Raw genomic sequence first — 457100 nt, 5'->3', positions numbered from 1 at the left:
GCTACATGATCGCCTGAGCGCTATGGGCGCTGGTCTGATTTGCGAGGCGCTGGAGCGGCTGGATACGCTGGTGCCGCAGGCCCAGAGCACCGAGGGCGTGACGTATGCCGCCAAGATAGACAAAGCCGAAGCGCGCGTAGATTGGGGCCGTGACGCCGCCGAGGTGGATCGCTTGATTCGTGGCTTGTCGCCCTTTCCCGGTGCGTGGTGCGAGATCGACGGACAACGCGTCAAGTTGCTGGCCTCACGGCTGGCTGAGGGGCAGGGCGCTCCGGGTGAGGTTTTGGACAATCAACTGACCGTCGCCTGCGGCAAGGGCGCCGTGCAGCTTTTGCGCTTGCAGCGGGCGGGCCGTGCGGCGCAGGATGCGGGTGAATTCCTGCGCGGCATGACTGTGCCTGTAGGCACGCGGCTATAGGCGAGGCGTCATGTTTCCAACCATAATGGGTACGGTCGTGATCGCCGGGTTCGTCGGCTACATCTCGGAAAAATCTGGCTTTACGCGCAACGGTATCCTGCCGTCGATCATCATCTGCATCGGCGGCGCGTTCCTGTTTTACTTCGTGCGGCTGATGTTCGGCATCGGATTTGGCTCGTCCGGGCTGAACGCCATCGCGTCGTCTGTCGGAGCGTTGATCATCGTGCCGTTTCACTGGCGCGGGCGGCGCTGACGGCGCGGCGCTACTCGTGCGGCGGTCGTGCCTTGTAGATCGGCAAGGCCCAGCCGAAGGCGAGCGATCCCGCGCGCAGGGCCCATGTGACGACACCACAGGCACTAAGGACGATGATCGCCTCAAAGCCCAACCGGTCGAGGATGGTCGCGGTGAGCGATCCGGCAAATGCGGCGCTGACGTAAAGCGCGCCCTTGCGCAGGACCAGCGGCACCTCACCGATGACGACGTCGCGCATCAGTCCGCCCATGCAGCCCGTTGTCATGCCCATCAGCACCACGATCGGCATGGGCTGCGTCATCAGCAGCGCCGCCGACACGCCCGCCGGGACGGCGACCGCCAGCGCGAAGGCGTCGAGCCACAAGAGCCAGCGATAGCGGCTTTCAACGAGATGCGCCGTAAAGAAGATCAGCACGGCGGCGCAGACGGCGATCAGGATGTAGGTCGGATCGTTCATCCAAAAGACCGGATGACGGTCCAGCATCACATCGCGCAATGTGCCACCGCCGACCGCTGTCAGGCAGGCGATGAAGGCGAAACCAACGAGGTCAAGCTGCGCACGGCTGGCCACCAACGCGCCAGTCAGCGCAAAGATCAGCACCGAGGCATAGTCGAGTAGGACAGGCGCGGTCATTTGACTGGTTTGCCTTTGAAGGGTGCCATGCCTTCGCGGGCCAACTCGTCCGCGCGTTCGTTTTCGGGGTGGCCTGCATGGCCCTTGACCCATTCCCATGTCACGTCGTGGCGGGCCTGCGCCTCGTCCAGCCGCTGCCAAAGCTCGGCGTTTTTTACCGGCTTTCTGGCGGCGGTTTTCCAACCGTTCCGCTTCCAGCCGTGAATCCAGCCGGTGACCCCGTTTTTCACGTATTGGCTGTCGGTGATGATGGTCAGCTTGGATGGTTTCGCAAGCGTTTCCAGTGCGTTGATGGCGGCCAGCAGTTCCATCCGGTTGTTGGTGGTATTAGCCTCGCCGCCGCTAAGGCAGCGCTCTTTTACGATGCTATCGCCGTCCATTGCGCGCAATAGGGCACCCCAACCGCCGGGGCCGGGATTGCCCGAGCAGGCACCATCGGTATAGGCGAACAGCTTAGCCATGTGAGTGGATCACGATCCAGTCGGCAGGCTCGCCCGAGAGGCCGGTATCACGGCCCGTCCAACTACCCTGCGGGGTGAATTCTGCGGCGGTCAACAGGCCGCGCAATTCGGCCTCGGTGTAGTAGGTGTAGAGGCGGCCCAAGTTGTCGCGCGCCTCGCCCGTGCCGGTTTTTACGCCGATATGAAACAGACCTCCGGGCTTCAGCGCGTGACGCAGCGCTGCCAGATGGCGTGGCATGGCGGCTCGCGGGGCGTGCAGCAGGCTGAAATTGGCCCAGATTCCGTCGTAGATGGTGTCGCCTGTGATGTCGTCAAACGTACCTTGCCACGCAGTAACGCCCGGATGCGCAGCAGCCATGGTGACCATTTCCGGCACGGCATCCATCGCATCCACGTCTAGCCCTGCTGCGCCCATTTGGCCTGCTGCGCGGCCCGGGCCGCAGCCGAGGTCAAGCACGCGCGCGCCATCAGGCATAGCGGCGATGAACTTCACTAGGTGTTTGTCACCTTCCAGATCATCCGTCAGATCGGCATAAGCCTGCGCCTGCGCGCCGTAGATGGCGAGGGTCTTGTCATCGGCGCTCATGCGAAGACGCCTACGGCGAGGCAGGCCAGCGCGATGGCCGTCAGCGGGACGCGCAGATACATCCACCACCCGGGTGCGACGCCGTAGCGCCAGAACAGCCAGTCGAGTCCCAAGAGGCCGATGAAGCCCGCCATCAGCGAGATGCCCGCACTGGACGGTCCGCCCCCGGTCGTAAAGAACGCCCAGAGCGCCGGGATGACTGACAGCGCATAGCCCGCGCTGGCCTGTGTGCCCTCCAGTTTCGTGGCAAAGCCCCAGAGCACGCCGGACATGAACGCGAGGATGATCGCGCCGTAGAACAACATGACATATGGTCCGGAAAAGCGGGGGCCAATGCTGCGGATCGTCCAGTCGGCAAGGCTGGGTTGCAGCACGGTAATTGCACCCCACAGGAACGGGATTAGGCCGGCAAGGCCTAGGATCAGGGCAGAGCGGGGGATACTGCTCATGCGGGTGTCCTCAGCACGCGGGGCACCTTGAACTCGACGTTTTCGACGGCGGTTTCGACCTGCTTGATGGTCACGTCATAGCGCGCCTGAAGCGCCTCGATCACCTCGTTAACCAGTACTTCGGGGGCGGAGGCGCCTGCGGTCACACCGATGGTGCGGATACCTGCAAGGGCGCGCCAGTCGATGTCAGCGGCGCGCTGCACCAGTTGGGCATAGCCGCAGCCCGCGCGCGCGCCTACTTCGACCAGACGGCGCGAATTGGAGGAGTTGGGCGCCCCGACGACCAGCATCGCCTCGCATTCTGCGGCCATCGCCTTGACTGCCGCCTGACGGTTGGTGGTGGCGTAGCAGATGTCTTCTTTGTGCGGCCCCTGAATGGTGGGGAATCGCGCTAGAAGGGCGGCGACGATGCCCTTTGTGTCGTCGACGCTGAGGGTGGTTTGCGTGACATAGGCCAGCGCATCCGCGTCGCGCACGTTCAGGTTGGCTACATCCTCTTCGGCTTCGACCAAGAGGACCGCGCCGGGGGGCAGTTGGCCCATCGTGCCGATAGTTTCGGGGTGACCGTCATGGCCTATCATGATGATTTGCAGACCCGCGTCATGGTGGCGCTCGGCCTCGATGTGGACCTTGCTGACCAGTGGGCAGGTAGCGTCGACATAGATCATCTGGCGGCGATCCGCCTCTGCCGGGACTGATTTCGGCACGCCGTGGGCGGAAAAGATCACCGGGCGGTCGGTGGGGCATTCATCCAGCTCCTCGACGAAAACCGCGCCCTTGGCGCGCAGGTCGTCGACGACGTATTTATTATGCACGATTTCGTGACGCACATAGACCGGCGCGCCCCATTTGGTCAGCGCCATCTCGACGATCTTGATCGCGCGGTCGACGCCCGCGCAAAAGCCGCGCGGTGCCGCGAGATAGAGGGTAAGAGGGGGATTGGTCATATGCGCGCTCCTTGGCGGCAGAGGTAAGGGGTAGGGCGCGGCGCGTCCAGAGGGGACGGCGGAAATGACGCGCTTGACGGGGTGCGAACGGCGCGAAAGGGTTGCGGCGCAAGGAGGCGGGCAATGACATATGATTTGGCGGTGGTGGGCGGCGGTATTCTGGGTCTTGCCCATGCGTGGCATGCTGCTCGCGCAGGGATGCGCGTTGCGGTGTTCGAGCGTGGCGAGGTGGCCGATGGTGCATCGGTGCGCAACTTTGGGATGTTGGCGATTGTCGCTCAACGGCCCGGCCCCGAGCTGGACAGCGCCCGCGCGACGCTGGACTCTTGGCGCGAGGTGGCGGCGGGCGCAGGGCTTGCGCTGCGGCAGGCCGGGTGCCTTTTTGTCGCGAGACAGGATGAGGAGATGGCGGTTCTGTCAGAGTGTGCAGCAAATTCTGATGGTTACGGACAGAACTTCACGCTGTTGAACGGCGACAATGTCCATGATTTCGCGCCCGGTCTCAGCCGCACTGCGCTGGGCGGACTATACAGCCCCGATGCGTGGAAAGTCGATCAGTGCGGGGCTCTGGCGGCAATATCTGGCTGGCTTGCGCGCGAACATGGCGTCACGTTTCACTTTGGGGCCGAGGTCCTCGAGGCGGCGAATGGCCGTGTCACGACGGCAGCCAGTGAATGGCCCGCGCAGCATATCGTGATTTGTGGCGGCGACGATTTCGCCCGCCTTTATCCCGAGGCGTGGACGCAAAGCGGTGTGACCTCCTGCCGCCTTCAAATGCTGCGCACCGCACCGCAACCGGGGGGTTGGCAGCTGGATCCATTCGTTCTGGGCGGCCTCAGCGTGACGCGCTACAGCGCCTTTGCGGAATGCGCGAGCCTGCCCGCGCTCAGATCCCACCAACAAAGTCATCAGGCGGACGCGGTGGCGAACGGCGTGCATGTCATCGCAGCGCAAGAGGCAGATGGCAGCGTAACCTTGGGCGATTCGCACCATTATGGCGCGAACGCAGAGCCGGACGATCCCGGCGCGGTGGACGATTTGATCCTGGGCGAACTGGACGAAAGGATGACCCTGCCCGAGCGCAGCATTGCTGCGCGCTGGGTGGGACGCTATGCGCATTTGGCTGGGCAAAGCCTGCTGCGCCTGCATCCCGCGCCCGGCGTTACGGCGTTGACTGTGACGAACGGGCAGGGGATGACGCATGGCTTTAACGTCGCCGCGCAGACGATTGGTGAAATCACCGAAAAGTGAAATCACAGGCAAGTGGAATCACCGGTGAGAGACTGGGTCAGCCCTGCGCTTCGTAGTTGGCAGGGCGCTCGGCCTGAGGCTCACGCGCGGGCCGGCCGATGACGTCCTTTAGATCGCTCAGCTCGATGAAATTATCGGCTTGGCGGCGCAAATCATCCGAGATCATTGGCGGATTGCTGCGGATCGTCGACACGACCGAGACGCGCACGCCCTGACGTTGCAGCGATTCAATAAGAGGTCGGAAATCGCCATCGCCGGAAAAGATCACGATGTGATCGACGCGTGGCGCCAGTTCCATCGCATCTACGGCCAGTTCGACATCCATGTTGCCCTTGACCTTGCGGCGGCCTTGGCTGTCCGTATATTCCTTGGCCGGTTTGGTCACCATGGTGAAGCCGTTGTAGTTAAGCCAATCAACAAGGGGACGGATGGGTGAATATTCGTCGTTCTCGAGCAGCGCAGTATAATAGAAGGCGCGCAGCAGCTTGCCGCGCCGCATGAATTCTGCGCGCAGTAATTTATAGTCAATGTCGAAACCCAGCGCCTTGCCGGCGGCATAGAGGTTCGATCCATCGATAAAGAGCGCGAGGCGCTCGTCCTTATAAAACATGACGGTTTCCTTTCAGCGAGAGGCTGTCGCAAGCGCGCCGGTGCGGTCTATAAATTGTCGGCATAAAGGGGGGCGAACCGGATGCCCCGCTGCCGTAGAAATGACGATGGGCGTGAGTCTGACGCCTTGCGAATAGCGAGATAGTTGCGATAGGAACGCTCGACAAGTCCGGAAGGATCCATATTTTATGGGTGACGCGACGACATCTGCCGATATTCTCGTTGCTTTGGGCGGAAATTTGCCCTCCGAAGTAGGGTCGCCCGCCGATACGCTACGCGTCGCGCTAGGTGCACTGGCTGACGAGGGCGCACAGGTGCTAGCCGTCAGCGCATTTTACGCGACACCCTGTTTTCCGGCCGGAGCGGGCCCCGATTACGTCAATGCCGCCGCGCGTCTGGCCATGAACGCCAGCCCCGACGAGGTGCTGGCGATGCTGCACCGGATTGAGGCACGATTTGGCCGCGAAAGGGTGCAGCGCTGGGGGCGCCGCACGCTGGATCTGGACCTGATCGCGTATGGTGCGCAGGTGTTGCCCGACGTCCAGACATATGCAGAATGGCGCGCCCTGCCGCCCGCGACGCAGGAACAGCGCGCACCGGACCGTTTGATCCTGCCGCATCCGCGTATGCATGAGCGGGCCTTCGTGCTGATCCCGCTGGCGGATGTTGCGCCGGACTGGCGGCACCCGGTTCTGGGCGTGACCGTACGCGAGATGGTCGCGCGCCTGCCCGTCGATGCAGTGCGCGAGGTGGTGGCCCTGCCATAACACGCTTGCACCTTGCCGCAACGCCGCGTAAGGAGCACGTTTACACCCCGATCCTGGCAATGCCGTTATCAATTCCGGAGGTCTCATGGCCCGCGTAACCACCGAAGACTGCGTCGACAAGGTTTCCAACCGTTTCGAACTGGTGATGCTCGCCGCGCACCGCGCGCGCGAAATTTCGTCCGGGGCACCGCTGACGGTGGACCGCGACAATGACAAGAACCCCGTCGTCGCCCTGCGCGAGATCGCGGAAGAGACGCAAATTGCTGCCGATTTGCGCGAGCGCATGATCGAATCGAACCAGACCGAAATCGAGGTGGACGAGCCCGAAGAGGATTCGATGGCTCTGCTGATGGGGGGCGAGGCCGACAAACCCGCCGAGGACGATATGTCCGAGGAACGCCTTCTGCGCGAGCTAATGAGGGCACAAGGGCAGGGCTGACGCCCGCGCCCCTTCCCAGGGTGGCCGCGGCGCGCGGCGGATGCATTTCATGATTACCGCCGACGACCTGATCGCAATTGTCCGCACTTATAATCCTCGCTGCGACGAGGGATTGCTGCGCCGGGCCTATGATTACGGTCGCCGCATGCACGAAGGGCAGACGCGCCACTCGGGTGAGCCGTATTTTTCACATCCCATTGCCGTTGCCGCCATTCTGGCGCAGCAGCGGTTGGGCGATGCTGCCCTCGTCACCGCGCTCTTGCACGACACGATCGAGGACACGCGCGCCTCCTACGCCTCGGTCGCCGAGATGTTCGGGCCTGAAATCGCCGATCTGGTCGATGGCGTGACCAAGCTGACAAACCTGCAGCTAAGCAGCAGCGAGACGAAGCAGGCCGAGAATTTCCGCAAACTGCTGATCGCCATGTCCAAGGATCTGCGCGTCATCCTGGTGAAACTCGCCGACCGTCTGCACAACATGCGCACGATCAAGGCGATGCGCCCCGACAAGCAGGTGCAAAAGGCGCGCGAGACGATGGATATCTTTGCGCCACTTGCTGGACGCATGGGCATGCAGTGGATGCGCGAAGAGCTGGAGGATCTGGCATTTCGCGTCATCAACCCCGAGGCGCGCGCGTCGATCATGCGCCGCTTTATCACGCTGCAACGCGATTCCGGCGACGTGATCGCGCGGATTACCGGCGATATCCGCAAGGAACTGGAAAAGGTCGGGATCGAGAGCGAGGTCGTAGGGCGCGCGAAGAAACCCTATTCGATCTGGCGCAAGATGCAGGAAAAGGAGCTGGCCTTTTCGCGCCTCTCGGACATCTACGGCTTTCGTATCATCACTGGCACCGAGGCTGAGTGCTACGCGATTCTCGGCGCGATCCATCAGCGCTGGCGCGCCGTGCCGGGCCGGTTCAAGGACTACATCAGCCAACCCAAATCGAACGGCTATCGGTCGATCCATACGACGGTGTCGGGGCGCGACGGCAAACGGGTCGAGGTGCAGATTCGCACGCGCCAGATGCATGATGTGGCCGAAGCGGGTGTGGCTGCGCATTGGTCCTACCGCGATGGGGTGCGCAGCGAAAACCCCTTTGCCGTCGATCCCGCAAAGTGGATCAGCACCCTGACCGATCAGTTCGATGCCGATGAGGATGACGCCGAATTCCTCGAGGCGGTCAAGCTCGAGATGTATTCGGATCAGGTCTTTTGCTTTACGCCGAAGGGCGACGTCATCAAGCTGCCGCGCGGCGCGACGCCCATCGACTTTGCCTACGCGATCCACACCCGGATCGGCAATGCCGTGGTGGGTGCGCGGATCGACGGGATGCGCGTGCCGCTCTGGACGCGGATCAAGAACGGGCAATCAGTCGATGTGATCATCGCAGATGGCCAGACGCCGCAATCAGCTTGGCTGGACATCGCCACGACGGGCAAGGCCAAATCCGCCATTCGCCGCGCGCTGCGCGAGTTGGATCGCGGTCGCTACATCAAGCTGGGTCGCGAGTTGGCGCGCGCCGCGTTCGAACATGTGGGCAAGCGGGTGACCGACAAGGCGCTGACGACCGCCGCGCGCAATCTGCGCCTGCGCGATACCTCCACACTGCTGGCGCGGCTTGGCAGCTCCGAGTTGACCGCGCGCGACGTGGTTAGTGCCGTCTATCCGGATATTACGCCGCAGGGCGGTGAGGAGGTGGGGCGGGATCGTGCGGTGATCGGACTCGATCAGGGTCAGCGATTCGACCGCGCACGCTGCTGCGAACCGCTGCCGGGCGAGCGGATCGTCGGTATCACCTTTCGCGGGCGGGGCGTGACCGTCCACGCGATCGACTGCGACGCGCTTCAAACCTACGAGGACCAGCCCGAGCGCTGGATCGATCTGGCATGGCACTCGGGCACCCATGCGGCGGCCTATACCGTGTCGCTGAACATCACGTTAAGCAATGATGCCGGGGTGCTGGGCCGCATTTGCACCTTGATCGGCGAGAGCAAGGCCAATATCTCAAACCTGAAATTCTTGGACCGCAAGCCGGACTACTACCGAATTCTTGTAGAGGTTGAGTTGCGCGACGCTGAACAATTACACCGTGTTATCAGCGTGCTGGACGCGGATAGCGATGTGGCGCAGATAGAGCGTCATCGCGATATGGCCCTCGCCTCTGGCAAAGGCGCAACCTGAAACCGAAAGAGGGCTACAATTGGTCTTTAAGCGACGAGACAAAAGATCCGTCTGGAAGGCCACCGCAGGTTTCTTCTGGCCCAAGGGCGGATGGACGCGGGCGGCGCGATACGTGAAATTTCGCGTCACGCGCCTGCCAGATCCACCGCACCGGATCGCGCGCGGAATCTTTGCCGGTGTTTTCGTGACCTTCTCGCCGTTCTTCGGGATGCATTTCGTGCTGGCCGCGCTGCTGTCCAAGATTATTCGCGGCAATATCGTGGCCTCGCTGCTGGCGACGTTTGTGGGCAATCCGCTGACCTTTCTCGCCATCGCCGCCAGTTCGCTTCAGACCGGGCATTTCCTGCTGGGCACCGGCGGGCGGCGACCTGACGAGGCCAATCGCACCCTCGCCGAGAAATTCGCGGGCGCGGCCGCAGATCTCAAGCACAACTTCCTTGCCATGTTCACCCCCGAGCAGGCTAATTGGAGCAAGCTGGCGGTATTCTATCACGACGTCTTTCAGCCCTACATGATCGGCGGCATCGTCATGGGCCTCATTGGCGGGCTGGCGGCATATTATTTCTCACTACCGATCATCATGGTCTACCAAAAGCGCCGACAGGCGCGGCTCAAGGCCAAATGGATCGCGCTCAAGCAAAAGGCCGCGGTTGACGATGCCAAAGCGTCACACCCACAGGCCCCGACGCAATAGGCAGCTTGACGGCGCGGCGCGCGCGCCGTTCTGTAAAGTCAGTACAGGCCCCGGAGCTGCTGCCGGTTGAGGGGCCATATTTGGGGGATATACCGAAAATGTCCAAGCTACGCCTCGGTGTGAACATCGACCACGTTGCCACCATCCGCAACGCTCGTGGCGGCGATGATCCTGATCCAGTGCGCGCGGCACTTCTGGCAGAAAAGGCCGGCGCCGACGGCATTACCGCGCATCTGCGCGAGGATCGCCGCCATATTCTGGACCACGACATTGACGCGCTGATGGCCGCGCTGACGTTGCCGCTGAACTTTGAGATGGCCGCGACCGTCGAAATGCAGCAGATCGCGCTGCGTCATAAACCCCACGCCGTCTGTATTGTCCCCGAAAAGCGCGAAGAGCGCACGACCGAAGGCGGTCTGAATGTGGCGCAGGAGGAAAACCAACTGGCCCATTTCATCGCCCCGTTGCGCGATGCAGGCTGCCGCGTGTCGATCTTTATCGCCGCCGACACGGCCCAGATCGAGGCCGCCGCCCGCATCGGTGCCGACATAATCGAACTGCACGCAGGCCCCTATTGCGACGCCCACGCCGAAAAACGTTTCATGGCGCGCGACACGGAATTGAATTCGCTGCGCGAGATGGCCACCTACGCGCATTCTTTGGGCCTCGAAGTCCACGCAGGCCACGGCCTGACCTTTGACACCGTCGGGCCCGTCGCCGCGATGCCCGAGGTGGTCGAGTTGAATATTGGTCATTTCCTGATCGGTGAGGCTGTCTTTATGGGGCTTGAGGCCGCGATCGTCGAAATGCGCCGCCTCATGGACGAAGCGCGATGAACTATCTGCGCTATACCGGCATCTTTCTGAGCATTGCTGTGCTGTCCGCGTTGGTGGTGCTCGCGCTCAATACGTGGGCGGATGCCGGTTTGGGATCGTCTGGACAGCTTTTGGCGCCTGCAATGATCGCCGCGCTGCTCGAAGGGCGCGCCTTCGTGCGCGGTGAGGCGCGCGCGCCGAACCCGGCCGAGGCGTGGAACTTTGCCCTGCTGGCCACGGCGCTGGCCGTAGTGCTCAACGTCGCGCTCAGCTATGCGGGCGCGCACCTGATCCCGGCCAACTCAGCGCAGAGCATCGCGCCGGTCGGCACGCGCGCATTCTGGCTGATGCTGGGTGTGCATACGCTGGTCTATCTGCTGTCGAACCGTTTTTTCCTGGGACTGGGCGCGCGCAACGAAGAAGTGGTTCAGGCCCGCCGCAACGGGACTGGCAAACCGTGAGCATAGTCGTGGCTGCCGCGTTATGATCCTTGGGATCGGCACCGATCTGGCCAATATCGAGCGGATCGCGCGCACGCTCGACCGTTTTGGCGACCGCTTCCGCAATCGCGTTTTTACCGATGTCGAACAGCAAAAAGCCGAGGCACGCGCCGACACCCCCGGCACCTACGCCAAGCGCTGGGCCGCCAAGGAGGCATGTTCCAAGGCGCTTGGTACCGGCCTGCGCATGGGCATCGGATGGAAGGATATGGCCGTTAGTAACCTTGCGACGGGCCAGCCGGTGATGGAGGTGACCGGCTGGGCCGCCGAGCGGCTGGCCGAGATGACCCCGCCGGGCCATAGCGCGCTGATCCACGTCACCCTGACCGACGATCACCCATGGGCGCAGGCCTTTGTGGTGATCGAGGCGCGACCACTTGCGCAAGCGCACCCCATTGCCGACGGCGCGGGTTGACTTGGCAGCGCCCCACGCCCATGAAGCACCTGAATTCACAGCCCCAAAACACAGCTCCAAAACACAGGCGGAAACCGCGCATGGCATCCGAAGCCAAGACAGGCAATCCCATCATCGAAACGATCAAGACGGTGGTCTTTGCCCTGCTGATCGCGGGCGTATTCCGCACGCTGTTTTTCCAACCTTTCTGGATACCGTCCGGGTCGATGAAGGACACGCTGCTGATCGGCGATTTCCTGTTCGTGAACAAGATGGCGTATGGCTATTCCTACGCCTCATGCCCGTCGATCCGCATCGGCGGTCTGGATATCGACGCCGAGGATATCTGCGGCTTTCTGGATGGCGACAACACCCGCTTTCTGGGCCGTGAGCCCGAGCGCGGTGACATCATCGTTTTTCGCCACCCGGTCAACCACAAGGACTTTATCAAGCGCCTGATTGGTATGCCCGGCGACAAGGTCCAGATGAAGGACGGCGTGCTGTTTATCAACGGCGAGGCGGTCCAGCTGGAGGATGCAGGCAGCTTTGGCGAGGTTTACGAGCCGCAAGGATCAATGAAAAGCCGCCCTCGCTGCGAAAACGGTGTGGTGGGCGAGGGCGGTCTTTGCTCAAAATCGCGCCAGATGGAAACGCTGCCGGGCGGGCATTCTCACAGTATCCTCAATATTGCGGACCAGCGTTCGGACGATACGGGCGTGTTTTCGGTACCTGAGGGACATTACTTTTTTATGGGCGACAACCGCGACAATTCCACCGATAGCCGCTATCCGCAGACCGTGGGCGGCGTCGGATTCGTGCCTTACGAAAACCTCATCGGTCGGGCCGGGCGCGTCATGTTTTCGTCCGCCGGTAAATCCATGCTCTATTTCTGGACATGGCGGGGGGACCGCTTCTTCAAGAGGCTCGATTGAAGCTCTCGGGCGATCTTCAGGCGTTCACCGCGCTGCTTGGGCATGATTTTGCCAGCCCTGCGCTGCTGATCGAGGCAGTTACGCATCCCTCGATGTCGTCCCCCAGCCGATCCGACAATCAGCGGCTGGAATTTCTGGGCGACCGGGTGCTGGGCCTCGTCATGGCCGAGGCGTTGCTGGAACATGATCCCAACGCCGCCGAGGGGCTGCTGGCCCCGCGCTTTAACGCGCTGGTGCGCAAGGAGGCTTGCGCCGCTGTCGCGCGTGAGATCGACCTTGGCAAGGTGCTTAAACTGGGCCGTTCGGAAATGCTATCGGGCGGGCGCCGCAAGGAGGCACTGCTGGGCGACGCAATGGAAGCGGTGATTGCGGCGGTTTACCTCGACGCGGGATTTGACGCGGCGCGGGCCGTGATCGTGCGGCTCTGGGCAGATCGAATTGAGGCGGTGGAATCCGACGCGCGCGATGCTAAGACGGCACTTCAGGAATGGGCGCAGGCGCGCGGCATGGCCCCGCCAAGCTACATCCAGACCGCGCGCAGCGGCCCCGATCACGCGCCCATGTTCACCATCGCGGCCCGGCTTGAAAACGGCGTCGAAGAATCGGCATCCGCAGGGTCAAAACGTCACGCCGAGCAGGTGGCGGCCAAGGCGCTGCTGGCCCGGCTTCTTGCCGCGCCCGATACGTGACGCTCTGGGCAAGAGCGCGCCAATCGGGTAGGGCTGCGACTTGCAACCGATGGAACCCAAGCCAATGAGCACACGCGCCGGATTCGTAGCCCTGATCGGAGAGCCGAACGCAGGCAAGTCGACCCTGCTGAACCGCATGGTCGGCGCCAAGGTCAGCATCGTCACGCATAAGGTGCAGACGACGCGCGCCCGCATCCGTGGCATCGCCATGGAAGGGGAGGCGCAGCTGATCTTTGTCGACACGCCCGGCCTCTTCAAACCGCGCCGCCGGCTCGATAGGGCCATGGTGGCCGCCGCGTGGGGCGGCGCTGCCGATGCTGATGTTGTGATCCTGCTGATCGAGGCGCATCGCGGTATCACCGAAGGGGTCGAGCGTATTCTTGAGAACCTCGCTGACGTGACCAAGGGGCGTAAGGTCGCGCTGGCGATAAACAAGATCGACCGCGTGCAATCGCCCGCGCTGCTGGCGCTGACCAAGGGCATGAACGAACGCTTTGCCTTTTCCGAGACATTCATGATTTCTGCCGAAAAGGGTCACGGCGTCGATGCCCTGCGCCAGTGGTTGGCAGGCGAAATGCCCGAGGGCCCGTGGCTCTACCCCGAGGATCAGATCGCCGATCTACCCCTGCGCATGATAGCCGCCGAGATCACGCGCGAGAAACTGACCCTGCGCCTGCATCAGGAGTTGCCCTACCAGCTGACCGTCGAGACGGAAAACTGGGAAGAGCGCGAAGACGGATCTGCCCGCATTGACCAACTGGTCTATGTCATGCGCGACGGCCACAAGGGTATCGTCCTCGGCCACAAGGGTGAGACCATCAAGCAGGTTGGCGCCGCCTCGCGGGCCGAACTGGAGGAATTCCTCGGTCGCCGCGTCCACCTGTTCCTACAGATCAAGGTGCGTCCCAACTGGCTGGAAGAGGCCGAGCGCTATTCGGAAATGGGCCTTAACTTCAAGGATGGCAATTGATGCGCGCCCTCGTCTTTCATCGTTCTGAAAATACTCGAATCCACAGGCTTGCATGACCCGCCTCACGGCAGATTTCTGGGTGCACGCCTACATTGCGCGGCTGCGTGCATACGATATCCCCGTCTATGTCACCGCTCACGGTGATGACACCTCCGGCGCGGTGCTGGTGAAACTGAACACACTGGACGGGCAGGCGGCAGCTTATCAGCGCAGCTTTGATTTGATGAGCGGCGCGCGAAAATGGGACGAACTGGCGCGCGGTCCCGAGGCTGACATCGACGCGGCCATTGCCCGCCAGCGCAGTTTCGATCCCGATCTTTGGGTGATCGAGGTCGAGGACCGCGCAGGCCGTCACCTGCTGGACCAGCCCGGCCTTGCCGATTGAGCCGCTTGTCATAGCGTCACTGGCTGTGCCCAATGGGGCGCGAAAGGGGTAGGTCGGCATGGAATGGCGCGATCAGGGCATATTGCTGTCGGTGCGCAGGCACGGGGAAAGTGCTGCGATCATCGAGGTGTTGACGCCAGTGCATGGTCGCCATGCGGGCGTCGTGCGCGGCGGGGCATCGCGCAAGCTGGCGCCGATCCTGCAACCGGGCGCGCAGCTGGATTTGGCATGGCGCGCGCGACTGGAGGATCACATCGGCACCTTCACGGTCGAACCCATCCGCTCGCGCGCGATGCATGTCATGAGCGACCGTCTGGCGCTGGCGGGGCTGAACGCCGTGACGTCCCTGCTGCTATTCTCGCTGCCCGAACGCGAGGCGCACGCGCCGCTCTATGCCCGCACCGAAACACTGATGGACCTCATGGGCGAGCGCGACATCTGGCCACTGGCCTATCTGCGGTGGGAGCTGGCTCTGCTCGAAGAGATGGGCTTTGGCCTTGATCTGAGCACATGCGCGGTGCTGGGCCGCAGAGCCAACGATCTGAGTTACGTATCACCCCGCACCGGGCGCGCGGTGTCGCGCGCGGGCGCGGGCGAGTGGGCGGATCGGCTGTTGCCGCTGCCGCCTTGCCTTTTGGGGCACGGCACCGCGCCCGATTCTGAAATTGCCGAGGGCCTTGCTCTCACGGGACATTTCCTGCACGCACGCCTCGCGCCTGAATTGGGGCATAAACCCCTTCCGGAGGCACGTGCGCGGTTCGTCGAGCGGTTTGCAGCGCGCGCGAATAGCCGCGATTGATATCGCCTTTGAAGCGGGTGGGCTTGAGTATTTCCGGAACGGTGAAAGTCTGGCCCGAGCGTCAGCGTCCGAGCGGCGCACGATGTATGAGATGAAAAAAGCCGTCATTATCCTCGCCGACGAGGCTGAGCGCGTCGATGACAAGCGGGCGCGCCAATAGCGGCGCAAGGGCAGGGGTGAGGGCGGCCTGAACGCGCGCGGCCTCGGGGGCGGGACGTTTTCCTGTGAGGGTCATGTGCCAGCGAAACTGATCCATCACATGTGGATAGCCCCAGCGGTGCAGGTTTTCGCTTTGAGCGGCGCTCATCCGGGGGTGCGTGCGGCGCGCAATCTCAGCCGCGGTTAGGGCGGCGCGGAACGGGTCCAATTGGCGGACGGTATCGGCGGCGAGGCGGTCCAGCGCGCCCGTGTCCCCAGTTGGGACAATCGCGACAAAACGGCCAAGGCGCGCCAGCTTGGTCCCGTCCAGCGTGACGGGCGTGCGAGCGGCGCAGAAATTGGCGAGCGCGTCGTAAAGTGCCTCGGGCTGGGCGCCCTGCGCAAGGCGAAAGGGCGGCTTGATGGTGGCGTGAAACCCATAGCGGCGCGGCGTTTCGGTCAACTCGGCGATAGAAGTGGGCAGGCCGGTAATATCCTCGGGGTGTGGCGCGCTCTGACCTGATGCGATGTTCCAACCCAGCCACGCGGCACCGAAACAGGCCAGCGCGCCATCGGGGGGTGTGTAGTAGATGCCATATCTGTAAAGGGCGGGGTCGGGCATGGTCCGTGTCTCTCAATTCGGGCTTGGCTGGTGCGCGTTCATCGCATAACTCCGGCCTCGCTCCAACGATCAAGCGCCTTTGACAAGATGATGCGCACAGCTTCATACCGGAGCTGCACATAAAACAGCCCTTCCGTCGTAGAGGATAGTCCATGCCCATCACCCAGATTTTCGACATTCCGCCTGCGCCGTGTGTCGCGATCGCAGGCCAGGAGCACGTGTTTCCGGTGCGCAGGGTGTTCTGCGTGGGACGCAATTATGCTGCCCATGCGGCCGAGATGGGCAATGAGGTGGACCGGGATGCGCCGTTCTATTTCACCAAGTCGGCCCATTCCGTGATCCCTTCGGGGTCCGAAATCGCCTATCCGCCGGGCACGAGTGATTGCCACTATGAAATGGAGTTTGTCGTCGCCATTGGGGGCGAGGCCCATCAGGTGGAGCAGGGACGCGCGCTGGACGCTGTGTTCGGGTATGCCTGCGGGATCGACCTGACCCGGCGCGATTTGCAGGCGACGGCCAAGGCGACGCACAAGCCTTGGGATCTGGGCAAGGATTTTGAGAATTCCGCGCTGATGGGCGCGATCACGCCAGCAGAGGTATTCGGCGCGGTTGGAGAGCGCGCGATCACGCTGGATCTGGACGGGCGGCGTGTGCAGGAGGCGCGTCTGTCGGACATGATCTGGAGCGTGCCCGAAATTATCGCGCATCTGTCGCGTTACTACCACCTTGCGTCGGGCGATCTGATCTATACCGGCACGCCTGCGGGCGTCGGTCCAGTTGTCCCGGGGAGCTTGCTGAGCGGTGCAGTCGATGGACTGGAGCCGATCACGTTGACCATTGCGGGCTAGGCGCAACGTCGACCGCTGGATTTAGATGTTTTGGTCAAAAAAAACCGGCGCCACTCTGGACGCCGGTTAACGGGCTCTGGCAACGGGCCTAGTTGCTCTGGCTGAGCAACCGCCGCGCGATGACCTGAGCCTGAATTTCGGCGGCGCCCTCAAAAATGTTGAGGATGCGCGCGTCGCAAAGGATGCGACTGATCTTATACTCAAGCGCAAAACCGTTGCCGCCGTGGATTTGCAGGCCGTTGTCAGCTGCGGCCCAAGCGACGCGCGCGCCCAGCAGCTTGGCCATCCCGGCCTCGACGTCGCAGCGACGGCCCGCGTCCTTTTCCCATGCGCTGAAATAGGTCAGTTGGCGGGCGATCATGATCTCGACCGCCATCATCGCCAGCTTGCCCGACACGCGCGGGAAGTCGATTAGCGGGCCACCGAATTGCTTGCGGTCCTGCGCGTATTGCATTGCGACATCCAGCGCCGATTGCGCCACGCCCACGGCACGTGCGGCGGTCTGGATGCGGGCGCTCTCAAACGTCTCCATCAACTGTTTGAAGCCTTTGCCCTCGGCCCCGCCCAGTAGGTTTTCGCCCTTGATGTGAAAGCCATCAAAAGCCAGCTCGTATTCCTTCATGCCACGATAACCCAGCACCTCGATCTCGCCGCCGCTCATGCCCTCGGTGGGGAAGGGGACGTCGTCCGTGCCGGGGGTTTTCTCGGCCAGAAACATCGACAGGCCACGATGGTCGGTCGTGTCCGGATCGGTGCGTGCAAGCAGCGTCATGACATGAGTGCGCGCAGCGTGGGTAATCCACGTCTTGTTGCCGGTGACGCGGTAGTCGTCGCCATTTTTGACTGCGCGCGTGCGCAAGCTGCCAAGGTCCGAGCCGGTGTTCGGCTCGGTAAAGACGGCCGTGGGCAGAATTTCACCGCTGGCAAGTTTAGGCAGCCATTGCGCCTTTTGCGCGTCAGTGCCGCCGCAGATGATGAGTTCCGCGGCAATTTCGCTGCGCGTGCCAAGCGAGCCGACGCCGATATAGCCACGGCTGAGTTCCTCGGAAACGACGACCATCGACGCCTTGCTGAGGCCCAGACCGCCGAATTCCTCGGGGATGGTCAGGCCAAAGACGCCCATTTCGGCCAGTTCCTCGATGATTTCCATCGGGATCAACTCATCCTTGAGGTGCCAGTCATGCGCGTAGGGCTCGACCTTTTCCACCGCATAGCGGCGGAATTGTTCGCGGATCATTTCCAACTCGTCATCAAGGCCGGTGCGACCCACGGTGATCTCGGCTGAGCGTTCCTGCATCAGCGCGACCAGCCGCGTGCGGGCGGCTTGTGTGTTGCCGCCTTGGGTCAGGGTCATGATCTCGGGCGTCATCAGGGTGCGCATGTCGTCCTGCGATAGGCCGATGTCCTGTAGGCGCAGTATTTCGCCTTGGCTCATCGGGATGCCACCATAGATCTGCCACAAGTATTCGCCGAACGCGATCTGGTGGATCAGCGCCTCGACCTCACCGAAGGTGCCGGCCTCGGTCAGCCGGTCGGCCCATGCCTGCATCTGGCGCAACGCCTCGGCGTAGGTGGCCAGCCACGCGAGGCCATGCGCCGCTGTCTGATGCTGATCGACCAGTGCGCCCGACACGCGGCCATCCTCGGTGACCTCACCGCGTAGCGTGGTCTTGGCCGTGGCGACAATGCTGTCGACGGGCGCGATCGCTGCGCGCGTGAGGTCGGTGAGATTGTCCAGCAGGACGGCGTTTGCCGCCTTATCCAATTGTCCGTCATGAGCCATTTTGCGATCCTTTTCACACTTGCGGCTTGTCCTAGTCATTTTGCAGGTGCAGCGCAACTATAAGCCAAATGGGCGCGGCATTTTGATGCAATCTTGCGCGGCATTTTCGCGCATAGGTGCCGGCGCCCACTCCGCCACCGCCGCTTCCCGGCCGTGGCGTTCCAAGTTCAAATTTAGCCACGATTTGAATTCTAAACGCGCACAAACACTCGTTTGTTGTGGGCGCCTTGATATATTATTGTGATTCAACAACATGTCAAAACGCCTTAAGGACCAAAGCATGGAGATTTTCGCCCCCCTTGGTCCGCCTGAACTGTGGCTCTTTGCCTATGCAATCGCGTTGGGCGCGGGAGTGGTAAAGGGTGTCGTCGGTTTTGCCATGCCGCTGATTTTGCTGTCGGGGCTCAGTAGCTTTGTCGCTCCGGATTTGGCGCTGGCCTGCCTAATTGTGCCGACGCTGCTGACGAACGCGTGGCAGGCGCTGCGACAGGGGTCGCTCGCGGCGGCAGCATCGATCCGGCGGTTCCACGTCTATCTGCTAGCCGGGGGCGTGGCGCTGGTGCTGAGCGCGCAGCTGGTGCCGGTGCTGTCTGCCTCGACGCTGTTGTTGATCATTGCGGTGCCTCTGGTGATCTACGCTGCTGCGACGCTGGCGGGCCACCCACTGCGCCTGCCTTTGCGTCCGGGGCGACGGTTGGAGGCTGCCTTGGGGGGCGGGGCCGGGTTTATCGGTGGCCTTTCGGGCGTTTGGGGGCCGATTACCGTGGCGATGCTGACGGCGATGGAAACTGAAAAACGCGAACAGGTGCGCGTGCAGGGCGTAATCTATGGCCTTGGTGCCATTGCGCTGGCGGGCGCGCATGTCGCGTCGGGCGTGCTGAACGCCCAGACATTGCCGCTGTCGCTGGCGCTGGTGCCGCCCGCGCTACTGGGTATCTGGACGGGGTTCCAGATACAGGATCGAATCGACCAGACCCTATTCAAGCGTTTGACGCTGTGGATCCTGTTGATCGCGGGGCTGAACCTGCTCAGGCGGGGCCTGATAACGTTGTGATCTGTGCGAATCGGCCCGCGCGTCAGACCGCTATGGGCCATTCATCGGTCCCAAAGAGGGCGCGCAGCCTGCCCAATCGGCGGTCAAGGGCGCACGCATGAGATGAAACTGGCAGATTTCGGGTATCTTACGGCGCTTTCTGTTTTCGTTTCGCGTGTTTCAACCTATACTCCGGTTAAAGCCGCAAAGGCCTGAAACAAAACGACTCGGGGGGAAAACATATGATCCGATCGGAACTGATTCAAAAGATCGCCGATGAAAATCCACATCTTTACCAACGCGATGTGGAGCGGATCGTAAACACCGTCTTCAACGAGATCACCGATGCCATGGCGGCGGGCAACCGGGTAGAGCTACGTGGTTTTGGCGCGTTTTCGGTCAAAAAGCGCGATGCGCGGATCGGGCGGAACCCACGGACGGGCGAATCCGTTCCTGTTGAAGAGAAACATGTGCCCTTCTTCAAGACTGGCAAGCTCTTGCGGGACCGCCTGAACGGAAAGTAATACATGCGCTATATTCGCTACGTCTCGATCGCCATCTTCGCGCTGGCCCTTATCCTTATCGCCTTGGCTAATCGCGTTTGGGTGCCGATCCGTTTGGTGCCGCCGGAGCTGACCAGCTTCACCGCGCTCAGCCCTGCGCATGAGGTGCCGCTATTTGTGGTCATCTTTGGCGGGATTCTGGCCGGTTTGATCCTTGGTTTTATTTGGGAATGGATTCGTGAGGCGGGCGAACGCGCCGCTGCCGCCAAGCAGGCGCGCGAAATGACTCGTCTGCGCGCCGAGATCAAGCGCCTGAAGGCCCAAAAGCATGAGGGCAAAGACGACGTCCTCGCGCTGTTGGATGATGGCCGCTGATCCGACATGACCAAAGATATTCGTATCAAGATGTGCGGGCTGACCCAGCCCGAGGACGTAGTGGCCGCCGTTGATGCGGGCGCACATTATGTCGGGTTCGTTTTCTTTCGCCGCTCGCCGCGACATCTGGAAACGGACGCGGCCGCCGCACTGGCGCTGGCCACACCCAAAGGTATCCGCAAGGTCGCGCTGACTGTGGACGCAGGCGACGCGGAACTGGATGCGCTGACCTCTGCCGTGCCGCTCGACATGCTGCAACTGCACGGACAAGAAACCGCCGCGCGCGTCGCTGAAATCAAGGCGCGCTATGGTCTGCCAGTGATGAAGGCGATCGGTATCGGTGAAGCCTCGGACCTGTCGCTGATTGATGTATATGCGGGCGTTGCCGATCAGCTTTTGATCGATGCCAAGCCGCCAAAGGGCTCTGGCGTGCCGGGCGGCAATGCGCTGGCCTTTGATTGGTCGCTGATTGCCGGACGCCGCTGGCTGCTGCCATGGATGCTGGCGGGGGGCCTTACGCCCGAAAATGTCGCCGAAGCGGTGCAAGCCACGGGTGCGCGCCAGCTAGATGTGAGTTCCGGCATTGAAAGCGCGCCGGGTGTCAAGGACGCGGACCTGATGCGCGCCTTCGCCGACGCTGCGCGCGGATGATAGCGTTCCGCGACGCGACCCTGGCCGACGTGTCGGCTGTGGTCGCGCTGCTGGCAGACGATGTATTGGGCCGCACACGCGAAGCGCCGGATATTACCCCCTACCTCGCGGCATTTCAGCGGATTGGCGAGGAATGTGGCAATCACCTGATCGTCGGAGTCGAGCCGGAGGGTAAGGTCGTCGCCACCTATCAGATCACGTTCATCAGCGGGTTATCCCTGCATGCCGCGCGCCGTGCGCAAATCGAAAGCGTGCGCGTGGCCGGCGATCAACGCGGGCAGGGGATCGGTCGCGCGATGTTCGAGGATGCCTATGGTCGCGCCCGCGCCGCCGGATGCTCACTGGTTCAACTGACGATGAACGAGTCGCGCACAGACGCGCGGCGGTTCTACGAATCCCTAGGCTTTGCCGCGACACATACCGGGTTCAAGCGTACGCTGGACTGACCCGCAGGGCGCCTTTTCGCTGGAAAACCCTGCCCGCGTCCCATATTCATCGCGCTAAAGCGTTTCGCGAAAAACCTGAATCACAGATTTTCGGGAAACGCGCGCAACATATGAGCGTTGCGCGCGTTTCGCCTTTATCTGATGTCTCAGGGTAAAGGCGAAACGCCTTAGTGTGCATGACGGAGAGGCCAGCGATATGAACGATCTTTTCAACAGCTTCATGACCGGTCCCGATGAAAGGGGCCGCTTTGGCGAATTTGGCGGGCGCTTTGTCTCCGAGACGCTGATGCCGCTTATCCTTGAGTTGGAAGAGCAGTATGAGCACGCCAAGACTGACGACAGCTTCTGGGCTGAAATGCATGACCTCTGGACCCATTATGTAGGCCGCCCCAGCCCCCTTTATTACGCTGACCGGCTGACACAGCATCTGGGCGGGGCCAAGATTTATCTCAAGCGGGACGAGCTGAACCATACCGGCGCACACAAGATCAACAACGTGCTGGGCCAGATCATCCTCGCCCGCCGCATGGGCAAGACGCGCATCATCGCCGAGACGGGCGCAGGCCAGCATGGCGTTGCCACAGCAACGGTTTGCGCCAAGTTCGGCCTGAAATGCGTGGTCTATATGGGCGCGCATGACGTTGAGCGTCAGAAACCCAACGTGTTCCGCATGCGCCTGCTGGGTGCCGAGGTGATCCCCGTCACATCAGGGCGCGGCACGCTGAAGGACGCTATGAACGATGCGCTGCGCGACTGGGTGACCAACGTGCGCGACACGTTCTACTGCATTGGCACGGTGGCCGGGCCGCATCCCTATCCGGCCATGGTCCGTGATTTCCAGAGCATCATCGGCACAGAGGCCAAAGAGCAGATCCTGAAGGCCGAGGGCCGTCTACCGGACACGCTGATCGCTGCCATCGGCGGTGGATCGAACGCCATGGGCCTGTTCTATCCCTTTCTTGATGACAAGGACGTCGCGATTATCGGCGTCGAAGCGGGCGGCAAAGGCGTCACCGCCAAGATGGAGCATTGTGCCTCGCTAACTGGCGGGCGTCCCGGTGTGCTGCACGGTAATCGTACCTATCTGCTACAGGACGATGACGGTCAGATCCTCGAAGGCTATTCGATTTCAGCGGGCCTCGACTATCCGGGCATCGGCCCCGAGCATAGCTGGCTGCACGATATAGGGCGCGCGCAATATGTCGCCATCACCGACAAGGAGGCACTGGAAGCGTTCCAGTTGAGCTGTGCGCAAGAGGGCATCATCCCCGCTCTGGAGCCTAGCCATGCCTTGGCCCATGTCATGAAAATCGCGCCCGACCTGCCCAAGGATCATATCATCATCATGAATATGTGCGGACGCGGCGACAAAGATATTTTTACCGTGGCAAAGCATCTCGGCTTTGGCTTGGAAGAGGACGACTGAACCGCCAGCGCCGCTTGGGACAGCGGGAACTGGATGTTTGGACCATAGAAAAGCCGGGTGCATGGCCCAGCGCCTTACGGCAAATGTTGAAGCTCGCAGCCTTTACGCTGCGAGCTTTTCTTTTCGCTCTTCCATTTCCCTATCTGCCAAGCATCCCAGTCGATAGGAGAAGAAACGGATGGCAAAGCTCCTTGGCGCATCGGATGGCATCTCGCGAGTTCGCATCGACCCTTCGTGGAGAAAGGGCTTCGTCATCGTGTGTGGGAAAGGCTTCCGTTCCACCAAGTATTTCCCGGATGACATCGAGACGATGCGGCAGATGGATGAAGAAACCTATCGCTCTGCCGGCGGTGCGGCCGGCTGGGCGATTGCTGGCGGCGTCTTGACCGGTGGTCTTGGATTACTCGCCGGAGCAGCCATCGGGGGCGCAGGCGGCATCATGCGATCTACCTGATCCGGCTGCGCGACAGAAAGCATGTGGCATTCCACGAGACCGATAAATCGGCGCTGAAGGTTCTGCAAAAGCACTACATCAAGCTTTAGGCCCAAGTGCCCAAATCTACATGAAATCCCGCTCATAAACCCGCCCGCGTGCGAGCCCGATCCGCATCGCGGGCGTTTTCTTGTCATCGCCCGGATCGCACCAGTTGTGGTAGAATCGGTATATCTGCACCATCTTGGCCATCACCTCCGGCTTATAGAGATACTGCTTGTCCCAAGTGCGGCCGACATTCCCGCTGGAAATGGACGGTCGAGAGGCGAAGCGGACATTGGAACGGAACTTGTGGAAGTAGGAACCCACGCTCCGCAGGGTCGCGCGACGGATCAGGCGTGCTGCCGACATCGCATCGCGTCCAGGCCGCCAGGTCGGCACCTTCACCACCTTGTTCGGCTCGGATTTCCTCGAGAACGGAAAACGGGCGCCGAGATTCAGCGGCCATCCCATCACCTGGATTGACAGCGCGAAATCGACAGCCGGGCATAGTCTTTGTCGGATAGCTGCCGGATCTGGTTTATGAGCATCCCGGAGACCCCCGATAGCAGTGCCTGCCCTGCCGCGACGGTGTAGTTGCGCATATCGTTGGTCATCTCCTTATCGAAGCTGACAACCGCGATCTCGGCTTTGCGCTGACATATCTCTTCGACAAATGCCGCCTGAAACGCCTGCTGCAAGCCGCGGTCGTCATCCATCACCATCAGGAGCGGCACATCGGCCCCGGAAAGCATCTGCTGGACCCGAAGAGCGTGGGCATACTGGAGGATGTCATAGCGCACCAGGACGCCCTGGTGGGGCAGCTGGTAGAGTTCGATCTCCTGCACCTTCTGCCGTTTCTTGAGGCGCACGAGGTAGTCTTGGAACTCGGTCTTCGTCCAGATGCGCGCATGTTGGCGGAACGCGACCGAGAGGCTCTCCTCGTTGGCCGCGAGGGCCTGCTCCTCGGCTTGATCCATCGTCATCGTGGGGTCGAACTGGAACGCTGCCTCCATGATGAACCCGGAGCGGTGATGTGCCGTGCAGAGATGTTGGACCGCCACCGGTGTCCGCTTGCGCTTTGTCGGCCAGTTCAGCATCAGCGTCTGGCTGTCCGTGGCGAACCGTGAGCCGACCTCCCGGAAATCAACCCGAGAGAAATCCTCACGCTGGGCGATGAATCCCTGGATCTGGTCGTGGAAGAAGTCGATCTTGCCGTAGAGATCGCGGTAGGAGGTGTCGGTAATTTTGCAGATCTTCGACAACGACACCTCGTTGCACAGCATCTGGAAGATCACCCGGTTCTTGTCGCTTCGCAGATGCCGGCGCGCCGGCTGGCCGATCAAGAAGGTCTTCGAGCACAGACGGCACTGGAAGCGCGGATCGCCATTCGCCGTCTTGCTGAACCGCCGGTAGAACTCGGGATGCGCCTCGGGCGCCATCCCCTGCGCGAAGCATCCCGGCGTCTTGCAGGAAGGCACGGTTGGATCGTGCTCTTGCAAATGCTTGAGGCGTTGGTTTTCTTCGGTAATCGCGCAGTTATTCTTGATCCGCGAGGACTTGTTGCAGGTTGGGCATTGAAAGAACTCTTCGTGCTTCGTGCTTCGTGCTTCGTGCTTCCTGCTTCGTGCTTCGTGCTTCGTGCCTTTGACCTCGCCTCGCAGGACGTCCGGCGGTGCCGGTGGTTCTCCACCTGGCCTTTTGAACGGGTCCGGATGCACACCGAAGCTGCCGCACGCGGGGTTGCGGCAAAAGTTTAGGTCGAGCCCCCCGAAGGCTTCGGGACACCTCCGCTCCAGAGGCGGATTTTCTGTCGAAGATATTTTCGAGACAAAACTCACCTGATCTCTCCCTCTGAGAATGCGTCAAGTGTCTTGTCTGAAAAGGAATGTTGGCCACAGTGCGGCCAACAGAAGCACTTATTTCAACATTTGCCGTGAGGGGCTGGGGGGAGCATCCTGGCTTTTTTGGTCTCAAATATCCATGTCTGAATACTTTGGTCAGCGCGTCGGCACCGGTTCGTCGCCGCGATAATCATAAAAGCCGCGCCCGGTCTTGCGGCCCAGCCAACCGGCCTCGACATATTTTGTCAGCAGCGGACAGGGGCGGTATTTCGTATCGGCCAGCCCGTCATGCAGCACGTTCATAATGGCAAGGCAGGTGTCCAGCCCGATGAAATCGGCCAGCTCTAGCGGGCCCATCGGATGATTCGCGCCCAACTTCATCGACTGGTCGATTGAGCGCACGTTACCGACGCCCTCGTAGAGGGTATAGACCGCCTCGTTGATCATCGGCATCAGGATTCGGTTGACGATAAAGCCGGGAAAATCTTCAGCCGACGCGGCTGTTTTCCCAAGTTTTTCAACGACCTTTAGGCAAGATTCGTAGGTTTCCTTATCGGTGGCGATGCCGCGAATCAATTCGACCAGACTCATCACCGGGACCGGGTTCATGAAGTGAAAGCCCATGAATTTTTCAGGCCGGTCGGTGCGGCTGGCGAGGCGAGTAATCGAGATCGATGAGGTGTTCGACGTCAGGATCGTGTCTGGCTTGAGGTGCGGTAGCAGATCCTCAAAGATCGCCTGTTTCACAGTCTCACGCTCGGTAGCGGCCTCGATGATCAGATCGTTCTGGCCCAGATCGGTCAGCGTCAGGGTGGTATCGATTCGCTCCAGCGCGCCGTCCATGTCGCCCTGCGAGATTTTTTCGCGGCTGACCTGCCGTTCGAGATTGGTGCGCATCGTCTGCATTGCCGCGTCCAGCGCGTCTTGGCTCACGTCGGTCATCTGCACATGGTAGCCAGCCAGTGCCATGACATGCGCGATGCCGTTGCCCATCTGCCCTGCGCCGACGATGCCGATTGTCTGGATGTCCATGTCACTGTCCTGCTTGCCGTTTGGCGCACAATAGGCCCCCGGACCGGGGGCCTGCAAGGGGCGCGTTAGGAAGGGGCGGTGACGCTAAAGGTTTATTCGAAATCGCACTTTATCCATTTCTAAAGGGATTGCGCTGATTCTCGACCTTGGGTGAATATCATGGTGGGAAAAATGGCTTATGAAAAACTGGGGGCGACGCCCCTTGATTACGCGCCGTGCCGATATGGCGCGTCAAAACTTCTCTTTCGTGGACCGGAGCGTGCGCTGACAGGTCGCTACGCTGCATTCTTGGGCGGGACCGAGACGTATGGCAAATTTATCCGCCGACCGTTTCCGGCGCTGGTCGAGGATCGGCTGGGTGCGCCTTGTGTCAATCTGGGCTGGCCGAACGCAGGTGCCGATGTGTTTTTGCACGATCACGATGTTCTTGCGGCTGCGTCCATGGCACAGGTGACGGTGTTGCAGGTGGCAGGCGCGCAGAACATGTCGAATAGGTTTTACACGGTGCATCCACGACGCAATGACCGGTTCGTGCAGGCAACTTCCGTTCTACGTGCGATTTTCTCTGAGGTGGATTTTACCGAGTTTCACTTTACGCGGCACATGCTGGGATATCTGGCACATGTCGGGCCGGATCGGTTCGCATTGCTACGTCTTGAGCTTCAAGAAGCGTGGGTTGCGCGGATGAAGCTGCTGGTGGACCGCATCGACGCGCCAGTCGTGCTGTTGTGGATGTCGTCCCATCCGCCGCAGGATCGTGCGGACGTGCCGGGCATCGCCGAGGACCCGGCTTTTGTCACGTGCGCCATGTTGCGCGCGCTGGCCGGGTGTACTGCCGGTATCGTCGATGCCACGGCGAACAGCGCGGCACGTTTGAGCGGCACACAAGGTATGGTCCATTCCGAGTTCGAGGCGGTTGCCGCCGCCGAACTACTGGGACCCGCCGCGCATGACGCGGCTGCCGAAGCGCTCTTGCCGATCATGCGCAAGTATCTGGGAGATTGACAAAAAAGACCCGCCTGCGATTACGGGCGGGTCTTGTCATTGGGTCTTGACAGAGTCTCTCAGCCAAGTTTCTTGGTCAACTCCGGCACGGCCTCAAAGAGGTCGGCGACCAAACCGTAATCAGCGACCTGAAAGATTGGCGCCTCTTCATCCTTGTTGATCGCGACGATGATCTTGCTGTCTTTCATGCCCGCGAGGTGCTGGATCGCCCCCGAGATGCCGACGGCGACATAAAGATCGGGCGCGACCACCTTACCGGTTTGGCCGACCTGCCAGTCGTTCGGTGCATAGCCCGAATCGACCGCCGCGCGCGACGCGCCGACAGCTGCGCCGAGGGCATCGGCCAACTTTTCGATCATGGCAAAGTCCTCTTTGCTGCCGACACCGCGACCGCCCGAGACGACAACGCCTGCTGATGTCAGCTCGGGGCGGTCCGAGGCAGCAACCTTGTCCTCGACCCATTCGGAGAGGCCGGGATTTGCGACGGCAGAAATCGTCTCGACCGAGGCCGAGCCGCCCTCGCTGGCAGCATCAAAGGTAGACGTGCGGATGCTGACGACCTTCTTTGGGTCGATCGACTTGACCGTCTGGATTGCGTTGCCCGCGTAGATGGGGCGCTCGAACGTGTCAGAGGACACGATGCCAGAGACATCAGAGATGACCATGACGTCCAGCAAGGCCGCGACGCGCGGCAGCACGTTCTTGGCGTCGGTCGTGGCGGGGGCGACGATATGTTCGTAGTCGCCCGCGAGCGACACGATCAATGCGGCCGTCGGTTCCGCGAGGCGGTGCCCCAGCGAGGGATCCTCGGCGACCAGCACCTTGGAAATGCCCTTGATTTTCGCAGCCGCTTCGCCAGCGGCAGCGGCAGAGGCACCACAGCAGAGGGCGGTGACGTCGCCCAGCTTGATCGCGGCGGTTACGGCCTTGGCGGTGGCGTCAAACGCCAGTTCGCCATCGGTAACTTCGGCAAGGAGAAGAACAGCCATTACACAGCCCCCACTTCTTTGAGTTTCGCGACCAGCTCGTCTACCGAACCGACGATTTCGCCCGCTTTGCGCGCCTCAGGCTCGACCGTGCCGGTGACCTGCAAGCGCGGCGTGACATCGACGCCGTAATCGGCGGCGGATTTTTCATCCATCGGCTTTTTCTTGGCCTTCATGATATTGGGAAGCGACGCATACCGCGGTTCGTTCAGGCGCAGATCGACGGTGATGATGCTGGGCATCTTGACTTTGATCGTCTGGAGGCCGCCATCGACCTCGCGGGTGACCAGCGCATGATCGCCCTCGATATCCAGCGCGCTGGCAAACGTGCCCTGCGACCAGCCCATCAGCGCTGACAGCATCTGGCCCGTAGCGTTCATGTCATTGTCGATCGCCTGCTTGCCCGCAATAACGAGGCCGGGTTGCTCTTCGTCGATGATCGCCTTGAGGATCTTGGCGACGGCCAGCGGCTCGATATCGGTGTTCACGTCCTCGGAGGCGATGACCAGAATGGCACGGTCGGCGCCCATCGCCAATGCGGTGCGCAGAGTTTCCTGGCTTTGCTTGACCCCGATCGAGACGGCGATGACCTCTTCGGCCTTGCCGGCCTCCTTGAGGCGGATCGCCTCTTCGACGGCGATTTCGTCGAACGGGTTCATCGACATTTTGACGTTGGCAAGATCGACACCGCTTCCGTCCGCCTTGACGCGGACCTTCACGTTGTAGTCGATCACGCGTTTGACAGGCACGAGCACCTTCATTGGCATAATCTCCATCAGATTGACAAAGAGCCACAATGCGACTCTTCAAAAAGCTCTCATCGGCGTTGATACAGAATTGATGTTGCGGAAAACAGCGTAAAATCGTCACGTTTTGTCGCGGTCAGATTGCAACCATGTTCGGCTGCGCCTAGCGGTTCGCGCCCGGAACCCACAGCACGTCGTCTTTACCGCCGTTGTTGGCCATGCGGCCCGCGACGAAAAACCAGTCGCTGAGGCGATTGAGGTATTTGACAGCGGCCGGGTTCACGGTCTCGAGCTCAGCCAATTCGGTCGCCAAACGCTCGGCACGGCGCGAAACGGTGCGGCAGAGATGCAGATAGGCGGCCAAATCTGTACCGCCCGGGAGGATAAAGCTGCGCAGGGGGTCCAGCACCTTGGTCATGGCGTCGATTTCGGCCTCAAGGCGGTCGACCTGACTCTGCGCGACGCGCAAGGGTGGATATTCCGCCTCTCCGTCCTTTTCGATGTCCGGGTTGCAGAGGTCAGCGCCCAAATCGAACAGGTCGTTCTGGATCCGCGCCAGTGCCTCATCGGTTTCGCCCGTCGCATGCAGACGCGCCATGCCTAGGGTCGCGTTCACCTCGTCGACTGTGCCGTAGGCGGATACGCGGGCCGAATGTTTGGCGACGCGGCTGCCATTGCCGAGGGCGGTGTCGCCCTTGTCGCCGGTGCGGGTATAAATCTTGTTGAGAACGACCATGATCATTGGCCTCCGAATTGTTTGTGGATGGTGACAAAGGCCAGAATGACAATGACGGCGATAAACTGCGCAATGATGCGCCAGCGCATAAATTTGTTCGCGCGTTTGCCGTTTTCCACGCCTTCCTTGCCGAAGGTGCTGATGCCCATCGCGAGAATCGCCGCGACGACAAGGCACGCGGCGGCGACGAGCAGGAAAAGCGGGTCTTTGAGCATTGATGCCTCCGGGGTGTGGGTCTGCTGGGCGTCTGCCAAGCGTTTGGGCCGCATTTAGACCGGTTGTGGCGAAAGTCGAAAGGGAAAAACCAGCACGCCTCAGGCACATCTCAGGCGCGCGACAGCATCCAGTCCAATGCGCGGGTGGGCAGAATGCGCCGCGCAAAGCCCATCGCATGGGTCGGCAGCGTGACATAATAGCGCGCACGTGGACGGCGCGCCTCGACCGCATGGATCAGTTTTTTGGTGACGGCCGACGGAGGCAACTCGAACGTGTCAGGGCCGTTCGACGTATAAAGCCGCTTTTGCAGGCCCGCGCGGTAATCGGCCTCGCGGGGTGAGTTTTCCCAATCAATCCAGCGCTCGAAATGCGGGATGGAGTTCTGACGGATCAGGGACGTGACTGGCCCCGGCTCGATCAGGCTGACGTCTATGCCGGTGCCGCGCAGCTCGATTCGCATGGTGTCGCTCAGACCTTCGACAGCGAATTTCGTCGCATTATAGGCGCCACGCCATGGCAGCGTCACGAGGCCCAGCACCGACGAGCATTGCACGATACGCCCAGATCCTTGGGCGCGCATCACTGGGATCACGCGGCGCGTCAGGTCGTGCCAGCCAAAGAGGTTCGTCTCGAATATCTCGCGCAGCGCGCCTGTTGGCAGATCCTCTACCAGGCCGGGGCAGGCGAAAGCGCCGTTATTAAACAGCGCGTCCAGTCGGCCGCCAGTGATCTCCAGCACTTCGGCGAGGCCCGCTGCGATGGACTCTGTGTCGGCATAGTCGATCTGCGGGCTGTGCAGCCCTTCGCCTTGCAGCCGCGCGCAATCCTCGGGTTTGCGGCAGGCGGCAAACACGCGCCATCCACGCGCGGCCAGCCCGTGAGCGGCATCATAGCCGATGCCCGACGAGCAGCCGGTGATAAGGATCGAGCGCTGAGTGGCGCCATTTACTATGGTCAAATCAGTTGGCCGCCGTGACCAGCCAATCGGCCATCCAACCGGTCTGGCCGGTGTCCAAATCGCGCAACTCGACCCACGCACCACGCCGGTCCAGTATCTCGACGTTAGTGCCGCGCGTCAATTGGTCGACCTTGTCAAAATCGGTGCCGGGACCGCTGCGCATGTTGGCGACATCTCCCGCGACGCTACGAATGTCGGCAGGCCCTCGCGAAGAAATGACCGCCTCGGCAATCGGCGTACTTTGAACGTCGCTGACCAGCGTTTCGACGTCGAATGTGTCGGTGCGGGCGGGCGCGCGCTGATCCATGGCATCCCCACCACTTAGCGGGCGTGTCATCGAGGCCAGTGTGATGCCGAATCCGCCTGTCTCATCCTCGGACAGCCCGGACAGGCCGGCGAAGGTGGTGGCCTCGCGCAGCGCCGGCTTGCGCTTTGTATTTTTAGCGGTTGTTGCTTTGGTCCGAGAATTGGATGCCGCGACCTGAAGCGGCGGCATCTCGGCCTCGACGATCTGCGTGGGTGCAGGTACCGGGCGCGGCTCGGCGAACAGCGATTTTCCCTGCCATGCGACCTGAAGCGAATTTGGGGCAGGCGCGTAATCACTACCACCGCTGGTGTGGTAGAAAACGAGGCCCAGAAAGGCGAAGCTGATCAGGATGAAACGCCACATGGTTTGCAACCCCCATTGCTATCGATTTGCGAGCGTACAGTCGCCCAACATTTTATATGTCCGATCGTCAGCAGGCAGCAGCCGAACCCTCGCACACTCTAGTTTACACGATTCGCGCCCCTTCAGAACGGTAAAAGACGCGCTCATGCTCAGACAGGCGCTTTACGTGCTTTGGCGCCACAGCTATCACAGCCCGCATGAGCGATGATATCAAAGACCCTTCCGCGCCCTCCAGCGCCACACCAACCGAATTGTCCGAACCCCTGCGTCGGGCGATCGGTGACCGGTATCTGACCTATGCGCTCAGCACGATCATGCACCGTGCATTGCCCGACGCGCGCGACGGACTAAAGCCGGTGCACCGCCGTATCCTGTATGCAATGCGCGAACTGCGGCTAAGTTCCACAGGCGGCTTCAGAAAGTCGGCCAAGATCAGCGGCGACGTGATGGGCAACTATCACCCGCACGGCGATGCGGCGATCTATGACGCCATGGCGCGCCTCGCTCAGGATTTTGCAGTGCGCTATCCGCTGGTCGACGGGCAGGGCAATTTCGGCAATATCGACGGCGATAACCCCGCCGCTGCGCGCTATACCGAGGCGCGCATGACAGTAGCCGCCGAGGCGCTGTTGGACGGGCTGGCTGAGAACGCCGTTGATTTCAGGGACAATTACGACGGCACGCTGACCGAACCCGTCGTGCTGCCCGCGTCCTTTCCGAACCTGCTGGCCAACGGATCCAGCGGTATCGCGGTGGGCATGGCGACCAATATCCCGCCTCATAACATCGTCGAGCTGATCGACGCCTGCCTGCACTTGATCAAAGTGCCGGATGCGCGCGACGACACCTTGCTGAATTTCGTCCCCGGCCCCGATTTTCCGACTGGCGGCGTTATCGTCGAGCCGCCCGAAAACATCGCGCAGGCCTATCGCACCGGGCGCGGTGCGTTCCGCCTGCGCTGCAAGTGGGAGGTTGAGGATCTGGGCCGCGGTCAGTGGCAGATCGTCGTGACTGAGATCCCATATCAGGTCCAGAAATCGAGGCTGATCGAAAAGATCGCCGAGGTTATCCAACTCAAGAAAATTCCGATCCTCGCTGATGTGCGCGACGAAAGCGCCGAGGATATTCGCCTCATCCTTGAGCCGCGTAGCAAGAATGTCGCGCCCGAGGTGCTGATGGGCATGATGTATCGCAACTCGGATCTCGAAGTGCGATTTTCTTTGAATATGAACGTCTTGATTGACGGAGTTACACCAAAAGTCTGCTCGATGAAGGAGGTGCTGCGCGCCTTCCTCGATTTCCGCCGCGAAGTGCTTCAGCGCCGCTCGCTGCACCGGATGGAAAAGATCGACCACCGGCTGGAGGTGCTGGAAGGGCTGATCGTAGCCTTCCTGAACCTTGACCGCGTGATCGACATCATCCGCTATGACGATGCACCCAAACCCGCACTGATGCGTGAGGATTGGAGCCGTGATTTTGTGCGTGCGACGGACGAATCCGATTATGTCTCGCCCGCCGGGGGCGATGCGGATGGGCTAAGCGATGTGCAGGCCGAGTCGATCCTGAACATGCGCCTGCGCAGCCTGCGGCGGCTGGAGGAAATCGAGCTGCTGAAAGAGCAGAGCGCGCTGATGGAAGAGCGTGCCGGGCTGGAGGATCTGCTGGAGCGGCCCGAAGCCCAATGGGATACCATTGCGGACCAGTTGCGCGAGGTGAAGAAGGCGTTTGGCAAATCCTACGAGGGCGGCGCGCGTCGCACCCAGTTCGCCGTGGCGGGCGAGGTCGAGGACGTGCCGCTAGAGGCTATGATCGACCGCGAACCGATCACCGTGGTGTGCAGTCAAATGGGCTGGATTCGCGCGTTGACCGGCCATATCGACCTGACGCGTGAGCTGAAGTTCAAGGATGGTGATGGTCCGCGTTTCCTGTTCCATGCCGAGACGACCGACCGCCTGCTGGTCTTTGCTGGCAATGGCCGCTTTTACACGCTTCCTGCCTCCACCCTGCCCGGCGGGCGCGGCATGGGCGAACCGTTGCGCCTGATGGTCGATCTGCCCAACGAGGCCGAGATCATCGATATTCTAATCCACCAGACGGGCCGCAAGCTGCTGGTGGCGTCGTCTGCTGGCGACGGCTTTGTCGTGCCCGAGGATGAAGTCATGGCCCAGACACGCGGCGGCAAGCAGGTGCTAAATGTGCGCGCACCCGCCCGTGCACTAGTCTGCAAACCCGTCACCGGTGATCACGTCGCCGTGGTCGGTGAAAATCGTAAAGTGTTGATTTTTGCACTGTCCGAACTGCCGGAAATGGGCAGGGGCAAAGGCGTAAGGCTGCAGAAATACAAGGATGGCGGTCTGAGCGACGCGGCGACATTTAGCATCGAGGATGGTCTGAGCTGGTTGGACCCCGCCGGGCGCACCCGTACGGAAACGGCGCTGGACGAATGGATCGGCAAGCGCGCAGGCAGCGGACGTATGGCACCGCGCGGTTTTCCTCGCGACAACAAGTTCACTGGATGAGCTTCGCCGTCTAAGATCTAGTAGGCCGTGCAGAAAATCAACCTGTTGCCCGCCGGATCGTTGATCTTCATATCGTCGAAGCCCCAAGGCTGGCGCTGCACGCCGGGTCGGGCGTTTTTGTATTTGCGCGCGTTCAGATCGCGGCAATATCCATGGACATCCTCGACCTCAATGCGCAAGGCAGAGCCGGGCGTGGCATCGCCGTGGTGCTCGGACACATGCAGCGCGCATTCGCCGCACCTCAACGACAGGTAAAGAGGTGCATCCGGATCAAAGCGATGCTCAAACTCAACCTCAAAGCCCAGAAATTCAACATAAAAGGCGCGCGCCGCCGCCTCGTCAAAACTGCGCAGGATGGGGATCGGGGCCTGCATCTTCATTGCCTTGCTTCTCCTCGTGACAATAAGCCTCGCAGCGTGGCTGGCGATCTGTGATCGGTCAAGAGTTGCGCTGGACAGCGTCCGGGTCGGCGGGCTATTGCGGCGCTGAACCCACCTGATGTGCGGTCGTAGCAATGAGGCGGATCGATGACGGGTGAGCCCGGCAGCTTGAAGGGCGAATATCGCGGCACGGCGGGGCCATTGTTCTGGCTGGCCTTGCGTACATCGATGCTGACCGCGCTGACGCTTGGCGTCTATCGCTTTTGGGCCAAGACACGGATCCGCCGACATGTGTGGTCTTGCGTGGCCGCAGATGGCGATGCGTTTGAGTATACCGGCACGGGGCTGGAGAAGTTCTTGGGCTTTCTGGCCGCAATCGTGGTGCTGGCGATCTATCTGGGCGCGGTTCAGATGATCCTGTTCTACTTTGGCCTGACATTGTTTGGGTCGGCCGAGACGCAGGCGCAGGTGTTCTTGCAATTCGGCGCGCTTGCCATCACGTCGCTGGCGGTGTTGCCGCTGATCTTTTTCGCGCAGTATCGCGCGCGGCGCTACAAGCTGGCGCGTACGCGCTGGCGGGCGGTGCGGTTCGGCGCGCAGCCCGGCGCATGGGGCTATGTCTGGCGCGCGATGGCACATTGGACCGTGACGCTGGCGTCATTTGGATTACTGCTGCCGCGCATGACCTTTTACCTTGAGAAATACAAGGCCGACCGCAGTTGGTATGGCGATGCGCCGTTTCAGCAGGGCGGGCGCTGGCAGGGCCTTTATCCGGCGATGAAGCATCTCTTTATCGGCGCGGGGCTGATAGCGCTCGCGGTGGTGTTTGCCGTGTCTGAGGTGTGGGTGATGGCGGGCCTCTGGGGCACGCTGGGCGTCATCTGGGCGGCGGTCGGCGCGCTGTCCTACCGGGTGAACAGCTTTATTTATCTGACGCAGCACCTGACACTCGGCCGTAAATCTCAGATCGCCTTCGTCGCCGCGCCCGAGACGTGGTCGATCCTGTGGCAGATGGTCGGCGGCGGGTTTCTGGTATCGCTCGGGGCTGGCGGTGCCTTTGTCGTGCTGGGCATGGTGCCGATGCTGCTGATCGGGCTCGAGACGGTCCCGCTGCGCGCCATGATTGTGCCGTCGGTATTGCTGTACCTGCTGGCGCTGGCGATATCGTCGGCGCTGTCACTGATCTGCATTTCGCAGCCTATCCTGCGCCATGTGGCCACCCGCTGCGAACTGCGCGGCGCGGAGACGCTGGGCAACATCCGGCAGCGCAGCGCCGATACCGGCACCGACGCCGAAGGCTTTGCCGACGCGCTGGATATCGGAGGGGCATTCTGATGCTGCCAGTATCTGCGCGCTACTATGATGGCCTCAGTGCCACGCGGCAGAGCGTGCGGGTCATGCTGTCGGAGGACGGTCGCGCGTTAACCATACTGGGTGTGCCTGATGCGGGCGCCATTGATTGGCCGTTGGAGCATTTGCGCGCTCTGTGGGGGCAGGGACCGAAGCCCGGGCAGACCGGGCAGATGACGCTGACGTTGCACCAACCGGACAATCGCACGGACGCGATGCCGCTGGATCCCGCACGATTGGTGGTGCGCGACACAGCTCTGATCGCCACACTGCGGAACCGCTGCCCGCGCCTGATGCGCCGCGATCGGCGGCCCGGCATGTGGGGCCGCATGGTTCGGCGCGGCGTTGTGGCGGCGGCAGCGGTCATCGTCATGCTATTTTTTATTCTGCCGCGCATGGCTGACACGCTGGCCGGGTTCATCCCGGTTGAGCGTGAGGTTGCCTTTGGCCGCGCCGTGGTGGGTCAAATCGAGGCGGCGCTGGGGGCCGCCGATCTGGGCGCGCTGGATTGCAAGGCGCCGGCGGGCCGCGCTGCACTGGATGCGATGACGGGGCGGCTGTCGGACGGTGCGGGCCTGCAATACGAGCTAGAGATGAAGGTGCTGGATCACGGTATGGTCAACGCCTTTGCCGCGCCGGGCGGGCAGATCGTCATCATGCGCGGCCTGCTGGACGATGCTGTCAGTGCCGATGCCGCGGCCGCCGTGCTGGCCCATGAAATTGGACATGTGGAGGCGCGCGACGCCACCCGCCACGCCCTGCGCGCCGCCGGATCGGCAGGCCTTTTGTCGATGGTGATGGGCGACGTGACCGGCGGCGCCGCGGCCGCTTTTCTGGGCGAGCTGATATTGCAGGCCAGCTACACCCGCGAGGCGGAGGCGACTGCCGATCGCTTTGCCTTGGGCCTATTGAATGACGCGGGGGTTAGCAGCGCAGGCATGGCGAAATTTTTCGCCAGCTTGCCAGATGGCGAAGATAGTGATGCGCACGCACTGCCTAGCTACTTTTCCAGCCACCCGGCCAGCAAAGCCCGTGCCGAGCGCGCCGAGACTAACGCGGCGATCCAGACGAATACCCGCCCTGTGATCAGCGAGGCCGAATGGCAGGCGCTACAGGATATCTGCGACTGAAAACGGCCCGCCAGAGATATCCTGCGGGCCGCATAAATCGCTAATGCGATGCGCGCTTATTCCAGCGCGTTGCCTGGCTTGATCACGCCGGTGCCGGCGCTTTCGCCGTTCTGGAACCACTCCAGCTGGTCGCCATCGATCTCGGCCTCGTAGCAGCCAAAATCGGTTTCGGGATAGCAGACACCTTCTTCGGTGATCTCGTACGTGCCGCCTCCGGTGGCGTCCTCATAGCTGCCGTCCTCGGCGAAGTAGCTGGCGTATCCGCCGCCGCCCATGTCGCCGCTGAATGTATTGCCGACCAGCGCCGCGCGCAGCTCGTCCGGGCTTGAGGCGGCCAGCGCGCCTGATGTTGCAGCGCCCATTGCGAGGGCGGCAACGATGGCGGTGCGTGAGATGATTTGAAAGTACATTGCAGTCTCCTGTGATGTTGGATCTGCCTGACTAAATAGGTGCGCTCGCGTGATTACAATAACGCGCCGCCGCATCCCCTTCAGTCATGCGCGCCTTTCCGCTGCATTCTCAGACAGGTTGGGCTTGAAGCCACACGCCGCCCTCGGGGCGCAGGGTCAGGATCATCACCGGGTCCGGGTCGCGCCCTTTTACCGGCGTAAACCGAAAACTATTCAGCAGCGTGGCGAGGATGATGACCGCCTCCTGCACCGCAAAGCTGGCACCGATACAGATGCGCGGCCCGTCGCCGAACGGCAGATAGGCGTAACGCTCCATGTCCTTGCGGGTCTCGAACCGTTCGGGGTGGAAGGCGTCGGGGTTTTCCCAAAGTTGATGGTGCCGGTGCAGCGCATAGATCGGCACGATCACCGTATCGCCGCGCCGGATCTGTCGCCCGCAAAGCGTATCCTCGGCCACGGCGCTGCGTGACACCATTGCGGCTGGCGGATAAAGGCGCAGCGCCTCGTCCACGATCATGCGGATATAGGGCAGGTTGACGACGTCTTTGCCGGTTGCGGGGCCATCGCCACAGACGCGACGGATCTCGGCCCGCGCCTTGTCTTGCACCCGTTGATCAAAAGCGCACAGATAGAGCGACCATCCCAGCGTCAGCGCCGTCGTTTCGTGGCCTGCGACGATGAAGGTCAGCAGGTTGTCACGCAGCTCTGCGGTGTTCATGCGCCGCTTCGTCTCGGGATCTTCGCCGTCCAGCAGCAGGTCCAGCAGGTCCGGCACGCCTTGGGGTCCGCGCTTGCGGCGGGCCTCGACGGCCTCATCCGCGATGCGCTTCATCTGCTTCATCGCGGCGCCCGACATGATGCGACCGGGCCGTGGCACCCAATCTGGCAGCCCCAGAATGTCAAAGAGCGAGATTTTGCCCGCCTCGGCGATATAGGCGTCGATAGCGCCATGCACCGCGCCCGAATCAAAGCTGCCGTCGCCCGAAAAAGTCACGTCGGCGATCACGTCGAACGTGGTGCGCACCATATCCTCGGCCACATCGACAGCGCGCGGACCTGCGGCGGCGATGCGCGCGGCACTACGCTCGGCTGCGGCGGTCATGATGGGGGCCAGGTTCATCACGTTGCGATGCGAGAATACGGGCGCCGCCGCGCGCCGCTGCCAGCGCCACTCGGCGCCCTCGGCGATGAACATGCTGTTGCCGATGGCGGGCTTTAGCAGGTTCTTTGTCACCAGCGACTTGGGGTAATTATCGACATTCTCCAGCAGCACGCGGCGCAGCGCGCCGGGGTCCATGACCATGTGCCACCGCTTGCCGGTACGCCCGGACACCATCGGCTGGCGCGTGGCCAGCTCGGGGATGATGCTCAGCACGTTGCGCCGCGCGGCGCCGAGGCTGGCGAAAATCCCCATCGGCTGCGTGACCAGCGGGACGCGGACAGGCAGGGCGGCGGCGGGCGGGGCAGGGGCGGCGTCTGTCTTCATGACGTGTCATATAGGTGCGCGGCGCGCCCCGGCAAATACGCGTCCCTGCATTTCGTTGCGATCTGCGCTGGTCTGCGCTATCGCGTCAGGGCTATTCAACGCCCTGTTTTCCGAGGATCGCCGCCCATGCTTCGACTTATCGCCCTTTTAAGCCTGCTGGCCGCCGTCGCGGCCTGCACCAATCCCAACGATCTGGGCAAGGCCCCGGTGCCACTAGGTGACTTCAAGCTGGGCTATAACGTCGTCGTCGCGCCAAACATCGCCAAGGGCCCGCTCTCACGCGATGCCTCGAATGAAGAGTGGATAGCGTCGATGAAAAAGGCGGTGGATGAGCGTTTCCGCCGCTATGATGGTGACAAGCTCTATCATTTGGCGATTTCGATCGAGGGCTACGTGCTGGCCGTGCCGGGCGTGCCTATTGTCGCATCGCCGAAATCGGCGTTGATCCTGAACGTGACCGCATGGGACGACGCCGCCGGCAAGAAGCTGAACGAAAAGCCCGAGCAGGTGACGGTGATCGAATCCTTCTCCGGTGAAACCATCATCGGCTCTGGCCTGACCCAGTCCAAGGAACAGCAGATGACGAATCTAAGCCGCAACTCGGCCAAGCTGATCCAGAACTGGCTGGAGCGTCAGAAATATCAAGAGAACTGGTTTGGCGGCACCGCAGCCGACCGCAAACCTGCGGCCAAGCCCGTGCGCGCCACTCCTAAAACGCCCGCTGCGAAGCCTGCCGTCGCGGATAGCTAAGTGCAGCCATCTAAATGCTGCGGCGTTTTTTGCTGTCTGAGAAAGGACGGTGTTGGAAACCTCCGACGGCGTTGAGGTCTTCAGTCATAACCATAGTGCTCAATGGCAAAGCCTAGCCTGTCACGGGCAGCCACCTGCACCTCTTGCGGCAATTTCTCACGCCAAGTTCCAATCTTGTTGCCTTTGAAATGCACACTGCCATCAAAGCCAGACTGTGAGATCTGGCAGAAATCGGAAAGTTTCCTCTTCGTTTCTTCAAAACTATCGCACGCATCTTCGAGCCGAATAATGAGTAACTTATCAGCCCCGAGGTCCTTCTCGGTCTGTATCAACTCTGAATAGGTCTTTTCTAGACGCAAGAGTGTGCGTTGATAATCGGTCGGTGTCCAAGTCTGCTCCATGTAAGACGCAAAGACATCCATCGGATGCCTGACCATGTGGACTATCGCAGCGTTCGGAAAGAGTTCGAGTAGAAAACTCGAATGCAAAACATTCAGCGGAGTATCGTCGCACCAGATGGATGCTCCGGTTTTCTCCAGAGGCTTCGAATACAGGTTGTTCAGAAATTGACGGCTGAATTCGATCAATTCATCCCTATTTCGCGTGGTTGCGGTGTATAGGGGGCGGATCAATCCATCAATGTAGAGTATTCCCTCTGGATCAATATCGAGAATGATGTCGTTCAAGAATTGGTCGATGCAGCTGTCATAGTGTTTCAGTCCGATCGCGCGGCCGATCGCGTGCAAACTGAACTCGAATTTTGGATTGATTTCGAGAATTGGCCTCGGCCCAACTCTCTTGCCGCGGGTTGCCTGGGATACCCCGTCCAAGATGCGCTGCAGCGCCCTGAGCCCGCCATTGCGAAAGCCGGATTTTCTGAGCACCTTTGAGAAATAGACGAAGTTCGCAATCGTGAGGTGGTTGTCCATAAAATGGAATTCACCTGTCAAATCGTTTACGACCGACCGGAGGCCGCGTGACGCTACGATTAGTCTGTTCTCATGCGCGGGAAGTGTGCATGTCTCATGAGAGTCGAGGAAATCCGCCATGATTGACGTGCCGGACCGACCCGTGCCGCCGATAAAGATGGGTCTGAATGTTTCGTAATCTATCGGTTTCATCCATCCCTCAGCGCTGCGAATTCTGTTTAGCGAAATCTGTAGCAGTCGATCCGTTTGGTTGCGAGTCGCTGTAGCGGGAAAGCAGCTTTTCTACGAATTGTTCCATCAGCATCCCAAGAAATAAATTCCGATTGGGACGAAACAGATCAAAATGTACCAGTGAGCCAAATCATGTTGATGGCGTGGATGTGATCGGGTCCAACATCTCTATCTCGGCCCCCCCCCCGGCGTGGTGTCGTGATGCGCGAGTGGGTCATGATCTTGGCCGGAGCTTACGTTTTGGCATCTGTGCATCATGTGATGGGCGGATCGGCACCGCCGCCGCAGTTTCACAAGGGAAGCCGCCGTCTGGACGGCAATGAGCCACCTTTGGCCCGGGCGAGTCATTTGCGCAAAAGTGGCGAGTTGACCGATATCTGCTTGACGTTGCTCACAGCAAAAATTAAGCAAACCTCGGCCATAGGGGTATAGCTCAGCTGGTAGAGCGACGGTCTCCAAAACCGTAGGTCGCGGGTTCGACCCCTGCTGCCCCTGCCATTTCCACCGATACTGCCAATGGGGCATAAGCTTGCACGAAACGGCGTTTTCTTGCATACCCCCTGTCAAGACATTTCACGCACTATGGACGAAATAACGCGCTTCTAGCGTCCGTCTGAACGGCGGTATCGGAATGTAACTGGTTGTTTTCGCAACGTTATGTGGTGCAAATGTTCGCTGGATTGCAAGGTGGTTCTCAGGTGATGAGCCGATGACGGCGCAGAACTGGCTCTATGTCTGTACGCAGATAGAGGTGCCCGTAGTCTTCGCCGTCGGGCGCGAAGGGGGCCACGTCGGCGAATCGTAGGGTGGTCAGATAGGTGTGCCGGTGGCTGCCAAACTCATTCGCCATGGATGAGAGCGTCATGAATCGGTGATGGAATGCGGCGATGTCGGCCTCGGTCATGAAATATTGCCAGGCTCCGGTCGTCGGATGACGCATCCGCGTGGCTGGTGTGTGTCCCTTGCGTACGAGCGCAAGGAATCGGCCCTTGGTTCTGAGCCCTATGGACCGCTCGAAACTAGACGCCGGGAGGCAGTCCTCCGGCCTTGGCGTGCCCGTGGGCCTCGCCAGCCGATCGACCTCCTGCTTGAGGACGCAGATGCTCTGGTAGCCGGTCTGGCCGTCTCTCGCGCCGACCTGCAGATCTCCTGACCGGATGGCTCCGATGAGCGCGCCCACCGAGATCCCGGAACGGTTCTTGGCGTCCTGCAGCTTCTCCCAGTTGTCGTCCTCCTTGGTGATGGGTGACGCTGCTGCCTTAAGATTGGCAACAAGTTCCATGCCATCTGAAGGGCACCAGATTTTCTTCACGTTCGGGAGCCGAGTGCGGGGCGTCAGTACCTGGTCTTGCACGAGCGTATTAAACTCTCTGCGCGACGCCCCCATTGCCTGTCTGATCTCGAGGGACCCAAGCCAAGACGGGACTTCCGAGAGGAAGAGTGCATATTCCTTAACCGGGAAGGTCTTCCATGCTTCGGGTCGGTTGTCCTTCGGATCAACTGCGCCCACTTCGACTAGCAGTTGGCCTAACAAGTCCCGTCCTAAGCCTGTTTCCGTCGACGCCGTCCTGACTGAGTGCAGAATGCGCTCTGGGAACGGTTTCCCGTATACGAATCCCCCTGTTTCGATCGGCCAGTTTTCTACTGCGAACTGTCGCAGGATGCGATGAAATGGCGCAAAACAATCCAGATCAAAAGATACACTGGACTTCCTTCTGTAGAAAAGGTCGCCCAACGCCCCTGTGATCTCCAGGTTGCGACTGATCGCAAATTGCATGAGTTCTTTAAGCGCCGCGAGAATGCTCGCTTCGCCCTTGCTTGCTACTTCGAAGCCTCTTGCGCGGGACCGCATTTCCAGGCTGATTTCGCCCACGTCGGCGGGGGAATCGAGACGGAGCAGTTCCCGTCCAAGGATCCTGCAGAAACTAGCGGCTGAATAAAGATCATGCTGCGCGAGCCAAGTGGCATCGCGCCCGTTCTCGAGGCGACCGTCCAGCCAGAAATCATAGGGGGTCGGGGATTGTATTTGTTGATCAAGCTTACCCGCCATGAGGTCATGAGCAATCTCGTTGAGACGCGCGCCGATGTCGTGCCGATCGCTTGGATGCGCGGCAGTCCACAATGGCACCAGGGGATGATGATGGCGCAGGCACAGGACAACTTCGCGAAACTGCCAATCCCCGCGCATGACCATGGCCTCCAGCGGCGGGTCATCGTAGGCTTCGACATCCTCCCGCAAACACACTGGACACCCCCTCACGGTCGGGTTTCGGAGGCTGCGAGATACGAAAGCCTCGGCGCGAAACTCCATTCGCACATCTCCGATTGGGCGCCCGGTCCAAGAGACCAGTGTCTCCACAGCGTCTCCATCAAGACCGGCGCAACCGGCAAGCGCCTCCAAGGGCTCGTCTTCAAGGTTCAGAAGCCGTTTGAAGGATATCGCCATATCCCGCGCAAAATCCTTGGCGCCAAGACCGTTCACTTCCGCCAACCTTGAAAGGAAAGACGGAATGGTCTCGCGAGGGGCACGTGTAGGGCGGAGCGGCAGCGGCCTATACATAGGGATTTTCAGCACGGTTGATCAGCTGGATCATTATATGAACTCGCATATTATGGTACTCAAAGGCTTCTGACGTCCTGCACTTGATCACACTCGGCTCAGGATTCACGAAACCGATTCCTCAATCGAATCTCAGAGTTTTCGATCCGGTCTGCAAGGTGGTTTAGGACCGCGAAATTGCCAACCGGGCAGAGATGGAGCCAGATATCGATTTACTAAGCAGTGCGGACGGCTAGCGTGCTCGAAGAGGTCGACGTCAAGGAGCGACCTTTAGACCGTCGCTCCCTATGCGCTGGGCCTACCTCTTGACCTTAAAAGCTACCATGTCCAGCGTCACTAGCCGCCCAACACCAACAGTCAGGGCGAAAAGCGGAAATTCGCTGTAACATGAACGAATGGCCGGTTTGGGGGTTTTCAGCACGGACACAACTTGAGGGATTGGAGATCAATCCAGCGAAATTAGGCGCTACCGTGAGACCCAATTACTAGCTGAGCCTCACTCAACGGGGGATTGGCGTTTCAGAAATTCTTACTTAGGTTGGGCGGTGGCTGAAAATGCACAAAATGAAGGAGTTCGCGCCAAATGAAGTGGATCACGGCAGCGCATCTCGATGCTTGGGGGCGAACCAACTCTGCAGAGCCCGAACTTCCTGAACTTGTCGCGGACCTGATTAGCGCGACTGCGAGTGACATACGTTCCATCCGTTTTCCAAGTGGAGATAAAGGTAGAACGCGTGGGCTAGACGGAATTCTCGCGAGCGACGGCGACGCGCTCTTCATCCCAAAAGGTAAGTCGATTTGGGAAATTGGAACCGAGATTGACTACAAAGGGAAAGCTATCAAGGACTTCAATAAGCGTAGTGGCGAAATATCTCCCGCCGACCAGAAGGATGTCACGCTTGTCTTGGTCACACCATTCACTTGGGACTCAACGAAAAAGGACTGGAAGCTCGAGAATTGGGTGGAAATCCGAAAGAAAGAGCAGTCTTGGAAAGAGGTGATCGTGATAGATGGCGCCAGCTTAGAACGCTGGCTCGCTGAGGCACCAGCGGTTTCAGCTTGGCATGCCCGAAACACGCTCAAGCTAGCCCCGGTCGACGCTGTTCGAAGCACCGATGAATTCTGGAACGACTTCGCCAACAGATTTGCTCCACCTTTGATTGAGGAGGTCCTGACGACTGAGCGCGAAAGTTTGGTTGAACAAGTGCTCGGCATGCTTATGGGGCCGCCGGATCAGATGTCTCTGATAGGTGACGCCCCGGACGAAGTCATCGCCTTTGCAGTTGCGGCGATTCGAAGCTCTGATGAGAAGGTCCGTAAATTTCTCGAGGCTCGAACGCTTGTTATCGACACCGAGGCCGGCGGACGTGGCTTGGTCGCGAAGCAGAACCTTGCATTCCTACTACGCGGCGATGCGGCACGTTCGCCGGGAAAATTCTCTGCGTCAGGCCCAACCATCGTGCCGCTTGACGGTTTGCAGCGCGGTGGCAAAGGTCAGCTGCTTGGACGTCAAACCAGCTTCGCCCTCACGAAAGCGCTGGAGAAAATGAACCTGTCTGAACGAGAGGCACAAATCTATGCGCGAGGCTGCGGCGGAAGCTTGGCGGCGCTTGAACGTCAAATTCCTGGCGGCATGTCTGAACTGCCGGAATGGTATAACAACGCAGCTGTTCTGCTCCCGGCATTTCTTGCAGGCAGTTGGGATTCAAACAATGCTCACGATCAAGAAATTATGAGCGCCATCGCAGGAACGCCGAATTATGCTGCATTTGAGAGGGCTATCCGGCCGTTCACTGCCGGCCTCGGGTCACCCATCGCCTGTGAGCAGAGTATCTATAAGGTTCGCGCACCACTGGATGCATTCATCCATTCCGGGCATCTAATTGGACAAGACATACTGGACCAACTAAGGCCAATTCTAGGAAAGGTATTCGGGCATATTGACCCCGAACCTGACCCAGAAGAACCCGCCTACATGCGAAGGCCTCCGGACCGGCACAGTGAGTGGCTCCGAGAAGGCTTGGCGGCAACGCTTCTGCTGACTGCGGTTTGGGAGGAGCAGGCGGGGCTTGTAGTAGCAGCAGGCGCTGGACAAGTATTTGCCAACGAAGTGGTGAACGCTCTCCCTGGACTGAAGAGCAACCATAGACTGTTGACAAGTCTCGCAGGGAACCTCCCCATGCTGGCGGAGGCAGCACCTGAGCCTTTTCTCTCAGCCCTCGAGCACATGCTCGAGGGCGACGGGGAGGCGATCCGCCCAATCTTTAAGGAAGTACAGGGCTTCGCCTTTCCCAGCGCAGAACATACCAATGTGCTATGGGCACTCGAGCGCCTCGCTTGGGACCCGAAGCTGTTCAGACGCGCTTGTCTTATACTGGCCGGGCTCGATCAGATCGATCCAGGTGGTAATCTTGCGAACCGCCCAGCTGCGAGCCTAGCCGACATCTTCTTGCCATGGCTGCCGTCAACGTTTGCCCCCCTGTCGCTTCGTATCGCAGTAATGGAAGAAATTCTCAAAGAGTTTCCTGAAACAGGCTGGACGCTGTTGCTTCGTCTACTTCCTGACGAGCAGGCCTCAACAAGTGGCACTGATGAGCCGCGCTTGCGCGGCTTTGACGTCGAAAGCCCTCGTGGGGTCACTAATGCCGATTACTGGGAGGCGCAACAACATGTCAGTGGGCGCGCAATTGAATTGGCATCTGGAGATCCCTTAAGAATGCTGGAGCTGATCCGAATGATGTTCCGGTTTCCCGATGAGGCTTTGGGAGGGGCCATGGATGCCCTGGAGGAAACGCTGCGAGGTGCAGAAAACCCTGAGCGCGATCAACTTTGGGAACGCCTAAGCAAAGAGGTCAAGCATCATCAAAAATTCGGATATACCGAATGGGCCCTTAAAGGGGAAAATCTTGAAAGAATGGCAAAGATTTCTGCTGAGTTTACCCCTCAGGATCCAGTATTACAGATTATCGACCTGTTTGATGACTACTGGGATTTAGATGACGAGGATCAGCAAAAACTCCTCCGCAGCGAAGCAGTTTCCAAGTTGGCTTCTGAAGGTTCGCCAAAGGTAATTGAGCTTCTTTCAAGTGTTCGAAACACCTATCATGTTCTTGAGGCTCTTATTGACGCGGACCTTTCTTCGGCTTTCTTAGCTCAACTTGTTAAAGACAGTTTTGCAGACGACGCGGGCGATGGTCATTCACGGTCACTCTTGAGAGTTTTTCGCGAAATGGCAGGAGACGCGACTTCGATTTCTTTGATCGAGGAACTTTATCAGCCGGGTGTTAACGATGTAAGCATCTCTCGTTTACTGTGTGCGTTGCCTTCTGAACCTCAAATTTGGGACGCAGCATCAAAGTTTGGCGAAACAGTTGAAAATTCATATTGGCAGGAATTACAGCCTCTCTGGACTAAAGCGGAGCGGCCAATTCTGTTACGCCTGATGCTCCGATTGGCTCGACAGGGCCGACCGATAGCTGCTCTCGAGACCGGCCACAATCGCCTTAAGGAAGTCCCATCATGCTTGTTACTCGCTTTACTCAATCGAAGCGTCCATGAAATCAACAAGATGGATTCTGAACGAAGCTCTGCGAACCTTGATTACAAAATCAAGAAGGTTTTCGAGGAGCTTGACCGACGGGACCTAGCGGATTCCGATATAGCGACGCATGAATATGCACTTCTAGCTTTAATTGAGCACTCCAAGCGGCCGCTACGCCTCCACCGTTTGATGGCTTCCAACGCAGATTTCTACCACGAAATAGTTCGCAACGTGTACCGCGAGGAAACACCTTCAAAGGACGACGATGACGTAGAGGCATCTGACACGAAGCGTTCCGAGTGGCGGCAGTCGTATAAACTTCTTAAGGGCTTCTCGATTTTACCGGGTTTCGTCGATAGGGAGCCAGATTCATCCAAGTTGACAGATTGGATAGATCGCATGCAGCAGCTTGCTCTTGAGCATGATCGGCAAGTCAGTACCGACCTATCCTTAGGCAATGTCCTCGCACATTCTCCCAACGACGACTTGGATGGTGGCTGGCCGCACCGATTTGTACGTGACGAAATCGAGCGACTCTCGAGCTCTAATGTCGAGCGTGGCCTTCAGACAGAGCGCTTTAATATGCGCGGTGTAACGGTGCGGGGAATGCGGGATGGTGGTATGCTCGAGCGAGAACTCGCTGCCGATTACCGCCGGTGGGCGGAAATTGCTGAACTGTGGCCTAGGACCAATTCACTGCTGTCCCGGATCGCCGAGAGCTGGGAGCGAGACGCCGAACGTGAAGACAGCGAAGTGAGGCAGCGCGAGCTACGTGATACATTTTGAAGCGATTTTGGACGGCCTTATTGCTTTGTTTCCGTTGAAGCCGAAGCAACTATGGACCTGTCGCGGTTTGATGCCGCTCCTTTGATAGCATTTACTGCACCAAAGGAGACGAACTATGGGACTGAAACGGACGGACGAGTTCCGCCAAGATGCTGTGCGGATCGCGCTGACCAGCGGGCTGATACGCAAGCAGGTGGCTGATGATCTTGGGGTTGGTATGTCGACGCTGAACAAATGGATTACGGCCCATCGAGACACGGCTGTGGTGTCAAAAGACGATTTAAGCCTCGCTCGAGAGAATGACCGGTTTCGGCGCGAGGTCCGTATTCTCAAGGAGGAGCGGGACCATCGCGCGCGCGATGATCGGCAATCCACGTCTGATGCTGCTGGATGAGCCGTCAGAAGGTATCCAACCCTCGATCATCAAGGACATCGCGCGAAATATGCGCACGCTGAACCGGGAGACCGGCGTCGCCGTGTTGCTCGTCGAGCAAAATCTCGAGCTTATCGTTTCGTTGGCCGACCGGGGGCACGTCATGGAAAAGGGCCGCATTGTGGCCAACATGAACTCCGACGAAATCCGTTCGCCCAATGAAGTCCGCAGACATCTGACCATCTGAAAGCACGTTTGACGGGCAGATCGAATTATCGAAGACCACCAGAAAAGGAGCACGAAAATGACGTGGCTCAGCACTTCCATCATGGCCCGCAAGGGCGTCGCCAAAGGTATCGAAGGGGCACATCACAAGATCACCATCGAAGATCAGGGCACGTTCCACTATGTGTACGGCCCTTGGCGATCAATCCAAGCTTGCGCCTCAGCTTCTGTCTTGAACGCCCGATCATGGTTTCGGTGAACACGCTCTTCGCCTTCCACGTCGATAACGTCCCAAACTTCAAAGAAGACGGCTTCGGCCCCGTCAGGGGCCTTAATGTTTGCCATTCTTTTGATTTCAAACCTCTTAGTCATCTTCTTCGTCTTCGACGTATGTCAAAAGTTTCATTTTTTGAACCTCTGAGCGATAGTCTTGAATCAACTCCCGCACATCATTCACGGTCTGCGCAAGGTCTTCGTCATAATCGTCAGATTCTTGATCAAGTTCGGGCGGCAAAACAAAATCAACGTCACCACCGTCCTCTGAAAACTTGATGTGTCGATCTACCGCCTTTTCAAGTTTGGCGATATTCTCTGGCGTCGCATCGGGTACGATTTCCTTGATTGCATCCAATATGAGGGCTTTGCCTGTTGCACGGCGTTCGTCTTCTTGTCGCTTTAGGTCTTTCTCAATTGCCTCAGACATCATCCGGGAACGCCGAAGCTCTTCGCGCTTCAACTCAAAGTCTAAGTAGTCATTCGCAATGCTGGCGATATGCTTGGATACTGTCGCCAAGATTTTAGTGACGATAGGGGTCGCGCTTAGAGTGTAGATGATGGATCCATTTTGAGCTCCCACAACCGCAACATCTTCTGGCTTTTCGCCTGCGACAGCAGTAACTCCCCCGATGATCAGTTCCCAATCGTTAGCGGTCTTTTTCCAATCTCTTACATTCTTGATAGCAGCGTCTTCTTGGAAAATCACGTTGAACACATAAGGTGTTGGCGCATCCACTTCGTCCGCATCCTCAAAACCAACTTTACCTGCCGAGGACTTGAATTCTCTTAGCAGCCGTTGCGCTTCTTCGAGTTTTTGTTGGCCCTCTTGCACTGATTGGAAGGTTGTTGCTGGATCGTAGGTCGTGGCCCGGACACGATGATTAATCCAAGCCTTACCTTGCTTGCCAACTAACTTGGCCACATCCATTTCTTCCAATACACCTATCTGTAGCGCGGAAAGTTCAGATGTTTGCATACCTGCTAAAGCACGCGACAAATCTTTAAGAGGCTCCGTCACAGGTTGCTGGCTCGGTTGTTGAGAATTATTCTGCAAAACGTTTACCAAGGCCGACAATTTCGGAGTTACATCTTTTAGATTTTCGTCCAACCATTCGGACAACTGAACAACTTGGGATACTTCCATAAACGATGACTCCGTGCGTGATCCTGTGCCTCAAGAACAGATAAAGAACTTTTGCCGCAATTACCACACCTATGGATGTCGGCTTTGAATGGCGCGCCTTGATCGGTTTGCGACCGCGGCGAATGGCCGGAAACCGCCGATCATGCCCGCCACAGATCGCCACCCCGTAGCGCGTCACCCATCTCGTCCGGGTTCGTCTGGATTACTGAAGAACAGCGCGATCTTGTTGCCTTGTGGGTCGCGGAGATAGCCGACGTAGAAATGGGGCCCGTATCCGAGCAACAAAAATGCTGCACGATGCACGAACGGCCGCAATGCGAAAGCCGTAGTCCGGTGTCGGCGCGACCGGTGAAAGTCCGGTCTGGGCCTATTCTGTTGAAAAACTCACCTGCTCGCCCGAATTGACGGGATTGCCAGAATATCTTCCCGTTAAATCGACTTTCGGCAAGCAACGTTTGCCAATCGGCCCATCGCGAGAACGGTGTTCCAGATTTCTAAGGTGATTTTCGCATGGCGGAGTTTTTCAACAGAATAGGCCGAGATCGGTCCTTTGAATGTACGCTTGGCGTAGATCGCCGGGAATGCTCAGGTCATCAGTCTTCGGCGGAGCTTATCGTCTGGCGTAGCGCACATGTCGGACTTGCCGAAGCGATACCGATTGTGGGCTATACGGCGATATATCCATTCGCGGAGCCCTCGCGGGAGAACGCGTAACAGGCTGGCGAGCCTTGCTGCCCCGCCCAAGCGCTCGCCAATCCGGATGATCGCTTCCATCCCGGACCATGCTTGCCCGTCTTCGATAAAGAGCCAGGTCTCAGGGTCCACCGGGTCCAGTCCGTAATGACGCACGAGAGCATCGCCGGTTTTCGACTGGGCGGGGCAGAGGCGGAACGTCCCAGCTTTATCCAGTTTCGCGATTGTGCGCGCACCCCAGGAGCAAAGTGCGCAGTCGCCGTCCATGACCGCTATTTGACCACTATCGTCGAAGGCAGGAACGGCTGGATCCTCTCGATACGAATAGGCTGTTCTCTCTGCAAGTGCTGCCATTCTACTCTCCACAGTTTTTTGGACCCAGCATGCGTCGCTTCATAAGAAACGACAACAGTGGGCGAGCGTGATCCGCAAATGCCAGTTTGGCAATACAAACTATAATGGCAGCGTCGTCCGCGTTGCGTGAATTCATCTGTCTCCCAATTTTGGGGTTGCGACGAATGGCTCCTATGGCGGGCCGCACTGCGGCATCGCAATCCTATGCTGAAGGTCGGCAATGGGCCTATTTTGTTGAAAAACTCTTGTTGATTTGAGGGCCTTTCGCTGATTCAATTTCCGGCATGATGTGAGGGGAATTGCGATGCTGGGACCGAGACAAGAGGCGCAAGGCGCGTTTTTTTATGAGTTCTCAATCGAGGATCACGTTCCGCAAGATCACTTGTTGAGATCCATCGACCGCTTCGTCGACCTGTCCGGCATCCGTCAGCATCTGGCGCCGTTCTACAGCAGCACTGGCCGCCCCTCTATTGATCCCGAGCTGCTGATACGCATGCTGCTGGTCGGCTATTGCCTTGGCATTCGTTCTGAACGTCGGCTGTGTGAAGAAGTACATCTGAACCTCGCGTATCGGTGGTTTTGCCGCCTTGATTTGATGGACGGTGTTCCCGATCACTCCACCTTCTCCAAAAACCGGCACGGCCGTTTCCGCGACAGCGGCCTGCTGCGCCAGCTGTTCGAAACGACCGTGGCGCGGTGCATCGCCGAGGGTCTGGTCAGCGGCCAGCGCTTTGCCGCGGATGCCAGCCTGATCGAGGCTGACGCCAACAAGCAGAACTCGACGGCGAAGGAAGACTGGAACCCGGCTGCCCTTGACCCGGAGGACGCGCCACGCGCGGTTCGGGAATATCTGGAGGTTCTGGATGATGCGGCCTTTGGCGCTGCCTCAACAGTCGAGCCCAAGTTCACATCCCATTCCGACCCGTCCAGCCAGTGGACGGCGGCTCGCAAAGGCCCCGCATTCTTTGCGTATTCGACCAATTACTTGATCGATACCGATCATGCTGTGATCCTCGATGTGGAGGCGACCCGGTCGATCCGGCAGGCCGAGGTCGGGTCCGTGCGCACAATGCTGGACCGGGTCAAAGACACGTTCGATTTGCACCCCGAGCGCATCATAGCGGATACCGCTTACGGCTCCGGTCCGATGCTTGGCTGGCTTGTCGACCGCAAGATCGCGCCGCATATCCCGGTGATTGACAAGGCCGGGCGCACTGACGGCACCTGGAGCCGCGCCGACTTCGAATGGGACGCTGAAAACAACCAATATATCTGCCCGGAAGGCGAAGCCCTCAAACAGTTCCGCCGCAACTACTCGGACCCGAACCGTGGCCCGACCGGCAAGGGTGTCGCAAAATATCAGGCCCTGAAGTTGACCTGCCAAGCATGCCCGTCAAAGCCGAAATGTTGTCCGAATGCCGACGCGCGCAAGATCACCCGCGAAGAACATGAAGACGCCCGCCAGATCGCCAGGGAGATCGCAAAAACCAGGCAATATGCCGTGTCGATGCGACTAAGGAAGAAGGTCGAGATGCTCTTCGCCCACCTTAAGCGCATTCTGGGGCTGGGAAGACTCCGATTGCGCGGCCCAAGTGGAGCGAATGACGAATTTCTACTCGCTGCCACCGCCCAAAACCTCCGCAAGCTGGCCAAGACCTTTCCTGCACCGCAGCAAATCAAGAAAGCCTGATCAGAAAGGCACTTGAGCCGTATTCCAAGACCGAGTTTCTGCGGCTGCAGCGGGGCGTTTTTCAACAGAATCGGCCGTGTGTGACGCTCGGCACCAACGGCGGAAAGTGTGAATTCGCTGCAAGTGCTCGGGTCAGAACTCAGCATGGCAAAAGCAGCCATTCAAAGGCTGAAACACCCGGCTACCCCTGCTGCGGTCTCCACCGGCGGCAGCAATGCGCAGGAAATAGCCGTTGCAAAGTCCGGACTACGAGGCATGGTTTGCCAGTATAAGAACTAAATATTGAGGAGTTGTGAAAATTAAACTGATCGACTGCACTCCGGTTTGAAGTATTTGATGAAGGAAAATAAGATTGTGTCCGAGTATCTTGAAAAACGTGATGATCCAGCGCTGGACCTGCTTATCCACAGGCTTGAAGCCGCCGAAAAGCTAGGCTCCAGACTCATTGATTTATAACCAAAACAAGATGGTTGCTGCGAGGGCGATTGCAGACAGGAATACCTTTGGACATCGGTCGTATCGGGTGGCTATCCGTCGCCAGTCATTCAAGCGGCCGAACATGATCTCGATCCGGTTCCGTCGTTTGTAACGACGCTTGTCGTATTTGACGGTCTTGCCGCGCGACTTTCGTCCCGGGATGCAGGGCGTTATTCCCTTATCTACAAGGGCTTCACGGAACCAATCCGCGTCATAGCCCCGGTCTCCCAATAACCACCCGGCGGCTGGGAGACTATTCACGAGGGCTCTGGCCCCAGTATAATCGCTGACCTGGCCTGCAGTCATGAAGAACCGGATCGGCCGGCCAATCGTGTCGGTGACGGCATGTAACTTCGTGTTCATACCACCTTTCGTCCGACCGATCAGGCGTCCACGCCCCCCTTTTTTGCCCGCAGGCTGGAAGCCGTGCGATGCGCTTTCAGATAAGTTGCATCAATCGAGATCGTATTGTTGTCGGGCGCTTCGGCAGCCAGTCCTGTCATGATCCGCGCGAACACTCCCATGTCACTCCATCGTTTCCAGCGGTTATACAGGGTCTTGTGCGGGCCATACTCACGGGGTGCATCACGCCAACGCAACCCATTGCGGTTGATGAAGATAATACCACTCAGAACACGCCGGTCATCGACGCGTGGCACACCATGACTCTTCGGGAAATACGGCCGAAGCCGCGCCATCTGATCTTCGCTCAGCCAGTAAAGATTGCTCATGAAGCCCCCCTCGGTTCGGGAGCTTGAATCATGCAGTCCTGATTGCTTCAAGCAGATTAATGGGTCCAGAGCCTAGTCAACGCTGCGCGCACGGCTTCTGCGCTGAATTGCTCAGAGAGTCTTGGTGCTATCTGAGTCTAATTTATTAAACGATAAGTTGTCAAAAGAGACACCCTATCCGGCGAAAGGCCGGTTGGAGAGATCAAGTAATAGTTGAAATAGATATACTAATAAACTACCCTAGGTTAAATGTGGGAAATTAGTCAATGAAGATTCGTTTCGCAATCCAATTTTTTATTATTGCTTTGTTATGCGCCTGCAGCTTTGGGGCAGCTGAGTTTCAAATTTATCGCCAAGCCTTTGAGATTCAATATGTCGAAGGCGACAAAGTACTTGATGAAGTTGGGCGCGCCGAACGCAAACTGATGCAACAAAAATTCAACCGCTTGAGCGGAGTGCGTTCATTTGACCCTGACGAAGCCAAATATTACCTCAAGGTAGGTGATCCGCCGCTGGCGGGAGCCATTCGGGCTAGTCTGACCGCGTTAAAAGACTACAATGATGCGCTTTCAGGGTTCGCTACCGGAGAAGCTGCGGCAGCGGTGCGGTCGGAACTGAGTTCCGCCAGTTCTTCGCTTGAGGCGTCTCTCACCACACTGGGAGGGGCAACAGGCGTAGATGCGGCCTTTGTCAAAATCCTGTCGGAAGGAATTGGAAGAGTTCTTTTGGTTCTCGAAGTTTTGGAGCGGGCGCAGAATCGTGCGGTTTTCCGCGAACGGTTGGTTGCAGCGCATCCCGACATGAAAAACCTGATGCTGGAGTTGCGCCGTGGCACTGGTCCGATGTTCGATGTTGTGAAGCTTGGCTATACCACTAGAGGCTCACTTGGCGGCACAGACGGAATCAACACGGACAACCTCAAGAGATTGGAAGATTTCCGCGGACTTCTTGCTGGCTGGGTCATTTTGATCGACCAGTCTGTTCTGGCTATGGATCAGGCGGTGCTTGCCGTGGCAACTCAGGCCTATGCGCCCGATCTCACCTCGCTGATTAAGGCTTCGGTTGAAATCGAGGTTTTAGCGGAGGCGATAAAGACGGCACGAAACTAGGCTGATTATTCCAAAATTGGAGGTTTGCATGGGTTACGAGCAATATGAACAGGAGTTGTTGGTGCTGCGTCGCTCTCTAGAGGCTCCGTTTGCCAAAGCTCAGGCCGCAGGCGATTCAGCGGAGATGCAGCGACTGGAGGACATTGCTGGAGAAATCGACGATCTGCGTATCGACCTGGGGTTACATACTCTGGGAGAACTGGCCTTTAATTTGGCGCGCATCCGCGAGAAGATTGACGGGCACAAGGTGAACCTTGACAGTCTGGCCAACGGGCCGCTGTCGGCAATTAAAAAGGCCATAGAGGATATTTTCGCCCAGACCGCTGAAGAGAGTATCGCAACTCCACTGGTTGCAGATACAAACGTGGATTCTTCAGTGAAAGCGCAATCTCCTGTTCTGGAGCCTTCGGGCCAGCTAGTCCTGACCGAGGCCCACCTTATTGCTCTGTGGCGGCGTTCTCTGTTTCCCATCGACGTTGGCCGAATCACAATCTTTGGTCTACGCGGTTGCCGACCGGTGGAGTTTTCGGGCACAGGCATGGGGGCGCAACACGAGATCGTCATGACCCCAGTAGATTATCAAGTCATGAAGTGCTGCATTGGCCATTGGAAACCCGGCGATGGGCTCGCCCTCTTTCCCGGCTCCACGGTACCATATGGTCCGATCGTAATGTCTAAGATTTCCAACGATGGGCGAGGGGTGAACCAAATAGGGCGCGGTCGCTATAGCCGTTATACCGCCGGATGGCACAAGCGCAGCGAAGGTTCCAGCGGGCATTGGGCATTACAGCAGGCTTGCGCAATAACTATTCAGAGAACAGGCGATGACGACGATTATGATTTGACCGACCGCTGGCACGTGGGGAGCATTGCAGGCGACAATATTCACTGTGCCTTTCATATGGGCGTAGATGGCAACCCTGCGGATGCAAAATTTTCTTCGGCTGGTTGCCAAGTGATTGCAGGCACCGTGAAAAAGGGCAAACTAGGCTCGGAGGTCGGGCCGTATAAAACGTTTATCACGCCTTTCGCCGACAAGCTCGGCCGACAGAAAGAAGCGCAGTATGTGCTTTTTGATGCAGAAGAAGCGCAGATGATGATCCGAACGAAGTGTGTGGGCAAAACCGTTCTCCTAAGATTTGGCTCTTACGGTCCGATCGTGGAAGAGTTTCAAAAAGCACTCAACCGCAAAAATAACGCGCACCTGAAGGTAGATGGCGATTTCGGGCCGGGGACCTTCAACGCGGTGGTCGACTTCCAGACCCGTATTTTCGGACCGGAGGCCGATGATGGCATCGTCGGTGCAGATACAGCGGCGGAGCTGGGTATGGCGCTGCCTGCGTTTGACTTTGGCAACGCCGTCAGCGGCGGGTCTGGACACTCCGGGCCGTCCGGTGCGCTGACCGGAACTGGGCCAACACCTTCACCGATACCACCCGCTGCGGCGGCGGGAGAGTCACTAGCCTTTGGGAAGATCACCCGAAACAAGCATGGTCAGGCCTTTAACGATAAGGTGATTGGTATCGCCTCTAGAATAAAATGCGATCCCAATCACTTGATGGCGGTTATGGCTTTCGAAACCGGTGAGTCCTTCTCACCGAGCATAGAAAACGCGGCGGGCAGCGGGGCTATAGGGCTAATACAGTTCATGCCAGCAACCGCGACGCACCTAGGAACAACCTCTGCCAAACTGGCTGCTATGTCAGCTATCGATCAACTCGGCATAGTGGAAGCATATTTCAAGATGCAGGTGAACGGACGGCCAATGCCCGCCTTGAGCGATCTATACATGGCTGTTCTCTGGCCGGCGGCTGTTGGAAAACTGGACAGCCATGTTTTGTTTGCCAAAGGAACCAAGGCGTACGCGCAAAACGCTCGCCTTGACATCAACAAGAACGGCAAGATTACGAAAGCTGAGGCTGCGAGTAAGGTGCAGGATAAGTTGGTCTTGGGCATGAAGGAAAATCGGTTTGGTTGATTTTGAGGATCGATGAGGCCGAAAGAGTGTTTTACACCGGTCAAGATACATACGGTCTCATAAATTGGAGGCATTTCTAAACCTGAAAACTTCTCAGAAGACGCATTGCAGTTAAAAATAGATGGGAGATACTGATGAACATTTCACTTCTTGTTTTTATCGCCGCGCTTACTACTGCACCTTTGATTTCTTATGCGGAAGTAAAAACTCCTGGATACATAGGGGATCAACCAACCAACGAAACCCGAGGAGATCGGGTTTTTGTCTTCATCCATGGCCTAAGTTCTAACGGTGGTCAAAATGCAGTGACTACATGGACAAGTTCTGACGGTAAATTCTGGCCGCAGATGCTTCATGACGACCCAGACTTTCAGGGAGTAGACGTTTTTGTCGCCGATTATGAAACGAGTGCTTGGGCGCCAAATACATTTAGATCCGTATCTCAGGGGTTAGAAAGCCAACTTTTAGAAGCGGGTATCGAAAATTACAGTGAGATCTATTTTATAGCTCACAGTTTAGGAGGGGTTGCGCTTCGTCGGGCGATCCTGGATTCTGATATCCTTCGACACAAGACAAGTGCGCTCTTTATGTTTGCCGTTCCAAACGGGGGTGCCAGCCTAGCTGATCTCGTTTACTATGTACCGAGAGCCGGTCCATTGGTGGCGCTCCTCAAAACCACGGAAGGTGATAGTGATAGCCCCCTAGATCAGTTAAAAAGTGAATGGATCGATAGCGCCACAGAGATACCAAGTTTTTGTGGATTTGAAATTCTACCAAGAAGGCGGCAGCTCGTTCCACGCGAGAGCGTTGAGCCACTATGTACAGACGGTATTTCCTCTCTTAGCAGAAACCACTCGACGGTGGTAAAGCCTGACTGGGCGGACAACCGTCGGGAGCCCGCCGACCCGCATCGTCTAGTAAAAAAGTGGTATAATCAGGTGCTTCAAAATAATGGGTTTGTGCATGGGGTTGAGAAATTTGACAATAGAGAAATCGCAATTGCAAGTTGTCCCGGGGATCGTGAGTATAGCGCTGAAACTATTCGTAATATCCGAGGAATTGTAAGAGTGAACTCCGCCGGACTATCGGTTGGTGTCACCAGGCCGATGCCCACGCAATGGATACACAGTGACTACACCAGCCAAATTTGGGATATTAATCCGCCAAAGTGGGTCGTCGTTCACTATTCGTGCTTCGAACGATCCGACCCAAATTCAAATATTGGAAGAAATGAGAACTTTATACTATTTGCCAAAGACATGCTTCGCAATGGAGTAAGTATTTTATCCTATTCTCGGACATTCCGAATTTCCAAACAGCGAAGACTCAATATATGTGATAACTTTAGAACATCTTCACTGCTCGATAATCAAACCGAATCCGCAAAAATTTATATGTTTGAGGTCGAGGATGGGACTATTATTGGTGGTGGAAATGCAGCTGTAAATCGTGAATTTGGTAACGCGATCTATGACGTTGTTTCCAACAACGGTGAGAAGTTTTTTTCTAACCAAATGTGTCAAGAGGCGTTTAGCGACTGATTTGACACCGCGTTTACTGGCGCGTGCGATTGCAAGCGCTCATTGGAACGAGCGCAGCGAACGGCCGCTACGTCCCTCTCAGCATGCATCCGGTAGTGGGTAATGCTGCGTTCGTCATAAATGGCAGCAATTCGAAAGCTGCACGGCAGCACCAACGCAGCAGGTGAACGGCCGCTTCTTTATTGGGGCGTTTGGGTCAAGCTCGTTTACCTTCTTCGATCGGGTCTTTGTCTGTCATCCGGGTCACGCTTCTCTTCGCAGTCTGGTTGATGCCGTGATGGCATCGCTGCACGCATATGTCGGATCGGCACTGGGGAGCCTTGCTTTGGGACGCGCTTCAAATTGCGCAGCAGACATTTTCGGCTTCGTCCATGAACCTCGTCCGGTGAGCGACGACCCGTCAGGGTTGGGTGCTGGCTATTAGATCATGCCATGCCCTCCATGTTTTCCTGACGGAATTCTGTGCCATCCATCCACATGTGATGAAGCAAGACGGCAAGTTTGCGTGCAACGTCGACAACGGCGCGACGGCGACCCTTGGTCCGCATCAACCGCATGCCCCCTGACTTGATCTGTGAGCCAGCCATCGTTCGCATGAGAAGCGCATTCGCGGCGGCATACAGCGTCGCACGGACATCCCTGTCGCCCGTTTTGGATATGCGGCCGGGATTGTCGTGTTCGCCCGATTGGTAGCGTCTTAGCGTCAGCCCAAAATGTGCGACAACGGTGCGGGACCTCCGGAACCGGGACGGATCATCAACGGTTGATTTGAAGGTCAGCGAGGCAATGGGGCCGACGCCTGGAACCGTCATCATCCGCATGCAATCCTCATCTCGGTTGGCCGCGCGCTTGACGCGCCGATCGAGTTCCAAAAATGCTGATAGAGAACCACCCGGGCGTCCAAAAGCGAAACCAGGGCATGCGCCAGAACCTCGTCCATCTCGATTAGCGGTCGGACAATACCGTCGAAGCTGCCATGCTTCACGGTCATGGGCAGGCGGATGCCGAAGATCTTCAAAAGGCCGCGGACTTCGTTCGCGAGGTCTTCAGAAGCGCCTTGCGGGTGCTCAGCAGCGCACGGACGCCATGAGCCTCCCGGCTCTTCATATGAACCGGGCTGAAATAGCCGGTGCGCAAGACCTGGGCGAAGCCGCGCGCATCGTTCTTGTCGGTCTTGTTACGCATGGCCGACAGCGCCGCATTCACTTGACGTGTTGGCCACGTGGATGAACCGCAAGAATAAATGCGTTGTTGAAGTGCGCTGGCACCCTGGAAATATCGGTGCCGTTGAAGCGCGCCTTGGAGACGAATGGTTCGAAATCCCTGCCGTTCAGGACGGTCTTGAAGGTGTCTCGGCCCAAGCCTGGCTCGCCGCGAGCCGTGAGCTCCGTGCGTCTGATCCGGCGCGCAAGGCGCATGATCAAGAAGTCATCTTCAAAGCGATCGAAGCGATCACCTCACGTAACGCAGCGGCCATCGCGACGGCGGGACTGATCGTGACTGACTGGTCGCCCGAGCGAATTTTGCGCGAGGAAAATCGTAATTTAATCGGTTTCGCAGTCGGTAGTTCAAAAATGGATGCCAAGCGAGACGGCGCTGCTGGTCGCGTGATCCCGGATGCCGATGAATACGATCCTTCAGTTGAGGTTCCGAAGAAAAAGCCCGTGCCTAGGCTCCAGACTCATTGATTTACAGCCAGAACAAGACGGTTGCTGCGAGGGCGATCGCAGACAGGAATACCTTCGGGCAACGGTCGTATCGTGTGGCGATCCGGCGCCAGTCTTTCAGGCGACCGAACATGATCTCGATCTGGTTACGTCGTTTGTAGCGACGCTTGTCGTATTTGATGGGCTTGACGCGCGACTTCCGCCCGGGGATGCAGGGCCGTATTCCCTGACCTATAAGGGCTTCTCGGAACCAATCCGCATCATATCCCCTATCTCCTAATAGCCAGTCGGCCGCTGGCAGGCCATTCACCAGGGCTCTGGCTCCAGTGTAATCGCTGACCTGACCGGCGGTCATGAAGAACCGGATCGGCCGCCCGATTGCATCGGTAACGGCGTGCAACTTCGTATTCATGCCGCCTTTGGTCCGCCCAATCAGACGTCCACGCCCCCCTTTTTTAACCGCAGGCTTGACGCCGTACGGTGGGCTTTCAGGTAAGTCGCGTCGATTGAGATCGTCTTGTGGTCGGGGGCCTCGGCAGCCAGCCCCGTCATGATCCGCGCGAATACTCCCATGTCACTCCACCGTTTCCAGCGGTTGTAAAGCGTCTTGGGCGGGCCGTATTCCCTTGGAGCATCGCACCATCTCAACCCATTGCGGTTGATGAATATTATGCCGCTCAAGACACGCCTGTCATCGACGCGAGGGCGGCCATGGCTCTTAGGAAAGAAGGGACGAAGGCGCGCCATCTGCGCCTCGGTTAGCCAGAACAGGTTGCTCATGAATGTGGTCTCCTTGCCGAGCCTGAATCATGCCAACAGCCTGAAATCAATGGGTCTGGAGCCTAGCCCGCCGCCACGCAGGGCCATGGGAGCGAAAGATGTCAGCGATCTCCAGCTTGGGCCGGGGCAACGCCCGGACCGGTCACTCCAGGCTTCGCTTCACCGTCTGATCCTGCAATTTGGCCAACATCTCATAAGGGCTGACGGTATCGCGGATCGTCTTGGTCGCGACATGGGTGTACCGCGCGGTGGTCGTCAGCTTGGCATGCCCGAGAAGCACCTGGATCACCCGCACGTCCGTGTTGGCCTCCAGAAGGTGGGTGGCGAAGCTGTGTCGCAATGTGTGCAAGGTGGCGGGCTTCTTGACCCCGGCCATATGCTTGGCCGAGGTGAAAGCGCGGTTCAACTGCCGCGGTGAGATCGGGTTAATCTTGGGCTTCCCCGGAAACAGCCATCCCTCCGGCCGTGCCTCGCGCCACCAGGCACGCAAAAGCTCTAACAACCCGGGCGACAGCATCACCTTGCGGTCTTTCTGACCCTTGCCCAGCTCGACATGGATCAGCATGCGATCGCTGTCGATGTCGCCGATCTTGAGGTTGCAAACCTCGGCGGCACGCAGACCTGCGCCATAGGAAATGCTGAGCGCCGCGCGATACTTCAATCCAGGCCCGGGAGCAGCCATCAGGATGTCGGACACCTCCTCGACGCTGAAGACCACGGGCAGCTTGCGCGGTTCGGTGCGGAATTGCATGTAGCGCTTCATCTCTTCGCGCCCGCAGGTCATGCCGAAAAAGAACCGCAGTGCCACGATGCGGGTGTTAAAGGTCGATGGCGTGACCCCTGCGTCCGTCATATGCAGCTGATAGGTGCGCAGGTCCTCCGGCGTCGCGGTATCTGGTGATCGCCCAAGGAAAGCCGCAAAATCCTTGATTGCCCGAATATGGGACTTTTGATGTTTGTCGCCCATCCCACGGATGCGCATGTCTTCGATCATCCGCTGGCGAAGCGGGCTCATCTTCTCCTGTGTCATGGGAACCTCCTGATTGACGATTGAGAAACTCCAATCGTCAATCAGGTCAGCCAGATCACAAAATGCGCACAGCTAAGGGCTGTTCACCCCATCAGCCAAAAGCGCCAATGCCGCGGAGCGGCTTCGTCCCAGGGCCGGGTGCGAAGCCCCCCCATGCTCCAAAGGCGACCGCCACGCCGCGCGCGCCTCCGACGATGCCAAATTTTGGGCACATTTCTCCTGCAATAACCCTCTATATCTATGGATTGGAGATTTCGATGGCGCAGCCTGTGTCAGTGCTTGTCGATGGAGATAACATTAGCGGTAAGCACGCTGGACAAATTCTTTCCGTCGCCGCTCAGCACGGCGAACCAACTCTGGTTCGGGTCTATGCTGATGCGCAGCGTCCCTCTGACTGGCATGGTGCGATTGGCTACCGAATGCTGCATGCGGGAACGGGTAAGAACGCCGCAGACATTCTGCTGGCACTGGATGCGATGGAATTGGTGCTATCTAAGAATCTGCGCTGTTTTGTAATCGCGAGTTCTGACGGTGATTTTACCCATCTTGCCACCAGATTGCGCGAACACGGAGCAACGGTCATCGGGATTGGTGAAGCAAAGGCGCCGAGTGCCTTTCGAGCGTGTTGTAGCGATTTTGTAGAAATCGGCACGACGCGGCCCGTGCGCCTTGTGCCAAAACCGGCGGCGACTGCCGCGGCGCTTGACCAAAAGATCCGTGCCATGATTGGGGCGCACAGCAAGAAGGGCATGGGCATGTACATCGCTGAACTCGCCCCGAAAATGCACAATCAACATGGCGTTCGGATCAGCGCATACCCCGAGCGGAGTTGGCGCGCCTATCTGATCGCGCGACCATCGCTCTACGAACTGGACCCTCGCGGCCCCGAAGCCATGGTTCGTTTTCGTCCCGAGGGCTTTACTCAAGTGGCGTAAGCGCCCAATCGGCGTCCAGCGCGAGCCCGTCCTTGGTTACGTTACTGCAGCAAGCATGAATGGCCGGTTTTGGGGGGAGCTGCATCGCAGCGTTCGGTTGCCCGATGAATGGCAGCTCAGGGCCGGTCGTGCCCCTCCGCCATAGAAACAACGGCTTGCATAAATACTCTGCTCCGGTGCAAATTGATCTCATGCCGGTTAAAGAAATATTCGCCATCGCCGACGTCCGCATCCCGGTCAAACGCAAAAAGACCCTGGATCCCGGAAAAGTTGATGATATTGCCGAGGATATGCTGGAAAATGGCCAAACCACCCCCATACGCCTGCGCACCGGTAAAACCGGCGGCTATGTTCTTATCGAAGGCTATCACCGTTTAGAAGCCCTCCGCGCCCTCGGCGAAGACAAAGTCGAAGGGTATCTGGTCCACGCCCGGCTGCACTGAATGTATTGGTCGCCGTTTTAGAACGGCAGTTGTCGCCCCGCAGACCCTCGTTTGCAGCCCCAAGTGCTGCACTGTTCATGAATGGCAGGAATGCGGGAGCTGCACTGCAGCGTTGGCAGATGACGTGAAGGGCGCTCTGGGCCGACCTCGACTGAATTCCTTTCTGCGAGATGGCTTACTGCTTGGCCTCAAAGATGACGGACATCCGGCTGAGGATGTCTATCGGCTGTCCTTCGGAAAGCGCTCTGCATCGGTCAGCGAGCTCGTTCATCCTCTCATTGACGGCGGTGCGCACATCGTCGGGCTGCTCTTGGAATGCCCTATAGATAGCGTCGATCCCAAGATAGTCTGGAATTTCGCCGCCAGATGCGCTTCTCTGGCTCACGGTTTCTTTTGCTTCGATCCAGAAAACATCAAGCTCGTGAGCCCAAGACTCGGCCAACTTTTCCAAAGCTGGCAGGGTGAGCGTTCCGAAAAGCTCCTGGCCAGCATCGACAAGGGACTGCCCTGTCAGGAAGTTTGCGAGTGACGCAAGAAGGGATACTGTTCGTGCCGGACGGATATCCCAATGCGTCAGGTGCGCAAGCGTGCTGCCAAGTCGGCTCAACGTCGCAGACATCTCTGTCAGGTCCGGCCTGTGATCCTGCATGCCCCGACGCCGCGTTTCCGCATAGGCACCGCCAAGGAGGCGGGCTGCCTCGGTCTGATCGCCCACGATCTCTGCGCGCCCAGCGACGTCACGCACTGCGAGTAGGCGGGGCGGCAAGACGGTTGGATCTTGCGGGCTTCCTGTGCGGCCGCCCAGAAGCAGGATTGTGGCTGGTTCACGCGAAGAAAGCAGGCAAAGGTCGGCGCCCCAAAGGCCACGCGGCTTTGCAGACTCGACGCGCTCAAGGACCTCCGGAGGGACCGAGCGTCGAAGATCTTCCAGCAGGTCAAAATAATTTCCGGATCGAAGAATGCGAGGTTTCTTGATCTGGTCCAGCACCAGATCGGTCAAATCGCCGGCTGCGAACTCGACCAATTCCGAAGGCAGATCATCCGCGCCGACCCCCGACAATAATGCGATGCTCGCAACGCGTGCGCGTGCCTTATGATCGGACGACAGAACCAGACCGGGAAGATCGAAGGTGTAGTAGTGAATACGTGAGTTAGGGCTGTCGATGCGGTCGATCCGTCCCAGGCCTTGAATCAGGCTCTTCACATCGGAGGTGACGCCGATGATCCCAAGGGCGGACGCGATTTGGAGGTTAATCCCTTCGGCCATCTGAAATGTCAAAAACATCGTGCGCGACTTCAGCGGATCAACGTGCTTGCCGTCAATGCCAAAATATTCCTGTGCTTCCGCGCCGGATCGGACATGGTGTAGTTTTTTTCCGGACTTGATCCGGGCTCCGGGAGCGACAACAAAGACCTCGGGCCCCCGGCCGCGTTGCCCTGCGAGGAGTTTGGCGTAGATCTCAAGCACGCCGACTCGTTCGGCAAGAAAGATGGCGTGACCGTGTTTTTTAAGGATGCCACGCATGACATCAGCCCGAGCCTCATCAATGCTGTCGAGGCTGGGGTGGTTCAAAAGCCGAGTGATCCGATCACAGATCGGTGTTTGGCTGCTTTCAGTTTCAGTGCTCAGTTCTTCCGGCAGTGCGCCATCCGGAACCGGTATCTGACGAGTGTTCTGTTTCTCTGCCCGCCGCAAGTTCTCGCCGATTGAAGCGCGTCCCCTCTGATCGGCGTCGCTGTCGCGCTCCCGCGTCCATTCCTCGCGAGCAAAGGTCACTGACGCGCGCAATAGCGCGAGGAAGTTCCGTATGTGGATGCGCGACTTGTCATGGAACCTTACCTCGGTTTGTCCCGCACGCTGAGGATCGGCCGAAACGAGGGTGATCCCTGTGGTGATGCACTCGGCCAGCGTCTTGATCCGATCGATGAGCTGCCTTTGCTGCTCGTTCAGTTCCGTATCCTCTCGGTGGCTTCTGATTGCCGGATAGACGAAGGCGCCTGTCGTTCTATCAGGGCTTTCACCTATACAGGCGCGCTGGCGCCGGACCACATATGGCGCGAGTGCGTCTGCCAGGCCTGCCTGGAGTGCGCTGATTTGCAGACCTCGGGTTTCAATTGAGCTTTCGAGGTTTTCGACTTCGTTCTTGAGCGTGTCAGCGCTGTCAAACAAATCGTCCTGCACACTCTGCGCTTCGATCCGACGATTCACCTGATCGAGGTGGTGAATGAGCTCTCCGCGCTCTCGGACCTTCGCCATGTGTTGATTGATCTGGTCTGTTATGACCGGGGGAACATAAATTGAGGCGCGCTTTTCATGGAAGGCGAGCAGGCCGTCGAGGCCCTGATTTCCCATGAGAGTTGCGGACAAACAAGCAGTCCAAATCGCCGGGCTGCGCTCGAAGACGAGCGAACGCGCCGAAGGGGTGAGATACCGGGAGCTTAGTCGGTGACTTTCATCAACGATCATTGACGCCGATGAGCGGACGGCCCGGTTGATTTCCTCGAGTTCAGCAGCTTCTTCCTTTCCCCGGCGTGACAAATGACTGTGCTTGATAGGCTTGAAGTTCGCTGGCGCATTTGTTGTCCAGTTCTTCAAGACACTGGCCGGTATCAGGGCGAGCGAGCCAAGCCGCTGCTGATCGGCGCGCTCGCCCCAGGAAAAGACCGCCTGCCCATGACTGACGGGCAGCACTGTAGCGAGGTGTTTTCCGATGTCGGTCTTTCCGGCACCAGTGGGCGCTTCGACGAAGGCAAAGCCATGCTCATAGACAGTTCCAGCCGCTTCATAGACAAGATCGGCTTGGAAGGGTTGCGGCGGTCGACCGGCACTTGTTTTCCCGGCAACTCTCCAAGGCGTGAAGCTGGTCGCTTCATGAACCGCTCGCGCGACGCCTTCTTCAGGTGTGACGAGCCGGATGAGTGACCGCAGGATTTCCATCGCCGTTTCGTTCCAGTCGCGGCCCATGTCCCAGAATTGCTCTGCCGCCGTGCGCCGCGCCATAGCAAGGACGGGCCAGTCATTGGCATCGTCAGTGAATTCGAGATTGCGGCGCAGACCGTTGATCGAGAAGTTTGCGCTTCCCGAGAGCGCCGTTTGCTCGCCCACAAAGAGCTTGGCGTGAAGCGTCGTTGGCCTCCGCCCCAGTATGGTTTTGGCCAAAGCCGGATCATAGACGCGGAATTGGACAACGCCGCGCTCGATGGCATCCATCGCGAGAACCGCTCGAAGGTCGGCCAAATCGACAACAGAAAAGCCTCTCGCGCCAAGAAAATGCTGGCGTGCTTCTTCGGCGACCGAGCGGCCGCCGCCACCCAACACCTGCCGTGTTTCTGTGTTGGAGCCGAAGACGATACGAATGCTGCCCTGCGGGCGTTCGTTAAGGTCTTCCAATGTTTCGAGCAAAATCGTCAGGGAGGAGAGGAAATCCTGATAACCGGTAACGATTAGGCAATGTGGCTCCTTGAGAGCGTTTTTGGCTAAGCTATGGACCGAGCGGGTTGAGTTATCGGCCCATGCCTCATGTTGCGGCGATGTAGGCGCCTCGACCGCGCTCTCTTCCGGGTCGGTGTCGCCGGTTCGGGAAAAGAAACGCGAGATCAGTCCTTGCCTTGCAGTGGTCGTCATATGCTTTGTTTACCTACACCCTGTGAGAAACTTCCGACTTACGTCTCACAGAAACGCTGCCTCTTGCCTGCACGCTACCTTACGTCATCGTGAGCTTGTTTCATCATGGATATTGCTGTGTCGATTTCGCCGCAGCAAGATTGAATGGCCGCTCTGGCAAATATCGCACTACGGCTTATTCTGATCTTGAAAGGCAGTTCAGGGCTGTTTGAAGTGGTCCGGCAAATCTGTCCAGTTTTGCCGGACCACTTCACCTCGATTCCGGATCAACAGTAGACACCGTAATCTATCCGCGACAGGTAGGTTTCGACCACCTCTGCCTCGCCGGATGTACAGATCAGGTCTATGGGTCTGCGGCGATTTAAGCCAATCGCGGGGCGGTTCATCCACTCTTCCGCGGCGTCCCTGGAGCCAAAGACGGAAATGGCCTGCTCGAGAATGTCAGCGTAGCGATCCATGATGTCCTCCTGTGGCGATAGGGTGCAGCAGATGCCCGATCCCGTCAACATCACTCGCCGTGTCGTCGTGCAACATGCCCCCGGTGCTGGCGTGATTGCAGAGGCCGCCTCGTGGCGGGACAGGCCGTCGCGGCCTCGGATGAGCCGTCTCAGGATGCGTTGCGATTCGCGCCGCGCTGAGCTTCAAACCGGCCGCAGAAGCCCAAAAACAGCTTGCGAGAGAATCGGCTGTGGCAATGCCCCGAGTTGACGTCCGACGACGTGATGCCGGGTGTACCTGAACTGATCCCGATGATTCAGGTTGAATGCACTTTCCCCGACGGCACCAAACTGGTCACCGTACATGACCCTATCCGTCCCGGAAACGAGAAGGGCGAGCGCTTGTTTCCAGGCGAACTGGGCGTCGACGATGGCGAGATCGAGATCAATGCGGGCCGCCGTACAGCGATGCTGACCGTCACCAATACCGGCGACCGGCCTGTCCAGATCGGCAGTCACTATCATTTCTTCGAAACCAACAAGGCGCTCGATTTTGATCGGGCCGCCGCCTATGGCTTGAGGCTCGACATTCCTGCTGGCACCGCTGTCCGGTTCGAGCCCGGCGAGGCCAAGGAGGTCACGCTGACTGAATTTGGAGGCACGCAGGAACTGTATGGTCTGAACAATCTGACCAACGGTTCGGCACGGTGCGACGAAACGAAAACCCAAGCATTGCTTCGCGCCCGAGAGCGCGGATTCAAGGGAGCGTAAACAGATGGCCACGATGAATCGTAGGGATTATGCCAACATGTATGGCCCGACCAAGGGCGATCCCGTCCGGTTGGGTGATACAAACCTTTATGCCGAAGTCGAACACGACTTTGCCCTCCCGGGCGACGAGTGTCTGCACGGCGGCGGCAAGACATTGCGCGACGGGCTGGGCCTAACCCCTGGGTTTGACAGCGCAATGGGCGCATTGGACATGCTGCTCTGCAATGCAACGGTCATTGATCCCGTTCTGGGCATCATAAAAGGTGACGTCGGCATAAAGGACGGCAAGATCGTCGGTGTCGGCAAGGCGGGCAATCCCGGAACCATGGATGGGGTACACCCCAATCTGATCTGTGGCGCGGCAACCACCGTGCGCGACGCAGAAGGCCTCATTGCGACGCCGGGTGGAATCGACGTGCATGTTCACTTTGACAGTGCCCAACTCTGCGATCACGCGATTGCGTCTGGTCTTACCACAATGATGGGCGGTTCGTTGGGTCCGATTACCGTGGGTATCGATTGTGGCGGTGCGTTCAATGTCGGCAAGATGATTCAGGCATCCGAGGCCTTTCCGCTCAACTTTGGTTTCTTGGGCCGTGGCAACACATCCAAGCCACGCTCGATTTACGATCAGATCCTGGGCGGGGCAGTGGGACTCAAAATTCACGAGGACTGGGGGGCGATGGCAGGGGCGACACTCACCGCTGACAGGTCTGCTTTCCTTTGGGCTTCGGCAAATCTGATAGTACTAATTTGTTATGTCCTTTTCACCAAGCCGGTTTCGGAGTATTGTGACGCTGCTTGCCTGGCGCGCAGAACTGCGAGATCAGGTAACGTAAGGTTTAACCGGGTGTCGGATCCGCTCGAAACCAAGCGGCCTAATGGGGAGCTTTTTTGTGTCTTGTTTTTCGCTCATATCATGGTCGCGCGGCACCGAAAATTTAGGGCGCTTCAAAGACAATAGGGTTCAAACCCGAAGAACAAACGATCAACTCAAGAAAAAGGTATGATGAAGCTTCCATCTATGCGCGCATTGCAAGCGTTCGATGCTGTCGGGCGACTATTGAACATGACCAAAGCGGCTCATGAATTGAACGTTTCACCCAGTGCGATAAGCCAACAAATCAAAATTCTCGAAAATGCTATCGGCATGAGACTCCTAGTCCGCAAAAGTAGCGGTCTCGTGTTGACCGAGGTCGGTTCGGCCTACCATCAAGCGATCTCCACGATCTTCGCCGATTTGAACAAAACCAGTAGTGAAATTGTGGATCACTACCGCTCAAACGCACTTGTCGTCAGTTCCTTACCTTTGCTGGCCAGTCGTTGGCTTTCCACTAATATGTTCACTTGGCAAGAAGCGCATCCTGACATCAGTTTACACTTGGTAGGTGCGGTGACCGAACCCACTGCCGACAATCGCAAGAAATTCGACTTCCGGATTACGTATGGTGAGAAAGCGCATCTTTTCGACCATTCTGTGCCCTTATTCACCGATAGTCTTACGCCGGTTTACAGCCCCAAACTCGGTATATCGGGACCTGACCCACAGCCCGGTGATCTGTTGAAGCATCGCCTTCTCACAATCGACTGGCAGCGCTTTCTATCCCCGGCTCCGACTTGGCAAGACTGGTTCAGCCTTTTTGGCATAGATGGTAGAGAAATTGACGAATTCTTCACGTTCTCGCTATCCAGCCTAGCGATTGAAGCCGCGATGGAGGGGCGTGGCGTGGCGCTTATCCAGAAGGCGCTCGTGGTTGAGGAGATAAAGGCAGGATATTTGATCGCGCCCTTCGATCAAGCGCTAGCACTTCCATCGCCCTATATTCTCGCTTGGAATGATGCGGTGTTCGACAAGGATGGCGCAAGCGAGTTTCACCGATGGCTTGTGGGGTTGGCAAGGCAACAGCCCTCGGCGGCGTCTACAGACTGATGTTGCCCATATCGGGTTGTCGGATGAGGTGATTTCCGGCTGTCCGTGATCTTGGTGATCCCCAACTCCAACCTTCCAGAATGCATCTTCTCGACGTTAGATTCCCTTAATTCAGGTGAAGCAAACCTAACGTTCCTGAGCATTGACGGAATCACTTTGACCTATCTTACTTGTCTATACCTAACGGGCATCTGCGGGGGTGCGGTTTCAGAAGGTGACCTCGCGTTTATCATTTGAAGTATCGATTCAAGGGAGCGCCGTCGTGCCGACATTCCATATGCATCCTGCGGCACGTTCGCTGCTCCTGATTTGCTTTTGCACAGTCAAAGAACGGGAAAATCCGGCATGAAAGTCGAACAGACAACAGTCCAGCAGATACCGCTCGAAGATCGCAAGGGGCGGCCACGCCACCTGTTGTGGATCTGGTTCAGCATCAACGTCATGCCCTTGACGATCATCACCGGGGTCTTGGGGCCGAGTGTATATAGCCTGTCGTTCGGCTGGACTGTTGCCGCGATCATAATAGGCAACCTAATAGGGGCAATCTTTACGGCTCTTCACTCTGCCCAGGGACCTGGCCTCGGTATTCCGCAGATGATCCAGTCGCGGGCCCAATTTGGTAGCTATGGCGCGCTGGCAATCGTATTTGTGGCAATTTTCGCCGGCGTCGGCTTTGCCGCGTCAATTTTCGTGCTGGGCGGTCAGGCGCTGCATCAGCTGTCCAGCGCAATATCCGTCAATCTCGGCATCTTTTTGGTGGCATTGGCCGTCGGGGTCGTGCTGGTTTTTGGGTACGATCTGTTCCATAAGTTCAACCGGGTTATCGTGGGTATCCTGGGTTTGGGCGCGCTGCTGACCTATGTCTGGATACTAGGAGTGAACGGCCTGCCGGACACCGAAGTCGAGGGGCTTGGCGTCAGCTTTTCCAGCTTTTTGGGAATGACAAGCCTCGCAGTGGTGTGGCAGCTCGCTTATGCGCCCTACGTGTCTGACTATTCACGTTACATGGCCCCCGAACACGCAGCCTCCGCATCCTTCTGGACCACATATTGGGGTACCGCCACCGGAGCCGCGATATTCATGATTCTCGGTGCGCTGATCGGTTCTGTATCGGGCGACGTCGACACGATCGGTGCCATTGCTGGCCTGACGGCCGGTATCGCCGGCTTCATCATGCTGACCTTCGTGCTTGGCACCATAGACGCCGGAATGATCAACATCTACACGCCGATGCTGTCAGTCGTGACGATTGGGCAGACGTTCTGCTCGTCCTGGATGCCGCGCGCACCCACGCGTATCCTGATCAGTGCCATACTTCTGATCATATCGGTCTTCATCGCGATCTTCGGGCAGGAGCAGTTCCTTACAAACTTCACTTTCTTCATCTACGCGCTGCTATACCTCTACGCACCATGGACTGCGATCAATCTGGTCGATTACTACATGATCCGGGAAGGCGACTACGATGTGGCGTCGATCCTGCGCGCCGACGGCGGCATTTATGGCAAGTTCCAACCGATCGGCTTTACCTGCTACGTCATGGGCATTCTGATCCAGATACCCTTCATGGTAATCTTTCCAATTGCCGGTGTGACTGACGGCTACACCGGAGTGGTCGCAGCTGCCCTCGACGGTGCGGACATCGCATGGTTGGTTGGCATCGGAGTCACCGCGCCCATCTATTACTTTTGGTACAAGGCCGCCGGTCCGCGCGTCGTTACCCTGTCAAACTAATCTCTCGTTCAAAGGAGTTACCCCATGAAAATCCAAGCGGTAATTGCAGCTAATCCCAAGTCACCTTTCCTCGTAGAAGAGGTCGAGTTGGGCGAGCCTCGGGCGAACGAGGTGGTCGTCCGTGTTGTCGGTGCCGGTTTGTGCCACACCGATCTGGTCGCACGTGACAAGGAATATCCTGTGCCCCATCCGCTAGTAGTGGGGCATGAAGGATCAGGTATAATCCATGCGGTCGGCGACGCCGTCACGAAGGTCGCCGTTGGCGACGCGGTGGTGATGACCTTCGTCACTTGTGGGAATTGCGATCCCTGCCACGCCGGTAAACCCGCGTACTGCAAGAGCCTGTACGATCTGAACTTCTCGGGCGGGCGTCCTGACGGAAGCACCCCCCTCAGCAGGGACGGTAAGGATTTGTGCGGCTGTTTCTTTGGGCAATCGTCCATGGCGGACTATTGCATCGCGTCCGAGAACAACATCGTTAAGGTCACCAACTCATCGGTTCCGCTAGAATTGCTGGGCCCACTGGGCTGCGGAGTGCAGACGGGCGCAGGTGCCGTCATCAATAGTCTGCAACCACCCGCAGGCAGCAGTATCGCAATCTTTGGTATGGGCTCGGTCGGGCTGAGCGGCGTCATGGCCGCCAAACTGGTAGGATGCAGCAAGATCATTGCGGTCGACATTCTGGACAGCCGGCTGGAGAAGGCTGTGTCGCTGGGTGCGACGCATACGATAAATTCCTCCGATAAAGACCCTGTCGAGGCGATCCGCGAAATCACCGACGGCAAGGGCGCGGAATTCTCTCTCGACATGGTCGGACGCCCAGAGGTCCTTCGCGCGGCGATCACGTGCCTCGGCAGTCTGGGTACGTGCGGATTGGTGGGGGCTGCGCCCTTTGGTGTCGATGCCAGTTTCGAGATGGCCGACCTGTTGTTCCACGGTCGCCGCATTATGGGCATCTGCGAGGGTGATAGCGTCCCCGAGATTTTTATCCCGCGTCTGATCGAACTCTACGCAGCCGGGCTCTTTCCACTCGATAAACTCGTGACCAAATTCAAGCTCGAAGACATCAACGAGGCGGTCGAAGCGGTTGAGCGCGGCGACGTTGTCAAAGCCATTCTCATCCCATCCTAAGGAGGAAGTATCGTGAACAAGCATGTAACTGAAAATAAATACTCTCTGACGATCAATGGTGAAGGCGTCGAAGCGAAATCAAGCTTCGGAGTAATTAATCCAGCAACCGAAGAGGTGTTCGCGCAAGCGCCGGAGGCGTCCGACCAGCAGTTGAATGCGGCATTTGATGCCGCCGAAAACGCTTTCGACAGCTGGCGCAAGGACGAGAGTGCCCGCCGGGCCGCATTGGCCGCCGCATCCGAAGCAATCACTAACGCGTCCGAGCGGCTGGCGTCAGTACTGACTGCCGAAGGCGGTAAGCCGATCGCGAACGCGCGCACCGAAGTCATGGTCGCGTCTATCTGGCTGAAATACTACTCCGAATTGGATCTCCCGCGCGAGATCATTCAGGATGACGAGCGCGCCTTTTCCGAGATTTTGCGACGTCCTGTCGGACCGGTTGCAGCCATCACTCCCTGGAACTATCCGCTGACACTTGGCTCTTGGAAGATCGGGCCTGCGCTGCTTGCTGGCAACACCATGGTGCTGAAGCCGTCGCCATACACGCCGTTGTCGACGCTGGTTATGGGCGAAGTACTGCGGGGGATTTTTCCTCCCGGTGTGCTGAACATCCTGACCGGCGGCGACGACCTAGGCGCGAAGATGACGAGCCATCCCAAAACGCGAAAGATCAGTTTCACCGGCTCCGTCGCGACTGGCAAGCATGTCGCTGCATCGGCAGCGCGCGATCTGAAACTTGTGACGCTAGAACTGGGAGGCAACGATCCTGCGATCCTACTCGACGACGTGGATATAGACGCCATCGCGCAAAATATCTTCTGGGGGGCTTTTGCAAATAACGGGCAGGTCTGCTCGGCCATCAAGCGCGTGTATGCGCCCAAATCCATCTACAAGGATGTCGTCGAAGCGCTGACTGAGCTTGCCAAAAATGCCAAGGTTGGCAACGGTGCCGACGAGTCGACCGATCTGGGCCCGCTCAACAACGCGCAGCAATATGAGCGCGTCAAAGAGCTTTCAGCTGATGCGCTGCGCAATGGAGCAAAGGCCACCACCGGTGGCAATCCGATCGACGGCCCGGGATATTTCTTTGAACCGACAATCCTCACGGGTGCTCTGGACGGCAGCCGGATCGTTGATGAGGAACAGTTCGGGCCGGTCCTGCCTATCATTCCCTACGACGATATCGATGACGCGATCGCCAAAGCCAACAACTCAAAATACGGTCTCAGCGGATCTGTCTGGGCAAAAGACACTGAACGCGGCGACGCGGTCGCGGCGCAACTGGAGGCGGGAACGACCTGGGTCAACTGTCACATGGCATTCTCGCCCGAGATCCCTTTCGGTGGCAACAAGTGGAGCGGAACAGGTCTAGAAAACGGAGTTTGGGGCGTCCAGAGCTTTACCGAACCCCACGTTGTTTATCGCACCGTCCAAGAACCCGCAATTTATCGCTGAGGGCCCAAGAAGAACGCGAACCCTTTAGTTCCTATAAAACGGCTGGTTGGAATACACTCGTCAGAAGATTTCAACCAACGTCGCCATTCTCAAAGACGCCGTGGACCTGAAAGATATTCTTGGCCAGATCGAGGCCGACTGTTGTAACCTGCATTGGGTAGCTCCTCTCATAAGCAGTCGATAACAACTGCAGTATGGCGCATTGCGACGCCGGTTGGAGCAGGAGCTATCCACACCATCCGCTTCGGCAAGAAAACGATGGTGCTGGCAAGTGAGGGAGTGGACCGCTCATGGAAACTGCGGGCGGATCATAGAAGCCCGCGCTACACGACACGGCTTTCCGATCTTCCGGTGGTTCGGTAAATTGTAGATATCTCACATTTCGGGGGTATCCCCCTCTGCCGAGGGATTCTACATTAGACAGGGGAGGCAATTGCGATGCTTGAAGCTATAACTACAGAAATGCTGCTGACTGGTGGGATTGTCGCTGCCGGCGCGCTGTCGATTGCTGGCAGCGTATTCATGCTCCGCTCTCCGCGTAAAAGGGGCACGGAAGTCGATATTGATGCGTTGGTGCGTGATGCCCCATATTATCGTCTGCAAAAAATATCATTGCAGCGCAGCGAGCCCCTTGATGAGCCTGGCACGGCGGATCTTCCCTGAACCCGCGCGGGCCGGTAGCCGCCGCATTTGTCGATCATGACGAAGACTGGTCGTGAGGGAGACATGGGGGGGTCGCAAAAAGGTGCGTCCTCGGTATTGAAATCCTGACGACCCCATCCTGAGAAATGCAGAATGCCATGATGGTACCTGGAGCCGGGCGGACTTCGACTGGGACGCCGAGAACGACCAATACATCTGCCCCGAGGACCAGACACTGAAGCAGTTCCGCCGGAACTATTCGAATTCTTGCTCGCAGCCACCGCCCAGAACCTCCGGAAACTGGCCAAGATCTTTCCTGCACCGCAGCAAACGCGCAAAGCCTGATCAAAGAGGCGCTTGCGCGCTCTTCAGGTCGTCACTTTCTGCGTAAGCAAAACGTTGTTTTTCCACAGAATGGGCGGGAAGGAGGCTTTCGCTGCGACTGCGGCGCTTCGCATTTCGAGGAGTGGAAGCAGACATTTGCCAAGCCCGATAAGTTGGGTCTCTAATGTAACGTGTGGGCTATTTTCAAGCGCATAACCACCATGGTGTTGATGGTTCCTTGCCTTGGTTTTTGACTTGGATCCTTAAGACCAATCCGATGAACCTGCACCCTCAGGTCGTGCGCCGGAGCGAGGCCAGCAACAGGCAGACAGATGCCGCGAGAAGGACCAAATCCTTGAGAAGGAACTGCCCGATATCCGCAGTAATCGCCGGAAAGCCACCAGCATCCGCCGCCGCGACGCCGGGCGTGCTCAGGAAGAAGGTGAGAGTGATTATGTAGGTGGCGCAGGACATAGCCGCCCCGAGCGCAGAGGCAACGGGGATGAACGCGCCGGCAGCCAGTGCCGAGGCAATCGCAAGCTCGATGATGCCGATGACATAGCTTGCGCCCTGAACGCCGAACAGCGCTGGCAGCCAGCTCAATATCGGGCTGTTCGACATAAGCGGCGCGATACCCTGCGCCTCGTAGGCGGTGAACTTCATGCCAGCGAACCACAGGAAGATGATGACCAGCGCCCAGCGAAGCAATGCGAGTGATGCACGGGAGCCTTCAGTCTTTTCGGCGATGCGATATGTTTCGGTCATGGTGTCCTCGATTGTCGTTTCAGAATTGATTAGACTTGCGGCACCCACCGAACGACGCGGACGCGATATCGAGCCACGCTCGTCCTTGTTAATAGGTACCGTGGCGACTTATACATGCGGCACGCATATAATAATGGCGCCACTTTTTGAAAGGTCAAGTTCTCATGGGAAATCCGTCCGACACGCTCATCAACGTCTTCGGCGCACTCACGATAGGTGTCTCGGATCAGGTTCGGTCTGCGACCTCGGAGGGGATGGCGCTGGGTGGCGAAGCAACTGCGGCGCTTGTGATAATTGGCCATGCGCCGGGTCTGTCGATCGATCGGCTGGGCCGCGTGTTGCGGCTGTCGCATCCGGGCACCGTGCGGCTGGTCGACAGATTGACGGCCGGTGGACTCGCTGAACGGCGTAGTGCAAAACATGACAGGCGCGCCGTCGCCCTGCACCTTACCGAAACGGGCGAGAGGCAACGCGGCGCTCTTCTCGACCGCCGCCAACAGGTCCTGAGCACGATGCTGGTCAGGATCGCGCCGGAAGATCAGGCTGTGCTCGAACGTGTGTCCCGAACCATGCTGCAAGGGCTCGCTACTGATGCCACCTCGGCGCTGACAATCTGCCGCTTCTGCAACGATCAGGCTTGCGCCGATTGCCCTATGACCGTCTTCGACAGGATGCTCTGAGCCGAGATGAACCTGTGTGAGAAAATGAAAACCCGAAAAAGTGCCGGCAGCCCGATGGTGGCTGACTGTTTCGGATTTGCCGTGGCTCTTCGGCGCTGAGGCCTGTTTCGGGCACCGCAGACTGCAATATGGGCTGTTCAATCCTGTCCAGAATGGAATGTGCCCAGTAAAGTGCGAAGCACTCTATTCAATTTTTTGTGTGAACACAGGGCTGTGATGCATTGATGAGCACCACTTATGTTACTCACGCATACAATTGGGGCCACTATCCCAATCGTTGAAAATGAGGAGGAAATAATGAACAATTTACGTCACACCGCCGCCGTCGCCGCTCTCGCCGTTGGCTTTGCCCTGCCGTTCGCGGCGCAATCCCTTGCTACGGAAACCATGGATGTGTCGAGCACCACATGCGCCGACCTGATGGCAATGTCGCAAGAAGAGCAGTCCGCTACAATGGACGCGATGCATATGGCCCAGAGCGACATGGCTTCGGACGATATGGCCGCCGATGACATGGCCTCGGACGATATGGCCTCCGACGATATGGCCTCCGATGATATGGCATCCGACGACATGGCCGCCGACGACATGGCCGCCGACGACATGGCCTCGGACGATATGGCCTCGGACGATATGGCATCCGATGACAAGATGAGTGAGGAGACAAAGGCAATGATGTCGGCCTGTGAAGGCAATCCCGACATGATGGCGATGGATGCAATGAAGTCCTCGATGGATCAATAAGCCCGGATCGTTTGAATCTCATCTACTGATCCGGCATGGCCAGATTAGGCCATGCCGGGCAATATCACCGAAAGAGGTCCGGAATAGTGGCAGCCCCTCACGTCTCCGAAATAGCCGATCCGCAGGGCGGCGACGTCGTTCGACGGCACAAGCTGTCGACGCGGCTATGGCATTGGGTCAATTTTGCAGCGCTGATTATCCTGCTCATGAGCGGACTGATGATTTTTAATGCGCATCCGCGCCTCTACTGGGGGGAATACGGTGCAAATCCTGATCCCGCATGGCTCGAGATCGGCAGTCAGCAAGGCGAAGGCTACGCCCGGATCGCGGGCGCGCAGGTCACGACTACCGGCGTGCTTGGGTCGTGGACGGATGGAGATGGGAACACCCAGAGCCGCGCGTTTCCGTCTTGGGCGACGCTTCCATCCAACTACAATCTGGCGCTCGCCCGGCGGTGGCACCTGACCTTTGCATGGGTGTTTTCGCTTGGCCTGACCTTCTATCTGGTGTGGAGCCTTGTGAATGGCCATATCTGGCGCGATCTTTTGCCGGGACGCCATGAGATCAAGCCACGCCACATCTGGAATGACATCAAGAACCATGCCCGCCTGCGGTTTCCAAAGGGGGCCGCCGCGCTGCGTTACAATATCCTGCAAAAGACGAGCTATATCGGCGTCATTTTTGTTCTGATCCCGGCGATGATCCTGACCGGCCTGACCATGTCGCCTGCGATGGACGCAAGCTGGCCTTGGCTATTGGATATGTTCGGAGGGCGTCAAACTGCGCGCTCCATTCATTTCATCGCGGCGACGCTTCTGGTTCTGTTCATCATCGTGCATCTCGTCATGGTACTGCTTGCCGGCCCGTTCAATGAAATCCGCTCGATGATCACCGGCCGCTTTCGCCTGCCAAGGGAGAAACGCTGATGTCCCGCCTGTTCACGCGCCGCAAGTTGCTGACCGGAGTGGCCTTGGCGACGCCCGCCGTATTGGTCGGGTGCGATCGCCTCGGTGCCGCCCCCAGTTTTCGCGAGACGGTGCTGCGCTCGGGGGAATGGCTCTCTTACCGGGTGCATAGGCTGATCGGCTCCAATGCCTTGGCCAGGGAGTATACCAAGGCCGATCTCTCTCCCGATTTTCGCACCAACGGAAACACGGATCCCGGAACGCAAGAGTATCGGCGGCATGTTTCCGAGAACTTCGCGAATTGGCAGTTGCAGGTCTCGGGCCTCGTCGAGCAACCAAAGGGCTACACGCTCTCTGAACTAAAATCCCGCCCCGCGCGCACCCAGATAACGCGGCATGATTGCGTCGAGGGCTGGAGCGCGATTGGCGGCTGGACCGGGGTGCCACTTCGGACGATCCTCGAAGACGTGCAGTTGAAACCCGAGGCGCGCTACATTGTTTTCCAGTGCGCCGACAGCTTCGGTCGGATGTCACCCACCCCCTATTATGAGAGTATTGACCTCGTCGATGCGTTCCACCCGCAGACAATCCTGGCCTATGGGATGAATGGCAGCGACCTGCCGATCGGGCACGGCGCGCCGGTCCGCCTCAGGGTCGAGCGGCAGCTTGGCTATAAACACGCCAAGTTTATCATGCGCATCAAGGCGGTGGCCACCCTCGCCAAAATTGGCGGCGGAAAAGGCGGCTACTGGGAAGACGTCGGTTTCTATGATTGGTATGCGGGCATATGACGCGGCGCGGCTGAATTGAAGGCTTTCCAAGACCTTCAGCCAGAGTTGGAGACGCAGCCCGGCCTTTATAATCGGATCATTGGCGGAAAGGGGAACGAGGCAAATGTACCACTCCGGAAATCACCGCCCGGTGACGCCGCAGACCGTTCCGCCAATCTGCTTTGTGCCACTGCGCTGCCCGGTTGCGAGTTTGGCACGAGGTGTGGAGCGGTTCAGCCCGCCCGCCCCATCTCGAACCGTCCCGGTCCCTGGGCGGCGAGGATCAGCAAGCCGCCGGCAATGGACCAGTTCTTGACCATGATCGTGACCTGCCAAGGGTCAGCGCGCAGTTGCCAGTGGAAGTAACTGGTAAAGATGCAATAGGCGGCGAGGACCAGCGCCCAGATGCGCACGCGCGGGCCCAGAACAAGGCCCATGGCCCAGTGCTTGGGATTTCCCTTCGGCAGGCTTTGTGCGCCGTTGCCATGCCTTCGACCTCAAGATCTTGTTTCTTTCAGTTCATTTGAAAGTGTGGCTGGATGCGGGGGAGACGGTGGATCGTCAGGCATGCAGGCAGGATCGCGGATGAAACGGATACTTCTGGCTATTCCAATTGCAGCGCTTTTGGGCGCTGCGTACTGGACTACGCGCGCCCCCTTCTTTGACACAGGAAAACCGCTGCTTGCGTCCGGTCAGCCCATTGATCTCTTGGCCGATCTCGACACCAATCACCTTGGGGACGGTTGGCGCGAGCGAACCTTTTTTCGTGTCACCCCAACAGACTATCGGCTCGTGGAAAAAGACGGAATCCGCATTCTACGCTGCACAACGGACAACAGCGCCTCAATCCTTGCGCGCGATACAGAGATCCCCGTGGCCGAGCTTCCAATCCTGTCATGGCGTTGGCGGGTGGACCAACCGATCCAAAGCGATATCGATGAAGTCACCGAGGCCGGTGATGATCATCCCCTGCGGTTCTATCTGCAGTTTTCGAACGAGAGCGGCGAAACAAGCGGTGCGGAGATCATTTGGAGCAACAAGAAATATGCGCCGGGTGACTATAAGATCATTGGCACGTTCTATCACTATGTCGCCAACGGATTGAACGCGAGCATTGGGGAATGGCATGACCAATCGCTCGATCTGCGCCAACTCTATACCGACATAGGCGGTTCGGGAACGCCGACCCTACAGACGCTGGGTTTCTTTTGTGACAGTGACAACACGGGCAGTGGCAGTGATGGTGCGTTCAGCAATGTTGTTTTGTCGGCCGGTCCGCCATAACAAATTGTAAATCGGTCTTTCAGGAAAATGCAGTTTATCTGCGACTTGGGCTTGAAGCCGACAAGCGATCCAACAGCGACTACAGGGTACGAACGGTCAGCGTGATCGACGCTCCCGGCCCATGGACGAAGCCGCTCCGCGGCATTGGTGCCTTTGGCTGATGGGGTGAGCCGGCCATAGCTGTGCGCATTTTGTGATCTGGCTGACCTGATTGACGATTGGAGTTTCTCAATCGTCAATCAGGAGGTTCCCATGCCCCAAATGCCAAGGCCCGGCTGCACGCGACTGGATGGAGGCCCGCGCCGAAGACTTGTTGCCCGTAGAATACTTCCACGTCGTCTTCACGCTGCCCGCTGAGATTGCCCAGATCGCCTATTGGAACAAGAAGGCGGTCTACGGACTGCTGTTCAAGGCGTCGGCCGAGACGGTGAAGACCATCGCCACCGATCCCAAGCGCATGGGCGCGCGGGTGGGTATGACCAGCGTTCTGCATACCTGGGGGTCGGCGCTGACGCACCATCCCCACATCCACATGATCGTTCCGGGCGGTGGCCTGTCGCCTGAAGGCACAAGGTGGGTCGCCTGCCGCCCCGGCTTCTTCCTGCATGTGCGGGCGCTGTCGCGGCTGTTCCGACGCCTGTTTCTGCAAGGGCTGATGGATCTGCATCGCTCTGGGCAGTTGGACTTCTTCGGCGATCTCGCCGGATTGTTGGCGGCAAAGGCGTTTGCCACCTGGCTCGCCCCGTTCCGCAAAGCCGAATGGGTGGTCTATGCCAAACCGCCCTTTGGAGGGCCGGAAGCCGTTCTGGCCTACCTGAGCCGCTACACCCACCGGGTGGCGATCTCGAACGCCCGTCTGGTCAGCGCAGCCGCCGAGACCGTCGCCTTCCGCTGGAAGGATTACCGTATCAAGTCCGGTGACAGGCAAAAGGTCATGCGGCTGGCCACGCCCGAGTTCATTCGTCGGTTCCTAAGCCATGTCCTGCCCGACGGCTTCCATCGCATCCGACATTACGGCCTGCTGGCAAGTTCAACCCGCAAGGTGAACATCACAATGATCCGCGCCCTGCTTTGCGTCCAGCGCCCTGAACATGCCACCGCACCAGAAACCGAAGCCGAGGTGATACCACTCACCCTGCGCGAGCCATGTCCCTGTTGCGGCGGACCCATGCGCATCATCGAGATATTCCGACGCGGGCAAAAACCGATGTCGCGCGCGCCACCAAGGGAGCAGGCCGCATGACAAATCGCCTGTCATTCGTCACAGAGCACCTCCGGTCGCCCTCCGCAGCCCCGGCCAGAGCCGCACGCGCCTTCCCATCTCTGGCGCAGCACGAAACGGCAATCACGCCAAAACGCACAACAGTATCAGCATCATGGGCCATCCTTACGGCCGGCTCAGAGAACAGGCACAGCTTCAGCCGAAACCCTCATGCAACCGTCGCCTCAACCGTCAGCGCTCTTTCCCCATAGATTGATCCAAGACCCCCGCGGCTTCCACCTTGGGAGGATTTCCAACGCGGGCCACAGTCACTCCCTGTGGAAATCTTGCACAATGGCCCGCATCGGAATTCCTTCACCAAAGCTGCCGTCCACGCAAGTTCTCGACGCTGCAGCGCAGCTTCCCCAAAGCGGACATCGGAGCGAGTGCGCAGCATTGGACCGGTTTAAGGTCAGCTGTAAGCGGGACAAAGCGGTTGTTCGCTGCAAGTGCGTGATTTTTAGCTTCGCCCACGCAGCATCTGGTAAGGAGGGCGGAGAGCTGCCGTTCGCCGCGCGTGCGAGCCAGTCTTGCCGCGAAGTAGGGAGCCGACATTCAAGCGCTCTGGAAGTTGGGCCTTGTTCTGCACCGCCGCAAGTCGGCTCTGAGCCCTTTCCGGAAGTGCTTCCGCACTTGGGCACTTCTAGCTTCGGCTGACATGATCGATGTAGGCAGCAATCAACCGGCGGGTCGCATCGCGGCCTTTCCGCAAGGTATCTCGATCAGGCTTCTTATGGTTTGTGCCATTGCCGCGGTGTCTGCCCAGAGCATTATCGGGCCTATTGGATAGCTTGCCGATTGTTTTCCAGTCATCGTCCACATTGAGCGCCCTCTTCGCTTCCTCAGCTCTACCGAAAATGGTCTGAATGCAATCCCGAACTTCGTAGAGATGAACGAAGCAGTTCGCCTCGTCTTCGAAGGACTTGTTCCAGCTATCAGCCATCGCCCTGATCTCGGGGAAACCCGGTCGGGCGTCGACGAACTTAGCTCGAAACTCCGTCTGTTCTGCGATGCGCTCCGCTCGGGAGTTGGAAGTGACATTGCCGTCCTTGTCACGGATGATAAAGTCTACTTTTGCTTTGAAAGTTGACAGATTGAAGTGGGCAGTTCTGACGATGATGTTTCGGTCGGAACGCCCGTCGGGGTATTCACGGGTCAATTGTGCGGGGTTCAGAACTAACCTCTTACCTGTAATGATCGCTTGGCTTAAGAAGTGAGGCTCCAGTTCCCGATGAGCCTCATCACGAAACTCGGCGCCTCTTTCATACTCTGACGTCGGGAAATGCCCGCGAGCAACTCCTTGTTCGATACGCACACTACTGGACAGTATCTCGACGTCAATAATCTCTTCGAAGAGGTCCGTCGGTTCGAAGGTCCATTCGAGAACGGTTGTTGCGTCATCATTCATTAAGAGGCTCTCCAATACAGGGTATCAGACACCAGGGCACCGAAGCTATCAAGGCACTGCAGCAAACGGCGGGGTTGTCCCGCACTGCCGTCATCTCGCCATCTAAAATGCTGCACGATGAACGAATGGCCGGTTTGGTGACGCTGCGCCGCAGAAACAGACAAGCTGGCCAAGGTCCGGTAAGGGCCGGAACCGCCAAATCTCTTAGAGGCGGCCGTCATTCGATGGAGTAGTGCGGGCCTGGGATACAGCGTTTTATGCTCGCCTTTTTTGAACACTCGGCTGCAATGACGGGCAATGATCGAAAAACGCTGGCGCGTCCAGGGATGCGATGTGTGAACCAATCAGCTCGGGCACGCTTTACCCTTGAGCGCTTGCGTTCATCCGCAATGAGGCTTTTTTTTCGTGTAGCCCAACCGCTTGAGGGCTTGATCAATGCCGGAGACGGATGCGGTCACGTTATGCGCGTCGGACAAAGCGCCCTGCAATTCCTTGAGTGTAATGTCCGGGTCTTGATCGATCAACTCGATCAGGAAGTCATGGAAAGGTGCCAGCCTCCCATGCCCTGTATTGCGCGGGTTCTCGGCGGGCGTCAGGCGCAAGCCTTGCTTGAGTTTCTGGGACAGTCGCGACGCGGATGCCGCTGAAATCATCAAACGACGGCCAATTTCTCGACCCGAAAGGCCCTTGGAAAACAGCGCTTCAAAACGCGCTCGAATATCGGCGGAAAGCGGGTTGGGCATGAACTGATCCTCCTGGACAGGATGAATCAGAAAACAAGCCCGCTGTGAATCCCATTCGATTCAACAAAAGCTGAAAACGCTTTAGGTCATTGTTCATTCTCAATACCCCTTGGCGCGAAGTTAGGTGTGGCTGCTACAATGCGGTGCCGCAATGCCTCAATTTCAGGCAATGTCGCGGAGTGCTTTGCGTGCTTCGGCAATACCTCTCCATGCAACTGTGCGCGCAACTCCATCCAGCGTGCTTTTAGCACCTGCCAATTGTGGTCGTCATAGGTTCCGCTCACGACAACAGGATGAATACGGATGCGCGGTGGTTCACCCGTTGCATTCTCCTGCCATGATTTCAGATCATGCAGCCAACAGCTACCCTTACGGTCCACGCGGCCGATCTGTTGTTCAACGATGCCGGGGTTCCACTCTGCGTGCAGAATGACCACGGTGCGACAGGCTTCATGCAAATTCAGCCCCTCACGCCCGACGCGAGATTGTGCAAGCAGCACCATTGGCCAGCTGGAGGCGCGATTGAAGGCGGACTGCAACAAGCGGCGTGTTTGAGGTAGAGTTGCGCCAGACATCATGCGAGCAAAATTTCCCTCTCGCCCGGAATAATCCTGAAGATACACAACCAGTCTGGACCGCAGAGTGTTGTTGTCTTCTTGCTCGTCATCGGTCGAGAGCTCCGCCAGCAGCCTTCTGAACAGGTCCAGTATTTCGAAGCCGGTCCAAGGTGCATCCGCGCGCTCGCGCCTGTCTCCAAGCGCTTCCAGCAGGGGTCCGATATCGCCTTGCAACTCTTCGCCATCATCGTCCTGGCGCAAGAAGCCAACTAGCAGAGCGGGGACATCATCCTTTGGCGCAAGGGCGTCGATTTCACGATGAAGCCTTGCAAGCTCTGTACGGCGCGCAGTGGACCATTTTTTGTAACGCTCTGTCAGCATCTGATTGATCGCTGTGATTCCGCCCGCGGGCGCGTGGATTTTAGGGTCTTTCATCGCGGCAAGAACGGCGGGTTCGTTTTCGTCCCGCACTTTCGCGGCCGGCCAGTGCTGTCCATCTCTGAGCCGCCGCAGCATTTCGCGCGCATCCAAAATCCGGGTCAGCGCATTCATCGGAGCTATAAAGCGCCCGAAGACCAGAACCTTCTCGTTTCGTTCGGCATATGATTCGATCAGTTGCACGGCGGCCAGAATTGCCGGATGAGTGTAGATATCCGCAGGTTTGCCAAAGAGGGTATCCAACCAGAACGATTGTGGGCCTTCAAATTCTTCTTCCACCTGCAACTTTTCGGCAAGGTCAGCGTCAGGCGCGAACCCAAACCCGTAACCCTGAGCCACCGACAGCCTTGCACGTTTCACACGGGTATCCTCCTGAGGCAGGATGGACAGGGCCTCGGCTGCACAGAACCGACGCAGCCAGTCGCGTGTGAAGCCCTCGGTCCCGGGTGATACTGTAAGATCTTCCACGACACGATAATCGCCGTGCTGTTCCTGAAATCCGCTGATCTCGGGATCGTGGCGCTTGTCCCTTCGTAGGACATAGGGGCGCAATGCCTCTTGAAATTGAGTCGCAGCGCTCACGAAACCATCGGTCAATGGCGCATCAAGTTCTTCAATCTGAAGGCGTTTGACGATGTCGACATAGCCACAAATCCATTCCGTAAGATCACCCAGCGCAGTCATGTCCAGGCCGTCGTCCCGCCCGCTGATCCGGCCCAGTGTGTCAATCCATTGCCCTGAGTCCAGTTCAACAGGCGTTGCAGTCATCCCCAGACGGAATGGATCTGCCGCCTCCCAGCTGACCGGTCCGAGAATGCGCGAAAGGCTGGAATCGGCACCGCGGGCCTTGTGAGCCTCATCGACCACGATCAGGTCGAATTGACCTAGCCCATACCCTATCAGTCGTAGGATCTTTTTCTTGTATTCATCGGCCTCAAGCCACTTGTAGTCGCCGACCAGAGCACCTTTCAATTCCGATTTGTCCTGCAAATCGTGTTCAATAATTGTGTCGGCAATGGTGCGGGCCGCACGACGACTAGCATAAACATAGCCGATTTCACCGTCGTGAAAGCTGTCGCGCATGAAATTGCGCCGTTGTCGGGCCAGCCTTCGTACAACATTCGGAAGCAACTCACGCCGCCACCCCCCCGCCGGACCGTCGCCTGCTTTCGGGAAACGCATTGCTGCAAATGTGTGCGAGATCATCAGGACATCTTCGGCGGCCCACCCGGTTTTAGGCAATTCCCGCTGTTGTCTGCGATCCTTAAGCCATTCCGAGTGCTTGCTTTTGTGTTTTGCGCTGCCTTCGGCATCATCCTCGGTAAGGAATCCCGCGACAAATCCGTCATAACTGCGCAACGGCAACAGGGTCTGGTCATCAGGTTGAAAAAGCTTCAGTTCCTTCTGCCACTGCACTCCCAACCCAGCCGGGAGCACAATGGCAGTTCTGCCGCCCGCGTGGCGCACCGCCGAGATCAGCGCAACCGCAATGCGGGTTTTGCCCATACCGACCTCGTCCGCCAACAAGGCGGCACGCTGACCTGATCGGATCCGCCGGGCAATTTCTGCAACAGACGCGCGCTGGCCAGCATCGAGCAGATCGTCTTTTCGATTGGATGCAAGTTGGTCCAAAAAGTCGGCTGCTTTTTCCCAATCCATTTCAAATGTCCTCTTCGGCCCAAAGCGACGGAGTTTCATCCAGTTCCCATTCCTGCGCGACGGCCTTCAACGATTGCTCCAGCAGGTTCAGGTCAGCCCCGGCGGGGCACATGCGCGGGTCCACCAATACCGGCAAAGGATTTGCCAATGCATTTCGAAAAAATTCTATCATCGGCTGTTCTTGTGGGCAGATCGCGCAAAGGTTATTGCGCAGCTCGCGGCACCATCGCGGCCAGTCTCTGGATTGGATATTTGCTTGGGTTTCGCCAAGCCGGACCAGCAGGCCCATCATCCGGCGAATGGCGTATGTGGCGGGCGGGAGTTCCGTTGGGTCAGATGCCTCAACCAACGGCTCGCCGCCTTCGGGTCCGTCATCGGAATGATCCGCATCCATGGGTTCGGGGAACGACCCAAGCCCAGCCAGGACATCTTCCACGGTCATTTCGGTTGGCCGTGGCACGACGAGCACGCCCTCGGCGATGACCGGAAGGCGCCAGTCACCGTGTGATATGGTGACAATGGTGGGAGCAGGCGCAGGCCATGCGCAGGGGGTCGGGACAGATGTCCCATCCGGGCCTGCAACATCAAGAATAATCCCCCCGGGCGCAGAAAGCTCGCCGTCCTGCCAGATTAACCATGACACCGGCGGAAGCGATGCAGGCACTTCAGGGGGCACAAACCCACTGCCGGACTGTAGCGCCGATAGTGTCACGGTGTCGTTGAACTGGATTGGCAACAGGGCCGCAAGGCCACCCTTGCTGTTCTTTAGAATGCGCCATTTTAAGCCCTTGGGAAGATCGATGACAACACCCGCCTCAAGATTTCCGCCCGCGTTTGCGGCCGTTTCAAATCCATTGCGGCTAAGATTACCCGACCCTATGTAAACGCGCCCTACGGCCTCATCCTGACCCGAGGCCAGCAGAACAAACTTGGCATGGAGCCGCCCGTCTTCGCCGTGCAAAGCAGAGGTTGGGCGCCGCAGGTTCCACCCCGCGTCGGTCAGGGCGGGGGCCCGCACGGCCAGACCCTGACAGGACAGCGGATTGAGAAACAGATCCAGAGTCGCCGATTTTTTCAAGAGCTTTTCCGCCACCAGCGTCTCGCGGAGTCTTTCAGGCACTCCCGCGCTACCATCGCCTTCGGCTTCGAAATAGCCGGAGCCGAGGATGAGGCGATCTGCCCTTTTTCGCAATCCCAGCCGCTTGACAACCTGTGGGAGCAACGCCTGAGAGCGGCTGTCGATAAAGCGGGGTTGCAATGTGGAGGCCGGAAGGGTCCTGATCTCGGCCTCCAGCCGCGCATAGGGCAATGCGCCGTCATATTTGCGTTCAATCAGCGTGCAATCCCCACGATTGCGTAGCCAGTCGAACATATCCCACGCGGCCTGAATATCTGCGATGTCCTGATCGACGGGCGTGTCAGTATTGAGGTCAATGGACCAGAACAAGTCGATGCTGTCCGTCAGCGGGTCTTGCGTCCAGTTTCCGGTGCTGACCGCAAGCCGGATGACATATCCGTCCTCGTCGCGCTTGCGAAATCCCAGCAGGGCAACCTTGGCGTGAAGCAGGTTGTAGCCCCGATGCTGAAGCCGCATCCACATCCAGGCCAGGCCCGGTATATCGGAAATTGGATTGATTGTAGGGTGGATGAATGCGGCAAGTGCCGGGCGCGCCATTTCACCCGCAAAACTGCGCCGGATCTGCCCCATCACCTGAGGCGTTGCCGTAAATCCGCAGACGAAACCGAAATCTCCAAAACATTTCTCAGGCGGCATGAAGAGGGTGATAAGCGTCGTGTTCATTATGTCGGTTCTTTGTCTGCTGCATCCCGACATCCCGGGTTCATGCCGCCGTTAAGTTCGGTCGCAAGGCAATGAAGGTTGTAAAGCCGGAACAACTGCGGCGCGAATTTTTCATCTTGAAAGGATTCGCTTTCATCGCTGGGAGACACCTCACCGGCTGCTGGCCCCAGGCCGATACGACCGTTTCGCCAGCGGACCACCGTCCCCTCGCGCTCGGCCAGCCTCTGAAGAAGCTGCGGGACAGGCAAGTCCTTGACCTCCGATAGGAAATTCTGGCTAGTCTTCTCTCGTTTCTCCTCTGGTTGGGCGTCAATTCTGTCGCCCTGCTGGCGGCCGCATTGGCGAAGCGCCGCGAGGGTCTCGCCCACCACTTTACTGGCCTCGTCGACGGACAGAACAGCCGGTTTAGTGGCATCGCGAAGCTCAAGCAGACAGTGTTCCAACCGATACAACACCGCGAGCGCGGCATTGCGCAAATCCATGAAAGCTGCGCCCGCGCGCAGGTCCGTCCAGTGGTCAGGGGCTATCCCGCTGAGCGGTTCCGCAGCATCAAGCTGACTTGCACTGGGTCCGGTTCCAAGTTCGACCAGGGCCCGGCGACGCGACGCCGACTGGTCGTCACCTCCGATGAGGCGGGCCAAGATCAGCTTGCCCACGTCGTGCGGCACGGGAGCAGTGGGTGACAGTTCTTCAATAACCTTGCTTAAACCATGGGACGTTCTCTCATGCGCCCAGGCGCCCAGCACACGGCGGTAGTTTGCCATCACCGGTAGGTTCAGCATTTGCGCACCAGCGGTGTCGATGGTGAAGGAACCATAGCGGCTGCCCCGCACAAAACCAAGCGCGACAAGCGGTTGAACCATAGCCATGCGGATTGGTTGAACCACATAGGTGCCGCGTCGTTTCAGGTTCTTGAACTTCCAGTCTTCCAGACCTTGCATCTTGCGCGCACCGCGCACCCGACGGTCCGCCGGACCCTTCATTGCTTTGCGCATCATCAACGCTTCGATGGCGTTACCGACTGGCAAGGCCGGCACGCGCAACTCCTCGGCGATGGAGACCGCTAAAACGGACCAAAGGATCGGCATCGGAAACCACATCCCGCCCAAGCCCGGAACTGAACGGTCGTTGAAATGCCGTACGGCGCTGGCAAGGCCTAGGTTCTGTTGCCTGCGCTGCGAGATGATGGTGTCAGGTGCCAGTATTCCCAAAGACATCAAAGCGCATCGCCTTTAGGTGCGTGGGTTCGGGCAGAGGCCATGTCGACAACGTCAAGCCGCCCATGATCGACCCAAAGCACTCCCGTACCATTCAATTTATATGACGGGAATACGTCGCGGACCAATTCGGCATAGGCCGAAAGTTGTAGCCAATAGTGGCCAAGACCCGAACCCACGCCGCCAGATTTATGGTCGATCAACATGCATCCTTTCGGCCCGATTGCCAGCAGGTCGATCATGCCGGCGATCTCGGCCCCCTCTGAGGTGTGTCCCAGCATAGGGATCTCACATTGCAAATCAGTGTACCCGTCGGCTGACAGCCAGGTTTTCAGCGCCTTCGCCCGCTCGGCCACCAGCGCCAGGGTAGCCTCATCCAGTCCTGTGGCCGCAGGCAAGGCTGCGATCAGGTCGGATCGTGTTAGGTAAGTGCGTATGGCAAGATGCAGCGCGGTGCCGCGGGCAGCAGTGTTGATGGTGCTGGGCCAAGGTGCGCCGAGATTGATCCCGCGAGATCCTGGTATTGGCTCGGCGGTTGCGGCCTGTGAAGGCTGCAACCGCCACGGCGAAGTCGGCGTACTGGGCAAGGGCATGGCGCCGCCGAACCGAGGCGTCTCTCTCCCCACCTCCGTCTGAAACTCAGTGAAATTCGCCTGTTCCGACAGTTGTGTGATTACCGCTGGGCAATCCACTCCGCCAATCCGCAGCTTCCCGTCCCCAATCCGCGGCGCACAGGTATCGTCGAACACATGGAACAGACACGTCGCTTCCGGCGCGTCCTCCTCACGCTCCTTTAGAAATCCCGGCCATTCCAGCACCAGCCGATCGCGGGCGCGGGTCAAGGCCACATAGAGCAGGTTTTTCGCATTGGCCACGAAGGCCTCGCGGCGATCCTCGATAAAGCGCCGGCCAGACTCGGGTGCTGCAAAGCCGGGCGTATGGATGAGAGCGGCAGAGGCCAGCACCGCCGCCATGTCGTCAATCTTGTCCAGCGCATCGAACCTGGTCGCGGTGCTGCCGGGCCATTCCTCAATACCAAGATCAAATTCGGCGACCACGGTGATCAGCCACTCCCGACCCTTGGAGGCGTGCCAGGTAACGATCTCCACCGCTTCTGCGCTGTTGCCAGAGGGATCAGGACGGCGATCAAAATCGCGGTCAGCCGCACGCGCATCGAGCCAGCCGAGAAAGACTTTGGCTGTTTCACCGTGGAAACCGGAGGCGGCTTTGAGGTCGCGGTGCGCGGCTTCAAAGTCGCTTGCCTCGGCTTCAAGCCGCAGTAGGTCTGCGCGCGCCGCCGCCGCGTCGGGCAGGCGGGCGGCCCAAATGCGCAGACTGGCAGCGTCTAGGACCACGTCCAGCGCGGTCGAGACTGGCTGGCGAGCGAGCCTATCAGACAGGGCCGCCAAGCGCATGAGAACCGGATCATCTGCCAACTGCCCGTCGATCTGCGCTGCCATCGCAGCTTGAAGGCTCAGCGGATCCGGTCCGAGCGTACGCAGCAAAAGCCCAGAGTGAATATCGGAGGGATTCGCGGCATAGCTCAGCGCAGCGCGGGCCGCCTGCACAACAGGGCTTGCCGCCCAGCCATCTTCAGCGATGCGGACAGGCACACCGCGCGCACGCAACTCCTCCGCGTAGCGAGCGGCGGTGGCGTGGCGGCAGACCAAAAGCGCTACGTCCGAGGGACGCGCGCTCCTGGCGGCTTTCGTATGCCGATCAGTAATTAACTCGCCTGTCTTCAAGATGCTGGCGATGCGCTCGGCGATGTGCTCCTGGGGTTTCGAGAAGTTCCTGACCCCGCGACCCTTCGCGACATTCAGTACCTCCAGTGCTGGTCCGGCCACGGGGTCACGGGTCGGGGCCAGCGGGTTGTAGCCCACGCCGAACAGCCCCGCTCCCACGGCATTGATGAATTCCATGACTGCTGGCGTCGAGCGCCAATTGCGGTCAAGGGGCTGCGTCGCTTTTGGATTGGCCGCCGCAAGGGCCTGCGACAGACGCGCATCGGCGCCCTGAAAGCCCATGATCGACTGTTTCACATCACCCACAAGCAGGGTGCGCGGTGCCTTCGCGCCGAGTTGCCAGAGCAACGCGAACTGCACGGGGTTCGTATCCTGGAATTCGTCGATAATGACACAGTCGACTTCGTCGAGCACAGCTTGTCGCACCGCCGGATCTGTGCGCAACAGACGTTCAGCCCCTGCGATCATGTCGGCAAAATCGATCAAGCCAAGCGCCTTCTTGCGCGTCTCATAAGCCTCCATCACTTCCTGTGCGCAAGCAATCAGACAGCGAAGATGCAGCTTCGCATCGGCCAAAGGCCCGGGATGGGTGGGCAGCGCATCGGCGGCCTGCATGATTGCCTCGGCAAGCGCATCATAGCCATCCGGTGTCTTCGTGCGGCTGTTTGAGATGAAGAGGCTGCGCAGGGATTGCCAAACTCCCCAGTCCTGATCCAGCAGCGTGGGTTCCCGTTCAACGCGACGAAGGAGCGCGACGTTCTTTTCCAGTGTTTCGCGCGGACCTTTGGCCGTCACGGAGGCCATGCCGCCCTCGGGAAAACTCGCAAGCATGGCCCGAACCGCAAACACCAGCGCGTCACGGGCAGCGGCGGGATCTGTCAGCACCTCGCCATAGATCGTATCGAGGCGCGTCAACGCCGGTGCAATAAGGCCGGGATCGCGGCCCTTGTCACCCAACCCGCGCAAGAGGTCGATCATCGACAGCACCCGGCCGCGCAATGAGTCCTCGACCGTTTCGCCCTTTTGCCAGTTGGCCTGATAGCCGAAGCGCTCGGGCTCGGCCTTGATCGGGTCCAGCGATCTGGCATGTGCCAGTGCCTGTCGGATCAGCAGGTCGCGCTCGGCATCGCCAAGATGGCGCGGTTGCAAGGACGCGCCCGCCGCCAGCGCATGTTCCGTCAAAAGCCGCAGGCCCAGCCCATGGATGGTAGAGACATAGGCACGCTCGACCGCCATGGCCTCGGCCACCAGCCCGTCTGCCAGAAGTCCGGCCCGGATGCGTTCACGCAATTCGCCTGCGGCCGCTTCAGTAAAGGTCACGGCGAGGATGCGCTCGGAGCGCACGACCTTGCGTTTGACCCAGTCGGAAAGCTGCGTCTTGATACGATGGGTTTTTCCCGCGCCCGCGCCTGCCGGCACAATCACCAATCCCCAGTCTGAATCGAATTCGCCCATGATCATTCCTCCTCAATCTGGCGGATGAATGTGGTGACAAGCGCCGTGCCATCGGTCAGCGCATAGGGCGTGAACCCCGCCTCTTTCTTGAAGAAACCCTCATCGAGAGAGGTGTTGAGCACGACCCGCCCGGCACCAAGCTCGGCCAACCGCTCAGCCAGCTTGGCAACCGCAGCCACATTGATGGCACCACCCATATCGCGGGCGGGCGAACCCTCGGCTACGGGCAGACCTGAGGTCAGAAAACCACCGTCATTCATCAGGTGATAGGCGATCCCGACGTCACGGCCGATCAACGGATCCATCCCGTCCCCGTCGCGCCGTGCGGGACGCGCGATCATGTCGCGATAGAGCCCCGCTTGCAGATCCCAGCCCGCCTCCATCCGCTTGCGTCTGGCCGATGTGCCGCTCTTCTTGTGGTCAACGACCAACAGCGATCCGTCTGGCAATTCAAGGATCGCGTCCGCTTTACCGTGCAGGTTGATGCCATGCGCTTCGCCAGCCAGCCAGATTTCATTGCCAATGATTTTCGCGCCAAGCGCCAACAGATATTCGCGCCAGCGAAGGGCCGCCTGAAGAATCTCGCGTTCCAGCCCGCTGCGTTCCATTTCCCATGACGCGCTCCGCAGGAACCCGGCATGGCGGGTCAATGCGAGATCATAGGCGTCGGGTACTGCGGCGGTTAGGGCCGCGGCGTCAGGAATGGGCTGGTCCTTGAGGAATATGTGCTCGAACACATCATGGGCGATGTTTCCTTTGGCCATGACATCCAGCTCTTCTGCCGACCAAGTCATATCGCTGGCTGCGACTTCGCCCAGAAGCCAGGCGAGCGGGCTGACCAAAAGCGTCTCCAGTCGCGAGGGTGATTGAGGTTTCATCGTTCCGTCATCTTTTTGGCGCAGGGCCAACAAGTCGACCCCCGGGAAAGCCAGGGCATCTGGCAGATCGGGCGGTTCCGGCACCGGTGGCAGGTGATGGTGCGTGACGGGCCAATCTGCGGGTGGCAAGAGCGACAGGTCTAGGATCAAATCGGCAGCATCTTCGACACCCTCGATAGCGCGCGCAACCAGCGAAAGCCCTGCCGAGGGTTGCAGGCGCACACCGGACAAATCCCGCCAAGGGGTCAGGAATGTCACCGTCTCAGAGACCGCCTGAAGCTGTTGATCAAATAACGAGAGCCCATAAGCCAGCCCTTCGGCCCGGCCTCGCAGCTGCAATCCAACAGATCCGCGGATTGCGGCGATCTCGCTTTCGAGAAACATCGGATTGCCGCGCCCCCGCGTCGGGTAAAGGCCGTCGGTGAAATCCGTCACGATCAGATGTCGGCAGGGGCGCCACGGACTGTCCTGCGCGGACCACATGCTAGCGCCCTCCAGATTGCGATCTGGATCAGCACTGAGAGGCGGTGCAATCTGAATGCCCCGCAGGATTGCCTCCCAATCCGGGCTACCGTCACCGGGCGGAATGGGCAGGCGCGCGCGCACGTCCTGACCTTGTTTGATCCTTTCACAGATACGGTCGAGCAAGAAACGCAACTGCGCCAGGCTCCCCGCCGAAGACCGGATGTCTTTCCACAATTCCCTATGCGCAGGGGTCGATGACAGTATCTCGCCCCGGAAATCGCCGCCGATCAGGCTTTCGGCCAGATCACGTCCGGATTGCGAGGACCAAGGCATCAGAGGTGATAACGCAAGACTTGCAAGCACCATTGCCGGGGTCGGTTTGCGCTTGGCGAGTGCCAGATGAAGGGCTGTCTCGCCAATGATGTCACGCTCTGGCAGGCTGCCGGGAAGCCCGGACAGCGGCACGCCCTGCTCGGCAAAGGCACGGGCGATCTGGCTTGGATTATTGCCGGCCATGACCGCGATGTCGCGAGCGGGGACCCCGACCTCAATCAGTGCGCGGGCCCGCGCCGCCGCAAAATCCGCGCAGGCCGCCGGATCACGCAAGCCAAAGAAGGCAAGGCTATTGTCAGCTTTTCCGACTGTAATGTCTGGCGCAGCAATGCCGCTCTGTAGGGCGTGAACTCTGCTCCCAACCGGCGCGGCGAGACCTCTGGCGGGTGCAGGAACTGTGCCAAACTCTTGTTTCAGGCGCGTATACAGAGCATGCATCGCAGCAGGTGCAGCCAAGTCGAGCGATCCTTCGACCACCGGCAACGGATCAAGGAACTTACCATGCGGAAGCTCCAGGACATGTCGCACTGGGGCCAGCCCCTCGGGCAACGCATCGCCCAGCCTTTGCCACAGCCCGATCAGTGCATCCAGATGCCGCCGCGCGCGGCTGTCTTGCAAAGGATCTACCACGGGCACATGGAGATCGTTGGTGGCTAGCACCAGATCCTCCAACGCCATACTGACTGCCGAGATCGTCTCGACCGGTGCGTTCGCAACGCTGTCTTTCCAGACGGGATCCGGGTCGTCGATAATCGCCCGCCCCGGCAACCATTCCGGCGCTATGGGCGCAAGCGAAAGCTCTGCAAGGCCGGTATCAGTCAGACGATATTGCAGACCGGAACGAGGATCAGCAACGAGAAAAGGATAAAACATTGTTTGCCTGTAAATAACGCTAATAGCGCAGTGTATTGAGCAGCCAGTCTAAATCAATGATCTATATGGCTTTTGCGGTTTATAATTCAGCAATTGCAGCAATAGCTGTTTCTATCCGCCCGGGTAGTATTGGAAGAGTTCTTCTGCGGCATCGATGTCGGAAGAAAGGCGACGGAAATCACGAACCAGCCGAGTGACGAGATCCGAACCTTCAACGATCTCAGCCCATCTGTGTCGAAGCACGGCTGCGGGATCGAGCAAACCCAGCATGTTGCCGGCAATCGCACCCGTTGAATCACTATCCCCACCATGCGTGACCGCAATCGCAAGAGCCTCTTCAAAGAAATTACCAGTTAGGCAGGCATAGAGGGCTATCGACAGGGCCTCTTCTGCCGTCCAGCCACCACCAAGGGACTCGACAGTTTCACCTGCACCGTCACGCGGCGCGGCAAGTGCGGCATTAATTGCCCGCACAGTTTCCTCGCCCCCCTCCAGTTGCGCATAAATCTCCGCGGTGCGGGTTGCACTTTCCTCAAGACCTGCACCTGCGGCCACATCAGCAAGCATTTCTGCCCATGCAGCGGCCGCAAGCTGACCTGTCACGTGGCCATGCGTCAGTGCGGATGTCTCAATCGCCATCCTGCGCACCTGATCGCGTGGAAACATCAACGCGATCGGTGCGACGCGCATGATGGTGCCGCATCCCTTACTGTTGTTTCGCGCCAAGTCACCAAAATGCGCGCTCGCACCCAGCGAGGAAAGGCAGGTATTGCCCGGCGCGCGGCAAACCCGAAGTCGTGGATCTTCGATCAGGCCCACATCATCTGTTTGAACTTTCGGTTTGCCGCCTTGGGTTTTGTACCAGCGCAAAAGCGCATGATGAATCACAGATGGCGGGTGGCAGATGCCTTGCAACTCACTGCGAATGAGCGCGCGGATGATCCCCTCGGCCGTGAACAGCGTCATTTGAGTGTCGTCGGTAATGGCACCGCGCAGCCCCATATGTGGAGGCAGGTCCGTGATACCGCCGGGGTGGCGACGGCGGATTTCCGCGAGAGAGAGGAACTCGATCTCAGCACCGAGGCTGTCGCCAATGGCGCCACCGAGAAGACTGGCATGCAGCTGGATAGGCCGCAATCCGTCATGTCGGCCATGGGATGCTACCAAACGTTCCTGCACCGGGGTCTCTATCGCCCCCGGCCGCGCGGCGCGCACAATCTTCATAGCTTCGCTCGCTGAATGCCCCCGCTCGACGAGCAGAAGGGCCGCAACCGTGCCGGCGCGGCCAAGCCCGCCTCGGCAATGGACCAGCACACGGCCGCCGTTTTCCAAAGTTTGGTGAAGACGTGGCGACAAATGCCGCCACTTCTGCATGGCCTCGGGCGTCGGCACATCCACATCCCGAATCGGGAAGTGATACCAGTCCATGCCCCGCGACTTTGCGGAGTCGCCAAGCCCTGACACCGAAAGCAAGTCAAACTCATGATCTTCAATCAGGCTCAGAACGGCATGCGCACCCCAGGCCTTGATCACATCAAGATCGACTTCCAGATCTCTGTCCCAAGCCCCGCCAAAGACGCTGTCGCCCTTTTTGCCTGGGCAAAGCGTGAGTCCGAGCAAACCGTTGCTGATGGGCTGGCTATCGATGCGAAGTGGATGGGTTGTGCTGTTTCGAGGCAAGCGGTGTTCCTTTTCTGTCGATTCCACTTAACACTATTATCCGCTTACGTCATTTTCGGTCGTATCGGAGTCGAAGTTTAGCGAGGTAGTCAAGTAACGTGTCTGGACCATGTCCCCCCATCTCGCGAGATACCATTCCATTTCCTGCTTTCCTCCCGCACGGAAACGCACCATCAGCGAACCATCTTCCAGACGCTCCATCTGCTGTTTCGGATGAAACACATATCCCGCCGCTTCATCCGCCACTTCTGGCAGGAACCGCCATTCGACGTCCTGGGGTTGTTCGCGCCAGATGCCAAAGCTCTCTGACAGCCAACCCTGCAGATCGAACCCCTCGGGGCGAGGGTAAACATCGCCTTCCAACGAAACCCGCTCGAACCCAGCAAGAGCAAACAGACGCAGATCGTCCTGATACTCGCTCCAAGCCAGCAAATACTGGCGCCCTTGCCCAAACAGCATCGCGATCGGGCCCAGACGGGTATTACGCGAAAGTTTCGTGGTGCCGCGGGCACGATGGTCAGAGGAAATCATCACCCCTGCGAGGATCGCCTCGCGCAACGCGGAAAGGATGTCAGGAGCAATCTTCTCGCGCGGTCCGGGCCAAAGGCGACGCCGTCAGCCATCAATTGTGCCTCAAGGTCGGCGGCCATAATGCGGCGGCGGCCCTCACGGAACATGGCCTGCACCTTGGACAATAGGCGTTCGAGCACATCTGCGGTAACCTCATCCCCTTCGCGGCGGGCAATTGCAGCTGCACGATGCCCAGCGGTCAGCTCGTCGAGCGTCGGCTCAACCATACGACCCAATGAGCCCGGCGGAAAAGGCCAGTATTTCCGGCCACCTTCGGCGGAAAGCTCCTCGATCTGAGGGTATGCGTTGCGTACGGCATCGCGCATGCGTTCTGCTGTACGTCGGGATACGTCGAATTCTCGTTCGACATCGGCAAGGGATATTCCCTCGGCCGACCCCTGCATTAACAGCGCCAGTTTCTGCAGATCTTCTTGACGGGCGTAACGCATGAATCCTCCAGGAAATGCACCGCCACCTTTGCGACGACCCATCGAACCGTCAACGACCAAATCCGATCGGACGCGCCGCCCCCAGCCGTCCTTGCCAATCTCGCGCAGCGCCGCCAGCAACTGCGCCACTTCCTGTTCGGTATTGTAGTGACACAGTGAAATACGGATGCAGTCTGACAGGCCCAAGGGGACTAGCACGTTGCCGCTATAGTGGTCAGCCTTGCGCGTGTGAGTACGGATGCCCTGATTGTTCAAACGCGTCACCACCTCGGACGAAGGCTTGCCCTCGACCATGATCGAAACCAGCCCTTCGCGCGCCGGGTTGTCGGCCCCGGCCAAGATGGTCACATGCTCCATCTCGCGCAGTCCCGGTAGATTGCCAGTGCCGTTGATCATCGCATCGGTCAGATGGGTTTCATAGCTATTGATGGCGCGACCGGCGGCCTCGATCCGGGCGCGCGGATCGGTCTCGGTCGAGACCTCGCCGCCCAGCCAATCGAAATAATCGACGACATCCGAGAGCGTGGCATAGGCGCCGGTGTCACGGGTGCCCAGTTCCCATCCGGTGGCTGGCGCATTGATCAACATGTCATGCGGCAACGCGCTCAGCCGGTCTGAGATCCACGCGATGCCGAAGCCGTGGCGCGAGAACATCTTGTAGGGCGAAATCGCGTATCCATCCACGTCATAGGCGTCCAGATCCATCTGGCCATGGGCCGCGTGCTGGATCCCGTCGACGATGATAAGGCAATCCGGCGCCACCGCGCGGATCGCGGCCGAGATTGCCGCCACATCCATACCGATGCCAGTGACCGGCGAGGCGTGCAGGATCGTGGCCACTGCCACATCCGGTGTCATCCACCGGGTGTAATCCGCCGCCGTGACCCGCCCGGTCGCATCATCATGCGGCACGTTCACATAGGTGCGCCCGGCGATATCGGCCCAGCGGCGCGCTGCACTACGGCTGGCGGGATGCTCGATCGAACTACCCAGCACCTTGGCACTGTCAATCCCGGCGCAAAAAGGGTCAGTTTCCCGGTGTAAAATTGGACAGTTTGGTTGGGAGTTAGCCGCGCCTTGGCGCGCGTGCTTGTCATATAGCTGACGCGTGCCAAGGCGCGCTGGCCGTAGGCCAGCCCTTCTGATTCCGGGTTTATGGTCTTCAGGTTTTGGCTTTTCGGCTCTCGCGCAAACGGAAGCTCTCGCCGTTCATTTCGAGGATATGTACGTGATGGGTCAGGCGGTCCAGAATGGCGCCCGTGAGGCGCTCTGAGCCGAAAACGCGGAACCTTCAGCTTGAGGCCAAGGCGCATGTCGCCGTCCAGAAATGGATCGACGAAGACGGCATGGTGGAGGCGCCGTCCGCTCCGGCATCAATCATAGATCTGCATCGCCGTTTCTGTGATTTGCTTCCCCCCGGAGCTTCTGTTCGTCGAGAACCCGAAGACAGGCGAGCGGCTTCCGGTTGTGCCTGGTAAAATTCGCACGGGTTACGTCAAGGTCGGACATCACGAGGCCATCAGTCCCGGCGCAGTGCCGCGCTTTCTCGAACGGATACACAAGGCTTACAGCATGCCTGGCCGTATTGAGGCGATCCTTGCAGCGGCTTGCGCCCATCACCGGATTCTCTGGGTGCATCCGTTTCTCGACGGAAACGGTAGGGTCGTGCGGCTCGTGTCTTACGCCATGCTGCGCAGGGCGCTAGACACACGCGGCCTCTGGTCAGTCGCGCGTGGACTGGCACGGCAGGAGGCGGCTTACAAAGAACACCTTGCCGCCTGTGACGGCCCGCGCCGTGGGGATCGGGACGGACGCGGCACCCTCAGCGAAGCAGCGCTGACCTCCTTCACAGAGTTTTTCCTGCGAACCTGCATCGACCAGGTGGCGTTCATGGAAAGCCTTATGCGGCCAGATCGGCTGCGTGATCGCATCCTGATCTGGGCGGAAGAGGAAATCCGCGCGGGAGCCTTACCGCCCAGATCAGGCGTCGACCAGGTGGCGTTCATGGAAAGCCTTATGCGGCCAGATCGGCTGCGTGATCGCATCCTGATCTGGGCGGAAGAGGAAATCCGCGCGGGAGCCTTACCGCCCAGATCAGGCGTCGTGCTCAAAGCTGTTCTCTATCAAGGATATCTCGACCGCGGCGAGGTGGAGACCATTCTTGGCGCAAGCGACCGCACAGCACGGCGCATTACGTCTGCGCTCATCGGTGTGGGAGCCCTGTCCTCAGAGAGCACGCGCGCGCCGCTTCGCCTGGCGTTTGCAGCCAAGCATGCAGGGCGATGGATGCCGGGGCTGTTTCCAGATCAGAAGGAGTGAACACTATGCGGGGGGGCCAAAAAATGGTCATGTCTGCAAATCGCGTTGGTCATGCGACCTAAACGCCCGCCATCAGGACATCTACAGCCCGGGTGATCAGATCTCCCTGACCCGCAACACTCCCGGTGCGGTGCAAACTCGACCGCCGCACAGCCGTAATCAGTCGCGTCGCAAGGATCAGGCGCCTGCCGTCATGCTGAAGTTCGGGGTTCAGATGTTGCACCGCCGGGTAGTCGGATACAAGCGGGATGACGACTACCGAAGGATCGGGCGGCAGAAGGTTGCTTTCGACGACGACCATGGAAACGCCACTGTATTCCGCAACATCAAAGCGGGTCAATTGTTCCATGAAGACCCTCCGGGCGCGGTAATGATGTCGGCCAGCGGATGCCCATGGCGCTTATGCCAGTCCGATTGGGCTGCGAATGCATTTGCGTTTTCGGCGAGCCATTTCTTGCGACGAGATTCGGCAACGGCCTGAATGAGCGCTGCGTCGGCCACAGCGGAGACGTTGATCCCAAGGTCTCTTGCGCGGTCAAGCGCCTCGGCATCAAGCGACAGGGAGGTCTTGCGCTTGGTTGCGGCTGTCATACTAAGAATGCTCCATTATAATACCGTCAAAATATACCGCATTCAGACGGAACTCAAGCCCCATCGAACAGGTGTTTCGGATCGACCAACGTGATTTGCGGACACTGCCAAAAAAACTGGGCATTCAGTATAGACGCTGTGATGTCCCTATCCTTGAAATCTAGGTTGCCATGATCCCTGTTGTCATCCCCTACCGCACCGGCCGCATCGCGGTTCTCGCCGATCTGCACTGGGACAGCTACGCGCGGATCGGGACCACTCCGATCGATGCGCACGGCCTGGAGAATGAGCTCGCTTGCGGTCTGGACGCGCTGATCATCGCCGGCGATCTGGCGAATGGACCGCCGCATGCTTGGCAGGCGGCGGTGGCCGCGCTGAAGCGGCGCCTGACCATCGATAACGTGTATATCCTGCCCGGCAATCACGACTATTACATGCATGAGCTAAATGGCGATGACGCGCTTGAGCGCCACGCACGCGAGGCTGGGGCGACATTCATTCAGACGCGCGAGCTGCGGCATGGGAATACCCGGTTCCTTTGCTGCACCCTCTGGACGGATTTCGAACTGTCCGGCTATGCGGATCTGTCGAAGAGGGTCGCCCAGAGGGCAATGCAGGATTACCACCGTATCATGAAAGCGGACCCCGAGCAGGCGCCCTTGTCCGCCGAGGTCGTCGAGCCGCGACGCAGGGTGCCGATCACGCCCGATGATACGCTGGCCGTTCACCGCGATCACAGGTGCTGGCTCGAGTCTGCGCTCGGCGCGCCGCATTTCGCGGGGGAGGCGGGTCGGACCGTGGTCGTCACGCATCATGGCCCGCACCCTGCTGCGGCGGGTGAGATGGATGCGCTGACGGCGGCGTTTCATTCCGATCTGAGTGATGTGATCCAGTGCTTCCATCCCGAGGCATGGTTTTTTGGCCATTCCCATCGCCGCCTGCGCGCTCGGGTGGGGGCAACCGACATCCGCAACGTGTCGCTGGGTTACCCCGGAGAGACACAAGTGCCCGGCAGCAGCCGTCTGGCCGAAATATGCTTCTGGGAAGCATGACATGATCGCTGGTCTGGCTGTCAGTCATTTCTGAGCTTGTCCGAAATAGCGGATCGGATAACTCAAGGTTGCTTAGAGACGCTATTTTGTATATCCGTATGATAGCAATTAAAGGCGGACGAGATGGATAATGCGATATCTGATCCGGACCCCGAAGCCGACAATCCTCAGGCCGGTAGAAAAGTGCTGGCAGATCGCCTGAAGGCGATGATCGACCGCATCGTAGACGACGCCCCGGAGGAGCTGTTCGACGGCTCCTTCACGACTTCGTGGGATGGCGCCTTACCCGGACGGGACGGCAGCCCGAAATGGTCCTTTTTCGGAGAGAAGGATCTTGATGATCTGCGTCGCGCCGTTGCGCTGCGGATGTTCCGGGCGACGCAAGACGCGCTCCGTGACGCATCCACGGATGCCTTGATGTCCTCGCTAGTCTCCGCCACAGACCTTGGCGCTCTGGCCCGCTTTGTCAGCGGCGTGCAGTTCTCAGACGCGGTAACCGAGCTGGACCCGCTCGCCGCTCCCGTCGCCCGCGCCATTGCGCACCGCCGCGCCCTCAAGAGTGCCGCCGGCGAGATGCTTGCCAGCAGTCAGGTGGAGGAACTGCTTGGTGTGCGGCGCCAAGCCATCGACAAGCGCCGCAAGTCTGGCCGCTTGCTCGCCGTGATGATCGCCTCCGATTGGTTTTACCCCGCGCTTCAGTTCACAGACGGCGCTGTCGACCCGCTGATGGAGAGTGTGCTGGGCGCGCATAAGGATGACGACCCTTGGGCGATCCTCGATGCTCTGCTCGCGAAGGACGATGCGTTTGGCGGCAGGACCGTCTTGGATCTGGTTCGGGACAGGGATAGCGTGTCTCTTGATCGCTATCGGTCGCAGCTCGAAGGGGATGGCTTTGCGTGACCGAGTCCAGCGGGCCGCCAGAGTTTGTCCCGCACCTTTGCACGGCTCACCCTCAGAGCTTCGGACATGCCACATTTGGGTGCGTTGTGATTCGCGCTTTACCGACCATCCGCAGATCAGGACGGGGCCAAAAACAGCTTTTGAAAAGTCGCTTTGGTAGGTGTTGGCGACAATCTTCCTTGAAAAGAATCTGAACTTGTGGCGTGCGTGTGACATTTTTAATTTGCGAAAAAACCACTTTTTTAACTGATAATCGCACGAATCTCCTTTAATCTGTTCAGTCCTGCACTAAAACAGTCCCTTGCGAAAATCTCAGAAAAACCCACAAAATTTGACTTGCCTCATAATTCCTGAGCCGCCCGATCGCCGACAGTCTTGCCGAAGCCACATCGACCTCCGTACCCTTGAGGCACGCAAGCAAGGATCTCGGCAATGGCCCGCATCAGAATCAATATTTGGCGTCTCATACACGCCCACTGATTCAGGCACTGCCAGGCCGGCAGTTTCGGTCCATCCCTCCTGCGCAAACCCAAACCCATCCGTAATCGCGACGCCGGCGTTCTGCCGAGCGCACGCAGTCCAATAGGAGTCTGATCATGACCATCGCAAATCGCATGTCCCCCCGTAGCCGCATTTCTGTCTGGGGCAAGGTCCCGCCAGACGGGGAAGGATATGGCCATGGCTGACCCACAGCACGTCATGCCCGTTCTGCCGCCGCATCTGGTGGTCGACGACTTTGAGCAGATCCATAAGCGATTCCTCGACTTTACCTATCGTGTGAGGCGGCAATACCTGGCGCCCCATGAGGCAATGGCACTGGGCTATGACAAGAAACGCATCGTCGATCAGCTGGCCAAGACATGTCATGAACGGCGCCTGCGGCAGGCCGGGTTGAGCCGGGTTCCGGAAAAGGAGCGAAACGAACTCATCGCGCTTGTCCGCATTGGTGGCAGGCTGGTTGGCCCGACGACACTGCATGAGGAAAGATCGTGGATGTCGGAGGTCACGACCTTCCTGATGCATCACATGCGCAGCTATGTGCGGGCAGGTGGGGTCGGGCTGCATCTGCCGCCGATCATCCTTGCCGGGCCACCGGGGGTCGGCAAATCGTGGTTCGCGCGCAGTATCGCCACGGCGGTCTCCCTGCCAAACCGGGTGATCGATGTCGGGGCTGGAACTGCCGCGTTCAGAATTGCCGGGACGGAAAAGGGATGGAGTAGCGTGCAGTCAGGCCTGCCTGTCGAAACGATGCTGCAGACACATGTGGCCAACCCGTTGATGGTCGTAGATGAGATCGACAAGGCCGGAACAATCTACAGCAACAACGGCAACAGTAGCAGTCTGACGACGGCTCTTCTCGGCCTGCTCGATCCAGGTTCCGCGCCACGGTTTGAATGCCCCGGTTTGCGGGTCCAGTTCGACATGTCGCGCGTGATCTGGGTGCTGACGGCGAACGACGCGGACCGGATTCCAGCGCCGCTGCGCGATCGCTGCCGGGTCTTTCATATGCCCGAGCTTACCGCCGAAATGGCGCTGGCTTTCTTCGACCGGATTGCGCGCGATATCTGCGGCGCGGATGGGCTGAAGGCAACGGCGCGAACCTTCGTGGCTTATCGAGTGGCCTCAGGCAAGATCAGCCTGCGGCAGATCGCCCGCCTCATCGAGACGCTGCGCAGCAGCGATGACGGGGAGCCGCTCCATTGACCGGCGCCCTGCAAGCCGTGGCACCTGTCGCCCTGCGTCTGGCCGCCCATTTGGCCGGGGGCTGCGATCCATTCGCAGCCTCCGGTGCTGCGCCAAGGCGCCCGGCGCTTCATGGACGGCCCGCCGCCGGGCATCTCTTCACAAAGGAAAACAAGCATGGACGCGCATGACAAGGATCTGGCGTTGGTCGCAGAATTTAAACGCCTTGATGAGACGCAGCGTGGCGCCATCCCGATCGCTTCGCTGTCTCCAGTTTTGCAGATCGCCTTCGAACGGGCGCACCCGCTCGCGGCCTGTCCGGTGATCGACGGGCAGGTCTGTATCCAGCCCGCGGACTGGATCATGTTCAAGGCAAGACAGGCGCAGGAGCTGATGCACCGTATGCGCAAGCGGTCCCTGCGGCTGGCATGGGATGGACCTTCGGCGGGCGATCTGGATCGCGCCCCGGTTCTATCCCATTGGCTCGCCGCCATGGAGCCCAGAATGATAGGTCTTGCGCTCATGGGGAGCGCGTCAAATCACCCCAAATACGTGGGTGATCTGATCGTGACCTCCCGCCTCTGCGGCATTTGCAAGGATGGCACTTGGGCGCGAACGATCTCGCGTTGGTATCGGCTGGAGGATGCCGCGACACTTGACACGTTCATGGATGGTAATGCCGGCGGGGTGCGCAGGGAGGACATTCATCCTGTGCGCATGCGGGATGTCGTTTTAATGACCACGTTTGAGCAGGCAGAGGAAATGCAATGACAGACACTCCAAAAGTCATGGTTCTGGCTGATCTGCATCTGGATGAATGGCTGGCCGCGGGCCGCGATCCGCTTGCGGCCCTCGACGCGGGCATGCTGGCGGCGCTCGACGCGCTGATCGTGGCGGGCGACCTCGCAAACAAGCCCAAGGTGCGCTGGTCCAAGCTGCTGGCGCATCTGGGCCAGTATGTTCCGCTGTCCCGCATCCATGTGCTGCCCGGTAATCATGATTACTACGATCATGTGCTGGACGGGGACGAGCGGCTGGCGCGTATCTGCACTGAGGCAGGCGCTCACTTCGCGCAGAAGCGCGTGATCGCGTTCGGCGCAACCCGGTATCTCTGCTGCACGCTCTGGACCGACTTTGCCATCCGAGGATCGGTTGAGGGCGGCATGTATGAGGCTGGGAATTGGATGCACGATTACCAATACATTCGCATGGAGAACGAGCGCTATAGGCGCATCCATCCCATCGATGTCGCACGCGTGCATGCAGACCATCGCGCTTGGCTCGAAGCACGCCTGTCAGAGCCGTTCTCGGGGCGCACGATTGTCGTGACGCATCACGCCCCCCTCGGCGCCTGCCTGAAGGATGAGCATGGTATTTCCAGCGCCTATGCCTCTGATCTCTCGGGCCTGATCGATACCTATCAGCCCTACAGATGGCTCTATGGTCATACCCATCATCCTTGCGCGCTGCAGCGGGGCAGGACTGACCTGCGAAACGTGTCCATCGGCTATCCCCATGAAATGGGCACCATCGTCCTGCCCGCGCTCGCCAACTTCAGGAAGTAGCTCATGCAGTACAGCATAACATATGCTAAGAAACACCTTTCGGCGCTTATCGCGGCCGCTGAGCGCGGCGAGGATATCATTATCACGCGCCGCGGCCGCCCGGTCGCGCGACTGGTCGCGTTCAGGGCGAAGCTCCCTGAATTGAAGACAGGCTCGGCGGACGATGCGACCGGGGACCATACAGACATCACAGGCTCTCTTCAGGAGGGTGATGGGACGGGGGGCAGTAAGAGCCGTCAAGCTTGATCGTGAAGGCCCTACTGCCACCGATCCCTTCAGAGCTGGAACAGCCCCAGACCGTTCACGACGTCACGCTTAGTGGCCTCGGTCACCTCTCTGGCCCTCTGCGTCCCGGCACGGATCACATTCAGCACGTGGTCAGGGTGCTTGGCGAACTCTTCCCGGCGCTGCCGGATCGGCGCGATCAGAGCCTCCAGTACGCCGTTGAGGCGGCGTTTGATCACGGCGTCGCCAAGACCGCCGCGTCCATATTGCGCTTTCAGCTCCTGGACGGCAGCCTCGTCTTCGTCGAATGCATCGAGATAGGCGAAGACGACATTGCCTTCGACTTTCCCGGGATCGTCGATCCGCAGATGTCCCGGATCGGTATACATCGCGCGCACCGCCGTCGCGATTGCGTCCGGCGAAGCGGAGAGGGGTATGGCGTTGCCGCCTGATTTGGACATCTTCGCCTTGCCGTCGATGCCGGGCAGTCGGCCAGACCGGGGAATGACAGCCTCCGCCTCCGGCAGGATGTCCTTTTCGGCGGCCGCATTGATGCGGCGCACGATCTCGTTCGTCTGCTCGATCAAAGGCGCCTGGTCCGCGCCGACTGGCTCGCGCGTCGCTCTGAATGCCGTGATGTCCGCCGCCTGAGCGGCCGGATAGCACAGGAATCCCGCCGGGACATTGTGCCCGAAGCCGCGCACCCGGATCTCGTCCTTGATCGTAGGGTTTCGCTCCAGTCGGGCGACGGTGACGAAGTTCAGATAGAGCATCGAAAGCTCAGCAAGCGCGGGCAGATGCGACTGCAGGCAGATCGTGCTCTTCTCCGGATCGATGCCGACGGCGAGATAATCCAGCGCGACCTCCATTACGCTGCGCCGGATCTTGGCAGGATCATGCGCATTGTCGGTCAGTGCCTGCGTGTCCGCAAGCAGCAGATACTGGTCATGGCTGTCCTGAAAGCGCAGACGATTGCGCAACGAGCCGGCGAAATGGCCGATATGCAGTGGCCCCGTGGTACGGTCGCCTGTCAGGATGACGGGGTTGTTGGTCATGGTCGTGTCCTCTTGAGAAAGAGGGTCACCGCATGGGGGCATCAAATGCAAAGGCCGCCATAGCGGCGGCCCCGGGATGCAATGAAACGTCCGGCCGCTCTAAAAGCTGGCCGGCCACCAGATGGAGGCGATGATCGTGACGCGTTTCATGAAAGTGTTGCTAGACCGATGGCGAGGACAGGTCAATGGCGCGTGAGTAATACGCCCACGCCCACGCCCACGCGGCTGGGGCGACTTACATTCAGAAGCGCAAACTCCGGTATCGCCCCTCCACCAACTGCTTGTCTCTGACAGATGGGATTGTTCTGCAAGCGGTCGAAGCTGCCCGCGCTTGCTTCCTCAAAGGGCGTCGTGAAAAATGGATGACTAAATGACGCATGATGCATATGATCCGAATAGGGAAAACGCCCACTGGGATTGGCTTCGGCTGCAACTACCAAGCGAAGGGGTTACAAGACTGTTTCCCGATGACGCAGCCTGTCTGGCAAGAGTGAAGGCCGTGCGATGGCCAAACGGTGTTGCCTGTGGCCGTTGTGGTCAGGATGAACCTAGAACGTTGAAGACCAGAAGCGTTTTCGAGTGCCGGGCCTGCAAGCGCCAATTCTCATGCAAAGCCGGAACCGTTTTTCACAGGTCCCGGATCCCGCTGACTATCTGGTTTTGATCGGCAGAGCTTTTCATTCAAAGAAGCCCCCAGGGCTTCAATCGACTGCCTCTGGTCTCGTACTTCGAAAACCGCTTTTATCTACACCATCCTGCTGCGACGCGGCTGCGTCGCATACTCTCTGAAGACCTGAAGGTCGGTGGAGACCAGTTCATTGGCAGGCTGATTTTCGCACGACCTGCCATGCCCCCAAATGGTGTGGAATTGTATTCTCCGGAATTTGCTGACTGGCTTTGGCAACTGGCCGACGATCGCGGATTGAGAATACATATCTGAGTTAACAGTACACGCTATCCACAGGTATGTTCTGTGCAGGTCTATCCTTGCAGTAGGGCTCTCTGATATTGTGGTGGGAGTAAGAGACCATCATGGAAAGAGGAGGGCGGACGCCACATCTGATCGAGTTTGCGAAAAAGGGGGGTGACGCTTGCGTTTTCGCATAAGTATCTGAAAATGATTAAATATTTGACTCGAATTGTATGGTGTGCGATCTCGCATCGCTATGAGAAATGACGGCCTCGGCCTTGTTCATATGAGGACGTAGTTCGCTAGACGGACGGCCGACAAAAATGAAAAAGCGTGCGCCTAGAAATAGGTGCACGCAGAGTCGGGGCGAGATCCGCCCATTCGTATGTTGCCACCATAGAGGTCGAGACAGGCCCAGGCAACTCAGGATCTCCGCGCCATCGTATGACTTCAAGAAGCTGGATTCTTCGGATTCCGGCAGCGGAGACCCTATGCCCGAAGAGTACATCGACCATGACGCTTGGAACTATGGCCTTGCGAAGCTGCCTAAAGCCCCGAAAGTAAAATTGGGTGCGATTACTGGTGTTTTGCCTTTCGATGGCGCGCGCAACCCTGGTTTCAGGAGCGCCGTCGCTCACCGTGTATGGTTGACTTATAAGACATCGGCAAATGATTGGCGGCCGAAGGTTGGAATATGTGAGAGCGCGGCAGAGGCAGCGGTCGCCTATGAGGCCCTGATCGCGAAAGATACGTATGACGTTAAGTTCCAGCCCTTGACCATTCAGTTCGAATTCGATGGCAAGAAACCAGAATACACACATGATCTGCTGGTCACGCGTCTCAACACTCATCGTCGGTTAATCTTTGTGCGCAACGAAGCAAGTCTGAGCAAACCCAAGACTTGGCGGGAAATTGAGGCAATTGTCAGAGCGACACCACCTAGTGCAGCAGACGATATGATCGTGGTCAACGCGAATGACTATAGTCGCCAGCGCCGTGAAAACCTGTATCGGATGTATCAGATGATTCAGGAGCGCGACGAGGAGGCGGACGAGATCGTTCTCTATACAGCGCTGAACCTCAAAACCCTCTGGCTGATGAAGGATCTGTTCTCACATATAGATTTGCCGCAATGGCGAGTATTTCGATCCTGCTATCGTTTGATTGCACGGGAGAAGCTGATCGCCAACATGGATCATGTGATCAACGAATTCTCCCGCGTGAGCATTGCAGCATGAACATGGTTCCACGCTACAATTTGCCTTCGGGTACCGAAGTGACGTTGTTCACTCAAAAGATGGCGATGAATCGTCAGACTGAAGCCGGGTATGAATTTACAAATTTGGAAACAGGCAGCATTAGTGTTGTGCCCTTCTCCAAGTTTGCTGAGCTGTTGAAGTCGCCTGCAGTGCGTCTGACAAATGTCGATGGAATTGCAACTAGCATCGTTGAGTTGCGTCTTGGCGGGTTGAAAACGGCAGAGCAGCTTTCCGAATTCCAGCGAGAATATGGAAAATTTCATTTTGCGCTGTGCTGCGGAATGGTCGCACTCCGGCAGAAACGGCGGCGGGATATGGGTCCGCGGGGTGGGTACCTTTCTATTCGCGACATGGATAAAATCGAAAATCGCAAGTTCGTCCGGGCAGTTGCGGAGAAGTTTCTCGGTGGGAAAGTACTGCTGACGCAGTTGCGTGGCGGCAAGAGCTCTGATTGGTTCATGTATAAAGGTCGTACGTTGATCAAATACTTGACAATATACGACAGTCTTGGCCCTGACGACGATGCAATTGCGGGACTTGCAACACTTGATCATCTCAAAGGCAACGAGGTCCAAAGGCTCAACCCCCGTCTACGCATGCTGATGACGCAAGCGTGGGAAGAGGTCGGATTTGACTTGAAGGGCAGTTCGGTTGCCAACGTTCATGATCATCTTGAAGTGCTGGTCCATGAGGAAAACCGAAACCGGAGGCGAAATGAGCTGAGCCCATTGATCGTTCCGGCAGAGAAAACCCTAAAAGCGCACCGGGATGACCTGCTTTCCCCCACGGAGTATTTGCTCGCCACGAAAGGCGAACGCCATACACAAAATAAACGCGGCCGCGGAAGCAGCGACATTCGCGCACTCATCCCAGCAGAGATCGTTGAAATAGATGAATGTAGAGCATCCCTGATCACGTCCGCAAAGGAAAAGGGCTATTGGCACTCGCTTTCAGCTAAAGATCAGGATGCCCTTAAGCATATTGACAAGTACATCCAGAGCCGTCTTTCGATCCTAGTTATGATCGACATCGCGTCCCGCATGCCGCTGGCTTGGGTTATCAGTGACAATCCGAAGGCTGAAGCAACGCTAGCTCTCCTGCGCATGGCCACTCGTGACAAAACGAAAGAAAAAGTCACCTACGGCTGTGAAGGTGATCCAGCGCCGGCGATGGGCATTGGGATGATCAAGAATGACAATGGGGTCGGGCTACGGAATGCCGAAGTTAAACAGGCGATTTTGGGATGCGGCGCTGATAGCACGGACGTGAGGACTTATGCATCATCCGATAAGCCTTATGTGGAGCGCATATTTGGCACGACCGAGTCGGTGCTGTTGAAGATAATCCACGGCTATACCGGACGGAAGCCCGGCGAAAATCCAGGCTATGATGCGAAGAAAAACGGTGTTCTCGATATTGATGAACTCACCGGGATCCTTACGCGCTTCTTTATCGACGAGTACCCATCGATGCGCCATATGGGCGTTGGCATGGGCGGGCGGCGTCCGGCCGAAGTGTTCAGAGATCTTAATAATACCCGCGGGCTATTCCGGCCGATCGACGAAGATCAGCGCCGTATCCATCTAGGATGGAAAGAGGAAAGAAAGCCAAACGATGAAGGCGTTAAGGTGTTTTCCGGGATTTGGTATAATTCTGACGAGCTCCAGTTGCATGCGGATGAGATCGCTCCAAAGAAGGTTTCAGTTTTCGTCGATCCTGACAATGTAAATGAGGCGACGGTCCTGATTCCCGGGGTCAAGGATGTTCTTCGTGTCCCGCTGCAAACCACCGCTTTTGCTGATTTGACCTTGCCGCAAGTGCTAGAGCTTATGGCAGCTTACCGGAAGGAAAACCCTGACGTCACGGTAATTCATAATAATCGAATTATGAAAACGCGTCGTCAGCGATTTGATCAGTTGAAAGCTATCGGTGTCGAACGAAAGCTTGCGCGCAGCTATTCCACCGCCGAAGAATGCAAGGCCAAGGGAAGAGCCGTATTCGCCGGGGCCCGCATAGTGCGAGACCTGACGGTCACGGATACAGTGCGCCCAGGCCAGATCACATCCTGCACTGACGGTCCCGGTGTTTTTCAGATTGGTGGCGGAGGTGCGATTATTGAGCACCAAGCGCATCACGATGATCCCGAACCGATCAGCAGCGAGTCTCTCCAGCCCTTGGCCGATCAGCCCCACGATGAAGGGTATCTGGCCCCTAGGAGCAACCAGGCAAACGATCATTCTGATGAAAAGCAACTGCGGCCCCTCGGGCGCCCGAAAAAAGAAGGAACGCTCTTATGAGCTATGTAAACAGGGAAAAATTTGAGGTAGCCGAACCCTTGAAGGCCGCGCATTTTGACTTTCCGCGCGCCAGGGTCCTGCGTGACGCGTTCGAGGACTGTGTCACGGATTACTACACCAAGTCATCCATCGGTGGTCTCGAGGCGCGTGGGTTGATCATCACTGGCCTCTCACGTGTTGGCAAGTCACAGGAGACGAGGAAGCTGATCGATGACTTCAATGAGAGTGCCACGGAAATGCCGGACGGGCGTCCTGGACGGATTGTCAGCTGCGTGCTGTCTGGCCGTGTCTCATGGAAAGATCTTGGCATTCAGACCCTCAATGCACTTGGATATGAAATCAGGAGCAGTCGGACGCAGGCCTATATTTGGGAAAGGGTTGTCGACCAAGCGAGACGGCAGGGAGTAATTGGGGTTCATTACGATGAATGCCAGCACGTATTTGTCGAAGGCGCCAAGGCAAACCGATATTTTCTCGACAGCTTCAAGTCCATGATGAAGGAGCCTTCTTGGCCTCTGATGCTGTTTCTCTCTGGCGTGCCAACGCTGACGAAATTCGTGAAGCCCTATGAGCAGCTTTCAAACCTTCTGCAGCCCATTCATTTCGAAGAGATCAATTTCAAGCGCGACCTGCAGCTTCTGAATAGCCTTATGTTTGCCTTCGCGGACAAAGCCCATGTCGATATCGAGAAGCTTTCAACACCAGATTTTCTTGCGCGGCTTGATCATGCCTGTGGCCATAGATGGGGCCTTGTCATCGAAATCGTGATCGCCGCGCTGGTCAGGTGTCGAGTGCAGAAGAGGACACAGATTGACGTGAACGATTTCGTCGAAGAATTCGCTTTGAGAACGGGCATTCCGAAAAAGTTCTCACCGTTTACGGCGCCGGATTTCCGAGAGGTCTTCGATGCCTCTAAGCTCCCCGATCTCACAGAGTAGGCGTAAAGAGTAGATAGACCATTAGGTCGCATATTTGGGCCCGCCATTTGGCGGGCCTTTTCTTTTGCCGCGGGTGTGCATGCTTATGCTTTCAGTGTGCATGCTTATGCCAGAGCATGAAATAGGGGAGAAATTAAGTGTCTGATATTGTTGTGGTGTTATGGCAGATTCTCACCGAGAATCGGCAGGGTGTGCAAGCTTATGCCCCATTGGCAGATACGCTGCTGCCAATGGGGCATAAGCTTGCACGAAACGACGTTTTCTTGCACACCCCCTGTGGAGACATTTCATGCAGTACGGACGAAAAAACGTGTTTCCAGTCTCGTTGGGTGCGGCGGCTGCGGGTCGTAACTGGTTGTTTTCGCAACATTATGAGGTGCAGAAGTTTCCTGGATTGCTAGGTGCCTCTCAGGTGATGAGCCCACGACGGCGCAGAACCGACTCTATGTCATTACGCAGATAGAGGTGCCCGTAGTCTTCGCCGTCGGGCGCGAAGGGGGCCACTTCGGTGGATCGCAGGGCGGTCAGATAGGTACGCCGGTGGCCGCCGAACTCATCTGCCATGGATGAGAGCGTCATGAAACGGTGATGGAACGCGGCGATGTCGGCCTCGGTCATGAAGTATTGCCAGATTCCGGTCGTCGGATGGCGCATCCGTGTGGCCGGTGTGTGTCCCTTGCGCACGAGCGCGAGGAAGCGGCCCTTGGCTCTGAGCCCTGTGGCCCGCTCGAAACTAGACGCCGTGCGAAAATCCTCTGGCCTTGGCGCGCCCGTGAGCCTTGCCAGTCGATCGACCTCCTGCTTGAGGACGCAGATGCTCTGGTAGCCGGTCTGGCCGTCTGTCGCGCCGACCTGCAGATCTCCTGACCAGATGGCTGCAATAAGCGTGCCCACCGGGATCCCGGAACGGTTCTTGGCGTTCTGCAACTTTTCCCAGTTGTCGTCCTCCTTGGCGATAGGTGACGCCGCTGCCGTGAGATTGGCCACAAGTTCCATGCCATCTGAAAGGCACCAGATTTCCTTCACCGTCATGATTCGAGTGCGGGGTGTCAGGACCTAGTCTTGCGCGAGCGCATTAAACTCTCTGCGCGACGCCCCCATTGCCTGTCTGATCTCGAGGGACCCAAGCCAAGTCGGGATCTCCGAGAGGAAGAGCGCATATTTCTTTACGAGGAAGGTCTTCCATGCTTCGGGTCGGTCGTCCTTCGGATCAACTGCGCCCACTTCGACTAGCAGTTAGCCTAACAAGTCCCGTCCTATGCCTATTTCCGTCGACGCCGACCTGACTGAGTGCAGGATGCGCTCTGGGAACGGTTTCCCGTAGACGAATTCCCCTGTTTCGATTGGCCAGTTTTCTATTGCGAACTGTCGCAGGATGCGGTGAAAAGGCGCAAAACAATCCAGATCAAAAGATATACTGGACTTCCTTCTGTAGAACAGGTCGCCCAACGCCCCGGTGATCTTCAGCTTGCGACTGATCGCAAATTGCATGAGTTCTTTAAGCGCCGCGAGAATGCTCGCTTCGCCCTTGCTTGCAACTTCGAAGCCTCTTGCGCGGGACCGCATTTCCAGGCTGATTTCGTTTAATTCGGTGGGGGATTCGAGACTGAGCAGTTCCCGTCCAAGGATCCTGCAAAAACTAGCGGCTGAATAAAGACCATGCTGCGCGAGCCAAGTGGCATCGCGCCCGTTCTCGAGGCGACTGTCCAGCCAGAAATCATAGGCGGTCGGGGATTGTAGTTGTCGGTCAAGCTTACCCGCTATGAGGTCATGAGCAATCTCGTTGAGATGCGCGCCGATGTCGTGCCGATCGCTTGGACGTGCGGCAGTCCACAATGGCACCAGGGGATGATGATGGCGCAGGCACAGGACAACACCGCGAAACTGCCAATCCCCGCGCATGATCATGGCTTCCAGCGGCGGGCCATCGTAGGCTTCGACATCCTCCCGCAAACACACTGAACATCCCCTCATGGTCGGGTTTCGGAGGCTGCGAGATACGAAAACCTCGGCGCGAAACTCCATTCGCACATCTCCGATTGGGCGCCCGGTCCAAGAGACCAGTGTCTCCACAGCGTCTGCATCAAGACCGGCGCAACCGGCAAGCGCCTCCAAGGGCTCGTCTTCAAGGTTCAGAAGCCGTTTGAAGGATATCGCCATATCCCGCGCAAAATCCTTGGCGCCAAGACCGTTCACTTCCGCCAACCTGGAAAGGAAAGACGGAATGGTCTCGCGAGGGGCAAGTGTAGGGCGGAGCGGCAGCGGCCTATACATAGGGATTTACAGCACGGTTGATCAGCTGGATCATTATATGAACTCGCATATTATGGTATTCAAAGGCTTCTGACGTCCTGCACTTGATCACACTCGGCTCAGGATTCACGAAACCGATTCCTCAATCGAATCTCAGAGTTTTCGATCCGGTCTGCAAGGTGGTTTAGGACCGCGAAATTGCCAAAAACCGCCGGGCAGAGATGGAGGCGGATATCGATTTGCCAAGCCGGGCAGAAGGCTAGCGTGCTCGAAGAGGTCGATGTCAAAGAGCGACCTTTAGCCCGTCGCTCCCTGTGCGCTGGGTCTACCTCGTGACCTTAAAAGCTACCATGCCCGGCGTCACTAGCCGCCCAACACCGACAGTAAGGGCTTATTTTGTTGAAAAACTCTTGTTGATTTGAGGCCTGTTCGCTGATTCACTTTCGGTAGTAAAGCGGGGGGATCTGCGATGCTAGGACCGAAGCAAGAGGCGCAAGGGGCGCTGTTTTACGAGTTCTCAATAGAGAACCACGTCCCACAGGATCACCTGTTGCGCTCCATTGACCGCTTCGTAGACCTGTCCAGTATTCGGCAGCACTTGGCACAATTCTACAGCCATACCGGGCGCCCGTCTGTTGACCCCGAGTTGCTAATCCGGATGTTGCTGGTTGGCTATTGCTTTGGAATCCGCTCCGAGCGGCGGCTCTGCGAGGAGGTGCATCTGAACCTCGCATATCGCTGGTTTTGTCGGCTCGACCTGGCTGATCGGGTTCCGGATCACTCGACCTTCTCGAAGAACCGGCACGGTCGCTTCCGTGACAGCGAACTGCTGCGGCATCTTTTCGAAACGACCGTCGCGCGCTGCATCGAGGAAGGGCTCGTGAGCGGGCAGCGCATGGCTGTCGACGCAAGCTTGATCGAGACCGATGCAAACAAGCAGAACTCGACGCCGAAGGAGGATTGGGACGCCAGACTGATCGATCCCGCCGATGCGCCCCGCGCTGTCCGCGAGTATCTGGATACGCTTGATGAGGCCGCGTTCGGTGCCGCAAGCGAGGTTCAACCCAAGTTCACTTCCCATTCCGATCCGGCCAGCCAATGCCTCTCGGTGATTGCAGGCAATCACCTGCCGGTAATAGACAGCGGCCCGCAAAGGCCCGGCATTCTTCAGCTATTCCGACAACTATCTGATCGACACTGACCACGGCGTCATCGTGGATGTAGAAGCGACGCGTTCGATCCGGCAGGCCGAAGTCGGATCAACAAAGACCATGCTGGACCGTGTGAAGGCCAGGTTCGATCTCCATCCCGAACGGCTGATAGCAGACACCGCCTACGGCACAGGGCCGATGCTGGGCTGGCTGGTCGACCGCAAGATTGCGCCGCATATCCCGGTCTTCGATAAGTCTGGCCGCAACGACGGCACTTGGAGCCGGGCGGACTTCGAATGGGACGCCGAGAATAATCAATACATCTGCCCCGAGGGTCAGGCACTGAAGCAGTTCCGCCGGAATTATTCCGACCCGAACCGAGGACCAACCGGCAAGGGACGCGCCAAATATCGCGCCCTAAAACTGACCTGCCAGGCGTGCCCGTCGAAACAAAAATGTTGCCCGAACGCCGATGCCAGAACGATCACCCGCGAGGAACACGAAGATGCCCGCCAGGTTGCCCGTGATATAGCCAAGACCAGGCAATACGTGATCTCCATGAAGCTCCGGAAGAAGGTCGAGATGCTGTTTGCCCACCTCAAACGCATCCTGGGTCTTGGAAGGCTCCGATTGCGCGGCCCATGCGGTGCAAATGACGAATTCCTCCTCGCCGTCACCGCCCAGAACCTCCGGAAACTGGCCAAGATTTTCCCTGCACCGCAGCAATCGCGCAAAGCCTGAGAGAAAAGGCGCGCGCGCCCTGTCAATTCGCCAAAATTCTGCGCGTGCGAGCGGCTGTTTTTCCACAGAATCGGCGGATAGTCGACTTTCGCTGCGGTCGCATACACAGCATTCACAATCCTCGGAAGCTGACCTTTGGAGTACAACACAAAGCCTTACCGTAGAATAGTGAATTGAGCAGTTCTCAACGGTGAACGAGCATCCGTAACCAGATTTTCGTCTGGCAATGCACCGACTAATAACCTCCTTCGATGTTAAACTACGGCACCAGAGCGCAGTAGTGCGTCTTGACTTTTTTCTGTCCAAACCTGCCAAATACGGCACTTCTGAAGTATCAAAGGTATGGCAACTTTAAGAACTACATCTTCGGGAAAGGAGGGCATGCTCTGCCATCAGAGTCATGCTGCTGTTGAGCGGAAAATCCACTTATTCTGGCTGTTCAGATTTCCGGAGCCACGTCCTGCCGTGCTGGGCTTTCCGGTTCGGGAGGTTTCCCGGCGTTTGGCCGTCACTGAATTCAAGCTCGGGAACCTTCGACAGAACCGTCATTCTGCAATCCGAACCGTTGACTGAATGCGTCACGGATAGACCGCAATTGCCGGTTTCTGTCGCGTTTGCCCAAGCTATCCAGCTGCCTTCGAAACACGTTGGAGCGGTGGATTCCGCATTCCGTTTGCAAATGTGCCGTCGTCAGATAAGGAATATCAAGCCGCCTGAGGTGTCGTATCTCGTCGCCAACGGCCTCACCAAGTATCCCGTCACCTTGAGCGCTCCACGCCTGCTTCAGTCGCTCGAAAAACTCGTTTTGCAACTGATCGCCCATCAGGAAACTGGGGCTGAGCAAGTAACGTATGGCCGCCGCATAGGTATCGGTATCGCGCAACAGCGCACGTGGACACACACGATCCATCTTTGCCAGCAATTGCGGATCACTCGTCAGCGCCTGCCTCTCGTTCAGGATGAAATCATAGTAATCCTCGAACCCGCTGCAGACGGCATCCCGATCAGCTTCAAGCGCTGCCTTCGAACGAGATAACAATCGGGGTCCTTTGCCATGCTCCGCCTGTCCGATGGTCATCTGGTCGCAATTCAGCCGGTGCCAGATTTGCACTTGAGTCAACTGGCTCAAGTCCAACCCGAAAGTGCTGCCGTCATAGACCTCGCCGCTCGCGGTTGTCCGCCAACGCGGCAAGAAGCCGGTGTGCAGGACATCGCCGGTTTCCGAAGGCACCCTGCTCGCGGGCAGTCGCGCGTAGGTCGTGTGATTGAGGATCGTTTCCAGATCGATGGGAATGGCCTGTCCGTCAACGGTCACGACATTTTCGTGGTGAATATCCGTGGCACAGAGCACATGCAGCAGCGCCAACACACAGCCGTAGGCATAGGACCGCGCGGCACCCTCCGAGGCACGCATGTAATTCATCCAGCCGTATTCATCTCCCGGCACAACCCACGCCGATCTCAGCCGCGCAGGCGGGCTTTTCGTGTTCAGGCGGGCCACCAATTCATCAAAGACGGCTTCTCCGGCCACGGATCGCGGCTTGTAGATCACATGGCCACCGCCGCGAAACGACAAAAGAGCGACGGCGCGCCCATGGTTGTGGGGGTCCGAGAGGCCCGGCAGCAGCTTTTGCACCACCTGCTCGCAAGGTCCGACGATGCTGGTCTTTTGCGCCAATTTTTCGATGTCCCGGCGCAGTCGGGTTTCGATTTCACCGACTTCAGCAACCCATTGGCTAGCGCAGTCAGTCAAGTGCCGCCGGAGATGCGGGTATTTCGACAGCAAGTCGTCCAGATGCAGCGACGCCAGTTGGTCGACAAAAGATCGATATATGACAAACGACTCTGGTCGCGCGTCCTGAATGGCGTCGAAGGCCGTCGATATGTCGCTGCGAAACCGGAAGGCATAGAATTCCTGGCCAAGCACACGGGCGGCAATAAATGTCAGCCGGGAGACAAGGTATTCTTCCAATTGCCTGCGGGCCACAGGGCCAAACACGCTATCGCGTTTCGGCCAGTTCGCGCGCTTGCGCGCCTGTGCGAGGTATCCCGCAAAGGCATCCTGAAACGGAAACTTCCGACCGCCGGTGATCCAGTCGTCCTGGATATCCCTTTCGATCGACGCCACGTCCATCACAGCTTGAACACAAGCGGAAGGGCCATCATCGCAAGGTCAGGACGTCAAGTCATGACCGGGGTGATAGTTGTTGTAGGTCCAACTGATGCAGCCTTTCTGACAAGAGCTTTCGGGCGCGTTGGTCGCGGCATTCGGTCCGAAAAATACCTCGAAGCTTGTGTCGCCTGCCTCGAATTTCTTTCTATATTCCTTCAGAACCGCTTCCTGAAATTCCTCTCTTGAAAACGAATAGCCTTCGCGCTCGGCGATCTCCATGACAGCCTTGGCCGTCACCATTCCGCCGCGTTCGATGGCCTCGTGGACCTTTTCCGCCAAAGCCTTGTCCTCGAGTGTCGCCTTGATGAAAACCAGCGGGCCCTTTTCATATTTGTCTGCCATTGGAAATGCCTCCCTTTTAAGTTCAATGTTCAAGATCTGTGCTCAAGACCTTAGAGTATCGTGGCCGTATCGCCCTTCAGCCCAACGACGGGCGTTCCCCGCGCCGCTTATTTCGCATCCGTGGACTTGGGGTCGTAGGTGATTTCGACGCTGTTGTCGGAGGCGTCATAGTCAGTCAAACCTCCCCGTGCGGGGACCAATCTGACGGTGAGACGATCACCCGGTTCGATGTTCATCGGCTGCGAAAGCGCATGTAAAATAGTGTCACAAAGGCAGTATGTGCCGGAACAAATCAGCCCGATGGGGCAGCCAGAACAGATCCCTCCGGCACACACGCCGGAAAAACTTGCAGTCCCTGTGAAATGAATGGTCTGGGCCGGTTCATTGCCGCTGCGGATCTCAATATCGGTATTGCCGACAACATGAAGGCCGGGTCTTGTTGCACTTACGGCCCAGTCCACAACCAGCAGCGGCTGGCCTTGGGCGTCAAACAGAAACCGCGTAGACCGGATCGCACGCACGAGATCTCCTTCCAAGGCATTCGGATTAGATATCGTGGCAGCATCGCTGGCATTTTGTGCGAGAATAATTCCGGCGTCGGGAGCCGACTTGCCTTGGCTGCGTGTTGTCCCAAGCCGGTCCGACTCAACGGCGGAACTCACGCCCGCCAGCAGGCAGAACGCAGCTACCTTTGCGCCAACAATGGCTGTTCTCACAGGCACCATATGCTCCCTCACTCATCCTATAATAGCATATTTTGCCGCACAATTCACCTTTAATGCGTCATTCGATGTCATTGGGATCAAACAGGATCAACAACTGGCAACTCCCGTCGCCGACACATCCGACAAAGGCGCGATCCGTCGCCAGCACGCAAACCATGGACTTCTCCCACACCGCAGTCGTTTGGTTTAAGAGGATGCTGCGTAAGTCACAAACTGCAATTTCGGCGTGCCGCGCCGCGGTGGCGACCGACTCGATAAATGACTGGAGAGGGCCGTGTGTGACGCTAGGCACCAAGGGCGGTTTCCGGCCATTCGCTGCAATTGCGAGCCAGTCTTGCCGCGAAGTAGGGAGCCGACATTCAGGCGACCTTGAAGCCAGGCCTTGCTCTGCACCGCCGCAAGTCAGCTTAGAGCCCACAAGAGAAGCGTAAAATTCTCGCTGCGTGCGCTCGTAGAATGGAAAATGCCGCAGGAGCGAGATTTTCGATGTTACCGCACAGCGGGAAAAGGGTCTTTCATAGTGATTGCAGCGAGGGTGAGAACCTCAAGAACCGGGTCGAGGAACCGATCAGACTTCGGAGATGAATTGCCGGAGGTCAACTCATCGCGCTTGGCGACGGTCGCTACAGAACGGGCAAAGGGTATTTCCTCGTGCATCGATCCAGACGCGCTGTTGGGCGGCAGGTCGCGGAGTTTGCAGAGTTTTTGGCGAATGTCGCTTGATTGCGCCGTTTTCTCGACAGCGCTAGTTGGATCAAGGCATGAAACGGCAGCACTATCCCGCAGCGCGGGCACCTGACCGACCCGACTGCTGCCTCTTTCGTCAATGTCTTCTGTGGAGAATGCGCCATAATCCCTGTGCTCTATGCACGACCGCCTCCCTGAACTTCAGGATTGCGAACCTTCGCTGCATATTGAATTATGACGCCAGAAATCTAAAAAGCTGACATTCAAGCGGCGTCGTCTCAGGCTTGAGCATCCAGTTGCCCCGATAGCGCCGAAAAGAGTGCTATGCGCGACGGCACGGCTGTTTCGAGGTATTTGAGAGTGCCCGAGCGGGCTGCCTAAGTGCCGATATAAACAGTATAAAACAACGCAATCATCAACAAAAAAAGCGTTTCGACGATCAAGATGATGCTATAGCTCGCCTTTACTTTGATGATCCGGCCAAGGCTGGTTTTCACCCCAAGTGCTGAGATCGCGATGACCAGGCACCAGCGCGACACTTCGTTCAGTACTGCAATTGGTGCAGAAGGGACGAGTCCTAAATTCGCCACGACGGCACAGATGGCAAACATCACCAGAAACCATGGCACGCTCACGCGTTGCTGCTGCGCGCCACGAAAACTGAACATGACAACCAGCATTACGACCGGCAGCAGCGCAACGCGCAGTATTTTGACATAGGTAGCGATCACGCCGGCCTCGTCGCTGATCGAGTATCCCGCGCCGACGACCTGGGCGACATCGTGTATGGTTGCCCCTACGAGAAAACCGCTCTGAATATCGCTGAGGCCGAGCGATTGAAACAGGATCGGGTATGTGATCATCGCAATGGTCGACAGGGCTGTGACGCCGATCACGACAAAGAGGGTGTCTTGTTCCCGGTCCTTGTGTGGCGGCAGAACCGAGGCGATGGCTAATGCGGCCGACGCGCCGCAAATCGCCACAGAGCCGCCAGCGAGCATGCCAAAGGCCAGGCGCCGACCGAAAAGGTATGACATCAGCGCCCCGCAGGCGAGTGTTGCCAGGACGAATCCGATGATCGCAGCGACGGGGGCGAACCCGAGGCTGGTCACCTCGGCCAGTCCGAGGCGCAATCCCAAGAGCCCGACCCCGAAGCGCAGCAGCGTTTTCGCCGCAAAATCGATCCCCGCCGCGCAGCTTTCCTGTTCCGACAAGAAGTGAAATGCGATGCCGATCAGCAGGGCAAACAGCATGACGGGCGCGCCATAATGCTCGGACATGAAGGTGGCGGAGGCCGCGATGACTGTGGCCAGCAAAAGCCCCCCGAAAAAGGGCTCGATCCGGAATTTTATGAGGGTGATGATGGCGTGGCTCCCGGATTGGGGTGGAGATCGGCAAGTTTCAGCACCCTGTGCGAGGGGCCATGCGGTGGATCGGCAGAGGGACGTGGTGCCCGGTCAGGCGGGCTGGGGCCGCAGCCGCAGTTCGGCGGCCCGCGCATGCCCCTCCATCCCCTCGACCCGGCTGATCCGCGCTGTTCGCAAAGCCAACTCGTGCGAGGCGGCGGCGTCGCAACGTTGCCAGGTCACGGTCTTGGTGAATTTATGCACCGACAGCCCGCCGGTATAGCGCGCCGCGCCGCTGGTCGGCAGCACGTGGTTGGGGCCCGAGGTCTTGTCCCCGAAGGCGACGGTGGTTTCCTCGCCCAGAAAGAGCGAGCCATAGGCTGACAAACGGTTCAGCCACCAATCCAGATCCTCGGCCTGCACCTGCAGATGTTCGGGCGCGTAGCGGTCCGACACCTCGGCCGCCTCTTCGCGAGTGTCGCAGAGGATCACCTCGGCTCGTTCGGCCCAAGCGGTGCGGGCCGCCGCCCTGTTCGGCTCTGGCAGGCTGTCGATCACAGAAGGGACACGGGCAAGCACATCCGTCGCCAGTGCCCGGTTGGTGGTCACCAGCCAGACGGGGCTGTCCATGCCATGCTCGGCCTGGCTGATCAGATCCCAGACGACGGTTTCAGCTGAGGCGGTGTAATCCGCGATGACCAGCGAATCCGTCGGCCCGGCAAACATGTCGATGCCGACTTCGCCGAACAGCATCCGCTTGGCCTCGGCGACATAGCTGTTGCCGGGACCGACGAGAATATCGGCAGGCCTACCGCCAAAGAGCCCATTGGCCATGGCGGCGATTCCCTGAACACCGCCGAGGTTTAGGATCAGGTCCGCGCCGCACAGATCCATGGCGAAGACGATGGCATCGGGGATGCCGATATCGGGGCGCGTGGGTGAGACCGCGGTAATATGCGGCACGCCCGCGACCTTGGCCGTGGTGATCGTCATCAGCGTGCTGGCCACGTGGCTGTAGCGGCCGCCGGGCACGTAGCAGCCTGCGCTGGACACCGGGATCTGTTTCTGACCGGCGATCAGGCCGGGCATCACCTCGATCTCGCATTCGCCCATCGTCGCCTTCTGCGCCTCGGCAAAGCGTTGGATGTTGGTCTGCGCAAAGCGGATGTCGTTCTTGAGATCCTCGGGGACCCGGGCGCAGGCGGCACGGCGGGCCTTGTCCGAGAGCACGATGTCGCCCGACCAGCCGTCCAGCTTTTGCGCATAGTCGCGCACCGCCGTCTCGCCTTCGCGCTCGATATTGGCGAGCATGATGGCGACAATATCGCGGACATCATTATTTTCGCCCGTAGGGCGGGGTTCGGCTGCTTTCAGATAGGTGATGGCCATGGTGTCAACTCGATTTCATCTGGGTGTGGTCACGTATCGTGCGCGCCAGCACATCGACCGTGTCGATGACCGGAACGGCGGCGTGCAAATCGGGGGCCAGCAGCGAGAATTCGGAGCAGGCGACAAAAAGAAGCGCGGCGCCCTTTCCCGTCAGTTCATGCGCGGCATCCTGCACGATCTGGCGGGCCTCGGGGGTGGGGCCATGCGCCTTGATGCTACGGATCGCGTCCAGCATGCGGCCAGTGTCCTCGGGCCAAAGGGCCGTCATCCCCGCACGGCGGAGGGCCGGATCGAAGACCCCGGTCTGCTGCACGGCGGGCGAGGCGAGCATGCCGATACTGGCGCCCTCAGGCGCGAATTGCGCGGCGTGGGCGACCGACAGATCCACCATGTTCAGCAGCGGGATAGCAACCGCCGCCGCAATCTGCGGCGCATAATGATGGGCGGTGTTGCAGGGCATGGCCAGCGCCGTGGCCCCGGCATCCTCCAGCCGCAGCGCCATCTGCGCGAGGGTCGGGGCAGGGTCCGTGCCGGTGCCTTCGATCAGATGGGCGATGCGCGAGGGCACTTGCGGGTTCATGTCGATGAGCAGAGGAATGTGGTCCGCATCGTCGCGCGCTGTTACCGTGGCCAAAAGGCGCTGCTGCAGAAGGATGGTCGCCTCGGGGCCCATGCCCCCCAGTACTCCGACGAGATTGCGGCTCATGGCGCCACCTCACTTGCCGCGTCGCAGATCAGCTCGGCGATCAGGGCGCAGTCCGCCTCGGAAAAGCTGAGCGGCAGGCGCATGTCGAAAAGCGTGGCAAGGATGCGGTCGGTTTCGGGCAAATCTTGCGCCGTCACGTAGCGCCAGCTGGGATGCGCCGAGGTAAAGCCTACAGGCTCGGCCGCGCCGAACCACTTCAACTCGACCCCGCGCGCCTTGGCGGCGTCCGACATGGCGCGGCACTGGGCAGCGGTGAAATCCGGCATCCTGAACTGGATGGACGAGCCGACGTGAAGCTCTTCTGCGGGCAGGGAAATGGTGGTGATGCGCGGATGCCCCTTGAGGTCCGCCTCGACGGCGCGATATCGCGCGTTCCAGCGCTCCACGTTGCTATCCAGCTGCGCCAGTTGCGGTCGCAGGATCGCGGCGCGCAGCGCATCCATCCGGGCCGAACAATTCGGCATCTGGTAGCGCGCCTCGGCAAAGGCGTCGGGCGCCGGACCCGCGCCATGGCGCGCATACATCATGTAGCTGCCCGACAGGATCGTTGCCCGCGCGGCAAGCTCGACGTCATCGGTGGCCAGAAACCCGCCTTCGCCAGAATTCATGTGCTTGTAGGTCTGCGTCGAAAAGCAGGCCACCTTGCCGAAATTGCCCGAGCGCTTTCCATTCCAGCGCGCGCCCATCGTGTGGGCGCAATCCTCGATCACTGTGACGCCTGCGCCGTCGCAAATGCGCATCAGCCGGTCCATGTCGCAAAGATGGCCGCGCATATGCGACAGCAGCAGAACGCGCGCGCGTGAGCTTGCGATCTTGGCCTCGAGATCCTCCAGATCCAGTCGCAGGCCTGCGTCGATCTCGACCAGAATTGCGGTGCCACCGACGGCGCTGATGGCACCGGGCACTGGGGCCAGGGTAAAGCCGTTGGTCAGCACCGCCTCGCCGGGGCGCAGACCACAGGCGCGCAGCGCGATCTGCAGGGCCTGGCCGCCCGAAGTGACGGCAAGGCAATACTGGCTGCCTTGCCAATCGCGATACTCGGCCTCCAGCTGCGCGACCTCGCCCGCCTCGTCACCCACAAGATTGTAGCGGTGCAGGCGCCCCGATTGCAGGACCGCCACCGCAGCGGCGATGGCGTCCGCGGGGATTGCCTCCTGCTGGGTGAATGACCCTGTGAACTTGGCGGGCACGGCGATCTCCATGATCAGAGCGTGACCCAGCGGTCACTGCTGTCGAAGGCGAAATCATATCCGCCAAGCGCCGCAGCACCGCCGGTGTGCAGGAACACAACCCGCTCGTCCTTGAATTTGCCCTTGCGCGCCAGATCGATCAGACCAGCCGCCCCCTTGGCCGAATAGCAGGGATCCAGAAGGATCCCTTCCAGCTCGGCGAACATGCGGATCGCCTCGATGCCGCTGTCGGTGGGCAAGCCATAGCCTTGGCCGACGTAATCAGTGTTGGCCATGACATACTCGCGCTTGACCACGCCGGGGCAGCCCAGCTTCTCGGCCGTCTTGCAGGCCAGATCGTAAACCATCTGTTCCTGCTTAGGCTGCGGCGCGCGGGTGCCGATGCCCAGCACGGGGATCTGCGCGTTCATCGCGCACATTCCGGTGACAAGACCTGCCTGCGTGCCCGACGATCCGGTGGCATGGACGATACGGTCAACCTTAAGGTCCGCGTCATTGAACTGGCCCAGCAACTCGAAGGCGCAATTCACATAGCCAAGCGCGCCGGTCGGGTTCGATCCGCCGCCGGGAATGACATAGACGTTATGCCCCTCGGCGCGCTTCTTTTCTGCGGCGCGCTCCATCTCGGCGGGCATGTCATGGCCGCCGGGAAATTTCTGCGTTGTTGCGCCATGCAGATGATCCAGCAGGACGTTGCCATTGGTGTTGTAATTGGCGTCGTCATAGCTGGTGCGATCCTCCAGAAGGATATGGCAGGCCAGCCCCAGCTTGGCCGCAGCGGCGGCGGTCTGGCGTCCGTGGTTGGTCTGGGTGGCGCCCTGGGTCATCACCATGTCGGCGCCCTGTTCCAGCGCCTCGGCCATCAGGAATTCCAGTTTGCGGGTCTTGTTGCCGCCGGTGGACAGGCCGGTGCAGTCATCGCGCTTGATCCAGAGCTCAACACCCAATTCTTCTGACAGGCGTTTCATCGGCTCCAGCGGCGTGGACAGATGGGCGAGGCGTGTGCGCGGAAAGCGGGACAGGTGCATTTTGATATCCTTGTGATTGCGAGGTGGGACCGAACGGAACGGCCTTGGCCGACAGTTCCGCGCGGCGCCGTGAGGGCGACACGCCGAACGCGTTGGCGTAATGTCTGGAAAAACTCGACGGGCTGCCAAACCCGCAGGCCACCGAGATTTCCGTGATGGACAAGGCGGTCTGTTCGATCAGCGTCCTGGCCCGGCGCAGGCGCAGGGTGCGGTAGAAGGCCATCGGACTTTGGCCAAGGAACGTCTTGAACTTGCGTTCAAACTGGCGGACCGACAGCCCCTCCACGTCGGCCAAATCAGCAGTCGACAGCGGATCTTCGAGATGACCTTCCATTGCAGCGATTGTCGTCTCCAGTTTGACGAGGGGCAGGGCATTGACGTCGTTTTCGCTACGCGGCTGCTGGGCCGCGCCATCGCGGATTCGGTCCATCAACAGAACATTGCCCACCGCCAGAGCCAGCCAGGACGAGCGCGGCGCGACGATCCGAATAGGGATGACATCGGCCGCGGACACCATGCCCGCGGCCGTGGTAATGCGCCCGCTTGTAGTGAAGATCGGCAGGCCGCAGCTCTGATCGCAAAGGGCCGTGGACCAGACCTGATGATCCTCCCAATGGCTGGTTATCTGCACAGTCTCGGGGTTGCGCAGCTGCCATTCCGAGGCCGCGTCGGACATCAGGATGATGCTCTGGCCCATGCGTTCGCTCCAGCGCAGCCGGGCGCGCAGCTGCTCGAACCGGGCGGCGATGCCAGCACCGCCGAGAACTACCAGATGATCGGGCCGGATCGCTACATCCAGCGCAAACGGTGCGGCACGCACGAAGATGCCGCCCATCCCCTCGACCAAATCGGTCCCGGCGGTGGTGCAGAGGCGGGTGTCGAAACAGATGCCCTGACCGAGTCGCCCGGCGATGCGAAGCACATCCTGCACCAGCGCTAGCTCGGTCGGCGCAAAGCCTTGTTCGACCAGAATGGTGACCTGAATATGTGCCATGATGCGCTATCCTCGCATCAGGGCGTAGTCGGGATCGTAGGGCGAGGGCGCGATGACCTCAGCACCGACGAGATCGCCGTAGAGGTCGATCTGCATGGTGCTGCCCTCGGCGGCCAGATCCGGCTCGACAAACGCATAGGCCAGGTTCATGCCCACCCGGTGACCCCAATCGCCGGAGGTCACGGTGCCGACGACCTTGCCATCCAGCATCACTGAGGCGCCGCCATGCGCGGGGGCATGGGTCGCGTCCACCTTCAGCGTCACGAGCTTCTTGCGCGGGCCCTCGGCCTTGCGCTTCAGCAGCGGGTCCTTGCCGATGAAATCACCCTTCTCCGGCTTCACGAAGCGGTCGAGCGACGTCTCGAACGGATCGAATTCGGTCAGAAGGTCGGCTTTCCAGTGCAGGAACCCCTTCTCCAACCGCATCGAGTCGACCGCGCGCGCGCCGAACAGCTTCAGCCCATGCGCCTCGCCCGCCTTGCGCAGCGCCAGATAGGCAGCATAAAGCGACGCGTTGGGCACGTGGATTTCATAGGCCAGTTCGCCAGAGAAACTGACGCCGAGGACAGTGGCCGGGGCAAATCCGATGAAACATTCGCGTACGCTGAGCCAGGGGAAGGCCTCGCGCGACCAGTCGCCGCGCGAGCATGCCGACAGGACGTCACGCGCCTTGGGGCCTGCCAGCACGAGGATCGTCTGGTCATTGGTAAGGCTGCGGATCGTGACGTCTTCGCCGGCCGCCAAATGCGCCTGCAGCCAGTCCATGTCATGGAATTCACTGGCTGCCGCCGAGCCGTACCAGACGCGCTCAGGCCCCCGGTCGCTGGCGGGCAGGTTGGCAATCGTCGCCTCGCCCTTGACCATGCCGTGATGGTTCAGCAGGTAGCCCAGCCCGACGCGGCCCGCGCGCTTGGTCACCGCGCCGCAGAACATGCGGTCGAGGAAGCTGTGCCGGTCCGCGCCGGTGATCTCGAACCGGTTGAAGCCGTTGACTTCGCACAGGCCGACATTCTGCTGCACGTTCCTGATTTCGGCGGCGACCACATCGAAGGCCTCGTCGAAATTGAAGCTGAGCGTGGGGTGGAAATCAGGGGTGGGCTTGATGTAATCGATGCGCTCCCATCCGTTCACCACGGTGAACTCCGCGCCTTCGGCGGCAAGGATCGGCGTCAGCGGCGTGGTCTTGGCCGGACGGCCTGCCGGGCGATGTTCGTGCGGGAAATGGAAGCGGAATTCGTTCTGGTAATCTTCGATCGATTTAAGCGCGGTCAGTTCGACATTCGTGTGGCCGGTAAAACGGCGCGGGTCGATGACCCAGGTGTCATAGCAAGCCTCACCATGCACGATCTGCTGCGCCAGAAGCCAGCCATGCCCGCCGCCTTCGCCAAGGCCCGCGCGCAGGCCGATGATGCAATAGGCGTTGCGCTTACCGGGGATCGGGCCGACCAGCGGCGCGCCGTCGATCGTGTAGGTGATCGGTCCGTTGACCACGCGCTTAATGCCGGCCTCGGCCAGCACGGGCATCCGCTCGAACGCGCCTTCCAGCACGTCCATCACGCGGTCCAGATCGTCGGGGCACAGATCGTTGGAGAAGTTCGGGCTGATCCCGTCCATTCCCCAGGTCCGGCAATCCTGCTCGTAAAAACCCACCAGCAGGCCGTTCTTTTCCTGCCGCGAATAGTAGTCCGAGATCGGGCAGCGCAGCAGCGGCATCCGGTGGCCCGCCTCTGCGATGGCCGGAATGTCTTCGGTCACGAAATACTGGTGCTCCATCGAGGCTACGGGATGATGCACGCCCATCATCGCGCCCACCTCGTTCACGCGGTAGCCGCAGGCGTTCACGACAATATCGGCGTCGATTGTGCCTTTGTCGGTTTGCACGGTCCAAGTATCGTCTGCTTTTTGCATCAACCCGGTGACGTTGGTCTGGCGATACACTTCCGCCCCCGCCTTGCGTGCATGGAAGGCCAGCGCCTGGCAAAGCTGCGCGGGGTCGATATCGCCGTCCTCGCCGTCCCAGAGGCCGCCGAGCAGGTTATCGGTCGAGATCAGGGGATGGCGGCGCGCGCATTCCTCGGCGTCGATGACCTCGTAGGTCACGCCCATGCCGCGCGCCATCGACGCGAAATGACGATAGCCCTGCATCTGTGCTTCGGTATTGGCCAGCCGGATGCCGCCATCGCCGTGATGATAGCCTACCGGATACTCCGGATCGTCGCGCAGCTTCTTGTAAAGCGCGATGGAGTGGCTCTTGAGACCCACCATCGTCTGGGTCGCGCCAAAGTTCGTCACCTGGGCGGCGGAATGCCAAGTCGTGCCGGAGGTCAGCTCGTCGCGCTCGATCAGAACAACGTCGCTCCAGCCCTCTTGGGTAAGATGATAGAGCGTCGAGCAACCGGCGATGCCGCCGCCGATGACAACTACTTTGGTTCGCGACTTCATGAGGCGCCTCCGATGCAACTTGGTAAAGTAAGGGAGGCAAGACTGCGGCGCCGCAATGTCCGGCTTCTTCTTTGTCAAAACATCAAAGTATTCTTGTGATATTGTGAAAGTAACTTGGAAAGATTTGCAGAGGATCGCCAAAACTTACTGACTCGGGCGGAATAATAGCGGGGCTCACAATGACGGCGCACGGAAGACGGACAGGACGTCAGGAGCGTATGGCCCTGCGCGCCGCCCGACCCGTACTGGATCCTTGCCCGCCGGGCCAGATTGGCGGCAGCTACAAACCTCTGACCGAATTCGAGCTGCGCCGCATCCACGACACCGCGCTCGATCTGCTGGAGAAGCTGGGCATGGGCGAGGTGCCGCCGCGTCTGCGCGAGGATCTGCTGGCGGCAGGAGCGACGGATAACGGCGCGGGACGCGTCCTCTTTCCTCCTACGCTGGTCGAGACCGCCATCGATCAGGCGGCCAAGACCTTCGTGCTGCATGGACGCGACCCGGACCGGTCGATCGAGGTCGGCGGCAACCGGGTCTATTTCGGCACCGGCGGGGCGGCGGTGCAAACCCTCGACATGACAAGCGGTCTTTACCGGCCCGCAACGCTGGTCGATCTTCACGACTTCACCCGGCTTCAGGACACGCTGTCCAACGTTAGCTGGTTCACGCGCTGCTGCATTGCCACTGACGTTCCGGATAACTTCGATCTGGACGTGAATACCGTCTACGCGCTGCTTAAGAACACGACCAAACCGACGGCGACCGCATTCACCTTGGCCGAGCATGTGGAGCCGATCGTGAGGATGCTCGATATCGGTGCCGGGGGCGCGGGCAAGTTTTCAAAGCGTCCTTTCATGAAGGCACATATCAGCCCCGTTATCTCGCCCATGCGCTACGGCGAGGATGCGGTTGAGGTGGTGTATGAGTGCATCAAACACAATATCCCCTTGTCCTGTATCACTGCCGCACAGGCCGGGGCCACGGCACCCGCGACGCTCGCCGGCTTTCTGGCGCAATCGCTGGCCGAGACGCTGGCCAGCCTCGTGATGGTGCATGCGATACAGCCCGGCTTTCCCATGGTGTTCTCCAACTGGCCACTGGTGGTGGACCTGCGCACCGGCTCGTTTTCAGGAGGCAGCGGCGAGACCGCCGTCCTGAACGCCGCATCGGCGCAACTGTCGAACTGGCTGGGCCTACCCTCGGGCGTGGCCTGCTCGATGACCGACGCCAAGGCGATAGACGCGCAATACGGGATGGAAAAAGGCATCACCTCGATGGCGGCAGCCCTCGCCGGGGCCAACCTGATCTATGAAAGCTCGGGCATGACCGCATCCTTGCTGGGCGCCAGCTTCGAGGCCTTCGTGCTGGATGATGAGATGCACTCGAACACCTATCGTGTGCTACGGGGCATCGAAGTGACCGACGAGAACCTCGGCTTTGACGCAATCTGCGAGGCGGTCCTTGGCGCAGGACACTTTCTGGGCAACCAGCACACATATGCTGCGATGGAGCGCGACTATTTCTACCCATCGCTTGCGGATCGCGACGAGCCGCGCACATGGGCCGAGAACGGCGCTCAGGATGCGTGGAGCAGGGCGCGGAACCGGGCACAGGAGATTCTACGCGATCACCGGCCCGCATATCTCACGCCGCAGCAGGACCGCGAGATCCGAGCGCAGTTCAAGATACTCTGATCCACTGCGGGCTGTCAGGAGACCAGCATGAAGCTGTCCGCCAGCCATGGGTTGCTTTGATGAAGCGGCGCGATGGCGTGCTCGTGGATCAGGCTGCGCAGCTTGCTGTCGGCAAGGTCAATCAGCGAGCGCGAGCAATCCGGTGTGCTGACGATCGCTAACGTGCGGGAAAAGGTTTTTCCGGGAAAGCGGTGCATCCGAAGCTTTGAATGAAATCGCTTTGCCCGCGAGAAATGTAGTGGAGTGGTAATCGTCCACCCGGCGCCGGCGGCCACCATCGCCAAGAGTGTCTGGTTGCTGCTGCATTCGAATCTCTGAGGTGCCGAGACTCCAATGCGGCGCAGTTGCGATTCAATCTGCTGCGCGATCATCAGATTGCTGGAAAAGCGCAGGAACGGCAGTTTCGTGCGCCCCTCAACGATCTCCGTCAGGGATCGTTCGTCAACAAGGGGGAGGACCACGACAAACGGATCGCGTAGCAAGGGACGGTCCTGAAGGTCACGAACGCTTTCGTTTGGCGTGGTCGTGACGCCCAGATCCAGCTGGCGGTCGCGCAACATCCTGATGACCGAATGGCTGGAATCGGTATGATACATGAAATCGCAGACCGGCATTTTCGCTGACAGAAATACAGCCAGTTCGGGAGTGATATCACTGTCGAAATCCTCGATCGTGCCGATCCTCAGGAAGCTGGCCTCCGAGATGGTCCCGGCCGAGGCCTCTGCCTTGGCCTTTCGGATGGAATGTAGCGCCTGATCTATGTTGCGCAGAAACGCGATACCCTTGGGCGTAAGCACCATGGGCCGTCTTGCATGGTTGAAAAGTTCGACGCCCAGATTGTCCTCCAGACTGCGAAGATGATACGAGACGGTGCTGATCGTCAGCCCGGATTCTTCTGCCGCCGCCTGAAGCGATCCCTTCTGCGCGCAGATCTGAAACAGCTCCAGCCATTTGAGGTTGAGATCCTTGGATTTAGAACGACGCGCCATCGGACGATCCCCTGAACCGATTTACGAAGATGGATTGTTTCTAAATTAACGAAGTATAACTTTCAATTTATTTCACCTATCTGTTTTTCGTCGGTCACCGCGAAAATCCGTGGAAGCCTCGTGTGCGACGGGTGTCTGCCGATTGGATGGCGCCCGATAGACGAGCAATGAAAAAAGACGACTGAGCTTTGTATTCACCTGTCGATCAGACCTGGTGCAGTTCATCTGCCATAGGAACTGATCGTTACGTACGTGAGGCGTAGGGTGGCCACCTGCTGCCGCAATGATCAAACTCACCAACAACATCAAACAAGGAGGAACCCAACAGTGAAAAGCGGAACCAAACGGATGTCAATTCTGGCGAGCGTCATCGCCACTCTTGCGGCGCAGGGCGCTGCCGCACAAGAGCAGATCACGGTCGGCTATTTCCAAGAATGGCCGATGCCGTTCCAATACGCCAAGGTTGAAGGCATGTATGACGAGGCGATGGGCATGGAAGTCCAGTGGCGCGCCTTCGATACCGGCACAGCGATGAGCGCGGCAATGGCGTCGGGTGACGTGCAGCTTGTCGTCAGCCAGGGTGTGCCGCCCTTCGTGGTGGCAACAAGCGCGGGCCAGGACCTGCAGATTGTCGACGTGGCCGTAAGCTATGCCGATAACGATAATTGTGTGGTGCGCGAAGCGCTTGAGATCGACAAGGACAGCGCGGCCGAACTGGCCGGCAAGAAGGTCGCCGTGCCGCTGGGCACTGCCGCACATTACAGCTTCATCAAGCAGATGAACCACTTCGGCGTCGACATCGGATCGATGCAGGTCGTCAACATGGCCCCGCCCGAAGGGGCCGCCGCCATCGCGCAGGGTTCGGTGGACATGGCCTGCGGCTGGGGCGGTAGCCTGCGGCGGATGCTGGAGCATGGAAACAGCCTGCTGACCGGTGCGGAAAAGGAAGAGCTGGGCATCCTGATATTCGACGTAACCTCCGGCCCGACCGATTTCATTGCTGAAAACGCGGATCTCGTGTCGGCGTTCCTCAGCGTGACAGCCGAGGCGAACGAGATGTGGAACAGCGGTGAAAACACCGACAAGATGCTGCCCGTCATTGCCAAGGATGCAGGCATGGACGAAGACGAGGCTGGCGCCACCATTGCCACGTTCACCTTCCCCAGCGTCGAAGAGCAGCTTGGCCAGAAGTGGCTTGGCGGCGGTGCGCAGGAGTTCATGAAGGGCGTGGCCGACGTCTTCGTGGAGGCCGGCAGCATCGACGCGGCCAAGGATGACTACTCGGAGAACGTCAACGCCGCCCCGCTGGAGCAGGCTGGCAGCATGTAATCCGGTGATTTGCGCGGGCGCGCGAAATTGCGGGCCCGCGCTTTTTCGATCTTTTCGATCATAGATCAATTCAAGGATGTGTGGTGCAGTATGTCGACACTTTCGATTAGTAATCTCTCCATGCGGTTCGATCTTCCCAACGGAAGCCATGTGCAGGCGCTTCAGGATATCTCACTGGAGATAAAAAGCGGTGAGCTGATGAGCGTTCTGGGCCCCTCGGGCTGCGGTAAGACGACATTGCTCAACATCCTTGCCGGTTTCCTCGCCCCGACCGAAGGCAATGTGACACTGAACGATCACGCGGTGACCGGCCCAGGCGCCGAGCGCGGAATGGTGTTCCAGCAAGGCGCGCTATTCGAGTGGATGAGCGTGCGGGACAATGTAAGCTTCGGACCCCGCATGGCCGGCCGAAAGAAGAAAGACTACATCGAGAATGTGAACCACCTGCTCGACGTGGTGGGCCTGCAAGATTTCAAGGACAAGGCGGTGTACGAGCTTTCGGGCGGTATGCAGCAGCGCGTCGCCCTGGCGCGATGCCTTGCGAACGAGCCGGACGTCATCCTGATGGACGAACCGCTGGGCGCGCTGGACGCGCTGACCCGCGAAAAGATGCAAGGGCTGGTCCTGCGCCTGTGGAAAGAGACCGGCAAGACGATCATCCTGATCACCCATTCGGTCGAGGAAGCCCTGCTGTTGGGCGAGCGCCTTTTGGTGATGGCGCCGCGGCCGGGACGCATCCACAAGGAATACCGCCTTCCTTTTGCAGGGGCGGGTGTGGGAAAGGACTTGCGGATGGTCAAGCGCGATCTTGAATTCGGCGAGAAACGCGAGGAAATCCTATCTATGATCTGGGACATGGAAGAAGAGATCATGGGCCGCACCGAAGAGGCCGCGGCATGATCGTTCTCACAATCTATATCGCCATCTTCTGCGCGGCGTTCATCGTTGTGCGTCTAGGGATGCGCAAGTTCATGGTGCGCCGCGATTTCACCTCGCTTAAAACGGTGACCTTCGGCGACGAGAGCGCGGTGAGGCCCGACAGGTGGGCCAGTATCCTGTCGGTGCTCACGCTGTTTTTGCTCTGGGGGGCATTCACCGGCTCGAATTGGGTGCCATTTCACGCGCCGGGGCCCTTCATTGGTGATACGCAATTCACTTATACGGTGGAAGCACCCGATGGCGCACGTGACGATGCCACCGTCCACGCCCGCGTCTATCCCGCCGAAGAGACGGGCAGTCCGCAGGAGGCGGAGCCGGGCGCAGGTTTTGCGAAGAACGACTCAATCGCCCTTGCAGTCTGGCGTTCGGGCCTCGTGCTGGTCGACAAGAATGACGAGATCACCCGCAAGGACGGCGCAAAGGTCGTCGAGATTGACGGCCAGCCTGTGTCGCCGGGAAGCCGGGTAGAGGTGGCCCACGGGACCGTGGCGGTCACGTCCAAGGGATCGCTGAACTTCGTGCCCTACTCAGGCATGCAGATGGAGCCGATCTGGCTTCCTGCGCCAGAGGCGGTGGTCGCGCGGATCAAGGAAATCTCGACCCAAGGCTACCAGAACTTCACCCTGTGGGAGCATCTCTTCTGGTCGCTGTTCCGCGTGATCGTCGGCTTTATCCTCGGCGCGCTCGTCGGCATCCCACTTGGTTATGCCATGGGCCTGAGCGACTGGTTCCGCGGCTGGTTCGATCCGATCGTGGAATTCATGCGCCCGGTCCCTCCGCTGGCGTTGATCCCGCTGGTCATCATCTGGGCGGGAATCGGAGAAAGCGGCAAGATCATCCTGCTGTTTCTGGCGGCCCTGTGGATCATGGCGATCTCGGCGCGCGCGGGCGTGTCGGGCGTGGCGATCGCCAAGGTACACGCAGCCTATTCTTTGGGCGCGAGCCGCTGGCAGGTTCTGCGACACGTGATCGTGCCGAACTCCCTGCCGGAAATTTTCACAGGCGCGCGGGTCGCCATGGGGGTCTGCTGGGGAACGGTGGTCGCGGCTGAATTGGTCGCCGCTGAGAAGGGGGCGGGCATGATGATCATGGTCGCCAGTCGTTTCCAGCTGACCGATATCGTTCTCATGGGGATCATCCTGATCGGCGTGATCGGCTTCAGCATCGACATCCTGATGCGCAAGGCAGAGGATTGGCTGGTGCCATGGAAGGGCCGGACGTAAGCAGTATTGTGCCTCAGGGGTCTAAGGATCGGAGCTGAGGCTACTACTGCTCAACTGGCAGATGCTGCACCAACCAATGCCTGCTCTCGGGAAGCTGCACTGTGGCGTAGGCAACTTGGATGAGCGGCAGATCTGGGCCGTGTTTGACGCTCGGCACCAAGGGCGGAAAGTGGACGTTCTCTGCAATGCTCGCGAAGGTCCGTACTACGTGAGTCGCAGCAACTTTGGGTTTTGAGATTCTCGTTCTGTTTGGTATGCTTTGACTATGCGGGATTGTTCATTCCATTTCAGCGCATTCATTTCGGCGTTTCTTCTTGGCGGGGTTGTGTCCGGGCCCATTGCCGCTCAGGATGCTGCCGTTGGACCTGAAGCCCACGGTCCACTACTTTACCTCAGTCAAGCAGAGTGTCTGAGCGCGAAAGCAGACATGTATCTCGATGCGATTGGTAACGGGCCGAGCCTGATTTTTGTCGGCTTCTGCGATGAAAACGTCGTCAAGCCCGCTCCAGGACAGATCAGTTCCGGCAGTACCTTGAATTCACTGCAAGACAGCGTCATCCGTTTCACCGAAAAGCAGATGCGGGAGTTGCCGGGGCTCGGCAACCTCCCGGCGAATATGAAGGCCGTGGTCGTCGTTCTGTCACGCGACCAGCTCGCTTGCATTCGCGACAGGTTCAACGATGTGGTGGACGCCAAAGAAAGCACCAGCTTCACCAGGAAGGGGGCTTCAGGTGACGTGGAGGACAAGGTGGCGGAGCTCAGGTTGAATGAATGTGGACGATGAGAAGTCGGAGCAGACCCAGCGGGGATCGACCTTCCGGCGCTCGCTCAAGCGCCTCGCTAACATTGAGACGGCTCAATTCATCGCACTGATCCTCGCAGGTACCTACGCCGTGTTCGAGCTCTCGCTCACTCGGACCGACCGACACGTCGATACCGCGATGTCGCTGGTGCAAGAGTTCAGCCAAGGCCAGCTAGGCGAAAACCGCCGCTTTCTCAACGACCGATGGTATTCCTATTGGGACGACGTGCGCCTTTTGCAGGAAGCCGGCTATGGCGCGGCCAGCGCTCCCATACAGGCGTTTATCGAGAACACGATCATCGGCGAGTTGGACCCGACCGGCCAAAAAGAGGCTCGGCTCGCGATCGCCGAAATAACCGATAGTCTCGACCGCTTGGCGATCTGCGCGGAGCCCCCGTTCAATTTGGGCATCTTCAACATGTTTGCCCAGTGCGATCCGGAAACCACCAATCAGTCGATCTGCGAATACGCCACGAGCTTTCATGAACTCTACGGCCCGCTCATAGATGAAACGCGCAACACATTGGGCAACGGAGGCCTCGGGATCGCGCTCGAGGAATATGTGAAGGAAGGAACGTGTTTCCGATGGCTTCAAGGCTGATCCCCGCCCTCATGGCCTGCGTACTGAACGCTACGCCCGTTCTGGCGGCCGATATTTACTGGGCGGACCCGATAGAGGCCCACTTCGAACACGTCTATCCGGCCGAGACCATCGGCGATCCCACGGCGGCAGGCGATGTCAAATCCTTTGCCGCGATGCCGCATTTGCGCGTCGAAGGGTCGATCGAGAAGGGAGACGCGGAGAAACTCGGGGCAATGTTAAGGGAAGCAAAGCCCAACTGGAACGTCGACATGTTCAAGGAAATTGTCGTGTCGTTCAACAGTGATGGCGGTGATTTCTACGAAGGTCTTGCGATTGCAGACGCGATATCGGGGCTCGCGGTAAGCACGTTCGTGGGGCCGGGCGACCGTTGCCTGTCGTCCTGCGGGATCGCGTTCCTGGGTGGCAGCGCCATCGTCTTGCGCGGGATCCCCAGTTGGCCAAGCCGTTACATTCACGTGGACGGCGTGCTTGGGTTCCATGCCCCGTTTTCCGAGATTCCCACGGGGATTCAGATTCCGGCCAGCACGCCTTTGACAGATGACCTTACCCAGGACATGGCGCAAAGCTTCTACGGGCAGGCGCAGGCCGCGATTTCCGAGATCGCGGGTCGGATTTCGGACTGGCAAATCTCACCCGATTTCGTGTTCGGGATGCTGACGAAAGGCAGCTATGTAGGTGACACGCGGCCAATAGAGGACCGGTTTATTCTGGTGGATAGTTACGTCGCGGCGACACAGATCAAAGCCAGCGTCCTGACATCTGCCCTGGAATACCCGACAGAGATTACGGGGGCCGGAGCGGGTGCCGCATGCAGCTTTTTGGTTCGGGCGAATACCGGGCGTTCTATGCAGGTCGGCCTTGTTTGGTCTGTGGAATCACTTGGCAATCCTGATCATTCTGCGGACGGATCCTGGACCGTCGCCTCCACGAAAATCGCGCAAGGCCGGTTCCCGGAAGTCATCTCGGAAGAGATAACCAGCGTCACTACCGCCTGGCGCCTGGTGCCCGGCAATGATCCAGATGCGTTTTTCACTGAACTTCTGACAGGTCTCGGCCGACTCCAGTGTAGCGCTTACCGCGGTGACGACGGGCGCTGGTATGCACGCACGTTCAACGAGAATATCCACTTTCCCGGCGGAGACGGAACCTACGTTCGTGGCCGGGGTGCCGACCTGATCGAGGTTCGCCTGCTCGATTTCGAACAAGGCTACCCGATCAACCGGTATCTTTTGCTTGGCGCAGAAGGCGGTTGGTCCGCGGCGCCACAACTGCATATCGCATTTCCCGAGTGGCTGCCTGACTGGACAAGTGAGATAAAGGGCCCCAGCTTCGATTGCGGCGGTGATCTCGATCCAGCCGCGGACGTGATCTGCGCGTTTCCCGCTCTGGCAGATTCCGACGGCCGCCTTGGCGCGCTCTACAGCGCTGCGCGGGCGAAGCTGGGCGATGTCGTATTAGAGGAACAGCGCGCATGGGTCCGCGCGCGCAACCGGGTCTGTCGCCCTGAGCGCGTCGATCTGGATGACGATTTCATCCGTTGGAACCTCGCGCTATGCCTGATGGAAATGACCGGCTCACGAAACCACGCCTTGGCCCTACAGTTGCAATAGCGTGGCAGGCACATTTTTCGTGACCTCAAAATTCGGGAATTGTCATATTTACTCTGACCACGTCCGGTGCGCGCCAAGGAGCCGCCATTCACTGAAACCCGCTTCGACGTCAGCTATGGGGCCGGTGGTGCCCCTCTGCCATAGAAACAACGGCTTGCATAAATGCTCTGCTCCGGTGCAAATTGATCTCATGCCGGTTAAAGAAATATTCGCCATCGCCGACGTCCGCATCCCGGTCAAACGCAAAAAGACCCTGGATCCCGGAAAAGTTGATGATATCGCCCAGGATATGCTGGAAAATGGCCAAACCACCCCTATCCGTCTGCGCATCGGTAAAACTGGCGGCTATGTTCTTATCGAAGGCTATCACCGTTTAGAAGCACTCCGCGCCCTCGGCGAAGACAAAGTCGAAGGGTATCTGGTCCACGCCCGGCTGCACTGACTGTATTGGTCGCCGTTTTAGAACGGCAGTTGTCGCCCTGCAGACCCTCGTTAGCAGCCCCGAATGCTGCACTGTTCATGAAAGGCAGAAACGCGGGAGCCGCACTGCAGCGTTGGCAGATGGCGTAAAGGGCGCTCTGGGCCGTTTGGGTCGATCAGACGAATGGGGGTCCAAGATTCGTAGCCACTGTAAGTCGGCTCCGTGTCCTTCGGGAGCGCCTTTTGCAGCAATGGATCATGTTGACTACCCCCTGCATCCGACGCGAACAATGATGAAAGGATATAGTAGAGTCACCCGATCCGTTGGTACTATCATCGGCGCTGGCTCCAAGCGCCAAGCTCTATAGGTATTCGGCGTACCGCCCTAAACACGCCGCTTCTTCGGTCATCAGCCTGCTGAACGAGCGCTCTCTGAGCGAGCCGTAGAGCAACAAGATGCGCGGGGCATGTGTCGCCCGATCAGGTGACAACAGGCGTTCCGTGTCGATCGGGTTAAAATGACGGTCTTTGACTTTTGGGTATCAAACAATGCGGTCTCCTTTCCAATCGATCATCGGCGTGCCTTCCTCTTTGGCTATGGGGACGGGTGGCAGGCGGCCAAGAAGATCCAGAACGGCCTCGCTCGGACGGCAAAGCCGCACCCCCTTGGGCGAGCAAACGATGGGGCGGTTGACCAGAACGGGGTGGTCCAGCATCGCCGTGAGCAGCGTCTCGTCGTCCACGGAAGGATCGAGCAGTCCCAGTTCCTCCGCCGGGGATTTTGTTGTCCGCAATGCGGTGCGGGGCGTCAGGTCGGCCGCGGCAAATAGCGCCAGAAGCTGCGAGCGCGTCCAGCCGGTTTCGAGGTATTCAATAATAATTGGCGTCTCGCCAGACGCTTCGATGATCGCCAGCACGTTACGAGACGTGCCGCAGTCCGGGTTGTGATGAATGACGATGCTCAAGACGGACCTCCTTCCTTTGGAAACCAGTGCTGCGTGCGGTTGGCGAAGGCAACGAGCGACAGCATCACCGGCACCTCGACGAGGACGCCGACGACGGTGGCAAGTGCCGCTCCTGACCCCAGACCGAACAGGCTGATCGCGACGGCGACGGCCAGTTCGAAGAAGTTGGACGTGCCGATCATGGCGCAAGGCGCGGCCACGTTGAAAGGGATGCGCCACGCCCGCGCCGCACCGTAAGCCACAAAGAAGATGCCGTAGGACTGGATCAGCAGCGGCACCGCGATCAGCAGGATGACGAGCGGGCGCTCAAAGATGACCTCGCCCTGAAAGCCAAACAGCAGCACCACCGTCACCAGCAGCCCGAAGATCGAGAATGGTTGCACCCGGGCCTTGAACGCGTCAACCGCCGCTTCGCCGCCCTTGGCGACAAGGTTTTGACGCGTCACATAGCCGGCAATAAGCGGTAGCAGGACGTAGAGGCCGACCGACAGCAGCAACGTGTCCCACGGCACCACGATGTCAGTCACGCCCAGCAGGAAGGCCACGATGGGCGCGAAGGCAAAGACCATGATCACGTCGTTCACACTAACCTGCACCAGCGTATAGGTTGCATCGCCGCGCGTGAGGTTCGACCAGACAAACACCATCGCGGTGCAGGGTGCGGCCCCCAGCAGGATGACGCCCGCGAGATAAGCCTGCGCGTCGTCCGGCGGGATCAGGCCAGCAAAGACGTAGTTGAAGAACAGCACGCCAAGGGCCGCCATCGTGAAGGGCTTGATCAGCCAGTTCACCACCAGCGTTACGACCAGACCTTTTGGCTTGTCGCCCACCTGCCGCAACGCGCCGAAATCCACGCCGACCATCATAGGATAGACCATCGCCCAGATCAGCACCGCCACCGGCAGATTGACCGAAGCGATCTCGAGCGATGCCAAAGCCGAGAAGACACCCGGAAAGATGTTGCCAAGAAGAAGCCCCGCGCCGATGGCGAGCGCCACCCAGACGGACAGCCAGCGTTCAAAGGTCCCAAGGCCCGCTGCAGTGGAGTGGGGTATATCGATCATATTGGTCTTTCGCAGGTTGAGTTCAGCAAGCTCCCGTGGCGCTTAGCAACATATGAGTTCATCAATGACGGGCTGGCACAGTTCTGGACAACCACCGCAGCAGTCTTCCATCAGAAAGCCCAGCAACGCGCGCATTCCGTCCATATCGGCGAAATAGCGGATGCTGCGACCTTCCCTCTCATTCCGGATCAGACCCGACTGGGCGAGTATCGAAAGGTTTGCCGACATCGTGTTCTGGCGCACATCGAGCGCATCGCTGATGTCCCCGGCTGACATGCCTGCTTCTCCCGCTTTGATGAGCAAGCGGAACACATCGAGCCGCGTAGGCTGACTAAGGGCGGCGAAGGCTTTGAGAGCGTCTTTCGTATCCATGAATCATGAAGTATCGATGCAATATATGTGTGTCAAGTCGGGTAGCGGTCAATCAACAAACGGCAGTATTGTCTGCTGGCCGAGGTCAGAACCTCTAAAATGCTGCGCGTTGCGCGATTGGCGGCAATGACGGGCTGTGCCGCAGCATCTTGAAAAGTCTCGGAGGTCGGATCTGGGCCGTGTGAAGCTGGAGCTTCGGAATGATTTCGGGGTCGGCAGAATAATAAGCAGCATCGCGTCTCGGGTCGCAGTATGATTGGTGTGAGCGAGACAGGAACCGGATTGCGCCATGGCGACGTTAAATGACGAAGACCTGCAGACGCTTCAGCATGAAGTTCAGCGATTGTTGGGTCGATGCCTGTTGCGGTTGCAACAGTATGAGCGGCTGATCAAGGCCATGTTAGCGCATCATAGGCTCTCAGGGCCAATTCATGACTTGGAGAGGGCCCGGGCCGCGCAGATTGACGGCACGGCGCGTAAGACGCTCGGCATCTTGGTTAGCGATCTCCTTGGATCGTATGTTGTTGTCGATGAGATGAATCCTCCCGAAGAGGCGACGGCCAACTCTCCTGAGAACGTCAATTGGTTCACCATGGAGATGACACTTGGCCTGTCGGGCGCAGATTTCGTCCGGGCAGAGAATGAACTCAGAGAATTGGTACTGCTGCGGAACAACCTGGTTCACCACTTCATCGACCAGCACGACCTCGGGAGCTCGGATGGATGCCGTGGCGCGCAAGAAACCTTGGTCACCGCATACAGCCGCATCGAACAACACCTCGGACAACTTCGGGAATGGGCTGACGACATGGAGAAAACGCGGCGGGCGCTCTCAGAGGTCTGTCAGTCGGAGATGTTCAAAGACTTGGTTGTCAACGGAATTGCTCCCGATGGCACAGTAGATTGGTGTGCCTCGGGCATAGTGAGCGCCTTACGAGAAGCATTCGGTGCGTTGGCTGTCGATAGGTGGGCACCTGTTGATGTGTCCGTCGTCAAATAAAATGGGACATCAGAGCGGCTTGAGCATTGGAGGCTCTGGCTCGTTCGTGTGATTGATTATGCGGCTTGTTTCTGGTGTTGCAAGCGGCGCTGTCGGATTGTCTGTTTCTTGATCTTCTCCCTTTCCCTGAGAATGGCTTTATCGCGGCCGAAGTAGACGTCGGCGGGTGTGACGTTGTTCAGACTCTCGTGGTATCGTTGGTTATTGTAATATTCGACGAAGGCCCCGATCTGCTGCTCGAGATCGCCGGGCAGGTAGTAATTCTCCAGCAGAACCCGGTTCTTCATAGTTTGGTGCCAGCGTTCGATCTTGCCTTGTGTCTGTGGGTGGAATGGCGCCCCGCGGACGTGCGTCATTTTGTGATCCTCCAGCCAATCGGCCAGATCGCCAGAGATATAGCATGAGCCGTTGTCGCTGAGCAGCCGCGGCTTGTGGCGCACGACCGCCTGGTCGCAACCCGATTCCGCCAGAGCCAACTCGATAGTGTCGGTCACATCGGCAGCACGCATGGTGCTGCAGAGCTTCCACGCAATGATGTAGCGGCTGTAATCGTCCAGGATCGTGCTGAGGTAATACCAGCCCCACCCGATGATCTTGAAGTAGGTGAAATCGGTCTGCCACATCTGGTTGATTGCCGTGGTTTTGTCTTTAAACTCGTCGGCCGCCTTGATCACCACATGCGCGGGCGCCGTGATCAGGTCAGCTTCCTTCAGAATACGATATGCTGATGATTCAGATATAAAATACCGCTTCTCGTCGGTGTATTTCACCGCCAGCTCCCGTGTCGTCAGGGCCTCAAATTCCAGCGCGAACTCGATCAAATCATCGCGCCGATCCTGTGGAATACGGTTCCAGACAGAACCTGGACGGGGTGCGTGGTCCGCCAGGGCATCAAGGCCGCCGTCGACATAACGATCATACCAACGGTAGAAGGTCGCGCGCGGGATGCCCAGCATGTCGAGGGTCTGCCTGGCCGGTAGATGTGAGCCTTCAACCGTTCGGATGATTTCCAGCTTCTCGGACGCGGGATACCTCATTTCTCTGCCTCCCCAGCCCCTGTCATGCTTTTTTTGAGCAGACGGTTCTCAAGGGTCAGGTCTGCCACGCATTCCTTCAGGGCAAGTGACTCCGAGCGCAGATCTTTGACTTCTGGCGACGTTGCCTGCCGGGCCGTGTCGCCGGACAATCGCCGCTTGCCAGCCTCAAGGAATTCCTTCGACCAGCTGTAATATAGGCTTTCGGCGATGCCTTCACGGCGACAGAGCACCGAAATGCTCTCTTCGCCTCGCAGACCCGCCAAGACGATGCGGATCTTCTCCTCAGCCGAATAGGTCTGACGGGTCTTGCGGCGGATGTTCTTGACCAGCTTGTCAGCTGCGTCCTTAGACGTTCCGGATTTCTTGTTCATCTTCACTCCATGAAGGTTACGATGAACCAGAAATCCTCCGTTGTTCAATTCCTCAAATCTGTCCCACAGGCGCTGACGTCAGACACTGTTGATGACGCTGGCAAATGGATTGCCGAGCGGTACCCTGAGCAATTGCCTGCTAAGTATGGATGTCACAGTTGGCGGCAGGTTGTGCATGAGGTACCGATCTTAGAACTCCGATATTTTGATATGGATGGACAACGCTCTGCTTGCTATCGGGAAAAGGAGAGCCCCGCGAAGCCGAGTTAAATCACATTGGCGTCGCATGATTGCTACGCTTCATGCCACGGCCGCTTTTGGGAAGCTGCACTGCAGCAAGTTCGTCCTAATGAATGTCAGTTTTTGGGCCGTTCGTGTAATCGCCCATGACGATGTTTCAGGCCTGTGCCAAGACCGCAGCTCCGACGGCGAACGCTTACGAAGATCCAACATTTGGCATGTAGGTAATTTGCCTATGGTGATAAACGATAAAAGCCCGAGGCAACGCAGACAACAGATGACTAAAGCCCAGATTCCCTCCAATGACGATATGCGGCTTGCAAGAATTTTGCTCGACCCGGAAGACTACTGTGACATCGTTGGGGTGTCTTTGAAGAACTTCATGCTCGGGCCGCGTGTTGGGGGCGTTGGTGGCAACGAAGCTCAGCACAGGTTCTGGACGAGAGCGCGTAAGACTGGCAACACTACCAAAGCCGCGGTTGCAAAGTTCATCAGACATCTTGAAGCTAAACACCGGCCGTCTTTTCTATCCCCGCAAGATGTGCCTCCCGAAGTGATCCCGCTTGGTGCCTGGTCCATCGCGGAACCCGGTCTGCGCAAAAGAGGCGCGCATACGCTTGAGGCCGTTCAGCGCGCAGTCCTTGCCTCGGATCACTTGCAGGAGGTCTTGACCTTGGGTGGGACGCAAGCGCTCGCTTCTGAACTACGCCGGATGCCGAAATCCCGCGTTGCTCCGCTTTTCCACGACTGTGCCAGCACGCTTGAAACAACCAACCGCGCCGATTTGCGGGTTATCATGGCGCCGATACATATTTTCATGGCGAGTGTCTTTGTCTTTAATTTACTAATCGAAACCGGGCCAGACAGGACCGAGAGCGTTCTGTCGCTCCGGAAACTTGCGTGTGGGGATGCCATCCGCAGAGGGCCGCGTCTGGCGTTAGCAAGATGGCTGGACACGGCCCAACGCGAACTTGGCTACAAAACGAAGACCAACTTCTACGCTGCGCTCTCTCCGCATTTGGATCCTGAAAGCGCACGCATCGAATGGTCAAAGGTTGCAAGTGGAAGAGACGTGCCACCATTGGACAGGCTGCGAACTGATCTTAAGCGCGTCAGCGAAACCTCGAACGCCTGCAAAGCCAACTCCGACCTCCACGACTGGCTCGATTTGGGGCTTTGCTATTGTGCCTTTGTCGCGCGCTCCTACACGTATCTGCAAAAGCAGAATGTCACCAAGGCGCGGAAGCCTTTTCTGCTCGCCGCGGCCGAGGTGGAGGAGGGCTGGAGCCAGGCAAGTCAGCCTGCGTGACGTTTTGTCTGCCCATTCAACACCCGCTCCACATCGCGCCGGAAGTTGCGAAGAGCCCGGCAATCGCTGGGGGTGCATGGCACGGTTACAAAGCCACCGGTCGGTGACACCAGCCTCCCATGTTTGCGTTTTCGGAAATACTGCCAGCCCTCTCGTACGCGCGATTGCACCTCTTTCTCGATCTCTTTGCAGGTTGAGTATTTCATGACGTGCTCTCCAGAGGCTGGTATCGCGCAAGAAACCTGTCGATGGAGAATGGGATTTGCGCGAACGCGCGCTCGACCCCGATGTCGAGGATGGGTTCGCTGTAGTAATATCCTTTACTGTCCAGCTTGTTCTGGAAGAAGCGGCCATGCGGATCGATCATAAGATAGGACTGGACCATCGAGGGGTTATCCTCGACGGAAAGGATGCGCCGGAAAGCGGCGTGGCGGCTGACAAACCTTTCGAATTTCGCTTCATCCACGGTCAGTTCGTCATTGTAGGACGGTAGCATTCGTAGGGCCTTCCAACGGTCTGGCGCGATATGGGAAATGAGTGCCGAGAAATCCTCTTCGGCATTAACCGCATTCACGACCGTGTTCAGCTTGATCTGCAGTGTAGGGTTGGCGGTGCGCAATTCGCGGACCAAGTCGATAAGATCGTCCGAGCCGATTTGCGCGCCCTTTCTATCCACCCGTCCGATCCGCAAATTCCCGTCGCAACGAGTGGAATCCACACTGAGACCGAGCATTGAAATTCTTGATGCAATATTACGCAGCGTCTCGGGACGGCTGCCATTGGTTATCAAACTCACGTCAAATCCGGCTGCAACGGCGTGATCCACCACGTGACTGAGCTCACCGGCCCAAAGCGTTGGCTCACCTCCGGCAATGTTAAGTCGCGGCCGACGGACAAAACGTTGTTCCCAAAGCGGGTTGTCAGGTGACAGAAATCGGCCCAGCTCCGATATCAGAAATTTACACGAGGCATTATTGCGCCAAAGTTCCGAAGCCTTTGGTTTGGACCAATGCGCGTAGCAAAACTTGCAACGATAATTGCAGGCTTCTGTAACATGCCAATTCGCGACGAGTTGAGGTTGAAGTTCCACTGCGCTCTCCTTGCAAAAGTGTTGCTTGAAGAAATGGTCGATGTGGGCAGCGCAAAGACGTGGGATTCTGGGGACATTTTAGTTGTTCTTGAGTTCTATAATATCCGCAATACCTGCCTGTGCGATAAGTGCTGTCTATCCAGGTTACTCATTTGGACACTCCTTAGGAACGGCGGGCAAATCCCGCACAGGGGCCTCCTATGACTGCGCACATTGAGCACTCGCAGCGAATGTCGGGTTTGAAGCGCCACAGTGCGGCATCTTTAGTTGTGGTTGAAGGTCCGCAAAGGGCCGGAAGTTGCGATGGTCACATAGGGCGTATTCTGTTGAAAAACTCTTGATGATTTGGGGCGCTGGCGCTGATTTAATTATCCCCGATGATGCGGGGGGATCTGCGATGTTGGGACCGAAGCAAGAGGCGCAAGGCGCGTTGTTTTACGAGTTCTCGATTGAGGATCACGTCCCGCAGGATCACCTGCTGCGCTCCATTGACCGCTTCGTAGACCTGTCAGACATCCGTCAGCATCTGGCCCCGTTGCTACAGCAACACCGGCCGCCATTCGATCGATCCCGAGCTGCTGATCCGCATGCTGCTGGTGGGCTACTGCCTGGGCATTCGGTCCGAGCGGCGGCTTTGCGAGGAAGTGCATCTGAACGAGATTGACCCAAAGGGCATGGTGTCACGCCGACTCGGCGCGCTTTTCGGCATCACACGCAACGGCTTCATTAGACAGCGAGCCTGTGACGGGTCCGCCCGCGCGGCCGTGCGAGAGGCGACAGAACGACCCCAAAGCGCTCGTCCCGCTGAAAAGCGCCGCCTTCTTTCGTTCGAATACGCTGAAAATGCCCATCTGCTACCACCCTGAAATCCGCTGTTCAGGGGGCTATTGCGCAGGATGAGCAGGGGTTCGGCGTGATCGCCCCGGCTTTCGTGTCAGTCTTCGAACAGGCGTCCGTCAATCGCTTTCGAGAACCGCAGGAACGCGGTCACGCTGTCGAAAATGAACCGCGCCTCGTCCATCGTCACGAGCGTCTCGTTGTCGTGTGCGAAGGACTGGTCATTCTGGATGGGGTTCATCTCCTGAAAAACCGCGATGTGCGTCTTCACGATGCGGTCGGAGACAGGCGTCAGGTTGTGTGTCTGCTGCAAAATCTTGACGTATTTTCCGGCACGGGAATGAAGCGGGTCATCCTTGCCGCAGTCGGGACCGCCGTGTTTCCGGATGAGGGCAGCGAACCTCTTCATGCAATATGTGTGCAGGCGGTCGATGGCGGCGTGGGGCTTCTTCGCGTCGAGATCCCGGCGAATGGACGCGACCAGTTCCTCGAGAGTTTCATTTGGTCCAAAGGCCTCAATCGCCGTCGTGTCGATCTGGTCAGCCCGCCCCTCAAAGCCGGCTATGGCCGAGAAATAAAGCCCCTGCGTCTTTTCGTTGATGTCAGGAACGTCGGATGTATAGCCCGCGACACGTGCTTCCCGGTGCTCCCAGAGTTCTCGGAGAACTTTCACCACGAGGTACGGCTGTGCATTCTCTATGAACGAACGGAGGCGCTTCGCTTTTGAAGTGCCGCGACCACTGAAAAGGTGTGACTGCGCGGATGCGTCGATGTTAACTGTCTCGAAGAAAAAATCGTCGAAGGTCCTGTCGCTGAAATCAAGGACGTAGCCGCTCTCCATCTCGAGAGCCTTCTCTATGGCGTCCCGTTCGAGGCGAGGAATGAGCTGTTCGTATGGCTTCTTGAACACGGGGCAGACACCTTGAATCATCAGACTGAACACGTTCTACGCGATGGTAGCACCCCGTTCCACACGCGCGGCGGACAAGGTCGCGATGGTTCTCCGCGAGTTCGAGACGCACGCGAATTGCCCAGACGTGCTTTGGCATCAACGGTCGTTTCTGACCAACGATCCGACCCTTATTCCAAGCGGGGCGAAGCGCCCGGATGGCCGGTAAGTTTGGTGTTGGCATGACAGCTCCTCCAATCCACCAAGCCCTCCCACATCGACAACCCGACGTTGACGAGGCACTCTATCATGAGATGCTGCGCCGCATCCGAGGTCCGCTTCGAGCCCTCTTTTCCGAATTTCTGCTATGCAGCTAATGTCTGCTATCACGAGAGAGGCAAAAACCTTCAGCAACGGGATGGGTTTTGAACGGGGTTTGTGGCAGCGTCAATCTGGGTGGTTTGCGCATGTGCCAAAAACGAGCGTTTTTGGTGAGTTTTGCGAATGTTTTGAATGGCAAGTTCGAACCCGTTGCAGACGCCCCGAGAAAGTGAAACCCTGTCTTCTATGCTGAAAAAAAATTTCGTGATTGTGATTGCCGTTATTTTGGGCTGGGTGTTCGGATCAATATTTCCGCTTGGTTTATGGAAACATTCAGATTGTCACCAACTGGGAGGATATGTGCGAGCGATTGATGGACCGGGAAAACCCACAGAATGTGTCATTCCATGGGACGCCTACTGACAAACTGTTTTGTCAGCGTTACAGGCAGCATGTTCCAAAAGCGAGCGTTTTAGGCAGGGAGATTCTTAACTTCTTCTACGGCGACGATAGCCACGAGGGGCAGGCTTTCCGAATTGGACCACCGGCAATGGCTTTCCTTCGGCGATCAGCTCAGCAAATTCCGCCTTGGGAAAGTCAAATAGATACCGGCTCATGCCTTGTGCGGCTGTGAGGAAGCACAGACTTTCACCTCCAAAGTCAAAACCAACAATCCTGCCCAGTGACCCCCACTCTTTGAGAAGCCGAGTTTCTTCATGATAGACAGTGTAGATATCCACACCATCGAATCGCTGCGGGTAATTTTCTGAAAGCATCCGTTCATATTGAGTCCGATCAGTCGGACGGCGGTTTCCATCAACGATCCAGATCACTTGGCCATAGAAATTTGTGCGCTTTACTACTTCGTCCGGCTTGATAGCAGAGTGCTGGAACTCAATCACAAGGCCATAGGGTGTCTTAATGTCGGCAATATGCAGTTCGCCAGCCTCATCACGAGCTGGCACCTCTTGCCAGTCGCTCTGAAACCGATTTTTCCAAACACGGTGCCATTCAGTCTCGTTTTCCCACCAATGGTCGCAATGGCGTCTGCCTTTGTGCGCCCAATGCCAAACCTTCTTGGTTCCGCAACGGGCCAACATTTCGGCACTGCAGCCTGGACAGATGCCCATGGCACCGGGGGTTGCCTCGATCCGTTGTTCATTTGAGAGTGCAAAGCGCATTCAGATTGACTATTTAGTCGGTGCTGTATTTTCAAGCCTCCATGACGGAGACTTCCGCGCGAGTTGCCGATAGGTCACCCTGAAACGACCGCTTTCTACACAATACCGGAAGCTGCCATTTGAGCAACCGCAGCGAAAGCCTTATTTGTCCGCATTGCAGACCTTGGTGTACGGCGCAGTGAAGGTTCATTCCGACCTATTTTGTTGAAAAACTATTCAACCGTGTCGGATGAGCCAGTTTGGAGGGAAGGTATTCTGAAGAGATGAGGTATTTCTTCGATTTTCGATCAATGGCAAATCGAGCGGAATAAAATTCTGCATTTTGGATCGTCCAGTGTGCCCCAGGGAGTTTTTCAATACAATCATCCCAACTGATCGATTGCTGCGCGGAGCACGAATGGCCGGTTTTCTAGACCTTGACCAAAAACGCGGCACGGATAGCCTCTTTCATCGCGTCCTGCGGTCCAGCCTTCTGGGACCCACTTGCCCCCATCACCAGCTTCGAGGCAGGCGTATTTCCGAAGCCAAGATTCTTTCCCGCAACCGACAGGCCAGAATGCAATGACGAGCGGCCCAGCAGACCGATTGCGATCCCTGCTTCAACCGCTGCGATTACGCCTGACACACTTTGGCTGGAGTAGGCGATGCGATATGGTTTTCCTCGCGCCTCAAGAGACGCAATAGCCGCGTCGCGCCACCAACAGGCATGATCGAACAAGGCCACTGGCAGGGTTTCGTCGGCTGAGAAATCTCGATGCGCCGATGACATCCAACACGTTGGGTCCTCGAACAGCACTTCTTCATGTCGCGACGGACGTTCCACCTCGTAGATCGCGAGATCGAGTAATCCCTTGTCCAACGCATCTGGGAAGCACGCGCTCAAAGCGCAGGTCACATCCAATTCGACCTTCGGATGGTGACGGGTGAAAGCCGCGATGATCCCCGCGAGCTTCGCACGTCCGTGATCATCAGGAACACCCAAGCGAAGCTTGCCCGTCACAGCATCTCGAGAAATATCGCGCAGGACGGCGTCGAGGCGTGCGGTCACGTCTTGTGCAACTGGGAGCAGCCGACGTCCGGTGTCGCTCAAGATGACACCGCGACCGTGCCGTTCGAAAACGGGTCGACCAAGGATGGCTTCAAGACGCTTGATCTGAAGACTGGTAGCGGATTGGGACCGGTAGATGCGCACCGCCCCGTCTGTGACGCTCCCCGCTTCAGCCACGGCGACAAACGTGCGCAGCAAATCGCTGTCAAGACTATCCATTTGTTTTTCCAATACCAGAAATTTAAGATATTTGTTTCACATATGCTTCACGGTCAGCTATTTTTCAAGGTCAGAGGAGTATCCGATGTCCGATCAAACAGTTGCCCGCCGACAAGCAAACAAGAAAACTATCGTGTGGGGCCTATGCCTTTTCCTGTTGGTAGGCATTGTTCTGGCTTGGCCAGTACACGCTGCAAATGCCGCCATGTTCGTCGTGTGGGGCCTGGTTGCCGTCGCCCCTATCGTTATTCCGGGCATTCTTCTTGCGGCATGGATCATCGCCAGTGGAGCGGATACGCACATTGCTGCCGCGTTCGAGGGTAGGACGCTGCGAACGGTATTGGTTGCATCGCTAATTGGGGCCATTACACCGGTCTGCGGCGTCACCGTGTTGCCATTGATGGCTGGGCTGTTGGCTGCGGGCTTGCCGCTGGCTCCGATCATGGCTTTCTGGTTGTCATCTCCGATCACAGATCCAGCGATGCTCGCGACAACAGCCGCGACTCTTGGTCTGAGCTTTGCGATTGGCAAAACGCTCGCGGCGTTCGGATTGGGCCTGTTCGGTGGTGCGGTCACCGGACTGTTCGCCAAGACGCCGTGGGCGCTGAACGCGCTGCGCGACAACGGTTTGGTACGCCAACTGAGCGCCGCGCGTTGTGGAGCGGCCCTGACCTTCGACCCATGGGTCTGGAGGACCAAGTCTCGTCGGCGGTCATTTGGCACCCAATTTTGGGCAACGGCGCGGCTCATCCTGATTTGCTTGATTCCCGCATTCGCTGCCGAATATGCTTTGAACGCTGCTCTGACCCCTGGGGCGCTTGCAGCATATGTTGGCGAAGATCAATGGTGGGCCATACCCGCCGCCGTCTTTGTCGGCGCACCGGCTTATATCGACGGTTATGCCGCGCTCCCACTTACGCGCGGGCTGATTGACAACGGCATGTCCGAGGGCGCTGCCATGGCCTTTCTGGTCTCGGGTGGCGTGGTCAGCATTTGGGGAGCGATGGCCATTGCGCCGATTCTTAAATTGAAGCCCTTTTTGCTGTATCTCGCCCTAGCGGTTCTGGGCTCGTTGGCAGCGGGGTATATATTTGAGTGGGTAGTTTAGAGGGCTGAGGCAATCAAGAACGGCCATTGGCGCACCGGCAGCGAATGGTACGAGAGTCCCGCATACCGGACCTCGGTGCAGATCGCAGCGATTGTCTGCAATCCGTCCTACGCGTCATCTGTAGTGAACGGCTAAGACGAGCCGGCGCGCCGGTTGATGAAGATCCCAAGTAGGAGATCCATAGGTCCAAAGACGCATCAGCACCCCTCAACACTTATGCTTGCCGCTCAATGCATCAGCGAGTTCCTGCCCGGCCCAGCATTTGAGTGCCGAATAAAGCGTGCGCTTGATCCGGCCGGTCACGAATACGGTCTTCTTCGGTATGTCCGGATCATCACTTTTAATCACCAACTGGCAGCACGAGGCACCGTCGCAATTGGGCCGGTACTGGATCGTCACACCAAGGCAGGACCCGGGTTTCACGACCGCCGGGAACGGATTTCCGAGGATTTTGAAATCCAGACATTTCTGATCGCAAACGGGTCGCTTCTTCGGTTTTTCGGGTTCGTCGCAGCCGCAAGAACAGCCGCCGCCGCAATCGCAATTGCCATACATGAAGGCCGCGCAGGGATCCGGCTCTTTGAACGCGACACGCTTGACGTGAAGATCGCAGTCTCCCGTGTTACAGATCGAAAGAGTTTCGCGCGCGCAGTCCCCAAGCTCAACCTCGCAGAATTGCGTCGTGCCAGTGAGCGTCAGCTTGCCGCTTGGCGCGGTACCGCTCACATCGAGCACAGCAGGGCTCGCCGGATCGTTCGAGGTGATCGTGATCGTTGCTGATTTCGCGCCGAAGGAAGCGGGCTGGAATCGCAGCGATACGCTGGCCGAGGCACCAGCACCGATGACCATCGGAAAGGCAATGACTGCCGGTACAACAAACTCCGCATCCGAAGAGACGATGCTGTCGATCCGCAGATCGCAATCACCGCTGTTCGAAAGCAGCAGCGGCTTGTCAGTGATATCTTCTACGCATGTCGCCCCGAAATCACCGTCATTGGCAAAGGAAAGGACGAGCCGTGGCTCTCCGCGCGTGCCGAAAATTTCGATCTCTACCGGGCTGTCGGGATCGTTGCTGACAACGCGGATCGTGGACGCGGCCAAGCCGGGCGCTATCGGCTGGAACCGAAGAGGCAGGTTCATTGTGTCGCCCGCAGCAATCACCAGCGGGAAATCGATGACCATGGGTACGACGAATGCTGGGTCGGTCGACGTGATCGCCGTCACGATCAGCGGGCACGTGCCGGAATTATTGACGAGCAGATCCCGGTCGACGAATTCGCCGTCACAGACCGTGCCGAAATCACCTGAATCCGCGACGGCAAGCGCTGCGGTCGCGATGCCGCCCTCACCCGATACGTCAAGGTCAAGCTCCGGTGTTATCGGATCGTTACTCTCTATTCGCAGGACGGCACTGTCCGATGCACCTTGCGCCGAAGGCGTGTAGCGCACGGTGAAATCCACCTCGCTGCCCGGATCAATGACCAGCGGTGTATCCGGAAGGGGATCGACCTCGAAGACCGTGCCACCACCGAGGATTGAAACGTCGTAGATGACAAGATCGTCCAGGCCCACATTGAAAACTTGCAGGGTCAGATGCGCCGGTCCGTCGCACACAAGGCCGAATTCCATTCCCTGTTCGAGGTTTACGGCGATGATCGGTAGCGACCGCCTCGCTTCGAGCACCGCCGCCGCGGCATTGATGCGGCCGAAACCATACCATTGGCTGAATTCAGGGAAGCTGTCCCCGTCGTTGTCGACCCACTGGCCCACGGGATCGACGTTGTCGACATCAATCCGGTCGGCAGTTTCACGGATGATGTCACGCACTTCGTCCCATGCCAGGTCCGGGCGAACCGACAGGACCAGCGCGGCGACGCCTGAAACCTGCGGACAGGCGCAGGACGTCTGACCGAAAGTCCGGTAATCGTTGCTGGCTGCGGTCCCGGAACCGGCGGTGTTGCCGGTACCCACGTTCACCGTGCTCATCACCCGAGTTTCTGTCCCGCCGCCAGGCCCACCGCCCGGCGCGCAGACGTCAACCGCAGGGCCGAAACTGCTGGTGCTGACCTTGACTTCAGCAGCGTCGGGTGGGCTGTTGCGCGAGGAGGCGACGGCTATCGTGCGGTCGTATTCCGCCCAGCGTCGCCCGTTTCCAACGGTGAAATCCACGTTGTTGTTGCCCACCGAGAAAACCACCACGCAGCCAAGACCGCCTCGGCCATCATCGGTGATCGCGTCCAGGGCGTTTGACATCGTTCCCGAGATTGCGGCTTCGCCAAGACCGAAGCTGTTGCTGATGACATCGGCGCCGGGGCTGATGACAGCCGGAAAACCCGGCGTCACGCTCGCCGGATCAAGACCGGCGATCCAGACATACATGTCGGCGAAATCGGTATCCGTCCCACCCGAGGGCCAGCGGATTGGCATAAGCTGACAGCCCGGCGCGACACCTGCAACGCCCTCAGCATTGTCCGCGACAGCCGAGGCGATGCCGCAACTCTGCGTGCCGTGGCTGCTACCATTGTTGAAGACGTCTGTGTCGACGCCGGTGAAGTCGAACGGCTGGTAGATTTTGGTGAAATCCGGCGTGACGAAATCAGGGTGATCCACATCGCAGCCAGTATCGACCACCGCGATGATGATGTCCTCGGCGCCGAGCGTTACATCCCAAGCTTCTTCCGTCTGAATAATCCCGTGGTTCGGCTGGTTGGCGAACAGGAAATCATCCGGTGTGACATCTGGAACGACAGTGGTTACGAGGTTGGGCTCGGCGAAAACCACGTCGTCGCGGGTCAGGAAGCGCTCGCAGGTCTCAAGAACTCCGAAATCAGCCACACCCACGACGCGGAGGACTGCCGTGCGTGGCGAATAAGGCAGCCAGCGGAGGACCTCGTATCCATCGTCCTTTGCGTTGGCTTCGGTTGTCTTTTTCGCGCTCTCCTCGGCAAACTGGACAGATATCTCGTCGGTAAGGAAAGTAACGCTTTCTTCTGTCAGTCTGAGGACAAATCCCGCCCGGCGCACGAGTTCATGGGCCGAAAGCCGGGCGAGGATCTCTGGCCCTTGTTCGCTCAGAAGCGCTTTCGGTGCTTGGAAGACGCGGACGAACTCGCCGCGGATAGCCGCGCCGATCTCCACGACCGTGAGCCCGAGTTCCGCAGCGAGCTTATAGAGTGCCTCTTCGCCCTTGTCGTCAATGTCCGGCCGCACGCTCGCCGCGACGAGGCCCTCGGGCGGATCGACCGGGATGCGCACTTGGCCGCGGAAATAGTACAGCATCCCCTTCTTGCCGAGATGGAATTGCGCGCGCTCCTCCTCTTTTGTCACTTCCACGTCGCGGGTCTGCGACTCAAGCCCACGTGAGGCGACCTCAATGTGGTAGCGTCCCGGGGCGAGCCCCTCGAAAACGTAGCCGCCCGCCGCTTGGAAATAATTGGAGTGAATGGATTTTCCCCGCCCTGACCCGGGCTTGAGGCTCACCTTTGCCTCCTGAAGCGGGCTGCCTTCGTAATCCACAACCTGAATTAAAAGTCGAGACACGCAAGTCATTTTAAACTCCTGTGTTAAATGCCGATTTAGAAATAATTCTTGGAAATAACTGTGATTATACCACAGATTCCGCGTGGGCGGGCGTCAAATTTGCGCTAACAGAGCAACCTCGTGAATGTCGGCGACACGGCCATAAGTTTACAGCAATCGAATGTCGGCTTTGTGTTTTAGTATTCCTCATGTGATGAAATCCGAGACCGCGTATCATTGCTGCACTTTGCCACGCCAGAGGTCTTCGATTTCCGAACGTTTTCTTTGCTGTATTGTTCTTTTTCAAACCGAATGGAGTGTTTCTGCCCTATCATCTTTGGGCCTCGCATGACGCATCATTGTCAGTCCTGACTTGCAAGATTTGTGCAGGCGATGTGAACGACGGCAGCGAATTTTGCATTGCTGAGTGCGTTAGCCTTGGGTTCGCATGTCCTCGATGACGTAGCGCACGTTGTTATTGCGAACCGCCACTTTAGGCCTACTGGATCGAGCGTGCATATTTGCTCGTCGTGAAGACCAATTGTGAAACACTTTATGGCAGCTGACCTTATGGCAGCTGACCTTATGGCAGCTGACCTTTGCTGTGCCTCGCATGAACTTGGACAAGCGGACGCAGTTGGCCTTAGTGGCTCATGCCGCACAGGTCGCTTTAGGCCTGACGCATGCACCACCAGATCAGCCCTGATCGTTGCTGGCGGGCTGACCTCTCTTACCGACAATGGCGCTCGGCATGCGATATTTGGTGAAACGCTATACCTATGGTAGAATGCGCAAATTAATTTTGAACTGATTTCCCGTCACGCAGACGGGTTGACGCGATATCGAATGTTTTTCTTCGGCCGAAATCGAACGCTTCGCCTGCGTGACGTTGTCTGAAATTCTGAGTCATTTGAGACCGGAGGGCATCATGCTAGGCAAGTGCGGAATTTTTGCTTCATGCATCGGCTTATTCTTAGCCACGGCAGGTTTGGTCAAATCTCAGGAAGCGTCGGATCGGACACAGGTTTATGCCGCAAAAATAATATGCGGCAAGCAACCTGACCCAACAAATTTGCAATTGGTTCAAGGCTTTTACACTACCGTTATTAATATCTTCAACACCGGCGCGGAACGTCAGGAAATCGCGTTGCGGTTAGCGTTGGCACACCCTCCAACTCTTCCTGCACCGGGTGAGGTTTTCGACCTTGGGCCGCTGACGCTGGACGCGGGGCAGGCCGCTGCCGTCGATTGTGAAGACATTCAGGTTCTGGCTTTTCCGTTTGGCCTGCCGGACAAGTACATTGACGGGTTTCTGGTGGTTCAGGTCAGTCGGCCAGTTTCGGTTCAGGCGGTCTATACCGCCGCGCCTCTCCTCAAGGAATCGTGCTGCAAAAGCTGGCCCGGACCGGTGGCCAGCATTGATGTTGAGCGGATTGATGCCGTTCCCGCAACGGCGGGCTCGACACAAAAGCCCGATCTGCTGCCGGATTCGCCCACATTGGAAACCGACCCGCTGGGCGCACCCGGCACCGGTTTTTGTACTCAGATGCCATCGGACGGCTCTCCGCCGGATGCGGTCGCATTGATCATCAATCAGGGCGCGGTAGAGGCGGCTGCGTCCGTCGCCCGGTTCGATTTCGGTGTTTTCGGGCAAAGCCAGACGCCGGTGCCCGCGCTCGGTCCGGGCGAAAAGCACGAGGTCGGGTCGGATATTCCGCGTGACTGCTTCGGGTCGGGCCGGTCCGGAACCTGCCCGTTTGATGTGATTGCGGATGCCGGACTGACGATCGACGAAACCCTCGAGACCAACAACATTCGCAGGGGGCATTGCCTGCGCTCAACATCGGGTGAGCAGCAATGATCACGCGCATCGCATTCGTCGTGATCTGTCTGCTTGCGTCGGCGACGACGCATGGCACGGCACAGGAACGCAAGCCCTCGCAGCCGGTGTTCCGATATCTGCATGAGGCAAAAATCATCTGTGGCCGAATAAAATCGCACCATCCGGGGCCACTGGCGGGCGGACATTACGGGACGGTCATCAACCTGTTCAATCCGCACCCCGCGCCGCTGAAAGTGACGTTTGAGCTCAAGCTTGCAAACCCGCCAGGGCAATTGACCGGCGGCAAGATCGTCGCGCTGGAGCCGATGGACTTGCCGGCACAAAAGGCCACCGCCGTCGATTGCCGTAGCCTGCGGGCGCTAACATTTCCCTATGGGTTTCCCAAACCCTTTGTCGAAGGTTTCCTGAGCATTGACGCGCTTCAACCCTTGGTCGTGTCGGGTGTCTGGACAACCGCAGCACCGGAGGCCAAGCACCATCTGCGGCTGACAAGCCTTGATGTTGACCACGTACCGGCCAGAGCGGTCGAGGTGCCCCCTGCTAATCCCAATTGGGGCAGCGTGGGCAGCGACGTAAGCTTTTGCGACCGATTGCGCCGTAGCAGCGTGATACTGAACGGTGTGGTTGGCGCCCAGAGCTATACGTTCGACGAAGCAGAGGATGAAGGGCCGCGCGAGGTTTCGCGTATTGAGGATGTTTCCATCCTGGCGGGTGCAGGTGGCGTGGTTGCCGGGCCGGTGGACATTCGGCTGCGCCGCGGCTTCTTTCCCGACGGGCGGTTTCTTGACACATCGGAAATGCCGGTCTTGACGGTCGGCGCGCGCTATCTGTTGATCCTGCCCAATCATGGTTGGGTGCATGAGCCGATTTCGTTGGATGATGTGTTTCGGATCGAAACCGTCGATGATCGCGACATTTTAGTGGATCAGCACGGGTTTGCCGTGACTGATGTTGAGGGCGGGCGCTCCGACGACCCCGTCAGCACCCCCGAATTCCTGTTTCGCACACCGCAGTTAACCGGCACGCCGGCACCGGAGAACGCAATGTCGTCCGATGATTTTGTTGCGGAGTCCGAGGATTGCGCGGGTCCTGTTCTGAGTGGCCCATATACGGCTTATCCACTGGTGCCACCAACGATAAGGGGGGTAGAATGACGCGCTTCATAACCCTTACCGGATTTCTTCTGTTGATGCTCTCTCGGGCCGGTCTGGCCTTCAATGTTCAGGAAAACTGGGTGGGCAATCAGGTCCGGTGGGAAGACGAAGATCTGCCAATCGAATGGCGCCTTGATTCCGGCAACACCCCAGGCGGAAGCGACCGGAGAACCGCGATCACCCAAGCCATCGATGCGTGGAACCGGACCGGCGGTTTGCGATTGCTTTTCACCCTGTCTGGTGGTGCTGCCGAAACGGATAACGTGATGGAAGAAGGCGACGGCAAAAGCGAGATACTCTATACCCCCATGTCCGAGATCGACGGGGCCGCAGGCCGCGAGTTCACCACACATAATTGCGCAGGCTGCCGAAGGATCGTGGAATCCGACATCGGGATTGCAGGTGACGCCCCCAATATCGTCGTCAATAACAACCCGGCCACCGATCAGTTCACCCTCTGTACGGCCCAAGGTGTTGTGGTTCATGAGTTGGGTCATGCGATCGGCCTAGGTCATGAATCCACCCGGATGGCGATGATGCAACCGACATGTCAGGATGCGCCCCGCGTGCGGAGCGCCGATCCCGGTTACATGGTTCTGCCCGACGATCAGCAGGGCGCCCGGCAGCAATATGGCGGTAACGGCGACGAGGTGAACCTGATCGCGATATCCCAATATCTATTCCGTGAACTGCCGGTGCTTTATCGAGACCGCTATACGATACTCGAGCAAGCCAATATCATTAACCCGAACGCGAACAATCAGCGGCTGGTCAATTACGGGTTGGCGGGTACGCGGCGAGCGTTCAACCCGGACATTCTTGAATGCGCCGCATTTGGCATTTTCGATCCTACCTGCGAGGGCAGTTTCTATGACGTGGCGGGGGATGAGCCGCGGGCGCAGAATCTGTGCCCCGGTGACAGCTTTGACGTGCCCTTCACGGTTGCCAACCGCGCCAACGATGCGGATACCAGCAAGACCCACAGCATCGGTTTTTATCTGACCGACGGGACAGATATGCCCTTCGATCCCACATCACAATTCCCCGGCATTCCACCACTGGCCGGGGCCATCCTCGAAAACGAGATCGAGTTTGACAGCACGGGCAGCCTGAATGCGACCGGGGTGCAGCGGCTGACGCTCAGCACCGATCCCGACTGCGCGCCTGAAGGCGAATACCGGCTGTGGCACGGGGTCGATATCTGCCACGAACATCTTGAGGGAAACGGAACAGTTGCCGCCGGTGGTATTCTCGAAGATGACAATTTTACGTTGACCGGCTTTTTCGTGAATATTCTTGCGCCGAATGCGTCCCAGTGTCAGTCTCTGAACCTGCCCGCCAGCGACGGGGTTTGCGATCTGGCTGAGATCCGCAAAACATGTGACGCCCCGCCCCTCGAGCCGCCGGAAGGGGAACCCCAACCGCCACAGGATTGCGACCCCGGTGAAGAGGATTGCGTTTGCCAGGTCACATTCGGCCAATTTGGCAACGAAGAGGCACATCCCGATGGCGATCATTCCATCAACGAATTCTGCCCTGATGAGGGCGATATCGAGCGCACATGCGTATCACAGGGATCATTCGGCCTGTGCCGCACCTGCGGAGCCATCGGCGATCTTCATGTCGGTTGCTCCTGTACGTCAGATGATGATTGCGGTGCGGACCTGACCTGTTTCGGCGAAGAAACCCAATCCGGGTCCGGCACTGGCACGTGCCAACCCGATGATCCCCCTCATTGGGCCTGTCTTGCCGACTGTCGGACGCTTTTGAACGACGACAACGCGTTCTGCTACAATGACCATCCCTCCGGGACAGCCTTGTGTCTGCCCAACGTATGCAATGCCCCGATGGCAACTCAATGCTGGGTGGATGGCGAGTTGGAGGGCATAGATAACCAGCCAACATTTGGCCCGGTCTGCCGCTTTGCACCCGACGATTCACCATTGTCAGCGTCTTGCCGAGCGGAGTGTGGTCCGGGCGCCAATCTCGAAGACCCAAATGAGGACGTCACCTGCCAAAGCGTCGGTTATCCTGGCAACTACGAATGCGATCTACAGGTGGCGGGCGGCGCATGCCGACCCGGACCCATCTAGGGCCTAAATCCAATTCCTGCTTTTGCTGAGATGGCTTTGGCGTGATTCACCTGTTGAACACAGATGTGACATGGCGAGATTTGATCTGAGTGACGCGGAATGGGCAGCGATCGAGCGCCATCTGCCGAAACAAGAGCGTGGCCCGGCGCGACGACCGAACCAATCCGAATGGCATTTTCTACATTCAGCGTACCGCTGCGCCATGGTGGAACCTGCCGGAGTGCTACGACCGTCATACGACCGTCTACAACAGTTATGTCCGATGGGGGTCAGCGCGGGGTCTGGCGCGATATCATTAAGGCTCTTGCGACTGCATGCGATGACGCGCTGATCTGTCATCGACAGTTGACCGTCAAAGCTCATTGGCCGCGACCTTTATACTGGCGTGAAGGAGCTTTCGGAAAGGGGGCCATCGGAGTTCATTATGATGAAGGCCAACACGTATTCGTGGAAGCCGCCAAGTCGAACCGATATTTTCTCGACAACCTTAAATCCATGATGAAACATCCCCGCTGGCGCCTGATGCTGTTTCTTTCCAGTGTGCCAGATTTGACAAAGTTTGTTCAGCCCTAGGAGCAGCTTTCGAACCTTCCGCGTCCGGTGCATTTTGAGGAGATCAATTTCAAGCGGGACGTGCAGCTGCTTAACAGCCCCCGGTTTGCTTTCGCGGACGAAGACAATGTCGATATCGACGAGCTTTCAACGCCAGATTTTCTGACGCGGCTTGATCACACCTGTGCCCATCGATGGGGCCTTGTCATCGAACTCGTGATCGACGCGCTGATCAGGTGTCGGGTGACGGGCAGGGCGCAGATTGCCGTGGATGATTTCGTCGAAGAATTTGCCTCGGAAACTGGGATGCCCCAAAAGTTCTCTCCGTTCACGGCACCGGATTTGGTGAGGTTTTCGGTGCCACCAAGATCCTCGATTTCATGACGTAAACGGGGGCGTAAACAGACTGCAAGGCCGATTATATGGGCCCGCCATTTGGCGGGCCTTTTCTTTTGGCACGGGTGTGTATGCATATGCTTCCCGTGTGCATGCTTATGGTGGCAATTGAGAGAGGTATGCTCTTAAGAATATAATATTACATAGTTATATTGGGTGGCTGTCGCGCCGAACCAGTCAGGTGCGCAAGCATATGGCCATTCGGCATCGATGTATGGCGCGCCGGCCGCCCCCTTTGGTGCTGTCGTCTTTCCGCGCCTTAATTGCGACTTGTGGCGGTAAATATCCTCGCCGAAAGCAAACTTCTTTTTTTCCGGCGCCCCATCCTCACCTCATTTCGGTGATTTCAACATTAATTCGCCACGTTTGCCACATTTTCGCCCGATTCGCGCCGTATCCCACACCCATTCGGCTTGCGCCCCCTGTGGCGAGGAGTCGGATTCGCGTGGGGGCGCGGTAAAGGGGTGATGTTGGTATGGCATTTTCTGATGAATTGACGACGACGTGCTTGTATTCGCATGCGCTTAGGTCGGGTATGCGTCTGACTCCGCTGCGATCGCAGAAGGTCGTACTGACCGAGGCCGAAGTAGACAAGGTTATCGCAAGAACCCTGTTTGAGGAGCGCCAGGTCGTCGCGCGCGCGGCGCTTCCGGCTATCGCGAGCCAAGAGGAGTTGTCGGGTCATTCGGGCCGCAATGCCCGCCGCTCGGCTCTTGAGGACAGCGCTGCAGCCGCGCGCCTTGATGCCGTGGCGGCGCAGCACAACCCTCCGCCGCCTCAGGTCGAGGATCTCACGGGCCGGAATCCGCGTATAACCGCGCAACGCGTGCTATGGCTGTGTCGTCGAACGCTCCCGTTTGCGGCGCTGGGCGCGATGTGGGCGTGGCCCTGGCTGCTGCCTGCCGCGCTGGTAGCTGCTATCGTGCTACCTCTTGGCTGCGTGATTGCGCTGGGCAGCGACGGCGTGGCAAACGCACTGACCCGCGCCTTTCACTGGACGAATGCGCGCTGGCCTGACCGTGCGGAGAGGCTGCGCAGGCGCATGGACCGCTTTGCGACGCGCATGGACGGCGTTCTCGATCGCCTGCCTGAACGTTGGACGATCGGCCTCTATATGCCCGATTTCAGCCGCGAGGCCCTGTTGCCGCACGAGGATGCCGGCGCGCCCGATCCGTTCGAGCGGCTTCGCGCCGAGGCGCGCGGCGTCTAGGCTTGCGGCCGCGCAGGGACGCCGGCCTTGGCGGCGACGGGCTTTGCACCCTTGAATTTGCCCGGCTTGCCGCGTATGTCGCGGCTCAAAGGCTCTCAATCGCTGGGGCCGAGGTCAGTAAAGAAGGCAGCGCATGGCACGCACCAATCCGCTTCAGTTCGTTCAGCAGGTCCGCTCGGAAATCAGCAAGGTCGTCTGGCCGACCCGCCGCGAGGTGCTGCTGACCACGATCATGGTCTTTATCATGGCCGCGCTGACCGCCGTGTTCTTTGCGCTGGTCGATCTGGGCATTCGCAGCGGGTTGCAGGGCGTTTTCACCCTCGTCGGCTGACGGTGCGGATCAGTCGCTTGGCGCCTGTGTCGCGCAATCTGGTCACAGCCCCTTGATTCCATAGGCGATGCCGGGTAGTTGCCACGATAATTCTGCAATGTGGCGCGCGGCGATTCGAGCCCCGCGCCGATTTTGTTTTGCAAACGTCCGGCTGCGCGATCCGCGTTATGTCCGGGCACACAAGGTAATTCCGGCCATCGCGCCGGACGAGACGGAGACAAGCTCAGCATGGCAAAGCGGTGGTATTCGGTGAGCGTTCTGTCGAATTTCGAGAAGAAGATCGCCGAGCAGATCAGAACCTCGGTCGTCGAGAATGGCCTCGAAGATGATATCGACGAGGTATTGGTCCCGACCGAAGAGGTCATCGAGGTGCGCCGCGGCAAGAAGGTGACGGCCGAGCGCCGCTTTATGCCTGGTTACGTTCTTGTGCGCATGGAGATGTCCGACAAGGGATATCACATGATCAACTCGATTAACCGCGTCACTGGTTTTCTGGGCCCGCAGGGGCGCCCGATGCCAATGCGCGATGCCGAAGTGCAGGCCATCCTTGGCCGCGTTCAGGAAGGCGAGGAAAGCCCGCGCACCCTGATCCATTTCGAGATCGGCGAGAAGGTCAAGGTCAACGACGGCCCGTTCGAGGGCTTCGACGGATCGGTCGAAAATGTCGACGAGGATCACCAGCGCCTCAAGGTGTCGGTGTCGATCTTTGGCCGGGAAACCCCGGTCGAGCTGGAATTCACGCAGGTTTCCAAGCAATAGGGTGACCTGCTGAAACGTGCTGCACGTTGTGCGGTGCGGCCCGGTAAATCCGGGCATCATGTGGAAGGCGAGGGGGCCGCGGCGCCCAGACCGGACCACGGCAACGAAGAAGGCCGAAGGGCGCGCCCCGAGGTCTGTTGAAAATGAAGGAGAGGCCACATGGCCAAAAAACTAGCCGGAAAGATGAAGCTGCAGGTGAAAGCCGGGCAAGCCAATCCCAGCCCGCCCGTCGGCCCCGCACTGGGTCAACGCGGCATCAACATCATGGAATTCTGCAAGGCATTCAACGCCAAGACGCAGGACCTTGAGCCGGGCGCACCTTGCCCGACTGTGATCACGTATTATCAGGACAAGTCCTTTGAGATGGAAATCAAGACGCCCCCGGCGTCCTACTATCTCATCAAGGCGGCCAAGCTGAAGTCGGGCGGCAAGACGCCGGGCCGCGAAACGGTTGGCTCTGTCTCGGTCAAGCAGGTCCGCGAAATCGCGGAAGCCAAATGGAAAGACCTGAACGCAAACGACGTCGAGGCCGCGATGAAGATCATCGTCGGCAGCGCACGCTCCATGGGCATCGAGGTGAAGTAAGATGGCAAAACTTGGAAAACGCACCCGCGCCGCCCGTGAAGCTTTTGAGGGCAAGAGAGATCTGAGCGTCGAAGACGCCGTCGCTCTGGTCAAGGGCAACGCCAAGGCGAAATTCGATGAGACCATCGAGATCGCCGTCAATCTTGGCGTCGATCCGCGTCACGCTGACCAGATGGTCCGCGGCGTCGTCGGCCTGCCCAACGGCACCGGCAAGACGGTTCGCGTCGCTGTATTTGCCCGCGGCGCCAAAGCCGAAGAGGCCGAGGCCGCTGGGGCCGACATCGTTGGTGCCGAGGACCTGATGGAGATCGTTCAGGGCGGCAAGATCGACTTTGATCGCTGCATTGCCACGCCCGACATGATGCCCGTCGTGGGACGTCTGGGCAAGGTGCTGGGCCCGCGCAACCTGATGCCGAACCCCAAGATTGGCACGGTGACGATGGACGTCGCTCAGGCCGTCAAGGACGCCAAGGGTGGTCAGGTCCAGTTCAAGGCCGAAAAGGCCGGTGTGGTCCATGCAGGTGTCGGCAAGGCGTCGTTCGATCAGGAAAAGCTGGTCGAGAACGTGCGCGCCTTTATCAATGCCGTGCAGAAGGCCAAGCCGGCTGGTGCCAAAGGCTCTTACATGAAGCGCATCTCGCTGACCTCGACCATGGGTCCGGGCGTGACGATCGCCGTGGCTGATGGCGCGACCGAGTAATCGGACGAGCGATCGACATGATAAAAGGGAGCGGGCCGGTCGGCTCGCTCTTTTTCGTTCTGATGTTGTGGCCGTCCGCCCGGATTTTGCTGTGCAATTCGCAAGAATCAGCGCCGGTGATGCGCCAACTGTCCTCGTAGGGGTTGGCATTCGCGCCGGAACCCTTTAAAGGCTGCTCTGCGAGATGGGCACGGGATTCGCGTCCCCTGCCTTTTTCGCGTTTCGTCCAAGACGGTGGGTGGGCCTTGGCCCTTAATATCCTGCTCGAGGCGGGAATTGACATTATCAGCCGAGCGCGTGCTTGGGTGCTTTATCGATGCCCCGTTTACAGGACCAAATGCCGGGCATCCCTGCCTGGCTGAACTGAGCCGGGGACACTTTCCCCGAATATTGGAGTGAAACTGTGGATAGAGCCCAGAAAGAGAAAGTGGTCGACGAACTCGGCCAGATCTTCGAAAGCTCTGGCGTCGTCGTGGTAGCCCACTACGCCGGTCTGACAGTTGCGGAAATGCAGGATCTGAGGGCGCGCGCACGTGCGGCCGATGCATCCGTGCGCGTTGCCAAGAACAAGCTCGCCAAGATCGCCCTCGACGGCAAGCCCTGCGCATCTATTGCAGGCTTCCTGACGGGCATGACTGTTCTGACCTATTCCGAGGATCCCGTGGCAGCCGCCAAGGTAGCCGAGGGTTTCGCCAAGGATAACAAGAAGTTTGAGATCCTCGGCGGCGCAATGGGTGAGAATGCTCTGGACCGTGCCGGCGTCGAAGCCGTGTCGAAGATGCCCTCGCGCGACGAGCTTATCGCTCAGATCGCAAGCTGCATCGGCGCACCAGCCTCGAATATTGCCGGTGCAATTGGCGCACCTGCTTCGAACATCGCGAGCATCCTTACGACTATCGAGGAAAAGGCCGAAGCGGCCTGACGCAACTGAAATTCCGGCATGGGCATACCGCCCTGTCGTTGGAACACATCTAAAACGGAAAGCACGAGAAAATGGCTGATCTGAAAAAAATGGCAGAGTCGATCGTTGGTCTGACGCTGCTCGAAGCACAAGAACTGAAAACCATCCTGAAGGACGAGTACGGCATCGAGCCCGCAGCAGGCGGCGCAGTGATGATGGCCGGTCCCGCAGGCGGCGGCGGCGAGGCTGCAGAAGAGCAGACCGAATTCGACGTCATCCTGAAGTCGGCTGGCGCCTCCAAGATCAACGTGATCAAGGAAGTCCGCGCGATCACCGGTCTTGGCCTGAAAGAAGCCAAAGAGCTGGTCGAAGCGGGCGGCAAAGCCGTCAAAGAGCAAGTCTCGAAGGACGAAGCCGACGAAGTCAAAGCCAAGCTGGAAGCAGCTGGCGCCGAAGTCGAAGTCAAGTAATTTCAGGGGCATGGGCCGGGGCGCTTTGCCTCTGTCTTAACCCCCTCAGATGTGGCTGGATCCGGAGTTTCCGGGTCCAGCCGAACCTGTCTTGGACAGGCCCTCATGCGCCATATGCCGCGCCGGTCACGATGCCGGCATGTGCAGTTGCGGCGCAGGGCAGGGGGCTTATCTCAGGCGAGGTTCGTGTGATCGGGAGGCCGTCTTTGGGACGATGGCCATGAATGGATCGCACCCCCGCTCTCTCTGATGGCCGTGCGGCTGGGGCCCGACAGCACGCGCGACCGTTGAGAAAATGAAAGGTGACCAGACACATGGCTCAATCCTACCTTGGCCAGAAGCGTTTGCGCAAATACTTCGGTAAAATCCGCGAAGTCCTCGAAATGCCGAACCTCATCGAGGTTCAGAAATCCTCGTATGACCTGTTCCTGCGCTCCGGCGAGCAATCCGTTCCGACGGATGGCGAGGGGATCAAAGGCGTGTTCCAGTCGGTTTTCCCGATCTCGGACTTTAACGAGACCTCCGTCATCGAGTTCGTTAGCTACGATCTGGAAAAGCCGAAATACGACGTCGAAGAATGCATGCAGCGTGACATGACCTACAGCGCCCCGCTGAAGGTCACCTTGCGCCTGATCGTGTTTGATATCGACGAGGATACCGGCGCGAAATCGGTCAAGGATATCAAGGAACAGGACGTATTCATGGGCGACATGCCTTTGATGACGCCCAACGGCACATTCGTCGTCAACGGCACGGAGCGGGTCATCGTTTCCCAGATGCACCGTAGCCCCGGCGTGTTTTTTGATCATGACAAGGGCAAGACGCACAGCTCGGGCAAGCTGCTGTTCGCCTGCCGCATCATCCCTTATCGTGGCTCGTGGTTGGACTTTGAATTCGACGCCAAGGACATCGTGTTCGCGCGCATCGACCGTCGCCGCAAGCTGCCTGTGACCACCCTTCTTTATTCCATGGGGCTGGACCAGGAAGGCATCATGGATGCCTATTATGATACCATCCAGTTCAAGCTGAAGAAGGGTAAGGGCTGGGTCACCAAGTTCTTCCCCGAGCGTGTGCGTGGCACCCGTCCGACCTATGATCTGGTCGACGCCAAGACTGGCGAAGTCATCGCCGAGGCTGGCAAGAAGGTGACGCCTCGCGCCGTCAAACAGCTGATCGACGAGGGCAACGTGACCAATCTGCTGGTCCCGTTCGAACATATCGTCGGCAAATTCGCTGCCAAGGATATCATTAACGAAGAAACCGGCGCGATCTATGTCGAAGCGGGCGACGAACTGACGCTTGAGTATGACAAGGCGGGTGAAATTACCGGCGGCACGCTTCAGGATCTGCTGGATGCGGGCGTCACCGACATCCCGGTTCTGGACATCGACAACATCAATGTAGGCCCCTACATCCGCAACACGATGGCTGCGGACAAGAACCGCAGCCGCGAAACCGCGCTGATGGACATCTACCGCGTCATGCGCCCCGGCGAGCCGCCCACCGAAGAGGCCGCATCGGCCCTGTTCGACACGCTGTTCTTTGACAGCGAGCGATATGACCTCAGCGCCGTTGGCCGGGTCAAGATGAACATGCGTCTGGACCTCGATGCCGACGACAGCCAGCGTACGCTGCGCCGCGAAGATATCGTCGCCTGCATCAAGGCGCTGGTCGAATTGCGTGATGGCAAGGGCGATATCGACGATATCGACCATCTCGGCAACCGGCGCGTTCGCTCGGTTGGTGAACTGATGGAAAACCAGTATCGTGTTGGCCTGCTGCGTATGGAGCGTGCGATCAAAGAGCGGATGAGCAGTGTCGAGATCGACACCGTAATGCCACAGGATTTGATCAACGCGAAACCTGCCGCTGCTGCCGTGCGCGAATTCTTTGGCTCCAGCCAACTGTCGCAGTTCATGGACCAGACCAACCCACTGTCCGAAGTGACGCACAAGCGTCGCCTCTCGGCGCTTGGACCGGGCGGTTTGACACGCGAGCGTGCAGGCTTTGAGGTGCGCGACGTGCACCCCACTCACTATGGTCGCATGTGTCCAATTGAAACGCCCGAAGGGCCGAACATTGGTCTGATCAACAGCCTCGCGACTTTTGCGCGGGTGAATAAATACGGCTTTATCGAAACGCCCTATCGCAAGGTCGTCGATGGACAGGTCACCGATGACGTGCAATACATGTCCGCGACCGAAGAGCAGCGTCATACCATCGCTCAGGCGAACGCGAATCTGGATGAGAAGGGCCGTTTCGTGAACGATCTGGTCAGCACGCGCCAGTCCGGCGACTACATGCTGGCCCCGAACGAGCAGGTCGATCTGATCGACGTGTCGCCCAAGCAGTTGGTCTCGGTCGCCGCATCGCTCATTCCGTTCCTTGAAAACGATGACGCGAACCGTGCTCTGATGGGCTCGAACATGATGCGTCAGGCTCTGCCGCTGATCAAGGCCGAGGCGCCGCTGGTCGGCACCGGTATTGAGGGCGTCGTCGCCCGCGATTCTGGTGCTGCTATCATGGCGAAACGGGCTGGCATCATCGACCAGGTCGACGCCCAGCGTATCGTTGTGCGCGCCACGGCGGATATGGAACCGGGCGATCCCGGCGTTGATATCTACCGCCTGCGCAAGTTCCAGCGTTCGAACCAGAACAGCTGCATCAACCAGCGTCCGCTGGTCAAGGTGGGCGACACCGTCGGCAAGCATGAGGTCATCGCCGATGGCCCCGCGACCGACATGGGCGAACTGGCCGTTGGCCGGAATGTCATCGTCGCCTTCATGCCGTGGAATGGCTACAACTATGAGGACTCGATCCTGATTTCCGAGCGGATCAGCCGCGATGACGTCTTTACCTCGATCCATATCGAGGAATTCGAGGTCGCCGCGCGTGATACCAAGCTGGGGCCAGAGGAAATCACCCGCGATATTCCCAACGTGGGAGAAGAGGCGCTTCGCAACCTCGACGAGGCCGGGATCGTCTATATCGGCGCCGACGTGGAGCCGGGCGATATCCTTGTGGGCAAGATCACCCCCAAGGGCGAGTCGCCCATGACGCCTGAGGAAAAACTGCTGCGCGCGATCTTTGGCGAAAAAGCCAGCGATGTGCGTGACACGTCCTTGCGGGTCAAGCCGGGTGATTTCGGCACGGTTGTCGAAGTGCGCGTCTTTAACCGCCACGGCGTGGAAAAAGACGAGCGTGCGCTGCAGATCGAGCGTGAAGAGGTCGAGCGCCTTGCACGTGACCGCGACGACGAGCTGGCGATCCTGGATCGCAACATCTATTCCCGTCTGGGCGACATGATCCTTGGAAAAACGGCTGTCAAGGGTCCCAAGGGTGTCAAGTCGAACTCCGAGATCAACGAGGAACTGCTGAGCACGCTGACCAAAGGTCAGTGGTGGCAGCTGGCGCTGAAGGAAGAGGCCGACGCGCAGATCATGGAGGCGCTCAACGCGCAATACGAGGCGCAGAAACATGCCCTCGATGCGCGCTTTGAGGACAAGGTCGAAAAGGTTCGCCGCGGCGACGATCTGCCCCCCGGCGTGATGAAGATGGTCAAAGTCTTCATCGCGGTAAAGCGCAAGCTGCAGCCCGGTGACAAGATGGCCGGTCGTCACGGCAACAAAGGCGTGATTTCCAAGGTGGTCCCGATGGAGGATATGCCATTCCTCGCGGATGGCACGCCAGTCGATTTCTGCCTTAATCCGCTGGGCGTTCCCAGCCGGATGAACGTCGGTCAGATCCTTGAGACGCATATGGGCTGGGCCGCACGCGGCTTTGGCATCAAAATCGACGACGCGCTTCAGGGCTATCGCCGCAATGGCGATCTGACCCCGGTGCGCGAGGCAATGCATCTGGCCTATGGCGATGATGTCTTTGAAGAAGGCATCAAGGGCATGGACGAGGCGCAGCTGGTCGAGGCTGCTGGCAACGTGACGGGCGGTGTTCCGATCGCGACGCCGGTCTTTGACGGTGCCAAGGAGCAGGACGTGAACGACGCGCTTAGCCGTGCAGGGTTCGACACGTCGGGCCAGTCGATCCTGTTTGACGGCCGCACGGGCGAGCAGTTTGCACGTCCCGTCACGGTCGGCATGAAGTACCTGCTGAAGCTGCATCACCTTGTCGACGACAAGATCCACGCACGCTCGACCGGGCCATACAGCCTCGTTACCCAGCAGCCGCTGGGCGGCAAGGCACAGTTCGGCGGACAGCGTTTCGGCGAGATGGAGGTCTGGGCGCTGGAAGCGTACGGCGCAGCCTACACCTTGCAAGAGATGCTGACGGTCAAGTCGGACGATGTCGCAGGCCGCACCAAGGTCTACGAGAGCATCGTCAAGGGCGAGGACAGCTTCGAGGCCGGTGTGCCGGAGTCGTTCAACGTGCTGGTCAAGGAGGTCCGGGGTCTGGGCCTCAACATGGAACTCCTGGATTCGGAGGGGGAAGAATAGAAAATTCACCAGAGTTTTCTGGCCCCGGTTTTTTGCGAAAAACCGGGCGCCTTCCTTTTCCGGCCTACCCAAAATTCGAGGTAACTAAATGAACCAGGAACTGACAAACAATCCGTTCAACCCTGTCGCGCCGACGCAGACCTTTGATGAAATCAGAGTGTCGCTGGCGTCGCCGGAGCGTATCCTGTCGTGGTCCTACGGCGAGATCAAGAAGCCCGAGACCATCAACTACCGCACGTTCAAGCCCGAGCGGGACGGCCTGTTCTGCGCGCGCATCTTTGGCCCGATCAAAGACTACGAATGCCTGTGCGGCAAATACAAGCGCATGAAGTATCGCGGCGTCGTCTGCGAGAAATGCGGCGTTGAAGTCACGCTGCAAAAGGTCCGCCGCGAGCGGATGGGCCATATCGAGCTGGCTGCGCCCTGCGCACATATCTGGTTCCTGAAATCGCTGCCGTCGCGCATCGGTCTTATGCTGGACATGACGCTGCGCGATCTGGAGCGGGTTCTCTATTTTGAAAACTACGTCGTGATCGAGCCGGGCCTGACTGACCTGACTTACGGCCAGATGCTGTCCGAAGAGGAATTTATGGACGCGCAGGATGCCTATGGCATCGACGCCTTCACCGCCAATATCGGTGCCGAGGCGATCCGCGACATGCTGGCCCAGATCGACCTCGAGTCCGAGGCCGAGAACCTGCGCGCCGATCTGGCCGAGGCGACTGGTGAGCTGAAGCCTAAGAAGATCATCAAGCGCCTGAAAGTGGTCGAGTCGTTCCTGGAATCCGGCAACCGTCCCGAGTGGATGGTTATGACCGTTATTCCGGTCATCCCGCCTGAGCTGCGCCCGCTGGTGCCGCTGGACGGCGGACGTTTCGCGACGTCCGACCTGAACGATCTTTATCGCCGGGTTATCAACCGGAACAACCGCCTCAAGCGTCTGATCGAACTGCGCGCGCCTGATATCATCGTGCGTAACGAAAAGCGGATGTTGCAGGAATCCGTTGATGCTCTGTTCGACAACGGCCGCCGTGGCCGCGTCATCACCGGTGCCAACAAGCGTCCGCTGAAATCACTCAGCGACATGCTGAAAGGCAAGCAGGGCCGCTTCCGCCAGAACCTTCTGGGCAAGCGCGTCGATTTCTCGGGCCGCTCGGTTATTGTGACTGGCCCGGAACTGAAACTGCATCAATGCGGTCTGCCGAAGAAGATGGCGCTGGAGCTGTTCAAGCCGTTTATCTACTCGCGGCTTGAGGCCAAGGGGCTTAGCTCCACCGTCAAGCAGGCCAAGAAGCTGGTTGAAAAAGAGCGTCCCGAGGTCTGGGACATTCTGGATGAGGTGATCCGCGAGCATCCCGTGATGCTGAACCGGGCACCGACGCTGCACCGCTTGGGCATTCAGGCGTTCGAGCCGATCCTGATCGAGGGCAAGGCGATCCAGCTGCACCCGCTGGTCTGCTCGGCCTTCAATGCCGACTTTGACGGCGACCAGATGGCGGTTCACGTGCCGTTGTCACTCGAGGCGCAGCTGGAATGCCGCGTTCTGATGATGTCGACGAATAACGTTCTGTCGCCCGCCAACGGCGCGCCGATCATTGTGCCGTCGCAGGACATGATCCTTGGCCTTTACTACACCACGCTGGAGCGTGCGGGTATGAAGGGCGAAGGCATGAAGTTTTCGTCGATCGACGAGGTCCAGCACGCGCTGGACAGCGGCGATGTACATCTGCATGCGCGCATCACCGCGCGCATTCCGCAGATCGACGACGAGGGCAATCAGGTCTTCGAGCGGGTCGAAACAACGCCGGGCCGTGTGCGCCTCGGAGCGCTTCTGCCCAAGAACGCCAAGGCTCCTTTCAGCCTGATCAACCGCCTTCTGCGCAAGAAGGAAGTGCAGCAGGTCATCGACACCGTCTACCGCTATTGCGGTCAGAAGGAATCGGTCATCTTCTGCGATCAGATCATGACGATGGGCTTCCGCGAGGCGTTCAAGGCGGGCATTTCGTTTGGCAAGGACGACATGGTCGTTCCCGAAAACAAGTGGGATCTGGTTGGCGAGACCCGCGATCTGGTCAAAGGCTTTGAGCAGCAATATATGGACGGCCTGATCACTCAGGGCGAAAAGTATAACAAGGTGGTCGATGCTTGGTCGAAATGTAACGATCAGGTCACCGAAGCGATGATGAGCACCATCTCGGCCAGCAAGACCGACAAGAATGGCGCCGAAGCGGAGCCGAACTCGGTCTACATGATGGCCCACTCGGGTGCGCGTGGCTCGGTCACGCAGATGAAACAGCTGGGCGGTATGCGTGGCCTGATGGCCAAGCCGAACGGCGACATCATCGAGACGCCGATCATCTCGAACTTCAAGGAAGGTCTGACCGTTCTTGAATACTTCAACTCGACGCACGGCGCCCGTAAGGGTCTGTCTGATACCGCGCTCAAGACGGCGAACTCGGGCTACCTGACCCGCCGCCTTGTGGACGTGGCGCAGGACTGTATCGTGCGCGAGGTCGATTGCGGCACCAGCCGTGCGATCACCACAGAGGCCGCTGTCAATGATGGTGAGGTCGTCTCGTCCATTGGCGAGCGTCTGTTGGGTCGTGTTGCTGCCGAGGACATCGTGCGCCCCGGCACCGACGAGGTGCTTGTCGCCGAAGGCCAGCTGATCGACGAACTGACAGCAGACGCTGTCGAGGCGGCGGCAGTGCAGACTGCGCGCATCCGTAGCCCGCTGACCTGCGAGGCCGAGGATGGCGTCTGCGCCATGTGCTATGGGCGTGACCTTGCCCGCGGCACAATGGTGAACCAGGGCGAGGCTGTCGGCATCATCGCCGCGCAGTCCATCGGTGAGCCCGGTACGCAGCTGACGATGCGGACCTTCCACATCGGCGGCGTTGCGCAGGGTGGTCAGCAGTCCTTCCTCGAGGCTAGCCAGAGCGGCAAGATCGTGTTCGAGGGCGAGCAAACGCTCGAGAATTCCTCGGGCGACACGCTGGTCATGGGCCGTAACATGAAGTTGCTCATCATCGGTGAGGGCGACGTCGAATTGGCCAGCCACAAGGTCGGCTATGGCACCAAGCTGCACGTCAAGGCGGGTAGCACGGTCGCGCGCGGCGAAAAGCTGTTCGAGTGGGACCCCTACACCCTGCCAATCATCGCCGAAAAATCCGGTACGGCCAAGTTTGTCGACCTCGTGACGGGCGTTGCCCTGCGCGACGAGACGGACGATGCCACCGGCATGACGCAAAAGATCGTGATGGACTGGCGCGCGGCCCCCAAGGGCAACGAGCTGAAGCCAGAGATCTTTATCGTCGGCGAGGATGGCGAGCCTATGCGCAACGATGCTGGCAACCCCGTCACGTATGCGATGTCGGTGGATGCAATCCTCAGCATCGAAGAAGGCGACGAGGTCAAGATGGGCGATGTGGTCGCGCGTATTCCACGCGAGGGCGCCAAGACCAAGGACATCACCGGTGGTCTGCCGCGTGTGGCCGAACTCTTTGAGGCGCGTCGCCCCAAGGATCACGCCATTATTGCGGAAATCGACGGCTATGTCCGCTACGGCAAGGACTACAAAAACAAGCGCCGTATTTCGATCGAGTCCTCCGAGGATCCGGATCACAAGGTCGAATACATGGTGCCCAAGGGCAAGCACATCCCGGTCGCGGAAGGTGATTTTGTCCAGAAGGGCGACTACATCATGGACGGCAATCCCGCGCCGCATGACATCCTGAGCATCATGGGTGTCGAAGCGCTGGCCGATTACATGATCGACGAAGTGCAGGACGTCTATCGCCTGCAAGGTGTGCGGATCAACGACAAGCATATCGAAGTCATCGTGCGCCAGATGCTGCAAAAGTGGGAGATCCAGGACTCTGGTCAGACAACCCTGCTGAAAGGCGAGCATGTGGACAAGGCCGAGTTCGACGCCGCCAACGAAAAGGCGCTGGCCAAGGGCGTGCGTCCTGCTCAGGGCGAACCGATCCTCTTGGGCATCACCAAGGCAAGCTTGCAAACGCGCAGCTTTATCTCGGCGGCGTCCTTCCAAGAGACAACGCGCGTCCTGACCGAAGCGTCGGTTCAGGGCAAGCGGGACAAGCTGGTCGGTCTCAAGGAGAACGTCATCGTGGGTCGCCTGATCCCGGCAGGCACCGGTGGCGCGACCCAAGAGATGCGCAAGATCGCAGCGACTCGCGATAACGTCGTGATCGAAGCACGCCGCGAGGAGGCCGAAGCGGCCGCCGCATTGGCTGCCCCGGTCATCGACGAAGCAGACAGCGAGGCAGTCGCTTCCGAGACCTTGGGCGAGTAATGTTCGCCGCAAGTTGAGACGATGAGGCCCCGCAGCAATGTGGGGCCTTTTCGCATTTTAGAGGGCAGAGACCTTTCTACGAAAAATCAGAACCTTTTCTTGCGGATCGGCGGCGGTGACAGCGGTGGTGTTTTTTAGCAAGCCTGCACCTGCGGCAGGAGTATTTTTGGAAAAGTGAAAGCGGAGCTTGCGTGACAAGACGTTGGCTGCACAAATGCCGGGATGAAGTTTTCCGACAATACGATTGGCGCATTGCTGATGATGGTCGCGATGGCGGCTTACACAGCGAACGATACGCTGATGAAGTCCCTGTCGGGTGAGCTGCCGCTTTTTCAGGTGATCTTTCTGCGCGGGTGCCTGACCAGTGTTGCGGTCGCGGTGATCGCGTGGCGCATGGGCGCGTTTTCCAAGCGGGTGTCGCGGCAGGATTCGGGGGCGATATGTCTACGCGTCCTTGGCGAGATAACCGGCACCTACTTTTTTTTGACTGCGCTATATCACATGCCGTTGGCCAATGTGACTGCAATCCTGCAATCGCTGCCGTTGGCGATCACCCTGGTCGCCGCGCTGGTGCTGCGCGAGCGGGTTGGGTGGCGCCGCATGGGGGCGGTTCTAGCTGGATTTGTTGGGATATTGTTGATCGTGCGCCCGGGGTCAGAAGGGTTTAACATCTATGCGCTGTACGGTCTGGCCGCCGTCGTCTGCGTCACAGTGCGGGACTTGGCGACGCGCAGGCTGAGCCGCGAAACGTCGTCGATGCTGGTTACATTCGCGACATCGGTTTCGGTGATGGTGGTTTTTGGCCTCGCCAGTCTGGGGGGCGAGTGGGTGCCGCTGAGTGGCGCAAATTGGGGCGTCGTCCTCGGGGCGGCGGCGCTGATCGTGGTGGGTTATCTCACGTCGATCATGGTGGTGCGCGTGGGCGAGATCAGCTTTACCGCGCCGTTCCGCTACACCGCGATCCTTTGGGCACTGGTGCTGGGATGGCTGGTGTTCGGCGACTGGCCTCAGCCAATTGTGCTGGTGGGGGCCGGGATCGTCGTCGCGAGCGGGGTATTCACCCTCTACCGCGAGGCGCGTCTAGGGCGGCAAAAACGGCCCGCGCCTGTTCTTCGTCCACGTTAAAGCGATCCTTGAAAATCTGGGATTGGGTGTCTGAGAGCGGCTTCATATTGCGTGGGCGGAATTTGGCCTCGCTATCGTTGTCGGTGTGTTTGGCGCGGATATACATTGATGGGTGCGGATGGATGATGGACGGCATCACATGATGCAGTTTGTGATGGCCGAAATTCATGATCGTCTTGTTGTCGCCATCGGCGAAATGCACGGCGAGGCCGCAAGCCCAGAATGCGCTGATGACGTCCTTGGCGATGATGCCATCGCTGGACAGCGTAGCCGCGTAGCCGGTGTTGAATTCGATCGCCGTGCGTGGCTGGCGGCGGCGCAGGCGCGCTGTACGGCGCGCGACCGAGCGGGCCAGCTCGACGAAGTCCACGCCCATCGCATCATCGTCGTCGAGGCGGAATTGCAGGCTTTCGGGGCGGCCCTCGCCTAGCTCGTCCTGAATGGCCAATTGCAGGGCGAGGCGGTGTTTCAGCGGCTCGCATTCAACGATCTTGATCTGAGGGACGGGCGCGCAGAGGGTGCGCAGCTTGGTCAGCCACGGCTCTGGCATATTCTGGCCAATCACGATGAGGAATGTGAAATCGGGATCTGTCTGCGCACGCACGCTGGGCAATGTAAGCGTCTCGAAATGGGCAAAGCGCAGGGCCATGCGGGCAGAGCCGTAGAGGTATGCCTCGCGATCGGCGACGGTGTCGTGCATCCGTTTGAAACCGCCGAGGGCCGGATAGGAAAAGCGGCAGATTCCGATGACGCGCATGTGCTGTCCTACCTATAAAGCGCGCGGACATCGTCCGCGTCGATGTTGTATGTGCGCCGGAACGCGGCTTCGCCCGCGCCGTCCAGAAGAGGCAGGCGGACCGGTTTGATCCCGTTCTTTTGGCGCGAGTCGTTGAACTGGTTATGGCCGCGGACGAACATGTCCTCGCCCGGCAGAGTGACGACAGGCATGACGCGGCTCAGCTTGGCGTGGCTAAAATTCATGATGCCGCGCGACGCCCCCGGCGCCACGGCCATGCCAAGGGCGGGGGTCCAGAGCGTTTCGACTGTGGGCTTGGCGTGGATACCTTTGACGCTGATGCGGGCAATATGACCCTGATTGAAGTCGATCCCGATGTAACGATGCTTGGCCAGCATCGGTGCCAAATCACCCGCTGCCTCGCGCAGGCGCTGGATGAACGTGACAGCGACCGCATCGTCGTCATCCATGCGAAATTGCAGCGAGGGCAGGGGGCGATCCCCGCGCACCTGATTGATGACCTCCTGCATGACTTGACGGTGGCGGGCCGGCTCGCGGGGGATGATGATGGCCTGCGGCATATCTGCGACCAGATCCAGCAGCCGGGCCAGCAGCGGCTCGGGCATTGCCTCGCCGACCACGATGGCGAAGGTGAAATCAGGATCTGTCTGCGCCTTGAGCGGGGGCAGGGTGAGGGCCGCAAACGTCGCGAAACGTTCCTCTATTCGCACGTGGTCGTAGAGGAAAGCGGCGCGCGCCTCGGGTGTTTCATGCTCAATCTGGAAACCGCCGAGGGCGGGGTACGAGAAGCGGCAGAGGCCAATCACCTGCATCTTGGCTGTGTCCATAAGATATGCGATCCTGCCACAAGAGAGCGGTATGCTGGTTGCCTGCGCCCCTTGATGGCAGCGCAGCCAAGCCGAGACAAGGCAGAGGCGTGACTTTCACGCAGCCGGTGCATCATTCACCGCACGAACAGTGAGGGCCACCATGATTGACAAGCTGGAAATGGACTATGTCGAAATCTACGCCCCCGATCTGGAGAGGGAGCAGGCGTTTTTCGCCAAGGCCTTCGGCTGGGACTTTGTCGAGTATGGATCTGATTACCGCGATATTCAGGGCGCGGGTATCGGCGGTGGGATTGCGCGCGCGCCACAGGCACCGCCGCTGATCGTGTTGAAGGCGGACGATCTGGACGCGGCATTGGCGCAGGTCAAGGCGGCTGGCGCCGAGATTGCGCGCGAAATCTTTGATTTCCCCGGCGGACGCCGGTTCGAGTTTCGCGCGCCCGGCGGCACGATGATGGCGGTCTGGACCAAGTCGGAGGGTTGACACGCCCCTTGCCGCGCCGCCGTGCAAATGATCATGCGGGGTAGGGCGCAAACCGTTGTGCGGGCCTGTTGACAACCCCCGCGACTCCCCATATACGCCCCACATCCGGCTAGGGGTCGCCCTGTCTGCCGATATCAGAACTGAAGTGGTCAAGATCCGGACGCCTGGCGTTCCGATCCTCTGGAAACTCGCCGCGTCCGCACCATAAGGGTTGCGATCGCGGTTGTTGCCTATTGCGGACGCGCAGTGGGCATGGATTAACCGCATGGGGCAGCCCGTGCAAACACATGTGTCGAGAGACGGGGAAAGAACCGGAATGCCAACGATCCAACAGTTGATCCGCAAGCCGCGGAAGCCAAAAGTAAGAGCGCAGAAATCGCAGCACCTTCAGGGGTGCCCGCAAAAGCGGGGCGTTTGCACGCGCGTCTATACCACGACACCGAAAAAGCCGAACTCGGCCATGCGTAAGGTTGCCAAAGTGCGCCTGACGAACGGCTTCGAGGTCATCAGCTATATTCCCGGTGAGAGCCACAACTTGCAGGAGCACTCGGTAGTCCTGATCCGCGGCGGCCGCGTCAAGGACCTTCCCGGCGTTCGCTACCATATTCTGCGCGGTGTTCTGGATACGCAGGGCGTCAAAGACCGTAAGCAGCGCCGTTCCAAATATGGCGCCAAGCGCCCGAAGTAAGAGGATTAACAGATGTCCCGTCGTCACGCCGCCGAAAAGCGCGAAGTCCTGCCCGATGCCAAGTATGGTGATCGGGTTCTGACAAAATTCATGAACAACCTGATGATCGACGGCAAGAAATCCGTCGCTGAATCGATCGTCTACAACGCGCTGACCCGCGTTGAGGACAAGGCCAAGCGCGCCCCTGTGGAGATCTTCCATGAAGCGCTGGACCTGATCAAGCCGTCGGTCGAGGTGCGTTCGCGCCGTGTCGGTGGTGCGACCTATCAGGTGCCCGTTGAAGTGCGCCCCGAGCGCCGCGAAGCTCTGGCGATCCGTTGGTTAATCAATGCCAGCCGCTCGCGCAACGAGCACACGATGGAAGAGCGCCTTGCAGGCGAGCTTCTTGATGCCGTGAACAGCCGCGGTAGCGCCGTCAAAAAGCGCGAAGACACACACAAGATGGCCGAGGCAAACAAAGCCTTCAGCCATTATCGTTGGTAAAACAGATACTCTGAGGAAGCAGCCCCATGGCACGCGACTACGCTCTAGAACGCTACCGTAACTTCGGCATCATGGCCCATATCGATGCAGGCAAGACCACCTGCAGCGAACGGATCCTGTTCTATACAGGTAAGAATCACAACATGGGCGAGACCCATGAGGGTGCTTCGACCATGGATTGGATGGAGCAGGAGCAGGAGCGTGGCATCACGATCACTTCGGCTGCTACCACCACGTTCTGGCAGCGTCAGAACGATCCGACCCAGGACGGCACATCCGAGACCAAGTACCGGATGAACATCATCGATACGCCCGGTCACGTCGACTTCACCATCGAAGTCGAGCGTTCGCTGGCCGTGCTCGACGGTGCCGTTGCGGTTCTGGATGCCAATGCCGGTGTCGAGCCCCAGACCGAAACGGTCTGGCGTCAGGCCGACCGTTACAAGGTGCCGCGGATCGTGTTCGTCAACAAGATGGACAAGATCGGCGCCGACTTCTTTAACTGTGTCAAGATGATCAAGGACCGCACGGGGGCCATCCCTGCGCCGATCCAGATCCCCATCGGCTCGGAAACCGAGCTTGAGGGCTTGGTCGATCTCGTCACCATGGAAGAGTGGGTCTGGGCAGGCGAAGATCTGGGCGCGAACTGGACCCGTGGTCCGATCCGCGAGAGCCTCAAGGATCTGGCTGACGAGTGGCGCGCGAACCTGATCGAAGTTGCCGTCGAAATGGACGACGACGCGATGGAAGGTTACCTGGAAGGCTTGGAGCCTGATGAGGACACCCTGCGCAAGCTGATCCGCAAGGGCACGCTGTCGCTGTCATTCGTTCCGATCCTCTGCGGCTCGGCCTTTAAAAACAAGGGTGTCCAGCCGCTGCTGAACGCCGTTGTCGATTACCTGCCCAGCCCCAAGGACGTCGTTGACTACATGGGCTTTAGCCCCGACGACGAAACCGAAGAGCGTAACATCCCGCGCCGCGCGGATGACGACATGCCGTTCTCTGGTCTGGCGTTCAAGATCATGAACGACCCGTTTGTAGGTTCCTTGACCTTTACCCGCATCTATTCGGGCAAGATCAAGAAGGGCGATACTGTCCAGAACACGACCAAGGGCAAGAAAGAGCGCATCGGCCGGATGATGATGATGCACTCGATCCAGCGCGAAGAGATCGAAGAGGCATGGGCTGGTGACATCGTAGCGCTCGCTGGCCTCAAGGACACGACCACCGGTGATACGCTTAGCGATATCAAAGAGCAGGTGGTTCTGGAAACGATGACGTTCCCAGATCCGGTCATCGAGATCGCGGTCGAGCCCAAGACCAAGGGCGACCAAGAGAAAATGTCGGCAGGCCTCGCACGTCTGGCAGCAGAAGATCCGTCGTTCCGCGTCGAAACCGATCAGGAATCCGGTCAGACGATCATGAAGGGCATGGGCGAGCTTCACCTCGACATTCTCATCGATCGTCTGCGCCGCGAATTCAAGGTCGACGCCAATATCGGTGCGCCTCAGGTTGCTTACCGCGAGACCATCGGCCACGAGGTCGAGCATACCTACACCCACAAGAAGCAGTCGGGTGGTTCGGGTCAGTTCGCCGAGGTCAAGCTGATCATCTCGCCGACAGAGGCGGGCGAAGGCTTCTCCTTTGAGAGCCGCGTTGTTGGTGGTTCGGTGCCCAAGGAATATATTCCCGGCGTCGAAAAGGGCATCCGCTCGGTCATGGATAGCGGCCCGTTGGCTGGCTTCCCGGTCATCGACTTCAAGGTCGCGCTGATCGACGGCAAGTTCCACGACGTTGACTCCAGCGTCATGGCGTTCGAAATCGCAGGCCGGATGGGCATGCGCGAAGGTCTGCGCAAGGCCGGTGCCAAGCTGCTTGAGCCGATCATGAAGGTCGAGGTGATCACACCTGAGGACTATACGGGCGGCATCATCGGCGATTTGACATCGCGTCGCGGTCAGATCTCGGGGCAGGAAAATCGCGGCAACGCCATTGCGATCGACTGTAACGTGCCGTTGGCAAATATGTTCGGCTATATCAATACGCTGCGGTCCATGTCTTCGGGCCGCGCCCAGTTCACGATGCAATTCTCGCATTACGAGCCGGTTCCGAGCAACATCTCGGAAGAGATCCAGGCGAAATACGCTTAACCGGGTGGCGGGGACATCCCCGCCCTACCCAAACTGTAGGGTGGGCAATTAGCTCACCACCTGACTTGCAAAAAGAGGAGCCAAATCATGGCAAAGGAAAAGTTTGACCGCAGCAAACCGCACGTGAACATCGGGACCATCGGTCACGTTGACCACGGCAAGACCACGTTGACGGCTGCCATCACCAAGTATTTTGGCGATTTCCAGGCGTATGACAAGATTGACGGCGCGCCCGAAGAAAAGGCACGCGGCATCACCATCTCGACAGCTCACGTCGAGTATGAGACCGATGCGCGTCACTACGCCCACGTCGACTGCCCCGGTCACGCCGACTACGTCAAGAACATGATCACCGGTGCCGCCCAGATGGACGGCGCGATCCTGGTCGTGAACGCCGCTGACGGCCCTATGCCCCAAACGCGCGAGCACATCCTGCTGGGCCGCCAGGTGGGTATCCCCTACATGGTCGTCTACATGAACAAGGTTGATCAGGTCGACGACGACGAGCTGCTTGAGCTGGTCGAGATGGAAATTCGCGAGCTGCTCAGCAAGTACGATTATCCTGGCGACGACATTCCCGTCATCCCCGGCTCGGCCCTGCACGCGATGAACGGCACACAGCCCGAAATCGGCGAAGAGTCGATCCGCAAGCTGATGGCCGCTGTCGACGAGTATATCCCGACGCCTGAGCGTGCCATCGATCAGCCGTTCCTGATGCCGGTCGAGGACGTGTTCTCGATTTCGGGTCGTGGTACGGTTGTAACTGGCCGGATCGAGCGTGGCGTGATCAACGTTGGCGACGAAATTGAGATCGTCGGCATCAAAGACACCAAGAAGACGACCTGCACGGGCGTGGAAATGTTCCGCAAGCTGCTGGATCGTGGTGAGGCGGGCGACAACATCGGCGCGCTGCTGCGCGGTGTCGACCGTGAAGGTGTCGAGCGTGGTCAGGTTCTGTGCAAGCCGAAGTCGGTTACGCCCCACACCAAGTTCGAAGCCGAGGCATACATCCTGAACAAGGAAGAGGGTGGCCGTCACACGCCGTTCTTTGCCAACTATCGCCCGCAGTTCTACTTCCGGACGACGGACGTTACCGGCACAGTCATGCTGCCCGAAGGCACCGAAATGGTTATGCCTGGTGACAACCTGCGCTTTGGTGTCGAGCTGATCGCCCCCATCGCGATGGAAGAGGGCCTGCGCTTTGCCATCCGTGAAGGCGGTCGTACTGTCGGCGCCGGCGTTGTGTCGAAGATCACCGAATAATTACTCTGGGCGGGCATATTGCCCGCCCCAAGGGTTCGAAGAGGGAGGCCGGGTGGTCCGGCCTCCCTCCTATCAACTCCAATGCCGCGAAAGGCTAAATATATGTCCAGCCAGAACATTCGCATTCGGCTCAAGGCGTTCGATTACCGCGTACTGGATGCCAGCACGCAGGAAATCGTCAACACCGCGAAACGCACGGGCGCAGACGTCCGTGGCCCGATTCCGCTGCCGAACAAGATTGAAAAATTCACCGTTCTGCGTGGCCCCCACGTGAACAAGAAATCCCGCGATCAATGGGAAATCCGCACGCACAAGCGCCTGCTGGACATCGTTGATCCGACTCCGCAGACTGTGGACGCGCTGATGAAGCTCGACCTGGCTGCCGGCGTCGACGTGCAGATTTCGGTCTAAGGAGGGCACTAGGTATGTTGCGCTCTGGCGTTATCGCAAAGAAGATGGGCATGACCCGTCTTTTCATGGAAGACGGACGGCAGGTTCCTGTCACCGTTCTTCAACTGGACAAACTTCAGGTCGTCGCGCAGCGCACGGCCGACAGCCACGGCTATTCCGCGGTTCAGCTAGGCGCTGGCACCGCCAAGGTCAAGCGGACGTCGCAAGCCATGCGCGGCCACTTCGCCGCAGCCAAGGTGGAACCCAAGCGCAAGATCGCGGAATTCCGTGTCGCGCCTGAGAACCTGATCGCCGTCGGTGAGGAAATCACTGCTAACCATTACTTTGAGGGTCAGTTCGTAGACGTCTGCGGCACCTCGATCGGTAAGGGTTTCCAGGGTGCCATGAAGCGTCACAACTTCAAGGGTCTGGAAATGACCCACGGTGTTTCGATTTCGCACCGTTCGCACGGCTCCACGGGCCAGTGTCAGGATCCGGGCAAGGTCTTTAAAGGCAAGAAGATGGCCGGTCACATGGGTGCTGCACGCATCACCACGCAGAACCTGCAGGTGATCAAGACAGACGCCGACCGTGGCCTGATCATGGTCAAGGGTGCTGTTCCCGGTTCCAAGGGTGGTTGGGTGACGATCAAGGATGCGGTCAAGAAGCCGTTCCCCGAGCATGCCATTCTGCCCGCCGCGCTGAAATCCGAGGCAGAAGCCGCCGCCAAAGCCGCCGATGAGGCAGCCGCAGCAGCAGCAGCCGAAGAGGCCGAAGCAGCCAAGGCAGCCGCCGAGGCGCAAGCCGCACAGGAAGCCGAAGCAGAGAAAGAGGCCGAGGCCGAAATCGCAGCTGACAAGGCAGAGGCCGGCGACCAGAGCGAGACTCTGGACGAGACCAAGAAGGATGATGAAGCATGAAACTCGACATGATCAAACTGGACGGCAGCAAGGCCGGCTCGGTCGATCTGGGCGAAGACATCTTCGACCTGGACCCTCGCGCCGACATCTTGCACCGCGTCGTCCGTTGGCAGCGCAACAAGGCGCAGGCTGGCACTCACAAGGTGAAAACCCGCTCCGAGGTCAAGTATTCGACCAAGAAGATCTATCGCCAGAAAGGCACCGGCGGCGCACGCCACGGCGCGCGCTCTGCTCCGATCTTTCGCGGTGGTGGTATCTACAAAGGTCCGGTCGTGCGCAGCCATGCGCATGATCTGCCCAAAAAGGTCCGCGCACTTGGTCTCAAGCATGCCCTGAGCGCCAAGGCGCGCGCAGGCGAGCTGGTGATCATCGAGGACATCGGCAGCGTCAGCAAAACGTCCGCCTTGGCCAAGCAGATCAAGGATCTGGGCTGGAAGCGTGCGCTGATCATCGATGGCGCCGAGGTCAATGCAGATTTCGCCAAGGCTGCGCGCAACATCGAAGGTCTGGACGTCCTGCCGACGATGGGCGCAAACGTCTATGACATCCTCAAGCGTGATACGCTCGTGATCACCAAGGCGGGTGTCGAAGCACTGGAGGCTCGACTGAAATGAGCAAGTCTGAAATGAGCGCGAAAACAGAGCATTACGATGTGATCCGTAAGCCTGTTGTGACCGAGAAGGCCACGATGGCGTCCGAAAATGGCGCAGTGGTGTTCGAAGTCGCGATCGGCAGCAACAAGCCGCAGATCAAAGAAGCCGTCGAGGCGCTGTTCGGCGTCAAGGTGAAGGCCGTCAACACGACCATCACCAAAGGCAAATCCAAGCGTTTCCGCGGCCGTCTAGGCAAGCGCGCCGACGTCAAGAAGGCGTATGTAACGCTGGAAGAAGGCAACACGATCGACGTGACCACCGGTCTCTGAGATTTAGTTGGCTTGAAGATTAAGAACCCCGGCTGCGAAAGTGGCCGGGGTTTTTTCGTTTTGGACAAATGGTTTGTATGGCCTGATTGTTGAAATCCGGTGGGGTTGATTTATGGACTGGTCAAGCGGTTGCATAGAACGAGACGCATACCCGTTGTTAGGCATATGCGGAGTCATAGGCGCGCTTCGCAGCGTCCGAGTTTGAGGGTGAGGCAATCATGCCGCTTGTCTACCTTTCGACCGTCAATATCGATCCAATCGCCTTGGAAGCCGACAGTTGCAAGAGAGATCTGTTCTGTCACAGTGGTAATCAGACACGCGTCAAAGGGGCCTCTGCGCCCTTCATTCGAAATTGCTTTGTGCCAATCATGTGCTTCGAGAAAACCGCCATTTCCCGCAAGACCTCGCATCAGATGCGTGCACCATCTAGGAAAGCGGTCTCGCGATATTCCGATCGGGCCCGAAAATCCGGACCGATACAAGTCTGTTCTTCGATCAAGACTTCATAGCCAGCATCTGAATCGGAGAAGGATCAAAAGACGATTTTTCAACCCAACTTCAGACTTAATACTGCTGTGCTGAGGCAGGTGAGTGAGAAACGGACCATGCCGCCTCGTTCGTTTCCTTATTAAAATCTGGCGCGCAACGATTTCACCCCCACGCGTAGTTAAAACTCACGCTTATTCGATCATCCTCCGACATATTCACCGGCACCTCATGCCGCAGCCAGCTCTCCCACAACAGCACTTCGCCAGCTTCGGGTGTGACATAGCTGAACGTGCGCAGCTCTGCCCGCGCGTCTTTTTGCCGGGCAGGGGCGGCCATCATCATTGGCAGGCGGGGGTCTTCGAATTTGATCGCGCTGGTGCCTTCGGGCATCGTCACGTAGGTGGTTCCCGAAACCACCGAATGCGGATGGATATGCGATGAATGCGTGCCGCCTTCGGGTAGGATGTTGATCCACAGGCTGTCGAGTTTCAGTTTCTTGCCGCCCAGATCGAAGTCCAGATCAACCGCGAAGGCGGCGACGTGTTTGTCCAGAACCTTTACCAGATCGCGAAAGATCGGAAAGCGGTAGGGCAGATCGTCCAGTGACGCGTAGGAGGTGTATCCAGGATAATTGTTGTCCTCGCACCATTGCTGGCCAGCTTCGTCGTCCTCAGCGATGGACCAACAGGATGCCTCAAATTCAGGTATATCAATTGGCTTGCCCAACTCGCGCAATTGCGCGCGATAAAGGCGAGTGACGAAGAGTGAGGATATATCTGACATAACCCGGTGATAGCGCAGCGCACACGGCATGGCGAGGGCGGTTTTGCGTGGGGCAGGGCACCCGACATGGTAGGCTAGTGCCTGCGCCATGGACGGTGGCGCAACCTGCACGCTGCCCAAAACCATGCCTGCGACGTGCATTAGTCTTGGAATCGCTGCATTTATTTCACACTTCCTCCACTTATTTTTGTTTGCATGGACCGACACCTTTCGCCGGAGATTTTTCATGTCTGACAATTCTGATTTGCCCACCGACTCTGTACCCGAAATCGCGCCCAATCGCATGGCGGCCCCGGTGTCGCGTCCGCCGCATCCGATGGATGCCACATGGCTGATGCGTGTCGATGGGCAGGAATATGGTCCCTATACTGGGCACGACCTGAAGGAATTCGCCGACGAAGGCCGACTCGAAATGGGCACGGAGGTCATGCGCGACGGTGGCTTTGCGTGGATGCCGGCGCGCAAGGATGTGACGCTCGGCAGGTTTTTCAAGGCGGATGAACGGCCGCCTTTGCGCGCGGACGCCGCCGAGAGCGTGTCGACCGGAGATCGCAGCACCGTCGTCCAGGTTCACAATACTGTCCATGCCGCGACTGTCCCGCTTGACGTGGGGGCGGACAAATCACCCGGTGTTGCACTTGTGCTATCTCTGCTGTTCTGCGGACTTGGCCAACTCTACAACGGAGATGTTGGTAAAGGCATCCTGATGTTCTTCATGTGTATCCTGCTCTGGGCTATCCTGCTGGGATGGATCATCAATCTGTGGTCGATTTTCGACGCCTATGGGCGGGCCAAAGAACTTCGAACGCGCTACAATGCGCACCAATTGCACGCCCGGGCGCTGTAATGTCGGCGCATGGAGGCTGCCAGCAATGCGGCGGCATCCACATGTCTTATGAGGGGCGATGCAGGACCTGTGGAAGGACAAGCCTAATGTCTCATACGCGGAGCCTGAACTTGCCGGTCTGGCTTGATCAACGCTTGGGGGAATGGTTGCGGCACACACCGTTGCACAGGGTCGCCATGACTCTAGCGCTAGTCCCACTGGTTATTCCCCTGCCAATCGGCGCAGTTGCGATGTTCACGTTTTTGGTCTGGCGCAGCCAGATATTGCGGCAACACCTGCGGCTCTGGGGGCCCGTGCTGGTGGTGGCAGCGATCAACATTGCGGTTTCGGCCTGGGCCCTGTCAGAGCTTTCCGATGCGCTGTTGCGCGCTCTCGTCGATTGGTGGGGCAACATGCCGGGACATCTGCCCCGACCCGATCCCACTCCGGATACATCGGGATCGATGGCGGTCTGAATGCGTCGTGATTTGGCGCAAACCACCACTAGTAAGCATGGTGGCGTCTCTATATCTTGGCCCAGTGCCCAAAGGGGTTGCGCCCATGCGCCAACACCCCTATACGCGCCCAATCTGCAATGATCTCCACCGGAATCAGGGTGACCAAGTGTATCGAACGACGTGATGCATGTTGGGCTCTCCGGTGATGTTGAAAGGAATAGGGCGATGGACGCCAAGGAACTACGTGAAAAGACACCAGACCAGCTGCGCGAAGAGCTGGCGAACCTGAAAAAAGCACAGTTCAACCTGCGCTTTCAGGCCGCCACCGGCCAGCTGGAGAATGCATCGCAGATGCGCGTTGCTCGTCGCAGCGCCGCCCGCGTGCTGACCATCCTCAATGAGAAAGCCGCAGCCGCGGCGGCAGAATAAGGAGCCTGCAAGATGCCCAAACGTATCCTCTCTGGCACCGTGACGAGCGACGCCAACGCCCAGACAATTTCCGTGTCAGTCGAGCGCCGCTTCAAGCACCCGGTTCTGCAAAAAACGATCCGGAAGTCCAAGAAATATCGCGCCCACGACGAGAACAATACGTTCAAAGTGGGTGACAAGGTGCGCATCATCGAATGCCCGCCGCGATCCAAGACGAAACGCTGGGAGGTTCTGGAGGCGTAAGCCACTGGCACCTTTTCAGCTCAATCGAAACCCCGGGGCAAGGGCCGCATCGCCCCCCGGTAGGTCGGGAGAAACCAAATGATCCAGATGCAGACAAACCTGGATGTTGCTGACAACAGCGGCGCTCGCCGCGTTCAGTGCATTAAGGTTCTGGGTGGTTCCAAGCGTAGATACGCATCCGTTGGCGACGTCATTGTCGTCTCGGTCAAGGAAGCCATCCCGCGCGGTCGCGTGAAAAAAGGTGACGTGCGCAAGGCCGTCGTCGTTCGCACCGCCAAGGAAGTGCGCCGTGAAGACGGCACCGCAATCCGTTTTGACAGCAACGCTGCCGTGATCCTGAACAACGCGGGTGAGCCGGTTGGCACGCGTATCTTCGGCCCGGTGGTCCGCGAATTGCGCGCCAAGAAATTCATGAAAATCATCTCGCTCGCGCCGGAGGTGCTGTGACATGGCTGCCAAACTGAAAAAAGGCGACAAGATCGTCGTTATAGCAGGCAAGGACAAGGGCAAGGAAGGCACGATCGCTTCCGTCAACCCCTCGGCCGGCAAGGCCGTTGTGGATGGCGTGAACATGGCCATCCGCCACACCCGCCAGAGCCAGACCGCACAAGGCGGCCGTCTGCCCAAGGCAATGCCTATCGACCTCAGCAACATCGCGCTGCTGGATGCCAAGGGTAAGCCGACCCGCGTCGGCTTTGACGTCAAGGACGGCAAGAAAGTGCGCGTCGCTAAGACCACGGGGGACGTGATCGATGCTTGATACAGCAAACTATACCCCGCGCCTGCGCACGCAGTTCCGCGAGACCATCAAGCCCGCTATGAAAGAAGAGTTCGGCTATACCAACGACATGCAGATCCCGCGTCTGGACAAGATTGTCCTGAACATTGGCTGTGGGTCCGAGGCCGTTCGCGACAGCAAAAAGGCCAAATCGGCTCAGGATGACCTGACCACGATTGCAGGCCAGCACGCCGTCGTGACCAAAGCCAAGAACTCGATCGCTGGCTTTCGTGTTCGCGAGGACATGCCGCTGGGAACCAAGGTTACCCTGCGCGGCGACCGCATGTACGACTTCCTCGACCGTCTGGTTACGGTCGCGATGCCCCGGATCCGCGACTTTCGCGGTGTTTCGGGCAAATCCTTTGATGGCAATGGCAACTACGCCTTCGGCATCAAGGAGCATATCGTCTTCCCCGAGATCGAGTACGACAAGATCGACGAAGCTTGGGGCATGGATGTCATCATCGCAACCACGGCGAAAACCGACGCTGAAGCCAAGGCGCTGTTGAAGCATTTCAACATGCCCTTCAACAGCTGAAGCAGCGGGAGAGAGAGTTATGGCTAAGAAAGCAATGATCGAGCGCGAGAAGAAGCGCCAGAAACTGGTCGACAAGTTCGCTGCAAAACGTGCCGCGCTCAAGGAGATCATCAATGACCAGAGCAAGCCGATGGAAGAGCGCTTTCGCGCGACCCTGAAGCTGGCGGATCTGCCCCGCAACAGCAGTGCAACCCGTTTGCACAACCGCTGCCAGCTTACGGGCCGTCCGCATGCGTATTATCGCAAGCTCAAAGTGTCGCGTATCGCGTTGCGGGAACTGGGCCAAAGCGGCCTGGCACCCGGCCTCGTGAAATCCAGCTGGTAAGGGAGATTTGATATGAATGATCCTATCGGCGATATGCTCACGCGGATCCGCAACGCTCAGTTGCGCGGCAAATCCTCGGTGATAACTCCGGCCTCCAAAATGCGCGAGCGCGTGCTCGGTGTTCTGGCGGACGAAGGTTATATCCGCGGTTTTGAAAACGCGACTGGCAAAGATGGCCACCCGGCTATCGAGATCAGCCTGAAATACTTCGATGGCACCCCTGTCATTCGCGAAATGAAGCGGGTTTCCAAGCCCGGTCGTCGCGTCTATCTGGGCGTCAAAGACATCCCGTCGGTCCGTCAGGGCCTGGGTGTGTCGATTGTCTCCACCTCCAGGGGTGTGATGTCGGATGCAAGCGCGCGCAGCCAAAATATTGGCGGCGAAGTGCTCTGCACGATATTCTAAGGAGGCCTGTTAATGTCTCGTATCGGCAAAATGCCCGTGACCCTGCCTGACGGCGTCACTGCGTCGCTCAGCGGCCAGACAATCGAAGTCAAGGGACCCAAGGCGACTAAATCCTTCACCGCAACTGATGACGTGACCATCACCATCGACGATGGCAAGGTTACGATCACTCCGCGCGGCAATTCCAAGCGCGCGCGCCAGCAGTGGGGCATGACCCGCACTGTTGTCGCGAATGTCGTTCATGGCGCGAGCGCCACGTTCAAGAAAGAGCTGGAAATTCGCGGTGTTGGCTATCGGGCGCAGCTACAGGGCAATACCCTGAAACTGAACCTCGGCCTGTCGCATGACGTTGATTTTGAAGTTCCGGAAGGTGTGACTGTTACCGTTCCCAAGGCCACTGAAATTGTGGTCGAAGGCACGGACAAGCAGCTCGTCGGTCAGGTCGCGGCGAATATCCGCGATTGGCGTCCGCCAGAGCCCTATAAGGGCAAAGGCATTCGCTACAAAGATGAGTACGTCTTCCAGAAAGAAGGCAAGAAGAAGTAAGGAACGGGTAGATGGCAAACAGCAAAAGACAACTGTTTCTGAAACGCCGCCTGCGCGTTCGGAACAAACTTCGCAAGGTGAATGCAGGACGCATGCGTCTGAGCGTTCATCGCAGTAACAAGAACATCAGCGTTCAGCTGATCGACGATGTGAACGGCGTGACGCTGGCATCGGCCTCGACCTTGGAAAAGGATCTGGGCATGATCGGCAAGAACAACGTGGAAGCGGCCGCAAAAGTGGGCGCAACCATTGCCGAGCGTGCGAAAAAGGCCGGTGTCGAAGAAGCTTACTTCGACCGTGGCGGTTTTCTCTTTCACGGCAAGGTCAAGGCCTTGGCCGACGCCGCCCGCGAAGGCGGTCTGAAGATCTAAAGACAGCGTAGGCGGCCCCCTCCCTTTTTTTGGGACGGGGCCGTCTCGATGATCCGGGGGCATATGCCCACTTGGATTGATATATATGGCGCAAGCCGCGCCGCTTTGAGAAGGACATGCCGCATGGCAAGAGATGACAACCGTGGGGGAGGCCGCCGCAACCAGCGCGACGAGACCCCTGAATTCGCCGACCGCCTGGTCGCGATCAACCGCGTTTCCAAGACCGTCAAGGGCGGCAAGCGTTTTGGCTTTGCCGCGCTGGTCGTCGTAGGCGATCAGAAAGGCCGTGTCGGCTTTGGCAAGGGTAAGGCCAAGGAGGTCCCCGAGGCCATCCGCAAGGCGACCGAAGCTGCCAAGCGCGCCATGATCCGCGTGCCGCTGCGCGAGGGTCGCACGCTGCACCACGACATGGAAGGGCGCCATGGCGCCGGCAAGATCGTGATGCGCACCGCCCCTCAGGGTACCGGCATCATCGCCGGTGGTCCGATGCGCGCCGTGTTCGAGATGCTGGGCGTTCAGGACGTCGTCGCCAAGTCTAACGGCTCGCAGAACCCCTACAACATGATCCGTGCCACCATGAATGGCCTGACCAAAGAGTCGAGCCCCCGCATGGTCGCGCAGCGTCGGGGCAAGAAGGTCGCTGACATCATGACGACGACAGACGCGCCCAAGATGAAGGGCGAACAAGCGCCCGTCGCGCAGGAGGGTTGAAGAACATGGCAAAGACAATCGTCATCAAGCAGGTGGGCAGCCCCATCCGCCGCCCCGCCGAGCAGCGCGCAACGCTGATCGGTCTGGGCCTGAACAAGATGCATCGGGTCCGGGAACTGGAGGATACGCCCTCTGTCCGTGGCATGATTAACAAGATCTCGCACATGGTTGAGATCCTTGAAGAAAAAGGCTGAGTTTACTCGGCTTTGAAGTTAGAGCGCCTCGGTCAGAAATGGCCGGGGCGTTTTTCGTTTTAATGGCAGTGCAGCGGCTTGGACCCTGCGTGGCAGCACTGACCGGGAGGCGAGCTTTTCCGGCAGCCGCCGCTATGGGCGATGATTGGCGCGTCGGGTCGAACAGCACCAGATGCGCCGTGCATGCTGGCTGAAAAAGGCATTGTTGATGCCAATGTAAGTGCGCAAACTGCGGTAAGTGATTTGATCATAATGTAACGCCTAATGGTTGTGTTCCTTGACTGTGTTAACAATGGTTAACACAGTCAAGGCAGTTCCGCATCGCGCGGTAATCGAGGAGCTTCCCCATGATTATCAAAACATTAGCCGACACTCTCGGCACCGCCGACCATCTCAAGGGCGATGCTTTCGAGAGCCGCCGGATACTACTGGCCCGCGATGGGCTGGGCTATTCGTTTCACGACACGCTGATCCGTGCGGGCAGTATTCAGCGCTTGGAATACAAGAACCATATTGAGGCAAATTACTGCATCGAGGGTGAGGGCGAGGTCGAAGAGGTGGCGACGGGCCGCACATGGTCATTGCGGCCTGGCACGATGTATGTGCTCGACCGCCATGATGCGCACGTAATCCGTGCTGGTACCGATCTGAGGCTGCTATGCGTTTTCACTCCCGCGCTGACGGGGACCGAGACGCATGACGGGGGTGGCAGTTACGACCTGCCGGACTGAGGATGAGATCGGCCTCGCCGCGTCGGCACGGCTCTTGCAAGACGGGAGATGGCCAGCTATATGCGCCCGAGTATCGGATATATTCCGACTCAAAACCCAAGCAAGCCGCGTTCGGCCGCTCCCGTCGCTGGGGGCCGTATCCGGCAAAGGAGAAGCGACATGAAACTGCATGAACTGCGCGATAATGATGGCGCAACTAAACGGCGCAAGCGCGTTGGCCGTGGCCCCGGTTCGGGCATGGGCAAGACCGCTGGCCGTGGTATCAAAGGTCAGAAATCCCGTTCGGGTGTGGCGATCAAGGGCTTTGAGGGCGGCCAGATGCCGCTCTATCAGCGTCTGCCCAAGCGCGGCTTTAACAAGCCGAACCGCAAGGCATTCGCCGTCGTCAATCTGGGCCTGATCCAGAAGTTCATCGACGACAAGAAGCTGGACGCTGGCAAAGCAATCACCGAGGACGCGCTGATCGAATGCGGCCTCGTGCGCCGCAAGTTGGACGGCGTTCGCGTGCTGGCCAAGGGCGATATCAGCGCCAAAATCGCGCTGGAAGTGACCGGCGCGTCGAAATCGGCGGTCGAGGCGGTCGAGAAGGCGGGTGGCTCACTGAAAGTCACAAGCGCGCAGGCGGCTGAATAAGAGGTTGTGAGCGGCCAGCGCGCCGCTTACAAAACCCCTAGTTTTTCAAAACGACGCCGCCGGGCCGCTGGAAAACAGCAGTCGGCGGCGTTGTCATTCCGAAAGTGAGCCGAATGGTATCTGCAGCAGAACAAATGGCGGCCAACACCAGCTGGGCAGCGCTCGGCAAGGCCACCGATCTTCGCAAGCGCATCGTCTTTACCCTGTTGCTCTTGATAGTCTACCGCCTTGGCACATGGATCCCCGTTCCGGGCATCGACGGCGCCGAACTGCGCGAGTTTATGGCAGGGGCTGGGGCCAGCATTGGCGGAATGCTGTCGATGTTCACGGGCGGTGCCTTGGGCCGGATGGGTATTTTCGCACTCGGAATCATGCCCTACATCAGCGCTTCAATCATCGTTCAGTTGATGACGGCAATGGTGCCCGCACTGGAACAGCTGAAAAAAGAAGGCGAGCAGGGGCGCAAGAAGATCAACCAGTACACGCGCTACGGCACGGTATTTCTGGCGACGTTGCAATCCTACGGCCTTGCGGTCAGCCTGCAATCGGGGGATCTGGTCACCAATCCCGGCGGCTTCTTTATCGTTTCGTGCATGGTAACGCTGATCGGCGGCACGATGTTCCTGATGTGGCTGGGCGAGCAGATTACGGCGCGCGGCATCGGCAACGGCATTTCCCTTATCATCTTTGTCGGCATCATCGCCGAGGTTCCCGCAGCGCTGGCGCAGTTCTTTGCCAGCGGGCGTAGCGGCGCGATCAGCCCTGCGGTCATCATCGGCGTGATCGTGATGGTCATCGTCGTGATCGCCTTTGTGGTGTTCATGGAGCGGTCCCTGCGCAAGGTCCACATCCAGTATCCGCGCCGCCAGGTCGGGATGAAGGTCTATGACGGCGGTTCATCCCATCTGCCGATCAAGGTGAACCCGGCGGGCGTGATTCCCGCGATTTTTGCCAGCTCGCTGTTGTTGCTGCCGACGACGATCAGCACGTTTTCGGGCGGGCAGGGGTCCAGCCCGATCATGTCGACGGTTCTGGCCTATTTCGGTCCCGGTCAGCCGCTCTATCTGCTGTTCTTCACCGGCATGATCGTGTTCTTTACGTATTTCTATACCTACAACGTGGCGTTTAAACCTGATGAGGTCGCTGACAATCTCAAGAACCAGAACGGCTTTGTCCCCGGTATCCGTCCGGGCAAGCGCACGGCGGAATACCTCGAATATGTGGTCAGCCGCATCCTTGTTCTTGGGTCGGGCTATCTGGCGCTGGTCTGCCTGCTGCCTGAAATTCTGCGCGCCCAGTTCGCCATTCCCTTTTATTTCGGCGGCACATCGGTTCTTATCGTCGTTTCGGTCACCATGGATACGATTCAGCAGGTGCAGAGCCACCTTCTGGCGCATCAATATGAGGGCTTGATCGAAAAATCGCAGTTGGGCGGTAAAGGCAAGCGGCGCACACGTCGCAAAGGGACAGGGCGAAAATAGATGAACATCATACTTCTCGGACCGCCGGGCGCGGGCAAGGGCACGCAGGCGCATCACTTGGTCGCAACACGAAACATGATCCAGCTGAGCACCGGCGACATGCTTCGCGAGGCCAAGGAGTCCGGGACCGAGATGGGCAGGAAAGTTGCCGAAGTTATGGCGCGCGGCGATCTGGTCACGGATGACATCGTGATCGGTCTGATCCGTGAAAAACTGGAAGGCGACAAGGGTGGCGGTTTCATCTTTGACGGCTTCCCACGCACGCTGCCGCAGGCGGATGCGTTGGGAAAGCTACTGGCCGATTGCGGCGAGACATTGGATGCAGTGATCGAGATGCAGGTCGACGACGATGCATTGGTTGATCGCATCAAAGCCCGCTCGACCTGTGGGGGCTGTGGCGCGGTCTACAACGACAACACCAAACCGATCCCCGTGGATGGAATCTGCACCACTTGCGGCAAGAAAAATGAGTTCATTCGACGCGCGGATGACAACGAAGAGGCGCTGCGCAATCGCCTCATGGAATATTACAAGAAAACATCGCCGCTGATTGGGTATTACTACGCTAAGGATATGCTCAGCACGGTGGATGGTCTGGGCGAAATCGAGGACGTCCGCGCTGCTGTTGCGAACGCTCTCGGGGGCTAATCACGGCACAGTGGAGCGGCGGAAAAGGGCCGGGCGCAGAAGTTTGTCGCGCCGCCCTTGACGGCCAAGGCAATTCCCCCTAACCAGCAGCATCCCGCAAGGGACGCTGATTCATATGGGGCTAGCTCCATACCGAATCGATTACCTGAATTCAGCTGCGGCCCGATGCCATGCGCCTCGGGCCTGCGTTGTGAAAAAAGGGTCTGGCATTACGGACCCGCAACGAAAAGGAATATGCACGTGGCACGTATCGCCGGCGTCAACATCCCGACGCATAAACGGGTTCCCATTGCCCTCACCTATGTCACCGGTATCGGCCATTCGACGGCCAAAACCATCTGCGAAGCGGTCGGCATCGACCAGACGCGCCGTGTCAACGAGCTGAGCGATACCGAAACGGTTGCGCTGCGCGAGTATATCGACGCGAACCTGTCCGTCGAGGGTGATCTGCGCCGCGAGACGCAGATGAACATCAAGCGTCTGATGGACCTTGGTTGCTATCGTGGTCTGCGCCACCGCCGGGGCCTGCCGGTTCGCGGTCAGCGCACCCATACCAACGCCCGTACCCGCAAAGGCCCCGCTCGGGCCATTGCCGGCAAGAAGAAATAAGGGAGGGCAGCAGATATGGCACGCGATACCCGCCGCACGAAGAAGAAGGTTTCCAAAAACATCGCCACTGGCGTTGCGCATGTGAACTCTTCCTTCAACAACACCAAAATCCTGATCTCGGATGTTCAGGGCAACGCGATTGCATGGTCCTCGGCCGGCAGCTGCGGCTTTAAGGGCTCACGCAAGTCGACGCCCTACGCCGCCCAGCTGGCTGCAGAGGACGCAGGCAAAAAGGCGCAGGAACACGGAATGCGCACGCTCGAAGTCGAAGTGCAGGGCCCCGGTTCGGGCCGCGAGAGCGCGCTGCGCGCTCTGGCTGCTGTCGGCCTCAACATCACGTCCATCCGCGACGTGACGCCGATGGCGCATAATGGCTGCCGCCCTCCCAAGCGTCGCCGCGTCTAATACCGCTTTTTCAAGTGGGGCTGCGCATGTCCGCGCAGCCCCACTTACGTTATTTTGAAACCTCGGGCGTTCTGGCCGTCGGACATGCGGGCAGGACTGGTATGGAGGGACACATGATCCACAAAAATTGGGCTGAACTGATCAAGCCGACACAGCTGGACGTCAAGCCGGGCAATGACCCGTTGCGTCAGGCAACCGTCGTCGCCGAACCGCTGGAGCGCGGTTTTGGCCTGACGCTGGGCAACGCGCTGCGCCGCGTCCTGATGTCGTCGCTGCAAGGCGCGGCCATCACCGCTGTTCAGATCGACAACGTGCTGCACGAATTTTCGTCCGTCGCCGGTGTGCGCGAGGACGTGACCGACATCATCCTGAACCTCAAAGGCGTCGCCGTCCGCATGGAGGTCGAAGGCCCCAAGCGTCTGTCGATTAGCGCCAAGGGTCCGGGCGTCGTCACTGCTGGCGATATCTCGGACAGCTCCGGGATCGAGATTCTGAACCGCGATCACGTGATCTGCCATCTCGACGAAGGTGCGGACCTCTTTATGGAGCTGACCGTCGGTACCGGCAAAGGCTACGTCGCTGCCGACAAGAACAAGCCCGAGGATGCACCCATCGGCATGATCCCCGTCGATGCGATCTACAGCCCCGTCCGTCGCGTCAGCTATGACGTGCAGCCCACCCGCGAGGGCCAGGTGCTGGACTATGACAAGCTGACGATGAAGATCGAAACCGACGGCTCGATCACGCCCGACGACGCCGTGGCCTATGCCGCGCGTATTCTGCAAGACCAGCTGAGCATCTTCGTCAACTTTGAAGAGCCCGAAAGCGCGGGTCGTCAGGACGATGAGGACGGGCTGGAGTTCAACCCGCTCCTGCTCAAGAAAGTGGACGAGCTGGAACTGTCGGTGCGTTCGGCCAATTGCCTCAAGAACGACAATATCGTTTATATTGGCGATCTGATCCAAAAGACCGAAGCAGAAATGCTGCGCACACCGAACTTCGGCCGCAAGTCCTTGAACGAGATCAAGGAAGTGCTGTCGGGCATGGGGCTGCATCTGGGCATGGACGTCGAGGACTGGCCACCAGACAATATCGAGGATCTTGCGAAGAAGTTCGAAGACGCCTTTTAAAAGTGTTTCGAAGTATTCCAAGCTTGGAATACTTCGAAGCGCAGCGCGACATAGGTTCGTTGCGCCGCATTTCGCGAAAATCTGAAGATCAGGTTTTTCACGAAACGCTTTAAGAATTCGCAGGTCGGGCCACATCGCCCGGCCTGCAAATACCCGGGTTATCAAACCCCAAGGAGAGTGGCCTGACACGCATCACGCCGCCGGACAAAGCAAAATAAGTTTAGGAGATAGAAAATGCGTCACGCAAGAGGTTACCGCCGCCTGAACCGCACCCATGAGCACCGCAAGGCGCTGTGGGCGAACATGGCCGGCTCGCTCATCGAACATGAGCAAATCAAGACGACACTGCCCAAGGCCAAGGAACTGCGCAGCATCATCGAAAAGATGATCACGCTGGGCAAGCGCGGCGATCTTCACGCCCGCCGCCAGGCTGCCAGCCAGCTAAAGCAGGACCAGTATGTCGCGAAACTGTTCGACGTTTTGGGCCCTCGCTATAAGGATCGTCAGGGCGGATATGTCCGCGTCCTGAAGGCTGGCTTTCGCTATGGCGACATGGCCCCGATGGCGATCATCGAATTCGTAGATCGTGATCCGGCTGCCAAGGGCAAGGCCGACAAGGCACGCGTCGCTGCCGAACTGGCGGATGTCGACGACGATTGAATTTCGCCCGCAAGGGCAGATGTGCGAAGCCCCCGCTGGAAACGGCGGGGGTTTTTGCGTCTGCTGTGCAAACTTGCAATCAGGTGCCGGGGCGCGCATATCGCAAAGGCACGGATGACGGAGATGCGCGATGCTCAAACCCTTTGCCATTACCCTGATCGCATTTAGTACGCCTGCTTGGGCTGATATGCAGGTGCCGCAGGCGCAGTCCGAAATCCAGATGGGCTTTGTGCCGGTGGTTAAGGCGGTGACGCCTGCCGTCGTCAATATCTACGCCCGCCGCGTGATCGAGGGGCGGGCCAGCCCGTTCGCGGACGATCCGTTCTTTGGTCAGCTGTTTCAGAATTTCGGCGCACAGCGCCCGCGCGTCGAGAACTCGCTGGGATCCGGTGTGATCCTTGGTGGCGACGGCATTGTCGTTTCGAACTATCACGTCGTCGGGCAGGCCACCGACATCCGCGTCGTTCTGAATGATCGGCGTGAATATGACGCCAGCGTGCTGCTGGCCGACGAGGAAAGCGATCTGGCGATCCTTCAATTGCAGGATGCCGAAAACCTGCCCGCGCTAGACCTGCGCGTTTCCGACAGCGTCGAAGTGGGTGAATTGGTGCTGGCCGTTGGAAACCCGTTCGGCGTGGGTCAGACCGTCAGCAGCGGTATTGTTTCGGGCCTTGCGCGGTCGGGCACCGCAACTGGCAACACGCGCGGCTATTTCATTCAGACCGATGCGCCCATCAATCCCGGTAATTCGGGTGGCGCGCTGGTCGACACGGCCGGTCGCCTGATCGGAATCAATACGTCGATTCTCAGCCGCTCGGGCGGCTCGAACGGTATCGGCTTTGCCATTCCGGCCACGCTGGTGGACCAGTTCGTCAAACAGGCCCGCGCGGGCGAAACGCGGTTTCAGCGCCCTTGGGCGGGCGTCAGCGGTCAGCCGGTGACCTACGACATGGCCGAAGGGCTGGGCCTGATGCGCGGGGGGGGCGTCATCCTGTCGGATATGCATCCGGCCAGCCCCTTTGGTGCGGCGGGGTTTGAACCCGGCGATGTTATCCTGGCCGTGGACGGGCAGGAGGTGAACGGCCCCGCCGAGATGATTTACCGCATGAGCGTCGCAGGTCTTGGTACGGATGTGGCAGTGAGCGTGGTCAAGGATGGCGAGACGCGCGATGTGGCCGTGGCGATGCAGCGCGCCCCGGACCAGCCACCGCGTGCCACCCTTACGACCGGCGCGCGCGCCGCCGTGCCGGGCGTAACGCTGAGCACGATCAATCCCGCCGTGATTGCCGAATATGACCTGCCCCTGACCGTCAGTGGTGTGCTGGTCGAGGATCCGGGCGATATCGGCGCACGCGCCGGGCTGCGGGCGGGTGATATCCTGCTCGGCATCAACGGTGCCGCCGTGACCGACAGCACCAGCGCCAGTGCCGCGCTGGAGGCAGCGACGCGGCGTCTGGCACTGGACGTTCAACGTGGCCAGAGGCGATTTACCATGCGGTTCAGGCTATAGTCATGGCGGATCTGTTCGATACCGGCGATCCTGCACCCGAAGGGCAGGCCCAAGGCCATCGCCCGCTGGCTGACCGTCTGCGTCCCAAGACATTGGGCGAGGTGATCGGGCAGGAACAGGTTCTGGGGCCTGAAGCGCCCCTCGGCGTCATGTTGGCGGCGGGCAGCCTCGGTAGCCTGATTTTCTGGGGCCCGCCCGGCGTGGGCAAGACGACGATCGCGCGCCTGTTGGCAGATGAGACGGACCTGCACTTTATCCAGATCAGCGCAATTTTCTCGGGCGTGGCCGATCTGAAAAAGGTGTTTCAAGAGGCGCGCCATCGCCGCCAGAACGGGCAGGGGACACTGCTGTTCGTCGACGAAATCCACCGCTTTAACAAGGCGCAGCAGGACGGGTTTCTGCCCTTTATGGAGGACGGCACGATCCTGCTGGTCGGGGCCACCACCGAAAACCCCAGTTTTGAGCTGAACTCGGCCCTGCTCAGCCGCAGCCAAGTGTTGGTGCTGACGCGGCTGGCCCTGTCGGACCTCGAACGCCTTGCCCAGCGGGCCGAGCGTGAGATGGACCGCGCCCTGCCGCTGGACGGCCCTGCGCGTGAGGCGTTGCTGGAGATGGCAGATGGCGACGGGCGCGCCCTGCTGAACCTGATCGAACAGATCGCGGCATGGAAGGTGGAGGGTAAGCTGGGGACAGAAGGCCTCGCCAGCCGCCTGATGCGCCGCGCTGCGAAATACGACAAGTCGGGGGACGAGCATTTCAACCTGATTTCTGCCCTCCACAAATCGGTGCGCGGCTCTGACCCCGACGCCGCGCTTTACTGGCTGGCGCGGATGCTGACCGGGGGCGAGGATCCGCGCTATCTGGCCCGGCGCATCACGCGTATGGCGGTCGAGGATATCGGGCTGGCCGACACGCACGCACACCGCGTCTGCCTGGACGCGTGGGAGACATACGAACGGCTCGGCTCCCCTGAGGGTGAATTGGCGCTGGGACAGGCGGTGACTTACCTCGCGCTCGCGCCGAAATCGAACGCAGGCTACACCGCCTTCAAGGCCGCCATGCGCGAAGCCAAAAAGACCGGGTCCGAGCCGCCGCCAAAACATATCCTGAACGCACCAACCAAGCTGATGAAGGATGAGGGTTATGGCGCAGGCTATGCCTATGACCACGACGCAGAGGACGGGTTTTCCGGGCAAAACTATTTCCCCGAAACCATGAAGCGCCCTGTCCTCTATCAGCCAGTCGAACGCGGATTCGAACGCGAGCTGAAAAAGCGCCTCGACTACTTTGCCAAGCTGCGGATGAAGCGCGGATAGCAGCCTGAAAATCCGCGAGGGACGAGTCGGAAAGGTCTGTTTTGTGATATTGGCTGGCATCCGAGGTTCGGCTGACGTGACGTAATTTGCGGCCAATGGGTGCAAGTTTTGGGGCGCTAGAGCGCAGTCCACCTGCGTCAACCCTTAAAAACAAAGGATTTTTTGGATTCGCTCTGGCGGCATAGCGCGATCCGTGTTTTGATCTGCGCATGTTGCAATCAAGCAATTCCATTGCAGACGATCCCGCCAGCCCTTGCGTCGCACTGCGCGCGTACCGGCCAGCAGGGACAGAGTGCGCCCACTTCGGCGCTTGATTGCATCCCAACTGCCCACTGAAAAATCACGGGAGGTCTTCTTATGACCAACACGAATGACACCGAAATGATGACCCGCCTTGGCGTTGCCGCCAAAAGCGGTAGCATCTCGCGCCGCTCTTTCATGAATTACTCAATGGCCGCAGGCGTCGGCGCCACCACGGCGACCGGCCTCTGGACGTCCAAGGCGAATGCGGCCCCGCAAAAGGGCGGCACGTTCCGCTTTGGCATCCATGACGGCAACTCGTCGGACAACCACGATCCGGGTACATATGTCAGCCGCCAGCAGATCTATCTGGCGCATCAATATCGCAGCTATCTGACGATGATCAATTCCGACGGCACGCTGGGCAACGATCTGGCCACCGGGTGGGAGCCTAATGACGATGCATCGGTCTGGACGTTCCAGATTACACCCGACGCCAGTTTTCACAGCGGCAAGCCGGTGACGTCCGAGGATGTCGTCAATTCGCTGAACTTCCACCGCGGCGAGAAATCGACATCTGCTGCCAAGGCTCTGCTTTCGTCGGTCGACGACATCACTGCAGACGGCGATCATACCGTCGTCATTTCCCTGAACGGCGGCAATGCCGACGTGCCGTGGCTGATGACCGACTACCATTTTGCCATCTGCCCCAGCGATGGCGAGGGTAGCATTGACTGGAAATCCGGCGACGGCTCGGGTCCTTACAAGATCGACAGTGCCGAATGGGGCGTTCAGTTTTACCTGTCGCGCCACGAAGGTTGGCATCTGGACGGCGCCTGGTTCGACAAGCTGGAAATGCTGGTGCTGAACGATCCAAACGCGCGCCAGACCGCGCTGGTGACGGGCGCCGTCGATGCCATTTCGCTGGTCGATCTCAAGACCAAGGCCCTGCTCGAGCGTGACAAGTCGGTCAAGATCCTCAGCGTGCCCTCGGCAGCAGCGATTACCATGCCAATGTTTTGCGACGCCGAGCCGTTCAAGGACGTGAACGTGCGCAACGCGCTAAAGCTGTGCATGGATCGCGACGAGGTCATCCAAAAGATCGCCTTTGGCGAGGCGACGAAAGGCAACGATTTTCATCACAGCCCGGCGATGCCTTATTACCCCGAAGGGATTGAGCAGCGGGAATACGATCCCGATCAGGCCAAATCACTGCTAAAGACTGCAGGTGCTGAAAACATCGAAGTAAGCATCCACACCGCGGACTCGGTGTTCTCGGGTGCCGTGGACATGTGCGTCCTCTACGCGGAGCAGGCCAAGAAAGCCGGCATCAAGGTGAACGTCGTGCGCGAGGCGAATGACGGCTATTATTCGGACGTCTGGTTGAAAAAGCCGTTCTGTGCCGTCAGCTGGGGCGCGCGTCCTACGCCCGATGTCATGTACAGCCTCGCCTATGCGTCCGACGCGGCGTGGAACGAGTCGCACTGGCAGAATGAGGAATTCAACAAGCTGCTCAATCAGGCCAAGTCAGAGCTGGACGATGAACGCCGTTCGCAGATGTATAGCGAGATGGCGATCTTGGCAAAGGATGACGGTGGCACGATCATCCCGTTCTTTAACAACTTTGTCTATGCGACGACCGACAAGGTCATGACCGGCGAAAAACTAGCCGCCAGCTGGGAACTTGACGGCGCACGCGGCCCCAGCCGCTGGTGGTTCGCAAGCTAAGGGTTCGATCAGGCGGTCCAGCGTTCTGATGCGCTGGACCGCCATTCTGACATCGAAAACGTGCCGTTAAATCCGCAACGGTTTTTGCCCGAGTCGCCCGCCGCATGCAAAATTCTTTCATGAGGGTAAAATATCTATAAATATCATTACCTTCAACTAAAGGGGTGGATGCAATCCATCTTTCGTGTTTTGCTATAGATGCGTCGTTTTCTAACCGACGACGCCCCGGCGATGCGCCGACAATCACCCAGCGCCGGAGCCAAATTACCGGCTGCTCAATAATAAATAATAAATGAAAACGACCCTCAGGGAGCTAAAATGACCAATCCGAAAAACCAGCAGATGCTGGATCGTCTAGCCGACGCCGCCCGCGATGGGCGTGTTTCGCGTCGATCCTTTATGAATTACTCAATGGCTGCAGGCGTGACCGCCAGCGCCGCAACGGGCCTTTGGGGCACCGCTGCCAAGGCCGAGCCAAAGCGTGGCGGCACGTTCCGCATCGCGCAGCACGACGGCAACTCGGGCGACAGCCACGATCCGGGCATCTATGAATCCAACGCCGAGATCCTGCTGGCGCACACGTTCCGTGCGTTCCTAACGCAGATCAACACCGACGGTACGCTGGGCGCAGATGTCGCGACCGAATGGAGCGCCACGCCCGACGCGTCCGAATGGACGTTCAAGCTGAACCCCGAGGCGACTTTCCACTCGGGTGGCAAGGTGACGGCAGAAGATGTCGTCGCGTCGATGAACTTCCACCGCGGCGAGGAAAGTACATCGACCGCCAAGGCGCTTTTGACCAGCGTGACCGAGATCGTCGCACCGGACGAATCGACCGTCGTATTCAAGATGGATGCAGGCAATGCCGACCTTCCTTGGCTGATGACGGACTACCACCTCGTTATCCTGCCCCGAAACGAGGACGGCACCGCCAACTGGCAATCCGGTGACGGCTGCGGCCCCTATAAATTGGACAACTGGGACCCGGGCATTCGCGCCTCGCTGAGCCGACATGACGGTTGGCATGGTGAGGGTGCCTATTTCGACGCTATTGAAGTGATCTTTATCAACGATCCCAATGCGCGCCAGACGGCGCTGGTGACCGGCGACGCGGACGCGACAAGCTGGCTGGAGAACAAGACGATGGGGCTGGTCGAGCGTCATCCCGATGTCGACGTGATCAACCTGCCGTCTGCGCAGACGATCACAATGCCGATGTTCTGCGACGTGGAGCCATTCACCGATGTGAATGTGCGAAAGGCTCTGAAGCTGTCGATCGACCGCGAAGACATGATGGAAAAGATCCTCTTTGGCGCGGCAACGATCGGCAACGATTTTCACCATTCGCCCGCCATGCCCTATTGGCCAAGCGACGTGGAGCAGACGCCCTACGACCCCGATCAAGCCAAATCGCTGCTGAAAAAGGCCGGGGTGGAGAATCTGTCGGTCACGCTTCATTCTGCTGATTCCATCGCCACGGGCGCGGTGGATGCCGCCATCCTTTATTCCGAGCACGCCAAGGCGGCGGGCATCGACATCCAGGTCTCGCGCGAGCCAAATGATGGCTATTGGTCCGATATCTGGCTGAAAAAGCCATGGTGCATGGTCGCTTGGGGTGCGCGCCCGACGCCGGACGTGATGTACAGCCTTGCCTACAAAGACGACGCGGCATGGAACGAATCGCATTGGCAGAACGAGGAGTTCAACAAGCTGCTGCTTCAGGCCAAGGCCGAATTGGACGATGGCCTGCGCGCCGAGATGTATCGCGATATGGCGGTTCTCGCGCGTGATGACGGGGGGACGGTCATCCCGTATTTCCCGAACTTCGTTTACGGCAAGCGCAAAAATATCGGCACCACCGGTGAGTACGCGATCAGCTGGCAGCTGGACGGCTATCGCGCCGCCAGCCGCTGGTGGTTCGAAAGCTAAACGATATCGCACGCCGGCCCGGCGCTTAGTTGCGCCGGGCGATTAGGCCCATACCGCGCCACACCCCCGGATTTTGGGCCAAAATCAATGTAATGCGCCCATAGGGCACCTTAGCAAGTATGGCGAATTACTGTTAATTTGTGTCTCGCCGTGTTAGCGGTGACAGAACGAAAAAACCGCAGGAGGGATAAATGGGAGACATACTTGGGCTCGTTGCAAAACGGCTCGGTCTGGGATTGTTCATACTACTCGTGATTTCAGTCATCATCTTCTTCATGGTCGAACTGCTGCCGGGCGACATCGCCGAGGCTGTTCTGGGCCAGGGAGCGACCGAGGAAAACGTCAGGAACCTGCGCGAACAGATGGGCCTGAACGATCCAGCAGTGTTTCGGTATTTCGAATGGCTGAAAGGGGCGGTGATGCTCGACTTCGGTCGGTCCATCGTCACCCAGGAAACCGTAATGAGCGTGATCGGCGAGCGTTTCCGCAACACTCTTTTTCTTGCGACCTATGCAGCCGTCATCGCCGTGCCCTTTGCCATCATCCTCGGTGTGATCGTCGCGCTTCTGCGCAACTCGATCTTTGACCGGGTGGCAAACGTGCTAACGCTGACCTCAATCTCGAGCCCGGAATTCTTCCTTGGCTATATCCTGATCCTGTTCTTTTCGGTCAAGTGGGGCATGTTCCCGGCAATCGCCAGCTTGAGTGACGGCATGTCCTTCTGGGAGTTGCTGAGCCGCACATTCCTGCCGGCACTGACGCTGGTTCTGGTCGTCACCGCGCATATGATGCGGATGACGCGCGCTGCAATCATCAACCTGCTGGCCTCGCCCTATATCGAGATGGCCAAGCTGAAGGGCACGCCGCCCTGGAAGGTCATTGTGCGCCATGCGCTGCCCAATGCGTGGGCGCCGATCATCAACGTGGTAGCGCTGAACCTTGCTTATCTGATCACAGGCGTCGTGCTGGTCGAGGTGGTTTTCGTCTATCCCGGCATCGGGCAGGCGCTGGTCGATGCGGTCAGCAAGCGTGACTTCCCGGTCGTGCAGGCCTGCTGCCTGATCTTCGCCGCAACCTTCATCCTGCTCAATCTTGCAGCAGATGTGGGCGCAATCCTGACCAATCCGCGCCTGCGGCATCCGAAGTAAGGGAGAGAAAACATGGAAGATATTTCGGCCCTTTTATACTTTGGCCTCGCACCTATCACCTTCGCGCTGACCTACTTCACCGTGCTCGTCATCGCCTCTTGTGTGTCGGCGTATTACAACCAGCGCCAGCCGTTCATGATGATCTTTTCGCTGACCTTGGTGTCGATCGTCGTGGGTATCGTCGGGGGGGTGCACGCGCTGTGGGTGATCGCGATGGTCTCTTTCGTGCTCGCGATGGCGGCCATGATCTCCTACGCGTTCCGCGAATTCCTGATCCTGATCGCCTCGACTGAGCTGGCCAAGGAATTGCGCACCGCGCCCCTCACCGCGGCCTTCGGCATGTTCGTGATTTTCGTCTACGCGATCGCGGGTATTTTTGCCCCGTGGATCGCACCCCACGGCGAGGCCGAGGTCATCAGTTCGGCCTTTGCGCCGGCGGATGCCAATATGCTGCTGGGCGCGGATCAACTGGGCCGCGATATGTTCAGTCGCCTGATCTATGGCACGCGCAACTCGGTTGGTCTCGCGCTGACGGCGACGCTGCTGGCGTTCTTCATGGGTGCCTTCCTGGGCCTGTTGGCCGCGACCAGGGGCGGGTTCCTCGACAACTTTCTTGCGCGGTTCGCGGATGTGATCATGTCGATCCCGTCGCTGATCTTTGCGCTTCTGATGCTGTCGATCTTTGGCCCGTCTATGCCGGTGATCATCATCGCCGTGTCGATCATCTATGCGCCGCGCGTCTTTCGCCTGACACGGGCGGTCGCGGGCAACGTCGTGGTGATGGACTATATCGAAGCTGCGAAGCTGCGCGGGGAAGGCACCGGATACCTCATCCGGCGCGAGATCCTGCCAAACTCAACCGCACCACTGATCGCTGAATTCGGCCTTGAGTTCTGTTTCGTGTTCCTGCTGGTCGCGGGCCTGTCGTTCCTTGGCCTCGGCATTCAGCCGCCCACGGCCGACTGGGGCTCGATGGTGCGCGAAAATGCGACGCTGATCTCGTTCGGTGAAATCACACCGCTTATCCCGGCCGCCGCCATCGCGCTGCTGACCGTAGGGGTCAACTTCGTGGTGGACTGGATGCTGCACCGGTCTTCCGGTCTGAAGGAGTAATCGACAATGACCGAGAAAAAGAAAAAAGACATCCTGCTAAAAATCCGGAACCTTAAAATTCAGGGCTACACGGACGAAACCTGGATCGACATCATCAAGGGTGTCGACCTGACCCTGCACCGCGGCGAGGTGATGGGACTGATTGGGGAATCCGGTGCAGGCAAATCTACCATCGGTGCCGCCGCCATGGGTTATGCCCGCGATGGCACGCGCATTTCCGAGGACAGCTCGATCGAGTTCGACGGGATGGAGCTGACCACCGCCACCGAAGGCGAGCGGCGCGGCCTGCGCGGCAAGCGTATTGCCTATGTGGCGCAATCGGCGGCAGCATCGTTCAATCCGGCGCACAAGATCATCGACCAGCACACCGAGGCGCCGCTGCAATACCGCCTGAAAAAGCGGATGGAGGCGCAGGAGGACGCGATCGACCTCTACAACCGCCTGCGCCTGCCAAACCCGGACGAGATCGGCTTTCGCTATCCCCACCAGGTATCCGGCGGCCAACTACAGCGTGCGATGACGGCAATGGCGATGTCGTGCCGCCCAGACCTCATCATCTTTGATGAGCCGACGACAGCGCTGGACGTCACCACCCAGATCGAGGTTCTGGCCGCGATCCGCGATATCGTCGATCAGTTCGACACTGCCGCGCTCTACATCACGCACGACCTCGCCGTGGTCGCGCAGATGGCCGACACGATCAAGGTCCTACTCAAAGGCGAAGAGGTCGAGGAGGCGTCGACCAAGGAAATGCTGGCCAATCCCAAGGAGGAATACACGAAATCCCTCTGGGCGGTGCGCAGCTTTAAATCCCCTCAGCGTACGCGTGAGGGCCGCGATTGCCTGATCTCGGTCAAGAATGTCGATGCCTCCTATGCGTCGGGCCCCAAGATCCTCGATGACGTCAGCTTTGACATCTACGAGGGCATGACTGTCGCCGTGGTGGGCGAATCCGGTTCGGGCAAATCCACGACCGCACGGGTCATCACGGGGCTTCTGCCGCCGCAAAAGGGCGAGGTACTGTTTAAGGGAGAACCGTTCCCGGCAGACTACCGCAACCGCAACAAAGAGCAGCTGCGCCAGTGCCAGATGATCTATCAGTCGGCCGACACGGCGCTGAACCCCAAGGTCAAGATTAGCGAAATCATTGGCCGTCCAGCGAAATTCTATTCCGGTCTCACCGGCGGCGCGCTGAAAAACCGCGTGGACGAGCTACTGGACCTGATCGAACTGGAGCCATCGAAATACTATAACCGCTATCCAGCAGAGCTGTCGGGCGGCCAGAAGCAGCGTATCGGTATCGCCCGCGCGCTGGCAGCCGAGCCCAGCTTTATCGTCTGTGATGAGGTGACATCCGCGCTGGACCAGTTGGTCGCCGAAGGCATCCTGCGCCTGCTGGATCGCCTTCAGGACGAGCTGAACCTAGCCTACATGTTCATCACGCATGATCTGGCTACGGTGCGATCAATCGCCGATGAGGTGGTAGTCATGCAGCATGGCAAGGTGGTGGAGCAGGGACCAAAGGACGAGATGTTCCGCCCCCCGCATCATCCCTATACCGACCTTCTGCTCAGCTCGGTGCCCGAGATGGACCCCGACTGGCTGACGACCCTTCTGGAAGAGCGCGGCCTTGAAAATCTGGGCGAGGCGGCGTCGGACAAGATCAATCCCGAAGACGAAAAGGTCATGCCGTCGGACGCCTGACTGGGCAAGACACCGGGACAAATGAAAAGCGGCGGATGGGGATGCCATCCGCCGCTTTTGCGTATCTAACAGATCAAATCCCGGTTCAGACCATCGTCATTCCGGTCAGGACCATCGTGCCAAATATTATGGCATAGACGATCAGCACGGCGGGAAAGCTGGCGCTGCGCACACGCAGCTCACGGTTCAATTTATCTCTGGTCATGGGTGTAATCGCTTTTTGCAGGTGGACCGGGGATGCTCCGTAACCCCGATCAAAAGTGGGTAGAGGCGTATGAGTGGTCCCATCCGCCGATGCATCTGCTGAAACTTTTTAAGCGGCCGGGTACGATACTCGACCGGGCCTGTGTGTCAGGTCTTAGAAGTCGATTGCTATGTAATCGACATCGCGGACAGGACCATGGTCCCGACGATCAGGCCATAGACAATAAGCACAGCAGGCCAAGTGGCGCTATGCATGCGAAGTTCGCGGTTTAGTTGATCCCGGGTCATGAGTGCCTCCTCGTGCTGTGCTTAGGCCTTGGTGGGCGTATCAGTATGCCCTGATCCGCAGATACCTATCTTTTCTGGGAAAGCAATACCGAAATAAAGATAATTATATGCACTTGCTGCATGGCAGTTGATTGCCGCGCGCATAGCTTTATCCTTTTTTCGCAACACATTGATTTTATGCTAAAAAAGTATTCGATGGGAATGCGTGACAGCGCAACAATATTTCGCCTCACGCGCAGATGCCGTTTTTGTCACAGCTATCGCGCAGGCCCCGACCCAACCGGACCTGCGCAAATCCGTTACGCTGCTGTCGGTCCTTGCAACGGCATCACAGTCAGATCGCCCTCCAAGCGTGCCAGCATCGCCTGAGCAGCGGCCAGAGAGGCGGCAGCGGTCGTAAAGTAGGGGATCTTGTCATAGAGCGCGACCGAGCGGATTTCGCGGCTGTCCTCGACAGAAAGCGCGCCTTCGGTCGTGTTCATCACCAACGCGATCTCGCCGTTCTTGAGCATGTCGACAATATTGGGCCGACCCTCATAAACCTTGTTGACGGTCGTACATTCGATGCCCTGTTCGGCCAGAAACGCCGCCGTGCCGCGCGTCGCAACGATGGTGAACCCCATGCCGGTCAAGATCTGCGCCGTTTCGATAATCTGCGCCGTCTTGTCGGAATCCTTGATCGAAAAGAACACCGCGCCGCTTTCCGGCAGGATCACGCCTGCGCCCATCAGCGCCTTTAGGAACGCCCGGGCAAAGCTTACATCCCAGCCCATGACCTCACCGGTCGAGCGCATTTCAGGGCCGAGGATCGTATCGACACCGGGGAAGCGCGCGAAAGGCATGACCGCCTCCTTGACCGAAAACCACGGCATCGCGTAGTCGGCCAGCGTCATCTGATCCGCCATCGGCAGGCTGCCGGGTGTCGCGCCACTGGGATAGGCGCCGCGATGCGGGAAATTGCTCAGCGGCTCACCCGCCATCAGGCGCGCGGCGATAGAGGCGATGGCGCTATCGGTCGCCTTGGCGACGAACGGCACCGTGCGGCTGGCACGGGGGTTTACCTCGATCAGGTAGATCTCGCCGTCCTTCACCGCGAATTGCACGTTCATCAGGCCGATCACCTTCAGCGCGCGGGCCAGCGCGACGGTCTGGCGCTCGATTTCCGCGATGATTTCGGCGTCCAGCGTGTAAGGCGGGATCGAGCAGGCGCTGTCACCAGAGTGCACGCCCGCCTCTTCGATATGTTGCATGATGCCCGCGACATGCACGTTCTCGCCATCGCAGAGGGCATCCACATCGCATTCGATCGCGCCCGAAAGATAGCTGTCCAGCAGCACAGGGCTGTCGCCCGAAACGACGACGGCCTCGGCGATGTAGCGCTCTAGCTGGGGCATGTCGCGCACGATTTCCATCGCGCGCCCGCCCAAGACATAGGACGGGCGAATGACCAGCGGGAAACCAATTTTCTCCGCAATCGCAATGGCCTGCGCATCTGTCGAGGCGATGCCATTCACCGGCTGTTTCAGGCCTAGGCGGTTGACCAGATCCTGAAACCGCTCGCGATCCTCGGCCAGATCAATGGCGTCGGGTGACGTGCCTAGGATCGGGATGCCTTCGGCCTCCAGCGCATTGGCCAGCTTGAGCGGGGTCTGCCCGCCGAACTGCACGATCACGCCGTGCAGCGTGCCGTTCTGCTGCTCGACTGACAGGATTTCCATCACATGCTCGAACGTCAGCGGCTCAAAATAGAGGCGGTCTGAGGTGTCGTAATCGGTACTGACCGTCTCGGGGTTGCAATTGATCATAATTGTCTCGTAGCCCGCATCCGACAGCGCATAGCAGGCGTGACAGCAGCAATAATCGAACTCGATCCCTTGCCCGATCCGGTTGGGGCCGCCGCCCAGAATGACGACCTTCTTGGCATCCGTGGGGCGCGCCTCGCATTCGACCTCGCCCATCATCGGGGCCTCGTAGGTGGAATACATATAGGGCGTCTGCGCCTCGAATTCCGCTGCGCACGTATCGATCCGCTTAAAGACGGCAGTGACGCCCACGCCGCGCCGGGTCGCGCGCACAGCGGCTTCGTCCGTCCCTGTGAGGGTGGCGAGGCGCGCGTCGGTAAATCCCATCATCTTGAGACGGCGCAAGCCCGCCTCATCACCGGGCAAGCCGCTGGCGCGCACGGCCTCTTCGGCGTCGACGATTTCGCGAATGCGGGCCAGAAACCACGGGTCGAACATGGTGACGACGTGGATATCGTCGTCACTCAGGCCATGGCGCATCGCCTGCGCAATGACGCGGATGCGGTCGGGCGTCTGTTTGGCCAGCGCGCGGGTGACGGCGTCCTTGTCGGGCGCGCCCTCAATTGCAATCTCGTCAAAGCCGGTGAGGCCGGTTTCCAGCGACGCCAGCGCCTTTTGCAGGCTCTCGTGGATCGTGCGACCAATCGCCATCACCTCACCGACCGATTTCATTGCGGTGGTTAGGTGCGGCTCAGAGCCTTGGAACTTCTCAAAGGCAAAGCGCGGGATTTTTGTGACGACATAGTCAATTGTCGGCTCAAAGCTGGCGGGCGTCACTTGCGTGATGTCGTTGTCCAACTCGTCCAGCGTATAGCCAACGGCCAGCTTGGCTGCGATCTTGGCGATTGGGAAACCTGTCGCCTTGGATGCCAGTGCCGAAGAGCGGCTGACGCGCGGGTTCATCTCGATCACCACCATGCGCCCATCGGCGGGGTTGATCGCCCATTGCACATTCGAGCCGCCCGTTTCGACGCCAATCTCGCGCAGCACGGCGATGCTTTGATTGCGCATCACCTGATATTCTTTGTCGGTCAGGGTCAGGGCAGGGGCGACGGTGATCGAATCGCCCGTATGCACGCCCATCGGATCGACGTTTTCGATGGCGCAGACGATGATGGCGTTGTCTGCCTTGTCGCGCACGACCTCCATTTCGAATTCTTTCCAGCCCAGCAGGCTCTCGTCGATCAGGATCTGGTTGACGGGCGACGCGTCGAGGCCGGTCTTGCAGTAATGCTCGTAATCGTCGCGGTTATAGGCCACGCCGCCGCCCGTACCGCCTAGGGTGAATGCGGGACGGATGATCGCGGGAAGGCCAACGTATTCAATGGCATCCATGCATTCCTGCATGGTGTTGGCGATGGTTGCCTTGGGGTTTTCGATGCCGAGGCGGTCCATCGCCTCGCGGAACAGTTTGCGGTCCTCGGCCATCTCAATGGCCTCGCGGTTCGCGCCAATCAGTTCCACGCCGAATTTCTCAAGCACGCCCATGTCGGCGACTGCCAGCGCAGTATTGAGGCCAGTTTGCCCGCCCATGGTGGGCAGCAGGGCGTCGGGGCGTTCCTTTTCGATGATCTTGGCGACGATTTCAGGCGTGATCGGTTCGATATAGGTGGCGTCGGCTAGCCCTGGATCGGTCATGATCGTCGCCGGGTTCGAATTGACGAGGATCACCCGATACCCTTCCTCGCGCAGCGCCTTGCAGGCCTGAGCGCCGGAATAGTCGAACTCGCAAGCCTGCCCGATGATAATGGGGCCCGCCCCGATGATCATGATGGATGAGATATCGTCGCGCTTTGGCATAGCCCGTGTCCCCGCTTGGCAGCTGTGACTGCGCAGGCCCGCCGGGTGCCGTGCTAAGGGTGCGCGTGCGGCGGGCGCGCAAATTGGTGGCGGTTATATCCATGCCGCGCCCCGGCGCAAGGCCTAGCGGCAGCCTGTTCGGCGGCGCGGGCGGTTTACCCCTGTTTTTTGCGCGCGCAGCGCATTAGGTAGACGGCCACTGGACCAAGCGCGCGGGGAGGCGCCGGTGGAGATTCGCTTCGATCATGGGCCGATTGGCGACAGTGCGGGTCTGTTTGCGGCGCCGCGCCGGATGATCGTGGCCGAGGATGCCGCAGATGTACCTGCCGCGCTCGCCGCGCTGGATGCCGCGCGCGCCGAGGGCGCATGGCTGGCAGGGTATGCCAGCTATGAGCTGGGCTATGCGCTAGAGCCGCGCCTTGCGCCGCTGATGCCGCCGCACCGTCGACTACCGCTGCTGTGCTTTGGAGTATACGGCACACCTGTCGCAGCGCCCGATCTGCCGGTGAGTGAGGCGAGCCTGTCGGACCTGACCCCGCTTTGGGACCGCGAACGTTATGCGCGAGCGTTTCAAACGGTCCACGACTATATCGGTGCTGGCGATTTCTATCAGGCAAATCTCACCTTTCCTCTGACCGGCACCGTCACTGGCGATCCCGCCGCGCTATACGCCGCGCTCGCCGCGATCCAGCCGGTGCGCTTTGGTGCGCTGGTGCAGCAGGAGAATGGCCCGTCGATCCTGTCACGCTCGCCCGAGCTGTTCTTTCGCACCGACGCAGATGGCCGGATCGAAACGCGCCCTATGAAAGGCACCCAGCCGCGCAGCGATGATGCGGCCGAGGATGCCCGCCGCCGCCAGTTTTTAGCCACCGATGACAAGAACCGCGCCGAGAACCTGATGATCGTCGACCTCTTGCGCAATGATCTCAGTCGAATTTGTATCCCCGGCAGCGTAACCGTGCCTGAGCTATTCACCGTCGAGAGTTACAGCACAGTGCACCAGATGACCTCGCTGATCGCAGGCCAGATGACGCCCGGAACCGGCCTCGCCGCGACCCTCACTGCGCTGTTTCCGTGTGGGTCAATCACCGGCGCCCCCAAGCTGCGCGCGATGGAGGTTCTGGCCGATCTGGAAGAGGCCCCGCGCGACATCTATTGCGGCAGCATCGGCTGGGCGGCCCCGGATGGGCGCTGCGAATTCAATGTTGCCATCCGGACCCTGCTGCTGGATGCGGGACGCGTTACGTTGAACGTCGGCGGCGGCGTCATCCACGACAGCACCGCCGCGTCCGAATATGAGGAGGCACTGTGGAAAACCCGGTTTGCCCGCCCGCTGGTCCAGACTTCGCCCTGATCGAGACGATGTTGTGGACGCCCGGCGCCGGTATCGCGCACCACGCTCGCCACATGGCTCGCCTCGCGCGTTCGGCCCGCCATTTCGGCATTGTGCCTGTCGGCGTCGACGCGGCGCTGGCCACTATTATCGCCGATACGCCACTGCGCCTGCGCTTGACGGTCGATGCATCGGGCCGCGCGGCGCTGACCCGCACCCCGTTTCAGCCCCTCGCGCCCGGCAAACGCTGGCGCGTGCAAATCCATCCTGAACGACTGGACCCGACCGATCCGTGGTTACAGCACAAGACGACGCGGCGCGCCCTCTATGACGATGCTCGCGCGGCGCTGCCTGAGGGAATAGACGAATTCATCTTTCTCAATATCGGCGGCGCGCTCTGCGAAGGGACCATCACCAACATCTACCTCGATCCCGGTGACGGCATCCTCCTCACACCGCCGCGCGCCTGCGGCCTTCTGCCCGGCATCGGGCGCGAGGCACTGATCGCCGCGCGTCGCGCCCGCACCAGTCGCCTGACGCCGCAGGATCTGGCGCAGGCCAAGGCCGTCTACGTCGGCAATGCTCTGCGCGGCCTGATCCCCGCGGACCTCGCCTAGTTGTTTGCTAAAATACCGCCGCAGGACACGCTTGGAAATTTCTGCGCAAGACCTTCAATTGCTCCGGTAGAGGTAGTCGCGGCTGAGCGGGACGGCACCATGCGCCTTGGCCAGTTGCATCTGAAACACCACCTGCCGCCCAAGGCGGAAGGTCAATTCACTGGCCAACAGGTAATAGCGCCACATGCGGCAGAACCTTTCGTCATATAGTGCGCGCGCCTTGTCGATGTTTTGCATAAAGCGGTTGTACCAGTGGCGCAGCGTGTCAGCGTAATGCAGGCGCCAGATTTCAACGTCGGTGGGCATCAATCCGGCATTTTCGACGGCGCGCGACATCTCGGAGAGCGCCGGCACATAGCCGCCCGGAAAGATGTACTTTTGAATCCACGGGCTGGTGGTACCCGGCGGCTCGGCCCGGCCGATGGTGTGGATTAGGGCGACGCCCTCGGGCGTCAGAAGCTCGCGAATCTTGTCGAAATACTCGCGGTAATGCGGCACGCCGACATGCTCGAACATCCCGACCGACACGATGCGATCAAATTGACCGTCAACGTCGCGGTAATCCATCAGCCTGAAATCGGCGCGGTCCTCCAGCCCGGCATCCTTGGCGCGCTGCACGGCGATCTTGTGCTGCTCTTCGCTGAGGGTCACGCCGACGACCTTGGCGTCGTAATCACGCGCCAGCGTCAGGCCCATGCCGCCCCAGCCACAGCCGATATCCAGCACGCGCATTCCGGGGCGCAGCAATAGCTTGCGCGCGATATGCGCCTTCTTGGCGTCTTGCGCCTCTTCCAGGGTCATGTCCGGGCGCGGGAAGTAGGCGCAGGAATACTGTCGGTCATCGTCCAGGAACAGATCATAGAGAGCGCCCGACAGATCATAATGATGAGCCACATTCGCGCGCGAACGGGAGGCCGGATTGAATTGTGCCGCACGCCGCCCCAGATAGCGCAGCATTTCCAGCGGCCAGTGCGTTTTCAAACCACCCCGAGCCGCCATGTTGCCGATGCAAAGGCGCAAAAATCCCTCCAGATCGTCGTTCTCGATGGTTAGACGCCCGTCCACATACCCCTCGCTGATGCCCATTTTTGGCGACAGCACGATGCGTCGGGGCAGGGCCGGATCGTTCAGCGCTATTGCCACTTTGGGGCCGGGGCTCTGCCCCTCGTAGATCTGCACGTTGCCGTCCGGATAGGTTATGCTGAGGCGGCCCTGCTGGACCATATATGTCATAAAACTGTGAAGGGCCTTAATCCACATGTCGCACCTCCAATATACCAACGGCGCCTCAAATAGCGCCACAATTTACAAAGATGTCGTACGTTCCTAACGTTTGAGTATGCCATAAGGTTTCCCCTACGTCATGAAACGTTTGCCTGAATATTGAGTGTTGTAAATGCCTTCCTGCGCTTTGCGCTACCTTGGGCAATATCCCGCGCCCCTTGACTTTGGCACGCGGGCCATGTGTATCGGCCCGAAGCCAGATCAGACCAGCCCAAGCCCATTGCGCGGCGGGGCCGCCAGAGGGGATCCGCCAATGCATGCCTATCGCAGCCATACCTGCGCCGAGTTGACCAAATCAAACGTGGGCGACACCGTGCGCCTGTCGGGCTGGGTCCACCGCATCCGCGATCATGGCGGGGTTCTGTTCGTTGATCTGCGCGATCATTACGGCATGACCCAGTTGATCTGCGATCCCGACAGCCCTGTTTTCGAACAAGTCGACTCCGTGCGCAGCGAATGGTGCATCCGCATCGACGGCACGGTCAAGGCGCGCGACGACGCATTGATCAACCCCAAACTGCCGACTGGCGAGATTGAGGTTTTCATCCGCGACATCGAAGTGCTGGGCGCCTCCAAAGAACTGCCGCTGATGGTGTTCGGCGATCAGGAATACCCTGAGGAAACCCGGCTCAAGCATCGTTACCTCGACCTGCGCCGCGAGGCGATGCAGCGCAACATGACCCTGCGCAGCGACGTTGTGGCGTCCATGCGCCGCCGCATGTGGGATCAGAACTTCCGCGAATACCAGACGCCGATCATCACCGCCTCTTCCCCTGAAGGCGCGCGCGATTTTCTGGTGCCGTCGCGTCAGCATCCGGGCCAGTTCTATGCGCTGCCCCAAGCGCCGCAGTTGTTCAAGCAACTGATCATGGTCTCGGGCTTTGATAAATACTTTCAGATCGCGCCGTGTTTCCGCGACGAAGACCCGCGCGCGGACCGCTCACCGACGGATTTCTACCAGCTTGACCTCGAGATGTCCTTCGTCGAACAACAGGACGTTTTCGACACGATCCAGCCCGTTGTGCAGGGCATTTTTGAGGAATTCGGAGAGGGCCGCACCGTCGACACCGAATGGCCCCAGATCAGCTACGCCGATTCCGCGCTCTGGTATGGCACCGACAAGCCCGATCTGCGCAACCCGATCAAGATGCAGGTGGTATCCGAGCATTTCGAAGGCTCCGGCTTTGCCATCTTCGCCAAGCTGTTGGAGCAAGAGGGCACCGAGATTCGCGCCATCCCCGCGCCGGGTGGCGGGTCGCGCAAGTTCTGCGATCGGATGAATGCGTTCGCGCAGAAGGAGGGCCTGCCGGGGATGGGGTATATCTTCTGGCGGAAGCGTTCCGATGAAGACCCAACGCGGAGAAAGATAAGAGCAATGCTTGTCGGTGCTGGTGAACGCGAGGCAATGGATATTGAGGATGCAGTGCTTGCTGACGTCCAGAACCAGATCATTCGTGCTCTGAAAGATGGCAAAGATGACAGGGCAGCTTTCCTAGTTGATGCCTATTTTGGCGAACATGAAGCAGCAGGCCCGCTGGCCAAAAACATCGGCCCCGAGCGTACCGAGGAAATCCGCAAGCAACTTGGCCTCGGCGTCGGCGACGCCGCGTTCTTCCTGGGTGGCAAGCCCTCCGCGTTCGAGCGTGTGGCTGGCAAAGCGCGCGCCGAGATCGGCAATGAGCTGAAGCTGACGGATGAAAACCGCTTTGCCTTTGCGTGGATCGTCGATTTCCCGATGTACGAGGCCGATGAGGAGACGGGCAAGATCGACTTCTCGCACAACCCCTTCTCGATGCCGCAAGGGGGGCTTGAGGCGCTGCAAGGCGATCCGCTGAAAGTGCTGGGATATCAGTATGATCTGGCATGCAATGGATACGAACTGATCTCGGGTGCGATCCGTAATCACCGCCTCGATATCATGATCGCCGCGTTTGAAAAGGCAGGCTATGACGAGGCCGAAGTGCACAGCCGGTTCGGTGGCCTCGTGCAGGCATTCCAATACGGCGCGCCGCCCCACGGTGGTTGCGCGGCGGGCATCGACCGGATTGTAATGCTGCTGGCGGATGAGGCGAACATCCGCGAGGTCATCATGTTCCCGATGAACCAGCGCGCCGAAGATTTGATGATGAACGCACCCAGCGCGCCCACCTCCGATCAACTGATGGAACTGGGCCTTCGCGTCATCCCGCAAGAGTGATCGCGGCGGATTTGAGCAATTAACGGGCGAGGGCACTGCTCTCGCCCTTAGCGTTTCAGCGCGCCAAAGCCGGGTCGCTGGATACCCGCACGAGGCGTGTCAGATCGCTGAGCGACGACCTCTGCCGCCCCTCGCCATCGAAATTCGCTGGGTCCAGCCATAGGCGAAACGCTTCGTCCAGCGCGGGCCATTCAGCATCGATAGCAGCAAACCAGGCGGTATCGCGATTGCGCCCCTTGACGACCGTCGCCTGCCGAAAAACCCCCTCATAGCTCAGGCCCAACCGCTCAGCCGCGCGGCGCGAGGGCAGGTTCAGCGCGTCGCATTTCCATTCATAACGTCTGTATCCGGCCTCAAATGCCCATTTCATCATCAGATACATCGCTTCGCTCGCGGCAATCGTGCGCTGAAGCTGCGGTGCCATGGCGATATAGCCGACCTCAATCGACCCGGCGCCCGGCTTGATACGCAGGAACGAGGCAAAGCCACCGTAAGCCTCGCGGGCGATGTCATAGATTGCGAAAAAGACGTAGTCGGGCGACGCGGTCACGTCCCGCATCCAGCGATGGAACTGCGCGGACGAGGCGAACGGCCCGGCAGGCATGTAATCCCAGACCTCATCATGACCGTCAAAAGCCTGAAAGAGCAGTGCGGCGTGCGCCTCGGCATCCAGCGGCTCCAGCCGGACATTACGCCCGTCAAGGTGCAGATCGACAGGCGCGGGCGGCGGGGTCCAGCCCTCTACCTCAGGGCCGCGCGGGCGGGGATCGCTCATCTGGGGTCTCGCTTTCTTGGGTGGGGCCATCATAAGCGCCACCTGCCACAGGGAAAGCGGTTTTTTAGAGTGTGAGCCGTGGATTGGGCCCCATCTCGCGGCCGGGAAACACGTCCTGCTCCAGCGCGGCGATGTCGGGGCCGCAAAGGCCCGCATATAACACTATAAAGCAGGCCCGCAACTTAGCATCAGGACTAGTGCAGCCTCGACGTCACATCGCCGCCCGACTTGCCAGCCGCTCCTGCACGAGGCCGGCCACCTGCGCGATGCGTGAATTGAGCGCCGCACCGCCGCGTCGCTGCGCGATCAATGCGTCGGCTGCCTGTGCCAGCTGCGCGTCGTCCGCCGCGCGTGCGACGCCGCCCAGAAACTGCGCGATATAGTCCAGCACCGGGCCTTCGGAATGCTCATCCAGGAGGTTCGAGACATGCGCCATGTCGTCGCGGTAAGCCAGCGGGTCGGGGCGCACATCCTCATTGCGCACAATGCGCGGACCGTGCGGTTGACGTTCCTCAGGCAGGGTGGCGAGGATGGTCTGCTGAAAGACGCCGAGATTGGTTAGCGGCTTGGCCAGAAATCCGTCTGCACCCGCCGCGATCGCGCCGTCTTCGGCGCCGTCCATGCCGCTGGCACCGACGATCGAGGTCACGCGCGGGGTGGCGGATGACAATTCGGCAATCAGGTCGAGACCTGAACCATCGGGCAGGCCCAGATCGATGATCACCACTGAGGGCCGATAGACCTGCAAGTGTCGCCGCGCCGAGCGCAGGCAATCCGCGCGTCGGATCCGCGCGCCCGAATGAAGGCACATCAGCCGCATTGCGTCGCAGGCGTAAAGGCTGTCTTCGACCACCAGAACGGTCATGCCCAGTAGCGGGCGCGCAGCGGTGGGATTGGTGATGGGGGTCAGTGCGGGCAGATCGTCCATGCTAGTTTCTCCTGTTGGCAGCATCTCTGACAACAGCGTTACGCAGAGTTGGCTAACGCAGGGTTAACATCTACGGCGAAATTTCGGGGCCGTGCTCGCGGCGTGCACCCATGCGACGTCGCGCCGCTTGCCAGCGCCGCGCGCGCGCCGCATAACGGGGCTTAGCATTGATCAAAGCCATAGAATAAAGGACCTGCCATGATCGGACGCCTCAACCACGTCGCCATTGCCGTGCCCGACCTCGCTGCCGCGATGGCACAATATAGCGGTGCTTTAGGCGCCGAAGTGGGCGCGCCGCAGGACGAACCTGACCACGGAGTGACAGTCGTTTTCATCGAATTGCCCAATACCAAGATCGAATTACTTTACCCGCTGGGCGATTCCAGCCCGATTCGCGGCTTTCTGGACAAGAACCCGTCGGGTGGTATTCATCATGTCTGCTACGAGGTCGACGACATTGCCGCCGCGCGCGATCGGCTGATCGCAAGCGGTGCACGCGTGCTGGGCGATGGCAGCCCCAAGATCGGTGCGCATGGCAAGCCGGTCCTGTTCCTGCATCCCAAGGATTTCAACGGATGCCTCATCGAGTTGGAGGAAGTCTAATGGGTCCCGTCACCGGTGTGGTTCTTTATGTAGTCATCTGGGTGATGACATTTTTCGTGGCGATTCCGATTCGCCTTCAGACGCAGGGAGAGGCCGGTAATATCGTGCCCGGCACCCATCACGGATCGCCAGAAAATCACAATCTGAAGAAAAAGGCGTGGATCACCACAGCCGTGGCTCTGGTCATCTGGGCGCTGGTCGCTTGGATCATCCTGACGGGCCGGATCACGCTGGCCGATATCGACCTCTTTACCCGGTTCGGCCCTGGCCCGGTCGAAGAGCGTGGACTAGGTGGGTAAAGGTCGCAGCGCCCAGGATTGGGATCACCAGATTAACCAGCGGGATCGATAGTGGGATCGCCATCAGCACGCCGGCGCCCCAGATACGCAGCCAGTGGCGCCTCCGCAAATCGCGTGCGCCCGCCCGGCCAAGACGCCGCATCGCCGCCAGTTGGAAATACTCGCGCCCCAGCAGAAATCCGTTAAGCGCCCAGAAGATCGCGAAAGCGCCGAAGGGCAGCGCGATATAGAGGATCAGCGCCAACAGGTTCGCACCGATCAGCACCCCCAGAAAACCGAGCGTATCGCGGATGGTGTCCATCCAGGGCATCCGCGGCACCGGCGGCAGATCGGGATAATGGCGCGCCTCGACCGCCGCTGCCACATCGTCCAAAAACAGCCCGGTGATCGCCGTGGCGACCGGCACCATCAGGAAAATCGACATCACCATCATCGCCACCAGACTGGTCCAGCCTAGCAGGTCATCGAGCCAACGCACCTCGCCGACCCATGGCAACGACACCGCCTCACCGGTCAGCCATGATATCATGAGCAGGACGATGGCATAGACCGCAAAGAGCAGCGCAACCGTCAGCGCGACCCCCAGTATCAACACGCGGCGAAAGCGCGGATCACCCATCTGGCTCAGCGCCTTGGTAAAGCTGGAAAAAATCACTCTGCCACCCAAGTTGTGATCGCCGCAATGTCGGGGCGGGGACGTTCGGGCGGGGCCGTGGTTTCCGTGCCGATATGGATAAAGCCCGCGATCCGTTCGTTCGGCGCGAGGTCCAGTGAGCCTTCGGTAAAGCCGCGGTCATGGCTGGGCCACCCGCTGAGCCAGTTCGCGCCCCAGCCCGAGGCAAGCGCGGCGTTCAAGAGCGCGAGGCAAACAGCGCCAGTGGAGTAGGTCTGTTCAATGGCGGGGATCTTGGGCGAGGGGCGCTGTACCTCGATCACGGCGACGGCCAGATGTGCGTCGGTAAACTGCTTTTGCGCCTTGGCAATGGCCTCGCCGTCGTGTCCTTTGGCACCCGAGCAGCGCGGAACCGATTGCGCCAGCCGCAAGAGCGCAGCGCGCTCCAGCACGACAAAGCGCCACGGCTCCAGCTTGCCGTGATCGGGGCTGCGCGCGGCCATTTCCAGCATCGGGATCAGCGCGGCGCGATCCGGCACGGGCAGGCCCAGCGTCTTGGCTGGGCGCGAACGGCGGGTGGCCAGGAAATTCAGCACATCGGGGCGGGGGGTCGGCATGGCAAGGCTCCGGATCGGGACTACGTGCCCTATGTCGTGCCGCATTCGGGCGGGGTCAAGGGCGGGTCGTGCCAGGTACCCGGGTATAGACCCCCTCGGGCAGGTTCAGCGCCGCGCCCAGATCGCGCAATTGCGACATAGACAGTGTGACGGTCCGCGTCTCGCCCAGCCGCGCATCGAATTGGCGGATCGTGACGCATTCCTCAAAGGCCTCGATCACCACATCCTCCTGCAAGGGTGCCGCGCCCTCATCAACAAGAGTGATAACGGTCGCGTCGAATTCGTGCTCGATCGAGAACATGGGGCGGTCTCCGTATTGCGCGGCATGCCACCTCAATGTCGCGCGATCGGCGGCGCCTTGCAAGCGTGGTGCAATCGCTCTGGCCCTTACCTGCGGGCATGGATAAACTGCGCGCAATTGCTCTATCGGAGGTATTCCATGCGAAAGTTAACCCTGCTCTGTGTGCTGGCCCTGGCAGCTTGCGACGCGCCGCCGCAATCTTCTGGCGCGCCTTCGGGCCAACCCTCGGGTCAGGCTACGGGGCAGTCTAGCAAGAGGACGATCTCGACGCCTACGTCGTCCCAGCTGTCACAGTTCAAATCCGTCGTCGCCTCAGTCGAGCCGGTGGCTGAACGCGAGTGCAATGCGCGCACCAAGGGCATCAATTGCGATTTTCGCATCGTGGTGGATGATCGCCCCGGCCAGCGCGCGAACGCCTTTCAAACGGTCGACAAGCAGGGTCGCCCTATTTTGGCCTTTAACCTCGCGTTGATCGCTGATGTGCGCAATCGCGATGAACTGGCGTTTGTCATGGGCCATGAAGCGGCACATCACATTAATGGCCATCTGGGCCGACAGCAAAACAACGCGATGGCGGGCGCGATCCTGCTGGGTGGTCTGGCCGCGATCACCGGCGCCGGGCAGGGTGCCGTCCAGAGCGCGACCGACATCGGCGCAGGTCTGGGCGCGCGCACATATTCCAAGGACTACGAGCTGGAGGCGGACGCCCTCGGCACAATCATCACTCGGCGGGCAGGTTACGATCCGGTGCGCGGGGCCGCGTTCTTTACCCAGATAGCTGATCCTGGCGATCGTTTCCTCGGGACGCACCCGCCTAACGCAAAGCGGATCGAAACGGTCAGGCGGGTCAACGCTGGTCTGTGACCGGACCCGACATACGGCAACTGATTGGCATCGTCAGCGACCGGGGATCGAAATACGCGGTCTCCGGTGGTCCCGCCTCTTCGCGCGAAGCAGTGGATGCGTTCCTGAAAGAGCTGAAGCGAGACAAGAAATTCGCCAAGGCCACGCATAACACTTGGGCCGTCCTGCTGCCGGACGGCACCCCTCTGAAGGGCGACGATGGCGAGGCTGGGGCCGGCATGGTTATCGTGAGGATGCTTGAGCGGGCAGGACGTATCGGTGAGCTGATCGTCGTAACCCGCTGGTATGGTGGTAAACATCTGGGCGGTGACCGGTTTCGCCATGTGCAGACCTGCGTTACTGAGTGGCTGGATGCTTTTGGCGGCCAGTAAAGCGTTTTGTCACATCGCTCGATCACGACGAATTGTCAAAACGCCCACCGCACTTGAATGTCGCGCGCATTTCAAACTGGAGTTGTATCGCTGCCGAAACTCGAAACGGTTTAGCCCGGATTCGTCAGGTCCAGACTTGGTGGTGCTATCGCGCTATGGAACTGCTGCAATGGCGCCTGATATTCCCGCAAAGAAACATCCGGACGCGACCAAGACGAAGCTGTGCCAGATGGCAGTTGCAAATCGCAGCGCCTCCCATCTGTAGAACACCACCCCGGCGCTGTATAAAAGCCCACCCAGCGCGATGAGTTGCAGGCTTCCGCCCGGCAGCAAGCCGGCTAGTGGCACGAACAGCGCCAGTCCCAGCCATCCAAGCGCCAGATACGGCCAGACGCCCGTCGGCATACGTCCGCGCGCCGCCAGCAGTTTGGTCGCTGCCCCCGTGATGGCCAATGCCCAGACAAGGCCCAGCACAGCATATCCAAAAGCGGTGCCCAAAATGACGGCGAGCGGCGTAAAAGTGCCCGCAATCTTGACGTAGATCGCCGCGTGGTCCAACCGCCGCAATAACGGCCGGGCCGTCTTGCCGAAAAGGATATTGTATGCACCCGAGGCTGATAGCATAGCCAGCAACGCCGCCGAATAGATCGCCAGTGCCGTCCACAGCCCCCAGCCTGCCTGCCCCGACGCCCGGCCAAGCAGCCACGCGATTGCCGCAGCCGCAAAGACGACGCCTAGCACGTGCACTGCGCCGTCGGCGATCCGCTCGGCGCGGGTGGGGGAAGGGACGGGCATACTCATACCTTTCAGGATAGCGCTGAATTATAAAGAAATCGAAAATATTCGCATAGAGGATGCGCTGCGACTGCCATCAGTAGATGATTTGAGATTGGGCTGCGCCAAATGGCTCTGTCAGATCACGTGGTTAACTGACCCCAGAGGTCGTATTCGCCCGCCTCATCCACCTCGACCCGCACGATGTCACCAACGCTCAGATCCTCTGTCCCCTCGTCGACAAAGAGGTTGCCGTCGATTTCGGGCGCGTCGGCCTTGGTGCGGCACGTGGCGATGCCGTCCTCGTCGATGTCGTCGATAATGACGTCTTGAATCGAGCCCACTTTGGCGGCCAGCTTGCCCACGGAAATGGCCTGAGCCTTTTCCATAAAGCGATCCCAGCGCTCTTGCTTGATCTCGTCAGGCACGTGATCCGGCAGATCGTTTGAGCGCGCGCCAGCGACGTTCTCATATTGAAAACAACCTACGCGATCCAGTTGAGCCTCGTCCAACCAGTCAAGAAGGGTCTGAAATTCGGCCTCGGTTTCGCCGGGATAGCCGACGATGAAGGTGCTGCGCAGGGTGATATCGGGGCAGACTTCGCGCCATGCCGCGATCTCGTCCAGCGTCTTGGCTGCTGCCGCTGGGCGCGCCATGCGGCGCAGCACGTCGGGGTGCGCGTGCTGGAACGGAATGTCGAGATAGGGCAACACCAGCCCTTCGGCCATTAGCGGGATCAGCTTGCGCACGTGGGGGTAGGGGTAAACGTAATGCAGCCGCACCCACGCGCCCAAAGAGCCCAGATCGCGCGCCAGATCGGTGATGTGCGCGCGGTGGCCCCGATCCTCGGCATGTTTGATATCGACGCCGTAAGCCGACGTATCCTGAGAGATCACCAGCAGCTCATGGACGCCACTATCGACCAGCTTTTCGGCCTCGCGCAGCACCGCATGGGCGGGCCGCGAGGCAAGGCGGCCGCGCATATCGGGGATGATGCAGAACTTGCACTTGTGGTTGCAACCCTCGGAAATCTTTAGGTAAGAATAGTGTCGCGGGGTCAGGCGCACTGCCGATTGCGGCAGCAGGTCCACATATGGATCGGGCCGGGGCGGAACGGCGGCATGGACGGCGTCCAGCACCTGTTCATATTGATGCGGACCGGTTACGGCCAGAACGCTGGGATGCGCGCCGGTGATATAGTCCGGCTCGGCCCCGAGGCAGCCGGTGACGATCACGCGGCCATTCTCTGCCAGCGCCTCACCGATGGCACTTAGGCTCTCGGCCTTGGCTGAATCGAGAAATCCGCAGGTGTTCACAATCACCGCGTCAGCCCCGGTGTAGTCGGGTGAGATGCCATAGCCCTCGGCGCGCAGCCGTGTCAGGATACGCTCGCTGTCGACCAGCGCCTTGGGGCAGCCCAGCGATACCATGCCGATTGTCGGCTGGCCGTCGCGTTTGGGACCGGGTGTCAGGCGCGCACGGGCAAGGTCGGGGCGCAGATCGGGGGGATTGGTGCTCATCCGCGCGATATAGACGACGCGGAGGCCGCGCAAAAGGGGCAAACTATTGCGGGGGCAACGGACCGGCCCTAGAATGAGGCGCAAAAGGCGGCAGTAGCGCACGCCAAGGCAATGAGGCTGCACATGAAATTCCTCCTGAAAGTCCTCGGTTTCGTGCTGATCGCAGTGATCCTCGCGGTCGGCGCGCTGTTTTTCCTACCCGGCGAGCGGATCGCACGCATCGCGGCCGAGCGGATCAGCGCCATGACAGGGCGCGAGGTCACAATGACGGGGGACACGTCAATCAGCTTTTATCCCGTGCTCGGTATCAGCACTGGCAAGACGACCATCGCGACCGCTGATTGGGCCGAGGGTGGCCCGATGCTGACTGCTGACAGCCTCAAGGTGGGCGTCGATCCCGTCGCGCTGATTGGCGGTGAGGTGCGCATCACGGGCCTCGAGGTTGCCAACCCGCGCATCGTGATCGAGCGTGACACAAACGGGCGCGGCAACTGGGAAATCGGCGTCGCTGGCGTCGCTACAACCGGGCAGGGCACAGGCGCACAGAGCACGCCCAAGGCCAAGTCAAACGCGCTGTCGCTGACACTGGACCGCGCGCTGATCACTGATGCTTCGGTTCTTTATATCGACCACCAATCCGGCACGCGGCAGGAAATGTCAGGCGTTGACGTGGATGTTCGCTGGCCCAATTACAGCGGCGAGGCGAATTTCGACGTGGTCTTGCGCCCCGCCGGGCAGGACGTGCGCATCGCGGGCCGCATAGACAATTTCGGACCCTTCACCGAAGGCGCGGTATCCCCGCTCAAGGTGACTGTCTCGACCGGCGGAGGCACGCTTAGCATTGATGGCCGGGCCAGCACGGCCCCGCAGCTGGACGGAACGATGAGCGCCGAGATCGCCAGCACTTCGCGCTTTCTGGGCGCGCTGGGCCTGCCTGCGGTCGAAATCCCCGAGGGGCTGGGCCGCGAAGTCACCGCCAAGGCGCAGCTGACCGTGACCGAGGACCTGCGTGTGTTCCTGCGTGACATGACGCTGGGACTGGGCGGCAACACATTGACCGGGGCGATGGACATTGCCACAGGCGGCAAGCGCCCGCGCATCACCGCGCAACTGAATGCCGGCGCGCTGGACCTGAGGGGCCTCACGGGCAGTAAAAGCGGCGGTGATGGTGGGGGCAGTGGCGGCGGCACGGCGCAGCAATCGACCTCAGGCGGCTGGTCCAAGGCGCCGATCGACGCCAGCGCGCTTAGCGCGGCGGATGCCAACATATCGCTGACCGCTTCCAGCATAGATTTGGGGCAGTTCGAGTTTGGTCAGGCGAATGTCCTGCTGACCATTGATGCGGCCCGCGCGGTCGCGCAGCTCAAGCAGCTGGACGGTTATGGCGGCACGCTTACCGGCCAGGTTGTCGCGAACAACCGTTCGGGCCTGTCTGTCGGCGGCGATCTGGCCGCGCGCGGCATCGACATGGAGCGTTTCCTGAGCGACGCCGCAGGCGTCACCCGCTTTGCCACCACCGGCACCGCCAGCCTCGATTTTCTGGGTGTTGGCCAGTCTGTGCACGCGATCATGAACAGCCTCAGCGGCAATCTGAAGCTGGCCACCGGTAGCGGCGTCATCAGCGGGTTTGACCTAGATCGTTTGATGCGCACGGGCGACGGCAGCGGCGGCACGACCGTCTTTGACCAAATGGCCGCGAGCTTTGCGATCAAGGACGGCAATATGCGCGGCGACGACCTCAAGATGTCGATGCCACTTGCCACGGCTACCGGCAAGGGCCGCATCGGCCTTGGCGCGCGCGATATCGACTACCTCTTTACCCCGGTCCTCCTGCAAGGCGAAAACAGCCGTGGTCTGGCTATTCCGGTCAGTATCAAGGGGCCATGGTCCAATCCCAAGATCCGCCCCGATTTGGAAAAGGCCATCGACCTGAATTTCAAGGAAGAGCGCAAGAAGTTGGAGAAGAAAGCCCGCGAAGAGGTCGACAAAGAGATCGACAAATTCGTTCAAAAAGAGCTGGGTGTGACGGTCGACGAGGGTCAGTCCGTCGAGGATGCGCTGAGGGATAGGGTCAAGGGCAAGGCCGCCAAAGAGCTGTTTAAGCTATTCGAGTGATCGGGCGCAAGGCTTTCATTGTTCCCCAAAATACTCGCGCCGCAGGCATCCCACCGCAAATAAAAAAGCCCCACCAGATTGATCATCCGGCGGGGCCTCTCTTTCAGATACCAATGCCTCTAGCGGCGTCGGTCGCGACGCGCGCTCATCGGCTGGAACGCCACGCCCACATGCGCCTCACAGTAAGGCTTGCCCGCCTGCACCGTCAGACCGCAGAACCAGAAATCGTCGGTCGCGGGATCGCCGACCGGCCATTTGCAGGTGCGAGATGTAAGCTCCATCAGCGACAGCCTTTTCGCCTTTTTCTCGACTTCGCTGACCTTTGCCAACGCCTTCGGGTCGATCTCATTGGTTGAGGGCTGGGGTGGCAAGGGCTGGCCCGCCGGGATGATTGGCTTGATCCGGGTCACCACCGGGGCGGGGGCCGCTTCCTCGGGTTCGGGCTGCGGCGCGGCCTTGGCGGCGGGTTTTGGCGCGGCAGCCTTGCCTGCGGGTTTCGCGGCGGCCTTGGCCGGGCTCTTGGTTGCGGCCTTGGGTGCCTTGCCTGCATCGGGCTGCGCGCTGGCACCTGACGCAGCGGCGCTGCCTGCGCCACCATTGCGGTTCGACAGGCCAAGGCGGTGCACCTTGCCGATCACTGCGTTGCGGGTGACGCCGCCCAATTCCTTGGCGATCTGGCTAGCAGACTGGCCCTCGCCCCACATTTTCTTTAGCGTCTCGACGCGTTCATCGCTCCAGGACATGGCCTGTTCCTACTACTTGGAACGCGCACCATAGGGCACGGCGTCCCGCAAATTTCCTGAGTGCCCTATTCTAATCACTCACGCCTGAGTTACAAGACGTCGAATCGGACCCTGTGCCACGGCCCATGTCGGGCGCTGATGGCCTGGTAAATAACTTGTCGACAATTTCAGGAGGCTGACATGCACGATTTCGCCGATATGGGCACGCGCCGTTTCGGGCGCGTCAACTGGCTGGGTCTCGCCACACTCTGCTCGCGCGAGATCCAGCGCTTTATGGCGGTCTGGACGCAGACCTTGCTAGCGCCGCTGGCCACCGCCGGATTGTTTCTGGTGATTTTTACAATTGCGATCGGGCCGACGCGCGGCGACGTGATGGGCGTGCCGTTCACTGAGTTCATCGCGCCAGGCATCCTGATGATGACGGTGATTCAGAACGCCTTTGCCAACACGTCCTCATCCCTCGTTATCGGCAAGGTGCAGGGTAACATCGTCGACACGCTTATGCCGCCCCTCAGCCCTGCCGAGTTGGTTGTCGGCTACCTTGTTGGTGGCATCGGGCGTGGAATGGTCGTGGCGGTGGCGATATCGTTGGGGCTGGCGATCTTTCTGGGAATCTTTCCGCAGCACCCTCTGATGCTGCTGGGCTATGTCATCCTTGGCTCGGCGTTCATGGGCGCTGTCGGTATCCTTGCGGGCATTTTCGCCAACAAGTTCGACCAGATGGCCGCGATCACCAACTTCATCGTGACACCCCTCGCGTTCCTGTCGGGCACGTTCTACTCGGTCGAAGCCTTGCCGCCCGTGCTGAGGGCGATTACGTATTTCAATCCGATCTTTTACCTGATCGACGGCCTGCGCTATTCGATGCTGGGGGTCTCGGACAGCTCGCCCGCACTGGGCGCGGCGGTGGCGTTCGCCTCGACGCTGGCGGTCGCAGGCATCGCGCTGGCGATGTTCACGCGGGGTTACCGGCTAAAGGCGTAAGCACCCCCCGATTGACAGGCGCGCGCCTGTCGGTCACTCCTTGCGGCCTGATCCAGAGGAAATGCCGCCATGATCCCGTCCGTTCTGCCCACCTATAATCGCACCCCGCTCAGCTTCGTCAAGGGTGAGGGCGCATGGCTGATCGAGGCGGATGGACGACGCTTTCTGGATCTGGGCGCGGGCATCGCGGTCAACGCACTGGGCCACGCGCACCCCGCGCTGGTCGCGGCGCTGACGACGCAGGCGCAGCAACTGTGGCACACGTCGAACCTCTATAATATCCCGGCCCAGCAGGAACTGGCTGACCGGCTGGTCGAGGCCACGTTCGCTGACACCGTGTTTTTCACCAATTCCGGCACCGAGGCCTGCGAACTGGCGGTAAAAATGGCGCGGCGCCATTTCCACGACGCGGGCCAGCCAGAGCGTAACCAGATCATTGCGTTCGAGGGCTCGTTTCATGGCCGCTCTGCCGCTGGGATCGCTGCCGCCGGATCGGAGAAAATGACCAAGGGCTTCGGCCCGCTTCTGCCGGGCTTCGTTCATCTGCCATGGGGTGATCACGACGCGCTGAGTGCCGCCATCACAGATAAAATCGCCGCCGTCCTGATCGAGCCGGTGCAGGGCGAAGGCGGCATTCGAACGCTCCCTGACGCCTGCCTCAAAGGCCTGCGCGATCTGTGCGATCAGCACGGCATCCTCATGATCCTCGACGAAGTGCAATGCGGCATGGGCCGCACCGGCCGCCTTTTTGCGCATGAATGGGCCGGGATAGAGCCCGATATCATGATGGTCGCCAAGGGCATCGGCGGCGGCTTCCCCCTTGGCGCGGTTCTTGCGACCGAACATGCCGCCGCGGCGATGGTCGCTGGCACGCATGGCTCGACCTATGGTGGCAACCCGCTGGCCTGCGCAGTTGGCAATGCCGTGATGGCCGAGATCGCGAATGAGGATTTCCTGCAAGGCGTCCGTGCCCGCGCGGGTTACATGCGCCAGCGGCTCGAAGCGCTGGTTGCCGCCCATCCGGACATCTTTGAGGCCGTGCGCGGTACCGGCCTGATGCTGGGTCTTAAATGCAAGGTGGCGAATACCGACGTGCTCAATGCCTGCTACACCCAACAGTTGTGCACTGTGCCCGCCGCAGACAACGTCCTGCGCCTGCTGCCCCCGCTTAACATCACCGAGGCCGAGATCGCCGAGGCACTTGATCGTCTCGACAAGGCCGCGACTGCGCTTTCTTCTAGCTGAACCTATCCTTAGGGGGTCCGGGGGTAAAAGCCCCCCGTCGCTGCCGCCTGCAAACGGAACCAACCCTATGAACCATTTCCTTGATATCCACAAAACCGACCCCGCCGCTCTGCGCGCCATCATCGACAGCGCGGCTGCGATGAAATCCGCGCGGCAAGGTCGCTCGCGCGGCGCACCCGACGACGATCAGCCTCTGGCGGGCCAGATGGTCGCGCTGATATTCGAGAAACCATCGACGCGCACGCGGGTCAGCTTTGACGTGGGCGTGCGGCAAATGGGCGGGCAGACGATGCTGCTCTCGGGGCGGGAAATGCAGCTGGGCCACGGCGAGACGATCGCCGATACTGCCCGCGTCCTTAGCCGCTATGTCGATCTGATCATGATCCGCACGTTCGATGAATCCGTGCTGATCGAGATGGCCGAATATGCCGACGTGCCGGTCATCAACGGTCTGACAGACCGCACGCATCCCTGCCAGATCATGGCCGATATCCTGACATTTGAGGAGCATCGCGGCCCGATCAAGGGCAAGAAGGTCGTCTGGTCCGGCGACGGCAACAATGTCTGCGTGTCCTTTTTGCATGCGGCGGGGCAGTTCGGGTTCGACATGACCTTTACCGGCCCCGCGCAACTGGATCCCGAGGAGGAATTCATCGGCCTTGCGCGCAAGGCGGGCGTGCGCATCAATATCGAGCGTGATCCCCACAAGGCTGTCGAGGGCGCCGATCTGGTCGTTACCGACACATGGGTTTCGATGCATGACAGCCAGTCCGCCAAGGAGCGGCGCCACAACATGCTGCGCGCCTATCAGGTGAACGAGGCGTTGATGGCCTCGGCCAAGCCCGACGCGCTGTTCATGCACTGCCTGCCTGCCCATCGCGAGGAAGAGGTGACCAGTGCCGTCATGGACGGCGCGAACTCGGTCGTCTTTGACGAGGCCGAAAACCGCCTTCACGCGCAAAAGGCAGTCATACGCTGGTGCCTCGGCTTCTAGGGCGGGTGCGGGCCTTGCAAATATTGAGGTGCGGGGCCTAGGCTGCGCGCAGAAACCGCAGGAGGCGACATGGCGCGCAAGGCACAGATCGGCGTGTACGGATTGGGCACTATGGGCAGTGCGCTGGCGCTGAACATGGCCGAGCAGGGCATCGAGGTGGCTGTCTCTAACCGCGAGGTCGATTGGATCGGCGCTTTCCTCTCCGAGGCCGGGTCGCTGGCCGGACATCTGCATCCGCATGAGACGCTTGAGGGCTTTGTCGACGATCTGGCGCAGCCGCGCGTCATTCTCTTCATGATCCCGTCGGGCGCACCGATGGACGCAATGATCGAGGCCGTCGCGCCGCTGCTCGCCCCCGGCGACACGATCATCGACGGCGGCAATGCCGATTTTCACGCCACGCGCCGCCGCAGCGCCGATCTGGCCCGCCGCGATATCCATTTCGTCGGAATGGGGGTGTCGGGTGGCGAGGCGGGTGCACGCCATGGCCCCTCGATGATGGTCGGCGGCACCGATCATAGCTGGCAGCAGTTGAAGCCGATCCTCACTGCCATCGCCGCGCGCTATGAGGGCGATCCTTGCGTCGCGCATCTGGGCCCCGACGGGGCGGGGCATTTCGTCAAGACCGTCCACAACGGCATCGAATATGCCGACATGCAGGTCATCGCCGAGATTTACGGCCTCATGCGCTATGGCCTCGTGCGCGACCCGCATAGCATCGGCGAGGTCTTTGCGCGCTGGAACAACGGCCCGCTGCGCTCTTATCTGGTCGAGATTACCGGCAAGGCGCTGGGCTACGATGACCCCGCGACCGGCCATCCTGCAGTCGACGTCATCAAGGACGCTGCCGGGCAGAAAGGCACCGGGCGCTGGACCGTGATCGAGGCGGTCAGGCTGGGCCAGTCCGCCAGCATGATTGATGCTGCCGTCGCGGCGCGCAGTTGGTCGTCGGAAAAGAACACCCGCGTTCAGGCTGAGGCCATTCTGGGCGGGGACCGCTCGGTGCTGGATCTGGGCGAGGATGTTCTCGAGAATGCATTTTTAGCCGCGCGTATTCTCAGCTACGCGCAGGGCTTTCGCATTCTGGATGCAGCCAGCGCCGCATATGACTGGACGCTCGACTTCGCGCGGATCGCGGAGATATGGCGCGCCGGCTGCATCATCCGCTCGGCCCTTCTGGACGATATTTCGGAGGCGTTCGGTGCCGACATGACGGGTGGGCAGTTGATCCTTGCGCCCGCAATGGCCGCGCAGCTTGAGCGTACTATTCCGGCGCTGCGCCGCGTTCTGGCAGCAGCGATCGCCGGAGGGCATGCCGTGCCCGCCATGGCGGCGGCCATCGGTTGGTACGACACGATGCGACAGGGGCGCGGGACGGCCGACATCATTCAGGCACAGCGCGATTTCTTTGGCCATCACGGGTATGAGCGGCTGGGTGAGGACGGGGTGCACCATGGTCCGTGGTGGGAGTAGTCCTGCTGCCGTAGCACCCAGTATCTCGTTTCAGATTTTGAGTATTTGAAGAACAATGAAAGTGCGGGTCCACGTTACTTGCGCGGTTTGGTGCGTAGTGTGGGGTCGGCTTGGCTGGGGTCTTCGGGCCAAGGGTGGCGCGGGTAACGGCCGCGCATGTCGCGCCGCACATCAGCGTAGGAACTGGCCCAGAAGCCGGGTATGTCGAGCGTCGTCTGAACAGGTCTGCCTGCTGGCGATAGCAAGGTGACGCGCAGGGGGGTGCGCCCGACCATGGGGTGGGTGGTCTGACCAAACATCTCTTGCAGGCGCAGCTGGATTTCGGGCGGATTGGTGCCATAGTCGATCGGGATGCGTCGGCCAAGCGGGGTGGTGAAATGCGGCGGGGCCAGTGTGTCCAGCGCTTGCATCGCATTCCAGTCCAGCTGGGCGCGCAGGGCCTCCAGCATGTCAAAGCGGCGCCATTCCTGCGCGGATTTCACGCCGCCTAGGAACGGGAGAAGCCATTCCTCCAGCCGCTCAATGAGAGAGGATTCCGACAGGTCAGGCAGATCCATGCCGTCCTCGCGCCCCAATGCCACGCGTGCGGCAAAGCGGCGGGCGGCATCGCTCCAGATCAGGCCGATTTCGCGTACACCGTCCAGCATGGCACGCGCGATTTCAGCGTTGGGCGCATCTTTCCATTGGCGGTCCTCCAGCACCAGAGCGCCAAATTGCTCCTGCTGGCGGGCCAGAACGCGCCCCTCGCGGCGCGACCATGCGCAGGTATCGTGCCATGCGATCTGGTCTGCGTAGAGACTGCGCAGCCCTGCATCAGGCAGGGCGATGGCCTGCCTGATGCGCGCCTCGCGCGGGTTGCCATCGGTATCGGTCACCACAATCAGGCGCTGGCCTGCCAGCGTGTCGGCGGCGTCAAGAATCGCGCCCTTGCCCCCCGACAGCAGGTAGCGCGGCGCGTCGCCGGGGCGGCGCAGGCCGATGCGGTCGGGATAGGCGAGGGCGGCCATTTCGGCATCTGAAAAGGTGCCACTCTTGCCCCCCTTCGCTGCATTGCGCAGGCGACGCGCCTCTTGCAGGATGCGTTGCAGGACGGCGCGGCTGGGCGGGTAGGGGTGCTGGCCCTTGGGCTGACGGATCACCTTGAGCCGCAGAGTCAGATCGACGGGGGCGGCGCGCGGCAGCGGATCACGCTCGGACAAAAGCGCGGCGAGGGGGGCAGCGTCCGGTCCGGCCAGAGCCAGCATATGCGCGAGGCGCGGATGCAGCGGTAGCGCGGCGAGGGCGCGGCCATGCGCGGTGATATGCCCGGCGTTGTCCAGCGCGCCGAGCATTGCCAGCAGCGCCTGCGCCTCGCCGTAGCTGCCCGTATTTGGCTGAGTGAGCAGCGGCATCTGATCGGGGGTTGCGCCCCAGAGGGCCAGTTCCAGCGCCAGCGGGGCGAGGTCCGCAGCCTCGATTTCCGCCGGGGGGAAGGCGGGCAGCGCGCCTTCTTCGCCACGCGTCCAGAGGCGATAGCAGGTGCCGGGTGCGACGCGGCCTGCGCGACCCTGCCGCTGGGTCGCCTCGGCGCGTGAGACAGGCTCGGTCACGAGGCGCGCCATGCCCGAGCCGGGATCAAAGCGTGCGCGCCGGGCGCGGCCGCCGTCGATGACGACGCGAATATCCTCGATCGTCAGGGACGTCTCGGCGATGGAAGTGGCCAGCACGATCTTGCGTCCGTCTTTGGACGGGGCGATGGCGGCGCGCTGGGCGGTAAAATCCATTGCGCCGAAGAGGGGCCGGATTGTGCAATCTGCCGGTACGCGGGGGGCCAGCAACGCCTCAACCCGCCGGATTTCGCCCTCGCCGGGGAGGAAGACCAGCACGCCGCCGGTCGTCTCGCCAAGCGCCTCGCAGGTCAGATCCGCCAGTGCCGCCTCGAATCGCTGGGCCTTGGGTAGGGGGCGATCCAGCCAGCGCGTTTCCACCGGAAAGGCGCGCCCTTCGGAGGTGATCAGCGGTGCATTGTCCATCAGCGCAGCGACGGGCGCGGCATCCAATGTGGCGGACATGACCAACAGATGCAGATCAGGGCGTAGCGCGCCTGCAATTTCGAGGCAAAGCGCGAGGCCCAGATCGCCATCAAGGCTACGCTCGTGAAACTCATCAAAGATCACGGTACCGATGCCGCGCAACTCAGGGTCCGACTGGATACGGCGGGTTAGAATGCCGGTCGTGACCACCTCGATCCGGGTGGCATTCGACACGCACGCTTCGCCGCGCACGCGGTATCCGACAGTCTCGCCCACCTTTTCGCCCAGCGTTTGTGCCATCCGCTCGGCTGCGGCGCGCGCGGCCAGACGACGTGGCTCCAGCATGACGATCCGACCGGTAGTCAGCCCGGCCTCGAGTAGCGCCAGCGGCACGCAAGTCGTTTTGCCCGCGCCGGGCGGGGCCTGCAATACGGCGCGGCCATGGGTGCGCATTGCGTCCAGAAGGCGCGGCAGGGCCTCGTTGATGGGCAAATCGGGGGGCACTTATTCGCGTATCATCTCGGCGGTGCCATAGCTGGAGCGGACCGATAGCGCCTGCGCCTGCATCAGCGCGCCTTGAGGCGCGTAGGTGACTGAAAAGGGATAGACGGTCTGGCGCTTCATCTCGGACGCTGAGAACCCGGCGAGGCGCGTGTAGACGCCTATGCAGGTGACGCGCCCGTCCGCCTCACGGCGCGCCGTCATGGCGAGTGAGGCGCGCCGCTGCCCGTCAAAGATGACCACGCTGTAGCGGCAGAGCCCCTCGCCGGGGCGGTCCCGCATCACGCCATAAAGCCCGGTCAGCGGATCAACCGTGCCCGTCTGGGCCGCCGGGTCCAGAGCATCCGCATCGTTGGCCACTTCGGCGGCGACGCTGCCGCCGGTGATGCGTGGGGTGCCGTCCTTATAACGCAGTTGCGCGGTCGAGCGGCGGCTGCCGGTGTCGATCTGTTCATCATAGGCGCTCGGGGCGAGGTGGCCCTTTGCGGAGCGTCCCTTCGCGCTAAGGCGAAAACCGGCGTCGACGATTCGCCCGACGCCGGTAGTGGCAAAGGCCGACGTGACGGCATAGGCGTCGCCGTCCTCGCGCGCTGCCAGCTGCATCTTGCCCACAGGCAGGCCCAGCAGTCGCACGTCGTATACCGCGCGCGCTTCCTGCGCGGGTGCCGCGCCGGCGATGAAGGCGAGGGCCGTGGTCAGGCTTAGGGCCAGGGCGGTCGGGGCGGCAATGCGCATTGCTAAGTCTCCGGTAATGCGAATGTCGTGGCCGCACTGGACAAGCCCCGGCGCGGCGCGGCATGAAGACATGCAGACGGGCGAAAGGACGAGGGCGACCATGACCATCGACATTGCACAGCTTGAGCGCGGGATTGTCAAAGGGGATCGGCGCGCCCTGTCGCGCGCGATCACTCTGGTCGAAAGCTCGCGGCCCGATCACCGCGAGGCGGCGGCGCAATTGATCGAGGCGCTCAAGGGCGAGGGTGGCGTGGCACGGCAGGCGCTGCGCATCGGCCTCTCGGGCACGCCGGGGGTGGGCAAATCGACTTTTATCGAGGGATTCGGCGGGATGCTGACCGCACAGGGGCTGCGTGTGGCGGTCCTTGCTGTCGATCCCAGTTCAGCGCGCTCGGGCGGCTCGATCTTGGGTGACAAGACGCGGATGGACCTGCTCAGCCGTGATCCAAACGCCTTTATCCGCCCGTCGCCCAGCCAGACGCATCTAGGCGGCGTCGGACGCCGCTCGCGCGAGGCAGTGGCGCTGTGCGAGGCAGCGGGCTTTGACGTGGTGCTGATCGAGACGGTGGGGGTGGGCCAGTCCGAAACAGTAGTGGCCGAAATGGCCGATATATTCGTCCTGCTGCTAGCACCTGCCGGCGGCGACGAGTTGCAGGGCGTCAAGCGTGGCATCATGGAAATCGCAGATATCATCCTGATCAACAAGGCCGATGGTGATCTGAAAACGGCGGCACGCCGCACCTGCGCCGACTATTCTGGTGCCTTGCGCTTGTTGCGCAAACGCCCGCAGGATCCGGAGGGATTCCCCAAGGCGATGATGGTCTCGGCCCTCGAAATGGGGGGGCTGAGCGATGCTTGGGACGAGATGCAGACGTTGATCGAATGGCGGCGAGAGAATGGCCATTGGGATGCGCGCCGCGCGGGGCAGGCACGCTATTGGTTCGAAGAGGAAGTGCGCCAAGGGCTGCTGGCGCAACTGGCCACCGCTGACGCCCGCGCGGCGATGCGCGAACTGGGCATTGAGGTCGCCGAGGGGCGCACGACGCCCGCCATCGCGGCGCGTGCCGTGCTAGACCGGATCGGCGCGCGCAATGGTGCACTGGACCGTCCGGGAGAGTGAATCGCGCTGCCCCTCCAGCGCGATGCGGCTGCTCTCTGGAAATGCCCTCGCCGATGGCATCGAATCTCTTTTGGCGGGTGGGCTCTATTCCATGGTGTGCCTCTTGACGGCCCGGGCGATTCCGCCTATCCACCGCCAACAGAATTTGAGACGTGGCCTATGGCGCGCGCTCTGTAATCTTTAGACCAATTGGAACAGGGCCGACTGGCCTTCACCTGCTAGACGAGGATGACACCATGGCGCGCCGCTGCGAATTAACCGGAAAAGGCCCGATGGCTGGTAACAACAACAGCCATGCCAACAACAAGACCAAGCGCCGGTTTCTGCCGAACCTGAACGATGTCACGCTGCAATCAGAGGCGCTGAGCCGCGGCATCAAGCTGCGGATTTCGGCCCATGCGCTGCGCAGTGTCGATCATCGTGGTGGTCTGGACGCATTCATGGCCAAGGCGAAGGATGTCGAACTGTCGCCCTCCGCACTGAAGGTCAAAAAAGAGATCGCCAAAGCACTGGCCGCTTCGGCCTGAACACGGCCTTGATTCGACGAATTTTCTGAATGGCCCTGCCTTTAGTGGTGGGGCCGTTTGCGTTTCGTAGGATTGCACACGTTTCGACGAATCGGCCTTTCCTCTGGCATCGCGTCGCGCCGCGCATTATCTGACCTTCAACTCATACAAACACGAGAAGGAGAGATCATGTCTTTCACATTTCGCACTTTCGCCGCTACTGCGGGCATCGCCCTTGCCCTTGCCATGCCGATCCTCGCCACACCCGCCTTCGCTGCTGATATCATGGTCGACGATGCCTATGCGCGCAGCGCGTCGCCGACAGCCAAGACCGGCGCGGCCTTTATGCAGATCGTCAACCACGGCGAGGCCGACCGCCTGACTGGCGCGGCGTCACCCGCTGCCGATCTGGTCCAATTGCACACCCATGTCGAAAGCAGCGACGGCGTGATGCAGATGATGCATGTTGAGGACGGCTTTGAGTTGCCGGCGGATAGCACGCTCAGCCTTGAGCGGGGCGGCAAGCATGTGATGTTCATGGGCCTGACCGCGCCCCTAGCGCAGGGCGATACGGTGCCTGTCACCCTCAGCTTTGAAAAAGCGGGCAACGTGACGATCGACGTGACCGTCGATCTGGAGCGGTTGCCGGGCGAGGCGATGACGCATGATATGGATCATGACATGGATCATGAGGACGGCCACCAGATGGACGACGGCGCGGCGCAAAGCGAGTGATGCATCCTGAGGTGGCCCCGATTCGGGGTCGCCTCGACCGGCCGCGTTCGGCGCGCGACACTAGAGATCAGGCAGCGTTTTCGGGTTGAAGACGCCGCGGGCTGTGCCAGAGGTCGCCCATCTACATTGCCGCAGTGCTCAGAGCGGTGCGATATCGGCCGCCATCTCGCGGCCGTCGCGCCCTTCCTCCATTTCAAAGCTGACTTTTTGATCATCCACCAACCCGGTCAACCCCGAGCGTTCGACAGCCGAGATATGCACGAACACGTCCTTGCCGCCTCCATCGGGTGCGATAAAGCCGTATCCTTTGGTGGTATTGAACCATTTCACGGTGCCTGTCGGCATGCCGCTTCTCCTTCTAGTCTACTTTCCCCGACGACTGCCGGGTCATTCAGCCTTGGGTGGGGTGCGCGCACGGATGCAGGCACTTTGCCCTCGCTGCGGCAACAATCTTTGCACGACATTTTTAAAAATCAAGCAAAAGAGCGTGAACCAGACGGGATAGGACGGTAAACCGGCGCTGATTGGCCGAGTATCACCATCGGCATCAGAACCGAAAGGATTGAGTAGATGAAGGTTTACGGGCTGAAAAATTGCGATACCTGCCGCAAGGCGGTCAAGGCACTGCCCGAGGCCGAACTGATCGACGTGCGCGCGCAGCCCGTGCCGGATGCGGTGCTGACGCAGGCGCAGGACAGATTCGGCGCGGCGCTGCTCAACACACGCTCGACCACATGGCGCAACCTGCCCGAGGCTGAGCGGCAGGGAGATCCGCTGGATCTGATCCGCCGCCATCCCGCGCTGATGAAGCGCCCGTTGATTGATGCGGGCGGTACGCTCTATCTGGGTTGGGGGGCCGATGTGCAGGCGGCGCTGGGCTGAGGCGGGCCCCGATCACAGCGAACTGTGAGCCAGACGGTGTTCGGCCAGCCGATCCAGCGACAGAGGGCCTGCGCCTTTGATGACCAGCACGATCAGTGGAAAAATCCAGAGGGCGCGTTGATCCATGATTATCGCATCCGGCACCTTGTCGAACCACGCACCAACGGCGCCCGGATCGGCCAGCAGGCCATGGCCGAACATATCGGTCAATGATTGCACGGTGATGAAGCCGATCATCCCCAGCGCCGCAAGCCGCGTGGCGAGGCCGAATACGATCAGCGCGGGCAAAATGAATTCGGCCCAGGTGCCTGCCAGAACGACGAGGGTATGCAATATGTTCAACTGGCTGACGTCGTAGCCCGCCGTTTCCATCGCCTTGGGGAATATCTGTGCATAGGCACCCATGGCGGGCTGAAACAGGCCCAATATGCCATCGCCCAGCTTGGTCAGACCCGACACCCAGAAATAGACCATGAGGATCGCGGCAAAGAGGATGCGTGCCAGCAGGCTTAGCAGGCCGTCTGCGCGCTCCAGCGTCGAGGTCAGCGTATTATAGCGCGCAATCAGGGTGTTCATGAGGCGTCTCCGGGGATGAGTCTGTGCATGGCTTGGCCCATGATGAGGATACCCAAGATGGCCGATAGGTCGAATTCGGGTGCGCCCTCGACGGCGGCATCATGCGCCTCGCCGATTGTGGTGCCCGCCGACAGATTAGCGGTGAAAACGGCGCCACCGGGGCCGGGGACGGACATTTGCGGATCAAAGCCGGGGCGCGTGACGATGACGTCTTGCGGCGTGGCGGTCGGTTTTGGCGCGCCCTGTTGCATGTTGTAGGCCCAGATATCGTGCACTGGCCAGCGCGATCGCAGGATGCGCAGCGAAGGGGCCAGCGTGATGCGCGACGTTAGCAGGGCATCCGGCGCCACCTCTTGCAGAATTACAGAATCAAGCGGCGTACAATCGCCCGCGTGGTAAGATTCGCGCAAAGCCTGCTCCAGTCGGGCGACGTCAGGCAGATAGCCCAGATGCGCAAGCGGCGGAAAATCGGCGAGAAATGCGGGCAGGGCGGCGCCATACTGGGCAATCATCGGCACCTTTGGCGGGTTCTGGCGCAGGAACACGCCCATGACCGCGCGAAAATTCTTTGCGCCGATCAGCTTTTGCACGGCTGGAAAGCCGACTTCGAGCGCGTCGATCAGGCTGGAGACCACATTGTTGCGATAGACGTCAAAACGGCGCCCGGCAGGCCCGCCGCGCCCGTCGCCGAGGCCTGCGGGCACAGGCGCATCCGCATCCAGTAGTGCGGCGCGGAAAGCTGCCTGTGACGCGCTCATGCGGGCACGCGGGCCAGTGCGGCGGCGGCGCGCCTGGCTTCGGCCTGCAAAACGGGCCAGTCCGGCACATCAGCGTCCCATTCGATCAGCAGGGGGCGTGGGCCAGACCGCGTCAGCGTGTGATCCAGCAGCGTCCAGACCGGATCGGCTACCTCGCACCCGTGGCTGTCAATCAACAGGGGCGCGCCATGCGTGCCAGCATCCTCGTCATGGCCGCCCAGATGCAACTCACCTACCCGATCCACTGGGAATGCGTCGATATAGGCGCGCGCGTCCAGCCCCAGATTATGGGCCGAAATAAAAACGTTGTTGACGTCCAGCAGCAGCCCGCAACCAGTGCGGGTTGCGACTTCGGCCAGAAATTCAGTCTCGCTCATCTCGCTCTCGTCGAAGGCGAGGTAGCTTGACGGGTTTTCCAGCAGCATGGGACGCGCGATTGCCTCTTGCAACGCGTCGATGTGATCGGCCACGCGGGTCAGCGTGGCTGCGGTGTAGGGCAGGGGCAGAAGGTCGTTTAGATAGGCGCCGTCATGGGTAGACCATGCCAAATGCTCGGAAAAGCTGGCAGGGTTCAGCCAGCCGACGAGGTGCTTTAGCCGGGCGAGGTGATCGGAATCCAGCCGCCCTTCGCCCCCGATACTCAGGCCGACGCCGTGGACCGATATTGCAAACCGCTCGGACAATGCGCGCAGTTGTGCCAGCGGGCGGCCGCCATCGCCCATGTAATTCTCGGCGTGGATTTCCAGCCATTCGACCGGCGCGGCGTCTGCGATCAGATCGCTGTAGTGCTGCGCCTTGTAGCCAACGCCGACGCCGCAAGGCAGAGCGCCGGGCATGGCGGAATGGCGTTTGGTATCGTCCAGCATGGCGATCCTCCTGTGCCGTAGAGTGCTCAAAGGCGTGTGCAGGCCAAGGGACATTGCCCGCACGCGCCCTCGATTAGTCTAGTTTATGCAGGCAGGTCGCGCGACAACTCTTCCAGCGAGCCGTTGCGTGCAGTGCCATCATCCATGGCCGGCAGCTCCATCTCGGCGCACGTTCCCTCGTCGACCAGCGACCAGGCGTTGCCCTGATAGTCGACGGTCGACGTGCCCGCGCATGTGGTGCCCGCACCAGCCTTGCAATCATTCTCGCCCGCGAGGGAGACGCCAAAGCATTTCTCCTGCTCTGCGGCGGAGGCTGTGGTGGTATGGGCGGCGAGGGCCGCCGTGAATGCGCCTGCGATCGCGACTGTTTTCATCATGGTGGACATATTGTTTTCTCCCGTTAAATTTTTTTGTCTATCGCTCTAATTTGCGATGGTTCAGCATAGAAAGAGTATCGCGTATCGCGCCAGTCACGGTTGCGCCATACACGCATCTGTCAGATGCGCGTCAGAACTTTACACTGAATTTAAAGGAAAATTGTGGGCGCGCGGCAGAAAATGTGGCGTATTTCCGCCGCTCTGCCGCGCGTTCTGGCCAGTTTGTTACAGCAGATCTGGGGCTGTCGCCTCGTGCGCCAGCGTGCTGAGGGCATCCTGCAGCGTCTCGACGCTGGTCTGCTTTTCGCCGAGACGGCGGACTGAAACGGTGCGATCCTCGACCTCGCGGTGCCCACACGCGAGGATGACAGGCACCTTGCCAACCGAATGTTCGCGCACCTTGTAGTTGATCTTTTCGTTGCGCACATCCGCCTCGGCGCGCACGCCTGCCGCAGTGAGGGCCGCGACCACTTCCTGCACATATTCGTCGGCCTCGGACACGATTGAGGCGACGACCACCTGACGCGGCGCCAGCCAGAAGGGCAGCTTGCCGGCGTGTTCCTCAATCAGGATACCGATGAAACGCTCAAAGCTGCCCAGCGTCGCGCGGTGCAGCATGTAGGGGCGCTGTTTGCTGCCATCGGCGGCGATATAGGTCGCACCCAGACGCTCGGGCAGGTTGGGATCGACTTGGAACGTGCCGCATTGCCATGTGCGCCCAATCGCGTCGGTCAGGTAGAAGTCCAGCTTGGGGCCGTAGAATGCGCCATCGCCCGGCTCCAGCGTGAAATCGCGCCCTGTCGCCTTGATCGCGGCGTCCAGCGCGCCTTCGACATGGTCCCACGACTCGTCGCTGCCGACGCGGTTTTCGGGCCGCGTGGCAAACTTGATCTCGAACTGCTCAAAGCCAAGATCGGCGTAGATATCAGCAAGGAAGTTGATGAACTTCGCACATTCCGCCTCAATCTGATCTTCGGTGCAGAAAATATGCGCATCGTCCTGCGTGAACCCGCGCACGCGCATGATGCCGTGCAGCGCGCCCGACGGTTCGTAGCGCGAGCAGGAGCCGAATTCGGCCAGCCGCAAGGGCAGGTCGCGATAGGATTTCAGACCCTGATTGAACACCTGAACGTGGCAGGGGCAGTTCATCGGTTTGAGGGCGTTCACAGCCTTTTCGCGGGCGTGTTCCTCTTCGACTTCGACGATGAACATGTGGTCCTGATATTTGTCCCAGTGACCCGATGCCTCCCACAGTTTGCGGTCGACAACTTGGGGCGTGTTGATCTCTTGATAGCCACCCGCGCGCTGCTTGCGGCGCATATAGTCCTGCAATTCGGTGTAGATCGTCCAGCCATTCGGGTGCCAAAACACCTGACCGGGAGCCTCTTCCTGCATGTGGAACAGGTTCATCTCGCGACCCAGCTTGCGGTGGTCGCGTTTCGCGGCCTCCTCCAGCATGTGCAGATGCGCCTTCAGCTTCTCCTTGCTGGAGAACGCTACGCCGTAGATGCGTTGCAGCATCTCGCGATTGCTGTCGCCGCGCCAATAAGCACCTGCGACGCTCATCAGCTTGAACGCATCGGCGGGCAGTTGGCCGGTGTTTTGCAGATGCGGACCACGGCAGAGATCCTGCCACTCGCCATGCCAATACATGCGCAAGGGTTCATCACCGGGGATGGAGGCGATCAGCTCGACCTTAAAGGGCTCGCCCGCGTCCTCATAATGCTTGATCGCGCGGGGACGGTCCCACACCTCGGTGCGGACAGGATCGCGCTTATTGATGATATCGCGCATCTTTTTCTCGATCAGGCCGAGATCTTCGGGCGTGAAAGGCTCGGCGCGGTCGAAGTCGTAATACCAGCCGTTTTCGATCACCGGGCCGATTGTGACCTTAACATCGGGCCAGATCTCCTGCACCGCGCGGGCCATGACGTGGGCGAGGTCGTGGCGCAACAGCTCATTGGCTTGCACCTCGTCCTGCATGGTGTGAATGGCGATGGCAGCGTCCTGCTGAATCGGCCATTGCAGATCCCAGTGTTGATCGTCGATCGTGGCAGAAATCGCCTTTTTCCCAAGGGATTTTGAGATGTCTGCGGCGACCTCTCCGGGTGTGATGCCTGCGTCAAAGTCGCGTGCGTTGCCGTCGGGAAATGTCAGGGAGATTTGGGCCATCTGGGGCGCTCCTCGTCGGTTTGGCGCCTACATGTGCGCCCGGTTGCGGGTGAGTGGCCCTTGTGCCGCCGCCCCGGCGGCGTGTCAAGCGGGCAGGGGGCGCCGGAATTCCCGTTGGCACAAGGCACATCGGGCGGATAGACTGGTAGGGAACTTTCCCTGAAAGGAGCGCGCCATGACTCAACACAACCCCAACATCGAGATCGGTATCGGCGATATGGAACTGATCGAAGATGCGCTGCGCCACGCCAAACATCGCCTCGGAATGCCCGGCGGCCCCGAAAGTGACGCAGCCATTGCCGGGCGCACAGTGCGCGAGATCGACGATCTGCTGGGGCGGCTGCACAATCAAAAGGTGTTCTTTCGCCCGCGCAAGACGCCCTATGTCAGCGGCTAAGCAGATATGACGGACGCCGAAGCCAGTTATCTGGACACCGCGGCAGGACGGCGCATCGCCTATCACCGTAGCGACGGTGCGGGTCCGGAAAACGTGCCAGGCATCGTGTTCCTCGGCGGGTTCATATCCGACATGCAGGGCACTAAAGCCGTGTATCTGGAGCGCGCAGCGAAGGTGCGGGGGCAGGCCTTTCTGCGGATGGACTATAGCGGGCATGGTGCGTCCAGCGGCGTGTTTGAAGAAGGGTGCATCTCGGATTGGGCCGCCGACGCGGTGGCGGTGATTGAGGCACTGGCGGTGGGGCCGCAGATTCTAGTTGGCTCTTCCATGGGCGGCTGGATCGCACTGCTGATCGCGCGCATGATGCCAGAGCGGGTAGCCGGCCTCGTCACCATCGCCGCCGCGCCTGATTTTACCGAGGACAGCATGTGGGCCGGGATGAATGACATCCAGCGCGCCAAGCTGATGCGGGAGGGCCGCATCTTTATGCCCAGCGATTATGACGCGCCCTACACGATCACGCGCCATCTGATCGAAGATGGGCGCCAAAACCTCGTTCTGCGCGATCCGCTGGAATTGCCTTTTCCTGTTCGATTCCTGCAGGGAACGGCGGACAAGGACGTGAATATGTCGGTTGCACTGGCGCTGTTGGACCATGCCAGTGGGCCGGATATTCGGTTGACGCTGGTGGATGGGGCCGATCACCGCTTCTCGGACGGCAATTGTCTGGAGCTGATCGAGGCGACGTTGGACGAGGTCACGGCGCGGATCGCGGGCTGATGCGGCGCCCCCGCTCGATGCGTGGGCTGGAGGATCTGGGGCGCGTTCGACTGAGCCAGCATTTTTACATGCGCGACTTCCTGCAGTCCGAGATCGGCAATCTCTACGGCATCCCCAACATCCCGGACAACCCCGACAAGGCGATCGAAATGGGTCGCGCCCTTTGCGAGACGTTGTTGGACCCGCTGCAAGAGACGTTTGGACGCATTGCCATCCGCTCGGGCTATCGCTGCGCGGCGCTCAATCGGTTCGGGAATGAGAACGGGCTGAACTGTGCGCGAAATGATGCCAACAGCGGCTCGCATGTTTGGGACATGCGTGAGGGCGATCAGCGCGGCGCTTGCACGTCGCTGGTGATCCCATGGTTCGCCGACCGATACGAGGAAGGGCGCGATTGGCGCGATCTGGCGTGGTGGCTACATGACTACTTGGAATACTCTGAAATATATTTCTTTCCAAAGCTTTGTGCGATGAACCTAACTTATCGGGTGAAGCCGTTGCGCACGATCTCCAGCTATATTGCCCCCAAGGGGCTGCTGCTGCGCGCCGGGGCCAAATCGAGCGAAACAGCGACAGAGCGGCGCGCGCGCTATGCTGATTTCCCGCCCTTTCGCGGCATTGCCCATCCCTGAGCGTCAAAGCCCCGGTTGACGCGCGCGCGCGCTGTGCCAAGGTGCGCGCAGGGGCCGACCCTGCTACCCCAGCCTCTCACTGCTGAAAGGACGCTCCGCATGAACGAGCCCCTCGTTCTATTGCCCGATATCATGTGCGATGCACGCGTGTTCGGCCCGCAACTGGCGGCGTTCAGCAAGGATCATGCAATCACGGTTGCGCCCATCACCGGCGGCGACCGGATCGAAGAGATCGCATCGAACCTGCTGGACGTTCTGCCGCGCCGCTTTGCTCTGGCTGGACTGGCACTGGGCGCGAGCGCCGCGATGGAGATCGTGCGCCGTGCGCCCGACCGCGTCACGCGCATCGCGCTGATGTGCGCGAGCGCCTTCGCCGAGACGCCGCAATCGGCAGCCGATCTTGAGCCGATTATTATGAAGGCGCGGGCAGGGAATTTGGCTGCGTTTGCCGAAGGTATCCTGCCGTTCGACGCGTTGGCCCCGGGCCCGCAGCGCGGCGAGGTGATAGCGCTGGTGCAGGATATGGCCGAGCATTTGGGGAGTGATGCGATCGTGCGGCAGGCCCGCGCGATACAGCGGCGGCGCGACTATCAGGCCGTCTTGCGCAAGATTAAGATGCCGGCGCTGGTCCTGTGCGGGGGGCAGGACGGCAGTGCTGCGGTCAAGCGGCACAAGTTCCTAGCCGATCTGATTCCCTATGCGGAGCTCAGCGTGATTGAGGGCGCCGGGCGGCTGCCCACACTGGAGCAGCCCGATGCGACAACGGATGCGCTGATGACGTGGATGAAACAGCCGTTGATCTTACGTTAAGACCAGCGGCTAAATCACTCAGGCTGCAGCGTTTTTATTTGCCGCCTTGGTTGGGGATTTGGCAGATACACTGCCCTTTTTGCTGCTGTTGGCATCAATAAAGTTCATCACCAAAGGCCGGATATTGTTGCGCCAGCTGCTGCCCGCGAAAATGCCGTAATGGCCTGCATCCGGCTCTAGGTGGCTGACTTTTTTGCCGTCCGGCAGGCCGGTACACAGATCCAGCGCCGCGACGCACTGACCAGGGGCCGAGATGTCGTCCTTGCCGCCCTCGACCGTCATGACAGCCACGTCGGTTATCTTGCCGATATCGACAGCGCGGTCGTTAATGGTGAATTCGTTCTTGGCGACCTCCAGCCCCTTAAAGATCCGCTCGACCGTTGAGAGGTAGAATTCGGCGGGCATGTCCATAACGGCGAGATATTCGTCGTAAAAACGGTTATGCTTGTCGTGATCACCGGACTCACCGCGCGCAACGCGCGCGATCTGGTCGGAAAACGCCTTGGCGTGCTTGTCGTTGTTCATCGAGATGAATGAGGCCAGCTGCAAAAGGCCCGGATAGACCATGCGGCCCACGCCCGAGTACTTAAAGCCGACGCGCTGCACCATGGTCTGTTCCAACTGGCCCATCGTTACGCGGCGCCCGAAATCGGTCACGTCGGTCGGGGCGGCGTCAGGATTGACCGGTCCGCCGATCAGCGTCAGTGAGCTGGGCTGCGCCTTGGGGTCTTCCTCGGCCAGCCATGCGGTCGCGGCCAGCGCCAGCGGCACCGGTTGGCAGACAGCGATGACATGGGTATCCGGGCCCATTTCGCGCATGAATTCAGCTAGGTAGAGGGTGTAATCCTCGACGTCGAATTTGCCGGCGCTGACAGGGATGTCACGGGCGTTGTGCCAGTCGGTGATGTAGACTTCGCAATCAACCAGCAGGCTCTTGACGGTCGAGCGCAGCAGGGTTGCGTAGTGGCCTGACATGGGCGCGATCAGCAAGATTTTGCGCTTCATATTGCGGCGACCGGGCACGTTGAAGTGCACGAGGTTGCCGAACGGCTTTTCGACGACGGTGTCGATGCTGACCAGATGGTCCTTGCCGTCCTCGCACGTGAAGGTGCGAATCCCCCAATCAGGCTTGGTCACCATGCGATCGAATGTACGTTCGGTCACTTCGCCCCATGCGGCTATCCACTGAAAGGCAGGGTTTGGCGTCATGCTGAAAGCAGGGTAGGATGCCATGGAGAGGGCCGTGGCCCCGAGCCATTGATTGGCGTTGCGCAATGTTTCCATCATATCGTAGGTGGCCATATAGCGCATCGGGACTCCTTCAGGGCGGTGGACCCTATCAAGTTATGTGGCGCATACTAGCGTCACTTCAACGGCAATATGCAATGCTGCATAGCAGAAATTCGTAATGCTGCATAGCAGAAACCTGCAATGCTGCATAGCAGAAACCTAGGGCGAAATTGTAAAAATGGCAACGGATCAAAAAACTAGCAGCAAAAAACATGGCGAAAATACCAGTGGCGCCGACGAACCCAGTGAAACACGGGATCGTATGAGTGCGAACCTTGCGCGGGTTGAGGCCCTTTCGCAGCGATTGGTTGCCGCGCTGTCGTCGCGTAACCCGCCCAATTCCACGCTGAACGCGCCGGGGCGCGATCTGTTCGCCAAGGCCGCCGCGTCCTACTGGTCCGAGGCAATCGAGAACCCCTCTAAGCTGTATGAGAACCAGATCGCCTATTGGGGCGAGTCGGTGCGCCATTTCATGGATGCCCAGCGCCAGATGCTGACCGGTGCCCCGACCCCGGCCGAGGAGGAGACTGCACCGCGCGACAAGCGTTTCGCCAATCCGCTATGGGCCACGAACCCCTATTTTCGCTACGTGCGCGAGCAATACGAGCTGAACGCACAGGCCGTGGCGAAGGCTGTAGCCGAGGTGGACGATCTGGACCCGGTCGAGAAGAAGCGACTCGAGTATTTCTCGCGTCAGATCATCGACATGATGGCGCCCACGAATTTCCTTGGCACCAATCCCGACGCGCTGGAGCGCGCCGTCGCGACCGAGGGTGAATCGCTGGTCAAAGGGTTGGAGAACCTCGTCGCAGACCTTGAGGCCAACGATGGCGAGATGGTCGTGCGCCTCGCGGACGAGAGTGCATTTGCTTTGGGCGAGAATATCGCGACCACCCCCGGCAAGGTCGTCTATCGAAACGACATGATGGAGCTGATCCAGTATGCCCCCGCGACTGATAAGGTGCATGAGATCCCGCTGATCATATTCCCGCCTTGGATCAACAAATTCTACATTCTGGACCTCAAGGAAAAGAACAGCCTGATCAAATGGATCACCGAGCAGGGCTTTACCCTGTTTGTCGTGTCGTGGGTGAATCCTGATGTCAGCCATGCCGATATCGGGCTCGAAGAGTATATCGAGGATGGGTATCTGGCCGCCATTCGTGAGGTGCGTAGCATCACCGACGCGGCCAAAGTCAACGTCGTTGGCTATTGCATCGCAGGCACGACGCTGGCGCTGACGCTGTCGCTGCTCAAGGCACGTGGCGAGGCGCCGATAAACGCGGTCACGTTCTTTACCGCGTTGACGGATTTTGACAATCAGGGCGAATTCACGCCCTTCCTGCAGGATGACTTTGTCGACGGGATTGAGGCCGAGGTCGAGGCGCAAGGCATCCTGCGCTCGTTCATTCTGGGCCGCACGATGAGCTTCCTGCGTTCGAACGATCTGATCTATACGCCCGCGATCCGCAGTTACATGCTGGGCGAGGCGCCCCCAGCCTTTGATCTGCTCTATTGGAATGGCGACGGGTCGAATCTGCCGGGCCGCATGACGCTGCAATACCTGCGCGAGCTGTGCCAGAAAAACGCTTTTGCTGGCGAGGGGTTCGAACTGCTGGGTCACAAGCTGAAGCTGAGCGATATTGATGTGCCGCTGATGGCAGTCACCTGCGAGACGGATCACATCGCCCCATGGAAGGACTGCTTTCGCGGGATGCTGCAGGTGCCGTCCAAGGATCGCACCTTTATCGTGTCACAATCGGGCCATATCGCGGGCATCGTCAATCCGCCCAGCAAAAAGAAATATGGCCACTACACCAACGGTGATTGGTCCGGCGATGCTGAATCCTGGATGGAGGCTGCGACCTTTAGCGAAGGTAGCTGGTGGCCCCGCTGGAAGGATTGGCTACAAGAGCGCTCGGGCGATCAGATCGCGGCCCGCGAGCCCGGTGATTCGGATCATCCCGCTCTGGATGACGCGCCCGGAACGTATGTCCGGCGCCGCGCGACACGCTGAAAATTACGCAACGTCAACACTTTGGCAGATTTATGCTGCAGTGCAGAAAAACTACTTGAAATGCCGCGGCGCAGCATGCATATTGTTTGCAGACGCAGAACAGGCGGGACCGCTTCCGCCCTCAGTAAAGGAGCTACACCATGGCTAATAAAGCACAAGACATGAACGCGACAATGAAAGAGATGATGGGCGCATTCCCGGTCGACACCAAGTCGATGGAAGATGCCTTCAAAAACCAAGCCGCTCTTAGCGAAAAGCTGTCGGGCGTCGCCCTCAGCGCTGCTGAAAAGTCGGCTGAAATCTCCAGCGCATGGACCAAGACCACGCTTGAGAAGATGTCGGACATGACCAAAGCCAAGACCGAGCCTGCCGACTACGCCAAGGCGATGAGCGATTTCGCATCCGCCAACGCCGAAGTTGCTGCCGAGAACATGGCCGCATTCGCCGAAATCGCCAAGAAGGTTCAGATGGAAACTGTTGAACTGATGATGTCCGCAGGTCGCGACCTTCAGGAAGACGCCTCCACAGCCGTCAAGAAGGCGACCGACGACATGACCAGCGCCGCCAAAAAAGCAGGCGTCAAGCAGTAAGCTGACCTAAAGCGTTTCGCGAAAAACCTGAAGCACAGATTTTCGCGAAACGCGCGGGACATATCAGCGTTGGGCGCGTTTCGCCTATATCTGATACCTCAGGTTAAAGGCGAAACGCTTTAGTCTCACCCTTCCTCCTCCCTGAAAGGGATGTGACATTGATTGGGCGGGCCGCCATGCGGCTCGCCCTTTCTTTTTGCGCGCGCAGCGCTTAGGCTATGCTGCACCGCTGCATTATCCGGGAGGCACGCATAGTGTCCGACAAGCCGAAACCACTCTTGATTAAACGCTACGCCAGTAGGCGTCTTTATAATACCGAGACGTCCGATTACGTGACTCTCGATGATATCAGCCAATTCATCCGCGACGGGCGCGACGTGCAGATTATCGACCTGAAATCGGGCGATGATCTGACACGGCAATACCTGCTTCAGATCATCGCCGACCACGAAAGCCGCGGCGAAAACGTGCTGCCGATCAACGTGCTGAACGATCTGGTACGCAGCTATACGACGCAGGCCACCAGTGTGGTGCCAGAATTCCTCGCCGCCAGCTTTGAGATGTTGCGCGACGGGCAATCAAAGGTGCTGGCCAACATGACGCAGACCAATCCCATGTCGCAGATGCCGGGCATGGAGGCGATGCGCGCCCAGCAGGAGGCGTTCGTAAAGGCGATGACCGGCGGGATCGGTGGCCTCAGCGGTATGTCCGCGTCCAAACAGCCCAAAGAACCGCGCGAAGGTAGTGGCGGCGACCTTGACGATATCAAGGCGCAGTTGGCCGCGTTGCAGCGCCAACTGACCAAGATGGGCAAGTAAGCCGCCATGGCTGGCAACCCCGGTCGGATCACGCTCTGGGGGATTGAGGTGTTCATCTCCGTAGCAGATGAGCGATCGATTTCGGCCGCCGCGCGCCGCCTTGGCACCGCTGCGTCCACCGTCAGCCAGCAGCTCAGCAATCTGGAGGCCGCCGTCGGTGCGCCCCTGCTTGAGCGCAGCGCGCGCCCCCTGCGCCTGACCCGCGCGGGCGAGATCATGCACCGCCGCGCGCAGACAATCCTCGCGGAGGCGGCGCAGGCCAAGGCCGAATTGGCCATGGCCGACCTCGCGCGCCTGACGAACGTGCGCCTCGGCATGATCGAGGATTTCGAGGCCGACGTGACGCCAAGGCTGCTGACCCACATGGCGGGGCAACTGACCTCGTGCCAGTTTCTGCTGGAAACCGGGGCCAGCCACATGCTGCACGATCAGCTGGATGCGCGGCATCTGGATATCATCGTGGCGGCGCAGCTGGGCGGCGACGCCACTTGGGCCGAGGTGCATCCGCTGATGCGCGAAGGCTTTGTCGTGGCCGCACCCAAGGGGCAGATCGATCCGACTGGTAACGTGCTGGATCAGCTGGGTCGTGTGCCGCTGGTGCAATACACGACCCGGCACTATATGGGCCGCCTTATCGCCGCACATCTTGCGCGCCACAGCACCCCGATCGCACACCGGTTCGAGTTGGACAGTTATCACGCGATCCTTGCGCTGGTGGGGCAGGGCAGTGGCTGGACCATACTGCCGCCCCTTGCACTGATGCGAGGCCGTCGTTTCGAGGATCAGATCGACGTGCTGCCCCTGCCGCTAGCGCCGCTGACGCGCACCATCGCGCTGACCGCGCGCAAAGATGTCCTTGGCGCCATGCCGGGCGAAGTAGCCGCGACGCTCAAGCCCATCCTTCAAGAGGCCATCGTCACCCCTGCACTGGCGCGCTATCCCTTTCTGCAGGACGCGCTGACCGTGCTATGACGGGCGGCCCCGGTGGCTTTTCTAGGGACAATTATCCGAAATTGCCCTGCCAGTGGGTGCCGCGCCACGTAGCACGTGGTGCCCGTGTTTCACTAGAATATCAGGTACCGTAAGCACGTGCGCCGCCCATGACCTCATCGGCGGCGCCCAGAATGGTGGCCGCAATAGCGTCCTGCTGATCCTTTGTCAGGCGGGCGGGCAGACGGGTGTCGCAGGCGCGGGCCAGCATGGCGCGTGTCATCGGCAGATCGGGTGTTTCGCCCTCGATGAACTGCCAGTTCCAAAAGGCGCGCGCATTGTCCTGACTCTGGCCAAAGATCTGCACCTTGACCCCACGCTGCGCCGCCGCGTCGGCAAAGGCGCGCGCGTCCGAATCGTCCATTCCAACCAGATTGAACTGGATCGAATCCGGTGCACGCACTTCCGGAGCCAGCGACGCGGGTACACTCAACCAAGGGCTCTGCTCCAGCAGTGCCGCCACATGATCGTGAGCGGCACGGCCATCGCGCACACGGCGCGGGATCTCGTCCAACTGGGGGCGGATGATCGCCGCGCTCAGGTTGTTCAGCCGCAGATTATAGAGCGGCAGACGGTTCTGCCAGCGCCCGAACGCGGCCTTCAGCGCGTTGTCGCCATGGGTCAGATGCTTGGCCCAATTATGCTCATACGCGCCCGACATAATGATCGCGCGCGCCACCAGATCGGCATCGTCGGTGATCAAGATGCCGCCTTCGCCCGCGTTCAACAGCTTGTAGGATTGAAAGGAAAAGCAGCCGATCCGCCCGATTGTGCCGATATTTCGCCCGTGCCAAGTGGTGCCCAGCGAATGTGCCGCGTCCTCGATCACCGGGATATCGCGCGCGTCGCACAGCGCCATAATCGCGTCCATGTCCGAGGTATGGCCGCGCATGTGGCTGATGATGACGGCGTCGATGCCACCGTCGAGCCGGGCCTCGAAATCAGCCATGTCGATGCGGTAATTGTCGCCCACTTCGCACAGGATCGGCACGCAACCGGCGTGGATTACCGACGACGGCACGGCGGCAAAGGTAAAGGCCGGGATCAGCACCCGCGCGCCCTTGGGCAGATCCAGCGCCTCTAGCGATAAAAACAGCGCCGCCGAGCAGCTGGATACGGCCAGCGCATAGCGCGAGCCCATCACCGCCGCGAATTCGGACTCCAACAATGCGACGGGCGAATCCTGCGCCGCGGTGTAGCGAAACAGATCGCCCGACTTCAGCATCGCGTCGATTGCGGCGCGGGCGGCCTCGGGGATTGGCTCGGCGTCGTAGGTGTTGGGCGGGAGGGTGCTGACGGACATTGTTTCACCTTTTCCGAAAAGAGATTTCGGAAAACATAAAGGTTAAGCGTCGCCGTCGAAAGCAAAAACTACCCTTTTCCTGCGGCAAATAGTCTAAAAAGACCGCCACATGCCCAGTTTGACGCCGAAATCCTCGGCATTCATGAGGCCGGTGGTCAGTCCAGCCTCCATATGCCGACCAGGCGCGATGCCCCAAACCACCGATCCGGTGAGCCGCAGGAAATCGGGATCGCTCAGCGGGCCGCCCTGTTGCACCTGTCCGATCAGCTTCGTTTCGTCCCACAGATTAACGCCTAGTGTCGTGTCGATGGCCAGCGCGGTGCCGTCCCCCGTGATCCGCGCGCGCGTATCCACGGTCCACCAGCCGTTCAGATCGCCGACACTCAGCCCCTGGCCCACCGACAGGCCGGGCCGGATCGCCGCGCCCTTGTCCAGCGTGCCAGCCGCCAATTCGAACGCGATATGCAACCCTTCACGCGATAGCGGCATCAGCACAAAGGCCAGCGCCTTGTGATCGCCGCCCTCGTCACTGCCCATATCGAGGCCGACCGTCAGATCGGGATTGATCCCATATTCGGCGTAGATTGTGCTGTATGTCAGGGTATCCGCGCCGTCCTGAATCTTGATGTTCCACGACAGGAATCCGTCGCCGTCTGCGCGCAGCCATGCGCCCGCATTTGCGGAACCCGCGACGCAAAGAAGGGCGAGAAGCAGGGTGAAAGCTCGGCTCATGCGCACACAATCGGTCAACTTGGTAAACGAAAGGTTAAACTTGATAAACGAAAGGTTAAGCGTGTCATAGTTTGCGTCGCATGTGGCCGGTGCTAAAGCGTTTCGCCTCTAACCTGAGGCACTCAGCTAGGGCGAAACGCGCGCAACGCTGATACGTCGCGCGCGTTTCGCGAAAATCTTTGATTCAGGTTTTTCGCGAAACGCTTTAGACTGGTGCGAAGAAGGAGAATGACATGCCCCAGATCACCCACCCCAGTCCGTATCAGAGCGTTATCACCACTTTCGAGATGAGCCCCGGCACGTGTCAGGATCTACTGGATGCGCTGACCGATGCCTATGCCAACTTCATCTCGCACCAGCCCGGTTTTGTGGGGGCGGGGCTGCATGTGAACGATGCGCAGACACGCATCGCCAACTATTCGCAATGGAAGCGCCGCGAGGATTTTCAGGCGATGCTGCGTAGCGATGAAATGCGTCGCCGCAACCGCGAGATCCACGCGCTGTGCCGCAGTTTCGAGCCGGTGATGTACGATGTCGCGGCGACGTTCTGACGTCCAAAGCGTTTCACCTTTAGCCTGAGGCATCAGATAAAGGCGCAACGCGCGCAACGCTGATATGTTGTGTGCGTTTCGAGAAAATCTGTGATTCAGGGCTTTCGCGAAACGCTTTAAACACCCAGCCGGTCGCGCAGCGAATACCACGTCATCGCCAGGATCAGCAGCGGCGTGCGCAGCGCGGCACCGCCGGGGAATGGGGTCGCCGGCACGCTCGCCATGGTGTCGAATCCCGCAGCCTGACCTGCGACGGCGTCTGCCATCAGCTTGCCCGCATGGGTGGCGCTGCCGACGCCGTGGCCGGAATAGCCCGACGCGCTGAGGATGTTCGGCGCAATCCGCGCCAGATACGGCATCCGCTTGATCGTGATGGCCAGCGTGCCGCCCCAAGCGTAGTCGATCTGCACGTCCCTCAGATGCGGGAAAATCTGGGTCATCGGCTTGCGCACCAATGCCTCAATGTCGGCGGGAAAGCGGTAGCCATAGCTTTCACCCCCGCCAAAGAGCAGCCGCTTGTCGTGGCTGAGGCGGAAATAGTTGACCACGAATTTTGTGTCCGCAATCGCCACGTCCTGCGTCAGGACGCGCGCTGCGTCTTCGCCCAGCGGCTTTGTCGCGGCAATGAAATTGTTGATGGGCATGACGCGGGACGCGACCTTGCCATTCAGCCCGCCCAGATAGCCATTGCAGGCCAGAATGACGTGATCGGCGCTGATGCGTCCGGTCGTGGTATGCACCAATGCGCGCGCGCCTTCGTCTATGCCTGTGACTTCGCTGCGCTCGTAGATGCGCACGCCTGCCGCCTTGGCCGCGCGGGCAAGGCCCAGGGCGTAGCGCAAGGGGTGCAGATGTGCCGCGCCCATGTCCAGAACGCCGCCGTGATAGGCGGGCGAGGGGCAAAGGGCCTGCATCTGTTCGCGATCCAGTTTTTGCAACTGGTCATAGCCATAGCGCTGGGCCAGATGATCGGCATAGGTGTGCTCATGCGCGACCTCACCAGCAGAAAAACAGGCTTCGGCTATGCCGGGTTTGAGGTGGCAATCGATATTGTGTTTTGTAATCAGTGACTTGACGAGCGCCTTGGCGTCCTCGGCCAGTTCCCACAGCTTGGCGGCGTCGGCGTCGCCCATCAGACGCTCAAGACCCTGTTGGTCCATGCGCTGCCCGCTGCCCAACTGCCCGCCATTACGCCCCGACGCGCCAAATCCGACGCGCTGGGCCTCGATCAGGGCCACGTCCATGCCCGCCTCGGCCAGATGCAGAGCGGCGGAAAGACCTGTATAGCCCGCGCCGACGACGACCACATCAGCGCGCATCTCGCCGGTCAGGGGCGCATATTCGGGAAAGGTATCGGCGGTAGCAGCATACCAACTGGCAGGGTATTCCCCGGCGCGGTCATTTGCGTGCAGAAGGTTCAGCGCCATGAGATCAGACGTTCAGTAGCAGATGCTCGCGCTCCCACGGCGAAATCACTTGCAGGAATTCCCCATATTCGGCGCGTTTGACGATGGAATAAACGCGCGCGAATTCGGGGCCGAGGATCTCGTGAAGCTTGGGCGCCGCGTCGAAAAGGTCCAGTGCATCGCCCAGAACGGGCGGCACATCGCCCTCGCCCTTATAGCTGTCAGTCGTACATTCCGGCGCTGGGTTTTCCTTTTCCTGAAGGCCTAGAAGGCCGCAGGCGAGGCTAACCGCGATGCCGAGATAGGGATTGCAATCCATCCCCGCCAGCCGGTTCTCGACGCGTCGCGCCTCTGGCCCGGCGATGGGGATACGGATGCCCGTCGTGCGGTTGTCGCGGCCCCAGTCGAGGTTGATCGGCGCCGCGTGATCCTTGACGTAGCGGCGGTAGGAATTGACGTAGGGCGCCAGCACCGCGATGGCGCTGGGTAGATGGCGCTGCATTCCGCCGATAAAGTGATAGAACGCGTCCGTCTCATTGCCTTCGTCGTCGGTAAAGACGTTCTTGCCCGTCTTTATGTCCAGCACTGAATGATGAATATGCATGGCCGAGCCGGGCTCTTCGGCGATGGGTTTGGCCATGAAAGTGGCGAAACAATCGTGGCGCATCGCCGCCTCGCGGATGAGGCGTTTGAAGTAAAACACCTCGTCGGCCAGCTTCACGGGATCGCCATGGGCGAGGTTAATTTCCAGTTGGCCTGCGCCGCCCTCTTGCGTGATGCCGTCGATCTCGAACCCTTGTGCCTCGGCGAAATCGTAGATGTCGTCGATGACAGGGCCGAACTCATCCACGGCGGTCATCGAATAAGCCTGCCGTGCGGCGGCGGGACGGCCCGAACGACCCATCATTGGCTTGATGCTTTGCGCAGGGTCTATGTTGCGTGCAACAAGGTAAAATTCCATCTCGGGTGCGACGACGGCAGTCAGCCCGCGTTCGGCATATGCCTCGACCACGCGCTTTAGCACATTGCGCGGCGAAAACGGGATTGGCTCCATATTCTTGTCATAGGCGTCGTGAATGACCTGAAGCGTCCAGTCGCCCGTCCATGGCGCGGCGGTCGCGGTGCTCATGTCGGGTTTCAGGATCATGTCCTGTTCGATAAAGCCGCTTTCGCCTGCCGCCTCGCCCCAATCGCCGGTGATCGTCTGGTAAAAGATCGAATCCGGCAGGTGGAAATGTTTCTGTTTGGCAAATTTGGTGGCCGGAACAGCCTTGCCGCGCGCGATCCCCGGCAGGTCCGAGATGATGCACTCGACCTCATCAAGGCGCTTACCTTCGAGGTATTCGCGTGCCGCTTCGGGCAGGTCGTCGGTCCAGTCGTTTGCCATCAGGCACCTCGTTTCAGGAAGGCGGCCATGCGGTCGGCCACACTCTGGTGTTGGGTTGGTTTATCCATCTGCGCGATCGCGGCATCCAGCACGTCGTCCGGGACCAGCCCGCGCCCCCGGCTTTCGGCCAGTCGGCCAAAGAATTCGGCGGTGTGTTCTGGATGTGGCTGCAGCGTCAGGATGCGATTGCCATAGAGCAGCGCAGCGTTGTCGCAAAAGGCGTTTTGGCCGATCACTGTGGCATCTGCCGGCAGCTTTGTAACCTGATCCTGATGCCACGCGTTCAGCGCAACGGGCTGGCCGTCGATAAGGTAGTCCTGCCGGCCTACGGCCCAGCCCTTTGAGTATTTCTGGACCGTGCCACCCAGCGCCTGCGCGATGATCTGATGGCCAAAGCAGATGCCCACCATCGGGCGGCCATCGTCATAGACGTCGCGAATGAACTGTTCCAGCGGGGGAATCCAATCATGCGGCTCATATGCGCCGTGTTTCGAGCCGGTGATGAGCCAACTGTCGCAATCCTGAACGGCGTCGGGGAATTCGCCATCAACCACGGCATAGGTGCGATAGGTGAGGCCATGGCCCTTTAACAGATCGGCAAACATGGCGTCGTAATCGCCCAGATCTGCCTTGATATCTTCGGGCGAATGGCCGGTCAGAAGGATTCCGACGGTGGTGGTGCCATCCTCGGGGCTCAGCGATGGGTGGGGGACGCTCACAGGTGCCTCATAATTTGATCAAATTCAGGGTAGCGCAGTGAAATCAGGCGGGCAAGGGTTTTCAGACCTTGTCCAGATAGGTCTTCCAATGGTCGGATTCGTCGATCTCGCCCATGACGGTGATCTCCTGCCGCTTGGTCTGAACGAGGTTGCGAATGAGGCGCGGCTCAAAGATACGCGGCATGAGCGGTTCAGCCTCGAAAAGGTCGACGGCGCGCGTCCAGTCGGTCGCAAGTTGCGGCAGATCCTGCCCATAGGCGCTGCCGCTCAGGGGCGCGCCGGGGTCCATCGCGTCCTCGATCCCGATCAGTGCCGCGCCGAGGATCGCAGCAAAGCTGAGATAGGGATTGATGTCCCCGCCCGCGACGCGGTGCTCAATCCGGCGGGCCTTGGGCGAGCCGCCGGGAACGCGGATAGCTGCTGTGCGATTCTCATAGGCCCAGCAGATCGCCGTTGGGGCGTGCGCGCCGGGCGTCATCCTTGCATAACTGTTGGCGTGAGGGGCAAATATCAGCGTCGAGCCTTGCATCGCTGCAAGGCAGCCCCCGATCGCGTGGCGCAGCATATCGGTGCCCTTGGGGCCGCCATCGTCGAAGATATTGTTCCCCTCAGCATCCAGAACAGAGAAATGCATGTGCATCCCGTTGCCTGAATCCAGCGCAAAGGGTTTGGCCATGAACGTTGCCGCACAGTCATAGCGATGGGCAAGGCCGCGAATGAGCGATTTGAAAAGCCATGTGTCGTCGGCGGCGCGCATTGCGTCCTGATGGTTCAGCGTAATTTCGAACTGGCCGACACCCGCCTCGGAGGTGGTGGTCTGCGCCTCGATCCCCATTGCATTGCAGGCCTCGTAAAGGGCCGACAGGAACGGATCGAACGCGTCCATCTGGCTGAGGGACAGGATCTCGGACGCATCAATGCGACGCCGATTACGCGGATCGCGCACATGTTTCAGCTGCTTGCCGCTGTCATCTACGAGGGTGAATTCCAGCTCGGTCGAGGCGATCACCTGCCAGCCCCGCGCCGCGTAGCGTTCTAGCACGCGCCCAAGGGCGTGGCGCGCGTCGCCGTAAAATGGCGTGCCATCCTCGAAATACATCTGCATCGGCACCAGCGGCTGCGCGCTATCCAGCCACGGCAGGGGAACAGGCCCGCGCGAGGTGGGGCGCATGATGCCGTCGGCATCGCCGGTCCCGAACAGCAGGGGGCTGTCCTCAATATCGGCGCCCTTGATATCGACGTTCAGCACCGAAAGCGGCATCCGCACGGCGTCATTTTCGAGATTGGCGAAATAGCTGGCTGGCATCCTCTTGCCGCGCATCTGGCCGTTCAGATCGCAGGCAGCCACGCGGAAAGTGGCGAAATTGTCGATGCTCATCAGGTATCCTTCCCTTTGAGGGGATTGATTCACCGGATCAGGTTTGGGCGCAACCTCATTATGCTGCGCTGCTCCTGCGGCATGTGCGGGCCTAGTCGCGTTGTCGCCTGCTGCGCGCGCGGCGCTTAACGCGCAAACTCGTGGCCTAGACCAGTACGATCGAGACTCTGCCAAGGCTGGACAGGGCGCAAACCCACATGTCCTGCACCAGTATCCGGCGGAGCGGCTGGCGAATGCGCAGGATCCTCAATTTGGCCCGACCCCGACGACCAGATGAGCGACGCAACGTTACCGCGAGAGGCGCTGACACCGACACCTTTTCATCACTTAGAGCGTGCCGTAGATTTTGCGCGGGGTCATGATCGCTGTGTCGGGCGGGGTCATGGGGCAATAAAGCGTGCCCGTCGGTCGCCGTTTGAGCTGGCTCTCGGTTGGGGACAAAAGTCAGGCAGTTCGGTCTTGTGGGATCGAATGTTAGGCGCGGGAGGGGACCGATTGCGGCGGTGCGGGATTCGCGACGGCGAGGTAATCGGCGTCGGCGATCTGCACCAGCCCATGCAGGCCGATGGCGTCGCGTGCTGTAGGGGGCAGCGCGGCGATCGCGGCGCCCAGCGCCGCCGCAATGGCGGATGCATACTGTCCCCGCCCGGTGATGAACGGCAGCGATGGTGTGGGAATGGTGCGTCCGATCTCGCGCAGAGCGGCGGCGTGAGGATCATGACGCAGGATCAACTGCCAGCTAAGCGCGTCGATGCAGGCGATGTCGGCGCGCCCCTCTGCCACGGCCCGGGTCGAGTTTACGTGCGCCCCCGTCGGGATGGTATTGGCGAAGGTAAAACCCAGCCCCGCCGCGTGGTTCTGCGGTGCGGCCCAGCCCGATTGCGACAGCGCCTCGCTATAGGCAAAGGGCGCGTTGGCGAAGGCCGTCAGATCGCGGCGCGACTCGTCATCGCGCACGACAAACACGCTGTTGTAATGGCCGGGCGGGCAGTCCGGCAGTTGATTGTCGGGGGCGGCGATGAGTTGGACCTTGCCAATCAGGCTGGTGCGGTAAGGATAGCCGCAGGTCTGCGACAGGATCAGATCTGGGTGGGTCCACTGACCCCAGAGATCGCCATCGCGCGTCAGGTGATCAGGTGCCCCTTTGGGCAGCCGAGCGCGGGTTTCAGCCCAAAGCGTATCAAGAATATCCGCCGTTTCGGCGCGGTCATACATCGGTAGGCTGGCGATCATGGCGCGCGCCTTGGGCAAGGGATCAAAGGGATTTGGCGACTCGCTGGCGCGCCTCGGCGCTGTCCACATCGGTCACGCCCAAAAGGCTGGCGGTCAGCCGCAAAAGCGCGTTTTCAGGGGCGGCCCGGTCGCCGTCGACGAGGACCACTTGCCAGAGCGCCTCGATTACACTGATACGATCCTCGTAGGGCACCGCATCCTTGATTTCGCGGGTAAAGCGGACCGTGTCTGGCGCGCTGGCCTCGGTTTCCTCGGCGTCTTTGCGCAGGTCGGCGGCGTCGTCCGGGCTGAGGGAATAGCGCGCCGACAGGATGCGGTCGATGCGCGCGATTTCGCTGGGGGCGTAGTCGCCATCGGTGCGCGCGGCCCGCACCAAAAGCGCGGCCAGCGCAAGGCGCGCGTCAGTGTCGGTCAGCGGCTGCTCATGCGCCGCGGTGAGGCGTTGGAAAAAATCTGCAATCATGGCAAATCATATAAGGCGGCGCGGCGCTGCGGCCAATGCTAAATTTTCAGGTCATCATACATGATACGGGCGTCAGAGCCTCTGGGGCGGGTATTAAAGCAAAAGCAAGGTGCGCAACGCCCTGCGGATCAGAGCGGCGCGGCGCGCGACTGAGCGTCTTCACAATCGGCCTTGCTGAGGCCGAGCGCCTCGCAGACCTGCGCGACGATGGCCATTTCGCCGTCGCTGGGTGCGCCATCCGCCAACATGACCTGCCAAAGCGCCTCGAGCGCCTCGATACGGGCCTCGAAGCTGACGGTTTCGCGGATCAAAAGGGCGAATTTGCGGGTGCTGGGCGCCTCGGCCTCAATCTTTTCGCAGGTGGCGCGCATCTTGGCGGCGTCGACCGGGCCGATGCCGTTCATCCGGGCGAGCAGCGCGTCGATGCGGCTGATGTCGCGAACCTTATAGTCGTCGTCGGATTTGGCCACGCGCACCATCAGCGCGCCGAGCGCGAGGCGCGCATCGGTTTCGGGCAGCGGTTCGGACGGATGCCCTTTGAAGAGGTTCAGAATACGCGACAACATGGTGCCCACGTTTAACCGGTACGCAGGGCAGGGCAAGCGATTTCATCACCGATGCCAATGGCCGGGATCGGGGGCATTGGCGCGTCGCCTCAAGAACATTGTCGCAACCAGCAATGACCCGGACGGGACCCGATACCAACGTCAGACCACCTCGCGTACCGCAAAGGAGGTCACATACGGATGCCCTCCCGACGCGGCATAAGGGGCGTTCCGGTGCGGTTCGAACTGCGTTAGGAAGAGTGGGCGGCGTCTCATACGCCGCCGCGACGCATCGTCGCGCCCCCTGAGACCCTTGGATCTGTATGAGCACGCCTGAACCCTCCTTCGCTGCACGAACGCTGGCCGACATGCGCAGCGGCTCGCAGCGTGCGTGGCATGTGCTGCTGACGCGTGGGCCCAGCCAATTCCAGTTCTGGGTGATCGCGCTTCTGACCGGGATTGCAGCCGGGTTTGCCGCGCTGTTTTTCCGCAAGGGAATCTCATGGCTGCAGGAGTTGCTCTACGGCGTGGGCGACCCGCGGAATCTGAACAGTTTTGCAATCGACATGCCATGGTACTGGATTCTGGTAATCCCTATCGTCGGCGGGCTGGCGGTGGGGTTGATCCTGAGCCGTTTCACCAATGACGGGCGTGTGCGTGCGGTTGCCGACGTCATCGAGGGTGCCGCGCTGACCGAGGGCCGGGTCGAGCGGCGCGCCGGGCTGGCATCGGCGGTCGCGTCCCTGATCACGCTGGGGGCGGGCGGCTCTTCGGGGCGCGAGGGGCCGGTGGTGCATCTGGCGGGTGTCATCGCCACCTCGATCAGCACGCACATCAACGCAAGCGGTATCACGGGGCGCGAGCTACTGGGCTGCGCTGTGGCGGCGGCCGTGTCGGCATCGTTCAATGCGCCCATTGCCGGGGCGCTGTTTGCGCTGGAAGTGGTGTTGCGCCACTTTGCCATCCGCGCCTTTGCGCCGATCGTCATCGCCAGCGTGGCCGGAACTGTTATCAACCGGTTGGAATTCGGCGATATCACCGAATTTTCGATGCCCGATTCGTCCGAACTGGAATTTTACGTCGAATTGCCCGCCTTTTTGATCCTCGGCCTCGTGTGCGGGCTGGTGGCCGCCGCGCTGATCCGCAGCATTTTTCTGGCGGAGGATTTCGGCGATGTGGCCTGCCGGCGCCTGTCGATCCCTCGCTGGCTGCGCCCTGCTGTCGCGGGCGCGATGCTGGGCGGGCTGGCCATCTATTTTCCGCATATCATCGGCGTCGGGTACGAGACGACATCGGCGGCGCTGACCGGCGAATTGCTGCTGCATGAGGCAATCATATTCGCGATTCTTAAGGTGCTGGCGGTGGCGATCACACTGGGCGGACGCATGGGTGGTGGGGTGTTTTCGCCTTCGCTGATGCTGGGCGCCCTGACAGGGCTGGCGTTCGGGCTAATGGCGACGGCGATTTTCCCCGATGTGTCCGGCTCCTACGCGCTCTATGCGCTGGCGGGAATGGCGGCGGTCGCGGCGGCGGTGCTGGGCGCGCCGATTTCGACGACGCTGATCGTGTTCGAATTGACCGGCGACTGGCAGATCGGCATCGCCGTTATGGTGGCTGTTTCTACCTCGACCGCGTTGGGCACGCGGCTGGTGAACCGCTCGTTCTTTCTTACGCAGTTGAAACGGCGGGGCATCCACCTGGCCGAGGGGCCGCAGGCCTATCTTTTGTCGATGACCTCAGTTGCAGGGCTGATGCGCCCGGCCGGGGATGACAGTGCGCCGTCGGAAGAGGTGTGCCGCGCGATGATCGACAAGGGCATCCATGTGGATATCAGCGCAACGCTTGAGACGGTCATGCCGCTCTTTGATGCGCATAACGTGAATTACGTGCCGGTAATTGCGCAGGCCGCAGGCGATGCGCCGTCCGTGTATAAGGGCGTCCTTTATCATGTGGACGCGCTGAAGGCATTCAATCTGGCGCTGGCGTCGCTATCGCGCGAAGAGCATGGGTAAGGGCCGTTGCCGGGGGGCGTCACCGCCTCCCCATGATATTTTCAGGTCAGGAGATGCAGCAGGTTGTCAGACCCGTTCGACAGTCACCAGATCGTCGGAGTGAAAGGCGAGATGGCCCTTGATGTCGTCGACCTCTGCGATGGGGTCCTCATAGCTCCACGCGGCGTTTTCAATCGTGCGGCTTTTGGTGACGATCGAGTAGTAGCTGGCCGTCCCCTTGGCCGGGCAGACGGTGCTGTGGGCGCTAGGATCGAGGAACGCCGTGGCAATATCGGCGCGCGGAAAATAGATGACCGGCGCGATGTCTCCCTCGCGCAGCTCAAGCGCATTCTGGCTTTCGCCAATGACGGCGCCGCCTGCACGGACGGTCCACGTGCCGCTGGCTTTGCCAATGGTGATCTTTGTCATATTTTCGTATCTCCTCGCTAACGCGTGGGGCGCAGCATGACCTTTTTGATACGGCAGCGCCAGTGCCGTGATCTTAGGTCTTTCAGATCTGCGCCGTTGCCTGGGCCAACCAGTCTGCTGCCGATGGGCTAAGGCGGGGCGTGATTTTCGTGCGGCACTCAGCGTGATAGGCATTGAGCCAGTCAACTTCGGGCTGCGCCAGCATCGCGCGCTGGATAAGGCGTCGGTCGATTGGCACGAAGTTCAGCGTTTCAAAAGCAAGGCGGCCCTCGGCGCTGTCCGCCGGATCGCTGCCGGGCAGGGGTGGCGCGGATTGAACGACGACAAGGTTTTCGATGCGGATACCGAAATGCCCCTCGCGGTAATATCCCGGCTCGTTCGAGACGATCATGCCGGGTTTCAAGGCCACGTCGCTGGCGCGGCTGATGCGCTGCGGGCCCTCATGAACGCACAGATAGACACCGACGCCGTGCCCGGTGCCATGGGCATAATCCTGATCGGCCAGCCATAGCGGATAGCGTGCGATCGAATCGATATCGCGGCCAGCCAACCCCTTGGGAAAGCGTAGGCGACTGATGGCGATCATGCCTTGCAGCACGCGGGTAAAGGCGGCGCGCTCGTCTTCGCCGACCTCTACCACGGGCAGGGTGCGGGTGATATCCGTGGTGCCGTCCAGATACTGACCGCCCCCGTCGAGAACCAACAGATCGCCCGCGCTCAGCGTGCGGTTCGACGTCTCGGACACGCGGTAATGCGCCAGCGCGCCATTGGGGCCAGAGCCTGCGATGGTGTCAAAGCTGATATCCAGCAGCTTGCCGGTGGCGCGGCGCGCCTCTTCCAGCCGGGTCACTACGTCGATTTCCGTGATCGTGCCGGGGGGCTGTGCGTCAAACCACGTGAGGAATTCGCACAGCGCCGCGCCGTCGCGCAGATGTGCCTCGCGGGTGGCGGCGATTTCGGCCTCGGTCTTGCACGCTTTGGGCAGGATGCAGGGATCGGCGGCAAAGGCGGGGGTGATGTCGGCCTCCTCCAGCGCGGTGACGATCGCCACCGGGATACTGGCCGGGTCGACGCGCACTGGGTTGAGAAGCAGGGTCAGCGCAGCAGAGAAGCTGTCGGTTTGATGCGCAGTGACGCCGTCCGTGGTGCAGTGGTCCGGCAGGCTGGCCAGCTTGGCGGGATGCACGTATAGCTCGACCCGCGCGTCGTCATGTAGGATGGCGAATGCGTGCGGGACCGGATTGCGCGGGATATCTGCGCCGCGAATATTCAAAAGCCACGCGATGCTGTCGGGCAGGGTGAGGATCGCAGCGCGGTGGCCAGCCTCGCGCAGCGTTTCGGCCAGTTCGGCGCGCTTTTCTGCGCCAGTCTTGCCTGCCAGCGCATCGGGATAGGCGGTGATCGCGCCGGTGGGCGGGGCCGGGCGGTCCGCCCAAATGCCGTCGATCAGATTGGCATGGGGCACGGGCGTGACCCCGCTGCCCTCCAGCGCCGCCTTTAGATCGGTGATTTCTTTTTGCGTGTGCAGCCACGGGTCGAAACCCAGCTTGCAACCTACGGGCAGGGCCTTGCGCAGCCAATCGGCCAGCTTCACCTCGGGCCAGTCTATGGGCTGGTAGGCGTTTGGATCGGTCTGCACTCGCACCTGCGTGCGATAGCGACCGTCCACGAAAACCCCCGCCTGAGTGTGAGTAACTGCCGCAAAGCCCGCCGAACCGGTAAAGCCGGTCAGCCACGCCAGACGCTCGTCCCCCGGCGCGACATATTCGCCCTGGTGCACGTCCGCACGCGGCACCAGCCAGCCGTCCAGTTGCCCGGCCTGCATCGCATCCCGGAGAAGCTTCAGGCGGGGCGGCCCCTGTTCAGGGCTCGCCTTGTCGGTAAAGTCCTGGAACATCACGAGACCCTTTTTATGCCCATCACCCGCGCCCGTGCGCGAGGATCGCTGTCAAACAACGCGGCTAGCTGTTCGGTCATCGCGCCTGCCAACTGATCGACATCCGTAATGGTCACGGCGCGGTCGTAATAGCGTGTCACGTCATGGCCGATGCCGATGGCCAGCAGTTCCACTGCCTTGCGCTTTTCAACCATGCCGATCACATCGCGCAGGTGCTTTTCGAGGTAATTGGCGGGATTGACCGACAGCGTGCTGTCATCGACCGGCGCCCCGTCCGAGATCACCATCAGGATCTTGCGCGCCTCGCGGCGGGCCATCATGCGGCGGTGCGCCCATTCCAGCGCCTCGCCGTCGATGTTCTCCTTTAGCAGACCTTCCTTCATCATCAAACCAAGGTTCTGACGTGTCCGGCGCATCGGCGTGTCGGCGGATTTGTAGATGATGTGGCGCAGATCGTTCAGGCGTCCCGGCAATTGCGGGCGACCCTCGCCCAGCCACGCCTCGCGGCTTTGCCCGCCCTTCCACGCGCGGGTGGTAAAGCCGAGTATCTCGACCTTGACGTTGCACCGCTCCAGCGTGCGGGCCAGAACGTCGGCGCAGATTGCGGCGATGGAAATGGGGCGGCCGCGCATCGAGCCGGAATTGTCCAAGAGCAGCGTCACGACCGTATCGCGAAACTCAGTATCTTTTTCGACCTTGAAACTTAGCGGTGTCGTCGGGCTGGCCACCACGCGCGCCAAGCGTCCGGCGTCAAGAATACCCTCCTCGCGGTCGAACTCCCAAGAGCGGCTTTGCTGCGCTTGCAAACGGCGCTGCAACTTGTTCGCGAGGCGGCTGACTGCGCCTTTCAGCGGCTCTAGTTGCTGGTCCAGATAGGCGCGCAGGCGGTCCAATTCGATCGGTTCGGCCAGATCCTCGGCGTGGATTTCCTCGTCGAACTGGGTGGAATAGACCTGATAATTGGGGTCTGCGTCGGACACGGGCTGCGGTGCGGGGGGCTCCATCGGGGCCTCGCCCTCGGGCATGTCGGCCTCGTCGCCTGCATCCTCGGCGGCAGACTCGTCCATGCTGACCTGCGCCTGAGAGGCATCCTGCTGCTCTTCCTGACTTTGTTCGGCGTCGGCCTCTTCGGTATCGCTGTCGTCCTCGCCGCCGCTGTCGGGTTCGTCGTCATCGGGGTTCTGCTCGGCCTCGTTGTCTAGGTCGTCATCCTCGGCATCGGGATCGTCGCCCAGCTGATCACCGTATCCCAGATCCTCAATCACCTTGCGCGCGAATTTGGCAAAGGCGCTTTGATCGGCCAGCGTGCCCTGCAAATTCTCCAGCGTTTCGCCTGCTTCACCCTCGATGAAACCGCGCCACAGTTCCATCACGTTACGCGCGCCCTCAGGCAACTCGCGCCCTGTTGCGAGGTGGCGGATCAGATAGCCTGCCGCGGTACTCAGCGGAGCATCGGCGGGATCTGTGATCTGTTCATAGCCCGCACGCGCGGCCTCGGCTGCGATCTTGGCGTCGATATTGCTGGCCGTGCCGGGCATGGTGCGCGCGCCGACAGCCTCGCAACGGGCGGTTTCCATCGCCTCGTAGATGTCGCGGGCCATGGCGCCGGGGGGGACGTATTTCGCGTGGGTTTTTGCGTTGTGATACTTGTGCCGCAGCGCCAGCGCGTCGGCGGTGCCGCGCGCGTGCAATACCTCTTCGCGGGTCATGCGGCGGGAGATCTGGGGCAGGCGCATCGCATCGCCGCTAACGCCCGAGGGGTCGACCGAATAGCTGACGTTTAGGTCGCGGTCATCGGCCAGCACCTTGGTCGCCTCGGCGAGTGCCTTCTTGAACGGATCGGCGGGGTTGTCGGATGGTTTTTTCATGGGGCATAACCTTGATCATCGGCTATTGTTGCAAGACGGGTGCAGACTTCGAAGTCAATCTTTGAAATCCCTTCCTGCAACCAGCGCTCGCTGTGGTCAGACGTATAGCGAACGTATCGCAAAAAATAATTGTCGACAGCATTCTGAACAAAGCTGATCGCATCGTCTTCGTGAACAACGTTTAACTTAAGCGCTAAATCAAGAGACATCATCGACAATTGCAGAGAAAGTCTCGAATATTCGAGCGATAGAGATTGTAGAACTTCATCTAGTCCATCGGAGTGTTCTCCGGCTTCCGCGTATACAACGCCACCACTAAACTTAAAGAGTGCTGCGCACCGCGCTGATGCGTCCCAGAAACTCAGGTTCTGCGGCTGAATACCTTCGAGGGTCTGCGAGAAACCACAATTAGGCGCAAAATTAGATGCGAGCACGATTGCCGTGGCAAGGCCTAGGTTTTGGCCCCAAATCATCACCCCAAGCTCACACTCGCCGCGCTCTCCGGCAGTTCCTCGTCAAAGCAGCGCTGGTAAAACTCCGCAACCGTCTGGCGCTCCAATTCGTCGCATTTGTTGAGGAAGGTCAGGCGGAAGGCATAGCCGACATCGCGAAAGATGCTGGCGTTCTGCGCCCATGTGATGACGGTGCGCGGTGACATGACCGTGCTAAGTTCACCATTCATAAACGCAGTGCGGCTAAGGTCGGCGACGGTCACCATCTGGCTGACCGTCTTGCGGCCTTCTGCTGTGTTATAGGTCGGGTTTTTCGACAGAACGATCGCCACCTCGGCGTCGTGGCTGAGGTAGTTCAGCGTCGCGACCAGGCTCCAACGGTCCATCTGGCCTTGGTTGATCTGCTGGGTGCCGTGGTAGAGGCCGGTGGTATCGCCGAGGCCGACGGTGTTGGCAGTCGCAAACAGGCGGAAATAGGGGTTCGGTGTGATCACCTCGTTCTGGTCGAGCAGCGTCAGCTTGCCGTCTGCCTCCAGCACACGCTGGATGACGAACATTACGTCCGGACGACCGGCGTCATATTCGTCGAACACGATGGCGGTCGGGTTGCGCAGCGCCCAAGGCAGGATGCCCTCGTGGAATTCGGTGACCTGAACGCCGTCCCGTAGTTTGATCGCGTCCTTGCCGATCAGGTCGATCCGGCTGATGTGGCTGTCGAGATTGACGCGCACGCAGGGCCAGTTGAGGCGGGATGCCACCTGCTCGATATGGGTGGATTTGCCGGTGCCATGATAGCCTTGAATCATCACGCGACGGTTATGGGCAAACCCGGCCAGGATCGCCAGCGTTGTGTCGCGGTCAAATTTATAGGTGCTGTCAATGTCGGGCACACGGTCGGTTCGCTCGGCAAAACCTTTGATATGCATATCGGATTCAATACCGAACACCTCGCGAACGTCGATGTCTTCGGTGGGTTTTGCGTGCGGGTCGATCATGCCATCAGCCATTCTAAAGGGTCCTCAAATCGCGTCTTTCGGTTGCGTTCCGTGGTGCAACATATCGCGTGGAAGGGCAAGGGAAAGGGAAACTGAAAGAAATGCTGGTCCTCGGCGGCCCGTGACATATATCCTCGCCCAGACCTGTACCAATTCACAGCCCGAGGTCCGAACTGCCCGTGACGCGAGACGACATAGAAATGCTAATCGCCCGCACCGCGCTGGGCGAGCGCGCGGCATTTTCAGACCTTTATACCCATACGGCCGCGAAACTATTCGGCATCTGCCTGCGTGTCTTGCATGACCGGGCCGAAGCCGAAGAGGCGATACAGGAGGCATATGTCAAGATTTGGCGCCATGCTGATCGCTATCGCGCAAACGGGCTTAGCCCGATGACCTGGCTGATCACTATCGCGCGCAATACCGCGATTGACCGCGCGCGCCGACGGCGCGAGGTGCAGCCAGGGCTGGACGTGGCCGAGACGATGGCCGACTCCGCCCCCGGACCCGAGGCACAGGCGATCGCGGCAAGCGAGCGGGGCCATCTGAGCGCCTGCCTCGCGGAATTGGACGAGGGTCATTCCGAGGCTGTGCGCCGCGCTTACCTCGGCGGCGAGACCTACGCCGAACTTGCGGCGCGCTTTGATGTGCCGCTCAATACGATGCGCACGTGGTTGCGCCGCAGCTTGATGAAACTGAAGGAGTGTCTGACGCGATGACCGGCCGACCGCCATATGACGAGGGCGACGATCCTGTCCTCGCGGGTGAATACGCCCTTGGCTTGCTGGGACCGGACAGCGCAAGCGCGTTCGAGGCGCGTTTGGTGGGCGAGCCTCAGCTACGCGCGCTCTATGCCGACTGGGCCGAGGATCTGGCCGGGCTGACCGACAGTATCGCGCCGGTTGATCCGCCCGCCGCCGTGCAGGGCCGGATCGAGGCGCAGTTGTTCGGTAACACGACTGTGCGGCGGCCCTTCGCGGGTTTGCGCGGCCTTGGCTGGCTGATCGGAGGCGGCGTCGCGGCGGCATTGGCGCTGTTCGTTGCGCTGAACACAGGCATTCTGGGGCAGGGTCCGGACCTGCCCGGCTACACGGCACAGATTGCGGCCGAGGATGGCTCCATGCTGCTGTTGGCCAGCTACGACGCCAACGATGGCGCGCTGATCATCCAGCACAGCAGAGGTGCTGCGCCCGAGGGTCGCGCGCTGGAGCTGTGGCTGATCGCGGGGGATGCCGCCCCTGTATCGCTGGGCGTTCTGCCCGAAGCGGATGACGCCAGCCTCACGGTGGACGAGGCGCTGCGCGCGCAGATGCCGGGCGGCGTTCTGGCGATCTCGGACGAGCCGCCGGGCGGCTCTCCGACAGGGGCGCCGACGGGTAGCGTGCTAGCGACCGGCGCAGTCACTCCGATCTAAGGGTTTGGTGAGGCTGTGGAAAATGGGATCGCCAAATTAATTATAAGAATTCTGAAACTCTGAGTATGCGGGCCGCGTGAGTCCAAGGGTCAGCAGGCAGTATCGCCTGCATAACCCAGGGAGTTACCCATGACCTTCAAGACCATGTTGACCGCCACCGCCACCGCCGCAATCCTTGCCACGGGCGCCTATGCCGAAAACCCGATGGTCGGCGGCGCTGCGATGTTCGCAGACAAGAATATCATCGAAAACGCCGTGAATTCGGCTGATCACACCACGCTGGTCGCCGCCGTCAAGGCCGCCGGCCTTGTCGAAACGCTGTCGGGCGAGGGTCCGTTCACCGTGTTTGCCCCCACCAACGATGCCTTTGCCAAACTGCCCGAGGGCACGGTCGAGAACCTTCTGAAGCCTGAGAACAAGGATCAGTTGACCAAGATCCTGACCTGCCACGTCGTCGGCGCTGATGCGATGTCGACTGCGATCATGGGCATGATCGACGATGACGGCGGCGCGCATGTCGTTCCCACGCTGGGCGGTTGCATGCTGAACGCGACGTATGACGGCGACATGATCATGCTCGAGGACGAGCAGGGTCAGACGATCAACGTCACAATCGCGGATGTCGATCAATCCAATGGCGTGATCCACGTGGTCGATACGGTCGTCCTGCCCGCTGCCGAGTAACATCGCACGCGAAAACACGATCAGGTGATTTTCGGGCCCGGCTCTTGCGGGCTGGGCCCGATGCTTTCACATTAAATGAAATTCAGACGGCTGTATTGCCGAACCAACGAGATCCAGAGGAGTGAGACAATGGACCGACGCATTTTCATCACCGCCGTGCTGGCCGCCGGATCGGCCGCCACTTTCGCTCGCTTTGGAGGTGCCACTGCCGCGTCCGAAGGCAGTTTCGAGATCACGCGCACCGAGGCCGAATGGCGCGCTATGCTGAGCGACGCGCAGTATCAAGTCATGCGCGAAGAGGCGACCGAGCGTGCCGGAAGCTCGCCTTTGGACAAGAATTACGCCGATGGCACCTATCTGTGCCGCGGTTGCGATCTGCCGATTTACGCGTCCGAGACGAAATTCGACAGCGGCACCGGCTGGCCCAGCTTCTGGCAGGCCAAGGAGGGCGCGATCGGCACCAAGGAGGACCGCTCGTTCTTTGGCGTGCGCACCGAATGTCATTGTGGTCGCTGCGGCAGCCATCTGGGCCATATCTTTGACGACGGTCCGGCGCCTACCGGCAAGCGACACTGCCTGAACGGCGTCAGCCTGAAATTCGTCGCCGCCTGAGCGCGCCGCGCACATATCGCGCGTAGGATGAAACCCCAAAGGCCGCCGCCGCGTTGTCTGTCTGACAGGTCGCGAGGGTGGCCTTTCCGCGTTTGACCACGCGATAGATATTTTAGAGGTACAATAAGGAGAGCAACATGCAACGCAGCGGTTCCGCCGTTTGGAGCGGCGATCTGAAATCCGGCAAAGGCAAGGTCAGCACCGAGAGTGGCGCGCTCAAGGACAATGCCTATGGCTTTAACACCCGTTTCGAGGACACCCCCGGCACCAACCCCGAAGAACTGGTCGGCGCTGCCCATGCCAGTTGCTACGCCATGGCGATGTCGCTGGGGCTGGGTGAAAAGGATCTGAAAGCGGATGAGATCAAGGCCAAGGCCAACGTCACACTGTCCGAGGTCGATGGCGGGTTCGCTGTGACCAAGGTGCATCTGGACGTCACCGCCAAGATCCCCGGTATCAGCGAGGCGGATTTTCAGGAGGTTGCAGAAGCGACCAAGAAGAACTGCCCGATTTCCAAGCTGCTGACGGCCGAGATTACGCTGGATGCGAAGCTGGTATAAGGGGGGGCATCCCTAAACGTTGGAAGGCCTCCGGTAGTTATCACCGGGGGCCTTTTTATACGACGCTAGCGAATGGCGCTTGTTTGCTATGCCGGACAAAGCAGACTTTGGCCTTGAATGGGCCAATGAGTGCTTTCAAAAAACGAGTATCCGATCAACTGCAATTCTGGCGTTCAACAAACGGTGGTTTTTGCAAAGGCTGTGCGGGTGTGGCGAAGGTCGGCTATCTCAATGTTCAGACTCACATTTTGCATGATCGGCCAGCGACGCTAATACATAGCAATCATCAGCTACTCCGACGCCAGAGCAGCCGTCAGCTATTCGGGCAAGTTCTGCTTCAAGACGGGTCAAACTTGCAATCCTATCACGCACATCAACGAGCTGACGTTGAGCTATCTCCCCGGCTTCTGCACATGACCGATCAGGGCGGTCATTCAAAGAAATCAAGGATGAGATGGCCTCAATTGGAAATCCCAGATCGCGGGCGTGCTTGATGAAGCCAAGTTTTTCGAGTTCTGATTGCCCGTATCGTCTTTGATTGCCTTGTGTCCGCTCTGGTTCAGGAAGAAGCCTGATTTGCTCGTAGTAGCGGATCGTCGGCACCTTCACCCCAGTGCGCATTGCAAGCGTTCCAATGGAATACATTCAGAACACCTCTTGAACCTCTAGTTACTAGAGACATTAGGTTAGGGGAATCAGAGAAGCAAGAGTGTGTCATGTCCAATCAATACCTTACCCAAACACCTATCCTCGACTTCAACGCCCCAACAATCCAAAGGCTCATCGAAGCGCGGGGATGGCGCAAGCTTACTCCGGTAAACCGGATTGGTGCGATCTATGATTATGTGCGCAACGAAATCCTGTTTGGATATAATTCAATCGATGCGTTGCCAGCGTCGCGGGTGCTCGTAGATGGTTATGGTCAGTGCAATACCAAGGCTACACTGCTGATGGCCCTCTTACGGGCTGTAGACATATCTTGTCGCTTCCACGGATTTACGATTCATAAGGGCCTTCAACGCGGCATTGTGCCAGAAGCCATCTATCCACTGGTTCCCAAGAATATTCTGCATTCTTGGGTGGAGGTGCTCCATGATGGGACGTGGCTGGAATTGGAAGGCTTCATCCTTGATCAGGGTGTTTTAGCGGCACTTCAGGCTCGGTTTCCTGACAGGAGCAGCCTGTGCGCGTACGGAGCGGGGACCGACAATCTTCAGAATCCGAAAGTGAAATGGTGTGGAGAAAGCACATACATTCAACGGACGGGGATCAATAACGATCTTGGCATTTTCGATGCACCAGATGCTTTCTATGGTAAACATAAACAGCTTACTGGTCTGCGAGGGGCCCTGTATCGCTTGATCATCCGACACTGGATGAATCGGCGCGTGGTGCGAATGCGAGAGGGTCATGTGCCCACAATCCCGGGCGGAGCGCATAACCTCCTGCCACGTCAACCAAACTTCAACTCTTAGGGGGGGAGTATCTGATGTCAGCATTGCGATAATCTGTGAGCGTTCAACAAACGCTTCTAATTGGAACATATGCTAAGGATCTCGCTTAGAGCCACCAAAAACCCCGTGCATAACCGGAGTGGTTATTAAGGGCTTATGTGAAAGCAGCCATTTGCTGCGTCACAGAAGCTCGGTAGGATAGGCTCAAAGCCGCCTCCCAATTCTCGCAGACGCCCCTACTTGAAATTGCGGCTATTCTTGATCTGCTCCCATGCCCACATGACCTGCTGCAGTTGCTCTTCCTGACTGCGGTCGCCGCCGTTGATGTCGGGGTGCAACACCTTGATGAGGGCACGGTAGCTCTTGCGTACTTCGGCCTTGGTCATGGTGTCCTTGGCCTCGAGGATGTCGATGGCCTGACGCTCGGTCGGGGGCAGGCGCTTGCCGCCGCCGGCCTTGTCCTTGCCGGGGTTGCGTGTGGCGTTAACGCCCAGCACCTGATGCGGATCTTCGATCCCCAGCCGTGCCCAGGCGCGCGCCTCGGGGTCGGTGAATGCCTTGGTCTCGCGTTCCCACACCTTGTCCTTTGACAGCTGTGCGTTGATCTCGGCCTCGGTTGTGCCGTCGAAAAAGTTCCACTTAAGGTTATATTCGCGCACATGCTGCTGGCAGAACCAAAAGAATTCGTCCAGCACGTCGGGCGCCTTGGGCGCGCGGTATTTGCCCGGCTCCTGACAGCCCTCATGCTCGCAGAGGCGGGTCGACGTCTCGGACGCGCCGGACATGCCACGCCGACCGCGGGGGTTTTTCTTTTTGGCCGATGACACGGACATGTCAAAACCGAATGGATCTGATTTGCTCATCTGGCACCCCTTTTCGAGTCGAAGCGGATACATTACCCTAAACTCACGCGAATTGAAGGGGGCGAGGGGCATTAATATGGATAAGGCGGCAGAAATCCGCGCGGCGTTGGAACGCAGCTTTGATGCACAATTCCTTGAAGTTATTGACGAAAGTGAGTCGCATCGTGGTCACGCCGGTTATCCAGAGGGCGGACAATCGCATTTTCGGGTGCGCATTCGGGCGGATGCGCTCACGCCTTTGTCCCGAATTGCGCGCCACAGGGCGATCCATACGGCCATCGGTCCAGACCTGATCGGGCGCATTCATGCGTTGGCGATCGAGGTGGATGCCTGAGCCGCTTTGGCCAGAGCGCCCCGGTCTAGTCTTCTTTCGGTGTCTTTGGCCCCGGCGTGTCAGGTTCCGATCCCGGCTCTGCCGGTGTCTTGATCGGCTCGGCTGGGTCCGCACGAGAGGGCTGGATTGGCGTCAGAGCAGGTTCGCGACGCTCACGTTTAGCGGTATCGGGCTCATCAACATCCGGCGATACTGCCTCGGCTACGGTCTGGGCAGTCGAGATGACCTCATCAGCGGCGCTCTCTTCTTCGGCCTTGGCGCGGCGGAACACCATCAGCGTGCGATAGACCGTTTGCGTCGAGGTCAGGCCCTGCCGCTCGTCGCTGGGTAGAATATCGGTGCGCATGTAGTCCCAGCCCTCGGCTGCCTGTAGGTTCAGCAGTGCCTCGACTGTGTTGGCAAACCGCGCCTCGGGCGCCTTGACGCCGGGCGTCTTGGTGCCTTTGGCGGGGGCGGGGATCACCTTGTATTCATAATGCGCCATGGTGCCGCTTCCTCGTCGATTGGGTTGATTTGCGTCAGCTTATCCGCGTGGCCGCATGGTTGAAAGGTCCGCGCCTAGCTCTTGCGCCTGATACCCATGGGCAGGCCCACGGCCTCGGGAACGGGCAGGGCGTTATGTGCTGCCTGCATGGCCGCGACGCGCGCGGCGATATCGTCGGGCATGGGTGCGACGCGCGGGCCACTCATGTCGATATGCAGCGTCAGCGCCTCGGCTGTGGCGGCGACCCAGCCGTCCTCGTGAATCAACTGCTGAAAGCTGTGAAAGCGTTTAGCGTCGTGATCCAGCAGCTGGACCGAGCAGCGCACGCGATCCCCCTCATGCAATTCGCGCAGATAGCGCACACGGAAATCGGCAACATAGGTGGTCATGCCGCGCGTGCGCGCATAGTCCGCGCCAAAGCCGATCAGGCGATAAACGTCGACGATGCCATCATCGAAGAGCACACTATAATAGGCCATGTTCAGATGCCCATTGTAGTCGATCCATTCAGGTCGAACGACCATCCAGTCCGACAGGGCAGGGCCGATTTGTGCGTCGTCCGTCATTATAGCCCCAGTTTGGCAGCGACGATGTCGTTCACCGCCTTGGGGTTTGCCTTGCCGCCGGTTGCTTTCATCACCTGACCGACGAACCAGCCAGCCAGCTTTGGATTGGCCTGCGCCTTTTCGACCTGAGCGGGGTTGTCGGCAATGATCTGATCAACGGCGGTCTCAATCGCGCCGGTGTCGGTGACCTGTTTCATGCCGCGCTCATCGACGATTTTCGCGGGATCACCACCCTCGGTATAGACGATCTCAAAGAGATCCTTGGCGATCTTGCCTGAGATTGCGTCGGATGCGATCAGGTCCACGATAGCGCCCATTTGCGCGGGGCTGACCGGACTGTCGGTGATATCCGCAGCTTCCTTTTTCAGGCGCCCGAACAACTCGTTGATGACCCAGTTCGCCACTAGCTTGCCATCGCGACCAAGGGCTGCGGATTCGAAATAGGCGGCGTTGGCGACCTCAGCTGTCAGGACGCTGGCGTCGTATTCAGACAGGGCGAAATCTTTGACAAAGCGCGCCTTTTTGGCGTCAGGCAGCTCGGGCAGGGACGCTTCTATCTGATCGACCCATTCCTGCTCAATCTCCAGCGGCAGAAGGTCGGGATCGGGGAAGTAGCGATAATCATGCGCCTCTTCCTTGGAGCGCATTGACCGCGTCTCGTTCTTGTCCGGATCATAGAGGCGCGTTTCCTGCACCACCTCGCCGCCACCCTCGACAATGGCGATCTGGCGGCGCGCCTCGACGTCGATGGCGGCCTGAATGAACCGCATGGAGTTCATGTTCTTGATCTCGCAGCGCGTGCCAAGGTGGCTGAAATCCTGCGTTTCCTGATATTTTTCGTACTGGCCGGGGCGGCAGATGCTGACGTTCACATCGGCGCGCAGATTACCGTTCTGCATGTTGCCGTCGCACGTGCCGAGGTAACGCAGAATCTGGCGCATTTTCAGGACATAGGCCGCCGCCTCTTCGGGGCCGCGAATGTCGGGGCGGCTGACGATTTCCATCAGGCAGACGCCCGTGCGGTTCAGATCGACGAAGGACATGTTCGGGTCCATGTCGTGGATGGATTTGCCTGCGTCCTGCTCCATATGGATGCGCTCGATCCGGACCAGCCGAGCGATGCCGGGCTCCATATCCACCAGCACTTCGCCCTCGCCGACGATGGGGTGGTATAGCTGGCTGATCTGATAGCCTTGCGGCAGGTCGGGATAAAAGTAATTCTTGCGATCAAACGCCGATTTCAGATTGATCTGCGCCTTAAGGCCAAGGCCCGTGCGCACCGCCTGCTCAATGCAAAATTCGTTGATGACAGGCAACATGCCGGGCATTGCGGCATCAACAAACGCGACGTTTGAATTGGGCTCGGCGCCAAAACGGGTAGACGCGCCCGAAAACAGTTTCGAGTTCGACGCGACCTGCGCATGCACCTCCATGCCGATGACCAGTTCCCAATCGTGTTTCGCACCTGCGATCACGCGTGGTTTCGGGGTCTCATATGTCAGGTCCAGCATGGGCGGCGTCCTTTGGTCAGGTCGCCTGCGTTCTAAGTCAGCCGCGCGCGTGGGGCAAGAGGCGCGCGCCCTTCAGGGCGAGGGCAGCATATACATGCCCGAAGGTGAGAATGCGATGGATTGGCCGCGGCCGATATCGTCGGCAAATTGCGCGGCGATAGCGTGCAGGGCAGTGCGCCTCCCTTCGCTGATCAGGGCCTTGCGCGAGGGCAGAGGCGCGGCGCCGGGGCGATGCAACGCCTGTGTCCAGATCAGCGGATGTAACTCATGCAGGTGGTCGCGCAGGATCCATGTCAGGCTATCGTGCAGCGTTGCGCGCGCGGTGCGATCTGCGGGCGCAACCTCAATACCGGCGCGCATCGTGACCGCGCAGAAGGCGGCCAGCAGGTTCGCGCTGTGCTGGTCGGGACGGCGGCGCAGGATATCATGCAGCCCGTCGACAAAAAACGCGGCATCCAGCAACGTCAATGCGCCCGCGTCCTGCGCAAGCGCATCGAAATAGACCCAAGTGTATGCCCCTGCACCCCAGACATCGCCGGTGCGCACAGCGGTGCGGCGCGCTTCCAGTTCCAGTTCGCGGTAGCTGCCCATTCGGGCGGGCAGCATGGCGGCGCCGAGGGCGCGCATGTGGCGCGGGCTCGCCGGGTCCAGATCAATCAGATCTTCAAAGTGATCTGCAATGCGCGGCTCGTGGCCTCTGGCGGTGGTCGATAGGGCGCCCGACAGCGCGCAATGTGCGGCGACCAGCGACGGCGCGTCTTCTTCAAAACCGCACAGACCCTCGAGCAATGCGTGCGCACGCCCGGCATGATGGCGCGCTTTGGACGGTGCGCTGTCCAGCGTATTGGCGGCAGGGATGGCGTGCCAAGCCCAAAACATATCGAGATGCGCCAGCGCCACGATCAGCTGAATTGGGTACGCGCCCGGATGCTCCTGCGCGACCGACTCGAACGCATCGATACCATCGGGTTTCGGGGCGACGCCGTCATGCAGTGCATCCTCGGCCATCGAAATCACGTCGCTGCGCGCACCGAAGGCCAGCAGCATCGCCGCCGATTCGCCGCCGGGGGTCGCCGTGCGGTCATGGTCCGCCTGCCGGATTTGTTGTGCCAGTTGATCCCACATCTCTTGGCGGGCGAGATACAGGCCGCGATCCTGATAGGCAGCGCGCGCCATTTCTTCGTCGGTGACGTGGATCGAGGGCAGGATGATGTGGCTGCTGAGCCTGTCCAGATCAGCGTGCGAGCGGCTGGTGGAAACACGCCCGCTGGTGCCGGGATGCGCTCCGCTGCGACCAAGCAGGGCACTGGCGCGCCCCCAAAGTCTGGTCATCGTTCTGGTCATCGGGGGGATCACGATCAGCGGGCCTTCCTGTGCTACCACGTTTCGCGAAAACCTGAGATACAGATTTTCACGGAACGCGGGCAATACTCATTTGTTTCGCTGCGTTTCGGGTCATCCCGGTTTCAGGTCTGAGCCTAAACGCTCTAGTCATGTGACCGGTTTGCTTTCGCTTTCGGGCCAAAACATGTCGGGCCTTGGGAAATGCGGTGATGATGCGTTAAACCGCCGCTAACCAAGGCCCGTGGGGGGCGGCATTGCCTGCCCGCGGATTTTCAGCGATTATGGCGCATGAACTGGACCTCCCTATGCCTTTGCGCGCTGTTGTGCGCAGCGCCCGCAGCGCAGATCGCGCACGCCTCAGATGTCGTGCCCACCACGCCGACCCGACCCGCCGCGCGCTCGGCTGAAATCCCCAAGGCCCGCTGGGATCACCGCCCCGGCGGCGCGGCCTGGACGCGCGACGCACTGGCGGCGCTGGCCCAGCACGGCGCGCCGCTGGTCAGCACCGTGCCCCGCGACATTGCCGCGTGGTGCCCCGGCTATCCATCGGCGAATGTGGCGCAGCGCCGCGCCTTTTGGGTCGGGTTTCTGTCGACACTGTCCAAACACGAAAGCACCTATCGCGCCAAGGCAGTGGGCGGCGGTGGGCTGTGGTTTGGCCTCTTGCAGATCCTGCCGAGCACCGCGCGCGGCCATGGCTGCCGCGCACGCACAGGCGGAGCGTTAAAGGATGGGGGCGACAACCTCAGCTGTGCGATCCGCATCATGGCGCGCACCGTGACACGCGACAAGGCGATCGCGATCAAGGAGGGGCGCTGGCGCGGCGTCGCCGCCGATTGGGGACCGTTACGCATTTCGAACAAGCGGACCGACATGTCGTCTTGGCTGCGCGGCCAGAGTTATTGCGCCATCACCAAATCGCCACGTCCGCAGCGGCGCCCGAAATCCATCGAGTTACTGCGCAGCGCCAAGACCGACCGTTGAATCGCGCCGGTCCCGTTTAGCTTTGCAGGATGCGCCCGACCATCTCGGTGGTGTCGCGGCTTAGCTTTGGTTGATCCGCGATACGCCGCAGTTGTTTTTTGATAAGTGTCTGACGCGCATCGTCATAGCGTCGCCAGGTCTCGAACGCCGAACACATGCGCGCTGTCGTCTGCGGGTTCAGCGGATCAAGCTTGATCAGCCAGTCCGCGAGCAGGCGATACCCCTCGCCGCTGGCGTGATGGAATCCGGCAGGTGATCCTGCCAACGCGCCAAGCGTTGCGCGAAACCGGTTGGGATTTTTCATTGTGAAATCAGGATGCTGAGTCAGCCGCTCGGTCACTGCTACCGTTTGATCGGGCGCGGCATGAGCGATCTGCAGGCCGAACCATTTGTCGATCACCAGTCGGTCATCCTGCCACTGCTCGTAAAAGGCCTGCACAGCCGTATCGCCCTTGCCCGCTTGCAAAAGGCACCCCAGCGCCGCCAACTGCTGGGTCATGTTGTCGGCAGAATCGTACTGCGCCTGCGCCGCAGCACCGCCATCGCGGCGGGTGATCATTGCCAGCGCTGCATTTGCCAGCGCACGTGCGCCGGATTGTTCGGCGTCGGGGCGGTAGGTCTCGCCGACCTGATGCTGGCTGTATAGCGCGTTGGCGGTATCCTCCAACGCCTCCGCGCGGGCGTCTTTGAGTGCTTCCAGCGCGTCCCAGATCGCCTGCGGATCGGGCGTGCTGCCGGCATCATGGATCGCCTGCGCCAGATCGTCCTGGCTGGGCAGCCCAAGCGTCAGCGCGCGAAAGGCGGGATCAAGACTGTCATCCGTCGCCATCGTGCGAACCGCCTCAAGATAGGCGGCATCGGGGTTGGCCCCTTCGCTGATCATTTCCAACAGGCCCGCACGGGCAAGGGCGCGCCCCGCCTCCCATTTATTGAAGGGGTCAGTGTCGTGGGCCAGAAGGAAGGCGCGCTCGGCATCGTTCGTCTCGCGCATCAGGATCACCGGGGCCGAAAAGCCGCGCAGGATCGATGGGATAGGATGGGCGGAAAGCCCAGTGAATTCAAAATTCTGCTCGGCCTTGTTCATCTCAAGGATGCGCGTCTCGACTACCTCATCACCGTTCTGGCCCAGTAGGCCGACGGCAATGGGGATGACGCGAGGCGGCTTGCTGTCCTGCCCCGGCGTTGGAGGTGTTTCTTGTTTGAAATTAAGGGTGTATGTGCCGTCCTTAAACTCATCGGTGACCGACAGGCGCGGTGTGCCTGCATCCTCGTACCAACGCTTGAACTGTGCCAGATCGCGGCCCGTCACATCCTCGAACACTTTCAGCCAGTCCTCGATCGTGCAGGCCTGCCCGTCGTGGCGCTGGAAGTAGAGCGTTAGCGCCTTGGACCATGCCTCATCGCCAACTAGCGTTTTCAGCATCCCGATCAGCTCGGCACCCTTTTCATAGACAGTCGCGGTGTAGAAATTGTTGATCTCGACAAAGCTGTGGGGCCGGACCGGATGCGCCAATGGCCCGTTATCCTCGCGGAATTGCCGCGCGCGCAGGACGATGACATCCTCGATCCGCTTGACCGGCGCACTGCGCATGTCTGAGGTGAACTGCGCATCGCGAAAGACCGTCAGCCCTTCTTTCAGGCACAGCTGAAACCAGTCGCGGCAGGTAATGCGGTTGCCCGTCCAGTTGTGAAAATACTCATGCGCAATTATCGCCTCAATCCGCTCAAAATTGGCGTCGGTCGACGTCTCGGGTGAGGCGAGGACGCAGGACGAGTTGAAGATATTCAGCCCCTTGTTTTCCATCGCGCCCATGTTGAAATCATCGACGGCGACAATGTTGAACAGGTCCAGATCGTATTCGCGCCCGTAAACCTCTTCGTCCCAGCGCATGGAATCCTTCAACGCCTGCATTCCAAAGGCGCATTTGCCCTCGTCGCCGGGGCGCACCCAGATGTTCAGGTCGACCTCGCGGCCTGACATGGTGGTAAAACTGCCCGGATGATTGACCAGTCGCCCGGCCACCAGCGCAAAGAGGTAGGCCGGTTTTGGCCACGGGTCATGCCATTCTGCAAAGCCATCGCCGCTATTGCCGGGATTGCCGTTCGAGAGCATCACAGGCTCGTCGCCCTCGATGCGAACGGTGAAAACGCTCATCACATCAGGGCGATCGGGGTAGTAGGTGATCTTGCGAAAGCCTTCGGCCTCGCATTGGGTGCAATACATGCCGCTGGACATGTAGAGCCCTTCGAGCGCGGTGTTGGACGCTGGATTGATTTCAACCTCCGCCTCCCAGGTGAACGCGCCGTCCGGGACGTCGCAGGTAAGGCCATGCGCGCCGACGTCGGGCGTGACCTCAGCGCCGTCGATACGGGCCGAAATCAATTTCATGTTCTCGCCGTCCAGCGCGAAATCGCGACTGGACGCGTCGGGATTCGGTGCGAATTCGATGCGGCTAAGCACCCGCGTGCCGGTGGGGTCCAGCCGGAACGTCAGATGCACACTGCTCACCAGCCAGTTTGGCGGGGTATAGTCGGCAAGGTGAATGGCTTGGGGGGCGGCGTGCGACATTGCTGCATCCTTTTGGTCGGAACCTCTTGGCTCGTGTCAGAGTTAGAGCGTTAATAATCGGCCTTCAATGGCCTATCGCGGCGCAGAGGCCGCGCATTCAGCAAATGGAGTACGCAGATGTCTGCACCCGACACAAACACCGAAAAGACTAAGGCCGCGCACAAGACACCCATCGCTGGAATGATCGGCATGGTGGTTTTCGCTGTCGTGCTGCTGTTTGGGCTGGTGACGTGGCTTAGCTATGCCGGGAACGACCCCGGTGAGGCGGGCGGAGTTGAGGATGGTATCGGCACCGAAGTGACCGGCTCTGACGCTGGTTCGGACTAGCGCGAGGCCCTGCTCTGGCTTTTTGTTAGCGGGGCGCGGATGACGCGCGATAGGGTTGAATTTTTCGCAATCTGCGGTGAAAGTGCGGGCATCTGAATTTCATCGCGAAGGCCACATATGAAACGTCCCGTCATCGGCATCATAGGCAATCATTATGTCATTGAGAATCGCTATCCGGTCCATGCCGTCGGGCGGATGAATCTGGACGCGGTGGCGCAGGTGGCGGGCGGGATGCCCTATATTATCGCCGCCGACCCCGAACTGGTCGGCGTGGACGAGTTGATGGAGGTTTGTGATGGGTTCGTGCTGACCGGGGGGCGCGCGAACGTGCACCCGGATCAGTACGGCGAGCTTGCAACAGACGCTCATGGCGCGTTTGATCCGGCGCGCGATGCGATCACATTGCCACTGGTGCGCGCCTGCGTCGAGGCAGGCCAGCCGATCCTGGGCCTTTGCCGCGGCTTTCAGGAGGTGAACGTGGCGCTGGGGGGAACCCTCTATCCCGAAATCCGCGACCTGCCGGGGCGCGATGATCATCGGATGCCACCCGAAGGCACGCTGGAAGAGCAGTTTGCCCTGCGCCATTTTGTCAGCTTTACCGAAGGGGGTGTGTTTCACCGCCTGATGGGCGCGCGCGAGGTTATGACCAACACGCTGCACGGGCAGGGTATCGCGACGCCGGGCCCTCGCGTGATTGTTGATGGCCACGCGCGCGACGGTACTGCCGAGGCGATCCATATCAGCGGTGCGGCCGGCTTTGCGCTGGCTGTTCAATGGCATCCGGAGTGGAACGCCGCAATTGACCCTGTCTCGCGCCCGCTGTTTGAGGCGTTCGGCGCGGCGGCGCGCCATTGGGCGGCGGGGCATGGCCCGGTTTCGGTGTTGAAATCGGCCTGAGGAATTTGACTTAGGCGCGATCGTCCAACATCGGCGCGTTTGGCCGTGTGCGACCTCGCCCAATTGATAGACGTTGCGCGACTCTTGGTCTGTTCAGAATGCGGGCGCGACGCTAAAGCGTTTTGGACGTTGGAGCGTTTGGCCATAATTTCTGATTGAGAATTCAGGTAAAACGTTATTGGTCTGCCAAAGATCACTGACAAGAGCGCGAGGTGCCATGCAACCTGATCCGCCCCCGCCGGAAAAAGGCCCGATTGAGCGCCCCAAGAGCGGCGCTGTGATCCGCGCGCTATGGGTCTGCGTCGGGTCGGTTTCCTTGGCGCTGGGTGCGGTGGGGGTGATACTGCCGCTCTTGCCGACGACGCCTTTTGTTCTGCTGGCCGCTTTTGCATTCGCACGCAGCGCGCCGCGGTTGCGCGCTTGGCTGACCGGCAATCGCGCCTTTGGCCCGATCATCGCCGACTGGGAAGCACATGGCGCCATCGCGCCGCGCTACAAGGCTATGGCCTGTACGGCGATGGGCGCCGTCTTGCTGGCCTCTCTGTTAGGCGGGCTGTCATGGCGGCTTATTGCTGTGCAGACGATCTGCATGAGTGGCGCGGCGATCTACGTGCTTAGCCGGCCCTCGCGGTAGCACCGATAGGATTTGGTAAAGCAAAGGATAGGAAAACCCTGTTTTGCCCCTAGCGCCACCAGCGCGTAACCTGAGAAAATTGCGCAACAGGGGGACGATATGACGCAGCAGATCTATGTCGCGGGCGATTGGGTGGCGTCGAACGCCAGCGAAACACTGGATTGCGTCGACCCATCAACTGGCGAGGCCTTCGACAAGATTGCCAATGGAAATGCGCAGGACGTGGATGCCGCTGTAAAAGCTGCACGCGCCGCATTGCCTGGCTGGCGCAGCACGCCTGCGGGCGAACGCGCGGCACTGCTGCGCAAGGTGGCGGCGGCCATTGTCGACAATCGCGAGGATCTGGCCGCGCTTGAGACGCGCGACAACGGCAAGCCCATGGCCGAATCCTACATCGACGTCGATACCATCGCCGCCATTTTCGGCATGTATGCTGATATGGCCGACGATCTGGCCACGAACCCCGAAGAGGTGGTCGAAACCGGCGGCGACGTGATGGAGGTCACCGTCGCGCGCGTGCCTATTGGCGTGATCGGTATGATTACCCCGTGGAATTTTCCACTGGAGCAGTTCACGTGGAAGGTTGCGCCCGCGCTTGCCGCTGGCTGCACCGCCGTGATCAAGCCGTCGGAATTTACCTCGCTCAGTTCGCTGGCCCTTGCGCGGCTGATGGGCGAGGCGGGGCTGCCTGCGGGCGTTTTGAACGTCGTGACCGGCACGGGGCCTCGCGTGGGCGAGGCGCTGGTGATGCATCCGGGTGTCGACAAAGTGTCGTTCACCGGTAGCACCGCAACGGGCAAGCAGATCATGCGCGGCGCGGCGGAGGACCTAAAGCGGGTTAGTCTGGAACTGGGTGGCAAGAACCCTGTGATCGTATTCGACGATGTTGATATCGACGCGGCGGCGGAGTGGGTCACTTTCGGCGCCTTCGTCAATCAGGGGCAGGTTTGCACGGCCACTTCGCGCCTTTTGGTGCACGAGGCGATTGCCGACAAGTTCGAAGCGCGGCTGGCCGAGGTGGCCGCTAACGTCAAGATCGGTAGCGGCGATACCGACGCCGTCAAGATGGGGCCGCTGGTCAGCCAGTCGCAATATGACAAGGTGATGGGTTATATTGAGACCGGTCGCAGCGAGGGCGCGCGCGTTCTCACCGGTGGCGGGCGCCCTGACGAAATGGACAAGGGCTATTACATCGCGCCGACGATCTTTACCGACGTTACTGCGGATATGAGGGTCTGGCGCGAAGAGATCTTTGGCCCGGTCCTTAGCGTCATGCGCTTTGCCGACGAGGCCGAGGCGATCCAGTTGGCCAACGACACGCCCTACGGCCTTGCCGCTACGGTTCTGAGCGCCGACGAGGCTCGGACTGAACGTGTGGCAGACGCGCTCGAGGCCGGGATCACTTGGCAGAACTGCAACAACATGGTGGTCATTCAGGCCCCTTGGGGCGGCGTCAAGAAAAGCGGCATGGGCCGCGAACTGGGACGCTGGGGACTGGATGCGTTCCTTGAGCCGAAACAAAAAACGCGTTGGAAGGCGGGCGGCGGCGTCGGCTGGTATGATATGAAGATCGCCTGAGCGCGCCACCCTCCCAAGACCCTCCCGAGAAAGGGATTTTTAATGCCCAAGGACAGCACCTCCAAACGCGATCCGCGCTATGACATCCTGTTTGAGCCAGTCAAGATCGGCCCCGTGACGGCCAAGAACCGGTTCTATCAGGTGCCTCATTGCAACGGTGGCGGCTATCGCGACCCGTCGGCGGCCGCGCAGATGCGCAACATCAAGGCGCAAGGTGGCTGGGGCGTGATCTTTACCGAGCAGGTCGAGATGCACCAGACGTCCGAAATCACTCCGTTTATTGAGCTAAGGCTCTGGGAGGACAAGGATATTCCGGGCCTCGCGCGCATGGCCGAGGCGATGAAGACGGACGGCGCGCTGGCGGGGATCGAACTGGCCTATAGCGGCGTCAATGGCGGCAATCTCTATACCAAAGAGGTGCCGATGGCGCCGTCGCATTCGCCGATCCTGACCTTTTACAAGGACCCGGTCAGCGCCCGCGCGATGGACAAGCAGGACATTCGCGATCTGCGCCGCTGGCACCGCAATGCCTGCCTGCGGGCGAAAACTGCCGGATATGATATCATTGAACTTTATGGTGCGCATGGGTTTGGCGTGATCCAGCACTTCCTGTCGCCGCTGACGAACCAGCGGGATGACGAATATGGTGGCAGCCTGGAAAATCGCGCGCGCTTGTTCCGTGAACTTATCAGCGAGTGCAAGGATGCTGTCGGCGATTCCATCGCTATTTCCGTGCGCCTGTCGCTGGAGGAAATCGGCGGGCTGGAAAACCCGGAAGTACGCGACATGATCGAAATGAACGCCGATCTGCCGGACCTCTGGGATCTGGGCCACGGCACATGGGAGGATTGTTCCGGCCCGTCCCGCTTTACCGAAGAGGGCGCGCAGGAACCGCTGGTGCGCGGCATCAAGGAGCTGACGGACAAGCCTGTGGTCGGCGTCGGCCGCTTTACCTCGCCCGATGCGATGGTCAGCCAGATCAAGCGCGGTGTGCTGGATTTCATCGGCGCGGCGCGCCCCTCGATTGCCGATCCGTTCATCCCGCGCAAGATCGATGAGGGCCGCGTCGAGGATATTCGCGAGTGCATCGGCTGCAATATCTGCGTGACCGGCGATATGACGATGTCGATCAGTCGCTGCACGCAAAACCCCACCTTTATGGAAGAGTGGCGCAAGGGCTGGCACCCCGAAGAGATCGACGCCAAGGGCGAGACTGAAAACGTGCTGATTATCGGCGCCGGTCCAGCTGGCCTTGAGGCGGCGCGCGCCGCTGGTGAACGCGGCTATCAGGTGGCACTGGCCGAGGCGGGAACCGAACTGGGCGGGCGCGTCGCGCTGGAATGTCAGTTGCCGGGGTTGGCGACGTGGGGGCGTGTGTGCGACTATCGCCAGCACCAGATCAGCACCATGCCGAACGTCGAGGTCTACTTCGACTCGCGGCTTAGCGCGCAGGACGTGCTGGATTTCGGATTTGAGAACGTCGCGATTGCCACCGGGTCAACCTGGCGGCGCGACGGGGTGGCGCGCCATAACCTGCTGCCCATTTCCATCGACGACGCGATGGCGATCTTTACCCCCGACGATCTGATGGCGGGGAAACTGCCCGAGGGCGGGCATGTCGTGCTATATGACGACGATCACTATTACATGGGCGGCGTTCTGGCCGAACTCTTGGTGCAAAAGGGGCTGGAGGTGACGCTGGTCACGCCCGCGAACCTCGTCAGCGAGTGGACGCTGAACACGCTGGAGCAGCACCGCATTCAAGCCCGCATGATCGAACTGGGCGTGAACATCATCACTGCGCAGGCCGTAACGTCGGTCGAGGCCAAGGGCGTAACGCTGGCCTGTGCGTTTACCGGGCGTACGCGCACGATTGACTGCGATGCGACGGTCCTTGTCACCTGCCGTCTGCCCAATGACGATCTGTGGCAGGCGCTGAAAGCGCGCGAGGATGAGTGGAAGGGTGCAGGCATCAAAAAGATCGAGCGCATTGGAGATGCCAACGCGCCCGCGCCCATCGCATGGGCCACCTATGCCGGTCACCGCTTTGCCCGCGAATTGGACGTGGTGCGCGGCGAGGATGAACTGTCCTTTCGCCGCGAAGTGACCGAACTGGCCCCAAAGGAGACGTTTCGATGAGTAACGCCGTGGCTGCCGCGCCAATTCATGACGCCACTCCGGGCGCTGCCAGCTCTGCTCGTGCGGCGGTCGAATTGGAGAACGTCGAAAAGACATACGGATCGGGCGCGACGGCGGTCAAGGCGCTGAAAGGCGTCAGCTTTGACATCGCCGATAACGAATTCTTCACACTGCTTGGCCCCTCGGGCTGCGGCAAGACCACGCTGTTGCGCGCGATGGCGGGGTTCGAGCATGTGACGGCTGGCACCATTCGCCTCTTTGGCGAGGATATTGTTGACGTGCCGACCTACAAACGCTCGATCAACACCGTATTTCAGCACTACTCGCTGTTCCCGCACATGACCGTGGCGGAAAATGTCGCCTACGGCCTCAAGCGGCTGAAAAAGTCCAAGGACGAGATCAAGACGACGGTTGCCGACATGCTGGAACTGGTCAAGATGTCGGAATTCGGCCCGCGCTTGCCCACGCAGCTATCGGGCGGTCAGCAACAACGCGTTGCACTCGCTCGCGCGCTGGCGCCGCACCCCAAGGTGCTGCTGCTGGACGAACCGCTGTCGGCGCTGGACCTCAAGCTGCGCCAGTCGATGCGTCAGGAATTGAAGCAAATTCAGGCGCGTACCGGCATCACCTTTATCTTTGTCACCCACGATCAGGACGAGGCGCTGTCGATGTCCGACCGCGTCGCCGTCATGTCGGCGGGCCTTGTACAGCAGGTCGGCACACCAAATGAGATTTATGAGCATCCCGCCAACCGCTTTGTCGCGGGCTTTGTCGGGGACGCGAATTTCATTGAGGCGAGCATCGCGTCGCCCATCGGCGCGACGGTCACCTGCCGCACCAAGGGCGGGGCCGAGTTGCAGGCCGACGCCAAGAACCTGCTGCCCGATCAGCGCGACGTGACGCTGTTTCTGCGCCCCGAAAAGGTGAAACTGGCCAAGGCCGGGGCAGGGACGATTGATGGAGAAATCACGGACATCCAATATCTCGGAAACTCGACCATGATGCAGATCGACATAGGCGAGGCCGAACCGCTGATCGTCACCGAGCCACTTGGCGAGGTCGACCAAGGCCTGCGCCGCGTCGGCGATAAGGTGGGCGTGATCCTCAGCCCCACCGCCCTGCAGATTCTGGTGGAATGATGGCGAACCTGCCCAGCAGCCCCGCCCTCAGACGCACATTGTCGTTGACGCCCGCGCTGGGCATCATCGGAATTTTCATGCTGATCCCTGTCGGCATCATCGCGGTATTCTCATTCCTTGAGGCCAAGTCATTCGGTGGCGTTGTCTGGAGCTTTTCGACCGACGCCTATGTGCAGCTGCTCTATGAGCGGGCGCTGGATGACAGCCTGATCCTTAGCCCCGGCTATCTAATCATCATAGCGCGGTCATTCCTGTTGGCCGGAATTGCAATGCTCTGCTGCCTCGTCGTTGGTTTTCCGGTGGCATATTTCATCTCGCGCCAGCCGCTTCAGCATCGCAATATGTGGATACTGCTGATCACCATCCCGTTCTGGACGAACCAGCTGGTGCGCACGTTCGCGTGGATCATCATTCTGGGCCGCAACGGCATTATCGAGACGCCGTTTCACTGGTTGGGCATCCTTGGCAGTGATGACACGCTGGGCCTGATGTACAGTAATTTCGCCATCGCAGTGGGGCTGACCTACACGTTCATCCCGCTGATGGTCCTGCCGATCTATGCGAGCCTTGAAAAGCTGGACTTTACCTTGGTCGAAGCGGCAGCCGATCTCTATTCCTCCAAATGGGAGGCGTTCACCAAGGTCATTATCCCGCTCTCCAAGCCGGGCATCATTGCGGGCTGTTTGCTGGTCTTTATCCCCAGCCTTGGCGCGTTTATCCAGCCCGACCTTTTAGGTGGGGGCAAGAATATGATGCTGGGCACGCTGGTGCAGTTCCAATTCTCGACGGCGCGCAACTGGCCGTTCGGTGCCGCGATCGCAATGATCCTGCTGGCGGCAGTGGTCGCGTTCCTGATGATCTATGCCCGCGCCGCGCGTGGTCAGCAAAAGATGGAGCTGCACTGATGGCCGTCTCGGATCAGATCACACCCGTCGCGACCAAAGCGAAGAAGCGCCGCGCCTTTGGTGAGGTGCCGGGCCTCGGCGCGGTGGCCATCGCCTTCATGGTGTTCCTCTATCTGCCGATCATCGTGCTGGTGATCTATTCGTTCAACGCGGGCAATATCGTGATGGTCTGGACCGGGTTTTCGACCGACTGGTATGCCAAGGCGTTCGCCAACGCCGATATCCGCAAGGCCGCGCTCAACTCGCTGGTCGTGGCGACCAGCGCGACGGCGATTGCCACGACCTGCGCCACATTGGCCGCGCTGGCACTGGCGCGGGGCGGTTCATTTAGGGGCAAGGGCGCGACTGTCGGTATCATCACCCTGCCGCTGATGGTGCCGGAAATCGTGACCGCCGTGGCGATGCTGGTGTTTTTCTCGAACCTCGGCCTCAGTCTTGGCCTTGGAAACGTGATCTTGGCCCATGTGACGTTCTGCATCCCGTTCGCCTTCATGCCGATCCGCGCGCGCCTCGACGGGATGGACACCACGTTAGAGCAAGCCTCGCGTGACCTTTACGCCTCGGATTGGGAGACGTTTCGACTGGTCACGCTACCCCAGCTCATGCCCGGTGTTCTGGCCGGCGCGATGCTGAGCTTTGTCATCTCGATGGACGATTTCATCATCACGCTGATGGTGGCTGGCGCCGGCGACACGACGCTGCCCGTCTATATCTATTCCATGATCCGGCAGGGCATCACGCCCGAGATCAACGCGGTCTCGTCGATCCTGCTGCTTTTTTCGATCGTGCTGGTGACCGCCTATTGGTTCACCACGCGCACCAAGCCCGACGGCAAAAACCATTAAGAAACTCAACAGGGAGAAGACCAAATGAAACTTACCAAAATGTTCGGCCTGATGGCCGGGACCAGCCTGATCGCGGGGGCCGCGATGGCCGAAGGCACGCTGAACCTCTACAACTGGACCGACTACACCTCGCCCGAGATGATCGAGAAGTTCGAGGCCGAGACCGGCATCGACGTCGTCCTCGACACCTACGATTCCAACGAGACGCTGCTGGCCAAAATGCAAGCAGGCGCGACGGGCTACGACATCATCGTACCCAGCCACAACTTTGTGCCGATCTTCATCTCCGAAGGGCTGGTGCAGAAGGTCGACGCGACCCAGATGGAAAACTTCGCCAATGTGCAGGATCGCTGGAAGAATCCCGAATGGGACCCCGACCAGCAATATACCGTGCCATTCCACTGGGGATCGGCCTCGGTATCTTACCGCCCCGACCTCTATGGCAAGGAACTGACCAGCTATGGTGAGTATTTCGAGCCTGCCGAAGAGGTGCAGGGTCGCATCGGCGTGTTCAAGACGCCCGAAGAGATCGTGAACCTCGCGCATCTCTATCTGGGTCAGGATTTCTGCAACGAGAACCCCGAGGAAATGCAAAAGGTGCAGGATCTGCTGGTCGCGCAGAAGCCCAGCGTCGTTGCCTATAGTTCGGAGGGGATGAACGACCGGCTGATCAACGGCGACACGATCATCACGTCGCATTGGAACGGCTATTCGTTCAAGGGCCGCAAGCTGGCCGAAGAGGCGGGCAAGGAGATCGTTTACGCCTATCCCAAGGAGGGTGTGGTCGGTTGGTCCGACAGCCTTATGATCCCCGTTTCGGCTGAGAATGTCGAGAATGCCAAGATCTTCATGAACTTCATCATGGACCCCGAAAACATGGGGATGCAGTCCAATTTCGCGGGCTATGGCGGGCCGATCGAAGGCCAGCGCGAATTCATGACGCCTGAGCTGCGCGATGCGCCTGAGATCAACGTCCCTGAGGATGCCAAGATGATCTTTTCCTTTGCGTGTAACGAAAAGTCGCAAAAGCTGATCGACCGCGTCTGGACCAACGTCCTGCGTTAACATCTACGGCCTGCGCGGCGTGCGCGCGCAGGCCCATTTTTCGGGAGGTCAGCGATGAAGACGGGCTTTGTTTGTCACGAGAAATACATGTGGCACGATACCGGCCACGCGGGAATTTTCATCCCCTCGATAGGGTATGTGCAACCTGCCGAGCACGCCGAAAGCCCCGAGAGCAAGCGGCGAATCCGTAACCTCATGGAGGTGACCGGGCTGCTGGAGAAGCTGATCCTTATTGCGCCGCGCCCAGCCACGCGCGACGAGGTGCTGCGTTATCATACGCCTGACTACATCGACCGGCTGGCGCAGCTCAGCGCCGAGCGGGGTGGGGATGCGGGCATGACCACGCCCTTTGCCGGTGGTGGCTATGACATCGCGCTGCTGTCTGCGGGCGGCGTGATTGCCGCCGCCGAGGCGGTGGTAGACGGCAAGGTCGACAATGCCTATGCGCTGGTGCGCCCGCCCGGCCATCACGCCGAGGCAGATGTGGGCAAGGGATTTTGCCTGCTGGCCAACGGCGTTCTGGCCATCAAGCACGTGCAGGCGACGCGCGGTATCGGACGTGTTGCCGTGCTGGATTACGATGTGCATCACGGCAACAGCGCCGAACATGCGTTTTACGACGACCCTAATGTGCTGACAATTTCGATCCATCAGGACAACTGCTTTCCTCCTGATTCAGGTGCGGCTGGCGACACTGGGCGCGGCAAGGGCGAGGGCTATAACATCAACGTTCCGCTACCGCCGGGCAGTGGCCGCGAGGCCTATCGCGCCACGTTCGAGCGTGTTGTTGTGCCGGCCATCACCGCGTTCAAGCCCGATCTGATCGTGGTCCCCTCGGGATTTGACGCCGGGGGTTTTGATCCGCTCGGCCGCATGATGCTGTCTTCGGGCAGCTACCGCGAGATTGCGGCGACGATGAAATCGCTGGCGGCGGACCTTTGCGGCGGTCGCCTGCTCTTTACCCACGAGGGCGGATATGCCGCCGTGCATGTCCCGTTCTGCGCCCATGCCGTTATCGAAGAACTGTGCGAGGCCGAGACCCGTATCGACGATCCGTTCGCGCCGATCCTTGAGGGGATGGGGGGCCATCAGCTCTATCCACACCAAGAGGCGGTGATCGACACTGCCGCCGAATTTGCTAATAAAATTAAATAACTATGCAGGGAAATTCACCATGAACATTAAGATCAATGACTCCATGCTGCCCACCGGCGAGCGTGGCAAAGTCACGCTTGATCCGTTGAATTCGCCCACGCTGCCGTCGCGCTATTACACGGATGAGGGCATCTATCGCCAAGAGATGACACATATACACCGCAAGGCCTGGACCTATGTCGGCCATGTCGGCGACGTGCCGGAGACGGGGTATTATTTCACCGACACCGTGGGCGAGCAGCCCATTGTCGTGGTGCGCGGCGGCGATGACGTGGTGCGCTGTTTCTACAACGTCTGCCCGCATCGCGGCCACCAACTGGTCGAGGGCGCCGGCAAGCTAAAGGCCAAGGGCATTAGCTGTCCCTATCATGCTTGGATGTTCCACCTCGATGGCCGCCTTGGCGTTGCGCGCCTGACAGAACACGTCAAGGATTTCGACAAATCGCAGTTCGGGCTAAAGGAAATCCGCATCGCCTTTGCCGCCGGGCTCATCTTTGCGACGCTGGATCCTGACGCGCCTGATTTCGCCACGGAAATGGACGGCTTTGTCGAGAATATCGAGCATTTCCTGCCGACGGCCAAGGATTTCGTCGTCGCCGAGCGTCTGCATTATGACATCAAGGCGAACTGGAAAACCGTCGTCGATAACTTTTCCGAGGCGTATCACATCCCGATCTGCCACCCGCAACTGTCCAAAGTTCTGGAACAGGAGATGGAAGAGCTAAAGGCAGAGCGTCGCTGGACCTTCAACCGCTTCAAAAGCAAAGAGGGGTTTCCCGGCTTTGAGTTGACGCCCGGTTCGCCCTACTACGCGTGGCAGGCGTGGCCGCATTTTTGCGCGCTCAGCCTGCCGGGATCGAACAACCTGATCGTGCTGCGCATGGCGCCTGATGGCGTCGGCGGATGTTCCGAACGGGTGGACATCTACACGCCCAAGGGCGAAGAAAATAACCCCAATCTGGGCGCGGTGCGTGATCTTTTCATGCATATGTTCAACATTGAAGACATCGCGATTGTCGAGAGCGTCCAGCGCGGCCTCGCGTCCATGGGCTATGATCAGGGCCGCTATATCTGCGACAAGGAGGATAGCTGGTTCACCGAATATCAGCTGCACTGGCTCCACATGCAGGTGCTTGAGGCGCTGGGCGGCGACGGGCAAGGAGCGGCTTAACGCCACTTTGCCCGGCTCAGGGCATGTCCTCCCAATCCTCAGAAAATCCTTGGACCCTCCAAGGAAACGGATATTTTTCAGGGTCCAGCGCTGCTGCTAACCTCACCATCGAACGGATAGCCAGATTAGGGCCAGATTAGAGGATGCGACATGATCAGAACCGGCAAGGAATACAAGGACTCGATCCGCGATAACCGCGAGGTCTATATGAACGGCGAGCGGGTCAAGGACGTCACCACACACCCGATGTTCAAGCCGCTGGTCGATATCCGCGCACGTATCTACGACATGGCCCATGATCCCGCGACCGCCGATGTCATGGTCGATCACGACGGTTCTGAGAAGAACGCCATCGGCAATGCGCTGCCCTACACGCAAGAAGACTGGTGGGCCAAGCGCCGCTCGACCGATGCCGTGATGGAGGATATCGGCGGCGTCGTGACCCGCGTCGGCGATGAGACGGTGGGCGAGATGTGGTCTCTCTATGATGGGCAGGACATGCTCAACGAGGTTGATCCGCAGTTCTCCAAGAATATCGAAACGCATATCCACAAGGTGCTGAAAGAAGACCCCTTTCATGTGTCGGCCAACACCGACCCTAAGGGTGATCGCAGCCTCGCGCCGCAGGATCAAGACCCCGACATGCTGCTGCATGTGGTCAAGGAAACCGACGCAGGCCTGATCGTGCGCGGCGCGAAATACGAGACAGCGGCAGCCTATGCCAACCAAGCATTTACCAAGCCGACCATCGCCAATTGGGGCAATGCCGAGCTGAGCGATTACGCCGTCGGATTCATCTGCGATCTGGGCTCGCCCGGTTTGAAATTCCTCTGCCGTGGCGGCTTTGCCAGCACGCGCGCGGATGATCGCGACTATCCGCTGGCGGCACGTTTTGACGAGGTCGACACCATCGTCATCTTTGACAACGTGCTGATCCCGTGGGAAAATGTGCTGTTCTATCGCCACACTAAGGCGGCCGCGTTCATCCGCAACACGTTGCACCGTTATTCGGCCTTCGCCTTTGTTCAGCGCACGTTGAAGCAGGCTGACCAGATGATCGGCTCGGCGCTGTTCAATGTGCGCCAGACCGGTTTGGACAAGCAGCCCGCCGTTCAGGAAAAGCTGGCCGATCTGGCGATCTGGCGCGAGGGGATCAACGCGCATCTGACAGCCTCCATTGCGCTCGGCGAACGCTCGCCCGCGGGTCTGATGATGCCGAACCAGTCGCTGCTGATGTCGGGGCGCTGCCACGCGCTGAACAATCTCAGCCCGATGATGCATATCGCCCGCGAGCTGTGCGGCGGTCAGATCTGTGTGACGCCCAATGCCGCAACCTTTGATGCGCCCGAGACCAAGCCGTGGATGGATAAGTATTACTCCATCAACGAAAACTGGGTTGCCGAGGATCGTCGCAAGCTGTTGGCCTATGCGCGCGATCTGCTGAACTCGGACTATGCGGGCCACCGCCTGACCTTCCAACTTTTCGCGCAATCGCCGCCCTTCGCGCAGAGTGCCGCCGTTTATCGCAATTTCGATTGGGATGGCCCGCTGAACTTTGTCAAAAAAGGTGCACATCTGTCGGACAACGTCATGTCCGGAATTGAGAGCAAGAACGGCGACCCCGCCGTTGCGCAACACTACAGCGAGACTATGCTGAAAGCGGCGGAATAACCCAACCGGGAGGCTTACCAATGGGACAGCAACCACGCGCTATTGACGAGTTGATGAAAACAGCAGCGCTGCCTTTCGAGGCGGCGCGTGCCATGCCGCCCTCGGTCTATACGTCCGAAGAGTTTTTGGCGCAGGAGCAGGAATTTCTTTTTGGCAAGGAATGGTTCTGCGTCGGACGCGCCAGCGCGATGCAGGAGCCGGGCGACTATGTGACGGTTGAATTGGCAGGTCAGCCCATCGCGGTCATTCGCGGCCGCGACGGTGAGTTGCGCGCCATGTCCAACGTCTGCCTGCACCGCATGTCGACCCTGCTGGAGGGGCGCGGCAACACGCGCTCGATCGTGTGTCCTTACCACGCTTGGACCTACAATCTCGACGGCTCTCTGCGTGGCGCGCCCGAGATGGACAGGAACGATGCCTTCTGCAAGGCCGACTACAAGCTGGGCGATATTCGCTGTGAGGAATGGCTGGGCTGGGTTTATGTCACGCTTGATCCGGATACACCGCCCGTCGCGCAACAGCTTGCGCCATTGGCTGATATGATCGGCGATTATGGCATGGAAAACTACGTCGAAACCTTCAATGAGGTCCATGTCTGGGACACGAACTGGAAGGTATTGGCCGAAAACTACATGGAAAGCTACCATTTACCGGTCTGCCACAAGGGCACCGTCGGCCCGTTTACTGATCTGGCGAATGTCGATTGCCCTCCAGGCCATCCGCATTTCAACATTCACTGGTTCACCAAAGAGGCGGAGCTGGCAATTGGCAACGCGCATCCCGACAACACCCGCCTTACGGGCGTCATGCGCAAGACCTCGGCGCTGATCTCAATCTACCCCAGCCACATGGTCACGCTGACGCCGGGCTATTTCTGGTATCTGTGTCTGCAACCCGATGGTGTGGGCCGCGTGCGGATGATATTCGGCGGCGGTTTTGATCCGCATTTCATGGGCGATCCCAAGGCGATCGAATACAATGAAACGCTGAAAACCATCCTTGATGACGTCAATCTTGAGGATCGTGGCTGCACCGAAAAGGTCTATCAGGGTCTTCTGTCGCGCATGGCTGCGCCGGGGCATCTGTCGCACCTTGAGCGGCCCAATTACGATTTTGCCCAATACCTCAGCGGTCGCATCGCGCCTGCTGCCAGCAACCAAGGACTGAATACATGATCCACAAACGCCTTCGCCCGTTCAACACCAAGGAAACCTACCCCGAGCAGAAGCTGGACAATGACCTGTCTCAAGGCGTCGTCGCGCGCGGCACGATGGTTTTTCTGCGTGGTCAGGTTGCTCAGGATCTGGACACGCGCGAATGCGTTGCCGTCGGCGATCCTGCGGGGCAGACTCGCAAGACGATGGAGAACATTGAAATGCTGCTGAAGGAAGCGGGCAGCGAGATGGCGCATCTGTGCCGGATCGTGGTCTATGTGACCGATATCCGCTACCGTGAGGCCGTCTATCAGGAGATGGGCAGGTTCCTGAAGGGCGTTCATCCCTGCTCAACCGGTATCGTCGTGCCGGCGCTCGCCCGCCCCGAATGGGTGGTCGAGATCGAAGCGACCGCCGTCATCCCTGACTGAAACCGGAGCCTGATATGACCTTTTCCATTTCCGCCCGCTGCCCTGATTCCGGTATGTTCGGCGTTGCTGTGTCCTCTTCCTCGCCATGCGTCGCTGCGCGTTGCGCGCATGTGCGCGCGGGCGCGGGCGCTGTGTCCACGCAGAACATTACTGATCCCCGCCTTGGCCCCAAGGGGCTGGACCTGATGGGGCAGGGGATGTCCGCCTCTGACGCGCTGGAAGCGCTGAAAAAGGACGCACCGCATCTGGAGTATCGCCAGCTTGCGTTGGTGGATACCAAGGGTGGCACAGCGCATTTTTCGGGTGCCAACACGCTGGGCACGCACCATGTCGTCACTGGCGATGGCGTGGTCGCAGCGGGCAACCTTCTGACGTCCAAGGCCGTGCCTGAGGCGATGGTCAAGGCGTTTGACGCCGGCAAGGGCCAACCCCTCGGCGACCGCCTGATCGCTGCGATGAAGGCCGCGCTGGACGCGGGCGGCGAAGAGGGCGACGTGCATTCCGCAGGAATGCTGCTGGCCAAGGATGTCGCCTGGCCCGTCGCCGACCTGCGCGTCGACTGGCGCGACGATTGCCCGATCCAAGCGCTCGGTGATCTGTGGGAGCGCTGGAAGGGCGAGATGGACGCCTATGTCAGCCGCGCCCTGAACCCGACCGAGGCGCCCAGCTACGGCGTTCCGGGCGACCTCTAGGCCCATGCAAACGCTCGATATTCTGGACCGGCTGATCGCATTTCCCAGCATCAGCCGGACGTCCAACCGCGATCTGATCTCCTATATCGCGCAGCTTTTGGCCGACGTGGGCATCACTTGCGAGCTGGTGGAAAATGAGGATGGCACCCGCGCCAACCTTTTTGCCACTATCGGCCCGCAGGACCGCCCCGGTGTGATGTTGTCGGGTCATACGGACGTGGTGCCGGTCGAAGGGCAGGAGTGGTCCAGCGATCCGTTCCGCTTGCGCGAAAGCGAGGGGCGATACTACGGGCGCGGCACGGCGGATATGAAGGGCTTTGTCGCCAGCGCCATTTGCGCAGCGCGGCTGGCCAGCCAGCGAAACCTCAAAACCCCGCTGCATCTGGCGTTTTCCTATGATGAGGAAATCGGTTGTGTCGGCGTACGCCGCCTGATCGACGCGCTGGAAGGGCGGACGGTGAAACCGGCACTCTGTATCGTGGGCGAGCCTACGGGATTGCAAATCGCCACCGGCCACAAAGGCAAGACGGCCCTGCGCGCCACCTGCACCGGTCATGCCAGCCATTCGGCCCTTGCACCCGAGGGCGTCAATGCGCTGCATCTGGGGGCGGATTTCCTCGCCCGCTTGCGCGCGCGTCAGGACGATATCGCCGCTCATGGCGCGCGGGATGATGCATATTCCGTGCCCTACACCACGTTTCACGCAGGACTCATGCAGGGCGGACGCGCGCTGAATATCGTGCCGGACCACTGCACGCTTGATTTCGAGATCCGCAATATCGCCGCCGACGATCCCGCGGTTATCGTCGAGGGCCTGACCGAGGATGCCGCGCGCATCGCCGCGCCTTATGCCAACAGCCACCCGCAAGTGGCCATCGACATCGAACAAACGAACGCTTACCCCGGCCTCGAAACCCCGCAGGACGACGCGATCGTCGCGTTCCTGCGCGATGTGACCGGCACAAATGATCCCACTATCAAGGTCGCTTTCGGCACCGAAGGAGGCCTGTTTCACAATCGCCTTGGCATCGCCACGGCGGTTTGCGGGCCGGGCCATATGGCACAGGGCCACAAGCCGGATGAGTTCATCGACGCCAGCCAGTTGGATGCGTGCGATGCGATGCTGGCCCACGTTCTAGAGCGGCTAGAAGCGGGGCTATAGCGCAAGGGCCATTGATCCTCAGCGCGCCTTTGCGGCACTATGAGCGTTCCGGCCCTGGCCGGGGCCCCAGCAAAGGACCGCACCGCCATGCGCTTTACCCTCCGCCAGATCAGCTATTTCATTGCGGCGGGCGAAACCGGCAGCGTGACACGCGCCGCCGAGGCCATCAACATCTCGCAACCTTCAGTCTCTTCCGCAATTTCGCATCTGGAGGAGGAGCTGGGCGTGCAGCTGTTCATCCGCCAGCATGCCCAAGGGCTGGTGCTGACCCCTGCGGGCAAACGCATGCTAAAGGCGGCCAAGGAATCGCTACGCTCGGCGCATCGCCTCTATGAGGTCGCGGGCGAGACGGCGGGACTGGTGTCCGGCCCGCTGCATGTCGGCACGTTTCACACGTTTGCGCCGTTAATCCTGCCGGAAATCTGGCGTTCTTTCACCGCTCTTTATCCGGATGTATCGCTGAAGGTCACGGCAGGCAGCGAGGCCGAGCTGATGGAGGGGTTGCGGCGTGCGCAGATCGACGTGGCGCTGACCTACGAAAGTCACCTCAGCCCCGAAATGGTGTTTCATCCGCTGGCACAGATGCCGACCTATGTGCTGCTGGCCGCCGATCATCCGCTGGCCGGGCGCGCGTCACTCAGTCTGATGGATCTGGCCGAGGAGCCTTTCGTGCTGCTGGACCTGCCGATCAGTCGGCAATATTTCATCTCGCTTTTTGAGCAATTGGGTCTGAAGCCCCGCATCGTCGCCGAATGCGGCGATCCGTCGATGCTGCGTTCGTTCGTTGCGGCGGGGATCGGGTATTCGCTGATGACGTCCAAGCCCTTGAACATGCGCGCCGAAACGGACCGCCCGCTGGCATATGTGCCGCTAGAGCGGATCGGCGACGATGCCGCCTCGATGGTCGTTGGCCTCGCCATGCTACGCGACATGCAGGCGACGCGGCTGCTGGACGCCTTTCGCCAGCATTGCGAAGGCACCGTGCGCACCGGCGCGATCCCCGGCATGTGCCGCTGAAAGCGTTTCGCGAAAAACCTGAATCCACAGATTTTCGCGAGACGCTTGCGGCGGTTGCTTTTAAAATCCTGAAGGCCAGCCAATCGAAATCCGTCTTTGCGCGCGGCCTCGCGCAGTCCACATTGGGCGCAAGGATTTTTTGCGACCAACCCGGAAAGGGGGCGAGCCGATGAACGACCTGGCACCAGACCTGAGGACACGCTTTGTCACCGGCATGAGCTATGCAGCCTGCACGGTGAATGTGATCACCACCGGCGGCAAGGCCGGGCGGGCAGGGGTCACGGTCTCGGCGATGTCGTCGGTATCGGCCGACGGCGAAGGGCCGACGCTGCTGGTCTGCGTTCATCACAAGAGCCTTGCGGCAGAAAAGATCGCGGCGAACGGCACGTTCTGCGTTAACGTGCTGCGCGACGATCAATCCTATGTCTCGGACACGTTCGCGGGCCGGTTCAAGGACGAGATCCAAGACAAGTTTGATTGCACCACATGGGAAGATTGCGCCGGTGGCGCCCCACGCATGGCCGACGCGCTGGTCGCCTTTGATTGCAAGCTGCAATCGTCGCAGCAGATTGGAACGCACCATATTTTCATCGGCGAAGTGCAGGATATCCATGCCACGCGCGCGGGATCGCCACTGATTTACGCCAATCGCGCCTATGGCGCCTCCAGCCAGATAGAGGGGACCAGCACGCTGAAACTGGCCGCCGAGACCAGCACAGCCAAGGTAACGGTCGGTTGTTTCCAGACCTTCGGACCGTTCATGATCCCCCAGTTGTTGAATGACGCGGCTGATCTAAACGTCAAACTGATCGAGGGCGACCACCGCCGCATCCGCGAAAGCCTCGCCTCGGGCGAGAGCGAGGTCGCGCTGCTTTATGACATGGCGCTGGGCGAGGGACTGACGACCGAGCTGTTGACGTCGCTCGAGCCTTACGTGCTGCTACCCGAAGGGCACGCCCTGGCCGAGCAGCGCGAAGTGTCGCCCGAGGATCTGGCGGATGAGCCGCTGATCCTGCTCGACGTCGATCCCAGCCGCGATTATTTTACCGGGCTGATGACCGATGCCGGGGTGATCCCCAAGGTTGCGCACCGCACATCGTCGCTGGAAATGGTGCGCGCGATGGTCGGTCACGGCATGGGCTATGCGCTACTCGCGACCAAGCCCGCATCGCCGATGAGCTATGACGGCAAGGCGTTGGTTACACGACCCTTGGCAGGGGCACCAAAGGCCAGCGGAATCGTACTGGCGCATCGCACCGGGCGCAGGCTGTCGCCCGCCGCCGAGCGTTTTGCCGAGATTTGCCGCACGCGTTTAAAAGGCTGAGCGCAGGGCCGAGAGTGCGGACTTGGATAACTTGGCCGAGAATAGCCAGAAGCCGCGCAACTTGCGTCTTCCGAATGGTCTTGCTGCTTGACAGGATGACAGCGGCGCGCCGATCCTTTCGTGCATAGTGCGGCCAGCCCGCCACGCCACCGCTTTGAGAGGACATCCCATGACCAGCGATACATCAGGCCCACTGAACGCGGCGCAAGTCGCGGAATATCACGAGAGGGGCTGGATCATCCCTGACTGGGAATTCCCGCCTGAACTGATCGCCGAGATGCGCGCCGAATACGAGTCGCTACTGGCGCGCAATCCCGATATCGGGTCCGACATCATTCTGGCTCCGCATCAGGTCAGCGGCGGCTCAATGGGCGTGAAGGGCAGCGAGAAATTCCTTGAGTTTGCCACGCATCCCAAGCTGATGGAGACGGCGCGCCAGCTGATCGGCGACGATATCATCCTCTGGGGCACGACGCTGTTCGGCAAGCCGCCGCGAAACGGCAAGGAAACGCCGTGGCATCAGGACGGCGGCTATTATCCGATCAAGCCGCTGGAAACGCTGACGATGTGGATTCCGCTGGATGACGTCACGCCCGAGAACGGGCCGATGACCTTCATCCCTGGCTCGCACAAGGCGCATGAGCTGTTCAGTCATTCGTGGCAGGAGGGGGACAATAAAACGATCAACCTCGTCTGCGATTCCGAGCATTTTGACGAGGCCGAGGCCGAGCCGCTGATCCTTAAGGCCGGGCAGGTATCGTTCCATGACGTCTACATGATTCACGGCTCCAAGGCGAACCACACAGACCACCGCCGCGCCGCCTTTATCGTGCGCCTGATGCCCGCGACGTCGTTTTACGATCACGCATGGGGCGCCGAGATTGGCAAGAAGCATCCCAGTCAGGGCTATGGCACGCGGCCCCTGCATCTGGTCAGTGGGCAGGACCGGGCAGGCAACAACTTTGATATCGGGCATGGCGGTGTGCCTGCGTGATGTGGCGGGGCTAGCCCTGCAACCTGCGCAGGACCAGATCGCACGCCCCCTCCCACGCGGAGGGAACGCCCGTCGCCTCAAGGTGGTCGAGCCCCGCGCGCGTGATGCCGCCGGGGGTGCAGAGGCTGGCGAGGATGTCGTCCATCGGGGCGCCCTCTTCGGCGATCATGCGGCCTGCGGCGGTGAATGTACGCGCAACCAGTTGACGCGCTTCACCTGCGTCCATGCCCTGGGTCGCGGTCCAGTCAGCACCGGTGCGGATCAGCGCCTGCGCCCAGCCATACATGGCCGCCGATACGGTCGCTGCCTCGAATTCGGCCTCGCTGCGCAGCGGGATCACGGTGCCGATCGCCTCCAGCAAGGGGCGCGCCTCGGGCAGGTCGGGATAGGCGAGCGTCGGGCTGGCGCCCAGTTTGGCCGCCGTGATTGGCATGATGCGCATGGGCGTGGCCGCGCCGACATCATAGGCCGCCAGTGGCACACCTGCGCAAGCACTCAGCATGATCTGGCCGGCGCGCCATGGCAGGCCGATCACCGCGCCGGGGGCGTCATCAGGGCGCACGGCCACGAGGATAATGTCGCACTCATGCACGATCTGGGCGTTGCTGTCGGCCTGAGCGAAGCCATGGTCGCGCGCCATTTGCGGGCCGTGTCCGCGCGGCGACAGCAGGATTTCTTCGGGCGCATGACCCGCCCGCATCAGCCCATGAAGGATCGAAACCGCCAGATGCCCGACCCCGATGATGCCCAGTTTCATGCAATTCCTTTCGCGATGCGTGCCGTTCTGCGCCATAGTTGCACAGATGGACATGGTGGCAAGAGGCTGGCGGTGACGCGATGAACGAGCTGTGGAACACCGGCGATCCGATCCTGACTGATCCCGCGCTTGCACCGGGGCGCGAATTGCTGGCCGAGGGGCGGGGCATGGCCCGGGACTGGCAACTGGGACGGTCACTGTTTCTGGACAGCGAAGGGGTCGCGTCAGAGGCCGACTACAAGCGCCGCGCCATGGCCGAAGGGCGCATGATGCAACACGCGCATATTGGGTTTCGCAGCATTGACCGGACGGTAAGCGCGATGGGCGAACTGCATGGGCGCGCAGCGGACGAGGGCGTGCGCATCGACCGCTTTGGCGTCACGCTGGACTGGACGATGGGCTATCCTCAGGATCGGCGCAAGGGGGCGACGCGCGGCACCGGGATCGTGCTAAACGGCCCTGAGGATTTCGCGCGTATCACGCAGGCCAGCCCTGCCGCGGCGCATTTCGGTGACTTCATGCTGGGCCTTCCCGGCGCGCTGGAGAACACCCGCGCCGCCATCGCGGCAGGGGCGACGGCCATCGGCAATCTGGGGCAGTATTTCAGCTTTCGCTTGCCATACTGGGACGACGACGTGGCGACCACCGACGCGACGTTGCGCGCGCTGGGCCTGATTGCGGCACAAGAGGCCGAGATACTGGTGCATTCGAATCTGGACGACGGGTTTGCGGGGCTTTTCCTGGACATGACGTCGGCCTTTGGCATGATGCTGATTGAAAAGCATATCGTTGAGGATCTGATTGGCGCATCGGCTTCGTTCTGCTTTGGCCATCACTTCTCGGCTCCGTTGACGCGGGCGGCGTTTCAGGCGGCGCTTGCGCGCGAGACGGACACGCCCGGCACGATGATCTTTGGTAATACGGTGGCGTATCAGGGCGGGCCGTATGCTAATTATGCCAGCCTCGCCAATTACTTGTTGTCCGATCTTGCGGCATTGCATGAACATCATTCGGGCCATGCCGTCAATCCGGTGCCGGTGACCGAAAATGTCCGCATCCCCGATGTCGATGAAATCCTCGATGCCCAGCTCTTTGCCGCGCGGCTTGCCGATCACGCGCCGGGACATGCCGCTGTGCGCGATAACGCGTTGATTGCCCAAATGGCAGATCGCCTGATTGCGGGCGGCCGCGCCTTTGCCGAGGCCGCCTTGCGCGGTCTGGCTGAGCGGGGCGTCGATACTGGCGACCCCGCAGCGCTGATGCTGGCGATCCGGCGGCTGGGTGCGCGGCGGATGGAGGCGCTGTGGGGCGCCGGGCCGATGGAGGGCACGCGCCGCGCGCCGCTGGTCGCCGCCGACTGGGCCGAGGAACTGGATGAGATGGCAGGCGCATGGGTGCGCCGGCAGGCGGGCGCGGCCCTCGCGCATCGACGCGTGGCGCTGGGTACGACGGATGTGCATGAGCATGGCGCCTATCTGGTGCGCCGCGCGCTGGAGGGGCTGGGCGTCGAAGTGCTAGAGGCCGGTGTCGCAATCGACGCCGAGGTGATGGTCGCTCGGGCGCTGGAAACCGGGGCAGATGCCATCGCCGTCAGCACGTATAACGGCATTGGGCTGGGCTATGCGCGCGCCGTCATCGCCGAGTTGGCGGCGCGCGGCGTGGAAATGCCGGTGTTGATGGGCGGTAAGCTGAACGAGATTCCGCAGGATTCGAACTCTAGCCTGCCGGTCGATGTGAGTGCGCAAATCCGCGAGGCGGGCGCATATCCCTGCGCAAACCTCGACGACATGTTGGCGGCGCTGCGCCGTTAGACGTGCTGGCCGCTGTTAAACGTGCTGGCCGCCGTTGACGTCGATGGACGCGCCGTTGACGTAGGATGCCTGCTCCGAACACAGGAACAGCACGACGCGCGCGACCTCTTCGGACTGGCCAAGGCGGCGCAGGGGGATGGTGCGGGTGATCTCTTCGGTGCCGGGCGACAGGATCTCAGTCTCGATTTCGCCCGGTGTCACCATGTTGGTGCGGATGCCTCTAGGTCCGAACTCGCTCGCCGCCTCGCGGGTCAGCGCTGCTAGCGCGGCCTTTGAACAGGCATATGCCGCCCCCGCAAAGGGATGCACGCGCGAGCCGACGATCGAGCCGACATTGACGACGCAGCCCTTGGCCACCTCCAGCTCGGGCAGCAGATCGCGCATAAGGGCGGCGGGGCCGATCAGGTTGACGCTCATGACGTGGTGCCAAGTTTCGTCGTCCGTTCCGGCAATGCCCAACCGCGCGCCGCCCTCACCCTTGGGTGAGATGCCAGCATTGTTGACGATGGCACCCAGTCCTTCGTCGCCCAGTGTCTCGCGCACGCGGGCGACCAGATCGGCGCGGGCCGCTGCGTCGGCCAGATCGCCCTGAAAATGATCGGTCGCACCCGCGTGCCATGGGCAGCGCGTGTCAAAGGCGGTGCGCGACACGGTCAGCACCCGCCAACCTGCGGCCTGAAACGCCTTGACCGTCGCGTGGCCTATGCCCCGGCTGGCGCCGGTCAGCAGCAGCGTTTTCGTGCTCATTTCGATATTCCCCGGATCAACGTGTGCGCATCATAGCCTATCGAGTAGTAGACCGGGGCTGGGCAGTGTCAACGCCTCGCATGATCCGACAGCACCCTGGCGCGCTATGAATAGGACCGCTCGCTCAGCGGCACCTCGGTGATCTCACGGATCAGCATATCGGTCAAAACCGCTTCGGCGCGATTTAATGTGCGTGCCGGGTTCGACACCATGTGGATGTCGATGGCGGGCAGGCCGGTTTCGGGCGGCAATTGCCACAGACGCCCGGCCGCAACATCGCGCGCGGCAATGTGGACAGGCAGCGCGCCGATGCCGACATTGGTCATGATCATGCGCCGCACCTCAGACAGGCTGGACGACACGCCCTTGAGGTCAGGGCGCATTTCGGCTTGCCTGCGCAGGCGGGCCAGTTCGAACAGCGGGCCGGCGGCGGTATCTGTCTGGAACGACACGGCCTGCTCGCCGCGCAAATCGCGAAGCTTCAGCCCCGATTTTCCGAACAGGCGATGGCCCGGTCCGCAGTAATGGCCAAAATACTCGCGATAGAGCACACGATATTCCAGCTTGGGCGCCGGGTGCGACACGAGGCAGATGCCAAAGGACACGCGGTTATGTGCAACCCGCCCGATCACGTCCTCGCTTTCGGCGATGGACAGGCTGTAGGTGACATCGGGGTGTTGGATATTGAACCGCTCCAAAACAGCGTCCAGATGCGGGCTAATGACGTGGCTGGCCAGCGCGATGGCGACATGGCCGGTCACCTTGTCCTCGGCCCCGTCCAGCAGGGTGGGCAGCTGCATGACCGTGCCGAATATCGTGCAGGCCTCGCGGTATAGAACCTCGCCCAGCGGTGTCACGCTGAAATGTGTGGACGAGCGGTTGATCAGCCGGCGGCCCACCTGCGCCTCAAGCCGCTTGAGCGCCGAGGATATGGTCGGCTGTTTCAGCCCCAGAAAGGTCGCCGCAGGCGTGATGCCGCCTTCGTCGACCAGCACCATGAAGGTGCGAAGAAGGTTCCAGTCGAGGTTCCAGGCAAAGCGCTGCTCGTAAGGGCGTGTCATAGATTTGAGTAATCCATCGTATTTCTTTTATTTAGTTGCACGATGATTGGCCCTTGTGCAAACATTTCAGCAGACCAGACCGCCGGGGCGGATGTGGCGTAGTGCGCCGCACCCGCCCCGGTAGTCTGATGCGACAAAAAACAAAGGGAGAAACCAAAACATGACCAAAACGACAAGCATGATCCGCCGCACATTCCTGGCGACCACCGCCCTCGCGGCCGCTGCGATGATCGCAGGCCCCGCCGCTGCGGACGAACTGGAAGGCATCAAGGAGCGTGGCGTGCTCAAGATCGCGATGACGGGCCAGTATCCGCCCTTCAATTTCGTGAACGAATCCAACGAGGTTGTCGGGTTCGATCCGGCCATCGGCACCGAGATTGCCAAGCGTATGGGCCTTGAGACCGAGATCGTCACCACCGCGTGGGACGGCATCATCGGCGGCCTGCTGGCCAATAAATATGACGCTGTCGTCGGCTCCATGTCGATCACCGAAGAGCGTGACAAGATCATTGATTTCGTCGGCCCCTACTACACGACCAGCCGCGCGATCTTTACCGTCGCAGGCTCGCCTATCACGACGGTCGAGCAGCTGGACGACGCCGTGGTCGGCGCCACACTGGGCGAAACACACGAAGAATGGGCGCGCGAGCAGGGCTATAACGTCAAGACCTACAAAGGTCTGCCCGAGCTGCTGTTGGAACTGACCAATGGTCGTGTCGACGCCATCATCAATGATTCGATCCCCGTTATCCTCGCCATGAAGAGCGGTCAGTATGATCTGGCCGAGATCAAGGACCCGAACGCCGTGCCGGTGCCCGCAGGCATCGCCATCCGCGAGGGCAATCCTGACCTCGCCGCCGCCATGCAAAAGGCGCTGGACGACATGATGGAAGACGGCACTTACCTCGAGATCGCGAATGAGTGGGTCGGCGGCGACATCCGCTAATTCGCTCAAAGATCAAGCAGGCCCGCCGCCTAGAGTGGCGGGCCTGATCCACCCATCGAGGCGGCACGCGTGAGCACGACATACGGACATCTGACATGGGAGGACGTGCGCGATGCCGATAAGGATCGCGTCGTAATCCTGTCCGTTTCCGCGACCGAGGACCACGGCCCGCACATGCCGCTGGACACCGACACGGTGCTGGGAATGGCGGTGGCCGAGGGGGTTGCTGCAGCTGCGCCCGACGAAGTGCTGGTGATGCCGCCGATCCCATATGGCTTTAACGAGCATCACAAGGACTTTCCGGGCGTCATCTGGATTCAGCCCGAAACGCTGATCGCCTTTGTCACCGACGTGACCAAATCGCTGGCGCATCACGGGTTTCGCCGCATCCTCTTGCTGAACTCGCACGGCTCGAACCATCCGGTTCTGGACCTCGCAGCACGCAAGACGGTGATCGACACCGGCATCATCTGCGTCTCGGCCTCATACTGGAACCTCATGTCGGACAGGATCAATGAAATCCGCAAGTCTGAGTTGGGTGGCATCGCCCACGCAGGCGAATTCGAGGCGGCGATGTATATGCACCTGCATCCCGAGCGGGTCCATCTGGAGAAATCCGCGACGCAGAACCTGCACGATCCTCAATCGAAATTCTTTAACCTCGATCTGGCGGGCCGGGGTGGTGGCGCGATGCTGATGCGCTGGTGGTCCGAAGTGTCGCCCGACGGGACCATGGGCGATCCTACCGTCGCCACGCCCGAGAACGGCGAGAAATTCCTGAGTGCGGCCATTGGGGAGACTACCGCGCTTGTCCGAGAAATTCGCGCCTTGCCGCTGTTGGAGCGCAAGGACCACCACTGACGGCGCGGCCGCGCCCCGAACCCAGGAGACTGCCCTTGGATATCGACCTGATCCTGCGCGTCTATCCGTTCTTTATCGAGGCGGCGTATGTCACCGTTCAGCTATCGGTGCTGACCTGCCTTCTGGGCCTTGCCTGTGGGGCGCTGGGTGCGGCGGCACGCCTGTCGCGGCTGGCGCCAATCCGCTGGATCGCCGCCGCCTATGTCAGCCTCTTTCGTGGCACGCCCGCGCTGATCCAGATCTTCCTTCTTTATTTCGGTGGCCCTCAGATCGGCATCCAACTGGATAGCTTTTCTGCCGGTGTTATCGCGCTGGGCGTCAATATTGGCGCCTACATGACCGAAACGATCCGCGGCGCCATAGTATCCGTCGACAAGGGGCAGAGCGAGGCGTCGCGCACATTGGGGATGAGCCGCTGGCAGACCATGCGTAAGGTGATCCTGCCGCAGGCCGCCCGCCTGATGATCCGGCCGTTGGGCGTCAACATCAACGCGCTGATCAAGGGCACCGCCCTCGTCGCGCCGATTTCGGTGATCGAACTGACCTATACCGCGCAACGCTTTATCGGGTCGACGTACAAGCCGTTCGAGATGTTCCTGATCGCGGGCATTCTTTACATGATCATTATCTACGTAGCCGGTCACGGCATCAAATGGCTGGACCGTAGGGCGCAGATCACATGAGCCGCCGCATCCCCAACACCGCACTGACAGGAGGCCGCCATGGGTCTTGATTTCACCGTCGTCCCCGAATATTTCGGCGTACTTCTGCTGGGCATGGGCTGGACCATCGCCATCACGATCGGCGCGGGATTACTCAGCTTTTTCGGCGGCATCGTTTTCGCGGTCATCGCGTTATACGGCCATTGGGTGATCCGCCTGCCGTTCCGCCTGTTCGCGTGGCTCTTTATGGGCACGCCACTGCTGTTGCAGCTGTTCCTGATCTACTTTGGCCTGATCCAGATTGGCATCGACCTGCCTGCTTTTGTCGCCGGTGTCATCGGCCTTGGCCTGCACTTTGCAGTCTATAATTCCGAGCTGATCCAGGCGTCGATCCTTGCCGTCGACAAGGGGCAGTACGAGGGCGCGCGCACGCTCGGCCTGTCGCGGGTTCAAACACTGCGCCGCATCGTGATCCCGCAGGCCGTCCATGCGGTGATCCCACCCATGGGTAACAACATGATCGCGCTGCTCAAGGATTCCGCGCTGGTCTCGGTCATCGGCGTGGCCGAGCTGACGCTGGCCGCGCAGCAGGCGATCAGCCGCACCTACCGCCCGTTCGAATTCTACATCGCCGCCGCCGCCTGTTATTATGTCGTCAACCTGTGCCTTGAGGCCGGATTGCGCCGCCTCGAGCGCCGCATCGCGGCTTCGCGCTAAGGAGAGCCAATTCATGACCGATACCCCCTTTATCGACATTCGCCACGCCGCCAAAAGCTTTGGCGCGCTGGAAGTGCTCAAAGACATCAGTCTGACCGTCGAGCGCGGCCAGATCGTCGCGATCATCGGCCCCTCGGGCTCGGGCAAATCCACGCTGTTACGCGCAATCAACGAGTTGGACCCGCTAAGCTCGGGCGAGGTCTGGCTGGAGGGTGTGCAGATCAACAAGAAGCTGTCGCACCGGCAGTATGAAAAGCACGTGAACCAGGTGCGCCAGGACATCGGCATGGTGTTCCAGCACTTTAACCTGTTCCCTCATCTGAACGTGCGCGACAACATCACGCTGGCGCCCAAGATGCTAAAGGGTATGTCCACTGCCGACGCGAACAAGCTGGCCGAAGAGCAACTGGCCAAGGTAGGTTTGTCGGAAAAGATCGATGTTTTCCCCTCGCGCCTGTCAGGCGGCCAAAAGCAGCGCGTCGCTATCGCGCGCGCGCTGGCGATGAAGCCCAAGGTGATGCTGTTTGACGAGGCGACATCAGCCCTGGATCCCGAACTGGTCGAAGAGGTCAACCTGGTGATGAAGCAGCTCGCCGAGGAGCACATGACGATGATCATCGTCACGCACGAGATGGATTTTGCAGCCAGCGTCTGCGATCGCGTCCTCTTTATGGATCAGGGCGTGGTGGTCGAGGAAGGCCCGCCCGAGGTGATATTCCAAAACCCCAAGGAAGAGCGCACCAAAAACTTCCTGCGCAAACATCTCAGCCGTTAGATAGGCGCTAAAATGTCGAACCTGTTTTATCAGACCAAATCGCCCCGTCCCGTTCTGGACCGGGCGGATGGCATCTATATGTATGACGTGTCGGGCAAGCGTTACATCGACGGCTCGTCTGGTGCGATGGTGTCCAATATAGGCCACTCGAATCCCGCCGTGCTGGAAGCCATGCGCGCGCAGATGGAGAAATCCACCTTTGGCTATCGCCTGCATTTCCAGACCGATGCGTCGGAGGAGCTGGCGCAGAAGATCGTAGCGCTGACGCCTGAGCATTTGAACAAGGTGTTCTTTGTCTCCGGCGGGTCCGAGGCGGTGGAAAGCTGCCTGAAGCTGGCCCGGCAATATGTGCTGACCCAAAGGCAGGCGCAACGATTTAAGGTGATTTCCCGCTTTCCTAGCTATCATGGTTGCACTCTCGGCGCGCTGGCGATCACCGGCATGTCCACCATGACCGCGCCGTTTGACCCGATGATGCAGCGGATGCCGAAAATCCCCGCGCCTCGTGCGTATCTGGATGGGCTGGACGCGGATGATCCGGCGACGGGCCTGCACTATGCGAACATGCTGGAGCAGAAGATCCTCGACGAGGGGCCGGAAACCGTCATGGCCTTTATCGTCGAGCCTGTCGGCGGCGCGTCCACCGGCGCGCTGGTGCCGCCTGCGGGCTATATGCAGCGTATTCGCGAGATTTGCACTGAATACGGCGTGCTGCTGATCCATGACGAGGTGATGACCGGGGGCGGTCGCACCGGCGCGTTTTTCGGCGCCGAGCATTGGGATACTGCGCCTGACCTCATCTGCCTTAGCAAGGGATTTGGTGCGGGTTATGCCCCCCTTGGCGCGATGATCGCGAGGGATGACATGGTCGATGCGGTGATGGACGGGGGCGGTTTCATCCACGGATTCACCTATGCAGGTAATCCGCTGGCCTGCGCGGCTGGCAGCGCGGTTCTGGACGAGATTGCACGTCAGGACATGATCGCGAATGCCGCCAGCATGGGCGACGCATTGGCGACGCGCCTAAACGGCCTGATGCAGCGCTATCCGCTGATCGGCGATGTGCGCGGTAAGGGCCTGCTGACCGCGTTCGAACTGATGGCGGATCGCGCCACGAAAGAGCCGCTGCCAAAGGGCCTGAACGCCCATTCCCGGTTGGTCGATATCGCCTATGATAACGGCCTGATCATCTATTCACGCCGCACGCGCGGAGGCGCTGTCGGCGATCACTTCCTTGTCTGTCCGCCGATGATCGTGACCGAGGCGCAACTGGACGAGATGACAGACATGCTCGACCGCTCGCTGGCGCAGTTCATGGCCGAAATACCCAAGCTGGCGGCGGAGTAACGTATGTCCAAGATCATCATCACCTGCGCGATCACCGGGTCCATCCACACGCCCTCTATGTCGCCATATCTGCCGATCACGGCGGATGAGATCACCGAGCATTCCATTGGCGCCGCCGAGGCGGGCGCGGCGATCCTGCACTTGCACGCGCGCGACCCCACGGATGGCAGGCCGTCCGCCGACCCGGCCCATTTCAACGCCTTCCTGCCGCGTATTCATCAAAATTGCGACGCGGTGCTGAACCTCACGACCGGCGGCAGCGCCACCATGACACTGGAGCAGCGGCTTGCTGCGCCGATGCAGACCGAGCCTGAGATGTGCTCGCTCAACATGGGCAGTATGAACTTTGCGCTCTATCCAGCGGCAGAGCGGATCACGGACTGGAAATACGACTGGGAGAAGCCGTTTCTCGAGAATTCAGACGATCTGATTTTCAAGAACACGCCGCGCGACATGGCGCATGTGCTGAACGAAATGGGCGAAAAGCGCGGTGCGCGGTTCGAGTTTGAGTGCTACGAGGTTGGACATCTCTACATGCTCAAGCATTTTGTGGATCGCGGGCTAGTCAAGGCGCCGCTCTTTATCCAGTTCGTGTTTGGCGTGCTGGGCGGCATCGGGCCGGACCCTGAAAACCTGACTCACATGAAGGCAATCGCCGACAAGCTGTTTGGCGACAGCTACACCTTTTCGGTGCTGGCTGCTGGCCGCCATCAGATGCCGCTGATCACGATGTCGGCCATCCTCGGCGGGCATGTGCGCGTCGGGCTGGAAGATTCGCTGATGATCTCGCGCGGCACACTGGCCAAGACCAATGCCGAGCAGGTGCACAAGATCCGCCGCATTGTCGAGGATCTGGGACGCACTGTCGCCACACCGCAAGAAGCGCGCGAAATGCTGCACCTCAAGGGCGGTGACGCGACGGCGATTTGATCCTCAGTCATCAATAACCGACGACCCACGCCTTTGATGCGGCCACGCTAAGTCAGGGCGATCACGAAATGCTTCGTTACCGGCTCGACGATCTTCCAGGTGCCCTTGAAGTCTGCTTCGACGACAAAGGCATCGCCGGGTCCTACTTCTACCGCCTCACCGCCGTCCGGCGTGATGACGATGCGACCTGAAATCATATGAACAAATTCGTAATCCGAGTAGGTCGCATGATAAGTGCCGACAGTCGCCTGCCACGTTCCCGAAAGGATTTTTCCCTCTTCAGTCTTGTGCTGAACGGCGGTCTTCATCGTCGGTTTTCCTTCGACCACCACCCATCCGGGCAGGTCGTTAGCGTCGGCGTTTTCGACCTTTCCGAATTTGAGAATAGTTTCGCGTGTCATGATAAAACTCTCCGATTTTATTCTTATGTGACGGCACTCAATCGTCAGCCTATGCGATGCCCTGAAAGCAGGCAACTTGGATTGCAATCGCCCTCGGCGTTGCGCACGGCTCGCACAGACGCCTGCCACGCCTATCGATCACGCATCCAGCATCGCCTTGAGTGCATGGTGAGAGCGGGTCACATCGGTGAGGGTGTAGCGATCAAGTGTGGCAAAGAATGCCTCCTGCGCTTCTGCCAATGGATCGCGCAGCCCGCATGCGGGCAGGACAAGGCAGCTTGTGTTGGCGCCGAAACACTCGACGACCGGATCGTCGCGTTTCATGGCCCGAACCACGGCGCCGATCACGATTTGATCTGCCGGATGTGCCAACGTCAATCCGCCACCGCGACCCCGCTCCGAGAGGACAAATCCTTCGTGCGCCAGCCGGGTGGCGACCTTGGACAGGTGATTTTCCGATAGCCCAAAGGTCGTCGCAATTTCGGATGTGGGAATCCGCTGTGGGGCGCGAACTGCCAGTGTCATCAGGACGCGCAACGCATAGTCAGTGAATTTATCTATCTGCATGCGTGTAAAATTAGCATTTACAATGCGCAATTTAAAGCGGTATATAATACGCACCAAAAATACTCATTATGGAGTCGCGCCATGACACCGTCTGAAATCATTCTGTGGCCGGGGACCAAGGTGTGCGAACGCTTGGGGGTAGATCCCGAATCAGATGCAGGCCTTATCCGCTGGATGTTCAACACGCTCTTTTATCTGTTGGTCAGCTTGATCGTGCTCTGGATTGTCGTCTTATGATCCCGGCCCCCCGTATTGCGGTCACTGAGGCCCAGATTGACCGGGTCGTCGCGCAATTCTACGGGCGCGTTCGATCCCATCCTGCGCTGGCGCCGGTCTTTGCCGCGCATGTGCAGGACTGGCCCTCGCATGAGGCCAAGATAGGCCGGTTCTGGCGCAACGCGCTATTGTGTCAGCGCAGCTATGATGGCAATCCGATGCAGGTTCACAAGGCCGCCGGCAACGTCAAAGCCCTGCATTTTCCGATCTGGCTGTCCTTGTTCGATGCGGTGCTGGATCAGGAGTTGCCGCAACCTCTGGCGCAGGCGTGGTCCGCGCTGGCACACCGGATCGGGCGCGGGCTAAGCTTGGGCTTGCCGCAGCAGGAGGGCAGATGCCCCGTGCCCTATCTGGGCGAAGAGTGGAGCAAGAAGGCCAGCATCACGACAGGGCAAGACGCATGATGCCTTGTGGCAACATCTTCTGAAGCATATCGCCACAGCGTCACAAGGGACCAGACATGTCAGCACGAACAGCACAGCGAATGCGCGCCTGGACAGGGCCTGCGCTGCTATCCTTTGGGTTTCGCCCGTTTTTTCTGGGCGGAGCGCTGTGGGCGGCCGTCGCGATGATCCTATGGGTTTTCATGCTGTCGGGGCAGCTTGCTTTGCCGACGCGGTTCGATCCGGTGTCGTGGCACGCGCATGAATTCCTGTTTGCCGCGCTGGGCGCGATCATCGCGGGCTTTCTGTTGACGGCGGTGCCGAATTGGACAGGCCGCCTGCCGGTCACTGGCTGGCGGCTGGGCGCGCTGGCGCTTCTTTGGGTCGCTGGGCGCGCGGCTGTTGCGCTGTCTTCCGGCGTGCCTTGGGGGGCGGTTGCGGCCATCGATCTGGCGTTTCCCGTCCTTTTGGGTGCCGTCATCCTGCGCGAGATTATCGCGGGTCGAAACTGGAAAAACCTTCCCGTGCTAGCGCTCCTCGCGGTGTTCACGCTGGCGAACGCGATGTTTTATGTGGACGCGGCCCAAGGGCGCTTTGCGGCCCAAGGGACTGGCCTGCGCCTGGGCCTTGCTGCCGCGATCATGATGATCGCGCTGATCGGCGGGCGGATCGTGCCCAGCTTTACCCGCAACTGGTTGGTCAGCCGGGGCGATCCGGCCCGCCCGGCACCGCCGATGCAGCGCTTTGACAAGGTGACGCTGATGATCACGCTGGCGGCGCTGACGCTATGGGTGGTCTGGCCCCAAGACCGGCCAACCGGAATCGCCCTTCTGGCGATAGGTGTGCTGCATTTTGTGCGCCTCGCCCGCTGGCGGGGGTGGCGAACCCGTGCCGAGCCGCTGGTTCTGGTGCTGCATGCCGGTTACGCCTTCCTGCCGCTGGGCGCGCTGGCGCTGGGCATGGTGGCGCTGTTTCCCGAGACTATCGGCGCTGACGCGGCCCAGCATCTGTGGATGGCCGGTGCGATCGGCCTGATGACGCTGTCGGTGATGACGCGCGCCACTCTGGGACATACCGGGCGGGCGCTGGTCGCCGGCGCCGGAACGGTGACGCTTTATGGCATGGTGGTCGGTTCGGTCGCGCTGCGCGTCGCCGCAGCGTTCTGGCCCGACCTGCCGCTGCTTGAGGCTGCTGCAGTGCTCTGGATCGGGGCATTTGGGGGCTTTGCGGTTCTGTACGGGCCGCTGCTCCTGAGCGCAAAGCCGGGCAAGGTGTGATGGGCTGGCTGGAGTTTGCTGCAGCATTTGCGGCGTTTTTCATCACTCACAGCCTGCCGATGCGGCCCAAAATCCGGGCGAAGCTGGTGGGTCTGGTTGGCAGGCGTGGTTTCCTGACACTCTATTCGGTCCTGTCTCTGGGAATGCTTGCTTGGCTGATCGTGGCGGCGGCGAACGCGCCTTATGTCGTCCTATGGCACCGCGCGCCGTGGCAGACATGGGTGCCGCTGTTCGCGATGGCTGGCGTCTGCGCGCTGCTCTGCCTGAGTATTGCACGGCCCAACCCGTTGTCCTTTGGCGGGGCGCGCAACGACCTGTTCGATCCTGCGCATCCTGGTATCATCCGTCTTGTGCGGCATCCGTTGCTATTGGCGCTGACGCTTTGGGCCGCGGCGCATCTGGTGGCGAACGGTGATTTGGCGCATGTCATTTTGTTCGGTGTCTTTGCAGGTTTTGCGCTGCTGGGAATGCGCATTGTCGATCGGCGCAAACGGCGCGAGATGGGGGCAGGGCAGTGGGCCGCCTTGCGGGCGCAGATCGCGTCGGGGCCGCTGATGCCGCGCCCGGCCTCGTGGCGCGGTGGCGCGCTCAGGCTGATGCTGGCGGGAGGGCTATATGCTGTGTTGATAGCGCTACACCCCGCCCTGCTGGGGGTGACGCCGCTGCCTTAGGAGGGCGCGCCCTTGATCAGCATCCGGACCTCTAAGCTTTTGACCAAATTATGCGCCTAAATAGGAAAGTTCCTCTGCCAGTGCCGCGCTTGTTTTGATTAATATCCCGTTTTATTTCGAATATTTTTAACTTATCTTGCATCCACGGGCCGATGCGACCAGGCACACTTGGCAACCACACACTTCATGCGAGTTTCCGTGCGGAACCGAACAATGCATGGTAATATTGGAGCGGAGTTCCTCCATTTCGCGAAGGAAGGGACGACGTGGATCGGATTGGAAACGCTTTGCGAAAACTCGACGAAAGCCTTCTGACCCATCTCGCGCCTTTTGAATCGCTGACAAAGGGCGAGATTCGCGAGATCCTCGATCTGGCGGTTTCGCACCGCTATGAAGTAGGTGACACGGTCTTTCACGAAAGCGCCCCGGCTGACCGGTTCTTTTTGCTGCTGGATGGTTACATCCGTGTCGTCCGCATGACGGCCGAGGGTGAATTTGTGACAATGATGCATATTCCTCCGGGGCAAATGTTCGGCATTGCGGATGCGTTCGGTCACACCAAGTATCCTGCGAGCGCGGTCGCCGCATCAGAGACTATTGCCCTTTCCTGGCCGACACGGTTCTGGTCAGAATTCGAGGTCCGCTATGCCGGTTTTTCCGCTGCAAGCCATCACACAATCGGCAAGCGTTTGAACGAGATGCACGACCGGATGGTCGAAATGGCAACACAGCTGGTCGAGCGAAGGGTGGCCAACGCCCTGCTACGCCTGATTACCCAGATGGGGCGCAAGACAGCGAACGGGATCGAAGTGGATTTTCCAATCACCCGGCAGGATATTTCGGAAATGACTGGCACTACCCTGCACACCGTCAGCCGCCTGCTGAGCGCATGGGAAAAGCAGGGCATCGTGGAAAGCCGCCGCAAGCGCATTCTGGTCAGCCAGCCGCAGCGTCTGGCCATTCTGGCCGAGCCGGGATCGCAGACCTGATCGCGCAGGCGTTTGCGCATTCACCAGAAATTTCCGGTACATACCGCCGAAATTAGGGGTCCAGCCGCCCAGAACGTTGCGGTTGCACAAACTCGGCCACCATGACCGCAGATAAGTTGCCCCTGACTGCAACCAGTAAGGAGGCCCGCGCATGGCCGAGATCCTCACCAAGTCGCGGGCGCGTAACATATTTTATGGCGGGTCGATTTTTTTCGTCGTCGTCTTTGTTGCGATGGTCGTGCAGAGCCACCGATACGTTGTCAATAGTTCGACCGCAGGCATGCCCCTGAGCGAAGAGGTCGCCCACGGCAAGGCCGTTTGGGAGCAGCACAGCTGCATCAACTGCCACACATTGCACGGCGAAGGCGCCTATTTCGCGCCCGAGCTAGCAAATGTGATGACGCGCTGGGGGGTCATGGACGATCCCGAAGGCGCTTATGAAATTCTGGATGCATGGATCGAGGCACAGCCCAGCCGCATCGAGGGCCGCCGCCAGATGCCCTATTTCAAGATGACCGAAGAGGACAAGCGCGGGCTGGCCGAGTTTCTGCGCTGGGCCGACCAGACCGACACACAGGGCTGGCCGCCTAATGATGCGGGCTAAAGCGCCAAAAACTCTGAACGTTGCGTGCGTTTTACCAAAATCCCTGACCGTGAATTTGGGCAAAACGCTTTAAGGAGACGAGCACATGAAGTATCAATCACAACAGGTGGCCTACGCCTATTTTGTCTGTGCGATGGCGCTGTTCGCCGTGCAGGTGCTGGGCGGGCTGACCATCGGATGGGTCTATGTCCAGCCCAATTTTCTGGCCGAGATATTCCCATTTCACATTCTGCGTATGATCCACACCAACGCGTTGATCGTCTGGCTGCTGCTGGGCTTTTTCGGCGCTGCCTATTTCATGATCCCCGAAGAGGCCGAGCGCGACATCTGGTCGACCAAGCTGGCTTATATCCAACTCGCCATCTTGATGATCGGAACGTTGGGCGCGGTTATCGGCTATGGCTTCAAGATCCACGGCGGGCGCGAATTTCTGGAACAGCCCCTGTGGGTCAAGTTCGGCATTCTGGTGGCCGCGGTCATATTCCTGATCAACATCTCGATGACGGTGCTGGCGGGGCGCAAGACGGCCATCACCGGCGTGCTGCTGGTTGGCCTCTGGCTGCTCTCGCTCTTGTGGATTTTCGCGTTCATCAACCCCGAGAATCTTAGTCTCGACAAGATGTATTGGTGGTTCGTCGTCCATCTCTGGGTCGAAGGCACGTGGGAGCTGGTGATGGCGTCGATCCTTGCCTTCCTGCTGCTCAAACTGACCGGCGTGGACCGCGAGGTAATCGAGAAATGGCTATATGTCATCGTCGCCACCGCACTGTTCACCGGCATCCTCGGCACGGGTCACCACTACTTCTGGATCGGGCTGCCGGGCTATTGGCAGTGGGTCGGCTCAATCTTTGGCGCGCTAGAAATCATACCGTTCTTTTTGATGATGTCCTTTGCGTTCATCATGGTCTGGAAGGGGCGGCGCAATCACCCGAACAAGGCGGCACTGCTATGGTCGCTGGGCTCGGCAACCCTTGCGTTTTTCGGCGCGGGCGTCTGGGGCGTGCTGCACAACATGCACGGCGTGAACTTCTACAGCCACGGCACGCAGATCACCGCGGCGCACGGGCATCTGGCCTTCTACGGCGCATATGTGGCGATCAACCTTGCGATCATCACCTACGCGATGCCGCTGCTGCGTGGGCGTGAGCCTTATAATCAGGTTCTGAACATGGCCTCGTTCTGGCTGATGACCGGGGGCATGGCGTTTATGACGTTTACGCTGACCTTCGCGGGCGTGATCCAGACGCATATGCAGCGTGTTCTGGGCACCTACTACATGGAGGTCCAGGACGGGCTGGCGCTGTTCTATGTCATGCGCTTTATCGCTGGCGCGTCGGTTGTCGCAGGTGCTTTGCTGTTCATCTACGCGATCATGGTGGCGCGCCGTCGCGAAGTCGTGGCACCTGGCTCGGCTAACCCGGCACCGACGAAATCGGATCCGATTGCGGGAGAATGACGATGAACGCACATACTGGCCCAATGCCCGTGCCTTACTACGTTGCGACGGGCCATGAATGTGCTTTGTTTGATGCGGCACGCGACAACGGTCTGCCCCTTCTGCTGAAGGGGCCGACCGGCTGCGGCAAGACCCGGTTCATCGAGCATATGGCGGCACGTTCGTGTCGGCGCCTCTACACCGTGGCTTGCCATGACGATCTGTCGGCAGCCGACCTGATCGGGCGCTACCTGCTGCGCGGCGGCGAGACGGAATGGGTCGATGGTCCGCTGACCCGTGCGGTGCGCGAGGGCGCGATCTGTTACCTCGACGAGGTGGTCGAGGCACGCAAGGATGTCGCCGTCGTTCTGCACCCGCTGACGGACAACCGCCGCACCCTGATGATCGACCGCACCGGCGAAGAGCTGAAGGCGCCCCCCGGTTTCATGCTGGTCGCCAGCTACAACCCCGGCTACCAGAACGTGCTGAAACGGATGAAGCCATCGACCCGCCAGCGGTTTCTGGCCATCACCTTTGGGTTTCCGGACCCCGAGACTGAAATCAAGGTTGTCGCGCAGGAAAGCGGGCTGGAGCCGGGGCGCGTCGCGCCACTGGTGCGTCTCGGCGGGCATATCCGCAACCTGTCGGGCATGGATCTGGAGGAGGGCGTGTCGACCCGCCTGCTAATCTACGCTGCCACGCTGATCGCGGGTGGCATGGGTGTCGACAAGGCGCTGGAGGCGGCGGTAATCGAACCATTGACCGACGACGAAGATGTGCAGATGGCGCTGCGCGATCTGGTCACGACGATCTACGGGTAGGATCATGGCGCTGCGTCCCCTCGATCTGATGGACCCCGAAGAGGCGGTCGGCAACATCTGGCACGATTACGCCGTGGGGATCGGTGCGCACACGTGCTATCCCGATGAGGCGGCCAGCCTCACCGCAATTCGCCCCAGCCTGACGATGATGTTCCGTGCCCTTGGCGGGCAACCAGGTGTCGAGTTGTGCGAGGCGCCTGCCATTGTTGCACCCCACCGTCGGTCCTACGCGCGCAAGTTGGCGACCGAGCGCGACAAGCTTTACCAGCCTGCTTTTGATGGCGAGCGTTTGCGCCTGCCGCCAATGATCGACGCCTTTCCCGTGCATGCCCTCAACCGTGCCGCATATTTCTGGCTGACCGCGCTGGCCGCGCTGTGCGAACCTACGGCGCTGGACGCCGGTGGGCGGGCAGGGGCGGCGCGCGACCTCTCCATGATCCGCGAGAATTTGACCGCTGCGCACAAGGCCCATGCGCAATGCCCCGGGCTGCGCGCTGAATATGCCGCGATGATCGCGCATATCCTCGCCACTCGTCCGCGCGTCCGCTTGCCCGCGTCAGAGGCGGCCGTAGAGGATGCCGTGCGAAGCGCGCTTAGCGGCGATACCCCGCCCGCAACGGTTGATAGCATATCAAACCGGGGGCACATGCCCTTTGCGCCCGTGCCGATCTGGCTGGACTTCCACCTCGCTGGCAGCGGCGCTGGTGCCGATGATCTGCACGACGACGTGGCCGAAATTCCGGCAGCCGCCGCCACGACGACACGCAAGCTGGGCCTGCGCAAGGATCAGGATCAGGCCAACCGCAAGGACAGCTTTATCATGCACCGGTTTGAATCGATCCTCTCGTGGGTCGAATCCATGAACCTGAATCGGTCCATCCACGACGACGACGATGAAAACGCGCAAAAGGCGGCAGAGGATCAGGATAACATTACCCTGTCCAAAAACGACCGCCGCGCTGCCACGCGGCTGCGCCTGCATCTGGACCTGTCCCCGGCGGATGCCGACCATGAACGCCTGTCGGCTGAGTTCACCTACCCCGAGTGGAACCACCGCTCGCGCAGCTACATGCAGGACCATTGCCGCGTGCTGGAGGCAGACGTGCAACCCGACCCCGACAACGGGTTCGTGCCTAACGCCAAGCGGATGAGCGAGGTGCGCCGCCAATTCGAGGTGCTGCGCCCGCGCCGCATCCTGCAGCCACGCCAGATCGACGGGTCCGAGCTGGATCTGGACGCCGCCATCGCTGCGCAGATCGACCTGCGCGCGACAGGCCGCTGCGACGACCGCGTGTTTCAATCCGCGCGCCAAACCCAGCGGGATCTGACGGTGGCATTCCTGATCGACACCTCACGCTCGACTGAATCCGCTGTGGGCGATACTTGCGTCATCGACGTGGCGCGTGATGCGCTGGCGGCGCTGGCGGGCGGCATAGATGCGGCGGGCGACCGGCTGGGCATCTGGGGTTTTTCGTCGCTGAGGCGAGACCGGGTCTTCCTGACCCGCTGCAAACGTTTTGACCAACCGATGAGCCCGGCCATCATCGACAATATCTGTGCGCTAAAGCCGGGGCATTACACGCGCCTCGGCCCTGCCATCCGCCACCTCAGCGCTATGCTGGATAACGAAACTGCCGCGCGCAAACTGCTGATCGTGTTGACCGACGGCAAGCCCAACGATCTGGATCACTACGAGGGCCAGCACGGCATCGAGGATAGCCACATGGCCGTCGCCGAGGCGCGCAGGCGCGGCCAGATTCTGCACGGCATCATCATCGACGAGGATGGGCAGGACTGGTTCGCGCGCATTTTCGGGCGTGGTGGTTTCAATTTGCTGCCGCGCCCCGACAAGCTGACCCGCGTGCTGCCCGACATCTACCGCAGCCTGACACAGGAGACCTGATATGCTGAGAATAGTAGCCATAATCGCCACCACCTTTCCGGCCTTGGCCCATGCCGAAGCCTTTCAGCGGCCAATCCCACAGCCGCAATCGGCTACAGCGGAATGGTGGTTCCTTGCGGCGTCGTTGGCGCTGCTGGCTTCGCTTCTCGCGGTGCATCTGCTGGTGCGGCGGCGATGAAACGGGCGGGTTGGGGCATAGGTAAAATCACGCTGCTGCTCTATCCGTTCGGCGCGGGCGCGGTCGCGATCAACCTGTTTTTTGCCGGGCTGATACTCTCGTGGGTCGATCTGCCGGTTCTGACCCCCGGTTGGTCTGTGGTCGGCGGATGTGTACTGGGCATCCCGATGACCTGGCTTTTCGCGCGCCATATAAGAGGGTTGATGGATCGCGCGGACGGCGAGGCCACAGAAGCTCAGTAAGTCTGTTGCTCTTCCCCGTTTTTGAGGACTTTTTTGGCTTTCATGGAAAGATTTCCATATGCCGAAGACGAGAGACCTGTGCCGTACGGGCCGTGACGAGTAGATCATTGCATAGGCTTTAGCGGTCTGGCGATCAGCTAAAGCCGACATCAGGTTAATGCGATAAGCTACTTAGATTACTTAGATATTATGAGATTACCGCTCGTCTGGCGCACGCGTCAGGGTGCTCTTGTGTCCAGCCGTTGATGTGGGCGGTTCGCACGGAGGACGCACAGATCACCGGCAGCGCCCGGTTCGAGGTGCCCGCCTATGCGGGGCCAAAGCTGGATATTGGGGCGCGGATTGCGCGCGCGCCACGGCAGCCTTTGTCGACGATCGCGTGAGGCTGCAGGCCGAAGGCGCAGCGCAAGTGGATGTGGCCTAGAATCGCACAGACGGGCTGAGGGTGAAGCGGTCGCGAGGCTAGAGTGCTCCCGATATTCCGAGTGGGCGCGGGCGTCGATCTGGGCATCAAGGAGTTTTCCAAGACATGGGGGCCTTACCTGACTTGTCGCCGCTGGATGTCAGCGATACCGTCAAGGCGCCGGCCACCAGTTAAGGCGCCTGCCAATACGAAAGCCCCGATGTGCCGGACCGCCCCTCATCCCTGACACTTTTTCGCAATCAGACGTTCCGCTCGCTCTGGATCGCGGCCCTTGCGTCGAACTTTGGGGGATTGGTGCAGGCGGTCGGGGCTGCGTGGATGATGACCACCCTGTCTGACTCACCAAGAATGGTGGCACTGGTGCAGGGATCCGTGTCGCTCCCGATCATGGTGTTTTCCTTGCTGGCCGGCGTATTTGCCGACAATTTCGACCGGCGTCGCGTGATGCTGATCGCGCAGGGCTTCATGTTCGTCGTTTCGGTCGGACTGACGATCATGGCGTTTCAGGGATTGCTCACGCCTTGGCTGCTATTGGCGTTCACGTTCCTGATCGGGTGCGGCACGGCGCTGCACAACCCGTCCTGGCAGGCGACGATGGGCGACATTGTCACGCGCGAGGAATTGCCGACAGCTGTTTCGCTTAACAGCATGGGCTTTAACCTCATGCGCAGCGTCGGACCGGCGGCGGGCGGTGCCATCGTGGCGCTGGCCGGGGTAGCAGCGGCGTTCGCCGTGAACGCGCTTAGCTATATTGCGATCATCCTCGCGCTTTTGCGTTGGAAGGCACCGGCGCGCGACATGCACCTACCGCGAGAGCCGATGGGCAGCGCGTTCTCGGCCGGTCTGCGCTATGTCGCGATGTCGCCGAACCTGCTGCACGTCATATTGCGGGGGTTCTGGTTCGGCCTTACGGGTATCGTCCTGCTGGCGCTATTGCCCGTGGTGGTGCGCGAGACGCTGCATGGCACGGCGTTTATCTATGGCGTTTTGCTGGGCTGTTTTGGGGTGGGGGCTGTTGGTGGTGCGTTGATGAATGCCCGCCTGCGCGAGCGGTTCAAGAATGAGATCATCGCGCGCGGTGCCTTTGTCGGATTTGCTGCCAGCTGCTTTTTGCTGGCCATCAGCAGCTATGCGTCGCTGAGTGGCGCGGCGCTGGCGCTGGCCGGGGCGTGCTGGGTGCTGGCGCTGTCGATGTTCAACGTGACGGTGCAGCTATCGACTCCGCGTTGGGTCGTCGGGCGCGCACTTGCGCTATATCAGACCGGCACGTTTGGCGGGATGGCGGCGGGCAGCTGGATATGGGGCGCGATGTCCGAACGGGTTGGCCCGTCGCCCACGTTGGCGCTGGTGGCCGGCCTTTTGATCGTGGGCGCGCTGATCGGTCTGCGTCTGCCTTTGCCGGAATCACATGGGCTGAACCTTGACCCGCTGGGCCGGTTCAAGGAGCCGACGTTGCGGTTTGATCTGACTTATCGCAGCGGTCCGGTCATGGTGATGGTGGATTACGAGATCGATCAGTCGGATGTGCCCGAGTTTCTGGCCGCGATGAGCAGACGCCGCCGCGTGCGCATCCGCGATGGCGCGCAGCAATGGGCGCTATTGCGCGACCTGCAACACCCCGAGCATTGGAGCGAGAGTTATCACGTTCCCACTTGGGGAGAATACGTGCGCCATAATGAACGGCGGACCCAGTTGGACGCAGAACTGTCGGATCTACTGCGACGGCTGCATCGCGGCCCGAACGGCCCGATCGTCCACCGGATGATCGAACGCCAGACTGTGCCACTGCGCGACGATCTGGCACTGAAACCGGAACATGGCGGTGAAGCGTTGGCGACCCATTCAGGGCCACAGAAAACAGATCCTTCGGATTGGACATAGCTTGCGATGGTCGCAAGAAGTGTTTGGCAATAAAATTAGCCCTGATAGCTGCCCGGCAGGGCGGCTCTCCTGAAGTAGCGTTAGCCCATGGGCGGGGGTGCGCGTGAGGTCTACCGTCCGGACCCGCTGCGCTGTTGAATGTAGCGTATAGCCGCCAATTGCAAAAATGCGGATGCTTTGAATTGTAGAATTCCTGTGATCCTCCGATCAGTGAAAATCACGCGATTTCGGGATGATCCGTACATTTCGGGGGTGGCGATGCGTTCCGCTGGGCAGCGCTTTGCGCACTTCGTCGGCGCGCGCGAGAGGGACGTCCATGACATCGTTCGAGAGCCGGTCCAATGCGTCGCTGCGATCTGTCAGCCGGTGTGCGACGACATGGATCACATCCTCGCTGCGTTGCACCACGCCACGAATATCGATCAGGCGGGATTGCATGATGGCCTTTCGGAACGCCTCCATCACCTTGGGCCAGACGACCAGATTGGCGACGCCTGTCTCGTCCTCCAGCGTGATGAAACACACGCCCTTGGCGCTGCCGGGACGTTGGCGGATCAGCACGATCCCAGCCAGTGATACGCTCTGTCCGCTGCGCATATTGAAAAGATCCTGCGCCGGGGTATAGCCCTGCCTTGACATGCTACGCCGAAGAAACGCCATGGGATGCGCCTTGAGCGAGAGTCGCAGCGTCTGGTAATCCGCCACGACATGTTCGCAGATGGGCATCTGAGGTAGGGCAAACATCGTCTCGTTGCCCTCATCCGCGCTGTCCAGAAACAGCGGCAGGTCGGGGGCATCGCGAAGCGCGCGCGCGTCCCAGAGCGCCTGCCTGCGATCCAGCCCCATCGAGCGAAACGTGTCGGCGGCGGCCAGTTTGCGGATCGTGCCTGCGTCAGCTTTTGCGCGGGTCTTGAGGTCTTGCAGGTCCGTAAAAGGCACATCGCGAACCTGCATCATCTGCTCCGCAATCGCCTGGGGCACGCCATCCACCTGCCGCAGACCAAGACGCACAGCGAAAGCGCCCGCGCCGGTAGGCTCCAACGTGTTGTCCCAATCGCTGTAATTCACGTCGGGCGCCCGGATATCGACCCCATGTTCGCGCGCGTCTCGCACGATCTGCGCGGGGGCGTAGAATCCCATCGGCTGCGAATTCATCAGCGCGGCGCAGAAGACGTCCGGATAGTGGCATTTGATCCAACTGGAAATGTAGACCAACAACGCAAAGCTGGCAGCGTGGCTTTCGGGAAAGCCGTAATCCCCGAACCCCTTGATCTGATTGAAACACCGGTTTGCAAATTCAGGATCATATCCCCGCCCGATCATCCGGCCGACCATTTTCTCTTCTAGAGCTTCGATTGTGCCGCGAGACCGGAAGGTGGCCATGGCCTTGCGGAGCTCATTCGCTTCTTTCGGAGAGAATTCAGCAGCCACCATCGCAATCTTCATGGCCTGTTCCTGAAAGATAGGCACACCCATGGTGCGGCCCAGAATGTTGCGCAACTCATCGGGGTCATGCGCAGGCCCCGGCGACGGGTATTCCACCTTATCCTTGCCGCTGCGCCGCCTGAGAAACGGATGCACCATGTCGCCCTGAATCGGGCCGGGCCGCACGATGGCGACCTGTATGACCAGATCATAGAATGCGCGGGGTTTCAGACGGGGCAGCATGTTCATCTGCGCCCGGCTTTCGACCTGAAACGTGCCCAAGCTGTCGCCCTTGCACAGCATGTCGTAGGTCGCGCGGTCCTCTTTGGGAACCGTTGCCAGATCGAACCGTGGCCCGTGATGCGCCGCAATCAGATCAAACGCCTTGCGGATGCAGGTGAGCATACCAAGCGCCAGCACATCGACCTTGAGGATGCGCAGCTCGTCGATGTCGTCCTTGTCCCATTCGATAAAGCTGCGCTCTTTCATCGCGCCGTTGCCAATGGGCACGGTCCGGGTCAGCGGCGTTTCGGTCAGGATGAAACCGCCGACATGCTGCGACAGATGGCGCGGCATCCCGATCATCATGTCAGCCAGCCTGATCGTGCGGGCAATCAGCGGATCGCGCAGATCAAGCCCCGCCTCAGCGGCTTCCTTGGCTCCGACCTCGCGCCCGTAACTGCCCCAGATTGTCTTGGCGAGGGCGGTGGTGATGTCCTCGGACAGACCCATCACCTTGCCCACCTCGCGCACGGCCATGCGGGGGCGATAATGGATGACGGTCGCGCACAGCCCGGCGCGGTCGCGGCCATATTTGGTGTAGATATGCTGGATCACCTCCTCGCGCCGCTCATGTTCGAAATCAACGTCGATATCGGGCGGCTCGATACGTTCCTCGCTGATGAAACGCTCAAACAGCAGGTCGTTCTTGTCCGGATCGACCGCCGTGATGCCCAACACGTAGCACACAGCGGAATTGGCGGCAGAGCCGCGCCCCTGACACAGGATCGGAGGGCTGACCTGATGCCGGGCGAACTGGATAATATCGTGGATGGTCAGGAAATACTGCGCGATGTCGAGCTTGCCGATCAGCGCCAGCTCCTTGTCCAATGCGGCGCGCACTTTGGCGGGGGTGCCATCTGGATACCTCTCGACCGCACCTGCCCATGTCAGTTCGCACAGGTATTCTTGGGGTGAGCGTCCCTCGGGGATCGTTTCCTGCGGGTATTCGTAGGACAGCTGACGCAGATCGAAGGTGCAGGCATCCGCGACCTCGCGGGTGGCCCGGATCGCATGTGGCCATTCCGCGAAAAGCTGGACCATTTGCGCGGGCGATTTCAGATGCCGCTCGGCATTTACGTGCAGCAGGTATCCGGCCTTGGTAATGGTCGTTCGGTGCAGGACGCAGGTCATCACGTCCTGCAAGGGGCGGCGGTCCGGTGCATGATAATGCACGTCGTTAGTGGCCAGTATCGACAGGCCGTGCTGGCGGGCCAAGGCATCCAGCCGGTTGATCCGGGCACGGTCATCGCCACGGTAGAGATAGCTTGCCGCGATATGGCGCAGTGTCGGCAAGGCGCGGCTCAGGCGGCGCAGGCCAGCGGCAAACAGGTTGAGGTCGTCGCCCGGCAGCGCGATTAGGTGCACCCCGTCCGCATGGGCGGCCAGATCATCGAGCGAAATGTCGCAGGCCCCTTTGGCCTGCCAGTCGCCGTTTGTGTCGCGCATCTTGCCTTTGGACAGCAATTCGCACAGCCGCCCATAGGCGTCGCGGTCCTGCGGATAGGCCAGAAATTCCTCGCCAGTCACGAGATGCAGGCGGCACCCGATCACGGGACGTAAACACGCCTTTAGTGCTTCGGCATGAAGTCGCACGACACCGGCCATGGTGTTCAGATCGGCCACACCCAGCGCGTCATGCCCCTGCGCCCAGGCGGTCGCGGACAGATCAACCGCATCCGAGGCGCCGCGCAGGAATGAAAAACAGGTGGTGACGCCCAGCTCGATGAACTCGGCGCGCGGGTTGGGGGTGAACCCGTCCTCGTCCAGCGTGCGTCTGGGGCGTTGATTGTCCATCTCGGGCATTACGCGAACATCCCGTGGATGAACCATCGCGGATCACCGCCGCGCCCGTCCTCATGCAGCCCTTCGCGATAAAGCCACAGACGCTTGCCGGTCTGATCCTCGATCTTGAAATAATCGCGCAGCCGTGTGCCGGGGCGGTCCTTCCACCATTCGGGGGCGATCCGTTCGGGGCCGGCATAGCGCGCGACCTTGTGGGTTTGCCTGCGCCAGATGAATTGCGCCGGCGGACCTTCCGGGACGGCATAGACGACGCGCACCTGTTCGGGTGTCCAGAGCAGGCGGATGGGACGCTCCTTGATCAGGGGTGCCGTCGTGCTGTCGACCTCTTGCAAGGCGCCGATCACCCTTTGGGCGCGTTCGGGCAGGTGGCTGGCATTCAGCACGGGGCGCTTGATGGACCGCTCACCAAAGCGTGCCACAAGGCGGTCGATCAAATGCGGCAGTTGCAGATCCTCGTTTGATCCGCCGCCCAGCCGCGTCTGGATACTCTCGACCGGCTCCACAATTGCCGCCTCGAGCGTTATCAAATCAAAGCCGAAGCCGGGATTGATCCGCTCCAGCTTGTCGTCAAAGAGGCGGCGCAGATGGCCGGGATCGCGGCTGGGAGCGGCTGTGGCCGCCGTGATCGTGCTGACCTCGCCATCGGTGCGAAAGACAGTCAGAGAAAGGCGGCGACAGCCAAGGCCGTGCAGCGTCAGTTGAGCGCAGAGATTCTCGCAGAGTTCCGGCAGATAGGCGGTCGGATCCTGTATCGGTTCGGGCAGTTGGGACTGCGCCTTGATCCTTGGGCGCGCCTCCTTGCTGGCGACAGGTTCGGCCAGACACCCCATGGCCTGATCCAGCCGCAGCAGCGGATTGGCATGCAGTGCCGCGCGCGCAAAGCGTCGGGTCAGGGACAGGCGCGGCACCTTGGCCAGATCGCCCACGGTCTTGAGCCCGAGACGGCGCAGCAAAAGCAATGTGGCCTCGTTCAGGCGCAGGGCAGGGACCGGCAATGGCGCAAGCTGCGCGGCCATCTGATCCACCGGGCAGATCGCCCTGACCGGCCCATATCGCGCCAGCGCCCATGCCGCGCCCCATGTCGGCGCCACCGCGATCCGGGCGCTCAGACCCAGCAGAGACAGGCGGGTTTCGATATCGACCAGCATGGCCGCCTCTCCGCCCAGCAGATGGTCCGCGCCAGTCGTATCAAGGATCAGACCGTCCGCACCGTCCGGAGAAGTCCACGGGCACCAGCGCCGCGCCCAAAGGGTCAGGCGTTCCAGTGCCAGTTGATCACCCGCGATATCGGCATATTCCACCTGCAGATCGGGGCAGACGGCCTTGATGTCCACCACGCGCGCCCCGGCGCTGGCGCCCATCAGACGCGCGGCGCGGTTGGTGGCGTGAATCACGGGGCCATGCTGACCTTCGGTCGCCAGAACGACGGCCACATCATCGGGCGGCGCGACGTTCGCGCGGTCCATCTTTTTCTGCCACCGCTCCATCGCGAAATGGGGCAGACATATCGATACGATCCGCCGCCCGGTCATAGGTCGCGACCCATGTACCGGGCTGCCTGTAACGCGAGCGAAACAGTTCCACCTGCCAGCGCGGATCGCCGGGGGCCTTTGGATCGTCCGGATGCGGCAGCGACGGCAGCGACGTCACCCGCCAACGGTCGCGCGCCGCGCTCAGATCGGGCGAGGCCGCGCGCCGGATCAACCAGCAAGGCACTTCGTAACGTTCCGCGCGCATCACCAGCCGCTTGGTCGCGGTGAAATCCAGCGTCTTTGGATTTCCCCATATCTCGCCGATTACCGCGCCGAGGGATGAGCATTTCAGCGCTTCCTCCATCGCCCAGAGCACATCGATTGGACGGCTCACATTGACGCGGATGATTGCCCGACCATGCAGACCGGGCAGATAGGGCAGGCCCGTCTCCTGCCGCGAAAGCCTGTCCTGCACCCAGAAAAGAGGCGCAGCGCCGCGAGGCAGCCGGGCCAGCCCAAATCCCACACAGGCCGCATCCGCCGCACTGGTCGCAAAGACCTCGGACAGAGCGCGGCCTTCTGTCAGTGCGGGCGTCGCAATGTCGCTGTTTCGTATGATCGAAGAGTCGCACAGCACGAGTGATTCCAATAGATGTTCACTATACGTTCTAAACCCTCGATCAAGTGTCGACAACTCAGAATCCTCTGGTCACCTCGAGAGGGCGGGTGTCTCGCAAACCGGTTTTTTTGCTTTATGTCAGACATATCAAAGACTTCTATCGCTGTAGCGGCTGGCTGATTACGCGAAGATGGATTTTTTGTGCTCCGAGAAACCTGCCGCCGATGAGCTTGCGTCACGCCTCGCTATCGCCACGTTGCAACGGCCTGTTCCGCAAGCCCGAATTGGCCCTGCCTTCGGGCACCCCAGGCAAAGAATGGCCCGGTTAATCGCGATCCCGCCCGCCGGGAAGCGCATCCAGATCGGTGATATGCAACATCCCCCTCTGAAGCGAAATCAGCCCATCCGCGACGAGGGTGGCAATCTGCTTGTTCACGGCTTCACGCGTGACACCCAGCATGTCCGCCAGTTCGGCCTGGCTGAAGCGGCGGCAAAACCTTGCGCCTTTGCCATCGGGCACGGCATGGGATTGCGCCAGTTGGTAGAGCTTTGCAGCGACCCGCTGGCGCAGGGGTAGCAGCGCGATACTGCCCACATGATCGGTCGACAAGCGCAGCCGCTCGCACAGCAACGCGATGATATGGTGGCAAATAGCGGCGTCAGACTCCATCACTGCCAGAAAGGCCGGGCGGCGGATCAGCAGGGTGGTAGCGCCGTCCATTGCGGTCACGCTGGCGCTACGCGGCGCGCCGTCCAGCAGCGCGATTTCGCCCAGTGCATCGCCCGGCTCTAGCAGGGTCAGGGTGATCTCGCGGCCCTCGGCGCTGGACACCCAGACCCTGAGCAGGCCACCCTCGACGACGCGCAGCCCGTCGGCGGGATCGCCGCTCTGGAACAATAGCGCGCCGCGCGGCCAGTGTTCCGTTACGGCCTGAGCGGCCAGCATGTCCAGAACATCGGGGGCAAGACCGGCAAAGAGCGCCGTCTCGCCCAGCCGCTTGGCGGCATTGGCGCGGGTGCTCATGTCGCCGCCCAAATATGGACCGGCACCGACAAGCCGCGCAGGGATTGCGTGGCGCGATCGGCCAGGTTCAGTCGCTGTATCCATCCTTGGCCATCGGCGCTGCCATTTAGCAAATCTTGCGACACCGCGATGACCGCGCCAGTGTCACGGGCGAAATCTTGCAAGCGGTTTGCGGCGTGGACCACGGCGCCGGTGACAGTGACATGGCGATGCGCGTCACCGCCGAGAACGCCCGCCTGAACCGGGCCGTAATGCGCGCTCATCCGCACCTCGATTGGGGGTTTGCTCTCTTTCATCGCGCCCCGCAGTGCCGCCATGCAGCTGAGCGCCGCCTCGGCGTCGCCGGGTCGCGGCTGTGGCAGGCCGAATATCACCATCGCGCCGTCGCCTGCGAATTGCTCGACCATGCCGCCGTGACGCGTTGCCATCCGCTCGACCCTGCGGTGGAATTCGGCCATGAAATCGGCCGCGCCGGAGGGGCCGACCGCCTCAACCCGCGCGGTCGAGGCGACAACGTCAACGAACAACACCGCCGCCTCCTGTGCGCGTCGATCAAACGTGGGGTGCGGCTCCATTGCCAACATGTCTGCCAGAATTGGCGATTGATACTGTCTCAGGTTCGCGGCCCGGCGCCGGTGGTGCAGCAGGCGTAGCGTCGATCCGCCTGCCAGTCCTGCGGCCAGCGCCATCAGCAGCGTTGCGCCGTCCAGCCACCAGCCCGCAACAAAGGCACCCTGAAGAAACGCGGCGGCAGACAGGATCACCCCGGTCGCAACCAGTGCTGCGAGGACAGGGCGCTCGATGCTGGCAGCGGCGAACGCGGCCCATGCCGCAATCAACGCGATGACAATATCGGCCATCCAAGCCACCGGATCCCGCCGCAAGGTACGCCCTTCGATGGCATTGGCGGCAAGGGTTGCATAGGCCTCGACCCCCGCAAAGTTGGGGTCGAACGGCGTGACATGGCGGTCTCCGATCCCTTGCGCAGTCGCCCCGACAAAGACTATGCGCCCGGCAAGATCGGCAGTCCCGGCCTCGGCCAGCGGCCATGTGGGGATTGTCCCCGCCGCGCCGTAATAGACCAGCGGTATTGCACCGCCGCGATCCAGCAACAGCGTGTGGCCTGCGCCCTTGACCATGCCACTCGCGCCAAGATGCAGCTCCAGCGGTGCGCCCGCATTGGTCTGCCGCAAGGCCGCGATCGCAAGGTTCGGAACGAGGATCACATCCCTCTCAGGCCCAAAAGGGGCCACCGCAAGCAACCGGCGCAGTGCACCGTCCGTATCCGTGATGACGTTGACATGGCCGAAGGTTGCGGGCGAAGCGAGCTGTTCGGACGGCCCCAGCATCGCATGACCCTGCACGACGTCCGGCGCGCCTATGATGATATCGAACCCGCTGCGTTGCAAGGCGTCCGAACGCCCCTGCGCCTGGGGGGTGTTGCTGGCGGCGATGGCCAGAACCGACCGGCCATTCCGGGCGAGGGCGGCGATCAATGCGCTGTCCTGCGGTGTCGTCTGCACCAGTAGCAGATCCAGCGCTACGGCCAGCGCGCCGCCAGCGGTGGCCGCATCCACCGCGTCTGCTATGGCGCTTCGCGGTGGTGGAAACTGGCCCAGCCGGTTGATATCCGAATCCGTCAGAGCCAGAATCGCGACGCCGTCGGGTGCAGGCAGAGGCCCGCGCAGCGCAAACCGCGCGTCAACGAACCGCCCTTCGATCCCGCCCCAGAACCCGCTGCTGTCGCCCGGATGCCAAAGCGACGCTGCCAGTGCGGCGCCCACCGCAAGGCCAAAAAGCAGGCGGCTGAGGCGGCGAAAGACCGGCGCGCGCCTCACCAGTAGTGGCCGAGCAATTCATTGCAGAGATCAATCCGGGCCTGCCCCCAGCGCTTGACGGGCTCGGCCACGCTTTGATCCGATACGTCGATCCCGTCGCCGGGGCCGAGTGAGGCACCTCCCTTGCGCGCGGTAACATCGACGCTGCCATCGCGCACGAACACAGACGTCGCGCCGGACTTGACCTGCATCGCCCATTCGGTGGACCGAACGGCTGCAATCGCCGATGGCGTGCGTATCTGGAACACGCCCGGTTTGCGCCAATTCAGCACGAACCCGGCAATCCCGTCGAAAAGGCGTATCTCGCCCTGCTGAGGGGCGACTTTGTCGACCGCGATCCATGTATCGGGACCAATCGTCACCACGACGCCACTTGTGCAGTGCAGCGTCATCCGCGACGCGTCGCCCGTTCTGAGAGAGTCCGACGATATGATGCCCATGCCGCTTTGCGCCGGAAGGGACTTCCCCTCGCGCAGAACGTGAGACGTGGTCCCTTCGACCCTGCTGAGGACGCAGGGCGCATCCGATTGCGCCAGTGCGGGTGATGCAAATACCAGCAAAAATGCACCAAAGACCCAAGGCATTGATTTCATCGCACCATTCCTTTCGCTCTGCCTGCCGACCGATGCGTCAAATTATACCACATCAGGGCGTGCCCGTATGCCCATGGTGTGAACCGGATCACAGACGCGGCGGCACGAACCGGCAAAAACTCTCCCCATCGTCGGGGGATGAGATCAATGACCATCGAAACCTGGATCGCTTTTGCCATTATGAACTTCGTGTGTAGCCTGACACCGGGCCCGAACGCGGCGGTCGTTCTGGCGCAGTCCGCGCGCCGCGGCCTAGCTGGCGGCATTTGCGCATTAAGCGGTGTGATCCTCGCCCGGGCAGCTCTGGCCATGCTGGCAATTCTGATCGTTCTGGGGGCGCCCGAGATCGTTCAGCTGGACGGGCCGACCCTGCATCTGATCGGCGCAATTGTCCTGCTGGCACTGGGCATGGGGATGCTGCGCGCGCGAACCGTCCCCGCGCCACAACTGGCCGGTTGTGGGCATATCGCCCCCGCGGGACATATCCGAACCATCTTTGGCGCGTTTCTGATCGCTCTTTCAAATCCACTGTCGGTGATCTTCTTCGTCTCTGTTGCGCCAGTGTTTCTGGGTGCCGACACACTGTCCCCCCAAGCCGTCGGAGCGTTCCTTTCCGCGGCATTACTGCCATGCGCAGCCGCCTATACCCCGTATCTGGCCATGGCCAAGCTGAACCGACCCGGCACCATAAGGTTCGTGGATCGCAGCTGTGGGACGGCCCTTTGCGCTCTGGGCCTTTGGGGGATTGCACAGTCCTTCTAGAATGCTGTGCAGATCAACAATCGCTGGGCTATGGGCGGCCAGTCATAAGCTCGAACACTCACCCCCCATAGGCGCCAAATCGGTCGGTTCCTCGGGCTCAGCTACCGATTTCTGTCAGTCACCGCTTGAAGGGATCGTCCAAATGGGCGCGATTGTCCCAAGCTGCGGAAGGAAGGTTCGCTTGCCTCATTGCGCGCCTCCTTTTGCCGCTGCTTTCAGCGCGCCCACGTCTAGCTTTTATCATCGCCGTCATCGCCTCCATCACGCGCTTCGCCTTGGCCGGGTCCGGATCGGCCAGAAGTTGGGGCAGAATGCGCGGCGTGACCTGCCAACATAGGCCAAAGCGGTCCTTCACCCAGCCACACATGATCGGCTCGCCGCCGTCTGATAGCGCGTCCCAGTAGCGGTCCACCTCGGCCTGATCGGCGCAGTCGATGGAAAGTGAGATCGCGTCGGTAAAGGGATGCCCCGGCCCGCCGTTCATCGCGATGAAGCTGCGGCCCGACAGCGTGAAGGCGACGGTGATCACATCGCCCTCCTTGCCACCGGGGTAGTCCATGGTGGTGCGAGTCGTCTCTTGGATCTGACTGTCGGGGAAGAGGCCGGTGTAGAACTCCGCCGCCTCCTCGGCCTGACTGTCGAACCATAGGAAAGTCGTGATTTTCTGTGTCGTTGTCATGGTGGGCCTCCTTGTGCCAGCGTATCGGGGAATTTCAGATCTTGTGAAAGCGAAGCGGTTTTGTGTTTTCGCGTGCCACAACGCCCTTGGCCTCGAGGTCGAGTTGCACGGCCTTCATCCACCACCCGGCTTTCGCGCCGCCCGGAAACAGCGCGTCCGGCAGTTTCGCAAGCAATCTTTCTTTCAATTCTGCCGTTGTCGCACCCGGTTTGGTCTGCGGAATGACGGCGAGATACGCTGTCTTCATTGCCTCGTACTTATCCTTGGCAACACGCTCGACGCGTCCCGGACAGTTTACATTCTCGATCTCTATCTTGCCTGATGACTCAGCCATTCTGTTGCCCTCTCAGAGTGTCGATCTTGCAGCTCTTAAACCTCATAGCTGCCCCCGCCGGTCAGCAATTTTGCCTTGAAACGGCCTCCGTGTTTCCCGGCGGCCGCACTATCGTCATCGAACTCAACGCTGTGCTTTCGATCCCGCGTCATCGTGCACCTTCCTTACGCTTGCCAACAAACATCACCTTGGCACCTTGCGGGTCGTTGGCCTGGATCATCCAGTCGCCCTGATCGCCGGGCAACTCGACCGGTCCGTGGGTGATCGTCCCACCGCCGGTCTCGACCGCGGTCTTTGCCATATCTATGTCGGGCACGGTAAAGGCAAAGTTCCAGAACGGCGTCGCATCAGTTTCGAACGCGGTCATCACCGCGCCGATCATGTCGTCGCCCTCGCCGATAAAGGTATAGTCGCCCCTTTCGCCCATCGGCATCGCCCCTGATTTCTTCCAGCCAAAGAGCTTGCCGTAAAAATCGAGCGCGGCGACCTGATCGCTCGTCACCAGTTCGTTCCAGCAACAATGCCCCTCCTTCATCGGCGCGAAGGCGGTGCTGTCGGCGTCGCTGTCGCCGCGCATCAGGTAGAAACGCGCGCCCTGCGGATCGGCGACAAAGGCAAAGCGACCGACGCCGGGGATATCCTGCGGCTCCATATCGACGCTGCCGCCGAGCGATTTCACCTTTGCGGCTGCCGCATCGACGTCCGCAACGCCGAAATAGACCGCCCAGATCGGGACGAATGGCGCGGCTTCGGGCGCCTTCATGACCCCGCCGACGCCCTCGCCATCGGTCGCGGCGAAGGTGCGATAGTCGCGTTCCATGCCACCTGCGGGCTTGTCAAAGGCCCAGCCCATCACCGCACCGTAGAAGTCTTGCGCAGGGTCGGGCGCGTGTGACATCAGTTCATACCAGATCGGGGTTCCATCCTTGTTGGTCATGACTTTTCTCCTTGGCGTCCCATTTCGAAAATCGGTGCGAAGCCGCCGAAGATCATCCGGTCCATCGCGAATGGCGGATCGGCGGGCGGTTTCATCCGCTCGTCATCTTGCATCTTTCGCTCGGCGGCGTCGGCAGTCGCCCGGTCAGGCCAGACGATCCACGAAAACACCACGGTTTCATCGTCGCGGGCCTGCACTGCGCGCTTGAAATCGGTGACCTTGCCCTCGCGCACGTCCTCGCCCCAGGCCTCCATCATCTCGGTGGCGCCGTATTCCCTGAACATTTCGGCGGCGTCTGCTGCCATCTTTCGGTAGTCTTCCTTGCGGGCCGTAGGCACCGCCATAATGAATCCGCTGATGTAACTCATGTGTCTTGCCCCTTTCTTTGGCGTCGTTCCGTCATTTCAGGAACCGCTCAGGTGTCAGTCATCCAGCTTGGGATACCAGTCAGTCCCGCGTCCTTCGGGCGTGGTGTCGAGGATATTCCAGAGAGGGTTAGGATCGGGCGCGCCATGCGGATCCTGACCCGGATCGGCGACCTCGCTGCCACCCTCACCGCTGTAGAAATGGCGGACCTCACCGTCCAGTTTTCGAAAGACGGTGTAGGCCGGCATGTCGGCGTTGCGTTCGCCTACATAGTCAGCGGTGAAGTCGCCAGACGGGTCGGAATAGAATGTCAGCCCGGTCCATCCACGCGTCTTCGCGTAGGCCAGAATGCGCTCGATAGGCGAGCGGGCGATGACAGCCAGCGCCACCCGCTGTTCGATGTGCCGTGCCTCGCCGTCCCACGCATCAAGCATGGCCGAGCACATCGGGCAGCCCTGCTTGCGGTCGGGTCCATACATCATCGAATAGAGGACGAGCGTATCGTGATCGCCGAACATCTCGCTCAGCTTCATCGGTCCACCCTTGCCCTCGAACGCATAGTCCTGAGGCACCTTGCCGCCCGGCGGCAGGGCGCGGCGCTGGGCCGCAACGCGTTGGATATGGCGGCGCAACTCGATCTCTTCGGCCAATAGTGCCGTGCGTGCAGTGCGGTAGGCGGCACTCTCGTTCGGCCAGCGTGCCGTTGATCGCGCGGCAAGCTCAGGCGCAGAGGTCAGATTGTCTGTCATGGTCTTCCTCCGATTCTCTTGACAGTTAAGTTGATATCAACTTATATTCTGGCGTGTCAATAAATCCTCCCAAACACGCCACTTTCGGCATGACCCTGCGGGTCCGGGACTCTTGCCTGTGCCTACACACGCAACGTGCCGCCCGCGCGGTCGCCCGCAGATTCGACGATGCCCTGCGTCCCGTCGGTCTGAAAAGTGGCCAGTTTTCGCTGTTGATCTCGCTTAACCGGCCCGAGCCGCCGACGGTTGGATCGGTCGCGCAGCTGTTGGCGATGGATCGCACCACGTTGACGGCAAACCTCAAGCCGCTGGAGCGGCGAGGGCTGCTGAACGTGACACCCGACGACAAGGATCGTCGTGCCCGTCGGCTGACATTGACCGAAGATGGGCTGGCCCTGCTGGAACAGGCGATCCCGATCTGGATCAAGACCCACGAAGAGATCGAGCGCGTTCTGACGGGGAATCTCGACGCCCTTCGGTCAGACCTGAACGCGCTGGCAACTATCGCGGTGGTTGAACCGGAAAGCCAGTCGTGACGGCAACCGGACGACATGTGATAGATTTCGGGCGAACAGATATCGGGCTCATGCACCGCGGGTCGCGCCGCAATGTCCGTGTCTGTTGACGGTTCATCGGGGCAGGTTCATCGCAGCGGCGGGGCCAGCCAGCCCGCAAAAGCGTGACCGCTCTTGCGTCTTGAAATCCGCAGATCTGATTGCCACACTCATTTAAATGCTGTGATGCCAAGCGCTGTGATCGCGAACAAAAGGACGACCGACATGTTCATATGGTCAAATCCGGGTTGCCCTGCACATCCGAAGACGGGCCTCGCGACGGCGCTGCTGGTCGCGGGAGCGGTTCCGTTGACTGTCGCGGCTCAAGAGGCCGGGACCGGGGAACTTGCGCGCGTACAGGCCAATGTGGCGGGGCGCGAATTTCAGGTGTTCACCTATCGTCCGCAAAACTGCGCCTCGCCTTCGATCCTCATGGTGTTTCACGGCAACGGGCGCGGGGCGCAATCCTATCTGAAATCGGCGCGCGATCTGGCAGATCGGGGGTGTTTCGTCGTCTACGCCCCGCTGTTTGACGACGACCGTTTCCCGAACTGGAGCTATCACCGCGGCGGCCTGGTGCATGACGGCAAGATGCTGCCCGAAGACAGCTGGACCACGGATGTCGTCGACGATCTGGTCGATTGGGCGCGCGCTCAGGAAGGGCGGCCAGACGCCCAGAGCTATCTTTTTGGGCATTCGGCGGGTGGGCAGTTCCTGTCGCGGGTCGCGGCCTATGACCTGCCGGATAATGTCGAGCGCATCATCATCGCCAACCCGTCGACCTACGTTCTGCCGACCGAGGACGAGGCCGCGCCCTATGGATTTGGTGGCATTCCCGAGGATCAGGCCGAGCAATGGTTGCGCGCTTATCTAGCCGCGCCCGTCACGATCTTTTTGGGATCAGAAGATACCGGAGCCAAGGATCTGACGATGAATCAGCAGGCTGTGCGGCAGGGCGACAACCGGGTTGATCGTGGACAGCGCACGTTTGAGGCGGCCAAGCGTGCCGCAGCCCAGCATGGCTGGCCCTTTAACTGGGAGTTGGTCTATGCCGACGATGTCGGCCACAGCGGGCGCGGCATGTTGACCGCCAACGAAATGATCGAAGCGATGGGATTTTAGACCGACCTGCGAGCCGCGCATCACGCGCGATCAGGCCGTCTATGCAGCGGTTCCAGTTTTCAACAGGCCCACCGCCTGCACCAGTGCGAAGGCATGTATGCCGGCGTAGATCAGACGTTCGCGCGTGTGGGCACGGCTCTCCAGTGGTGCGCTGGCCAGAACGCCGTCGCGGCGCAGCAGCCTGACTTGCGGTCCGCTCGCGCCCCATTGACGCGTGGCGGCCAGCCCACCCGCAGCCACATGATTGATCACTTCGGGATCGTCCGGCGTTTGGGATACCAGAATGACCCGGCCCGGGCCGATCTTTTCGGTCAGCATCCGGCGGACAGGATGACGGCTGTCCAGCGTGAAGGGGCCACAACAGGCGCGCAGCAGCACGTCGATGCCGCGCTCGCTGACGGATCGATCCGTGGTGGGATCCAATTGCAGTGCAGCGCCGTCGCAGCGCGCAAAGCCGAGGCCATAGTTGACGATGCGCCGCAGGGACAGCGCCGTTACTATCGCCTCTAGCGAGGGATCGCGCAGCAGCATCGCAGGCGCGCGGGTGATACGGCCCTCCGGCGGCTCAAGATGCGCGCCAGCCAGCACGACACCCCGTTTCAGCGCCACGCCAACGCAAAACCCGGCCTCCTCCAACAACACCCCAGCTTGCTGGGCTGCTGACCCGGTGGCGCGGTCGCCTGCGAAAACCAGCGACGGAATAACGGCATCTTGCGGGTCCGGATAGATGCGTTCCAGAACCGCCTGAGCATTCTGAGGGTCTGCGACCTCGCGTGGAACAAGGCGCAGGTACGGTGCGGGCGAAAGATCGCCGTCAGCAATGCCTGTGTCTGCCGTTTCGGCCGCCTCTGGCGTGGGGCGCATGATTCGGGCCGGATGCTGATCGCTCGCGGTCGTGGGTGGTGCGACGTCGTGTGGCCGGCACTGGCGCGCGCCTTCTCCGAGGATCAGTTGCCCGTCCGAAATGCGCTGCGCGATGCCCTTGGCGGCTGCCGCCGCTTGCAGATCGAGGGTTTGTGCGTCCAGCCGCCTGCGCGCAGCACGCGACATCAAGCGTTCCTGCTCATCTGCAAAGGACTCAGCTCCCGGAATAGGCACGCCGGCAAGTTCGGCCAGCCCGATCAGCGCAACGTTCAGCGCGTCTCGCGACATCGGCGTGGAGGCCCAAATCAGCACCATAGTGCCATCTGCCCTGGTATCCGTGGCGCTGTAGCCGATTTCGCGGCTCTGGCCCATGATCGACAACGCCCGCGTTTCGATCGCGAGCACGGCGTCCAGCAATGTGTGAGAAATCGCCAGGTCGTCACAGGCGCTCGGCGCGGGTGCGCCATTGGTCAGGTCGTTGCGCTCGTGCGGCAGATGCTTGGCATCGAAAAACCTCTGAAATCCGCCCGCTGAATTGGTACGCAGCTTGCGTCTTGTCAATCCGCTTAGCCCACCGGGATCAATATCCGCCATAAGCACTGATCGGGAGTGAAAAACGTTCTGACCGAGCAGGAGGTGTCTGCGCAGAATACGCGGGCTGTTTGTGACAATCTGAGACATGAAGCTGCGAGTCCTGCGATGTTCATTTGCTAGAGTGTGTGTTGTTGGTCGTCAGCCCGATACCGGCGAAGTTTGTCGTGACTGCAAGGCCAGACGGCCACAGGGCAGTACTCAGTCCGCCGCGTCCGAGTGGGGCTGACACGCCGGCTGCATTCGTGCGGGCATCATGCCCCAAGCATCTCTGAGCGCAGCATTATTTCCATCGGGCAGGCGACGGGTTGCCGAACCGCAGGCGGAGATTTGCCTGTAGTCCAGAGTCGACGCGCACCGATCCTAACATGCGTTAGTGTGGGTCCATCCCCCCGAAATTTAAAGTCAAATTGCCGGTTGTAGAGATTGGAGGTTCTTCAACGAGCAGTTGCGGCAATGGAGGTGCGCCATTTTTTTTGCAGCGCGCCTCTGCTGAATGATTGTTTTGTTCAGGGTGCCGGGCGGTCGGCGGGTCGCCCTCGCTAACCGCAGGAGAGTGACGATGAAATTTGAGACGAAAAGTGAGACTACCATGACTGTTACCTGTTCCAACGCCGACGCACCCGAAAGGCTGCGCTTCCTATCGAGTGCCCCTCAAGATCAACAAGAGCCGCACCCGACCTGACCTCTGAGATCCAACAAAACTTAGCGACCGCCCGACCCGCCACGGCAGATCGGACGTGCGGCAAAATAGCGTAAATCAACGAGGGCATTTCATGGCTTATGCAATTCTGAGCAGACCGCGGTTGGCCAAGGTAAAACGCGCTTTCAGCACGCGCAGGGTGCCAGTCAGCGCGATGCGGGGACTTATCACCGGCGATGATGTCCAGCCACGACCCGGCGACATCGTGCTGGCGCGGGTCGATGAACTGGGCAAACAGGAAAAGCTGGAGCTGACAGACGGTCGGCGCGCCTACATGTTTCCGGGCGACGAGATTATCGTCTGTTATGGCAACCGCTATGCGCCCGATCAGTATGAATCGCGCATCGGTCCTGACCTTTCGCCTTGCGATCTGGTGGCCGCGGGGGGCCTTGCCTCGATTGAAATTTCGCGCCGCATAGGTCTGCGTCCGCCGACGCAGATCACTCCGGTCGGTTTGGTCGTTGGCGCGGATGGCGAGCGTCTGAATACCATGCAATTCCGCGTCGATGCGTCCGAACAGAGGCCAGATATCCCGGCGGTACTGTCGCTTGGCACGTCGATGAACGCGGGCAAGACTTTGACCGCAACGTCGCTGATGCGCGGCTTTAAACGGCTGGGGTTCAAGGTGGCGGCGATGAAGATCACCGGCACTGGATCGGGTGGCGACATGTGGATCGTGCGTGACGCGGGCGCTGATGTGTCACTGGATTTTACCGATGCGGGCTATTCCAGCACGTATCTGGTCAGTGTCCCCGAAATCGAGCGCGCGACCTATCGGCTAATGAACCACGCTGCCGCACAGGGCTGCGATGTGGCAGTGATTGAAATTGCCGACGGGCTTCAACAGCTTGAAACTGCGCAATTAATTCGCAGCCGCAAGATACTGGATGTTACCATCGGTTCGGTCTTTGCGGCCTATGATGCGATGGGCGCGAAATACGGCGTCGATGTGCTGCGAGAGGCGCAGCATAACGTGTTGGGAATCAGTGGCCGGCTGGGCCGCTCGCCGTTGGGTGTGCGCGAGGCCGAGGATGCCACCGGACTGCGCGTCTATTCCCCATGGGATTTGCAGGAGGGCGCGATGGTGCCCGTGATGCGCTCCCGCGCTGTCGAGGCTGGAATTTCAATTGTGCATCCATTTCTGGCGCGGCTGGCGCGCATGGCGATGCCGTCTAACGTGATGCTGAGCAATCTGGTGGCGATCGGCAGCGCCTCGTCGCAGGCGGGCGGGGCCGGGGCGACCGGCACGTCGCTGGCGCATGACCTGCTGGAACGCGCAGCCTATCATGTGATGCAGTTGGAGGTAGATGCGCTGTGCGCTGCGCCCTTCGGATCGCGCTCGTCCGGGCGGCGCGACTGGCGCAACGGATTTAGATTGCACGAATGGCATACCGATTTTGGCCGGATCGACCTGCGCGTCCCCAAGCTGAGATGCAATCATTATGACCCGTCCTTCACGCAAAAGGTGACAGCCCCCGTCGCCGCAGTCTTTGCCGTGATCGAAGCTGAAATCGATGCCTTTGATGCGGCAGTGTCCACGCTGGTGCGGGAGATGCTGACAGGCATTCGCCTGCGACCCGGCGCGCTGGACGATCTGACGGCGGACCTTGCCGCGCAGATCGCCACCGCCCGTCGGCAAGGCTTGCCGCTCATGCGCACCGTGCAGGCACCCGAGCGGCCATTGTCTGCCACCATCGCAGCGGTCAATGAACGCTATTTCGACGAAGACGGCGGATTTGCCGACGAACCGGCCTATCCCGGCGCGGGCTACGGTGAGGACAGGATTGACGCGATTGGAGCGATCTCGGACCGAAGCGGCCTGAACTGAGAGCGATAGAGAAGGGCGGAGCAAGAAATGGCAAAACGCAGAAAAGCGGGACGCGTCACCGCGGTCACCAGCGCATGGCGTGCGTCACGCCTTGGATTGGCCTGTGTCGTGATCTTTACTGCGGTGTTCAACCTGCTCAAATTCGCCTCGCCCCTCTATCTGCTACAGGTGCTGGACCGGGTGCCTGCCAGCCGCAGTATCGAGACGCTGATCATGCTGACCATCGCTGTGGTTGTGGCTATAGCCTGCGGCCTCGCGCTGGAGGTGGTTCGCCGCCGCATGATGGTGCGCTGGGGCATCTGGATCGAACGCCAGTTCGGCCCGCGCATGGTGCATCGCGGACTCGCGGACGGGCGCGCGCCCGAGCAGGCGACGCAGATCAGCCGCGCCTTGGCCGATGTCAGTAAGCTGCGCCATTTCGTCACCGGTCCGGCGCTGTCATGGCTTGATGTGATGTTCGCACCACTCTTTTTCATTGGCATTTTCCTTATCCACCCCTTGCTGGGCGTCATCGGTCTGGGCAGTTTGCTGCTGCTGCTGGTGTTGGGGGTTATCAATGACGTTCTGACGCGCGAACCGCGCCGCGCCTCCAGTGACGCCTACAAGGAGGCCAACGCGCTGGTGCTGTCCGCCGAACAGAACCGCGAAAGCGTCGGCGCGCTGTCAATGGCGCCGATCCTGACCCAGCGTTGGCAGCGCACTTCGAGCTCACGGCTGGAAGAGCACGAGCGCATCGCCGGCCGTCAGGTATTGCTCAACACGATGATGCATGGCGTGGGACGGTTCCTGCGCATCGCGATGATCGCGGTCGGTATCTGGCTGGTGGTGCTGGGCTCGCTGACGCTGGGCGGGATATTCGCGGCGCGGATCATGTCGGGCTTTGGCTATGCGCTGGCCGAGCGCGCAGTGCGCAATTACCGAAATCTGCGCGAAACAAAAACCGCCTATGATGCCGTGAAAGAGCGCCTGACTGACGAGGATGTCGCGCGCACGTCCCTGTTGCCCGGCACAATCGATGCGCCCATGGTGCTGCACGAGGTGAACTTTCGCCATCCGGGGCAGCGCACGGACCTCTATCGTCGCCTGTCGCTGTCGCTGGAGCCGGGGCAGATGCTGGTGGTCAACGGTACCGCAGGCACGGGCAAGTCGACGCTGTCGCGCCTGCTGGTCGGCCTGTTGCAGCCGCGCCACGGCCAGATCCGGTTGGGCGATGTAACTATCGCACGTCTGCCCGACGCCGTGCGCGCCGATCTGATCGGCTACATGCCCCAGCACACTGAGCTGTTCAGCGGAACCATGCGCGAAAACATCGCCCGCATGGGCGAGGGCGACATGGAAGAGGTCGTCGCCGCGGCCAAGCTGGTGGGAATCCACGACATGATCGTTCATCTGCCCGATGGCTACGACACGCAGATTACCGGCGACACATTCGGAATGTCAGGTAGCGAGCGCAAGCGCATTTCCCTTGCCCGCACGTTTTATGGCCGCCCGCGGCTGATCGTGCTGGACGAACCATCCGCCAATCTGGACGCCGCCGCCCGGCGCATAATGGAAAACGCGCTGAAATCGCTGAAAGCGAGCGGGACGTCCATCGTCATCACCCAGTCGATCCATTCGTCACAGATCACCCGGCTGGCCGATTGTTTTCTGATCCTTGGCGGCAAGTCGCATGAGGTCACGCAGAACCTTGGCAAACAGGCTGCGCAAAAGGCCCGCGACCACCTGAGGAGCGTCACATGAGCACGCCTGTCGCCGACATACCCGATTGGGCACGCACCCAGATGGACGATAAATACCCCTTTGGGCGTGGTCTGGGGTTGATCGGATTTGCCATTATCGCGCTCTTTTTCGGCAGCTTCTATGTCTGGGCCTCCGCCGCGCCGATTGAGGGGGCCGTCCTCGCGCCCGGTGTCGTCAATGTGGATACGAACGTGCGCAATGTGCAGCACCTCGAAGGCGGCATCGTCGATCAGATATTAGTGCGCGAAGGCGACCGGGTGGAAACCGGACAGGTTTTAATCCGGCTTCAAAACACTGTCTCGGCGTCTAGCCGAAATGAAATTCAGGCCCAGTATTTTGAGGCCCGCGCCGCCGAGTCCCGGTTGATCGCCGAGCAGTCCGGCGCAGACGAGATTACGTTCCCCGACGAGCTGACGAAAAAGTTCGGCGATCAGGCGGTGCGCGCCGCGATGGACGGACAGCGGGGCATCTTGCAAAACCGCCGCGATCTGCTGGCCGAGCGCGCCTCAATCACCGAGCGGATAAAGGATGGCCTCACCAGCGAGATCACCGGGTTGGAGGGGCAGATCGCGTCCTCTGAGCAGCGGGTTGAGCTGATTTCCGAAGAGCTGGCTGATGTCGAGGCGCTGCTGGCCATGGATCTGACGAACCGGGCCCGGCTATTGGGGCTTCAGCGTGACAAGGCCGAACTGGAGGGCGGTATTTCCGGTTATCGCGCCGCCATCGGCACGGCGCGTCAGAACATCCAGCAGGCTGAATTGCGCTTTGCCGAGCTTCAGGCCGAGATGGCATCGGAAGTGACCGAGCAACTGCAACGCGCCCGCGCGCTGGCTTACGAACTCGGCCAACAGTTGAACGCGGCGCAGGATGTGGTGGGACGCACAGAAATCCGTTCGCCCGTGGCAGGGATTGTCACGGGGCTGAACGTGCATACCGTGGGCGGCGTGATCGCGGCGGGGCAGACCCTGCTCGACGTGGTGCCGGTCAGTGACAAGCTGGTTGTGCTGGCGACGATTGATCCCTTGGACATTGATCAGGTGACGCCGGGACTGCCCGCGCAAGTGTGGCTGGCCGCTCTTAACCGACGCAGCGAGGCACCGCTGACTGGCATTGTTACCACCGTCTCTGCCGATCGGATCATCGATCCAGCCACGGGCGCCGGCTATTACAGCGCCCGGATCGAGCTGGACCGCGACGATGCGGCGCGGGGGTCCGTTCCGCTGCAACCGGGGATGAGTGCCGAGGTGGCGATCAGCACCGGCGCGCGCTCGGTCATGGATTATATTTCGACGCCGATCACGCGATTTTTGTCGCGCGGGCTGCGCGAGGGGTGAGCGGGCGCACCGCGCCGGGACTTGAGGGAAGGGACTAGACAGAGATGGAAATCAAATCGCACAAGCTGTGGCGACGCGGCAATATCCATACACGCCGTCTGGCGCTGGAACTGCGGCTAGAGGGTGCGGCAGGTGTTTTTCTGACCCGCAAGGACATTCGCCGCCTTCCACAGATATTTGACGCGCCACAGGGCAGGGTGACCGATTGCCCCGCCTGGCGACGGCTGATGCGTGCGCGCCAGCCTGTGCCCGCTGCCGCCGTGGTCGAAATGCTTGCGCTTATCACGCAGCGCTGTGCCTATTGGCCGGTCAAATTCTGTGCCTGGCGCGAGGGCAGCAGCCCGGCTGAGACAGACACGACAGACGTGACAGATGCGGACCCGGTGCCCGATCTTCAGACGCAGGGGCGCGCCATTTTCGAGGTCGGCAGCCAAGAGATCGGGCGTGCGGCGGCCGAGATGGCGGTCGCCGTGACCGCAGCCATGATCAAGGGTGTCTCGCGCACAAAGCTGAACGCGATATTTTTCAAGCGGCTGGAGCGATTCCTGAAATTGACGAACCAGCAAACCCCCGCAGCGGACGCGCTGGAACTCGCCGCCTTGGCGGAGACACGGTCCATTCCTTGGTCCCCCCTGCATCGATCGCAATACCTTCAACTGGGGTCGGGGCGGTATTCCCACCTTTTGAAAGGGTCGGAATCGACGAATACAGCATCGGTCAGCCGGGCCATATCCCGTGACAAGCGTCTGACGCGCGATATGCTGAACGAGGCAGGGCTGCCGGTTGCGCGGCAGCGCATGGCGCGCAGCGAAAAGGCGGCCGTCCAGCAGGCGCGCGCTATTGGTTATCCGTTGGTCGTAAAACCGCTGGACGGCAATATGGGCAATGGCGTCACCGTCGGCGTTCCTAGCGAAGAGCGGCTTTTGCGGGCCTTTCATCACGCGCAGAAATACTCCCGCAGGGTCATTCTGGAACACGTCATTCCGGGCGAGGAATACCGCCTTTTGGTCGTGAATGGCCGCTACGTCTCGGCCATGCACAGAAGCCCGGCCCAAGTGCGCGGGGATGGCACTTCGACCGTGCAGGAGCTGGTCACGCTGGAAAATACGCGCCCCGAGCGTGTGCCTGCCACGCGCGGGCGTACATCGGTGATGAAGTCGATCCAGCTTGACGACGAGGCGGCGGAACTGCTGAACGATCAGGGCCTGACGCTAGACTCTGTTCCGACGAACGGCACCAAGATTCTGCTGCGCCAGGAATCCAACCTCTCGCGCGGGGGCGAGCCTTTTGACGTCACGGACAAGGTCCATCCGTCGATCCGCGACGTAGCCGAGAGGGCGGCGGCGGTCATAGGCCTTGATGTCTGCGGCGTCGATTTCATAACCACCGATCTGGAGCGCCCCTACACCGAAACCGGCGGCGCCATATGCGAAGTCAACAGTCGGCCCGGCGTAAATCCACACCTTCATGTGATGGGCGACGACGCGCACAAGGTGACCGAGGCGATGCTCGACATGCTCTATCCCATCGGGACGCCCGCGCGCATTCCCGTCGTCGTGTTACTTGGCGCGCCCGGTCAGACGCGCCAAATGCGCCGCGATATCGAGGCGGTTGCAACCCGCGCCAACAGGCCGCTGGGCGCTGTGTTCAGCCGCACGCGCAGCAAGGCACGCCGCGCGACCCTGCGCAGCGAGACGGGCGAAACCCTTAGCCGCGACAGCCGGATTGAGATCGGCATCATCGAAATCACGCCCGCGCAAATGGTGCGGCGTGGTCTTGGCGTTGAATATGTCGACTTTGCGGTTCTGGCGCCATCCGACGGCTCGGACACGCAAGAGCAGGCCGCGCAGTCGATATCACGGATCGTCGGACCCCGCACCGCATCGCTGGACGATCCCGCATCGTTAGTGCGCGCGTCGGAAACGCTGGGGTTGCCGGTTGACGCAATCCTGCCCAACGAGGTGCCTGAGCCTGAGATGCCTGCGCGCGCAATGACGCTTGCGACGGATAGGTTGACCGCGCTTTTCGTCGGCGATGTCGGGTTTGGGGAATCCTATATGCACCGCCCCCGCGTTGCGGGCCTGCAAGACATCCTTGCCGCACACGGCCCTGGCTATTGTCTGACTGGGCTCAAGGGGTTGTTGGACTCGGCCGACTTGACCATCGCCAATCTCGAAGTGCCACTTGCCGCCACGCCCGACCCGGCGCTGGAGGGCCGCAAGAATTATCTGGGCTGGTGCGATGCAGCCCCCACTGTCACAGCGCTGACAGACGCAAAAATCAGCGCGGTCACACTTGCCAACAATCATATGCTGGACTGCGGGACTGCGGGACTGTCCGAAACACAGGCAAGGCTGCACAGCGCAGGCATCGCCAGTTTTGGTGCGGGCGGCAATGGTGAGGCGGCGGCGCGTCCCTTTGTTCACAGGTTCGCGGTGAACGGAGTGGAACGCTCGCTCGTCGTGTTTGGCGGGTTCGAGCGCCGGGGGCGCTATGAGAATGAATACCACTGGTATGCAGGTCGTCGTATCGCGGGGATTGGCAAGCTGAGCGCGCAGCGCATTGCCGATCAGATTTCGGAATTGCGGGATACTTTGCCCGATCCTACCTTTGTCGTCTTTCCCCATTGGGGGGTCGATTACGCGGACGTCACACAAAAGCAGCGCGATATGGCTGCCGCACTGGCAGATGCCGGGGCCGACCTGATCATCGGACACGGCGCCCACATCGTGCAGGACGCCGAGATGATCAAGGATTGCGCCGTGATCTATAACATCGGCAACTTTGTCTGGAACACGCCCGGCCGCTTTTCCAAGCGCGGCGTGCCTCCCTACGGCCTCGCCGTGGCGCTGGATTTCACCGACCAACAGCAGGGCAGAGCGGCGCTGCGGCTCTATCCGATCGTGACGGACAATGCGCTGACCGAGTTTCGCAACCGTCCTGTCACCGCCGAAGAATTCGAGGACGCGCTGGAACACCTGCCATTCGCCACGCCCCAACTGTTTCGCCGCGCCGAGGATAGCGTCGGATTTCATCTGGAAATGGAGCTTCCCGACCGTCGGCCGATCATGGCGAATGATATGCCCATTGATATGGGGCAGCCCATACCGGCGGACCTTGCGCCCGGCGAAGCACCCTGACGTAACTGCCGCCCTCTGGCTGGATCGTCGCCCCAGACGCGTGCCAAAATCGCGCAACCTTGTCCGAGATTAAGGTATTCGGCCCGATCCCGCGGGCATCGGATGCTATGATGAACCCATCCTGCATGGCCTCGATCCGCCATGCAAGAACGCTGCTTACCCATCCGGGGAGGCCGGTCAAATTGGGATCCTACCGGAGAGAAATATGAGCATGGATGAACAATACGCAGTGCGGCCCGCCGCGCCGGGACAGGGCGCGATCAGTCGGGTTTCCTGGGGTGCGATCATTGCGGGCGCGGTTGTTGCCGTCGCGGTGATGATCTTTTTTGCAACGCTCGGCATCGGCATGGGCGCCGCCATCGTCGATCCACAATTCGACCAAAATCCGGGCGCGGGCATGACGATCGGGACCGGTATCTATCTGGTCATAACGCAGCTCATCGCACTGGGCGCAGGCGGGTACGTCGCGTCACGCATGGCTGGGATTCCGCGCTTGATCTCTTCCTTGCTACATGGCGCGTCTGTCTGGGCCGTGGCCACGATCTTTCTCGCATGGGCGTCGGTAACGGGTGCGGGCGCAGTGTTCGGCGCCGCAGGCGCGCTGATGAGCGGAACCGCCAGCACGGTTGCCACTGCCGCCGATGCGATCATTCCCGACGACATCTCGCTGCCCGATCCGTCCGAACTGGTGGATAATCTGTCGATGGACGATCTGCCTGACGAATTGCAGGCGACTTTGCGCGAGAACGGCATCACCGAGGCGAACCTGCGCTCCGAAGCGAAAGAGGCGTTTCGCAATGTCTTTAGCAAATCCGAGCAGGAGGCAGCAATTGCCGAGGCCAGATCGACGCTTCGCGACATTGTGTCTTCGCCGGGCGATATCAGCGCCGATCTGGATGCTTTCGCAGACGACATGCTGGGTGGCCCCAACGCGATCCTGTCCGAAGAGGATTTGCAGCAGGCCCGTGCCGTCATGGAACGCCGCCTTGGCGTAACGCCGCAGGAAGCCGAGCAGATGGTCAACGAGGTCCAGTCTCAAGTAGAGCAGTCGGTCAACGCGCTGCGCGACGGGGTCCAAGCGGCTCAGACACAGGCGATCGAGGCGGCGCAGGCCACCAGTGATGCGCTGGCGTCCGTCGCGCTGCTGCTGGCGCTTGCCTCGCTGCTGGGCCTTGCTGCTGCCTGCGGCGGTGCGTTCGCGGCTAAACCCGACAGCCTGATTGGTGATCGTCGCGACGATCACGTATAAATCGGCCTGATGAAGAAATAATGGCCCCTCTGCGTGCAGGGGGGCCATTTCCTTGTGCCACTGTTGCACCGGCAAGGACCCCCATAGACAAGATCGATGCCAATGCCGGGCTGATTTCCAGCATGCTGAATGCATAGCGTCCTTTTCTGGTTTGCAGCACTCGGTATCGCCAAGCTGGCGACAACGCCCAGTTGATCATCGGCGCTATCAAAGAGGCCGGATTCGGGGACATCGACAACAACCATGCGCCCGACACCATCGCAAAGGCGCAAACGCTGATCGACCGAAACGGTCGACTCAGCTACGGTCACGTCGACAGTCGAGCAGCCTCAGCCGGAAATAACTGTCGAAGTGCCGGAACCGACCGTCACCGTGCAGCAGGTCGCGCCGATCATCACGATCGAGCAGGCCCAGCCCGTCATCACCGTCGTCATTCCGGAACCCATCGTTACCGTGCGCATCCCCGACCCTCAGGTTGACGTCAATAGCGCCGAACCGCAGGTCAGCGTCACGCAGCCCGAGCCGGTCGTGCGTTTCGTGCGTCCCGAGCCCAAGATCACGATTCAGGAATCCGAGCCCAAGTTAAATATCCAGTCCGCCGAAGCCGATGTTCAGGTCGACAGCGCCGAGCAGGCCGATATTTCGGTCGAGCAGGCCGAGGCAACGTCGACGTGCTGCAATCGGATGGTGCCGATGTAGACGTCAAGGCAGCCGAAGAGGAGGCCGAGGTCAACATCAGCCAGACCGACGATGCCGAAGTGAATGTCGAGCAGGGCGAGGCCGTCATCGAAATGCAGGACTATGAGGCTGACGACAGCGGCAAGATGAAAACCGAAAAGGATCGTGCGGTCTACAACGACAACGTGACCCAGAACCCGATCAGCCAGATGCTCGTCGGTGATTTGACTGGCATGAATGTGCTGAGCGAAAGCGGCGAAGATGTTGGCGAGATCGACAATATCGGCCTGCGCGGCGATACCATTGTCGCGATCATCGGGGTTGGCGGCTTTCTCGGGCTGGGCGAGCGTGAGGTGGCACTGCCTGTTGACCGTCAGAGCGTGCGCGATGGCGCCGTTTATCTGCCCAAAACGTCCGAGGCAGAACTCAAGAACATGCCGGAATATAACGACAGCGAAGTCGTCATGTCCGACGGCAATGGCACCATTGCCGATCTTCTGGGCAGCTGAACCGCGTCAATAGCTTTATAAATCTGCTGTCGCCCGATATCGGGCGGCAGCTTTTTCGAGGGCGGTGTGCTAGCGTCCATAATCGCAAAACCAAATTTTAAAAGGATATGAAAGAATGACTGGAATTGGTTGGATCGGATCGTTGATTGTCGGCGCGCTTGCGGGCTGGATCGCGGAGAAGATCATGAAGGCAGAACAGGGCCTGCTGATGAACATCATCCTCGGCATCGTGGGCGCGCTGATGCTGAACTGGCTGCTGGTGCTGATCACCGGCTCGACGCTGGGCGGATGGTTCGGTCAGTTGGTCGTCGCGGCTGCGGGCGCGTGCCTGCTGATCGGCATCGTGCGCATGATCCGGCGCAAGGCCTGAAGACCGCGCCGGGCTGTGAGGGTCAGACCCCGCGCCCGCCCGGCGTTTTATCTGCGTGTCCCGTCGACTTAGTGTCGGTCAACGTATCGGAGCGCGGTTTCGCATCATCGATGTCGCCTAGAAAACGCCCGATTGTGTGCAGTGATGTCGTCTCGTCGCAGGCGACCTTGACGACGATCAGAATCGGCAACGCGACGATCATCCCCATGAACGACCAGATCCACGCAAAAAATGCGACGGTCAACAACACGACCGTCGTGTTTAGCCGCATCCTGCGTGAGATCAGCAAGGGAGTGATAAGCTGCCCCTCGACAGCCGTGAGGGCGATGTAGGCTGCGAACACGCCCGCCGCAGGCCAGACGCCATTCAGACTGACAAACGCAACGGCAGCGGCGATGGCCGCGCCCAGAAGGCCGCCGAGATAGGGAACAAAGTTCAGCCCGAACGCCATCACGCCAAAGACAACCGCGCTGGGCATCCCTCAAATGGCCATCGCGATGGCAACCGCGCCCCAGAGGCCGAGGTTGATGAACGTTATCCCGCCCAGATAATACCCCAGCCGCTCCTCGATTGAATGAAAGACGTCGACTGCGCGGCGTTTATCGGCGAACCGATCAAAGCTCTGGACAGTCTTGGTCAGGAACATGTCGCCCGATGCCACGAGAAAAAACAGCAGGATCAACGAAAACATGATGCGGCTGAGGAACCCCGGCGCCATGCTGAACAGTGTCGCTGCGACCCCGGTGTTCGATACGATCTCGACCGAGACGGTTTCCTGATCCGTTTCGGCGACGATCTCTTCGACGGCGACTGTGGCGTCCTTGATGGCCTCAAGGGCGCCGCCCGAGGACGAAAGCTTGCTCTTGATTTGCTGCATCAGTGAGGGCAGATCATCTCGATGAACTGAGCCGCCGGTGTGCTGAGTTGAACCAGCAACAGCGCAATGACGATCGTGAGAAGGCCTGTGAATATCGCGGCTGAAAAGACCGCAGAAACGCCGATGCGTTGCAGCCACCGGCGCGGACGGTTGAGAATGAAATAACCCAAGATCGCCGCCGTGACCGGGATCAGGAAATCGCTGGCCCAGACCAGCCCTTGCAGCAGCAGAATGATGAACATGCCGTAGATCGGAATGGCCAGCCGTTCCAGAACCTGCGCAAGTCTGGCCGATTTGGTGGCGTCTGCACCGGTGATCTCATAACTTTGGGGGGGGGGGGCGGGGCCATTTAACCGTCTTTCTGATCGTGCAGGGTGACGACGGACTTGATCGGGAAATGATCGGAGCCGAATGCTTCGAGCCGTTCGAACGACACCAAACCGATGCCCTCGGTCAGAAACATCTGGTCGATGGGAAATCGCAGGAACCAGTGCCGTGCATCGAAACTGGACAGCATTCCGCGCCCGACGCGCGGGTCCCGGTAGTTGCCGTATCGCTTGAATCGGCGTGTCGTCCAGGACCACGCCACGTCGTTGAAATCACCCATGCACACGGTCGCCAGATCGGATGCTCCGGTGATCTGGGCGGCGCGCTTGATTTCCTTGTCGCGCGATGCGGTATCGTTCCCCGGAACCGGGGGGCGGGGGTGCACGCCGATAAAGTTGAATTTACTGCCGCTCGGGCCTTGCAGCACGGCCTTGACCGTGGGGGTGTCGTCGCCCGACAGAAACAGCAACTCGCAACTGATCGTTTGCAGCCGCGTCGCAAAGATCAGCCCATAGTGGTTGTCCATAGGATGCGCCTTGACGAAGGAGTAGCCCTTCAGGGTTTCCTTCAACGCCGTGTGCCAGACCTCATCCGCCTCCATCAGGAACAGCACGTCCGGGTCCTCACGCTCGATGATGCGGATCAGGTCGGCGTGACGTGTATTCTCCATCAGCACGTTCGCGGACAGCAGGCTGATCCGCTCGTCCTGCGGCGCATTTTCGACTTTCACAACCTCCTTGGTGGCCCATGGAGTGTAGGGAAATATCCTGATCGCATGATAGACAGTGCAGGCCAGCAGGCCGGTGATCAGTAGACCCTTGAAGAACAGATCGAGTGGCAGGACAATCAGCAGCAGCACAATTGCCAGAACAGCGATGTGAAGGCGCGGAAACTCCCACATCCTGATCCACCACCGCACGCTATTGGTCAGCGGCAGAACCGTGGCCACAAAAATCGCCGCAGCGACCACCCAGATTATTCCACTCAGCAAACACTCATCTCCGATTTCAGATAGTCGCCGCAACGCCCGGATCCGCAGATAATCAACGACTGCAGAATAGGTTCCGCTGCCGTTGTAACACAGGCAAGTGCACCGGACTTGGCAAGCTGCACTGTCCGTATAGACTGAACCGCGTGCAAAACGTAGGCCGAAGGGTGATCCTGTCGTCGGGTGTGCGGATATCACTTGTCATCATATGCCTCCTTGACGGCATAGGCATCGCGCCTGACGTTCTTGGCGGTTCGCATCGGGGCGCGGCTGGAGATTTTCGGGTCATTAGCCCCATGTTCATCAGATCGAAGGCGATCACGGCCAGCGCGACACCCGCGATCAGCGCAGCCATACTTGCGCCCAGCCCGGCTTCGGTCATCATGGCAACCACTGCGACCAGCATGTTCAGCCCAACAGCGAGCTGAGGCTACCCGTTGCGTCCGACAGCAAGTTGACTGCGCTCTTGCTAAGGTTCGGATCACTCATGTCTGGTCAAATTGCGTCGCTGGGTCTGCTGCTGTATTTTTGCCTCTACACTGGCGGATGGCTTGGGCGGTGTTGATCGGAGCTTGGGGGTGGTCATGACAGGTCTCCTTGAATTCAGGCTACGAAGCTGACGATGACCAGAACGACGATTATCACGCCGATAAGATAGAAAAGGCTGTGCATCTGGATGTCCTTTACGGGCGGGTGCCAGCGTGGCGCCCGTTCGTGGCAGAGCGTAGATGCTATTTTTTGGCGTCGGGGCAGGCAGACTCTAATCTGCATTAACCTTTTGCAAATGAATGAAGCCGCAGAGCGGATTGTGCCTATCGCAGCGGCCTGTCCGGGGTAGCGTGAGACCTGTCATGAAAGGACCACACCCATGAGCATCGACACATTGGAAGACCTCTATCTGGAGCAACTCAAGGACATTCACAGCGCGAACACCCAAGCCCTAGACGTCACCAACGAGATGGCCGAAGTGGCAAGCGACGCGAACCTGAAGGATGCGTTGAAATCCGGCGCGGACGGTATCAGTCGGGGGAATGAGGCGCTTGAGGACATCGCCAAGCGTCACGAAGAAGATCTAGGCGGCGCCCATTGCAAGGGCATGGAGGGCCTGGTGAGCGAGGCGCGCGCGCATGCCGTCGACGAGAGTTTCGGCGATGACGCCGTCAGGGACGCGATGATCATCACCCAGTATCAGCGGCTGGTTCACTATGCGCTGGCGGGCTATGGCTGCCTCGCCGCATTCGCCGGGCGGCTCGAATTGGGCGAGGATGAGCGCGCGTTGAAATCCTGCCTCGACAAGACTTATGAGGGCGATCGCACCATGACCGACCTTGCGACCGGCGGGATTAACAAGGATGCGCTGGACTAAAGCGTTTCGGGTTCATGTCGAAAACAAGCTTGAATTTGGAACGCGCGAAACATTGATGCATTTTGGGCGTTTCGAGATATCCGAGAAATATCTCGAAACGCTTTAGAATTGCGCCGGATTAGCGACTTTGGTTGGCTCGGGAAACCAGGATGTATCCATATCGACAAAGGCGTCGACGAATTCTGTGTCCTTTTCCCAATTGTCGCGATCCAAAAGGCGAAAATAAGGTCGCTCGACCTCAATCTCGCCGGCGGCGATGAATGCGCGCAGCATCTTGTTCACATAGATTGAGGTCAGTCCGACGGCCTGTCCGATTTCGACCTGACTGAACGGCACCCGAAACCGATTGCCCAATCCCACATTGGCCACTTCCAGCCGGGCGCGCAGTTGCAGCAAAAAGAACTTGAGCTTGCGGCTCGCATCCATCGAGCCGAGGCAGGCGGCATGATGACGCAGCGCGATCTGATCGAGACTGCCAACCGCGATCAGCAGCGCCGCGAGCCTCGGATAATCCGTCAGCAACGGCGCGAGCCCCTTGCGCGGGAATGGACAGATGATGCCGTCCGTCTGCATCACGATGCGGTGGCTGGTGTGGGTCGATCCGATTTCGGCCAGCCCGATGACCTCGCCCGGCAAATAGATGCGCAGGATCTGGCTGCGCCCATCCTTGCCCTCCGCCTTGACGACGGCCCAACCCGATTTAAGGACCATGACGCCCTTGGTCGGATCGCCCACGCTGGTGACGGGGCGCCCTTTGGCCAGCGGGCGTTCGTCCTTTTCCATTTCGGCAATGAAGGCGCGTTCGTGTTCCTCAAGCTCGACAAAGCGGGCAAGTCGGCTGACGAGGCAGCTAATGGAATTTTCGCTAGTCTTTACCATCAAATTTGCTTTTCGTGTCTGGGGGCGAGTGACATACGTCCCGGTGTTGTTTGGCATGCGTTGACCTGCGTTGCGATGACGCATGTCATTCAGGTGATCTGAAAACAGATGAGTTCGAGGGTCTTTCCAACGTCGTTAAGTGGGGCGATGCGCGCGAGGACTGGCTGGCCGCCACTATGATCGAATCGCCAGACTATGGTATTTAGGTAACTGGAAATTGCTCCGAAATGCCACCTCGGCGGGATGCCGCCTTTACTGTCGTCGGACGCAATTCCCGCCATTGATGATTTTGCGGATCAGTTCAGCAATTTCGGTGTGAAATTCAGGCTGCGCGTTCTTTGGCAAGATTCCCTCATGAGCCGATGCCGCGTCGTCGAGAAGGCCTATAATCCCTTACTCAGGCAGCATCTTGTGATCGTTCAACGCCAGTAACATTGCTTCGCAAATCGACAAAGCCGCAGCTCTTGAAACGTCATTTTTTGTCTCATGATATGAGATCCTTTCAGGGCGTAGCCCTTGTGCCGTTGCGTCCGCTCGCGATACATTTGTTACGCGTGACAGTTTCGCAGCAATGGCCTAATTTAAACTGACACAGGTCAGTTTAAGGTGCGGCTAACACGTCAAGTTTTATCAGCATCGATGGCAAACTTCCGGGTTGATCTGATATGAATAAGGGGGCCACAGCCTTATGAGCAAACTTCAAGCGCTGAACGGCCTTCAAACTCCGTTTGTTTACAAACTCAGTGCCTTCATGTCGTTCTCCAATGACGAAATGGCGATACTCGATCGGTTCGATCACCCCCAGCGCAGTTTTGCCGCCGGGACGGAACTGGTGCATGAGGGGCAGAGCAATCCTGCCGCCTACATTCTGGTCGATGGCTGGGCGATTTCCTACAAGGTGCTGCGCGGGGGCGGGCGCCAAATCGTCGACTTTCAGATACCGGGCGATTTTCTGGGACTGCGCAGCGTCCTGCTTCGCACGGCCGACCACAATATCGAATCTGCAACAGCGATAACAGCGGTTGAGGTGGGGGTCCCGGATGTGATGGCCACGTTCCGGGAATCGCCTCGCCTCGCTTGTGCCGTGCTTTGGGCGCTGTCGTCGGACGAGGCCATCGTCGTTGAGCGACTGGTCAGCCTCGGACGCCGGGATGCGCTTGAGCGGGTCGCGCATTTCTTTCTCGAGTTTGGCGCGCGGCTGAAATTGGTCGGGCTGGCGACGAGGGAGGGATATGCTTGCCCGCTGTCGCAATATCATCTGGCAGACGCGCTGGGCCTCAGCGCCGTTCATATCAACCGCGTCCTGCGCCAATTGCGCGAAGAGGGGATGATGACCTTTCGTGGTGGCAAGGTTACGTTCGACGATTTCGACGGGCTGGTAAAACTCGCCGATTTCGACACGGCCTACATGGATTTCGAAGGCCCGCTGTTGAAGTAAGCCCGGCTTCGCGCCCGACGGATGCTGCCTGCGGCATGTGTTCGGGGCGGCATCTGTCGGCACCGGGTCAGCCCCTGAGAGAATGCAATGCTGCATCGCCTTCTGCTTTCCGGGCTCTGTTGATCCCGATCAACGACAGACCTGATCAATCCGCTACTCTGAATTTTGAACGGTGCTCAAGGTCCTCAATCGACTTGGGGAACAGGTCAGTAAAAAGGGCAGGAAATCTATGTCGACGCAACGCGGGGATACGTGGTTTCAAACCACCGAACCGCTCCGTTCGCTAAACAATCCCTTTCATCCGGTCCTGCCGATGGGGGAGTTAGCGTAGCGGCTGCAAACCTCGAACCGACGATGCACAGAGGCCCATCATAAGGGCCGGTGCTGCCTAGGCCTGCTGCTTCCCGCTATGCGCCAATGCAATACAGAAAAATGGAGCGAAATGAAATGAAAGCTGCACGCTGGCACGCCGCCAAGGACATACGCGTCGAAGACATCGACGAGCCGCAGGTCACCCCCGGTGACGTCAAGATCAAGGTCGCATGGGCCGGCATCTGCGGGAGTGATCTGCACGAATACCTCGCCGGGCCGATCTTTGTTCCCGTGGGCGAAAACCACCCGCTAAGCCATGACAAGGCCCCGATCACGATGGGCCACGAATACTGCGGAGAGGTAGTGGAAGTCGGCGAAGACGTCGATGACATCGCAGTCGGCGACCGGGTCGCGGTGGAACCGATCTATAATTGCGGGCATTGCGCGCCTTGCCGCAACGGTCTTTACAACCTGTGTGAAAATCTGGGCTTTGTCGGCCTGTCCGGAGGTGCCGGTGGTTTCGCGGAATATTCTGTCGTGCCCGCACGAATGGCGCACAAGATGCCTGATGACCTGACTGACGAACAGGGCGCGCTGATCGAACCCGCCGCCGTCGCCCTGCATGCGGTGCGCGTCAGCACCATCAAGGCAGGGGACACCGCCGCAGTCTTTGGCGCTGGCCCGATTGGGTTGCTTGTGGTCGAGGCGCTACGCGCTGCCGGTGCCGCACAGATTTATGTCGTCGAACCGTCACAAACGCGCCGCGACAAGGCGCTTGAATTGGGCGCGACCCGCGCGCTGGACCCAACTGCCGGCGACGTGGTCGAAGAGATCCGCACAGCGACCGGCTGCGGTGTCGACGTTGCCTTTGAGGTGACTGGCGTGCCGCAGGTCCTGGCGCAGGCGATCGACTCCACGCGCTACGAAGGACAGGCGTTGATCGTGTCGATCTGGGAAAAGGAAGCGTCGTTCCAGCCCAACACGATCGTGCTGAGCGAACGACAGATCAAGGGCTCAATCGCCTATCGCAACGTCTATCCCGCGGTGATGGAAATGATGGCGCGCGGTTACTTTCAGGCAGAAAACCTGGTGACCAAACGGATCGAAATCGACGATATCGTCGCCGAGGGGTTTGATGTGTTGTCATCGGAAAAATCCCAAATCAAGATATTGGTGAAGGCCCCGTCCTAAGGCGCTTTTGGACTGAGGAACATTGCCATAGGGTAAACATTGGCAGCCCATGGCGTTAGCCTCAACTGGGCCAGCGCTTTTTAAAATTTCGCAAAATATGGACGTTCGCTTTGATCTTAGCGAACGTCCACTTGCCATTTTTACCCGGCACGGCCGGGATGCCATCCGTGCACCCAGCTTCTATCAATGGCTGGGAGGTGCCGTGCAATCTTGCGGTCCATAAGCGAGCCGGGTATCGGGCCAGCCCCATAGTGCAGCGTCAAATGCTGCGTCGTCAAAAAACCCTCAGGGCGATCATGTGCCATTTCACGACATTTCAGGACGGCTGCGACACGATAGCTCGCCGAATCTTCGCAGTGCGCGTTAGCCTTGTGATGACCATGGGCTCACCGAAGAGACCGCTGTCATTTTACTGGAATACGTGCCGCTGATCGCGGCGTGGCAACGAAGCCTCTCTGGTGAATGATGCGCCAGCAGGGGCTTTTTCTATTCTGGCGATGATTCATGGAACGACTGGAACTAACAGCTGGGCTGCTTCTGTCACAAAGCGGATCTTATGCGGCGGTTGGCAATGCAATGTGCGCGGGCGCGGTTCTGGCAATTGATGAGATCAACCACGATCCCGAGTCTGAAGTTCGGATCAAATCAGTTCCTGCAGATCCGGCGGGGCAGCTTGTCGGGTATGTCGAGGGCGCGCGCAGCATATTGTAGGATCACCGCCGGGAACATGTCATCGGCTGCTACACGTCATCCAGTCGCAAATAAGTCCTGCCATTGTTCGAAAATACAGACGCGCTGCTCTGGTGCCATCGCATTCCGAGGCGTTCGGAACGGATGTGCGACAGCACGGTCCTGCCCGTGTCGCGCCGCCCTTCAAATACCGTTCAGCGATTTTGCTTGTGAGAACGAGTGGCAGCTTGGCATCGCGTCCAATAGCAGCATCACGGACACATCCCAAGTCGTGATCCTGTCAAAGTCGGCGCTGCAGTACTGGCTGAACTCCCAAGTCAACTCGGGCAGGCTGATGCTAGTCACCCGGCTGTAATGTGACGGCAGGATCGGCGCTAATGGGATGAAAATGATCGCCACGCTCACTGTAAACTGGAAATTTACCGAGGACCGCGCAAAGGAAGATGCCACACGCCCCGTCCGTCCCACCGATGGTCGTCGCCCTGAGGGTGACGCGTTTGGCCACACGGCATTGGACGTGGAAAAGTTGCCGTTGCAACGCGACATTGCAGCTCGCCTCGACCCGGCCTTTCTGAAACGGCTCGCGCCGCGCAAGCCCATAGTGTCCGAAGGTGCCTTTGAGCCGAAGAAGATGATGAGGTTCGAACTGCGGGTCGATGGCCGCGAAGGCGACGAAGTGGCATTCGACGGACGCTTTTTTGGCGCGACGAACTGCGCGACAAAGGTCTAATTAGTCTGCGCGTCGGCGCGTTGTTGCCCAGCAAATACGGCCAGATCAGCCGCGAAGCTTTGACAAGTGTTTTCGTAAAGTGATGCGGTGCGACACCCCTCGAAGGGCGCCCATGCCAAACCGGTCGATGAACAGGTTGCGTCGACTGGCTCTGACCTGCGCCTCTGTCATCCTTGAGGATGAGGTGGCATTTTAGGAGCTTTTACTCCTGATTTACTTGTCATCCAGACAGGGTGATGAATGGTAAGCGGTGCTTCAGCCCTTGCGCACCAGATAGACGGCGCACCCTTCGCCCGTATCCACTGACAGCAGCTCATGCCCCGCCTCGGCGCAGAAATGCGGCACGTCGATCGCCGCCGCCGGATCGTCGCAGATCAGGCGCACTTCGCCCCCCGGCGCGAGGCGCGTCAGGCGCTTGCGCAGTTTTAGTACGGGCAGGGGGCACAACAGGCCGATGGCGTCGATCTCTTCCATATGGCGCGGGGTAGCAGGCGCGCGCGGCGCCTGTCCACAAACTTGTGAGATACCGTCGCGTGACGCCGCCGATCCGATGCGCTAAGGCTGCGACATGTTCGGAATCGAAATAATGGACGCGGGCCTGATCCCCGCGATGATCGTGGCGCTGCTGGCCGGGACGCTGTCCTTTCTCAGCCCTTGCGTGCTGCCTATTGTGCCGCCCTATTTGGCTTATATGAGCGGCGTTACCCTCCCGGACCTCGCCACTGGCCGCGTCCATCGCATGCGAGCCATCGTGCCTGCTCTCTTCTTTGTGCTGGGCCTATCGACCATATTCCTGCTGCTGGGCGCGGCGGCCTCGGCGCTGGGCCTTGCGTTCCTGCAATATCAATCGACGCTCAGCGGTATCGCGGGTGTGCTGGTGATGTTTTTTGGCCTGCATTTCCTCGGGATCATCCGCATCGGATTTCTCGACCGCGAAATGCGCGTGGATGCAGGCGACCGGGGTGGCAGTGCGTTTGGCGCCTATATCCTCGGCCTTGCATTTGCCTTTGGCTGGACGCCCTGCATCGGCCCGCAGCTGGGTGCGATCCTGTCGCTGGCAGCGGGCGAGGCTTCGGTCGCGCGCGGCACCGCGCTACTGGCGGTCTATGCTATCGGCCTGGGCGTGCCCTTTATCCTTGTCGCGGCGTTCTTGCCACGCCTCACAGGCGTCATGAGCTGGATGAAGCGGCACATGGACCGGATCGAGAAAGTTATGGGTCTCTTGCTGTGGACCATCGGTCTTATGATGCTGACCGGGGGATTTTCCGCCTTCGCTTTCTGGCTGCTTGAGACATTTCCTGTCCTCGCCGTGCTAGGCTGAACCTGCGCAGCTCAGGTCTTACTCTCGCCCCGATGATCGCCTAACGTGACGCGAGAAATGCCAGACCCGGATCATTCTGCATGAGCAGCCAGCGCAAGAGCATCCCTGACAGCCCCGTGCCACAGGTGCGTACGCGGCGCGTCTTCTATATTCCCGGCTACGATCCGATCCACCCGCGCCGCTACCGCGAACTATACCGCAAGGAGGGCGCGGCGCAGGCTGCCATTTCAGGTTACGAGCTAAAGCTGAACGCGCGCAAGGGAACGGTCATAGGTCGCTATGGTTGGAGCGTGACTGGCAACATGGACGGCACCGAGGTGGCGGCAGAGGTCGACGTGCTGGTCTGGTCGGATATCGTGCGCAGCTCGATGAGCCACACGATCCTCGCCACCTATCTGCAACTCATCCGCACTGCGTGGACCTATATCGCTAGCGGTGCGCTGTTTCGCCTGATGCGCTTGCGCAAGGGACCGGTGATCGCTGCGCTCTACCCGGTGGGATTTCTGCTGGTGCAGCTTTTTCTGGCCATTGCCGTGGGCTACGCACTCTTTTGCGGTGTTCTGGCGCTCTGGGGCGTGGTTTCGTTGCCGGGTGCCGTTGCCCAACTCTTCGGCGCAGGATTGGGGATCGCCGCAGGCTATGTCCTGCTGCGCTGGTTCAAGGCGCGCGACGGTAAGTTTTATGCCTATTATCTCATGCACGACTATGCTTATGCCGCGCGGCATGGCGGCGCCAACCCGCCCGCGCTGGAGGCGCGCATGGCCGAGTTCGCGGATGAAATCGCCCACGCATTGACCGGTGTTTCAGACGAAGTTCTGATCGTCGGCCATTCGTCGGGTGCGCATCTGGCGGTGTCGATCCTCGCTGACCTGATCCGCGCAGGCCGCGTGTGTGATGATGGCCCGGCGCTATCGTTCCTGTCGCTGGGGCAGGTGGTGCCGATGGTGTCGTTCCTGCCCGGCGCACACCGTCTGCGTGCGGACCTTGCCTATCTTAGCCAGAGCGGTGCGTTGACATGGGTGGACGTCACCGCACCCGGCGACGGCTGCGCCTTTGCGCTATGCGATCCTGTTTCGGTCAGCGGCGTAGCCCCACTGCGCAAGCGCTGGCCGCTGGTGATCTCGGCGGCGTTTTCCCAGACACTCAGCCCCGCGCGCTGGCGCGAACTGCGCTGGAAGTTCTTTCGCCTGCATTTTCAGTATCTCTGCGCGTTCGACAGACCCGGTGATTACGATTATTTTCGTATTACGGCAGGTCCGATGACGCTGAGCCAGCGCTATGCAGGCCGCGCGCCCTCGGCCAGCCGGATCGAGCGGGCGGTGAATAAATACACCAGCATTGCGGCATGACTCTGCCGCCGAAACCACCGTCGCGACCCGGTCGCGTGTCGCTGTGGCGCTATCTGCAACTGTTCCGCGCCGATATCCTGTCGGCCCAGCCCGCGCGCCTCTATCGCGCGTGGATGGCCGAGTTTCGCACGCCGTTCTTTCGCTCGTACCTATGCAATCAGCCGGACCTTGTGGACCTCGTGCTAAAGGGGCGGCCCGACGATTTTCCCAAATCTGACCGCGTGCGCGAGGGGCTGACGCCACTCTTGGGAAATTCCGTGTTCGTCACCAATGGCGAGGTGTGGAAGCGCCAGCGGCGCATCATCGACCCGGCCTTTGAGGGCGGGCGTTTGCGCGACGTCTTTCCGGCGATGCTGGAGGCGGGGCAGAGCGCGGTGCGCCGCCTTGCGCCACTGGCCGATGGCACACCCCGCGATATCGAGGGCGAGGCGAGCCATGTAGCCGCGGACGTGATTTTCCGCACGCTTTTCTCGATTCCGATCGAAAACAAGGTGGCGGCGCGTGTGTTCAACGAGTTTCGCGATCACCAGCGCACGCAGCCGGTGGTAAACCTAGCGGCGCTGATCCCGTTGCCCGCATGGATGCCCCGGTTTCACAGCCGCAGCACGCGGCGCACCGCCGAGGTCATTCGCAGCCTCATCCGTGAACTGACGAGTGGGCGCATGACGCAGATCGAGGCTGGGGATGCCCCGGACGATTTGGCGACCAAGATTATGACGACTGCCGACCCAGAGACCGGCCAGCGCTTTGATACCGAAGAGATGGTTGATCAGGTCGCGATCTTCTTTCTTGCGGGGCATGAAACCAGTGCGTCGGCGCTGGGATGGGCGCTTTATCTGCTGGCCCTCTATCCCGAGTGGCAAGACCGCGTGGCAGCGGAGGCCGAGGCGGCGTTTGGCGCTGGCCCTCCCGAATTCTCGCACATGTCCAAGCTGGCCCAGACGCGCGATGTTTTCCGCGAAACCCTGCGCCTTTATCCGCCGGTACCGATGATGGTGCGGCAGGCGCGTTGCCCTGAGGTTTTTCGAGATCGTAAAATATCCCCCGGCGCGCAGATCGTGCTTAGCCCGTGGCACCTGCACCGGCACGAACGGATATGGGGCGCGCCAGACGCGTTTGATCCGGCGCGCTACGGGACAGAGGCGGGGCGCAAATGTCTGCGTGAGGCGTTCATACCCTTTTCCGCCGGGCAGCGCGTCTGCCCCGGTGCGGGATTTGCGATGATTGAGGGCGTGCTGCTGCTGGCGATGCTGGTGCGCGCTTATCGCTTTGAGGTGGTGCCAGAGCGCCCAGCGATGCCGGTCGCGCATCTGACTGTGCGTGGCAAGGACGGCATCTGGCTAAGGATCACGCCGCGCTGAATATTACCCCCGCATGCGCGCGCCATCCGCGTCAAAGAGGGGCGCGGTGATCAGGGTGGCATTCCGCATCTGCCCCAGTATTTCGATCTGCGCTTGTTGTCCGCCACTCGCCATGGCGCGCGGGATCAATCCCAGCGCGATGGACTGCCCAACATGGTGCGAGTAGCCGCCGGAGGTGACGAATCCCTTGACCTCGCCGTCCAGCCAGATCGGCTCGTACCAATGCGCGTCGGCATCGTCGGCGTCGACATGAAACGCGACCAATTGGCGCGCGGCACCTGCGCTGCGCTCCGCCTCGGCGGCGGCGCGGCCGATGAAATCGGCGGGTTTGCTCCACTGGATGAACCGGTCCATGCCTGTCTCGCCCGGTGTGTAATCGGGCGAGAATTCCGCGCCCCACGAGCCAAAGAACTTATCAAGGCGCAGCGACATCATCGCGCGCATGCCAAACGGGCGCATTCCGTACGGTTGCCCCGCCTGCCAGAGCGTATCCCACAGCGCGCGCTGCGCCATAGGATCGCAGTAGATTTCATATCCCAGATCGCCAGTGTAGCTAACCCGCTGAATGAGGCAATCGGTCATGCCCACAATCGCGCGGCGCAAATCTAGGAAGCGCATGTCATCCACCGGACCCTGCGCGCATGCGATCAACACCTCACGCGCCTTGGGGCCTGCTATCTGAAACCCGGTCAGGCGGTCGCTGATGTTCTCGACATGCACGTCTGGCGCCTCATGCTGCTGGAACCAGCGCATATGCATAGCCTGCGCGCCGTAGGAGGCGGTCAACTGGAACGCGTTATCGGACAGGCAGGAAATGGTGAAATCACCCATCAGCCGCCCGGCGGGCGACAACATAGGCGTTAGCGATAGCCGCCCCGGCTGTGGCACGCGCCCCGCCATGATGACGTCCAGCCAATCACGAGCATTAGGCCCCGTCACCAAATACTTACCGAAATTCTGCACCTCATTGATGCCGACTGCTTCGCGGACGGCACGGACCTCGCGCGCAGTCGCATTATGTGCGTTCGAGCGGCGAAAGCTGGGCGTCTCATAGCGCGGCTCGTCGTCAGTCGCGAAGTAGTTGGCTACCTCTAGCCCATATTGCTGGCCCCAAACGGCGCCCATCTCGCTGAAAATGTCATACATCGGCGTCGTCAGGAAGGGCCGGGCGGCGGGCAGTTCCTCGTTCGGGTAGCTTACCGAGAACCGCGTCTGGTAATTCTCGACCACCTTGGGCCTTGTATAGCCCGGCGTGATCCAGTCGCCAAAGCGCGCCACGTCCATCGCACCGACGTCGCGTTCGCATTCGCCATGAACCATCCACTGCGCCAGCATCAGCCCGACGCCGCCGCCCTGACTGAACCCGGCCATGACGCCGCAAGCCGACCAGTAGCCGCGCATCCCCGGCACCGGGCCGACCAGCGGGTTGCCATCGGGCGCAAAGGTGAAGGGACCGTGAATGACCGATTTGACGCCCGCGCGTTCCAGTGCCGGAAACCGACGATATGCGAATTCTATACTCGCCTCGATCTTGTCCAGATTATCAGGCAACAGCTCGTGCCCGAAATCCCAAGGGGTGCCGTCCACGGCCCATGGCTGACAGGGCTGCTCGTAGAATCCGATGCAAAGGCCGCGGCCCTCCTGCCTCAGATATGATTCCCCGGCGGGGTCCATGACGTGCGGATGCTCGGTGTCGCGCGCGACGATCTCGGGCACATCGTCCGTCACGATATACTGATGCTCCATCGGGTGCAGCGGCAGATAGACACCTGCCATCGCACCCACCTCGCGCGCCCAGAGGCCGCCTGCGTTGACGACATTCTCAGCGTGGATGGTGCCCTTGTCGGTGACGACGTCCCACGTGCCATCGGCGCGCTGCCGTGTCTCGCGCACCATGCACTGCGTTTCGATCACCGCGCCGCCCATGCGCGCGGCCTTGGCATAGGCGTGGGTCGTGCCGGAGGGGTCGAGGTGGCCGTCAAGTGGATCGTAGAGCCCGCCTATGATGCCGTCGGTGTTCGTCACCGGCGCGATCTGGGCGATTTCCTCGGGCGTGACGATACGGGTATCGAGGCCCATGTAGCGATGCTTGGCCCGCTCGGCCAGCAGCATGTCAAAGCGATCAGCATTGTCCGCCAGCGTCACGCCGCCGACATGGTGCAGGCCGCAGGACATCCCGGTGATCTCTTCCAACTCCTTGTAAAGGCGGATGGTGTAGCCCTGAAGGGCGGCCATATTGGTGTCGCCGTTCAGGGTGTGAAACCCACCGGCCGCGTGCCATGTGCTGCCTGACGTCAGCTCGGAGCGTTCCAGTAGCATGACGTCGGACCAACCCAGCTTTGTCAGGTGATACAGTACGCTGCATCCGACGACGCCGCCGCCGATTACGATGGCCTGAGTTGTGGTCTTCATGTGACGTCCCTCCCGATTTGCGTTCAGAATGCTACCGGTCGGGGGTGGCGCGCATGTGCGGCTGCGACGGGATGTGTCGCGAACGGACCGCAAGGATGTCGCCGCGTTTCACTGGAACCTGATGGAAACGTCCTATATGCGATGGCATATGAACGACATCCTGCTCATCCCCGCGACCCTATGGCGCAAGGCGCGCAAATATTCCCGCAAACTGTGGGTGCGGGTCATGTTTATGGGCATTTTGTCCCTGATAGCACTGGGCATTACCCAGATTATCGAGACTTTCGTGCCTGATAGCATGGCCTCGCGGATGACCGGCGCGTCGGCGGATCGCCTGCTGAATATCATTTCCAGCGCCATGCTATCGGTCACGATCTTTTCCATGACGGTGATGGTATCGGTCTATCGCAGTTCGGCCTCGCAATGGACGCCGCGGGTCCATCAGCTGATCATGCAGGATTCCACGACCCAAAAGACTCTGGCGGCCTTTATTGGCGCGTGGGTCTATGCGTTGATTGCGATCATTCTGCGCGAGACGAGCGTTTTCCGCGACGAACACGCGCTGATCATCTTTTGGCTAACGGTTCTGGTGCTGGCCTATGTGGTCTGGTCGCTGGTGCGCTGGGTGCTGCATTTGCAGACGTTTGGCAGCCTCCTGCACACCACGCGGCAGGTTGAGGACATTACAAAGGAGCGTTTTCAGGAGCGGTTGAAGACGCCCTGCCTCGGGGCCAATCCGTTGCATGGCGCTGTGCCGAACGCCGCCTGGTCAATCGAGTCCGATCAAAGCGGCTACATCCAGCATATTTATCCCGAAGGGCTGAACGCCGTGGCCGAGCGATACGACGTGCGCCTCTATCTGCCGCAGCCTATCGGGTATTATATTTTCCTCAACGAGCCGCTTTTATGGGTCGAAGGCGACGTGACCGAGGACGATCGCGAGGAATTCCTGTCGCTGGTGCGCGACCATGTAAACGTCATTGATCTGCGCGACTACGATCAGGACCCGCGCTTTGGCCTTGTCGTGATGGGCGAGATCGCATCAAAGGCTCTGTCGCCCGGCATCAACGATCCCGGCACAGCCATCGACATCATCACGCGCGTCGGGCGCATCCTGTCCAGCTATTCCAACGAGGCCGATGAGAATAGCGAGTCGCGTGAGGGCGGCCCCGAACTGGACCGGCTCTGGGTGCCGCCGCTAAAGCCCGCCGATCTGCTGGATGACGGTTTCGGCTCGCTGACCCGCGACGGAGCGCAGTTGTACGAGGTGCAATTCCGGCTACAGGCGACGCTGGCGGGTCTGATGCGCCATCCCGACAAAGGGTTGCGCGACGCCGCCTTTGACTATGCTGAAATGGCGCTGCGCCGTGCGGTCGAGGCTATGGATTTTGCCCCCGACCGCGAGCGCCTGCTGGCCAGCGTCGACGAGCGCTTGCGCGTGCGCGTGACGCAAACCTGAGCCGCAAATGTTCTGGGGAAAGCACGCACTTGCCTTACTGCGACGCGTCTTGTCGCAGTAAGGCAAGTGCGTGCCCCGATCCACCGCCAAACTGGACGCAGAGCGGGCAAAGGAGCGCATAGATGAAAACCCACGCACAGGCTGTCGTGATCGGCGGGGGCGTCATTGGATGCTCGATCCTATATCATCTGACGAAACTGGGCTGGAGCGATGTCGTCCTGCTAGAGCGCGATGAACTGACGTCAGGGTCGACTTGGCACGCGGCGGCCAACATCCATGGATTGCATGATAGCGCCAATATCAGCCGCCTTCAGCACTACACCATGACGCTCTATAACCGGCTCGAGGCCGAGACGGGCCAGAGCTGCGGAGTGTTTCAACCCGGTAGCCTCTATCTGGCCCAGACAGAGGCGCGCGAACACCAACTGCGCCTGCAGGCGGCCAAGGCCAAGCTATATGGCATGAACTTTCATGAGGTGGACAGGACGGAGGCCGAGCGCCTTCACCCGCTGGTCGATTTCGATGGCATCCGCTGCATCATGTGGGAGCCCGATGGCGGCAATGTGGACCCCTCTGGCGTCACGGCGGCCTACGCGGCCGGTGCGCGGGCGGCCGGTGCGGAGATTCATCGCTTTACTCCGGTTATGGCGACCGTTCATCAACCCGACGGCACGTGGATCGTCGAGACGCCCAAGGGCAATATAGCGACGCCTTGGGTCATCAATGCCGCGGGCCTATGGGGCCGCGAGGTGGCGGCACTGGCGGGGGTAGAATTGCCGCTGCAACCGACCGAGCACCAGTATTTTGTGACCGAAACGATTGCCGAGATCGCTGTACTGGATCGCCGTTTGCCCTCCGTTGCTGACCGCGACGGCGAATACTATCTGCGCCAGGAGGGCAAGGGCCTGCTGATCGGTGCCTACGAGAAAGACATGCGATTCTGGGCCGAGAATGGCACGCCGCTGGATTTCGCGCATGAACTGTTCGCCGACGATCTGGACCGGATCGAGGATAACATGATGCGCGCGATAGAGCGCGTGCCAGTGGCGGGCGCGGCCGGTATCAAGCGGGTCATCAACGGCCCGATGATCTGGACGCCCGATGCCAATGTGATCCTTGGCCCCGTGCCCGAGAAACAGGGGTATTTCTGCTGCAACGGCATCATCCCCGGTTTCAGCCAGTCCGCCGGAATGGGCCTGATGGTCGCGGACTGGATCGTCGAGGGTGAGATGCGCTATGATATGTTCGCGTGGGACATGGCGCGGTTCGGCGATTGGGCCGACAAGGCATTCACCAAGGCGAAGGTGGGTGACCAATACGCCAACCGCTTTGCCATCCATTTCCCCAATGAAGAGCGCGCGGCAGGCCGCCCCTGTCGTGTGCGGCCCGCATATCAGATGCAAAAGGACATGGGCGCCGTCTTTGGCCTTAACTACGGGTGGGAGCATCCATTGTGGTTCGCAGATCAGCCCGGGGTGGTCGACACCAACGGCTTTGCCCGCCAGAATTGGTGGGCGCCGGTGGGCGCCGAGGCGCGGATGCTGCGCGAGGCTGCGGGAATTATCGACATTTCGAACTTTGCCAAATACCGCTGCGCCGGGGCTGGGGCCGAGGATTGGCTGAACGCTGTCTTTGCCAATCGGATGCCGAAAACCGTGGGCCGCTCGTGTCTGACGCCGCTGATCTCGGTGCGGGGCGGCATTGCGGGCGATTTTACCGTAACACGCACCGGCGAGGACGAGTTCTGGATCATAGGATCGGGCATGGCCGAGCGGTATCATGCGCGGTTCTTTCAGATGGTGCCGCTGCCAGATGGGACGGTGTTCGAGAGCCTTACCGAGGCGACCTGTGGCTTTAACGTGGCTGGCCCAAAATCGCGCGAAATGCTTCAGCGGCTGACAAATGCCTCGCTGGCGACAGTCGATTTTCCGTTCATGCGATCCCAACAAATCGAATTGGCAGGGGTGCAATGCCTCGCCCTGCGCGTCAGTTTTACCGGCGATCTGGGGTGGGAATTGCATTGCGCCGCCGCCGATCAGGTGCAGCTATACACTGCGTTGCTGGAGGCAGGGCGCGAATTGGGCGCAGGCCCCGTCGGCAGCCGCGCGTTGATGAGCCTGCGCATCGAGAAGGGCTATGGCAGTTGGAGCCGCGAATACAGCCCCGAATACTGGCCCCAAGAGGTGGGGCTGGCCGGTCTGGTCAAGATGGATAAGGATTTTCTGCACAAGGATGCAGTGGCTAAGGTCATGGAAAAGGACGCTCGCGAAACGCTGGTCCTACTGCACCTCAATGAGGCCGATACCACCGCCTCAAACGCCGACGCGACCGGTGGCGAGCCGATTTTCAAGGACGGCGCCGGTATCGGGCGCGTGACGTCCGGCGCCTATGGCTATTCGGTCGGGATGAGCCTTGCGCTGGGCTATGTGAAGGGCGCGAAGGCGGGCGATCAGGTTGAGGTCATGGTGCTGGGGAGGCCGCACAAGGCGATGATATTGGCGGAGCCGCCATTTGATGCGACCGGGGCAAAGCTGCGGGGGTAAAACCGGATCGCGCGCGGCAGAAATAGTGCAAGTTTTCACCCAAACTCTGAATTGGGTGGTTGCCTTGGTAGCCCTTGCGGCGCTAGTCGTCCCACCCAACTAGGGGGATGATTAACATGACCGACGGGCAGGGCGATCCGCGCCACCTTGATACGCTGGACCGCGATCTGGCGCGCTACTCCAAACTCGAACTGGCGACGGCTTATGTGGCACGTCCAATGGTCGGGCCGGGCATCGGGCTGGTGTTCGTTTTACTGGCAGGTATCGCTGCGATGCTGTTTTTCGGGCATAGCAGCAATGCGATGATCGTTGTCATTGCGACCTGCCTGGGGGCGTACATGGCGTTGAATATCGGCGCCAACGATGTGGCCAACAACATGGGGCCAGCCGTTGGTGCAAATGCGCTGACCATGGGCGGCGCCATCGCGATTGCAGCCATCTTCGAGAGTGCGGGCGCACTTCTCGCCGGCGGCGATGTGGTGTCGACCATCGCCAAGGGCATCATCGCGCCCGAAAGCATGGGGACCGCGTCGGTCTTTATCTGGGCGATGATGGCGGCTCTGCTGTCGGCGGCGCTGTGGGTCAACCTAGCCACATGGATCGGCGCGCCCGTATCGACCACACATTCGGTCGTGGGCGGCGTTATGGGGGCGGGCATCGCCGCCGCCGGATTTGCCGCGGTCAACTGGCCGACCATGGGCGCGATTGCAGCCAGCTGGGTCATCTCGCCAATACTGGGCGGCGCGGTCGCGGCGGGTTTCCTATGGCTGATCAAATCGCGCATCATCTACCGAGAGGACAAGATCGCAGCAGCGCGCATCTGGGTGCCTATCCTGGTCGGAATCATGGCCGGTGCCTTTGCGGCCTATCTGGCGCTGAAGGGGCTGAAACACCTCATAGACGTCGACCTGCCGCTCGCGCTGGCCATCGGCGCGGCGCTGGGTATCGCGGTCTGGCTGGCGATGATCCCGCTGATCCGCCGCCAGTCGCGCGGGCTGGAGAATCGGAACAAATCGCTCAAGGTGCTGTTCGGTATTCCACTGGTCATATCTGCGGCCCTGCTCAGCTTTGCACATGGTGCCAATGATGTGGCCAATGCGGTGGGGCCGCTCGCCGCTATTGTGCAGGCATCGCAATCGGGCAGCTTCACGGACGCGGTCAGCCTGCCGTTCTGGGTGATGGTAATCGGTGCGTTTGGTATTTCCTTTGGCCTGTTCCTTTTTGGGCCCAAGCTGATCCGCATGGTCGGCGGCCAAATTACCAAGCTGAACCCGATGCGGGCCTATTGTGTCGCGCTATCGGCAGCGATCACTGTCATCGTGGCCAGCTGGCTGGGCTTGCCCGTCAGTTCGACCCACATTGCTGTTGGCGGAGTTTTCGGCGTCGGATTCTTCCGCGAATGGGATACCAAGCGGCGCATTCGCAAGGCGCAGCTGGATATGCCGGACAGGACCACCTTTGCCCCTCAGGAGCGGCGGCACCGCAAGTTGGTGCGGCGCTCGCATTTCATGACCATCATTGCGGCTTGGATCATCACCGTGCCTGCAGCGGCCACTTTGTCGGGCGCGATCTTTGTGCTGATAAACGCGGTCGTGGGTTAGCGCGCGCCCAGCCTCACAGCTTCCCAATTTTCAGCCGCGTGATCCTATTTGCCTTGCGCGCCAGCACCTCGAACCTGAAGCCGTGGAAGTTGAACACCTGATTGACCTTGGGGATCATCTGCGCCTCGTGGATGACCAGTCCGGCGATGGTGTTGGCGGCGTCATCGGGCAGCGACCAGTCGGTCGCGCGATTCAGGTCGCGGATCGTCATGGCGCCGTCGACGAGGTACTGGTTGTCGTCGCTGCGCTTGATGGGGTGCTCGGAATCGGTGTCGAATTCATCCGTGATCTCGCCGACGATCTCCTCCAGGATATCTTCGAGCGTGATGAGACCCTGAAGCGAGCCGTATTCGTCTACCACCAGCGCGAAATGCGTGCGCATCCGCAGGAACTGGCGCATCTGGTCATCAAGCGTGGTGGTTTCGGGCACGAAATAGGGCTTCATAACCACTGATGTGATGTCGAAACTGCGCCACGCGGTCGCGTTGCCGCCCTCGCCAAGAGCCAGTTTATGCATGGCGCGCAGGAGGTCCTTGGAGTGAACGATGCCGATGATGTTGTCGGGATCATCCTGATAGACGGGCAGGCGGGTATGGGGCGATTTCAGGCACTGATCGAGGATCGCAACCGGCTCAAGCCTCGCATCGATCATCTCGATCTCACTGCGGTGGCGCATGATTTCCTCGACCGCACGCTCACCCAGATCCAACGCGCCCAGGATGCGGTCGCGGTCCTCCTTTTCGACGACGCCCTCGGAATGGCCGAGGTATAGCGCGCCTGCGATCTCTTCGCGAACGGCGAGGATCTGGCCGTCGGGGTCGGTCTTGACCCCAAAGAGCCGTAGGATGAGCCGCACGAAAACCCGCACCGCGGACACCACGGGTGAAAAGAGGCGGATAACGATGGTGATGATCGGCGCGGCGCGGGCGGCTGCGACCTCGGCATTGGTGATGGCATAGGTTTTGGGCAGCACCTCGGCAAAGACCAGCACGAGGATTGTCATTACCAGCGTCGCCAGCGCCACGCCCGATTCGCCGAAGAGGCGCGTAAAGAGCGCGGTGGCGAGTGACGTTGCGAGGATGTTGACGAGGTTGTTGCCCAGTAGGACTGACCCGATCAGCCGCTCGTTATCTTCGGTGATGATAAGGGCACGCTCGGCCCCGGTGTCGCCCTTGTCGGCGCGCGCGCGCAATTTGCCGCGCGAGGCGGCTGTCAGCGCGGTCTCGCTGCCGGAAAACAGGCCCGACAAAACCAGAAGCCCCAGAATCGCAAGCACGGTCATCCAGAAGGCGGCGTCGAAAGTCAGGCTGATCGCGTCCATTTGGGCTGGTGTCCTCTTTTGCCACGGGGGTTATGGGCTGCGCGGCGTCTGCGATCAAGGGATCATGCCACCGCACGGGCCGCGATGTGCGGCTGCTCTGGGCTACCGATACAGCGCTTGCTGCCCGTTATTTGTCGCTCGAGGGGCTGGCGTCGCCAGATTTGGCCTTGGCGCTGTCCGACAGGGGATGATGGTCCATCACCAGCGCTTGCAGGCGGGCGTCGAGGACGTGGGTATAAATCTCGGTCGTGGCCACGTCTGCATGACCCAGCAGCGCCTGAATCGCCATAAGATCGGCGCCATTGGCCAGCAGATGCGTCGCAAAGGCATGGCGCAGCGTGTGCGGTGTGACCTTGTCAGGGCTGACACCGCCATGAACGGCCAGTTCCTTGATCAGCACGTAAAATCGGTGGCGTGTCAGGTGCCCGGATTTGCCCGACGACGCGAACAGGTAGGGCGATGGCGCGGTCCCCTTGACCCGATCCGCCTCGCCTTGGACCTCGACCATCGCCAGCCAGTCCTGCAACGCCGCGCGCGCGGGGGGCGAGAGGGGCACCATCCGCTCTTTGCCACCCTTGCCGCTGATCAACAGCATCTGCGGATTGCCGCGCGCTGCGGCGACGGGCAGGGACACCAGCTCGCTTACCCGCATCCCGGTGGCGTAGAGCAGCTCCATCAGGCAGGTGTTGCGGCAACGATCGCGCGCATTGCGCCCCACATCGCGGGCGGCGGCCAGCAGGCGGTCGACCTCTTCCTCGCTCAGCGTCTTGGGCAGGCGCGCATCGCGGCCCGGCCCCTTGATCTGCATCGCGGGATTGTCGGCGCGCAAGCGGTCCTCAAAGGCAAAGCGATAGAGTTGCTTGATCGCTGACAGTCGCCGCGCCCGGGTGGATTTGGCCAGCCCTTCCGCCTCAAGGTCAATGAGGTAACGTTCGATATCGGTCTGTTGTGCGGTATCGGGCGCGAGGGCCTTGCGCGTCAGCCAGCCGGTGAAATCGGTCAGATCGCGCGCATAAGCCTCGAGCGTGTTGCGTGCGGCACCCTGTTCGGCGGCCTGCGCCTCAAGGAAAGTCGCGCACCACTGCGCGGCGCTGCTCACGCGCCATCCCCCAGGACTAGCGTCTGAAGTGCGGCGCGGCGCGCGCTGTCCTCCAGCCCGACGGCGCGCATCGTGCCAAGGGCGCTGGCCATCTCGCCCGGATCGCCGTCCGCGCGGTCGAATTGCAATGCGGCCGACAGGATCGCCTCGCCCAGTTTGCCCTGGTCGATCAGATAGGCGTGCTCTGGCGCCGCCTCGGGGGGGGTCGTGAAGGCGCTGGCGATGATGCTCTCGATTGGGCCGTTCGCCAGTGCGGCATTTGGGCGGCCCTGTGCCAGACTAGCCAGAAACCGCGCGTTTCGCCCGTCGGGGGCCTTGTCGGCTGCGGCCTCGTAAGCTGGGGTCAGAAGGGCCATGCTGAATGCAAGATCACGCTGGCGGGGCGGCACACCGGCGGCTTGCAGTTTTTCGGCGAATAGCTGGGCGAACGGGACTTCCAGCCCTTCGTCGCGCATCTGCTGCCAGGCGACATTCAGCGCGACGCCGGTCCCACCCAGATTGCTTGCGTCCAGCGCTGCCTCGAGATCTTGGACGGCGGCGACCCGATCCCACACTCCGCCCGACGCCGAAGGCCGCTGGCGTGTGTAGAGGCCCATCAGGCGGTTGGGCGCCAGTGCTCCAGCGCGGGTCAGACGCTCGGCTGCCTCAATCTCGGCCTTCCAGCCGGCAGTGCTGCGGAGGTCGGCCATGGCGAACGCCAGCGGCAGACTGCGTGTCGGCAGCGGCGAGCCGATGGCCTCGAACAGGCGAAACTCAAGCGGTGTGGGTTCAGCGCTAGGCGGCGGCAGGGCAGCCGCCTCGGCCAGCTCGGAGTCGAGGAATTGCCCCAGCAGCGCGCCCTCGGTGCCTTTGATTGTCCCCAGCGCCGTGCCGGTATCATAAAGCAGCGCGGCGGTGCGCCAATCGCCAGTCAGGGCGGTGCAATAGATTTGTGCCGCGTCATTTGCCATCAACCCCGGCGCGTCCCGCAAGGCGGTGCAGGCCTCGGTTTCGGCGCCCGCCAGCAGGGCCAGATCAAACCAGCTGGCAAAGAGTGCGGGCGTTTCGGGCCCCGCACGCGCCAGCAGCTCCAGCGCTGGCTCAACCGCGCCAAAGCGGCGCAACATCTGAACCCGAGTGCGCAGATAGGCGTCCGGCGCACCATGAGGCGGTTCAGCCTCGGCCAGCAGAAGTGTATGATAAAGCGCGGCAATCGCTGGCGAAGGTTGCTGACGTGCCCCGCGCCATAGCCTGACCAGTTTGCCCGCGTCACTTTTCGCCCAAAGGTCAGGCGGCAAGCCAGTGACCGACGGCGGCAAGAGGCCAACCGCCCCGCTTGTCGCTGCGGCCAGCGGCGTTACGTCGACATTGGGAATACTGACCCGGCCAGCGACGGGCGGCTCACTAATGGACGGCGGGGCGGGCGAGAACAGCACGTCGCCTGTTCCCTGATCCAGCCAGTCGATGGCCGAAAGAGGGCGCGCGAGGCCCTCCTGCGCCGTCAGCGGTGCAGGCATTAGCGTCAGTAGCGCGAGCGCCAAGGCTGCGTTACTGCGCATCTAACAGGATGTCCTGACGAATCTCGCTTGCCGGGGGTGTGAAGTCCGCGCCAAAGAATGGGCCCAGATAGGCATAACCCACCAGCCCAACAAAGCCGAGGATGGCGAGGTAAAACAACCACTTGATGAGTCTGAACACTATATGCCTGCCTGCGGTTTGATCCGTTTTGCCCAACTTATAACTGGCCTTTCGCCCAATATCACGTCATTCAATGGCCGGATACAATTTATGGGCGGGGGAGTGCCGAGTGTGGCCGAAAAGGCGGCAGCAACCTTGAGAAGGACTGTGGTGCTGGTGGGCATGATGGGCGCCGGCAAAACAGCGATCGGCAAGGCACTGGCCACCCGTCTGGGCGTGCCATTCCTCGATTCGGATGCAGAAATCGAAACTGCAGCCGCCATGAGCATCGCCGAGATTTTTGACCGTGACGGTGAGGCGTTTTTTCGCAGCCGCGAGACAGAGGTGATCGACCGCCTGTTGTCCGACGGATGCAGCATATTATCCACCGGCGGCGGCGCGTTCCTGCAGCCGCGCAACCGCGCGCTTATTTCGGCCAAGGGCGTGTCGGTTTGGCTAAACGCCGATCTGCATCTGCTCTGGAGCCGGGTCAAGAACAAGGACACGCGCCCGTTGCTGCGCACGCCCAACCCTCACGCCACCCTGCGCGCACTCTACGAGGCGCGCACGCCGATCTATGCGCAGGCGGATATCGAGGTAGTCTCCTGTGCAGGCTTTACGATCGACATAATGACAACCCGCGTGATCGAGGCGCTCGCCGCGCGGCCCGGCATATTGGAAACAGCATGAGCGATATCATCCATGTCCCCCTTGGTACGCGTGCCTACGACGTGCATGTCGGCCCAGGTCTGCTGGCACGCTCCGGCGCGCTGATCGCGCCACTCTTGCGCCGCAAGCGGGTCGTCGTCGTCACCGACGAGGCCGTCGGCGAGCTGCATCTGGAGGGCCTGCGCGCTGGTCTGACCTCTAGCGGGATCGACATGACATCCTTGGCGCTGCCGCCCGGCGAGGCAACGAAGTGCTGGGCCCAACTGGAGCGCACGACCGAATGGCTGCTAGAGGCACAGGTCGAGCGCGGCGATATTGTTATTGCCCTGGGCGGAGGTGTCGTTGGCGATCTTGTCGGCTTCGCAGCGGCAATTCTGCGGCGCGGTGTGCGCTTTGTTCAGGTGCCCACCAGCCTTCTGGCGCAGGTCGACAGTTCGGTTGGGGGTAAGACGGGCATCAATTCGGTCAAGGGCAAGAATCTGATCGGCGCCTTTCACCAACCCAGCCTCGTGTTGGCCGATACTGATGTGCTGGCGACCCTGAAAAGCCGCGATTTTCTGGCGGGTTACGGCGAAGTTGTAAAATACGGCCTGCTTGGCGACGCTACCTTCTTCGACTGGCTGGAGGGCAACGCGCCCGCCATGGCCGCAGGCAACATGCCCGCACGCATCCATGCGGTTGCAAGGTCGGTCCAGATGAAAGCCGAAATCGTCGCACGCGACGAAACCGAGCAGGGCGACCGCGCGCTACTGAACCTTGGCCACACCTTTTGTCACGCGCTTGAGGCGGCGACTGGCTACTCCGACCGTCTGCTACACGGCGAGGGCGTCGCCATTGGCTGCGCGCTGGCGTTTGAGTTGTCGGCTCGTCTTGGCCTATGCGCACAGGAAACCCCCAGCCGCGTGCGTGCCCATCTGCGCGACATGAAGATGAAGGTTGATCTATCTGATATCAAAGGTGAGTTGCCCGATTCAAATGGTCTACTGACGCTTATGGAACAGGACAAGAAGGTGCAGGAAGGCCAGATGCATTTCGTCCTCGCGCGCGGAATTGGCGAGGCGTTCGTCACGTCGGATGTGCCCAAAAAGGCTGTCATCTCGGTTCTGGAAGATGCGCTGGCCGCACGTTAAGATCGTATGCCATCTAACTGTAAGCAATCAGGATCGGCAGAATTCCGTACGCGCGACCGATTGATCCTTTAGCCCAGCTTTACCAGCGCGTGACGCTTCTTGCCTGCACTTAGCTTGATCGGCTGCGCCAATGCAACGGCGTCTATCATCAGCCCCGCATCCTCTAGCGGTGCGTCATTCATGCGCGCGCCGTTCTCAGCGATCAGCCGCTTGGCATCCTTGCCCGATTTCGCCAAACCTGCGCGCACGATTAGCTGCACGATTGATACACCGCCCGCGACCTCGCCCGGCTCCAGCACCAATGTCGGCAGGTCGTCCCCAACGCCCCCTTTTTCGAACACTTCACGCGCAGTCGCCTCGGCGGCTTTTGCTGCATCAACGCCGTGCAGTAGGCTTGTGACTTCATTGGCTAAAATCACTTTGGCTTCGTTTATGTCGGACCCTCCTAACGCACCTAAACGCTCGCATTCGTCGAGCGGCAGCTCGGTATAGAGTTTGAGGAACTTCCCGGTATCGGCGTCGGTGGTGTTGCGCCAAAACTGCCAGAATGTGTAGGGGCTGCACATTTCGCCGTTCAACCAGATCGCGCCATCGGCGGATTTACCCATTTTGCGCCCGTCCGACGTGGTCAAAAGCGGCGAGGTCAGACCGAAAACCTGCCCGTCGATCACCCGACGCGTCAGGTCGATACCGTTGACGATATTGCCCCACTGATCTGATCCACCCATTTGCAGGGCGCAGCCATAGCGGCGGTTAAGTTCCATGAAATCATAGGCTTGAAGGATCATATAGTTGAATTCGAGAAAGCTCAGCGATTGTTCACGATCCAGCCGCGACTTGACCGATTCAAACGACAACATCCGGTTGACTGAGAAATGCCGTCCGATGTCGCGCAGGAAATCGAGGTAGTTCAGCCCATCCAGCCATTCGGCGTTGTTGACCATCATCGCGTCCGTCGCGCCGTCGCCATACGATAGATAGCGCGCGAACACTTGCTGCATGCCGCTGATGTTCTCGTCGATCACCTCAGGCGTCAGCAAGGGCCGTTCATCCGCGCGAAAGCTGGGATCACCTACCTTGGTCGTGCCACCGCCCATCAACGTGATCGGCTTGTGCCCGGACTTTTGCAGCCAGCGCAGCATCATGATGTTCAGCAAATGCCCGATATGCAGCGATTTCGCGGTCGCGTCATATCCGATATAGGTAGGGACGACGCCCGCCATAAGGCGCTCGTCCAGCCCCTGCATGTCGGTGCAATCGGCCAGATAGCCGCGCTGGATCATCACGTTGAGAAAGTCCGATTTGGGGTGGTAGGTCATGGCGCTTGTCCCGGCTTGGTTTGCGCGGCATGTATAGGTGCGCATCAGGCAAAGGAAAAGACCATGTTGAAGACGGGCCGCGTATGGGCCTTGGGCGCGATGTCTGGGACGTCACTGGACGGGGTTGACGCCGCATTGATCGAAACGGACGGCGAGGTCATCCATGGCTTTGGCGCCAGCCGTTACCGCGCGTATTCGGCGGATGAGCAGGCAGTCCTGAATTCTGCGTTGGGACTTTGGCCCGGCGGTGATGTTGCCGCTGCCGAACGCGTGGTGATGCAGGCCCACACGGAGGCGCTGAGCGGATTCGATAAGGCCGAGTTGGTCGGTTTTCACGGGCAGACGCTGGCGCATGACCCAAACGGACGCGGCACCCACCAGTTGGGCGACGGCGCGGCGTTGGCCGAGGCGCTCGGACTGCCGGTTGTCTGGGATTTTCGCAGCGCCGATGTGCGCCTTGGCGGGCAGGGCGCGCCGCTGGCGCCATTTTTCCACTTTGCCTGCGCGCGGTATATCGGGGCGGATGCGCCGGTTGCCTTCCTCAATCTGGGCGGAGTCGGCAATCTCACGTGGGTCGACCCCAAGGCCAGACGCCCCGAGGATACAGGCGCTTTGATCGCCTTTGACACCGGCCCCGCGAATGCCCCGATCAATGATCTGATGATGGCCCGCCGCGGCCTGCCCTACGACGAGGGGGGGAGGCTCGCAAAAGGCGGCATGGTGGCCGAGGGCGCGCTGGAACTATTCCTGGATGAACCATATTTTCTGAAAATGCCGCCCAAGTCGCTGGACCGCGACGCATTTGCCGACATGATCGGCCTTGTGGGCGAGTTGAGCGATGCGGATGCCGCCGCAACCCTCACCGCGATGTCCGCCGCTGGCGTTTTACGCGGGATGGAGCATTGCCCGACACCGCCGGCGCGCCTGCTGGTCACGGGGGGCGGGCGGCATAATCCAGTGATGATGGACATGCTGCGCGCTGCGCTTGATTGCGAGGTGGCGCCGGTCGAGGATGTCGGCCTAGATGGTGACATGCTGGAGGCGCAGGCCTTTGGCTATCTCGCTGTGCGGGTGGCCCGTGGCCTGCCGACGTCGTGCGCCGCCACGACCGGCGTGCGTGCGGCAGTATCAGGCGGCACGCTGAGCAAACCGGAAAGCGCATGATGGACTATGTTCTAAACGACGGCGCAGGAGGCGGCGCGCGACTGGGCCTGATCGTGCTGGCGACGGACGAGACGCTGGAATTCGAGGCGCGCGAGGTTCTGGCGGGGCGGGATGCGCAGCTGTTGCACGCGCGCATCCCCGTCGCGAGCGCGATCACGCCCGAAACCCTTGCACAGATGGACGCGGCGATGCCCGTTGCCGCCGCGCTGCTGCCCGCCGGGCTGGACGTCATCGGCTATGGCTGCACGTCGGGTGCGACTGTGATCGGGCAGGCGCGCGTGGCAGAACAGATCCGCAGCGTGCATAACGACGCCAAAGTGAGCGATCCGATCAGCGCCGTGATCGCGGCGCTGGGGCAGTTGGGCGCGCAGAGGATCGGCATGGTCACGCCCTATGTCGCCAGCGTCACGGCACCGATGCGCGCGCTGCTCGCGGCCAATGGCATCGAGGTGGCAAAAGAGGTCAGCTTTGCCGAGGGGGACGACCGACGTGTTGCGCGCATTGACCCGACCTCGACCCGTGCCGCGCTGCTTGAGGCGGCTAGGGCGCCCGGGATCGACGCGCTTTTTGCCAGTTGCACGAATTTGCAGACCTTCACGATCATCGAAGAGGTCGAGGCGCAGACCGGCTTGCCGGTCGTTACCTCGAATCAGGCGCTGATCTGGCATTTGCTGAGGCTGGCGGGGGTGGACGCTGCCGGTTGGGGGCCGGGGCGACTGTTCGGGTGATAAGCGCGTTTTGCCATAACGGCATGCGACCCCATATTGAGCGGATGACAGGGCAGGAGCGGGGTACCACATGACCGAGACCAAGGCACAGATCACACGGGCCGAGGCGCAGGGCGTGCGCTACGCCGCCGAGTTGGAGGGCCACGTGCGCTGGCTGGACAGCATCACGGGCGCGGCCCTTGGCGTGCTGGCGACTGCGTCGGGCATATACACGTATCTCGGGGTTTCGTCGCTGCTGGACGATAATGGCGCGCTCAGTTTCTTTGCCGCCGCGTCGTATTCGATCGCGGTTTCGGTCGGCATCTTTGTCTTTTGGTCCTATCTCATGCGGCTTTTACCATCGGTGCGCAGCATGGCCTCGCGGATCGGGCTATTGGTGTCGATGGGAATAGGATCGCTCGCGATCATCGCCATGTCGTCTTGGTTGAACGCTGCCGCGCTGGCAGGCTCGGCGGCGGTCGAGCAGCATTTGGCAAAAACGGTGCAGGAATATCAGGGCTCGCTTGAGCAGGCGAACCTGATCGCCGTCTCGGCGCAGGGACTGGAGCGGGACGTGGCGCGTGTGCGGCAGTCTTTTGAGGACCTCAGCGCGCAGGAGGCGAACGGAGACCTCTCGGGCCTCGCCGGGCGCGGCGCGGTGTTCCGTGTGCTGAGCCAGAAGTCGGACGAACTGCGCGGCCTTGAGGCACAGATCGCCAGCCAGCAGCCGCTGGTCGACGGGGCGTTCATCGAGGGTAACGCGATCCTCAGCCGGATGCGCGCCTTGACGGTCGAGCCGGGACCGGTCGAGCCACGCTCGGTCCAGTTCTCCGAAGAGGCGGTGAGGCTGGCCGGGATCATCACGCAGTTGCGCCAGCTGTCGGTTGCACCGCTAGTGTCGCGCGCGGCGCAGGATCTGGCGGCGTCCGTGGTGCTGCCCGAGTTGGACGGGCGTACCGGCGCGGCGCGCGGCGATCAGCAAAGCACGATCACGTCGGTGCTTCAGGTGCTGGGCCAGCGGGCCGATACGCTGCGCAGTGCTGCCGATACCGTAGTGGCCATGCCGCCGCCAGCCGACACGACCTATACGCCGATTTCGACGGCCGATGCGGTGATCCGCTATGCCGGAAATTTCGCGCCGTCATGGGCCGGGGCCATCGCCATTGACCTGCTGCCTGCCGTGCTGGTGTTTATTCTGATGGTGGCACAGGCCGCGATCCGTTCGGGCCGCGAGGGCGTAGGAATCGAGCAGACCTTGACCCTGTCCGAGTTGCGCGCGGCGATGATGGTGCTGCACGAAATGGACGAAGTGCGCCGCCCGGTGCCGCAGAGCGCACCTGTGCCGGATGTCGAGAAAAGCCCGAACGGCGCGGATCGCACGCCATGAGTGACGAGGCGCAAGTCGGCTGGGACGCACGGCGCGTTCTTTACGGGGTGCTGGGCCTGCAGCTGGTCATGGCCGCGCTGTTGGCCGGGTCGGACGTACTGGGCGCGCTGCCACGCCTTGGCTGGCCCTCGGGCGCGCCGGGGGTCGAGATGCCGGTCGCGCCCGGCGATCAGACGCGCCGCTATGCGCCACGCGACACGCCTCTGCCGCCGCGCGGCCCCGGCGCACCCGAGCGGCCCTACCGCAACACCGGCGACATGCCAAACCGACTCGAGTTTTTGCGCGAAGGTGGCACACTGCGCCTGACGGGCGAGATTGCCCCCGGCGACGATGTGCGGGTGGCCGAACGATTGGAGGCCGAGACCGGGCTGGAGCGCGTTGCCCTCAGCAGTCCCGGCGGCTCGGTGCGCGACGCGCTCAGAATTGGGCGTGCAATTCGCGCGGCCGAGTTGGCGACGGAGATCGACGCCGGTGACGTGTGCTTTTCCGCCTGTCCCTACATTCTGGCCGCCGGGACGACGCGCCGCGTCGGCGCGGGCGCGCAGGTGGGCGTGCACCAGCATTATTTCGGCAAAAACACGGTGCTGCCCGCCTTTTTGGCCGTCGCGGATATTCAGCGCGGCCAAGGTGAGGTCATGGAGTATTTGGACGACATGGACGTCGATATCCGCCTGATGCGGCCAGCGCTCGCAACGGCGCCAGAAGATATCTATCTGCTTTTGCCCGAAGAATTGCGGGAGTATCGCCTGATTACTAGTGATGGGGACGCTTGAGTGGGCGGCAGAACCTTTGGTGGGAGGGCGTCGGATATAGCCATACCTTGGTATATTTATTCCCGCTGATAATTAGCACAGGTCTGTCACACATGGCTTTGTAGTAGATTAAACATATCGACCAGACCACCTGATCGATAGGAACTGCCAAAACCGGCCCTTCTGGCGATCTTGCGCCGCAGCTTTTGCGTGGTTACCGGTCGACTATGCCGCAGCATTTGTCCTCCGGAAACGAAAGCAGCGCAGAACTTTGATGCGGTTCACGAAACGCCGATTTCAAGTCAGTAGGAAGAAAAGTGGTACGGGCGCCACGGCGCAGATGATAGTTGCGAGAAAAGGCCAGAACGCGAAAAGCCGAGATGCGCCTGCAACGAATGCCAGCCCGCCACCGCCGCCCAAAAGTGAATTGCCCGGTGTGTTGAGAGCGACCGCCAACAGCAGATACCTGTGTCGCAGTAATCGTTGACTGACCCCGCGCGGCGTGATGCGAGATAGCATATTAAGCCGGTCATCGGGGTGTGCCGCGTCAAGTTCCAAGATGAGATTAGCCGCCTTTCTTAGACCGAACCAATTGAGAGCAAGGCCCAGAAATGAGGCCGGCACCAACCGTGCGACGACGTACGCAAAGATCAAAGAGCCCACCATACCGAAATAGACCAAAGGCGCGGCCTGACCGCCAAAAATCAGCAAAAGAGTAAAGCCGACCTCGGCACCGGGCACAAACGGGATTGCCGCTAAAACGACGAATAGCACGAACGCACTCATCACCACTAGATGGATCGCCGGTTCGTTCATTGGTCGCATCTCGGGGACAGCTATTTCCTTTAGCACGCCGCCCAGCAGCCATCCACACAACAGGAGAAAACCATAGAAAACAACGATCCTTCGTCTGTCCCAAAGGCGCGTCAGAAGCGGGCGCATAGGGGATTTGCATCTGGATCTGATGCTTCCATTTGACGGTGGATTTCTGAAATTGAATCAGTTTGCGGCGATGTCGATAGTTGCCCGGCGAACATTATCTCGCGTGTGGAGGTCCAGTACCAGCGACGGCGTTCCCACGTGATCGAAACGACGATGCCGCCTTTCGGCCCGATGATTCCGTCGTAGTCAAAGCGGCCACGAGTTTCGCTTTGGAGGGTGCCGCTGAATTCAATGTCACCGTCGGATTCTTGGGCGATATAGGGTCCAGGAACAAAGCCACAGCGGGTGCATATGTCGGACCAAAAATGGCCTTGGTTAAAATAGAGAGTGTCGGCTAGATCGGGATTTTCTGACGGTCCGATCATGCCTGTAAAGGCTTTGCCGCCCAACAGCCCGTTTTCTTGTGCCTCGGCGGTCAAAGCGAAGACCAGAAGCAAGGCGAAGGTGAAGTGTTTGAGCATATTGGCTATCATCGGGCCCTCGCTAGTTGGGACTTTAGCATAGAACCAAGAACTGAATTCGAAATTCTGCGAGCGGCAACGATTGCGACGGCAAACCTGGACTGTCTCAGGCTCATAGCCCACTTGCGGCTGCGCGGCGGATCATACTCGGCTTGCCCAAAGCGCCCGTTAAACGTGATCGGTCAATACCGACCATTGGCCGATCAATCCGATACTTCGATGCGGCAGTCGTAGTGCCGCCGTTGGTTTAGGGGTGGGGTGGCTTGCAGCTAGCGAGGGTCACCCCCGCAAGACAATGCAAGCGAAATTCTGCAGCCATTTCCGTGGCCGCCGCCTGAATTGTCGCAGTCTGCGGCTAGGTCATTACTTCCTTCGGCGGATGGCGTTTGGCTTATAACGCGGTTGCCTGCCAAGTGCGCGACGGCCTACAATGTGGGCGAGGCAGGAAACAGGAGAAAATGATGCGCAGAGCTATCTTTGCCGCGCTCGCCGCAGTCGTGCTGGGGGCCGTGCCCGGTTGTCAGCCCGCAGACGGCGGCCCGGCTGGACTCTACGAGGTTACTGGTGTCGAGGCTGATGACATGCTGAAAATGCGTGGAGGGCCTGGAATTGGCTACAGCGTTATCGTCGGCCTTCCGAACGGCACCGCCTTGCGAGTCCATAGTTGCGAGCGGACCGGCGGGACCCGTTGGTGCAAAGTCTCGTTGAGGAAGGCAAGCGGGCTGAGAGGGTATGTCTCCTGGGCCTATTTGCGCAAAATCTAAAGCGTTTCGCCTTCAACCTGAGCCATCAGATAAAGGCGAAACGCGCGCAACGCTGATATGTCGTGTGCGTTTCACGAAAATCTGTGATTCAGGTTTTTCGCGAAACGCTTTAGGCTCGCCATGATCCGCGCCTCGGTTTGGCAGTGCTTGAAAGCGACGTTGAGGGTGAATGTCTTCGCTCACGATCACCGAAATTGTGGATCAGCGGCAAACAGGGTTGCTGCCGGATAGATAGCTTTCCCGCCGATATCCACATTCGCATCGGTTGAGACGCGTCGGCGCACCGTCATCTGAGCGAGCATCGGATCTGACGCGTCGTCTGTGGCCGGTGAATGAACCACTTGCCTGCTACCCTAGACGTTATTCGCTACGCCGATCCTGACAAGAAAGGCTTGCAATAACCTGAAGTGGCGGCCATTCAGGCTGTCGTGACCCATTCATCTGATCAGGTATCATTGTCCTTGGCCGCCCTCGGCTGGTCGTCGTTTTTTGGCGACCAACTGCATCCCGATGAGGCCGAACTGGTGGCGATGCGCATTGCAACTGTCCACCGTTCCAGGCTGACTGCGGAATCTGAGGCGGGCCCATCTAGGCTGAACCTACCTGCTCATGCCAATACGACGGATTTTGCCGTGGGGGATTGGGTCCTTGTCGAGCCTGAGACCCATATGCTGGTCCGCCGGTTGGACAGGCAGGCCCTGCTGCAACGGCGGACCGAAGGTGGCCGACATCCACAACTGATTGCGGCGAATGTGGATACGCTTTTTATCGTTACCTCCTGCAATGACGATTTTAATCCCGCACGGCTTGAGCGCTATCTGGCCCTTGCCAACGAGGCCGAGACCAATCCGGTGATCGTCCTAACGAAGGTCGATCAGACAGCGGATGCCGCGCCCTACCTGCAGCAGGCAGCGGCGCTTCAACGCGGGCTGGCCGTCGTCACGGTAAACGCAAAAGCACCAGAGGCGGCCCAGACATTGGCCCCATGGTGCGGCCCGGGGCAGACCGTCGCACTTGTCGGGTCGTCCGGTGTGGGAAAGTCGACACTGCTGAATACGCTATCATTCAAGTCGCCCGAGGACGCGCAGCCAACGGGCGGCATTCGCGAGGCAGACGCCAAGGGGCGCCACACGACGACGTCACGCTCGCTCCATGCGATTGACGGTGGTGGCTGGGTGATCGACACGCCCGGAATGCGAACGCTCCATATTAGCGAGGTTTCAGCCGGGCTTGATATGCTGTTTGCGGAAATTGTCGAACTTGCCCCCAATTGCCGCTTTCGTGATTGCACACATGCCCATGAACCCGGCTGCGCGGTCCAAGCCGCAATCGCTGCTGGCACGCTTGATCCCGAGCGCCTTGACCGGTGGCGCAAGCTGCTGAAGGAGAACCGAACCAACACCCCCATTCAGTCTGGGCCTCGCAACAACAAGATTCAAAAAGCCAAGGGTAAACGGAACTGAGATAGTTTGCGCGGTGGGTTCCACCGACGGTCGCCACACACTCGGCGAGCTTTGCTGCTGGGGTTTCACATTCCAAGGTCTTGCGCGGTCTTCGGGACTGGCATCCTCAGTCGCTCAGGGCTCGGGCAAGACGCCTGATCCGGAGCGCTCGATTAAGCTCACCCCCGAAGATCAGGAGAAGCGCCGCAAGATACATGAAGTAGAGGGCAGCGATGATCCCCGCCATGCCGGCATAGTAGCTGGCGTAGGTGCCAAAGCTCCCCACGTAAAACGAAAAGGCAGTGGCAAGGACCGTCCATGCGGCTGCGGTAAAAACTACCCCCGGCCATATGTTGGAAAACGTGGTGCGGCGCGCGGGCAGAATCACATGCGCCGCAAAGAGCGCGACCACGAAAATGGTCGCCGAAGCAGGAAAGCGGATCAACCTGACCGTAACCGACGCGGGATCGAAACCCGGTATGAGCGCGTGCAGCCACGACCCGGCCCGTGGCGCGAAAACCAGAAGGTAGCCGACCAGCACGAGAGCGAGGCTGGCGAGGACGATTATAGCGACCTGAACCCCATAGACTATGAACACTGATCGCGTTTCGCGGATTCCGTAGGCGCGGTTCAGCCCGACACGGACACCGTCGACGCCCCCCACCGCGAACCAGATCGTTAGCAGGATACCGACGCTGAGGACGCCGCCGCGCGGGACCGTCATCACCTTTTCGACCTCTGACACAATCGGTTCGATCAGGGGTGACGGCACGATAGCGATCAAAAAATCGACGAGATCGTTGGCCATCGACCGGTCCCCTATGAAGGCCGTCATCGCGCTGGTAAAGATCAGAAACGGAAAAAGCGCCAGCAGGGCGCGGAAGGCGATGTTGCCCGCCAGTCCGAACGCATCGTCGTTCCAAAGCCTCAGGATCGCTTCCCGCAGGACGGCCCGCGCGACACGCCATCCCTTGCCGTGGAACAGCTCTTCTGGGTTCTCGCTAAGAACCCCGTGGGTCATAACGGTCTCGCGCCGCGGGTCCTGACTCGACTTGGCATTCATGCTCTGGCTCCGCGCACATGCGATACCCGCACGCTCCAAGACGCACGGGCTGATCAAAGAATACCTTCATCACACAGGGCGCACCACAAAGAAGTCTGCGGGCGGCAGGCATGGACTGAAAGTGTCAGTGCACTGGTGACTGTGTTCAAACGGGATTCATGACCGCCGTGATCTTTGGCGCAATGATCGCAGTGACCTGCAATGCGGCCTCTATGCGCTTAAAACGGCGGAGGTCAGGATCAAGCCCGCTTTGCTCATTTATCACGTTCCAGAGAACAACTCCTTTGGCGATCTTTGGGTCTTTGGCGTTTGTATTTTTGCCACTACCAACCGCTTTTAGTATAGACACAGGCACGTGATTGGATCTTTGCTTGATGATGCATACCTTGGCGGGCAACTGTTAATCGAGCCGCCGCAGACAAGGATCGTGGACCTATGCTGACCAGACGCCATTTCGTAACTTCGGCTGCGGCTCTATTTTCGGCCCCCATTTCCGGCGCTGTTTGGGCTGCCCCAACATCTGACAGATCAAAATGGTCGAAATGGGATGCTCAGGTAACGCCTGCGAATTATGACCCCGCCACGTCAAATCCTTGGGGTTTCAATCCGCGCTTCTTGCCTCAGCGTGTTGAGGCGAATGCCGGCCTCACTCCCGGGGATATTCATGTCGATGCAGTGGCGAGATATCTCTATCATATCCGCGACGACGGCACCGCGATGCGGTACGGGGTCGCGATCGCACGCGGGAATCTCTATGAACCGGGCACCTATACGATCCGCCGAAAGGCCAGATGGCCAACATGGACTCCGACTGCCGCCATGATAAAGCGCGATCCTGGCATTTATACCCAGCACGCTGACGGCATGAACGGTGGACCAAATAACCCACTCGGATCGCGCGCCTTTTACCTGTTTGTTGGCAATCGGGACACCTACTTGCGTATCCACGGCTCACCCCAACCACGCTCTATCGGAGGCCGGGCCAGTTCAGGGTGTGTTCGCATGGTCATGGCACATATCAACAGTCTTTATGAACATGTCTCGACCGGATCGACGGCCTATTTGTACCCGCCCGAAGATCGGGTCTCGGCCCGAAGCTGATCAAAAAGTCATCTGACGAGGGTGGAATGACCCCTCGATTGTTTGCTCAGCTATCGGCTTAGCTCTCTGGGCTCGCCTCGACTTTTTGCAAGCAAATCGGTCGTCCCTCTCTGGATCTCAGCGGCAGGAATGTAGTCTCGACTGGGCCAGAGTGACGATAGATATAGCATCCACTCGATGGATCAAGCTGGACAGCGTTCAGATCTTGGTACGGGGCGGCAAGCGCAAGTACGCCCTCCGGCAGGTCATTGATGAATTGACCGGATGCACCTCTGCTCCCGCCTTCATACTCTTCACAGGCCGCAAGCAATAACGTCGTGGACCCCAATAGCCAGACAAATTTTTTCATAGAACGTATCTCCCTTAGTTTCAGCAACAATGCTTGATTTCGCTTTGAAGAACCAGTGCTTTCCGTGCCGCAGCGCGCACCTCTAGCCTTCTTTACCGTTTGCTATGGTCTATCGTGTAAAGTGGTCATGGCGGGTAATCTGTCAGCCTGAAAGCATCCCTTCAAATGCAGATGATCAATACCTCTTCTCCAACGGCGGACTTTGTATCCATCGCAGTGAGCGCCGCTTGGCTTGCGAAGTGAGTTACTTGGTCGGGGGGCGCTTGGATCAGCGAAATATTGAGAAGCGGCCCGGCCCCTGTGCGGCGAGGATCAGCAGACCCCCGGCAATCGACCAGTTCTTTGCCATGATCGTCACTTGCCATGGGTCGGCGCGGAGTTGCCAGTGAAACCAACTGGTGAAAATGCAGTAGACTGCCATGATCAGCGCCCAGCGGCCGATCCCCGGACCGATCACCAAACAGACTGCGGCGACCAGATTGAAAAGCGCAATAGGCCAGATGAACGCAACAGGCAGTCCGATTGAGGCGATCATCGTCTGCGCTGCTGCCGGATCCACAACTTTCTGAATTGCGCCTGCAAAGAAGAGAAACGCAATCAGAATCCGCCCTGCGAGGTTCATAACGTCAGTCATTAGGGACTCCTTTGCCAAGTTATCTCGAGCGGACAAAACGATTGCAATTCAACGGATTCTACAATCGCAAAGGCATCTTCTGAGTCAATGTCGAGATATTTGATTGTGCTATCCATCTTGAGTTACCTCAACAAGACTTGACCGGCCCGCAAGTTGTCAGTCCTCTTCTGAATCTAGGATACCTTGGTCCGCCGCATCGAAAGAGTGTCGTAGACCGAAGTGGTCCGGCGAAATTAAACGGCGTGCTAAGATGTATCCAACGCAGATGAATGGATACGAGAATGACGGAGCGACCGAACTTTTCGGATAAGTTCAAGACTGCTGCGGCGCTTGGAGGCCCTGCGCGGCGACAAGACGGTTTAAGAGGTCGCAGCCAAGCGGCAACTGCATCCAATGCAGGTTAACACATGTAAGCGGCAGGCGATTGAAGGCATGGCCGGCGTTTTCAGGCTATCTGAAAAGGCCCAAACACCAGCAAGAAACAACCGCAGCGCAGCATTTATCCATACATGCTGAGAAAGCTAGCAATCACGCGGCCCAATCAGGTCTGGTGTAGCGGCATCACATACATCCCCATGAAATAGGGATTCCGTATCTGGTAGCAATCATGGATTGGACAACCCGCAAAATTCTGCCCTAGCGGCTTTACAACACGCTGGACGCCAGCTTTTGCGTCGAAGAGCTGGCGGGCGTAATCGCCCGATACGGCAAGCTGGAGATAATGAATATAAATCAAGGCAGCCAAGGCACAGGCGCTGGTTGGATGTCGACGTTGACCAAGGCCGATATCAATACCTCAATGCCGCGCGGTGATTCTACAAACCACCTGCCGGTAATTAATGGGCGGAGCCGTTATTAGACAGCATGTTTATCGAACGCCTTTGGCGATCTCTGAAACAGGAGGCCGTCAATCTGCACGAGATCACCGATGGATTCCAAGTCAAGCGGATCATTAACAATTGGATCGGTTTCTACAAATTAGAGCGCTCTCATACTGCCCTTGATAAGCGCACGGCCGCCGCTGCATATTTCATCCAAGCGATGGCACAATAAACAGCACGAGCAAAAATCAAATGCATCTTAACTATTCCGCAAACTTGTCGGAAAATGCAGGGCCAGTTCAGGTCGTCGTTTCCAAATCGATCGACGTGAGCCAATCGCTGACGGTCCGCGAGTACTCACGGGTTGAGATGTGCAGGCGGTCATGAAAGCGACTAAACCATAGAGTTTGGACCCAAGGCTCAGATCTTCTTTTGATACAACATCCGCTTCTCGATGCCAGGTGATCCACTTATTCAGCGTCGGCATGCCGGCACCAAGATCGTTCGCCACCTGTTTGTTTGCCAGTCGACTGATGAGAGTGATACGCACCCCATTATTGCGGAAGTGGTCCCTCCGTATCTGTCCCACAGTTCATATCCCCCGTTGCAGAATATGCTATCAAAGGAGCGGCACAAAATCGTGACAGGCTCAGCGCAGTGCTTTAAGCGCGGAACCTGAAAGAGTACTTGCCGAGCAGACATTGAATTTGCGCCTCCTCAATATCGCAAGATCTTAGAAGGGTTAGATACGCGAAAGCCCAGCGCCGAGGCGTATTTCCAAAGCTGTGCCCGAGCCGTCATGGATACTGCCATAGCTCACGCGCCCGCCATAGACGGCGACGATCTTGCGAACGATGGGTAATCCCATTCCACTACCTTCGACTTCATCGCGCGGTTTGAGGGTCGTCATGGCGGCGAAGACCCGCTCGCGCTGCCGTTCGGGAATGCCGGGGCCATCGTCTTGGACGCGAATGACGCAATCCCTTCCCTCGCTCCAAGACTTTATTTGAATAATCCCACCTTCCTTGTGATGATGCTTGATCGCGTTGGAGATCAGCGCCGTCAGCAATGTAAAAATGTCCTGCTCTCCCATCTGAACGGTCATGCAATCCAGATCGCACGTGATTTGGAAACCTTTTGGCGGACGCAATTCAGTGATGATCTCGCGGATCGTCTCTGCCAAATTCATGGATTGCACAGATTGTTTGCGCCCGATGCGAGAATAGGCCAGCAAGTCCACCAACATGCGATCCAACCGCCGCGTCTGGGTGTCCATAAGATCAAAGCTCTCGGCCAGTGATCCATCGATGCGATGACCTGTGGCGGCCAAATCTTCTCTGATCCACTGTGGCAATTCCAGCAAGGCGCGCACGGAGTTGCGAATGTCGTGGCTCAGCAGGTAAACGAATTCTTCAAAATCCTCGGAGCCGGAATCCGCGTCAAGCTCTTGCAATTCTGCGTGGTGGGGTTGGCGTTTGGTATTGATGCTCATTGTCTACCTACAAATCTTGAAGTCACATATGGACGGTTGTTATGTCTGCAAAGTCGGTTGCGTGAGCTCAGGCAATATCCCCGAGTGCGTCACGGATTGGCGCTGGATATTTATTACGCAAGCGCATCCATCGCTCTTGCTGAACGGACGGCCCTGACGCGTTCGTGATCAGTCGCCACCTTTGCGCCACGCGGTCCAGCGCTTTTTGCGGCGGCGTCTCGCCTGACAGCGCGCGGCTAAGCCATTCGGTGAGGACTCGAAAATATTCACCTTGATTTTGCAGGTACAGGTCCGGAATGGCGGCCTCCAGACTTGCGCGGTGCACAGATAAAAACTCCGGCGTGTAGGCGGCCTCGATCCCCTCGTCTTCGTAATGTTCGGGGCGGAAGGGGTCGAAAAAGCCATCCTTCTGCCGAACGGCTAGCGTCGACATCTGGGGTGTTGAGGCAAAGAGGGCGAACAGGTAGGCGATTTCGGGCAGCTCGCTATTGCTGGTCACGACGTAATTCCAGCCCCAATTGAAGTAGGGCGTCACTAAGAGCTTTCCATCGACGATCCCGCCGGGTGTCGGGCCATACAGCATATTTCCGCGCATCGCGGAGTTGGGGCCATTGAGGTATTTCTGCGTTCCACCCCAGCCGATATTACAAAAAATATCCCCGCGCCCGAACCGCTCCCAGTTTTCGAACAGGCCGATATTGGATGCTTCTGGACAAAGGTGCTCGGACGCACGGATCATTTCTTCCAGGGCTTCAACACCGGCTGGAGAGGCAATTTGAGGCTCCATTTCAGACGAGAACGGCCAGATCCCTTTGGCGTGAAACCTGACCCACCATTCCGACGCGACATATCCCGGCGTTCTGAAAAGAAAACCGCCCCATTGGCCCTCGTCGGGTCGGTTGAAAAAAGCCATTTGTCGATCAAGGTCTTGCCACGTCTGGGGTATCGACAGGCGCTGTCCGAACGTGTCTTCAAAGCGCATCTGCTCGTCTAGGTTTTCCAGCATCCCCTTGTGGTAGAACATCATGTAGGCGTCGCCATCGGTCTGGAATCCGTACAGCTTGTCGTCGAAGCTGTCGCCAACCCCAAACAAGATTTTGTCGCGAAAACCGGGCGGCTCATACTGATTTGCAAAGTCTGTGATTGGCAAAATCGCGTCGGCCGCCACGAGGTCGGGCAGACCGAATGTCGCGGGGAGCGCCACATCGTATTTTCGCGACGCGCTTAAAGTATCCAGCAAAAGTTCGGTGTTGATCGCGTCGACATTCGTCTCGAATGACTGCACATCTACACCAGTCATCTGCGTGAAATAGGCAATTACTGGATTGACGTTGCCACCCGAGCCATTGGGAAGCAGAAGCCGCAGCTTCAGTTTTCGCCCACCCGCCAGCTCACGCACGCGCCGCGCCACAACATCATGCAACGCACTATCAGGCGCGGCTGTCGCCGACGCCGCAGATAACCCGCATAGGCTTGCTGCCGTCATGCCCAACAACGCATCACGGCGCGTCCACGCGTCCCGAGGAGGATGGTTGTTTTTCATGCTAACTACTTTCCCAAAAATCGCCGTCCAATCACGATCATTGCGGAAGAAACTTAAGCCGCAATTAATTTCTGAGCGCTAAGCTGGAAAGATCATTTGGGCAGAGTAATTCGAGGGATAGCATGTCAGACCGAACCCATTTCTGGCAGGTGCAGGGCATCGTCTCCCGACTTCGTTTGGTGTTCTTGGGAATTTCGCTCGTTCTGCTTGGGGCATTGGCCGTCGGCGTCGTTCAATTGCGCACGCTCAGCCGTTCAGTGGATCAATTGGCGCATTCTTCGGTGCCGGTCTTCGTAAGTGCGGCAGACACCGAGCGAAACCTGAAGAGCTTGCTGCTGCTGTTGCAGCGGGTGGACGGAGTCAATCGGATTGAGGACCTTGGTCCCTTATCCGTACAATTGACCGAAAGGCTTTCAATACTTCGAACGAACATCCGCGAGTTTTTTGATACAGAACGCTCGCCGAACATCCTTACCAATATGACGCAGGCTCTGGACAAGATCGATCAGGGCACGACGAAAATTCTCGCCGAGACACGGGCTGTATTGCTCTACGATAACGCCCTTGCGCAAAAGACACAAAACCTGCGGGATATTGGGGTGTCCTTGCGTGTGCTGCTCGAAGATGTCTCATTTGAGACGGCGAATTCTGCAAATTTCACCCTTCAGACGAATCCGGCTCGTGTGACAACCGGGTCCGATGAAGTCGAGCGACAGTACCATCACGATCTGGTAGTCGCCCACGCTTTTACCGAAATTGCACTGGCGGTCGAAGCGATTATCGACACGGCTGTTTCCTTGCGCAACATATCTGGGGAAAATGAGCTTGAGAGGGCTGCGAACACGCTGCAGTTCAAGCTGCGTGGCGTTGTCGGTCTTGTCGCGCAATTGGAAAAAGGCACTGCGCGGACAGACATGGCAAGCAAGATCTTGCACATACGCGATCTTATCTTTGACGACGAGGGAATCCGGAACGCGGTCCGGGAACTTCAGGTGCGTCGGGCAAACCTTGACGCCGACAAGCTAACCCAACTTACCCCGGTGGAGGCTATCTCCAACCTGTCCAATCAGCTCACGGATGCCGCCCGCGCGCAGATCGAGGATGCCAAACAGGGCCTGACCACGGCCACGCGGCAAATGTCGATCATTCTGGCGCTGTCAATGTTCTTTTCGCTGATGGTCATCTACTGGGCGATGATCTTTGTGGTGGAGCGGCAGATCAACAGAAGAATGGCGCGTCTGACGAACGCCGTCGTCGCGATTGCGGCCGGCCAGACGTCTTACCGTGTCGATGTCTCTGGCCCTGATGAACTGGGCAAGATGGCAAGTGCGCTTGACGTGTTCAAGCTGAACGCACACGAGCTGCACCGCTCTAACGCAGAGCTGGAAAAATTTGCGTATGTTGCGGCGCATGATCTGCGCGCCCCACTGCGGGCCATTCAAGATCTGACAGAATGGACGCTGGAGGACCCCGACAACGTCTTTTGCGAGGAAGGGCGCGAAAACATGTCGCTCGTGAAACAGCGCATTGATCGGCTTAACCAGTTGTTGCAGGATCTGCTGGAATACGCCCGCGTCGGCAAGGATGCCGATCACTTGGTTGAGGTTTCAATCAGCTCCGTCGTTAAACAAACAGCGGAGTTTTTGGATCCGAATGGCGATTTCCCAGTTATATTTTTGGGCCCATGTGATTGCGTCGTGACCTATGCAACGCCCCTTCGTCAGATCCTTCTCAATCTGATCAACAATGCCATCAAACATCACGACAAAAAGACTGGCCAGATTACTGTCAAAGTAGAATTCATGGCCGATTGTTTTTCATGTTCTGTGCACGATGACGGGCCAGGGATTCCTGCGAAATATCACGACAAGATATTTGGTCTGTTCCAGACCCTGCGGCCCCGTGATGAGGTTGAAGGAAGTGGTCTGGGCCTCGCGATCATTCGAAAGTTGCTGGAGTATCATGATGGCAAGATCCGCGTTCAATCCGATCCGGATGTCCATCGTGGCACCCGGTTCGTGTTCGAAATGCCTGCCAAACTCGTAGCAACACAATCATTGGACCAGGCCGCATAGCCTAAACAAGGGAAACAAAGAAAATGAATACGCCTCGGCACGAATTATTCTGCGACCAGCAGGACGATCCTATCAAATTCCTGATTGTTGATGATGACGAGGTCAGTGTGATGGCCATCAAACGTGCATTGAAGAAGCTCAACATCATCAATCCGACATTCGTCGCCAAGGATGGTCAGCAGGCGCTCGACATTCTGCGCGGCGAATGTGGAAATGATCGATTGATGCCACCCTATCTGGTTACGCTCGATCTCAACATGCCGCGCATGGACGGGTTTGAGTTTCTTGAGGAAATCCGTAAAGATGTCGAGCTTGAGCGCGCGGTGATCTTTGTGCTGTCGACCTCCGACGCCCCTAGGGATGTTGCGGCTGCGTATGACAACAATATTGCTGGATATATCGTGAAGGACAATCTGGGTGATAGCTTCGTAAAAGCACTCGATATGATTGATGCCTACACCAAAGTCGTTGAGCTGCCGCGGTAAGGAGAGTCTGTATCCTGCTGCGTTCTGGCTTGCGTGTTCAAAACAGCGTCAATTTTAAAGAGCAACGCATTTCTTGAGATTTACTTCATCAATTTGCGGTTTAATTCTGATCAGATAATTAGTGGAGCTGGTCCTTGAAGAACATGCAGAACATTCAGTTAAGAGCTCAGAAAACCGCGATTCAGACACCGAAATTCGCGAGTATCCTGATCGTCGACGATCAGAGGTTTGATCGGGCCCGCCTACGGCGCATGTGCGAACAGCTAGAGTTTGAGGTTAGTATTTCCGAGGTGGATACTCTCGAATCTATGGGGACTGCGCTTCAGCTAGAGACCTATGATCTGATTTTTGTAGACTACCATTTGCCGGGAGGTGACGGACTTCAGGCGCTCCATGCCATCCAGTTTGACCCGCGTAATCGCAACGCCGCCACCATCATGGTCACTGGGGATGGCCAGTCCGAAATCGCCATCAACGCAATGAAGAACGGGTGCAGTGACTTCCTAATGAAGGATGATCTGTCAAATGAATCCGTCAGACGTGCCATGATAAACGCCCTTCAAAAAGCAGGCCTTAACCGCGATCTCGAAACCGAAGAGATAATGCGGGGCAAGGTCGAGATCGTTCTGGACTGTTTTGCCAAAGAATGTGCCAGCGAAATAAAGCCGATGCTTTTCAAAATGATGCGCCAGATTCGTGTTCTTCAATCTGCACGAGCGGATGAAGTGAAATTCGCTACGATGATTGCCCAGATAAAGAACTCTTGTGACCGCCTCTTGGACTTCATGACCGACATTGAAGACCATGAACGCAAGTCGTTTGCGTTGTCGGAGGTTGGCGAAGAATCTCTGCTTCCCGACGGTGGGGTCGAGAGCGGACCGGCCCTAAACAAGGGAAAGCTCTTTGGCCGTCAAAGTAGCCGCTCAATCTAACACAGGTCTAGTGCACAAATCTGTGTCCGATTGCAGCCTAGAAGTCGTATCGATTTCCGGAAGACTGCAATGTAGTGCAGCCTGTTCAAACAGCACCGGAAGCCGTGCCCCGGATGGCTGAGGAGTCGAGTCCGCTATTAAAAGTGATGGTCACGTTTTGGACCCGTCACATGTCCGCAGCGGCTTCGCGTCCGATTCCTCATCCACTATCCTAACGTATATTGGATTCGGTTTGATGTTGTGACGCGTCTGTCGCCCACATGTGCATCACGGAAAATGAACTCACAGCTAAAAGCACTTAACTTCAACACAATAGGCGTCTTCCAGTTTGCCCCTCTGGCAAGGGTACGTCCAGCCTGAAGATACTGCGTTGGGTCCCTAGCGGGTGAGGGCGCGCATACCGCGGTCAAGGCCTTCGAGCGTCATGGGAACCATCTGACCATCGAAAATCTGGACGATCATCTGGGTCGATTGGGTGTAGGGCCATCGGGACTCGGGGACGGGGTTTACCCAGAGATTTGCGGGCCATTGCGCGCGGGCGCGAGTGAGCCATGTCTGGCCTGCCTCCTCGTTCCAATGCTCGTTTGCGCCGCCGGGATACGCGATCTCGTAGGGTGACATCGCGGCGTCACCGACGAAGATGCAGCGATAGTCGGAGCCATAGGTATTTAGGATATCCCACGTCGGAATTTTTTCGCTCCAGCGGCGGCGGTTATCACGCCAGACGCCTTCGTAGAGACAGTTATGAAAGTAAAAATATTCAAGCTGCCGGAATTCCGAGCGCGCTGCTGAAAAGAGATCCTCGACCAGTTTGATATGCGGGTCCATGGAGCCGCCGACGTCGAGAAACAACAGCACTTTGACTGCGTTGCGCCGTTCGGGCCGGGTCTGGACGTCTAAATAACCCTTTTGCGCCGTGGCGCGGATGGTGCCACCGAGATCCAGTTCGTCATGGGCGCCATCGCGCGCCCATTGGCGCAGGCGGCGCAGGGCCATCTTGATATTGCGCGTGCCCAGTTGCACGTCGCCGTCCAGATTGGCAAAGTCGCGCCGATCCCAGACCTTGACCGCGCGCTGGTGACGCGATTTGTCCTGACCGATGCGGATCCCTTCGGGATTGTATCCATACGCGCCGAAGGGAGATGTGCCCGCCGTGCCGATCCATTTACTGCCACCTTGGTGGCGGCCTTGCTGCTCTGCCAAGCGCTGTTTGAGTGTCTCCATCAGCGCCTCGAAGCCGCCCAGTGCCTCGATTTCGGCTTTCTCCTCGGGGGTAAGGTGCTTTTCCGCCATTCTGCGCAGCCAGTCCTCTGGCAGATCGACGGCGTTCAGAACATCGTCGGGCGTGATCGCGTCCAGCCCCTCAAAAGCAGTGGCGAAGGCGCGATCAAAGCGATCTATCATGCGCTCGTCTTTAACCATTGAGGTGCGGGCGAGATAGTAGAACCCCTCGATGTCGTAGGTGACGAGGCCGGCAGACATGCCTTCGAGAAATGTCAGGTATTCGCGCAGGCTGACGGGGATGCCGGCACCGCGCAGCGCTTGAAAGAAGGGCAAGAACATCGCCGGCTCAGAGGGCCGCTCGGTGGATCAGAACCGTCAACAATAGCCCCACCAGCGCAAAGATCAGCGCATAGACAAAGGCGTATTGCAGTACATCGGCCAGTCGTCCCTTGCGGCGGCGTGCGAATACTGCACCCAGAATTGCGCCGACGACAGCCGCGATGATGACGATCATATGCTACCCGTTTCTACCCTTAAGCAGATTCAGGGCCAAAATCTCGCGCAGTTTCGTGCGCATAGCCCAATCCGCGCCACATCCGTATAGTGCCCAGCCAAGGCTGTCCATACGCACCTGCGGCGCCTTCCATGCCCTCTATGCTGCGGCGCGCATCATCAGTAGCTTGGCAAGGAGCCCTACGTTCTCGTGCGAGTCAGCGACGGCTATTTGGGGGCAGGGATGGACAAGACCCTATCGGCGCGCCCTCCTGCCAGAGGGCACTGACGCGGCGCAGGCTGGTAGCGGTGCTGCCGCACTCATATGCGCCGGTAGCGACGAACTGATTTTGCGCGTAGGCGGTATGGATGCTTTGGACGATGCGACCGATGGCGTAGTGGTTGAGGGCGGCGCAATGATCCGTTCACCCGACCGTCTGCGCGATGCACAGCGCCTTTTCGGCAGGCACTCCGGCGCCTAGGCATCTGCCAGATTGCCCGGATCGTCTGAGCGACGTCACCGGGCGCTCAAAGGGCGCGCGCCATTGAGGCCTTGGCGGGTAGGGCTTGGCGGCGTTGTCGCCCCCGCGCTTACTGACCCCGTCGCGCCATAAAGGCCAGACGCTCGAACAGATGCACGTCCTGCTCGTTCTTGAGCAATGCGCCGTGCAGGCGGGGCAGGGCATGGGCGGCGCCGCGCTTCAGGTCCTCAGCGTTCAGATCCTCGGCCAGCAGCAGCTTGAGCCAGTCCAGCACTTCGGAGGTTGACGGTTTTTTCTTTAACCCTTGCTGATCGCGGATTTCGTAGAATTGCGTCAGCGCCGCGGTCAGCAGCGCATCCTTGATGCCGGGATGATGTACCTCGACGATGCGCCGCATCGTGTCCATGTCGGGAAAACGGATGTAGTGGAAAAAGCAGCGGCGCAAGAAGGCATCGGGCAGTTCTTTTTCGTTGTTCGAGGTAATGATGACGATCGGGCGATGCACGGCGCGAATAGTCTCGCCGGTTTCGTAGACATGGAATTCCATCCTGTCTAGTTCCTGCAGCAGATCGTTTGGAAACTCGATATCGGCCTTGTCGATTTCGTCGATCAGCAGGACCACGCGGGCGGGCGCATCAAAGGCCTGCCACAACTTACCCGGGCGGATGTAGTTGGCGATGTCGTGAACGCGCGCATCGCCCAACTGACTGTCACGCAGGCGTGACACGGCGTCGTATTCATAGAGGCCTTGCTGCGCGCGCGTTGTCGATTTCACATTCCACTCAATCATAGGTAGATCGAGCGCGGCGGCGATCTGACGGGCCAGTTCGGTCTTGCCTGTACCCGGTTCGCCCTTGACCAACAGCGGGCGCTGCAAAGTGACGGCCGCATTGACCGCGACGGTCAGGTCCTCGGTCGCGACGTAGCTGTCGGTGCCTTCGAATTTCATAGAAATTTCAATCCTTTTTGTGCCAAAGCTCAATCGACCGTTAACCCACGTTAGTGCGAGCCGCGAAACACATCAATACGCCGCATTTGTGTAGTGACAACACCTAGCGCTTGCAGTAAATGCTGCCCCAAAGGGGAGCCAGATAACCCAGATGACACAGCATCCTGACGCCTTGGACCTTGAAGAAAAAAAGGATCAACGCTTGAAATCCGAAGTTTTCCTACCCGATGATTATCGGCCCGTCGACGATGAACCCTTCATGAACGAGCGCCAGAAAGAATATTTTCGTCGCAAGCTGATGGGGTGGCGCGAAGATCTTTTGGCCGGTAGCCGCGACACGATAGAGGCGCTGCAGGACGGCACGCGCGCCATTCCCGACGTGGCGGATCGCGCTAGCGAGGAAACTGACCGCGCGCTGGAACTGCGCACCCGCGACCGCCAGCGCAAACTGGTCGCCAAGATCGATCAGGCGCTGCGCCGCTTGGACGAGGGCGAGTTTGGCTATTGCCAGATGACCGGTGATCCGATCAGCCTGAAACGGCTGGACGCGCGCCCCATCGCCACAATGACGCTGGAGGCCCAAGAGCGTCATGAGCGTCGCGAAAAGGTGCATCGCGACGATTGATCGCGCTGAAATCCGCTGAAAATTCAAACGCCGGGGCTTTCGCTCCGGCGTTTTTCGTATGATCTAGGGGCATGGACATGCAGGGCCTTAACATCGCCGTGATCGGCGCGGGTATCGGCGGGCTGGCGGTTGCGAGGGCCTGTGCGCTGCGCGGTGCGCGCGTTTCTGTGCACGAACAGACGTCAGAGATTACCGAAGTCGGCGCAGGGCTGCAAATCTCGCCCAACGGGTTTGCCGTTCTGCGCGGTCTCGGGCTGGGCAATCTGGTGCGGACGGCCGGCCTTCAGGCGCGTACGGTGGCGCTGCATGACTACCGGCGCGGCCCGGTAGTCCGGTTGGATCTGACGCGCCTTGAGGCGCGCGACTATTGGTTCCTGCATCGGGCGGATCTGATCGGCCTGTTGCATCGCGGCGCGGTTGACGCCGGAGTGGATATCCAATTGGGCCAGCGCGTCGACGATCCCGCCGCGCTAAAGGTGGATCTGGTTATTGGTGCTGATGGGCTGCATTCAATGGTCCGCAAGGTCCTGAACGGCACGCTCGCGCCCTTTTTCACCCGGCAGGTCGCGTGGCGCGCAGTCGTGCCTCATGACGGCAGCCGTTTGGGTGAGGCGCGCGTGCACATGGCCCCGCACCGGCATCTGGTTAGCTATCCTTTGCGCGGCGGCAGGCACCTGAACCTCGTCGCCGTTGAGGAGCGCGCCGACTGGTCGGAGGAAAGCTGGAGCGCCGAGGGCGATCCCGGTGATCTGCGCGCTCGCTTCGCCGACTTTGGTGACGCTGCGCAGGCGATGCTTGAAAGGGTCGAGCGCGTCGGAAAATGGGGTCTGTTCCGCCACCCGGTCGCGCCGGTGTGGGGGGCAGGGCGCATTGTGCTGCTCGGCGATGCGGCACATCCAACCTTGCCCTTCATGGCGCAGGGCGCGTCATTGGCCCTGGAGGATGCATGGGTGCTGGCGGATACATTGGCGCGTATGCCCGATCTTGCGGCAGCGTTGGATAGCTATCAGGCCTCGCGGCAGGATCGCGCGCGGCGCGTGGTCGAGGCAGCGACAGGAAACGCATGGAAGTATCACATTAGTTCCAGACCATTGCGCGCCGCAGCTCATGTGGCGCTGCGCCTAGGGGGGGCGGTTGCACCGGGTCGAATGATGCGCCAGTTTGACTGGATCTACGGTCACGATGTGACACGCGGCGAAACAATTTGACGGTCACATTTTCTTAAGGGGCTTGCCGTAAAGTTCCATCTTGTGACCTTTCAGCTTGTAGCCCAGCCGCGCCGCAATTTTTTCTTGCAGGCGTTCGATCTCGGGATCGAAGAATTCGATCACGCCCCCGGTGTCGAGGTCGATCAGATGGTCGTGATGCCCCCGCTCGGCATCCTCGTAGCGCGCGCGCCCGTCGCCGAATTCCAGCTTGTCAAGGATACCGGCTTCCTCGAACAGCTTGACGGTGCGATAGACCGTCGCGATGGAAATCTTGGGGTCGCGCGCCGAAGCGCGGGCATAAAGCTCGTCGACATCAGGGTGATCGTCCGCCTCTTCGAGGACGGCGGCGATGATACGCCTCTGGCCGGTCATGCGCAGGCCGTGCGCCTCGCAGCGGTCGGTGATGGTGTCGGGCATGGAACTATCCGTCGTGGCTATAGACCCTTCATTAGCGCGGTGCGCGCTGGATTTCCACCGCTGTTGATACGCTTGCTGGGACGTTCAACCCTGCGCGGCGGCCGCGAAGGCGCGGGTGAGGTCGGCGATCAGATCATCGGGATGCTCCAGCCCGACAGACATGCGGATCAACCCCTCGGTTACGCCCGCCTGCGCGCGTGCCTCGGCCGATACGCCGGAATGGGTCGTCGACGCGGGATGACAGACCAGCGATTCAGTGCCGCCCAGCGACACGGCCAGCTTGAAAATCTCAAGGTTGTCGAGGATGCAGAACGCCAGCGCCCGATCATCCGCGACGACAAAGCTGAACGTCGATCCCGGCCCGCTGCACTGCGCATCATAGAGTTCGCGCGCACGGCCCTCGGCATGTTCGGGATGCAGAACGTCGCAGGGGATGGTGTCGTTCTCCGCCAGCCATTTGGCCACTTGGCTGCCCGATCCTGCTGCGCGCTCCATCCGCAGCCCCAGCGTTTCGAGCGAGCGCGAAAGCATCCATGCCGAATGCGGATCAAGTTGGAAACCAAAGGCCGATCTGGTCGCGCGCACCGGCTTCAGCGCCGCCTTGGAACCTGTGACGCCGCCCGCAACCAGATCGGAATGACCGCCGACATACTTCGTCAGCGAATAGACGCAGATGTCGATGCCATGCTCGAGCGGCTGTTGAAAAACGGGGCCCAACATGGTGTTGTCGCAGACGATCAGAGGGACAGGGGCGTCCGCACCTTTGGCCCAGTCATCAACTGTCCGGCGCACCATTGCCAGATCGATCATGGCATTTGTCGGATTTGCGGGTGTTTCGATATAGACCATCTTGACCGGGCCTTTCGTTGCGGCGCTCTCCAGCGCCGCGCACAGACCTTCTGGTGCCAGCCCGTCGGCAAAGGGCGCAGGGCGCAGATCCCATTCGGCCAACACCTTGGCAAAGAGCGTTTCGGTCCCGCCATAGAGAGGCGTATAGTGCACATACGCATCGCCGGGCCGCAGATAGCTCAGCGCGACGGCGCTGATCGCCGCCATTCCCGACGCCGTCAGCAGCGCGGCCTCGGCCCCGTCATAAAGGGCGAGGCGGTCCTCGACGATTTCCACGTTGGGGTTGTTGAACCGGCTGTAAACCAGTCCGCCCGCACCCATTCCCTCGGGCGCCGGGGCGCGGCCCGCGACCACATCGAAGAAGTCCGCGCCCTCCTGCGCTGTGCGGAACGCAAAGGTCGAGGTGAGGAATACAGGTGGCTTGACCGCGCCTTCGGACAGGGCCGGATCATAGCCATAGGCCGTCATCTGCGTCGATGGATCAAGTCGATGATTGCCCAGATGCGTGCGGCGGAAATTGGATTTGGTCATGGTGCCTCCCGGTCCGGGCCGCGCATGGCCCTGCGACCAGTCTATCGTGCACGCGACGGATGCAAAGGGCGATCTGCCATCGGGGTATTTTATGCCGCAGTGCTTGACTTGGCCGCGCGGAGCGTCCATCTAGCCGATAACGACATTTCCTGCCGCGTGAGCAGCCGGGCCGCCTGCATGGCCGCCCCTAGTTACAGAAATGCCGCGAACTTGATCCCAATATCACGCGTGGGGCCAGCCGCCGGATCGGCGCGATGGGCAATTCCGCCTTTGCGCAAGCGTCTTTGGCGGAACCACGGTGGGGCCGGCATCCAGCCGCCCCGATCACGGGCCATTCGCGCCCGCAAACGGCACGGGATACTCCCGTGTCCGGAAGGATGAGATTTTGAATTTGTTTGAAGAAATGGGCTTGCCGCCCGTATTGGTACGTAAGCTGGGCCAGATGGGTATCAGTGAGCCGACCCCGATCCAGTCGCATGCGATTCCCTATGCGCTGAATGGCGACGACGTCATGGGCCTCGCGCAGACCGGCACGGGCAAAACGGCGGCCTTCGGCCTGCCGCTGATCGCACAGATGATGGAGGCGGACGAGCGTCCGCGCCCGAAAACCGCAACCAGCCTGATCCTCGCGCCGACGCGCGAGCTGGCCAACCAGATCCGTGAGACGTTGTTGCCGCTGGTCATGGACACGCCGATGAAGATCAACGTCGTTGTCGGCGGTTCCTCAATCAATCCGCAGATCAAGCGGCTTGAGAAGGGCACGCACATTCTGGTGGCAACGCCGGGCCGACTGCTGGATCTGATCGACCGGCGCGCGCTACGCCTCGATGCGACCCGCTTTCTGGTGCTGGACGAGGCTGATCAGATGCTGGACATGGGTTTCATCCATGATTTGCGCAAGATTGCGGCCCTATTGGCCAAAGAGCGCCAGACAATGCTGTTCTCGGCCACCATGCCCAAGCAGATGGAAGAGATCGCGGCCAGCTACCTAACCCATCCCAAGCGCGTTCAGGTCAGCGCGCCGGGCAAGGCCGCAGACAAGGTCACGCAGGCCGTGCATTTCATCGCCAAGGCCGAAAAGCCGAGCCTGCTGATCGAGTTGATGGCCAAACACAAAGACGAGTTGGCGCTGGTATTCGGTCGCACGAAACACGGCTCGGACAAGCTGGCACGCAAGCTGGAAAGTGCTGGCTTTCAGGTCGCCGCAATCCACGGCAACAAAAGTCAGGGCCAGCGCGAGCGGGCGCTGAAGGCGTTCCGCGACGGTCAGGTCAAGGTTCTGGTGGCGACGGATGTCGCTGCGCGCGGCCTCGACATTCCGGACGTGAAGCATGTCTACAACTTTGACCTGCCGAACGTGCCGGAAAACTACATTCACCGTATTGGCCGCACGGCCCGTGCGGGCAAGGATGGTGCAGCCATCGCATTCTGCGCGCCCGACGAGATGGGCGAGCTGAAGGATATCCAGAAGGTGATGGGCCTCTCGATCCCCGTCGCATCTGGCCGCGCGTGGGAGGAACTACCCGACCCCAAGGCTAAGCAGACCCGTGGCGGCAATGGCGGCGGACGCCGTCGTGGTGGTGGCGGCGGCAAGCCGGGTGGGCCGGGTGGCAGCAGCGCGCCTTCAGGCACTGCGCCACGGCGTCGGCGCAGTGGCGGCGGGGGCCGTAGTCAGGCCGCATAGGACAGCCTGTCCTGATCTGCCTGCCAGAGCCTGACCTTTTTGAAGGTTAAATCGCCCAGAAAAAGGGATCGCCGTCTACGGCGGCGATCCGGCGGCGATGTCTATAGTTTCGTCCGAATGTTTTGATGTCCGAATGAAAAAGCGGATCAGAAGACGAGGGCACCTATGAAATCGGAATGAATGAGTTCCGTCATTTCTAAAATTGGCCAGACGGTGACCGGGCCGGCCATTCGACCGTGACCCGTCGACCTGTAAGTCAAGGTAGCCATTTGCTATTTGACTTGTCGGCTGCTGCGCATCAAGGGACAGCCGCGTGGTTGACTGGTGCCGAAATCCATCTATCTGCAGGGCTCGTGCGTCGCAGCTCTCGCAATACTTGTCGCCGTCCGCGCGCTGGCAGTTTTGGGCCCCGATGCAGTTGGAATTCGCGGGCGTGATGGTCGCGCACCATATAGCTCGCCTTGTTGGCGAAGGGCTGGCGTCGATACATCCCTTCCTCGTCACGCTGCTGCTTGCGGGGGCGACCCCAGCACCTGCCGGGTGTCGCGCATCCGCCACGAAAGCGGCGTCTTCTTTCACTGTGTTCATCAATTCCACCGAGTGCTTGCCCCCGGTCACTGTCGATCACAAGCACCCCGTCTCTGATCTTACGGCTAGCGCACAGCTCCAGTTCCAACATTTGCTGGCGCCTGAGTATCGAAATCACAACTCTGGATGTTCGGTACGCTCTACGCGCATTCGTCGAACCGGCCTTATCGGTCGCTCTGCTACGAAACGACCTATTGTGCGATCTTTGCAGTGGCGTTCTACATTCGCGGCGCGCACTAGCTCAGGCTTACAGCAAATCGGGCTGCTGCGTCAGGCGACGCGCCAACGGAGCGACCGTCAGCCCCTGCACGATGATCGAGAAAACGACGATCATGTAGGTCGCTGTCAGGATGATCGGGCTCCACTCGCTGGCAGGTAGGCTAAGCGCCAGCGCCACCGAGATGCCGCCCTTGAGCCCACCCCAGGTCATGATGCGAATGACGCCGGTATCAAAGGTGCGGAAGGGCTTGAGCAAGAAGATGGGGATCGCCACGGCGGTCAGCCGCCCGACCAGCGCGATGCCGATCGCTGCTGCCCCCGCAAGCAGGTAGTCGGCACCAAAGGCCACCGCGAAGACCTCAAAACCGATCATCAGGAACAGCACCGCATTCAGGATCTCGTCGATCAGCTTCCAAAAGGCGTCGACATAGCGGCGCGTCTCTTCACTCATCCCGTGCTTGGCGCCGACATCGCCGATCAAGAGGCCCGCGCAGACCGCCATGATGGGGGCCGAGACATGCAGGTAAACCGCCAGTTCATAGCCACCAAAGGCAAGGCCTAGGGTCAGCAGCACCTCCAGCGAATAATCGTCGATCAGGCGCATGACCCGAAACACAATCCATCCCAGCGATATGCCCAACAGCGCGCCACCACCTGCCTCGCGCACGAATAGCGTGGCGACGTCCAGAACGCCGCCGCCGCCATGCTGATCGCCCGACGGAAAGGCAAGGCCGACCAGCACCAGAAACACAACATAGCCGACCCCGTCATTGAACAGCGACTCGCCAGCGATCTTGGTCTCCAACGACTGCGGCAGATCCGCTTCACGCAAAACACCCAAGACGGCCACGGGATCCGTCGGTGACACCAGCGCGCCGAAAACCAGCGCGATCATGAACGGCATTCCTGTCAGCCAGCTGAACCCGGTCCCGATGACCAATGTGCTGAGGCCGATGCCGATCGTCGCCATCAGCACGACGGGCAGCCACTGCGCGCGCAGGTCCGACATCTTGACATGCAGCGCGCCCGCAAACAGCAAAAGGCCTAGCATCCCTTCCAGCAATGCGTCCGAAAAATCGATGCCCTTTACGATGCGTCGCGTTTCGTCCGCGATGCCAAGGCCGGGCGCAAGCGCGTCGAGGCCCAACAGACCGAAGGATGCGGCCAACGCCACGATCATGATCCCAATGGACGATGGCAGCTTGAGAACGAGGTAGTTGATCGCGCCGAACACCCCGGCCAAGACGATCAGAAGCGATGTGATTTGCAGGATCGTCATGGAGGCCTCTCGGGTGTGTGACGGACCACAAGCGAACAGGCGCTGCAGGCGAAACATGAGCAATGCGTAATAATATCATATTTGGCAATGCAATTGGTCGGTTTCGCGCAGAATTGGGGCGCGCAGATTCGGCCCTAGCCCATCAGGTGCCGCAAAAGGTCTGGCGTACCACCTCTTGCGGGTTGGGGGGCTGCGTCAACTCCATCGCGTCAAGTTGATCTTCGTAGGGACGCGACAGCACGTCCATCAGGCGGTGAAACGGGGCGTAGTCCCCGGCGACGGCGGATGCGATCATCTGTTCGATACGGTGATTGCGCGGGATGATCGCGGGATTGACGGCGTCCATACGCGGTCGCCAGCCATCTTCGTTGGCCAACCGCAATTGCCAACGCTCATACCAAGCGCCAAACGCGGCGGGATCGTCAAACTCACCCTCGGCCTCGCCGCGAGCGAGGGTGCGGAAGGTGTTGGTGAAGTCCGCGCCACCCTCGTGCATCACGCGCAGCAGATCGACGATCAGCTCGCGGTCCGCCTCGTCGGGCGCCGCAAGGCCGATCTTGGCGCCAAAGACACGCAACCACTCGGCTTCAATAATCTCGGGCATTGCATGGACGGCCTCGGTGAACTCCGCGATGGCATCATCCTGATCGGGCATCAGCGGCACCAGCGCGGTGGCAAGCTGCGCCATGTTCCACACGATCACCTGCGCCTGATTGGCATAGGAATATCGCCCATTGCGGTCGATCGAGCTATAGACGGTTTGCGGATCAAAACTGTCCATGAACGCGCATGGGCCGTAGTCTATCGTCTCGCCAGAAATCGACGTGTTGTCGGTGTTCATCACCCCATGGATAAATCCGACACCCATCCATTTTGCCACCAGCGCCGCCTGCCGCTCAATAACAGCGCGCAGTAAATCGCCGGGTGTGACGGCCTCGGGATAGTGGCGTGCACGTGCATAGTCGAAGAGCTGGCGCAGCGCGTCCACATTTTGCCGTGCGGCGAAATACTGAAACGTGCCGACCCGCAGATGGCTGGCGGCGACGCGCGTCAGAACGGCACCGGGCAGGCCACCCTCCTGCCGATAGACCAGATCGCCTGTCGCCACGGCCGCCAGCGCGCGGGTGGTCGGAATGCCGAGGGCGTGCATCGCCTCACTCAGCACATACTCGCGCAGCACTGGCCCCAGCCACGCGCGCCCGTCTCCGGCGCGTGAAAAAGGTGTCTGTCCCGAACCCTTTAGCTGGATATCTCGCCGCGTCCCCTGCTGGTCGACGACTTCGCCCAACAGCAGCGCACGCCCATCCCCCAGCTGCGGCGAAAACCCCCCAAACTGATGCCCTGCATAGGCCTGCGCAATTGGCTCGGCCCCATCGGGCAACAAATTTCCAGCGAAGATCTGCGCCAGTTCGGCGCCATCCCCCAGCACAATCCCCAGTTCATCCGCCAATTCGCGATTGACCGCGATCAGGGCGGGGGCGCTGACGGGCGCGGGCGCCTGTCGTGCGAAAAATTCCGCAGGCAACCGCACATAGCTGTTGTCAAAAGGTATCTGTATATCCATGCGTCCGATATAGCCCTGCGCGGCCCCAAGGCCAATGGCTTCGCGCAAACATGCGTTGGGCGTGGGTACCTATTCCCAAGGGAAAACAGGGTACGCCGCCTCGCTCTTTCATTGTTCCGCAAATATTCCGGGGTCCGGGGCAGGGCCCCGGTGGGTCAGAATACGCGCGACATCAGCATGAAACGCTCGCGCGGGGTAAAATGACGGCGCTCGTAGAAGGTGCGCGCCGCTAGGTCGTCGCGCGCGACCTCCAGATGCAACGCACGCAGCCCGGCGCCTGCCAGCGCCTTGGGCAGGGCTGACAGAATCTCGGTGCCGATGCCGCGTTTGCGCACACCGGGACGAATATAAATCTCGTCTAGGATACCATCGAGGCCACCAAATTCCAGCGACCAGCCAAAGCTAATAGCTGCATAGCCGATTGGCGCGCGCACCGGGCCCGCGATATAAATCGCGCCATGGGGCGATCCGTCGAGCAGCGGCTGCACCGAAGCACGGCGCCCGGCGTCGTCCTGTGCGATGCCCGCCTCAGTATGAAAGGCGGCAATCAGCGGCAAAATATTATCGATATCGTCCGGCTTGGCGAGGGTGAGGGCGGTCACTGGCGGGGAGCCTTTCGTTCGGGGGTGCGTGCGCGCACCATGCCTGCGCGGTGGCGCGCTGTCCATTCTCGGGGCTCAGTCGCCGCGCTTTTCCGCCACTGCGCGGTAGTGGCGCAGCACATGCAGCCGGATGGCCGAGGCAAGGCCCAGATCGGGGCCGCGCGCCGCATCGATTTCGGCGGCCAGCGCATTGATTGGGGTGCTACCTTCGGCAGCAATGGCGCGGAAGGCCTGCCAGAACTCTGGCTCCAACGTGACCGACGTGCGATGTCCGCGCAGAGTGAGCGAGTGTTTGACCGGGCGCAGCGTCATTCCTCGCGCTGGTGGTCGTCTAGGAGGCGCGCGGCGCGGTCCGCTTCGGTGCGCTCGGCTGTCTTTTGCGCCTTGGTCCTGCCAAAACGCACGGCATTTTCATCCGCGCGAGTCTTGTCCTCGGCCCGCGCGCGATCCTTTCGCGCGCGGTTGAGGTTAATGGGCGCCCCCGTCACTTGGGCCCGACCATGTCTTCGGGGCGCACGACGCGATCAAAGGTTTCGGCATCGACAAAACCCAGCGCGATGGCCTCTTCCTTGAGTGTCGTGCCGTTCTTGTGCGCCGTCTTGGCCACTTTGGTGGCATTGTCATAGCCGATTTCGGGCGCGAGCGCCGTCACCAGCATCAGCGACTCGCGCATCAGCTTGTCGATACGGGCCTCATCCGCTTGCAAACCGTCCACCAGATTATCGGTGAACGCCGACGACGCGTCGCCCAGAAGTTGCATGGATTGCAGCACGTTATACGCCATCATCGGCTTGTAAACGTTCAGCTCGAAATGACCTTGTGATCCGGCAAAGCCGACGGCGGCGTCATTGCCCATCACATGCGCGCAAACCTGCGTCAGCGCCTCGCATTGGGTCGGATTCACCTTGCCCGGCATGATCGAGCTGCCCGGCTCATTCTCGGGCAGGATCAGCTCGCCCAGACCGCAGCGGGGGCCGGAGCCGAGAAAGCGGATGTCGTTCGCAATCTTGAAAAGACTGCCGGCGACGACGCGAAGCGCGCCCGAGATTTCGACCATCGCGTCATGGGCTGCCAGCGCCTCGAACTTGTTAGGCGCGGTGACAAACGGAAGCCCGGTAATTTCGGCCATGTTGGCGGCGACCGTTTCGCCCCAGCCGCGCGTGGTGTTCAGGCCTGTGCCGACTGCTGTGCCGCCTTGGGCCAATTCATAGATCCGCTCCAGCGCGTCCTTTATGCGCTCGATCCCCATGGCGACCTGATGGGTGTAGCCGGAAAATTCCTGCCCCAGCGTCAGGGGCGTCGCGTCCTGCGTATGGGTGCGGCCAATCTTGATAATATGATCCCATTCCTGCGACTTGCGCTCCAGCGCGTCGTGCAGTTTTTCGAGGCCGGGCAGGGTGACGCCGTGGGCTGTCATGGCTGCCGCGATATGCATTGCAGTCGGGAAGGTGTCGTTCGACGACTGGCCCATATTGACGTGATCGTTCGGATGCACTGGGTCCTTGGACCCGATGGTGCCGCCCATGATTTCGATCGCGCGATTGGCGATGACCTCGTTGGCGTTCATGTTCGATTGTGTGCCGGACCCGGTTTGCCACACGACCAGCGGAAAATTGTCGTCCAGATCGCCGGTGATGACTTCGGTCGCGGCCTCGATAATCGCATCGGCGCGTGCCTCGTCCAGTTTACCCAGCTCAAGGTTCGCCTGCGCGCAGGCCTTCTTGATGACACCGAGGGCGCGCACGATGGCGATAGGCTGGCGTTCCCACCCGATAGGGAAATTGATCAGCGAGCGCTGCGTTTGCGCGCCCCAGTATTTGTCGCTGGGCACCTCAAGGGGGCCAAAGCTATCGGTTTCGGTGCGGGTGGTCGTCTCGGTCCGGCTCATTCGGGCGCTCCTTGGTCAGGTTTGCCTCTGTCTGACCGAACCGCGCGGGAATTTCAATCCGGCGCGCAGGTCAGGCCGCATTGACCTCAATGCTTGCGAAAGCTGTCGAGGCTGACGATATCGCCACCCTCTTTCGGCGCGTCCCCGCCATCGTCGTCGTCGCCGTCATCATCATCATCTGCCTGAGTCTCGAACCGCAGACCGAATTCGACCGACGGATCGACGAAAGTCTTGATCGCGTCGTAGGGCACATAAAGGTTTTCGGGTGCGTCGCCAAAATTCAACGTGATGCCAAAGCCCTGATCGCTGACATCCAGATTGTCATACCAGTGCTGCATGACGACGGTCATCTCATCGGGATAGCGCTGTTTCAGCCAGTCAGCCAGCGCCGCCTCGGGGTGGTTCGTATCAAAAGTGATAAAGAAATGATGCGCGCCGGGCAGGCCGTTATCGCGCACATCCTCCAGAACTTCCTGGATCAGGCCACGCATGGCCCGGTGCATCAGATTGCCGTATTCAATCGTGCGAGACATCCTGAGCCCTCGTTTTCCCTCGGCCCACAATAGGGGATTCGCGAGAAAGTAAAAGGCCTTGCGCGTCGTCACGGCGCCATCTGCAAGAGTGCGCCTGCCGCCGCCATCACAGCCAGTGCGGGCAGCATCGGGGTGCGTAGGCCCACCATCAGTAGCGCAGCGAGCGCGGTCAGCGCCGCCGCCTGCCAGTCCAGAGTGCTGAGGATCGGGTAGGGGCCAAGCGGGCCGCGCGCGATCTGCTCAAAAAGCACATGCAGTGCAAACCACAGGGACAGGTTGGCGATAACACCGACGACAGCGGCCGATATCGCCGCCAGCGCACCGCGCAGGCGCGGCTGGGCCAGAAGGCGGTCCAGATAGGGTGCGCCGGTGAATATCCATAGAAAGCAAGGCACGAACGTTACCCACAGCGTCAGCGCGCCCGCCATCAGGGCCAACGCCGTGCCGCCCTTGGCAAACCCGGCCAGCATGGCGACGAATTGCGTAACTAGGATCAGCGGGCCGGGCGTGGTTTCTGCGAGGCCGAGCGCGTCGATCATCTGGCCAGTGCTGAGCCAGCCATGGGTCTGCGTGACCGTCTGGGTCATGTAGGCCAGCACCGCATAGGCGCCGCCGAAAGTGACGACCGCCAATTTGCTAAAGAGCAGCGCGATATCCGTCAGGAACGTCGCGCCCATGGCATAGGCGATGAGGACTGGCGCCGCCCAGAGCGTGCCCCAGATCGCGACTGTGCGCAGCGTGCGCGCGGTTTGACCGGGGGCGGGTGATGGCGCGCGGTCGCGGGTTTCGGCGCGCGAGTGCCACGCGCCCCAAAGTGCGGCGGCGGCGATGATCGCCGGGAAAGGCAGGGCGGCGGCGTAGATCGCGACGAAGGCGAGGATTGCCAGTGCCCAATGCGCCCATCCCGTCAGCGCGCGGCGCGCAAGCCGCCATAGCGCCAGCGCGACGATCACGAGGACGGCGGCCTTGATCCCCGAGAAAAGCGCCTGTACCAGCCCAACATCGCCCCAATGCGCATAGGCCAGCGCCAGCGTCAGGATTACCGTCGCGCCCGGCAGCACGAACAACAGTCCCGCGATTAGACCGCCCCAAGTGCCGCGCAGTTTCCAGCCGGTATAGGTGGCCAGCTGCATCGCCTCGGGGCCAGGCAAGAGCATGCAAAAGCTGAGCGCGCCCAGAAACTGTCGCTCGTCCAGCCAGCCGCGCCGCTCGACCAGTTCGGTGTGCATCAGCGATATCTGCGCAGCCGGTCCGCCGAATGACAGAAAACCGATCCGCGCAAAACTGCGCAGGAACTCGCGTGTGGAAACCTGCATGTCACGCCCCCGCATGGGGCCAGTCGTGACCTTCCTCATGCCCGTCGCGCGCCCAGCGATAGAGTGCATCATAGAGCGGCATCGCCGCTTCAAGCTGGGCCTGATCGTTGCGATACTGCCGCGACAGGCCCACGGACACCGCCAGCAGACCGGCGGCTATGGGGTGCAGCTCATGCCGGTTCGTGTCCGCCGCGCGGATCGCCAGTGCAAGGCGGTCCAGCGCCGGGCTGCTCAGTCCGAACCGCTCGACCATTACGTCAAAGGTGCAGCGATCCCCCTCATGGGTGAAATCCACCCCCTCGGTATCAAAGGGCGTCGCGCCGAATAGCTGCGCTGCGGCAGTTACCTCTGACGGGGCGACAAAGAGGAACCGCGCACCGGGATCGACAAATCGCCGGATCAACCAAGGACAGGCGATGCGGTCGATTTTGGGGCGGGCGCGGGTGATCCAGCAGGTCTGCATCGCATCGTCGAATGGCACGGCGGCCACCGGTACCAGTGGCGCCCCCGAATCGCGCCACGCCATGACGCCGCCTTTGAGGTATTCGGCTGCGATCCCTTCGGCCTGTAGGGCGCTGACGACCCCTTGGCTTAGTTTGCGGCCCTTCTGACAGACGATGACGGCGGAACGCCTTTTGAGGGTGATGATGAGGCCCGGCAGATCGGCATGCGAGTGACGCCGCGCGCCGGGGATCAGGCGTGGGTCGGCGGCAAAATCGTCGGGCAGGCAGACGTCGATGATGGCAGGGCAGAGCGGTGTGCCGATGAGGCGCATCAATTGTGATGGGGTAATTTCATGGGGGGCTGGCATGGCATCCTCTGAGCAATCAGGTTCAGGATGCGACATTGGGCCAAAGCCTCACGGGGCAGTCGCGGCGTTCCCCAAGGGACAATTGTGGCGTGAAGCGCCGGATGTGTCAATATCGGTGAACCGCACGCGCGGCACGACACTTTGAATGAGGGAGAGGGTAAAGTGCAGGCTTCTGTTGCCAGGTGCCTGCGAACCCCGCCTTACGCTGCTAGGCGTAAGGGCTTAGGTTTCGATCTCTCGAACCGCTTACGCGGCCAGAGCTACCGGAGCACGATTGTCATTTGCAATTGTACTTTTCGGGCCGATACGGTGGCACCCCGCCGAAACAAAGCATAACCCCTTTAGACGTTCGTCGATCCTGTTTCGACCCCGATCCGCCCCCAAATGAAGGGTTGTTGGTGGAGTCGCCGGGTACCGCCCCCGGGTCCGATCCGCTTATTACGAGCGCGTTTATGTCCATAGTCCCCGAGGGGACAGGTTGAATATAGGCGCTCTTGGGGCGTTTGCAAACGGTCTAGCGGCATTGCGAGCAACTTTTTTAGCGGTGGGCACAATCGAGTTGTTGCCAATTCAATACTTGCCGTTGCCTCAAGGTCCATAGCGGCATCAGGGGGCAACAGCCGCGCTGCGTGTAATACGCCGGCTATGCCGCCCTCACTGTATGACAACCGTGCGCTGTCACCCCTGACGAGCCCTTGAAATTGCCGTCATATTCTCAGCCTTTAGGCGGGCGCGCTTTTTCCAGGCAGGATAAGCAATGAAAGGGGCTGCCAAAAGGCCGATGCCAAACGTGAAGAGGCATAGGAAAAATAGCAGGAATCCACGTCCGACGAAGCCGTGAACCCAGAAATACATCGGGCCAAACATCAGCGACCACAGCCATGTCAAACCCGTACTTTCGTTAAAGGTATCGGTCAGTAGTGCAGTTTCGGCCTTGTCTGCCTGGGCCTGCGCGATCAAGTTTGGCGATGTACTGGGGGCTGTATTGCTCATTTGGAATTCTCATTTTCTTTGGTTTGATTACGATAGTGGCCCGGCGCCGTCACGCGGCAAGACATTGGTATGGCTCAAACATTTAAAGCCACGATAATTTCAGCAAGAATACGATGGGATTGAAGCTGTCTTACCTGACTGACACAGCGATCCGTTTCACGGCGATTGACGCCGCAGGCGCCAAATGCAAGCTGAGCGTGACATATGCCCAAGGAGCCCCCCATGGAAGATATCGACGCCCGCCACAACGAAAAGATGAAGCGCATCAAGGCACAGCGTGACGCCCTGATGAAGCACAAGACCGAGGAAAAGGGCCTGATCATGGTCCATACCGGTGACGGCAAGGGCAAATCCTCGTCTGGATTCGGCATGATCATGCGCTGCATCGGTCACGGGATGCCCTGCGCTGTCGTGCAGTTCATCAAGGGCAACTGGCAGACCGGCGAAAAGACGTTTCTGCGCGAGCGCTTTGCGGATGAGTGTCGGTTTTTCGTCTCAGGCGAAGGCTTTACCTGGGAAACGCAGGACCGCGCGCGCGATGTCGCCGCCGCCCAGAATGGCTGGAAAATCGCGCAGGAGCAGATTCTCGACCCCAAGATCCAGTTTGTTCTGCTGGATGAGATCAACATCGCACTGCGCTACGATTACCTCGATATCGACGAGGTGGTTGAGTTCCTGCTGACGCAGAAACCCAAGATGACCCATGTCTGCCTGACGGGCCGCGACGCCAAGCCCGAGTTGATCGAAGCCGCCGATCTGGTGACCGAGATGAACCTGATCAAGCATCCGTTCCGTGACGGGGTCAAGGCGCAGTTGGGCGTGGAATACTAGTGCAACCGTGCGGTGCGGATAGGGGCAGGGCGTGACGATCTTCTGGTCGGACGCCCAACTGCGGCACAGCAATGCGCATTTCGTGCAGATGGGTGCGATCCGGCCCAGTCGCGAAAGCGCCAGTCGTGCGGCGCTGATCGCCGGCACGCTGCGCGCGCGCGGCAAGGTGCTGAGTGCGCCGGACGATGCCGGGTGCGATCCCATCCTCGCCGTGCATGACGCCGATTACGTCGACTTCCTGCGTTGTGCATGGGGCCGTTGGGTTGCCGAATATGGGAACGGTGCACCTCTCGCCGCCGGGGGGCACGCGATGCCCAACGCCTTTCCGCTAGTACCCTATGCGCAAAAACCCGACCTGATTGTTGGCCAACTGGGCTGGTATTCGGGCGACATGGCCGCTGAGATCGTCGAGGGAACATGGGCCGCGTCCTACTGGTCGGCCCAAGGGGCGATTGCGGCCGCGCGGGCTGTGCGGATAACGGGGCGCGCGCATTACGCGCTGTGCCGTCCGCCGGGTCATCACGCGCTGGCAGGCAAGGCGATGGGGTTTTGCTATCTCAATAACGCGGCCATCGCGGCTGAAGAGCTGCGTGGCAACTACGCCAAGGTCGCAATCCTCGACGTAGACGTGCATCACGGTAACGGCACGCAGGCGATATTCTATGACCGCGCCGACGTGCTGACCGTCTCGATGCATTCGCACCCGCGCGCGTATTATCCGTTTTTCACCGGTTACCCGGAGGAACGTGGCGAGGGCGAAGGTGAGGGATTTAACCTGAACACCCCCTACGAATTCGGTGCAGGCGACGGCCCTTTTCTGTCCGCGCTAGAGCGCAGCATCAAGGCGATTGTCGATTTCGCGCCCGATGCGCTGGTCCTCGCGCTGGGCGTCGATGCGTCCGAGCATGACACGCATGGTCGCCACGCCGTCACTCGCCCGGCCTTTGGGGCGATGGCCGAACGCATATCCGCGCTGGGCCTGCCGACGGTGATCGTGCAGGAGGGCGGCTATGAGTCGGACGTGCTGGGGCATCTGATCGCCGACGTGCTGGACGTATTCGGTGTCTAGCCTTTCGTCATCCGGGCGTGGACGGCATCCAGCCCGTCGTCCCACGCGGTCAGCCCGCCGGTGCGGGTTAGCTCACTCACCAGTTGCTCGGTCACACCGCCCGGCGTGGCGATGCTGGCGATGATATCTGCCCAGTCCTGCGGTGCGTCCTTCAACACGGCAGCATTCCCGGCTAGCGTGGCTGCGACCAGCGAGCGCGCGACCTCGGGCGCGATCCCGCGCCGCTCGAACCATTCGGCAAGGTGCTGCATCAGCAGGAAGCTGGCCCCCGATAGTGCGCCAAAGACGGCTGCGGTGTCATACTCCGCCTGCGTTTCCAGCGTCAGGACCGGTCCCAGATTCGTCAGCAACGCCTGCCAGTCCTCTGCCGCCGGATAGAGCAGGCAGGGCCCTGCGCCGATGGCGTTCGCCGCACCGGGCATCATCGTCTGGCAAAGGGCCGCGGGCGCGATCAGCGGTGCCAAGGTGTCAGGCCCGACGCCAGCCATCGCCGAGCAGACGCTGTGGCCCTCGCTGAATGTCAGGCCGGACATGATCTCGACCCCGGCGCTTGCGGGCAGGCAGACCAGCACCATTCGCGCACGGTCGACAACGTTCTGATTGCTGCGCGCCACGATGACCCCGTGCGCCTCGGCCAGAGCTGCGGCGACCTCCGCGCCGCGCGGCGAGACGATGATATCTGCCATCAGCCCGGCGCGGCGCAGTCCGGCCACCACATGCGCGGCCAGCGCTCCGGTGCCAAGGATGCCGATGGGGTCCATTTCAGTCCCACGCCTCCAACACTTCGGCGATGATCTGGGCCGTATGGGCGATGTCCGCCTCGTCATGCAGGATCGACGGCAACGAATGCAGGGTCGAGCCGGGCGTCATGTAGATGCCGCGATCCATCAGTTTCAGCGCGAAATCGCGGTATTTCACGCGATCCACATGGGCGCAGAAATCACGGTAGTCGGTGATCTCTTCGGCATCGGTAAAGAAGATCTGGAACATCGATGTGACGCCCTGACAGATCGCGCGATGCTTGTTCTGGCCCCGCAGGACGTCGCCGATAGCGGCCGCCATCTTTTGTCCGATCTCCATGTTGTGCTTGAACCCGGCATTGTCGTTGGCCGTCATCGTGGTCAGCATCGCCTTGGATACCGTCAACGATAGCCGCCCCGCGTTATGCGTGCCGAAATGCAGCACCTTGCCCCACTCAAGCCCTGACATCACCTCGTCCGAGCCGCCGATCACGGCGACAGGCATGCCACCGCCGATCGCCTTGCCGTAAGTGACGATATCGGGCGTCAGGCCATAAAGCTCGCAGCATCCGCCGGGCGACAGGCGGAAACCTGTCACGGTTTCGTCGACGTAAAACAGCGCGCCATGCTCGCGGCATAGCTCTTGCATCCGTTGCAAATAGCCGTCCTTGGGGGCGATCACGCCGAAATTGGCCATCACAGGCTCGGTCACGACGCAGGCGGCATCGCGGCCATGCAGGGCCATTGCACGCTCGAGCGCATCGAAATCGTTCCATGGCACGACCACGGTGTCCTCGAGCGCGCCGGGCGTCAGGCCTGAGCTGTCAGGGATATGAACGGGATTGGACTTATGGCCCAAAGACAGCGGATTATGCGGGTTCGAGTTCAGCAAAACGGCGTCCCACCAGCCGTGGTAGTGCCCCTCGAACTTGATGATCTTGCGCCGTCCGGTATGCCCGCGCGCAAGGCGAAAGGCGGCCATGGCGGCCTCGGTCCCGGTGTTGGCAAAACGGATCTTGTCGACATGGGGCAGCATCGCGACGATCATTTCGGCCAGTTCGACCTCTATCTCCACCGCCGTGGCCGTGTGCGTGCCGCCCACGACGGCCTGCGTCACCGCCTCGACAATGGCGGGATGGCCATGGCCCAAGGGTAGTGCGCCATAGGCCATCATCCAGTCCAGATAGGCGTTGCCGTCCACGTCATAGAGGTATTTGCCCTCGCCGCGCTCCATATATTGCGGCGCGCGCCCAAAGGCGGCAGGCCCGCGCGAGGCCGAGGAAACGCCTTCGACCATCACCTTTAGGCCGCGCGCGTGCAGCGCTTCTGATTTCGTCATGTCCATGGCCCGTCTCCCTATCCAGATGTCAGCGCAATTGTTACTATAGGAACATATTGCGGTCAATTGAGGTCAGGTTGATCCTGCGATAAGAGATTAGGCGCGTTGACACGAAAAGGGGAAAGAGCCGTGGAGACTGAACAAATCGACAGGCAGTTCCTAGGCCGCCGGATCAAATCGCGCCGGATCGGCCAAAACCTCAGCCAAGAGACGCTGGCCGAAAAGGCCGGGTTCGCGCGCTCGACCCTGTCCAAGATCGAGACGGGTAATCTGTCCCCGACCTTCGAGATCCTGCTGAAACTGGCGCGTGGCCTCGGTACTGACCTCGCCGAGTTGTTGCAGACCGGCGGGCCGTCGGCGCTGACGGGCCGGATGATCGTGACGCGCGGCACACCCGACACCACCATTACAGACGCCAATTCGGCGCTATCTCCGCTGGCGCCGCAGCTGCGCGGGCGAAGGTTTCAGTCCTACATCACGGAATTCACCTGCACGGACATCGCGGAATTCGGCCCGTGGAACAGCCACGCGACCGAGGATTTCCTGTTCGTGCTGACAGGCGATCTGGTGTTCGTTTCCGAAGGATACGAGCCGACCGTGCTGGCACCCGGCGACAGCGTGCATTTCGACGGCGCCATGAAGCACGCCTGCCTCGCACGTCCGGGCGGGACAAGTCGATGCCTCTATGTCTACGCGGACAAGGCGGGCTGAGGCGCTTACGGCGTGATTACCGGACCCGGCAGGCTAGATTTTCCAAAAAATCCTTGCGCATCACGAAATAACATCCATATACCATCCACACGGATGGAGAAACGCAATGAGTAACGTCAAGCAGCTGCGCGACAAGCAGCCCGAGAATGAAAAGATCACGATCAATCTGGGGTTTGTTGACCTCGGGCGGATCGACCTGCTGGTGCAGGAGGGATTCTATTCGAACCGCAGTGATTTCATACGCACGGCCATTCGAAACCAGATCGACGCACAGTCCGAGATCGTGACCAAATCGGTCGAGCGCCACACGATGGAACTGGGCCTGCGCGACTACACCCGCGCCGATCTGGAGGCGCTGCGCGATGGCGGCGAAATCCTGCACGTCAAGGTGGTGGGCCTTGCGCGCATCGCCGCCGACGTCACCCCCGAACTGGCGAAACAAACAATCGGGTCCATTACCGTGCTGGGGGCGCTTCAGGCCTCTCGCGAAATCAAGGAAGCCTTGGCCGACCGCATTCTCTAGGATGCCCAGCCCCTTATAAGGAATACTCAGATGATGAATTTCAACGCTGGCGCATGGCGCCCGGCGAACAATGATGCACGCCCGATGAGCGCCGCCGACGACCTCGTTCGGCGCACCCTCGCGCAGCATGGCCTGATGCCGGATGGCGCGGGACTACCGGGGCTTACGGGTCTGCCTGGCGCCGACATCGCAAGGCCTGCGCCCACGATACCGGATGGCGCATTGTTTTCGCGCGATACCCACGCGGGCCACAGCGGCAGCCGCGCCTACCGCACCTATGTTCCTGCCTCGGCGGGGCAGGGCATCAAGGGCATTGTGACTATGCTGCATGGCTGCACTCAGACGCCCGAGGATTTCGCGACAGGCACCGGCATGAACGCGCTGGCCGAACAGCACAATCTGATCGTGATCTATCCTGAGCAGGCGCGCGGTGCCAATGCGCAGACCTGCTGGAACTGGTTCAGCAAGGGCGATCAACGCCGCGACCGCGGCGAGCCCGAGATTATCGCAGGCATGACGAAACGCGCGATGGCCGAACATGGCGTGCCGCGTACGCAAACTTTTGTCGCAGGTCTGTCGGCGGGCGCGGCGATGGCAGTGATTTTGGGCGAGACTTATCCGGATATCTTTGCCGCAGTAGGCGCGCATTCCGGTCTGCCCTTCGGCGCGGCCAGCGACGTTCCCTCGGCGTTTGCCGCGATGGCGGGGACGGCGGGCGCTGCGACTGGCCGGCTCAAACCTTCGGATATGCGCACGATCGTGTTCCACGGCACAGCCGATCGAACCGTTCACCCTGCCAACGGCGACACCATCGCGGATATGGCTGAGGCAAGCAGCATCGCCGCCTCAGTCCGCACGACACAAACGGGACAGGCGGGCGGACGCGGCTATCGCCGGGCCATCGCGTCGGGTCCCGAAGGGGACGTGCGGCTGGAGCATTGGACCGTCGAGGGTCTCGGCCACGCATGGTCCGGCGGGCAGCCGGGCGGCAGCTACGCGGACCCGGCTGGGCCGGATGCCAGCGCCGAGATGATCCGCTTTTTCATGAACATCAACTCTCAGGAGATACTCAAATGACCACCATGACATTCGACGCCGTGAACGAGGCAACCGCCGGGCCAAAATGGCACGCACGCTGGCAGCGATCCTGGCCCTCTTACGAGGCCTGGTTCATCGCAAGCGGCGGCGATCGAGGCCCCGACCGCAAGGCGTGCCGCGCAGCGATGCAGTGCCACATGCCCGAACTGATCCCGGTCTATGACCGGCTGGTTGCCATCACGGGTGATACTGATCGTGCAGCGCAGTTCCTGTCGACCTGGTGCCCGCCGACCTATTTGGGCGGCTGCTCGCTGGCGGCGCTGGCTGACGACACGGGCGTTCGGCTGCTGCGCAACTACGACCTTGCGCCCGACCTGAACGAAGGCCTGTTGCTGCGCAGCGAATGGACGCGCCCCGTAATGGGCATGGTCGAGTTCCTCTGGGGTCTGTCCGACGGCATCAACGATGCTGGCCTCTCGGTCGCGTTGGCCTATGGCGGCCGTTCCGAGACGGGCGAGGGGTTCGGCATCACGACGATCCTGCGCTACGTGCTCGAGACCTGCGATACGGTGGACGACGCGCTGGCGGCCCTGCGGCGCGTGCCATCTCATATGGCCTACAACCTCGTGCTGGCGGACCGCGCGGGACACACCGCCAGTGTCGAGATTCTGCCCGGCGGCGGCGTGCGGGTGATGCCCCAAGCCGTAGCGACTAATCATCAGAGCGGTGCTGCGCGACCCGACGGCGCCTCCTTTACCCGCACCTATGAACGCCACGCGCATCTGACACGCCTCGACACGCAAGCCGTCGATCTGCACGTCGAATTTACCTCGGACTCACTGCACCAGGATCGCTATGGCGAAGGCTTTGGCACTTTGTTCACCGCCGAATACGACCCCGAGGCATGCACCATGCGCCTCATCTGGCCGTTCGAGCAGTGGCACCAGTCGCTGGACAGCTTCGATGAGGGGTCGCGCCTGATCGACTTCGCAGCCGCGCAGCCCGGCGGACAGGCAGTTCCGGTCGCCGGTCCCGATACACCCGATTGGGCGATGGCCGCCTTTGTCGACTGGCGCGCCGTCGCGCGCGACTTTGCGGCAGGGCAGGGACGCAGCATTGACAGCTATCTGCCGACATCGGCACCCCAACATTCGGCGTCGTGGCAGGGGTATTTGGGTAACGCTTGACTGCGCAAGGGGAGACTATGTTTGCCGGGGTGGGTTGCATCCCGGCAAATCGATTGCGTTCCTGCGGGTGCAATCCGCATGCTCGCCTAGCCGACCAAAAGTTGCCGCGCCAAGACCGTTGAGACGCTTTTGGTGGGTCGCAAGAAAAAGCCGCTCTCGCTCGTCAGAAAGATCATCTGCCGCGCGCGCGACAAGCCAATAGCGCTGATCGCATTCGGTCGGTGCCTCGATCCGCCGGGTGTCCTGCATCGCCTGCGTCATGCTGTTTCGTAACGTTATCACCGGCACGGTGGCGGGCGTCGTTCCTCGCATTCCGGGCGCCGCAGCCAACGAAACGCGACAGTGATCCCCACAGGGCGAGAACTAAGCGGACGAAACTAATAAAGCTCGCATGAACATGCGCTAAGGCGCGTTGGCCCTCCGCCTCGCGGCCCTAACGAGATTCGCTGCCCGATCTACGACTCGTGCTGCTACATGCTCAAAGGTCAAGAATCGGGCGATCAGCGGCAACACATACTCTGTCTGTTGAGAGAAGTTGACGATCCAAGACAACGCCGAAATTTGAGTGACCCAAGAGCAGGATGTGGATTGCAATCCACGCCTCCGTCGGCCGAACTACGAAGCGGAGGTCGCGTTCGGCTGGCAGGCAGGGTCCGAGACGATGCGCTGTGCTCTGAGGCCAGCATCACCGAACTCGTCGAGGCGACCCACGTTGCCACTGCCGTCGCGTGGCACAATGCGCGCAGCGGGGCGCCGATCTGCCGAGGATCAACTTGCCGACCCATTCGGCGGGCTGCTTGATGTCGATCGACCGGCCAACTCCTGAGCCGCACTATCGACCGATCGATGCTGTCGCTCAGACCCCGCTCGCTCAGATCACGCCCATTGCTCGCATGGCGTCCGCCACGCGCACAAAGCCGGCAATGTTGGCTCCAAGGACATAGTCGCCCGGCGCGCCATATTCCTCGGCGGTCTGATCGCACGCCTCGTGGATACCATGCATGATCTCGGCCAGCCGCTCTTCGGTCTTTTGAAAGCTCCAGCTGTCGCGGCTGGCGTTCTGCTGCATTTCCAGCGCGGATGTGGCGACGCCGCCGGCATTGGCCGCCTTGCCCGGCGCGAACAGCACGCCCGCCGCTCGAAATAGCTGCACCGCGTCGGGGGTGCAGGGCATGTTGGCGCCCTCGGCCACGGCGATCACACCATTCTCGATTAGCGCTTTGGCATCCTTGGCGACCAGTTCGTTTTGGGTGGCGCAGGGTAGGGCGATCTCGCAAGGGACTTGCCAGATTGAGCCACCCTCAACGTAGTGGCAGCCGTCGCCTTTCATCTTGACGTAGTCACAGATGCGGCCGCGCTGCACCTCCTTGATCTGTTTGACCAGATCCAGATCGATGCCGCCCTCGTCAACAATGTAGCCGGCGGAATCCGAACAGGCGACGACCTTACCGCCGAATGCGAGGATCTTTTCCATCGCATAAATGGCAACATTTCCCGAACCCGACACGACACATCGCTTGCCCTCGAAATCGGTACCTTGCCGGGTCAGCATAGAGCGCACGAAATAAACAGTACCAAATCCCGTCGCCTCCTTACGCGCGCGCGAACCGCCATAAGACAGCGCCTTGCCCGTCAGGACGCCCGCCTCAAAGCGGTTATTCAGCCGCTTGTACATGCCAAACATGTAGCCAATCTCGCGGGCGCCTACGCCAATATCGCCCGCCGGGACGTCGACATATTCGCCGATATGACGGTGGAGTTCGGTCATGAAAGACTGGCAGAACCGCATGATTTCGCGATCAGATCGACCCTTCGGATCGAAATCGGACCCGCCCTTGCCGCCGCCGATGGGCATCCCCGTAAGCGCGTTCTTGAACGTCTGTTCGAACCCGAGAAACTTGATAATTCCGACATTCACCGAAGGGTGGAACCGAATTCCGCCCTTGTAAGGACCAAGCGCCGAGTTGAACTGGACGCGAAAACCGCGATTGATCTGGACCTGATTCCGGTCGTCGATCCACGGAACCCGAAAAATGATCTGGCGCTCAGGCTCGCAGATACGCTCGATCAGGGCGTCTTCGGAGTATTCAGGATGCCGTTCGACCACCCGCCCCAAGCTTTCCAGTACCTCGCGTGCGGCCTGATGGAATTCCGGATCGCCTGCGTTGCGGTGCATCACCGTGTCGAGGATCGGTTGAAGCTTGTCATCAATGGTGTTCAAAACGCTGTCCCTAATTTTCTGATTTCGCAAACAATTGCGCAGGATCATTGGAAACGCAATGGCGCTCAGGAAGTGCCTTTCCTGCGATGGAAACAGACGATCGGCAGTGGGCGGACGTCCACAAATGGGAGCCACTGACATGCGCGCGATCCCGACCAACAGACTGTGGCTTGCGCGGGGATGCCGTTGTTGTGGGCGCGCAATGGCCCGCAGATCACTGACCTGAGAATGAAATGAGCTGGATCGATTGGTACTGCATAGGCGGCGTGCGAATGCCACGCCTTTTAAGCGGGTTAAGGATAAGCCTCACGCTCCTATCGCCCACCTGAAATGCAAAACGGACCGGATGGACGTCGGGGGGCACGGGCTGAGCCATTCCCGACTTTTGCACAGGTTGCGGTATCGTTCGAGGGCAAGTGATCTTGGCTGGACGCTACATCGGCCCCGACAACACCCACTAGATGGCGCATCGCGCGATGAAGACAGACAGCGCGCCTTTCCCTGCTGCCTTTCGCGAGAACATCGATTGTAAGTGTTAAATTGATGTCCACGCTGCCACAGGATGGGGTGGCGATAAGCGCAGCGCACTCACCCGGCTTGTTTACATGCCAGCAGAACGCTCGCTGCTGTAAAGAGGCGCTCTTGCTCCGGGCGCTCGATCGCTGTCGTGCGGTTGTGCCCTCCAAGGTCACGGAAGGGCCGGGCACGTCGCTTGCGCGCCACTTTGGTTAAACCGGCGCTGCTGAATGCGACATCTTCGAGATGGGCGGTCAATTGATCCAGCGTCGGAGTGCGGTGGATGCCGATCGACACGGTCATCCGTAGCGCCGTATCGCCCGCAACGTGATAGGCGTGGTCATTCAGAATACGGCGCACCTCAGTGGCGATACGCTCGCTTTCCGCCACTTGGCGGAAATCCAGCGCCATGACGAGCCGATCATCCGCAGTCACCGCAATCGGAAGGCCACTTACGTCCAACTCTTGCATGCGAAGACGCATCGCGCCTTGGGCCTGACGAAACACATCGCGCCCCAGTTCTTTGGCCAAGCGGGTGCTGCCAAGGGCGCGCACTATGATGAATCCGGCGACGCGACCGTTGCAATCGCTGCGCAGCAGTGCCGTTGCCTCTGCAGTAAATTGGGCAAAACTGACAAGCCCGCTAACCGGGTCATGCGTCTGTCCGGCAATCAGCGCGCGCTCGGCCATCATGCGTAATCTTTCACGCTCAAGAAACACGGCGGCGATGGGAATCGACAGCATGTTCAGGGCGGTCATCGGCAGGGCGGCTGTAGCAAAAAACGCTAGGCAGACGTCCCAAGGCAGTAAAACCGCAGCACCTATATGCCCGCTGACCAAAACGGCCAGCGCCAAAAACTGCCATATATTGCGGCGCGTTGCCCGCAACGTACAGCGGTCCCAGACATGACCTGCAAGGCAGGCGATGGTCATGGCCGCGATCCCCGAGGGCATTCCAACACCACCGATGGAAAATCGTGTCGCCGCCGCAATAGCAAGGCACAGCAGCGCGCCGCGCCAGCCGAGGAATGCGCCCGCCAGAGCGACTGGTACGTTGCGCATGTCAAGGATGACGCCGGGCACTATTTCGATTAGCGCATTCATCTGGAACATGGCGATCAAACCAAAGGCCAGCCCCAAAACGATCTGAGCTTTGGAGTCGCTCATTCGTGTTCTGATCACGCCATAGACAGAAGCGAGCACAGCCACGACGGCCAAAGAGCCAATGATTTGAGGTAACAGCATGAATTTCCCCCTTTAAACCCACGTCGCATGATCGCGTGGAGGGGGTAAAAATCTCTTAACAGATAAAATCAGCAACATAATTAGTCGCAAAGAGCAGCGCAGCTTGCATGGGTCCAGCCAGGTACGCTTCGCTAAAAGTACGCTTAATCAGCGGGTTGAGTGACGTTCTTTAACCGCCATGATTGGGCGGGAGGATGAAGCCATTGACCGGATAAACGCCGCCGAAAGCGTCGGGATTGCTTTCGAGACGCACGGCCGACCAATCACCCTTGTCCGATACATCGATCACCGCCATATCTTGGCTGATCTGATCGCGGTGCCAATTGGCGTGATCAATCAGAATGCGGTTCTCGGACACGATTTGAGACACGACGGCGACATGACCGAGGGGCATCGACGGGGTCGAACGGAAGGACATGACCGCGCCGATGGCGGGGGTGTGACTCTGCTCGAATCCGCCCTTGGCCTTGCCCCACCATGTATGCGCGTTGCCGCGAATGTTGATGCCGCTGACGTTGCGCGCAAAGGGTACGCACCAGACGCGCGCACCTTTGGCGCGCAGGGTCGCGGCCTCGCGCAGGGCCATAGCCTCGCGGACCGGGTCAATGCTGCCGTGGTTGATCTCTTGCGTTCGGGGTGCGCCTGCGCAAGCCGAAAGAGTGAGTGCGGCGGCGCACAATAGCGGCGCTATACGCCATGACTTGGCGGTGAATTGAATTGTCATCGGTCCCTCGTGGTTTCGTCTGCCTGTGGCGCTCTTCCGGCGCTCGCGGGTTTATGTCCTACAAATTCACGTCAAACCGAAGTGATTAGAATTCACCCAGCGAAATACCGCTCAAATTTGAATGACAATACATTGGGGCCAAAGTGTGATATTTTTGCGGCTAATGTGCAAAGACCCCGCCAAAGCAGGGCCTTATCGCTCAGTTCAAATATTTTTCAGCGGCGACGACGCCCGCCGATGCGGCCCGCCCGGCCGCGGCCCTCTTCGCCGACCTTGGGCGGCGGCTTGTTGAACTTGATCCATTCGCCGCCGTGCGCGTCGTTATTGGTCAGGAAATTGGCGGCGCGAATCGCCTCCATCTCGCTGCCCGCTTTGGGCAGGGTGCTGCCAAGGCCGAAGAGTTGGCAGAATGTTTCGTCATCCATGTCCTCAGGAATCTCAAGGCCGGTAGCGGCGACTTCGGCCCGCTTTTCCGCGATTTTCGAGGGTGGAACAGGCAGGCCGACCGGGTTCATGATAGCCGATGTCATGCCAGCGCCCATCGCCATGGGCAGGAAGGCGTTATTGATACCGTGCCGGTTGGGCAAACCAAAGCTGATGTTGGATGCGCCACACGTGGTGTTCACGCCCAACTCCTCGCGCAGGCGACGCACGAGGGCAAAGACCTGAAGACCCGCCGTGCCCATCGCGCCGATTGGCATGACGAGCGGATCGACCACGATGTCATGCGCGGGGATGCCAAAATCAGCAGCGCGCTGGACGATCTTTTTCGCCACCTCAAAACGCACGTTGGGATCCTCGGAAATACCGGTATCGTCGTTGGAAATGGCCACAACGGGGACGTTATATTTCTTAACCAGCGGCAGCACGAATTCCAGCCGCTCTTCCTCGCCGGTGACTGAATTCAGCAGGGGGCGGCCCTCGCACGTCTTCAATCCGGCCTCAAGCGCGGCAGGAACCGAACTGTCGATGCACAGCGGTAGATCGACAAGCCCCTGAACCAGCTCGACGATCTTGGTCATCAGCGGTGGTTCGGTTTCGTTCGGGTTGGGGTTCGAGTTATAGACGACACCCGCGTTGATATCGAGGACAGTCGCGCCGCAATTGGCCTGTGCGACGGCGTCCATTTCGATGGTCGAAAAATCACCCGCCTCCAACTGGGCCGCCAGTTTTTTACGCCCCGTTGGGTTGATGCGCTCGCCGATGACGCAAAAGGGTTCGTCAAAGCCGATGACGGCGGTTTTCGTTTTGCTCTCGACGATAGTGCGGGTCATGTGTGTTCCTTGGTCAATTATTGCAGGGCCGAGGCAGGCACGCCAGACGCGCCTGCATTTTCGATGGCCCATGTTGCATTCGCCTTGATACCGCCGAGCGGAAAGAAATGCACGTTGGTGATGTTGAAGTCGGGGTTGGCTGCCTTATGCGCGGCCAGTTCGGAAATAATCTCCGACGGCTCATATGGCAGCAGCAGCTTGGTCACGTCCATCGCACGCTTTTGCAGCACCTTTAGCGATGGGCCGACACCGCAAGCGATGGCGAATTTAATGAGCGTTTGTAGTTTGGCCGGGCCGGCGATGCCGATATGAATAGGCAGGTCGATGTCAGCGGCCTTGAGGCTATCGGCCCATTCGATGATCGGTCCGGCCTCAAAGGCAAACTGCGTAGCCAGCGCCATCTCGGCGTCGGATGTGTCGGCAAAGGCCTGCTTCCATTTCAGCGCGGCAGTCACGTTCTCCATCCCGCCTGACGGGTCGATATCGCGGTTGCCCTCGGGATGGCCTGCGACATGCAGACGCTTGAACCCTGCCTTGCCGAATTCGCCTGACTCCAGCAGCTGCATCGAGCTGTCGTAATCGCCATGCGGGTGCGTCACACCGCCCGCCAGAACCAATGCCTGATCGACGCCCGCCTCGCCTTGATAGCGTGCGATCCAGTCGGCCAGTGTCGCGCGGTCCTTGATGATGCGCGCGGGGAAATGTGGCATGACGGGATAGCCGTCCTCGGCTAGACGCTTGGCGGTGGCGACCATATCCTCGATCGGCGTGCCCTCGATATGGGCGATGTAGACGCGCGTGCCCTCGGGCAGCAGATCGCGGAAATTCTCGACCTTCTCGGCTGTGCGCGGCATCACCTCGATGGAATAGTCCTTGAGCAGTGCCTGAACGGCGGCGGGCGGCGTCGCAGGGGCGGCGTGGCCGCGCTTTCTAAAGTTCAAAAGGGCCATGAAAGCCTCCTTAATCCCGGTTGGGGTCATTCCTGAGGGGTCGCGTCTGCTTCGTTCCAGCCGTCATTTGCGATCAGCGCCTTGATGCGCTCGCGGTCATATTCCGCCTCGATGCGCGCGGCCTCGGCTTCAACCACGTCTGTGGGTTCGCCCTCGACAGGATAGGGCGCGGCCTTGCGCCATTCGGCGAGGTAGGCGTCGCTGCCGTCTGCGCCGATCTTCATGGCGGCGCGGTCTATGGCCTGCTCGAACCGCTCGGTCAGTTGTTTTTTAGTGCCGTGGCGGCCTTTGCCGACCATGACCTGAGCAGGAATGTCCCGCCAGTAGACTATTGTGACATCGACCATGATGATTCCCTCAGCTGTTGGCCCCTATCTATTGCACGCTCTGCCGCATGCGGTGCCTGTTTTCGACCCAACGCGCGCCCTGCGCGACGTGTTTTTGCTAACCCATCCTGGCGCGTGCGGCCATGGCTGGGGGCACCCCATAATTTTCATGTCGTTTATGAGGGGCGCGGTTAGTGGCTGCGGGCTTGCGCAGGGGCGGCGTAGGTCATACCTTGGGAGCAACTCGAAATGGAAGGCGTTCCCTATGACGCCCAAGCGTCCCCAAGGTGCGGGCGCAATCCCTATACCGGTTGAGAGCCCCGCGCCGAAACCGCCCGAACGGTCGCCGCTCTATGCGGCGCTTGATCTGGGTACCAATAGCTGCCGGATGCTGATCGCGGAGCCCCGCGGCAGCCAATTCCGTGTGATCGACAGTTTTAGCAAGTCGGTGCAGTTGGGCGCCGGTCTGGAAAAGACCGGCCAGTTATCGCGCGCCTCCATCGGGCGCACGATACAGGCGTTGCGCGTGTGCCAGCAGAAACTCAAACGTCACAAGGTCAAATCCATGCGCCTCATCGCGACCGAGGCATGCCGCCGCGCGGATAACGGCGCGTCGTTCATGGCGCGTGTGCGGCGCGAGACGGGGCTGACACTGGACGTGATTACGCCCCTTGAAGAGGCGCAACTGGCCGTCGTTAGCTGCGCGCCACTGGTCAGCCCCGAAACCGATCAGCTTCTGGTCGTTGATATCGGTGGCGGCTCGACCGAGTTGGTGTGGATTGATCTGACCGACGTGCCACGTGCTGATCGACGGCGTGCCATTATGCGCCTGCATGGCGGTTTCAATACGTGCAGAGCCGAGGATGGTCCGCACGTGCGCGTGGTGGACTGGATTAGCGTACCCTTGGGCGTTGCCACATTGCGCGACCAGTTCCGTGACGTCGCTGACGACGCAGCGCGTTTCGCCCTGATGAGCTGGTTTTTCGAGGAAAATCTGGTGGAATTCGCACCCTACAAAAGCGAGCAGACGCGCGAGGGATTTCAGATCGTCGGCACCAGCGGCACTGTCACGACAGTTGCTGCCAGCCACCTGAACCTCAAGCGGTATGATCGCAATCGCGTCGATGGCCTGCGCATGACCTCGGACGAGATCGACACAGTGATCCGTAGCTATCTGACCCTCGGACCCGAGGGACGGCGGCTTGATCCTCGCATCGGGCTGGACCGGCATGCGCTGATTATGTCGGGCGTGGCGATTTTGCAGGCGCTTTTGCGTTGTTGGCCGACGGACCGCCTGTCGGTCGCTGATCGCGGGCTGCGCGAGGGGATGTTATACGCTCAGATGTCGGCGGACGGCGTGCTGAGTATTGAGGAGGACGCATGAATAAGGGACCGGATGGCAAGAATACGTCAGGGCGCGGCCAACGCGACCTGACGATCAGGGTCAAAAGCGCGCGGGGCCGCAAGGCGTCATCAACGCGCTGGCTGCAACGCCAGCTCAACGATCCTTATGTCAAGCGCGCGCAGGCCGAAGGTTATCGCGGGCGTGCCGCCTACAAGATCATGGAAGTAGACGATAAGTTCCGCTTTCTCGTGCCCGGCGCGCGCGTCGTCGATCTGGGGTGCGCGCCCGGCGGGTGGGTTCAAGTCGCCGTGCCGCGCATCAACGCGCTCGGCGAAAGGACCGGCAAGGCCGTCGGCACGATCCTGGGCATCGATCTGCAAGAAATGGAGCCGATTGTCGGCGCGACCCTGCATCAGCTCGACTTTCTGGACGAAGGCGCGGACCAGCAGGTCAAGGAGTGGCTGGGTGGCCCCGCCGATGTTGTAATGTCGGACATGGCCGCCTCCAGTTCGGGTCACAAGCAGACCGACCACCTGCGGATCATTTCGCTGTGCGAGGCGGCGGCCTATTTCGCCTTTGATGTACTGGAAGAAGGCGGCACGTTCGTGTCCAAGGTGCTGGCCGGCGGCGCCGAGGGCGAGCTGCAAAAGCTGCTCAAGCAACGATTTACCAAGGTCTCAAACGTCAAGCCGCCTGCGTCCCGTTCGGACAGTTCCGAGAAATTCGTAGTTGCGACAGGGTTTCGCGGCCGAGACTCAGCAGATTTTCTGCCATGAGGCAGCGGCGCGGTTTGCGATCTCAGCCAAAACGCCTGGCGCTGGAAGAGGTATGGATTTCAAGCGTTTAGAGATGCTAGATGCGCGGTTTTGCTGGCGGATCAGCTCGAACAGGCGTGCATGGCGCGCGGGTGTGGGCGCATCGAATACGAAATGCTGCATGTGCCATCCTATGTCTCTGGTTCGCTTAGGAATGACGCTAATACGTAAAAATGTGCCTAATTTGGCAGCGATGTGGCGGCCAAGGGGCGGGATGTCGTGGCGCGCCGCCCATCACGAATATGTGAGTGATCCTGTTTAGGGAGCGGCGCGTAACCCTCCCATCGCTGATAATGGCGACACTCAGACAGGAGTTTTCAGAATGATCCGTAGAACCTTTATGGCGCTCGCTGCCTCCACGGCAATGGCATTCCCCGCGTTCGCGGCCGACAAAGACATTGTCGACACCGCGGTCGAAGCGGGCTCGTTCAGCACGCTGGTTGCTGCAGTCGAGGCCGCAGGCCTGGTCGAGACGCTCAAGGGAGAAGGCCCCTTTACCGTGTTTGCCCCCACTGACGATGCCTTTGCGGCACTGCCCGAAGGCACCGTCGAGGACCTGCTAAAGCCCGAAAATAAGGACAAGCTGGCCGCGATCCTGACTTATCACGTCGTTGCTGGTAAAGTTATGTCGGGCGATCTGAGCGATGGCATGACCGCCGCGACGGTCGAGGGCAGCGATGTCACGATCAAAACCGAGGGCGGCGTCATGGTGAATGATGCCAACGTCACCACGGCCGATATCGAGGCGTCGAATGGCGTCATCCATGTCATCGACAGCGTGCTGATGCCGTCTATGTAAACGGCCCAGCGGGGCGGCCCGTCCGCCCTGCGCGGAGCTAAAAACGCAAACGCTGCCGAAGTATCCTTCGGCAGCGTTTTTCGTTTGCAGAGCGTTGACCTCAGGCTGACTGGCGGAAATCCGTCACTGAAGTCACGGCAAAACGTCCGCCTTTCAGCTTTTGGAGCTTGCCTTGGCGCAGCAATTGCCCGAACGAACGCAGACCATCCTCACGCGAAAATTCGTCGTCGTTCGCTTCGCGCAGTTTCTGCATCAGCATGGGGCGTGAAAATTGTGGCGTGCCCTCAATATCGGCCATGTAGGCCGCTGCTGCCTCAAGCAGGTCGGTCAGGCTGTTCGCGCCCATCTGCTCGGCGAACTTGGCAAAACCAGCGTGATCGCTGTTGCTGGCTATGGCGTCGGGTGCATGGGCGTCGTCGTCCGACTGTGGCGTCATCGCCACGTCGGCGCGGGTGATGCGACGCGGGCGTACGGGCTGCGTCGGTTGGTCGATGCGCTGCTCTGCCACCAGCTTGAGCGGGGCGGGGCGGATTGCCATGCTCGCCGCCGGGCGCGGTGTTGCCGAAGCTGCAACAGGGTGCGGGCGGCGGGGACGCACGGCGCTTTGCAGATCGTTGCGGTAGGGCTGATCGTCGACATCCTCCTGCATGGCGACGCCTGCGCGGCGCTCGGCCCTGGTGGCGGCGACGGCAGCGCGTAGATGCTGAATGACGCTGCGGCGCTTGTTCGATTCAGGCTCACCCAACTGGGTGTTGGCCTCATCAAATATGCGCGCGGCCTGCGCGTCGGACGCTGGGGCACCTAGGCGCCCGGCACGTCCGGGATCGTTTTGAGGCGCGGCCTCGTGCTGTTCGGCCTCAATCCCCTTGCCGTCATCCTGCGTATTGTCGTCCCCCTTGGGAAGAGCCGCCGCCACTTCGCGGTCAACATCGTCGTCGGTATCTTTGTCGGCATGGTCCTTGATATCGGCCTCGATATCGGCGTCGGTCGTGGGCACGGGCGCGTATGTGGGATGGGGAATCTGTGCGTTGGGTGCGCGCGAATGCTCCAATTCGGCCTCGACCTCGGCCAGCTCGCGTTGGAGATCGGTCTCGGCCTCAGGGCTCAGATCGCTGGGACCAGCAGCCTCTTCCATCTCTTCGTAAAGATCGCTGTCGGCGAGGGCTGCGTCAAGATCGGCGCGCTTCATCTTGATCACACGGGCGCCTTGCGGGCGGTCTGCTACGACGTCGCCCTTTGCTGCGCTATCCGACGCGGCGGTGTCGTCCTCAGCGGTGTCGTGATGCGGCTCACCATTGATGGCATTTGTCAGAAGCAGCGACGGTGCGTCCTGCTCGGACGATTGCGGCGCGGCCTCATCTGCTGCGCTATCCGACGCGGCGGTGTCATCTTCAGCGGTATCGTTCTGCGGCTCACCATTGATGGCATTGGTCAGAAGCAGAGACGGTGTATCCTGCTCGGATGCCTGCGACGCGGCCTCATCCGCTGCGCTATGCGGTGCGGCGTCGTCGTCTTCAGCGGTGTCATCCTGCGGCTCACCGTCGGCGGCATCGCTCAGAAGCAGCGACAGTGTGTTCTGCTCGGACGATTGCGGCGCGGCCTCATCTTCGTAGTCGTAGTCTAAGTTTGGATGACCTACATCGGAAGCGCGCAAAAACGCTTCCAGTTCGTCGTCGTCCGCGTCGACCCATTCCTGAGTGTCCTCCGCATCTTGGGGGCGCTCTTCGGTGATCTCAGATACGGTGTCCTGAGTGGGTTGAGCGGTCTCGGCGCCGATGCGTGACAGAATGTCGTCGTCGCCGGACTCTTCGATCTCTGAAGCTGGTTCGGCGCTGACGTCGCTGGCCGCGATATCCTCAGCAAAGCTGTCGGGTGAAACGGCGTCTATGCCCGGCTCTTCTGACGCGAGGGCATCGGTGCGCAGTTCATCTGGTGCGGGCACCTCGATAGGCGCTTCGGCAACTGCATCATCAGCAGCGATCACGTCATCCGCTGATTCTTCCGACGTGTCCAACGGGGCGTCGTCAGTCGCCACTTGGTCGTCGAAACTGGGCGGTTCGGCTGCGACAGCATCGGGCGTCTGATCGGCGACGATGTCATCGTCCTCGAACTCCGCCGTTGCAGTAATGAGGTCCCGCGCCTGCTCGTCATCGTCAAAGCCGTTGACGGGAAAGGACGATACGCCCGGCGTGGCGACAGCGCGAATACGGCGCAGCTTGTCCGCGATGCTCTCACTGGCGAGGGCGTTTTGGCGCGGGGTCGGCGCAGCCTGCGGCGGGCTGTGGTCAAGCCATTCGTCCGCCGTCACCTCCGAGGGGGCCTCTTGGGCAACGGGCTGCGGCGCAGCGGCGGCTTCTGTAGGGGCAGTTTCTTTGGGCGCGGTTTCTTGGGGCGCAGCCACCGGAAGAGCGGCGGCGCCAGCGCGCAGATGGATGTTGCCATCGGTATCGCGCACCTCGACACGGCGGGAAATCTCGCGCTCGGCGATGCGTGCCAGCATCTCGGCGTCGGGCGCCGCTGGCTCGGCACCAAAGTAGCGGTCGTCGGCCGCCAGGTCGCGGAAATACTCGGCGATGGCCTTCATGGTGTCGAACGAATCGTCAAAGCCTTCCAACGTGCATGAGAATGTGCCGTAGGAAACCGTGAGGATCTTGCTGTTGCTGACCATAATAAGCGCTCCTTTCCTTGACTACGAAGTCGATCTTCACCATGGCGGGCAAGCCAGAGAGGCCCGAATCTGCGATCATCATCGTATCATTTCATGGCAACATTGTGATCTGTTTCCAAAAAAGCAGTAAGTCCAAAGGATTTAAGTATGATTGTTCACAAATTGGGGCCCGTCGTGCTGATTGGGGGCGCCGAGTTGGACCACCACGTGCTGCGCATGGCCGTCGACCTTGGCGACGTCGTCGTCGCGGCGGATGGCGGGGCGGCCACAGCGCTGGCGCATGGGATAACGCCGCAGGCCGTGATCGGCGATTTTGATTCGATTCCCGATAATGTGCGCGCGGCGCTGCCGCCGGATATTTTGCACGAGGTTGCCGAACAGGACAGCACCGATTTCGAAAAATGCCTGACGCGCATCGACGCGCCGCTGATCGTTGGTGCGGGGTTCAGTGGGGCGCGGGTGGATCATCAGCTGGCGGTCTGCAACGTATTGGTGCGCTGGCCCGCTAGGCGCTGCGTTTTGATCGGCACCGATGACCTTTTGTTTCTTGCGCCGCCGACCATGGCGCTGGATCTGCCGGACGGTTGCCGGGTGTCGCTGTTTCCGATGGGGGCGGTCGAGGGGCGCTCGGAGGGGCTGAACTGGCCGATAGACGGGCTGACGCTGACGCCCGACGGTCAGATCGGCACGTCGAATTTTGCCGTCGGCCCCGTGCAGTTAACTGTCACCGCGCCCAAGCTGCTGGCGATCCTGCCGGTAGAGCATCTGGAACAGGTCGTGCAGATGTTGCTGAGCAACCCGGCGCGATGGCCATAGCCTCAGGGCTGCGGGAGGGGCCGCCGCTCAAGATGGCGCTCGCGCAGGAACACAAAGAGGCCGGATGCCACGATCAGGGCAATTCCGCAGAAGGCAGTCGCATCAGGCAAATCGCCGAAGATGTAAAATCCCAGCGCCGTGGCCGTCACGATCTCGAAATACTGCACTGGCGCGAGGGTCGAGGCGGGCGCGAATTTCAGCGCAAAGCTGATGCAGATGTGGCTGGCCGTGGCACACAGGCCGAGGCCGACCAGCAGCCATGCCTCGCGCGCGGCGGGCCATTCGGGATCAAGCAGTGCATGACCCGAGCCATCGAGCGCCGCCAGCACCGGCACGGCAAGGACCAGCGCGGCGAGGCCGGTATAGGCCTGCAATGTAATGGGATGCATCCGCGTCGCCATGCGCCGCGTCAGGATCATGTAAAAGGCGAATAGCAGCGCAGTCACCAACGGCAAGAGCGCGACCGCGCCAATATCCTGAAAGCTGGGCCTGATGATCAGCAGCGCCCCAGCAAACCCGACCGTGCAGGCAACGTAGCGGCGCGGGCCGATCGCCTCGCCTAGCAGCAGACCGCCCAGCAAGGTCAGGATGAACGGCTCGACAAAGAAGATGGCGATGGCGTCGGCGACTGGCATGAAGTGCAGCGCATAGAAAAAGCAGGTGGTGGCGATCAGCAGAAGCCCTGCGCGCAACACATGCATCGCCATTTCCGCGCCCGAGGGACGGTGCAGCCAGCCCATCGCGGCGGCCAGTGGCGTGAGCAGTATGGCCTGCGCAAAGAACCGGATTGCCGCGACCTCAGCGACAGGTAGCGCGTCGCCAATCAGCTTGGCAAAACTGTCCATCACCGGCGCGATCAACGAAAAGCCGACCATCAACAGGATGCCGAGCGAGACGCGTGGTAGCGGCTCCGTCACCGCTGCGTCAGCAATTCGGCACGTTGACGGCCAGGCCGCCCAGCGATGTTTCCTTGTATTTGTCCATCATGTCGGCGCCGGTCTGGCGCATCGTTTCGATACAGGCATCCAGCGGCACAAGGTGCGTGCCGTCGCCGCGCATTGCCAGCGAGGCGGCCGACACGGCCTTGATCGCGCCCAGACCGTTGCGTTCGATGCAGGGCACCTGCACGAGACCCTTTACCGGATCGCAGGTCATACCCAGGTGATGCTCCAGCGCGATTTCGGCGGCGTTTTCGATCTGCTGGGGCGTGCCGCCCATGACGGCGCAGAGGCCAGCGGCCCCCATCGCGGCGGCGCTGCCGACCTCGGCCTGACAGCCAGCCTCGGCGCCCGAGATCGAGGCGTTGAACTTGACCAGTCCGCCGATGGCGGCGGCGGTCAGCAGGAAATCCTCGACGCGGTCCTCGGATGCGCCGGGATAGTGGTCGAGATAGTAGCGAATCACGGCTGGAACGACGCCAGCAGCGCCATTGGTGGGCGCTGTCACGACCTGACCGCCTGCCGCGTTCTCTTCGTTGACGGCCATGGCATAGAGGCTCATCCAGTCGTTGATCTTGTGCGGGGCCTGAAGGTTTGTGCCGCGCTCGGCGATCAGCGCGTCGCGGATGCCCTTGGCGCGTCGTTTCACGTTCAACCCGCCGGGCAGGATGCCATCCGTGGTCATGCCACGTTCGATGCAGTCGTTCATCACCTGCCAGATGCGTTTGACGCCGGCACTCATGTCGGTTTCGCCCTTGCGCGCTATCTCGTTGGCTTTTTTCATCTCGGCGATGGTCTTGCCGGACGTTTCGCACATCTGCAGCATTTCGGCAGCGGATTTGAACGGGTAGGGGACAGGATCGCCCTCATCGGTATTGCGCCCTGCCGCCAGCTCGGCCTCGGTCATCACAAAGCCGCCTCCGATGGAATAATAGGTCTCTTGCAGTATAGTGTCGCCTTGGCTGTCGGTCGCCATCAGGATCATGCCATTGGCGTGGCCGGGCAGGTTGGGGCCAAAATCAAAGAGCAGGTCTTCTTTTGGGTTGAACGCCAGTGGGGGCAGGCCATCGGGCGTCAGGGTGTGCGTATCGCGTATCTGCTGCATCACCTTTTCGGCCTGCTCATGGTCGTAGGTGTCGGGCATGAAGCCTGCGAGGCCCAGAATGGTCGCGCGGTCGGTTGCGTGGCCGATTCCGGTAAAGGCGAGGCTGCCATGCAGCGAGCCCTTGACGCCCGCGCATTGGAACGGCGCGGCGCGCATTTTGTCCAGAAACCGTGCGGCGGCCACCATCGGGCCCATCGTATGGGACGAAGACGGGCCAATGCCCACCTTGAACATGTCAAAGACGGATAGGAACATGGACGTGCCTCCTCGGAATCGCGTGGCTCTGCCCTTGTGACAGGTTGCGCGTGCGGGGCCTATACCCAATGCGACAGGTGCAGGCGGTGTTATGCCACTATGGTGAGGGTGCGTGCGCTGCCCCTCTCTGCCTGTGGAAAATTCCCCTCAGGATATCTGCGGCCCCACAATAAGCTCGCGATTAGTCTAATGGAGTGGCGTGGCGGCGGTTCATCGTTGCCGGGCGTTTGGGCAAGCTGAGGGTCGCATCCATGCGCGGCGTGCGCGATATCACGCGGCCCTTGGAGATAACGCAAAGGCGCGTGGGGCGCAGGCGCAGCGCTTCTATCGGGTTTGCCGCATCCAGTATCACGAGCGAGGCGTTGGCACCGACATGGAGGCCGTAATCAGGCAGGCCCATGATGGCGGCGTTCTGGTGCGTGACCATGTCAAAGCAGCGGGCCATTTCCTGAGGCGCGGACATTTGCGCGACATGCATGCCCATGAATGCCACATCCAGCATATCGGCGGTTCCCAGTGAATACCAGGGGTCCAGCACACAGTCCTGACCCCAGCCGACGGTGATGCCATGGGCCTGCATTTCCTTGACGCGGGTCATGCCGCGGCGCTTGGGGAACGTGTCTTGGCGTCCTTGGATCATGATATTGATCAGAGGGTTGGGGACCGCCGATACGCCCGCCTCGGCGATAAGCGGCAGAAGTTTCGACACATAATAGTTGTCCATCGAGTGCATTGAGCTGAGATGGCTGCCGTTGACGCGGCCCTCTAGGCCAAGGCGCTGCGTCTCATATGCCAGCGTCTCGATATGGCGGCTCATGGGATCGTCGGATTCGTCGCAATGCATGTCGACTTGCAGGCCGCGTTGGGCGGCCATTTCGCACAGGTCGCGCACCGACGCGGCGCCGTCTGCCATAGTCCGCTCGAAATGAGGGATGCCGCCGACCACGTCGACGCCCATATCGAGGGCGCGAATGGTGTTTTCGCGCGCCGTGGGGTCGCGGTAGAGACCGTCCTGTGGAAAGGCGACCAGTTGCAGGTCGATATAGTCCTTTACGGCGCTTTTGACGTGCAGCATCGCCTCGACGCCCTTGAGCGTATCGTCGCAGGTGTCCACATGGCTGCGGATCGCCAGCAGGCCCATTGATGCGGCCCAGTCGCAATAGGTCAGAGCGCGCTCAACCATGTCGTCGACGGTCATGACCTTTTTCAGCTCGCCCCAGAGACCGATTCCCTCCAGCAGCGTGCCGGACTGGTTGATGCGCGGCATGCCATAGGATTGCGTGGCGTCGAGGTGAAAATGCGGATCGACGAACGGTGGCGACACCAGATCGCCGGTGGCGTCGATAACCTCGCCCGCCTCGGCATCAAGTGGCTCGACCGCTTTGATGCGGCCAGCCTCAATGCCGATATCGCTCACGCGGCCATCGGGCAGCGTGCCGCCCTTGATGATTATGTCGAACATTCAGCGTTCCCCCTTGTTGAATGGCACCATCAGGGCGGCAGGCACTTCGGCCCGGCGCGACATGACGACAAGTGCGAGGATAGACAGGAAATAGGGCATCATCAGGAATATCTGATAGGGGATGCCCGCGCCCAGCGGTGTCTGCTGGATGCGGATTTGCAGCGCGTCGAAGGCGGCGAAAAGGATCGCGCCCAGCAGCGCCTTGCCCGGCTTCCACGCGCCAAAGACGACGAGGGCGATGCAGATCCAGCCGCGCCCTGACACCATCTCAAAGAAGAAGCTGTTAAAGGCCGACATGGTCAGAAACGCGCCGCCGATCGCCATCAGGCCGCTGCCGACCATGACTGCGCCCATGCGGATGGCGGTGACCGACAGGCCTTGGGCCGCGACGGCCTGAGGGCTTTCGCCAGCGGCGCGCACGGCCAACCCCAGTGGCGTGCGGTAGAGGATCAGCGCGACGATCAGCACCATCGCAAAGGCCAGGTAGGTCAGCGGTGTCTGCGCGAACAGGGCCGGGCCGATCAGCGGAATGTCGGACAGAATCGGGATTTCAAACGGCTGAAAGGCCTCGATCTTGGGTGGGCTGGTGACCTCGGGTAGGGCAAGGCGATAGGCGTAGTAAGTGCTGGACGTCGCCAGCAACGTGACACCAAGGCCAACGACATGCTGCGACAGGCCGAAGGGCACCGTCAGGATGGAATGGATCAGGCCGAACCCCATGCCGACGACGAATGCCACCGCCACGCCGGGCCACAGGCCAAGGCCGGAATAGACCGCCATCCAGCCCGCAAAAGCGCCCGCAACCATGATCCCCTCGATCCCGAGGTTCAGAACACCCGCGCGCTCGCAAATCAGCTCGCCCAGCGTGGCAAAGATCAGCGGTGACGCGATGCGGATCGCAGCGGTCCAGAAGCTGGCGGTAAGGAGGATTTCCAGTATGTCCACGACTATTCCCTCACCACGCGAAAACGGGTCAGCAGGATCGCGAGCACCATGAGCAGCAGCGCCGTCGCCAGCATGATATCGGCGAGGTAAGTCGGTACGCCGACCGCGCGGCTCATGCTGTCGGCACCGACAAAGATGCCCGCGACGAATAGCGCGGCGACGATCACGCCCAGCGGATTGAGCAGCGCCAGCATCGCCACGATAATGCCCGTGTAGCCAAAGCCGGGGCTGAGATCGAGAGTGAGCGAGCCCTTGAGGCCCGCTACTTCGGAATAGCCTGCAAGTGCCGCGAGGCCACCAGACAGCAGCGCCGTCTTGATCAGAACGCGGCCCACGGGAATACCGGCGAATTCGGCGGCCTGCCGGTTGAGGCCGACGGCGCGCATTTCATAGCCCAGCGTCGTTCGCGCGCCGATGATCCAGACGATAACAGCCGAAATCAGGGCAAGGCCAAAGCCCCAGTGTAGGCGCAGCCCGTCAAAGATGCGGGGCAGGCGGGCCTCGGGGATGAGGCGCGCGGATTTGGGCCAGCCCATGCCCATCGGGTCCTTGAGCGCGCCCTCCAGCAACATTGATACGAACAAGAGGAAGATGAAGTTTATCAATAGCGTCGTGACCACCTCGTCAACGCCAAGGCGAACCTTGAGCAACGCGGGGATCAACAGCAGGATTGCGCCTGCCAGCATGGCGAGGATTGCCATTGTCGGCAGCAAAAGGAAGGCGGGCCAATCCAGCAAACCCGCGCCGAGGATCGCAACGACCAGTGCGCCGCCATATAGCTGTGCCTCGGCGCCGATGTTCCACAGCCGCGCGCGGAATGCGACGGCCACGGCGAGGCCGGTAAAGATCAGCGGCGTGGCGCGGTTCAGCGTTTCCAGCAGGGCAAATGTGCTGCCGAACGCGCCCCTGAGGATCAGGCCGAGCACCGAAAACGGGTTCGCGCCCGCGATCATCGCCAGCAGTGAGGCGATGACGACAGTGGCGCTGATCGCCAACGCTGGCGGCGTTAGCGTGCGGGTCAGTGAGGGATTGGCGATGGGTTCAAGACGCATGGGTGCGCTCCTCAAAACCATGCCCGGCCATCCAGACGCCCAGATCGGCGGGCGACATCGTGCCGCGTTCGAACGGGGGCGACAGGTGGCCCTCAGAGATGACATGAATGACGTCCGACAAAGCCATGATTTCATCCAGATCTTCGGAAATCAGCAGAACGGCCGCGCCGCGATCCCGCGCCTCAAGGAGCTGCGAGTGAACATAGTTAACCGCGCCGATATCAAGGCCGCGCACGGGCTGATTGGCGAGGATGATCTGCGGTTCGCCCTCCATCACGCGACCCAGGATCAGTTTTTGCATGTTGCCGCCTGATAGCAGGCGGATGCGTGTGCCGGGACCGGGGCAGCGCACGTCGTAGCGGGTGATGATGCCCTCGGCAAAATCCTTGGCAGCGCGCCAGTTCATCCAGCCGTGGCGGCTGAACGGTGCATCCTTGTAGGTTTCCAGAATGGCGTTTTCGGTCAGATCGAAATCGGCGATAGTGCCGGTTTTGTGCCGGTCCTCGGGGATGCGCGCGATCCCGGCATGGACAGCGGCGCGGGGTGTCCAGTGCTGGACGTCAGAGCCGTTTAGCACCAGCGTTCCGCGCGCGGGCCTGATCACGCCGCCGATAAGCTCTGCCAGCGCCGCCTGACCATTGCCCGACACCCCGGCAAGCCCGGTGATCTGCCCTGCCATCAGACTGAAATCCAGCGATTTCAGGCCCGGAGCGCTGCCGCGATCCGGTGTTGATACTCCTCGCAGCGCCAACAGCGGTGCGCCCGGTTTGCCCGGCTCGGCCTTGGGCGCGCTGACGTCGCCACCGACCATGCGCGCGGCCAGATCGTTGCGATCGGTGTCATTGGTCGCGCCCTCATGTACGACCTTGCCGTGGCGCAGGATCACGACGCGGTCCGAGATCGCCATGACCTCATGCAGCTTGTGCGAAATAAAGACGATAGACAGACCCAGCGTGACGGCCTTGCGCAGCGTCTCGAACAGATCGTTGGTTTCTTGCGGCGTCAGCACCGCTGTCGGTTCGTCCAATATCAGGATGCGCGCATCGCGGTAGAGCGCCTTGAGGATTTCGACCCTCTGTCGCTCGCCGACCGTCAGCGTTCCGACACGGGCGTCGGGATCAACGCTTAACTTGAAGTCATGCGCCAGTTGCGTGATCCGCGTCCGCGCTGCTGTGCGATCCTGCCCCAGCGACCAAAGTGAGCGAGTACCCAGCGTCACGTTCTCAAGCACGGTCATGTTGTCGGCCAGCGTGAAATGCTGATGCACCATGCCGACCCCCGCATCCAGCGCCGCGCGCGGGTTGCCGGGGGGCAGGGGCGCGCCCATCACCTCGACGCCACCGGAATCGGCGGTGTATTGGCCGAAGAGGATGTTCATCAGCGTCGTCTTGCCAGCGCCGTTTTCGCCGAGCAGCGCGATCACCTCGCCCTTGTGAAGGGTCAGGCTGACCGCGTCATTCGCGGTGAGAGCGCCGAATGTCTTGGTAATTTTATCGAGGCGCAGGACGACCTGCGCCTCCGTCGTATCAGACATTCACTGGGACTTCGGCTCTTCGTCGTTGATCTCGGTGGTGTAGATGCCGGACATGATTTCGGCCTTGCGTTTCTCGACCAGTTTCAACGCGCTTGGGGGAACCTTGTCCTCGAACGTGCCAAGCGGAGCCAGTTCGGCGCCGCCTGCCTTCATATTGGAATAGCTGCCGTAGTCGGCGGCTGAGAAGGTGGCGTTTTTGACTTCCTTGATAGCCTTGTCCAGCGTCGGCTCGAAATTCCAGATTGCCGAGGCGACGACCGTTTCGGGATAGTCGGCCTGTGTGTCGATCACGTTGCCAATGGCCAGCACGCCCTTTTCCTGTGCCGCATCGCTGACACCGAATCGCTCGGCATAAAGCATGTCTGCACCGTTTTCGATCATTGCGTAGGCGGTCTCCTTGGCGGCGGGCGGATCGAACCACGAGCCGATAAAGCTGACCTGGAACGTGGCATCAGGCTTGGTCTCGCGAACGCCGGCCATGAAGGCGTGCATCAGGCGGTTCACCTCGGGGATCGGAAAGCCGCCGATCAGCCCGATATTACCTGACTTACTCATAGATCCGGCAATGATCCCAGTCAGATATGAGGCGTCCTGAATATAGTTGTCGAATACTGCAAAGTTCGGCAGCGCGCGGTCTTCCTTGAAGCTCGAGCCGAGAAGAAAGGCGATGTTGGGGTATTCCGCCGCGACTTCGCGCGCCTCCTGCTCGACGGCAAATGCTTCGCCGATGATTAGGGTATAGCCGCTTTCGGCGTATTCGCGCATGACGCGGGCGTAGTCGGTATTGCTGACGTTTTCCGAAAACGCATAGTCGATATCGCCGCGCTCAGCGGCGGCGGTTGCGGCCTTGTGGATGCGGCTGACCCATTGCTGTTCGACCGGGACCGTATAGATGCCTGCAGTCTTGATCGGCTCTGCGGCCATCAGTGGGCGCACGCCTGAAAACAGGCCTACGGTCAACGCGGCGGCAGCGGCAGTAGCCATGAAGCGGCGACGCGTCAGTCCGCGCTGCGAATTTGGTGCATTGGTCATTGGTCCTGGATCCCCCCGAAGTTTCTAGCAGGCTTGCGCCGGAGCATAAAATCAGACGCCGCCAAATGCCAGCGATTTGCGCCCCCTGCGCGTTGGCATGTGCGTTCAGGCAATGGCAGGGTGAAAGTGGAACTGACGCAGCGTAATATTTGTTGTGCCACTGAACCGAACAGAGGCCCGCTGAGGGCCAAGGAGGACCAATGAAACCCATTGTTGCAACAGCCACCGCCGCCGTGCTGCTGCTAAGCGCGCCAGCCCTTGCCGCAAGCGATAATCCCGAAACCGCGACTGCCGCCCCCACCGGCGACGTCGCAGCCGGCGAGGAAGCGTTCGCCAAGCAATGCACGGCGTGCCATGTGGTGAAATCCGACGACGGCGAAGTGCTGGCAGGCAAGCGCGGTCGCACCGGCCCGAACCTTTATGGCGTCATGGGCGGGACCGTCGGGACGGTCGAAGGGTTCAAATTCAGCAAGTCGATGGCCGAGATGGCCGATACGGACATTGTGTGGACCGAAGAAAACTTTGTGACCTACGTTCAAAATCCAACGGACTGGCTGCGCGAAAAGCTGGACGACAAGAAAGCCCGCAGCAAGATGAGCTGGAGGGTGCGTGACCCACAGGAAGCAGCGGATATTTACGCTTTTCTCCATTCGATCGCCCCGGCCAAGGCCGAGTAGAGAAGCTGACCGATCTGCCCAAAGGCAGGCCAAGTGGCCTGCCTTTCACGGTACGATTGGGATGCCTCAGGCCTTCACCTTCTCAATTTTGGGATCGTAGAGCGCGCTCAGGCAGGCCTCGGCGGGCACGCGCTCGCCCGCGACCTCCAGTTCATACTGGCCATTCAGCACGTCCGCGCGCGTGATGCCGCTAGCGTCGCGCACATAGCCCATGCCGATTGATTTTTGCACCGTATGGCCAAAGCCAGCGGAGCTAAGCCAACCGCACCGCGCTCCATCCCGATAGATTGTCTCGCGCCCCGAGAGGATCACGCCCGGCGCAGTGGTGAAGGTCGCCATGATCTTTTTGACGCCATTCTCGGTTTGCGCGGCGCAGGCAGAACGACCGCGGAAGTCGATATTCGTCTTTAGCTTGACCGCCCAGCCGAGGCCCGCCTCCAGCGGCGTGTGGTCCGGCCCGATATCGGACGCCCAAGCGCGATAGCCTTTTTCCAACCGCAGCGTCTCAATCGCGCGGTAGCCCGCGTTGCATAGGCCGTGCGGCTCACCTGCCTGCATCAGTGCGCCGTGAACGGCGGTGGCGTACTCGGTGGGCACGTGCAATTCCCACCCCAATTCGCCCACATATGTGACACGCAATGCGCGCACGGGCGCGCCCGCGATCGCGATCATCTGGCACGTGCCAAAGGGGAAAGCGTCGTTGCCCATGTCCGCATGGGTCAAGGCCTGAACGATATCGCGCGCCCTTGGCCCCATGATTGACAGAACCGCATAGGCCGACGTCACATCAACGAGTTGCGCGTCCATACCCTGAGGAATGTTGCGCGCGATATGGTCGAAATCATGCGTTGCATAGCCCGTGCCGGTGACGATGTAGAACTCATCAGGCGCTGTGCGTGCGCAAGTCAAATCGCATTCGATCCCGCCATGATCGTTGAGCATCTGGGTGTAGGTCAGCGTGCCGACCGGGCCGCGCACGTCGTTCGCCGCGATCCATCCCAGCGCTGCCTCGGCTTCCGGGCCCTTTAGCACAAACTTGGCAAAGGACGTCTGATCAAAGAGGACAGCCGCTTCGCGTGCCGCTTTGTGTTCGCGCGCGACCGCGTCGTGCCAATTGGGCGTTTGATACGTATAGATATCGCGCGCCTCTTCGCCGGGTTCTGCGAACCAGTTGGGCCGTTCCCATCCCAGTTTCTCGCCGAAGACCGCGCCTTGGGTTTTCAGCGCGTCATAGAGTGGTGATTTGCGGCAGGGGCGCGCTGATGAGTGTTCCTCATGCGGCCATGCCATCGTGTAGTGCTTGCCATAGGCCTCGTAAGTACGAGCGCGGATCCAGTCGTCGTCGAAATGCGGGCGACCAAAACGGCGGATATCGACGGCCCAGAGGTCATAGGGCGGCGCGCCCTTGGCCACCCATTCGGCCAGCGCCATGCCCGCGCCGCCCCCCGCCGCGATGCCATAGGCGTTAAAGCCCGCTCCGACAAAAAAATTGCGCAATTCTGGCGCTTCACCGAGGATGAAATTGCCATCGGGGGTAAAGCTTTCTGGGCCATTGGTCAGTGTCTTGATACCAGCGGTTTCCAGCGCGGGAACACGGCCCAAGGACAGCTCCATCAACTGCTCGAAATGGTCGAAGTTACTGTCGAGCAGGGTGTAGTGAAAATCCTTGGGGATGCCGTTTTTGGCCCAGAGGATCGGATTGGCCTCATAGCCCCCCATGACTAGGCCGCCGACCTCCTCCTTGTAGTAGGTCAGGCGGTCAGGATCGCGCAGGGTCGGCAAATCGGGGGTTACGCCGTCTATCTGGTCCGTGACCATATATTGATGTTCGATCGGGACGAGGGGGACGTTGACGCCGACCTGTTTGGCAAATTGGCGCGTCCACTGGCCACAGCAGGCGATTACGATGGGCGTGTCGATGCGGCCTTTTTCCGTCTCGACGCCTTTGATGATGCCGTTTTCGACGATGACCTCTGTGACCTTGGTATCCTCGAAAATCCGGGTGCCCTTCTGCCGCGCACCCTTGGCCAGTGACAGGGTGATGTCCGAGGGGTTCGCCTGTCCGTCGGTCGGCATGAAGGCCGCGCCGACGACGTCGTCGACCTGCATCAGCGGCCATAATTCCTGTGCCTCCGATGGCGTCAGCAGCTCCATTTCCAGGCCAAAGGAATGCGCAGTCGTCGCTTGTCGCTTTACCTCGGTCCAGCGTTCGGCGTTGCAGGCAAGGCGCAGCCCGCCGTTCATCTTCCACCCGGTTGCCTGACCCGTCTCGGCCTCGAGCCGTTTGTAGAGATCGACGGAATAACCCAGCAGCTGCGTGATATTGGCGTTCGAGCGTAGCTGCCCGACGAGGCCGGCGGCGTGAAACGTGGTGCCGGAGGTCAGCTTCTTCCGCTCGAGCAGCACCACGTCCCAACCCAGATCGGCAAGGTGATAGGCGGTCGAGCATCCGACGATGCCGCCGCCGACGATGACCGCACGGGCCTGATTGGGGAAATCGCTCATGTCAGGTGTCCTTGTCTGTGAAGGCGGCCAGCGCAGCGCGGTAGCGGTTGAGGTTCTTGTCGGTGTAGTCGGCGTAGTCGAATTCGAGGGTCGAGGTCTGCTCGCTGACCATCGACCACATCGTTTCGCGCAGGAGCGACGCGCATTTCATGGCCGAATAACTGCGCCAGAGGGCGGTATCCGGCGGATGGCCATAGTAGCGGGTCAGCATCGCCTCTTCGGCGGCGCGCGGCAGATCGCAGTTCGAGGCGATGCCACCCAGATCGAAAAGCGGCGAGTTGAACCCGCCGTATTCCCAGTCGATGACCCAGAGGCGATCCTCGGCCCGCAGGATGTTGGCAGGCAACAGATCGTTATGCCCCAGAACCAGATCAACGGGGCCGACGGCGCGTTCCAGCATGTCCGCCTCGTCCAGCAGGCCGCTCAGTTGCGGGGTATGGCGCGAGCCCCGTTCCCGAAGGTCATGGGCGTAGCTGCGCAGAATATGAAACACCCAGAAGGCGAGGATCGGGCCATGTGCATAGCGCGGCATGTCGCGATGGACCCGCGCGATGAGGTCGGTCGCCTGCATCAGCGTGGCCTCGTCATGCAGATCGTTTTCGGTCAGTGCGACGCTGTCAATAAAGTCGATGACCAGCGCGCCCGGCTCGACGTGATGCACTTGCGGTGATAGCCCTGCCTCGGCAGCCGCACGGCTGAGCGACAACTCGTGCCAGCGCAGGATGCCGTGCTCGGGGATGTCCTGCCCCAGCCGCACCACATAGTCGCGTCCCTTATCCGTCACGCGGATGTTGTGGTTGGTGATGCCGCCATCCAACGGCACGGCGGCACTCACAGCTGTCCAGCAGGGCAGGGCGCGCGCGGTCTTGATCGCCTCATCAGGAGTCATGACAGGCCCAGCCTTTCCCGTGATCGGCGCGCCATGGCCGAGATGATGCGATCCGCGATGATCGCGATAAACGCGACCGCAAGGCCGGCGACGATACCTTGGCCGGTGTTCGCCTTGGTCAGCGCGATATAGACCTCCTGACCCAGATCGCGGGTGCCGACGAGGGCTGTGATGACCAGCATCGACAGCGCCAACATGATCGTTTGGTTCAGGCCCAGCAGTAGTGAGGGCGCGGCCAGCGGCAGCTTGATCCGCCAGAGTAGCTGGCGGGGTGTGCAGCCCGCGACCAGCCCGGCTTCGATCATCTGCGGATCGACCGAGCGCACGCCATGCGCCGCATAGCGCACGGCAGGGGCCAGCGCGTAGAGAACAACCGCGATCATCGCCGAAAAGTCGCCGACGCGGAACAGCATCACCACCGGGATCAGATAAACAAAGCTGGGCAGGGTTTGCAGCGTGTCGATGAACGCGCCGACCCACGCGTGGGCGCGCGCCCGCTGCCCGGCCCAGATGCCAAGGGGGACGCCAATGGCGTAGGCGATCAGAACCGATACACCGCAAAGGTAGACGGTCGTCATTGCCTTGTCCCAGAGGCCCACGGCAGCGATCAGCGTGGCCATGGCCGCCGACATCAGGCCCAGTCGCCATCCACCGACACGCGCAGCGGCCAAACCGGTGGCGATGATGCCCCATGCCCATGGGATACCGGTGAAAAAGCGTTTCACCGGCAGCAGGAGCCACGTGAGAAAGAACGACTTGATCGTGTCCAGAATGTCAAAGAACGTGATGTTGATCCACCGCATCGCATCCTCCCAGAATGCGCTGGTCGTCAGGGTGAACCGCTCGGGGTAGTCCTGCACAAAGGGCAGGGCGAGGCTGACCAGATACGTGCCGCCGACGATCAGCGTCGCCGCCACGAGGTAAGGATGGCGTTGGGCGAGGTTTGCACCCCGCTTGGGCGCGGCAGCGGGCAAGCGTTTTGAGAAGGCCTGACTGACGCGATCCAGCGCGATGGCGATGACCACGATAGCCAGACCAGCCTCGATCCCGCCGCCTATATCGAGACGGCGCAGCGCGCTGAGGACGTCGAACCCAAGGCCACCGGCGCCGATCATCGACGCAATGATGACCATGTTCAGCGACAACATGATCACCTGATTGACACCCACCATCAGCGTCGGCGCGGCGGAGGGCACCAGAACCTTCCACATCATCTGACGCTTGGTGCAGCCGGCCATATGCCCTGCCTCGACCACTTCGGGCGGCACGCTCTGCAAGGCGACCGTAGCGACCCGCACCATCGGCGGCATCGCATAGATGACTGTTGCAACCAACGCAGAGACGGGGCCGAAGCCAAACAGGAACAGGATCGGCACGAGATAGGCGAATATCGGCACCGTCTGCATTAGGTCCAGCACCGGGCGCATCGCCCGCTCGACCCACGCCGCGCGGTAGCACGCAATCCCAAGGGCGAGGCCCCCCAGCACGCCGATAGGCACTGCGATCACCACCGAGGCAAGCGTGACCATCGCGCTGTCCCACTGGCCAAACACCGCCAGATAGATAAAACATGCGCCAACCAGCGCGGCCAGCCCCCAGCCCTTGGCATAGCGCGCCAGCAACACCATCAGCGCGGTGACCGCGATCCAGCTGAGCGGCGGCGCGATCTGAACAGCGTTGCTGCCAAGGCCGTGGATAAACCCGTCCGCCAACAGGGCACGCGCGGCGTCATACGGCACCTCGATCAGGGCCGAGATAAAGCGAGTCAGCTCCTGAAAGGTGAACAGACCGAATGTCGCGTCCTCCAGCAGCCATTTCATCGCGGTGGAAATCCAGCCTTCGATGTTCAGCTGCCACCCCTTGGGAAAGCGGATGATCCAGCGCGCATCCAGCGCCTTGTAAAGCTGAAAGGAATAACTGGAGAGCGCCCATGTCACCGCCAGCAGCGCCCACCAGAACAGCGCGCTGGGCGCGATCAGGCGTCGCCAACTCATGCGCGGGCCCGACCAATCAGAACGTCGATGACGGCGGCGGCATCAACGCTGCCGACAGCCTCGCCATCCCTCATCACGCGAAAGGGGCGCTGGGCCGCCTCGACCTGATCTGCGACATCCGCGACCCTTTGGGATGCCTCCAGATCGCCGGCATAGGTGCCGTTCGTGAGGCGCGCCATGATCGCGCCCACGCTTAGCACCTTGCCGCGCGGGATGTGCTTGGTGAATTCCGCGACGTAGTCTGTGGCGGGGTTCAACACCAATTCCTCGGGCGTGGCGGTCTGCACGATGTGCCCATCTTTCATCACCGCAATCCGGTCAGCAAGGCGGATCGCCTCATCGAAATCGTGCGTGATAAAGACAATCGTTTTCTTGAGCAGCCCCTGAAGGCGCATGAATTCGTCCTGCATCTCGCGCCGTATAAGCGGGTCGAGCGCGCTGAAAGGCTCGTCGAGAAACCAGATTTCAGGCTCGCCCACGAGGCTGCGAGCGATGCCGACGCGTTGCTGCTGACCGCCCGACAATTGGCGGGGAAAATAGTCCTCGCGCCCTTTCAGGCCGACCGTCTCGATCATCTCATTCGCGCGCGCCTCGCGGGTGCGGCGGTCAACACCCTGCACATCCAGCGGAAAGGCGACGTTCTGCAGAACGCTCAGATGCGGCAGCAGGGCAAAGTTCTGGAACACCATCCCGATCTTGCGCCGCCTCAATTGCGTTAGCTGTGCGCTGCTCATCGCCAGCAAATCCTCGCCGTCAAATTCAATCTCGCCACCCGTCGGCTCGACGAGGCGCGACAGACACCGCACCAGCGTGGACTTACCGGACCCCGACAAACCCATGATGACAAAAATCTCGCCCTCGCAGATTTCGACATCGGCGGCGCGCACGGCGCCAATCATGGCCGCATCGCGCAGAGTGGCGTCATCAGGATCAGGGTGCTTGTTCAGGAAGTTGCCAGCATCCGGGCCGTATAGCTTCCAGACATTGCGGCAGAGCAGTTTACGCGCGCGGGGCATCTGCACCTCAAAATGGCCCGGAGGCGGGCATAAAGGAAATACCGTGGAATAAACGAGGGGCAAAGCGCCCCCCGCTCAGGCTCAGCAAAAAATCAGTTGATCCAGCCGTCTACCTTGTCGGCGTTGTCGGTCATCCATTGGTCAGCGACCGCCTCGATGGACTGCCCGTCCAGATCGATGGCGGTAACCATCGCGCCCATTTCGTCATTGGTCAGCGTGTAGTTGCGGATGATCTCGGCCGCGCCGGGCCACTTGTCCTCGACGCCCGCCCAAGCGACCTTCCAGATCGGTCCTGTCGGCTTGCCGCAATCATAGGCGGCGTCGGGGTTTATGCCGACGCTCGGATCCTCGTAGCAAGCCTTGGAGTATTCGGGGAATTCCACGAATTTACCGTCGTATTTGGTGGTCGACCAGTGCGGCGAATAGATCCACAGGACGATGGGCGCCTCGCGCTGGTAGGCCGATTCAAGTTCGGCGAATAGCGCGGCGTCTGTGCCAGCATGGACCACTTCGAAATCCAGGCCCAATGCCTCGACGCGTTCTTCGTCAAAGCCGCCCCATGTGACCGGCCCGCCGAGGTATCGACCCAGCGGGGCCGTCTCGGACGTGGCGAATTCCTGCGCGCAATCGTTCAGTGCCTCCCAGTTTGGCAGGCCGGGGCAGCGTGCCTCCATATAGCTG

General features: G+C 60.2%; 429 protein-coding genes, 1 tRNA gene, 1 other RNA gene and 12 pseudogenes (2 of these 443 running past the window's edge). 252 read left to right on the top strand and 191 right to left on the bottom strand.

Translation table 11 applies throughout. The features are described 5' to 3' along the window. A protein-coding gene (fmt, locus tag U3654_RS10525) for a methionyl-tRNA formyltransferase (protein ID WP_324751505.1) crosses the window boundary here: on the top strand, positions 1-418 show its end. The gene continues 488 nt to the left of window position 1, outside the view; the window shows 418 of its 906 coding nt (coding positions 489-906); its start codon lies beyond the left edge, outside the window; the stop codon is at positions 416-418. 10 nt (positions 419-428) lie between these two features. After that, the gene (locus tag U3654_RS10520) at positions 429-671 is read left to right on the top strand and encodes a hypothetical protein (RefSeq protein ID WP_324751504.1); all 243 of its coding nucleotides are present in this window, start codon (positions 429-431) and stop codon (positions 669-671) included. 10 nt (positions 672-681) lie between these two features. On the opposite strand, the gene U3654_RS10515 is transcribed toward U3654_RS10520, so the two are convergent. Genes U3654_RS10515 through ispH form a run of 5 tightly spaced genes read right to left on the bottom strand, consistent with a single transcriptional unit; the run spans position 682 to position 3748 of the window. Beyond that, entirely contained in the window at positions 682-1305 is a 624-nt protein-coding gene (locus U3654_RS10515; protein WP_324751503.1) for a trimeric intracellular cation channel family protein, read from the bottom strand. Continuing rightward, positions 1302-1766: a ribonuclease HI gene (gene rnhA, locus U3654_RS10510; RefSeq protein ID WP_324751502.1), complete on the bottom strand. Its 465-nt coding sequence runs from the start codon at positions 1764-1766 to the stop codon at positions 1302-1304. The genes U3654_RS10515 and rnhA overlap by 4 nt, the downstream gene beginning before the upstream one ends. Beyond that, positions 1759-2352 carry a class I SAM-dependent methyltransferase gene (locus tag U3654_RS10505; protein ID WP_324751501.1) on the bottom strand — a complete coding sequence of 198 codons (594 nt, stop codon included), beginning with the start codon at positions 2350-2352 and terminating at the stop codon, positions 1759-1761. The genes rnhA and U3654_RS10505 overlap by 8 nt, the downstream gene beginning before the upstream one ends. Continuing rightward, positions 2349-2801 carry a DUF3429 domain-containing protein gene (locus U3654_RS10500; RefSeq protein ID WP_324751500.1) on the bottom strand — a complete coding sequence of 151 codons (453 nt, stop codon included), beginning with the start codon at positions 2799-2801 and terminating at the stop codon, positions 2349-2351. The genes U3654_RS10505 and U3654_RS10500 overlap by 4 nt, the downstream gene beginning before the upstream one ends. Beyond that, positions 2798-3748: a 4-hydroxy-3-methylbut-2-enyl diphosphate reductase gene (ispH, locus tag U3654_RS10495; protein WP_324751499.1), complete on the bottom strand. Its 951-nt coding sequence runs from the start codon at positions 3746-3748 to the stop codon at positions 2798-2800. The genes U3654_RS10500 and ispH overlap by 4 nt, the downstream gene beginning before the upstream one ends. Before the next feature lie 123 nt (positions 3749-3871). On the opposite strand from ispH, the gene U3654_RS10490 reads away from it, so the two are divergent. After that, positions 3872-4999, top strand: a complete 1128-nt coding sequence (locus U3654_RS10490) for a TIGR03364 family FAD-dependent oxidoreductase (protein ID WP_324751498.1) — start codon at positions 3872-3874, stop codon at positions 4997-4999. A gap of 37 nt (positions 5000-5036) precedes the next feature. On the opposite strand, the gene U3654_RS10485 is transcribed toward U3654_RS10490, so the two are convergent. Further along, positions 5037-5609 (bottom strand): NYN domain-containing protein, encoded by a 573-nt coding sequence (locus tag U3654_RS10485; RefSeq protein ID WP_324751497.1) that lies wholly within the window; start codon positions 5607-5609, stop codon positions 5037-5039. Between the two features lie 187 nt (positions 5610-5796). Here U3654_RS10485 and folK point away from each other — a divergent pair, with 187 nt between their 5' ends. The 12 genes from folK (at position 5797) to recO (ending at position 15177) form a co-directional block, all read left to right on the top strand. Beyond that, positions 5797-6375 carry a 2-amino-4-hydroxy-6-hydroxymethyldihydropteridine diphosphokinase gene (gene folK / locus U3654_RS10480; protein WP_324751496.1) on the top strand — a complete coding sequence of 193 codons (579 nt, stop codon included), beginning with the start codon at positions 5797-5799 and terminating at the stop codon, positions 6373-6375. Positions 6376-6460: 85 nt separating this feature from the next. Next, the gene (rpoZ, locus tag U3654_RS10475) at positions 6461-6814 is read left to right on the top strand and encodes a DNA-directed RNA polymerase subunit omega (RefSeq protein ID WP_324751495.1); all 354 of its coding nucleotides are present in this window, start codon (positions 6461-6463) and stop codon (positions 6812-6814) included. A gap of 49 nt (positions 6815-6863) precedes the next feature. Next, positions 6864-8999 carry a bifunctional (p)ppGpp synthetase/guanosine-3',5'-bis(diphosphate) 3'-pyrophosphohydrolase gene (locus U3654_RS10470; RefSeq protein ID WP_324751494.1) on the top strand — a complete coding sequence of 712 codons (2136 nt, stop codon included), beginning with the start codon at positions 6864-6866 and terminating at the stop codon, positions 8997-8999. Positions 9000-9018: 19 nt separating this feature from the next. After that, a complete protein-coding gene (locus U3654_RS10465; RefSeq protein WP_416384508.1) occupies positions 9019-9693 on the top strand; it encodes a DUF2062 domain-containing protein in 675 nt (224 codons plus the stop codon). A gap of 98 nt (positions 9694-9791) precedes the next feature. Continuing rightward, positions 9792-10529, top strand: coding sequence for a pyridoxine 5'-phosphate synthase (locus U3654_RS10460; RefSeq protein ID WP_324751492.1), 738 nt, complete (start codon positions 9792-9794; stop codon positions 10527-10529). Further along, positions 10526-10969: an ABZJ_00895 family protein gene (locus U3654_RS10455; RefSeq protein WP_324751491.1), complete on the top strand. Its 444-nt coding sequence runs from the start codon at positions 10526-10528 to the stop codon at positions 10967-10969. The genes U3654_RS10460 and U3654_RS10455 overlap by 4 nt, the downstream gene beginning before the upstream one ends. Before the next feature lie 22 nt (positions 10970-10991). After that, positions 10992-11423, top strand: coding sequence for a holo-ACP synthase (acpS, locus tag U3654_RS10450; RefSeq protein ID WP_324751490.1), 432 nt, complete (start codon positions 10992-10994; stop codon positions 11421-11423). 80 nt (positions 11424-11503) lie between these two features. Beyond that, positions 11504-12334 carry a signal peptidase I gene (gene lepB, locus U3654_RS10445; protein WP_324751489.1) on the top strand — a complete coding sequence of 277 codons (831 nt, stop codon included), beginning with the start codon at positions 11504-11506 and terminating at the stop codon, positions 12332-12334. Next, complete coding sequence (gene rnc, locus U3654_RS10440) at positions 12331-13023, top strand: ribonuclease III (protein WP_324751488.1); 693 nt, start codon at positions 12331-12333, stop codon at positions 13021-13023. Before lepB ends, rnc begins: the two co-directional genes overlap by 4 nt. 64 nt (positions 13024-13087) lie before the next feature. Next, positions 13088-13993 carry a GTPase Era gene (era, locus tag U3654_RS10435; RefSeq protein WP_324751487.1) on the top strand — a complete coding sequence of 302 codons (906 nt, stop codon included), beginning with the start codon at positions 13088-13090 and terminating at the stop codon, positions 13991-13993. A 52-nt stretch (positions 13994-14045) separates the two neighbouring features. Further along, positions 14046-14378, top strand: a complete 333-nt coding sequence (locus U3654_RS10430; protein ID WP_324751486.1) for a DUF1491 family protein — start codon at positions 14046-14048, stop codon at positions 14376-14378. A gap of 58 nt (positions 14379-14436) precedes the next feature. Continuing rightward, positions 14437-15177, top strand: a complete 741-nt coding sequence (gene recO, locus U3654_RS10425) for a DNA repair protein RecO (RefSeq protein WP_324751485.1) — start codon at positions 14437-14439, stop codon at positions 15175-15177. 61 nt (positions 15178-15238) lie between these two features. Here recO and U3654_RS10420 read toward each other — a convergent pair whose 3' ends face one another. Next, positions 15239-15937, bottom strand: a complete 699-nt coding sequence (locus U3654_RS10420) for a DUF1045 domain-containing protein (protein ID WP_324751484.1) — start codon at positions 15935-15937, stop codon at positions 15239-15241. Between the two features lie 152 nt (positions 15938-16089). Between U3654_RS10420 and U3654_RS10415 the strand changes: the two genes are divergently transcribed. After that, a complete protein-coding gene (locus U3654_RS10415) occupies positions 16090-16785 on the top strand; it encodes a fumarylacetoacetate hydrolase family protein (protein WP_324751483.1) in 696 nt (231 codons plus the stop codon). Positions 16786-16873: 88 nt separating this feature from the next. Here U3654_RS10415 and U3654_RS10410 read toward each other — a convergent pair whose 3' ends face one another. After that, complete coding sequence (locus U3654_RS10410; protein WP_324751482.1) at positions 16874-18568, bottom strand: acyl-CoA dehydrogenase family protein; 1695 nt, start codon at positions 18566-18568, stop codon at positions 16874-16876. A 280-nt stretch (positions 18569-18848) separates the two neighbouring features. Between U3654_RS10410 and U3654_RS10405 the strand changes: the two genes are divergently transcribed. The 7 genes from U3654_RS10405 (at position 18849) to U3654_RS10375 (ending at position 23456) form a co-directional block, all read left to right on the top strand. Continuing rightward, positions 18849-19622 (top strand): sulfite exporter TauE/SafE family protein, encoded by a 774-nt coding sequence (locus tag U3654_RS10405; protein WP_324751481.1) that lies wholly within the window; start codon positions 18849-18851, stop codon positions 19620-19622. Positions 19623-19843: 221 nt separating this feature from the next. After that, complete coding sequence (ihfB, locus tag U3654_RS10400; RefSeq protein ID WP_324751480.1) at positions 19844-20125, top strand: integration host factor subunit beta; 282 nt, start codon at positions 19844-19846, stop codon at positions 20123-20125. A 3-nt stretch (positions 20126-20128) separates the two neighbouring features. Further along, positions 20129-20479: a LapA family protein gene (locus U3654_RS10395; RefSeq protein WP_324751479.1), complete on the top strand. Its 351-nt coding sequence runs from the start codon at positions 20129-20131 to the stop codon at positions 20477-20479. Positions 20480-20485: 6 nt separating this feature from the next. Further along, positions 20486-21130: a phosphoribosylanthranilate isomerase gene (locus U3654_RS10390; protein WP_324751478.1), complete on the top strand. Its 645-nt coding sequence runs from the start codon at positions 20486-20488 to the stop codon at positions 21128-21130. Continuing rightward, complete coding sequence (locus U3654_RS10385) at positions 21127-21576, top strand: GNAT family N-acetyltransferase (protein WP_324751477.1); 450 nt, start codon at positions 21127-21129, stop codon at positions 21574-21576. The genes U3654_RS10390 and U3654_RS10385 overlap by 4 nt, the downstream gene beginning before the upstream one ends. A gap of 196 nt (positions 21577-21772) precedes the next feature. Next, positions 21773-23002 carry a tryptophan synthase subunit beta gene (gene trpB, locus U3654_RS10380; protein WP_324751475.1) on the top strand — a complete coding sequence of 410 codons (1230 nt, stop codon included), beginning with the start codon at positions 21773-21775 and terminating at the stop codon, positions 23000-23002. 178 nt (positions 23003-23180) lie between these two features. After that, positions 23181-23456, top strand: a complete 276-nt coding sequence (locus tag U3654_RS10375) for a hypothetical protein (protein WP_324751474.1) — start codon at positions 23181-23183, stop codon at positions 23454-23456. Positions 23457-23561: 105 nt separating this feature from the next. On the opposite strand, the gene U3654_RS10370 is transcribed toward U3654_RS10375, so the two are convergent. The 3 genes from U3654_RS10370 to U3654_RS10360 form a co-directional block, all read right to left on the bottom strand. After that, the gene (locus U3654_RS10370; protein WP_324751473.1) at positions 23562-23948 is read right to left on the bottom strand and encodes a hypothetical protein; all 387 of its coding nucleotides are present in this window, start codon (positions 23946-23948) and stop codon (positions 23562-23564) included. Next, positions 23948-25315 (bottom strand): hypothetical protein, encoded by a 1368-nt coding sequence (locus U3654_RS10365; RefSeq protein WP_324751472.1) that lies wholly within the window; start codon positions 25313-25315, stop codon positions 23948-23950. The genes U3654_RS10370 and U3654_RS10365 overlap by 1 nt, the downstream gene beginning before the upstream one ends. A 159-nt stretch (positions 25316-25474) precedes the next feature. Next, positions 25475-26350, bottom strand: coding sequence for a 3-hydroxybutyryl-CoA dehydrogenase (locus U3654_RS10360; protein ID WP_324751471.1), 876 nt, complete (start codon positions 26348-26350; stop codon positions 25475-25477). 171 nt (positions 26351-26521) lie between these two features. Here U3654_RS10360 and U3654_RS10355 point away from each other — a divergent pair, with 171 nt between their 5' ends. Beyond that, a complete protein-coding gene (locus U3654_RS10355) occupies positions 26522-27355 on the top strand; it encodes a DUF6473 family protein (RefSeq protein ID WP_324751470.1) in 834 nt (277 codons plus the stop codon). 59 nt (positions 27356-27414) lie between these two features. On the opposite strand, the gene U3654_RS10350 is transcribed toward U3654_RS10355, so the two are convergent. From U3654_RS10350 to U3654_RS10325, 6 genes are all read right to left on the bottom strand, one after another. Beyond that, positions 27415-28344, bottom strand: a complete 930-nt coding sequence (locus tag U3654_RS10350) for an electron transfer flavoprotein subunit alpha/FixB family protein (RefSeq protein ID WP_324751468.1) — start codon at positions 28342-28344, stop codon at positions 27415-27417. Continuing rightward, a complete protein-coding gene (locus tag U3654_RS10345) occupies positions 28344-29102 on the bottom strand; it encodes an electron transfer flavoprotein subunit beta/FixA family protein (RefSeq protein ID WP_324751467.1) in 759 nt (252 codons plus the stop codon). Before U3654_RS10345 ends, U3654_RS10350 begins: the two co-directional genes overlap by 1 nt. 148 nt (positions 29103-29250) lie before the next feature. Then, the gene (locus U3654_RS10340) at positions 29251-29823 is read right to left on the bottom strand and encodes a cob(I)yrinic acid a,c-diamide adenosyltransferase (protein WP_324751466.1); all 573 of its coding nucleotides are present in this window, start codon (positions 29821-29823) and stop codon (positions 29251-29253) included. Positions 29824-29825: 2 nt separating this feature from the next. Beyond that, positions 29826-30038: a twin transmembrane helix small protein gene (locus tag U3654_RS10335; RefSeq protein WP_324755263.1), complete on the bottom strand. Its 213-nt coding sequence runs from the start codon at positions 30036-30038 to the stop codon at positions 29826-29828. 110 nt (positions 30039-30148) lie between these two features. Then, the gene (locus U3654_RS10330) at positions 30149-30997 is read right to left on the bottom strand and encodes an SDR family oxidoreductase (protein WP_324751464.1); all 849 of its coding nucleotides are present in this window, start codon (positions 30995-30997) and stop codon (positions 30149-30151) included. A gap of 1 nt (position 30998) precedes the next feature. Next, entirely contained in the window at positions 30999-31667 is a 669-nt protein-coding gene (locus tag U3654_RS10325) for an SH3 domain-containing protein (RefSeq protein WP_324751463.1), read from the bottom strand. Positions 31668-31864: 197 nt separating this feature from the next. On the opposite strand from U3654_RS10325, the gene parC reads away from it, so the two are divergent. Further along, positions 31865-34186: a DNA topoisomerase IV subunit A gene (gene parC / locus U3654_RS10320; protein ID WP_324751462.1), complete on the top strand. Its 2322-nt coding sequence runs from the start codon at positions 31865-31867 to the stop codon at positions 34184-34186. A 17-nt stretch (positions 34187-34203) separates the two neighbouring features. On the opposite strand, the gene U3654_RS10315 is transcribed toward parC, so the two are convergent. Continuing rightward, on the bottom strand, positions 34204-34566 hold the full coding sequence (locus U3654_RS10315) for a glyoxalase superfamily protein (RefSeq protein ID WP_324751461.1): 363 nt from the start codon (positions 34564-34566) through the stop codon (positions 34204-34206). Positions 34567-34713: 147 nt separating this feature from the next. On the opposite strand from U3654_RS10315, the gene U3654_RS10310 reads away from it, so the two are divergent. Together U3654_RS10310 and U3654_RS10305 are read left to right on the top strand one after the other, a co-directional pair. Next, the gene (locus U3654_RS10310; RefSeq protein WP_324751460.1) at positions 34714-35901 is read left to right on the top strand and encodes a DUF898 family protein; all 1188 of its coding nucleotides are present in this window, start codon (positions 34714-34716) and stop codon (positions 35899-35901) included. Next, positions 35901-37046, top strand: a complete 1146-nt coding sequence (locus tag U3654_RS10305) for a M48 family metallopeptidase (RefSeq protein ID WP_324751459.1) — start codon at positions 35901-35903, stop codon at positions 37044-37046. The genes U3654_RS10310 and U3654_RS10305 overlap by 1 nt, the downstream gene beginning before the upstream one ends. Positions 37047-37102: 56 nt before the next feature. Here the strand turns inward: U3654_RS10305 and U3654_RS10300 are convergent, their stop codons facing one another. Both U3654_RS10300 and U3654_RS10295 read right to left on the bottom strand, forming a co-directional pair. After that, entirely contained in the window at positions 37103-37456 is a 354-nt protein-coding gene (locus U3654_RS10300; protein ID WP_324751458.1) for a hypothetical protein, read from the bottom strand. A 109-nt stretch (positions 37457-37565) separates the two neighbouring features. Continuing rightward, the gene (locus tag U3654_RS10295; RefSeq protein ID WP_324751457.1) at positions 37566-38942 is read right to left on the bottom strand and encodes a cytochrome P450; all 1377 of its coding nucleotides are present in this window, start codon (positions 38940-38942) and stop codon (positions 37566-37568) included. A gap of 126 nt (positions 38943-39068) precedes the next feature. On the opposite strand from U3654_RS10295, the gene U3654_RS10290 reads away from it, so the two are divergent. Then, entirely contained in the window at positions 39069-39692 is a 624-nt protein-coding gene (locus tag U3654_RS10290; RefSeq protein WP_324751456.1) for a hypothetical protein, read from the top strand. Between the two features lie 80 nt (positions 39693-39772). On the opposite strand, the gene U3654_RS10285 is transcribed toward U3654_RS10290, so the two are convergent. After that, positions 39773-40621 (bottom strand): sulfotransferase, encoded by an 849-nt coding sequence (locus U3654_RS10285; protein WP_324751455.1) that lies wholly within the window; start codon positions 40619-40621, stop codon positions 39773-39775. Between the two features lie 653 nt (positions 40622-41274). Here U3654_RS10285 and U3654_RS10280 point away from each other — a divergent pair. Continuing rightward, positions 41275-41350 (top strand) — tRNA-Trp (locus tag U3654_RS10280). 196 nt (positions 41351-41546) lie between these two features. Here U3654_RS10280 and U3654_RS10275 read toward each other — a convergent pair. After that, complete coding sequence (locus U3654_RS10275) at positions 41547-43412, bottom strand: TniQ family protein (protein WP_324751454.1); 1866 nt, start codon at positions 43410-43412, stop codon at positions 41547-41549. A 583-nt stretch (positions 43413-43995) separates the two neighbouring features. Between U3654_RS10275 and U3654_RS10270 the strand changes: the two genes are divergently transcribed. The 4 genes and pseudogenes from U3654_RS10270 (at position 43996) to U3654_RS10255 (ending at position 48596) form a co-directional block, all read left to right on the top strand. Further along, positions 43996-47739: a hypothetical protein gene (locus U3654_RS10270; RefSeq protein WP_324751453.1), complete on the top strand. Its 3744-nt coding sequence runs from the start codon at positions 43996-43998 to the stop codon at positions 47737-47739. Positions 47740-47854: 115 nt separating this feature from the next. Next, positions 47855-48085 (top strand): annotated as a pseudogene (locus U3654_RS10265) (transposase); the annotation flags it as partial. A 13-nt stretch (positions 48086-48098) separates the two neighbouring features. Further along, a complete protein-coding gene (locus U3654_RS10260) occupies positions 48099-48359 on the top strand; it encodes a hypothetical protein (protein ID WP_324751452.1) in 261 nt (86 codons plus the stop codon). A 57-nt stretch (positions 48360-48416) separates the two neighbouring features. Beyond that, positions 48417-48596, top strand: a complete 180-nt coding sequence (locus tag U3654_RS10255; RefSeq protein WP_324751451.1) for a hypothetical protein — start codon at positions 48417-48419, stop codon at positions 48594-48596. A 105-nt stretch (positions 48597-48701) separates the two neighbouring features. On the opposite strand, the gene U3654_RS10250 is transcribed toward U3654_RS10255, so the two are convergent. From U3654_RS10250 to U3654_RS10240, 3 genes and pseudogenes are all read right to left on the bottom strand, one after another. Beyond that, positions 48702-49757, bottom strand: a complete 1056-nt coding sequence (locus U3654_RS10250; RefSeq protein ID WP_324751450.1) for a hypothetical protein — start codon at positions 49755-49757, stop codon at positions 48702-48704. Between the two features lie 174 nt (positions 49758-49931). Then, positions 49932-50030: pseudogene (locus U3654_RS10245) on the bottom strand (VOC family protein); the annotation flags it as partial. Positions 50031-50342: 312 nt separating this feature from the next. After that, the gene (locus U3654_RS10240) at positions 50343-50804 is read right to left on the bottom strand and encodes a thiol-disulfide oxidoreductase DCC family protein (protein ID WP_138924006.1); all 462 of its coding nucleotides are present in this window, start codon (positions 50802-50804) and stop codon (positions 50343-50345) included. A 304-nt stretch (positions 50805-51108) separates the two neighbouring features. Between U3654_RS10240 and U3654_RS10235 the strand changes: the two genes are divergently transcribed. Next, complete coding sequence (locus U3654_RS10235; protein ID WP_324751449.1) at positions 51109-52494, top strand: IS1182 family transposase; 1386 nt, start codon at positions 51109-51111, stop codon at positions 52492-52494. A 450-nt stretch (positions 52495-52944) separates the two neighbouring features. Here the strand turns inward: U3654_RS10235 and U3654_RS10230 are convergent. Then, positions 52945-53702 (bottom strand): IS5 family transposase gene (locus U3654_RS10230; RefSeq protein ID WP_324751448.1). Its coding sequence is split into 2 segments (ribosomal slippage): positions 52945-53381 and positions 53381-53702, totalling 759 coding nucleotides; the frame shifts between segments, so codons are not numbered across the junction. A gap of 266 nt (positions 53703-53968) precedes the next feature. On the opposite strand from U3654_RS10230, the gene U3654_RS10225 reads away from it, so the two are divergent. The 3 genes from U3654_RS10225 (at position 53969) to U3654_RS10215 (ending at position 58330) form a co-directional block, all read left to right on the top strand. Beyond that, complete coding sequence (locus U3654_RS10225) at positions 53969-54811, top strand: hypothetical protein (protein WP_324751447.1); 843 nt, start codon at positions 53969-53971, stop codon at positions 54809-54811. Positions 54812-54839: 28 nt separating this feature from the next. Then, positions 54840-56789, top strand: coding sequence for a peptidoglycan-binding protein (locus tag U3654_RS10220; protein ID WP_324751446.1), 1950 nt, complete (start codon positions 54840-54842; stop codon positions 56787-56789). Between the two features lie 134 nt (positions 56790-56923). After that, on the top strand, positions 56924-58330 hold the full coding sequence (locus U3654_RS10215; RefSeq protein ID WP_324751445.1) for a hypothetical protein: 1407 nt from the start codon (positions 56924-56926) through the stop codon (positions 58328-58330). Positions 58331-58755: 425 nt separating this feature from the next. Here the strand turns inward: U3654_RS10215 and U3654_RS10210 are convergent, their stop codons facing one another. From U3654_RS10210 to U3654_RS10200, 3 genes are read right to left on the bottom strand one after another with little or no spacing between them, the layout of a single operon-like run. Then, the gene (locus U3654_RS10210; protein WP_324751444.1) at positions 58756-59145 is read right to left on the bottom strand and encodes a transposase; all 390 of its coding nucleotides are present in this window, start codon (positions 59143-59145) and stop codon (positions 58756-58758) included. Beyond that, the gene (locus U3654_RS10205) at positions 59142-59348 is read right to left on the bottom strand and encodes a hypothetical protein (RefSeq protein ID WP_324751443.1); all 207 of its coding nucleotides are present in this window, start codon (positions 59346-59348) and stop codon (positions 59142-59144) included. Before U3654_RS10205 ends, U3654_RS10210 begins: the two co-directional genes overlap by 4 nt. After that, complete coding sequence (locus U3654_RS10200; protein ID WP_324751442.1) at positions 59345-59515, bottom strand: hypothetical protein; 171 nt, start codon at positions 59513-59515, stop codon at positions 59345-59347. The genes U3654_RS10205 and U3654_RS10200 overlap by 4 nt, the downstream gene beginning before the upstream one ends. A 41-nt stretch (positions 59516-59556) precedes the next feature. Here U3654_RS10200 and U3654_RS10195 point away from each other — a divergent pair, with 41 nt between their 5' ends. After that, positions 59557-60018: a hypothetical protein gene (locus tag U3654_RS10195; protein WP_324751441.1), complete on the top strand. Its 462-nt coding sequence runs from the start codon at positions 59557-59559 to the stop codon at positions 60016-60018. 1 nt (position 60019) lies between these two features. On the opposite strand, the gene U3654_RS10190 is transcribed toward U3654_RS10195, so the two are convergent. Beyond that, positions 60020-60777, bottom strand: a protein-coding gene (locus U3654_RS10190; protein WP_324751440.1) for an IS5 family transposase whose coding sequence is annotated in 2 segments (ribosomal slippage) — positions 60020-60456 and positions 60456-60777 — 759 coding nt in all. Because the reading frame shifts where the segments join, the coding sequence is not laid out codon by codon here. Positions 60778-60919: 142 nt separating this feature from the next. Then, positions 60920-61807 carry a site-specific integrase gene (locus U3654_RS10185; protein ID WP_324751439.1) on the bottom strand — a complete coding sequence of 296 codons (888 nt, stop codon included), beginning with the start codon at positions 61805-61807 and terminating at the stop codon, positions 60920-60922. 257 nt (positions 61808-62064) lie between these two features. On the opposite strand from U3654_RS10185, the gene U3654_RS10180 reads away from it, so the two are divergent. Both U3654_RS10180 and U3654_RS10175 read left to right on the top strand, forming a co-directional pair. Further along, positions 62065-62742 carry an NYN domain-containing protein gene (locus tag U3654_RS10180; protein WP_324751438.1) on the top strand — a complete coding sequence of 226 codons (678 nt, stop codon included), beginning with the start codon at positions 62065-62067 and terminating at the stop codon, positions 62740-62742. Between the two features lie 59 nt (positions 62743-62801). Continuing rightward, a complete protein-coding gene (locus U3654_RS10175) occupies positions 62802-63185 on the top strand; it encodes a ParB N-terminal domain-containing protein (RefSeq protein ID WP_324751437.1) in 384 nt (127 codons plus the stop codon). Positions 63186-63360: 175 nt separating this feature from the next. Here U3654_RS10175 and U3654_RS10170 read toward each other — a convergent pair whose 3' ends face one another. Together U3654_RS10170 and U3654_RS10165 are read right to left on the bottom strand one after the other, a co-directional pair. Beyond that, on the bottom strand, positions 63361-66810 hold the full coding sequence (locus tag U3654_RS10170) for a hypothetical protein (protein ID WP_324751436.1): 3450 nt from the start codon (positions 66808-66810) through the stop codon (positions 63361-63363). Between the two features lie 266 nt (positions 66811-67076). After that, positions 67077-67268 carry an antitoxin Xre/MbcA/ParS toxin-binding domain-containing protein gene (locus U3654_RS10165; protein WP_324751435.1) on the bottom strand — a complete coding sequence of 64 codons (192 nt, stop codon included), beginning with the start codon at positions 67266-67268 and terminating at the stop codon, positions 67077-67079. A 246-nt stretch (positions 67269-67514) separates the two neighbouring features. On the opposite strand from U3654_RS10165, the pseudogene U3654_RS10160 reads away from it, so the two are divergent. From U3654_RS10160 to U3654_RS10130, 8 genes and pseudogenes are all read left to right on the top strand, one after another. Further along, positions 67515-68018, top strand: a pseudogene (locus U3654_RS10160) (urease subunit beta); the annotation flags it as partial. Between the two features lie 4 nt (positions 68019-68022). Then, on the top strand, positions 68023-68982 hold the full coding sequence (locus U3654_RS10155) for an amidohydrolase family protein (protein WP_324751433.1): 960 nt from the start codon (positions 68023-68025) through the stop codon (positions 68980-68982). Between the two features lie 42 nt (positions 68983-69024). After that, on the top strand, positions 69025-69948 hold the full coding sequence (locus U3654_RS10150) for a LysR family transcriptional regulator (protein WP_324751432.1): 924 nt from the start codon (positions 69025-69027) through the stop codon (positions 69946-69948). 345 nt (positions 69949-70293) lie between these two features. Further along, entirely contained in the window at positions 70294-71682 is a 1389-nt protein-coding gene (locus U3654_RS10145; RefSeq protein WP_324751431.1) for a purine-cytosine permease family protein, read from the top strand. A 24-nt stretch (positions 71683-71706) separates the two neighbouring features. Further along, the gene (locus tag U3654_RS10140; RefSeq protein ID WP_324751430.1) at positions 71707-72813 is read left to right on the top strand and encodes an NAD(P)-dependent alcohol dehydrogenase; all 1107 of its coding nucleotides are present in this window, start codon (positions 71707-71709) and stop codon (positions 72811-72813) included. Positions 72814-72825: 12 nt separating this feature from the next. Then, positions 72826-74268 (top strand): aldehyde dehydrogenase family protein, encoded by a 1443-nt coding sequence (locus U3654_RS10135; protein WP_324751429.1) that lies wholly within the window; start codon positions 72826-72828, stop codon positions 74266-74268. Between the two features lie 153 nt (positions 74269-74421). Further along, the gene (locus U3654_RS20510) at positions 74422-74631 is read left to right on the top strand and encodes a DUF4113 domain-containing protein (protein ID WP_416384507.1); all 210 of its coding nucleotides are present in this window, start codon (positions 74422-74424) and stop codon (positions 74629-74631) included. A gap of 75 nt (positions 74632-74706) precedes the next feature. Then, the gene (locus U3654_RS10130) at positions 74707-74931 is read left to right on the top strand and encodes a hypothetical protein (RefSeq protein WP_324751428.1); all 225 of its coding nucleotides are present in this window, start codon (positions 74707-74709) and stop codon (positions 74929-74931) included. Positions 74932-75525: 594 nt separating this feature from the next. Here the strand turns inward: U3654_RS10130 and U3654_RS10120 are convergent. After that, positions 75526-75999 carry a YkgB family protein gene (locus U3654_RS10120; protein WP_324751427.1) on the bottom strand — a complete coding sequence of 158 codons (474 nt, stop codon included), beginning with the start codon at positions 75997-75999 and terminating at the stop codon, positions 75526-75528. Positions 76000-76163: 164 nt separating this feature from the next. Between U3654_RS10120 and U3654_RS10115 the strand changes: the two genes are divergently transcribed. The 4 genes from U3654_RS10115 (at position 76164) to U3654_RS10100 (ending at position 79119) form a co-directional block, all read left to right on the top strand. Continuing rightward, the gene (locus U3654_RS10115) at positions 76164-76679 is read left to right on the top strand and encodes a MarR family winged helix-turn-helix transcriptional regulator (RefSeq protein ID WP_324751426.1); all 516 of its coding nucleotides are present in this window, start codon (positions 76164-76166) and stop codon (positions 76677-76679) included. Between the two features lie 297 nt (positions 76680-76976). After that, the gene (locus tag U3654_RS10110; protein WP_324751424.1) at positions 76977-77423 is read left to right on the top strand and encodes a hypothetical protein; all 447 of its coding nucleotides are present in this window, start codon (positions 76977-76979) and stop codon (positions 77421-77423) included. An 86-nt stretch (positions 77424-77509) separates the two neighbouring features. Continuing rightward, the gene (locus U3654_RS10105; protein WP_324751423.1) at positions 77510-78349 is read left to right on the top strand and encodes a cytochrome b/b6 domain-containing protein; all 840 of its coding nucleotides are present in this window, start codon (positions 77510-77512) and stop codon (positions 78347-78349) included. Beyond that, positions 78349-79119, top strand: coding sequence for a molybdopterin-dependent oxidoreductase (locus tag U3654_RS10100; RefSeq protein WP_324751422.1), 771 nt, complete (start codon positions 78349-78351; stop codon positions 79117-79119). The genes U3654_RS10105 and U3654_RS10100 overlap by 1 nt, the downstream gene beginning before the upstream one ends. A gap of 212 nt (positions 79120-79331) precedes the next feature. Here U3654_RS10100 and U3654_RS10095 read toward each other — a convergent pair whose 3' ends face one another. Beyond that, positions 79332-79535 (bottom strand): hypothetical protein, encoded by a 204-nt coding sequence (locus U3654_RS10095; RefSeq protein WP_324751421.1) that lies wholly within the window; start codon positions 79533-79535, stop codon positions 79332-79334. 130 nt (positions 79536-79665) lie between these two features. On the opposite strand from U3654_RS10095, the gene U3654_RS10090 reads away from it, so the two are divergent. Both U3654_RS10090 and U3654_RS10085 read left to right on the top strand, forming a co-directional pair. After that, positions 79666-80382, top strand: a complete 717-nt coding sequence (locus U3654_RS10090; protein ID WP_324755204.1) for a DUF3047 domain-containing protein — start codon at positions 79666-79668, stop codon at positions 80380-80382. Positions 80383-80599: 217 nt separating this feature from the next. Then, positions 80600-81625, top strand: a pseudogene (locus U3654_RS10085) (IS91 family transposase); the annotation flags it as partial. 661 nt (positions 81626-82286) lie between these two features. Here U3654_RS10085 and U3654_RS10080 read toward each other — a convergent pair. The 11 genes and pseudogenes from U3654_RS10080 to U3654_RS10030 all read right to left on the bottom strand — a co-directional run. Beyond that, positions 82287-83051, bottom strand: coding sequence for a hypothetical protein (locus U3654_RS10080; RefSeq protein ID WP_324755203.1), 765 nt, complete (start codon positions 83049-83051; stop codon positions 82287-82289). A gap of 380 nt (positions 83052-83431) precedes the next feature. Beyond that, positions 83432-83794 (bottom strand): hypothetical protein, encoded by a 363-nt coding sequence (locus U3654_RS10075; RefSeq protein WP_324755202.1) that lies wholly within the window; start codon positions 83792-83794, stop codon positions 83432-83434. 86 nt (positions 83795-83880) lie between these two features. Beyond that, positions 83881-86487: a DEAD/DEAH box helicase family protein gene (locus U3654_RS10070; protein ID WP_324755201.1), complete on the bottom strand. Its 2607-nt coding sequence runs from the start codon at positions 86485-86487 to the stop codon at positions 83881-83883. Beyond that, positions 86450-88249, bottom strand: a complete 1800-nt coding sequence (locus tag U3654_RS10065) for a hypothetical protein (RefSeq protein ID WP_324755200.1) — start codon at positions 88247-88249, stop codon at positions 86450-86452. The genes U3654_RS10070 and U3654_RS10065 overlap by 38 nt, the downstream gene beginning before the upstream one ends. Continuing rightward, entirely contained in the window at positions 88249-89466 is a 1218-nt protein-coding gene (locus tag U3654_RS10060; RefSeq protein WP_324755199.1) for a hypothetical protein, read from the bottom strand. Before U3654_RS10060 ends, U3654_RS10065 begins: the two co-directional genes overlap by 1 nt. Continuing rightward, positions 89466-92666: a UvrD-helicase domain-containing protein gene (locus U3654_RS10055; RefSeq protein WP_324755198.1), complete on the bottom strand. Its 3201-nt coding sequence runs from the start codon at positions 92664-92666 to the stop codon at positions 89466-89468. Before U3654_RS10055 ends, U3654_RS10060 begins: the two co-directional genes overlap by 1 nt. Before the next feature lie 2 nt (positions 92667-92668). Beyond that, positions 92669-95215: a PD-(D/E)XK nuclease family protein gene (locus tag U3654_RS10050; protein ID WP_324755197.1), complete on the bottom strand. Its 2547-nt coding sequence runs from the start codon at positions 95213-95215 to the stop codon at positions 92669-92671. A 111-nt stretch (positions 95216-95326) separates the two neighbouring features. Further along, the gene (locus U3654_RS10045) at positions 95327-96922 is read right to left on the bottom strand and encodes an ADP-ribosylglycohydrolase family protein (RefSeq protein ID WP_324755196.1); all 1596 of its coding nucleotides are present in this window, start codon (positions 96920-96922) and stop codon (positions 95327-95329) included. Positions 96923-96931: 9 nt separating this feature from the next. Further along, the gene (locus U3654_RS10040) at positions 96932-97426 is read right to left on the bottom strand and encodes a WYL domain-containing protein (protein ID WP_324755195.1); all 495 of its coding nucleotides are present in this window, start codon (positions 97424-97426) and stop codon (positions 96932-96934) included. Between the two features lie 584 nt (positions 97427-98010). Then, positions 98011-98916 (bottom strand): annotated as a pseudogene (locus U3654_RS10035) (aminotransferase class V-fold PLP-dependent enzyme); the annotation flags it as partial. A 160-nt stretch (positions 98917-99076) separates the two neighbouring features. Beyond that, positions 99077-99193 (bottom strand): annotated as a pseudogene (locus U3654_RS10030) (ATP-binding protein); the annotation flags it as partial. 122 nt (positions 99194-99315) lie between these two features. Here U3654_RS10030 and U3654_RS10025 point away from each other — a divergent pair. Continuing rightward, complete coding sequence (locus U3654_RS10025; protein ID WP_324755194.1) at positions 99316-100233, top strand: Fic family protein; 918 nt, start codon at positions 99316-99318, stop codon at positions 100231-100233. 58 nt (positions 100234-100291) lie between these two features. Here U3654_RS10025 and U3654_RS10020 read toward each other — a convergent pair whose 3' ends face one another. Both U3654_RS10020 and U3654_RS10015 read right to left on the bottom strand, forming a co-directional pair. Beyond that, positions 100292-100582 carry a CcdB family protein gene (locus U3654_RS10020; RefSeq protein ID WP_324755193.1) on the bottom strand — a complete coding sequence of 97 codons (291 nt, stop codon included), beginning with the start codon at positions 100580-100582 and terminating at the stop codon, positions 100292-100294. Further along, entirely contained in the window at positions 100570-100824 is a 255-nt protein-coding gene (locus U3654_RS10015; protein ID WP_324755192.1) for a type II toxin-antitoxin system CcdA family antitoxin, read from the bottom strand. The genes U3654_RS10020 and U3654_RS10015 overlap by 13 nt, the downstream gene beginning before the upstream one ends. A 170-nt stretch (positions 100825-100994) precedes the next feature. Here U3654_RS10015 and U3654_RS10010 point away from each other — a divergent pair, with 170 nt between their 5' ends. From U3654_RS10010 to U3654_RS20505, 6 genes are all read left to right on the top strand, one after another. Further along, positions 100995-101876 (top strand): metallophosphoesterase, encoded by an 882-nt coding sequence (locus U3654_RS10010; protein WP_324755191.1) that lies wholly within the window; start codon positions 100995-100997, stop codon positions 101874-101876. 123 nt (positions 101877-101999) lie between these two features. After that, entirely contained in the window at positions 102000-102776 is a 777-nt protein-coding gene (locus tag U3654_RS10005) for a hypothetical protein (protein WP_324755190.1), read from the top strand. Positions 102777-103454: 678 nt separating this feature from the next. After that, positions 103455-104480, top strand: a complete 1026-nt coding sequence (locus U3654_RS10000; protein ID WP_324755189.1) for an AAA family ATPase — start codon at positions 103455-103457, stop codon at positions 104478-104480. 156 nt (positions 104481-104636) lie between these two features. Continuing rightward, positions 104637-105230 (top strand): DUF6634 family protein, encoded by a 594-nt coding sequence (locus U3654_RS09995; protein ID WP_324755188.1) that lies wholly within the window; start codon positions 104637-104639, stop codon positions 105228-105230. After that, positions 105227-106024: a metallophosphoesterase gene (locus tag U3654_RS09990; protein ID WP_324755187.1), complete on the top strand. Its 798-nt coding sequence runs from the start codon at positions 105227-105229 to the stop codon at positions 106022-106024. Before U3654_RS09995 ends, U3654_RS09990 begins: the two co-directional genes overlap by 4 nt. A 3-nt stretch (positions 106025-106027) precedes the next feature. Continuing rightward, positions 106028-106270 carry a type II toxin-antitoxin system Phd/YefM family antitoxin gene (locus U3654_RS20505; protein WP_416384572.1) on the top strand — a complete coding sequence of 81 codons (243 nt, stop codon included), beginning with the start codon at positions 106028-106030 and terminating at the stop codon, positions 106268-106270. A gap of 29 nt (positions 106271-106299) precedes the next feature. Here the strand turns inward: U3654_RS20505 and trpS are convergent, their stop codons facing one another. Continuing rightward, complete coding sequence (gene trpS / locus U3654_RS09985; protein WP_324755186.1) at positions 106300-107304, bottom strand: tryptophan--tRNA ligase; 1005 nt, start codon at positions 107302-107304, stop codon at positions 106300-106302. Positions 107305-107674: 370 nt separating this feature from the next. Between trpS and U3654_RS20500 the strand changes: the two genes are divergently transcribed. From U3654_RS20500 to U3654_RS09970, 4 genes are all read left to right on the top strand, one after another. Next, positions 107675-107968: a transposase gene (locus tag U3654_RS20500; protein ID WP_416384571.1), complete on the top strand. Its 294-nt coding sequence runs from the start codon at positions 107675-107677 to the stop codon at positions 107966-107968. A gap of 737 nt (positions 107969-108705) precedes the next feature. Further along, the gene (locus U3654_RS09980) at positions 108706-109452 is read left to right on the top strand and encodes a hypothetical protein (protein ID WP_324755185.1); all 747 of its coding nucleotides are present in this window, start codon (positions 108706-108708) and stop codon (positions 109450-109452) included. Further along, positions 109449-111770: a hypothetical protein gene (locus tag U3654_RS09975; RefSeq protein WP_324755184.1), complete on the top strand. Its 2322-nt coding sequence runs from the start codon at positions 109449-109451 to the stop codon at positions 111768-111770. The genes U3654_RS09980 and U3654_RS09975 overlap by 4 nt, the downstream gene beginning before the upstream one ends. Continuing rightward, the gene (locus tag U3654_RS09970) at positions 111767-112708 is read left to right on the top strand and encodes a TniB family NTP-binding protein (RefSeq protein ID WP_324755183.1); all 942 of its coding nucleotides are present in this window, start codon (positions 111767-111769) and stop codon (positions 112706-112708) included. Before U3654_RS09975 ends, U3654_RS09970 begins: the two co-directional genes overlap by 4 nt. Before the next feature lie 408 nt (positions 112709-113116). On the opposite strand, the gene U3654_RS09965 is transcribed toward U3654_RS09970, so the two are convergent. Both U3654_RS09965 and U3654_RS09960 read right to left on the bottom strand, forming a co-directional pair. Continuing rightward, positions 113117-113740, bottom strand: a complete 624-nt coding sequence (locus U3654_RS09965; protein ID WP_324755182.1) for a hypothetical protein — start codon at positions 113738-113740, stop codon at positions 113117-113119. Positions 113741-113944: 204 nt separating this feature from the next. Then, a complete protein-coding gene (locus U3654_RS09960) occupies positions 113945-114982 on the bottom strand; it encodes a TniQ family protein (protein WP_324755181.1) in 1038 nt (345 codons plus the stop codon). 448 nt (positions 114983-115430) lie between these two features. On the opposite strand from U3654_RS09960, the pseudogene U3654_RS09955 reads away from it, so the two are divergent. Beyond that, positions 115431-116853 (top strand): annotated as a pseudogene (locus U3654_RS09955) (transposase). A 517-nt stretch (positions 116854-117370) separates the two neighbouring features. Here U3654_RS09955 and U3654_RS09950 read toward each other — a convergent pair. From U3654_RS09950 to U3654_RS09905, 10 genes are all read right to left on the bottom strand, one after another. Beyond that, positions 117371-118981: a DUF4135 domain-containing protein gene (locus tag U3654_RS09950; RefSeq protein ID WP_324755180.1), complete on the bottom strand. Its 1611-nt coding sequence runs from the start codon at positions 118979-118981 to the stop codon at positions 117371-117373. Between the two features lie 45 nt (positions 118982-119026). Then, the gene (locus tag U3654_RS09945; RefSeq protein ID WP_324755179.1) at positions 119027-119368 is read right to left on the bottom strand and encodes a Nif11-like leader peptide family natural product precursor; all 342 of its coding nucleotides are present in this window, start codon (positions 119366-119368) and stop codon (positions 119027-119029) included. A 107-nt stretch (positions 119369-119475) separates the two neighbouring features. Beyond that, positions 119476-120084, bottom strand: coding sequence for a hypothetical protein (locus tag U3654_RS09940; protein ID WP_324755178.1), 609 nt, complete (start codon positions 120082-120084; stop codon positions 119476-119478). A gap of 1073 nt (positions 120085-121157) precedes the next feature. Further along, a complete protein-coding gene (locus U3654_RS09935) occupies positions 121158-122096 on the bottom strand; it encodes a YeiH family protein (RefSeq protein WP_324755177.1) in 939 nt (312 codons plus the stop codon). A gap of 141 nt (positions 122097-122237) precedes the next feature. After that, positions 122238-123515, bottom strand: coding sequence for a histidinol dehydrogenase (hisD, locus tag U3654_RS09930; protein WP_324755176.1), 1278 nt, complete (start codon positions 123513-123515; stop codon positions 122238-122240). A gap of 4 nt (positions 123516-123519) precedes the next feature. After that, complete coding sequence (locus U3654_RS09925) at positions 123520-124221, bottom strand: aspartate/glutamate racemase family protein (protein WP_324755175.1); 702 nt, start codon at positions 124219-124221, stop codon at positions 123520-123522. Further along, complete coding sequence (locus tag U3654_RS09920) at positions 124218-125411, bottom strand: DegT/DnrJ/EryC1/StrS family aminotransferase (protein ID WP_324755174.1); 1194 nt, start codon at positions 125409-125411, stop codon at positions 124218-124220. The genes U3654_RS09925 and U3654_RS09920 overlap by 4 nt, the downstream gene beginning before the upstream one ends. A gap of 14 nt (positions 125412-125425) precedes the next feature. After that, on the bottom strand, positions 125426-126439 hold the full coding sequence (locus U3654_RS09915) for a D-cysteine desulfhydrase (RefSeq protein WP_324755173.1): 1014 nt from the start codon (positions 126437-126439) through the stop codon (positions 125426-125428). After that, positions 126348-127433, bottom strand: a complete 1086-nt coding sequence (locus tag U3654_RS09910) for a GlxA family transcriptional regulator (RefSeq protein ID WP_324755172.1) — start codon at positions 127431-127433, stop codon at positions 126348-126350. The genes U3654_RS09915 and U3654_RS09910 overlap by 92 nt, the downstream gene beginning before the upstream one ends. Positions 127434-127439: 6 nt before the next feature. Continuing rightward, a complete protein-coding gene (locus tag U3654_RS09905) occupies positions 127440-129875 on the bottom strand; it encodes an FAD-dependent oxidoreductase (RefSeq protein ID WP_324755171.1) in 2436 nt (811 codons plus the stop codon). Between the two features lie 179 nt (positions 129876-130054). Here U3654_RS09905 and U3654_RS09900 point away from each other — a divergent pair, with 179 nt between their 5' ends. Next, a complete protein-coding gene (locus tag U3654_RS09900) occupies positions 130055-131569 on the top strand; it encodes a trimethylamine methyltransferase family protein (protein WP_324755170.1) in 1515 nt (504 codons plus the stop codon). 14 nt (positions 131570-131583) lie between these two features. On the opposite strand, the gene U3654_RS09895 is transcribed toward U3654_RS09900, so the two are convergent. After that, positions 131584-132558: a LysR family transcriptional regulator gene (locus U3654_RS09895; protein ID WP_324755169.1), complete on the bottom strand. Its 975-nt coding sequence runs from the start codon at positions 132556-132558 to the stop codon at positions 131584-131586. A 348-nt stretch (positions 132559-132906) separates the two neighbouring features. Here U3654_RS09895 and U3654_RS09890 point away from each other — a divergent pair, with 348 nt between their 5' ends. The 7 genes from U3654_RS09890 to U3654_RS09860 all read left to right on the top strand — a co-directional run bounded on the left by U3654_RS09890 (position 132907) and on the right by U3654_RS09860 (position 139507). Further along, the gene (locus U3654_RS09890; protein WP_324755168.1) at positions 132907-133887 is read left to right on the top strand and encodes an ABC transporter substrate-binding protein; all 981 of its coding nucleotides are present in this window, start codon (positions 132907-132909) and stop codon (positions 133885-133887) included. Between the two features lie 90 nt (positions 133888-133977). Then, on the top strand, positions 133978-134787 hold the full coding sequence (locus tag U3654_RS09885; RefSeq protein ID WP_324755167.1) for an ABC transporter ATP-binding protein: 810 nt from the start codon (positions 133978-133980) through the stop codon (positions 134785-134787). After that, a complete protein-coding gene (locus tag U3654_RS09880) occupies positions 134784-136049 on the top strand; it encodes an ABC transporter permease (protein WP_324755166.1) in 1266 nt (421 codons plus the stop codon). The genes U3654_RS09885 and U3654_RS09880 overlap by 4 nt, the downstream gene beginning before the upstream one ends. 427 nt (positions 136050-136476) lie before the next feature. After that, a complete protein-coding gene (locus U3654_RS09875) occupies positions 136477-136833 on the top strand; it encodes a hypothetical protein (RefSeq protein ID WP_324755165.1) in 357 nt (118 codons plus the stop codon). Beyond that, the gene (locus U3654_RS09870; protein WP_324755164.1) at positions 136817-137452 is read left to right on the top strand and encodes a hypothetical protein; all 636 of its coding nucleotides are present in this window, start codon (positions 136817-136819) and stop codon (positions 137450-137452) included. The genes U3654_RS09875 and U3654_RS09870 overlap by 17 nt, the downstream gene beginning before the upstream one ends. Further along, on the top strand, positions 137437-139065 hold the full coding sequence (locus U3654_RS09865) for a lysozyme inhibitor LprI family protein (protein WP_324755163.1): 1629 nt from the start codon (positions 137437-137439) through the stop codon (positions 139063-139065). Before U3654_RS09870 ends, U3654_RS09865 begins: the two co-directional genes overlap by 16 nt. 175 nt (positions 139066-139240) lie before the next feature. After that, entirely contained in the window at positions 139241-139507 is a 267-nt protein-coding gene (locus U3654_RS09860) for a ParB N-terminal domain-containing protein (protein ID WP_324755162.1), read from the top strand. A gap of 370 nt (positions 139508-139877) precedes the next feature. Here the strand turns inward: U3654_RS09860 and U3654_RS09855 are convergent. The 4 genes and pseudogenes from U3654_RS09855 to U3654_RS09840 all read right to left on the bottom strand — a co-directional run. Then, positions 139878-139994: pseudogene (locus U3654_RS09855) on the bottom strand (arsenical resistance protein ArsH); the annotation flags it as partial. 33 nt (positions 139995-140027) lie between these two features. Continuing rightward, positions 140028-140450 carry an arsenate reductase (glutaredoxin) gene (gene arsC / locus U3654_RS09850; RefSeq protein ID WP_324755161.1) on the bottom strand — a complete coding sequence of 141 codons (423 nt, stop codon included), beginning with the start codon at positions 140448-140450 and terminating at the stop codon, positions 140028-140030. Then, complete coding sequence (gene arsB, locus U3654_RS09845) at positions 140447-141514, bottom strand: ACR3 family arsenite efflux transporter (protein ID WP_324755160.1); 1068 nt, start codon at positions 141512-141514, stop codon at positions 140447-140449. Before arsB ends, arsC begins: the two co-directional genes overlap by 4 nt. Positions 141515-141556: 42 nt before the next feature. Further along, the gene (locus U3654_RS09840) at positions 141557-141886 is read right to left on the bottom strand and encodes a metalloregulator ArsR/SmtB family transcription factor (RefSeq protein WP_324755159.1); all 330 of its coding nucleotides are present in this window, start codon (positions 141884-141886) and stop codon (positions 141557-141559) included. Between the two features lie 289 nt (positions 141887-142175). On the opposite strand from U3654_RS09840, the gene U3654_RS09835 reads away from it, so the two are divergent. Further along, complete coding sequence (locus U3654_RS09835) at positions 142176-142886, top strand: hypothetical protein (RefSeq protein WP_324755158.1); 711 nt, start codon at positions 142176-142178, stop codon at positions 142884-142886. A gap of 56 nt (positions 142887-142942) precedes the next feature. Here U3654_RS09835 and U3654_RS09830 read toward each other — a convergent pair. Further along, a protein-coding gene (locus tag U3654_RS09830) for an IS3 family transposase (protein ID WP_324751533.1) occupies positions 142943-144294 on the bottom strand; the annotation gives its coding sequence in 2 pieces (ribosomal slippage) (positions 142943-143958 and positions 143958-144294; 1353 coding nt in all). Between the two features lie 517 nt (positions 144295-144811). On the opposite strand from U3654_RS09830, the gene U3654_RS09825 reads away from it, so the two are divergent. After that, positions 144812-145843 carry a hypothetical protein gene (locus U3654_RS09825; RefSeq protein ID WP_324755157.1) on the top strand — a complete coding sequence of 344 codons (1032 nt, stop codon included), beginning with the start codon at positions 144812-144814 and terminating at the stop codon, positions 145841-145843. 202 nt (positions 145844-146045) lie between these two features. Here the strand turns inward: U3654_RS09825 and U3654_RS09820 are convergent, their stop codons facing one another. Next, positions 146046-146933, bottom strand: a complete 888-nt coding sequence (locus U3654_RS09820; RefSeq protein ID WP_324755156.1) for a viperin family antiviral radical SAM protein — start codon at positions 146931-146933, stop codon at positions 146046-146048. 397 nt (positions 146934-147330) lie between these two features. Here U3654_RS09820 and U3654_RS09815 point away from each other — a divergent pair. Then, positions 147331-147589 (top strand): annotated as a pseudogene (locus U3654_RS09815) (transposase); the annotation flags it as partial. Between the two features lie 278 nt (positions 147590-147867). Here U3654_RS09815 and U3654_RS09810 read toward each other — a convergent pair. The 4 genes and pseudogenes from U3654_RS09810 to U3654_RS09795 all read right to left on the bottom strand — a co-directional run bounded on the left by U3654_RS09810 (position 147868) and on the right by U3654_RS09795 (position 151428). Further along, entirely contained in the window at positions 147868-148680 is an 813-nt protein-coding gene (locus U3654_RS09810) for an abortive infection family protein (RefSeq protein ID WP_324755155.1), read from the bottom strand. 76 nt (positions 148681-148756) lie between these two features. Next, positions 148757-148903: pseudogene (locus U3654_RS09805) on the bottom strand (integrase); the annotation flags it as partial. Positions 148904-149468: 565 nt separating this feature from the next. Further along, positions 149469-150161, bottom strand: a complete 693-nt coding sequence (locus U3654_RS09800) for a competence protein CoiA (protein WP_324755154.1) — start codon at positions 150159-150161, stop codon at positions 149469-149471. A 409-nt stretch (positions 150162-150570) separates the two neighbouring features. After that, complete coding sequence (locus U3654_RS09795) at positions 150571-151428, bottom strand: LysR substrate-binding domain-containing protein (RefSeq protein ID WP_324755153.1); 858 nt, start codon at positions 151426-151428, stop codon at positions 150571-150573. Between the two features lie 85 nt (positions 151429-151513). Here U3654_RS09795 and U3654_RS09790 point away from each other — a divergent pair, with 85 nt between their 5' ends. Next, entirely contained in the window at positions 151514-152536 is a 1023-nt protein-coding gene (locus U3654_RS09790; RefSeq protein WP_324755152.1) for a permease, read from the top strand. 207 nt (positions 152537-152743) lie between these two features. On the opposite strand, the gene U3654_RS09785 is transcribed toward U3654_RS09790, so the two are convergent. After that, positions 152744-156085 (bottom strand): S8 family serine peptidase, encoded by a 3342-nt coding sequence (locus U3654_RS09785; protein ID WP_416384570.1) that lies wholly within the window; start codon positions 156083-156085, stop codon positions 152744-152746. A 1117-nt stretch (positions 156086-157202) separates the two neighbouring features. Here U3654_RS09785 and U3654_RS09780 point away from each other — a divergent pair. From U3654_RS09780 to U3654_RS09715, 15 genes are all read left to right on the top strand, one after another. Then, positions 157203-157916 (top strand): hypothetical protein, encoded by a 714-nt coding sequence (locus U3654_RS09780; protein ID WP_324755150.1) that lies wholly within the window; start codon positions 157203-157205, stop codon positions 157914-157916. Beyond that, positions 157913-159052 (top strand): hypothetical protein, encoded by a 1140-nt coding sequence (locus tag U3654_RS09775; RefSeq protein ID WP_324755149.1) that lies wholly within the window; start codon positions 157913-157915, stop codon positions 159050-159052. Before U3654_RS09780 ends, U3654_RS09775 begins: the two co-directional genes overlap by 4 nt. Then, on the top strand, positions 159049-161145 hold the full coding sequence (locus U3654_RS09770) for a matrixin family metalloprotease (protein ID WP_324755148.1): 2097 nt from the start codon (positions 159049-159051) through the stop codon (positions 161143-161145). The genes U3654_RS09775 and U3654_RS09770 overlap by 4 nt, the downstream gene beginning before the upstream one ends. 89 nt (positions 161146-161234) lie before the next feature. After that, positions 161235-161444 carry a transposase gene (locus U3654_RS20495; RefSeq protein WP_416384569.1) on the top strand — a complete coding sequence of 70 codons (210 nt, stop codon included), beginning with the start codon at positions 161235-161237 and terminating at the stop codon, positions 161442-161444. Positions 161445-161745: 301 nt separating this feature from the next. Next, on the top strand, positions 161746-162081 hold the full coding sequence (locus U3654_RS09765) for a hypothetical protein (RefSeq protein ID WP_324755147.1): 336 nt from the start codon (positions 161746-161748) through the stop codon (positions 162079-162081). 547 nt (positions 162082-162628) lie between these two features. After that, positions 162629-163303 (top strand): hypothetical protein, encoded by a 675-nt coding sequence (locus U3654_RS09760; RefSeq protein ID WP_324755146.1) that lies wholly within the window; start codon positions 162629-162631, stop codon positions 163301-163303. 133 nt (positions 163304-163436) lie between these two features. Beyond that, positions 163437-163634 (top strand): preprotein translocase subunit SecE, encoded by a 198-nt coding sequence (secE, locus tag U3654_RS09755; RefSeq protein WP_324755145.1) that lies wholly within the window; start codon positions 163437-163439, stop codon positions 163632-163634. A 228-nt stretch (positions 163635-163862) separates the two neighbouring features. Beyond that, the gene (nusG, locus tag U3654_RS09750) at positions 163863-164393 is read left to right on the top strand and encodes a transcription termination/antitermination protein NusG (protein WP_324755144.1); all 531 of its coding nucleotides are present in this window, start codon (positions 163863-163865) and stop codon (positions 164391-164393) included. Positions 164394-164552: 159 nt separating this feature from the next. Continuing rightward, positions 164553-164978, top strand: coding sequence for a 50S ribosomal protein L11 (gene rplK / locus U3654_RS09745; protein WP_324755143.1), 426 nt, complete (start codon positions 164553-164555; stop codon positions 164976-164978). A 1-nt stretch (position 164979) separates the two neighbouring features. Beyond that, positions 164980-165678: a 50S ribosomal protein L1 gene (gene rplA / locus U3654_RS09740; protein ID WP_324755142.1), complete on the top strand. Its 699-nt coding sequence runs from the start codon at positions 164980-164982 to the stop codon at positions 165676-165678. A gap of 403 nt (positions 165679-166081) precedes the next feature. Continuing rightward, entirely contained in the window at positions 166082-166600 is a 519-nt protein-coding gene (gene rplJ / locus U3654_RS09735; RefSeq protein WP_324755141.1) for a 50S ribosomal protein L10, read from the top strand. Positions 166601-166671: 71 nt separating this feature from the next. Further along, positions 166672-167049, top strand: a complete 378-nt coding sequence (gene rplL / locus U3654_RS09730) for a 50S ribosomal protein L7/L12 (protein ID WP_324755140.1) — start codon at positions 166672-166674, stop codon at positions 167047-167049. A gap of 314 nt (positions 167050-167363) precedes the next feature. Next, positions 167364-171500 carry a DNA-directed RNA polymerase subunit beta gene (gene rpoB, locus U3654_RS09725; RefSeq protein ID WP_324755139.1) on the top strand — a complete coding sequence of 1379 codons (4137 nt, stop codon included), beginning with the start codon at positions 167364-167366 and terminating at the stop codon, positions 171498-171500. 88 nt (positions 171501-171588) lie between these two features. Further along, complete coding sequence (gene rpoC, locus U3654_RS09720) at positions 171589-175815, top strand: DNA-directed RNA polymerase subunit beta' (protein WP_324755138.1); 4227 nt, start codon at positions 171589-171591, stop codon at positions 175813-175815. A 222-nt stretch (positions 175816-176037) separates the two neighbouring features. Further along, entirely contained in the window at positions 176038-176940 is a 903-nt protein-coding gene (locus tag U3654_RS09715) for a DMT family transporter (protein WP_324755137.1), read from the top strand. Here the strand turns inward: U3654_RS09715 and U3654_RS09710 are convergent. Together U3654_RS09710 and U3654_RS09705 are read right to left on the bottom strand one after the other, a co-directional pair. After that, a complete protein-coding gene (locus U3654_RS09710; RefSeq protein WP_324755136.1) occupies positions 176873-177697 on the bottom strand; it encodes a glycosyltransferase in 825 nt (274 codons plus the stop codon). The two genes, U3654_RS09715 and U3654_RS09710, sit on opposite strands and share 68 nt — an antisense overlap. 8 nt (positions 177698-177705) lie before the next feature. Next, the gene (locus U3654_RS09705; RefSeq protein WP_324755135.1) at positions 177706-178524 is read right to left on the bottom strand and encodes a putative rhamnosyl transferase; all 819 of its coding nucleotides are present in this window, start codon (positions 178522-178524) and stop codon (positions 177706-177708) included. A gap of 142 nt (positions 178525-178666) precedes the next feature. Between U3654_RS09705 and U3654_RS09700 the strand changes: the two genes are divergently transcribed. The 9 genes from U3654_RS09700 to U3654_RS09660 all read left to right on the top strand — a co-directional run bounded on the left by U3654_RS09700 (position 178667) and on the right by U3654_RS09660 (position 185824). Further along, positions 178667-179008, top strand: a complete 342-nt coding sequence (locus U3654_RS09700) for a VOC family protein (RefSeq protein WP_324755134.1) — start codon at positions 178667-178669, stop codon at positions 179006-179008. Between the two features lie 316 nt (positions 179009-179324). Next, positions 179325-179696: a 30S ribosomal protein S12 gene (gene rpsL, locus U3654_RS09695; protein ID WP_324755262.1), complete on the top strand. Its 372-nt coding sequence runs from the start codon at positions 179325-179327 to the stop codon at positions 179694-179696. A 12-nt stretch (positions 179697-179708) separates the two neighbouring features. Then, the gene (gene rpsG / locus U3654_RS09690; protein WP_324755133.1) at positions 179709-180179 is read left to right on the top strand and encodes a 30S ribosomal protein S7; all 471 of its coding nucleotides are present in this window, start codon (positions 179709-179711) and stop codon (positions 180177-180179) included. A gap of 26 nt (positions 180180-180205) precedes the next feature. Next, positions 180206-182329 (top strand): elongation factor G, encoded by a 2124-nt coding sequence (gene fusA, locus U3654_RS09685; RefSeq protein WP_324755132.1) that lies wholly within the window; start codon positions 180206-180208, stop codon positions 182327-182329. An 87-nt stretch (positions 182330-182416) separates the two neighbouring features. After that, entirely contained in the window at positions 182417-183592 is a 1176-nt protein-coding gene (gene tuf / locus U3654_RS09680; protein WP_324755131.1) for an elongation factor Tu, read from the top strand. A gap of 102 nt (positions 183593-183694) precedes the next feature. Continuing rightward, positions 183695-184003: a 30S ribosomal protein S10 gene (rpsJ, locus tag U3654_RS09675; protein ID WP_138934559.1), complete on the top strand. Its 309-nt coding sequence runs from the start codon at positions 183695-183697 to the stop codon at positions 184001-184003. A 14-nt stretch (positions 184004-184017) separates the two neighbouring features. Next, positions 184018-184902, top strand: a complete 885-nt coding sequence (gene rplC, locus U3654_RS09670; RefSeq protein ID WP_324755130.1) for a 50S ribosomal protein L3 — start codon at positions 184018-184020, stop codon at positions 184900-184902. Then, on the top strand, positions 184899-185516 hold the full coding sequence (gene rplD / locus U3654_RS09665) for a 50S ribosomal protein L4 (protein WP_324755129.1): 618 nt from the start codon (positions 184899-184901) through the stop codon (positions 185514-185516). Before rplC ends, rplD begins: the two co-directional genes overlap by 4 nt. A gap of 11 nt (positions 185517-185527) precedes the next feature. Then, on the top strand, positions 185528-185824 hold the full coding sequence (locus U3654_RS09660; protein ID WP_324755128.1) for a 50S ribosomal protein L23: 297 nt from the start codon (positions 185528-185530) through the stop codon (positions 185822-185824). Positions 185825-186475: 651 nt separating this feature from the next. Here U3654_RS09660 and U3654_RS09655 read toward each other — a convergent pair. Further along, positions 186476-187096, bottom strand: coding sequence for a TIGR02466 family protein (locus U3654_RS09655; protein ID WP_324755127.1), 621 nt, complete (start codon positions 187094-187096; stop codon positions 186476-186478). A gap of 226 nt (positions 187097-187322) precedes the next feature. Here U3654_RS09655 and U3654_RS09650 point away from each other — a divergent pair, with 226 nt between their 5' ends. The 28 genes from U3654_RS09650 (at position 187323) to U3654_RS09515 (ending at position 209905) form a co-directional block, all read left to right on the top strand. Then, positions 187323-187943, top strand: coding sequence for a GYF domain-containing protein (locus U3654_RS09650; protein ID WP_324755126.1), 621 nt, complete (start codon positions 187323-187325; stop codon positions 187941-187943). 176 nt (positions 187944-188119) lie between these two features. Further along, the gene (locus U3654_RS09645; protein ID WP_324755125.1) at positions 188120-188398 is read left to right on the top strand and encodes a hypothetical protein; all 279 of its coding nucleotides are present in this window, start codon (positions 188120-188122) and stop codon (positions 188396-188398) included. A gap of 207 nt (positions 188399-188605) precedes the next feature. Beyond that, a complete protein-coding gene (gene rpmC, locus U3654_RS09640) occupies positions 188606-188809 on the top strand; it encodes a 50S ribosomal protein L29 (RefSeq protein WP_138934549.1) in 204 nt (67 codons plus the stop codon). Between the two features lie 12 nt (positions 188810-188821). Then, positions 188822-189052, top strand: coding sequence for a 30S ribosomal protein S17 (gene rpsQ / locus U3654_RS09635; protein ID WP_324755124.1), 231 nt, complete (start codon positions 188822-188824; stop codon positions 189050-189052). Between the two features lie 78 nt (positions 189053-189130). Continuing rightward, positions 189131-189499: a 50S ribosomal protein L14 gene (gene rplN / locus U3654_RS09630; RefSeq protein WP_324755123.1), complete on the top strand. Its 369-nt coding sequence runs from the start codon at positions 189131-189133 to the stop codon at positions 189497-189499. Position 189500: 1 nt separating this feature from the next. Further along, complete coding sequence (rplX, locus tag U3654_RS09625; RefSeq protein WP_324755122.1) at positions 189501-189812, top strand: 50S ribosomal protein L24; 312 nt, start codon at positions 189501-189503, stop codon at positions 189810-189812. Next, a complete protein-coding gene (rplE, locus tag U3654_RS09620; protein WP_324755121.1) occupies positions 189805-190368 on the top strand; it encodes a 50S ribosomal protein L5 in 564 nt (187 codons plus the stop codon). Before rplX ends, rplE begins: the two co-directional genes overlap by 8 nt. Positions 190369-190387: 19 nt before the next feature. Further along, a complete protein-coding gene (gene rpsN, locus U3654_RS09615; protein WP_324755120.1) occupies positions 190388-190693 on the top strand; it encodes a 30S ribosomal protein S14 in 306 nt (101 codons plus the stop codon). Between the two features lie 12 nt (positions 190694-190705). After that, positions 190706-191098, top strand: a complete 393-nt coding sequence (rpsH, locus tag U3654_RS09610; protein WP_324755119.1) for a 30S ribosomal protein S8 — start codon at positions 190706-190708, stop codon at positions 191096-191098. A gap of 12 nt (positions 191099-191110) precedes the next feature. After that, positions 191111-191644 (top strand): 50S ribosomal protein L6, encoded by a 534-nt coding sequence (rplF, locus tag U3654_RS09605; protein WP_324755118.1) that lies wholly within the window; start codon positions 191111-191113, stop codon positions 191642-191644. Between the two features lie 11 nt (positions 191645-191655). Beyond that, a complete protein-coding gene (rplR, locus tag U3654_RS09600) occupies positions 191656-192015 on the top strand; it encodes a 50S ribosomal protein L18 (RefSeq protein WP_324755117.1) in 360 nt (119 codons plus the stop codon). A gap of 123 nt (positions 192016-192138) precedes the next feature. Next, positions 192139-192726 carry a 30S ribosomal protein S5 gene (gene rpsE / locus U3654_RS09595; RefSeq protein WP_324755116.1) on the top strand — a complete coding sequence of 196 codons (588 nt, stop codon included), beginning with the start codon at positions 192139-192141 and terminating at the stop codon, positions 192724-192726. A 5-nt stretch (positions 192727-192731) separates the two neighbouring features. After that, a complete protein-coding gene (gene rpmD / locus U3654_RS09590; RefSeq protein ID WP_113912310.1) occupies positions 192732-192920 on the top strand; it encodes a 50S ribosomal protein L30 in 189 nt (62 codons plus the stop codon). A 347-nt stretch (positions 192921-193267) separates the two neighbouring features. Continuing rightward, positions 193268-193651: an ectoine synthase gene (locus U3654_RS09585; RefSeq protein WP_324755115.1), complete on the top strand. Its 384-nt coding sequence runs from the start codon at positions 193268-193270 to the stop codon at positions 193649-193651. 159 nt (positions 193652-193810) lie between these two features. After that, complete coding sequence (gene rplO / locus U3654_RS09580; RefSeq protein WP_324755114.1) at positions 193811-194284, top strand: 50S ribosomal protein L15; 474 nt, start codon at positions 193811-193813, stop codon at positions 194282-194284. 113 nt (positions 194285-194397) lie between these two features. Continuing rightward, positions 194398-195765, top strand: a complete 1368-nt coding sequence (secY, locus tag U3654_RS09575) for a preprotein translocase subunit SecY (protein ID WP_324755113.1) — start codon at positions 194398-194400, stop codon at positions 195763-195765. After that, on the top strand, positions 195766-196413 hold the full coding sequence (locus U3654_RS09570; RefSeq protein WP_324755112.1) for an adenylate kinase: 648 nt from the start codon (positions 195766-195768) through the stop codon (positions 196411-196413). 240 nt (positions 196414-196653) lie between these two features. Next, positions 196654-197022, top strand: coding sequence for a 30S ribosomal protein S13 (rpsM, locus tag U3654_RS09565; protein WP_324755111.1), 369 nt, complete (start codon positions 196654-196656; stop codon positions 197020-197022). Between the two features lie 15 nt (positions 197023-197037). Continuing rightward, on the top strand, positions 197038-197427 hold the full coding sequence (rpsK, locus tag U3654_RS09560) for a 30S ribosomal protein S11 (protein ID WP_324755110.1): 390 nt from the start codon (positions 197038-197040) through the stop codon (positions 197425-197427). Between the two features lie 113 nt (positions 197428-197540). Then, complete coding sequence (locus U3654_RS09555; protein ID WP_324755109.1) at positions 197541-198557, top strand: DNA-directed RNA polymerase subunit alpha; 1017 nt, start codon at positions 197541-197543, stop codon at positions 198555-198557. Positions 198558-198791: 234 nt separating this feature from the next. After that, positions 198792-199217, top strand: coding sequence for a 50S ribosomal protein L17 (rplQ, locus tag U3654_RS09550; RefSeq protein WP_324755108.1), 426 nt, complete (start codon positions 198792-198794; stop codon positions 199215-199217). Positions 199218-199347: 130 nt separating this feature from the next. Beyond that, positions 199348-200727 carry a trypsin-like peptidase domain-containing protein gene (locus U3654_RS09545; protein WP_324755107.1) on the top strand — a complete coding sequence of 460 codons (1380 nt, stop codon included), beginning with the start codon at positions 199348-199350 and terminating at the stop codon, positions 200725-200727. 2 nt (positions 200728-200729) lie between these two features. Then, positions 200730-202043 carry a replication-associated recombination protein A gene (locus tag U3654_RS09540; RefSeq protein WP_324755106.1) on the top strand — a complete coding sequence of 438 codons (1314 nt, stop codon included), beginning with the start codon at positions 200730-200732 and terminating at the stop codon, positions 202041-202043. 357 nt (positions 202044-202400) lie between these two features. After that, positions 202401-204011 (top strand): ABC transporter substrate-binding protein, encoded by a 1611-nt coding sequence (locus U3654_RS09535; protein ID WP_324755105.1) that lies wholly within the window; start codon positions 202401-202403, stop codon positions 204009-204011. 318 nt (positions 204012-204329) lie between these two features. Further along, the gene (locus U3654_RS09530; protein ID WP_324755104.1) at positions 204330-205940 is read left to right on the top strand and encodes an ABC transporter substrate-binding protein; all 1611 of its coding nucleotides are present in this window, start codon (positions 204330-204332) and stop codon (positions 205938-205940) included. Positions 205941-206131: 191 nt separating this feature from the next. Further along, positions 206132-207088, top strand: coding sequence for an ABC transporter permease (locus U3654_RS09525; RefSeq protein ID WP_324755103.1), 957 nt, complete (start codon positions 206132-206134; stop codon positions 207086-207088). A gap of 12 nt (positions 207089-207100) precedes the next feature. Continuing rightward, the gene (locus tag U3654_RS09520) at positions 207101-208201 is read left to right on the top strand and encodes an ABC transporter permease (protein WP_324755101.1); all 1101 of its coding nucleotides are present in this window, start codon (positions 207101-207103) and stop codon (positions 208199-208201) included. A gap of 6 nt (positions 208202-208207) precedes the next feature. Beyond that, positions 208208-209905: an ABC transporter ATP-binding protein gene (locus tag U3654_RS09515; protein WP_324755100.1), complete on the top strand. Its 1698-nt coding sequence runs from the start codon at positions 208208-208210 to the stop codon at positions 209903-209905. A 791-nt stretch (positions 209906-210696) separates the two neighbouring features. Here U3654_RS09515 and carB read toward each other — a convergent pair. Then, positions 210697-213999: a carbamoyl-phosphate synthase large subunit gene (gene carB / locus U3654_RS09510; RefSeq protein WP_324755099.1), complete on the bottom strand. Its 3303-nt coding sequence runs from the start codon at positions 213997-213999 to the stop codon at positions 210697-210699. Between the two features lie 226 nt (positions 214000-214225). Here carB and U3654_RS09505 point away from each other — a divergent pair, with 226 nt between their 5' ends. Together U3654_RS09505 and U3654_RS09500 are read left to right on the top strand one after the other, a co-directional pair. Continuing rightward, positions 214226-215353, top strand: coding sequence for an aminodeoxychorismate synthase component I (locus U3654_RS09505; RefSeq protein WP_324755098.1), 1128 nt, complete (start codon positions 214226-214228; stop codon positions 215351-215353). Beyond that, positions 215308-215949, top strand: coding sequence for an aminotransferase class IV family protein (locus U3654_RS09500; RefSeq protein ID WP_324755097.1), 642 nt, complete (start codon positions 215308-215310; stop codon positions 215947-215949). Before U3654_RS09505 ends, U3654_RS09500 begins: the two co-directional genes overlap by 46 nt. Before the next feature lie 54 nt (positions 215950-216003). Here the strand turns inward: U3654_RS09500 and U3654_RS09495 are convergent, their stop codons facing one another. Next, positions 216004-217209, bottom strand: coding sequence for a cyclopropane-fatty-acyl-phospholipid synthase family protein (locus U3654_RS09495; RefSeq protein WP_324755096.1), 1206 nt, complete (start codon positions 217207-217209; stop codon positions 216004-216006). A gap of 277 nt (positions 217210-217486) precedes the next feature. Between U3654_RS09495 and aspS the strand changes: the two genes are divergently transcribed. Next, entirely contained in the window at positions 217487-219430 is a 1944-nt protein-coding gene (gene aspS / locus U3654_RS09490) for an aspartate--tRNA ligase (RefSeq protein ID WP_324755095.1), read from the top strand. A gap of 55 nt (positions 219431-219485) precedes the next feature. Here aspS and U3654_RS09485 read toward each other — a convergent pair whose 3' ends face one another. Further along, a complete protein-coding gene (locus tag U3654_RS09485; protein WP_324755094.1) occupies positions 219486-220205 on the bottom strand; it encodes a GNAT family protein in 720 nt (239 codons plus the stop codon). A gap of 211 nt (positions 220206-220416) precedes the next feature. After that, the gene (locus tag U3654_RS09480; protein ID WP_324755093.1) at positions 220417-221133 is read right to left on the bottom strand and encodes a response regulator; all 717 of its coding nucleotides are present in this window, start codon (positions 221131-221133) and stop codon (positions 220417-220419) included. 198 nt (positions 221134-221331) lie between these two features. Between U3654_RS09480 and mce the strand changes: the two genes are divergently transcribed. Together mce and U3654_RS09470 are read left to right on the top strand one after the other, a co-directional pair. Then, positions 221332-221736: a methylmalonyl-CoA epimerase gene (gene mce, locus U3654_RS09475; protein ID WP_324755092.1), complete on the top strand. Its 405-nt coding sequence runs from the start codon at positions 221332-221334 to the stop codon at positions 221734-221736. Continuing rightward, positions 221736-222035, top strand: coding sequence for a DUF1467 family protein (locus tag U3654_RS09470; protein WP_324755091.1), 300 nt, complete (start codon positions 221736-221738; stop codon positions 222033-222035). Before mce ends, U3654_RS09470 begins: the two co-directional genes overlap by 1 nt. Here the strand turns inward: U3654_RS09470 and U3654_RS09465 are convergent. Genes U3654_RS09465 through U3654_RS09455 form a run of 3 tightly spaced genes read right to left on the bottom strand, consistent with a single transcriptional unit; the run spans position 221986 to position 223566 of the window. Continuing rightward, on the bottom strand, positions 221986-222690 hold the full coding sequence (locus U3654_RS09465; RefSeq protein WP_324755261.1) for an EI24 domain-containing protein: 705 nt from the start codon (positions 222688-222690) through the stop codon (positions 221986-221988). The two genes, U3654_RS09470 and U3654_RS09465, sit on opposite strands and share 50 nt — an antisense overlap. Further along, complete coding sequence (locus U3654_RS09460; protein ID WP_324755090.1) at positions 222687-223265, bottom strand: nitroreductase family protein; 579 nt, start codon at positions 223263-223265, stop codon at positions 222687-222689. The genes U3654_RS09465 and U3654_RS09460 overlap by 4 nt, the downstream gene beginning before the upstream one ends. Before the next feature lie 55 nt (positions 223266-223320). Next, positions 223321-223566, bottom strand: coding sequence for a hypothetical protein (locus tag U3654_RS09455; protein ID WP_324755089.1), 246 nt, complete (start codon positions 223564-223566; stop codon positions 223321-223323). A gap of 138 nt (positions 223567-223704) precedes the next feature. Between U3654_RS09455 and U3654_RS09450 the strand changes: the two genes are divergently transcribed. Further along, entirely contained in the window at positions 223705-224430 is a 726-nt protein-coding gene (locus U3654_RS09450) for a M48 family metallopeptidase (protein WP_324755088.1), read from the top strand. An 11-nt stretch (positions 224431-224441) separates the two neighbouring features. Then, positions 224442-224801: a YigZ family protein gene (locus U3654_RS09445; RefSeq protein WP_324755260.1), complete on the top strand. Its 360-nt coding sequence runs from the start codon at positions 224442-224444 to the stop codon at positions 224799-224801. Positions 224802-224954: 153 nt separating this feature from the next. Here U3654_RS09445 and trhA read toward each other — a convergent pair whose 3' ends face one another. Together trhA and rimO are read right to left on the bottom strand one after the other, a co-directional pair. Continuing rightward, positions 224955-225596: a PAQR family membrane homeostasis protein TrhA gene (gene trhA, locus U3654_RS09440; RefSeq protein ID WP_324755087.1), complete on the bottom strand. Its 642-nt coding sequence runs from the start codon at positions 225594-225596 to the stop codon at positions 224955-224957. Positions 225597-225718: 122 nt separating this feature from the next. Beyond that, positions 225719-227095 carry a 30S ribosomal protein S12 methylthiotransferase RimO gene (gene rimO, locus U3654_RS09435; protein ID WP_324755086.1) on the bottom strand — a complete coding sequence of 459 codons (1377 nt, stop codon included), beginning with the start codon at positions 227093-227095 and terminating at the stop codon, positions 225719-225721. A 123-nt stretch (positions 227096-227218) separates the two neighbouring features. Here rimO and U3654_RS09430 point away from each other — a divergent pair, with 123 nt between their 5' ends. Next, complete coding sequence (locus tag U3654_RS09430; protein WP_324755085.1) at positions 227219-229210, top strand: AsmA family protein; 1992 nt, start codon at positions 227219-227221, stop codon at positions 229208-229210. A 119-nt stretch (positions 229211-229329) separates the two neighbouring features. Here U3654_RS09430 and U3654_RS09425 read toward each other — a convergent pair whose 3' ends face one another. Continuing rightward, complete coding sequence (locus U3654_RS09425) at positions 229330-229953, bottom strand: GcrA family cell cycle regulator (protein ID WP_324755084.1); 624 nt, start codon at positions 229951-229953, stop codon at positions 229330-229332. A gap of 180 nt (positions 229954-230133) precedes the next feature. Between U3654_RS09425 and U3654_RS09420 the strand changes: the two genes are divergently transcribed. The 4 genes from U3654_RS09420 (at position 230134) to gndA (ending at position 234649) form a co-directional block, all read left to right on the top strand. Further along, positions 230134-230937 (top strand): ABC transporter permease, encoded by an 804-nt coding sequence (locus tag U3654_RS09420; protein WP_324755083.1) that lies wholly within the window; start codon positions 230134-230136, stop codon positions 230935-230937. A gap of 69 nt (positions 230938-231006) precedes the next feature. Next, positions 231007-232182: an aspartate aminotransferase family protein gene (locus U3654_RS09415; protein ID WP_324755082.1), complete on the top strand. Its 1176-nt coding sequence runs from the start codon at positions 231007-231009 to the stop codon at positions 232180-232182. Between the two features lie 67 nt (positions 232183-232249). After that, positions 232250-233176, top strand: a complete 927-nt coding sequence (gene argF / locus U3654_RS09410; protein ID WP_324755081.1) for an ornithine carbamoyltransferase — start codon at positions 232250-232252, stop codon at positions 233174-233176. Positions 233177-233245: 69 nt separating this feature from the next. Further along, on the top strand, positions 233246-234649 hold the full coding sequence (gene gndA / locus U3654_RS09405) for an NADP-dependent phosphogluconate dehydrogenase (protein ID WP_324755080.1): 1404 nt from the start codon (positions 233246-233248) through the stop codon (positions 234647-234649). 74 nt (positions 234650-234723) lie between these two features. Here the strand turns inward: gndA and hrpB are convergent, their stop codons facing one another. After that, positions 234724-237165 carry an ATP-dependent helicase HrpB gene (hrpB, locus tag U3654_RS09400; RefSeq protein ID WP_416384568.1) on the bottom strand — a complete coding sequence of 814 codons (2442 nt, stop codon included), beginning with the start codon at positions 237163-237165 and terminating at the stop codon, positions 234724-234726. After that, on the bottom strand, positions 237166-237897 hold the full coding sequence (locus tag U3654_RS09395) for a DUF3108 domain-containing protein (RefSeq protein ID WP_324755079.1): 732 nt from the start codon (positions 237895-237897) through the stop codon (positions 237166-237168). 100 nt (positions 237898-237997) lie between these two features. Here U3654_RS09395 and meaB point away from each other — a divergent pair, with 100 nt between their 5' ends. The 3 genes from meaB to U3654_RS09380 all read left to right on the top strand — a co-directional run bounded on the left by meaB (position 237998) and on the right by U3654_RS09380 (position 240258). Continuing rightward, positions 237998-239017, top strand: a complete 1020-nt coding sequence (meaB, locus tag U3654_RS09390) for a methylmalonyl Co-A mutase-associated GTPase MeaB (protein ID WP_324755078.1) — start codon at positions 237998-238000, stop codon at positions 239015-239017. Positions 239018-239253: 236 nt separating this feature from the next. Beyond that, positions 239254-239544 carry a 50S ribosomal protein L28 gene (gene rpmB / locus U3654_RS09385; RefSeq protein WP_324755077.1) on the top strand — a complete coding sequence of 97 codons (291 nt, stop codon included), beginning with the start codon at positions 239254-239256 and terminating at the stop codon, positions 239542-239544. A 168-nt stretch (positions 239545-239712) separates the two neighbouring features. Next, complete coding sequence (locus tag U3654_RS09380; protein ID WP_324755076.1) at positions 239713-240258, top strand: copper chaperone PCu(A)C; 546 nt, start codon at positions 239713-239715, stop codon at positions 240256-240258. Between the two features lie 138 nt (positions 240259-240396). Here U3654_RS09380 and U3654_RS09375 read toward each other — a convergent pair whose 3' ends face one another. Then, complete coding sequence (locus U3654_RS09375; RefSeq protein WP_324755075.1) at positions 240397-240603, bottom strand: cold-shock protein; 207 nt, start codon at positions 240601-240603, stop codon at positions 240397-240399. Positions 240604-240828: 225 nt separating this feature from the next. Here U3654_RS09375 and U3654_RS09370 point away from each other — a divergent pair, with 225 nt between their 5' ends. Continuing rightward, positions 240829-241140 (top strand): arsenate reductase family protein, encoded by a 312-nt coding sequence (locus tag U3654_RS09370; protein ID WP_324755074.1) that lies wholly within the window; start codon positions 240829-240831, stop codon positions 241138-241140. Positions 241141-241152: 12 nt separating this feature from the next. Here the strand turns inward: U3654_RS09370 and U3654_RS09365 are convergent, their stop codons facing one another. From U3654_RS09365 to thrS, 5 genes are all read right to left on the bottom strand, one after another. Continuing rightward, a complete protein-coding gene (locus tag U3654_RS09365) occupies positions 241153-241716 on the bottom strand; it encodes a DoxX family protein (protein WP_324755073.1) in 564 nt (187 codons plus the stop codon). Next, positions 241713-242474, bottom strand: coding sequence for a DNA-binding domain-containing protein (locus U3654_RS09360; protein WP_324755072.1), 762 nt, complete (start codon positions 242472-242474; stop codon positions 241713-241715). Before U3654_RS09360 ends, U3654_RS09365 begins: the two co-directional genes overlap by 4 nt. Continuing rightward, complete coding sequence (locus U3654_RS09355) at positions 242471-243340, bottom strand: DUF692 domain-containing protein (protein ID WP_324755071.1); 870 nt, start codon at positions 243338-243340, stop codon at positions 242471-242473. Before U3654_RS09355 ends, U3654_RS09360 begins: the two co-directional genes overlap by 4 nt. Positions 243341-243423: 83 nt before the next feature. Further along, complete coding sequence (locus U3654_RS09350) at positions 243424-243726, bottom strand: DUF2282 domain-containing protein (protein WP_324755070.1); 303 nt, start codon at positions 243724-243726, stop codon at positions 243424-243426. Between the two features lie 216 nt (positions 243727-243942). Then, entirely contained in the window at positions 243943-245889 is a 1947-nt protein-coding gene (thrS, locus tag U3654_RS09345; RefSeq protein WP_324755069.1) for a threonine--tRNA ligase, read from the bottom strand. 175 nt (positions 245890-246064) lie between these two features. On the opposite strand from thrS, the gene U3654_RS09340 reads away from it, so the two are divergent. From U3654_RS09340 to U3654_RS09325, 4 genes are all read left to right on the top strand, one after another. Next, complete coding sequence (locus tag U3654_RS09340) at positions 246065-246286, top strand: hypothetical protein (RefSeq protein WP_324755068.1); 222 nt, start codon at positions 246065-246067, stop codon at positions 246284-246286. Positions 246287-246292: 6 nt separating this feature from the next. Further along, positions 246293-247066 carry an alpha/beta hydrolase gene (locus tag U3654_RS09335; protein WP_324755067.1) on the top strand — a complete coding sequence of 258 codons (774 nt, stop codon included), beginning with the start codon at positions 246293-246295 and terminating at the stop codon, positions 247064-247066. Further along, positions 247066-247698 carry a hypothetical protein gene (locus U3654_RS09330; RefSeq protein WP_324755066.1) on the top strand — a complete coding sequence of 211 codons (633 nt, stop codon included), beginning with the start codon at positions 247066-247068 and terminating at the stop codon, positions 247696-247698. Before U3654_RS09335 ends, U3654_RS09330 begins: the two co-directional genes overlap by 1 nt. 99 nt (positions 247699-247797) lie before the next feature. Beyond that, positions 247798-248508 carry an alpha/beta hydrolase gene (locus U3654_RS09325; RefSeq protein ID WP_324755065.1) on the top strand — a complete coding sequence of 237 codons (711 nt, stop codon included), beginning with the start codon at positions 247798-247800 and terminating at the stop codon, positions 248506-248508. Between the two features lie 18 nt (positions 248509-248526). On the opposite strand, the gene phaZ is transcribed toward U3654_RS09325, so the two are convergent. Next, the gene (phaZ, locus tag U3654_RS09320) at positions 248527-249819 is read right to left on the bottom strand and encodes a polyhydroxyalkanoate depolymerase (RefSeq protein WP_324755064.1); all 1293 of its coding nucleotides are present in this window, start codon (positions 249817-249819) and stop codon (positions 248527-248529) included. 241 nt (positions 249820-250060) lie between these two features. Here phaZ and U3654_RS09315 point away from each other — a divergent pair, with 241 nt between their 5' ends. From U3654_RS09315 to U3654_RS09300, 4 genes are all read left to right on the top strand, one after another. Further along, positions 250061-251815: a class I poly(R)-hydroxyalkanoic acid synthase gene (locus tag U3654_RS09315; protein ID WP_324755063.1), complete on the top strand. Its 1755-nt coding sequence runs from the start codon at positions 250061-250063 to the stop codon at positions 251813-251815. Between the two features lie 140 nt (positions 251816-251955). Continuing rightward, positions 251956-252405 (top strand): phasin, PhaP, encoded by a 450-nt coding sequence (locus tag U3654_RS09310; RefSeq protein WP_324755062.1) that lies wholly within the window; start codon positions 251956-251958, stop codon positions 252403-252405. Between the two features lie 254 nt (positions 252406-252659). After that, the gene (gene phaR, locus U3654_RS09305) at positions 252660-253223 is read left to right on the top strand and encodes a polyhydroxyalkanoate synthesis repressor PhaR (RefSeq protein WP_324755061.1); all 564 of its coding nucleotides are present in this window, start codon (positions 252660-252662) and stop codon (positions 253221-253223) included. 6 nt (positions 253224-253229) lie between these two features. After that, a complete protein-coding gene (locus U3654_RS09300; protein WP_324755060.1) occupies positions 253230-254195 on the top strand; it encodes a LysR family transcriptional regulator in 966 nt (321 codons plus the stop codon). Positions 254196-254295: 100 nt separating this feature from the next. On the opposite strand, the gene U3654_RS09295 is transcribed toward U3654_RS09300, so the two are convergent. Together U3654_RS09295 and U3654_RS09290 are read right to left on the bottom strand one after the other, a co-directional pair. Continuing rightward, on the bottom strand, positions 254296-255516 hold the full coding sequence (locus U3654_RS09295) for a DegT/DnrJ/EryC1/StrS family aminotransferase (RefSeq protein ID WP_324755059.1): 1221 nt from the start codon (positions 255514-255516) through the stop codon (positions 254296-254298). A 93-nt stretch (positions 255517-255609) separates the two neighbouring features. Next, positions 255610-256248 carry a hypothetical protein gene (locus U3654_RS09290; RefSeq protein ID WP_324755058.1) on the bottom strand — a complete coding sequence of 213 codons (639 nt, stop codon included), beginning with the start codon at positions 256246-256248 and terminating at the stop codon, positions 255610-255612. Positions 256249-256481: 233 nt separating this feature from the next. On the opposite strand from U3654_RS09290, the gene U3654_RS09285 reads away from it, so the two are divergent. Next, positions 256482-256799 (top strand): antibiotic biosynthesis monooxygenase family protein, encoded by a 318-nt coding sequence (locus U3654_RS09285; protein ID WP_324755057.1) that lies wholly within the window; start codon positions 256482-256484, stop codon positions 256797-256799. A 116-nt stretch (positions 256800-256915) separates the two neighbouring features. Here the strand turns inward: U3654_RS09285 and U3654_RS09280 are convergent, their stop codons facing one another. The 7 genes from U3654_RS09280 to U3654_RS09250 form a co-directional block, all read right to left on the bottom strand. Beyond that, positions 256916-258226 carry an FAD-binding oxidoreductase gene (locus U3654_RS09280; protein WP_324755056.1) on the bottom strand — a complete coding sequence of 437 codons (1311 nt, stop codon included), beginning with the start codon at positions 258224-258226 and terminating at the stop codon, positions 256916-256918. Between the two features lie 4 nt (positions 258227-258230). Continuing rightward, positions 258231-259592 carry a glutamine synthetase family protein gene (locus tag U3654_RS09275; RefSeq protein WP_324755055.1) on the bottom strand — a complete coding sequence of 454 codons (1362 nt, stop codon included), beginning with the start codon at positions 259590-259592 and terminating at the stop codon, positions 258231-258233. Continuing rightward, on the bottom strand, positions 259592-260311 hold the full coding sequence (locus U3654_RS09270; protein ID WP_324755054.1) for a type 1 glutamine amidotransferase: 720 nt from the start codon (positions 260309-260311) through the stop codon (positions 259592-259594). The genes U3654_RS09275 and U3654_RS09270 overlap by 1 nt, the downstream gene beginning before the upstream one ends. A 61-nt stretch (positions 260312-260372) precedes the next feature. Beyond that, the gene (locus U3654_RS09265; protein WP_324755053.1) at positions 260373-261689 is read right to left on the bottom strand and encodes a glutamine synthetase family protein; all 1317 of its coding nucleotides are present in this window, start codon (positions 261687-261689) and stop codon (positions 260373-260375) included. 474 nt (positions 261690-262163) lie between these two features. Then, a complete protein-coding gene (locus tag U3654_RS09260) occupies positions 262164-262922 on the bottom strand; it encodes a phosphate/phosphite/phosphonate ABC transporter substrate-binding protein (RefSeq protein ID WP_324755052.1) in 759 nt (252 codons plus the stop codon). Positions 262923-262944: 22 nt separating this feature from the next. Then, positions 262945-263385: a TerB family tellurite resistance protein gene (locus tag U3654_RS09255; protein ID WP_324755051.1), complete on the bottom strand. Its 441-nt coding sequence runs from the start codon at positions 263383-263385 to the stop codon at positions 262945-262947. A gap of 128 nt (positions 263386-263513) precedes the next feature. Further along, complete coding sequence (locus tag U3654_RS09250; RefSeq protein WP_324755050.1) at positions 263514-263951, bottom strand: TerB family tellurite resistance protein; 438 nt, start codon at positions 263949-263951, stop codon at positions 263514-263516. A 302-nt stretch (positions 263952-264253) separates the two neighbouring features. Here U3654_RS09250 and U3654_RS09245 point away from each other — a divergent pair, with 302 nt between their 5' ends. Then, positions 264254-265942 (top strand): chloride channel protein, encoded by a 1689-nt coding sequence (locus U3654_RS09245; RefSeq protein WP_324755049.1) that lies wholly within the window; start codon positions 264254-264256, stop codon positions 265940-265942. A gap of 66 nt (positions 265943-266008) precedes the next feature. Here U3654_RS09245 and U3654_RS09240 read toward each other — a convergent pair whose 3' ends face one another. The 5 genes from U3654_RS09240 to cobS form a co-directional block, all read right to left on the bottom strand. Continuing rightward, positions 266009-266350 carry a DUF427 domain-containing protein gene (locus tag U3654_RS09240; protein WP_324755048.1) on the bottom strand — a complete coding sequence of 114 codons (342 nt, stop codon included), beginning with the start codon at positions 266348-266350 and terminating at the stop codon, positions 266009-266011. An 82-nt stretch (positions 266351-266432) separates the two neighbouring features. Beyond that, positions 266433-268247 carry an aminopeptidase P family protein gene (locus tag U3654_RS09235; RefSeq protein ID WP_324755047.1) on the bottom strand — a complete coding sequence of 605 codons (1815 nt, stop codon included), beginning with the start codon at positions 268245-268247 and terminating at the stop codon, positions 266433-266435. Continuing rightward, positions 268247-270115 carry a cobaltochelatase subunit CobT gene (gene cobT, locus U3654_RS09230; RefSeq protein WP_324755046.1) on the bottom strand — a complete coding sequence of 623 codons (1869 nt, stop codon included), beginning with the start codon at positions 270113-270115 and terminating at the stop codon, positions 268247-268249. Before cobT ends, U3654_RS09235 begins: the two co-directional genes overlap by 1 nt. Continuing rightward, positions 270112-270588, bottom strand: a complete 477-nt coding sequence (locus U3654_RS09225; protein WP_324755045.1) for a hypothetical protein — start codon at positions 270586-270588, stop codon at positions 270112-270114. Before U3654_RS09225 ends, cobT begins: the two co-directional genes overlap by 4 nt. Next, positions 270588-271574 (bottom strand): cobaltochelatase subunit CobS, encoded by a 987-nt coding sequence (cobS, locus tag U3654_RS09220; RefSeq protein ID WP_324755044.1) that lies wholly within the window; start codon positions 271572-271574, stop codon positions 270588-270590. The genes U3654_RS09225 and cobS overlap by 1 nt, the downstream gene beginning before the upstream one ends. Positions 271575-271762: 188 nt before the next feature. On the opposite strand from cobS, the gene U3654_RS09215 reads away from it, so the two are divergent. The 5 genes from U3654_RS09215 to U3654_RS09195 all read left to right on the top strand — a co-directional run bounded on the left by U3654_RS09215 (position 271763) and on the right by U3654_RS09195 (position 274832). Beyond that, positions 271763-272281 (top strand): sigma-70 family RNA polymerase sigma factor, encoded by a 519-nt coding sequence (locus U3654_RS09215; RefSeq protein WP_324755043.1) that lies wholly within the window; start codon positions 271763-271765, stop codon positions 272279-272281. Next, a complete protein-coding gene (locus tag U3654_RS09210) occupies positions 272278-272976 on the top strand; it encodes an anti-sigma factor (protein WP_324755042.1) in 699 nt (232 codons plus the stop codon). Before U3654_RS09215 ends, U3654_RS09210 begins: the two co-directional genes overlap by 4 nt. Positions 272977-273105: 129 nt before the next feature. Continuing rightward, positions 273106-273660, top strand: coding sequence for a fasciclin domain-containing protein (locus tag U3654_RS09205; protein WP_324755041.1), 555 nt, complete (start codon positions 273106-273108; stop codon positions 273658-273660). Between the two features lie 129 nt (positions 273661-273789). Beyond that, complete coding sequence (msrB, locus tag U3654_RS09200; protein WP_324755040.1) at positions 273790-274272, top strand: peptide-methionine (R)-S-oxide reductase MsrB; 483 nt, start codon at positions 273790-273792, stop codon at positions 274270-274272. A 137-nt stretch (positions 274273-274409) separates the two neighbouring features. Next, positions 274410-274832 carry an OsmC family protein gene (locus U3654_RS09195; protein WP_324755039.1) on the top strand — a complete coding sequence of 141 codons (423 nt, stop codon included), beginning with the start codon at positions 274410-274412 and terminating at the stop codon, positions 274830-274832. Between the two features lie 228 nt (positions 274833-275060). On the opposite strand, the gene U3654_RS09190 is transcribed toward U3654_RS09195, so the two are convergent. Beyond that, entirely contained in the window at positions 275061-275477 is a 417-nt protein-coding gene (locus U3654_RS09190) for a helix-turn-helix domain-containing protein (protein ID WP_324755038.1), read from the bottom strand. Between the two features lie 71 nt (positions 275478-275548). On the opposite strand from U3654_RS09190, the gene U3654_RS09185 reads away from it, so the two are divergent. Then, entirely contained in the window at positions 275549-276307 is a 759-nt protein-coding gene (locus U3654_RS09185) for a transglutaminase family protein (protein WP_324755037.1), read from the top strand. A 215-nt stretch (positions 276308-276522) separates the two neighbouring features. Here U3654_RS09185 and U3654_RS09180 read toward each other — a convergent pair whose 3' ends face one another. Further along, positions 276523-277149 (bottom strand): J domain-containing protein, encoded by a 627-nt coding sequence (locus tag U3654_RS09180; RefSeq protein ID WP_324755036.1) that lies wholly within the window; start codon positions 277147-277149, stop codon positions 276523-276525. A 76-nt stretch (positions 277150-277225) separates the two neighbouring features. Here U3654_RS09180 and U3654_RS09175 point away from each other — a divergent pair, with 76 nt between their 5' ends. Then, on the top strand, positions 277226-277483 hold the full coding sequence (locus U3654_RS09175) for a BolA family protein (RefSeq protein ID WP_324755035.1): 258 nt from the start codon (positions 277226-277228) through the stop codon (positions 277481-277483). A 25-nt stretch (positions 277484-277508) separates the two neighbouring features. On the opposite strand, the gene U3654_RS09170 is transcribed toward U3654_RS09175, so the two are convergent. From U3654_RS09170 to U3654_RS09155, 4 genes are all read right to left on the bottom strand, one after another. Next, positions 277509-277967 (bottom strand): hypothetical protein, encoded by a 459-nt coding sequence (locus tag U3654_RS09170; protein ID WP_324755034.1) that lies wholly within the window; start codon positions 277965-277967, stop codon positions 277509-277511. A gap of 74 nt (positions 277968-278041) precedes the next feature. After that, positions 278042-278533: a thioesterase family protein gene (locus U3654_RS09165; protein WP_324755033.1), complete on the bottom strand. Its 492-nt coding sequence runs from the start codon at positions 278531-278533 to the stop codon at positions 278042-278044. Next, positions 278533-280044 (bottom strand): Asp-tRNA(Asn)/Glu-tRNA(Gln) amidotransferase subunit GatB, encoded by a 1512-nt coding sequence (gene gatB, locus U3654_RS09160; RefSeq protein ID WP_324755032.1) that lies wholly within the window; start codon positions 280042-280044, stop codon positions 278533-278535. The genes U3654_RS09165 and gatB overlap by 1 nt, the downstream gene beginning before the upstream one ends. Before the next feature lie 72 nt (positions 280045-280116). After that, complete coding sequence (locus U3654_RS09155) at positions 280117-281376, bottom strand: hypothetical protein (protein WP_324755031.1); 1260 nt, start codon at positions 281374-281376, stop codon at positions 280117-280119. 300 nt (positions 281377-281676) lie between these two features. Between U3654_RS09155 and U3654_RS09150 the strand changes: the two genes are divergently transcribed. Continuing rightward, a complete protein-coding gene (locus U3654_RS09150; protein WP_324755030.1) occupies positions 281677-282372 on the top strand; it encodes a transglycosylase SLT domain-containing protein in 696 nt (231 codons plus the stop codon). A 16-nt stretch (positions 282373-282388) separates the two neighbouring features. Here U3654_RS09150 and pepN read toward each other — a convergent pair whose 3' ends face one another. Then, entirely contained in the window at positions 282389-284941 is a 2553-nt protein-coding gene (gene pepN / locus U3654_RS09145; RefSeq protein ID WP_324755029.1) for an aminopeptidase N, read from the bottom strand. Between the two features lie 117 nt (positions 284942-285058). Here pepN and U3654_RS09140 point away from each other — a divergent pair, with 117 nt between their 5' ends. From U3654_RS09140 to U3654_RS09050, 19 genes are all read left to right on the top strand, one after another. Further along, positions 285059-285268: a hypothetical protein gene (locus U3654_RS09140; RefSeq protein ID WP_324755028.1), complete on the top strand. Its 210-nt coding sequence runs from the start codon at positions 285059-285061 to the stop codon at positions 285266-285268. A 117-nt stretch (positions 285269-285385) separates the two neighbouring features. After that, the gene (locus U3654_RS09135) at positions 285386-286165 is read left to right on the top strand and encodes a gamma-glutamyl-gamma-aminobutyrate hydrolase family protein (protein ID WP_324755027.1); all 780 of its coding nucleotides are present in this window, start codon (positions 285386-285388) and stop codon (positions 286163-286165) included. Between the two features lie 217 nt (positions 286166-286382). Further along, positions 286383-286799, top strand: coding sequence for a YbaN family protein (locus U3654_RS09130; RefSeq protein WP_324755026.1), 417 nt, complete (start codon positions 286383-286385; stop codon positions 286797-286799). Between the two features lie 99 nt (positions 286800-286898). Then, entirely contained in the window at positions 286899-288377 is a 1479-nt protein-coding gene (locus U3654_RS09125; protein ID WP_324755025.1) for an aldehyde dehydrogenase family protein, read from the top strand. Between the two features lie 42 nt (positions 288378-288419). Then, on the top strand, positions 288420-290516 hold the full coding sequence (locus U3654_RS09120) for an FAD-dependent oxidoreductase (protein WP_324755024.1): 2097 nt from the start codon (positions 288420-288422) through the stop codon (positions 290514-290516). Then, positions 290513-291655, top strand: coding sequence for an ABC transporter ATP-binding protein (locus U3654_RS09115; RefSeq protein WP_324755023.1), 1143 nt, complete (start codon positions 290513-290515; stop codon positions 291653-291655). The genes U3654_RS09120 and U3654_RS09115 overlap by 4 nt, the downstream gene beginning before the upstream one ends. Then, the gene (locus U3654_RS09110) at positions 291652-292560 is read left to right on the top strand and encodes an ABC transporter permease (protein ID WP_324755022.1); all 909 of its coding nucleotides are present in this window, start codon (positions 291652-291654) and stop codon (positions 292558-292560) included. Before U3654_RS09115 ends, U3654_RS09110 begins: the two co-directional genes overlap by 4 nt. Then, entirely contained in the window at positions 292560-293405 is an 846-nt protein-coding gene (locus U3654_RS09105; RefSeq protein WP_324755021.1) for an ABC transporter permease, read from the top strand. The genes U3654_RS09110 and U3654_RS09105 overlap by 1 nt, the downstream gene beginning before the upstream one ends. Before the next feature lie 24 nt (positions 293406-293429). After that, a complete protein-coding gene (locus tag U3654_RS09100; protein WP_324755020.1) occupies positions 293430-294470 on the top strand; it encodes an extracellular solute-binding protein in 1041 nt (346 codons plus the stop codon). Between the two features lie 54 nt (positions 294471-294524). Next, complete coding sequence (locus U3654_RS09095; protein WP_324755019.1) at positions 294525-295625, top strand: class II histone deacetylase; 1101 nt, start codon at positions 294525-294527, stop codon at positions 295623-295625. A 19-nt stretch (positions 295626-295644) separates the two neighbouring features. Beyond that, on the top strand, positions 295645-296796 hold the full coding sequence (locus U3654_RS09090) for an aromatic ring-hydroxylating dioxygenase subunit alpha (protein ID WP_324755018.1): 1152 nt from the start codon (positions 295645-295647) through the stop codon (positions 296794-296796). A 150-nt stretch (positions 296797-296946) separates the two neighbouring features. Then, on the top strand, positions 296947-298467 hold the full coding sequence (locus tag U3654_RS09085) for a 4-hydroxyphenylacetate 3-hydroxylase family protein (RefSeq protein WP_324755017.1): 1521 nt from the start codon (positions 296947-296949) through the stop codon (positions 298465-298467). Positions 298468-298487: 20 nt separating this feature from the next. Next, entirely contained in the window at positions 298488-299642 is a 1155-nt protein-coding gene (locus U3654_RS09080) for an aromatic ring-hydroxylating oxygenase subunit alpha (RefSeq protein ID WP_324755016.1), read from the top strand. Beyond that, on the top strand, positions 299639-300052 hold the full coding sequence (locus U3654_RS09075) for a RidA family protein (protein WP_324755015.1): 414 nt from the start codon (positions 299639-299641) through the stop codon (positions 300050-300052). Before U3654_RS09080 ends, U3654_RS09075 begins: the two co-directional genes overlap by 4 nt. Positions 300053-300066: 14 nt before the next feature. Beyond that, positions 300067-300744 carry a DUF1028 domain-containing protein gene (locus tag U3654_RS09070; protein WP_324755014.1) on the top strand — a complete coding sequence of 226 codons (678 nt, stop codon included), beginning with the start codon at positions 300067-300069 and terminating at the stop codon, positions 300742-300744. A gap of 4 nt (positions 300745-300748) precedes the next feature. Next, on the top strand, positions 300749-301906 hold the full coding sequence (gene argE, locus U3654_RS09065) for an acetylornithine deacetylase (protein ID WP_324755013.1): 1158 nt from the start codon (positions 300749-300751) through the stop codon (positions 301904-301906). A gap of 87 nt (positions 301907-301993) precedes the next feature. Further along, positions 301994-302923, top strand: a complete 930-nt coding sequence (locus U3654_RS09060) for a LysR family transcriptional regulator (protein WP_324755012.1) — start codon at positions 301994-301996, stop codon at positions 302921-302923. Between the two features lie 169 nt (positions 302924-303092). Next, positions 303093-304247 (top strand): LysR substrate-binding domain-containing protein, encoded by a 1155-nt coding sequence (locus U3654_RS09055; RefSeq protein ID WP_324755011.1) that lies wholly within the window; start codon positions 303093-303095, stop codon positions 304245-304247. Between the two features lie 169 nt (positions 304248-304416). Next, complete coding sequence (locus U3654_RS09050) at positions 304417-305241, top strand: phytanoyl-CoA dioxygenase family protein (protein ID WP_324755010.1); 825 nt, start codon at positions 304417-304419, stop codon at positions 305239-305241. Between the two features lie 10 nt (positions 305242-305251). Here U3654_RS09050 and U3654_RS09045 read toward each other — a convergent pair whose 3' ends face one another. Beyond that, the gene (locus U3654_RS09045; protein WP_324755009.1) at positions 305252-305998 is read right to left on the bottom strand and encodes a pyrroline-5-carboxylate reductase family protein; all 747 of its coding nucleotides are present in this window, start codon (positions 305996-305998) and stop codon (positions 305252-305254) included. Between the two features lie 38 nt (positions 305999-306036). Between U3654_RS09045 and U3654_RS09040 the strand changes: the two genes are divergently transcribed. After that, entirely contained in the window at positions 306037-307809 is a 1773-nt protein-coding gene (locus U3654_RS09040; RefSeq protein ID WP_324755008.1) for a cobalamin-dependent protein, read from the top strand. Positions 307810-307824: 15 nt separating this feature from the next. On the opposite strand, the gene U3654_RS09035 is transcribed toward U3654_RS09040, so the two are convergent. Beyond that, positions 307825-308556 (bottom strand): SDR family oxidoreductase, encoded by a 732-nt coding sequence (locus U3654_RS09035; protein WP_324755007.1) that lies wholly within the window; start codon positions 308554-308556, stop codon positions 307825-307827. 104 nt (positions 308557-308660) lie between these two features. After that, positions 308661-309617, bottom strand: coding sequence for a LysR family transcriptional regulator (locus tag U3654_RS09030; protein WP_324755006.1), 957 nt, complete (start codon positions 309615-309617; stop codon positions 308661-308663). Between the two features lie 160 nt (positions 309618-309777). Here U3654_RS09030 and U3654_RS09025 point away from each other — a divergent pair, with 160 nt between their 5' ends. From U3654_RS09025 to U3654_RS08995, 7 genes are all read left to right on the top strand, one after another. After that, a complete protein-coding gene (locus tag U3654_RS09025; RefSeq protein WP_324755005.1) occupies positions 309778-310563 on the top strand; it encodes a transporter substrate-binding domain-containing protein in 786 nt (261 codons plus the stop codon). 69 nt (positions 310564-310632) lie between these two features. Next, on the top strand, positions 310633-311424 hold the full coding sequence (locus tag U3654_RS09020; protein ID WP_324755004.1) for a creatininase family protein: 792 nt from the start codon (positions 310633-310635) through the stop codon (positions 311422-311424). Positions 311425-311459: 35 nt separating this feature from the next. Then, positions 311460-312107: an amino acid ABC transporter permease gene (locus tag U3654_RS09015; protein ID WP_324755003.1), complete on the top strand. Its 648-nt coding sequence runs from the start codon at positions 311460-311462 to the stop codon at positions 312105-312107. Positions 312108-312146: 39 nt separating this feature from the next. Next, positions 312147-312803, top strand: coding sequence for an amino acid ABC transporter permease (locus U3654_RS09010; RefSeq protein WP_324755002.1), 657 nt, complete (start codon positions 312147-312149; stop codon positions 312801-312803). A 13-nt stretch (positions 312804-312816) separates the two neighbouring features. Next, entirely contained in the window at positions 312817-313578 is a 762-nt protein-coding gene (locus tag U3654_RS09005; protein WP_324755001.1) for an amino acid ABC transporter ATP-binding protein, read from the top strand. 12 nt (positions 313579-313590) lie between these two features. Further along, positions 313591-314925 (top strand): aspartate aminotransferase family protein, encoded by a 1335-nt coding sequence (locus U3654_RS09000; RefSeq protein ID WP_324755000.1) that lies wholly within the window; start codon positions 313591-313593, stop codon positions 314923-314925. 3 nt (positions 314926-314928) lie between these two features. Next, on the top strand, positions 314929-315855 hold the full coding sequence (locus U3654_RS08995; protein WP_324754999.1) for a 3-keto-5-aminohexanoate cleavage protein: 927 nt from the start codon (positions 314929-314931) through the stop codon (positions 315853-315855). Positions 315856-315902: 47 nt separating this feature from the next. Here U3654_RS08995 and U3654_RS08990 read toward each other — a convergent pair whose 3' ends face one another. Both U3654_RS08990 and U3654_RS08985 read right to left on the bottom strand, forming a co-directional pair. Further along, on the bottom strand, positions 315903-316256 hold the full coding sequence (locus U3654_RS08990) for a cupin domain-containing protein (RefSeq protein WP_324754998.1): 354 nt from the start codon (positions 316254-316256) through the stop codon (positions 315903-315905). Between the two features lie 138 nt (positions 316257-316394). Continuing rightward, complete coding sequence (locus tag U3654_RS08985; protein WP_324754997.1) at positions 316395-316823, bottom strand: Rrf2 family transcriptional regulator; 429 nt, start codon at positions 316821-316823, stop codon at positions 316395-316397. 81 nt (positions 316824-316904) lie between these two features. Here U3654_RS08985 and U3654_RS08980 point away from each other — a divergent pair, with 81 nt between their 5' ends. The 12 genes from U3654_RS08980 to U3654_RS08925 all read left to right on the top strand — a co-directional run bounded on the left by U3654_RS08980 (position 316905) and on the right by U3654_RS08925 (position 327907). Continuing rightward, on the top strand, positions 316905-317060 hold the full coding sequence (locus tag U3654_RS08980) for a hypothetical protein (RefSeq protein ID WP_324754996.1): 156 nt from the start codon (positions 316905-316907) through the stop codon (positions 317058-317060). Next, entirely contained in the window at positions 317057-317503 is a 447-nt protein-coding gene (locus U3654_RS08975) for a group III truncated hemoglobin (protein WP_324754995.1), read from the top strand. Before U3654_RS08980 ends, U3654_RS08975 begins: the two co-directional genes overlap by 4 nt. A 56-nt stretch (positions 317504-317559) precedes the next feature. Then, the gene (locus tag U3654_RS08970; protein WP_324754994.1) at positions 317560-318759 is read left to right on the top strand and encodes an NnrS family protein; all 1200 of its coding nucleotides are present in this window, start codon (positions 317560-317562) and stop codon (positions 318757-318759) included. After that, positions 318759-319430: an NnrU family protein gene (locus U3654_RS08965; RefSeq protein ID WP_324754993.1), complete on the top strand. Its 672-nt coding sequence runs from the start codon at positions 318759-318761 to the stop codon at positions 319428-319430. Before U3654_RS08970 ends, U3654_RS08965 begins: the two co-directional genes overlap by 1 nt. 287 nt (positions 319431-319717) lie before the next feature. Further along, the gene (locus U3654_RS08960) at positions 319718-320419 is read left to right on the top strand and encodes a Crp/Fnr family transcriptional regulator (protein ID WP_324755258.1); all 702 of its coding nucleotides are present in this window, start codon (positions 319718-319720) and stop codon (positions 320417-320419) included. Between the two features lie 151 nt (positions 320420-320570). Next, positions 320571-321023, top strand: coding sequence for a cytochrome c (locus U3654_RS08955; protein ID WP_324754992.1), 453 nt, complete (start codon positions 320571-320573; stop codon positions 321021-321023). Between the two features lie 85 nt (positions 321024-321108). After that, positions 321109-322479: a cbb3-type cytochrome c oxidase subunit I gene (locus U3654_RS08950; protein WP_324754991.1), complete on the top strand. Its 1371-nt coding sequence runs from the start codon at positions 321109-321111 to the stop codon at positions 322477-322479. 2 nt (positions 322480-322481) lie between these two features. Further along, complete coding sequence (locus U3654_RS08945; RefSeq protein ID WP_324754990.1) at positions 322482-323279, top strand: CbbQ/NirQ/NorQ/GpvN family protein; 798 nt, start codon at positions 322482-322484, stop codon at positions 323277-323279. 4 nt (positions 323280-323283) lie between these two features. Continuing rightward, positions 323284-325182, top strand: a complete 1899-nt coding sequence (locus tag U3654_RS08940) for a nitric oxide reductase activation protein NorD (protein ID WP_324754989.1) — start codon at positions 323284-323286, stop codon at positions 325180-325182. A gap of 1 nt (position 325183) precedes the next feature. Beyond that, the gene (locus U3654_RS08935; RefSeq protein WP_324754988.1) at positions 325184-325360 is read left to right on the top strand and encodes a hypothetical protein; all 177 of its coding nucleotides are present in this window, start codon (positions 325184-325186) and stop codon (positions 325358-325360) included. After that, a complete protein-coding gene (locus tag U3654_RS08930) occupies positions 325357-325602 on the top strand; it encodes an NnrT protein (protein ID WP_324754987.1) in 246 nt (81 codons plus the stop codon). The genes U3654_RS08935 and U3654_RS08930 overlap by 4 nt, the downstream gene beginning before the upstream one ends. Before the next feature lie 625 nt (positions 325603-326227). Beyond that, positions 326228-327907 (top strand): MFS transporter, encoded by a 1680-nt coding sequence (locus tag U3654_RS08925; RefSeq protein WP_324754986.1) that lies wholly within the window; start codon positions 326228-326230, stop codon positions 327905-327907. Between the two features lie 207 nt (positions 327908-328114). Here the strand turns inward: U3654_RS08925 and U3654_RS08920 are convergent, their stop codons facing one another. From U3654_RS08920 to U3654_RS08895, 6 genes are all read right to left on the bottom strand, one after another. Continuing rightward, positions 328115-331417, bottom strand: a complete 3303-nt coding sequence (locus U3654_RS08920; RefSeq protein WP_324754985.1) for an error-prone DNA polymerase — start codon at positions 331415-331417, stop codon at positions 328115-328117. Next, entirely contained in the window at positions 331417-332883 is a 1467-nt protein-coding gene (locus U3654_RS08915) for a DNA polymerase Y family protein (protein WP_324754984.1), read from the bottom strand. The genes U3654_RS08920 and U3654_RS08915 overlap by 1 nt, the downstream gene beginning before the upstream one ends. Beyond that, complete coding sequence (locus U3654_RS08910; protein WP_324754983.1) at positions 332852-333526, bottom strand: hypothetical protein; 675 nt, start codon at positions 333524-333526, stop codon at positions 332852-332854. Before U3654_RS08910 ends, U3654_RS08915 begins: the two co-directional genes overlap by 32 nt. A gap of 307 nt (positions 333527-333833) precedes the next feature. Beyond that, positions 333834-334532, bottom strand: coding sequence for a Crp/Fnr family transcriptional regulator (locus tag U3654_RS08905; protein ID WP_324754982.1), 699 nt, complete (start codon positions 334530-334532; stop codon positions 333834-333836). After that, a complete protein-coding gene (locus U3654_RS08900) occupies positions 334529-336370 on the bottom strand; it encodes an adenylate/guanylate cyclase domain-containing protein (RefSeq protein ID WP_324754981.1) in 1842 nt (613 codons plus the stop codon). Before U3654_RS08900 ends, U3654_RS08905 begins: the two co-directional genes overlap by 4 nt. Then, a complete protein-coding gene (locus tag U3654_RS08895) occupies positions 336367-336963 on the bottom strand; it encodes a FecR family protein (protein ID WP_324754980.1) in 597 nt (198 codons plus the stop codon). Before U3654_RS08895 ends, U3654_RS08900 begins: the two co-directional genes overlap by 4 nt. 147 nt (positions 336964-337110) lie before the next feature. Between U3654_RS08895 and U3654_RS08890 the strand changes: the two genes are divergently transcribed. Beyond that, on the top strand, positions 337111-337725 hold the full coding sequence (locus tag U3654_RS08890; protein ID WP_324754979.1) for a LysE family translocator: 615 nt from the start codon (positions 337111-337113) through the stop codon (positions 337723-337725). A 118-nt stretch (positions 337726-337843) separates the two neighbouring features. On the opposite strand, the gene U3654_RS08885 is transcribed toward U3654_RS08890, so the two are convergent. The 5 genes from U3654_RS08885 to U3654_RS08865 all read right to left on the bottom strand — a co-directional run bounded on the left by U3654_RS08885 (position 337844) and on the right by U3654_RS08865 (position 340790). Next, on the bottom strand, positions 337844-338404 hold the full coding sequence (locus U3654_RS08885) for a VOC family protein (protein WP_324754978.1): 561 nt from the start codon (positions 338402-338404) through the stop codon (positions 337844-337846). A 34-nt stretch (positions 338405-338438) separates the two neighbouring features. Beyond that, positions 338439-338738, bottom strand: coding sequence for a DUF6958 family protein (locus U3654_RS08880; RefSeq protein WP_324754977.1), 300 nt, complete (start codon positions 338736-338738; stop codon positions 338439-338441). A gap of 148 nt (positions 338739-338886) precedes the next feature. Beyond that, on the bottom strand, positions 338887-339675 hold the full coding sequence (locus U3654_RS08875; protein ID WP_324754976.1) for a VOC family protein: 789 nt from the start codon (positions 339673-339675) through the stop codon (positions 338887-338889). Next, positions 339672-340043: a DUF1428 domain-containing protein gene (locus U3654_RS08870; RefSeq protein ID WP_324754975.1), complete on the bottom strand. Its 372-nt coding sequence runs from the start codon at positions 340041-340043 to the stop codon at positions 339672-339674. The genes U3654_RS08875 and U3654_RS08870 overlap by 4 nt, the downstream gene beginning before the upstream one ends. A gap of 54 nt (positions 340044-340097) precedes the next feature. Beyond that, positions 340098-340790: a DUF899 family protein gene (locus U3654_RS08865; RefSeq protein ID WP_324754974.1), complete on the bottom strand. Its 693-nt coding sequence runs from the start codon at positions 340788-340790 to the stop codon at positions 340098-340100. A gap of 89 nt (positions 340791-340879) precedes the next feature. Between U3654_RS08865 and U3654_RS08860 the strand changes: the two genes are divergently transcribed. After that, positions 340880-341326, top strand: coding sequence for a MarR family winged helix-turn-helix transcriptional regulator (locus U3654_RS08860; protein ID WP_324754973.1), 447 nt, complete (start codon positions 340880-340882; stop codon positions 341324-341326). A gap of 243 nt (positions 341327-341569) precedes the next feature. Then, a complete protein-coding gene (locus tag U3654_RS08855) occupies positions 341570-342466 on the top strand; it encodes an alpha/beta hydrolase (protein ID WP_324754972.1) in 897 nt (298 codons plus the stop codon). 39 nt (positions 342467-342505) lie between these two features. Here U3654_RS08855 and U3654_RS08850 read toward each other — a convergent pair whose 3' ends face one another. After that, on the bottom strand, positions 342506-343924 hold the full coding sequence (locus tag U3654_RS08850; RefSeq protein ID WP_324754971.1) for a hypothetical protein: 1419 nt from the start codon (positions 343922-343924) through the stop codon (positions 342506-342508). Positions 343925-344697: 773 nt separating this feature from the next. Here U3654_RS08850 and U3654_RS08845 point away from each other — a divergent pair. From U3654_RS08845 to U3654_RS08810, 8 genes are all read left to right on the top strand, one after another. Beyond that, entirely contained in the window at positions 344698-346452 is a 1755-nt protein-coding gene (locus tag U3654_RS08845; protein WP_324754970.1) for a transposase, read from the top strand. Positions 346453-346479: 27 nt separating this feature from the next. After that, complete coding sequence (locus tag U3654_RS08840; protein ID WP_324754969.1) at positions 346480-348192, top strand: type I secretion system permease/ATPase; 1713 nt, start codon at positions 346480-346482, stop codon at positions 348190-348192. Next, positions 348189-349526 carry an HlyD family type I secretion periplasmic adaptor subunit gene (locus U3654_RS08835; RefSeq protein ID WP_324754968.1) on the top strand — a complete coding sequence of 446 codons (1338 nt, stop codon included), beginning with the start codon at positions 348189-348191 and terminating at the stop codon, positions 349524-349526. The genes U3654_RS08840 and U3654_RS08835 overlap by 4 nt, the downstream gene beginning before the upstream one ends. Positions 349527-349570: 44 nt before the next feature. After that, positions 349571-352666 carry a CapA family protein gene (locus U3654_RS08830; RefSeq protein WP_324754967.1) on the top strand — a complete coding sequence of 1032 codons (3096 nt, stop codon included), beginning with the start codon at positions 349571-349573 and terminating at the stop codon, positions 352664-352666. A 205-nt stretch (positions 352667-352871) separates the two neighbouring features. Continuing rightward, complete coding sequence (locus U3654_RS08825) at positions 352872-353915, top strand: hypothetical protein (RefSeq protein ID WP_324754966.1); 1044 nt, start codon at positions 352872-352874, stop codon at positions 353913-353915. Positions 353916-354266: 351 nt separating this feature from the next. Beyond that, a complete protein-coding gene (locus U3654_RS08820; protein WP_324754965.1) occupies positions 354267-354614 on the top strand; it encodes a hypothetical protein in 348 nt (115 codons plus the stop codon). Then, positions 354587-355102 (top strand): PRC-barrel domain-containing protein, encoded by a 516-nt coding sequence (locus U3654_RS08815; RefSeq protein WP_324754964.1) that lies wholly within the window; start codon positions 354587-354589, stop codon positions 355100-355102. Before U3654_RS08820 ends, U3654_RS08815 begins: the two co-directional genes overlap by 28 nt. A gap of 115 nt (positions 355103-355217) precedes the next feature. Further along, positions 355218-355472 carry a GlsB/YeaQ/YmgE family stress response membrane protein gene (locus U3654_RS08810; protein WP_324754963.1) on the top strand — a complete coding sequence of 85 codons (255 nt, stop codon included), beginning with the start codon at positions 355218-355220 and terminating at the stop codon, positions 355470-355472. A 22-nt stretch (positions 355473-355494) separates the two neighbouring features. Here U3654_RS08810 and U3654_RS08805 read toward each other — a convergent pair whose 3' ends face one another. From U3654_RS08805 to U3654_RS08790, 4 genes are all read right to left on the bottom strand, one after another. Beyond that, positions 355495-355950 carry an AI-2E family transporter gene (locus tag U3654_RS08805; RefSeq protein ID WP_324754962.1) on the bottom strand — a complete coding sequence of 152 codons (456 nt, stop codon included), beginning with the start codon at positions 355948-355950 and terminating at the stop codon, positions 355495-355497. A gap of 3 nt (positions 355951-355953) precedes the next feature. Beyond that, positions 355954-356349: a hypothetical protein gene (locus tag U3654_RS08800; protein WP_324754961.1), complete on the bottom strand. Its 396-nt coding sequence runs from the start codon at positions 356347-356349 to the stop codon at positions 355954-355956. Beyond that, on the bottom strand, positions 356349-356591 hold the full coding sequence (locus U3654_RS08795) for a hypothetical protein (RefSeq protein WP_324754960.1): 243 nt from the start codon (positions 356589-356591) through the stop codon (positions 356349-356351). The genes U3654_RS08800 and U3654_RS08795 overlap by 1 nt, the downstream gene beginning before the upstream one ends. 107 nt (positions 356592-356698) lie before the next feature. After that, on the bottom strand, positions 356699-357667 hold the full coding sequence (locus U3654_RS08790) for an endonuclease/exonuclease/phosphatase family protein (RefSeq protein ID WP_324754959.1): 969 nt from the start codon (positions 357665-357667) through the stop codon (positions 356699-356701). 865 nt (positions 357668-358532) lie between these two features. On the opposite strand from U3654_RS08790, the gene U3654_RS08785 reads away from it, so the two are divergent. After that, a complete protein-coding gene (locus U3654_RS08785) occupies positions 358533-359030 on the top strand; it encodes a DUF892 family protein (RefSeq protein ID WP_324754958.1) in 498 nt (165 codons plus the stop codon). Positions 359031-359132: 102 nt separating this feature from the next. Here the strand turns inward: U3654_RS08785 and U3654_RS08780 are convergent, their stop codons facing one another. Further along, positions 359133-359909 carry a Crp/Fnr family transcriptional regulator gene (locus U3654_RS08780; RefSeq protein ID WP_324754957.1) on the bottom strand — a complete coding sequence of 259 codons (777 nt, stop codon included), beginning with the start codon at positions 359907-359909 and terminating at the stop codon, positions 359133-359135. A gap of 688 nt (positions 359910-360597) precedes the next feature. Between U3654_RS08780 and U3654_RS08775 the strand changes: the two genes are divergently transcribed. The 4 genes from U3654_RS08775 to U3654_RS08760 all read left to right on the top strand — a co-directional run bounded on the left by U3654_RS08775 (position 360598) and on the right by U3654_RS08760 (position 364270). After that, positions 360598-361347, top strand: a complete 750-nt coding sequence (locus tag U3654_RS08775) for a Crp/Fnr family transcriptional regulator (RefSeq protein WP_324754956.1) — start codon at positions 360598-360600, stop codon at positions 361345-361347. Between the two features lie 447 nt (positions 361348-361794). Further along, on the top strand, positions 361795-362850 hold the full coding sequence (locus tag U3654_RS08770; protein ID WP_324754955.1) for a 2,3-butanediol dehydrogenase: 1056 nt from the start codon (positions 361795-361797) through the stop codon (positions 362848-362850). 504 nt (positions 362851-363354) lie between these two features. Beyond that, positions 363355-363561: a hypothetical protein gene (locus U3654_RS08765; protein WP_324754954.1), complete on the top strand. Its 207-nt coding sequence runs from the start codon at positions 363355-363357 to the stop codon at positions 363559-363561. A gap of 367 nt (positions 363562-363928) precedes the next feature. Next, on the top strand, positions 363929-364270 hold the full coding sequence (locus U3654_RS08760) for a hypothetical protein (RefSeq protein ID WP_324754953.1): 342 nt from the start codon (positions 363929-363931) through the stop codon (positions 364268-364270). A 255-nt stretch (positions 364271-364525) separates the two neighbouring features. Here the strand turns inward: U3654_RS08760 and U3654_RS08755 are convergent, their stop codons facing one another. Then, positions 364526-364744, bottom strand: coding sequence for a sulfurtransferase TusA family protein (locus tag U3654_RS08755; protein ID WP_324754952.1), 219 nt, complete (start codon positions 364742-364744; stop codon positions 364526-364528). 94 nt (positions 364745-364838) lie between these two features. Here U3654_RS08755 and U3654_RS08750 point away from each other — a divergent pair, with 94 nt between their 5' ends. The 3 genes from U3654_RS08750 to U3654_RS08740 all read left to right on the top strand — a co-directional run bounded on the left by U3654_RS08750 (position 364839) and on the right by U3654_RS08740 (position 368301). After that, entirely contained in the window at positions 364839-365591 is a 753-nt protein-coding gene (locus U3654_RS08750; protein WP_324754951.1) for a cytochrome c biogenesis CcdA family protein, read from the top strand. An 80-nt stretch (positions 365592-365671) separates the two neighbouring features. Continuing rightward, positions 365672-366940, top strand: coding sequence for a hypothetical protein (locus U3654_RS08745; protein ID WP_324754950.1), 1269 nt, complete (start codon positions 365672-365674; stop codon positions 366938-366940). Then, positions 366937-368301, top strand: coding sequence for a cytochrome P450 (locus tag U3654_RS08740; protein ID WP_324754949.1), 1365 nt, complete (start codon positions 366937-366939; stop codon positions 368299-368301). Before U3654_RS08745 ends, U3654_RS08740 begins: the two co-directional genes overlap by 4 nt. A 3-nt stretch (positions 368302-368304) precedes the next feature. On the opposite strand, the gene U3654_RS08735 is transcribed toward U3654_RS08740, so the two are convergent. Beyond that, complete coding sequence (locus tag U3654_RS08735) at positions 368305-370713, bottom strand: FAD-dependent oxidoreductase (protein ID WP_324754948.1); 2409 nt, start codon at positions 370711-370713, stop codon at positions 368305-368307. Positions 370714-370741: 28 nt separating this feature from the next. On the opposite strand from U3654_RS08735, the gene U3654_RS08730 reads away from it, so the two are divergent. The 3 genes from U3654_RS08730 to U3654_RS08720 all read left to right on the top strand — a co-directional run bounded on the left by U3654_RS08730 (position 370742) and on the right by U3654_RS08720 (position 376316). Then, a complete protein-coding gene (locus U3654_RS08730; protein ID WP_324754947.1) occupies positions 370742-372172 on the top strand; it encodes a DUF2254 domain-containing protein in 1431 nt (476 codons plus the stop codon). A 122-nt stretch (positions 372173-372294) separates the two neighbouring features. Beyond that, the gene (locus U3654_RS08725) at positions 372295-374715 is read left to right on the top strand and encodes an FAD-dependent oxidoreductase (protein WP_324754946.1); all 2421 of its coding nucleotides are present in this window, start codon (positions 372295-372297) and stop codon (positions 374713-374715) included. A 116-nt stretch (positions 374716-374831) separates the two neighbouring features. Next, positions 374832-376316 carry an inorganic phosphate transporter gene (locus U3654_RS08720; protein ID WP_324754945.1) on the top strand — a complete coding sequence of 495 codons (1485 nt, stop codon included), beginning with the start codon at positions 374832-374834 and terminating at the stop codon, positions 376314-376316. Positions 376317-376329: 13 nt separating this feature from the next. Here the strand turns inward: U3654_RS08720 and U3654_RS08715 are convergent, their stop codons facing one another. The 4 genes from U3654_RS08715 to U3654_RS08700 form a co-directional block, all read right to left on the bottom strand. Continuing rightward, on the bottom strand, positions 376330-377637 hold the full coding sequence (locus U3654_RS08715; protein ID WP_324754944.1) for an HlyC/CorC family transporter: 1308 nt from the start codon (positions 377635-377637) through the stop codon (positions 376330-376332). 127 nt (positions 377638-377764) lie between these two features. Then, a complete protein-coding gene (locus U3654_RS08710; protein WP_324754943.1) occupies positions 377765-378736 on the bottom strand; it encodes a tyrosine recombinase in 972 nt (323 codons plus the stop codon). After that, positions 378733-380274: a hypothetical protein gene (locus U3654_RS08705; protein ID WP_324754942.1), complete on the bottom strand. Its 1542-nt coding sequence runs from the start codon at positions 380272-380274 to the stop codon at positions 378733-378735. Before U3654_RS08705 ends, U3654_RS08710 begins: the two co-directional genes overlap by 4 nt. Continuing rightward, a complete protein-coding gene (locus tag U3654_RS08700; RefSeq protein ID WP_324754941.1) occupies positions 380264-380413 on the bottom strand; it encodes a hypothetical protein in 150 nt (49 codons plus the stop codon). The genes U3654_RS08705 and U3654_RS08700 overlap by 11 nt, the downstream gene beginning before the upstream one ends. Positions 380414-380503: 90 nt before the next feature. Between U3654_RS08700 and U3654_RS08695 the strand changes: the two genes are divergently transcribed. After that, entirely contained in the window at positions 380504-381082 is a 579-nt protein-coding gene (locus tag U3654_RS08695; RefSeq protein ID WP_324754940.1) for a shikimate kinase, read from the top strand. Next, a complete protein-coding gene (aroB, locus tag U3654_RS08690) occupies positions 381079-382191 on the top strand; it encodes a 3-dehydroquinate synthase (RefSeq protein WP_324754939.1) in 1113 nt (370 codons plus the stop codon). The genes U3654_RS08695 and aroB overlap by 4 nt, the downstream gene beginning before the upstream one ends. A gap of 68 nt (positions 382192-382259) precedes the next feature. Here aroB and tyrS read toward each other — a convergent pair whose 3' ends face one another. After that, positions 382260-383510, bottom strand: coding sequence for a tyrosine--tRNA ligase (gene tyrS, locus U3654_RS08685; RefSeq protein WP_324754938.1), 1251 nt, complete (start codon positions 383508-383510; stop codon positions 382260-382262). Between the two features lie 63 nt (positions 383511-383573). Between tyrS and U3654_RS08680 the strand changes: the two genes are divergently transcribed. The 4 genes from U3654_RS08680 (at position 383574) to U3654_RS08665 (ending at position 387541) form a co-directional block, all read left to right on the top strand. Continuing rightward, the gene (locus tag U3654_RS08680) at positions 383574-384674 is read left to right on the top strand and encodes an anhydro-N-acetylmuramic acid kinase (protein ID WP_324754937.1); all 1101 of its coding nucleotides are present in this window, start codon (positions 383574-383576) and stop codon (positions 384672-384674) included. Beyond that, a complete protein-coding gene (locus U3654_RS08675; protein WP_324754936.1) occupies positions 384671-385402 on the top strand; it encodes an Asp/Glu racemase in 732 nt (243 codons plus the stop codon). Before U3654_RS08680 ends, U3654_RS08675 begins: the two co-directional genes overlap by 4 nt. A gap of 70 nt (positions 385403-385472) precedes the next feature. After that, on the top strand, positions 385473-386768 hold the full coding sequence (locus U3654_RS08670; RefSeq protein WP_324754935.1) for a hypothetical protein: 1296 nt from the start codon (positions 385473-385475) through the stop codon (positions 386766-386768). Next, the gene (locus U3654_RS08665; RefSeq protein ID WP_324754934.1) at positions 386765-387541 is read left to right on the top strand and encodes a hypothetical protein; all 777 of its coding nucleotides are present in this window, start codon (positions 386765-386767) and stop codon (positions 387539-387541) included. Before U3654_RS08670 ends, U3654_RS08665 begins: the two co-directional genes overlap by 4 nt. A gap of 276 nt (positions 387542-387817) precedes the next feature. Here the strand turns inward: U3654_RS08665 and U3654_RS08660 are convergent, their stop codons facing one another. Together U3654_RS08660 and U3654_RS08655 are read right to left on the bottom strand one after the other, a co-directional pair. Continuing rightward, on the bottom strand, positions 387818-388462 hold the full coding sequence (locus U3654_RS08660) for a hypothetical protein (protein ID WP_324754933.1): 645 nt from the start codon (positions 388460-388462) through the stop codon (positions 387818-387820). Beyond that, positions 388447-388935, bottom strand: a complete 489-nt coding sequence (locus U3654_RS08655; RefSeq protein WP_324754932.1) for a hypothetical protein — start codon at positions 388933-388935, stop codon at positions 388447-388449. The genes U3654_RS08660 and U3654_RS08655 overlap by 16 nt, the downstream gene beginning before the upstream one ends. A gap of 449 nt (positions 388936-389384) precedes the next feature. Between U3654_RS08655 and U3654_RS08650 the strand changes: the two genes are divergently transcribed. Further along, positions 389385-389687, top strand: coding sequence for an SH3 domain-containing protein (locus U3654_RS08650; protein WP_324755257.1), 303 nt, complete (start codon positions 389385-389387; stop codon positions 389685-389687). Between the two features lie 428 nt (positions 389688-390115). Then, positions 390116-391150 (top strand): ribosome small subunit-dependent GTPase A, encoded by a 1035-nt coding sequence (rsgA, locus tag U3654_RS08645; protein WP_324754931.1) that lies wholly within the window; start codon positions 390116-390118, stop codon positions 391148-391150. Between the two features lie 106 nt (positions 391151-391256). Here rsgA and U3654_RS08640 read toward each other — a convergent pair whose 3' ends face one another. Beyond that, entirely contained in the window at positions 391257-392192 is a 936-nt protein-coding gene (locus tag U3654_RS08640; RefSeq protein WP_324754930.1) for a YihY/virulence factor BrkB family protein, read from the bottom strand. Positions 392193-392337: 145 nt separating this feature from the next. Beyond that, complete coding sequence (locus U3654_RS08635) at positions 392338-392547, bottom strand: hypothetical protein (RefSeq protein WP_324754929.1); 210 nt, start codon at positions 392545-392547, stop codon at positions 392338-392340. Positions 392548-392627: 80 nt separating this feature from the next. Here U3654_RS08635 and U3654_RS08630 point away from each other — a divergent pair, with 80 nt between their 5' ends. Then, positions 392628-393293: a L,D-transpeptidase gene (locus U3654_RS08630; RefSeq protein ID WP_324754928.1), complete on the top strand. Its 666-nt coding sequence runs from the start codon at positions 392628-392630 to the stop codon at positions 393291-393293. 617 nt (positions 393294-393910) lie between these two features. On the opposite strand, the gene U3654_RS08625 is transcribed toward U3654_RS08630, so the two are convergent. Continuing rightward, entirely contained in the window at positions 393911-394276 is a 366-nt protein-coding gene (locus tag U3654_RS08625) for a DoxX family protein (RefSeq protein ID WP_324754927.1), read from the bottom strand. A gap of 864 nt (positions 394277-395140) precedes the next feature. On the opposite strand from U3654_RS08625, the gene U3654_RS20490 reads away from it, so the two are divergent. Next, positions 395141-395329, top strand: coding sequence for an integrase core domain-containing protein (locus tag U3654_RS20490; protein ID WP_416384567.1), 189 nt, complete (start codon positions 395141-395143; stop codon positions 395327-395329). Positions 395330-395408: 79 nt separating this feature from the next. On the opposite strand, the pseudogene U3654_RS20485 reads toward U3654_RS20490, so the two are convergent. The 4 genes and pseudogenes from U3654_RS20485 to U3654_RS08610 all read right to left on the bottom strand — a co-directional run. Continuing rightward, positions 395409-395501 (bottom strand): annotated as a pseudogene (locus tag U3654_RS20485) (integrase); the annotation flags it as partial. Positions 395502-395503: 2 nt separating this feature from the next. Continuing rightward, positions 395504-395686: pseudogene (locus U3654_RS08620) on the bottom strand (IS3 family transposase); the annotation flags it as partial. Between the two features lie 153 nt (positions 395687-395839). Continuing rightward, positions 395840-396589 carry a HAMP domain-containing sensor histidine kinase gene (locus U3654_RS08615; protein ID WP_324754926.1) on the bottom strand — a complete coding sequence of 250 codons (750 nt, stop codon included), beginning with the start codon at positions 396587-396589 and terminating at the stop codon, positions 395840-395842. A gap of 67 nt (positions 396590-396656) precedes the next feature. After that, entirely contained in the window at positions 396657-398132 is a 1476-nt protein-coding gene (locus tag U3654_RS08610) for an extracellular solute-binding protein (protein ID WP_324754925.1), read from the bottom strand. Positions 398133-398254: 122 nt separating this feature from the next. Between U3654_RS08610 and U3654_RS08605 the strand changes: the two genes are divergently transcribed. The 3 genes from U3654_RS08605 (at position 398255) to U3654_RS08595 (ending at position 401624) form a co-directional block, all read left to right on the top strand. Continuing rightward, positions 398255-400207 (top strand): HAMP domain-containing sensor histidine kinase, encoded by a 1953-nt coding sequence (locus tag U3654_RS08605; RefSeq protein WP_324754924.1) that lies wholly within the window; start codon positions 398255-398257, stop codon positions 400205-400207. A 23-nt stretch (positions 400208-400230) separates the two neighbouring features. Beyond that, entirely contained in the window at positions 400231-400692 is a 462-nt protein-coding gene (locus U3654_RS08600) for a response regulator (protein ID WP_324754923.1), read from the top strand. 143 nt (positions 400693-400835) lie between these two features. After that, positions 400836-401624 (top strand): response regulator, encoded by a 789-nt coding sequence (locus U3654_RS08595; protein WP_324755256.1) that lies wholly within the window; start codon positions 400836-400838, stop codon positions 401622-401624. 378 nt (positions 401625-402002) lie between these two features. Here U3654_RS08595 and U3654_RS08590 read toward each other — a convergent pair whose 3' ends face one another. The 3 genes from U3654_RS08590 to U3654_RS08580 all read right to left on the bottom strand — a co-directional run bounded on the left by U3654_RS08590 (position 402003) and on the right by U3654_RS08580 (position 404771). Further along, positions 402003-403187, bottom strand: a complete 1185-nt coding sequence (locus U3654_RS08590) for a VWA domain-containing protein (RefSeq protein ID WP_324754922.1) — start codon at positions 403185-403187, stop codon at positions 402003-402005. Between the two features lie 7 nt (positions 403188-403194). Continuing rightward, on the bottom strand, positions 403195-403362 hold the full coding sequence (locus tag U3654_RS08585) for a hypothetical protein (protein ID WP_324754921.1): 168 nt from the start codon (positions 403360-403362) through the stop codon (positions 403195-403197). A gap of 569 nt (positions 403363-403931) precedes the next feature. Then, positions 403932-404771, bottom strand: coding sequence for a MoxR family ATPase (locus tag U3654_RS08580; protein WP_324754920.1), 840 nt, complete (start codon positions 404769-404771; stop codon positions 403932-403934). A 202-nt stretch (positions 404772-404973) separates the two neighbouring features. Between U3654_RS08580 and dksA the strand changes: the two genes are divergently transcribed. Next, positions 404974-405396 (top strand): RNA polymerase-binding protein DksA, encoded by a 423-nt coding sequence (gene dksA / locus U3654_RS08575; protein ID WP_324754919.1) that lies wholly within the window; start codon positions 404974-404976, stop codon positions 405394-405396. Between the two features lie 77 nt (positions 405397-405473). Continuing rightward, positions 405474-406604: an FAD-dependent monooxygenase gene (locus tag U3654_RS08570; RefSeq protein ID WP_324754918.1), complete on the top strand. Its 1131-nt coding sequence runs from the start codon at positions 405474-405476 to the stop codon at positions 406602-406604. 3 nt (positions 406605-406607) lie between these two features. On the opposite strand, the gene U3654_RS08565 is transcribed toward U3654_RS08570, so the two are convergent. Then, a complete protein-coding gene (locus U3654_RS08565; RefSeq protein ID WP_324754917.1) occupies positions 406608-407021 on the bottom strand; it encodes a Fur family transcriptional regulator in 414 nt (137 codons plus the stop codon). Positions 407022-407105: 84 nt separating this feature from the next. Further along, complete coding sequence (locus U3654_RS08560) at positions 407106-408401, bottom strand: cystathionine gamma-synthase family protein (protein ID WP_324754916.1); 1296 nt, start codon at positions 408399-408401, stop codon at positions 407106-407108. 385 nt (positions 408402-408786) lie between these two features. On the opposite strand from U3654_RS08560, the gene U3654_RS08555 reads away from it, so the two are divergent. After that, positions 408787-410085 (top strand): DEAD/DEAH box helicase, encoded by a 1299-nt coding sequence (locus U3654_RS08555; protein WP_324754915.1) that lies wholly within the window; start codon positions 408787-408789, stop codon positions 410083-410085. Positions 410086-410920: 835 nt separating this feature from the next. On the opposite strand, the gene U3654_RS08550 is transcribed toward U3654_RS08555, so the two are convergent. The 11 genes from U3654_RS08550 to U3654_RS08500 all read right to left on the bottom strand — a co-directional run bounded on the left by U3654_RS08550 (position 410921) and on the right by U3654_RS08500 (position 419878). Beyond that, positions 410921-412171, bottom strand: coding sequence for a sodium:proton antiporter (locus U3654_RS08550; RefSeq protein WP_324754914.1), 1251 nt, complete (start codon positions 412169-412171; stop codon positions 410921-410923). Positions 412172-412313: 142 nt separating this feature from the next. Further along, positions 412314-413735 (bottom strand): protein adenylyltransferase SelO, encoded by a 1422-nt coding sequence (locus U3654_RS08545; protein WP_324754913.1) that lies wholly within the window; start codon positions 413733-413735, stop codon positions 412314-412316. A 155-nt stretch (positions 413736-413890) separates the two neighbouring features. Next, on the bottom strand, positions 413891-414337 hold the full coding sequence (locus tag U3654_RS08540; protein ID WP_324754912.1) for a GNAT family N-acetyltransferase: 447 nt from the start codon (positions 414335-414337) through the stop codon (positions 413891-413893). A 75-nt stretch (positions 414338-414412) separates the two neighbouring features. Continuing rightward, positions 414413-414649: a ribbon-helix-helix domain-containing protein gene (locus U3654_RS08535; protein ID WP_324754911.1), complete on the bottom strand. Its 237-nt coding sequence runs from the start codon at positions 414647-414649 to the stop codon at positions 414413-414415. Next, on the bottom strand, positions 414646-414825 hold the full coding sequence (locus U3654_RS08530) for a DUF4169 family protein (RefSeq protein WP_324754910.1): 180 nt from the start codon (positions 414823-414825) through the stop codon (positions 414646-414648). Before U3654_RS08530 ends, U3654_RS08535 begins: the two co-directional genes overlap by 4 nt. Further along, the gene (gene fumC, locus U3654_RS08525) at positions 414822-416225 is read right to left on the bottom strand and encodes a class II fumarate hydratase (protein WP_324754909.1); all 1404 of its coding nucleotides are present in this window, start codon (positions 416223-416225) and stop codon (positions 414822-414824) included. The genes U3654_RS08530 and fumC overlap by 4 nt, the downstream gene beginning before the upstream one ends. Positions 416226-416311: 86 nt before the next feature. Then, complete coding sequence (locus U3654_RS08520) at positions 416312-416758, bottom strand: SspB family protein (RefSeq protein WP_324754908.1); 447 nt, start codon at positions 416756-416758, stop codon at positions 416312-416314. Positions 416759-416826: 68 nt separating this feature from the next. After that, positions 416827-418074 carry a chromate efflux transporter gene (gene chrA, locus U3654_RS08515; protein ID WP_324754907.1) on the bottom strand — a complete coding sequence of 416 codons (1248 nt, stop codon included), beginning with the start codon at positions 418072-418074 and terminating at the stop codon, positions 416827-416829. Between the two features lies 1 nt (position 418075). Beyond that, positions 418076-418885 (bottom strand): chromate resistance protein ChrB domain-containing protein, encoded by an 810-nt coding sequence (locus U3654_RS08510; protein ID WP_324754906.1) that lies wholly within the window; start codon positions 418883-418885, stop codon positions 418076-418078. A gap of 161 nt (positions 418886-419046) precedes the next feature. After that, positions 419047-419399, bottom strand: a transfer-messenger RNA (tmRNA) gene (gene ssrA, locus U3654_RS08505). Between the two features lie 164 nt (positions 419400-419563). Further along, positions 419564-419878, bottom strand: coding sequence for a hypothetical protein (locus U3654_RS08500; RefSeq protein ID WP_324754905.1), 315 nt, complete (start codon positions 419876-419878; stop codon positions 419564-419566). A 222-nt stretch (positions 419879-420100) separates the two neighbouring features. Here U3654_RS08500 and cobO point away from each other — a divergent pair, with 222 nt between their 5' ends. Together cobO and U3654_RS08490 are read left to right on the top strand one after the other, a co-directional pair. Beyond that, complete coding sequence (gene cobO / locus U3654_RS08495; protein WP_324754904.1) at positions 420101-420709, top strand: cob(I)yrinic acid a,c-diamide adenosyltransferase; 609 nt, start codon at positions 420101-420103, stop codon at positions 420707-420709. A 31-nt stretch (positions 420710-420740) separates the two neighbouring features. After that, complete coding sequence (locus tag U3654_RS08490; protein ID WP_324754903.1) at positions 420741-421778, top strand: histone deacetylase family protein; 1038 nt, start codon at positions 420741-420743, stop codon at positions 421776-421778. On the opposite strand, the gene U3654_RS08485 is transcribed toward U3654_RS08490, so the two are convergent. Together U3654_RS08485 and U3654_RS08480 are read right to left on the bottom strand one after the other, a co-directional pair. Further along, positions 421775-422539, bottom strand: coding sequence for a pyrroline-5-carboxylate reductase dimerization domain-containing protein (locus U3654_RS08485; RefSeq protein WP_324754902.1), 765 nt, complete (start codon positions 422537-422539; stop codon positions 421775-421777). The genes U3654_RS08490 and U3654_RS08485 overlap by 4 nt on opposite strands. Position 422540: 1 nt before the next feature. Further along, positions 422541-423863 (bottom strand): aspartate aminotransferase family protein, encoded by a 1323-nt coding sequence (locus U3654_RS08480; protein ID WP_324754901.1) that lies wholly within the window; start codon positions 423861-423863, stop codon positions 422541-422543. A 123-nt stretch (positions 423864-423986) separates the two neighbouring features. Between U3654_RS08480 and U3654_RS08475 the strand changes: the two genes are divergently transcribed. The 4 genes from U3654_RS08475 (at position 423987) to U3654_RS08460 (ending at position 427316) form a co-directional block, all read left to right on the top strand. Further along, entirely contained in the window at positions 423987-424568 is a 582-nt protein-coding gene (locus U3654_RS08475) for an XRE family transcriptional regulator (RefSeq protein ID WP_324754900.1), read from the top strand. A 106-nt stretch (positions 424569-424674) separates the two neighbouring features. Next, positions 424675-425091: a CopG family transcriptional regulator gene (locus tag U3654_RS08470; RefSeq protein WP_324754899.1), complete on the top strand. Its 417-nt coding sequence runs from the start codon at positions 424675-424677 to the stop codon at positions 425089-425091. Between the two features lie 30 nt (positions 425092-425121). Further along, positions 425122-426168 (top strand): PHB depolymerase family esterase, encoded by a 1047-nt coding sequence (locus U3654_RS08465; protein WP_324754898.1) that lies wholly within the window; start codon positions 425122-425124, stop codon positions 426166-426168. Beyond that, the gene (locus tag U3654_RS08460; RefSeq protein WP_324754897.1) at positions 426165-427316 is read left to right on the top strand and encodes a C45 family peptidase; all 1152 of its coding nucleotides are present in this window, start codon (positions 426165-426167) and stop codon (positions 427314-427316) included. Before U3654_RS08465 ends, U3654_RS08460 begins: the two co-directional genes overlap by 4 nt. Positions 427317-428187: 871 nt before the next feature. On the opposite strand, the gene gdhA is transcribed toward U3654_RS08460, so the two are convergent. From gdhA to U3654_RS08430, 6 genes are all read right to left on the bottom strand, one after another. After that, positions 428188-429537 carry an NADP-specific glutamate dehydrogenase gene (gene gdhA, locus U3654_RS08455; RefSeq protein ID WP_324754896.1) on the bottom strand — a complete coding sequence of 450 codons (1350 nt, stop codon included), beginning with the start codon at positions 429535-429537 and terminating at the stop codon, positions 428188-428190. 588 nt (positions 429538-430125) lie between these two features. After that, the gene (locus U3654_RS08450) at positions 430126-431298 is read right to left on the bottom strand and encodes a LytS/YhcK type 5TM receptor domain-containing protein (RefSeq protein WP_324754895.1); all 1173 of its coding nucleotides are present in this window, start codon (positions 431296-431298) and stop codon (positions 430126-430128) included. Between the two features lie 169 nt (positions 431299-431467). Next, complete coding sequence (locus tag U3654_RS08445) at positions 431468-432022, bottom strand: CHAP domain-containing protein (protein WP_324754894.1); 555 nt, start codon at positions 432020-432022, stop codon at positions 431468-431470. A gap of 215 nt (positions 432023-432237) precedes the next feature. Then, complete coding sequence (locus U3654_RS08440) at positions 432238-433296, bottom strand: methyltetrahydrofolate cobalamin methyltransferase (protein WP_324754893.1); 1059 nt, start codon at positions 433294-433296, stop codon at positions 432238-432240. Between the two features lie 17 nt (positions 433297-433313). Further along, positions 433314-434246, bottom strand: coding sequence for a methylenetetrahydrofolate reductase (locus tag U3654_RS08435; protein WP_324754892.1), 933 nt, complete (start codon positions 434244-434246; stop codon positions 433314-433316). A 26-nt stretch (positions 434247-434272) separates the two neighbouring features. Beyond that, entirely contained in the window at positions 434273-434593 is a 321-nt protein-coding gene (locus U3654_RS08430; protein WP_324754891.1) for a virulence factor, read from the bottom strand. Between the two features lie 244 nt (positions 434594-434837). Between U3654_RS08430 and U3654_RS08425 the strand changes: the two genes are divergently transcribed. From U3654_RS08425 to U3654_RS08415, 3 genes are all read left to right on the top strand, one after another. Next, positions 434838-435956, top strand: coding sequence for a Ppx/GppA phosphatase family protein (locus U3654_RS08425; protein WP_324754890.1), 1119 nt, complete (start codon positions 434838-434840; stop codon positions 435954-435956). After that, the gene (locus U3654_RS08420) at positions 435953-436693 is read left to right on the top strand and encodes an RlmE family RNA methyltransferase (protein ID WP_324754889.1); all 741 of its coding nucleotides are present in this window, start codon (positions 435953-435955) and stop codon (positions 436691-436693) included. Before U3654_RS08425 ends, U3654_RS08420 begins: the two co-directional genes overlap by 4 nt. A gap of 361 nt (positions 436694-437054) precedes the next feature. Further along, the gene (locus U3654_RS08415) at positions 437055-437531 is read left to right on the top strand and encodes a fasciclin domain-containing protein (RefSeq protein ID WP_324754888.1); all 477 of its coding nucleotides are present in this window, start codon (positions 437055-437057) and stop codon (positions 437529-437531) included. A 100-nt stretch (positions 437532-437631) separates the two neighbouring features. Here the strand turns inward: U3654_RS08415 and U3654_RS08410 are convergent, their stop codons facing one another. Continuing rightward, positions 437632-440199 carry a hypothetical protein gene (locus U3654_RS08410; protein ID WP_324754887.1) on the bottom strand — a complete coding sequence of 856 codons (2568 nt, stop codon included), beginning with the start codon at positions 440197-440199 and terminating at the stop codon, positions 437632-437634. A 147-nt stretch (positions 440200-440346) separates the two neighbouring features. Between U3654_RS08410 and U3654_RS08405 the strand changes: the two genes are divergently transcribed. Continuing rightward, the gene (locus tag U3654_RS08405) at positions 440347-441015 is read left to right on the top strand and encodes a thiamine diphosphokinase (RefSeq protein ID WP_324754886.1); all 669 of its coding nucleotides are present in this window, start codon (positions 440347-440349) and stop codon (positions 441013-441015) included. 2 nt (positions 441016-441017) lie between these two features. On the opposite strand, the gene U3654_RS08400 is transcribed toward U3654_RS08405, so the two are convergent. The 7 genes from U3654_RS08400 to U3654_RS08370 form a co-directional block, all read right to left on the bottom strand. Next, positions 441018-441932: a DMT family transporter gene (locus U3654_RS08400; protein WP_324754885.1), complete on the bottom strand. Its 915-nt coding sequence runs from the start codon at positions 441930-441932 to the stop codon at positions 441018-441020. 7 nt (positions 441933-441939) lie between these two features. Continuing rightward, on the bottom strand, positions 441940-443313 hold the full coding sequence (locus U3654_RS08395) for an L-serine ammonia-lyase (protein WP_324754884.1): 1374 nt from the start codon (positions 443311-443313) through the stop codon (positions 441940-441942). 181 nt (positions 443314-443494) lie between these two features. After that, positions 443495-444775, bottom strand: a complete 1281-nt coding sequence (locus U3654_RS08390) for an amidohydrolase family protein (RefSeq protein ID WP_324754883.1) — start codon at positions 444773-444775, stop codon at positions 443495-443497. Beyond that, complete coding sequence (locus U3654_RS08385; RefSeq protein WP_324754882.1) at positions 444776-445720, bottom strand: ABC transporter permease; 945 nt, start codon at positions 445718-445720, stop codon at positions 444776-444778. A 2-nt stretch (positions 445721-445722) separates the two neighbouring features. Next, on the bottom strand, positions 445723-446772 hold the full coding sequence (locus U3654_RS08380; RefSeq protein WP_324754881.1) for an ABC transporter permease: 1050 nt from the start codon (positions 446770-446772) through the stop codon (positions 445723-445725). Further along, the gene (locus U3654_RS08375) at positions 446762-448306 is read right to left on the bottom strand and encodes an ABC transporter ATP-binding protein (protein ID WP_324754880.1); all 1545 of its coding nucleotides are present in this window, start codon (positions 448304-448306) and stop codon (positions 446762-446764) included. Before U3654_RS08375 ends, U3654_RS08380 begins: the two co-directional genes overlap by 11 nt. Continuing rightward, complete coding sequence (locus U3654_RS08370; protein WP_324754879.1) at positions 448307-449338, bottom strand: BMP family protein; 1032 nt, start codon at positions 449336-449338, stop codon at positions 448307-448309. It abuts the gene before it with no gap. Positions 449339-449538: 200 nt separating this feature from the next. Between U3654_RS08370 and U3654_RS08365 the strand changes: the two genes are divergently transcribed. Then, on the top strand, positions 449539-450015 hold the full coding sequence (locus tag U3654_RS08365) for a c-type cytochrome (RefSeq protein WP_324754878.1): 477 nt from the start codon (positions 449539-449541) through the stop codon (positions 450013-450015). A gap of 66 nt (positions 450016-450081) precedes the next feature. On the opposite strand, the gene U3654_RS08360 is transcribed toward U3654_RS08365, so the two are convergent. The 5 genes from U3654_RS08360 to U3654_RS08340 form a co-directional block, all read right to left on the bottom strand. After that, complete coding sequence (locus U3654_RS08360) at positions 450082-452520, bottom strand: FAD-dependent oxidoreductase (protein WP_324754877.1); 2439 nt, start codon at positions 452518-452520, stop codon at positions 450082-450084. 1 nt (position 452521) lies between these two features. Next, a complete protein-coding gene (locus U3654_RS08355; protein WP_324754876.1) occupies positions 452522-453409 on the bottom strand; it encodes a phosphotransferase in 888 nt (295 codons plus the stop codon). Next, positions 453406-455403, bottom strand: coding sequence for an ABC transporter permease (locus U3654_RS08350; protein WP_324754875.1), 1998 nt, complete (start codon positions 455401-455403; stop codon positions 453406-453408). The genes U3654_RS08355 and U3654_RS08350 overlap by 4 nt, the downstream gene beginning before the upstream one ends. Next, positions 455400-456419, bottom strand: coding sequence for a betaine/proline/choline family ABC transporter ATP-binding protein (locus U3654_RS08345; protein ID WP_324754874.1), 1020 nt, complete (start codon positions 456417-456419; stop codon positions 455400-455402). The genes U3654_RS08350 and U3654_RS08345 overlap by 4 nt, the downstream gene beginning before the upstream one ends. 92 nt (positions 456420-456511) lie before the next feature. Then, positions 456512-457100, bottom strand: partial view of an ABC transporter substrate-binding protein gene (locus U3654_RS08340; protein WP_324754873.1) — the 3' portion only. Its footprint extends 347 nt past the window's final position; the window shows 589 of its 936 coding nt (coding positions 348-936); its start codon lies off the right edge, out of view; its stop codon occupies positions 456512-456514.

The organism is Roseovarius sp. Pro17 (genome assembly GCF_035599575.1).
In the GTDB taxonomy this organism is placed as follows: domain Bacteria; phylum Pseudomonadota; class Alphaproteobacteria; order Rhodobacterales; family Rhodobacteraceae; genus Roseovarius.
This window is presented reverse-complemented; position numbering and strand designations above follow the sequence as displayed.

Excerpts from the sequence above, each read along its gene's own strand:
- U3654_RS10520 (WP_324751504.1), top strand. The coding sequence starts at position 429 with ATGTTTCCAACCATAATGGGTACGGTCGTGATCGCCGGGTTCGTCGGC.
- U3654_RS10515 (WP_324751503.1), bottom strand. The coding sequence starts at position 1,305 with ATGACCGCGCCTGTCCTACTCGACTATGCCTCGGTGCTGATCTTTGCG.
- rnhA (WP_324751502.1), bottom strand. The coding sequence starts at position 1,766 with ATGGCTAAGCTGTTCGCCTATACCGATGGTGCCTGCTCGGGCAATCCC.
- U3654_RS10505 (WP_324751501.1), bottom strand. The coding sequence starts at position 2,352 with ATGAGCGCCGATGACAAGACCCTCGCCATCTACGGCGCGCAGGCGCAG.
- U3654_RS10500 (WP_324751500.1), bottom strand. The coding sequence starts at position 2,801 with ATGAGCAGTATCCCCCGCTCTGCCCTGATCCTAGGCCTTGCCGGCCTA.
- ispH (WP_324751499.1), bottom strand. The coding sequence starts at position 3,748 with ATGACCAATCCCCCTCTTACCCTCTATCTCGCGGCACCGCGCGGCTTT.
- U3654_RS10490 (WP_324751498.1), top strand. The coding sequence starts at position 3,872 with ATGACATATGATTTGGCGGTGGTGGGCGGCGGTATTCTGGGTCTTGCC.
- U3654_RS10485 (WP_324751497.1), bottom strand. The coding sequence starts at position 5,609 with ATGTTTTATAAGGACGAGCGCCTCGCGCTCTTTATCGATGGATCGAAC.
- folK (WP_324751496.1), top strand. The coding sequence starts at position 5,797 with ATGGGTGACGCGACGACATCTGCCGATATTCTCGTTGCTTTGGGCGGA.
- rpoZ (WP_324751495.1), top strand. The coding sequence starts at position 6,461 with ATGGCCCGCGTAACCACCGAAGACTGCGTCGACAAGGTTTCCAACCGT.
- U3654_RS10470 (WP_324751494.1), top strand. The coding sequence starts at position 6,864 with ATGATTACCGCCGACGACCTGATCGCAATTGTCCGCACTTATAATCCT.
- U3654_RS10460 (WP_324751492.1), top strand. The coding sequence starts at position 9,792 with ATGTCCAAGCTACGCCTCGGTGTGAACATCGACCACGTTGCCACCATC.
- U3654_RS10455 (WP_324751491.1), top strand. The coding sequence starts at position 10,526 with ATGAACTATCTGCGCTATACCGGCATCTTTCTGAGCATTGCTGTGCTG.
- acpS (WP_324751490.1), top strand. The coding sequence starts at position 10,992 with ATGATCCTTGGGATCGGCACCGATCTGGCCAATATCGAGCGGATCGCG.
- lepB (WP_324751489.1), top strand. The coding sequence starts at position 11,504 with ATGGCATCCGAAGCCAAGACAGGCAATCCCATCATCGAAACGATCAAG.
- era (WP_324751487.1), top strand. The coding sequence starts at position 13,088 with ATGAGCACACGCGCCGGATTCGTAGCCCTGATCGGAGAGCCGAACGCA.
- U3654_RS10430 (WP_324751486.1), top strand. The coding sequence starts at position 14,046 with ATGACCCGCCTCACGGCAGATTTCTGGGTGCACGCCTACATTGCGCGG.
- recO (WP_324751485.1), top strand. The coding sequence starts at position 14,437 with ATGGAATGGCGCGATCAGGGCATATTGCTGTCGGTGCGCAGGCACGGG.
- U3654_RS10420 (WP_324751484.1), bottom strand. The coding sequence starts at position 15,937 with ATGCCCGACCCCGCCCTTTACAGATATGGCATCTACTACACACCCCCC.
- U3654_RS10415 (WP_324751483.1), top strand. The coding sequence starts at position 16,090 with ATGCCCATCACCCAGATTTTCGACATTCCGCCTGCGCCGTGTGTCGCG.
- U3654_RS10410 (WP_324751482.1), bottom strand. The coding sequence starts at position 18,568 with ATGGCTCATGACGGACAATTGGATAAGGCGGCAAACGCCGTCCTGCTG.
- U3654_RS10405 (WP_324751481.1), top strand. The coding sequence starts at position 18,849 with ATGGAGATTTTCGCCCCCCTTGGTCCGCCTGAACTGTGGCTCTTTGCC.
- ihfB (WP_324751480.1), top strand. The coding sequence starts at position 19,844 with ATGATCCGATCGGAACTGATTCAAAAGATCGCCGATGAAAATCCACAT.
- U3654_RS10395 (WP_324751479.1), top strand. The coding sequence starts at position 20,129 with ATGCGCTATATTCGCTACGTCTCGATCGCCATCTTCGCGCTGGCCCTT.
- U3654_RS10390 (WP_324751478.1), top strand. The coding sequence starts at position 20,486 with ATGACCAAAGATATTCGTATCAAGATGTGCGGGCTGACCCAGCCCGAG.
- U3654_RS10385 (WP_324751477.1), top strand. The coding sequence starts at position 21,127 with ATGATAGCGTTCCGCGACGCGACCCTGGCCGACGTGTCGGCTGTGGTC.
- trpB (WP_324751475.1), top strand. The coding sequence starts at position 21,773 with ATGAACGATCTTTTCAACAGCTTCATGACCGGTCCCGATGAAAGGGGC.
- U3654_RS10375 (WP_324751474.1), top strand. The coding sequence starts at position 23,181 with ATGGCAAAGCTCCTTGGCGCATCGGATGGCATCTCGCGAGTTCGCATC.
- U3654_RS10370 (WP_324751473.1), bottom strand. The coding sequence starts at position 23,948 with ATGGGATGGCCGCTGAATCTCGGCGCCCGTTTTCCGTTCTCGAGGAAA.
- U3654_RS10360 (WP_324751471.1), bottom strand. The coding sequence starts at position 26,350 with ATGGACATCCAGACAATCGGCATCGTCGGCGCAGGGCAGATGGGCAAC.
- U3654_RS10355 (WP_324751470.1), top strand. The coding sequence starts at position 26,522 with ATGGCTTATGAAAAACTGGGGGCGACGCCCCTTGATTACGCGCCGTGC.
- U3654_RS10350 (WP_324751468.1), bottom strand. The coding sequence starts at position 28,344 with ATGGCTGTTCTTCTCCTTGCCGAAGTTACCGATGGCGAACTGGCGTTT.
- U3654_RS10345 (WP_324751467.1), bottom strand. The coding sequence starts at position 29,102 with ATGAAGGTGCTCGTGCCTGTCAAACGCGTGATCGACTACAACGTGAAG.
- U3654_RS10340 (WP_324751466.1), bottom strand. The coding sequence starts at position 29,823 with ATGGTCGTTCTCAACAAGATTTATACCCGCACCGGCGACAAGGGCGAC.
- U3654_RS10335 (WP_324755263.1), bottom strand. The coding sequence starts at position 30,038 with ATGCTCAAAGACCCGCTTTTCCTGCTCGTCGCCGCCGCGTGCCTTGTC.
- U3654_RS10325 (WP_324751463.1), bottom strand. The coding sequence starts at position 31,667 with ATGTGGCGTTTCATCCTGATCAGCTTCGCCTTTCTGGGCCTCGTTTTC.
- parC (WP_324751462.1), top strand. The coding sequence starts at position 31,865 with ATGAGCGATGATATCAAAGACCCTTCCGCGCCCTCCAGCGCCACACCA.
- U3654_RS10315 (WP_324751461.1), bottom strand. The coding sequence starts at position 34,566 with ATGAAGATGCAGGCCCCGATCCCCATCCTGCGCAGTTTTGACGAGGCG.
- U3654_RS10310 (WP_324751460.1), top strand. The coding sequence starts at position 34,714 with ATGACGGGTGAGCCCGGCAGCTTGAAGGGCGAATATCGCGGCACGGCG.
- U3654_RS10305 (WP_324751459.1), top strand. The coding sequence starts at position 35,901 with ATGCTGCCAGTATCTGCGCGCTACTATGATGGCCTCAGTGCCACGCGG.
- U3654_RS10300 (WP_324751458.1), bottom strand. The coding sequence starts at position 37,456 with ATGTACTTTCAAATCATCTCACGCACCGCCATCGTTGCCGCCCTCGCA.
- U3654_RS10295 (WP_324751457.1), bottom strand. The coding sequence starts at position 38,942 with ATGAAGACAGACGCCGCCCCTGCCCCGCCCGCCGCCGCCCTGCCTGTC.
- U3654_RS10290 (WP_324751456.1), top strand. The coding sequence starts at position 39,069 with ATGCTTCGACTTATCGCCCTTTTAAGCCTGCTGGCCGCCGTCGCGGCC.
- U3654_RS10285 (WP_324751455.1), bottom strand. The coding sequence starts at position 40,621 with ATGGACAACCACCTCACGATTGCGAACTTCGTCTATTTCTCAAAGGTG.
- U3654_RS10275 (WP_324751454.1), bottom strand. The coding sequence starts at position 43,412 with ATGTATAGGCCGCTGCCGCTCCGCCCTACACGTGCCCCTCGCGAGACC.
- U3654_RS10270 (WP_324751453.1), top strand. The coding sequence starts at position 43,996 with ATGAAGTGGATCACGGCAGCGCATCTCGATGCTTGGGGGCGAACCAAC.
- U3654_RS10260 (WP_324751452.1), top strand. The coding sequence starts at position 48,099 with ATGATCGGCAATCCACGTCTGATGCTGCTGGATGAGCCGTCAGAAGGT.
- U3654_RS10255 (WP_324751451.1), top strand. The coding sequence starts at position 48,417 with ATGACGTGGCTCAGCACTTCCATCATGGCCCGCAAGGGCGTCGCCAAA.
- U3654_RS10250 (WP_324751450.1), bottom strand. The coding sequence starts at position 49,757 with ATGGAAGTATCCCAAGTTGTTCAGTTGTCCGAATGGTTGGACGAAAAT.
- U3654_RS10240 (WP_138924006.1), bottom strand. The coding sequence starts at position 50,804 with ATGGCAGCACTTGCAGAGAGAACAGCCTATTCGTATCGAGAGGATCCA.
- U3654_RS10235 (WP_324751449.1), top strand. The coding sequence starts at position 51,109 with ATGCTGGGACCGAGACAAGAGGCGCAAGGCGCGTTTTTTTATGAGTTC.
- U3654_RS10225 (WP_324751447.1), top strand. The coding sequence starts at position 53,969 with ATGAAGATTCGTTTCGCAATCCAATTTTTTATTATTGCTTTGTTATGC.
- U3654_RS10220 (WP_324751446.1), top strand. The coding sequence starts at position 54,840 with ATGGGTTACGAGCAATATGAACAGGAGTTGTTGGTGCTGCGTCGCTCT.
- U3654_RS10215 (WP_324751445.1), top strand. The coding sequence starts at position 56,924 with ATGAACATTTCACTTCTTGTTTTTATCGCCGCGCTTACTACTGCACCT.
- U3654_RS10210 (WP_324751444.1), bottom strand. The coding sequence starts at position 59,145 with ATGATGACGGTTCCAGGCGTCGGCCCCATTGCCTCGCTGACCTTCAAA.
- U3654_RS10200 (WP_324751442.1), bottom strand. The coding sequence starts at position 59,515 with ATGCGTAACAAGACCGACAAGAACGATGCGCGCGGCTTCGCCCAGGTC.
- U3654_RS10195 (WP_324751441.1), top strand. The coding sequence starts at position 59,557 with ATGAACCGCAAGAATAAATGCGTTGTTGAAGTGCGCTGGCACCCTGGA.
- U3654_RS10185 (WP_324751439.1), bottom strand. The coding sequence starts at position 61,807 with ATGACACAGGAGAAGATGAGCCCGCTTCGCCAGCGGATGATCGAAGAC.
- U3654_RS10180 (WP_324751438.1), top strand. The coding sequence starts at position 62,065 with ATGGCGCAGCCTGTGTCAGTGCTTGTCGATGGAGATAACATTAGCGGT.
- U3654_RS10175 (WP_324751437.1), top strand. The coding sequence starts at position 62,802 with ATGGCCGGTTTTGGGGGGAGCTGCATCGCAGCGTTCGGTTGCCCGATG.
- U3654_RS10170 (WP_324751436.1), bottom strand. The coding sequence starts at position 66,810 with ATGACGACCACTGCAAGGCAAGGACTGATCTCGCGTTTCTTTTCCCGA.
- U3654_RS10165 (WP_324751435.1), bottom strand. The coding sequence starts at position 67,268 with ATGGATCGCTACGCTGACATTCTCGAGCAGGCCATTTCCGTCTTTGGC.
- U3654_RS10155 (WP_324751433.1), top strand. The coding sequence starts at position 68,023 with ATGGCCACGATGAATCGTAGGGATTATGCCAACATGTATGGCCCGACC.
- U3654_RS10150 (WP_324751432.1), top strand. The coding sequence starts at position 69,025 with ATGATGAAGCTTCCATCTATGCGCGCATTGCAAGCGTTCGATGCTGTC.
- U3654_RS10145 (WP_324751431.1), top strand. The coding sequence starts at position 70,294 with ATGAAAGTCGAACAGACAACAGTCCAGCAGATACCGCTCGAAGATCGC.
- U3654_RS10140 (WP_324751430.1), top strand. The coding sequence starts at position 71,707 with ATGAAAATCCAAGCGGTAATTGCAGCTAATCCCAAGTCACCTTTCCTC.
- U3654_RS10130 (WP_324751428.1), top strand. The coding sequence starts at position 74,707 with ATGCTTGAAGCTATAACTACAGAAATGCTGCTGACTGGTGGGATTGTC.
- U3654_RS10120 (WP_324751427.1), bottom strand. The coding sequence starts at position 75,999 with ATGACCGAAACATATCGCATCGCCGAAAAGACTGAAGGCTCCCGTGCA.
- U3654_RS10115 (WP_324751426.1), top strand. The coding sequence starts at position 76,164 with ATGGGAAATCCGTCCGACACGCTCATCAACGTCTTCGGCGCACTCACG.
- U3654_RS10110 (WP_324751424.1), top strand. The coding sequence starts at position 76,977 with ATGAACAATTTACGTCACACCGCCGCCGTCGCCGCTCTCGCCGTTGGC.
- U3654_RS10100 (WP_324751422.1), top strand. The coding sequence starts at position 78,349 with ATGTCCCGCCTGTTCACGCGCCGCAAGTTGCTGACCGGAGTGGCCTTG.
- U3654_RS10095 (WP_324751421.1), bottom strand. The coding sequence starts at position 79,535 with ATGGGCCTTGTTCTGGGCCCGCGCGTGCGCATCTGGGCGCTGGTCCTC.
- U3654_RS10090 (WP_324755204.1), top strand. The coding sequence starts at position 79,666 with ATGCAGGCAGGATCGCGGATGAAACGGATACTTCTGGCTATTCCAATT.
- U3654_RS10080 (WP_324755203.1), bottom strand. The coding sequence starts at position 83,051 with ATGAATGATGACGCAACAACCGTTCTCGAATGGACCTTCGAACCGACG.
- U3654_RS10075 (WP_324755202.1), bottom strand. The coding sequence starts at position 83,794 with ATGCCCAACCCGCTTTCCGCCGATATTCGAGCGCGTTTTGAAGCGCTG.
- U3654_RS10070 (WP_324755201.1), bottom strand. The coding sequence starts at position 86,487 with ATGAAACTCCGTCGCTTTGGGCCGAAGAGGACATTTGAAATGGATTGG.
- U3654_RS10065 (WP_324755200.1), bottom strand. The coding sequence starts at position 88,249 with ATGAACACGACGCTTATCACCCTCTTCATGCCGCCTGAGAAATGTTTT.
- U3654_RS10060 (WP_324755199.1), bottom strand. The coding sequence starts at position 89,466 with ATGTCTTTGGGAATACTGGCACCTGACACCATCATCTCGCAGCGCAGG.
- U3654_RS10055 (WP_324755198.1), bottom strand. The coding sequence starts at position 92,666 with ATGGGCGAATTCGATTCAGACTGGGGATTGGTGATTGTGCCGGCAGGC.
- U3654_RS10050 (WP_324755197.1), bottom strand. The coding sequence starts at position 95,215 with ATGTTTTATCCTTTTCTCGTTGCTGATCCTCGTTCCGGTCTGCAATAT.
- U3654_RS10040 (WP_324755195.1), bottom strand. The coding sequence starts at position 97,426 with ATGATTTCCTCTGACCATCGTGCCCGCGGCACCACGAAACTTTCGCGT.
- U3654_RS10020 (WP_324755193.1), bottom strand. The coding sequence starts at position 100,582 with ATGGAACAATTGACCCGCTTTGATGTTGCGGAATACAGTGGCGTTTCC.
- U3654_RS10015 (WP_324755192.1), bottom strand. The coding sequence starts at position 100,824 with ATGACAGCCGCAACCAAGCGCAAGACCTCCCTGTCGCTTGATGCCGAG.
- U3654_RS10010 (WP_324755191.1), top strand. The coding sequence starts at position 100,995 with ATGATCCCTGTTGTCATCCCCTACCGCACCGGCCGCATCGCGGTTCTC.
- U3654_RS10005 (WP_324755190.1), top strand. The coding sequence starts at position 102,000 with ATGGATAATGCGATATCTGATCCGGACCCCGAAGCCGACAATCCTCAG.
- U3654_RS10000 (WP_324755189.1), top strand. The coding sequence starts at position 103,455 with ATGGCTGACCCACAGCACGTCATGCCCGTTCTGCCGCCGCATCTGGTG.
- U3654_RS09995 (WP_324755188.1), top strand. The coding sequence starts at position 104,637 with ATGGACGCGCATGACAAGGATCTGGCGTTGGTCGCAGAATTTAAACGC.
- U3654_RS09990 (WP_324755187.1), top strand. The coding sequence starts at position 105,227 with ATGACAGACACTCCAAAAGTCATGGTTCTGGCTGATCTGCATCTGGAT.
- U3654_RS20505 (WP_416384572.1), top strand. The coding sequence starts at position 106,028 with ATGCAGTACAGCATAACATATGCTAAGAAACACCTTTCGGCGCTTATC.
- trpS (WP_324755186.1), bottom strand. The coding sequence starts at position 107,304 with ATGACCAACAACCCCGTCATCCTGACAGGCGACCGTACCACGGGGCCA.
- U3654_RS20500 (WP_416384571.1), top strand. The coding sequence starts at position 107,675 with ATGACGCATGATGCATATGATCCGAATAGGGAAAACGCCCACTGGGAT.
- U3654_RS09980 (WP_324755185.1), top strand. The coding sequence starts at position 108,706 with ATGCCCGAAGAGTACATCGACCATGACGCTTGGAACTATGGCCTTGCG.
- U3654_RS09975 (WP_324755184.1), top strand. The coding sequence starts at position 109,449 with ATGAACATGGTTCCACGCTACAATTTGCCTTCGGGTACCGAAGTGACG.
- U3654_RS09970 (WP_324755183.1), top strand. The coding sequence starts at position 111,767 with ATGAGCTATGTAAACAGGGAAAAATTTGAGGTAGCCGAACCCTTGAAG.
- U3654_RS09965 (WP_324755182.1), bottom strand. The coding sequence starts at position 113,740 with ATGACGGTGAAGGAAATCTGGTGCCTTTCAGATGGCATGGAACTTGTG.
- U3654_RS09960 (WP_324755181.1), bottom strand. The coding sequence starts at position 114,982 with ATGTATAGGCCGCTGCCGCTCCGCCCTACACTTGCCCCTCGCGAGACC.
- U3654_RS09945 (WP_324755179.1), bottom strand. The coding sequence starts at position 119,368 with ATGGCAGACAAATATGAAAAGGGCCCGCTGGTTTTCATCAAGGCGACA.
- hisD (WP_324755176.1), bottom strand. The coding sequence starts at position 123,515 with ATGGCCATCACCTATCTGAAAGCAGCCGAACCCCGCCCTACGGGCGAA.
- U3654_RS09925 (WP_324755175.1), bottom strand. The coding sequence starts at position 124,221 with ATGAGCCGCAATCTCGTCGGAGTACTGGGGGGCATGGGCCCCGAGGCG.
- U3654_RS09915 (WP_324755173.1), bottom strand. The coding sequence starts at position 126,439 with ATGCACCTGTCCCGCTTTCCGCGCACACGCCTCGCCCATCTGTCCACG.
- U3654_RS09910 (WP_324755172.1), bottom strand. The coding sequence starts at position 127,433 with ATGGCACATATTCAGGTCACCATTCTGGTCGAACAAGGCTTTGCGCCG.
- U3654_RS09905 (WP_324755171.1), bottom strand. The coding sequence starts at position 129,875 with ATGAAGTCGCGAACCAAAGTAGTTGTCATCGGCGGCGGCATCGCCGGT.
- U3654_RS09900 (WP_324755170.1), top strand. The coding sequence starts at position 130,055 with ATGACGGCGCACGGAAGACGGACAGGACGTCAGGAGCGTATGGCCCTG.
- U3654_RS09895 (WP_324755169.1), bottom strand. The coding sequence starts at position 132,558 with ATGGCGCGTCGTTCTAAATCCAAGGATCTCAACCTCAAATGGCTGGAG.
- U3654_RS09890 (WP_324755168.1), top strand. The coding sequence starts at position 132,907 with ATGTCAATTCTGGCGAGCGTCATCGCCACTCTTGCGGCGCAGGGCGCT.
- U3654_RS09885 (WP_324755167.1), top strand. The coding sequence starts at position 133,978 with ATGTCGACACTTTCGATTAGTAATCTCTCCATGCGGTTCGATCTTCCC.
- U3654_RS09880 (WP_324755166.1), top strand. The coding sequence starts at position 134,784 with ATGATCGTTCTCACAATCTATATCGCCATCTTCTGCGCGGCGTTCATC.
- U3654_RS09875 (WP_324755165.1), top strand. The coding sequence starts at position 136,477 with ATGTATCTCGATGCGATTGGTAACGGGCCGAGCCTGATTTTTGTCGGC.
- U3654_RS09870 (WP_324755164.1), top strand. The coding sequence starts at position 136,817 with ATGAATGTGGACGATGAGAAGTCGGAGCAGACCCAGCGGGGATCGACC.
- U3654_RS09865 (WP_324755163.1), top strand. The coding sequence starts at position 137,437 with ATGGCTTCAAGGCTGATCCCCGCCCTCATGGCCTGCGTACTGAACGCT.
- arsB (WP_324755160.1), bottom strand. The coding sequence starts at position 141,514 with ATGATCGATATACCCCACTCCACTGCAGCGGGCCTTGGGACCTTTGAA.
- U3654_RS09840 (WP_324755159.1), bottom strand. The coding sequence starts at position 141,886 with ATGGATACGAAAGACGCTCTCAAAGCCTTCGCCGCCCTTAGTCAGCCT.
- U3654_RS09835 (WP_324755158.1), top strand. The coding sequence starts at position 142,176 with ATGGCGACGTTAAATGACGAAGACCTGCAGACGCTTCAGCATGAAGTT.
- U3654_RS09825 (WP_324755157.1), top strand. The coding sequence starts at position 144,812 with ATGACTAAAGCCCAGATTCCCTCCAATGACGATATGCGGCTTGCAAGA.
- U3654_RS09800 (WP_324755154.1), bottom strand. The coding sequence starts at position 150,161 with ATGCGCTTTGCACTCTCAAATGAACAACGGATCGAGGCAACCCCCGGT.
- U3654_RS09795 (WP_324755153.1), bottom strand. The coding sequence starts at position 151,428 with ATGGATAGTCTTGACAGCGATTTGCTGCGCACGTTTGTCGCCGTGGCT.
- U3654_RS09790 (WP_324755152.1), top strand. The coding sequence starts at position 151,514 with ATGTCCGATCAAACAGTTGCCCGCCGACAAGCAAACAAGAAAACTATC.
- U3654_RS09785 (WP_416384570.1), bottom strand. The coding sequence starts at position 156,085 with ATGACTTGCGTGTCTCGACTTTTAATTCAGGTTGTGGATTACGAAGGC.
- U3654_RS09775 (WP_324755149.1), top strand. The coding sequence starts at position 157,913 with ATGATCACGCGCATCGCATTCGTCGTGATCTGTCTGCTTGCGTCGGCG.
- U3654_RS09770 (WP_324755148.1), top strand. The coding sequence starts at position 159,049 with ATGACGCGCTTCATAACCCTTACCGGATTTCTTCTGTTGATGCTCTCT.
- U3654_RS09760 (WP_324755146.1), top strand. The coding sequence starts at position 162,629 with ATGCGTCTGACTCCGCTGCGATCGCAGAAGGTCGTACTGACCGAGGCC.
- secE (WP_324755145.1), top strand. The coding sequence starts at position 163,437 with ATGGCACGCACCAATCCGCTTCAGTTCGTTCAGCAGGTCCGCTCGGAA.
- nusG (WP_324755144.1), top strand. The coding sequence starts at position 163,863 with ATGGCAAAGCGGTGGTATTCGGTGAGCGTTCTGTCGAATTTCGAGAAG.
- rplK (WP_324755143.1), top strand. The coding sequence starts at position 164,553 with ATGGCCAAAAAACTAGCCGGAAAGATGAAGCTGCAGGTGAAAGCCGGG.
- rplA (WP_324755142.1), top strand. The coding sequence starts at position 164,980 with ATGGCAAAACTTGGAAAACGCACCCGCGCCGCCCGTGAAGCTTTTGAG.
- rplL (WP_324755140.1), top strand. The coding sequence starts at position 166,672 with ATGGCTGATCTGAAAAAAATGGCAGAGTCGATCGTTGGTCTGACGCTG.
- rpoB (WP_324755139.1), top strand. The coding sequence starts at position 167,364 with ATGGCTCAATCCTACCTTGGCCAGAAGCGTTTGCGCAAATACTTCGGT.
- rpoC (WP_324755138.1), top strand. The coding sequence starts at position 171,589 with ATGAACCAGGAACTGACAAACAATCCGTTCAACCCTGTCGCGCCGACG.
- U3654_RS09715 (WP_324755137.1), top strand. The coding sequence starts at position 176,038 with ATGAAGTTTTCCGACAATACGATTGGCGCATTGCTGATGATGGTCGCG.
- U3654_RS09710 (WP_324755136.1), bottom strand. The coding sequence starts at position 177,697 with ATGCGCGTCATCGGAATCTGCCGCTTTTCCTATCCGGCCCTCGGCGGT.
- U3654_RS09705 (WP_324755135.1), bottom strand. The coding sequence starts at position 178,524 with ATGGACACAGCCAAGATGCAGGTGATTGGCCTCTGCCGCTTCTCGTAC.
- U3654_RS09700 (WP_324755134.1), top strand. The coding sequence starts at position 178,667 with ATGATTGACAAGCTGGAAATGGACTATGTCGAAATCTACGCCCCCGAT.
- rpsL (WP_324755262.1), top strand. The coding sequence starts at position 179,325 with ATGCCAACGATCCAACAGTTGATCCGCAAGCCGCGGAAGCCAAAAGTA.
- rpsG (WP_324755133.1), top strand. The coding sequence starts at position 179,709 with ATGTCCCGTCGTCACGCCGCCGAAAAGCGCGAAGTCCTGCCCGATGCC.
- fusA (WP_324755132.1), top strand. The coding sequence starts at position 180,206 with ATGGCACGCGACTACGCTCTAGAACGCTACCGTAACTTCGGCATCATG.
- tuf (WP_324755131.1), top strand. The coding sequence starts at position 182,417 with ATGGCAAAGGAAAAGTTTGACCGCAGCAAACCGCACGTGAACATCGGG.
- rpsJ (WP_138934559.1), top strand. The coding sequence starts at position 183,695 with ATGTCCAGCCAGAACATTCGCATTCGGCTCAAGGCGTTCGATTACCGC.
- rplC (WP_324755130.1), top strand. The coding sequence starts at position 184,018 with ATGTTGCGCTCTGGCGTTATCGCAAAGAAGATGGGCATGACCCGTCTT.
- rplD (WP_324755129.1), top strand. The coding sequence starts at position 184,899 with ATGAAACTCGACATGATCAAACTGGACGGCAGCAAGGCCGGCTCGGTC.
- U3654_RS09660 (WP_324755128.1), top strand. The coding sequence starts at position 185,528 with ATGAGCGCGAAAACAGAGCATTACGATGTGATCCGTAAGCCTGTTGTG.
- U3654_RS09655 (WP_324755127.1), bottom strand. The coding sequence starts at position 187,096 with ATGTCAGATATATCCTCACTCTTCGTCACTCGCCTTTATCGCGCGCAA.
- U3654_RS09650 (WP_324755126.1), top strand. The coding sequence starts at position 187,323 with ATGTCTGACAATTCTGATTTGCCCACCGACTCTGTACCCGAAATCGCG.
- U3654_RS09645 (WP_324755125.1), top strand. The coding sequence starts at position 188,120 with ATGACTCTAGCGCTAGTCCCACTGGTTATTCCCCTGCCAATCGGCGCA.
- rpmC (WP_138934549.1), top strand. The coding sequence starts at position 188,606 with ATGGACGCCAAGGAACTACGTGAAAAGACACCAGACCAGCTGCGCGAA.
- rpsQ (WP_324755124.1), top strand. The coding sequence starts at position 188,822 with ATGCCCAAACGTATCCTCTCTGGCACCGTGACGAGCGACGCCAACGCC.
- rplN (WP_324755123.1), top strand. The coding sequence starts at position 189,131 with ATGATCCAGATGCAGACAAACCTGGATGTTGCTGACAACAGCGGCGCT.
- rplX (WP_324755122.1), top strand. The coding sequence starts at position 189,501 with ATGGCTGCCAAACTGAAAAAAGGCGACAAGATCGTCGTTATAGCAGGC.
- rplE (WP_324755121.1), top strand. The coding sequence starts at position 189,805 with ATGCTTGATACAGCAAACTATACCCCGCGCCTGCGCACGCAGTTCCGC.
- rpsN (WP_324755120.1), top strand. The coding sequence starts at position 190,388 with ATGGCTAAGAAAGCAATGATCGAGCGCGAGAAGAAGCGCCAGAAACTG.
- rpsH (WP_324755119.1), top strand. The coding sequence starts at position 190,706 with ATGAATGATCCTATCGGCGATATGCTCACGCGGATCCGCAACGCTCAG.
- rplF (WP_324755118.1), top strand. The coding sequence starts at position 191,111 with ATGTCTCGTATCGGCAAAATGCCCGTGACCCTGCCTGACGGCGTCACT.
- rplR (WP_324755117.1), top strand. The coding sequence starts at position 191,656 with ATGGCAAACAGCAAAAGACAACTGTTTCTGAAACGCCGCCTGCGCGTT.
- rpsE (WP_324755116.1), top strand. The coding sequence starts at position 192,139 with ATGGCAAGAGATGACAACCGTGGGGGAGGCCGCCGCAACCAGCGCGAC.
- rpmD (WP_113912310.1), top strand. The coding sequence starts at position 192,732 with ATGGCAAAGACAATCGTCATCAAGCAGGTGGGCAGCCCCATCCGCCGC.
- U3654_RS09585 (WP_324755115.1), top strand. The coding sequence starts at position 193,268 with ATGATTATCAAAACATTAGCCGACACTCTCGGCACCGCCGACCATCTC.
- rplO (WP_324755114.1), top strand. The coding sequence starts at position 193,811 with ATGAAACTGCATGAACTGCGCGATAATGATGGCGCAACTAAACGGCGC.
- secY (WP_324755113.1), top strand. The coding sequence starts at position 194,398 with ATGGTATCTGCAGCAGAACAAATGGCGGCCAACACCAGCTGGGCAGCG.
- U3654_RS09570 (WP_324755112.1), top strand. The coding sequence starts at position 195,766 with ATGAACATCATACTTCTCGGACCGCCGGGCGCGGGCAAGGGCACGCAG.
- rpsK (WP_324755110.1), top strand. The coding sequence starts at position 197,038 with ATGGCACGCGATACCCGCCGCACGAAGAAGAAGGTTTCCAAAAACATC.
- U3654_RS09555 (WP_324755109.1), top strand. The coding sequence starts at position 197,541 with ATGATCCACAAAAATTGGGCTGAACTGATCAAGCCGACACAGCTGGAC.
- rplQ (WP_324755108.1), top strand. The coding sequence starts at position 198,792 with ATGCGTCACGCAAGAGGTTACCGCCGCCTGAACCGCACCCATGAGCAC.
- U3654_RS09545 (WP_324755107.1), top strand. The coding sequence starts at position 199,348 with ATGCTCAAACCCTTTGCCATTACCCTGATCGCATTTAGTACGCCTGCT.
- U3654_RS09540 (WP_324755106.1), top strand. The coding sequence starts at position 200,730 with ATGGCGGATCTGTTCGATACCGGCGATCCTGCACCCGAAGGGCAGGCC.
- U3654_RS09535 (WP_324755105.1), top strand. The coding sequence starts at position 202,401 with ATGACCAACACGAATGACACCGAAATGATGACCCGCCTTGGCGTTGCC.
- U3654_RS09530 (WP_324755104.1), top strand. The coding sequence starts at position 204,330 with ATGACCAATCCGAAAAACCAGCAGATGCTGGATCGTCTAGCCGACGCC.
- U3654_RS09525 (WP_324755103.1), top strand. The coding sequence starts at position 206,132 with ATGGGAGACATACTTGGGCTCGTTGCAAAACGGCTCGGTCTGGGATTG.
- U3654_RS09520 (WP_324755101.1), top strand. The coding sequence starts at position 207,101 with ATGGAAGATATTTCGGCCCTTTTATACTTTGGCCTCGCACCTATCACC.
- U3654_RS09515 (WP_324755100.1), top strand. The coding sequence starts at position 208,208 with ATGACCGAGAAAAAGAAAAAAGACATCCTGCTAAAAATCCGGAACCTT.
- carB (WP_324755099.1), bottom strand. The coding sequence starts at position 213,999 with ATGCCAAAGCGCGACGATATCTCATCCATCATGATCATCGGGGCGGGC.
- U3654_RS09495 (WP_324755096.1), bottom strand. The coding sequence starts at position 217,209 with ATGTGGATTAAGGCCCTTCACAGTTTTATGACATATATGGTCCAGCAG.
- aspS (WP_324755095.1), top strand. The coding sequence starts at position 217,487 with ATGCATGCCTATCGCAGCCATACCTGCGCCGAGTTGACCAAATCAAAC.
- U3654_RS09485 (WP_324755094.1), bottom strand. The coding sequence starts at position 220,205 with ATGAGCGATCCCCGCCCGCGCGGCCCTGAGGTAGAGGGCTGGACCCCG.
- U3654_RS09480 (WP_324755093.1), bottom strand. The coding sequence starts at position 221,133 with ATGGACGATCTGCCCGCACTGACCCCCATCACCAATCCCACCGCTGCG.
- mce (WP_324755092.1), top strand. The coding sequence starts at position 221,332 with ATGATCGGACGCCTCAACCACGTCGCCATTGCCGTGCCCGACCTCGCT.
- U3654_RS09470 (WP_324755091.1), top strand. The coding sequence starts at position 221,736 with ATGGGTCCCGTCACCGGTGTGGTTCTTTATGTAGTCATCTGGGTGATG.
- U3654_RS09460 (WP_324755090.1), bottom strand. The coding sequence starts at position 223,265 with ATGCCGACCCCCCGCCCCGATGTGCTGAATTTCCTGGCCACCCGCCGT.
- U3654_RS09455 (WP_324755089.1), bottom strand. The coding sequence starts at position 223,566 with ATGTTCTCGATCGAGCACGAATTCGACGCGACCGTTATCACTCTTGTT.
- U3654_RS09450 (WP_324755088.1), top strand. The coding sequence starts at position 223,705 with ATGCGAAAGTTAACCCTGCTCTGTGTGCTGGCCCTGGCAGCTTGCGAC.
- trhA (WP_324755087.1), bottom strand. The coding sequence starts at position 225,596 with ATGCCCGTCCCTTCCCCCACCCGCGCCGAGCGGATCGCCGACGGCGCA.
- rimO (WP_324755086.1), bottom strand. The coding sequence starts at position 227,095 with ATGAGCACCAATCCCCCCGATCTGCGCCCCGACCTTGCCCGTGCGCGC.
- U3654_RS09430 (WP_324755085.1), top strand. The coding sequence starts at position 227,219 with ATGAAATTCCTCCTGAAAGTCCTCGGTTTCGTGCTGATCGCAGTGATC.
- U3654_RS09425 (WP_324755084.1), bottom strand. The coding sequence starts at position 229,953 with ATGTCCTGGAGCGATGAACGCGTCGAGACGCTAAAGAAAATGTGGGGC.
- U3654_RS09420 (WP_324755083.1), top strand. The coding sequence starts at position 230,134 with ATGCACGATTTCGCCGATATGGGCACGCGCCGTTTCGGGCGCGTCAAC.
- U3654_RS09415 (WP_324755082.1), top strand. The coding sequence starts at position 231,007 with ATGATCCCGTCCGTTCTGCCCACCTATAATCGCACCCCGCTCAGCTTC.
- argF (WP_324755081.1), top strand. The coding sequence starts at position 232,250 with ATGAACCATTTCCTTGATATCCACAAAACCGACCCCGCCGCTCTGCGC.
- gndA (WP_324755080.1), top strand. The coding sequence starts at position 233,246 with ATGGCGCGCAAGGCACAGATCGGCGTGTACGGATTGGGCACTATGGGC.
- U3654_RS09395 (WP_324755079.1), bottom strand. The coding sequence starts at position 237,897 with ATGCGCATTGCCGCCCCGACCGCCCTGGCCCTAAGCCTGACCACGGCC.
- meaB (WP_324755078.1), top strand. The coding sequence starts at position 237,998 with ATGACCATCGACATTGCACAGCTTGAGCGCGGGATTGTCAAAGGGGAT.
- rpmB (WP_324755077.1), top strand. The coding sequence starts at position 239,254 with ATGGCGCGCCGCTGCGAATTAACCGGAAAAGGCCCGATGGCTGGTAAC.
- U3654_RS09380 (WP_324755076.1), top strand. The coding sequence starts at position 239,713 with ATGTCTTTCACATTTCGCACTTTCGCCGCTACTGCGGGCATCGCCCTT.
- U3654_RS09375 (WP_324755075.1), bottom strand. The coding sequence starts at position 240,603 with ATGCCGACAGGCACCGTGAAATGGTTCAATACCACCAAAGGATACGGC.
- U3654_RS09370 (WP_324755074.1), top strand. The coding sequence starts at position 240,829 with ATGAAGGTTTACGGGCTGAAAAATTGCGATACCTGCCGCAAGGCGGTC.
- U3654_RS09365 (WP_324755073.1), bottom strand. The coding sequence starts at position 241,716 with ATGAACACCCTGATTGCGCGCTATAATACGCTGACCTCGACGCTGGAG.
- U3654_RS09360 (WP_324755072.1), bottom strand. The coding sequence starts at position 242,474 with ATGAGCGCGTCACAGGCAGCTTTCCGCGCCGCACTACTGGATGCGGAT.
- U3654_RS09355 (WP_324755071.1), bottom strand. The coding sequence starts at position 243,340 with ATGCTGGACGATACCAAACGCCATTCCGCCATGCCCGGCGCTCTGCCT.
- U3654_RS09350 (WP_324755070.1), bottom strand. The coding sequence starts at position 243,726 with ATGTCCACCATGATGAAAACAGTCGCGATCGCAGGCGCATTCACGGCG.
- thrS (WP_324755069.1), bottom strand. The coding sequence starts at position 245,889 with ATGGCCCAAATCTCCCTGACATTTCCCGACGGCAACGCACGCGACTTT.
- U3654_RS09340 (WP_324755068.1), top strand. The coding sequence starts at position 246,065 with ATGACTCAACACAACCCCAACATCGAGATCGGTATCGGCGATATGGAA.
- U3654_RS09335 (WP_324755067.1), top strand. The coding sequence starts at position 246,293 with ATGACGGACGCCGAAGCCAGTTATCTGGACACCGCGGCAGGACGGCGC.
- U3654_RS09330 (WP_324755066.1), top strand. The coding sequence starts at position 247,066 with ATGCGGCGCCCCCGCTCGATGCGTGGGCTGGAGGATCTGGGGCGCGTT.
- U3654_RS09325 (WP_324755065.1), top strand. The coding sequence starts at position 247,798 with ATGAACGAGCCCCTCGTTCTATTGCCCGATATCATGTGCGATGCACGC.
- phaZ (WP_324755064.1), bottom strand. The coding sequence starts at position 249,819 with ATGCGCTATATGGCCACCTACGATATGATGGAAACATTGCGCAACGCC.
- U3654_RS09315 (WP_324755063.1), top strand. The coding sequence starts at position 250,061 with ATGAGTGCGAACCTTGCGCGGGTTGAGGCCCTTTCGCAGCGATTGGTT.
- U3654_RS09310 (WP_324755062.1), top strand. The coding sequence starts at position 251,956 with ATGGCTAATAAAGCACAAGACATGAACGCGACAATGAAAGAGATGATG.
- U3654_RS09300 (WP_324755060.1), top strand. The coding sequence starts at position 253,230 with ATGGCTGGCAACCCCGGTCGGATCACGCTCTGGGGGATTGAGGTGTTC.
- U3654_RS09295 (WP_324755059.1), bottom strand. The coding sequence starts at position 255,516 with ATGTCCGTCAGCACCCTCCCGCCCAACACCTACGACGCCGAGCCAATC.
- U3654_RS09290 (WP_324755058.1), bottom strand. The coding sequence starts at position 256,248 with ATGAGCCGAGCTTTCACCCTGCTTCTCGCCCTTCTTTGCGTCGCGGGT.
- U3654_RS09285 (WP_324755057.1), top strand. The coding sequence starts at position 256,482 with ATGCCCCAGATCACCCACCCCAGTCCGTATCAGAGCGTTATCACCACT.
- U3654_RS09280 (WP_324755056.1), bottom strand. The coding sequence starts at position 258,226 with ATGGCGCTGAACCTTCTGCACGCAAATGACCGCGCCGGGGAATACCCT.
- U3654_RS09275 (WP_324755055.1), bottom strand. The coding sequence starts at position 259,592 with ATGGCAAACGACTGGACCGACGACCTGCCCGAAGCGGCACGCGAATAC.
- U3654_RS09265 (WP_324755053.1), bottom strand. The coding sequence starts at position 261,689 with ATGAGCATCGACAATTTCGCCACTTTCCGCGTGGCTGCCTGCGATCTG.
- U3654_RS09260 (WP_324755052.1), bottom strand. The coding sequence starts at position 262,922 with ATGATCGCCAGCCTACCGATGTATGACCGCGCCGAAACGGCGGATATT.
- U3654_RS09255 (WP_324755051.1), bottom strand. The coding sequence starts at position 263,385 with ATGATTGCAGATTTTTTCCAACGCCTCACCGCGGCGCATGAGCAGCCG.
- U3654_RS09250 (WP_324755050.1), bottom strand. The coding sequence starts at position 263,951 with ATGTTGTCGCGTATTCTGAACCTCTTCAAAGGGCATCCGTCCGAACCG.
- U3654_RS09245 (WP_324755049.1), top strand. The coding sequence starts at position 264,254 with ATGAGCACGCCTGAACCCTCCTTCGCTGCACGAACGCTGGCCGACATG.
- U3654_RS09240 (WP_324755048.1), bottom strand. The coding sequence starts at position 266,350 with ATGACAAAGATCACCATTGGCAAAGCCAGCGGCACGTGGACCGTCCGT.
- U3654_RS09235 (WP_324755047.1), bottom strand. The coding sequence starts at position 268,247 with ATGTTCCAGGACTTTACCGACAAGGCGAGCCCTGAACAGGGGCCGCCC.
- cobT (WP_324755046.1), bottom strand. The coding sequence starts at position 270,115 with ATGAAAAAACCATCCGACAACCCCGCCGATCCGTTCAAGAAGGCACTC.
- U3654_RS09225 (WP_324755045.1), bottom strand. The coding sequence starts at position 270,588 with ATGATTTGGGGCCAAAACCTAGGCCTTGCCACGGCAATCGTGCTCGCA.
- cobS (WP_324755044.1), bottom strand. The coding sequence starts at position 271,574 with ATGGCTGATGGCATGATCGACCCGCACGCAAAACCCACCGAAGACATC.
- U3654_RS09215 (WP_324755043.1), top strand. The coding sequence starts at position 271,763 with ATGCTAATCGCCCGCACCGCGCTGGGCGAGCGCGCGGCATTTTCAGAC.
- U3654_RS09210 (WP_324755042.1), top strand. The coding sequence starts at position 272,278 with ATGACCGGCCGACCGCCATATGACGAGGGCGACGATCCTGTCCTCGCG.
- U3654_RS09205 (WP_324755041.1), top strand. The coding sequence starts at position 273,106 with ATGACCTTCAAGACCATGTTGACCGCCACCGCCACCGCCGCAATCCTT.
- msrB (WP_324755040.1), top strand. The coding sequence starts at position 273,790 with ATGGACCGACGCATTTTCATCACCGCCGTGCTGGCCGCCGGATCGGCC.
- U3654_RS09195 (WP_324755039.1), top strand. The coding sequence starts at position 274,410 with ATGCAACGCAGCGGTTCCGCCGTTTGGAGCGGCGATCTGAAATCCGGC.
- U3654_RS09190 (WP_324755038.1), bottom strand. The coding sequence starts at position 275,477 with ATGTATTCCATTGGAACGCTTGCAATGCGCACTGGGGTGAAGGTGCCG.
- U3654_RS09185 (WP_324755037.1), top strand. The coding sequence starts at position 275,549 with ATGTCCAATCAATACCTTACCCAAACACCTATCCTCGACTTCAACGCC.
- U3654_RS09180 (WP_324755036.1), bottom strand. The coding sequence starts at position 277,149 with ATGAGCAAATCAGATCCATTCGGTTTTGACATGTCCGTGTCATCGGCC.
- U3654_RS09175 (WP_324755035.1), top strand. The coding sequence starts at position 277,226 with ATGGATAAGGCGGCAGAAATCCGCGCGGCGTTGGAACGCAGCTTTGAT.
- U3654_RS09170 (WP_324755034.1), bottom strand. The coding sequence starts at position 277,967 with ATGGCGCATTATGAATACAAGGTGATCCCCGCCCCCGCCAAAGGCACC.
- U3654_RS09165 (WP_324755033.1), bottom strand. The coding sequence starts at position 278,533 with ATGACGGACGACGCACAAATCGGCCCTGCCCTGTCGGACTGGATGGTC.
- gatB (WP_324755032.1), bottom strand. The coding sequence starts at position 280,044 with ATGCTGGACCTGACATATGAGACCCCGAAACCACGCGTGATCGCAGGT.
- U3654_RS09155 (WP_324755031.1), bottom strand. The coding sequence starts at position 281,376 with ATGACCAGACTTTGGGGGCGCGCCAGTGCCCTGCTTGGTCGCAGCGGA.
- U3654_RS09150 (WP_324755030.1), top strand. The coding sequence starts at position 281,677 with ATGAACTGGACCTCCCTATGCCTTTGCGCGCTGTTGTGCGCAGCGCCC.
- pepN (WP_324755029.1), bottom strand. The coding sequence starts at position 284,941 with ATGTCGCACGCCGCCCCCCAAGCCATTCACCTTGCCGACTATACCCCG.
- U3654_RS09140 (WP_324755028.1), top strand. The coding sequence starts at position 285,059 with ATGTCTGCACCCGACACAAACACCGAAAAGACTAAGGCCGCGCACAAG.
- U3654_RS09135 (WP_324755027.1), top strand. The coding sequence starts at position 285,386 with ATGAAACGTCCCGTCATCGGCATCATAGGCAATCATTATGTCATTGAG.
- U3654_RS09130 (WP_324755026.1), top strand. The coding sequence starts at position 286,383 with ATGCAACCTGATCCGCCCCCGCCGGAAAAAGGCCCGATTGAGCGCCCC.
- U3654_RS09125 (WP_324755025.1), top strand. The coding sequence starts at position 286,899 with ATGACGCAGCAGATCTATGTCGCGGGCGATTGGGTGGCGTCGAACGCC.
- U3654_RS09120 (WP_324755024.1), top strand. The coding sequence starts at position 288,420 with ATGCCCAAGGACAGCACCTCCAAACGCGATCCGCGCTATGACATCCTG.
- U3654_RS09115 (WP_324755023.1), top strand. The coding sequence starts at position 290,513 with ATGAGTAACGCCGTGGCTGCCGCGCCAATTCATGACGCCACTCCGGGC.
- U3654_RS09110 (WP_324755022.1), top strand. The coding sequence starts at position 291,652 with ATGATGGCGAACCTGCCCAGCAGCCCCGCCCTCAGACGCACATTGTCG.
- U3654_RS09105 (WP_324755021.1), top strand. The coding sequence starts at position 292,560 with ATGGCCGTCTCGGATCAGATCACACCCGTCGCGACCAAAGCGAAGAAG.
- U3654_RS09100 (WP_324755020.1), top strand. The coding sequence starts at position 293,430 with ATGAAACTTACCAAAATGTTCGGCCTGATGGCCGGGACCAGCCTGATC.
- U3654_RS09095 (WP_324755019.1), top strand. The coding sequence starts at position 294,525 with ATGAAGACGGGCTTTGTTTGTCACGAGAAATACATGTGGCACGATACC.
- U3654_RS09090 (WP_324755018.1), top strand. The coding sequence starts at position 295,645 with ATGAACATTAAGATCAATGACTCCATGCTGCCCACCGGCGAGCGTGGC.
- U3654_RS09085 (WP_324755017.1), top strand. The coding sequence starts at position 296,947 with ATGATCAGAACCGGCAAGGAATACAAGGACTCGATCCGCGATAACCGC.
- U3654_RS09080 (WP_324755016.1), top strand. The coding sequence starts at position 298,488 with ATGGGACAGCAACCACGCGCTATTGACGAGTTGATGAAAACAGCAGCG.
- U3654_RS09075 (WP_324755015.1), top strand. The coding sequence starts at position 299,639 with ATGATCCACAAACGCCTTCGCCCGTTCAACACCAAGGAAACCTACCCC.
- U3654_RS09070 (WP_324755014.1), top strand. The coding sequence starts at position 300,067 with ATGACCTTTTCCATTTCCGCCCGCTGCCCTGATTCCGGTATGTTCGGC.
- argE (WP_324755013.1), top strand. The coding sequence starts at position 300,749 with ATGCAAACGCTCGATATTCTGGACCGGCTGATCGCATTTCCCAGCATC.
- U3654_RS09060 (WP_324755012.1), top strand. The coding sequence starts at position 301,994 with ATGCGCTTTACCCTCCGCCAGATCAGCTATTTCATTGCGGCGGGCGAA.
- U3654_RS09055 (WP_324755011.1), top strand. The coding sequence starts at position 303,093 with ATGAACGACCTGGCACCAGACCTGAGGACACGCTTTGTCACCGGCATG.
- U3654_RS09050 (WP_324755010.1), top strand. The coding sequence starts at position 304,417 with ATGACCAGCGATACATCAGGCCCACTGAACGCGGCGCAAGTCGCGGAA.
- U3654_RS09045 (WP_324755009.1), bottom strand. The coding sequence starts at position 305,998 with ATGAAACTGGGCATCATCGGGGTCGGGCATCTGGCGGTTTCGATCCTT.
- U3654_RS09035 (WP_324755007.1), bottom strand. The coding sequence starts at position 308,556 with ATGAGCACGAAAACGCTGCTGCTGACCGGCGCCAGCCGGGGCATAGGC.
- U3654_RS09030 (WP_324755006.1), bottom strand. The coding sequence starts at position 309,617 with ATGACACGCCCTTACGAGCAGCGCTTTGCCTGGAACCTCGACTGGAAC.
- U3654_RS09025 (WP_324755005.1), top strand. The coding sequence starts at position 309,778 with ATGACCAAAACGACAAGCATGATCCGCCGCACATTCCTGGCGACCACC.
- U3654_RS09010 (WP_324755002.1), top strand. The coding sequence starts at position 312,147 with ATGGGTCTTGATTTCACCGTCGTCCCCGAATATTTCGGCGTACTTCTG.
- U3654_RS09005 (WP_324755001.1), top strand. The coding sequence starts at position 312,817 with ATGACCGATACCCCCTTTATCGACATTCGCCACGCCGCCAAAAGCTTT.
- U3654_RS09000 (WP_324755000.1), top strand. The coding sequence starts at position 313,591 with ATGTCGAACCTGTTTTATCAGACCAAATCGCCCCGTCCCGTTCTGGAC.
- U3654_RS08995 (WP_324754999.1), top strand. The coding sequence starts at position 314,929 with ATGTCCAAGATCATCATCACCTGCGCGATCACCGGGTCCATCCACACG.
- U3654_RS08990 (WP_324754998.1), bottom strand. The coding sequence starts at position 316,256 with ATGACACGCGAAACTATTCTCAAATTCGGAAAGGTCGAAAACGCCGAC.
- U3654_RS08985 (WP_324754997.1), bottom strand. The coding sequence starts at position 316,823 with ATGCAGATAGATAAATTCACTGACTATGCGTTGCGCGTCCTGATGACA.
- U3654_RS08980 (WP_324754996.1), top strand. The coding sequence starts at position 316,905 with ATGACACCGTCTGAAATCATTCTGTGGCCGGGGACCAAGGTGTGCGAA.
- U3654_RS08975 (WP_324754995.1), top strand. The coding sequence starts at position 317,057 with ATGATCCCGGCCCCCCGTATTGCGGTCACTGAGGCCCAGATTGACCGG.
- U3654_RS08970 (WP_324754994.1), top strand. The coding sequence starts at position 317,560 with ATGTCAGCACGAACAGCACAGCGAATGCGCGCCTGGACAGGGCCTGCG.
- U3654_RS08965 (WP_324754993.1), top strand. The coding sequence starts at position 318,759 with ATGGGCTGGCTGGAGTTTGCTGCAGCATTTGCGGCGTTTTTCATCACT.
- U3654_RS08955 (WP_324754992.1), top strand. The coding sequence starts at position 320,571 with ATGGCCGAGATCCTCACCAAGTCGCGGGCGCGTAACATATTTTATGGC.
- U3654_RS08950 (WP_324754991.1), top strand. The coding sequence starts at position 321,109 with ATGAAGTATCAATCACAACAGGTGGCCTACGCCTATTTTGTCTGTGCG.
- U3654_RS08945 (WP_324754990.1), top strand. The coding sequence starts at position 322,482 with ATGAACGCACATACTGGCCCAATGCCCGTGCCTTACTACGTTGCGACG.
- U3654_RS08940 (WP_324754989.1), top strand. The coding sequence starts at position 323,284 with ATGGCGCTGCGTCCCCTCGATCTGATGGACCCCGAAGAGGCGGTCGGC.
- U3654_RS08935 (WP_324754988.1), top strand. The coding sequence starts at position 325,184 with ATGCTGAGAATAGTAGCCATAATCGCCACCACCTTTCCGGCCTTGGCC.
- U3654_RS08930 (WP_324754987.1), top strand. The coding sequence starts at position 325,357 with ATGAAACGGGCGGGTTGGGGCATAGGTAAAATCACGCTGCTGCTCTAT.
- U3654_RS08920 (WP_324754985.1), bottom strand. The coding sequence starts at position 331,417 with ATGCCCGAGATGGACAATCAACGCCCCAGACGCACGCTGGACGAGGAC.
- U3654_RS08915 (WP_324754984.1), bottom strand. The coding sequence starts at position 332,883 with ATGGACCGCGCGAACGTCGCGCCGCCCGATGATGTGGCCGTCGTTCTG.
- U3654_RS08905 (WP_324754982.1), bottom strand. The coding sequence starts at position 334,532 with ATGAGCACCCGCGCCAATGCCGCCAAGCGGCTGGGCGAGACGGCGCTC.
- U3654_RS08895 (WP_324754980.1), bottom strand. The coding sequence starts at position 336,963 with ATGAAATCAATGCCTTGGGTCTTTGGTGCATTTTTGCTGGTATTTGCA.
- U3654_RS08890 (WP_324754979.1), top strand. The coding sequence starts at position 337,111 with ATGACCATCGAAACCTGGATCGCTTTTGCCATTATGAACTTCGTGTGT.
- U3654_RS08885 (WP_324754978.1), bottom strand. The coding sequence starts at position 338,404 with ATGACAACGACACAGAAAATCACGACTTTCCTATGGTTCGACAGTCAG.
- U3654_RS08880 (WP_324754977.1), bottom strand. The coding sequence starts at position 338,738 with ATGGCTGAGTCATCAGGCAAGATAGAGATCGAGAATGTAAACTGTCCG.
- U3654_RS08875 (WP_324754976.1), bottom strand. The coding sequence starts at position 339,675 with ATGACCAACAAGGATGGAACCCCGATCTGGTATGAACTGATGTCACAC.
- U3654_RS08870 (WP_324754975.1), bottom strand. The coding sequence starts at position 340,043 with ATGAGTTACATCAGCGGATTCATTATGGCGGTGCCTACGGCCCGCAAG.
- U3654_RS08865 (WP_324754974.1), bottom strand. The coding sequence starts at position 340,790 with ATGACAGACAATCTGACCTCTGCGCCTGAGCTTGCCGCGCGATCAACG.
- U3654_RS08860 (WP_324754973.1), top strand. The coding sequence starts at position 340,880 with ATGACCCTGCGGGTCCGGGACTCTTGCCTGTGCCTACACACGCAACGT.
- U3654_RS08855 (WP_324754972.1), top strand. The coding sequence starts at position 341,570 with ATGTTCATATGGTCAAATCCGGGTTGCCCTGCACATCCGAAGACGGGC.
- U3654_RS08850 (WP_324754971.1), bottom strand. The coding sequence starts at position 343,924 with ATGGCGGATATTGATCCCGGTGGGCTAAGCGGATTGACAAGACGCAAG.
- U3654_RS08845 (WP_324754970.1), top strand. The coding sequence starts at position 344,698 with ATGGCTTATGCAATTCTGAGCAGACCGCGGTTGGCCAAGGTAAAACGC.
- U3654_RS08840 (WP_324754969.1), top strand. The coding sequence starts at position 346,480 with ATGGCAAAACGCAGAAAAGCGGGACGCGTCACCGCGGTCACCAGCGCA.
- U3654_RS08835 (WP_324754968.1), top strand. The coding sequence starts at position 348,189 with ATGAGCACGCCTGTCGCCGACATACCCGATTGGGCACGCACCCAGATG.
- U3654_RS08830 (WP_324754967.1), top strand. The coding sequence starts at position 349,571 with ATGGAAATCAAATCGCACAAGCTGTGGCGACGCGGCAATATCCATACA.
- U3654_RS08825 (WP_324754966.1), top strand. The coding sequence starts at position 352,872 with ATGAGCATGGATGAACAATACGCAGTGCGGCCCGCCGCGCCGGGACAG.
- U3654_RS08810 (WP_324754963.1), top strand. The coding sequence starts at position 355,218 with ATGACTGGAATTGGTTGGATCGGATCGTTGATTGTCGGCGCGCTTGCG.
- U3654_RS08805 (WP_324754962.1), bottom strand. The coding sequence starts at position 355,950 with ATGCCCAGCGCGGTTGTCTTTGGCGTGATGGCGTTCGGGCTGAACTTT.
- U3654_RS08800 (WP_324754961.1), bottom strand. The coding sequence starts at position 356,349 with ATGCAGCAAATCAAGAGCAAGCTTTCGTCCTCGGGCGGCGCCCTTGAG.
- U3654_RS08795 (WP_324754960.1), bottom strand. The coding sequence starts at position 356,591 with ATGTTCATCATTCTGCTGCTGCAAGGGCTGGTCTGGGCCAGCGATTTC.
- U3654_RS08785 (WP_324754958.1), top strand. The coding sequence starts at position 358,533 with ATGAGCATCGACACATTGGAAGACCTCTATCTGGAGCAACTCAAGGAC.
- U3654_RS08780 (WP_324754957.1), bottom strand. The coding sequence starts at position 359,909 with ATGGTAAAGACTAGCGAAAATTCCATTAGCTGCCTCGTCAGCCGACTT.
- U3654_RS08775 (WP_324754956.1), top strand. The coding sequence starts at position 360,598 with ATGAGCAAACTTCAAGCGCTGAACGGCCTTCAAACTCCGTTTGTTTAC.
- U3654_RS08770 (WP_324754955.1), top strand. The coding sequence starts at position 361,795 with ATGAAAGCTGCACGCTGGCACGCCGCCAAGGACATACGCGTCGAAGAC.
- U3654_RS08765 (WP_324754954.1), top strand. The coding sequence starts at position 363,355 with ATGGAACGACTGGAACTAACAGCTGGGCTGCTTCTGTCACAAAGCGGA.
- U3654_RS08760 (WP_324754953.1), top strand. The coding sequence starts at position 363,929 with ATGATCGCCACGCTCACTGTAAACTGGAAATTTACCGAGGACCGCGCA.
- U3654_RS08755 (WP_324754952.1), bottom strand. The coding sequence starts at position 364,744 with ATGGAAGAGATCGACGCCATCGGCCTGTTGTGCCCCCTGCCCGTACTA.
- U3654_RS08750 (WP_324754951.1), top strand. The coding sequence starts at position 364,839 with ATGTTCGGAATCGAAATAATGGACGCGGGCCTGATCCCCGCGATGATC.
- U3654_RS08745 (WP_324754950.1), top strand. The coding sequence starts at position 365,672 with ATGAGCAGCCAGCGCAAGAGCATCCCTGACAGCCCCGTGCCACAGGTG.
- U3654_RS08740 (WP_324754949.1), top strand. The coding sequence starts at position 366,937 with ATGACTCTGCCGCCGAAACCACCGTCGCGACCCGGTCGCGTGTCGCTG.
- U3654_RS08735 (WP_324754948.1), bottom strand. The coding sequence starts at position 370,713 with ATGAAGACCACAACTCAGGCCATCGTAATCGGCGGCGGCGTCGTCGGA.
- U3654_RS08730 (WP_324754947.1), top strand. The coding sequence starts at position 370,742 with ATGCTACCGGTCGGGGGTGGCGCGCATGTGCGGCTGCGACGGGATGTG.
- U3654_RS08725 (WP_324754946.1), top strand. The coding sequence starts at position 372,295 with ATGAAAACCCACGCACAGGCTGTCGTGATCGGCGGGGGCGTCATTGGA.
- U3654_RS08720 (WP_324754945.1), top strand. The coding sequence starts at position 374,832 with ATGACCGACGGGCAGGGCGATCCGCGCCACCTTGATACGCTGGACCGC.
- U3654_RS08715 (WP_324754944.1), bottom strand. The coding sequence starts at position 377,637 with ATGGACGCGATCAGCCTGACTTTCGACGCCGCCTTCTGGATGACCGTG.
- U3654_RS08705 (WP_324754942.1), bottom strand. The coding sequence starts at position 380,274 with ATGCGCAGTAACGCAGCCTTGGCGCTCGCGCTACTGACGCTAATGCCT.
- U3654_RS08695 (WP_324754940.1), top strand. The coding sequence starts at position 380,504 with ATGGGCGGGGGAGTGCCGAGTGTGGCCGAAAAGGCGGCAGCAACCTTG.
- aroB (WP_324754939.1), top strand. The coding sequence starts at position 381,079 with ATGAGCGATATCATCCATGTCCCCCTTGGTACGCGTGCCTACGACGTG.
- tyrS (WP_324754938.1), bottom strand. The coding sequence starts at position 383,510 with ATGACCTACCACCCCAAATCGGACTTTCTCAACGTGATGATCCAGCGC.
- U3654_RS08680 (WP_324754937.1), top strand. The coding sequence starts at position 383,574 with ATGTTGAAGACGGGCCGCGTATGGGCCTTGGGCGCGATGTCTGGGACG.
- U3654_RS08675 (WP_324754936.1), top strand. The coding sequence starts at position 384,671 with ATGATGGACTATGTTCTAAACGACGGCGCAGGAGGCGGCGCGCGACTG.
- U3654_RS08670 (WP_324754935.1), top strand. The coding sequence starts at position 385,473 with ATGACCGAGACCAAGGCACAGATCACACGGGCCGAGGCGCAGGGCGTG.
- U3654_RS08665 (WP_324754934.1), top strand. The coding sequence starts at position 386,765 with ATGAGTGACGAGGCGCAAGTCGGCTGGGACGCACGGCGCGTTCTTTAC.
- U3654_RS08660 (WP_324754933.1), bottom strand. The coding sequence starts at position 388,462 with ATGCGCCCGCTTCTGACGCGCCTTTGGGACAGACGAAGGATCGTTGTT.
- U3654_RS08655 (WP_324754932.1), bottom strand. The coding sequence starts at position 388,935 with ATGATAGCCAATATGCTCAAACACTTCACCTTCGCCTTGCTTCTGGTC.
- U3654_RS08650 (WP_324755257.1), top strand. The coding sequence starts at position 389,385 with ATGCGCAGAGCTATCTTTGCCGCGCTCGCCGCAGTCGTGCTGGGGGCC.
- U3654_RS08640 (WP_324754930.1), bottom strand. The coding sequence starts at position 392,192 with ATGAATGCCAAGTCGAGTCAGGACCCGCGGCGCGAGACCGTTATGACC.
- U3654_RS08630 (WP_324754928.1), top strand. The coding sequence starts at position 392,628 with ATGCTGACCAGACGCCATTTCGTAACTTCGGCTGCGGCTCTATTTTCG.
- U3654_RS08625 (WP_324754927.1), bottom strand. The coding sequence starts at position 394,276 with ATGACTGACGTTATGAACCTCGCAGGGCGGATTCTGATTGCGTTTCTC.
- U3654_RS20490 (WP_416384567.1), top strand. The coding sequence starts at position 395,141 with ATGTTTATCGAACGCCTTTGGCGATCTCTGAAACAGGAGGCCGTCAAT.
- U3654_RS08615 (WP_324754926.1), bottom strand. The coding sequence starts at position 396,589 with ATGAGCATCAATACCAAACGCCAACCCCACCACGCAGAATTGCAAGAG.
- U3654_RS08610 (WP_324754925.1), bottom strand. The coding sequence starts at position 398,132 with ATGAAAAACAACCATCCTCCTCGGGACGCGTGGACGCGCCGTGATGCG.
- U3654_RS08605 (WP_324754924.1), top strand. The coding sequence starts at position 398,255 with ATGTCAGACCGAACCCATTTCTGGCAGGTGCAGGGCATCGTCTCCCGA.
- U3654_RS08600 (WP_324754923.1), top strand. The coding sequence starts at position 400,231 with ATGAATACGCCTCGGCACGAATTATTCTGCGACCAGCAGGACGATCCT.
- U3654_RS08595 (WP_324755256.1), top strand. The coding sequence starts at position 400,836 with ATGCAGAACATTCAGTTAAGAGCTCAGAAAACCGCGATTCAGACACCG.
- U3654_RS08590 (WP_324754922.1), bottom strand. The coding sequence starts at position 403,187 with ATGTTCTTGCCCTTCTTTCAAGCGCTGCGCGGTGCCGGCATCCCCGTC.
- U3654_RS08585 (WP_324754921.1), bottom strand. The coding sequence starts at position 403,362 with ATGATCGTCATCATCGCGGCTGTCGTCGGCGCAATTCTGGGTGCAGTA.
- U3654_RS08580 (WP_324754920.1), bottom strand. The coding sequence starts at position 404,771 with ATGAAATTCGAAGGCACCGACAGCTACGTCGCGACCGAGGACCTGACC.
- U3654_RS08570 (WP_324754918.1), top strand. The coding sequence starts at position 405,474 with ATGCAGGGCCTTAACATCGCCGTGATCGGCGCGGGTATCGGCGGGCTG.
- U3654_RS08565 (WP_324754917.1), bottom strand. The coding sequence starts at position 407,021 with ATGCCCGACACCATCACCGACCGCTGCGAGGCGCACGGCCTGCGCATG.
- U3654_RS08560 (WP_324754916.1), bottom strand. The coding sequence starts at position 408,401 with ATGACCAAATCCAATTTCCGCCGCACGCATCTGGGCAATCATCGACTT.
- U3654_RS08550 (WP_324754914.1), bottom strand. The coding sequence starts at position 412,171 with ATGACGATCCTGCAAATCACATCGCTTCTGATCGTCTTGGCCGGGGTG.
- U3654_RS08545 (WP_324754913.1), bottom strand. The coding sequence starts at position 413,735 with ATGGATATACAGATACCTTTTGACAACAGCTATGTGCGGTTGCCTGCG.
- U3654_RS08535 (WP_324754911.1), bottom strand. The coding sequence starts at position 414,649 with ATGACGCTGCGCCCGGTCAAACACTCGCTCACTCTGCGCGGACATCGC.
- fumC (WP_324754909.1), bottom strand. The coding sequence starts at position 416,225 with ATGAGCCGGACCGAGACGACCACCCGCACCGAAACCGATAGCTTTGGC.
- U3654_RS08520 (WP_324754908.1), bottom strand. The coding sequence starts at position 416,758 with ATGTCTCGCACGATTGAATACGGCAATCTGATGCACCGGGCCATGCGT.
- chrA (WP_324754907.1), bottom strand. The coding sequence starts at position 418,074 with ATGCAGGTTTCCACACGCGAGTTCCTGCGCAGTTTTGCGCGGATCGGT.
- U3654_RS08510 (WP_324754906.1), bottom strand. The coding sequence starts at position 418,885 with ATGCCAGCCCCCCATGAAATTACCCCATCACAATTGATGCGCCTCATC.
- U3654_RS08500 (WP_324754905.1), bottom strand. The coding sequence starts at position 419,878 with ATGAGCAATACAGCCCCCAGTACATCGCCAAACTTGATCGCGCAGGCC.
- cobO (WP_324754904.1), top strand. The coding sequence starts at position 420,101 with ATGGAAGATATCGACGCCCGCCACAACGAAAAGATGAAGCGCATCAAG.
- U3654_RS08485 (WP_324754902.1), bottom strand. The coding sequence starts at position 422,539 with ATGGACCCCATCGGCATCCTTGGCACCGGAGCGCTGGCCGCGCATGTG.
- U3654_RS08480 (WP_324754901.1), bottom strand. The coding sequence starts at position 423,863 with ATGGACATGACGAAATCAGAAGCGCTGCACGCGCGCGGCCTAAAGGTG.
- U3654_RS08470 (WP_324754899.1), top strand. The coding sequence starts at position 424,675 with ATGAGTAACGTCAAGCAGCTGCGCGACAAGCAGCCCGAGAATGAAAAG.
- U3654_RS08465 (WP_324754898.1), top strand. The coding sequence starts at position 425,122 with ATGATGAATTTCAACGCTGGCGCATGGCGCCCGGCGAACAATGATGCA.
- U3654_RS08460 (WP_324754897.1), top strand. The coding sequence starts at position 426,165 with ATGACCACCATGACATTCGACGCCGTGAACGAGGCAACCGCCGGGCCA.
- U3654_RS08450 (WP_324754895.1), bottom strand. The coding sequence starts at position 431,298 with ATGCTGTTACCTCAAATCATTGGCTCTTTGGCCGTCGTGGCTGTGCTC.
- U3654_RS08445 (WP_324754894.1), bottom strand. The coding sequence starts at position 432,022 with ATGACAATTCAATTCACCGCCAAGTCATGGCGTATAGCGCCGCTATTG.
- U3654_RS08440 (WP_324754893.1), bottom strand. The coding sequence starts at position 433,296 with ATGACCCGCACTATCGTCGAGAGCAAAACGAAAACCGCCGTCATCGGC.
- U3654_RS08435 (WP_324754892.1), bottom strand. The coding sequence starts at position 434,246 with ATGGCCCTTTTGAACTTTAGAAAGCGCGGCCACGCCGCCCCTGCGACG.
- U3654_RS08430 (WP_324754891.1), bottom strand. The coding sequence starts at position 434,593 with ATGGTCGATGTCACAATAGTCTACTGGCGGGACATTCCTGCTCAGGTC.
- U3654_RS08425 (WP_324754890.1), top strand. The coding sequence starts at position 434,838 with ATGACGCCCAAGCGTCCCCAAGGTGCGGGCGCAATCCCTATACCGGTT.
- U3654_RS08420 (WP_324754889.1), top strand. The coding sequence starts at position 435,953 with ATGAATAAGGGACCGGATGGCAAGAATACGTCAGGGCGCGGCCAACGC.
- U3654_RS08415 (WP_324754888.1), top strand. The coding sequence starts at position 437,055 with ATGATCCGTAGAACCTTTATGGCGCTCGCTGCCTCCACGGCAATGGCA.
- U3654_RS08410 (WP_324754887.1), bottom strand. The coding sequence starts at position 440,199 with ATGGTCAGCAACAGCAAGATCCTCACGGTTTCCTACGGCACATTCTCA.
- U3654_RS08405 (WP_324754886.1), top strand. The coding sequence starts at position 440,347 with ATGATTGTTCACAAATTGGGGCCCGTCGTGCTGATTGGGGGCGCCGAG.
- U3654_RS08395 (WP_324754884.1), bottom strand. The coding sequence starts at position 443,313 with ATGTTCCTATCCGTCTTTGACATGTTCAAGGTGGGCATTGGCCCGTCT.
- U3654_RS08390 (WP_324754883.1), bottom strand. The coding sequence starts at position 444,775 with ATGTTCGACATAATCATCAAGGGCGGCACGCTGCCCGATGGCCGCGTG.
- U3654_RS08380 (WP_324754881.1), bottom strand. The coding sequence starts at position 446,772 with ATGCGTCTTGAACCCATCGCCAATCCCTCACTGACCCGCACGCTAACG.
- U3654_RS08375 (WP_324754880.1), bottom strand. The coding sequence starts at position 448,306 with ATGTCTGATACGACGGAGGCGCAGGTCGTCCTGCGCCTCGATAAAATT.
- U3654_RS08370 (WP_324754879.1), bottom strand. The coding sequence starts at position 449,338 with ATGACCAATGCACCAAATTCGCAGCGCGGACTGACGCGTCGCCGCTTC.
- U3654_RS08365 (WP_324754878.1), top strand. The coding sequence starts at position 449,539 with ATGAAACCCATTGTTGCAACAGCCACCGCCGCCGTGCTGCTGCTAAGC.
- U3654_RS08360 (WP_324754877.1), bottom strand. The coding sequence starts at position 452,520 with ATGAGCGATTTCCCCAATCAGGCCCGTGCGGTCATCGTCGGCGGCGGC.
- U3654_RS08355 (WP_324754876.1), bottom strand. The coding sequence starts at position 453,409 with ATGACTCCTGATGAGGCGATCAAGACCGCGCGCGCCCTGCCCTGCTGG.
- U3654_RS08350 (WP_324754875.1), bottom strand. The coding sequence starts at position 455,403 with ATGAGTTGGCGACGCCTGATCGCGCCCAGCGCGCTGTTCTGGTGGGCG.
- U3654_RS08345 (WP_324754874.1), bottom strand. The coding sequence starts at position 456,419 with ATGCCCCGCGCGCGTAAACTGCTCTGCCGCAATGTCTGGAAGCTATAC.